The organism is Bacillus paralicheniformis (assembly GCF_002993925.1).
Taxonomy (GTDB): Bacteria; Bacillota; Bacilli; order Bacillales; family Bacillaceae; genus Bacillus; species Bacillus paralicheniformis.
Genome location: NZ_CP023665.1, coordinates 253501 through 714873 on the forward strand (window position 1 = coordinate 253501; position 461373 = coordinate 714873).

Annotated in this window: 416 protein-coding genes, 11 tRNA genes, 3 rRNA genes, 12 pseudogenes, 2 riboswitches and 1 other annotated feature (1 of these 445 only partly in view); of the genes and pseudogenes, 292 read left to right on the top strand and 150 right to left on the bottom strand. The window is 45.8% G+C overall.

From position 1 onward, the window contains the following. From CP943_RS01470 to CP943_RS01530, 14 genes are all read left to right on the top strand, one after another. Window positions 1–472: the 3' end of a replication initiation factor domain-containing protein gene (locus tag CP943_RS01470; protein WP_095646284.1), read on the top strand. Its footprint begins 587 nt before the window's first position; the window shows 472 of its 1059 coding nt (coding positions 588–1059); its start codon lies off the left edge, out of view; its stop codon occupies window positions 470–472. A gap of 275 nt (window positions 473–747) precedes the next feature. After that, window positions 748–1029, top strand: a complete 282-nt coding sequence (locus CP943_RS01475; protein WP_158700700.1) for a hypothetical protein — start codon at window positions 748–750, stop codon at window positions 1027–1029. Between the two features lie 10 nt (window positions 1030–1039). Continuing rightward, a complete protein-coding gene (locus CP943_RS01480; protein WP_105980650.1) occupies window positions 1040–1363 on the top strand; it encodes a hypothetical protein in 324 nt (107 codons plus the stop codon). Continuing rightward, the gene (locus CP943_RS22375; RefSeq protein ID WP_164943111.1) at window positions 1360–1515 is read left to right on the top strand and encodes a hypothetical protein; all 156 of its coding nucleotides are present in this window, start codon (window positions 1360–1362) and stop codon (window positions 1513–1515) included. The genes CP943_RS01480 and CP943_RS22375 overlap by 4 nt, the downstream gene beginning before the upstream one ends. A gap of 19 nt (window positions 1516–1534) precedes the next feature. Continuing rightward, window positions 1535–2599 carry a conjugal transfer protein gene (locus CP943_RS01485; RefSeq protein WP_407640588.1) on the top strand — a complete coding sequence of 355 codons (1065 nt, stop codon included), beginning with the start codon at window positions 1535–1537 and terminating at the stop codon, window positions 2597–2599. A 17-nt stretch (window positions 2600–2616) separates the two neighbouring features. Continuing rightward, the gene (locus CP943_RS01490) at window positions 2617–2874 is read left to right on the top strand and encodes a hypothetical protein (RefSeq protein ID WP_105980652.1); all 258 of its coding nucleotides are present in this window, start codon (window positions 2617–2619) and stop codon (window positions 2872–2874) included. Window positions 2875–2885: 11 nt separating this feature from the next. Next, complete coding sequence (locus tag CP943_RS01495; RefSeq protein ID WP_105980653.1) at window positions 2886–3410, top strand: conjugal transfer protein; 525 nt, start codon at window positions 2886–2888, stop codon at window positions 3408–3410. Beyond that, complete coding sequence (locus CP943_RS01500; RefSeq protein WP_158700701.1) at window positions 3298–5793, top strand: ATP-binding protein; 2496 nt, start codon at window positions 3298–3300, stop codon at window positions 5791–5793. Before CP943_RS01495 ends, CP943_RS01500 begins: the two co-directional genes overlap by 113 nt. Window positions 5794–5813: 20 nt before the next feature. Beyond that, the gene (locus tag CP943_RS01505) at window positions 5814–6098 is read left to right on the top strand and encodes a hypothetical protein (protein WP_105980655.1); all 285 of its coding nucleotides are present in this window, start codon (window positions 5814–5816) and stop codon (window positions 6096–6098) included. A 20-nt stretch (window positions 6099–6118) separates the two neighbouring features. After that, on the top strand, window positions 6119–6445 hold the full coding sequence (locus CP943_RS01510) for a YddF family protein (RefSeq protein WP_105980656.1): 327 nt from the start codon (window positions 6119–6121) through the stop codon (window positions 6443–6445). A 10-nt stretch (window positions 6446–6455) separates the two neighbouring features. Beyond that, on the top strand, window positions 6456–8684 hold the full coding sequence (locus CP943_RS01515) for a CD3337/EF1877 family mobilome membrane protein (protein ID WP_105980657.1): 2229 nt from the start codon (window positions 6456–6458) through the stop codon (window positions 8682–8684). Window positions 8685–8760: 76 nt separating this feature from the next. After that, entirely contained in the window at window positions 8761–9690 is a 930-nt protein-coding gene (locus CP943_RS01520; RefSeq protein ID WP_407640590.1) for a bifunctional lytic transglycosylase/C40 family peptidase, read from the top strand. Between the two features lie 11 nt (window positions 9691–9701). Further along, window positions 9702–10208: a hypothetical protein gene (locus CP943_RS01525; RefSeq protein WP_105980659.1), complete on the top strand. Its 507-nt coding sequence runs from the start codon at window positions 9702–9704 to the stop codon at window positions 10206–10208. 56 nt (window positions 10209–10264) lie between these two features. Beyond that, on the top strand, window positions 10265–10648 hold the full coding sequence (locus tag CP943_RS01530) for a cystatin-like fold lipoprotein (protein ID WP_105980660.1): 384 nt from the start codon (window positions 10265–10267) through the stop codon (window positions 10646–10648). A gap of 28 nt (window positions 10649–10676) precedes the next feature. Here the strand turns inward: CP943_RS01530 and CP943_RS01535 are convergent, their stop codons facing one another. Then, window positions 10677–11225, bottom strand: a complete 549-nt coding sequence (locus tag CP943_RS01535; protein ID WP_105980661.1) for a hypothetical protein — start codon at window positions 11223–11225, stop codon at window positions 10677–10679. A 111-nt stretch (window positions 11226–11336) separates the two neighbouring features. Here CP943_RS01535 and CP943_RS01540 point away from each other — a divergent pair, with 111 nt between their 5' ends. Further along, entirely contained in the window at window positions 11337–11555 is a 219-nt protein-coding gene (locus CP943_RS01540) for a hypothetical protein (RefSeq protein ID WP_105980662.1), read from the top strand. A gap of 226 nt (window positions 11556–11781) precedes the next feature. Here the strand turns inward: CP943_RS01540 and CP943_RS01550 are convergent, their stop codons facing one another. After that, window positions 11782–12918 (bottom strand): response regulator aspartate phosphatase, encoded by a 1137-nt coding sequence (locus tag CP943_RS01550; RefSeq protein WP_076793016.1) that lies wholly within the window; start codon window positions 12916–12918, stop codon window positions 11782–11784. A gap of 304 nt (window positions 12919–13222) precedes the next feature. On the opposite strand from CP943_RS01550, the gene CP943_RS01555 reads away from it, so the two are divergent. Continuing rightward, window positions 13223–14413 (top strand): response regulator aspartate phosphatase, encoded by a 1191-nt coding sequence (locus CP943_RS01555; protein WP_105980664.1) that lies wholly within the window; start codon window positions 13223–13225, stop codon window positions 14411–14413. A 103-nt stretch (window positions 14414–14516) separates the two neighbouring features. Here CP943_RS01555 and CP943_RS01560 read toward each other — a convergent pair whose 3' ends face one another. After that, window positions 14517–16022 (bottom strand): recombinase family protein, encoded by a 1506-nt coding sequence (locus CP943_RS01560; RefSeq protein WP_105980665.1) that lies wholly within the window; start codon window positions 16020–16022, stop codon window positions 14517–14519. A 79-nt stretch (window positions 16023–16101) separates the two neighbouring features. Continuing rightward, window positions 16102–16269: pseudogene (locus CP943_RS01565) on the bottom strand (DUF255 domain-containing protein); the annotation flags it as partial. 814 nt (window positions 16270–17083) lie between these two features. Between CP943_RS01565 and CP943_RS01570 the strand changes: the two are divergent. Both CP943_RS01570 and CP943_RS22565 read left to right on the top strand, forming a co-directional pair. After that, complete coding sequence (locus tag CP943_RS01570) at window positions 17084–17614, top strand: hypothetical protein (RefSeq protein ID WP_043054026.1); 531 nt, start codon at window positions 17084–17086, stop codon at window positions 17612–17614. Between the two features lie 73 nt (window positions 17615–17687). Then, on the top strand, window positions 17688–17843 hold the full coding sequence (locus CP943_RS22565; protein ID WP_026580436.1) for a hypothetical protein: 156 nt from the start codon (window positions 17688–17690) through the stop codon (window positions 17841–17843). Between the two features lie 46 nt (window positions 17844–17889). Here the strand turns inward: CP943_RS22565 and CP943_RS01575 are convergent, their stop codons facing one another. Beyond that, the gene (locus CP943_RS01575) at window positions 17890–18648 is read right to left on the bottom strand and encodes a class I SAM-dependent methyltransferase (protein WP_105980667.1); all 759 of its coding nucleotides are present in this window, start codon (window positions 18646–18648) and stop codon (window positions 17890–17892) included. Window positions 18649–18681: 33 nt separating this feature from the next. Further along, window positions 18682–20121 carry a pyridoxal phosphate-dependent decarboxylase family protein gene (locus CP943_RS01580; protein ID WP_105980668.1) on the bottom strand — a complete coding sequence of 480 codons (1440 nt, stop codon included), beginning with the start codon at window positions 20119–20121 and terminating at the stop codon, window positions 18682–18684. Between the two features lie 289 nt (window positions 20122–20410). On the opposite strand from CP943_RS01580, the gene CP943_RS01585 reads away from it, so the two are divergent. Then, complete coding sequence (locus CP943_RS01585; RefSeq protein WP_020449953.1) at window positions 20411–21028, top strand: nitroreductase family protein; 618 nt, start codon at window positions 20411–20413, stop codon at window positions 21026–21028. Window positions 21029–21065: 37 nt separating this feature from the next. On the opposite strand, the gene CP943_RS01590 is transcribed toward CP943_RS01585, so the two are convergent. Both CP943_RS01590 and CP943_RS01595 read right to left on the bottom strand, forming a co-directional pair. Then, window positions 21066–21731, bottom strand: a complete 666-nt coding sequence (locus tag CP943_RS01590; RefSeq protein WP_035339256.1) for a GntR family transcriptional regulator — start codon at window positions 21729–21731, stop codon at window positions 21066–21068. Between the two features lie 74 nt (window positions 21732–21805). Then, window positions 21806–22543, bottom strand: a complete 738-nt coding sequence (locus CP943_RS01595; protein WP_079289389.1) for a sulfite exporter TauE/SafE family protein — start codon at window positions 22541–22543, stop codon at window positions 21806–21808. Window positions 22544–22809: 266 nt separating this feature from the next. On the opposite strand from CP943_RS01595, the gene CP943_RS01600 reads away from it, so the two are divergent. After that, the gene (locus tag CP943_RS01600; RefSeq protein ID WP_105980669.1) at window positions 22810–23682 is read left to right on the top strand and encodes an SDR family oxidoreductase; all 873 of its coding nucleotides are present in this window, start codon (window positions 22810–22812) and stop codon (window positions 23680–23682) included. Window positions 23683–23768: 86 nt separating this feature from the next. Here the strand turns inward: CP943_RS01600 and CP943_RS01605 are convergent, their stop codons facing one another. Both CP943_RS01605 and CP943_RS01610 read right to left on the bottom strand, forming a co-directional pair. Beyond that, window positions 23769–24083 carry a hypothetical protein gene (locus tag CP943_RS01605; RefSeq protein ID WP_234026552.1) on the bottom strand — a complete coding sequence of 105 codons (315 nt, stop codon included), beginning with the start codon at window positions 24081–24083 and terminating at the stop codon, window positions 23769–23771. Window positions 24084–24162: 79 nt separating this feature from the next. Then, complete coding sequence (locus CP943_RS01610) at window positions 24163–24669, bottom strand: DUF1648 domain-containing protein (protein ID WP_026580441.1); 507 nt, start codon at window positions 24667–24669, stop codon at window positions 24163–24165. Window positions 24670–24908: 239 nt separating this feature from the next. Between CP943_RS01610 and CP943_RS01615 the strand changes: the two genes are divergently transcribed. Both CP943_RS01615 and CP943_RS01620 read left to right on the top strand, forming a co-directional pair. Beyond that, on the top strand, window positions 24909–26543 hold the full coding sequence (locus tag CP943_RS01615; RefSeq protein WP_020449959.1) for a Na/Pi cotransporter family protein: 1635 nt from the start codon (window positions 24909–24911) through the stop codon (window positions 26541–26543). A 149-nt stretch (window positions 26544–26692) separates the two neighbouring features. Then, window positions 26693–26953, top strand: a complete 261-nt coding sequence (locus tag CP943_RS01620; protein WP_020449960.1) for a YiaA/YiaB family inner membrane protein — start codon at window positions 26693–26695, stop codon at window positions 26951–26953. 31 nt (window positions 26954–26984) lie between these two features. Here the strand turns inward: CP943_RS01620 and CP943_RS01625 are convergent, their stop codons facing one another. The 7 genes from CP943_RS01625 to CP943_RS01655 all read right to left on the bottom strand — a co-directional run bounded on the left by CP943_RS01625 (window position 26985) and on the right by CP943_RS01655 (window position 33026). After that, window positions 26985–27440 (bottom strand): hypothetical protein, encoded by a 456-nt coding sequence (locus tag CP943_RS01625; protein ID WP_026580443.1) that lies wholly within the window; start codon window positions 27438–27440, stop codon window positions 26985–26987. Between the two features lie 63 nt (window positions 27441–27503). Further along, window positions 27504–27950: a hypothetical protein gene (locus tag CP943_RS01630; RefSeq protein ID WP_023857730.1), complete on the bottom strand. Its 447-nt coding sequence runs from the start codon at window positions 27948–27950 to the stop codon at window positions 27504–27506. Between the two features lie 36 nt (window positions 27951–27986). After that, complete coding sequence (locus tag CP943_RS01635; protein WP_023857731.1) at window positions 27987–28454, bottom strand: hypothetical protein; 468 nt, start codon at window positions 28452–28454, stop codon at window positions 27987–27989. Between the two features lie 98 nt (window positions 28455–28552). Then, the gene (locus CP943_RS01640) at window positions 28553–30751 is read right to left on the bottom strand and encodes a glycoside hydrolase domain-containing protein (protein ID WP_026580444.1); all 2199 of its coding nucleotides are present in this window, start codon (window positions 30749–30751) and stop codon (window positions 28553–28555) included. 117 nt (window positions 30752–30868) lie between these two features. Beyond that, window positions 30869–31288, bottom strand: a complete 420-nt coding sequence (locus tag CP943_RS01645; RefSeq protein ID WP_035400503.1) for a DUF2000 domain-containing protein — start codon at window positions 31286–31288, stop codon at window positions 30869–30871. Continuing rightward, entirely contained in the window at window positions 31285–32193 is a 909-nt protein-coding gene (locus CP943_RS01650) for a DMT family transporter (RefSeq protein ID WP_096747864.1), read from the bottom strand. The genes CP943_RS01645 and CP943_RS01650 overlap by 4 nt, the downstream gene beginning before the upstream one ends. Next, complete coding sequence (locus CP943_RS01655) at window positions 32190–33026, bottom strand: AraC family ligand binding domain-containing protein (RefSeq protein ID WP_096747865.1); 837 nt, start codon at window positions 33024–33026, stop codon at window positions 32190–32192. Before CP943_RS01655 ends, CP943_RS01650 begins: the two co-directional genes overlap by 4 nt. A gap of 250 nt (window positions 33027–33276) precedes the next feature. Between CP943_RS01655 and CP943_RS01660 the strand changes: the two genes are divergently transcribed. After that, the gene (locus tag CP943_RS01660) at window positions 33277–33744 is read left to right on the top strand and encodes a helix-turn-helix domain-containing protein (protein WP_025810853.1); all 468 of its coding nucleotides are present in this window, start codon (window positions 33277–33279) and stop codon (window positions 33742–33744) included. A gap of 122 nt (window positions 33745–33866) precedes the next feature. Here the strand turns inward: CP943_RS01660 and CP943_RS22570 are convergent, their stop codons facing one another. Continuing rightward, on the bottom strand, window positions 33867–34913 hold the full coding sequence (locus tag CP943_RS22570) for a helix-turn-helix transcriptional regulator (RefSeq protein ID WP_234026553.1): 1047 nt from the start codon (window positions 34911–34913) through the stop codon (window positions 33867–33869). Between the two features lie 111 nt (window positions 34914–35024). Between CP943_RS22570 and CP943_RS01670 the strand changes: the two genes are divergently transcribed. Genes CP943_RS01670 through CP943_RS01680 form a run of 3 tightly spaced genes read left to right on the top strand, consistent with a single transcriptional unit; the run spans window position 35025 to window position 37902 of the window. Continuing rightward, window positions 35025–35717, top strand: a complete 693-nt coding sequence (locus CP943_RS01670) for a class I SAM-dependent methyltransferase (RefSeq protein ID WP_049937907.1) — start codon at window positions 35025–35027, stop codon at window positions 35715–35717. Continuing rightward, window positions 35714–36829, top strand: a complete 1116-nt coding sequence (locus CP943_RS01675; RefSeq protein WP_095292768.1) for a saccharopine dehydrogenase family protein — start codon at window positions 35714–35716, stop codon at window positions 36827–36829. Before CP943_RS01670 ends, CP943_RS01675 begins: the two co-directional genes overlap by 4 nt. 17 nt (window positions 36830–36846) lie before the next feature. After that, window positions 36847–37902 carry an iron-containing alcohol dehydrogenase family protein gene (locus tag CP943_RS01680; RefSeq protein WP_095292772.1) on the top strand — a complete coding sequence of 352 codons (1056 nt, stop codon included), beginning with the start codon at window positions 36847–36849 and terminating at the stop codon, window positions 37900–37902. A gap of 50 nt (window positions 37903–37952) precedes the next feature. Here the strand turns inward: CP943_RS01680 and CP943_RS01685 are convergent, their stop codons facing one another. Next, window positions 37953–38720: a SurA N-terminal domain-containing protein gene (locus CP943_RS01685; RefSeq protein WP_025810849.1), complete on the bottom strand. Its 768-nt coding sequence runs from the start codon at window positions 38718–38720 to the stop codon at window positions 37953–37955. Window positions 38721–38874: 154 nt separating this feature from the next. Beyond that, a complete protein-coding gene (locus CP943_RS01690) occupies window positions 38875–39639 on the bottom strand; it encodes a sulfotransferase family 2 domain-containing protein (RefSeq protein ID WP_025810848.1) in 765 nt (254 codons plus the stop codon). 342 nt (window positions 39640–39981) lie between these two features. Between CP943_RS01690 and CP943_RS01695 the strand changes: the two genes are divergently transcribed. Further along, entirely contained in the window at window positions 39982–40869 is an 888-nt protein-coding gene (locus CP943_RS01695; RefSeq protein ID WP_025810847.1) for a Vgb family protein, read from the top strand. A gap of 34 nt (window positions 40870–40903) precedes the next feature. Here CP943_RS01695 and CP943_RS01700 read toward each other — a convergent pair whose 3' ends face one another. The 3 genes from CP943_RS01700 to mmuM are packed head-to-tail and all read right to left on the bottom strand — an operon-like array spanning window position 40904 to window position 43712. After that, the gene (locus CP943_RS01700) at window positions 40904–41284 is read right to left on the bottom strand and encodes a DUF2512 family protein (protein ID WP_025810846.1); all 381 of its coding nucleotides are present in this window, start codon (window positions 41282–41284) and stop codon (window positions 40904–40906) included. A gap of 26 nt (window positions 41285–41310) precedes the next feature. Continuing rightward, complete coding sequence (gene mmuP / locus CP943_RS01705) at window positions 41311–42765, bottom strand: S-methylmethionine permease (protein WP_020449975.1); 1455 nt, start codon at window positions 42763–42765, stop codon at window positions 41311–41313. Then, complete coding sequence (gene mmuM / locus CP943_RS01710; RefSeq protein ID WP_023857745.1) at window positions 42765–43712, bottom strand: homocysteine S-methyltransferase; 948 nt, start codon at window positions 43710–43712, stop codon at window positions 42765–42767. The genes mmuP and mmuM overlap by 1 nt, the downstream gene beginning before the upstream one ends. 211 nt (window positions 43713–43923) lie before the next feature. On the opposite strand from mmuM, the gene chbG (CP943_RS01715) reads away from it, so the two are divergent. The 3 genes from chbG (CP943_RS01715) to CP943_RS01725 all read left to right on the top strand — a co-directional run bounded on the left by chbG (CP943_RS01715) (window position 43924) and on the right by CP943_RS01725 (window position 46949). After that, window positions 43924–44664, top strand: a complete 741-nt coding sequence (gene chbG / locus CP943_RS01715) for a chitin disaccharide deacetylase (RefSeq protein WP_023857746.1) — start codon at window positions 43924–43926, stop codon at window positions 44662–44664. Between the two features lie 13 nt (window positions 44665–44677). Continuing rightward, window positions 44678–46051, top strand: a complete 1374-nt coding sequence (locus CP943_RS01720) for a PTS transporter subunit EIIC (protein WP_105980670.1) — start codon at window positions 44678–44680, stop codon at window positions 46049–46051. Window positions 46052–46172: 121 nt separating this feature from the next. After that, the gene (locus CP943_RS01725; protein ID WP_026580455.1) at window positions 46173–46949 is read left to right on the top strand and encodes a MerR family transcriptional regulator; all 777 of its coding nucleotides are present in this window, start codon (window positions 46173–46175) and stop codon (window positions 46947–46949) included. Window positions 46950–46967: 18 nt separating this feature from the next. On the opposite strand, the gene CP943_RS01730 is transcribed toward CP943_RS01725, so the two are convergent. Both CP943_RS01730 and CP943_RS01735 read right to left on the bottom strand, forming a co-directional pair. Continuing rightward, window positions 46968–47690: a DUF421 domain-containing protein gene (locus CP943_RS01730; RefSeq protein WP_026580456.1), complete on the bottom strand. Its 723-nt coding sequence runs from the start codon at window positions 47688–47690 to the stop codon at window positions 46968–46970. Beyond that, a complete protein-coding gene (locus CP943_RS01735; protein WP_023857749.1) occupies window positions 47678–48388 on the bottom strand; it encodes a gamma carbonic anhydrase family protein in 711 nt (236 codons plus the stop codon). The genes CP943_RS01730 and CP943_RS01735 overlap by 13 nt, the downstream gene beginning before the upstream one ends. Window positions 48389–48640: 252 nt before the next feature. On the opposite strand from CP943_RS01735, the gene CP943_RS01740 reads away from it, so the two are divergent. Both CP943_RS01740 and CP943_RS22780 read left to right on the top strand, forming a co-directional pair. Beyond that, the gene (locus CP943_RS01740) at window positions 48641–48859 is read left to right on the top strand and encodes a hypothetical protein (RefSeq protein WP_026580457.1); all 219 of its coding nucleotides are present in this window, start codon (window positions 48641–48643) and stop codon (window positions 48857–48859) included. Between the two features lie 86 nt (window positions 48860–48945). After that, window positions 48946–49080 carry a hypothetical protein gene (locus CP943_RS22780; RefSeq protein ID WP_256164202.1) on the top strand — a complete coding sequence of 45 codons (135 nt, stop codon included), beginning with the start codon at window positions 48946–48948 and terminating at the stop codon, window positions 49078–49080. Window positions 49081–49300: 220 nt separating this feature from the next. On the opposite strand, the gene CP943_RS01745 is transcribed toward CP943_RS22780, so the two are convergent. The 3 genes from CP943_RS01745 to CP943_RS01755 all read right to left on the bottom strand — a co-directional run bounded on the left by CP943_RS01745 (window position 49301) and on the right by CP943_RS01755 (window position 52269). Beyond that, window positions 49301–49699: a ribosomal maturation YjgA family protein gene (locus CP943_RS01745; RefSeq protein ID WP_023857752.1), complete on the bottom strand. Its 399-nt coding sequence runs from the start codon at window positions 49697–49699 to the stop codon at window positions 49301–49303. Between the two features lie 132 nt (window positions 49700–49831). Next, the gene (locus CP943_RS01750; RefSeq protein WP_020449985.1) at window positions 49832–51262 is read right to left on the bottom strand and encodes an alanine/glycine:cation symporter family protein; all 1431 of its coding nucleotides are present in this window, start codon (window positions 51260–51262) and stop codon (window positions 49832–49834) included. Window positions 51263–51285: 23 nt separating this feature from the next. Next, entirely contained in the window at window positions 51286–52269 is a 984-nt protein-coding gene (locus CP943_RS01755; RefSeq protein WP_026580458.1) for a glutaminase, read from the bottom strand. A 388-nt stretch (window positions 52270–52657) separates the two neighbouring features. Here CP943_RS01755 and CP943_RS01760 point away from each other — a divergent pair, with 388 nt between their 5' ends. Together CP943_RS01760 and CP943_RS01765 are read left to right on the top strand one after the other, a co-directional pair. After that, the gene (locus CP943_RS01760) at window positions 52658–53986 is read left to right on the top strand and encodes a sensor histidine kinase (protein ID WP_025810837.1); all 1329 of its coding nucleotides are present in this window, start codon (window positions 52658–52660) and stop codon (window positions 53984–53986) included. Between the two features lie 6 nt (window positions 53987–53992). Continuing rightward, window positions 53993–54928 carry a DNA-binding domain-containing protein gene (locus CP943_RS01765; RefSeq protein WP_020449988.1) on the top strand — a complete coding sequence of 312 codons (936 nt, stop codon included), beginning with the start codon at window positions 53993–53995 and terminating at the stop codon, window positions 54926–54928. 42 nt (window positions 54929–54970) lie between these two features. Here CP943_RS01765 and CP943_RS01770 read toward each other — a convergent pair whose 3' ends face one another. The 3 genes from CP943_RS01770 to CP943_RS01780 form a co-directional block, all read right to left on the bottom strand. Beyond that, window positions 54971–55507, bottom strand: coding sequence for a GNAT family N-acetyltransferase (locus tag CP943_RS01770; protein ID WP_020449989.1), 537 nt, complete (start codon window positions 55505–55507; stop codon window positions 54971–54973). 93 nt (window positions 55508–55600) lie between these two features. Beyond that, window positions 55601–57406 (bottom strand): BlaR1 family beta-lactam sensor/signal transducer, encoded by a 1806-nt coding sequence (locus tag CP943_RS01775; protein WP_105980671.1) that lies wholly within the window; start codon window positions 57404–57406, stop codon window positions 55601–55603. 1 nt (window position 57407) lies between these two features. Continuing rightward, on the bottom strand, window positions 57408–57794 hold the full coding sequence (locus CP943_RS01780) for a BlaI/MecI/CopY family transcriptional regulator (RefSeq protein ID WP_020449991.1): 387 nt from the start codon (window positions 57792–57794) through the stop codon (window positions 57408–57410). A 364-nt stretch (window positions 57795–58158) separates the two neighbouring features. Between CP943_RS01780 and blaP the strand changes: the two genes are divergently transcribed. The 21 genes from blaP (at window position 58159) to CP943_RS01885 (ending at window position 81510) form a co-directional block, all read left to right on the top strand. Beyond that, window positions 58159–59082: a class A beta-lactamase BlaP gene (gene blaP, locus CP943_RS01785; RefSeq protein ID WP_023857755.1), complete on the top strand. Its 924-nt coding sequence runs from the start codon at window positions 58159–58161 to the stop codon at window positions 59080–59082. A 342-nt stretch (window positions 59083–59424) separates the two neighbouring features. Beyond that, on the top strand, window positions 59425–61176 hold the full coding sequence (locus CP943_RS01790; RefSeq protein WP_020449993.1) for an alkaline phosphatase D family protein: 1752 nt from the start codon (window positions 59425–59427) through the stop codon (window positions 61174–61176). Window positions 61177–61197: 21 nt separating this feature from the next. Continuing rightward, a complete protein-coding gene (locus CP943_RS01795; protein WP_020449994.1) occupies window positions 61198–61410 on the top strand; it encodes a twin-arginine translocase TatA/TatE family subunit in 213 nt (70 codons plus the stop codon). Between the two features lie 75 nt (window positions 61411–61485). After that, entirely contained in the window at window positions 61486–62220 is a 735-nt protein-coding gene (gene tatC / locus CP943_RS01800) for a twin-arginine translocase subunit TatC (RefSeq protein ID WP_105980672.1), read from the top strand. Between the two features lie 194 nt (window positions 62221–62414). Then, a complete protein-coding gene (gene kdgD / locus CP943_RS01805) occupies window positions 62415–63341 on the top strand; it encodes a 5-dehydro-4-deoxyglucarate dehydratase (protein WP_020449996.1) in 927 nt (308 codons plus the stop codon). Window positions 63342–63361: 20 nt separating this feature from the next. Beyond that, on the top strand, window positions 63362–64828 hold the full coding sequence (gene gucD / locus CP943_RS01810; RefSeq protein WP_105980673.1) for an alpha-ketoglutaric semialdehyde dehydrogenase GucD: 1467 nt from the start codon (window positions 63362–63364) through the stop codon (window positions 64826–64828). Window positions 64829–64868: 40 nt separating this feature from the next. Beyond that, a complete protein-coding gene (locus CP943_RS01815; protein WP_020449998.1) occupies window positions 64869–66245 on the top strand; it encodes an MFS transporter in 1377 nt (458 codons plus the stop codon). Window positions 66246–66282: 37 nt separating this feature from the next. Further along, window positions 66283–67650 (top strand): glucarate dehydratase, encoded by a 1368-nt coding sequence (gudD, locus tag CP943_RS01820; protein WP_075212969.1) that lies wholly within the window; start codon window positions 66283–66285, stop codon window positions 67648–67650. Window positions 67651–67756: 106 nt separating this feature from the next. Further along, complete coding sequence (locus CP943_RS01825) at window positions 67757–68458, top strand: FadR/GntR family transcriptional regulator (protein ID WP_154495802.1); 702 nt, start codon at window positions 67757–67759, stop codon at window positions 68456–68458. A gap of 88 nt (window positions 68459–68546) precedes the next feature. Further along, a complete protein-coding gene (garD, locus tag CP943_RS01830) occupies window positions 68547–70073 on the top strand; it encodes a galactarate dehydratase (RefSeq protein ID WP_033155080.1) in 1527 nt (508 codons plus the stop codon). Window positions 70074–70384: 311 nt separating this feature from the next. Further along, a complete protein-coding gene (locus CP943_RS01835; RefSeq protein ID WP_199792118.1) occupies window positions 70385–71095 on the top strand; it encodes a lipoprotein YvcA in 711 nt (236 codons plus the stop codon). Window position 71096: 1 nt separating this feature from the next. Then, the gene (locus CP943_RS01840) at window positions 71097–73019 is read left to right on the top strand and encodes a DUF6792 domain-containing protein (protein WP_025810827.1); all 1923 of its coding nucleotides are present in this window, start codon (window positions 71097–71099) and stop codon (window positions 73017–73019) included. A gap of 15 nt (window positions 73020–73034) precedes the next feature. Further along, the gene (locus CP943_RS01845; protein WP_020450003.1) at window positions 73035–73388 is read left to right on the top strand and encodes a hypothetical protein; all 354 of its coding nucleotides are present in this window, start codon (window positions 73035–73037) and stop codon (window positions 73386–73388) included. Between the two features lie 252 nt (window positions 73389–73640). Further along, a complete protein-coding gene (locus CP943_RS01850) occupies window positions 73641–74321 on the top strand; it encodes a response regulator transcription factor (RefSeq protein WP_095323705.1) in 681 nt (226 codons plus the stop codon). Window position 74322: 1 nt separating this feature from the next. Next, complete coding sequence (locus CP943_RS01855) at window positions 74323–75258, top strand: sensor histidine kinase (RefSeq protein WP_035337350.1); 936 nt, start codon at window positions 74323–74325, stop codon at window positions 75256–75258. A 94-nt stretch (window positions 75259–75352) separates the two neighbouring features. Next, a complete protein-coding gene (locus CP943_RS01860) occupies window positions 75353–76276 on the top strand; it encodes an ABC transporter ATP-binding protein (protein ID WP_020450006.1) in 924 nt (307 codons plus the stop codon). A 14-nt stretch (window positions 76277–76290) separates the two neighbouring features. Further along, window positions 76291–76974: an ABC transporter permease gene (locus CP943_RS01865; RefSeq protein WP_020450007.1), complete on the top strand. Its 684-nt coding sequence runs from the start codon at window positions 76291–76293 to the stop codon at window positions 76972–76974. A 15-nt stretch (window positions 76975–76989) separates the two neighbouring features. Then, window positions 76990–77688 (top strand): ABC transporter permease, encoded by a 699-nt coding sequence (locus tag CP943_RS01870; protein ID WP_105980675.1) that lies wholly within the window; start codon window positions 76990–76992, stop codon window positions 77686–77688. 96 nt (window positions 77689–77784) lie between these two features. Continuing rightward, window positions 77785–78858, top strand: a complete 1074-nt coding sequence (locus CP943_RS01875; RefSeq protein ID WP_020450009.1) for a DUF3900 domain-containing protein — start codon at window positions 77785–77787, stop codon at window positions 78856–78858. 150 nt (window positions 78859–79008) lie between these two features. Then, window positions 79009–80181, top strand: a complete 1173-nt coding sequence (locus CP943_RS01880; RefSeq protein ID WP_105980676.1) for a DUF4885 domain-containing protein — start codon at window positions 79009–79011, stop codon at window positions 80179–80181. A gap of 417 nt (window positions 80182–80598) precedes the next feature. Beyond that, a complete protein-coding gene (locus CP943_RS01885; protein ID WP_025810822.1) occupies window positions 80599–81510 on the top strand; it encodes a macrolide 2'-phosphotransferase in 912 nt (303 codons plus the stop codon). A gap of 34 nt (window positions 81511–81544) precedes the next feature. Here CP943_RS01885 and CP943_RS01890 read toward each other — a convergent pair whose 3' ends face one another. Next, window positions 81545–81964, bottom strand: coding sequence for a MarR family winged helix-turn-helix transcriptional regulator (locus CP943_RS01890; RefSeq protein WP_020450012.1), 420 nt, complete (start codon window positions 81962–81964; stop codon window positions 81545–81547). Between the two features lie 277 nt (window positions 81965–82241). Here CP943_RS01890 and CP943_RS01895 point away from each other — a divergent pair, with 277 nt between their 5' ends. From CP943_RS01895 to CP943_RS01975, 16 genes are all read left to right on the top strand, one after another. Continuing rightward, window positions 82242–83753, top strand: a complete 1512-nt coding sequence (locus tag CP943_RS01895) for a class I adenylate-forming enzyme family protein (protein WP_234026554.1) — start codon at window positions 82242–82244, stop codon at window positions 83751–83753. 107 nt (window positions 83754–83860) lie between these two features. Further along, entirely contained in the window at window positions 83861–85075 is a 1215-nt protein-coding gene (locus CP943_RS01900) for a serpin family protein (protein ID WP_105980678.1), read from the top strand. Window positions 85076–85186: 111 nt separating this feature from the next. After that, window positions 85187–86014 (top strand): PPC domain-containing protein, encoded by an 828-nt coding sequence (locus CP943_RS01905; RefSeq protein WP_105980679.1) that lies wholly within the window; start codon window positions 85187–85189, stop codon window positions 86012–86014. 63 nt (window positions 86015–86077) lie between these two features. Continuing rightward, a complete protein-coding gene (locus tag CP943_RS01910) occupies window positions 86078–86905 on the top strand; it encodes a DUF4885 family protein (RefSeq protein ID WP_039073150.1) in 828 nt (275 codons plus the stop codon). Window positions 86906–87023: 118 nt separating this feature from the next. Continuing rightward, entirely contained in the window at window positions 87024–87776 is a 753-nt protein-coding gene (locus tag CP943_RS01915; protein ID WP_020450017.1) for a MerR family transcriptional regulator, read from the top strand. A gap of 211 nt (window positions 87777–87987) precedes the next feature. After that, window positions 87988–88167 (top strand): hypothetical protein, encoded by a 180-nt coding sequence (locus tag CP943_RS01920; RefSeq protein ID WP_023857771.1) that lies wholly within the window; start codon window positions 87988–87990, stop codon window positions 88165–88167. Window positions 88168–88182: 15 nt separating this feature from the next. Then, complete coding sequence (locus tag CP943_RS01925) at window positions 88183–88530, top strand: PadR family transcriptional regulator (RefSeq protein ID WP_020450018.1); 348 nt, start codon at window positions 88183–88185, stop codon at window positions 88528–88530. Continuing rightward, a complete protein-coding gene (locus CP943_RS01930) occupies window positions 88523–89038 on the top strand; it encodes a DUF2812 domain-containing protein (RefSeq protein ID WP_105980680.1) in 516 nt (171 codons plus the stop codon). Before CP943_RS01925 ends, CP943_RS01930 begins: the two co-directional genes overlap by 8 nt. Before the next feature lie 58 nt (window positions 89039–89096). Continuing rightward, window positions 89097–89355, top strand: a binding site (T-box leader). Between the two features lie 100 nt (window positions 89356–89455). Continuing rightward, a complete protein-coding gene (locus CP943_RS01935; RefSeq protein ID WP_023857774.1) occupies window positions 89456–89617 on the top strand; it encodes a tryptophan RNA-binding attenuator protein inhibitory protein in 162 nt (53 codons plus the stop codon). Between the two features lie 19 nt (window positions 89618–89636). Beyond that, entirely contained in the window at window positions 89637–90581 is a 945-nt protein-coding gene (locus CP943_RS01940) for a DMT family transporter (RefSeq protein ID WP_043054033.1), read from the top strand. A 540-nt stretch (window positions 90582–91121) separates the two neighbouring features. Continuing rightward, window positions 91122–92189, top strand: coding sequence for a YecA family protein (locus CP943_RS01950; RefSeq protein ID WP_023857777.1), 1068 nt, complete (start codon window positions 91122–91124; stop codon window positions 92187–92189). Window positions 92190–92309: 120 nt separating this feature from the next. Beyond that, window positions 92310–93026: a lantibiotic protection ABC transporter ATP-binding protein gene (locus CP943_RS01955; RefSeq protein ID WP_020450024.1), complete on the top strand. Its 717-nt coding sequence runs from the start codon at window positions 92310–92312 to the stop codon at window positions 93024–93026. Beyond that, the gene (locus tag CP943_RS01960) at window positions 93023–93781 is read left to right on the top strand and encodes a lantibiotic immunity ABC transporter MutE/EpiE family permease subunit (protein ID WP_020450025.1); all 759 of its coding nucleotides are present in this window, start codon (window positions 93023–93025) and stop codon (window positions 93779–93781) included. The genes CP943_RS01955 and CP943_RS01960 overlap by 4 nt, the downstream gene beginning before the upstream one ends. A 1-nt stretch (window position 93782) precedes the next feature. After that, a complete protein-coding gene (locus CP943_RS01965) occupies window positions 93783–94553 on the top strand; it encodes a lantibiotic immunity ABC transporter MutG family permease subunit (protein ID WP_105980681.1) in 771 nt (256 codons plus the stop codon). 20 nt (window positions 94554–94573) lie between these two features. Beyond that, a complete protein-coding gene (locus CP943_RS01970) occupies window positions 94574–95236 on the top strand; it encodes a response regulator transcription factor (RefSeq protein ID WP_020450027.1) in 663 nt (220 codons plus the stop codon). Next, window positions 95227–96597, top strand: a complete 1371-nt coding sequence (locus CP943_RS01975; RefSeq protein ID WP_105980682.1) for a sensor histidine kinase — start codon at window positions 95227–95229, stop codon at window positions 96595–96597. Before CP943_RS01970 ends, CP943_RS01975 begins: the two co-directional genes overlap by 10 nt. A 56-nt stretch (window positions 96598–96653) precedes the next feature. On the opposite strand, the gene CP943_RS01980 is transcribed toward CP943_RS01975, so the two are convergent. After that, on the bottom strand, window positions 96654–97553 hold the full coding sequence (locus CP943_RS01980; protein ID WP_020450029.1) for a LysR family transcriptional regulator: 900 nt from the start codon (window positions 97551–97553) through the stop codon (window positions 96654–96656). 109 nt (window positions 97554–97662) lie between these two features. Here CP943_RS01980 and CP943_RS01985 point away from each other — a divergent pair, with 109 nt between their 5' ends. The 3 genes from CP943_RS01985 (at window position 97663) to CP943_RS01995 (ending at window position 100975) form a co-directional block, all read left to right on the top strand. Beyond that, on the top strand, window positions 97663–98079 hold the full coding sequence (locus CP943_RS01985) for a tautomerase family protein (RefSeq protein ID WP_020450030.1): 417 nt from the start codon (window positions 97663–97665) through the stop codon (window positions 98077–98079). Further along, on the top strand, window positions 98063–98803 hold the full coding sequence (locus CP943_RS01990) for an SDR family NAD(P)-dependent oxidoreductase (protein ID WP_026580477.1): 741 nt from the start codon (window positions 98063–98065) through the stop codon (window positions 98801–98803). The genes CP943_RS01985 and CP943_RS01990 overlap by 17 nt, the downstream gene beginning before the upstream one ends. 87 nt (window positions 98804–98890) lie before the next feature. After that, window positions 98891–100975: a class I SAM-dependent methyltransferase gene (locus CP943_RS01995; RefSeq protein WP_105980683.1), complete on the top strand. Its 2085-nt coding sequence runs from the start codon at window positions 98891–98893 to the stop codon at window positions 100973–100975. A gap of 10 nt (window positions 100976–100985) precedes the next feature. On the opposite strand, the gene CP943_RS02000 is transcribed toward CP943_RS01995, so the two are convergent. Beyond that, window positions 100986–102062, bottom strand: a complete 1077-nt coding sequence (locus CP943_RS02000; RefSeq protein ID WP_020450033.1) for a DUF4352 domain-containing protein — start codon at window positions 102060–102062, stop codon at window positions 100986–100988. Between the two features lie 618 nt (window positions 102063–102680). Beyond that, complete coding sequence (locus CP943_RS02005; RefSeq protein WP_105980684.1) at window positions 102681–104081, bottom strand: YfcC family protein; 1401 nt, start codon at window positions 104079–104081, stop codon at window positions 102681–102683. A gap of 125 nt (window positions 104082–104206) precedes the next feature. On the opposite strand from CP943_RS02005, the gene CP943_RS02010 reads away from it, so the two are divergent. After that, complete coding sequence (locus CP943_RS02010) at window positions 104207–105376, top strand: M20 family metallopeptidase (protein WP_039073158.1); 1170 nt, start codon at window positions 104207–104209, stop codon at window positions 105374–105376. A gap of 173 nt (window positions 105377–105549) precedes the next feature. Further along, window positions 105550–106680 (top strand): type II asparaginase, encoded by a 1131-nt coding sequence (locus CP943_RS02015; RefSeq protein WP_105980685.1) that lies wholly within the window; start codon window positions 105550–105552, stop codon window positions 106678–106680. A gap of 31 nt (window positions 106681–106711) precedes the next feature. On the opposite strand, the gene CP943_RS02020 is transcribed toward CP943_RS02015, so the two are convergent. Continuing rightward, window positions 106712–107164: a GNAT family N-acetyltransferase gene (locus CP943_RS02020; protein WP_020450037.1), complete on the bottom strand. Its 453-nt coding sequence runs from the start codon at window positions 107162–107164 to the stop codon at window positions 106712–106714. 100 nt (window positions 107165–107264) lie between these two features. On the opposite strand from CP943_RS02020, the gene CP943_RS02025 reads away from it, so the two are divergent. Further along, entirely contained in the window at window positions 107265–108764 is a 1500-nt protein-coding gene (locus CP943_RS02025; RefSeq protein WP_079289373.1) for an amidase, read from the top strand. 22 nt (window positions 108765–108786) lie between these two features. On the opposite strand, the gene pepF is transcribed toward CP943_RS02025, so the two are convergent. Next, on the bottom strand, window positions 108787–110622 hold the full coding sequence (pepF, locus tag CP943_RS02030; RefSeq protein ID WP_105980686.1) for an oligoendopeptidase F: 1836 nt from the start codon (window positions 110620–110622) through the stop codon (window positions 108787–108789). Window positions 110623–110733: 111 nt separating this feature from the next. Next, window positions 110734–111003, bottom strand: a complete 270-nt coding sequence (locus CP943_RS02035; RefSeq protein ID WP_017474015.1) for a GlsB/YeaQ/YmgE family stress response membrane protein — start codon at window positions 111001–111003, stop codon at window positions 110734–110736. A 170-nt stretch (window positions 111004–111173) separates the two neighbouring features. Between CP943_RS02035 and CP943_RS02040 the strand changes: the two genes are divergently transcribed. Beyond that, window positions 111174–112889: a serine hydrolase gene (locus CP943_RS02040; RefSeq protein WP_020450040.1), complete on the top strand. Its 1716-nt coding sequence runs from the start codon at window positions 111174–111176 to the stop codon at window positions 112887–112889. Window positions 112890–112948: 59 nt separating this feature from the next. Here CP943_RS02040 and CP943_RS02045 read toward each other — a convergent pair whose 3' ends face one another. The 6 genes from CP943_RS02045 to CP943_RS02070 all read right to left on the bottom strand — a co-directional run bounded on the left by CP943_RS02045 (window position 112949) and on the right by CP943_RS02070 (window position 119055). Then, window positions 112949–114271, bottom strand: coding sequence for a (Fe-S)-binding protein (locus tag CP943_RS02045; protein ID WP_025810806.1), 1323 nt, complete (start codon window positions 114269–114271; stop codon window positions 112949–112951). Continuing rightward, window positions 114268–115680: a glycolate oxidase subunit GlcD gene (glcD, locus tag CP943_RS02050; RefSeq protein WP_026580482.1), complete on the bottom strand. Its 1413-nt coding sequence runs from the start codon at window positions 115678–115680 to the stop codon at window positions 114268–114270. Before glcD ends, CP943_RS02045 begins: the two co-directional genes overlap by 4 nt. A gap of 119 nt (window positions 115681–115799) precedes the next feature. Further along, entirely contained in the window at window positions 115800–116102 is a 303-nt protein-coding gene (locus CP943_RS02055; RefSeq protein ID WP_023857786.1) for a PTS sugar transporter subunit IIB, read from the bottom strand. Beyond that, window positions 116099–116431 carry a PTS lactose/cellobiose transporter subunit IIA gene (locus CP943_RS02060; protein ID WP_020450044.1) on the bottom strand — a complete coding sequence of 111 codons (333 nt, stop codon included), beginning with the start codon at window positions 116429–116431 and terminating at the stop codon, window positions 116099–116101. Before CP943_RS02060 ends, CP943_RS02055 begins: the two co-directional genes overlap by 4 nt. 16 nt (window positions 116432–116447) lie before the next feature. Next, window positions 116448–117734, bottom strand: a complete 1287-nt coding sequence (gene celB, locus CP943_RS02065) for a PTS cellobiose transporter subunit IIC (RefSeq protein WP_020450045.1) — start codon at window positions 117732–117734, stop codon at window positions 116448–116450. Continuing rightward, on the bottom strand, window positions 117721–119055 hold the full coding sequence (locus tag CP943_RS02070; RefSeq protein WP_026580483.1) for a 6-phospho-beta-glucosidase: 1335 nt from the start codon (window positions 119053–119055) through the stop codon (window positions 117721–117723). The genes celB and CP943_RS02070 overlap by 14 nt, the downstream gene beginning before the upstream one ends. Before the next feature lie 162 nt (window positions 119056–119217). Between CP943_RS02070 and CP943_RS02075 the strand changes: the two genes are divergently transcribed. From CP943_RS02075 to CP943_RS02090, 4 genes are all read left to right on the top strand, one after another. Next, entirely contained in the window at window positions 119218–119952 is a 735-nt protein-coding gene (locus CP943_RS02075; RefSeq protein ID WP_020450047.1) for a GntR family transcriptional regulator, read from the top strand. Further along, entirely contained in the window at window positions 119949–120683 is a 735-nt protein-coding gene (chbG, locus tag CP943_RS02080) for a chitin disaccharide deacetylase (RefSeq protein WP_023857788.1), read from the top strand. Before CP943_RS02075 ends, chbG (CP943_RS02080) begins: the two co-directional genes overlap by 4 nt. 400 nt (window positions 120684–121083) lie before the next feature. Continuing rightward, window positions 121084–122880: a glycosyl hydrolase family 18 protein gene (locus CP943_RS02085; RefSeq protein ID WP_394798542.1), complete on the top strand. Its 1797-nt coding sequence runs from the start codon at window positions 121084–121086 to the stop codon at window positions 122878–122880. Window positions 122881–122970: 90 nt separating this feature from the next. Beyond that, on the top strand, window positions 122971–125052 hold the full coding sequence (locus CP943_RS02090) for a glycosyl hydrolase family 18 protein (RefSeq protein WP_079289378.1): 2082 nt from the start codon (window positions 122971–122973) through the stop codon (window positions 125050–125052). Window positions 125053–125110: 58 nt separating this feature from the next. Here the strand turns inward: CP943_RS02090 and CP943_RS02095 are convergent, their stop codons facing one another. After that, a complete protein-coding gene (locus CP943_RS02095; RefSeq protein ID WP_023857791.1) occupies window positions 125111–126061 on the bottom strand; it encodes a trypsin-like serine peptidase in 951 nt (316 codons plus the stop codon). A gap of 171 nt (window positions 126062–126232) precedes the next feature. Here CP943_RS02095 and CP943_RS02100 point away from each other — a divergent pair, with 171 nt between their 5' ends. The 3 genes from CP943_RS02100 to CP943_RS02110 all read left to right on the top strand — a co-directional run bounded on the left by CP943_RS02100 (window position 126233) and on the right by CP943_RS02110 (window position 129479). Next, the gene (locus tag CP943_RS02100; RefSeq protein ID WP_020450052.1) at window positions 126233–127006 is read left to right on the top strand and encodes a glucose 1-dehydrogenase; all 774 of its coding nucleotides are present in this window, start codon (window positions 126233–126235) and stop codon (window positions 127004–127006) included. Window positions 127007–127164: 158 nt separating this feature from the next. Then, on the top strand, window positions 127165–127995 hold the full coding sequence (locus CP943_RS02105; protein WP_025810799.1) for a DUF1835 domain-containing protein: 831 nt from the start codon (window positions 127165–127167) through the stop codon (window positions 127993–127995). 86 nt (window positions 127996–128081) lie between these two features. Then, window positions 128082–129479, top strand: coding sequence for a YcdB/YcdC domain-containing protein (locus CP943_RS02110; protein WP_025810798.1), 1398 nt, complete (start codon window positions 128082–128084; stop codon window positions 129477–129479). A 53-nt stretch (window positions 129480–129532) separates the two neighbouring features. Here CP943_RS02110 and CP943_RS02115 read toward each other — a convergent pair whose 3' ends face one another. Further along, window positions 129533–130384 carry a sulfurtransferase gene (locus CP943_RS02115; protein ID WP_186440101.1) on the bottom strand — a complete coding sequence of 284 codons (852 nt, stop codon included), beginning with the start codon at window positions 130382–130384 and terminating at the stop codon, window positions 129533–129535. A 154-nt stretch (window positions 130385–130538) separates the two neighbouring features. On the opposite strand from CP943_RS02115, the gene CP943_RS02120 reads away from it, so the two are divergent. Continuing rightward, the gene (locus tag CP943_RS02120; RefSeq protein ID WP_023857795.1) at window positions 130539–130967 is read left to right on the top strand and encodes a cell wall hydrolase; all 429 of its coding nucleotides are present in this window, start codon (window positions 130539–130541) and stop codon (window positions 130965–130967) included. A 46-nt stretch (window positions 130968–131013) separates the two neighbouring features. On the opposite strand, the pseudogene CP943_RS02125 reads toward CP943_RS02120, so the two are convergent. Beyond that, window positions 131014–131935, bottom strand: a pseudogene (locus CP943_RS02125) (LLM class flavin-dependent oxidoreductase). A gap of 297 nt (window positions 131936–132232) precedes the next feature. Between CP943_RS02125 and CP943_RS02130 the strand changes: the two are divergent. Beyond that, on the top strand, window positions 132233–133579 hold the full coding sequence (locus CP943_RS02130; RefSeq protein WP_105980687.1) for a C40 family peptidase: 1347 nt from the start codon (window positions 132233–132235) through the stop codon (window positions 133577–133579). A 51-nt stretch (window positions 133580–133630) separates the two neighbouring features. On the opposite strand, the gene CP943_RS02135 is transcribed toward CP943_RS02130, so the two are convergent. Next, the gene (locus CP943_RS02135; protein ID WP_105980688.1) at window positions 133631–134443 is read right to left on the bottom strand and encodes an ABC transporter permease subunit; all 813 of its coding nucleotides are present in this window, start codon (window positions 134441–134443) and stop codon (window positions 133631–133633) included. Next, window positions 134440–135327 (bottom strand): ABC transporter ATP-binding protein, encoded by an 888-nt coding sequence (locus CP943_RS02140; protein ID WP_105980689.1) that lies wholly within the window; start codon window positions 135325–135327, stop codon window positions 134440–134442. Before CP943_RS02140 ends, CP943_RS02135 begins: the two co-directional genes overlap by 4 nt. Window positions 135328–135475: 148 nt before the next feature. Here CP943_RS02140 and CP943_RS02145 point away from each other — a divergent pair, with 148 nt between their 5' ends. Together CP943_RS02145 and CP943_RS02150 are read left to right on the top strand one after the other, a co-directional pair. After that, the gene (locus CP943_RS02145; RefSeq protein ID WP_023857800.1) at window positions 135476–136063 is read left to right on the top strand and encodes a TetR/AcrR family transcriptional regulator; all 588 of its coding nucleotides are present in this window, start codon (window positions 135476–135478) and stop codon (window positions 136061–136063) included. Window positions 136064–136176: 113 nt separating this feature from the next. Further along, window positions 136177–138072, top strand: a complete 1896-nt coding sequence (locus CP943_RS02150) for a DUF2207 domain-containing protein (protein WP_103750335.1) — start codon at window positions 136177–136179, stop codon at window positions 138070–138072. 44 nt (window positions 138073–138116) lie between these two features. On the opposite strand, the gene CP943_RS02155 is transcribed toward CP943_RS02150, so the two are convergent. Further along, a complete protein-coding gene (locus tag CP943_RS02155; protein WP_023857802.1) occupies window positions 138117–138605 on the bottom strand; it encodes a DUF4188 domain-containing protein in 489 nt (162 codons plus the stop codon). Then, entirely contained in the window at window positions 138598–139161 is a 564-nt protein-coding gene (locus tag CP943_RS02160; RefSeq protein ID WP_026580493.1) for a PadR family transcriptional regulator, read from the bottom strand. The genes CP943_RS02155 and CP943_RS02160 overlap by 8 nt, the downstream gene beginning before the upstream one ends. A 315-nt stretch (window positions 139162–139476) precedes the next feature. Between CP943_RS02160 and CP943_RS02165 the strand changes: the two genes are divergently transcribed. The 9 genes from CP943_RS02165 (at window position 139477) to CP943_RS02205 (ending at window position 147403) form a co-directional block, all read left to right on the top strand. Next, the gene (locus CP943_RS02165) at window positions 139477–140079 is read left to right on the top strand and encodes a TerD family protein (RefSeq protein WP_020450063.1); all 603 of its coding nucleotides are present in this window, start codon (window positions 139477–139479) and stop codon (window positions 140077–140079) included. Window positions 140080–140106: 27 nt separating this feature from the next. Then, window positions 140107–140688: a TerD family protein gene (locus CP943_RS02170; RefSeq protein ID WP_020450064.1), complete on the top strand. Its 582-nt coding sequence runs from the start codon at window positions 140107–140109 to the stop codon at window positions 140686–140688. 79 nt (window positions 140689–140767) lie between these two features. Further along, complete coding sequence (locus CP943_RS02175; RefSeq protein WP_020450065.1) at window positions 140768–141346, top strand: TerD family protein; 579 nt, start codon at window positions 140768–140770, stop codon at window positions 141344–141346. A 65-nt stretch (window positions 141347–141411) separates the two neighbouring features. Next, window positions 141412–142185, top strand: coding sequence for a TerC family protein (locus CP943_RS02180; RefSeq protein WP_020450066.1), 774 nt, complete (start codon window positions 141412–141414; stop codon window positions 142183–142185). Between the two features lie 92 nt (window positions 142186–142277). Then, window positions 142278–143459, top strand: coding sequence for an HpcH/HpaI aldolase/citrate lyase family protein (locus tag CP943_RS02185; RefSeq protein WP_020450067.1), 1182 nt, complete (start codon window positions 142278–142280; stop codon window positions 143457–143459). A gap of 149 nt (window positions 143460–143608) precedes the next feature. Further along, the gene (locus tag CP943_RS02190) at window positions 143609–143830 is read left to right on the top strand and encodes a helix-turn-helix domain-containing protein (RefSeq protein ID WP_003178729.1); all 222 of its coding nucleotides are present in this window, start codon (window positions 143609–143611) and stop codon (window positions 143828–143830) included. Window positions 143831–143835: 5 nt separating this feature from the next. Beyond that, window positions 143836–145440 carry a YceG family protein gene (locus CP943_RS02195; protein ID WP_039073168.1) on the top strand — a complete coding sequence of 535 codons (1605 nt, stop codon included), beginning with the start codon at window positions 143836–143838 and terminating at the stop codon, window positions 145438–145440. A 16-nt stretch (window positions 145441–145456) separates the two neighbouring features. Beyond that, a complete protein-coding gene (locus CP943_RS02200) occupies window positions 145457–146551 on the top strand; it encodes a toxic anion resistance protein (RefSeq protein ID WP_020450069.1) in 1095 nt (364 codons plus the stop codon). A 150-nt stretch (window positions 146552–146701) separates the two neighbouring features. Beyond that, window positions 146702–147403, top strand: coding sequence for a cytochrome c biogenesis CcdA family protein (locus CP943_RS02205; RefSeq protein WP_105980690.1), 702 nt, complete (start codon window positions 146702–146704; stop codon window positions 147401–147403). Window positions 147404–147726: 323 nt separating this feature from the next. Here the strand turns inward: CP943_RS02205 and CP943_RS02215 are convergent, their stop codons facing one another. Then, window positions 147727–148932 (bottom strand): nitrate/nitrite transporter, encoded by a 1206-nt coding sequence (locus CP943_RS02215; RefSeq protein WP_026580496.1) that lies wholly within the window; start codon window positions 148930–148932, stop codon window positions 147727–147729. Between the two features lie 450 nt (window positions 148933–149382). On the opposite strand from CP943_RS02215, the gene CP943_RS02220 reads away from it, so the two are divergent. The 3 genes from CP943_RS02220 (at window position 149383) to CP943_RS02230 (ending at window position 152762) form a co-directional block, all read left to right on the top strand. Beyond that, window positions 149383–150342 (top strand): L-lactate dehydrogenase, encoded by a 960-nt coding sequence (locus CP943_RS02220; RefSeq protein WP_048350469.1) that lies wholly within the window; start codon window positions 149383–149385, stop codon window positions 150340–150342. Between the two features lie 49 nt (window positions 150343–150391). Continuing rightward, window positions 150392–152014, top strand: a complete 1623-nt coding sequence (locus tag CP943_RS02225; RefSeq protein WP_025810793.1) for an L-lactate permease — start codon at window positions 150392–150394, stop codon at window positions 152012–152014. 109 nt (window positions 152015–152123) lie between these two features. Continuing rightward, on the top strand, window positions 152124–152762 hold the full coding sequence (locus CP943_RS02230) for a LysE family translocator (protein WP_023855684.1): 639 nt from the start codon (window positions 152124–152126) through the stop codon (window positions 152760–152762). Here the strand turns inward: CP943_RS02230 and CP943_RS02235 are convergent, their stop codons facing one another. Beyond that, window positions 152763–154097 (bottom strand): amino acid permease, encoded by a 1335-nt coding sequence (locus CP943_RS02235; protein ID WP_105980691.1) that lies wholly within the window; start codon window positions 154095–154097, stop codon window positions 152763–152765. It abuts the gene before it with no gap. Between the two features lie 176 nt (window positions 154098–154273). On the opposite strand from CP943_RS02235, the gene nadE reads away from it, so the two are divergent. From nadE to CP943_RS02275, 7 genes are all read left to right on the top strand, one after another. After that, window positions 154274–155092, top strand: a complete 819-nt coding sequence (nadE, locus tag CP943_RS02240; RefSeq protein ID WP_020450077.1) for an NAD(+) synthase — start codon at window positions 154274–154276, stop codon at window positions 155090–155092. A gap of 121 nt (window positions 155093–155213) precedes the next feature. Then, window positions 155214–155741, top strand: a complete 528-nt coding sequence (locus tag CP943_RS02245; RefSeq protein ID WP_059230719.1) for a shikimate kinase — start codon at window positions 155214–155216, stop codon at window positions 155739–155741. A 261-nt stretch (window positions 155742–156002) separates the two neighbouring features. Then, window positions 156003–156773: a nucleotidyltransferase domain-containing protein gene (locus CP943_RS02250; protein WP_026580500.1), complete on the top strand. Its 771-nt coding sequence runs from the start codon at window positions 156003–156005 to the stop codon at window positions 156771–156773. Window positions 156774–157143: 370 nt separating this feature from the next. Further along, on the top strand, window positions 157144–158055 hold the full coding sequence (locus CP943_RS02260; RefSeq protein ID WP_171866290.1) for a proline dehydrogenase family protein: 912 nt from the start codon (window positions 157144–157146) through the stop codon (window positions 158053–158055). 23 nt (window positions 158056–158078) lie between these two features. After that, window positions 158079–159629, top strand: a complete 1551-nt coding sequence (pruA, locus tag CP943_RS02265; RefSeq protein WP_059230714.1) for an L-glutamate gamma-semialdehyde dehydrogenase — start codon at window positions 158079–158081, stop codon at window positions 159627–159629. Between the two features lie 163 nt (window positions 159630–159792). Beyond that, window positions 159793–161208: a sodium/proline symporter PutP gene (putP, locus tag CP943_RS02270; RefSeq protein ID WP_234026571.1), complete on the top strand. Its 1416-nt coding sequence runs from the start codon at window positions 159793–159795 to the stop codon at window positions 161206–161208. 161 nt (window positions 161209–161369) lie between these two features. Next, window positions 161370–162614 (top strand): PucR family transcriptional regulator, encoded by a 1245-nt coding sequence (locus CP943_RS02275; RefSeq protein ID WP_043054043.1) that lies wholly within the window; start codon window positions 161370–161372, stop codon window positions 162612–162614. A 37-nt stretch (window positions 162615–162651) separates the two neighbouring features. Here CP943_RS02275 and CP943_RS02280 read toward each other — a convergent pair whose 3' ends face one another. Continuing rightward, complete coding sequence (locus CP943_RS02280; protein ID WP_023855678.1) at window positions 162652–163497, bottom strand: TIGR03943 family putative permease subunit; 846 nt, start codon at window positions 163495–163497, stop codon at window positions 162652–162654. A gap of 4 nt (window positions 163498–163501) precedes the next feature. Further along, the gene (locus CP943_RS02285) at window positions 163502–164413 is read right to left on the bottom strand and encodes a permease (protein WP_049937190.1); all 912 of its coding nucleotides are present in this window, start codon (window positions 164411–164413) and stop codon (window positions 163502–163504) included. 179 nt (window positions 164414–164592) lie between these two features. On the opposite strand from CP943_RS02285, the gene CP943_RS02290 reads away from it, so the two are divergent. The 3 genes from CP943_RS02290 (at window position 164593) to CP943_RS02300 (ending at window position 166396) form a co-directional block, all read left to right on the top strand. Then, a complete protein-coding gene (locus tag CP943_RS02290) occupies window positions 164593–165549 on the top strand; it encodes an acetylxylan esterase (protein ID WP_035337279.1) in 957 nt (318 codons plus the stop codon). Window positions 165550–165635: 86 nt separating this feature from the next. Next, entirely contained in the window at window positions 165636–166064 is a 429-nt protein-coding gene (locus tag CP943_RS02295; RefSeq protein ID WP_043054046.1) for a MarR family winged helix-turn-helix transcriptional regulator, read from the top strand. After that, complete coding sequence (locus tag CP943_RS02300; protein ID WP_020450088.1) at window positions 166055–166396, top strand: DUF3147 family protein; 342 nt, start codon at window positions 166055–166057, stop codon at window positions 166394–166396. The genes CP943_RS02295 and CP943_RS02300 overlap by 10 nt, the downstream gene beginning before the upstream one ends. Before the next feature lie 85 nt (window positions 166397–166481). Here the strand turns inward: CP943_RS02300 and CP943_RS22575 are convergent, their stop codons facing one another. The 3 genes from CP943_RS22575 to CP943_RS02320 all read right to left on the bottom strand — a co-directional run bounded on the left by CP943_RS22575 (window position 166482) and on the right by CP943_RS02320 (window position 168912). Then, on the bottom strand, window positions 166482–166808 hold the full coding sequence (locus CP943_RS22575) for a hypothetical protein (protein WP_223254833.1): 327 nt from the start codon (window positions 166806–166808) through the stop codon (window positions 166482–166484). 533 nt (window positions 166809–167341) lie between these two features. Then, window positions 167342–168025 (bottom strand): amino acid ABC transporter permease, encoded by a 684-nt coding sequence (locus CP943_RS02315; RefSeq protein ID WP_020450090.1) that lies wholly within the window; start codon window positions 168023–168025, stop codon window positions 167342–167344. Window positions 168026–168036: 11 nt separating this feature from the next. Next, window positions 168037–168912: a transporter substrate-binding domain-containing protein gene (locus tag CP943_RS02320; RefSeq protein WP_026580508.1), complete on the bottom strand. Its 876-nt coding sequence runs from the start codon at window positions 168910–168912 to the stop codon at window positions 168037–168039. A 183-nt stretch (window positions 168913–169095) separates the two neighbouring features. On the opposite strand from CP943_RS02320, the gene CP943_RS02325 reads away from it, so the two are divergent. From CP943_RS02325 to CP943_RS02335, 3 genes are all read left to right on the top strand, one after another. Further along, window positions 169096–169647 (top strand): NAD(P)H-dependent oxidoreductase, encoded by a 552-nt coding sequence (locus CP943_RS02325; protein WP_035337275.1) that lies wholly within the window; start codon window positions 169096–169098, stop codon window positions 169645–169647. 95 nt (window positions 169648–169742) lie between these two features. Beyond that, window positions 169743–170468, top strand: a complete 726-nt coding sequence (locus tag CP943_RS02330; RefSeq protein WP_020450093.1) for an AAA family ATPase — start codon at window positions 169743–169745, stop codon at window positions 170466–170468. A gap of 69 nt (window positions 170469–170537) precedes the next feature. Then, window positions 170538–171974, top strand: coding sequence for a glycoside hydrolase family 1 protein (locus CP943_RS02335; RefSeq protein WP_020450094.1), 1437 nt, complete (start codon window positions 170538–170540; stop codon window positions 171972–171974). A 39-nt stretch (window positions 171975–172013) separates the two neighbouring features. Here the strand turns inward: CP943_RS02335 and CP943_RS02340 are convergent, their stop codons facing one another. Then, window positions 172014–172412 (bottom strand): competence protein ComJ, encoded by a 399-nt coding sequence (locus CP943_RS02340; protein WP_023855672.1) that lies wholly within the window; start codon window positions 172410–172412, stop codon window positions 172014–172016. 17 nt (window positions 172413–172429) lie between these two features. Beyond that, window positions 172430–172876 (bottom strand): NucA/NucB deoxyribonuclease domain-containing protein, encoded by a 447-nt coding sequence (locus CP943_RS02345; RefSeq protein WP_020450096.1) that lies wholly within the window; start codon window positions 172874–172876, stop codon window positions 172430–172432. 302 nt (window positions 172877–173178) lie between these two features. Between CP943_RS02345 and CP943_RS22380 the strand changes: the two genes are divergently transcribed. Next, on the top strand, window positions 173179–173349 hold the full coding sequence (locus CP943_RS22380) for a hypothetical protein (protein ID WP_023855671.1): 171 nt from the start codon (window positions 173179–173181) through the stop codon (window positions 173347–173349). A 5-nt stretch (window positions 173350–173354) separates the two neighbouring features. Next, complete coding sequence (locus CP943_RS02350; protein WP_025810788.1) at window positions 173355–174158, top strand: serine/threonine protein kinase; 804 nt, start codon at window positions 173355–173357, stop codon at window positions 174156–174158. A 404-nt stretch (window positions 174159–174562) separates the two neighbouring features. Here the strand turns inward: CP943_RS02350 and CP943_RS02355 are convergent, their stop codons facing one another. Next, window positions 174563–175303 carry a ribonuclease YeeF family protein gene (locus tag CP943_RS02355; protein ID WP_020450098.1) on the bottom strand — a complete coding sequence of 247 codons (741 nt, stop codon included), beginning with the start codon at window positions 175301–175303 and terminating at the stop codon, window positions 174563–174565. A 403-nt stretch (window positions 175304–175706) separates the two neighbouring features. On the opposite strand from CP943_RS02355, the gene CP943_RS02360 reads away from it, so the two are divergent. From CP943_RS02360 to licTE, 10 genes are all read left to right on the top strand, one after another. Next, window positions 175707–177761 carry a hydantoinase/oxoprolinase family protein gene (locus CP943_RS02360; protein WP_020450099.1) on the top strand — a complete coding sequence of 685 codons (2055 nt, stop codon included), beginning with the start codon at window positions 175707–175709 and terminating at the stop codon, window positions 177759–177761. Window positions 177762–177763: 2 nt separating this feature from the next. Further along, on the top strand, window positions 177764–179758 hold the full coding sequence (locus CP943_RS02365; protein WP_059230696.1) for a hydantoinase B/oxoprolinase family protein: 1995 nt from the start codon (window positions 177764–177766) through the stop codon (window positions 179756–179758). Next, window positions 179755–180843, top strand: a complete 1089-nt coding sequence (locus CP943_RS02370) for an ABC transporter substrate-binding protein (RefSeq protein WP_020450101.1) — start codon at window positions 179755–179757, stop codon at window positions 180841–180843. The genes CP943_RS02365 and CP943_RS02370 overlap by 4 nt, the downstream gene beginning before the upstream one ends. A gap of 9 nt (window positions 180844–180852) precedes the next feature. After that, a complete protein-coding gene (locus CP943_RS02375; protein WP_020450102.1) occupies window positions 180853–181971 on the top strand; it encodes an ABC transporter ATP-binding protein in 1119 nt (372 codons plus the stop codon). Beyond that, the gene (locus CP943_RS02380) at window positions 181958–182824 is read left to right on the top strand and encodes an ABC transporter permease (protein ID WP_025810784.1); all 867 of its coding nucleotides are present in this window, start codon (window positions 181958–181960) and stop codon (window positions 182822–182824) included. Before CP943_RS02375 ends, CP943_RS02380 begins: the two co-directional genes overlap by 14 nt. Further along, window positions 182817–183629, top strand: coding sequence for an ABC transporter permease (locus CP943_RS02385; RefSeq protein ID WP_023855666.1), 813 nt, complete (start codon window positions 182817–182819; stop codon window positions 183627–183629). The genes CP943_RS02380 and CP943_RS02385 overlap by 8 nt, the downstream gene beginning before the upstream one ends. Window positions 183630–184096: 467 nt before the next feature. Beyond that, a riboswitch (cyclic di-GMP riboswitch) is annotated at window positions 184097–184183 on the top strand. A gap of 184 nt (window positions 184184–184367) precedes the next feature. Continuing rightward, window positions 184368–195116 (top strand): lichenysin non-ribosomal peptide synthetase LicA, encoded by a 10749-nt coding sequence (gene licA / locus CP943_RS02390; protein ID WP_105980693.1) that lies wholly within the window; start codon window positions 184368–184370, stop codon window positions 195114–195116. 19 nt (window positions 195117–195135) lie between these two features. After that, window positions 195136–205905: a lichenysin non-ribosomal peptide synthetase LicB gene (gene licB, locus CP943_RS02395; RefSeq protein ID WP_105980694.1), complete on the top strand. Its 10770-nt coding sequence runs from the start codon at window positions 195136–195138 to the stop codon at window positions 205903–205905. 57 nt (window positions 205906–205962) lie between these two features. Then, window positions 205963–209811: a lichenysin non-ribosomal peptide synthetase LicC gene (gene licC / locus CP943_RS02400; protein ID WP_105980695.1), complete on the top strand. Its 3849-nt coding sequence runs from the start codon at window positions 205963–205965 to the stop codon at window positions 209809–209811. A 3-nt stretch (window positions 209812–209814) separates the two neighbouring features. Then, the gene (licTE, locus tag CP943_RS02405; protein ID WP_095292452.1) at window positions 209815–210555 is read left to right on the top strand and encodes a lichenysin biosynthesis thioesterase LicTE; all 741 of its coding nucleotides are present in this window, start codon (window positions 209815–209817) and stop codon (window positions 210553–210555) included. Between the two features lie 46 nt (window positions 210556–210601). Here licTE and CP943_RS02410 read toward each other — a convergent pair whose 3' ends face one another. Beyond that, window positions 210602–211513, bottom strand: coding sequence for a DMT family transporter (locus CP943_RS02410; RefSeq protein WP_020450109.1), 912 nt, complete (start codon window positions 211511–211513; stop codon window positions 210602–210604). Between the two features lie 135 nt (window positions 211514–211648). On the opposite strand from CP943_RS02410, the gene CP943_RS02415 reads away from it, so the two are divergent. Further along, window positions 211649–212998 carry an aminotransferase-like domain-containing protein gene (locus CP943_RS02415; protein WP_105980696.1) on the top strand — a complete coding sequence of 450 codons (1350 nt, stop codon included), beginning with the start codon at window positions 211649–211651 and terminating at the stop codon, window positions 212996–212998. Window positions 212999–213009: 11 nt separating this feature from the next. On the opposite strand, the gene CP943_RS02420 is transcribed toward CP943_RS02415, so the two are convergent. Next, window positions 213010–213690 (bottom strand): 4'-phosphopantetheinyl transferase family protein, encoded by a 681-nt coding sequence (locus CP943_RS02420; protein WP_020450111.1) that lies wholly within the window; start codon window positions 213688–213690, stop codon window positions 213010–213012. Between the two features lie 70 nt (window positions 213691–213760). On the opposite strand from CP943_RS02420, the gene CP943_RS02425 reads away from it, so the two are divergent. Both CP943_RS02425 and CP943_RS02430 read left to right on the top strand, forming a co-directional pair. Further along, entirely contained in the window at window positions 213761–214576 is an 816-nt protein-coding gene (locus tag CP943_RS02425; protein ID WP_105980697.1) for an alpha/beta hydrolase, read from the top strand. A gap of 40 nt (window positions 214577–214616) precedes the next feature. Next, window positions 214617–215483: an AraC family transcriptional regulator gene (locus CP943_RS02430; RefSeq protein WP_043054053.1), complete on the top strand. Its 867-nt coding sequence runs from the start codon at window positions 214617–214619 to the stop codon at window positions 215481–215483. A gap of 27 nt (window positions 215484–215510) precedes the next feature. Here the strand turns inward: CP943_RS02430 and CP943_RS02435 are convergent, their stop codons facing one another. Continuing rightward, window positions 215511–216173: a YczE/YyaS/YitT family protein gene (locus tag CP943_RS02435; protein WP_105980698.1), complete on the bottom strand. Its 663-nt coding sequence runs from the start codon at window positions 216171–216173 to the stop codon at window positions 215511–215513. 365 nt (window positions 216174–216538) lie between these two features. On the opposite strand from CP943_RS02435, the gene CP943_RS02445 reads away from it, so the two are divergent. Next, entirely contained in the window at window positions 216539–216727 is a 189-nt protein-coding gene (locus CP943_RS02445; protein WP_020450116.1) for a hypothetical protein, read from the top strand. Window positions 216728–216735: 8 nt separating this feature from the next. Here CP943_RS02445 and CP943_RS02450 read toward each other — a convergent pair whose 3' ends face one another. Next, window positions 216736–216984, bottom strand: coding sequence for a hypothetical protein (locus CP943_RS02450; protein WP_020450117.1), 249 nt, complete (start codon window positions 216982–216984; stop codon window positions 216736–216738). Window positions 216985–217221: 237 nt separating this feature from the next. Between CP943_RS02450 and CP943_RS02455 the strand changes: the two genes are divergently transcribed. Continuing rightward, on the top strand, window positions 217222–218883 hold the full coding sequence (locus CP943_RS02455) for a pyridoxal phosphate-dependent decarboxylase family protein (protein WP_020450118.1): 1662 nt from the start codon (window positions 217222–217224) through the stop codon (window positions 218881–218883). 14 nt (window positions 218884–218897) lie between these two features. Next, window positions 218898–220622, top strand: a complete 1725-nt coding sequence (locus CP943_RS02460; protein ID WP_026580520.1) for a methyl-accepting chemotaxis protein — start codon at window positions 218898–218900, stop codon at window positions 220620–220622. A gap of 39 nt (window positions 220623–220661) precedes the next feature. Here CP943_RS02460 and CP943_RS02465 read toward each other — a convergent pair whose 3' ends face one another. The 4 genes from CP943_RS02465 to CP943_RS02480 form a co-directional block, all read right to left on the bottom strand. Beyond that, on the bottom strand, window positions 220662–221405 hold the full coding sequence (locus CP943_RS02465) for an amino acid ABC transporter ATP-binding protein (protein WP_003178866.1): 744 nt from the start codon (window positions 221403–221405) through the stop codon (window positions 220662–220664). Between the two features lie 15 nt (window positions 221406–221420). Then, on the bottom strand, window positions 221421–222125 hold the full coding sequence (locus CP943_RS02470) for an amino acid ABC transporter permease (protein WP_020450121.1): 705 nt from the start codon (window positions 222123–222125) through the stop codon (window positions 221421–221423). Continuing rightward, window positions 222112–222918, bottom strand: a complete 807-nt coding sequence (gene tcyA, locus CP943_RS02475; RefSeq protein ID WP_020450122.1) for a cystine ABC transporter substrate-binding lipoprotein TcyA — start codon at window positions 222916–222918, stop codon at window positions 222112–222114. The genes CP943_RS02470 and tcyA overlap by 14 nt, the downstream gene beginning before the upstream one ends. A gap of 115 nt (window positions 222919–223033) precedes the next feature. After that, window positions 223034–224446: a sigma-54 interaction domain-containing protein gene (locus CP943_RS02480; RefSeq protein WP_065643681.1), complete on the bottom strand. Its 1413-nt coding sequence runs from the start codon at window positions 224444–224446 to the stop codon at window positions 223034–223036. 242 nt (window positions 224447–224688) lie between these two features. On the opposite strand from CP943_RS02480, the gene CP943_RS02485 reads away from it, so the two are divergent. From CP943_RS02485 to rocF, 3 genes are all read left to right on the top strand, one after another. Then, a complete protein-coding gene (locus CP943_RS02485) occupies window positions 224689–225891 on the top strand; it encodes an ornithine--oxo-acid transaminase (RefSeq protein ID WP_020450124.1) in 1203 nt (400 codons plus the stop codon). Between the two features lie 213 nt (window positions 225892–226104). Beyond that, a complete protein-coding gene (locus CP943_RS02490; RefSeq protein ID WP_223254835.1) occupies window positions 226105–227508 on the top strand; it encodes an amino acid permease in 1404 nt (467 codons plus the stop codon). Beyond that, window positions 227501–228394: an arginase gene (gene rocF / locus CP943_RS02495; protein ID WP_020450126.1), complete on the top strand. Its 894-nt coding sequence runs from the start codon at window positions 227501–227503 to the stop codon at window positions 228392–228394. The genes CP943_RS02490 and rocF overlap by 8 nt, the downstream gene beginning before the upstream one ends. Before the next feature lie 48 nt (window positions 228395–228442). On the opposite strand, the gene CP943_RS02500 is transcribed toward rocF, so the two are convergent. Next, complete coding sequence (locus CP943_RS02500; protein WP_025809510.1) at window positions 228443–229315, bottom strand: LysR family transcriptional regulator; 873 nt, start codon at window positions 229313–229315, stop codon at window positions 228443–228445. A 121-nt stretch (window positions 229316–229436) separates the two neighbouring features. Here CP943_RS02500 and CP943_RS02505 point away from each other — a divergent pair, with 121 nt between their 5' ends. The 4 genes from CP943_RS02505 to CP943_RS02520 are packed head-to-tail and all read left to right on the top strand — an operon-like array spanning window position 229437 to window position 232159. Then, on the top strand, window positions 229437–230006 hold the full coding sequence (locus CP943_RS02505) for a non-oxidative hydroxyarylic acid decarboxylases subunit B (protein WP_020450128.1): 570 nt from the start codon (window positions 229437–229439) through the stop codon (window positions 230004–230006). Window positions 230007–230019: 13 nt separating this feature from the next. Continuing rightward, window positions 230020–231441, top strand: coding sequence for a non-oxidative hydroxyarylic acid decarboxylases subunit C (locus tag CP943_RS02510; RefSeq protein WP_023855656.1), 1422 nt, complete (start codon window positions 230020–230022; stop codon window positions 231439–231441). Between the two features lie 19 nt (window positions 231442–231460). Continuing rightward, window positions 231461–231688 (top strand): non-oxidative hydroxyarylic acid decarboxylases subunit D, encoded by a 228-nt coding sequence (locus CP943_RS02515; protein WP_020450130.1) that lies wholly within the window; start codon window positions 231461–231463, stop codon window positions 231686–231688. A gap of 15 nt (window positions 231689–231703) precedes the next feature. Next, entirely contained in the window at window positions 231704–232159 is a 456-nt protein-coding gene (locus CP943_RS02520; protein WP_026580523.1) for a pyridoxamine 5'-phosphate oxidase family protein, read from the top strand. A gap of 34 nt (window positions 232160–232193) precedes the next feature. Here CP943_RS02520 and CP943_RS02525 read toward each other — a convergent pair whose 3' ends face one another. From CP943_RS02525 to CP943_RS02570, 9 genes are all read right to left on the bottom strand, one after another. Continuing rightward, window positions 232194–232640 (bottom strand): hypothetical protein, encoded by a 447-nt coding sequence (locus CP943_RS02525; protein WP_105980699.1) that lies wholly within the window; start codon window positions 232638–232640, stop codon window positions 232194–232196. A gap of 25 nt (window positions 232641–232665) precedes the next feature. Next, window positions 232666–233010: a hypothetical protein gene (locus CP943_RS02530; protein ID WP_224066812.1), complete on the bottom strand. Its 345-nt coding sequence runs from the start codon at window positions 233008–233010 to the stop codon at window positions 232666–232668. Between the two features lie 67 nt (window positions 233011–233077). After that, window positions 233078–233524 (bottom strand): hypothetical protein, encoded by a 447-nt coding sequence (locus CP943_RS02535; protein WP_105980700.1) that lies wholly within the window; start codon window positions 233522–233524, stop codon window positions 233078–233080. A 20-nt stretch (window positions 233525–233544) separates the two neighbouring features. After that, window positions 233545–234225 carry a hypothetical protein gene (locus CP943_RS02540; protein WP_105980701.1) on the bottom strand — a complete coding sequence of 227 codons (681 nt, stop codon included), beginning with the start codon at window positions 234223–234225 and terminating at the stop codon, window positions 233545–233547. Between the two features lie 338 nt (window positions 234226–234563). Continuing rightward, window positions 234564–234869: a DUF4176 domain-containing protein gene (locus CP943_RS02550; protein WP_035400541.1), complete on the bottom strand. Its 306-nt coding sequence runs from the start codon at window positions 234867–234869 to the stop codon at window positions 234564–234566. Window positions 234870–234874: 5 nt separating this feature from the next. Next, the gene (locus tag CP943_RS02555) at window positions 234875–235141 is read right to left on the bottom strand and encodes a hypothetical protein (protein ID WP_026580529.1); all 267 of its coding nucleotides are present in this window, start codon (window positions 235139–235141) and stop codon (window positions 234875–234877) included. A 10-nt stretch (window positions 235142–235151) separates the two neighbouring features. Then, complete coding sequence (locus CP943_RS22580) at window positions 235152–236540, bottom strand: ribonuclease YeeF family protein (protein ID WP_234026555.1); 1389 nt, start codon at window positions 236538–236540, stop codon at window positions 235152–235154. Between the two features lie 17 nt (window positions 236541–236557). Beyond that, window positions 236558–236836, bottom strand: a complete 279-nt coding sequence (locus CP943_RS02565; RefSeq protein WP_020450144.1) for a YwqI/YxiC family protein — start codon at window positions 236834–236836, stop codon at window positions 236558–236560. A gap of 13 nt (window positions 236837–236849) precedes the next feature. Then, on the bottom strand, window positions 236850–237233 hold the full coding sequence (locus CP943_RS02570) for a YwqH-like family protein (RefSeq protein WP_003178893.1): 384 nt from the start codon (window positions 237231–237233) through the stop codon (window positions 236850–236852). A 508-nt stretch (window positions 237234–237741) separates the two neighbouring features. On the opposite strand from CP943_RS02570, the gene CP943_RS02575 reads away from it, so the two are divergent. The 6 genes from CP943_RS02575 to mmsB all read left to right on the top strand — a co-directional run bounded on the left by CP943_RS02575 (window position 237742) and on the right by mmsB (window position 245647). Beyond that, window positions 237742–238731 carry a substrate-binding domain-containing protein gene (locus tag CP943_RS02575; RefSeq protein ID WP_105981347.1) on the top strand — a complete coding sequence of 330 codons (990 nt, stop codon included), beginning with the start codon at window positions 237742–237744 and terminating at the stop codon, window positions 238729–238731. Then, window positions 238724–240487 (top strand): cache domain-containing sensor histidine kinase, encoded by a 1764-nt coding sequence (locus tag CP943_RS02580; protein WP_199792120.1) that lies wholly within the window; start codon window positions 238724–238726, stop codon window positions 240485–240487. The genes CP943_RS02575 and CP943_RS02580 overlap by 8 nt, the downstream gene beginning before the upstream one ends. Then, window positions 240480–241682: a response regulator transcription factor gene (locus CP943_RS02585; RefSeq protein ID WP_105980702.1), complete on the top strand. Its 1203-nt coding sequence runs from the start codon at window positions 240480–240482 to the stop codon at window positions 241680–241682. Before CP943_RS02580 ends, CP943_RS02585 begins: the two co-directional genes overlap by 8 nt. A 126-nt stretch (window positions 241683–241808) precedes the next feature. Then, window positions 241809–242888 carry a multiple monosaccharide ABC transporter substrate-binding protein gene (gene chvE / locus CP943_RS02590; protein ID WP_025809534.1) on the top strand — a complete coding sequence of 360 codons (1080 nt, stop codon included), beginning with the start codon at window positions 241809–241811 and terminating at the stop codon, window positions 242886–242888. Window positions 242889–242892: 4 nt separating this feature from the next. Continuing rightward, window positions 242893–244461, top strand: a complete 1569-nt coding sequence (gene mmsA, locus CP943_RS02595; RefSeq protein ID WP_105980703.1) for a multiple monosaccharide ABC transporter ATP-binding protein — start codon at window positions 242893–242895, stop codon at window positions 244459–244461. Further along, window positions 244436–245647, top strand: a complete 1212-nt coding sequence (gene mmsB / locus CP943_RS02600; protein WP_020450150.1) for a multiple monosaccharide ABC transporter permease — start codon at window positions 244436–244438, stop codon at window positions 245645–245647. The genes mmsA and mmsB overlap by 26 nt, the downstream gene beginning before the upstream one ends. Before the next feature lie 47 nt (window positions 245648–245694). Here the strand turns inward: mmsB and CP943_RS02605 are convergent, their stop codons facing one another. Together CP943_RS02605 and CP943_RS02610 are read right to left on the bottom strand one after the other, a co-directional pair. Beyond that, window positions 245695–246963, bottom strand: a complete 1269-nt coding sequence (locus tag CP943_RS02605) for an MFS transporter (protein ID WP_105980704.1) — start codon at window positions 246961–246963, stop codon at window positions 245695–245697. Between the two features lie 15 nt (window positions 246964–246978). After that, complete coding sequence (locus CP943_RS02610) at window positions 246979–247896, bottom strand: bifunctional helix-turn-helix transcriptional regulator/GNAT family N-acetyltransferase (protein WP_020450152.1); 918 nt, start codon at window positions 247894–247896, stop codon at window positions 246979–246981. A gap of 272 nt (window positions 247897–248168) precedes the next feature. Here CP943_RS02610 and CP943_RS02615 point away from each other — a divergent pair, with 272 nt between their 5' ends. Next, entirely contained in the window at window positions 248169–250241 is a 2073-nt protein-coding gene (locus CP943_RS02615) for a beta-galactosidase (RefSeq protein ID WP_105980705.1), read from the top strand. A gap of 6 nt (window positions 250242–250247) precedes the next feature. On the opposite strand, the gene CP943_RS22385 is transcribed toward CP943_RS02615, so the two are convergent. The 4 genes from CP943_RS22385 to CP943_RS02630 form a co-directional block, all read right to left on the bottom strand. Beyond that, on the bottom strand, window positions 250248–250406 hold the full coding sequence (locus CP943_RS22385; protein ID WP_165389270.1) for a hypothetical protein: 159 nt from the start codon (window positions 250404–250406) through the stop codon (window positions 250248–250250). A gap of 76 nt (window positions 250407–250482) precedes the next feature. After that, window positions 250483–251628 (bottom strand): phytase, encoded by a 1146-nt coding sequence (locus tag CP943_RS02620; RefSeq protein WP_020450155.1) that lies wholly within the window; start codon window positions 251626–251628, stop codon window positions 250483–250485. Window positions 251629–251805: 177 nt separating this feature from the next. Then, window positions 251806–252264, bottom strand: a complete 459-nt coding sequence (locus CP943_RS02625) for a GyrI-like domain-containing protein (RefSeq protein ID WP_020450156.1) — start codon at window positions 252262–252264, stop codon at window positions 251806–251808. 92 nt (window positions 252265–252356) lie between these two features. Continuing rightward, on the bottom strand, window positions 252357–253847 hold the full coding sequence (locus tag CP943_RS02630) for a peptide MFS transporter (RefSeq protein ID WP_020450157.1): 1491 nt from the start codon (window positions 253845–253847) through the stop codon (window positions 252357–252359). Window positions 253848–254137: 290 nt separating this feature from the next. On the opposite strand from CP943_RS02630, the gene CP943_RS02635 reads away from it, so the two are divergent. Next, on the top strand, window positions 254138–255874 hold the full coding sequence (locus CP943_RS02635; RefSeq protein WP_234026572.1) for a right-handed parallel beta-helix repeat-containing protein: 1737 nt from the start codon (window positions 254138–254140) through the stop codon (window positions 255872–255874). A gap of 23 nt (window positions 255875–255897) precedes the next feature. Here the strand turns inward: CP943_RS02635 and CP943_RS02640 are convergent, their stop codons facing one another. After that, on the bottom strand, window positions 255898–256116 hold the full coding sequence (locus tag CP943_RS02640; protein WP_026580535.1) for a YczF family membrane protein: 219 nt from the start codon (window positions 256114–256116) through the stop codon (window positions 255898–255900). A gap of 124 nt (window positions 256117–256240) precedes the next feature. Here CP943_RS02640 and CP943_RS02645 point away from each other — a divergent pair, with 124 nt between their 5' ends. The 4 genes from CP943_RS02645 to CP943_RS02660 are packed head-to-tail and all read left to right on the top strand — an operon-like array spanning window position 256241 to window position 261009. Then, complete coding sequence (locus tag CP943_RS02645; RefSeq protein WP_026580536.1) at window positions 256241–257884, top strand: spore germination protein; 1644 nt, start codon at window positions 256241–256243, stop codon at window positions 257882–257884. Further along, window positions 257868–259091, top strand: coding sequence for a Ger(x)C family spore germination protein (locus tag CP943_RS02650; protein WP_105979298.1), 1224 nt, complete (start codon window positions 257868–257870; stop codon window positions 259089–259091). The genes CP943_RS02645 and CP943_RS02650 overlap by 17 nt, the downstream gene beginning before the upstream one ends. Window positions 259092–259115: 24 nt before the next feature. Further along, window positions 259116–260222: a GerAB/ArcD/ProY family transporter gene (locus tag CP943_RS02655; protein WP_101561625.1), complete on the top strand. Its 1107-nt coding sequence runs from the start codon at window positions 259116–259118 to the stop codon at window positions 260220–260222. A gap of 55 nt (window positions 260223–260277) precedes the next feature. Then, on the top strand, window positions 260278–261009 hold the full coding sequence (locus CP943_RS02660) for a MerR family transcriptional regulator (RefSeq protein WP_039073202.1): 732 nt from the start codon (window positions 260278–260280) through the stop codon (window positions 261007–261009). 29 nt (window positions 261010–261038) lie between these two features. Here CP943_RS02660 and CP943_RS02665 read toward each other — a convergent pair whose 3' ends face one another. After that, window positions 261039–261722: an ABC transporter ATP-binding protein gene (locus tag CP943_RS02665; RefSeq protein WP_026580540.1), complete on the bottom strand. Its 684-nt coding sequence runs from the start codon at window positions 261720–261722 to the stop codon at window positions 261039–261041. A 15-nt stretch (window positions 261723–261737) separates the two neighbouring features. Then, window positions 261738–263177 carry an ABC transporter permease gene (locus CP943_RS02670; protein WP_105980707.1) on the bottom strand — a complete coding sequence of 480 codons (1440 nt, stop codon included), beginning with the start codon at window positions 263175–263177 and terminating at the stop codon, window positions 261738–261740. Between the two features lie 217 nt (window positions 263178–263394). On the opposite strand from CP943_RS02670, the gene CP943_RS02675 reads away from it, so the two are divergent. Beyond that, complete coding sequence (locus tag CP943_RS02675; RefSeq protein ID WP_020450166.1) at window positions 263395–264081, top strand: response regulator transcription factor; 687 nt, start codon at window positions 263395–263397, stop codon at window positions 264079–264081. Beyond that, window positions 264071–265498, top strand: a complete 1428-nt coding sequence (locus CP943_RS02680) for a sensor histidine kinase (protein ID WP_105980708.1) — start codon at window positions 264071–264073, stop codon at window positions 265496–265498. The genes CP943_RS02675 and CP943_RS02680 overlap by 11 nt, the downstream gene beginning before the upstream one ends. A 31-nt stretch (window positions 265499–265529) precedes the next feature. Here the strand turns inward: CP943_RS02680 and CP943_RS22920 are convergent, their stop codons facing one another. From CP943_RS22920 to CP943_RS02690, 3 genes and pseudogenes are all read right to left on the bottom strand, one after another. Continuing rightward, window positions 265530–266483: a methyl-accepting chemotaxis protein gene (locus CP943_RS22920; protein ID WP_376711839.1), complete on the bottom strand. Its 954-nt coding sequence runs from the start codon at window positions 266481–266483 to the stop codon at window positions 265530–265532. 45 nt (window positions 266484–266528) lie between these two features. Further along, window positions 266529–267248, bottom strand: a pseudogene (locus tag CP943_RS22925) (MCP four helix bundle domain-containing protein); the annotation flags it as partial. Between the two features lie 135 nt (window positions 267249–267383). Further along, window positions 267384–268745, bottom strand: coding sequence for an aspartate kinase (locus CP943_RS02690; RefSeq protein ID WP_026580545.1), 1362 nt, complete (start codon window positions 268743–268745; stop codon window positions 267384–267386). A gap of 277 nt (window positions 268746–269022) precedes the next feature. On the opposite strand from CP943_RS02690, the gene CP943_RS02695 reads away from it, so the two are divergent. The 4 genes from CP943_RS02695 to CP943_RS02710 are packed head-to-tail and all read left to right on the top strand — an operon-like array spanning window position 269023 to window position 272630. Then, window positions 269023–269976, top strand: a complete 954-nt coding sequence (locus CP943_RS02695) for an ABC transporter permease (protein WP_026580546.1) — start codon at window positions 269023–269025, stop codon at window positions 269974–269976. Further along, window positions 269966–270910, top strand: a complete 945-nt coding sequence (locus CP943_RS02700; protein WP_020450171.1) for an iron chelate uptake ABC transporter family permease subunit — start codon at window positions 269966–269968, stop codon at window positions 270908–270910. The genes CP943_RS02695 and CP943_RS02700 overlap by 11 nt, the downstream gene beginning before the upstream one ends. Continuing rightward, window positions 270910–271668, top strand: a complete 759-nt coding sequence (locus tag CP943_RS02705; protein ID WP_105980709.1) for an iron ABC transporter ATP-binding protein — start codon at window positions 270910–270912, stop codon at window positions 271666–271668. Before CP943_RS02700 ends, CP943_RS02705 begins: the two co-directional genes overlap by 1 nt. A 14-nt stretch (window positions 271669–271682) precedes the next feature. Next, on the top strand, window positions 271683–272630 hold the full coding sequence (locus tag CP943_RS02710; RefSeq protein WP_105980710.1) for a siderophore ABC transporter substrate-binding protein: 948 nt from the start codon (window positions 271683–271685) through the stop codon (window positions 272628–272630). A 181-nt stretch (window positions 272631–272811) separates the two neighbouring features. Here the strand turns inward: CP943_RS02710 and CP943_RS02715 are convergent, their stop codons facing one another. The 5 genes from CP943_RS02715 to CP943_RS02735 all read right to left on the bottom strand — a co-directional run bounded on the left by CP943_RS02715 (window position 272812) and on the right by CP943_RS02735 (window position 277223). Then, a complete protein-coding gene (locus CP943_RS02715; RefSeq protein ID WP_101561618.1) occupies window positions 272812–274233 on the bottom strand; it encodes an MDR family MFS transporter in 1422 nt (473 codons plus the stop codon). 11 nt (window positions 274234–274244) lie between these two features. Beyond that, window positions 274245–275132, bottom strand: a complete 888-nt coding sequence (locus CP943_RS02720) for a TetR/AcrR family transcriptional regulator (RefSeq protein WP_020450175.1) — start codon at window positions 275130–275132, stop codon at window positions 274245–274247. A 94-nt stretch (window positions 275133–275226) separates the two neighbouring features. Continuing rightward, a complete protein-coding gene (locus CP943_RS02725) occupies window positions 275227–276069 on the bottom strand; it encodes an isocitrate lyase/PEP mutase family protein (protein WP_026580549.1) in 843 nt (280 codons plus the stop codon). Window positions 276070–276179: 110 nt separating this feature from the next. Then, window positions 276180–276917, bottom strand: coding sequence for an NADPH-dependent oxidoreductase (locus CP943_RS02730; protein WP_059231859.1), 738 nt, complete (start codon window positions 276915–276917; stop codon window positions 276180–276182). Window positions 276918–276935: 18 nt separating this feature from the next. After that, entirely contained in the window at window positions 276936–277223 is a 288-nt protein-coding gene (locus CP943_RS02735; RefSeq protein WP_020450178.1) for a putative quinol monooxygenase, read from the bottom strand. A gap of 177 nt (window positions 277224–277400) precedes the next feature. Here CP943_RS02735 and CP943_RS02740 point away from each other — a divergent pair, with 177 nt between their 5' ends. Next, the gene (locus tag CP943_RS02740; protein ID WP_026580551.1) at window positions 277401–277697 is read left to right on the top strand and encodes an ArsR/SmtB family transcription factor; all 297 of its coding nucleotides are present in this window, start codon (window positions 277401–277403) and stop codon (window positions 277695–277697) included. A gap of 64 nt (window positions 277698–277761) precedes the next feature. Here the strand turns inward: CP943_RS02740 and gabR are convergent, their stop codons facing one another. After that, window positions 277762–279192 carry a MocR-like transcriptional regulator GabR gene (gabR, locus tag CP943_RS02745; protein WP_026580552.1) on the bottom strand — a complete coding sequence of 477 codons (1431 nt, stop codon included), beginning with the start codon at window positions 279190–279192 and terminating at the stop codon, window positions 277762–277764. A gap of 103 nt (window positions 279193–279295) precedes the next feature. Here gabR and gabT point away from each other — a divergent pair, with 103 nt between their 5' ends. From gabT to gabD, 3 genes are read left to right on the top strand one after another with little or no spacing between them, the layout of a single operon-like run. Beyond that, window positions 279296–280609, top strand: coding sequence for a 4-aminobutyrate--2-oxoglutarate transaminase (gene gabT, locus CP943_RS02750; protein WP_105980711.1), 1314 nt, complete (start codon window positions 279296–279298; stop codon window positions 280607–280609). Window positions 280610–280642: 33 nt separating this feature from the next. Further along, window positions 280643–282034, top strand: coding sequence for an APC family permease (locus CP943_RS02755; RefSeq protein ID WP_103750273.1), 1392 nt, complete (start codon window positions 280643–280645; stop codon window positions 282032–282034). Then, a complete protein-coding gene (gabD, locus tag CP943_RS02760; protein WP_105980712.1) occupies window positions 282009–283403 on the top strand; it encodes a succinate-semialdehyde dehydrogenase in 1395 nt (464 codons plus the stop codon). The genes CP943_RS02755 and gabD overlap by 26 nt, the downstream gene beginning before the upstream one ends. A 44-nt stretch (window positions 283404–283447) precedes the next feature. Here the strand turns inward: gabD and CP943_RS02765 are convergent, their stop codons facing one another. Then, entirely contained in the window at window positions 283448–284332 is an 885-nt protein-coding gene (locus CP943_RS02765; RefSeq protein ID WP_026580556.1) for a DMT family transporter, read from the bottom strand. Window positions 284333–284494: 162 nt separating this feature from the next. On the opposite strand from CP943_RS02765, the gene CP943_RS02770 reads away from it, so the two are divergent. Then, a complete protein-coding gene (locus CP943_RS02770) occupies window positions 284495–284986 on the top strand; it encodes a hypothetical protein (RefSeq protein WP_026580557.1) in 492 nt (163 codons plus the stop codon). Window positions 284987–285033: 47 nt separating this feature from the next. On the opposite strand, the gene CP943_RS02775 is transcribed toward CP943_RS02770, so the two are convergent. From CP943_RS02775 to CP943_RS02785, 3 genes are read right to left on the bottom strand one after another with little or no spacing between them, the layout of a single operon-like run. After that, entirely contained in the window at window positions 285034–285678 is a 645-nt protein-coding gene (locus tag CP943_RS02775; RefSeq protein ID WP_095292504.1) for a YcnI family copper-binding membrane protein, read from the bottom strand. A gap of 2 nt (window positions 285679–285680) precedes the next feature. Then, entirely contained in the window at window positions 285681–287327 is a 1647-nt protein-coding gene (locus CP943_RS02780) for a copper resistance protein CopC (RefSeq protein WP_095292569.1), read from the bottom strand. Window positions 287328–287346: 19 nt separating this feature from the next. Beyond that, window positions 287347–287919: a DeoR family transcriptional regulator gene (locus tag CP943_RS02785; protein WP_039073212.1), complete on the bottom strand. Its 573-nt coding sequence runs from the start codon at window positions 287917–287919 to the stop codon at window positions 287347–287349. A 260-nt stretch (window positions 287920–288179) separates the two neighbouring features. On the opposite strand from CP943_RS02785, the gene nirB (CP943_RS02790) reads away from it, so the two are divergent. The 5 genes from nirB (CP943_RS02790) (at window position 288180) to cobA (ending at window position 297099) form a co-directional block, all read left to right on the top strand. Further along, entirely contained in the window at window positions 288180–290483 is a 2304-nt protein-coding gene (nirB, locus tag CP943_RS02790; RefSeq protein WP_105980713.1) for a nitrite reductase large subunit NirB, read from the top strand. Window position 290484: 1 nt separating this feature from the next. Further along, window positions 290485–292644 carry an assimilatory nitrate reductase catalytic subunit NasC gene (nasC, locus tag CP943_RS02795; RefSeq protein ID WP_105980714.1) on the top strand — a complete coding sequence of 720 codons (2160 nt, stop codon included), beginning with the start codon at window positions 290485–290487 and terminating at the stop codon, window positions 292642–292644. Window positions 292645–292757: 113 nt separating this feature from the next. Further along, on the top strand, window positions 292758–295178 hold the full coding sequence (gene nirB / locus CP943_RS02800; protein ID WP_023857922.1) for a nitrite reductase large subunit NirB: 2421 nt from the start codon (window positions 292758–292760) through the stop codon (window positions 295176–295178). Window positions 295179–295208: 30 nt separating this feature from the next. Beyond that, window positions 295209–295529, top strand: a complete 321-nt coding sequence (gene nirD / locus CP943_RS02805) for a nitrite reductase small subunit NirD (protein WP_020450192.1) — start codon at window positions 295209–295211, stop codon at window positions 295527–295529. A 109-nt stretch (window positions 295530–295638) separates the two neighbouring features. Continuing rightward, window positions 295639–297099: a uroporphyrinogen-III C-methyltransferase gene (gene cobA, locus CP943_RS02810; RefSeq protein WP_105980715.1), complete on the top strand. Its 1461-nt coding sequence runs from the start codon at window positions 295639–295641 to the stop codon at window positions 297097–297099. 25 nt (window positions 297100–297124) lie between these two features. Here cobA and CP943_RS02815 read toward each other — a convergent pair whose 3' ends face one another. Then, complete coding sequence (locus CP943_RS02815) at window positions 297125–297805, bottom strand: GntR family transcriptional regulator (RefSeq protein WP_039073216.1); 681 nt, start codon at window positions 297803–297805, stop codon at window positions 297125–297127. Between the two features lie 227 nt (window positions 297806–298032). On the opposite strand from CP943_RS02815, the gene CP943_RS02820 reads away from it, so the two are divergent. The 22 genes from CP943_RS02820 (at window position 298033) to CP943_RS02925 (ending at window position 321044) form a co-directional block, all read left to right on the top strand. After that, the gene (locus CP943_RS02820; protein WP_105980716.1) at window positions 298033–299673 is read left to right on the top strand and encodes an SLC13 family permease; all 1641 of its coding nucleotides are present in this window, start codon (window positions 298033–298035) and stop codon (window positions 299671–299673) included. 144 nt (window positions 299674–299817) lie between these two features. Next, window positions 299818–300213 (top strand): 3-hydroxyacyl-ACP dehydratase FabZ family protein, encoded by a 396-nt coding sequence (locus CP943_RS02825; RefSeq protein WP_105980717.1) that lies wholly within the window; start codon window positions 299818–299820, stop codon window positions 300211–300213. A 15-nt stretch (window positions 300214–300228) separates the two neighbouring features. Continuing rightward, window positions 300229–300693: a tRNA (N6-threonylcarbamoyladenosine(37)-N6)-methyltransferase TrmO gene (gene tsaA / locus CP943_RS02830; protein WP_095292516.1), complete on the top strand. Its 465-nt coding sequence runs from the start codon at window positions 300229–300231 to the stop codon at window positions 300691–300693. 171 nt (window positions 300694–300864) lie between these two features. Next, on the top strand, window positions 300865–302916 hold the full coding sequence (locus CP943_RS02835; RefSeq protein WP_105980718.1) for a BglG family transcription antiterminator: 2052 nt from the start codon (window positions 300865–300867) through the stop codon (window positions 302914–302916). 16 nt (window positions 302917–302932) lie between these two features. Further along, window positions 302933–303214 (top strand): PTS sugar transporter subunit IIB, encoded by a 282-nt coding sequence (locus tag CP943_RS02840; protein WP_003179002.1) that lies wholly within the window; start codon window positions 302933–302935, stop codon window positions 303212–303214. 23 nt (window positions 303215–303237) lie between these two features. After that, window positions 303238–304611 (top strand): PTS ascorbate transporter subunit IIC, encoded by a 1374-nt coding sequence (locus CP943_RS02845; RefSeq protein WP_105980719.1) that lies wholly within the window; start codon window positions 303238–303240, stop codon window positions 304609–304611. Between the two features lie 14 nt (window positions 304612–304625). Further along, window positions 304626–305468, top strand: coding sequence for a transketolase (locus CP943_RS02850; RefSeq protein WP_105980720.1), 843 nt, complete (start codon window positions 304626–304628; stop codon window positions 305466–305468). Next, a complete protein-coding gene (locus CP943_RS02855; RefSeq protein WP_025810109.1) occupies window positions 305465–306418 on the top strand; it encodes a transketolase family protein in 954 nt (317 codons plus the stop codon). Before CP943_RS02850 ends, CP943_RS02855 begins: the two co-directional genes overlap by 4 nt. A 73-nt stretch (window positions 306419–306491) precedes the next feature. Continuing rightward, window positions 306492–307247, top strand: coding sequence for a Cof-type HAD-IIB family hydrolase (locus CP943_RS02860; protein ID WP_020450202.1), 756 nt, complete (start codon window positions 306492–306494; stop codon window positions 307245–307247). 288 nt (window positions 307248–307535) lie between these two features. Further along, window positions 307536–308297 carry a 5-oxoprolinase subunit PxpA gene (gene pxpA / locus CP943_RS02865; protein ID WP_105980721.1) on the top strand — a complete coding sequence of 254 codons (762 nt, stop codon included), beginning with the start codon at window positions 307536–307538 and terminating at the stop codon, window positions 308295–308297. Window positions 308298–308321: 24 nt separating this feature from the next. Continuing rightward, on the top strand, window positions 308322–309533 hold the full coding sequence (locus CP943_RS02870; protein WP_101561607.1) for an NRAMP family divalent metal transporter: 1212 nt from the start codon (window positions 308322–308324) through the stop codon (window positions 309531–309533). A 23-nt stretch (window positions 309534–309556) separates the two neighbouring features. Beyond that, on the top strand, window positions 309557–310330 hold the full coding sequence (locus tag CP943_RS02875) for a putative hydro-lyase (protein ID WP_095323756.1): 774 nt from the start codon (window positions 309557–309559) through the stop codon (window positions 310328–310330). Window positions 310331–310407: 77 nt separating this feature from the next. Next, window positions 310408–311142, top strand: a complete 735-nt coding sequence (pxpB, locus tag CP943_RS02880; RefSeq protein ID WP_020450206.1) for a 5-oxoprolinase subunit PxpB — start codon at window positions 310408–310410, stop codon at window positions 311140–311142. Beyond that, window positions 311139–312152, top strand: coding sequence for a 5-oxoprolinase subunit C family protein (locus CP943_RS02885; RefSeq protein ID WP_105980722.1), 1014 nt, complete (start codon window positions 311139–311141; stop codon window positions 312150–312152). The genes pxpB and CP943_RS02885 overlap by 4 nt, the downstream gene beginning before the upstream one ends. A gap of 31 nt (window positions 312153–312183) precedes the next feature. Further along, entirely contained in the window at window positions 312184–312933 is a 750-nt protein-coding gene (locus CP943_RS02890; RefSeq protein WP_023857908.1) for an IclR family transcriptional regulator, read from the top strand. 88 nt (window positions 312934–313021) lie between these two features. Beyond that, a complete protein-coding gene (locus tag CP943_RS02895; RefSeq protein WP_105980723.1) occupies window positions 313022–313660 on the top strand; it encodes a GDSL-type esterase/lipase family protein in 639 nt (212 codons plus the stop codon). A 479-nt stretch (window positions 313661–314139) separates the two neighbouring features. After that, window positions 314140–315564: a PTS mannitol transporter subunit IIBC gene (locus CP943_RS02900; protein ID WP_095292536.1), complete on the top strand. Its 1425-nt coding sequence runs from the start codon at window positions 314140–314142 to the stop codon at window positions 315562–315564. A 66-nt stretch (window positions 315565–315630) separates the two neighbouring features. Then, window positions 315631–316071, top strand: coding sequence for a PTS mannitol transporter subunit IIA (locus CP943_RS02905; RefSeq protein ID WP_105980724.1), 441 nt, complete (start codon window positions 315631–315633; stop codon window positions 316069–316071). Continuing rightward, window positions 316068–317207: a mannitol-1-phosphate 5-dehydrogenase gene (locus CP943_RS02910; protein ID WP_039073224.1), complete on the top strand. Its 1140-nt coding sequence runs from the start codon at window positions 316068–316070 to the stop codon at window positions 317205–317207. The genes CP943_RS02905 and CP943_RS02910 overlap by 4 nt, the downstream gene beginning before the upstream one ends. A 259-nt stretch (window positions 317208–317466) precedes the next feature. Next, window positions 317467–319545: a BglG family transcription antiterminator gene (locus CP943_RS02915; protein ID WP_105980725.1), complete on the top strand. Its 2079-nt coding sequence runs from the start codon at window positions 317467–317469 to the stop codon at window positions 319543–319545. Window positions 319546–319655: 110 nt separating this feature from the next. Beyond that, the gene (locus CP943_RS02920) at window positions 319656–320525 is read left to right on the top strand and encodes an SDR family oxidoreductase (protein ID WP_023857901.1); all 870 of its coding nucleotides are present in this window, start codon (window positions 319656–319658) and stop codon (window positions 320523–320525) included. Window positions 320526–320540: 15 nt separating this feature from the next. Next, the gene (locus CP943_RS02925; protein WP_105980726.1) at window positions 320541–321044 is read left to right on the top strand and encodes a D-lyxose/D-mannose family sugar isomerase; all 504 of its coding nucleotides are present in this window, start codon (window positions 320541–320543) and stop codon (window positions 321042–321044) included. 16 nt (window positions 321045–321060) lie between these two features. Here the strand turns inward: CP943_RS02925 and CP943_RS02930 are convergent, their stop codons facing one another. Beyond that, window positions 321061–321444 carry a DUF2283 domain-containing protein gene (locus tag CP943_RS02930; RefSeq protein WP_025810091.1) on the bottom strand — a complete coding sequence of 128 codons (384 nt, stop codon included), beginning with the start codon at window positions 321442–321444 and terminating at the stop codon, window positions 321061–321063. Between the two features lie 84 nt (window positions 321445–321528). Between CP943_RS02930 and CP943_RS02935 the strand changes: the two genes are divergently transcribed. From CP943_RS02935 to CP943_RS02945, 3 genes are all read left to right on the top strand, one after another. Continuing rightward, window positions 321529–321951: a pyridoxamine 5'-phosphate oxidase family protein gene (locus tag CP943_RS02935; protein WP_023857899.1), complete on the top strand. Its 423-nt coding sequence runs from the start codon at window positions 321529–321531 to the stop codon at window positions 321949–321951. 451 nt (window positions 321952–322402) lie between these two features. Continuing rightward, complete coding sequence (locus tag CP943_RS02940) at window positions 322403–323212, top strand: lipid II flippase Amj (protein ID WP_023857898.1); 810 nt, start codon at window positions 322403–322405, stop codon at window positions 323210–323212. Window positions 323213–323376: 164 nt separating this feature from the next. After that, window positions 323377–324318, top strand: a complete 942-nt coding sequence (locus tag CP943_RS02945; RefSeq protein ID WP_023857897.1) for an LCP family protein — start codon at window positions 323377–323379, stop codon at window positions 324316–324318. A gap of 31 nt (window positions 324319–324349) precedes the next feature. On the opposite strand, the gene CP943_RS02950 is transcribed toward CP943_RS02945, so the two are convergent. Together CP943_RS02950 and CP943_RS02955 are read right to left on the bottom strand one after the other, a co-directional pair. Next, window positions 324350–324643: a DUF3817 domain-containing protein gene (locus tag CP943_RS02950; RefSeq protein WP_020450222.1), complete on the bottom strand. Its 294-nt coding sequence runs from the start codon at window positions 324641–324643 to the stop codon at window positions 324350–324352. Between the two features lie 84 nt (window positions 324644–324727). Beyond that, a complete protein-coding gene (locus CP943_RS02955; protein WP_020450223.1) occupies window positions 324728–325138 on the bottom strand; it encodes a carboxymuconolactone decarboxylase family protein in 411 nt (136 codons plus the stop codon). 117 nt (window positions 325139–325255) lie between these two features. Here CP943_RS02955 and CP943_RS02960 point away from each other — a divergent pair, with 117 nt between their 5' ends. Both CP943_RS02960 and CP943_RS02965 read left to right on the top strand, forming a co-directional pair. Then, window positions 325256–325684: a transcriptional regulator LrpC gene (locus tag CP943_RS02960; protein ID WP_023857895.1), complete on the top strand. Its 429-nt coding sequence runs from the start codon at window positions 325256–325258 to the stop codon at window positions 325682–325684. A 70-nt stretch (window positions 325685–325754) separates the two neighbouring features. Then, a complete protein-coding gene (locus CP943_RS02965) occupies window positions 325755–327938 on the top strand; it encodes a DNA topoisomerase III (RefSeq protein ID WP_023857894.1) in 2184 nt (727 codons plus the stop codon). Between the two features lie 158 nt (window positions 327939–328096). On the opposite strand, the gene CP943_RS02970 is transcribed toward CP943_RS02965, so the two are convergent. The 3 genes from CP943_RS02970 to CP943_RS02980 are packed head-to-tail and all read right to left on the bottom strand — an operon-like array spanning window position 328097 to window position 331465. Further along, complete coding sequence (locus CP943_RS02970; RefSeq protein WP_103750280.1) at window positions 328097–329014, bottom strand: prephenate dehydrogenase dimerization domain-containing protein; 918 nt, start codon at window positions 329012–329014, stop codon at window positions 328097–328099. Next, window positions 329011–331107 carry an aminodeoxychorismate synthase component I gene (pabB, locus tag CP943_RS02975; RefSeq protein WP_105980727.1) on the bottom strand — a complete coding sequence of 699 codons (2097 nt, stop codon included), beginning with the start codon at window positions 331105–331107 and terminating at the stop codon, window positions 329011–329013. Before pabB ends, CP943_RS02970 begins: the two co-directional genes overlap by 4 nt. Then, entirely contained in the window at window positions 331076–331465 is a 390-nt protein-coding gene (locus CP943_RS02980) for a chorismate mutase family protein (protein ID WP_103750282.1), read from the bottom strand. Before CP943_RS02980 ends, pabB begins: the two co-directional genes overlap by 32 nt. 996 nt (window positions 331466–332461) lie before the next feature. Here CP943_RS02980 and CP943_RS02985 point away from each other — a divergent pair. Both CP943_RS02985 and CP943_RS02990 read left to right on the top strand, forming a co-directional pair. Next, on the top strand, window positions 332462–334183 hold the full coding sequence (locus tag CP943_RS02985; RefSeq protein ID WP_020450230.1) for a pyruvate oxidase: 1722 nt from the start codon (window positions 332462–332464) through the stop codon (window positions 334181–334183). Between the two features lie 138 nt (window positions 334184–334321). Continuing rightward, window positions 334322–334927, top strand: a pseudogene (locus CP943_RS02990) (lytic polysaccharide monooxygenase auxiliary activity family 9 protein); the annotation flags it as partial. 119 nt (window positions 334928–335046) lie between these two features. Here the strand turns inward: CP943_RS02990 and CP943_RS02995 are convergent. The 5 genes from CP943_RS02995 to aspA all read right to left on the bottom strand — a co-directional run bounded on the left by CP943_RS02995 (window position 335047) and on the right by aspA (window position 339214). Then, window positions 335047–335298, bottom strand: a complete 252-nt coding sequence (locus CP943_RS02995) for a hypothetical protein (protein ID WP_020450232.1) — start codon at window positions 335296–335298, stop codon at window positions 335047–335049. A 71-nt stretch (window positions 335299–335369) separates the two neighbouring features. After that, complete coding sequence (locus CP943_RS03000; protein WP_020450233.1) at window positions 335370–335921, bottom strand: GNAT family N-acetyltransferase; 552 nt, start codon at window positions 335919–335921, stop codon at window positions 335370–335372. A 53-nt stretch (window positions 335922–335974) separates the two neighbouring features. Beyond that, window positions 335975–337255, bottom strand: coding sequence for an Nramp family divalent metal transporter (locus tag CP943_RS03005; RefSeq protein ID WP_020450234.1), 1281 nt, complete (start codon window positions 337253–337255; stop codon window positions 335975–335977). Window positions 337256–337437: 182 nt separating this feature from the next. Beyond that, a complete protein-coding gene (locus CP943_RS03010; protein ID WP_020450235.1) occupies window positions 337438–337698 on the bottom strand; it encodes a GlsB/YeaQ/YmgE family stress response membrane protein in 261 nt (86 codons plus the stop codon). A 94-nt stretch (window positions 337699–337792) separates the two neighbouring features. Continuing rightward, window positions 337793–339214, bottom strand: coding sequence for an aspartate ammonia-lyase (aspA, locus tag CP943_RS03015; protein ID WP_023857888.1), 1422 nt, complete (start codon window positions 339212–339214; stop codon window positions 337793–337795). 306 nt (window positions 339215–339520) lie between these two features. Here aspA and CP943_RS03020 point away from each other — a divergent pair, with 306 nt between their 5' ends. Continuing rightward, a complete protein-coding gene (locus CP943_RS03020) occupies window positions 339521–340735 on the top strand; it encodes a macrolide family glycosyltransferase (protein ID WP_224146453.1) in 1215 nt (404 codons plus the stop codon). Here the strand turns inward: CP943_RS03020 and CP943_RS03025 are convergent. Next, window positions 340732–341178: a DUF2188 domain-containing protein gene (locus tag CP943_RS03025; RefSeq protein ID WP_020450238.1), complete on the bottom strand. Its 447-nt coding sequence runs from the start codon at window positions 341176–341178 to the stop codon at window positions 340732–340734. The genes CP943_RS03020 and CP943_RS03025 overlap by 4 nt on opposite strands. Window positions 341179–341296: 118 nt before the next feature. On the opposite strand from CP943_RS03025, the gene CP943_RS03030 reads away from it, so the two are divergent. Continuing rightward, window positions 341297–342118 (top strand): EcsC family protein, encoded by an 822-nt coding sequence (locus CP943_RS03030; protein ID WP_023857886.1) that lies wholly within the window; start codon window positions 341297–341299, stop codon window positions 342116–342118. A 43-nt stretch (window positions 342119–342161) separates the two neighbouring features. Here the strand turns inward: CP943_RS03030 and CP943_RS03035 are convergent, their stop codons facing one another. Next, window positions 342162–343451 (bottom strand): Na+/H+ antiporter NhaC family protein, encoded by a 1290-nt coding sequence (locus CP943_RS03035; protein ID WP_023857885.1) that lies wholly within the window; start codon window positions 343449–343451, stop codon window positions 342162–342164. A 128-nt stretch (window positions 343452–343579) separates the two neighbouring features. Between CP943_RS03035 and CP943_RS22880 the strand changes: the two are divergent. From CP943_RS22880 to CP943_RS03075, 9 genes and pseudogenes are all read left to right on the top strand, one after another. Continuing rightward, a pseudogene (locus tag CP943_RS22880) lies at window positions 343580–343909 on the top strand (cupin domain-containing protein); the annotation flags it as partial. A 69-nt stretch (window positions 343910–343978) separates the two neighbouring features. Continuing rightward, window positions 343979–344269, top strand: a pseudogene (locus tag CP943_RS22885) (DUF4937 domain-containing protein); the annotation flags it as partial. A gap of 101 nt (window positions 344270–344370) precedes the next feature. Further along, window positions 344371–344811: a glucose starvation-inducible protein GsiB gene (gene gsiB, locus CP943_RS03045; protein WP_023857883.1), complete on the top strand. Its 441-nt coding sequence runs from the start codon at window positions 344371–344373 to the stop codon at window positions 344809–344811. Window positions 344812–345033: 222 nt separating this feature from the next. Then, the gene (locus tag CP943_RS03050) at window positions 345034–346074 is read left to right on the top strand and encodes an AI-2E family transporter (RefSeq protein ID WP_023857882.1); all 1041 of its coding nucleotides are present in this window, start codon (window positions 345034–345036) and stop codon (window positions 346072–346074) included. 71 nt (window positions 346075–346145) lie between these two features. After that, a riboswitch (cyclic di-AMP (ydaO/yuaA leader) is annotated at window positions 346146–346287 on the top strand. A gap of 74 nt (window positions 346288–346361) precedes the next feature. Beyond that, a complete protein-coding gene (locus CP943_RS03055; protein WP_023857881.1) occupies window positions 346362–347606 on the top strand; it encodes a dicarboxylate/amino acid:cation symporter in 1245 nt (414 codons plus the stop codon). Between the two features lie 69 nt (window positions 347607–347675). Beyond that, complete coding sequence (locus CP943_RS03060) at window positions 347676–348602, top strand: ABC transporter ATP-binding protein (RefSeq protein WP_023857880.1); 927 nt, start codon at window positions 347676–347678, stop codon at window positions 348600–348602. After that, complete coding sequence (locus tag CP943_RS03065; RefSeq protein ID WP_023857879.1) at window positions 348595–349362, top strand: ABC transporter permease; 768 nt, start codon at window positions 348595–348597, stop codon at window positions 349360–349362. The genes CP943_RS03060 and CP943_RS03065 overlap by 8 nt, the downstream gene beginning before the upstream one ends. Window positions 349363–349483: 121 nt before the next feature. Further along, window positions 349484–349822, top strand: coding sequence for a hypothetical protein (locus CP943_RS03070; RefSeq protein WP_023857878.1), 339 nt, complete (start codon window positions 349484–349486; stop codon window positions 349820–349822). 124 nt (window positions 349823–349946) lie between these two features. Continuing rightward, on the top strand, window positions 349947–351095 hold the full coding sequence (locus CP943_RS03075) for an acyl-CoA dehydrogenase family protein (protein WP_023857877.1): 1149 nt from the start codon (window positions 349947–349949) through the stop codon (window positions 351093–351095). 36 nt (window positions 351096–351131) lie between these two features. Here the strand turns inward: CP943_RS03075 and fbpB are convergent, their stop codons facing one another. The 3 genes from fbpB to CP943_RS03090 all read right to left on the bottom strand — a co-directional run bounded on the left by fbpB (window position 351132) and on the right by CP943_RS03090 (window position 352182). Next, a complete protein-coding gene (fbpB, locus tag CP943_RS03080; RefSeq protein ID WP_023857876.1) occupies window positions 351132–351287 on the bottom strand; it encodes a Fur-regulated basic protein FbpB in 156 nt (51 codons plus the stop codon). A 2-nt stretch (window positions 351288–351289) separates the two neighbouring features. Continuing rightward, entirely contained in the window at window positions 351290–351448 is a 159-nt protein-coding gene (fbpA, locus tag CP943_RS03085) for a Fur-regulated basic protein FbpA (protein WP_023857875.1), read from the bottom strand. A gap of 413 nt (window positions 351449–351861) precedes the next feature. Next, window positions 351862–352182: a thioredoxin family protein gene (locus tag CP943_RS03090; RefSeq protein ID WP_003179104.1), complete on the bottom strand. Its 321-nt coding sequence runs from the start codon at window positions 352180–352182 to the stop codon at window positions 351862–351864. A gap of 160 nt (window positions 352183–352342) precedes the next feature. Here CP943_RS03090 and CP943_RS03095 point away from each other — a divergent pair, with 160 nt between their 5' ends. From CP943_RS03095 to CP943_RS03120, 6 genes are all read left to right on the top strand, one after another. Beyond that, entirely contained in the window at window positions 352343–353428 is a 1086-nt protein-coding gene (locus CP943_RS03095) for a D-alanine--D-alanine ligase (protein ID WP_023857873.1), read from the top strand. Between the two features lie 116 nt (window positions 353429–353544). After that, the gene (locus tag CP943_RS03100) at window positions 353545–354915 is read left to right on the top strand and encodes a UDP-N-acetylmuramoyl-tripeptide--D-alanyl-D-alanine ligase (protein WP_023857872.1); all 1371 of its coding nucleotides are present in this window, start codon (window positions 353545–353547) and stop codon (window positions 354913–354915) included. A gap of 65 nt (window positions 354916–354980) precedes the next feature. Next, window positions 354981–355691 (top strand): alpha/beta hydrolase, encoded by a 711-nt coding sequence (locus tag CP943_RS03105; protein ID WP_023857871.1) that lies wholly within the window; start codon window positions 354981–354983, stop codon window positions 355689–355691. Window positions 355692–356037: 346 nt separating this feature from the next. Beyond that, a complete protein-coding gene (gene cshA / locus CP943_RS03110) occupies window positions 356038–357501 on the top strand; it encodes a degradosome RNA helicase CshA (RefSeq protein WP_023857870.1) in 1464 nt (487 codons plus the stop codon). A gap of 112 nt (window positions 357502–357613) precedes the next feature. Further along, the gene (locus CP943_RS03115) at window positions 357614–358093 is read left to right on the top strand and encodes a PH domain-containing protein (protein ID WP_023857869.1); all 480 of its coding nucleotides are present in this window, start codon (window positions 357614–357616) and stop codon (window positions 358091–358093) included. Then, entirely contained in the window at window positions 358083–359567 is a 1485-nt protein-coding gene (locus tag CP943_RS03120) for a PH domain-containing protein (RefSeq protein WP_039073238.1), read from the top strand. Before CP943_RS03115 ends, CP943_RS03120 begins: the two co-directional genes overlap by 11 nt. On the opposite strand, the gene CP943_RS03125 is transcribed toward CP943_RS03120, so the two are convergent. Then, window positions 359564–360163 carry a rhomboid family intramembrane serine protease gene (locus CP943_RS03125; RefSeq protein WP_023857867.1) on the bottom strand — a complete coding sequence of 200 codons (600 nt, stop codon included), beginning with the start codon at window positions 360161–360163 and terminating at the stop codon, window positions 359564–359566. The genes CP943_RS03120 and CP943_RS03125 overlap by 4 nt on opposite strands. Before the next feature lie 343 nt (window positions 360164–360506). Between CP943_RS03125 and CP943_RS03130 the strand changes: the two genes are divergently transcribed. The 13 genes from CP943_RS03130 to CP943_RS03190 all read left to right on the top strand — a co-directional run bounded on the left by CP943_RS03130 (window position 360507) and on the right by CP943_RS03190 (window position 370804). Then, window positions 360507–361466: a LolA family protein gene (locus CP943_RS03130; RefSeq protein WP_164468292.1), complete on the top strand. Its 960-nt coding sequence runs from the start codon at window positions 360507–360509 to the stop codon at window positions 361464–361466. Window positions 361467–361690: 224 nt separating this feature from the next. Then, a complete protein-coding gene (gene alr / locus CP943_RS03135; RefSeq protein WP_026580588.1) occupies window positions 361691–362860 on the top strand; it encodes an alanine racemase in 1170 nt (389 codons plus the stop codon). A gap of 111 nt (window positions 362861–362971) precedes the next feature. Next, entirely contained in the window at window positions 362972–363253 is a 282-nt protein-coding gene (locus tag CP943_RS03140) for a CopG family ribbon-helix-helix protein (RefSeq protein ID WP_006638778.1), read from the top strand. A 4-nt stretch (window positions 363254–363257) separates the two neighbouring features. Beyond that, a complete protein-coding gene (gene ndoA, locus CP943_RS03145) occupies window positions 363258–363608 on the top strand; it encodes a type II toxin-antitoxin system endoribonuclease NdoA (protein ID WP_003179128.1) in 351 nt (116 codons plus the stop codon). A 117-nt stretch (window positions 363609–363725) separates the two neighbouring features. After that, entirely contained in the window at window positions 363726–364553 is an 828-nt protein-coding gene (locus CP943_RS03150) for an RsbT co-antagonist protein RsbRA (RefSeq protein WP_025810067.1), read from the top strand. Window positions 364554–364556: 3 nt separating this feature from the next. Then, window positions 364557–364922 carry an STAS domain-containing protein gene (locus CP943_RS03155; protein WP_020450259.1) on the top strand — a complete coding sequence of 122 codons (366 nt, stop codon included), beginning with the start codon at window positions 364557–364559 and terminating at the stop codon, window positions 364920–364922. Between the two features lie 2 nt (window positions 364923–364924). Further along, the gene (locus CP943_RS03160; RefSeq protein ID WP_020450260.1) at window positions 364925–365326 is read left to right on the top strand and encodes an anti-sigma regulatory factor; all 402 of its coding nucleotides are present in this window, start codon (window positions 364925–364927) and stop codon (window positions 365324–365326) included. A gap of 10 nt (window positions 365327–365336) precedes the next feature. After that, window positions 365337–366344 carry a PP2C family protein-serine/threonine phosphatase gene (locus tag CP943_RS03165; protein ID WP_105980729.1) on the top strand — a complete coding sequence of 336 codons (1008 nt, stop codon included), beginning with the start codon at window positions 365337–365339 and terminating at the stop codon, window positions 366342–366344. Between the two features lie 58 nt (window positions 366345–366402). Continuing rightward, window positions 366403–366729, top strand: coding sequence for an anti-sigma factor antagonist (locus tag CP943_RS03170; RefSeq protein WP_020450262.1), 327 nt, complete (start codon window positions 366403–366405; stop codon window positions 366727–366729). After that, on the top strand, window positions 366729–367211 hold the full coding sequence (gene rsbW / locus CP943_RS03175; protein WP_020450263.1) for an anti-sigma B factor RsbW: 483 nt from the start codon (window positions 366729–366731) through the stop codon (window positions 367209–367211). The genes CP943_RS03170 and rsbW overlap by 1 nt, the downstream gene beginning before the upstream one ends. Beyond that, window positions 367177–367968 carry an RNA polymerase sigma factor SigB gene (gene sigB, locus CP943_RS03180; protein ID WP_023857858.1) on the top strand — a complete coding sequence of 264 codons (792 nt, stop codon included), beginning with the start codon at window positions 367177–367179 and terminating at the stop codon, window positions 367966–367968. Before rsbW ends, sigB begins: the two co-directional genes overlap by 35 nt. Continuing rightward, window positions 367965–368564, top strand: coding sequence for a PP2C family serine/threonine-protein phosphatase (locus CP943_RS03185; protein ID WP_023857857.1), 600 nt, complete (start codon window positions 367965–367967; stop codon window positions 368562–368564). Before sigB ends, CP943_RS03185 begins: the two co-directional genes overlap by 4 nt. Before the next feature lie 77 nt (window positions 368565–368641). Further along, complete coding sequence (locus CP943_RS03190) at window positions 368642–370804, top strand: Tex family protein (RefSeq protein ID WP_105980730.1); 2163 nt, start codon at window positions 368642–368644, stop codon at window positions 370802–370804. Window positions 370805–370845: 41 nt separating this feature from the next. Here the strand turns inward: CP943_RS03190 and CP943_RS03195 are convergent, their stop codons facing one another. After that, window positions 370846–371403: a TetR/AcrR family transcriptional regulator gene (locus tag CP943_RS03195; protein ID WP_020450267.1), complete on the bottom strand. Its 558-nt coding sequence runs from the start codon at window positions 371401–371403 to the stop codon at window positions 370846–370848. A 153-nt stretch (window positions 371404–371556) separates the two neighbouring features. On the opposite strand from CP943_RS03195, the gene CP943_RS03200 reads away from it, so the two are divergent. Next, on the top strand, window positions 371557–372180 hold the full coding sequence (locus CP943_RS03200) for a GNAT family N-acetyltransferase (protein WP_023857855.1): 624 nt from the start codon (window positions 371557–371559) through the stop codon (window positions 372178–372180). 140 nt (window positions 372181–372320) lie between these two features. Continuing rightward, complete coding sequence (locus CP943_RS03205) at window positions 372321–375440, top strand: MMPL family transporter (RefSeq protein ID WP_101561594.1); 3120 nt, start codon at window positions 372321–372323, stop codon at window positions 375438–375440. Window positions 375441–375606: 166 nt separating this feature from the next. On the opposite strand, the gene cmpA is transcribed toward CP943_RS03205, so the two are convergent. Then, window positions 375607–375717 (bottom strand): cortex morphogenetic protein CmpA, encoded by a 111-nt coding sequence (gene cmpA, locus CP943_RS03210; RefSeq protein WP_023857852.1) that lies wholly within the window; start codon window positions 375715–375717, stop codon window positions 375607–375609. 111 nt (window positions 375718–375828) lie between these two features. Here cmpA and CP943_RS03215 point away from each other — a divergent pair, with 111 nt between their 5' ends. The 8 genes from CP943_RS03215 (at window position 375829) to CP943_RS03250 (ending at window position 377044) form a co-directional block, all read left to right on the top strand. Next, a complete protein-coding gene (locus CP943_RS03215; RefSeq protein WP_023857851.1) occupies window positions 375829–376290 on the top strand; it encodes a SprT family protein in 462 nt (153 codons plus the stop codon). A gap of 116 nt (window positions 376291–376406) precedes the next feature. Further along, window positions 376407–376481: transfer RNA gene (locus CP943_RS03220), tRNA-Asn, on the top strand. Window positions 376482–376483: 2 nt separating this feature from the next. Beyond that, window positions 376484–376574: transfer RNA gene (locus tag CP943_RS03225), tRNA-Ser, on the top strand. Between the two features lie 28 nt (window positions 376575–376602). Next, a tRNA-Glu gene (locus CP943_RS03230) sits at window positions 376603–376674 on the top strand. Between the two features lie 12 nt (window positions 376675–376686). Continuing rightward, window positions 376687–376761, top strand: a tRNA-Gln gene (locus CP943_RS03235). A gap of 8 nt (window positions 376762–376769) precedes the next feature. Further along, a tRNA-Lys gene (locus CP943_RS03240) sits at window positions 376770–376845 on the top strand. Between the two features lie 12 nt (window positions 376846–376857). Then, window positions 376858–376940, top strand: a tRNA-Leu gene (locus tag CP943_RS03245). Window positions 376941–376960: 20 nt separating this feature from the next. After that, window positions 376961–377044, top strand: a tRNA-Leu gene (locus CP943_RS03250). 89 nt (window positions 377045–377133) lie between these two features. On the opposite strand, the pseudogene CP943_RS03255 reads toward CP943_RS03250, so the two are convergent. Next, window positions 377134–377914 (bottom strand): annotated as a pseudogene (locus CP943_RS03255) (tyrosine-type recombinase/integrase); the annotation flags it as partial. Window positions 377915–378181: 267 nt separating this feature from the next. Between CP943_RS03255 and CP943_RS03260 the strand changes: the two are divergent. Beyond that, window positions 378182–378802: a hypothetical protein gene (locus CP943_RS03260; protein ID WP_105980731.1), complete on the top strand. Its 621-nt coding sequence runs from the start codon at window positions 378182–378184 to the stop codon at window positions 378800–378802. A 15-nt stretch (window positions 378803–378817) separates the two neighbouring features. Continuing rightward, window positions 378818–379090 (top strand): DUF3986 family protein, encoded by a 273-nt coding sequence (locus tag CP943_RS03265; RefSeq protein WP_023857848.1) that lies wholly within the window; start codon window positions 378818–378820, stop codon window positions 379088–379090. A 731-nt stretch (window positions 379091–379821) separates the two neighbouring features. Here the strand turns inward: CP943_RS03265 and CP943_RS03270 are convergent. After that, window positions 379822–380334, bottom strand: a pseudogene (locus tag CP943_RS03270) (ATP-dependent DNA ligase); the annotation flags it as partial. A 301-nt stretch (window positions 380335–380635) separates the two neighbouring features. On the opposite strand from CP943_RS03270, the gene CP943_RS03275 reads away from it, so the two are divergent. Then, the gene (locus CP943_RS03275; RefSeq protein ID WP_035337139.1) at window positions 380636–381277 is read left to right on the top strand and encodes a glycoside hydrolase family 11 protein; all 642 of its coding nucleotides are present in this window, start codon (window positions 380636–380638) and stop codon (window positions 381275–381277) included. Window positions 381278–382310: 1033 nt separating this feature from the next. Here the strand turns inward: CP943_RS03275 and CP943_RS03280 are convergent. Continuing rightward, complete coding sequence (locus CP943_RS03280; RefSeq protein WP_105980732.1) at window positions 382311–383339, bottom strand: Delta(5) desaturase DesA; 1029 nt, start codon at window positions 383337–383339, stop codon at window positions 382311–382313. Window positions 383340–383950: 611 nt separating this feature from the next. Between CP943_RS03280 and cspC the strand changes: the two genes are divergently transcribed. Beyond that, window positions 383951–384154, top strand: coding sequence for a cold shock protein CspC (gene cspC / locus CP943_RS03285; RefSeq protein WP_003179166.1), 204 nt, complete (start codon window positions 383951–383953; stop codon window positions 384152–384154). 253 nt (window positions 384155–384407) lie between these two features. Here the strand turns inward: cspC and CP943_RS03290 are convergent, their stop codons facing one another. Beyond that, window positions 384408–385394, bottom strand: coding sequence for a zinc-dependent alcohol dehydrogenase family protein (locus tag CP943_RS03290; RefSeq protein ID WP_105980733.1), 987 nt, complete (start codon window positions 385392–385394; stop codon window positions 384408–384410). 552 nt (window positions 385395–385946) lie between these two features. Here CP943_RS03290 and CP943_RS03295 point away from each other — a divergent pair. Together CP943_RS03295 and CP943_RS03300 are read left to right on the top strand one after the other, a co-directional pair. Further along, the gene (locus tag CP943_RS03295; protein WP_095292643.1) at window positions 385947–387332 is read left to right on the top strand and encodes an aminotransferase-like domain-containing protein; all 1386 of its coding nucleotides are present in this window, start codon (window positions 385947–385949) and stop codon (window positions 387330–387332) included. A gap of 97 nt (window positions 387333–387429) precedes the next feature. Next, window positions 387430–388728 carry an MFS transporter gene (locus tag CP943_RS03300; protein ID WP_105980734.1) on the top strand — a complete coding sequence of 433 codons (1299 nt, stop codon included), beginning with the start codon at window positions 387430–387432 and terminating at the stop codon, window positions 388726–388728. Between the two features lie 566 nt (window positions 388729–389294). Here the strand turns inward: CP943_RS03300 and CP943_RS03310 are convergent. Then, on the bottom strand, window positions 389295–389906 hold the full coding sequence (locus CP943_RS03310) for a YczE/YyaS/YitT family protein (RefSeq protein WP_050820807.1): 612 nt from the start codon (window positions 389904–389906) through the stop codon (window positions 389295–389297). Window positions 389907–390015: 109 nt separating this feature from the next. On the opposite strand from CP943_RS03310, the gene CP943_RS03315 reads away from it, so the two are divergent. Genes CP943_RS03315 through CP943_RS03325 form a run of 3 tightly spaced genes read left to right on the top strand, consistent with a single transcriptional unit; the run spans window position 390016 to window position 391652 of the window. Further along, entirely contained in the window at window positions 390016–390468 is a 453-nt protein-coding gene (locus tag CP943_RS03315; RefSeq protein ID WP_023857834.1) for a MarR family winged helix-turn-helix transcriptional regulator, read from the top strand. 25 nt (window positions 390469–390493) lie between these two features. After that, window positions 390494–391012 (top strand): spermidine/spermine N(1)-acetyltransferase, encoded by a 519-nt coding sequence (locus tag CP943_RS03320; RefSeq protein ID WP_039073244.1) that lies wholly within the window; start codon window positions 390494–390496, stop codon window positions 391010–391012. Between the two features lie 22 nt (window positions 391013–391034). After that, window positions 391035–391652 (top strand): FMN-binding negative transcriptional regulator, encoded by a 618-nt coding sequence (locus tag CP943_RS03325; RefSeq protein WP_105980735.1) that lies wholly within the window; start codon window positions 391035–391037, stop codon window positions 391650–391652. A 268-nt stretch (window positions 391653–391920) separates the two neighbouring features. Here the strand turns inward: CP943_RS03325 and CP943_RS03330 are convergent, their stop codons facing one another. Next, window positions 391921–392835 carry an arginase family protein gene (locus CP943_RS03330; protein WP_105980736.1) on the bottom strand — a complete coding sequence of 305 codons (915 nt, stop codon included), beginning with the start codon at window positions 392833–392835 and terminating at the stop codon, window positions 391921–391923. A 105-nt stretch (window positions 392836–392940) separates the two neighbouring features. Between CP943_RS03330 and CP943_RS03335 the strand changes: the two genes are divergently transcribed. Both CP943_RS03335 and CP943_RS03340 read left to right on the top strand, forming a co-directional pair. Next, entirely contained in the window at window positions 392941–393276 is a 336-nt protein-coding gene (locus CP943_RS03335) for a winged helix-turn-helix transcriptional regulator (RefSeq protein WP_105980737.1), read from the top strand. Window positions 393277–393592: 316 nt separating this feature from the next. Beyond that, window positions 393593–394465 (top strand): YitT family protein, encoded by an 873-nt coding sequence (locus tag CP943_RS03340; protein ID WP_025810048.1) that lies wholly within the window; start codon window positions 393593–393595, stop codon window positions 394463–394465. A gap of 591 nt (window positions 394466–395056) precedes the next feature. On the opposite strand, the gene CP943_RS03350 is transcribed toward CP943_RS03340, so the two are convergent. The 3 genes from CP943_RS03350 to CP943_RS03360 form a co-directional block, all read right to left on the bottom strand. Beyond that, window positions 395057–395602 (bottom strand): hypothetical protein, encoded by a 546-nt coding sequence (locus CP943_RS03350; RefSeq protein WP_039073246.1) that lies wholly within the window; start codon window positions 395600–395602, stop codon window positions 395057–395059. A gap of 16 nt (window positions 395603–395618) precedes the next feature. Further along, complete coding sequence (locus CP943_RS03355; RefSeq protein WP_039073247.1) at window positions 395619–395897, bottom strand: colicin E3/pyocin S6 family cytotoxin; 279 nt, start codon at window positions 395895–395897, stop codon at window positions 395619–395621. Between the two features lie 550 nt (window positions 395898–396447). Then, window positions 396448–397560, bottom strand: a complete 1113-nt coding sequence (locus CP943_RS03360) for a Gfo/Idh/MocA family protein (RefSeq protein WP_105980738.1) — start codon at window positions 397558–397560, stop codon at window positions 396448–396450. A 110-nt stretch (window positions 397561–397670) separates the two neighbouring features. Between CP943_RS03360 and CP943_RS03365 the strand changes: the two genes are divergently transcribed. Beyond that, window positions 397671–398537, top strand: coding sequence for a LysR family transcriptional regulator (locus tag CP943_RS03365; protein WP_105980739.1), 867 nt, complete (start codon window positions 397671–397673; stop codon window positions 398535–398537). 183 nt (window positions 398538–398720) lie between these two features. Continuing rightward, window positions 398721–398861 (top strand): annotated as a pseudogene (locus tag CP943_RS23080) (ISL3 family transposase); the annotation flags it as partial. A gap of 40 nt (window positions 398862–398901) precedes the next feature. On the opposite strand, the gene CP943_RS03370 reads toward CP943_RS23080, so the two are convergent. Further along, window positions 398902–399474 carry an RBBP9/YdeN family alpha/beta hydrolase gene (locus tag CP943_RS03370; RefSeq protein WP_020450297.1) on the bottom strand — a complete coding sequence of 191 codons (573 nt, stop codon included), beginning with the start codon at window positions 399472–399474 and terminating at the stop codon, window positions 398902–398904. An 83-nt stretch (window positions 399475–399557) separates the two neighbouring features. Then, window positions 399558–399887 (bottom strand): winged helix-turn-helix transcriptional regulator, encoded by a 330-nt coding sequence (locus CP943_RS03375; protein WP_105980740.1) that lies wholly within the window; start codon window positions 399885–399887, stop codon window positions 399558–399560. 163 nt (window positions 399888–400050) lie between these two features. Here CP943_RS03375 and CP943_RS03380 point away from each other — a divergent pair, with 163 nt between their 5' ends. Then, window positions 400051–400293, top strand: a complete 243-nt coding sequence (locus tag CP943_RS03380) for a hypothetical protein (RefSeq protein WP_095292663.1) — start codon at window positions 400051–400053, stop codon at window positions 400291–400293. Between the two features lie 76 nt (window positions 400294–400369). On the opposite strand, the gene CP943_RS03385 is transcribed toward CP943_RS03380, so the two are convergent. Beyond that, window positions 400370–401158 carry a cyclase family protein gene (locus tag CP943_RS03385; protein ID WP_095292666.1) on the bottom strand — a complete coding sequence of 263 codons (789 nt, stop codon included), beginning with the start codon at window positions 401156–401158 and terminating at the stop codon, window positions 400370–400372. Between the two features lie 129 nt (window positions 401159–401287). After that, window positions 401288–402670, bottom strand: a complete 1383-nt coding sequence (locus CP943_RS03390) for an amino acid permease (protein WP_105980741.1) — start codon at window positions 402668–402670, stop codon at window positions 401288–401290. A 601-nt stretch (window positions 402671–403271) separates the two neighbouring features. Between CP943_RS03390 and CP943_RS03395 the strand changes: the two genes are divergently transcribed. The 5 genes from CP943_RS03395 to CP943_RS03410 all read left to right on the top strand — a co-directional run bounded on the left by CP943_RS03395 (window position 403272) and on the right by CP943_RS03410 (window position 406329). Further along, window positions 403272–403910 carry a DUF2306 domain-containing protein gene (locus CP943_RS03395; RefSeq protein ID WP_105980742.1) on the top strand — a complete coding sequence of 213 codons (639 nt, stop codon included), beginning with the start codon at window positions 403272–403274 and terminating at the stop codon, window positions 403908–403910. A gap of 192 nt (window positions 403911–404102) precedes the next feature. Next, the gene (locus CP943_RS22785) at window positions 404103–404408 is read left to right on the top strand and encodes a YIP1 family protein (RefSeq protein WP_249175954.1); all 306 of its coding nucleotides are present in this window, start codon (window positions 404103–404105) and stop codon (window positions 404406–404408) included. 2 nt (window positions 404409–404410) lie between these two features. Continuing rightward, window positions 404411–404869 (top strand): YIP1 family protein, encoded by a 459-nt coding sequence (locus CP943_RS03400; RefSeq protein ID WP_245117823.1) that lies wholly within the window; start codon window positions 404411–404413, stop codon window positions 404867–404869. 113 nt (window positions 404870–404982) lie between these two features. After that, the gene (locus CP943_RS03405; RefSeq protein WP_105981348.1) at window positions 404983–405564 is read left to right on the top strand and encodes a TetR/AcrR family transcriptional regulator; all 582 of its coding nucleotides are present in this window, start codon (window positions 404983–404985) and stop codon (window positions 405562–405564) included. A 24-nt stretch (window positions 405565–405588) separates the two neighbouring features. Continuing rightward, window positions 405589–406329, top strand: a complete 741-nt coding sequence (locus CP943_RS03410) for an SDR family oxidoreductase (RefSeq protein WP_095292673.1) — start codon at window positions 405589–405591, stop codon at window positions 406327–406329. A 78-nt stretch (window positions 406330–406407) separates the two neighbouring features. Here the strand turns inward: CP943_RS03410 and CP943_RS22930 are convergent. Together CP943_RS22930 and CP943_RS03420 are read right to left on the bottom strand one after the other, a co-directional pair. After that, window positions 406408–407136 (bottom strand): annotated as a pseudogene (locus CP943_RS22930) (alpha/beta fold hydrolase); the annotation flags it as partial. Between the two features lie 116 nt (window positions 407137–407252). Then, window positions 407253–407515, bottom strand: a pseudogene (locus CP943_RS03420) (CD3324 family protein). Between the two features lie 342 nt (window positions 407516–407857). Here CP943_RS03420 and CP943_RS03425 point away from each other — a divergent pair. From CP943_RS03425 to CP943_RS03435, 3 genes are all read left to right on the top strand, one after another. Beyond that, window positions 407858–408355: an RNA polymerase sigma factor SigV gene (locus tag CP943_RS03425; protein ID WP_020450310.1), complete on the top strand. Its 498-nt coding sequence runs from the start codon at window positions 407858–407860 to the stop codon at window positions 408353–408355. Then, window positions 408355–409215 carry an anti-sigma-V factor RsiV gene (locus CP943_RS03430; protein ID WP_020450311.1) on the top strand — a complete coding sequence of 287 codons (861 nt, stop codon included), beginning with the start codon at window positions 408355–408357 and terminating at the stop codon, window positions 409213–409215. The genes CP943_RS03425 and CP943_RS03430 overlap by 1 nt, the downstream gene beginning before the upstream one ends. 228 nt (window positions 409216–409443) lie before the next feature. Then, a complete protein-coding gene (locus CP943_RS03435) occupies window positions 409444–411339 on the top strand; it encodes an acyltransferase family protein (RefSeq protein WP_020450312.1) in 1896 nt (631 codons plus the stop codon). Between the two features lie 23 nt (window positions 411340–411362). Here CP943_RS03435 and CP943_RS03440 read toward each other — a convergent pair whose 3' ends face one another. Continuing rightward, window positions 411363–411812 carry an NUDIX hydrolase gene (locus tag CP943_RS03440; RefSeq protein ID WP_105980743.1) on the bottom strand — a complete coding sequence of 150 codons (450 nt, stop codon included), beginning with the start codon at window positions 411810–411812 and terminating at the stop codon, window positions 411363–411365. A 197-nt stretch (window positions 411813–412009) separates the two neighbouring features. Between CP943_RS03440 and CP943_RS03445 the strand changes: the two genes are divergently transcribed. Further along, window positions 412010–413215, top strand: coding sequence for a Bcr/CflA family efflux MFS transporter (locus tag CP943_RS03445; protein ID WP_023857816.1), 1206 nt, complete (start codon window positions 412010–412012; stop codon window positions 413213–413215). A 38-nt stretch (window positions 413216–413253) separates the two neighbouring features. On the opposite strand, the gene CP943_RS03450 is transcribed toward CP943_RS03445, so the two are convergent. From CP943_RS03450 to CP943_RS22590, 3 genes and pseudogenes are all read right to left on the bottom strand, one after another. Further along, window positions 413254–414426: an iron-containing alcohol dehydrogenase gene (locus tag CP943_RS03450; protein ID WP_048349932.1), complete on the bottom strand. Its 1173-nt coding sequence runs from the start codon at window positions 414424–414426 to the stop codon at window positions 413254–413256. Between the two features lie 207 nt (window positions 414427–414633). Beyond that, window positions 414634–415713 carry a sensor histidine kinase gene (locus CP943_RS22585; protein ID WP_306453692.1) on the bottom strand — a complete coding sequence of 360 codons (1080 nt, stop codon included), beginning with the start codon at window positions 415711–415713 and terminating at the stop codon, window positions 414634–414636. Window positions 415714–415806: 93 nt separating this feature from the next. Then, window positions 415807–417381, bottom strand: a pseudogene (locus CP943_RS22590) (sensor histidine kinase); the annotation flags it as partial. Between the two features lie 493 nt (window positions 417382–417874). On the opposite strand from CP943_RS22590, the gene CP943_RS03460 reads away from it, so the two are divergent. The 16 genes from CP943_RS03460 to tsaD all read left to right on the top strand — a co-directional run bounded on the left by CP943_RS03460 (window position 417875) and on the right by tsaD (window position 437668). After that, window positions 417875–418957, top strand: a complete 1083-nt coding sequence (locus tag CP943_RS03460) for a response regulator (protein ID WP_026580611.1) — start codon at window positions 417875–417877, stop codon at window positions 418955–418957. 286 nt (window positions 418958–419243) lie between these two features. Then, window positions 419244–425156, top strand: coding sequence for a SpaA isopeptide-forming pilin-related protein (locus CP943_RS03465; protein WP_105980745.1), 5913 nt, complete (start codon window positions 419244–419246; stop codon window positions 425154–425156). A 98-nt stretch (window positions 425157–425254) separates the two neighbouring features. After that, entirely contained in the window at window positions 425255–425887 is a 633-nt protein-coding gene (locus CP943_RS03470; protein WP_020450319.1) for a class A sortase, read from the top strand. 569 nt (window positions 425888–426456) lie between these two features. Further along, a complete protein-coding gene (locus tag CP943_RS03480) occupies window positions 426457–427878 on the top strand; it encodes a sugar porter family MFS transporter (RefSeq protein WP_020450321.1) in 1422 nt (473 codons plus the stop codon). Between the two features lie 607 nt (window positions 427879–428485). Beyond that, window positions 428486–428562 (top strand) — tRNA-Arg (locus CP943_RS03485). Between the two features lie 12 nt (window positions 428563–428574). Next, window positions 428575–428648, top strand: a tRNA-Gly gene (locus tag CP943_RS03490). A 98-nt stretch (window positions 428649–428746) separates the two neighbouring features. Beyond that, a 16S ribosomal RNA gene (locus CP943_RS03495) occupies window positions 428747–430296 on the top strand. Between the two features lie 170 nt (window positions 430297–430466). Continuing rightward, window positions 430467–433396: ribosomal RNA gene (locus CP943_RS03500) — 23S ribosomal RNA — on the top strand. Window positions 433397–433529: 133 nt separating this feature from the next. Next, window positions 433530–433645: ribosomal RNA gene (gene rrf, locus CP943_RS03505) — 5S ribosomal RNA — on the top strand. Together the 16S, 23S and 5S rRNA genes with 4 tRNA genes alongside form the textbook arrangement of a ribosomal RNA operon. A 12-nt stretch (window positions 433646–433657) precedes the next feature. After that, window positions 433658–433734 (top strand) — tRNA-Met (locus tag CP943_RS03510). A gap of 36 nt (window positions 433735–433770) precedes the next feature. Continuing rightward, window positions 433771–433847 (top strand) — tRNA-Asp (locus tag CP943_RS03515). A gap of 196 nt (window positions 433848–434043) precedes the next feature. Continuing rightward, on the top strand, window positions 434044–435018 hold the full coding sequence (gene thiL / locus CP943_RS03520; protein WP_020450322.1) for a thiamine-phosphate kinase: 975 nt from the start codon (window positions 434044–434046) through the stop codon (window positions 435016–435018). 17 nt (window positions 435019–435035) lie between these two features. Continuing rightward, window positions 435036–435512 carry a tRNA (adenosine(37)-N6)-threonylcarbamoyltransferase complex ATPase subunit type 1 TsaE gene (gene tsaE, locus CP943_RS03525; RefSeq protein WP_020450323.1) on the top strand — a complete coding sequence of 159 codons (477 nt, stop codon included), beginning with the start codon at window positions 435036–435038 and terminating at the stop codon, window positions 435510–435512. After that, a complete protein-coding gene (gene tsaB, locus CP943_RS03530; protein ID WP_020450324.1) occupies window positions 435493–436182 on the top strand; it encodes a tRNA (adenosine(37)-N6)-threonylcarbamoyltransferase complex dimerization subunit type 1 TsaB in 690 nt (229 codons plus the stop codon). The genes tsaE and tsaB overlap by 20 nt, the downstream gene beginning before the upstream one ends. A 12-nt stretch (window positions 436183–436194) precedes the next feature. Then, window positions 436195–436653: a ribosomal protein S18-alanine N-acetyltransferase gene (gene rimI / locus CP943_RS03535; protein WP_023855532.1), complete on the top strand. Its 459-nt coding sequence runs from the start codon at window positions 436195–436197 to the stop codon at window positions 436651–436653. Next, complete coding sequence (tsaD, locus tag CP943_RS03540; RefSeq protein WP_026578976.1) at window positions 436643–437668, top strand: tRNA (adenosine(37)-N6)-threonylcarbamoyltransferase complex transferase subunit TsaD; 1026 nt, start codon at window positions 436643–436645, stop codon at window positions 437666–437668. Before rimI ends, tsaD begins: the two co-directional genes overlap by 11 nt. Window positions 437669–437907: 239 nt before the next feature. Here tsaD and CP943_RS03545 read toward each other — a convergent pair whose 3' ends face one another. After that, window positions 437908–439833 (bottom strand): ABC-F family ATP-binding cassette domain-containing protein, encoded by a 1926-nt coding sequence (locus tag CP943_RS03545; RefSeq protein ID WP_050821198.1) that lies wholly within the window; start codon window positions 439831–439833, stop codon window positions 437908–437910. 146 nt (window positions 439834–439979) lie between these two features. Between CP943_RS03545 and moaC the strand changes: the two genes are divergently transcribed. Genes moaC through tatC (CP943_RS03565) form a run of 4 tightly spaced genes read left to right on the top strand, consistent with a single transcriptional unit; the run spans window position 439980 to window position 442129 of the window. Next, complete coding sequence (moaC, locus tag CP943_RS03550) at window positions 439980–440486, top strand: cyclic pyranopterin monophosphate synthase MoaC (RefSeq protein WP_105980746.1); 507 nt, start codon at window positions 439980–439982, stop codon at window positions 440484–440486. A gap of 3 nt (window positions 440487–440489) precedes the next feature. Further along, window positions 440490–441134, top strand: coding sequence for a redox-sensing transcriptional repressor Rex (locus CP943_RS03555; protein ID WP_020450329.1), 645 nt, complete (start codon window positions 440490–440492; stop codon window positions 441132–441134). Between the two features lie 38 nt (window positions 441135–441172). Then, on the top strand, window positions 441173–441346 hold the full coding sequence (locus tag CP943_RS03560) for a twin-arginine translocase TatA/TatE family subunit (protein ID WP_020450330.1): 174 nt from the start codon (window positions 441173–441175) through the stop codon (window positions 441344–441346). Between the two features lie 6 nt (window positions 441347–441352). Continuing rightward, on the top strand, window positions 441353–442129 hold the full coding sequence (gene tatC, locus CP943_RS03565) for a twin-arginine translocase subunit TatC (protein ID WP_095293002.1): 777 nt from the start codon (window positions 441353–441355) through the stop codon (window positions 442127–442129). Between the two features lie 44 nt (window positions 442130–442173). Here the strand turns inward: tatC (CP943_RS03565) and CP943_RS03570 are convergent, their stop codons facing one another. Next, window positions 442174–442365 (bottom strand): YdiK family protein, encoded by a 192-nt coding sequence (locus tag CP943_RS03570; protein ID WP_023855536.1) that lies wholly within the window; start codon window positions 442363–442365, stop codon window positions 442174–442176. After that, a complete protein-coding gene (locus tag CP943_RS03575) occupies window positions 442365–443099 on the bottom strand; it encodes a CPBP family intramembrane glutamic endopeptidase (protein WP_105980747.1) in 735 nt (244 codons plus the stop codon). Before CP943_RS03575 ends, CP943_RS03570 begins: the two co-directional genes overlap by 1 nt. Window positions 443100–443324: 225 nt before the next feature. Between CP943_RS03575 and groES the strand changes: the two genes are divergently transcribed. The 5 genes from groES to CP943_RS03600 all read left to right on the top strand — a co-directional run bounded on the left by groES (window position 443325) and on the right by CP943_RS03600 (window position 447550). After that, on the top strand, window positions 443325–443609 hold the full coding sequence (gene groES / locus CP943_RS03580; protein WP_003179248.1) for a co-chaperone GroES: 285 nt from the start codon (window positions 443325–443327) through the stop codon (window positions 443607–443609). Window positions 443610–443653: 44 nt separating this feature from the next. Beyond that, on the top strand, window positions 443654–445288 hold the full coding sequence (groL, locus tag CP943_RS03585; RefSeq protein ID WP_020450334.1) for a chaperonin GroEL: 1635 nt from the start codon (window positions 443654–443656) through the stop codon (window positions 445286–445288). Window positions 445289–445714: 426 nt separating this feature from the next. Beyond that, window positions 445715–445924, top strand: coding sequence for a hypothetical protein (locus CP943_RS03590; protein ID WP_026578971.1), 210 nt, complete (start codon window positions 445715–445717; stop codon window positions 445922–445924). Window positions 445925–446066: 142 nt separating this feature from the next. Continuing rightward, window positions 446067–446984, top strand: a complete 918-nt coding sequence (locus CP943_RS03595) for a VanW family protein (RefSeq protein WP_023855539.1) — start codon at window positions 446067–446069, stop codon at window positions 446982–446984. A gap of 116 nt (window positions 446985–447100) precedes the next feature. Further along, window positions 447101–447550, top strand: a complete 450-nt coding sequence (locus CP943_RS03600; protein WP_020450370.1) for a YfmQ family protein — start codon at window positions 447101–447103, stop codon at window positions 447548–447550. A gap of 25 nt (window positions 447551–447575) precedes the next feature. Here the strand turns inward: CP943_RS03600 and CP943_RS03605 are convergent, their stop codons facing one another. Continuing rightward, window positions 447576–447842, bottom strand: a complete 267-nt coding sequence (locus tag CP943_RS03605; protein WP_105980748.1) for a hypothetical protein — start codon at window positions 447840–447842, stop codon at window positions 447576–447578. Window positions 447843–447939: 97 nt separating this feature from the next. Between CP943_RS03605 and CP943_RS03610 the strand changes: the two genes are divergently transcribed. Next, window positions 447940–448401, top strand: coding sequence for a GNAT family N-acetyltransferase (locus tag CP943_RS03610; protein ID WP_105980749.1), 462 nt, complete (start codon window positions 447940–447942; stop codon window positions 448399–448401). 68 nt (window positions 448402–448469) lie between these two features. Here CP943_RS03610 and CP943_RS03615 read toward each other — a convergent pair whose 3' ends face one another. Both CP943_RS03615 and CP943_RS03620 read right to left on the bottom strand, forming a co-directional pair. Next, window positions 448470–449144: an SOS response-associated peptidase gene (locus CP943_RS03615; protein ID WP_105980750.1), complete on the bottom strand. Its 675-nt coding sequence runs from the start codon at window positions 449142–449144 to the stop codon at window positions 448470–448472. A gap of 39 nt (window positions 449145–449183) precedes the next feature. Beyond that, a complete protein-coding gene (locus tag CP943_RS03620; protein ID WP_025811974.1) occupies window positions 449184–449414 on the bottom strand; it encodes a hypothetical protein in 231 nt (76 codons plus the stop codon). 160 nt (window positions 449415–449574) lie between these two features. On the opposite strand from CP943_RS03620, the gene CP943_RS03625 reads away from it, so the two are divergent. Together CP943_RS03625 and ppsA are read left to right on the top strand one after the other, a co-directional pair. Then, window positions 449575–450189: a TetR/AcrR family transcriptional regulator gene (locus tag CP943_RS03625; RefSeq protein ID WP_105980751.1), complete on the top strand. Its 615-nt coding sequence runs from the start codon at window positions 449575–449577 to the stop codon at window positions 450187–450189. A gap of 15 nt (window positions 450190–450204) precedes the next feature. Continuing rightward, on the top strand, window positions 450205–452829 hold the full coding sequence (ppsA, locus tag CP943_RS03630) for a phosphoenolpyruvate synthase (protein ID WP_103750428.1): 2625 nt from the start codon (window positions 450205–450207) through the stop codon (window positions 452827–452829). A 26-nt stretch (window positions 452830–452855) separates the two neighbouring features. Here ppsA and CP943_RS03635 read toward each other — a convergent pair whose 3' ends face one another. The 3 genes from CP943_RS03635 to CP943_RS03645 form a co-directional block, all read right to left on the bottom strand. Beyond that, complete coding sequence (locus CP943_RS03635; protein WP_020450376.1) at window positions 452856–453140, bottom strand: hypothetical protein; 285 nt, start codon at window positions 453138–453140, stop codon at window positions 452856–452858. Between the two features lie 65 nt (window positions 453141–453205). Further along, window positions 453206–453568 (bottom strand): DUF488 domain-containing protein, encoded by a 363-nt coding sequence (locus CP943_RS03640; RefSeq protein WP_023855544.1) that lies wholly within the window; start codon window positions 453566–453568, stop codon window positions 453206–453208. A gap of 83 nt (window positions 453569–453651) precedes the next feature. Beyond that, a complete protein-coding gene (locus CP943_RS03645) occupies window positions 453652–454416 on the bottom strand; it encodes an SDR family oxidoreductase (RefSeq protein ID WP_105980752.1) in 765 nt (254 codons plus the stop codon). Window positions 454417–454569: 153 nt separating this feature from the next. Between CP943_RS03645 and CP943_RS03650 the strand changes: the two genes are divergently transcribed. Next, entirely contained in the window at window positions 454570–456045 is a 1476-nt protein-coding gene (locus CP943_RS03650) for a carboxylesterase/lipase family protein (RefSeq protein ID WP_105980753.1), read from the top strand. Window positions 456046–456065: 20 nt separating this feature from the next. Here the strand turns inward: CP943_RS03650 and CP943_RS03655 are convergent, their stop codons facing one another. Further along, window positions 456066–457343 carry an MFS transporter gene (locus CP943_RS03655; protein ID WP_105981349.1) on the bottom strand — a complete coding sequence of 426 codons (1278 nt, stop codon included), beginning with the start codon at window positions 457341–457343 and terminating at the stop codon, window positions 456066–456068. Window positions 457344–457712: 369 nt separating this feature from the next. On the opposite strand from CP943_RS03655, the gene CP943_RS03660 reads away from it, so the two are divergent. From CP943_RS03660 to CP943_RS03675, 4 genes are read left to right on the top strand one after another with little or no spacing between them, the layout of a single operon-like run. Further along, window positions 457713–458393: a PspA/IM30 family protein gene (locus CP943_RS03660; protein ID WP_039073312.1), complete on the top strand. Its 681-nt coding sequence runs from the start codon at window positions 457713–457715 to the stop codon at window positions 458391–458393. Window positions 458394–458428: 35 nt separating this feature from the next. After that, complete coding sequence (locus CP943_RS03665) at window positions 458429–459454, top strand: TFIIB-type zinc ribbon-containing protein (protein WP_026578964.1); 1026 nt, start codon at window positions 458429–458431, stop codon at window positions 459452–459454. After that, window positions 459454–460221: a TPM domain-containing protein gene (locus tag CP943_RS03670; RefSeq protein WP_080131556.1), complete on the top strand. Its 768-nt coding sequence runs from the start codon at window positions 459454–459456 to the stop codon at window positions 460219–460221. Before CP943_RS03665 ends, CP943_RS03670 begins: the two co-directional genes overlap by 1 nt. A gap of 21 nt (window positions 460222–460242) precedes the next feature. After that, window positions 460243–461217, top strand: coding sequence for an SPFH domain-containing protein (locus CP943_RS03675; RefSeq protein WP_039073309.1), 975 nt, complete (start codon window positions 460243–460245; stop codon window positions 461215–461217). The last annotated feature ends 156 nt before the right edge of the window (window positions 461218–461373 follow it).

A 461373-nucleotide genomic window follows, 5' to 3' on the forward strand; every position in this document is an offset into this window, starting at 1 on the left:
AAAGAATTATGAACAGGCTGAAAAATATGATATTCCATTAGAGGAATTAGGCGACTGGAATCGTTATGAATTGCGTTTAAAAAACGATCGGTCCCAATCTGCTGTAAAAGCCTTAATGAAAACGAAGGATTTAACGCTTATTGCTATGCAGATCATAAATAATTATGTAAGGTTCGTTGATGCTGACGAGAACGTCACAAGAGAGCATTGGAAAACGAGCCTTTTTTGGTCTGAATTTATAGGCGATGTCGGGAAGCTTCATCTTTTCATGAAGCCGCAAAAAGACCTGTATCAAAAATCAAGAAACTGGCTGAAAAATTCCTGTTCACCCACCATGAAAATGGTTCTAGAAGCTGATAAACACCTTGGTAGAAGTGACTTATCAGACATGATTTTAGAAGCTGAATTATCCGATAAACAACAAAAGATGCTGGAAGTATTTACGGCGGATATCTCTGATATGGTGGTTTGAAGCCTTTTAAAATAGGGTGTTACCACTCTTAAAAACAGGTGATGCGATTAAACGTATATGTCAACGGTACCGGAACGAAGTGAGGATAAGGAGTTGACATGTTCAGCGCCACCCAAACCCTCTTGGCATTGAACAAACATTTCGTTTGTTCCTGCCTACCGGCGAGGGAGCCCCCCGAAGAATCGGGGGGATGGGGGGAATGATTATTTGCAATCCAACGTGCATACGTTGGTGGGTTTGGGCAAAGCCCAAGAAATTTAAAAAGAGGTGTTTAAATGTTAAATGTAAATTTGTTGAATCGGGCATATTTAGAAAGTGAGTTGGAGAAGATCGGTTTATTGCAATTGGCTGAGGGATTCATTGAAAGACTGATGGAAACAGTCCCTTATTATGAGAAGGGTCAAAGGATTTTGCTTGAAATTGATACCTTCATTAAAGATGATCTTAAACGTTTTGTATCTGCTGTCTTTTTCATTCTTGAAAATGAAGATGAAGAAACAGAGGATGTTAATATTGAGTTTGAAATTTTGAGGGCGTATGATAGCCCTCCAAAATGAGGTGGGTTGGATGTCTGCGGTAGACGATCGCTTTAGAAAATTGGGGTTTATTGTGGGTATGCCATCTCTAGTCTTTGTTAGGAGTTTAAGCAGAGATTGTATGTTGGTTGTGGAAGGTGAGACCCGAAAAGGGTATTCCGAATACAGATATACATTTTATAAAACTCGTTATCTGCCTGACGGTCGTATGACAAGCGTAAAAGTTTATATGGAAAATGAAAGCATAAAAAGGGTGTTGCCGCGTGTAGCATCCTTTTTGTCATTCTTAGAAAATATTAAACAAATTGAAAAGACGCAGAAGAAAACCACGACTAGAAAGCGAGGTCTAAAATGAAAGAAACAGTAAAGGTGTGTAATGTTGGCGGCAAAAAAATGAAGATTATCGTTGCTGAAATGAATGAACCAAACTACGGAAAGATTGCAAGTTCAATAATGCGGCTCACTAAAAATATGAAACTTGAAAGCAATAAAAAAAGCACAGCTTAATAAAAGGATGGTGAAGAAATTGCCTGAAAAAGAAAGTTTGCCTGAAAAAAAAGAAGAGTCCTTTTTCAGTTCGGTAATTCAAAAAATTAAACGTGTTCAAAGACCGGAAAAGACAACTAAAAAAGTTCCAAGGGATAGATCGAAAATGGTTGCTATTTCGGTTTGGTCTTGTCTGCTGGTACTGTTGGCTTTTACTCTGTTGTCTGCTTTTCTTTCCGTAAATACTCGATCTGTTGTCAATGATATACGAGTGGATGCAACTAAGCCTTCCAGACAGGATAAACCAGAAGTTTCAGTCCCTGCGGCAGAAAACTTTTTGACGGGTTTTATTAACGAATATGTCAACGTGAAAAATGATCATGAATCTATCGAAAAACGAAAAGAAAATCTTGAAAAATATATGGTTAAACAAAAAGAAAGTAATTATGAAGAAAGTGAAAGATTTCAACTAGATGGAGTAAAGGGAGACAGGGTTTTAAATGACTATAGTTTATATAACGTGAAAGAAGGTGATAAATATAGCCTTTTCCAGTACAAGGTAACATATACGAATGTGTTCCCTGTAGAAAAAGAGGTTGAAAAGAAAGTGAAGGATGGAAAAAAGGAAAAGAAAGTGAAGGAAAAAGTCACCGAAAATGAAAAGGCTGAAAAACAATTATTGTTGAACATTCCCGTAATAAGTAATGGTGATTCGTTTGCTGTCTCTGCTGTTCCTTATTTTTCACAAATTTATGATTTGAGAGGTGACATAACATTAAAGAATAAAAATGAAACGAGGGATGAATACGCTGGAGATAAGAAGGAAGCAATTGAAAAATTCCTTCAAACCTTCTTTGCAAAATACGCTTCTGAAAAGAAAGAGGATATGGTTTATATGATGAAGGAGCCGGAAGCGTTGGGTGATACCCTGAAATTTGGTGGAATTAAGAATGTAAAAGTCTTCGAGACAAAAAATGGTTTCGAAGCTTTTTGTGTTGTCCAATTTAAAGAAAAAGAAAATGAAATACCAATAACCGAGAATTTTTCTTTGAGTTTAACTGAAAACAGCGGTCAATATTATGTCGATAAATTAAAACATCAATAGAAAGGAGATTAATTGAAATGGGATTTTTCAATTTCTATAACGATATTATTTTAGGTGGTGCGCTTCCAACTCTTGGAGGTATTCAAGGTTGGGTGAAAGATGTTGTTGCTCAGTTTGCTTTTATTGTCGCTGCGTTTCTTGCTTCTAAGCATTTAATGAAGCTGAGAGTCGGTGGAATTGTATTTGCTTGCTGTGTAGCAAGTGCTGTAGGTTGGGCTGTGAATCACTGGTCTACACTTTCAGGATGGGTCGGTAACTTTATTGATAAACTCTAGGAGGTCGAATGATGGGGCGTCTAGTGTTTAACTATCGTAAGGCAATGAGAGAGCCTAAGAAGATTCAGCAATTGACGGAAAATTATTCACTGCCTTTTGCGGTGGAATTAATACCAGCAATCAACTATTTCTTATTTGTTGCTCTCTGTTTTGGATTCTGGTACGGCGTGAGGAAGGTTTTTCCTCACGCTTTTGAAAATTCAACAATCTTTGTGATTTTTGGTATTCCAATTTTTTTAACCGTGCTTGTGACAAAAATTAAGCCGGAAGGAAAAAATATATATCTATATTTCTTTGATTTGTTGAAGTATTACTTTATGATCAAGCTTCCTCAAAAAAAGTATTGCAATGACCGAAAGGTTGATCTTTGTAATGAAAAAAATGTTGATTTCCGTAAACTTGTAAAGGTGGTGGGTAAACCGAATGAAAATGAAAACGCCTATGAAGGCAGTACACAAAAATTTGTTGTTGACGAGAACGGGAGACGTTTGGGCGTATTACCGCATAAAGAGCAATTCGATTCCTATGCAGAATAAAGAAAAGGTAAATGCTTATAAAAAGAAGTGGCAGCATTTATTTGAAGAAATTACTTCCTACGAGGATTTCCATATGATGATGTATCCAAGTGAATATGAACTGGATAAAAGATTTAAGGATTTGGAATCGGACATTGCGGATGATGCTCTTGACGTGGCACGCTATTACAATGAAGAAACGGTAAGGCTGCTAGAACAACGTTTAGGTAGACTGACGAAATATGATTTTATTTTTGGGGTAAAGCTAAAAAATAGCTTAGTAAACATCAGTATGGAAATAAAGGACAATATACTTTCGCTTTTTAATACAGCGACTGATACAGTCGTGAAAATGTTGGGGTGGGAACAAAATGTTTCCACTTCTTTTTTTAAACAGTATGAGGAAGTGGAAGATAACCTTGCTAATATCATGGCATCTGTTCTTGGGGAAAGGCTTTCTGAAAATGAAATGGTGTATATTAACCGTTATCATTTTGTGCGTGGTTTAAATCATCAAACAAAAGAAGAAAGTGTAGTGAGAAAAATTGATTCAATTACAAATACGATCATAGACCCAACAAACCCATCTGTTTTGAATCTTCATAGTGATCAAGACGAGGGTTTTGTGTCTTTTGTAGTCATTGACGAATTTCTCCATAATATGGCGGAAAGTGACTTGTTTTATGAAGCTCAATCACTCCCTTTTCCAGTAGAAGTACAGATGAAAGTACAAACTGAATCGAAGTCTATAACCAAGCCGGCTTTAAATATTAAAAAGCAACAACTAAAGGAAGAGCAGTTTGAACAGCAAAGTACAGGGGATAGAAGTGATGTTTCAACTGTTACAAGTGCAACCCTTGTTAGACACTTACAAGATGAAATTAAGAAAGAAGAAGTTCATTTAATGAATTGGTTGGCCGTTATTGTTGTTCATGGCAAGACTAAAAAAGAATGCGTTAGGAAAGCTACAATTGTAAGACGGCATTTAAAGGGTGCTGGAATTACATGCAGGCTTCCGGTTGCTGACCAAATCAATTTGTTTTATAAGATGCTGCCCGGCGAAAAAATAGATATTACCGATAAGAATTGGATTCAAAAAACAACCCAGGATGGGATAGCTGAATGTCTGTTTGCGATTAATTCTAATATAGGTTCTAAAATTGGTTTCTTTCTTGGGTGGGTTGACCGATTTATAGAACATACTGATTTAGAAAGCGCAATTAATTCAAGTCGGGATTTCATCTTATTTCATCCGTTTATGGCAAACCAACAAATAAAGGGGTCAAAGACACGATCTCCTCACATATTGATCACAGGAGACACAGGGAATGGAAAATCTTATCTAGCAAAATTACTCTTTATCTATATTTCATTTCTTCGTGTCAAGGCACTTTATATTGATCCAAAAAAAGAAATGCGAAAATGGGTTCGGCGAGTCTTGAACGACCAATATATCCGAGGGAATTTTCCTCTGTTTGTGGAGCATTTAGAAAAATATAACTATATCACATTAGATCATGAGAAAGAAAAGAATTGGGGTGCTCTTGATCCGATTTCATTCTTGCCACCAATGAAGGCAAAGGAACTAGTGCAAGTTATCTTTGAACAGGTGTATAACTTTAAAGGGAAAGATGATGTCAATACAGCCTTTCTGCGGGCAACCTCTGAAGTCATTGAACGAAAGCAACGGGGGGAACAAGTTGGTTCTCTCAATATCATTAGAGAAATGCAAAATCATGAGGAATTGGTTGTAAAAAAAGCCGGAGATTATTTAAACGAAGTCGTCGAGGATTCCATTTTGAAATTGTGTATTCATGATGGTTCAAACCCTGCATTATCTTTAAGTAAACGATTAACCATTTTAGAAGTTGAAAATTTAGATTTACCAGGCCATTCAGAGCAATACGAGAATTATACAATTTCACAATTGAAATCAAGTGCGGTTATGTTTGCGCTAGGGAAATTTTGTGAGTTGTTTGGAATGAACAGGGATGAGCAAACAACAGCATTTATGGATGAAGCGTGGATATTTGAGACATCTAAGCAAGGGAAAAAAGTGAATAGACAAATGCGCCGCATAGGTCGATCATATAACAATTCATTGTGCTTCATTTCCCAGTCAACTAAAGATGCTTTGAGTGAAGAAGATTCGGGTAACTTTGGTGTTGCTTTTGCATTTGATGAACCAAATGAACGTGAAGAAGTTTTAAAGTGGATGAATATGGAGGTCACGAAAGAAAATAAAAAAATGCTGGAATCTATGTTCCAAGGTCAATGCTTATTTAAGGATTATTATGGGCGTACGTCAAAAATTTCAATTGAATGTTTATTTGAGGAATGGGAAGGTGCATTAAAAACTGTTGAAAAGAAAGCAGTAGCTTTTGCAGAAGAAAATTACTTGTAATCGGATGGAGGGATTTAAATATGTTCTTATTATGGGCAATTGTAGGGATTGTCCTTTTTCTTATTATTAAAAAAAGATTGCAAGAATTTATTGATTGTCGAAAGATGTCAATGTCTGATGTGCTCGAGTGCTTATACGTATCAACTGTCGGATTTGGTATACTCTTTTGTTTCATCTGTTGGATTGTAGCAGTTTTTTTTCCTGATTATATCCTTGGGGCAATAGGAGCTTATTTACTTGCGTACGGGGGATTTCTATGTTCTGCCTTCTATGGTTTAAGAGGATATGAAGAAAAGAAAAAATAATTAATAGAGGGGATGAAAATATGGAAATTGCTTTTTTGAATTCAATGATAATGACATGGCCGGGCATTTATAAAGCAGAGAAAATTTCCTTGGAAGACGTTCATGAATGTTTGGCATCATGCAATGGTTCTTATAAAAGCTTTATTGGTCACAGGTCTACAGCGCTATTTTTACAAGAGCTGCTAGGAATCAAGATTGAACAAAATCGAAAGTGTTTTAGGCAAAGGAGATATCAAAAGGCTATCTGTTTCAGTTTGAAAGAGCGATATCCAGAAAATAAAGTGTTGAAAAAAGCTGACTTGAAAAATGCAAAATATGAATTTTATTTAATCACAAGGTTAGATTAAGGAGGACGGCATGAAAAGAAAAAGGATTTTGATAGTGTCGACTGTTGTCCTGCTGTTTTTAACATTTGCCACGGCATTGTCCGTTTTCTCTGCTGACGGTGATGTAACGACGCAGCCCAAAATTGAAAAAGCTGGCGGGGTTGAGTTGGAAATAAAACGGTTTCCGATTTCCCGTTATCAAGCGAATAATGAAGATTCTGATGACTGGTTAAAAGGTCCGTTCATAGGATTCACGAACGTGTTATTTTCTACTGCTGGAAATGTTGTGCGCGTGGTTGATATGGGAATGGACATTTTAAATAATTTACAGCCTATTGATGAATTTGCAAACTCAATCACAAATGTTTCAAAAAGGGTTTATACAACCTTGAAAGATAACTTTGGAGAAGCGCTTTTTATATTCGCCGTAGGTTATATATTTTATCTGTTTGCAGTAAGAGGAAGCGCTAAAGAAGCCATGAGAAGAAGTATCCTTTTTCTTGTGATCTTGATCATTGGCGGTTGGTATATGTCTAACGCTGGCTATGTCATGAAGGCGTTGAACGCTTTGTCTGTCGAAGCCCAAGGGAAGTTATTGAATGCTGGTAATGGACTACTAGGAATTGCAAAAGATGAAGGAAGATTTGTAGAAGCTTCAAACATTGAAAAGGGAAAGGAAATGGAAGGTACAATTGCGGTTATGCGTAATTTGTATTTTGATCTTGCTTTAAAAAAGCCCTACATGATTGTCAATTTTGGTGAAGCGAACGAAAAGAAGATTAATGAAAAAGGCAGCGATGATAAGGGAGGGTTGAATCGTGTAGATAAACTACTATCTTATAAATTGTCATCTGATGGAGAAAAGGCAAGGCTTGAATATATAAAAAGTACAGAAATAGATAAATATAATAATGAAGCTCTTACATCTGGCAATGCGTATAATCAGTTTGGTGAATCAATAATTGGGCTATTTGCTTCAATTGCATTAGGAATTCCTTTTTTGGGATTGTCTTTTCTAAACTTTTTGCTTCAAATCATTGCGCTTGTGATTGTGTTTTTTGTTCCATTTGCCTTTGTTGTTTCTTATATTCCCCAATTCGCATATTCTGGATTTGTTTCATTGGGGCGTTTAGGAAGCGTTTATATATTAAAGGCAATGTTAGGAATAGTGTTTTTGTTTGTGTATGTAATTTGTTTCATCGTAGATACTTTATTGCCTCCTAACAATTTTGGAATGTATCTTCTGAATGTCATAGTGCTTTTCTTGACACTTTTCCTGGGATTTAAGCACAGAAATAAAATTGTGAAGTTTGTAACCGCAGGAAAGGTGGTTTCCGTAGATAATAATATGATGGAGAACATGAGAAGAAATGTTGTTCAACCTTCATGGCAATCAGCTAAAGATGTTTGGAATAAAACCTTTGGCCGTAATGACCATAATAAAACCCCTGAAGATTTAAAACATTCATCAGACCCTAGTGTGTCTAATAATGCTACAGCTTTAGGAACAGAGAGTTTATCAGTTGAAAGAACTCCACAAAAAGATCAAAATATTAGCCGTCTTGATAATAAGAAGGCTTTAGATAGAAAACCCCAACATTCAATGAAGAGTGAACAGCATAATAATCTCTTAAAGAAACAGGACAATGAAAGAGGAATAGTGCCTGGGCAAAATAATGGTTCTGATAATGATGGACTTCGAAAAGAAGAGGAACAATTTAAGCGTGCTCCAGTAATAAGGAATACTGAAATTGAAGCTGAGCGAACAGATCAAAAAGACTTTGTGAAAAGAAATCGGTTTAATGATTCTCAAAATCAATATAACTCTACTGTTGATATTCAGCAGGAACAAAAAAGTGATAACCCTAGAAAAGCACCGATAGTGCAGGAAAACATAAGAGAAACTGAAAGAACAAAACAGAGTCAATTTGCTGAAATACAAGAGGAAAAGGGTATTAATCAACCAACAAATGTTGAAAACATTCGTACGTTGAATAAAGAAAATGTTAATAGTAATGACGTGAAAATTGTCCGTTCGAACGCACCTTCTTCTAGTGTTCAAACAGGCAATTTTTTTAGTGGGGAAAAACAAAATAATCCTTCCAGTGAGACGCACGTAAATAGGGAAGCAGCTGTAAAAAAAGTTGCTCCAAAGGATTCAGGCTTTAAAAGAAGTGATCAAACAGTTGCCTTAAACGATATTGCTAGCCGAACTTCTTCTAAAGCAGAGAATAGGTTAAGAAGCGATAAAAGATCATGATTAAAAAGGGGAGGTTGTCTTGAAAAAGATTTTTATAGGGTTCTTGTTTTCCTCACCTATTCTATTATTCCTAATCATGTTTATTGTCATTGCCGCAATTATAGCAGGCAATAAAAATAATACTAATAATGATAGTATAGGTGGGAATGATAGTGAATATGTTTCTAATGGGATTAGTCCAGAAGTTGAACGCTTTAGGGCAGTGTTTGAAAAATACGCCCGTAAAGAAGGGATTTTTGATCAGGTAGATGTTATTATGGCGCTCACCATGCAAGAAAGTGGTGGGCGCTATTTAGATATTATGCAAAGTTCTGAGAGTATTGGGCTACCGCCAAACACAATAACCGACCCTGAAGAATCAATAAGGGTTGGTATTAAACATTTTAAAAAGGTTTATATAAAAGCTGGAAAAGACATTAAACTTACTTTACAAGCTTATAATTTTGGTTCGGGGTTCATTGATTATGTTAAAAAAAATGGTGGCAAATATACAAAAAAACTCGCCTTAGAATTTAGCCGTATACAGGCACTTAAAATGGGATGGAGAAGTTATGGTGATCCTGAATATGTAGATCATGTTATGCGCTATCTGAAAGGATCGGGAGATGTTAAACCTGTAGACGGTTCTATAGATGGTTATGAGGCGATTATGAAGGAAGCGTTGAAATATGAAGGGCGGCCTTATGTTTGGGGCGGCTCGAATCCTAAAACTGGTTTTGATTGTTCTGGCTTGGTTCAGTGGTCATATTCTAAAGCTGGAATATCTCTGCCACGAACAGCACAAGAGCAATATTCAGCAACGAAAAGAATTAGTGAAAAACAGGCAAAACCCGGCGATCTTGTCTTCTTTGGCGGTACTTATGCAGGCAAAGCCATTACGCATGTAGGAATCTATGTGGGGGATGGGAAAATGTTTAATTCAAATGACAGCGGGGTTGAATATTCAGACTTGAAAGCTGGTTACTGGCGAAAGCACCTAGTTTCTTTTGGGAGAATAAAATTTTAAGGAGTGAAAAAATGAAAACACATGTGTTGTGGGCTTCGGTTTGTGTTTTGGTGCTTATAATAACTTCTTTCTTTGTTCATAGACAACAGGATTTGAAGCTTAAAAATTTGACTGAGAAAAATCAAATTTTAGAAGAGAATATTAAAAAAATGAATCAGAAAGAGATAGACGGCAGCGCTTCTAAAAATAAGGCATTTTTTGAAGCGTTTTTTAATTATTCTGATGCAGATAAGCGCTTTGATGATGTGAAGAAACTGACAACTAAAAAGGGATTGGATTATGCTTTTCCTTCCCGTACAAATGAAAATCATACAGTCAGTGTACAAAGTGAATTGCTTTCTTTAGAAAGTTATTCAAAGAATATTGATGAATCGAGTGAATTGTTTTTAAATGTTGTAGAGTTGGCTACTACAGCAAATTCTGTTACGACAAATCAAACGTTGATTGTTCAGACGACAATGAAAAAAGTAAATAATGAATGGTTGGTTGATGATGTTCAAATTAAAGGGAATGGATGAAATGTGGAAAAACAAGAAAAAATTATATATAATTGATAAAGGAGGGGGAAGCTATTTTGAGACACGTTTTTATTTTCCTTAGTCTAATCATGATGTTTGCATTAACTGCTTGCAGTGGAAATAAGTATGATGAAGCAATTGATAAAGTGATAAGTCAAGAAAAGAAATCCTTAAAGGAAATGAATGCTGATAATGAGGGCTTTACTAGGGATAATGCTGTAATTCGGGTTTTTGACGGAGGAAAGTATATACAGTTTGCTTTCTATATGAAAAACCATAGTCGTGAATTATCAACATTTAAATATTATGAAAAAAACGGAGAATCTTATCAAAAACTAGATCATATGCCAGGTGACGGGAAGGGCGATCGCTTAGGGTTAGATAAGAAAACGCCAGATTATGAAGAAGTGAAAGGAAAAGAAACGAAATTAGAGAATTAGTAAAAGCAGGCATATGCCTGCTTTTATGTTATTTCATGCCGCCGTAATCATTGGTAATGTAAACTTGAGTTTGCAGTTTCTTTTTGCGCTTTTTGTCTTTATACCAAGTTACATTGTGTTTTATTTGAAAGACATAGCCTGACATTCTCGTATATTTTTTATCTGTGTAGTAAATCCAACTATTTTTATTAGCGATAATCCAGTTTCCTACAATTCCAGCAAGTGATAGATGTGGGATTTTCAAATAGACTCCTAATGCGGCCGAAGCAGAGGAAATAGAAGTCCAAACAATTTTATTAGAATACTTGTTTGTTCGCCAATATTTCCAACTACTTGCTACATCAACATCTTGAACATTCGCAGTTTCATTGACTCTGAGAATACTTTCGCCAGGTAAAACAATTGGATTTCCGTCGTCATCATAATTAATGGTTTTAACAAGAACAACCTCAGGTTCTCTATTAACTTCTTTAGCTGGTTGCTCGCTCGCGCTTGCTGTTTTAGCACTAGCAAAAGGCGAAGCGATTCCAATTAATAGAGATGCGGACAATAATGGAACCAACAGTTTCTTTTTCATTACCAAATATTCCTCCCCTTGCATTTTTTTGAGTTCTAATTTATGGTATCATACAAAAAAGGACAAATAAATAATTTTCAATCTAAAAATTTACAAAGGTGGTAATATTTTGTGAATGAATTTGCGCATAGGGCGATTCAAGTTATAGGGGTTATTGGTTTCGTTTTAGCTGCTGCACAAATTTCGATTGGCTGGTTCATAGGATTTTTTTGTACTGGTCTTTTCTTCATGATGTGGAAAAAAGAAGGAAAACTAAATACATTCAATTTGATCGTGGGAGTCTTAGCCTTCTTGTATTCATTTTATTGCTTATTTACTCAGGTTTTATAGTCGAAAAAAAATTAAAAGCAGGCATACGCCTGCTTTTTTAAGTTAATGTGCTTTCATCTATGTTCACTGATGATGTAATCATTCTGCCTGCAATCTGATGTGATTCGGACGAATGAGCAAAATTGCTTGAGATCGTTACAAAAGCAGCTAGACATAATACAGTAATCATTCCTAATGAAAATTTCTTCATCATTAAACAACTCCCTTTTTCATCAATTTTCATTACTTAATTGCTTTTCGGTAAAAAATGGCCGATTCCTCCCTTTTTATTGATATTCATTGCCTTAATTGCTTTTCGATAAAGTTCGACCGACTCTTCTAATTTTCCAATCTTATTATAATGTTCAGCCGCATCTATGGCCATTTCTTCAATATCAGGATACAATCCCTTACTTTCAAGATATTTAAATTCTTCCTCTGTAGAACCATGATCAATGTAAATTTTTTTCAAGATGTTAAGCTGTATTTCATGGGGTTTGTCATTTATAACACGAGAAGACTTTATACCTTGTTCATAGAGGTTTAATGCTTCGACGAAATCTTCTTGTTTCAAACAAACGTACATTAATTGGAATAAAGCTTTTGCTTCATATGCTGACTTTTCTTCTTTAAAAATAGCTAGAGACTTTTGTATATGTTCATATGATTCTGAAAATTTATTCAAATAAAAATAACAGTTCCCTAAATTGAAGTGAGCAGATGCCAATAAGTGAATGTTGTTAGTTGTTTTTGTTTTATTTAAAGCTGCCTTTAGAGTTTCCAAGGCTTCTTTATATTTCATTGTGTCAACTTGATTTCCTGCTATTACAAAGTAACAATAAATTTCTTTTTCTGTTAGAGTTTCATGGGCTTTAAAAGTGTCAAGAGCCATCGTTGCATAATTCATGGAGATGTAGTTTTGTTTTAAATGATAGTAAATTTCAGATAATTTATAATAAAATTCAGCCTTTTCTTCCTCGCAGTTAACAAAGGCTAATTTCTTTTCGGCGATTTTATAGCAGGTTATTGCTGTGTTAAAGTTCTGTTGTTTAAATTCATACATCCCTTTAAAGAACCAATAATAATAATTAATCAATTCATCGATTTGAGAGTTTTGCAGGTCTTCCTTCTTTGCTTCGATTTTAGATAATGATTCCGATATGTCTGCTGCTTTGTTTGGTTTCAAGTCTTTCAACATAAGATTATGGCGGAATTCAAGCAAAGAATAATATAACAAAACGTTTTGGTCTTCTTCCATTTGTTCAAGTTCATGTGTTATTTCGGATTTAATAAACTCCGCATCTGTCACTTGATTTTTGCGTATTGTGGAATACCATTCATTAAGCTTAACGGCAACATTCTCTGACGGAATTTTCTGTTTCATAATTTTGCCCCTTCCATGTCCTCACTCTCTGTATCCATATATTGTATATGATAGCATATTTCCTTAAATCTGAAAGTTTTAAACCAAACTTTTTCGGTATCCCGCAAATAAATAAAGAGTAGAGAAAAGAAAAAAGGGGACTGTTTCCTCTTTTGAAATTCCAACAAAAAACTAATGTTAATACTTTTATACCTTATGTAATGAAATCCCTATTACTTTATGCCCTTTCGTGGGTTTGAGTCATCTGTCATAATACATTTTATCTAAAGGCGTGCAACTTTTCCGGAATGAGGTGAATTTTTTCTTGAGAGGAAGTGTGTCCTATGAGAATCAAACTTCATATAGCGTGATTACTAAGAAACTTAATGAATGGTATATAGCAATAAAAAATAACTTTGATGAAAAAGCTGAGAGATTAAAAAAAGAGGTTGAATATTTAATAGGGAGCATTAATGGCAATTTGGAGTTTATTTATTACCACCAGCTTTTAGATTTTAGGCATGAATTGATGGTGAGTCATATTCAAGCAAAAAATGAAGATGATTTAAGAAATGCCTATGAATCATTAAAAGAGCATGAGGGACATTTAAATGGTATGTTGGACTACTATTATTTTTTCTTCATGGGTATGTATGATTTTAGGAAAAAAGAGTTAGTTGCGGCTATAAGCTCGTATAGGAGAGCTGAAAAATCCCTTGAATTTGTAGATGATGAAATTGAACATGCTGAATTTTATTACAAAATGGCAGAAGTTTATTACTATATGAAACAAACTTATTATTCTATTGATTATATTGAGCGAGCCATTTTGATTTACAATAAATATGAAACACATTTAGATAAGACAATTTATTGCAACTTTGTTATTGCTGGTAATTTAATTGATTTGTTGGATCATGAAAAAGCCATGTTGAAGTTTGAGGAATCACTGAATATTGCGCGAGATATTAAAAGAAGCGATCTTATAGCTGTTTCGCATTTAAACATAGGTATTTGTTGTAATGCTGAGGGCTTGTACGAGAGAGCAGAAGAAAATTTATTAATTGCTCTAAGGTTTTTTGAGAAGGAGTATCACCCTTATCTTCTCAAAACGATATTTAATCTTTCACATGTGATGTGTAAAGCAGGCGATTTTAAGGCTGGGGACTCGTATTATGAAAAAGGGTTTAACCTCGCTCTGAAGACTGATAATTCGGAATATATAGCTAAATTTAATTTATTGAGAGGTCTATATTTGAGTGAAGAGTGTTATGATTTAATAGATGAGGCTTTTGATTTTTTTGAATCACATGAAATGTTTGGAGATATTGATGAATTTGCTTTTGAAGTCGGTGAGGTGTTGTTGAAGAGAGGAGACATTGCTCGATCTTCGAAATATTATAAAAGAGTTGTCGCAGCTAGAAAAGAAATTCAAAAAGGAGAGTTGATCAGTGAAGCACAAATTGATAATCTTCTTGTCAGCCATCCTAATAGGGTGGGGTATTTTAGTGTATGATGGTTTCGTTTCTGGTAAATATTCAAATGACAGTTTACAACTAGCCGATAGGGTGGCTACCTGAACAAAAAAAGTAAGCCAAATGAAAAGGCTCACTTTGTACTTATTCTAACCAGTAAATTTTCATGGTTGGAGGGGATTCGCTATCTCTTGGGCTGTGCCAAATGATTTGATCTATAAAAGACATTAATTCTTTATTCAAGTCGGTGTCATCTAATTCCCTCCAATTTTGAAGGAATGAATCAATTTTTTTGAGAAAGGACTGTTTGGACTTTACCTCGTCCTTCGGGCTGGATTCTGTTAAACGGTTAAGTTCTAATTTAAGATTGAGAAGTTGGTTATTTCGTTCTTCTCTTCTGTTTCTAAATTGTTTTAAATCAATAAGCCCTTCCTCGAGCTGTATCTGGATAATTTCCAGTGCTTTTTCTATTTTCCTTATTTGTTCCTTGGTCCGTTTTATTTTAAATTCTTGCATTTCTATGTCGGGCTTATCATTTTTGAGATTCATAATCTCATCTGCTATTTGTTTTCTTTTTTCTCTAATGTTGTCAATTATAAGTTCCATCATTACGTCATACATTATCCCGCTATTGTTACACTTTTTTCCGAGCGGGTCGACTTTTCGACATGATTGAATAACTCTTATTCCGCCTCTGTCGCTTCTTCGTGAAATAGTATGAGCTTTGCCACATACCCCGCATTTTATTAAAGTGGATAATCCGTGCTTTTGCATTCTTGCTCTTGGACTCAAAAGTTTTCTGCTGTCTAAAGCTTTATTTGCTTTGTCCCAAGTATCTTCATCAATTATGATGGGTGAAGCGTTTTCAGCAATAATCCATTGGTCTTCGGGTCTTATTTTGCCGTAGTATTCATTTCTTCCTTTTAGACGATTAGAAACAATCCGACCTTTGTATATAGGTGAACGAATCATTCTCGTGATACTTTGGCCGTGAAAAAATTTCCCTCTATTGGTGCGATAACCAAGTTGATTTAGAGCGATAGCAATATTATCGGCTCCAATTCCACCTATGGCCATTTGGAATACCAATTTCACTGCTTCGGCTTTTTCTTCATCTATCTCTAACTTTCTTTCTAGCCGGTTATATATGTATCCGTAATTAGGTGTACCGTTCGACCATCTTCCCATTTTGGCGCTGTCTTTCTTTCCTTTTCTTAGCTGCGCTTTGATATTTTCATATTCCCAGTTGTTAACGAATCCCGTAAATTTTAATGCTTGCCAGTCCTCTTGAACTTCTAAATCGTAAATCCTTTCACTATCAGTAACAAAAAGAATGTCTTCTTGTCGAAGTAAACTCATAAATTTAGGTGTTTCTGCGTCATCCCTTGTAACCCTAGCAAGGTTAACAGATAAAACGGCATCAAAAATTCCATCGTTAAGTTTATGAATCATTTTCTTATATTCGTCTCGGTTGTTATCCATTGAGCTTCCGACTTCTTGAAAAATTTCATAATTCCAATTGTTTTTCTTGGCAATGTCTAAAAGGCGCTTTCTGTGTTTTGCGAGTGTTTCTTCTGATTCTTCCCCTTCATTATTTCGAGATTTTCTGAGATAAATTGCTACACGTTTGATTCTCTCTTTTAAATCCAATGGCATCACCTTTTGAGTAATAGAGTATATTGATAGAGTAGCATATTTTTATACGGGTAGCTATATGAACATGCCATCAATGACAAGTCGAATAACCGATGCTGACAAGTACCGGCTTGTTTTCGTGTTTCGCTTTTTCGAAGGCTTCTTCGCCCCAGGGGTACCAGTCGACGGGGTTGTGGGCGTGTTGGAGTAAGTATGGTGACTTCTCAGCGATTAATCTATTGGGTTTACTTTTGTTTGGCATGGGATCACCTTCTTCCTATAATTAGTGTATATTTAACTTAACACATTTTTTCAAAAATAATCCCTGTTTTTCATACGAGCAGCGAAAACGAGCATAACTACATCAAATCATAATTCTTCATCTACAGCCTTAATTTCTAAGGGCGATTCTTTGTTTTGTAGAAAATGCATCCACTTAGAAAAGACATTTAATGAAACCGCGGCAGGCCATCCTTAATTAGAATTCCTTTTCATCAAAAAATGTTTGAGGGCCGTTGCCGAAACTGGCAACAGCTCTGCTTCAGCTCTTTTGCAATTTAAAAACGATAAAATCAGGACATCTGAAATCTTCTGCAAATGACGAATTTTTTTCAGCATCTCTTCTGCTGGCTTTGGTTCTATTAAGCCTTACAGCATGAAGCCTGGTTTCATCAAAGTGTTGATATCGCTCGTCATGCTTATTTTAATATTCAAGTCTTCACAGCGCCCATCCTGATACTCAATCGGCAAATCATTTGGCGTGCCTTTCTATTCCCGGTAACTCATCGACAGCTGTTACAGAAGCTCCAGACTTGGTCAACGGAATCCCGTTCTTGCCTTAAATGTATGGAATATGACGAGATGGCGAATTTTTGATTTTTAATAGAGGGGAATTTTGGTATAACAAAGGGAGAATAGGCTCCTCTATAAAAATAGAAATAAAGACTTCATTAGAGGAATTTAACACCAAATAGTAATAAAAAGGGTTCATTTTTGTAGTTTTCTTTTGAAATCCCATGGAAGCTATTTAATTTTTATGTTAATTTATGCTTTGGACATTGGGAAGGAGCTTCTTTATGAAAAAATTGGTAACATTTTTAGCGGCTTTCACTCTATTATTTATTTTATCTATGAATTCAGTTTCTGAGGCTAATGCTGAAGAATCTAAAAGTTTAGGAACAATTAAAAAAATGAATGACAGTGAACTTGAATTAACATTTTATCATTCTGAAGTTGTTATGAATTCAAATGGTGATGTAACCGTAATTGATAGTATCACTGGCAAAAAAGAGACATTGCCAAGTCGTACTGTCGACAAAAATGATAATCCGGTAGATTTAGAATATGAAAAAAACGATAATGGACTATTAGTAAAGGTGATAAAAAGAAATAGCAGCAATATGTTCAGAACACAATCAGTTGCAAAATGTGTACTTGGAACATCTGGAGGAGCTGTTACAGGCGCAGGTACAGGGGGATTAGCAGGAGCAGCTGTTGGTACTGTAACGATACCGATTGTTGGAACGGTTAGTGCAGGCCTTGTAGGAACTATTGTTGGTGGCGTCGGTGGAGGATTGACTGGTGCTGCAGCATCTTGCTTTGATTAACTGTTTAAAAAAATAACGAGGGAAAGAGAAATCCCTCGTTATTTTAATCTGATATATATAAAGGTGATTCCATATGAATAAGTTAATATTACCTTCTATAATCGTAATTTTTATATTGTGGATTTTGTTGCAAATATCATTAAATATGAATATTTTTAAAAATCCATTGAATTATTGCATCGTAATCGTTATATTTTTCTTGTTTTTGAAGTTTGCAAAAGAAAAATAAATAAATACTTTTTCCTTATAATCGTTCTTGTTTCAAATTCTTGCTTTTAATGTTTTTTTAATTTAAAAACGATAAAATCAGGACATCTGAAATCTTCTGCAAATGACGGATATTTTTTCAGTATTTCTTCTGATGGCTTTGGTTCTACTATGCTTTCGAGCATGAAGCCCGTTTTCCTCAAAGTGTTAATATAGCTCGTCAAGGTTCTATGGAAGAACAGCATATTCTCCCGATCGCCAAGCTTTTGTTCGTATGTACCTTCATAAAAATACCGGTCTACATTCCAATGCAGTTTTTTTCCGTCTTTTGTTTTTTCCCAGCCGCTTTCCGGCGTAATGAAGCAGGGATGCAAAATTGAAAAAATAAAAAATCCGCGGTCTGTCAGCAGCCGATGCATTTCCTGAAACGCTTTTTCATAATCCGCAAGGTCTTGCATGACCATATTCGATATAATTAAATCAAAGCTTTTGTCTTCCAACATATTCAGGTCTTCACAGTTCCCGTGCTGATACTCAATCGGCAAATCATCCGGCGTCCTTTTCTTGGCAATGTCGATCATTCTCGGCGAGTAATCGACAGCCGTTACATTGGCTCCGGCCTTGGCCAGCAGCCTGCTGAAATACCCTTCACCGCACCCGGCATCGAGCACACGTTGATTCTTTACCGTTTCAATGAGAGAAAAAATAGCAGGATTTAAAAACACTTCTTTGTGGATGTCTCCAAGTTCGGTATGATTGGCAGCATAAGCATCGGCAAATCGATTCCATCTTTGAATGGCTTCTTCTGTGCCAATTTTCTTTGTCATATTTCTCCTCCTTTTCAAAGTCTGTTTATTCATTTAACACGATATCCCCTGATCATAAAACTGATCAATTTTTTCAAATACCCTTTGAATAAGGGTATTAGAGATAAAAGGATTTAACAAAACGGCACGGAGCCAGCGGTTTCCCCTATATGCAGGCAATGAAAAGAAGACGTTTTCTTCATTCAACAAAAACTGCTGCAATTCGAGATTCCAGTTATCCCATTGAGCTTCATCAAGGTGATGCGGGATGCCTCTAAAGCAGACAACGTTTGTATCCGGCTCGCTGGACAGTTCGAGATAATGGCGCTGTTTCACCTGCTTGGTAAACTCGTCTTTTAATGCGAGGCTTTCATGCAACAGCTCCCTGTAGCCTTTTAATCCAATGTGCTGAAGCGATAAATATAACTTTAGGATATCCGCATGCCGCGTGCCCTGCACACTGATTTCGCCCAAGTTAGCAAAGGCTGTTTCATTCATATAAGGGGCAGAAATGCGAAAACCGGTTTCCAAAACGCCGTGATTTTTGAATAAAATCATTGCACAAGTCTTCGCAATGTACATCCATTTTTGCGGATTGAATGTGATGGAATCTGCCATTTCGATTCCGTTCAGCTTATCGCGGTAAGCTTCTGAAAAAATGAGTGCTCCTCCGTATGCCGCGTCGACATGCAGCCATAATCCGTTTTCCTTTGCGATGTCAGCGATCGATCGAATGGGGTCGATGCTTCCTGTGACTGTCGTTCCGGCCGTGGCTGCAATTGCAAAAGGAATCTTGCCTTCATTTTTTGCCTGCTCGATTTTCTTTCTTAAATCGTCAAGATCCATTTTCGAATCGCTGCTGTTTTTCACCGGGATTACGCTGGAGGTACCCAGTCCCAACAGCATCGCTGCTTTATGTAAGGAAGTATGGCTGACGTCTGAAGCAAAGATGACCGGCTGTCCGGAAAGCCCGAATAACCCCGATTCCTTTACCTTCAATTGATTGTTTCGCGCTGCTGCGAGCGCTTGAAGATTCGCGAGGCTTCCGCCGCTTGTCATCACACCCCCTGAGTTGTCGTCATATCCAAACATACGGGCAATGGTGCCCAAAAGCTGTACTTCCATCTTCGAAAAGACAGGCGACATTTCAAGGCTCAGCATATTGTTATTGATTGAAGTGCTGACGAATTCGCCCAGACAAGACATTAGAGTCGGTATGGAATCCATATGCCCCATATAATTCGGGCCTAGAGGATTCATGGAGTTTTTTACAATCGCCTGCAACTTTTTTAAGAGCTCTTCTAATTCGATTCCGGTCTCGGGTATATCGCCGTAATGTGATGATTCCGGAGAAGGCAAAGTGCGGTGATTCCCAGCGTTGCTTGCATGCTCAATGACAAATTTGACGATTTGATCAACAAGAATCGATATTTCCTTAATATTCTCACCGTTCGGATCGATAAAAGTGTTACTGGGCAAAAAGGATAGTTTCATAGTTCACACGCTGCTTTCTTTCACATTTTTTCTCAATTATAGCATTTTGATTTTGGCGTAGCATGGTTGATTGCTGAGTATAGAAGGTTCGAAGGAAAAATTAATGTGGTGACAGAAGCTGCTATGACGCCGGTCACAAGACATTTGAGCATGTCTATCGACAGAAGCCCGACACCACGCCGCGTTCTCTTTGGTTCATGTGAGCATCGCTAAACAATAGGTAGCTTATCGTCGATCATAAAAGTAAGGATATTGATGCAAAAGGATAGATGAATGGAGTTTTTTGAAAATGGAATTTAACGAGCTTATCGAAACGCGTCACTCTGCAAATAATTTTCTGGAAGATGTTCAAATTACGGTGAAAGATTTGGAGCCTATCTTTGAGGATATCAAGCTAGCGCCTTCAGCGTTCAATTTGCAGCACGCAGAGTATAAAGTGGTATTGGAGAAGGATTTAAAAGAAAAAATCAGGGAAGCTGCGAGCGGCCAATATAAAGTGCATTCAGCCTCTGCCGTGATTTTAGTGACGGGAGACCGCTACGCCTACCGGCAAACGGAAAAAATCAACGAAGGCATGAGGGATTTAGGAATTATTAAGGACTTTGAGCTGCAGGAAATGGTTGAAAACAATACCCAATTTTACGAGACGCGCGGGGAGCCATTCATGAAGGAAGAAGCGATTCGCAATGCTTCTCTTTCTGCGATGATGTTTATGCTTGCCGCCAAAAACCGGGGGTGGGACACATGCCCAATGATCGGATTTGACAGCGATCAGGTCCGCGAGTTGCTAGAGATCCCGGATACACATGAAATCGTCCTCATGATTACGATCGGCAAAGAAAAAGAAAGCAGCCGACGCTTGAGAGGATATCGCAAGCCGGTTAATGAATTTGTTTCTTTCTATTAAAAAGGAGAGGGCGCCTTAAGACAGGCAGCCCTCTTTATCATTTTTCCCCGCGGTGAGACAGTACTTCGACTAAGTGGTCAAGATCAAGCTTAAGGTGGCGAATCATCGCTTTTGATGCCTGCCCGTCGTCTCTTTGTTTCATATGGCGGAAAATTTCCCGATGCTGCTCCAAAATGGCTTCAGCCCGTTTTTCTCCTTCAAAATTTAAAATGCGGAAATAATAAATTAATCCTTCCAAATCGTTGAGCTGCTTCCGCAATAGACTGTTTCGTGTATATTGGATAATTAAGTCGTGAAATGTATCATTTAATTGGATAATTGTGTTTTGATCCTTGGATTGAAGGATGGCTTCCTCCGTTTTTTGCAAAATGTCTTCAATCGTTTTCAGTTCCTCTGCCGTTGCAATTCTTGCCGTCAATCCCGCAGCGAATGATTCAAGCGCCGTTCTGCAAAAATAGATTTCTTCAACGTCCTTGATTGTCGGCTGATAGACCTTCACTCTTGAGTCGATGACGATGAGCCCCTCTTTTTCCAGAACTCTGATCGCTTCTCTCAAAGGGCTTTTGCTGACGCCGAGCTCCTTAGCTAACTTCGCTTCGGCGATTCGTTCACCGGGCTTTAATTTCCCTTCAAATATCATTCGCTTAATCGCATGGTAGGATTGTTCATAAAACGGTTTTGGTTTTTCAATCACGCTTCTCATCCTCGTATTCGTTTTCATTTCGTATTTTACCACAGGTTCCTTCGTGATCTCCCGCTATAGCCATTCCAAGTTAATTAAAATAAGAGAATGAACCCTGAAACGGTGGGAATTAAAAATAAACCCGATTTCAAGACGACTTTCGGCAGGACATTGGTGAATTTAGCTCCGACATATGCGCCGCACATCGTACCGATCAAGATTTTGACCAACAGAACATAATCGACGAAGCCTTCTGAAATATAGCCCGCCCCACCGCCTAACGAGAGCGGAATAATGACGAGCATCGTCGTTCCTACGGAATGGCGAATAGACAGGTTCAGCATCATCATCAACCCGATTTGAATAAAAGGCGCAGAGCCGATTCCGAACGTTCCGGACAGGATGCCGGCTACGATTCCCAATAAACTGGCCTTGATCCAAAAGGCAAGGTTCGTTTCCTGGTCAGCTTCTTTTTCTTGCAAAAAGAATAATCTGATTAAAATCAGAATGGCCGATAAGAATAACATTCCTGCGGTCATATAGTGCAATGAACTTGAAGGTATCAGAGAAGTCAGTTTAGCTCCTGCAAAGGATCCTATTGCAGCAAAACAGCCGACGGTTAAGCCGATTTTCAGCTTGATATTTCCTTCGCGAAAGTGGCTGTACGTTCCTGATAAGCTCGTAAAAGCCATACCGGCCAGAGATGTTCCCAATGCTGTATGAATCGGAATGTGAAACATCATCGTTAACAGTGCGATGACGAATCCGGCTCCGCCGGCCCCGACAAAGCCAAGTACAAGACCTAATAAAAACATAACCAACACAATCAACATGTTGCTTCTTCCCCTTTATGAATAACTGATTTCGCATCATCTGAGGGTCGACGGTATCTGGTCGACCAAAATCAATGATAACATCTTACTCTATTATTTCCATATTGACAAGAGAGCCAGGAGGGCGTATGTCGTCTACTTTTATTTTTTTAGCCAAGTGAAAGACATTCCTGTTGACAATCAGTCTATTTGTAATTATGATAGTTACATCAAGTGTAACGTTTTTTGTTACAGTTCGACATTAAAACATTAGGAGGAATTTGATTATGAAAATGTTAGTAACAGGAGCAACTGGAAAATTAGGATCGAAAGTTGTGAAAAAACTGCTGGAAACTGTACCGGCGGATCAGTTGGCGGTCAGCGTGCGCAATCCGGAAAAAGCGGAAGCGCTGCAGGCGCGAGGAGTCGATGTGCGTCAAGGGGATTTTGACCGCTCGGAAACATTGGCATCCGCATTTCAAGGCGTTGACCGTCTGCTGATCATCTCTGCCGATGGAGACAATGAGACGAGAATCCGTCAGCACGGCAATGCGGTAGCCGCCGCAGAACGCGCGGGAGTTCGGTTTATCGCTTATACGAGTATTGCGAATGCCCGCGAAAGCAAAAACTTCCTTGCGCCTACTCACAAAGCAACTGAAGAAGCGATTTTGAAAACGGGGATTCCATACTCCTTCTTGCGCAATAACTGGTACTTGGAAAATGAAATGTCGAGTATTCAAGGTGTTTTGGCGGGAGCCCCTTGGGTGACGTCAGCAGAGAACGGCAAGGTGGGCTGGGCGCTGCAGCAGGATTACGCGGATGCAGCGGCAGCGGTTCTGTCCGGCGAAGGCCACGAAAACACCGTCTACGAACTTTCAGGCAAGCTATTAACTCAGGAAGAAATCGCTTCAGCCCTTGGAGAAGTATTGGGCAAAGAAGTATCCGTTCAGCATGTTGACGATGCTGCCTATCGCGATATCATGAAAAATGCGGGTGTACCGGATTTTCTGATTCCGATGGTTGTCGATATCCAAAAAGGCATTCGTGAAGGCACACTTGAAGTCGAAAGCGATGATTTTGAAAAAGTGCTCGGCCGTCCGCTCACTCCAATTAAAGAAGGATTGGCTCAAATTGTTGCAAAAATCTCAGAAGCGAAATAATTAACGGCATTCGAAAGAGTGATGAACAAGATTACAGTGTTCATCACTCTTTTTTTAAAGATAGATAACTAAAAAACTCACCACAATCACCGCGCATACCTTATAGCCCAAATTCTTTTTATTAAATAAGTAAAAATCGACTGGATTCCAGAGCTAATGATGAAGGCGTAAAAAAAGTGTTCAAATGTAAAGTGAAATCCGCGAAATATAAATTGCATGAAAAGGGCGATACCGGTCAGGTAAAACCAGCCGTGATCATCTAACATTTTTTTTAATTCGGATTTAGCTTCATCAGTGGAAGATATAGAAACAGATTCAGTTGACAGCTCTCTTTTTAAAGATAAAAAGCCGGCTGCGAGAACCGAGACCCCTAAAATAAATAGAATAATTGCTTCGAACATTGAATACCTCCGTTTCGACTAACAATAAAAATCCGTCGGGGACGACCATTTTGAATCTTTACAAATATGCACCTGACCGTTATTTGATCTTTTGTTGCTGTATTAAACTTACGGCCACAAGCATGGCGGTGCCGAGTAAGGCAACCGGAAGAAACCATCCGCCAAATCCGCTTCCCAAGTCTAAAGCGATTGACACAGATTCCATTAATATGAGAGAAAAAATGATGAGGCATGCATTTTTTAAGCGGTTGATCAACTTTCGGCTGAGCAGGTAGAACTGTTCAGCGTTTGTTTCATTCAGGCGCTTTGGATGGTTGTGAATCTCAGGATGCTTTTCTAAGAATTGCATGAACAAAAGGATAAGTAATCCGATTCCCGGCAAAATGAAAAGCTCCCATTTTGCCCCCCAGCGATCGACTTCACCGAGTGCGTTGTAATGTGCAGGCACCTTTTCGGGGAGCGATCCCCAGACAGCGGCCAAAAAGATAATTGATCCCAGGTAAAAGAAATAGCCAAATGCGTTCCAAACCCGTTCCCCTTTTGTCTTTTTAATTTTAATGTGAGTACCGTTAGCTCTGTTTGGCATATGTGATCTCTCCTTTAGTTTTAAATACGGTTTAACCCATGAAAAAGTTCGGGATTTTTGCCTGTTGGAATAGGGTATATTTGCGATCAGTCCAGGCAATGTTAAGGGAATGTAAATCATCAGCCGGCAATGTTAAGTTATTGTAAATTTTCGATTTGAATCGTTTACATAGGCTTTAATCTCCATCATAATCATAGTGTTTGGTTTGTAGATTTATGTCGAATTAGGGGGGCAAGACGTTGGAAATAGATGTGCAGAAATTGCTTTTTGAATTCATTGGAGGTCTCGGGATCTTTCTTCTCGGTATTAAGTTTATGGGGGAAGGACTCCAAAAATCAGCCGGAGATAAGCTGAGAGACATTTTGGATCGTTTTACAAGCAACCCTCTGATGGGTGTTTTGGCTGGTATCATTGTCACGGTTTTAATTCAAAGCAGTTCCGGCACGACCGTTATCACTGTCGGTCTCGTCAGCGCCGGCTTTATGACCCTCCGCCAGGCGATCGGCGTCATTATGGGTGCGAACATCGGAACGACGGTCACGGCATTTATTATCGGCTTTGACGTTGGTGCATATGCGCTTCCGATCCTCGCCATTGGTTCATTCTTGCTGTTTTTCTTAAAGAGCAAAAAATTTCAGAACCTCGGCCAAGTTCTGTTCGGATTTGGTGCACTTTTCTATGGCTTGGAATTAATGAGCAGCGGAATGAAGCCGCTTCGAACGATTGAAGCTTTTCATGATTTAACCGTCAGCATGAGTACGAACCCTGTTCTCGGAGTGCTTGTCGGCACGCTTTTCACCGTTCTCGTCCAAAGTTCAAGTGCAACCATCGGGATCCTGCAAGGGCTGTTTGCCGATTCATTAATAGATCTAAATGGCGCTCTTCCTGTATTATTCGGGGACAATATCGGTACGACGATTACCGCTGTACTGGCATCTCTTGGCGCCTCCGTCGCAGCGAGACGGGCTGCGGCCGTTCACGTATTGTTTAACCTGATTGGAACAGCAATCTTCCTGATCTTGCTGAAGCCGTTCACAAGTTTGATTTTAATGCTTCAATCCTCTTTAGGACTGGATCCTAAGATGGTGATTGCGTTTGCCCATGGGATCTTTAATACGTCAAATACGCTGATTCAGCTTCCGTTTGTCGGCATATTGGCTTTGATCGTTACGAAGCTTATTCCGGGCAAAGATTCGGTTGTGGACTATAAAGCAACACATCTGGACCCGCTGTTCATTCAGCAGTCGCCTTCAATTGCCCTGGGACAGGCCAAAGAAGAAGTACTGCGTATGGGTGAATTTGCAGTAAAGGGACTTGAGGAAACAAAAGAGTTTTTTAATACAAAACAGGCAAAACATGCGCAAAGCGCTTTTCAAATAGAAGATGCGATTAACAATTTGGACAGAAAGATTACTGATTATTTGATCGAACTGTCAGCGACCACTCTTTCTGAACAAGAATCTGAAGAACATCATATGTTAATGGACACAGTCAGAGACATTGAAAGAATCGGCGATCACTTTGAAAACTTGGTTGAGCTTGGGGAGTACCAGCAATCCAACAGGGTGAAAATTTCCGAAGCGGCAATGGCGGACTTAACAGAAATGCTTGATCTGACCATTTCCACTGTTAAGGAGTCTATCACAGCTCTTGGAGAAAATAACGAAGATGCCGCAAGACGTGTAGTCGAAAAAGAAAATCAAATCGATAAAATGGAACGCAAGCTTCGCAAAAAGCACATTCTTCGCTTAAACGACGGATTATGCAGCGGACAAGCAGGCGTGATCTTCGTCGATATCACCAGCAATCTGGAAAGGATCGGCGACCATGCCGTCAATATTGCAGAAGCTGTTTTAGGCGAAGAAAAGCATTAAAAACCGGGAGTCATTCCCGGTTTTTTATTTTGTAGGCCTTTTTTATTACCATGTGACATATTTACTAAATTATGTGTGGGAAGGAAGAACATTCTTCTTCTGTTGACCTAAATAAAGTATAATAGTTTTATTCTTTAGGAGGTATTAAGATGCAGAAACACAGAAGAAGAAACACAACGGCCTTTACGGTTATGTCATATTTCACATTTTTTGCGGGGGTCTTTTTGTTCGGTATCGGCCTTTACAATGCGGACAACCTGCAGCTCAATGAAAAAGGCTATTACATAGCTGTGATGATTTTAGTGGCGGTCGGCGCGATTTTGACGCAGAAAGTGACGAGAGACAACGCTGAGGATAATGAAATCATCGCGGAGCAGGAGAGAAGACAGAATTTGTCGAGTGGTGAGTAAACATGAAAAAAGCATCTTTAGGGATGCTTTTTTAATTTGAAATATTTTTATGTTTGTTTTCCAAAACGAAGTCAATCATTCCAATAATTTTTGTATGGTTCGCTTTTTTTCTAAAGTGTAAAAAGTTTTGATCTTTGTTTCTTTGCGATTTAGTGATTGTGCCGAACACCCAGATGGAGCTGGCTAAAAGTAATATTGTTAATATCAAAGGAAAAAAATTATGCTCGATGTCATATGAAATGGAAACGACTTGACCAGAAAATATAGCAGTTATAATGCTGGCGGTGAAGGAGCTGTAAAGCGAAGCTTTGATCACGTGGCTGATTTTTAGCGTTGGACCCGAAAAGTAAACTTTCAACCGGTTTAGCGTGGATAAATCTTGTTTTTCGAGGTATGCCATCAGCTCTTCATCGTTTTCAGTTTTCGATGACAATATAGCTTCAGCTTTTTGTTTTGTTTCTTCGAATAATTGTTTGTCTGTTTGCATGTCTTTTGTCCTTCTTTTTTGTTTAATAGACCAACCAAAGCAGAGGAAATGTTTCTCTGCTTTTTAATCAAATTCTTTTTTAAAACGTTCATCTAAAATAAAATCAATCATACCCGTGATTCTGGAATATTCCGCTCTTTTTTGGAAGTGCAGGATTGTTTGCATCGGTCCTTTTCGTGAGGAGATCAGCATCTTGACGATCCAAAGAAAAGAGAAGATCAGATAGAACATGAAGAAGAATGAAAATAGCCTTGAAAGACCATGGTTGAGGGAGGAGATCTGACCAGATAAAAAGGCCGCCATAATGACAGCAGTCATACTGCTAAAAAAAATCCCTTTAATCAAATACGTTAATGTAAAACTTGGATTTGAGTAATAGATTTTTAGCTGATTTAATGTAACAGATTCTTGATTTGCAAGGTATGTAAGCAGCTCTTCGTCACTTTTGTGAGACTCAAGAAGTTTGGCTGTATGTTCAGCTTTTTGAAATAATTGTTTTTCGTTTCTCATTGGATTGTCACTCCTATTCATAAAAAACATGAGATTTTATTGGTTCGGTATATTTTTTAATGCCTTTTTGTATTTTTGTTGTAAAACATAATCAATCATTTTTACGATACGTGCAAACTCGGCTTTTTTGGAAAAGTGGGTAATGAATTGAATCGGCTTTTTTTTCAGGATGACAAGCTGTTTAAGCACCCAGAATAAACACCCCGTAAATATGACAGCTAATATTAGAATGGAGATGCCGGAAATGAAAGGGAATATCGAATCTGCTTGACCAGAAAGAATTGCAGTTATGAACGAAGCCAATATTATACTGAAAAATGCTGCACTGATGAAATAATGAAGCGCAAATGAAGGATCTGAGTAATAGACTTTCAGCTGATTTAAGGTCAGTGAATCTTGTTTAGCGAGAAAGGCTAATAGCTCTTCGTCGCTCTTATCGCGGTAAGTTTTAAGGGTTTTGGCTGTTTTCTGCGTTTCAATGAATACTTGTTTGTCTGTGTTCAATATGAATACCTCCACGATATTTTATATATTAAAGATTTGGAAAAACTGCATAAATACATTATATTATGTATTTATGCAGTTTTCATTAAATAAACAAATTAATCAGTCGTTTCACCAAATATTGCAAATAACACAGCGGACACTGCCGTGCCAATAGCGATTTCAGGTGCTGCAATTCCCGCTATGACAACAGCTGCTACACCCACAGCAGCTACCATAAACCCTCCGACTGCAACCCCAATTGCTCCCCAATCGATTGGTAACGCTTCTACAGGAGCTGCAACTGGTTTGTTAGGTGAGACATATAATTTCTTAATTTTAAAGGTAATTGTAGCCGACATTTCAGTTTTTGTACCATCGACTACCGGAATTTCATCGCTGAATATTGTTAATGAAAGATCCAAAGATTCAACAGAAGGTGAAACGTTTACCATGATATATCCGTTACGAACCGACAAGCCGATATTCTTTAAAAGCTCATCATACGAATGAATTTGTGAAGAACTCAATGATGTTTTTGAGTTTCCTAATACTTCGGTAATGGATGCTCCGACCTTTCCGTTTTTAACTTGTAGTGTGCCCGGTGATGTTTCACTTGGCTTTTTAAATCTCAGTGAAGTAGATAACGTAATATCTAAGTATAGAGACTCGTAAACTGTCTCAGTTTTATCAAAAATAAACATTGTTGTAAATAGTTCAGAAATACTGCTCAGTGCCGGGATATTCGCTAAAACATTTCTCAACATTCTAACTCGTGCGTCATAGACCGGATCTGACGACGGGGTGACACTAGCTGCTCCTTTGTCCCTGCCAGAATAAGCGTCTTTATCAATGCCGATGGCGCCGCTGCCTGTGCCGATTGAATATTCATAGAATTGGTCAAAGGCCCAGTTTTGGGGCATCGTGTAGCCGAGGTTGCCGCTGAAGCCGGTCGACATGTCAGCGACGAAGCTGTATTCCGTTAATCCGGCGTCTGCTGTTCTGATACAAATGTTTCTTGGGCCATATACACCGATCTTATATTTAGGGGTATTCGGAATGCTTTGCATTTTATCAAACGCTACTCTGATTTCGTTAAAATACGGGATGATTTTATTTGTTACTTCATAATCATACGCGTCGAAATCAACGGCAAAATAAATGGTTGTGCCGGATGGGAAGCCTAATCCTTGCGCTGCGTTGACAGCGGCATACGCATCTGTTGTTCCTTGATTTTCTACAAAATACGAGGATTCATAGCCCCCGTCTTGATAAATCGGAAACACCCTCAAACCTTCATTAAAAATGGCAGAAAGCTCGGCAGGAGTCATCGCTTTTGATTTAAGCCCGCTGCTTGTCCGCACATTGCCTGTCAAATATCTGCCGACCACTTTGTACCCGTTGTTGCGTAGAGTTTTCGCAGTGTCCGCCGTTAAGATTGTGGCAGTATCGCATGCCGCAGCAGCACGTGAAGTATCGCCGGAGCTTGCCAATAAGGCTTTAATCGTTGCCATATTGGCAATTCCTGTTACCGGCAAACACATGAAACTTTGGAAACGTGAGACGGCAGATTTTACTTCAGCATCGTATTTGCCGTCAAATTCACCAGAAGGATAGCCATTGCAATATAGTGCGTACTGAAGAATCAGCACGAGCTTGGTTCGGGAGTCTCCGGGTGAGAGTGTCGGGCATTTGCTTGTTGTACCTGGTCCAAAAAAGCCGTTAGCCACACTTGTACTCATACCTTCTTCTTTTTGCAAGGCATAAATGAGCGCCTTATTTGTCTCTCGGGAATAAACACCGTCACAAGGCATTAGTCCGAAATAATTGTTGTAATCCCGATTTAGATTTTGCTGAATTTGACGGATTTTCGTATCGCCGTTTGAAACCAATGTAAAAGCGCTCATGTTGAGCAATGCTTTCATGATCTGTGCTGTGACAACACCATCTTGTTTGGCCAGGCCCGCAGCTTTTTGAAATTTTTTCACGGCTTCCTCTGTACCTTCAAAGAATTGACCTGTTAATCCGCCGGGATTAAACCCGCTTCCTTTCACCCAAAAAGCGCCTTGTAGAATGTAATTGAGGTTTGTCGGTTTTTCATTTTTGGCCTGCCGTTTGAGCGGAATAAACTTACTCTCTGTTGCAGGTCCGAAATTATCAGCGGGCTCCGCGATTCCGAGCTCGATCTGCAATGCTCTCGTTAAACCGTAAATCGTATTCCAATTCGGTATTCCGTTCTCCTCCACCTTGTTGTAACCGTGTTTCCCGCTGTAGGTTTTGTTTAGCCATTCCTGCGTTTTCAACACCATTTCATCCATTTATGATCCCTCTTTCTTTCATTGTGCTTTCACTATTAGGTGGCAAACGTATGACATAAAAAAATACGGAAATTGACTTCGCTTCATTTAATGAAGGAGTCAATTTCCGTATTTTGTTTATCTCAACAGCCCCAAGCTTCCTGTCAGCCGCGCGACTTTTTTCTTATCGCCGCAAACGCCGATTCCAAAATAGCGGTAATCGGAAGCTGCGGTGCTTTGAAATGTTTCAATAAATTTTTCATATGTATGAATGCCTTGCGCGACATCGGTGAAATCGACCGTCAGAATATCGTTGAATTCGTCGGTCAACAGCTTTTGTCTTAATTGATGAAGCAGCTCGGCGTTGCCTTTTAAAATGGGGATTGGAAGTTTGACGATACCCAAATGGTCGATTCCCGAGCCGTCCGTTACATTTTCTCCGAGCAGGCCGGGTTTGTTTTTGCCGAGTGCAGCCCCCAGGATTGCAGCTGTATTGGCAATTAGCCCGAGCGGCAGGCTTTCATCGATGATCAATGCGCATTTTGTCTCTTCTATCAAATTTGTTCCTCCTTCAGCTGAGGTTTTGGTTTTGTTTCAGAAATATAAAGACCGGCCAATGTGAGCGCTCCTCCGCAAAAAGCAACCCATGTCAGTTTTTCTTGCAGAATGACGACGGATGCGGCAATGGTGATGACGGGTACCATATAGATATAAGCGCTCGTTTTTACCGCCCCAAGCACACCGACCGACCAGTTCCATGTCACAAAGCAAAGCGCAGAAGCGCCCGCACCTAAGAACAGGATATTCAGCCAATTGGCGGGGGAGGCGAAAGGGCTGGCGTCGAAGCGGAAATCAAACAGGAACAGAGCGGGAACCATGAATAGCAAGCCGTACAGAAAGATCCGCTGTGTGCATTGGATTGTATGATAACCGAATGTGCTGATTTTTTTCATCAAAATCGCATATGCCGCCCAGACGAATGCAGAGGCAGCAGCAAGAATGTCGCCGAGCGGATTCAGCTTGAGCATCATTTGTCCGTTAAAGAAAATGAGCGCAAGTCCTGTAAAAGCGGCGGCGAATCCAATGAAGAAACGGGGCTCCAGCTTTTCGCCCGAAAGGAAAAAATGCGCCAATACCGCGGTGATCATCGGAATAACTGCGACGATCATGCCGGCGTTTGAGGCGTAGGTAAGGGTAAGCGCGATGTTTTCCAACAGAAAATAAAGCGTCACCCCGCATAAACCTGCTCCCGCAAACAGCGCTTCCTGCCTCCAGCTCCGGAATGTCAGCACATGCGGATGCACCATAATCAGCACGATCAATCCGATGAGAAACCGGTAAAACAATATATCTACGGGCGCAAAATCCTCGAGCAGCAACTTTGTCGAGACAAAAGTGGTACCCCAGATGATGATCGTGATAACAGCTGCGAGGTGTCCGGCGGTTTCGCGTCTTGTCTTCATCCTTTGATCTCCTGCCTGTCATATTCAAAGATTTTCATATATTGTTTCGGAGTCAGCCCGACCTGCCGCTTGAAAAATTTCGTCATATGGCTCTGATCGCTGAAGCCTGTTTGGAAAGCGGCATTGATTGGTTTTACGCCTTCTTCCAACAGCTTTTTCGCATGATTGATACGGACGGTTTCCAAGTAGCTGTAGGGGGAAATTCCTTTCTGCTTCGTAAACGACCGCAGGAGGTGATACTTGCTCCAGCCTGCCAGCTTGCTTAAATGTTCAAGCGTAATGTTTTCCTGGTAATGGGATTCCAAATAACCGCACACCGCTTTGACTTCGTCGGACGGTTCAGGCGCATTTTCGAGAAACGCAACATCAGAATACGTCCGAATCAACTCCTCGAGGAGGTTGAGAAAAAGCTCCTCTTTTTTCAAGGCTTTTTCTTTCTGCAATATTTGAATGTGAAGCTCCTTCAAGCTGGCGTTCAGCTCATGACGGAACAAGACATTTTTCGTGAAATATGGGAGGCTGTCGGTTCCGGTGATCTCCTTCACAAATTTTTTCATAACGTCAGGCATCACATTTATGCAGCGATAATCGAGCGCCTTTCCGTCAATCTGCTCGCAACTGTGCGTGTCATAAGGATTGAAAAGCACGAGATCGCCCTGATTAATGATGTATTCTTCTCCTTTGCAAAGCAAATAGCGCTGCCCCTTCTCAATAAAACCAATCACAAAGTACTCGTGAAAGTGATTCGGAAACTTCTGCATAATGCCTTTAAAGCGGTAGGCTTCAACATTTAGATCAGGGTCGAGGAAAAGCGTGCGGGTTTCATTTCGCATGTCGGGCCTCCTTGGTGTGATGATGTTTAAGTTTATCATGTTTTTGAGAAATTTCTTGTATGATGTTGCTTAATGAAAAAATCGTATTTTGTGAAAAGAATGAGCAATTTAAAGCTGTCGTGGAATGGAATCACAATGGTGAAGATCATAAGGAGAGTGTTAAACTGACAGCAATTACAGGGTCATAAAAATTGAACCATTGTAACTTTTAGTGTAATATTACACTAAAAAGAACATCGGAGGTTCCTCCATGGATAAAGAATACATAACCGAACTCATTTCATCCAAGTTAAGATTAATCCGTGCGGAAAGCGGCTATACGCAGGAGAAAATGGCGAACGTGCTCGGGATGTCGAAGAAAACGCTCGTGCAAATTGAAAAGGGCAGGTCGGCAGCGGGGTGGGCGCATGTTGTCGCGGTATGCGCGCTTTTTCGGAACAGTGAGGTGCTGCAGGCCGTGCTCGGGGATGAGCCCCTTGAGGTGGTGGAGACTGTCGCTCACCGAAGCATCGACAGACCAAAAGGGAAGACGCTCGGCGGAAAAGTGTGGTGGCGGGACATTGAGAAAAAAGGCGAGTTTCGCCTTCAGCAAAACTTGATTTCTCACCATTACCGCATTTTGGATTCGTATGACGACCTATGGTTCAGCACCTTTGAAAAACAGGATGCTGTGGCGCGTTTGGACGAGCTGTTCAATGAACAGGATGGGGTGGAATGAAGAAAAAGTTAAGTCCTCTGAATTTGCTGGTCTTCATTCCTCCAAGATAAGACATAGTGAAAAACACTGCGTGTCTTGTCTGTGGAATCGGAGTTGAGAACAGTTTTCCACCCGCTTTATTTTCACTCCAGCACATCATCAAGCAGCTTCCACATCAGCTCCCTCCGGTTTCCTGCGCCCGTCTTCAAAAAAATCGATTTCAAGTGGTCTTGAACGGTGTAAGCCGATATATGCAATTCGTCTCCGATGGCTTTTGTTGAAAGTCCGCGGATGACCCGGTACACGATGTCTTTTTCCCGGTCGGACAGGCTGTAGGCTTCTGCTATCAGCGGTATGGTTTCTGCCGGTGAAGCAGGCTCGAATGAAACGGCGATCTGGCCTGATGGACCAAAGCCGTCTAAACGACTCGCTTTAATGGATAGGCAGGAATGACCCGGAATCGAGATGACCGTTTTTGCCGGATCGGCAGTTTCAGCCGCTGCCCGCGTGCAGACGGCCCGGACAGGTCTCGGCACGGCATCGCTGCCGATCCTTTCCCAGCCGCGCAAGATATTTAGCCAATGGAGGGCCGCTCGGTTGCATGACAAGGGCTGCAGGTCTTCCGACAAAATCAGAATGCCTCCGACATGTTTCATGTGAAACACGTCTTTTTTTGACAGGTGGTGTCTGAATTGCTGAAGGTGCCGGCCGATAAGCGGTGCGAGTGAAGCGAGCAAGCTCTTATCCTTTTCTGTAAACAGCGGCTGTCCTCTTTTCCTCAACAGGGTAAGGTATCCCCGGCACGCCCCCTTGCTGAGCAGAACGGCGCGCAATTCATCTTCATAGCCTGCAGGCCCAAGAATGTTGCTGTAGCGTTTGCTTTGCCGGAAGTCTCCTTTGACCGATTCACTTAATATAGCCGCTGTCTGCCGTGTCTGAATTAAGGCTTCGAATCGATTCACATCCTCCTGCGTGTACTCAAGCTCGAATAATTGCGGATGGATCGCTTCAATTTGATCGTCTGTGACGGCTCCGATGGACAGTAAGGTCTTGGGGTCTACAGCCGTGCAGCATGATGCATCAAACGGAATCGCCTGTTTTAATGCAGACAGCATGGCTTCGATATATTGGGGCGAAGAACGGGTTGTGCGCTGCAGTTCGTTCAGTATGTCTTTTAACGGCCGGTTCATGTCGGTCCTCCTCTTTAAAAATCCCAGGTTTAAGGGATGGTGGTTTGTTGAAACTCCTTTATAATTGAGAACAATTCTTAATTAATTTTACTAAAAGGAGAACGGCTTGTCATGAACATGGACTGGAATCATCCTGATGTCTATCAATACGAAAAGAAAATCCCTTTAAAAATCCCATGCTATGAAATGCTCTACGATATGATGGATCGCTTGTTGACGGTCCGGCTTTCTGAAGATGCGGCTAATGTGATGGTCGTCGGGGCCGGAGGCGGGCAGGAGCTCGTGACGCTTGCAAAAAGACACCCGAATTGGTCATATACAGGAGTCGATCCGTCTGCCAGCATGCTCGGTTTGGCGAGAAAAAGGCTGGAGCTCGCCGGAATTCAGCCTCAAGCCGATCTGATTGAAGGAGAAGTACATCAGCTTGAGTGCGGATTTCAATATGATGCTGCGACATGCATGCTTGTGCTTCACTTTGTCCGCCATAAGCTTGAATTTTTGCAGCAGATCGCCTCAAGATTGGCGGATGGCGCTCCGTTTTTCATTGCGGCCATTCAAGGCAACATGACGTCAGAGGCATTCAAGTGGCAGATGTGTGCCTGGAAGGAGCATATGCTGGCAGGCGGGATTTCTGAACAGGAATGGGAGAGCTTTTCCGCTTCAATCGGCAGCCGCTCTCATCCGGTGCCGGCTTCAGAGGTGGAGGATCTGCTCGGCAAAGCAGGCTTTACAAACGTAACGAGATTTTTCAGCGCTTATGTAATCGACGGCTGGTTTGCTGTGAAAGGAGGCGGCAAACAATGAAGAAACATATTGTCGTGATCGGCGGGTACGGTCATGTCGGCGCCCAAATCTGCCGGAGTCTCGGAGAAAAATATCCGGGCCGTGTGTATGCTGCCGGAAGAAACCTGGATCACGCCGAGCGTTTTAGTCAGGAAACGGGCGGCCAAGTGAAGCCGATGCGTTTCAACAGAGATGCACCGGCTGACTGGGATTGGCTCAAGACGACGAAGCTGGTGATCGTGTGCATCGATCAGGAAAACACTGAGTTGGCAGAGGCTTGTCTGGCGAGCGGCACGGATTATATCGACATTACGGCGAACGGTTCATTTTTAGCTCAGCTTGAACAGCTGAATGACAAAGCATGCCGCGGCACTGGATTATTAAGCGTCGGCCTGGCTCCGGGGCTTACCAATTTACTTGCGCAGAAAGCCGCCCAGGCTCTCGATGAAACGAGTCGGATTGATATTGCGATCATGCTCGGTTTAGGTGACAGCCACGGAAAAGCGGCGATCGAGTGGACAGTTGACCATCTGAATACGGTGTATGATGTGAAAGAAAATGGACACTTGATGGAAGTCAGCAGTTTTACAGACGGCCGGCGGACAAACTTCGGCGGGCGATTGGGGCGCCGGACAGCCTACCGGTTTCCTTTTTCCGATCAGGTGACATTGCCAGGCACATTAGCCGTCCCTTCTGTTTCTACCCGGCTTTGCTTTGATTCAAGGCCTGCCACTGTGCTGATTGCGGCCATGCAAAAAATCGGCGCAGCCAAGCTCTTAAACAATAAGGGAATTCGAAATCTGGCGGTCCGTATGCTGGGGGCGCTCAACATCGGATCAGCGCAATACGCGGTAAAGGTGGATGCTGAAGGATTGAAAAACGGCCGGAGCGCCGGGACAGGCATCGCGCTGTTCGGCGAAAATGAATCATTCATTACCGCACAGACAGCCGCTGCAGCCGCGTCAGCTTTGTATACCGGAAGCTTTCCACACGGAATATTTCATTTGGAACAGCTGTTTGAGCTTGAATGGGAAGGAAGAGAGTCTTGCTTAATTCAGAAAGAAACCGGTGACCGGTTTGTGATATCGTTTGACATCTTGTTAGAAAGTGAGATGATAAATATTAGAAAATAATAGAAGGAGTGGGAAATATGCAGCCTGAAGATATTGTCAGAAGCGGTCCGAACCAGTACGTTTGCAGGGAGGGGATCGCGAAAGAACTGCCGTCATTTGCGAATGCATTCGAACGGCCCGTCATCATTACTGGAGTCAAATCGTTTAAAGCTTTTACGAGTTATACAACGCCTCCAAACGATTGGAAAGTCGTTCAGCATACGGGCTGCAGTTCCCTAAATAAGATTAAAAAAGCAGCAGAAGCAGCAGAATCGGCAGATGTCATCATCGGGATAGGCGGGGGAACCGTCTTAGATACGGCGAAGGCAGCCGCCGATTTGTTGAACATTGAAGTCATGATGATTCCGACGATCCCGGGAACATGCGCGGCAAGCACGCCGTTAAGCGTGATCTATGATGATGACGGCAACTTTTCGGGCGTCCAATACCATAAGCGCTCAAGCTATTTGACGCTGGTCGATCCGCTGCTTCTCCTTTCTTCACCGGTCGCGTATGTGAAAAGCGGAATCGGCGATACGCTGGCGAAATGGTATGAGGCCGAAGCGATCATCAGAAATACGGCCGAGTCACTTTCCATCATGGTTCAGACAGGGTTGAGACAGTCTGTCTATATTCGGGATATTTTGTTGACAGAAAGCCTGAAAGCCATAGAAAGTCTTGAAAAAGGCGAAACCTCCTCATCTTTCGCAAAGGTCCTCGAAGCGGTTATCGCGCTGGCTGGCACAGTAGGCGGATATGCGGGACGCTATGGCAGAATGGCCGGAGCCCATGCCATTCACAACGGCTTAACGTTCATCCCCGAAACCCATCGTGTGCTGCATGGCCAAAAGGTAGCCTACGGGATACTCGTGCAGCTTGCTTTAGAAGGACGGACAGATGAAATTGCCGAACTGATTCCCTTTTATGAAGGGCTCGGTTTTCCGAGAAGACTTAGCGATTTAGGCATTTTAGAAAACGTTGAAGAGGCAAAACGGACCGTTGCCGCTCATGCCGTGCGGCCGGATGAATCTTTATGTCTGATGGGATCTTTTCATGAAGCTGATGTGATGGCGGCGATAGAGTCGCTTGAATAAACCTGATAAATAAAACGAGTCAGCCATCCTGTAACGGATGGCTGACTTTGTTAAATTTCCACTTTCACATCGGCGCTTTTTTTCAGTTTTTCAACCTGCTGTCCGAGTTTTTCCTGTCTTTTTTGCTGTTTGAGCATGTCTTGGATTTGTTTCTTGACATCGTCAAACGCAGGTGTGTTTTTCTGTCCGCTGTCTTTTTGCTGTGCGGCAAATTGATCATAGTAATCTTTGATTTCTTTGTCTGTGACCTGATCTGCCGGCAGTTCTTTGTCAATATATTTTTCTGTTTTGATATTGTCGGCAATGTCACTTTTCAGCGTGTTCATGTTTAAGCCGGCTTTCTTGACAGCTTCCTCAAAATCTTGATCATTTTTATACTGCTTTTTGCTTTCGTCCAGCTGTTTTTCAATTTCTTTCTCAGATGCTTTGTAGCCTTTTTTGTCCGCTTCTTGGGTAATTAAAGCCTGTCCGACCAGGCTGTCGATGGCCTGCTTTTTGATTTGCTGTGCCGCATCTTTTGAAGTCGGATCCTGTCCTGTTTGCTGATACTGCATTTGTGCGGTTGATAATACGCTGTTATAGTCCTTGCCTGTGATCTTTTCATCGTTAACGACAGCCACTGTTTTTGTATCATCGACTTTTTGCTGATCAAGCTTTTTCTGCATGGCTTTCATTTGCTTTTCTTGATCCTGCTGTCCGCTTTGGGCTGTTTTTTCTTGATTGTTTGCCTTGGATTGCTGATCATCATGATTTGAAGTGCAGGCGCCCAATACGACAGCCAATAATCCAATCATGAGAGATGATATGCCTTTTTTCATAATATATCTCCTTTCTTCAAACAGAAGTGATTCTTAAAATGACCTTTAGTGGGCATTCTAAACGATCGTCTCTGAAAAAGAAACCATTTGGAATCAATTTTCCAAAATGTAATCGAATTGAAAGGAGATCGTAATGTGATGGCCGAGTTCCGGTTTACTTGATATGTTTCGGATCAAAGCCGTAGACTTCGAAGTCCTTCGCAAAAATCTCCTGCACCAGCTCTTTTGTTTCGTCATTGTAAAAGCTCTCAAAAGTCGGTAACACCCAGTCGAAGGATGACATGGTGAAAACGGTGTCCGCGAATTTTCCTTTTTTGAGCATAGTATCGGAAAGATGGTGCGGTGATTTCGACAGCTGTGATATCGGAGATTTCAATAATTTGTATTTGTTTTCAATCTCTCTGATTTGCGCGCTGAATTGCTCGAGGTAAATATAATTGGTGACAAACTCTTCTTCTCCTTCGAGATACTGAGGACCAAGGTGCCGGTCAATGGCGCTGATTTCCGGCCCCAAATCTTTTAAATGATGCAAGAATTGGGTGAAAGACAGCCCTGTTTTCATGTCACTGTTAAACAGACAGATAAAATTCGGGGAGCAAATTGCCGCCAGAAAGGAACTGACTGCTCTCCGGAAAGGGTTACGCACAAGCTTGTAAGTGTCCTTTTTTCCCTCTCTTAATTCTGCCAGAAGATCCTTCACATAATCCGGCTGCTGCGTATAGATCGTATTTCTGTAGTGATGAACCTCCCCCGCGCATCTTCGGCCAACATCTTCAAGCAGTCCGTTTTGGAAAAAGAACCAGCGATTCAGCGTCGTGCAGCCGCTTTTTGGAATCCAGAACAGAATGATCGGAAAATCTTTCGCAAAAAGAGGGGTATAAAGGTAAATCAAGCGATTCAGTCTCTCATCTTCAAACATGCAGAACACATCCACTTCTTTCTTTGTTTTGGTCCGCCTGAGACAGCGGTTGCCTTTATACACAAAGTATGCCGTCACCAATGAATTGATAGGGCGATAATATGAATATATTTCAAAATGATAAGATCTGGAAGGTAGTTCCTTATTGAACCATATATAGAAAAATAAGTTTATGCTTTAAAACAATCTTATGATACTAGAGCATGCCTGTACAGTTTATATTTAATGGAACTTTCTGTTTCACTGCATGCTCCGCCTGAGGTAACATGAAAATGAGAAATGCCTGGGAGCGTTCTGAAAGATCAGATGCTCAAGGAAAATGGAATAAAGGGAGGGTCGCTCATGCAGATTCGCATGACTGAATATCATGTTCCCAACCCCGAGTCGGGGCCGTACGGGATCGCCGTATGTGCAAACGGGCGCATTTGGTTTACTGAACAAAAGGGAAACCGGATTGGTATGCTCACAGAGTCTGGAGATATTACCGAATATACGATTCCGACGAAGAGCGCAGGCGCCTCGATTATTACTCCCGGGATTAGCGGTGAGCTATGGTTTACGGAGTATAAAGCGGGGAAAATCGGAAAAATGACGCCTCAAGGGGAAATAACCGAGTATGCCCTTCCTCTAGGTACTGCCCCGTTTGGGATCGCCGTAGGCTGTGACGATGCCATGTGGTATACCGATATGGCCGGACATCAAATCGGCAGGCTGTCATCTTCAGGCGAAATCACTGAATATAAACTGCCCAAACCGGGAGCCTTCCCGTCATTTATTACAAGGGGAGCAGACGATGCACTCTGGTTTACACAAAATCAAAGCGGCTCCATCGGGCGAATAACGGCAGATGGAGACATCAGCGAGTACCCGCTTCCTGGAGAACAATCCGGACCGGTCGGAATCACTGCAGGCCCGGACGGAGCTTTGTGGTTTACAGAAATAAACGAAAATCAAATTGGGAGAATTGCGGTCTCAGGGAAGATCAGCGAATACCCGCTTCCGACAGCCAATGCCCGCCCGCACGCGATTACCGCCGGCGGCGATGGTGCCCTGTGGTTTACGGAATGGGGTGCGGGTCAAATCGGCCGCATTACAGTCAACGGGGATATTACGGAATATCCAATTCCGACGGCCGAGTCTGAACCGCACGGGATAGCGGCCGGACCAGCCCAATCGATCTGGTTTGCAGAAGAGTGCGGCCGTATTGGGAAAATCTCTATTCTTGATTAAAAAACGTCCAGTTTGCTGGACGTTTTTTTATATATTATTCCGTTCTCGTTTCCATTCTGCGGTTGGGAGAGCCAAGGCCTTTATTCATCAAGTAAAAATGGAAAATGTATTCACCGATTGCCATAGCGACTGCTGCAAAAAACGCGGCCAATGCAGCGGTGTTTGCAGCCGTTCCCGTCGCAAGAGCCATCAGCCAAACGACAAGAAAAGCGACGCCTAAATCGGCTAAAGTGGCTGTGATGTTATTGGTCTTCGGCAAAATAAACAAATCACCCAGCAAATAGGATACCGCGCCAAGAACAATTGTGATGAAGAGGGTGTTTTCAAAACTGAAACTAAACCCGAGCCCGAGAACAAGGTACAGTATCACAATTGTCATGATGCCTTTAATGGCAAGGGCTTTCACATGTTCCATAACAATTCGCTCCTTTATACGAGATTTTAGTTTTTCTTTTCCTCGTATTCAGAAAACGAAACATGCAAACTTGCTTTTTTAACGGGCTCAGACATTTTTCCGCCATTCTTTCTGTTTCTTGCATAGTAGATGATATAGCATAACGCCATAAATGGAACACCGCAAAAAAGGGCGATTCTTTGGTTCGGATCAAAGGCAATGCCGATGCAGGATGCCAGACATAATAGAAAAGCGGCAATCGGTACTGCCGGATAAAACGGTGTCCGGTATTTTAAGCCGTCTGCGGTGTTTCCTTCAGCCAAAAAGCGTCTGCGGAACATGAACTGCGAGGCTGCAATGCTCATCCAGACGGCAACAACGGCAAAGCCTGAAATTGATACAAGAACGATATAGACGGAATCAGGTGCAAAAACACTGGAGAGCAGCGACAGAATGCCGCCGATCATACTGAAAATCAGCGCGTTCAACGGAATTCCCCGTGAAGTCAGCTTTTGAAAAACGGGGTGTAACGTTTTTTCTTTTGACAGTGACCAGAGCATCCGGGAGCAAGCATATAAGCCTGAGTTGGCCGCGGAAAGCAGAGCCGTCAGAATCACAAAATTCATAATGTCGGCCGCGTATGGAACACCGATACGGTCAAAAACGACGACGAACGGGCTTTTGATCACACCGGCTTCTTTGACCGGAATGAGGCATGAGAGCACGAAAATCGTTCCGATGAAGAAAAGCACCAGTCTCCAGAGTGTTGTCTTGATCGCTTTTGGAATGTTCTTTTCCGGTTCGGCGCTTTCTCCGGCGGCAATCCCGATCAGCTCCGTACCCGAAAACGCAAAATTCACGGAGAGCATCGCCATAAAAATTGGAAGGAAACCGTTCGGAAAGAGCCCGCCTTCTCCTGCAAAGTTTGAAAGAAGCGGTGCGGAATCTGTATTTTGTAACGGGATGATGCCGAATATCGCCGCTCCGCCTAAAATAATAAACAATATAATGGCAAGCACTTTAATGCTCGAAAACCAAAATTCGGACTCGGCAAAAAATCTCACTGAGACAGCATTGAACACGAAAATCAGTGCAGCGAAAACCGCGCTCCACATCCACACCGAAGTATCGGGGAACCAGCGCTGCATTAATAACCCGGCAGCGGTAAATTCCGAACCCAGCGCGACAGCCCAGGTCAGCCAGTAAAGCCAGGCGACGGTGAATCCGGTGCCCGGCCCGATGAATTTAGAGGCATACATATGAAACGATCCGGTCACAGGCATGGCAACCGATAATTCGCCGAGGCAGAGCATGACAAGGTAGACGATCAGAGCCCCGACTAAGTAGGCTAAAATCGTTCCGGCAGGACCCGCCTGTGAGATCGTATAGCCGGAACTTAAGAAAAGACCCGTGCCGATAACGCCTCCCAAGGAGAGCATGATCAGGTGTCTCGTTTGCATTTTTCTTTGAAAGTTCTGACGATTGTTGTTTGACTGTTCCATCATATCTCCAGCTTTCTCGCCCAGTCGGCGACGGCTTTTATGTCTTCAGGTGTTGTTCTGCAGCAGCCGCCGATCAGCTGTGCTCCTTGGTTGTACCAGCTGCGGGCGCTTTCTCCGAAGGAAGCTTTGCATGCCGCACCATGCCATGTTTTTGTCTCCGGATCATACTGTTCACCGGAATTCGGATAGACGATAATCGGTTTAGCTGTATGCTTTTTGATGCCGCCAATGAGCGAAGAGACATGCTCCAGCCGCGTACAGTTTACGCCAACTGCCGCAACCTGGTCATGCTGATCGAGCCATTTCGCGCATTCGCCGGCTTTCGTGCCGTCGCTGATATGACGTCCGTCTTTAGCGCTGAAACTGATCCACGCATGTGTGTCAGGGAATTCTTTCAATAAATGAACGATTGCTTTTGCTTCTGAAAGGCACGGTATTGTTTCACAGGCTAACATATCGGCGCCTGCATCGATTAAAGCGGCCATTCGCTGCCTGTGAAAATCGGCCAATTCGTCTTCTGTGACGTCATAATCCCCCCGATATTCGGAACCATCCGCTAAAAAAGCGCCGTAAGGGCCTACTGAAGCGGCTACAAACGGTTTGGGCCGGCCTTTGCGGTTTTCCGGAACCGCCCAAAATTCATCGCGTGCTTCTACAGCAAGACGTACAGACTCCCGGATAAGGTGGAGCGCTTCTTGTTCACTGAGGCCGCGTTTTGTGAAACCTTCAACCGTCGACTGATAGCTGGCTGTCATCGCGCAATCGGCGCCCGCACGGAAATAATCCAGATGCACTTGTTTGATAAGCTCGGGGTTTTCGATGAGCATTTTTGCAGACCACAGGCTGTCGTTCAAATCACAGCCGTACCGTTCAAGCTCGGTGGCCATCGCGCCGTCAAGTGTGATGATAGGAAATTGTTCTAAAATCGATTGGATCGGATTGGTCATCTCATTGTTGAGGATCTGTCGTTTGAGACCCCGGCCTCCTTTTTTAGAGTTTTTAAAAATATATGAAAAATAGTTTAAAAGACTTCAGTAGCTTTTGTCAATCTACCAAAAATCAGTTTTTACTAGTAGCTTTTGTCGTTTTCTATTTAGGGTAAAACGGTACGTCTCCGCATATTTTTTTAAAAAAAGACTGATAAGGGGTATTGGATGGATGAAAAAACTGATTATCAATGCTGATGATTTTGGATATTCAAGAGGCGTGAACTATGGAATTATTGATGCCTATAAGCTGGGGATTTTAACATCAGCGACGTTCATGACAAATATGCCGGGCGCAGGTCATGCGGCGCGGCTGGCTCGCGAATCGCCCGGGCTCGGGATCGGCGTACATTTGGTGCTGACCTGCGGAAGACCGCTTTTGTCTGATCACCGGACGATCGTCGATGCAAAGGGGAATTTTCGCAATCTCGCATTTTATCAAGGTGCTTTTACAATTGATACTGATGAAGTATACCGCGAGTGGAAAGCGCAGATTGAAACATGCATCAACATGGGCTTGGAACCCGATCATTTGGACAGCCACCATCATATCAACGCTTCCCCGGGCATCTCAGACGCATTTTTGACGCTCGCCAAAGAGTACCGTTTGCCTGTCAGGCGCAATATGGAGAGTGCTGTGATCACGGAAAAAGGAGTGAAAACAACAGACTTTTTTTCACCTGTCCTCGAAGCGGCTTTAAAGGATGAAGAAGCCGTCTCTGAACTGTTTGAAGAGCATGATACTGTGGAGGTCATGACCCACCCGGCATACCTCGATAAGGAGCTTTTGACGAACTCTTCTTATACTTATCCGAGAGTCGATGAACTTGAATTTTTAACCGATCCGGACGTTGTCATCCGTTTGAATAAGCTTACTGATGTCCAGCTCGTATCATTTAGGAATTTGACATAAGGAGAATGCCGGAATGAAACATATTTTTCAGCTGCTGGGAAAGTCTTTGCTGATTCCGATTACCGTTCTTCCGATCGCCGGCCTGCTGCTGCGTCTTTCTGCGGAAGATATGCTGAATATACCGCTTTTTCAAGCGTCAGGCGTGATATTGAACAATATGGATGTCCTGATCGCAATCGGCATCGCCATGGGCTTTGCCCGTTCAAAAGATAAAGGAATTCCTGCGCTGACAGGATATTTGGCGATAACCGTATTAAAAGAGGGGCTCGGCATCTTGAATCCTGATCTTGATATGAGCGTCTTCGGCGGGGTGCTCGCCGGCCTGATGGCGGCTTTCATTTATAACCGGTTTCAACATACGAAACTGCCAAGCATGTTTTCATTTTTTGGCGGAGAGAAGTTTCCGATTACGATGATCGTATTGGTGACGATTCCGGTGGCAGGCTTTTTTTCAATCGTCTGGCCTTATGCAGAAGCGGCGATCGACACTTTTAGCCAGTCGCTTGTAGGTCTTGGCGCTTTCGGGGTGTTTGTATTCGGATTTCTGAATCGGTTTTTGCTGCCGTTCGGCCTTCACCATGTCATGAATACGTATATTTATTTTGGGCTTGGGCGCTATGAGACGGCATCCGGCGAAGCGGTGACAGGGGAAATTACGCGGTTTTTGAATGGAGACCCGACAGCCGGCTACTTTCTCGGCGGCTTTTTTATCACGATGATGTTTGGCATTCCGGCGATCGCTTTGGCAATCGCGCATGCAGCCAGAACGAGAAAAAAGGAAACGAAAGCGCTCATGTCTTCAGGAGCAGCCACATCACTGATCACCGGGATTACGGAACCAGTTGAATTCACGTTTTTATTTACTTCGCCTTTATTGTACTTTCTTCACTCGGTCTATACGGGACTTGCCGGAGCGGTGCTCTGTATGCTTGGGATTCGTCACGGCTTCTCATGGGGAGCAGGCGCAATCGATTATTTGCTGAACCTTAATTTATCAGACGGCGGATTATGGATCATACCCGTCGGCCTTGCCTTTTTTGCTCTCTATTATGTTACGTTTTACTTTGTGATTATAAAGCGAAACATTCCGGTGATCGGAAGGGAACAGGAAACACCTGAAGGAAACCGGCTGCATCAGTCTATGGCTGAAGGCATTCTTAAGCATATCGGCGGCCGTGAGAATGTCGTGACTTGCGAAAACTGTATAACCCGTTTGCGAATGAAATTAAAAGACACGTCCTTGGCGGATGAAGCGCAATTAAAGCAATTAGGAGCGCACGGTGTGGTCAAAATTGACCAGCATCATATCCAGATTGTGATCGGAACGGATGCTGGGAATGTGAAAAAAGATTTGCAGAACTTAATCGGGGAGACTCCGCCGGATTAAAAACTGGAGTTGATTGTCCCGTACCTTTTGGAAAAATCACGAGTCTGCGAAAAATAAGCTTGCACCTCCAGCAGCGTGAGGCGTTATGATAGGAATAAATCGTCAGTTGGAGGGGATTTTTATGGAAAATGACGGATATTATTCAATCGGTGTTTTTTCAGAAATGACAGGGACATCCATTCGGACGCTCCATTATTACGATGAAATCGGCCTGTTGAAGCCTGAAAAACAGCCGGGAACAGGCCGCCGTTTCTACACAGACAGAGATGCGAGAGAGTTGCAGAAAATCACATGTTTTAAGTTTCTCGGGTACAGTCTTGAACAAATTCGCGCTTTCATGAAGGATGCATGCTTTGATGCCGGTCTGATTGAGGCGCTGCAGGAGCAGAAAAAGGTGCTGGAGGAGAAAAAGGAACATATTGAAACAGGGCTGAAAGCGATAAACAGGACAATCGGTCTTCTGGAGGAGGAAGAGGAAATCGACAGTTCTGTTTTCATGAGCCTGCTGAACAGCATCCAGACTGAGAAGGAGCAGCGCATATGGCTTGAACAGCAGGTGTCCAAACGTTTTGCCGATGATGTATTCGGCAAATCAGAAGATGAGATGGCCAAATTGGATCAAGAGTATGTTCGTTTATCTAAGGAAGCCAAGCGGCTCATGGGAAAACCGGTTGATGACCCCGAAGTGCAGGTAATGGCGGACCGATATATGAAGACGAGTTTGGAATTTGTCGGAGAGGGCGTGCTGTCGGCTTTAGGACAGATGGAGACAATCGAATCGCAGCAGCTGGCAGAGAAGTTTTCTTCACCTTTTACAAAAGAAGAGGATGAGTGGCTGCAGCAGGTGTTCGAATATTACATGATTCACAACGATTTCTGTCCCGAAAACGGCCGATGAAAAAATCCGCCGGAGCTTTTAATGCAAAAGCTCCGGCTCAATTTTCGCCGTTTCATTATCAAGCGAAACATGCAGTTGATGGTTTTGATTAACCGAAGCGAAAAAGATTTCATCCATTCGTTCAAGCCCTTTTTTTTTCAGCTGGTTTTTGAGCCAGCTTTCCGTTACATTCAATTGGTGAAGGACAGATGTGTACACTTTCCCTTCAATGATGACCGGATATGAAAATTCGCCGCTGCTTTTTTGAATCCCCATATCTTCAGCCGTGACTTCCATTTTATTTGGCTTTTTGTATACCGTTAAATTTCCATTCGCCTCTATAAACGCCATTTCTACGTCGCTGACATTGAAAACATCTTTTTCACGAAGCATTTGCAGAACATTATCCACCGAATATCTGATTCGTTTTAAATTGCCGACAATAAACGTTCCATTTTTGATGACGATGGTCGGTTCAAATGTAATCAGACGTCCGAGTGTTCTGTTTTTGATCATGATTTTTGAAGCGAGTCTTTGCAATAGGGCAATCGCAGCCACCGCAGCGGCGGTATGCAAATGTTCAATCCTCGGATCGGCTATGTCAGCTCCGACCACAGCCCCCAATGTAATAATGATTAAAAAATCAAATACAGGCATTTCGCCGATTGAGCGTTTTCCCATTAGCAATGTAACAGCCAATAAAAGCGGAAGGATGGTGATGATTCGCCCGTAGACAACCAAAATTTCTTTCATAGTTTCCATTTTCTCGCTTCCTTTTTATAGCCTTTTGCCAATTCAAGATTGACGGCCGTCATTTTCGAGTTGAGGTCATGATATGGATAAGAATCGCTTATTTCAGGAAGCCGGTTGGCATCCTCCTGGTTTGAAATCACACGACCCGCCGAAACAAACCGTTTTGGGGGAATTGTAACACCGATTACTGTTGCTCCCGGTTCAATCACCGTATTCTCTTGGATATAGGCATCAAAAACAAGGCTTTGCATCCCGACAAAAACATTGTTGTCAATTCGTACGGGACCGTGAATTTGACATTGCGGGGCAAGTGAGACTTTCTCGCCTATGTAAATGGAATACGATTCACGATCCTTAAAAACGGATTGTTCAGTAACTGGGCTGTTGTACTCATAGTTTTTCATACCGTGCAAGACAACTCCGTCCTGGATATTGCAATCATGGCCGATGTAGATTTTTAATCCCGTGTCTCCTCTGATCGAAGAGAAAGGCCCGATGAAAACGTTTCGCCCGATGACCACACTGCCGATGACCGAGGCGAAATGATGGATGTATGAGGACGCATCAATATCCGGAATATCTGCTTCTTGATTAAATGACGCGGTAATATTGGGACTGACATTGTCTTGGATCAGCAGCTTTTCAAGAAACTTCCCGGCGAGTGACGAAACCGTTAACCCGAGGATGAGTTTGTTGCTTAATTTCATATGACCTGCCTCCTTTATTCAGGTAGTCTGTCTAAAAAACGGGATAATATTTATGGGCGGCGGTCTGAAACTAAAAAAGAGGATATGGGTAGATAACGGCTAATAAAGCAATGGAATAGGTTTTAGGAAGCGTTCAAGACGATTACCATTTTCATCTCTGAAAAAACAAAGGTCATTTAGAGGAGGAAATTTACGGTCAGCTTGCCTTGGCTGACTCCTCGACAGAGCTCTATTTTAAGGGAGGTTGAAACTTTGAATCTATCTTTGGCAGTTGCATTAGTTATATCTGTGTTTTTAAATATATTTCAGCTGGCACAACTCAAATCCAATAACCGTAAAAACGGAAACTGGGAAGAGAGTACAAAAAGGCCGCTCAACCCCTTCGCTGCCATCCTATGGACTTATTTCGCCATTATCATTCTTTTGATGTTGGCTGCATTAGTAACCGTCATCATACAGCTTAACGAATAATATTAGCGCTTCTCTTCTGCTGCCGGCTTTTTATTATTGCCACAGTCATAACGAAAAATGCGCAGAAATTGCAAGGAGAAAAAACGATGAAAACGGGATCGCTCGCTTTGACACACACGGAAACGATTGCCCCGAAGAGATCTATTTTAAATGAAGAGACGTTCGAATTTGAAACTCAAAAAAGATGGGCAAATCGTAAAGCATGCGGTAGAAAATCATAAGGAAGAGACAAATACCGCAGCTCCTCCTGCCAAAAAGGATAGAGACATTGGACATGTCAAAAAAAACAGGAGGCAACCCGCTGCCGAATACAGAAAATAATCGCCTGTACCGTGCTTTACTCATTGGACCCATCCTTCTTATTATCGGACTTGCTATGTTTGTTTTAAACTGTAAAAAGACTCAAAATCAAAGTGCGTAAATATTCCCCAAAAGACAGCGTTACGGCTGTCTTTTTCGTTTGCGGAACAGCACTTCGCCCACGGCACCTGCGGAAACGCCGAGCACATAAGCCAATAAATCGCTCCACAAAAATCCATAACCGAGAATGAGTCCGCCGAGCGGAACGGCTCTGATATCATCAATCCATGGAGCGTGATACAGCTGGCTGCATTCGATTAAAAAACAAAATGCGAGCGCAATCAGCGCCACTGAAGCTGTCTTCGCGTTTTTGAACAAAAAGCCTGCGCCGAAGAAAATCATCAGCGCCCACAGCGCATCCCCTAAATAGGCATTCACGATGTCCGGCAGCATATCGGCCGCCTTTCTTGAAGCAAGCCCCGCCGCCATCGCTGCGAATATCAGCGCAAGCCGGCGGATACGGCTTCTTTTCATATTCATGGCTGGACCCCTTTTCTGCCAAAGCAGGTGAAGTAAATCTTCGGAGACATGACGGATACAAGAGGAAAAACGTTTTATTATTTTGGACGGTTTAAAATGAATGAAAAAAGCCGCCGGATACGGCGGCTTGTGTTATATCGCATTTTTGCTTTCGGTTTTTTGTTCGGTGCCGGAGCGTTCCCAGCATTCGACGCCTTCATGGTTTTCAAGAACATCTTTATAAAAGACCGGATCTTTTCCAGCTTTTCGCTGTTTCACATAGTCTTTCAAGGCGGCAAATGCCACTTTTGACAGCAGGAAAATCGCGATTAAGTTGACGATGACCATCAAGCCCATGAACAAGTCGGCGAGGTCCCACACAAGCTGGACTTTTGATACCGATCCGAAGATAACCATCGCAAGCACACAGATTCTGTAAATGAAGAGCCATGCTTTGTTCGTGTGCAGGAATTCGATATTCGTTTCTCCATAGTAGTAGTTTCCGATTAAGGTGCTGAAAGAAAACAGGAACACCATAATGGCAAGAAAGCCTGAGGCCCATGCTCCGATGTGCGTGCTGAGCGATGCTTGCGTCAACTCGATTCCGCTCAGCCCCGGTTCTTGATACGCATCGGAAAACAAAATGATAAAAGCTGTGCTTGAACAAATCACCAAAGTGCTCGTGAAAACCCCTAAAGCCTGGACAAGACCCTGTTTGACAGGATGGCTCGTTGTCGCTGCGGCTGCGGCATTCGGCGCGCTGCCCATCCCGGCTTCATTCGAGAAGAGGCCGCGTTTGATTCCGTTCATCAGCGCTGCGCCGATGGCTCCGCCTGCCGCTTGTTCAAGGCCAAACGCATGACCGACAATCAAAGAGATGACGTCCGGCAGTTTCGTAATGTTCATCAGCATGACAAAAACGGCGACGCCGATATATAAGACGGCGAGAAATACGACAATATATTCGGACAGCTTGGCGATCCGTTTGATACCGCCGAAGGTAATGATGCCGAAGGCAATGGTAATAATAATCCCCAGTGTAAGACGGTCTGTGCCGAATGAGTTTTCAAAAGCGACCGTTATCGTATTGGACTGGACCGCGTTAAACACGATTCCGAAGGATAATGTAATCAAGACGGCAAACAGCGCACCCATCCAGCGTTTTTTCAAACCCTTTTCCATATAGTAAGCAGGGCCGCCGCGGAAGCCGTCTTTATCCTTTATTTTATAAATTTGCGCCAGCGTGCTTTCGACAAAGCTTGACGCCGAACCGATGATGGCGATGATCCACATCCAAAAGATAGCGCCGGGTCCGCCCAAGGCAATGGCGATCGCAATCCCCGTAATATTTCCTGTGCCTACTCTCGCGGCCATGCTAATGCAAAAAGCCTGAAAAGGAGAGATTCCGTTTTTGTCGGGTGCTCCTTCCTTTAAAACCCGGAACATGTCTTTCAGCAAGCGAACTTGAAAGAACTTCGATTTAAAAGTAAAAAACAGTCCTGAAGCCAGAAGCATAATAATTAATAGTTTTGACCAAAGAAAATCATTTGTGACAACAATGACTTCTTGAAGGAATTGCTGCATGCTTTCACCTCTTTTTTGTGATTTTAAAAAATACTGAGATCCCATTCACGGGCTATATGTTTTAACAGCATTCCGCCCGTCATGCTGTTGCCGTAATCGTCAATCGCCGGACCGTAGATGCCGATGCCGCATCCATGCCGAAAAGGCTGTTCTCTTTTCATGCTGGCAGGCACCGCGCACATGATTCCGCCGGAGACGCCGCTCTTTGCCGGAATGCCGACAAAGGCCGCGAATTTTCCTGAAGCATTGTACATGCCGCACGTCAGCATTAAAGCTTTTGTCAGCCTGGCGACATCCTTCGGGATCACCTGCTCTTGGCGGAGAGGGTGATATCCGTCATTTGCGAGAATCATGCCGATCAAGGCGATGTCTTCAGTGCTTCCTTCCATGGAGCATTGCTTCAAATAGACTTCAAGCGTTTCTTCGACGTCTGCTTCGAGGAAGCCGGTTTCCTTTAAATAATGGGCCAATGCTCTGTTCCGATGGGCGGTTTGCCACTCTGACCGAAATACTTCCTCATTGATTTCAAGCCGTTTTCCAATCATTTTTTCAATGACTTCATGAAGCGACTCCATTTTTTCCAGTGCCGATTCACCGGGTAGGATCGACGCAACGGTCAGCGCTCCGGCGTTGATCATCGGGTTAAACGGCTTTCCCGGCTTGTGCATTTCAAGGCGGATGATTGAATTGAACGCGTCTCCCGTCGGTTCTACATCAACACGGTCTAATACGTAAGAAATCCCTTTCGTCAAACACGCTGCGATAAAGCTGACCACCTTTGAGATGCTCTGGAGTGTGAATGATACGTCCCAAGTTCCTGCTTTGATCACCGTTTGATCAGAACCGATCACACAGATGCCGAGCTGGTTAGAGTCGATTTTTCCTAAAGCGGGAATGTATTCGGCGTTGCGTCCGCTAGCGGAAAAAGGACGGTAATGTTCAACCAAATCTTCAAGGCAGGATTGCCAGAAGCGGGCGTCATAGCGTTCTTCCAATACTTCATTCATCGAATTTCCTCCAATCTGACCTGTTAAAGCTTGCAGGTTTGCTGAAAAAATACGAGGCTCTAAAAAGCGGTGATTAGGGCATGGCGGCAGAAGGCAAAGGGGTATAAGCCTCTGCCGCACAAGTTGTTTTAAAGCCTGTTCTTTCCTGGGAAAAGGGGTTTGGGTTGCGCAAGGGAGTGAGTTGCGGGAAAATATAAGCGTTTTCAAATAGAGAAAATATACATTCAATTTATAATAGAACCTACATAAACCTACAAAAAGCGACAAAAATATTTAAAAAATAAGCCAATTGATTTAAAAATCAAATCGACTGTGGGTAAAATGGGAGTTGCGGAAAACGTGCGGTTAAAGTCAAAATAAAGCAACACGTTTGTAATGGAGGATCAGCATGATGGGTGGAAATTGGGGAAGCGTGATGAAGCAGGCGGCCCGGCTTGTAAAGAAAGACGGCTATATCTTAACAGTGATGATGTTAACGGTGCCGCTCGCAGGAGAGCTGAAGTTCTATCCGTTGAACGAGACCTTCCGGGTCAGCTTCGGCGTTCCAACTTTTTTCTTTCTTTTGTTGCTGCTGCGGAATGTCCCGGCTGTGCTGTCCGGCTTTTTAACGGGAGCGGCCGTCGTCGGGTTTCGGGTGCTGCTTGATGCATTCGGCCCGGGGCAGATCGATTGGTTGTCATCCTTTTATCACCATTATCCGACTTTTTTCTTTTATTTCACATATGCGTTTCTATTCTACTTGGCAAAAGTGAAGCGATTTCAATTTCGCCCGCTCTACATCGGGTTTCTGGGCTTCGGAATTGAACTGATTGCCGATGGAGCCGAACTGGTTGTTCAATATATGATGTTCGAGTCTACCGTCACCCCGGGAAAGATCCGCGACATGATGGCGATTGCTTTTTCCCACAGCTTTATTGTGCTGAGCTTTTTTAATGTCATGAAGCTGTATGAAACGCAATCGCGGGAAAAGCAGATCCGTGAACAAAATGAGCACATGTTGATGATCGTTTCAAATTTATATGAAGAAACCGTTCATTTGAAAAAGACGTTGAAGAATACTGAAGAGATTACGAACGAATCCTATCAGCTGTACAGGCTCTTAAATAGACAGAGCGATAACAATTCCTCTGTCCGGCAGATCAGCCAGAAGGTGCTGCGCCTCGCCGGTGAAATCCACGAGGTCAAAAAAGACAACCAGCGCATTTTCGCCGGGCTTTCAAAACTAATTTCGAAAGAAAGCTTCAGAGACTACATGGCGGCAGAAGATCTGGTCCGGCTTGTGACCGGCATTAATCGAAAGTATGCCGAATCGCTCGAAAAAGACATTGACTTTCATTATTCGATAGGCGGAGAACATCCAAAATACCACGTGTATACTGTATTATCCGTGATTAATAATATTATGGCAAATGCGGTGGAAGCGATTCAAAGACAGGGCTCCATCCGCCTCAGCCTCTATAGGCGCGCCGATGACATGCTGGAATGCCGCGTGGAAGATGACGGACCGGGCATTCCAGAGAAAGTCGGGGATGTGGTGTTTGAGCCGGGATACACGTCAAAATATGATGAATTCGGAACCCCTTCAACCGGAATCGGTTTGTCTTATGTGAAGGAAACTGTCGAGGAGCTCGGGGGGAGCATTCGATTTCAGAGTGATGCAAGCGGTGTTGTGTTTACGATCAGACTTCCGGTCCAACAATTGATTCAGAAAGGGTGAAGGCCTGTGCGTTTTTTTATTGCAGATGATGACCGTGCTGTGCGATCGATTTTAAAACAAATCATTGAAGACGAAGATTTGGGAGAAGTGGCCGGAGAAGCGGAAGACGGCTGCGATTTGGAAGGCCACGTCCTGAATTTGCAGCAAATTGATATTTTGTTTGTCGATCTTTTAATGCCGCTCCGCGACGGAATTGAGACGGTTCGTCATTTGTATGGCGCTTTCTCAGGGAAAATCATCATGATTTCCCAGGTGGAATCGAAGGAAATGATCGGTGAAGCCTATTCTTTGGGGATTGAATATTATATACATAAACCGATTAACCGCATTGAAATCTTGAACGTCATTCAAAAAGTCAAGGAGCGCATCGAGCTGGAAAGGTCGATCCATGACATACAATCTTCGCTGAACCGGCTCGTGAGTCTCGGCAGCGGACGAAAAAACGGCTTTAGGGAAAAAAGCATTCAGGAAACGGGCGAATTTCTTCTTTCTGAACTCGGAATCGTCGGGGAGAGCGGGTCCCAGGATTTACTCGCCATCCTTCAGTATTTGTTTGATGATGAACAGACTTCATTATATGAAAAGGACTTTCCGCCGCTCAAACAGATTTTTCATCAGATTGCCGAGCAAAAGCTCGGGCCGGCTGCTTCACCCGTGGAGATCAACAGGGAGATTAAAGCGTCCGAGCAGCGGATACGGCGGGCGGTCAGCCATTCGCTAAACCATTTCGCATCACTCGGTTTAACAGATTTTTCAAATCCGCGGTTTGAAAGCTATGCGTCCCGTTTTTTTGACTTTACTGTCATCAGCAAAAAAATGAAAGAGCTGCAGAAAGACTCTGCCGCCGCCTTGCCGTCCGCCCGCGTCAACACGAAGAAATTTATTCAGGTTTTCTTTTTGGAAGCCAAGCGGTTGAGCGAAAGCGCCGGAAAAAGGGGTTAAAAAGAGCTTCCTCACCTTAGAGGAAGCTCTTCTGCATGCCGGTTACCCAGCGTATTCTCTTTTCAGCAGCGAAAACATGTATACGTCAATCAGTCTTCCTTTCGCTTTCTCGTAATCTCTTAGCAGTCCTTCCTTTTGAAAGGATAACGAGTTGAGGAGTTTGATTGAAGGCGTGTTTTCGGGCTCTACCTTCGCTTCGATCCGGTTGAGGTTCAAGCTTGTAAAGCCGTAGTCGATCAGCTTTTGAACAGCTTCGGAAGCAAAGCCTTTTCCCCAATGATTTCTCCCTAAGTCATAGCCGATTTCAGCTCTGCCGTTTTCCTGGTCGATCATATTAAAACCGCACGTCCCGATGACTTCATCCGTTTCTTTCACAATGATTGAAAAGCGGTTTGCCTGCCCTTCAAGGCTTAAATCATTGATCATTTGGATCATGTCCCGCGCCTGTGAGACGTCTGTAAAAGGCGTGATATTCATATATTTTGTGACTTCCGGATCTGACCAGTATTGACAGAGGACATCTGCATCTTCCAATTCCATTTTTCTCAAAGTCAATCTTTCTGTATAAAGGGTTTCCATGTTCTTGCCTCCAAGTTCCGTATTATTAGGAATGTGAAAGGACCATTCATCGATTTGCGCATCATTCATGTTCATAGAATAAAAAGTAAACTGTTATCGGGAAACGGAGGGATAAATCCCTTTTTTATCTAAAATGGAAAGTGCAATTTCGGCAGCGGAGCTTCCGGCAGCCCGTTTTTCACCTTGAATATGAACAGCAAAGAAAAAAGTATTATCGGCAGTTTCTACATACCCGATAAACCAACCGGCATGGAGTTCCCCGTTGATTACCGAGGTTCCGGTTTTACCGGATAAAACCCTGCCATTTGATTCTTCTAAACGTATAGAATCTTTCACAGTTTCAATATTAGACTGTTTAAAATCAAATTCGTTATCATAAAACTTTTTTAATATATTGACCTGTTCAAGTGGAGAAATTTGAAGAGAGCCATCCAGCCAATAATCGGCCGGGACTGAAAAATCCTCATTTCCATAATGTATAGATTTGAGATAATGACGTAAATGATCCTCCCCAATTTGCCGGTCCAATTTTTGAAAATACCATGTTGTGGAGCTGCTCATCGCAGAGAATAAATCCTGGTCTTGATTCCATTCTTTATACGGATATTGAGTCCCATCCCAAGTCATGTGAGAGTCGTTCTTCGTGATGATCCCGGATTCCAGTGCGAGCAATGCGCTAAACACCTTGTAGGTGGAAGCAGGTGCGAATCTGGAGGTGCTTTCTTTCCTATTGTATATTGTATACTTTTTCCTATTAGAATTAAACAGTACAAAGCCCCCTGAGGCTGAAAATTTATCAAAAAAAGTGCTGTAATCTTCGTATTCTACATTGGTGCCGGGTAAAAAGCGTGTTTCTTTTTGCATGGCCAATATAGACACAGAAGGAGTACCGGCTAATATGGCCCCAAGAACAAGAGTGAACACTAAGGCGCTTTTCGCCTTTAGCAAAGGTGATGCCGTCTGAAAGTTGACAACTGTAACAATCCGTCTTTTGATATGTTTGTATGAGCTGCTGAATTCAGAAGCGGCTAACAAAGACGATGTTCTTTGCTTAATTGAAGTGAATTTTAAAATCACCTCGCCATATTTGAGGTGCAATTTTTTATCAAGCGTTTTTAATACGGCAAAGTCGCAAGAAATCTCCATCTCCGTTTTCGCTTCCTTTGATAAATACCATACGAGAGGATTAAACCAATAGACGATTTTCAACAGGCAAAGAAAATAGTTGATAAGCATATCTTTTCGTTTGCAATGGTACAGTTCATGAAGCAAAACACATTTCATTTCGTCGGCTGAAAACATTGAAATATCTTTTGGCAAGATAATATATGGACGAATGACCCCAAATGTAATGGGGGATTTTATCAATGGGGAACGGCCCAAAATGACTTTTTGATGAAAGCGTATTTCCTCTTTACATGTGTGAAAAAGGGATAATAGCTCTTTGTTGTTAACAATTTGCAGGTTCTTTTTTATTTTGCCGATTTTTAGATTGCTATAAAGAGTAGCCAAAAGCATAACGGCAACGCCCAATATCCAAACTGCGAAAAAGGCTGGATCTATCATTTTGGAAGACGATTGTTCAATCGACATCGAAAAGTCCTGCACCCAGTTTACATGTTGGCCGATTGCTTCTGTCGTCTTGTCTGTGGAGTTGGATTGGGATAATGCCGATTGAGCTCCTCCTAAATTCAGAATCCAGTCAAAATGATGGCTTTTTAGAAAATGAAAGGGGATAAAAGGAGCGATCAATGCCAAAAGAGAAATCACGCTAATATAATAGTGGGTGCCTACAGTGATTTGAGTCCTGAGCAGTTTTTTAATGAGTATGATGATAGAAAAAAACAGAGACAATAGAATTTGACTAACCAAAAAGGGAATAAAGAAAGAACTGCTCATTTCATTCCTTCTTTCTGTTCTTATGTTCTTCTAATATTTGATACAATTCATTAATTTCTTCACCTGACAGCTGATCATTCTCCAAAAAGTTTAATACCATCGAATTAAGAGTTCCATTGTAAAACCGGTTTAAAAAACTGTGACTCTTAACCTCTATATAATCACTTTCGTCTATATTTGGTGTGTAAACGAAAACCCGTCCTTCTTTATGGTGGTTTAATGCGCCTTTTTTAATGAGGCGCAGCAGCATGGTTTGGATGGTTTTAGGGCTCCATGTACTGGTTTTGGATAACTCTTTAATTACCTCATTGGTATTGATCGAAGAATGCTTCCAGATGACTTTCATCACTTCTAATTCCGCATCAGAGATTTGAGGTATTTTTTTCATTTTAATCATCCTATACTTACAAATGTAATACTCTCATTATAGGTTTGCCATTTTAAGAAGTCAATTTAACTGGAGTGAACATGCAGTTTCTGCATTTTTAATTCCATCACTTCCCTCCGTTCATTTGTCCCCGGTGGAAACGAGGTCATCATTTCCTTCCGAAAAAACGGTTGCATTTAAATCTTACATATGTAATACTTTCAAAGACTACATTTGTAAGATTTGATGTTTGAGTCGGCTGAAAGATCGTACGTACCAATTATTGTTTCGTGATCGTTCAAGCCATAACACTGTAGGGATAGTGGAAAGAGTGCTTCATCTGGTTACGATCAATCAAATATTCAAACGGAGGGAGACGATTTTGATGAAATTATGGTTCAGTACTTTAAAACTGAAAAAGGCTGCAGCAGTGTTGCTTTTCTCTTGCGTCGCGCTTGCAGGATGCGCTAACAATCAAACGAATGCCTCGCAACCTGCCGAGAAGAATGAAAAGACGGAGATGAAAGATGATTTTGCAAAACTTGAGGAACAATTTGATGCAAAACTCGGGATCTTTGCATTGGATACAGGTACAAACCGGACGGTAGCGTATCGGCCGGATGAGCGTTTTGCTTTTGCTTCGACGATTAAGGCTTTAACTGTAGGCGTGCTTTTGCAACAGAAATCAATAGAAGATCTGAACCAGAGAATAACATATACACGTGATGATCTTGTAAACTACAACCCGATTACGGAAAAGCACGTTGATACGGGAATGACGCTCAAAGAGCTTGCGGATGCTTCGCTTCGATATAGTGACAATGCGGCACAGAATCTCATTCTTAAACAAATTGGCGGACCTGAAAGTTTGAAAAAGGAACTGAGGAAGATTGGTGATGAGGTTACAAATCCCGAACGATTCGAACCAGAGTTAAATGAAGTGAATCCGGGTGAAACTCAGGATACCAGTACAGCAAGAGCACTTGTCACAAGCCTTCGAGCCTTTGCTCTTGAAGATAAACTTCCAAGTGAAAAACGCGAGCTTTTAATCGATTGGATGAAACGAAATACCACTGGAGACGCCTTAATCCGTGCCGGTGTGCCGGACGGTTGGGAAGTGGCTGATAAAACTGGAGCGGCATCATATGGAACCCGGAATGACATTGCCATCATTTGGCCGCCAAAAGGAGATCCTGTCGTTCTTGCAGTATTATCCAGCAGGGATAAAAAGGACGCCAAGTATGATGATAAACTTATTGCAGAGGCAACAAAGGTGGTAATGAAAGCCTTAAACATGAACGGCAAATAAAAACATTGCGATGAATCCGTCAAAACATCATCTTACATAAAGTCACTTGGTGATCAAGCTCATATCATTGTCCGGCAATGGTGTGGGCTTTTTTTGTTTTCTCTCTTTAAAGATCATGTGAAGAAAAACGGGAAAATCGGTCTGCGGGAAAGGACCGGGTTTTTGTCGAAATCATAGGCGAATGGGTTGGATTGTGACAAAATTCGACACATCTATTGGCGGTGCGACTTGATGGACCATCAACCGCGTCCCTCCTCCTGTTTACAATACTTTACAGTTCATTAATAAACTCTGCCTATAATAGAACCCGATCAATCATTTGTATAGAGAGGGGTAATACGAATGACACATGAAGGACCGCTGGAGGAATGGATGAAAAAGCTGAGCGAGGAAAGCCTCAAGGACAATACGTTTGACCGCCGCCGTTTTATTCAAGGGGCCGGCAAAATAGCCGGGCTTTCGCTCGGACTTGCAATTGCGCAATCGATGGGGGCAATGGAAGTCAATGCAGCACCGACATTCTCCGAATATCCGTTTACACTTGGCGTAGCATCGGGAGATCCGCTTTCTGACAGCGTCGTGTTGTGGACAAGGCTGGCGCCCGATCCGCTAAACGGGGGCGGGATGCCGAATGAAGCTGTATCCGTGAAATGGGAGGTCGCGGAAGACGAACGCTTCCGCCGTATCGTCAAACGGGGAACCGAAAAAGCGACACCGCACCTTGCACACTCGGTACATGCTGAGGTATCCGGACTGAAACCGAATCATGTGTACTATTACCGCTTTAAATGCGGCAGCCAGCTGAGCCCCGTCGGCAAGACAAAAACGCTTCCGGCGGCAGGGGCAGATGTTGCTACATTCACATTCGCTTTTGCTTCATGCCAGCAGTACGAACACGGCTATTATACCGCCTATCAGCATATGGCGAAGGAAAAGCTCGATCTTGTGTTTCATCTCGGCGACTATATTTATGAGTACGGTCCGAATGAATATGTTTCAAAAACAGGCAATGTCAGGACACACAGCGGTCCTGAAATCATGTCGCTGCTTGATTACCGAAACCGCCATGCCCAATACCGTTCAGATGCAAACTTGAAAGCCGCGCATGCCGCCTTCCCGTGGGTTGTCACATGGGACGACCATGAAGTGGAGAACAACTACGCGAATGTCATCCCTGAAAAAGGCCAGTCAGTAGAAGCGTTTATTAAACGGCGCGCCGCCGCATACCAAGCTTATTACGAGCATATGCCGCTCCGCCGCAAATCCCTGCCGAACGGTCCTGATATGCAATTGTACCGGAATTTTTCCTACGGAAATCTGGCGGACATTAGCGTGCTTGATACCCGTCAGTATCGCGATGACCAAGCCAATGGAGATGGCAATAAGCCTCCTTCTGATGAATCGAATGATCCGAAGCGGACGTTGCTTGGAGCCGAACAGGAGGCTTGGCTGTTTGACAACCTGAGTCGTTCCGGGGCGCACTGGAACATTATCGCACAGCAGATTTTCTTTGCGCAATGGAACTTTGGGACAAGCGCGGCGCCGATTTACAGCATGGATTCGTGGGACGGATACCCCGCTCAGCGCAAGCGGGTGATCGACTTCATCAAATCTCAAAAACTGAACAACATCGTCGTCCTCACCGGTGATGTGCATGCCAGCTGGGCAAATAACCTGCTCGTTGACTTTGACAATCCAAAATCGGACATCTTCGGTGTGGAATTCGTCGGGACGTCGATTACATCTGGAGGAAACGGCGCTGATAAAAGAGCGGATACGGATAAGATTTTATCGAACAATCCTCATATAAAGTTTTTCAATGATTACCGCGGCTATGTGCGCTGTACGGTCACACCGGAAGAATGGCGGACAGATTACCGCGTGGTCCCATATGTGACAGAACCGGGTGCCGCGATTTCGACAAGAGCTTCCTATGTTTATCATAAAGACTACACAGGGCTGAAACGTACCGCTTCCAACATTGTGCCTGGAGGCGTGAAGAAGTCAAACGAAGTCGAAGAAGACCGTTTCCTCGCACATACAAGAGCCCATCAGAAGCAAGTGAAGCAAAAGGAGAAAAAAGTAACCCAGTAATCAATGAAAGGATGACAACAAATGCTTTCAAATATCGGTATTCCTGGTCTCATCCTGGTTCTGGTAATTGCGCTGATCATTTTCGGGCCTTCAAAGCTTCCGGAAATCGGGCGGGCTTTTGGAAAAACGCTGACCGAATTCAAAAGCGCGACAAAGTCTTTAGTATCTGCCGATGACAATGAGATCGGACAAGAGACTAATGTGAAAAAGCAAAGCGATCCATCGGCAAAATAGATGATCAATAGAGCGGGCGGGTAAACCCGTCTGTTCTTTTTTTCTGTTTAGCATGTGAAGGGGAGGAAGGCGAAGGTGAAAAAAAGGGAAACACATTTGATTGCCCATCTTGAAGAGCTGCGCCAGCGAATCATTAAAACGCTTCTCACGTTTATTCTGTTTCTCATCACCGGCTTTTTGTTTGTTCAGGACATTTATGACTGGCTGATCAGAGACCTTGATGAAAAGCTTGCTGTACTGGGGCCGGGGGATATTCTTTGGGTATATATGATGATTGCGGGGGTGCTGGCGGTCGCAGCCACCATACCGGTAGCCGCTTTTCAGACATGGCGGTTTGTGGCGCCTGCGCTGACCGACCGCGAACGGAGGGCGGCATTATTTTATATTCCGGGGCTGTTCACTTTTTTTATTTTAGGGATTGTATTCGGTTATGTTGTGCTCTTTCCGCTCGTTCTTCAGTTTTTAATCGGATTATCCGCCGGCCATTTTCAAACGATGTTTACGGCGGAGCATTATTTTCGCTTTATGATGAACCTGACACTGCCATTCGGGTTTTTGTTTGAAATGCCCCTCATCGTGATGTTTTTAACGAGCCTCGGGATTTTAAATCCGGCCAAGCTCAGTAAAATGAGAAAAATTTCTTATTTTTCGCTGATCGTCGTATCAGTTGTGATCACGCCGCCCGATTTTATCTCGGATGTGTTGGTGATCGTCCCGCTGCTTGTATTATACGAATTAAGCATCTCTTTATCGGCATTGATTTACCGGAAAAAAACCGCTGTGCAACCAGGGGCTGAGGCCCAAGGCTGAAGACGGACCGTGTCTTCAGTCTCTTTTTTTTTGCTTGAAATAAAAAAATCAGAAAATAATGATATTGACAATTTGTTTATTTGTCTTACAATTAAACAAAAAGATGAATGGAGGGATTTTCTAAAACAGAAACATCGCATTTCAACTGAATGATAACGCTTTCTCAGGAAATGAACGACAGGGGGATGACGGAGATGAGTCAATTACGAAAGGCGCCGGAAGGCATATTAGGTTTCCCGGTGGCACCCTTCAACAAGGAAGGAAAACTGGAGGAAGAAGCACTTTACGAAAACATCCGCTTTTTATTGGATGAAGGGCTTGAGGCGGTTTTTATCGCTTGCGGCTCAGGAGAATTTCAGTCTCTCAGCGCAAAGGAATATGAGCAAATGGTCGAAATTGCCGTCTCGGCGGCGGGCGGGAAGGTGCCTGTTTACACAGGAGTGGGCGGCAACTTGAGCACCGCTTTGGAATGGGCGCGGATTTCCGAGGAAAAAGGGGCTGACGGCTATCTGATTCTCCCGCCATACTTGATACACGGAGAGCAGGAAGGCCTCTATCAGTATACGAAAACAATCATTGAAAGCACGGATTTAAACGCCATCATTTATCAGCGAGACAATGCGGTTTTGACACTTGAACAGATTCAGCGGCTGACCGATCTCGAGCAGCTTGTCGGGCTCAAAGACGGCATAGGGGATATGGCGTTGAATATCAGTTTGTCGTATACGATAGGAGACAGGCTGGGCTGGCTCAACGGAATGCCGATGGCTGAAGTCACGATGCCGGCCTATGCTCCGATTGGCTTCACGTCGTATTCTTCGGCGATATCCAATTATATTCCTCATATTTCAAGGATGTTTTATGAGGCATTATTAAACGGCAACGACCAGCTTGTCAAAGAGATTTATGAGCATGTCATCATGCCGATTAACGAGATCCGCAAACTTCGGAAGGGCTATGCCGTGTCTTTGATCAAAGCCGGTATGGAAATCATGGGCCTTCATGTGAAAAACACGGCGAGACCGCCGATCGTTCCGGTGGAAAAAGAACATTGCCGGCAGCTCGAAAACATTCTGAAAAACGCGATGGGGCGTTATCCGAAAACGACCGCTGCCCTATAAACAAAAGGAGGAATTTGAAGATGTCTGTTGCAGCTGAAAATAAAACGTATTTTAACTTTATCAACGGCCGCTGGGTGAAGGCTGAATCGGGCGGGATGGAACAGAGCTTGAACCCGGCAGATACACGGGATATCGTCGGGCTTGTGCAAAAATCTTCGATTGCGGATATAGACCGGGCGGTTGAAGCGGCCAAGCAGGCCAAAAAGGCTTGGAGAAAGCTGTCGGGAGCGGAGCGCGGTCAATTTCTTTACAAGGCCGCTGATATCATGGAACAGCGCCTCAATGAAATTGCCGAGTGTGCGACGCGTGAAATGGGGAAAACACTGCCTGAAGCAAAAGGAGAAACAGCGCGGGGAATCGCGATTCTCAGATACTATGCCGGAGAGGGAATGAGGAAAACGGGCGATGTGATTCCCTCCACCGACACATCCGCTTTCATGTACACCGACAGGGTGCCGCTCGGTGTCGTCGGCGTCATCTCGCCTTGGAATTTTCCCGTTGCCATCCCGATTTGGAAAATGGCGCCTGCCCTCATCTATGGAAACACGGTCGTCATCAAGCCGGCTACAGAAACCGCAGTCACCTGCCTTAAAATTATCTCGTGCTTTGAAGAAGCAGGGATTCCGTCAGGCGTGGTCAATGCGGTGACAGGGCCGGGATCATCGGCCGGCCAAAGGCTTGCCGAACACCCGGATGTGAACGGAATTACATTTACAGGGTCGAACCAAACCGGAAAAATTATCGGCCGGACGGCGTTTGCAAGAGGGGCGAAGTATCAGCTTGAGATGGGCGGCAAAAACCCGGTGATCATAGCAGATGACGCCGACCTTGATAGTGCGGTTGAAGCGGTCATCAGCGGAGCGTTTCGGTCGACGGGTCAAAAGTGTACGGCGACAAGCCGCGTCATCGTCTTAAACGGTGTTTATAACCGGTTTAAAGAAAAGCTGCTTCAACAAACAAAAGAAATTACAATCGGCGACAGCTTAAAAGAAGATGTCTGGATGGGACCGATTGCGAACAAACAGCAGCTTGACAACTGCCTGTCCTATATTGAAAAAGGAAAGCAAGAAGGAGCGGACCTCATTTTCGGCGGCGATAGGCTGGCAGATGGAAAATACGAAAACGGCTATTATATCAGGCCAGCCATTTTTGACAATGTCACTTCCGGCATGACGATTGCCCAAGAAGAAATTTTCGGCCCGGTCATCGCATTAATCAAGGCGGATACACTTGAGGAAGCTTTGGAGACGGCCAATGACGTCAAATTTGGCCTGAGCGCCTCCATTTTTACGCAAAACATCGGCCGGATGCTGTCATTCATAGATGAAATTGAAGCGGGGCTCATTCGCGTCAACGCCGAAAGCGCCGGTGTCGAACTGCAGGCGCCATTCGGCGGCGTTAAACAATCGAGCTCGCATTCACGGGAACAGGGGGAGGCAGCAAAAGAATTTTTTACAGCTGTGAAAACCGTATTTGTCAAACCGTAAATCAATCGTTTCGGTACAAATGAATAAAGGAGAAGATGCTATGAAAAAAAATCGTGCAGCCTCCCCCCATACCGCGGGGAAAAGAAGTTCTGTCCGCTGGTTTGTCGTGTCTATGCTGTTTCTCGTCACATCCATTAATTATGCCGACCGTGCGACACTCTCGATCGTCGGCGATTCTGTGCAGCATGAGCTTGGGCTGAGTTCGGTGGCAATGGGGTATGTCTTTTCCGCATTTGGCTGGGCGTATGTTGTCGGCCAAATTCCCGGAGGCTGGCTGCTCGACCGCTTTGGGTCGAAAATCATCATCGCCGCCAGCATCTTCTTTTGGTCATTGTTTACCCTTTTGCAGGGAACGCTTGGCTTTTTCGCCGCGGGAACGGCCGTTATCCTTTTATTTGCGCTCCGGTTTCTCGTCGGTCTATCAGAAGCGCCGTCCTTCCCAGGCAACGGCCGGGTGGTGGCTTCCTGGTTTCCAAGCTCTGAACGCGGAACAGCATCGGCGATCTTCAACTCGGCGCAGTACTTTGCACTTGTCATTTTTTCACCGCTGATGGGGTGGCTCGCCCACTCATTCAGCTGGCATACGGTTTTTGTCATTATGGGTGCTCTGGGGATTGCGATGTCGTTTATTTGGCTGAAAACGATTTACGAACCCAAAAAACACCCGAGAATCAATGCCGCCGAACTGGCGTACATCGAAGAAGGCGGCGCGCTTGTCTCGATGGATGAGGGAAAGAACGCGGAAAAGAAGGAAAAGGAGTCCCAATGGCCTTACATTAAGCAGCTTTTAAGAAGCCGGATGCTGCTCGGGGTGTATATCGCCCAATACTGCATCACAACGTTGACCTATTTCTTTCTGACCTGGTTTCCGGTCTATCTCGTTCAGGCACGCGGCATGTCGATCCTTGAAGCGGGTTTTGTCGCATCGCTTCCTGCAATCTGCGGATTTTTAGGAGGATTGCTGGGCGGGTTCGTGTCAGACTTCCTTTTGAAAAAGGGCTGCTCGATAACGGTTGCCAGAAAAACACCGATCATCCTCGGCATGCTGATGTCCTGCTCGATGATCGTATGCAACTATGCAGATTCATCTTGGCTGGTCGTTTCCATCATGTCGCTTGCCTTTTTCGGAAAAGGATTTGGCGCGCTGGGCTGGGCGGTTGTGTCAGATACCTCGCCAAAGGAGTGTGCCGGCTTGAGCGGCGGCATCTTCAACACCTTTGGAAATATTGCGTCCATCACGACACCGATTATCATCGGATATATCGTGAATGCGACAGGCTCATTTAACGGAGCGCTTGTGTTTGTCGGTGCCAACGCGATTGCCGCGGTATTAAGTTATCTGTTTCTCGTCGGGCCGATCAAGCGCATCGAACTGCAGAAAGAGGAAGACCCTGCGGACACCACTTTATCCACATGAAATGTAAGCGCTTTAACAAGAGGGAGGCTAAATCGATATGAATACAAACATTCATCAGCATGTAAAAGAGGAGCAAGCATCGCAAACACCGTCAATTGCTGATATGCAGGTCATACCCGTGGCAGGGCGCGACAGTATGCTTTTGAATTTAAGCGGAGCTCACGGCCCCTTTTTCACACGGAATATCGTGATTTTAAAAGATTCATCAGGCGCTCTCGGTGTCGGCGAAGTTCCGGGCGGCGAACGGATCCGCCAGACGCTGGAGCAGGCGAAGCCGCTTGTCATCGGTCAGCCGCTCGGCGCTGTTCAATCGATTTTGCAGTCTGTCAGGCGTCGTTTTAAAGACCGGGATGCCGGAGGACGCGGGATGCAGACCTTTGACCAGCGGACGACAATACACGCAGTGACCGCATTGGAAGCGGCTTTGCTCGATTTGCTCGGGAAATTTCTCGGCGTCCCTGTAGCGTCGCTCTTGGGGGAAGGCCAGCAGAGGGAAAAAGTGAAGATGCTCGGCTATTTGTTTTACATCGGCGACCGAAAGCGCACAACGCTTCCCTATATTAGTGAGCAAGAGGCAAGTGACGATTGGTTCCGCCTCCGCCGCGAAGAAGCGTTGACACCCGGGGCGATCGTCCGTCTTGCTGAAGCAGCTCAAGAACGATACGGTTTTCATGATTTTAAATTAAAAGGCGGCGTCCTTTCGGGAGAAGAAGAAATCGAGGCGGCATCCGCTTTGGCAAAACGGTTTCCCGAGGCGAGAATCACCCTTGACCCGAATGGCGCGTGGTCATTGGAAGAAGCGATTGCGCTTTGTAAGGGAAAACGGGATGTGCTCGCCTACGCGGAAGACCCTTGCGGAGCGGAAGCCGGATACTCGGGTCGGGAAATCATGGCCGAATTCCGCCGTGCGACAAGCATTCCGACAGCGACGAATATGATTGCGACAGACTGGCGGCAAATGGGGCACGCGATACAACTGCACGCTGTTGATATACCGCTGGCAGATCCGCATTTCTGGACGATGCAGGGATCTGTCCGCGTTGCCCAAATGTGCCATGAATGGGGGCTGACGTGGGGTTCTCACTCCAATAACCATTTTGACGTCTCATTGGCCATGTTCACCCACGTTGCCGCAGCAGCTCCCGGCGACATCACGGCGATTGATACGCATTGGATTTGGCAGGATGGACAGCGTCTGACAAAACAGCCTTTTTCAATTGCTGACGGATATGTCCAAGTTCCTGATCAGCCGGGGCTCGGCATTGAAATCGACATGGAACAGGTGGAAAAAGCAAATGAACGGTATGAGAAAATGAAAGCAGGCGAGCGGAATGATGCCGTTGCCATGCAGTTTTTGATTGAAAATTGGCGTTTCGACCCTAAACGTCCTTGTCTTGTTCGTTAATTGCGGAAACAGCGGTTTGAGAGGCCCCTAGCCGACATTGTCATACGCGATATTTTGTCTTACAATATGAACAACTGAAAGGGGGCCCACAGTCGTGGAAGAAGATATGGAAACATTGCAGGTCGAATCAGTCAATCGCAAGACATTGGCGAAACAGGTTGTAGAACGAATCGTCCATTTATTATCAAGCGGCCAATTGAAACCGGGGGACAAACTGCCGACGGAGATCGAGCTCATGGAAAAGCTGAATGTGAGCAGACCCGTTCTCCGCGAAGCTTTAATATCACTCGAAACGCTCGGAATTATTAAAAGAAAAACCCGGGACGGCACGTATTTTAATGATAAAATTGGCATCCAGCCGTTTTCTGTCATGCTGGCTTTGGCGGTTGATAATTTGCCGGCCATTATTGAAGCGAGGATGGCGCTGGAACTCGGGCTTGTCACGATCGCCGCAGAAAAGATCAATGACAGTCAGCTCGAAAGGCTGCAGGAAACGATCGATATCATTGCAAACAGCACGGATAATCATTATGGAGAAGCAGATAAAGAATTTCACCGGATTATCGCTTTGAGCGCGAACAACCCGGTGCTTGAGGGCATGATTCAATCACTCTTGATCACACACGCCAAAATCGACAGCCAGATTCCATACAGGGAAAGGGACCGGACTGTCGAATATCATACGAATATTTTGAAAGCCCTTCAACAAAGGGACCCATATCAAGCCTATCACCATATGTATGAGCACTTAAAATTTGTACGTGACAAAATACTGAATGGTCTTCGTGATGAAAAAAACAATCATTAAGTTGTTTGACAGCGCTTTCTAACATGTGCCGCAGCGGGAGAAGGGCTGTGGAAAGGCGCTGATCGAAAAGGGGAGTTGATCAATACTTATGCTTGTCAATCAAACTGAAACCCCGCTGTACATTAAGGTGAACGAAAAAGACAATACCGCAATCATCGTCAATGCCGGCGGACTGCCGAAAGGGACGGTGTTTCCTTGCGGGCTTAAACTGCAGGAGCGGATACCTCAAGGTCATAAAGTGGCTTTAACGAACATTACACAGGGCGGAGCCGTTATTCGCTACGGTGAGGTTATCGGCTATGCCGTCAAACCAATCGAAAAAGGCGGGGGGATTTCCGAGTCGCATATCATGCTTCCGGAAGCTCCGCCGCTCGATGAACTGCCCATCGCCAACAAAGTTCCAAAACCCGCTCCCCCTCTTGAAGGGTACACATTTGAAGGATACCGGAATGAAGACGGGAGCGTCGGCACGAGAAACGTGCTTGGCATTATGACAAGCGTGCAATGCGTCGCAGGCGTTCTCGATTACGCAGTTAAACGAATTAAAGAGGAACTGCTTCCAAAATATCCGAACGTTGACGGTGTCGCTGCATTAAATCATCAGTACGGCTGCGGTGTGGCGATTAATGCGCCGGAAGCCAAAATCCCGATCCGAACGATTCAAAATATCGCCAGACACCCTAATTTCGGCGGGGAAGCGATGGTGATCGGACTCGGCTGCGAGAAGCTCCTTCCGACGAGGATAGAGCCGGAAGGAGACGCTGAAAACATTCTTTCATTGCAGGAACGGCGAGGGTTTGAGCAAATGATACAATCGATTATGGAAATGGCCGAAGAGCGCTTAAAAAGGCTGAATGAACGGAAGCGGACAACATGTCCCGCTTCAGACCTGGTGATTGGCCTTCAGTGCGGTGGCAGCGACGCTTTCTCAGGAGTGACCGCAAACCCCGCGGCGGGATATGCGGCCGACTTACTCGTCCGGGCAGGGGCCACGGTTTTATTTTCGGAAGTCACCGAAGTCCGCGATGCCGTTCATCTCTTAACACCGCGCGCTGTCAATGAAGAAGTCGGCCGCGCCCTGATTCGGGAAATGGCTTGGTATGACCGCTATCTGGAAAGAGGCGAATCAGACCGAAGCGCCAATCCGTCGCCAGGGAACAAAAGGGGCGGGCTGGCAAACGTGGTTGAGAAATCGCTCGGCTCGATCGCGAAATCGGGAAGCAGCCCGATCAATGCCGTACTCGCGCCAGGTGAAAGGGCTGTACAGAAGGGACTCACTTTTGCAGCGACACCTGCAAGCGATTTTGTATGCGGCACCCTGCAACTGGCTTCGGGCATGCATTTGCAAGTATTTACAACCGGAAGAGGAACGCCGTACGGCCTTGAAATGGCTCCGGTTATGAAAGTGGCAACCCGGCAGTCATTATCAGAAGATTGGCGCGATTTAATCGACGTTAACGCCGGACGGATCGCAACAGGTGAAGCTTCAATAGAAGAAGTCGGCTGGGAAATTTTCAGGACGATCCTTAACGTCGCAAGCGGAAGGAAAACATGGGCGGAACATTGGGGGCTCTCCAATGACTTGTGTTTGTTCAACCCCGCGCCTGTGACTTGATCGAAAAGCACCTTGATAAGGTGCTTTTTTAATTGTGAACTCGTTTTTAACAAGAAGTATAAAGTGGTTCTTTTTTCATATTTCCTCTTTGGTAAACTAAACCGCAGTACCTTTCGGAGCCTTGGCGCATCAACCATACTGCCTGTTTTTTCAGAGGGCCGGCATACGATTTGCAGGGTGGGGATTCTTATTTCCTATTTATCTAATTTATTCCATGTTGTAACATAAAAAAGTATCATTTTCAAGCATGTCATTCGCATTAAAATGAAGTGCTTGCAGCTTAACTTAAAAGCCCTTGGAGGTTTAATAAAATGAAAAAGATGATGATATTGTGTTTTTCTATAATACTAATCTTTACAGGAGGATGCAGTATGAACGACAGCCAAAACGGCAAGAACGGCAATCAAGAAGAAGCGGTCAAGCCGAAAGATATGGACCCGAAAGACCTCCCGCGGGTTCCGGCGTTCCAGGATGAGAAAACAAGAGAATACATGGCATCAACAAAGGAAGTCGAGCCGGGCTATTATTTGCTTGAGTCTAAACTGAAAGGGTTTACGATGTTGTTTCCGGAGGATGGGGAGTATGATGACAATTTATCCTCTCTCGGAAAAGATGAAGAGATAATCTCTTTTTATAGCTACGATGAAAAAACGAATGTTTCTCTTAATGCTTCTGTAGAATATTACCTAAATCAATCTTTCATCAATAATCCAAATGAAATGTTAGAACAAGTGAGGGAGGAAAATGGATATAAAGGACAATTTGAAAAGTTCCAGGAAAAAGATAAGGATATTTATTTTGCGTATATGAAAACTGTTCACGACGATACAAATCAAAAAAATAATGAGACTCATTCCTATATTGGTTATATAAATAAACAGAATTATGTTGGTATACAATTTACATTTGACTTTACTTGTCTAAAGAGTTCTAAACCTTGTAAACTTGATGTTGATTCTGCTGAAAAGAAAGCTAAGAAGTTAGTCAAATCCATCGTATTTTTAACTGATAAGGAGAAATAGGATGGCAACTAAAAATATATTTGAAAATGAAAATGTGAAACTTCGTATTATAAACTTGGAATACAGCTATAAAAATAGGTTTGCTTCAAATAATCCAAATGAAGTGAAAAAAGCTAAAGACAATTTTGAGGCAGATGTTCGAAGAATTTATAAAGAGGAAACAAATCATGAACTTCCAGAAAATATTGAGATTTTTACGTCAAAAGAAATTCTAGAACATAGTAAGGATAAAACAATCAGTCAATCAGGCTATGATGGAACAGCTATTCATATAAAGGATAAGACAAAACATATCGATCAGCTCCACATTATTTCCGAGGGCAGCGCCGATAATGAAGATTGGAAATATAATTTCTTTGGATTGTTTTTGGGAATGGATAACAGACAATATAAGGCTACAAGGGAATTTTCAAGGGCCTCCAAGAGAAAAGTTGGTAACTCTAAAGAGTTAAAAACTTATGCTATGGGCCATTCTCTCGCAAACAATAACCAAGTTTTAGTGCAGTTAGTAAATGGTGAATTTGATGAAGTTTATGGTGTAAATGGGGCCCAAATAAGTGTAGATCATTTATTATTGATTGATAAGAAAATGGCAAGGGAACTAAGAAAGAAGTATCAAGTAAACGATTTATCAACAATCCCAAAAAACAAACTCAAAAAAGCCATCATCAAATACTACAACGACAAAGGCGTCACAGCCAACATCACCCAGCGTATTTCCAGTGACGATCCGCTCTACGGTGTCAGCGGGAAGGCTGATTTTATTACGTTCGGCGATGTGAAGATGACGAACACACACCCGGATATAAAAGGATTCCGAAGTGTCATTGATCATATTCCTGATGAAGATGTGAGCAAACTGAAAGGGTACTTTCAAAAATATGCTGCTGATTATCGAAAGGGCGGCATTCAGGGTTTTGCTATGGAAGCAATCGGCGTAGATATGGATTTTTTAAACGGAATAATGAATGAAGAGGGTACAGCTCAGCAAATAGCATATTGCTTGAAACATCCGGCCCGCCTCTTGAATATGGTGGGTGCACTTGATAAAAAGCTGCCAGAGTTTAAAGCATTTTTTGCGAAAGTCAAGGCCTACAGCGGCCCTGTTCTCAATCAGCTTGAAGCAAACGGTTATATTGATGAAGCGAAAAAAAAGACCATTCAAAAAGACGTTGCCGAAGTAGAGCGACTGACAGGAAGGCTTGACGTTTTATATGAAAAGATCAAATTTCTTGTCGACTGGAAGACTGTCATATTTACTCTAAATAATAGACAACTCTCTCAATCACTAATGAAAAATTTAATCGAATTTTATTCAACTTATAAAGCATTGGAAGAAGCCTTAGGCAAACTGGATCAAGACACAAAAGACCTTCTCAATCTTATTGGCGAAGGCCACAGCATCACCCCGCTTCTAAACGCCCTATCCAAAAAGAAAGGCATCAGCTACAAAGGAGGAGACATCTATTTTTCTAAGAAAGGTAAGGACGGAAAAGAGATAAAGGTCAATCTGTCATCTGCCATCAGGATTTACCAGGCGGGGATGGCTGCCATTTCAAAGATTGAGGCTGAAATTGAACGCTACCAACGTGTTTTCCACCATGAAATCCACGATCATTTCGCAATTAAAAAATCTGAGTTGACAAAAGCCATTCATGACATGGAAGCCAATCCTTCCCGCTACCAATTCGACATTCAGTTCAAGCTCGCCTCAGGCTTCGCCGGATCAAACGGAAAGCTGAATAAAATCGTCGTCCACGACTCGTACCACACGGCCCCGCTTCCTCAGTGCGACGGCGTCGTCAGCGAATTAAAAAAACAAACCTCCAGCAAAAAGAAATTTGTAAAAAGCATTCGCGCCAGCATTGAAAAATTGTTCGATGAAGATGAGCAAATTTCGGCGCTGTTTGATTTTAAGGCATAGGGGAGGGGGATTAAGATGGTAAAACCGTTATTGGAGGAAACTGAAACAGTTTCAGCGACATATATGTTTTTAAGCAGTATTTCAGCAAAGGATAAAGCGGCCCGGCTGAACGCGCCGCTGAAAAGCGTTTTAAAAGAACTGAAAGAATTTGATAAAGTGCTAAAAAGCGAAATCGAAGGGCAAAAAGGTATGATGATCACGAAAATTAAAGAAGAATTAGATCACAAAAGTGAAAACCGCAAAACCGTCATCACCCGGATGAAATCAGACAACGAGCAGTTTGCAAACAGTTATCATGACATGATTGAAACTTTGCGGAAGCAAAACGTAACACTTTACTATAAAAAGAATAAGCCCCTTGATCAATAAAAGATGACCCCTGACATCAGAGGTCATTTTTTTGTTCCAATGACTTGTGTTTGTACAACCCCGCGCCTGTGACTTGATCCGTGTTAGTGGGAAAGTAGATTGGTATCCGTCAATAGATCCGGAAGCTACAAGAGGATTCAACTAGAAATATAAATAATTTTTGTAAAAAACACACGTTTTTCAATTACAATGAGTGTAATTGCACGTGTGTTTTTATGTTGAAAAGGATAGGTGAACAAGATGCAGCGCATATTGCTTATTGAAGATGATCATTCGATCAGTGAAATGGTCGATCATTATTTAACAAAAGAAGGGTTTGAGGTCGTGCTTGCTTTTGACGGAGAAGAGGGCGTTCGCTTGTTTCAGCAGGGCAATTATGATGTGATTCTGCTCGACATCATGCTTCCTAAACTGAACGGGATGGATTTTCTGAAATTGATCCGTGAACAGAGCAAGGTCCCGGTTTTAATGATTTCTGCAAAAGACGGGGATGTCGATAAAGCGCTGGGGCTGGGTTTTGGTGCGGATGATTATATTGCCAAGCCGTTTTCGATGATCGAACTGACTGCAAGAATAAAAGCCGCCATTCGGCGCGCAACGCAGTATTCCGCCAGTGAGCCGGCAAATCAAAAACTAGTACGTATTCACGAGCTTACGATTGATATAGAAAATGTATCCGTACAAAAAAATGGTGAACCGCTTCAGCTGACATCAACGGAATGGAAGATGCTGACCTTGTTTGTGACAAACCCTAAAAAAGTATTCACAAAAGAACAAATCTATCGTTCGGTTTGGAATGAGGATTATTTTGGCGATCAAAATATTATTAACGTCCATATGAGGCGCTTGAGGGAAAAGATAGAGGATGATCCTTCCTCTCCGCAATATATTAAAACGCTTTGGGGCATCGGTTATAAATTAGGAGAGTTTTAGCATGACAATGTTATGGATTGGCATGCTGATGATTTTGGCGTCTCTCAATATCGTTCAATATAAAATGAAAAAACAGCGGGACCAAAACTTGAAGTACATCACGGAAAAGCTCAGTATGATGCTAAATGAGCAGGCGGCTGATCAAATTTTATTAGGAACGGATGATAAAGTACTGCGGGATCTGCTCGTGCAAATGAACCTGTTTGTTGAGGAGCGTCAACGCATAACAGCCCGCTTTGCAAAAACGGAGCAGTCAATGAAACGAATGCTGACCAATATGTCCCATGATCTGAAAACCCCGCTGACTGTTGTGCTCGGATATATCGAGGCGATTCAAAATGACTCGGATATGGCGGAAGAAGAGCGTGAAAGGCTGCTGGAAAAACTTTATCAAAAAACAGGAGAAATCATTCAGCTGATGAATTCTTTCTTCGACTTGGCCAAACTCGAATCAGAAGATAAGCAAATACTGCTCACGAAAATACATATCAACGAAATATGCAGAAAAAACATTCTCCAACACTATGATGCCGTTCAGGCAAAAGGTTTTAAAGCTGTCATCGACATCCCGGATACCCCGGTTTATGCACATGGAAATGAAGAAGCGCTTGACCGGGTTCTGCAAAACCTTTTATCAAATGCGATTCAATATGGTGCAGATGGAGAGCTGATCGGATTGTCCCTTACATATGATGACACGCAGATTGTTATTACGGTTTGGGACCGTGGGAAAGGGATTGGCGAGTATGATCAGCAGCGGGTGTTCGAAAGGCTGTACACCCTTGAGGAATCGAGAAATAAAGCGTTCCAGGGAAGCGGGCTCGGCTTAACAATTACAAAAAGGCTCATTGAGAAAATGGGAGGGGACATCTCTCTCCTAAGCAAGCCGTATGAACGGACAGCGTTTTCCATCACGCTAAAACGAATGACCTATTAGCAAACGTAAGAATTTCTTAAGAAACAAGAAATAAAAAAGACAGCGTCCATCGCTACAATAGACACATAAGAAAGACAGGAAAGGGGAAACAGAGTTGACTTACATCGTACAAACAAGCGGGCTTACCAAGACATTCAAAGGTCAAGAAGTTGTGTCAAATGTAAGCATGCATATACGAAAGGGAGAAATATACGGTTTTCTCGGCCCGAATGGAGCCGGGAAAACAACCGTCATGAAGATGCTGACGAGCCTCGTAAAACCGACAAGCGGGGAAATCAATATTCTCGGGCATAAGCTGACAAATCAATCATACGAGATTCTCGGCAAAATAGGCAGCATGATCGAATACCCGATTTTTTATGAAAATCTGACAGCCAATGAAAATTTAAATCTGCACTGTGAGTATATGGGATATCACAATAAAGCCAAGATTCAGGAAGTGCTGGACATGGTGAATTTAAAAAATATCGACAGCAAACCTGTCAAAACATTCTCGCTTGGTATGAAGCAGCGTCTTGGAATCGCGCGTGCCATTCTTACCAAACCCGACTTGCTCATCTTAGATGAACCGATTAATGGCCTTGATCCCATCGGGATTAAAGAAATCAGAAACTTATTTCAAGTATTGAGCAAAGAATATGGAATGACATTGCTCATCTCAAGCCATATCCTGAACGAAGTAGAGCAGATTGCAGATACAATCGGAGTGATTCGGGACGGCAGGCTAGTTGAAGAAGTATCGATGGAAAGCGTAAGAGGCCGGAACACAGAGTACATTGAACTCGTGACCCCGAATCAATTGCGGGCTTGCTTTGTGCTTGAACATGAGCTTCAGATTGCTAATTTTAAAATACTAAATGATAAAACGATCCGAATTTATGATGCCGAAGCTTCTCAAACAGCCATTTCTAAATCTCTGATTTTGAATGATATAGAAATTGAGTCCATGAATAAAAAGCATACTTCGCTTGAGGACTACTTCCTCAGCTTAATCAACGGCAATGCGGCCAGCGCATAAGGAGGCGGAGACACTTGCTGAATTTATTGAAAATCGAAATGAAAAAGATGAAGCTTGGCTGGTATGTACGCGGAGCCGTCTTTGCCAATTTCATCATCCTCGGTTTTCTGTGGATGGTGACCTTCACAGAAGGCAAGGATACGTTCCAAACGATTGATGAAACATTTCTTGTGATCGGCACTTTCGTCAGAGCGGTTTTTATCATTTTTGGAGCCGTGCTGATTTCAAAATTAATCATTTCAGAGTTTAAAAACAAGACAATACTTGTGATGTTTACGTACCCGATCAACCGAAAAAAACTGCTGGCTGCTAAACTGCTGATCGCAGGCGGGCTGACTTTCATTACGATATTGATATCAAATGCATGCGTTGCCGCTGCTTTTTTTCTGCTGAATTCAATCTATGGGGTCATCCCCGGCGAATTAACAGCTTCTATGGTTTCTCAGCAGGCTCTGAAAATGATCGTTTTTGCTTTTGGCGCCGCAGGAACGAGTTTAGTGCCCATCTTTTTCGGAATGCGGAAGCACTCCGCTGCGGCAACGATCATTTCGTCTGTCGTGATCAGCATGCTGATCAGTTCCACAAGCCCGGACTTTTCCATTTCTTCAATTGTTTATATTCCTTTATCTCTGGCCGCTGTCGGTCTGATTTTTTCCTTTTTGGCAGTAAGGCGGATCGAAAAAATAGATGTATTTTAACGGAGTTGAAGTTCAATGCTGAATTTAATTAAATTGGAGTTTAAAAAAACGAAACTAGGGTGGTATTACAAAGGTGCAGTGATTGCAAATCTATGTATACTCGGTTTTTTGTGCCTGATCGGGTCGGAGGAAAAAAACCTTACGCGAGGCGAAATGGCGATGGCTGACGCGGGATCCACGCTGCTGCTTCTCGGAACTTTTGTGAGGTCTGTGTTTATTGTCTTTGCAGGCGTGCTGATTGCCAAACTGATCATCGGGGAGTATAAAAACAGAACCATCACGGTCATGTTTACATATCCGGTCAGCCGAAAAAAACTGATCGCCGCAAAACTGCTGCTCACCGGCGGATTGACCTTCTTGACAATGATCGTGTCCGAACTGATTCTTGCGTTTATTTTCTCGCAGCTCAATGATATCTATCAATTCAGCCCGGAAAAACTGACGCTGCAAGCCATTGGAAATGAGATTGGCAGTATGCTCATTTACGCTGCTTCTTCGACAGGGTTGAGTTTTATTCCACTATACTTTGGGATGCGCAAACAATCCGTTCCTGCCACTATTGTGACATCCTGCATTTTGATTGCGCTGATCGGTCAGCAAAGTCCTGGATTCTCAATTGCATCTATTATTTATATTCCTGTTTCATTGGCTGTAATCGGGATTGTTATTGCGTTTTGGTCGATCCGAAAAATTGACCGGGAAGATGTATTATAATGGATCAATTATATAGTGAAGGTGCAAATTGACGGATTCCAGGCATTTACCTATACTTGAAGAACTGAAACAACAAGGAAAACGGGTGAACATGTCATGGAATTTGAAATTCGCTATATTTCTTTTTACGTCATTCAGGTCGACGGCAAGGATGAGCAGGCCAACAAGCAATATAAACATTTTCAGACGCTGGATACAGAGGAATTTGAAACCAGCGAACTGAAGGATTTCTTAGACGGGGAATTGAAAAAAATCGTGAAGCGGAAAGCCGAACGCCATCCGAAATCAGAGCAGGTGCCGACGAAAATCGGCCGCTTCATCACAGAACCGGGGCATGAGCTTGATTCTAATCCGAACTACAATCTGTTTCACAAAACAAAACTGGCGGAGACAAAGGAAGAATTCAATGAGCTGAGCGAACAGTTCGTCCGCACATACCTCGACACGAGCGCCGTCAGGGGAGGCGTTTTTTTGGTGGCGACAGCCGTACCGCGCAAATACTTCGATGATACATTTGTCTTTGTCATGAAGTGCGACTTTGAACCGAAGGTCGCTTCGATCGCCGATGAATCATCGCTGATCCGCAAGGTCGAAATGGCGATCACGACGAAAAACATGAAATCGATCCAGTATCCGCACATGCCTGAAGAGGGCATGACAGAGGAAAGCGAAGTGAAAATCCACCAGGCCTCGCACGCCCGCTACTTTGAAGACTTCTTAAAATTCGTCGAGTACGGGGAGTCGATGCCGGAAATCATGAAGTCCCAAGTGATGAACATGGTGCAGGAGCATGTGTACGAAGCATTTGAAGACAAAAGCGAAGAACTCCAGCAGTTTGAACATGATCTCGAAATCTGGGAAGCGAGCGAAAAGCGGGAGATTCAGGAACGCCTCGACACCCATCAAGTCATCGAAGCCTCCGCCCAGATCGTTGAGCATATGCCTGAGGCAGAGCTGAAAATGAAGCTGGGAGCAACCGAGATTAAAGGACTGCTGGCTGAATTCGGAGATTCGATCCACCTTGCCAAGGTAAACGGGCGCTATGTCGCGCTGATAGAAGCCGAGACGATTTCCTTTGAAAAGGGCAGTTCTCCGGTGGAATTTTATAAACCTGAGGGACTGCACGAGGTGATTGAGCGGATACGGAATAAAAGTGACAGGGAAGATTAGAAATAAGGAATGGCATCCGTTTTTTCGGATGCCTTTTGATTTTTCATCCAAATTGATGAGGGTGCTATGTAAATTACTGTTTAATAAGGTTAATATAAACATAATCAAGCCGATATAGGGATTATAGAAAGAATTGAGGAGAGGTACCCAATGCGTCTCAATCGTCAATACATCCGTACACAGCTGATGATTCAGAATATGTTGAAAAGGAATGCGGCTGATACAACTGTAAAAAATGTCTCTTCCGATATCACTGCCTTTGCGAAGAAGGCCAGCAGTCAAGCAGGAAGACCATCGAAGGAAAATTTGAGTAAGCTGAACTACTCAAAGGACAGTATTGTGAATCATGCCGAAGCTTTTAGGCGGGCATACGAAGCAGCAAATGATCAAACTGTGGAAGAAACGAAGATCAATGCCCAAAACCCCTATGAGTCAGAAAGTGATATCAGGAAAAAAATCTTAGATGAAAAATACAGCAAAATCAATGCAATGAACAAAACGAAACCTGATCCTTTAGGCTATATTAAGGATAAATACAAAAATTCCAATTCCCCTTATTTCAGAAATGACCTGTCGGCAGCAGAAAGACAAGCTGCATATGACAATGAAACTGAGTGGCTGTTCAAAGGAAAAGCGCAAAACTATAATATGCAGGATGCCGCGTTTCGAAATGTGAATTTTAATGGGGAAGTAGAGGCGGAGAATGAGAAAATATATCAGCGCAGCCAAGTCAACAAACAGCTTCAAGCGCTGCTGGATCAATATCATATTGCCATTCCTGCGGATACGGCGCTCACCTTTACAATTTCCCCGATTGATTATCAAGTAAAAGTGAGCGGAACAGATGATGAGCAGCTCATCCATCAACTTGAACATATATTGCAATCAGGAGAAAACAGCAAACAGTTATTTCTGCATATCATGAAAAGCTTGAGCAGCGATTCAGCCCAATATTCCAAAGAAGCGCAGCAAAAGTATCACACGGTTCGCGAGATATATGAGGTGACAGGCTATCACCTGAAGGACTTGGAAGTGGTTGATGGCCGATATGTAACACCTGACGGCCGTGATTTGTTAGATGTGTATAAAGAAGAGCTGGAGAAGGACTCTGTCCAAAAGAAAACGGCTCATTTCGCAATCGCTCATTATGGAGCAGAGCTGAACAGACTTGCAGAAGCCGGATATGATTCTGTTCCGGATTTTATCTTATCTATTGACTACAGCAACGGATCTTTGCGGGATACAGGGCAAAAGAAAAGCTATGGAACCGGGGATACGGCTTGGCTAAGAGAATTAAAGCGCCGAACGGGTGTTAATTATTAGTTAGGCAGGAACATATGGGTTTCCTCTATCAGGTTGATTTTCTTAATAATTGAATTTTGCGTTGCGGGTCACCCTGCCACCTGTTAAAATAAGGATAACTTTAAAGAACGGAGGGATTTCCCAAATGGCATACATCAGATTCCGATTGAACTTTGTCCTCGCTAACTAAATCGTGAACAAAGTCTCTGCCTGTGTGCAGGGTAATCGGGATCAGTCTGCCTGTTTTTAGGGGACCCTTTATGCAATAACAGAGGGAGAGGCGCGGATTCCAGCGCCTCTTTTTTTGCCTTTAAAAATAGCTTATCTGAAGCTTGCCTTCAGTTTATTTGTCATATCTTTTTCCGTTTACTTTCCAGCGCAGGCAGACGACCTGTGCTTTTTTTTATTAAAAACCTTCAGTAAAGGGGAAAATCGTATATGACAATTGTAAATGAACAAATTGAACAAATATTAAAACTTGCGGAAAAACACGGCCTTCGGCTGAAACGAAAGCATGCGGAAATCAACGAGTCCGGCATGGATTTTCAAGTCGTCTTTGCCGAAGATGAAGCAGGCAAGAGATGGGTCTTGAGAAAACCGCGGCGCGACGATGTGATTGAAAGAGCAGTGTATGAAGGGAAAGTGCTGAAGCTGCTGCAAAACCATCTTCCCGCCGCTGTGCCGGATTGGCGCATTCATACTCCCGAACTGATTGCATATCCGGAGCTTCCGGGGGTTCCTGCCGCGGTCATTGACATGGAGGTGAAGAATTACGTATGGAACATGGATCATGAGCCTCCGGCTGAAACCTTTGTCAAGTCATTGGCGAAAACGCTCGCGCTATTGCACAGCATTGATCATAAAGCCGCAGAAGAAGCGGGCATGCATGTGATGAATCCGGATGGCGTCAGGCGGTCAAAAGCAGAGCAGATGGAACAGATCAAAAGAGAGCTCGGGGTTAGCGGCGAGCTCTGGGAAAGATGGCAAAATTGGCTGTCCGACGACTCGTATTGGCCTGAACATACTGCGTTTATCCACGGCGACTTGCATCCCCCGCATATTTTAATTGACCAGCATCAGAGCATAACTGGGCTGTTGGATTGGACGGAAGCGAAAATCGCCGACCCGGCAAAAGATTTTCTATTATACGAGACGATTTTAGGAGAAGCCGAAACCGCCCGGCTCATCTCTTATTATGAAAAAGAAGGGGGCCGGGTCTGGCCGCGGATGAAAGAGCATATTACAGAATTGCAGGCCGCCTACGGCATCGAAATCGGCATGTTCGCCCTGCAGACAAAACAAGAAGAGCACTTGAAGATGGCGCTGGACGCGCTTGGGGTCAGACAATAAAAAAAGGGCTGTCGATTTCGATCGACGGCCCGTTTCACATCATAATTTTTTCAATTATAGCAAAAAAAACCTTTTTTTCTTCCTCTGACAATTTGCCGAAGAGCTTGTCGATCAAGGCCTGGCGGTTTTCCACCATTTGTGCGGCGATCCTCGTGCCTTCTTGCGACAGTTCGATCCAGACGGTGCGCCGGTCATCGTTATTTCTCGATCTGATCACAAAGCCCTCTTTCTCCAAATGGTTCAGAGCTGTTGTCGTTGCTGATGGAGACAGGGCGACCTCCTGTAAAATCTCCTTTATCGTACATGTTCCGTGTCTATAAATGATACGCAAAATAAACCCTTTGCCGCTCGTGATACTTTTCGGAATCGTTTCTTCGTCCAATTTCTTTGAAGACCGCAAATATTTCGTGAAAGCATGATCCAATAGATTCGCTTCAATCCGATGGTGATTCATGAAGGTTTCCTCATTTCCGACATCGTGTAGTAGATCAGCAATTTTATGCTGGACAAACAAACATAGGTCTATTTTATCATAAGCGAATGCTCCGCAAAAAACGATTTTATGAATTTTAACATGAGTCATTTAATTTCTTTTGTTATCAATTCATAAAGATAATAATTCTATTATGAAATAGTTTTACAATGGATATATTTTGTTTTAGAATGAATTTGTGCGTCGCATAATCTCACCAGGTTTTGTGAGAAACAATGAAAATTTGGAGATGAAAATTTTGAGTACACTTCAGCAATTAATCAATCATCATATGGAAACGTCAGATGGGTTGGAAGCATTGTCCGGAGGAGATCGAACGTTTACGTTCAAAGCGTATCATCAACGGGTGAACCAGCTGGCTCATTATCTGCTGGAGGAGGGTGTTCAAAAAGGAGACCACATCGCGGTTTTATGTAAAAATAATCATCATTTTCCCGTCATTTTGCTGGCGTCTCTTAAAATCGGGGCGACAGTCGTGCCGTTAAGCTGGCAGCTGACATCGTATGAATTAAAAGGAATCTTGAACAACTGCCGGCCGAAGGTGATGTTTTATGACTTGGAATTTGCCGATATACTAACGCCGCTCCGCGAACAGCTTCAGTTCTGCCTGATGATTGAAGCGGGTGCGGGAATGAACACGACTGAACAGTTTGAGAGCCTATTTAAAAACAGGCCGCTGGAGGTGGAGGCCGACCAGGTGAACGAGCATGATTTGGCTTTAATGCTGTTCACCTCGGGCACGACCGGAAATCCGAAAGGCTGTATGGTCAACCACGGCAGTCTGGCCGCATACTTGACAGAGGTGAACGTGAAATCGAAACAGCTGAAAGGCATGCGCTTTTTAGCGAGCCATCCGCTTTATCATATGAGCTCGCTCAACCATGTTTTTCAGGCGGCTTTTGAAGGAATTGGGCTTCATTTCTTATGGGACCCCGAACCGTTTGAAATCCTGCAGGAGATCGAGAAGAAACACATTCATATGATGATGGCGTTTCCTTCCGTCTACACTTACATGCTGGAGGAAATGAAAAGACATCCATTCGACCTGTCGTCTGTGAAAATGCTTGTCTCCGGCGGCACCAAGGTGCCGGCGCGGCTGATTAAGGAGTACAATGACATGGGAATCCTGATGGTGCAGGGGTATGGCAGCACAGAAGCATGGACGGTTAGCGTATGGCGGCCTGACATGGGCTGGGATAAAGTCAATTCAGCCGGCAAGCCGATTCCGCAAGTCAGCATAAAAATCGAAGACCCTGATACACATGAAGAGCTGCCAAGGGGCGAAGTCGGAGAAGTCGTCGTCAAAAGCCCGTATGTTTTTGAAGGGTATTACCAAAATCCTTCCGCCACGCAAAAGGTGCTGAAAGACGGCTGGTTTTATATGGGGGACTCCGGCAAACTTGATGAAGACGGATTTTTATATATTACCGGCCGGTATAAAGACGTCATTGTCTACGGAGGCGACAACATTTATCCTGACCAGGTGGAGGAGATCATCGATCAAGTGCCCGGAGTCGTCGAATCGGCCGTCATCGGCGTCCCGGATGAAATGTACGGGGAAGTTCCGAGGGCGTATGTGGTGAAAAACGAAAGCTCCGGCCTTAAGAAGGAGGACATTATCGCGTATTGCAAAGAGCGCCTGTCCGACTATAAAATTCCTGAAATCGTTTTTACCGACAGCCTTCCGAAAAACAGGCTCGGCAAAATCGTCAAAAAAGATTTGCGCGAACTGGCTGTTAAAGGACAGTGAGCGCAGTAACAGAAAGCTTATCCAGCATTGGATAAGCTTTTTTTGCTGCCGTTTTTTGTAACGTTTTCCAATGCTAAACCCACTACAACAGTAGGAGGTGTTGACAATTGAAATCGAAATGGAGTGCGATGGTGATATGGACCGGTCTTTTATTGTTGGCCGGATGCGGAGTGCACAAGGAGGCCGATCCCCCGCCCGTCAGATCCGCGCAAAAAACGGACGCCTCGTTATCTGAAGCTGAACAGCGGTTTGCGCTCGCATTGTTTCAAGACATGATAAAAGAGGAAGGAAGCCGGAAAAACATCTTCCTCTCGCCTTACAGTATTCACCAGGCACTTGTGATGACGGCAAACGGTGCCGCGGGAGACAGCAGAAAGGAACTACTCGGCACTTTAAACCTCAACCAGACGGATATGACATCGATCAACAGGATGTCACAATCTGTGAATCGTTCGCTAGAAACGCTGCCTCACGGCGAATTTTCATCGGCCAATTCGATATGGTCCAAAAGGGAGCTGAAAGAAAGCTTTCAAGACGCGATCAAAGGCCTTGGCGACGCCTATCAGCTTCATGATGATCCAAATCGGGCAGCAGAAGAAATCAACGGCTGGGTCAAAAAGAAAACGAAAGACCGCATTGATCAGATCGTTGACAAGGTCTCGTCGAATACGATTGCCTACATCATTAATGCCGTCTATTTTAGAGAAAGCTGGAAGCATCCATTTGATCCTCACATGACAGCGGAACAGCCATTTTATTCTGCGGACGGCTCCGCAAAAAAACACCCAATGATGACGCAGACTAACCGCTTTCCTTATCTGGAAAATGAACATTTTCAAGCCGTCAAGCTTCCCTTTCAAGACAAAGGTCTGTCATTAGCTGTTTTTCTGCCGAAAAAAGCGGCAAATCTTGAACAGCTTCTAGCTGGCATGACGTATGATCAATGGCGCGCCTTGCATAAGGGCTGGACGATGAAACAGGTGGAGCTCAAGCTGCCGCGCTTCTCATTTCAAACAGACTACATGTTAAATGAACCGCTTAAACGGCTTGGAATGAAAACCGTGTTTAGCAGCGCGGATTTTTCAAATATGTTTGCCGGAGAAGGCGCCGCTCAAATTGATAAAGTCAGACATAAAACATTTATCAAAGTAGATGAAGCGGGTACCGAAGCATCCGCGGCAACGGCGGTTGAGATCATCGAATCAGCTCCCGTCCCTGAAGTGACGATGACTGCAGACCACCCGTTTTATTTCGCGATTGTTGATGAAACATCCGGAATGAACCTTTTTGTGGGCAGTGTGGCAGAGCCGTCGGATGAGTAAACTTGGAAAAATTCTATTATTTTATAAAATATTCATTAAACTTCCAATTCAATTACCGATATAAGGAAGGGAGTTCCTTTATGGTGATGAATAAACGGGAGGCAAGGACAAATGAAAAAAAGTTTGTTTCTTTTCGTGTTCAGTGTGTTTTTGATGGCGATTCCAGCATTTTCGGCTTCGGCAAATGTTTACGAAGATGAGTATGAACCCAACAATTCTTTCGCTGAGGCTTACGATTTAGGATTGTGGAAATACAAGACGATTTCGGCGACGATTCACAGCGAAAGCGATAAAGATTATTACAAATTTTACGCGACAAAGGGAGAACAGCTTGCCATTCACCTAAAGAACATCCCAGCAAATACAGACTATGATCTTTACTTATTTAAAGATTCTTACGGCTATCCTGCAGTAGGATCTTCTGAAAGAACGGGAAACCAAAATGAAATCATCCGCTTGGATGTTCCGGAGACAGGCCGGTACATTGCGGTCGTCATGTCTAAAGACGGTTCATATGACGGTTGGGGATTTTACAGACTTGAATTTATCGACAGAATGAAGAGCGGTGCTTATACGGCGAATTTGTCTCCATCATCCATCTCAAGCCCGGGACAGGGAGTCGTTTCTCCGGTTGCCGCCGTCAATCTTGCCAATGTCTCGGCCATTCCCGAAGGAGCGACTGTGAAAAGCGTTTCCGCCGAGGGAACCATTTCTCCGAGCCTCGGACACACCTACAGGGAAGTTCTGAACAAGGAAGAAGGCGTTTGGCACACATCGGTTTCCGGCGGCACACTGTTTCCGGATCTAAAGCCTGAACTTGCGCTTCCGGTCAAAACGACATGGAATGTGAGATACTATTCGCTCGCTTGGAGCAGTTCAACATGGAGATCGCCGCAGCTGAAGATCAATTATCAATATGATTCAACATACGGCTGGTAAACAGATCCAAATTCCGTCCGATATAAAAAGTAATCGAATGTAATTGGCATGAAAGGAGCTCCCATGAATATTAGAGACAGGGTAAAACTTTCGCTTTATTCCGAGCAGCTGATGAAGCCTGCCGCCGCGGAGATGCCGGCTAAGACTACAGGTTCCAAGAGAATGGTCGGCAGCCAAACAGACACCCTCTCCATCAGCAAACAGGCTGAAGCGGCTCAAAAAAATGCACCGTCATTACGATCACAAATGAACGGCGTTCAATTTGAGATCTATAATCTTTATGTGGACAGGCAGCGTTTGAACAGCCAGATCGATGAGACGCTGCGCGAGAGCGGAATTTCTCTTTCCGAGAGTGAACATCTGACATTGCATGTAGACGGAAATAACCGGATTATAGTTGAAGGCATCGAAGATGAACAAAAAAGAACCCGGATCGAAGCCGTTTTAAATAACAGTGATAAACGGTTTGGCGCCCGTCTGTTGAGCCATGCGGAATTGATCGGTGAACAAAATGGAACGCCGCTGGATAAAGAAGCTTATGAAAAATGGCATGTGAATGAGTTTTTGAAAACGATTGCCGGTCTGTCTTTGGCTGATGTCAGTTTGGATGAAAAAGGAGAGCTTGAAGGCGGAAATGAGAGGCTCATCAGAGTGATTGACTCTGCCAAAGACCCGAAAAGCGACTTGGAGAAGAGCTTTCAAAACATGCTGAAGAAGCTGAAGAATGTTCTGGCGAAAGGGCCGGACACCATTGCGGACAGATCGGCTTCTTTCGGATATGCCGGCGGAACGCTCATCGATCTCAATGTATCAAAAGGATTCTCCGCGGGCCAGCTGAACGAGTGGCTGGATGATCCGTTTCTTAAAGAAGTCTTGCTGAACAATTCTTAAAAGACCTGGCGAAGCAATTTTGCCGGGTTTTTTGTTTGTATAAAAAAAATTTCAAATTTCGCATTGACCCTCACGTTGCGGGATACTTTATAGTCGATATTGAAGGGAGGTCAGATAAATGAAAATGAAAGTAAAGGAAGTGGCCGACTTAGTCGGCATCAGTGTGCGCACACTGCATCATTATGATGAAATCGGATTATTAGCTCCGTCGGAGACGACCGAAGCCGGGTATCGGCTGTATTCAGATGACGATCTGGAAAAGCTGCAGCAAATCCTGTTTTTCAGAGAGCTTGACTTCCCTTTAAAAAAGATTAAAAGCATTCTTGAGAACCCTTCATTTGACAGGAATGAGGCGCTTCAGCTCCATCGCAAAGCGCTGCTGGAGAAAAGAAGCCGGCTTGACCAAATGATTGCGACAATCGATAAAACGATCCAATTCGCGAAAGGAGAAATCAACATGACAAACGAGGAAAAATTCGCGGGATTTGATTTCAGTCAAAACCCGTATGAGGAAGAAGCGCGGGAACGCTGGGGCGATGAAGCCGTCGACAGATCGAAGGCCTATATCGAATCCATGCCCGAAGGTGAACGGAAAAAGATGGAACAGCAATATGATGCCATTTACAGAAAAATCGCCGCCCTCAGAAAAGGCGCCTCAGACTCAGAGGAAGCACAGGCGGCTATAAAGGAATGGTACGACTTTCTGAACAATAACACCGGCCACAGCTATTCGCTCGAAGCTTTCAAAGGTCTGGGACAAATGTATGTCGCTGACGAGCGCTTTACGAAAAACATTGATCAATACGGCGCCGGCTTGGCAAAGTTCATGTGCGACGCCATGACGGTGTTTGCTGACAGGAATAAGGAATAATCGCTGGAAACCGCCTGATAAGGTCGTGAAATGACCTTTTAGGCGGTTTTTTTAATTTTAATGTGAGCTATTCCTTTTGGGCAATAGCCTGTGCTCACTTATTTGATTTGCAGGGTAAATGCTGTGTTTGATTTGTGTCGAATCTTCTAATATGTTATTATATCGTCAGTCGATATATCGTAAGGCGATGTAAAATAAGGAGGCGAATGATTTGAATACACACTTTACCGGGATGTTATTTGTTTTGAGCGGAATTTTTTTATTAAATTTAGCGATTTTATCAGGAATAAACGGTGTATGGTGGGGACTAGCTCTTGGCGGCAGCATCATTTTCAATCTAATAGGTGTTGTACTGCTCATGAGATATATAAATGAAAAACGCCATACTTAAAATGAGGTGCGAAAAGTGAAGAAAAAAACGGCGGAAAGCTATTTACCGCTTACGCAGGCTACGTATTACATATTATTGTCATTAACTCAACCATTACATGGCTACGGCATTATGCAAAGGGTTGAGAGCATGAGTGAGGGTGAGGTCAAACTAGGGCCTGGCACTCTTTATGGTGCATTAAGCAAACTCGAAAAGCAGGGGCTGATTAGAAAGGAAGGCGAATCCGGCGATAATCGACGAAAGCAGTATATTTTAACGAATGAAGGATGGCAGGTGATTGAACTCGAATTTAAACGCCTATCCAAATTGGTGGCGATCAGTCAATCTATTTTTCAAAAAGAGGGAGATACAAGTCATGAGTAAAAAAAGAAAGCGTAAATTCCGTTTTTTTCTTGCTTGGCAAGACCGGAAGGAAGAGAACTGGCTGAATGAAATGGCAAAACAGGGGTGGATGTTAAAGTCCTTCTTTTTATTTATCTATATATTTGAAAAGACAAAACCAAGCAATACAGTATATCGGCTCGACTATAAGACAACATCAAACCTGGATCAGGAAGAATATATTCATATATACGAGGATGCAGGCTGGAAGCATGTGACACAGTTTTTAAATTGGCATTACTTTGCGGCTGATCCCAGTCAAGTTCAAACAAATGCGATTTATACAGACCGCGAATCTGAAGCAGAAAAATATAATGGCTTACTAAAAGTGCTGTATGCTGCATTTGCCAGTGTATTTCTCAGCTTGGGACTACCGCTTCTCGTCATAGGCATCCCTGGATATTTTTATTGGATAGCAGCATTCAATCTCCTTGTTTTGTGTCTGTTGATCGTGTGTATATTAAAGGTTCGTAAAAAAACAAGAATTTAATGCTGATTGACACCTGCTAATTTTCAGAGTAATATATTTTTTACAAATCATGTACGGTTAAACGATATTGAGGAAGAGCAAGTACGTGTCAGAGCATGGGTTTAAGAGAGTCGGTGGCTGGTGTGAACCGATGCCCTTCTGACGCCGAATGGGCTTCTGAATCGCTTCGCTGAAACGGACAGTAGGCGGAGCCGGGATAGTTCTCTCCGTTATCAAGAGAAGCGTATCGAAAGGGCTGACTGTTCCCTTTCCGTATGTTCCAAGCGAATCGTTGATGCGATTAATAAAGGTGGTACCGCGAGACCCTCGTCCTTTTGTGACGGGGGTTTTTTGTATTTTTAAGGAGGTGGTGGCCATGGAGGAAGGCTGGCCGGAGTGGCCGCATCATATTAAACGGAAACGGAGGTGTGATGGTAAATGGTGATTGCAACGGACGATTTGGAAATGACATGTCCAAATTGCAATGGAAGCGGAAGAGAAGAGCCGGAGCCTTGTCCAAAATGTTCGGGAAAAGGTGTGATTTTGACGGCCCAGGGAAGCACATTGCTCCATTTTATAAAAAAACATATCCACGAATAAAAAGGACGGGTGTTGAAAGTTGAGTCGAGAAGAGAAGAGTACAGCTGAGCAGAGCGGCCATATTCAAAGCGGCGTTCGAAAAGCGGCCGGGGTCGTTTTTATGGTCTTTGGGACGATGTGTTTTGCTTCAAAATCCATTTTTGTCAAATGGGCTTATGAACAAGGTGCACAGCCGGAAGCGGTGCTGTTGTACCGGCAATTATTTGCGGCGCCGCTGTTTTGGCTGATTTTTGTTGTGTATCGTTCAAAGCTTCCGGCTAAACCAGAAAAAGCGGAGATTTTTAAAGCTTATGCGGCCGGATTGCTTTGTTTTTTTCTGTCGCCATTGCTTGATTTTATCGGCCTTCATGATGTTTCGGCAATCGTTGAACGGATGATTGTGATGAGCTATCCCATGTTCGTATTGATCATCACTGCCTTTGTAAATAAAAAAATGATCCCGGGTCAAACGTTTGCTGCCATCTTGCTTGTGAATGCCGGGCTGTTCTTGGCTGTCGGCGGATGGGATGTGCAAGCATTTGAAGCGAACCTGTCAGGAGCTTTTTTGATCTTATTGTCCGCTGTCGCCTATGCGGTTTATCTTGTTGTGGCGGGAGGTCTTGTCCGTCAAATCGGCGGGATTCGGATGAATGCCTATGGAATGTCGGCGGCAAGTCTTGCGATGGCCGGTTATGCGCTGTTTCGCGCAACAGGAAAACAGCCGGGAATCCTGCTTTCTTATCCTCCCGCAATGTATGGTTTTTTTATGATCATTGCGGCGGTGACGACGGTCATTCCTTTTTTATTCATGCTGGAAGGCATGAAGCGGATAGGAGCGGAGCGGGGAGCCGTCATTTCTATGATCGGCCCCGTTCTTACCATCTTCGGAGGTGTTTTGTTTTTAAACGAACGTTTAACATCCATTCAGTGGCTGGGGTGCTTCCTTGTGCTCCTGACCATCAGTCTGCTGGAATACCGGAAATAGAAAAAGGGATTCATATCCCTTTTTCTGTATGCACTTAAATACATAAAGATCGTTTACTCAGTGTCGCCTGTTTTCATGACCCATGAGACGAAGTAGCGCACGAAAGCCTGCCATAGCTTCATCCGTCGGCCTGTATCATCAGTCTAAAAAGTGCTTTTCCAATGTGCATCGGAGCTTTGTCAGCGGCATCAAAAGCGGATACAAAAACGAATACCAGCAGTGCTGTTGCACCGACCTCAGGAGATCCGTCTCCAAATCAATGCGGATGAAAAGTGTAATCCGACCGCCAATACGCAATCGATCAACAATGCACCCGCTCTAACCCAAAAACCAGCGTATTGCAAAATGTATAACACCCTCTGTCATAAATGGATGATAAAAACACAGAACTAACCATTTTATAGTCTTTTTTTCTATTTGTCCTCTTTTATAAAATTTTACTTTTCAGCTAAATCATACTGATTTTCATTATCGGATTTCCCCCTCCTGAAAGTTTTGATAAAATAAATAAGTTGTAGTATAAGATACGGAGGTTTAAACGTGGGAAAAGTAAAGAGAAATATGCCTTGCCCCTGCGGCAGCGGGCTGAAATATAAAAAATGCTGCGGCAAAGCAGAGGGAGCGTTTCCGGCTGTCGCGGTGCAGGAATTGAAACAAATCCAGAAAGACGTCATGGAATTCGCTTTTACGGAACATAAAGACACAATCGATCAATTTCTTAATCAGTATTCTTTTCTGTCAGACTTGGATCAGTCTGCACAAAAGATATGTGTTTTTAATCTGGGCGTGTGGGGAGTATTTTCCCGGCCGTTGGCAGACGGAGGATTGACGATTTTCGAAGACTTTTTACAGAAAAAGGGTTCTTCGATTCTCAGATCGCAGACTAAGGAAGCCGTTCAATCGTGGAAAGACCTCTCCCCTGCGCTGCTGCGTGTGAAACATATAACAGATGGCGGCATTCGCTTTGAGGATGCTGTAACAAATGAAGAGCTCACTATAAGGATGAATGTGAAGCGGGAAGGGCCTTTTGTAGGCGAGTACGTGCTCGGCTTTCCGATCAAGATCGGAAGCCATACCGAGTTCTTCTTACAATTCACCATCTATCCTGCAAAAATGGCGGATGCTCTCAAAGACAGGTTAAACGATGCTTTAAGCCGTTTCACAGAAGAAGGCGGAACAAAAGAACAGCTGATGAGAGATGATTTTCATCATGTGTTAATGCAGCTTTGCCGTCAGGAAGAGAGTGCACCGTCTGAACAAGGGTCGGAAGACATCGAATGGGCCAATGAGATGGAGAAAGAAACAGCGCTTGTCTTTGAGAAAGGTATGCTTGACGAAGGACATTCTGAATCATTTGTCTCCTGGGCGGTCGGCCTTTGGAAATCGTATTGTGTTAAAAAAGCGCCGGTCATCAAGAAAACAGAAGCCTTTGCAGCTGCTTTGGAGTATTTTATCAATACGATCTCCAAATCGGAAAAATCGTTATCCCAGGCGAAGCTTGCAAAAAAATACGGTGTCAGCGCTTCGACCGTATCGAATCGTTTTAAAGATATTGAAGCCGTCCTGCAGGACGAACTGGATCATCATCTTGAGCTTATGCCTTCTTAAGGTAAAGGCCGCTAAACCTTTCGGGGAACCGGAAGGTTTTTTGCGTTTGATTCTGATTAAATCTTGAGAAAGGTATTTTAAGATATCGGTACCGATCAGATCAAACAAGGAGAGATTAAGATGAGTACAATTCTATTGGAAACAAGGCATCTTCAAAAAAAGTTTGGAAGGTCGCAAGCGGTCTCAGACGTCTCATTGTCAGTTAAAAAGAACAGTATTTACGGTCTGCTTGGACCGAATGGAGCAGGAAAATCAACGACTTTAAAACTTTTAACCGGAATCTTAAACCCGACTGCCGGGGACATTTTGGTTGAGGGGCGGAAATGGAAAAGGTCTGTATTAAAAGACATCGGTTCTTTAATAGAATCCCCGCCTCTGTATGATAATTTAACAGCCTACGAGAATGCCAAGGTGCATGCCACATTATTGGGTCTTCCTGATGCGAGAATAACAGAGGTGCTTAAAACTGTTGATATGCATCATGCCGGAAAGAAAAAAGCGGGGCAGTTTTCTATGGGGATGAGACAGAGGCTGGGAATCGCCATCGCTCTTTTAAATCGCCCTAAATTACTCATACTTGATGAGCCTACGAACGGTCTCGACCCGATCGGTATACAAGAGTTAAGGGAACTGATCAGGTCATTTCCAAAGCAAGGGATGACGGTCATCTTATCAAGCCACATTTTGTCGGAAGTCGAGCAGATCGCAGACCATATCGGGATTATCAGCGGAGGATACCTCGGATATCAGGGGAAAATCAATAAGGGGGACGATCTCGAGCGGCTTTTTATGGATGTTGTCAAATCAACGCGGGGGAAAGAAGGCGGAGAACAATGATCGGATATTATGCAAAAGCGGAAAACCTGAAGTTTAAAAGAACATTTTCGAGAAAGATGATCTTCATTGTGCCTTTGATTAATATTTGCTTCGCCTTTTTAATGAATCCGGGATTCTTTGTAGCAGGTACGTATAATTGGTGGTCTGTCATCTTGATGCCGGTCATGATCGCCTTGCTTTGTGCATTATCACACCAGAAAGAAATGAAAGCGTCGAATTATAACGGCATTTTTTCTTCTCCCGTACATTTACATATGATCTGGTCTGCAAAAATAAGCGTCATTGCGCTCTATTCTTTAGCGTCTCAAGCTGTTTTTTTAGGGTTCATGGTTGTGATGCAGTTTGTCATTCCTCAATTTTCGAGCATTCATTTGACAGTCATTTCCGCGAATCTGCTGCTTTGGCTTACGACACTGTGGGAGATCCCCATCTGTTTATGGATAGCGCGAAAATTTGGGTTTATATCTGCCGTTTTGTTCAATATGCTGGGCAGTATCGTGTTGGGCATCATGTCGGCATCAAGTCCTTTTTGGTGGCTGAATCCGTGGAGCTGGCCGATCAGGGTCATGTGTCCGACAATTGGCATCCATCCAAACGGTGTGCCTCTTGAAAATGGCGATCCTTTAACAAGCTGGGCAGTCGTTCCTCCGGCTGTTGTTCTATCTGTTGTTTTATTTGCTATTTTGGCGCGTCTGACCAGGCGGTCATTTTCCCCTGCCGTTGATCGCAAATCGATAAAACGGGAGGCGGTTTGATTTGTTGCTATTTTTCAGATGCCTTGCGGCTGATTTTCAAAAAACAAAGCGCACATCTTTTATTTGGCTTCACTTGACCGTTCCGGTTATCTGTGCGAGTGTTTTTCTGCTTTATTTCTATAACAGAGATCATGATCCATATCAATTATACCGCACGTATTTTGAGGCAATTGCGATTGCCCTGCCGCTTCTGATTGGAATAGTGTGCGGAATGACGGCTTCATTAGAGGAGCGGGCAGGCCGTTTTCAAGTGCTGTTGGGCGGCACGGCGCCCAAATTAACGGCTTATTTAAGCAAAGTCACACTGCTTCTGTTCATGAACTTGTGTGCGGTATTCTTGGCTATTGGACTCTATGTATTGGGGCTCAAAGTTCTATTTCATGTGCCGAACCTGACAATCGCCCTTTTTTTAGAGGCTGGGGCATGGCTGGCAGCCGGAAGTGTCACACTTTATTTCATTTATTTTCTGATCAGCTGCATATTTGGAATGGGGGCTTCGATTTTAATAGGCGGGGCAGGTCTTTTGATGACAGCACTGATGAATACGGGATTGGGCGATGTCATTTGGAAATATAATCCCTGGGCATGGGGAATCAGGCTGACAGGGTATAAGGGGATTGACCGATTTGTCCAAATTGATCCGTCTCTGCGTTCTGTTCTAGACGGGGAAATCAAGCAGGGGGCTTTCATCATGGTGTTTGCTATAATAGCTGTATTCGCTCTAAGCATCTTTTGGTTTATCCGCTGGGAAGGAAGAAAAGCTTATGAATAATGAAAAAGGGTGGTCAGCAAGTGGCGAACATTTTGGCAGTAGATGATGAGAAAGATATTCTTGTACTCATACAAAATATTTTGCGCCGCGATCAGCATCAAGTTCATACATTGAGTCAAGTTAACGCCGAATCTCTCGACGTGTTTTCAGGGTATGATTTAATTTTGCTTGATGTGATGATGCCGGGGATGGACGGATTTGAATTATGCGAGAAAATCCGGCCGCTGGTAGATTGTCCGATCCTGTTTCTCACCGCTAAGACGGAGGAAGAGGCCATCGTTAAGGGCCTCCTGACTGGGGGAGACGACTATATTTCAAAACCCTTCGGCGTTCTTGAGCTCAGTGCGAGAGTAAATGCACACTTGAGAAGGGAAAAAAGAGAGAAACACGAAACTAAACGTGTGATTTCCGGTTTTTTATTTCACTTTGACAGCAAAGAAGTATTTATTCATGATCAAAAGCTGAATTTAACAAAAAATGAATTTAAAATATGTGAGCTGTTGGCTCAGCATAAAGGACGAACTTTTACACGAGAAGAAATTTATGATTATGTATACGGGCTGGAAGGCAATGCATTATACTCCACGATAACCGAATTTATCCGCACGATCCGAAAAAAATGCAAAGAACACGAAAGAGATCCGATCAAAACGGTATGGGGCGTAGGGTACAGATGGGAATAATCCGTAAAAAAAAGACGCTGCGCAGAGAACTGATCAAATATATGCTCACTTTGAGTTTCAGCCTGATCGCGATCACGGCTGTATATGTTTTGATCAATATGATCGGAATGAATGCAGGGCTGTTTTATCCTGCCAATTACAATGAAATCGAAGCTGAAAAGCTTAAGCCCAAGCTTCAATCGGCTGAACGGATAACGGAAGACATGATACCTGATACGATGCTGTATGCCATATTGGATAAAAAGTCGAAACAAAAGACAGCGGGAAACATGAAAGAAACGAATCTTTCCATTGTACGGAAAAAAATTGAGAGCAGGCCGTATGTCACCTTAAGTCAAAAAGGCTATATGATCATCGAACGCAAAGACGAGTATTGTGTGTTGGAGTATCCTTTGCGCGCTGAGTTTCGGTCTCCCCTGCTGAGACGGTTTCTCCCGAACTATGAGCTGACAAGCTTATGCATCATCATTCTGCTTCTAATTACGGTCGTTTTTGCGGTAACAACCCGATTTGCAAACAGGTTAAAAGATCATTTTCAAACATTAAACACCATCGCTGAGCAAATTAAAAAACAAAATTTAAATTTCACTCCGGAGTTTTCGAATATTAAGGAATTTGATCATGTGATCAGTTCCCTGATAGACATGAGGAATGCCCTTCAAGCCTCCCTCCGCGCGCAGTGGCACTTAGAGAAAACGAAAAAAGAACAGATCGGCGCATTGGCTCATGACATTAAAATTCCAATGACCATTATTAAAGGTAATGCGGAATTGCTGAGCTTATCACCGCAAAATCAAGAGCAGTCGGAATATATCAGATACATACTTGATGCGGGGCAAAAAATCGATCAGTACATTGACCAATTAATCCATTTGTCAAAAACGGAGGAAGCATTAAATATCGATTATAGAGAAAGTGCTGTGAAACCGTTAGTCGAAAGTGTTCTCAATGACACTGAAGCATACATAGGGAACAAATCGGTTGACATTGTGCTGAAGGAACAGAACCTTGGAGATAAAAAAGCACTGTTGGACAAACAGCTGCTTCATCGAGCGTTGATGAACATCATGACGAACGCTGCAGATCACACACCAGAAGGCGGGAGAATCGATTTTGAAGCTGTGTGTACGGATGATCAATTGATTTTCACAATCACTGACAGCGGAAAAGGATTTTCTCAAGAAGGCCTGCAGAAAGCTGCCGAGCTTTTCTATATGGAAGATAAAAGCCGGACATCGAATGGGCATTACGGTATGGGACTTACCTTTGCGCTTCGTGTTGTCAAGCTTCATCAAGGCGATTTATCGATTAAAAACGGTGAAGCGGGGGGCGGACAGGTGCAAGTAACCATTCCCCTCTGAGACCAGATCATCATCATTCAATGTCCCATTATGTCATCATCCCAAACCTTCCGACATCAGCCGGAAGGTTTTTTCGGTTCTCCCAGTTCCTGTTTCAAATATTGGTAAAGCTTTGCGTCCGCTTGTTTCAGCGGGAAAGACGCGGTTTTGCAAAGGATGCCGAAGGTTACGCTGATCGGGTCATCGCCGATAAACCGGACAATCGTTCCGGGAGGAGGAGGGGAGACGATGCTTTTCGGAATCAGGGCAACGCCGAGTCCAGCGGCAACATAATTTTTCAAAGCGGTCATGCTTCCAATCTCCATCGTGTTCATTTGGCTTCCCGGCAGCTCTTGAAACGCGATTTCGACTTTCTTCCGGTAGGTGCAATTGTTGGCTGTGATCAGTAGACGGTGCTCCCTAAGATCTTTCAGATGGATGTGTTCATTGTTTCCGGCGGGGTGTCCTTCAGGAAGCAGCACTACGAGCTCTTCAGCATATAGCGGTTCAAAATAAAGATCAGTTCCCATTGCCGGAGTCGAACAGACGGCAAGGTCCAGGCTGCCTTGAACCAGCCTTTCCCCCAATGTCGATGAGTTGGCGATATCTACGGAAACCCGGATCTTCGGATAATCCGCTAAAAATCTCCCCAACATCCGCGGCAAATCACAGCTCGCGATTGGTTCGACCGCTCCTAGACGGATATTTCCCGCTTCGCCAAGCAATAAGTCGGCCATATGATGTTGAAGGTGATCCATATTCTTGACAATATGGCTGCTTTCTTCAAAAAAAAGCCTGCCGGCTTCAGTCAGTCGGAATGTTTTCCCCCGCTCGAGCAATCGGATGCCGAGGTCTTCTTCGAGTTTTTTGATTTGCATTGTGACTGTGGACTGCGCATAATTCAGTTCTTCAGCCGCGCGGTTAAAGCTTCCGCAAGCCACGATTTTATGAAACGTCTTTAACGTTTTGAAATCCATCCCATCACCTCAAGTTCAATAAAATTGAATGAATCCTTCAAATGATTCAATTATACAAAATGATATAACCGTTATACACTATTAAACAATACAAAGGAGGAATAAATATATGCCATTTGTCAGGATGGATCTTTTAAAAGGAAGATCAAACGAAGAGCTTCGACGGATTAGCAGAACGGTTCACAAGGCGATGACGGAGACGATCGATGTTCCGGAAGATGATTATTTTCAGGTCATCACCCAGCACGATGAGGAAGAATTCTTTTTCGATCCCGGCTATATGAATATCGAACGGACGAAGGATTTGATCTATATTCACATCACAATGAAAGAGAGACCGGTCGAAAAAAAGCTGGCGCTGTATCAACGCATTGCAGAATGTTTACAAAAAAACGCCGGCATCCGCCAAGAGGACGTCATGATCATTGCGGCCGAAAACGTGAAAGAGAACTGGTCGTTTGGGAATGGAACAGCACAGCTTGCATCAGTTGAAAAGGGAGTGATGAAAAATGGAAATGAAAAATAAAACAGCCCTTGTCACAGGAGGCGGCACTGGGATCGGCAGAGCGGTATCGCTTGCTTTGGCAAACCGCGGCGCAGCGGTTATTGTCAACTATTCGCGTTCCGAAGCGGAGGCGCAAGAGACGGTTGGGATGATTGAAAATCAAGGCGGCCGCGCGCTCGCGATTAAAGCCGATGTTTCTAAGGTCAATGAAGTTCAAGGCATGTTTGATCGGGCGGCCCGTGAGTTCGGCACCGTCGATCTGCTCGTCAACAATGCAAGCATCACCAGGCATATCGAGCTTGATGACTTGGATGGAGCTTCTGAAGAAGTCTGGGATGAACTGTATGCGGTAAATGTCAAAGGGATGTTTTATTGCGCGAGAGCGGCGGCATCTTTAATGAAGCAAAATAAGCAAGGCGCCATCGTAAATGTCGGCAGCATCGCAGGACTGACGGGCTCAGGTTCTTCGCTCCCCTATGCCGTATCAAAAGCGGCGGTCCACGGACTGACGAAATCATTGGCGCATGCGCTCGCTCCGGATATCAGGGTCAGCTGTGTGGCACCTGGCGCTGTATCGACGAGATGGTGGGAGGGGAATGAAGAGAAAATGAAGCGGCTCAGCCAAAAGCTACCGCTTGAACGGATCGCAAAGCCGGAAGATATCGCCTTGCTCATTTGCGCGCTGCTCGAACAAGAAACGGTTACTGGTCAAATCTTAACGGCGGACTGCGGCCAAACATTATAGCGGTTATAAGTCTATTGTCCTATTTCTATATGAAACCATTTACCTTATGATTAGTCATATCGAAATAGAAAAAAGAGGGAAGAACGTATGAGGCGTTTACAATCGTTAGAAGCCATTGAAAAAGTGAAAAGCGGGGATTATCATGTTTTGCGTGATGCCGAATGGCTCAAGTATCTTGTTTTAACTGAAGAACAAAATGTCAATCTGGAGCGGATATCTTCGCTGGAGAACATGCCTCAGAATCCCGTGTTTCTTTATGTGGAACAGACGCTCTCCATCTTGGAGAAAGCGAACATTCCTGAGCGGGAAAAAGAAATCATTGAAGAGGTTCTTATATGGAGTGAAACGGCTAAGTGCGGCCAGCCTCATAAAAGAAAGGAATGGCGTGAGAAAGGCTTTCAGCTTGCGATCCATAATATCGGGTCGGCGCAGATTTATGCTGATCGAAGACAGGCGTATATGCCGGAGCGGCAGGATATTGAGGAACTCATCTATATTTTGATTTTGACGCATGGACTCGTCGGGCAGTATATCCGCGGGGAATCAAGGTATCGCCAATTCACTCCTCTTATCGATTGGATTGAAGCATCCGAACTTCAGCACATCGACATCAGGCGGGTTCTGTACGTTTTGAACAAATGTATCATTGAAGGGGTTTCGCCGGCGCTTTGGGAATCGATTGAACAAGACGTGAACCGGATAATCGGCCAAATCTGCACAGGAGAAAGAAACAAAGATTGGCCGTTTGCGGAAAGGATCAGAAAACTGCGGGGACAGGCGCTCGATTCCGGCGAAGACAGCAGCCGGTACGAGCGGTTTTTGAGGGAACATGCCGCGGAAGATGCGCTGAGACGCTTCTTTCAGCGGGTCGATTTATGGTATGTGGAATCCGCCTTGTCATCGTTCAGTTTTGAAGAGTTTGTCAAAATCTTTTTGCTAGTGCTTCGTTCTGTCAATCCTTTATCAGTCAAGCATATCAGCTTTGAGCCGCTGATGAAGGACATGTACCGTGATTACCAGGGTGTGCGTCATACGAATGTTTATAAAAAACGGATTATCGAAGCGTGCTTAAAAGAGATGTCGATCAGCGATTTGCTTTTCGGCGGGGTGCCTGTAAATGAACACGTTTCGCTTGCTGTTCAGCCGTTTGATCAGGCTTCCGAGATTGTCGGCGTCACGTTTTCGTTTTCGCAGGCCGGACTGAAGCTGATTGAATTTTGCCAGGAAGCGGAGAAATCGCCTTTATATGAACGGGCGATCGTGCTGCTATATGATTTTTTTGAGTTTCGCAAGGATTCGTTTGACCGGCTGCAAAATGAAGCGGCTTATCTGTCTGACATGAACGGTGCGGAAGATTATAAAAAGAAGATTGCCGATTATGCAGTTGGAGAAAGAATGCTCGACATCGGAGCCGGAGGCGGCGTGATGCTTGATTTGCTGACGGACCAGCATCCTGAAGCAGAGGTCATCGGCATCGATCTTTCCGTTAATGTCATTGAGGAGCTCCAAAAAAGAAAAGTGCGCGAACATAAGCCGTGGCATGTGAAACAGGCTGATGCGTTGGATCTTCCTGAGTACTTCGAACAGGAAAGCGTCGACACGATTGTATTTTCATCGATATTGCACGAATTGTTTTCATACATTCCGTATGAAGGAAAACGATTTAATCATCTCGTCATTGCCCAAGCGTTAAAAAGTTCCTTTGATATTCTGAAGCGGGGAGGCAGAATCATCATCAGGGACGGAATCATGACCGAAAACAAAGAGGAAACGCGGCGGATTCGCTTTAAAGACCCGGATGGAATGGATTTCTTGAAACGGTATGTCCATGATTTTAAAGGGAGAAAGGTGCAAATTCTTGAGGCTGAGAAGGATGCGGCCGTACTGTTTGTGAATGACGCGATGGAATTCCTCTATACATATACTTGGGGAGAAGAAGCCTATCCGCATGAAGTGAAGGAGCAGTTCGGCTATTTTACGCCGACTGAATTCCGGCGCTGTATTGAGAAAGAGTTGGGGGAACGCGCGAACATTCTTGTGTTCGAACACTATGTACAGGAAGGGTATGAAGAACACCTTAACCCTAAAATCGAGCTGACAGACCGGCTCGGCCGACGCGTGCCGCTGCCGGACAGCACTTGTTTTATTGTAATTGAAAAAAAGCACCACTAGGGTGCTTTTTTTAGTTGTTGCTTTTAAGGAAGCTTGAGAAGTATTGTTCGGTCTTGTAATTATCAGCATCCATTTTCCATTTGTCATTTTTTGATTTTTCAAGCTTAACTTCAACTGTTTTCTCACTTGAAGTCGCCTGTGCTTTTTTGATTTCTTCACTCATGATGTCAATCGCAGGATTGATCAATTCATCTCTGGACATGAAGTTTTTGCCGCTGTCTTTCACATAGTCTTCCAGTCTTTTCTTCACTTTCTTTTGGACATCCGTATTATCGATTGGTGTAACGGTTGCTTCAACAGTTGCTTCATCGCCTGAAATTGATTTTGTAACTGCTTTGACTTGAGATTTTTCTTGATAAGCGTTTTGGATGGCGCTGATCAGTTTATTCAATTTCTTTTTATCGACATCTTCTTCATCATAATATCCTAAAGAGCGAACGATTGATTTTTGAGCGCCTTCAAGGTAATCGGTAACGACTTCACGTTTATTTTCGTCGACCAGTTTATCAAAGTTATCATTATCTTTGCCGAAAATCGTTACATCTGTGTAAGCCAGCAAAGCTTTGGCCGGATCTTCAAGTTTTTTGGCTGTTTTCAGCAAATCGTCGCTGCCGCCGTCGATCTCGAATTTGACAGGATCGGCTTTGTTTTCACCGTACATGTCAGGTGTGTATTCAAGCTGAAACTTTTTGCCCTTTTCAACGATGTAATAGATATTTCCGTCGACTTCCTTGTCAGAATTCAGCGTGGAAGAACGAAGTCTCTTGTTTCTTTCATCATATACGCTGACGTCCGACATTTTTGAGTCGCCTTCGTAAAGGCTGAATTGGCTTTTATCAACCATCAATGGTTCTTTTCCTGTATTTTTAACGGAAACATTGATCTTTAGTATAAGTTCATTTTCGTGCAGGTTTGTTGATGAATCATCCGGAAGCGTATATTCGGAGCTTAGTATTTTAACTTCTGCATTATCTGCTTTTTTCGTATCTTCTTTCTCTCCGCTCGCACTTTTGCTGCCTCCGCAGGCTGTTGACACGACTGCTACAATCATCAAAAGCATCATTAGAAAAAACTTTTTACTTCGCATGGTCTGTCTCCTTTTTTATTATTATTTTTTCAATGTTATGTAAATGAAAAGAATGGGGTGGTTAGGGTAAAAAGGCCCTTCATCGGGACAAATCTTACTCAAGTCCCGGTCATTTCATTTATCTAACAGTGAAAATTTGATTATAATTCTTCCTTTTTCCTTAGTTTCTTTAAAAAAACAGAAACAACATCACTCATTTTAAGGTTTGAAGAATCAATAATAAATAGGTGTTAAATACTAATTTTGGTCAATGTTTTGCAAGATTAGGCATGTTTTCAAACTTTGGGTAGTATGAATAGACTAAAACTAATGACTTACAAAACGGTGCATTTAATTGAGATTGATCCATTTTCCACCTTAGCCATGACAAGGCAGAACAGGTGAAAAATATAAGTGTTTTGTTTAGAATCCGCCACTTTGTTGATGAATTTTGAAATTGGACTATGGTAGATAAAAAGTCCTGTTTTCGGGTTTTCTTAACCTGAGCTTAAAATTTAGTAGATCAATCGTCTCAGAAACGCCGGTTTTGATGGTTTAGGCTTCTCTATGGTCAGGGAGACGGAGACATGTATGAGGAATGCAGCCGGGGGCTCCGGCTGCATATTGTGGACCGGATGTTTACTTAATACCGATGATCATGGCGATAACAATTGCGGCGGCGCCGATGAAAATCCAGCCTGCGACCAGCTTCCAGACAAACTTGACCCAGCGTTCGTAAGTGACGCCTGCGATTGACAGCGAAGCCATCAGTACACCGGAGGTCGGGATGATGGAGTTGGTGATTCCGTCTCCGTATTGATACGCGAATACGGCAATCTGGCGTTCGAATCCCAATAAATCGGCCAGCGGCGCCATAAGCGGCATCGTTGTGGCTGCCTGTCCGCTTCCGGATGGAATAAATGTGTTGATCACGATTTGCACGGCGAACATGCCAATGGCGCTGATTTCGTTCGGAAGTGAGCTGATGGCTGAAGCAAGGCTATTGATGATCGTATCGATAATCTGTCCGTTTTCCAATACGATGACAATGGCACGGGCGAAGCCAACAATCAGCGCTCCGTATACAACCTGTTTCATACCGTCAACAAATGAATGGAAGGTGTTGTTGATGCCGAGTCCTCCCGCAAGGCCGGCGGCAAAGCCGATGATGAGAAAGCCGGCCGACAACTCGCTTAAAAACCACCCCCATTGAAATACACCGAACATATTGATGCCGAAGCCCAATGCTGTAATCAGCAGGACGAGGCCGTGTCTTCCGGTGAAGGAAAGATCAGCGTGTCCTGCGGCTGTCTCTTCATTCATCTCTGTTTCGCTTCCATACATCAAACCGGTATTTGGGTGCGCTTTGACTTTTTCAGCGTACCGCATGACATAAAAAATGGAGAAACCGAGCATGGCGGCATAAACGGCCAATCTATAACCGAGGGCGCTAAACACTGGGACTTCCGCAATTGTCTGTGCGATTCCGACTGTGAACGGGTTCAACATGCCGCCGGTGAACCCTGCAGCCGCGCCAAGGGAAATCATCGCCAGCCCGGTCATTGAATCATAGCCAAGCGCTCTTGCAACAGCGATGCCGATCGGAATAAAAATAATCGTCTCTTCAGATAAACCGATCGTTGCGCCTCCGATGGAAAAGACGAACATGGTGACGGGAATCAGGAGGAAACCGCGTCTCTTCAAGCGCTGCACGAGCACATGAACACCTGCACGAATCATCCCGGTCTGATGGATGATGCCGAAAGCTCCGCCTATTAAAAAGATGTAAAAAATAATACCCGCCGATTGAATCATGCCTTCCGGTATGGCTTTAAACATCTCGAAAAAACCGACCGGACCGGCGTCAGTTTGTGTGTAGCTCCCTTGTACGATAACCGTTCGGCCGTCTTCTTCAACCCGCTCAAATTCTCCTGATGGAATGAAGTATGAAGCCAGTGCAGCTAAAATGATAATGAAAAAAATCAAAGCATAAGTATGAGGGAAGTGCAGTTTTATTTTCTGGGGGGTGCCATTGCTCATTCCGTTCGTCTCCTTTATAATGTATTAATATTCATAGAATTATATATTTAATCATTTTGAGGATATGAGCTTTACTTTGTCAACCCTGGAAAAGAACTTCCGGTAATGGAGAAGGGAGAACCGTTATGAAAAAACAAATTGAGAAAGAGATCGAACATATTCGTGAAGAGCTGCTGCATATCAGCCAGTATATAGGCAATCACCCTGAACTGGGACATGAAGAATTCAAAGCTTCAAAGATTCTGTCCGAGGAGCTGAAAAAACACGGTTTTCAGGTGGAGTTAGGAACATGCGGCCTTGCGACGGCGTTTACGGCCGAATTTGACAGCGGCCGTCCCGGCCCTGCCATCGGGTTTATGGCTGAATATGATGCATTACCTGACCTTGGCCATGCCTGCGGGCACAATTTGATCGGCACGATGGCGGTCGGCGCCGCGATCGGCGTCAGCAAAGTCATCGCATCATGCGGAGGGAAAGTGTATGTTTACGGAACGCCTGCGGAAGAAACGAAAGGCGGAAAAGTAACCATGGCCGAACAAGGGGTTTTTGATCACTTGGACGCCGCTATGATGGTTCATCCGTATTGCAGGCATGAAAAAAGCGGAACATCGCTGGCGATGGATGCGATTCAATTCGAATTCTTCGGAAAGGCCTCGCATGCGGCGGGAGCGCCTCACGAAGGAATCAATGCGCTCGATGCCGTCATTCAGACATTCAACGGCATTAATGCGCTCAGACAGCATATTCTCCCTGATGCCCGGATTCACGGGATTATTCCGGAGGGAGGGAAAGCGGCAAATGTTGTGCCGGATTATGCGGTTGCCCAGTTTTATGTCAGAGGAACAGAACGTGCTTATGTCAATGAACTGCTCGATAAAGTAAAAAATTGTGCAAAAGCAGCCGCACTTGCGACTGGAGCCCGACTTAAGAGCTCTTTTTACGAGCTGTCTTACGATGATTTGAAAACAAATGAAACGCTGTCAGACGCCTTTACACAAAACATGATCGAGTTGGGCGTCGATCCCGATTCGATTCATGAAAAAGCGGACGGAGGAGGTTCAGTTGATATGGGGAATGTCAGCCAGATCGCACCTTCCATTCATCCTTATGTACAAATTTGCGATGAACCGTACGCGTGCCACACACCCGAGTTTCGGGAGGCAGCCATGAGCAGCCAAGGGTTCGAAGGCTTAATGCTCGGCGCAAAATCTATGGCATTCACGGCCTATGATGTGCTCACCAATGAAGAGCTGCTGAGAAAAATAAAGGAAGAATTCAGCTTTTTAAAACAATAGAAGGTCTGAAGAGGGAAACGAGGTTTCCCTTTTTTTAATGCAAAAAAACGCAGAAGAAAATCTAACATATAAATAGACAGCGTATAAATGCATTTTAAACTGGTATGAAAGAGAGGAGGAAAGAGAAAATACATATATAATTAGCGGACTTCGCAGCAGGGAGAGATCAAAACATGACGAAAAAACGAATGTTATTTATTGTGTTAGGCTTATTGCTTTTGATCAATGCCGGGTGCTCCGGTTCAAACGAATCTCGAAATGAAACAAAGGCCCGGGCGAAGACGGAAACTGCTTCTGTTAAGACTGCCCAAGGAAATGACCGTCTGCCCAACATAAGAATTTTGGCTACAGGGGGGACAATTGCCGGGGCGAATCAGTCCAAAACGTCGACGACCAATTATAAAGCGGGTGCAGTCGGGATTGATACGCTCATTGAAGCCGTTCCGGAAATGAAGGATATCGCGAATATCAGCGGAGAACAAGTGGCAAACATCGGAAGCCAGAATATGACCAATAAAACGCTCCTGAAATTGAGCAAACGCGCAGCGAAGCTTTTAGCTTCAGATGATGTCGATGGAATTGTCGTCACTCACGGAACGGACACCTTGGAAGAAACGGCTTATTTTTTAAATCTCGTCCTCAAAAGCGATAAACCCGTCGTTGTGGTCGGATCTATGCGGCCTTCCACAGCGATTGGAGCCGACGGGCCTGCCAACTTGTACAATGCTGTAAAGGTCGCTGCGAGCAAGGAAGCTTACGGGAAAGGAACCATGGTGGTGCTGAATGACCGGATTGCTGCGGCAAGATATGTGACGAAAACCCATACGACAGCTCCTGACACTTTCAAGTCGGAAGAAATGGGGTACCTCGGCAATATTGCCGACGGCATCTATTTTCATAATGACATCACAAAAAAGCATACGAAAGATACCGATTTTAATATTTCCAAGATCAATCTGCTTCCTCAAGTCGACATCATATACGGGTATCAAAACGACGGGCGCTATCTGTTTGACGCTGCAATCAAGGCGGGAGCGAAAGGCATTATCTATGCGGGAAGCGGAAACGGTTCAGTCTCTGACGAGGCGAAAAAAGGGGCAGTCGCAGCGGTGAAAAAAGGGGCGGCAGTCGTGCGTTCTACACGCACCGGCAGCGGGGTTGTCACGCCCAATCCTGATCTTGAAAAGGAAAACATATTGGCTTCCAACTCTTTGAACCCGCAGAAAGCCCGGATTTTGCTGATGCTGGCGCTGACCAAAACAGATGATCCGAAAAAGATCCAGTCCTATTTTGATGAATATTGACGAGAATCCGCCGGGGAGCCCGGCGGATTTTTTAAAGATCGAGCGCTAAGCGAACCATATCGATGCAGCGCATGCCGTTTTCGTATATCGGTTTCTCGTAATGCCTCAAGAAAAAGTCGCGGTCGATGCCGGTGATTCTAAATCCGCATTTTTGATAGAGCGCAAGCTGGCCGATGCTTGAATTCCCGGTTCCGATTTCAATTGTCTTAAATCCTTGTGATTTTGCCGTTTCAATCGCATGCATAACCAATTGTCTGCCGATTCCTTTTCCCTGCAGATCTTCTTTGACGGCGATATTGACGAGCTCTGCTGTTTCTGGTCTCGTCGGCAGCAGCACATAGACACCTACAATCCGGCGGTCGATTTCTGCTGTATAGCATTGTCCCCGTTTGAGATAATCGATAACCAGTTTTTCGGAAGGGTCTGCCGTCAACAGTAAATCAAGCGGCGGCTCATGTTCTGGGTGTAACCTTCGAATATTCATTTCACTCATCTCCTTTTTGATCTAAACTGAAAACATTGAAATCCTCAAAAGGCTCATGCACAATAGTAAACACAAGCGAACAGTAAAGTGAGGTACTGATATGAATATATCTGACTATATGAAGCATGACGCAGTTGCTTTATCTAAGCTTATCAAACATGGGGAAGTAACGGTGAACGAATTAATCGATGCTGCTTTTTCCCGCCTTGAAGAAGTCAATCCAGAACTGAATGCGGTCGTTCGGACGAGAAAAGAACAAGTCAAACATGAATGCAGACAGCTCGATATCAGACAGCAGCCGTTTGCCGGGGTGCCGATCCTTTTAAAGGACATTTCCCAAGCGTTGAAAGGGGAGCCTCTTACAGCCGGCGCCAAGCTGCTTTCATCTTATCAACCAAAGCGCGATTCGAATTTCGTTGCTAAATTGCGCGGCGCCGGCTTTTTATTTCTCGGCCAAACGAATACGCCCGAATACGGATTGAAAAATATTTCTGAGCCTGAATTATACGGACCGTCGCGAAATCCCTGGAACACCGATTATTCACCCGGCGGTTCAAGCGGCGGTTCCGCTGCAGCGGTGGCGGCCGGAATCGTTCCCCTTGCAGGGGCTAGTGACGGGGGAGGCTCCATTAGGATCCCCGCTTCATTTACCGGGCTATTCGGTTTGAAGCCGACCCGGGGCAGAACGCCTGTAGGACCGGGCGTCGGGCGGCAATGGCAGGGAGCATCGATCGATTTTGCGCTGTCCCGTACGGTCAGGGACAGCGCTGCGCTCCTTGATATCCTGCAAACCGTTCAGCCTGAAGCCGCTTTTCAAACGCCTTTATTTCCGGGCCATTATGAAGAGGATATGAAAAAAGGGCTGGAGCGCCCGTTGAATATCGCATTTTCTGTAGAATCACCCGTCGGAACGCCTGTCAGTGATGAAGCCAAACAAGCCGTCCACCGTACCGTTAAATGGCTGGAAGCGCAGGGACACCGCGTCGAAGAGCAGGCGAACGGCGTTGATGGACTCCGGTTAATGGAGAACTACTACTTAATGAACAGCGGCGAAATTTCCGCGATGATTCTGGGAATGGAAAAAACGCTTGGAAGAGCGATCACTGTTCAGGATGTTGAAATTGTCACATGGGTGCTTAATGAAGCAGGCAAAAAAGTGTCGGCAGCCGAATTTACGGCAAGCCTTGCTTCCTGGGATCAAGCAGCTGCACAAATGGCGGCGTTTCATGAGACCTATGATCTGTATGTGACCCCTGCAACGGCTTACCCCGCTCCAAAGGTCGGCGAGCTTACTCATACCGAAAAAGAAGCCGAAGCGCTCCTGAAAGTGAGTGAGCTGGAAAAAAATGAGCAGCAGTCGTTGATTTATCAAATGTTTTTGAAAAGCTTGACATATACACCATTCACACAGCTTGCCAACTTAACCGGACAGCCTGCGATGAGCGTCCCGGTCCACCTCACAAATGAAGGTTTACCGCTCGGCGTTCAAGTGACGGCACCGAAAGGAAAGGAACATTGGCTGCTTCGCACCGCACATTTATTAGAGCAATCAGACTTATGGATCGGAATGAAAGGCAATCCGATGTTCGGCAGTCTGTAACCGCATAAAAGAAGACCGGCTGTTAATCAGGCCGGCCTTCTTTTGGATCATACAGTTTTTCGAGCTCGTCAACCAATGTTCCGACATACGCAACTGCCTGGCGTATCGGTTGATCCGTCGACATGTCAACACCCGCGTGTTTCAACAGGTCCAGCGGTTTCATTGTACCGCCTGTTTTTAAAACGTTCAGCCATCTCTCGACGGCAGGGCGGCCTTCTTCTTTAATTTGCTGCGAGACGATCGTCGATGCTGTCAGCCCGGCTGAATAGGTGTAAGGGTATAACCCCATGTAGTAGTGCGGCTGACGCATCCATGTTAAACCTGCCCCTTCATCAAGCTTCACTCCGTTGCCCCAGAATTCGGACAGCACGGCGGTGGTTTGTTCAGACAGTACGGAAGCGGTAAGTGCGCACCCTTGTTCGGCGAGTTCGTAGACTCTCCGCTGGTATTCCCCTTCAAGCAGATGGGTGACAAAATTGTGGTAATACGTGCCCATCAATTGGTTGATGACCCAGCGCTTCATTTTCGGGTCATTTGTTTTGGAAAACAAATGCTGGGCGAGAAGCATTTCGTTCATTGTAGAAGGCGCTTCGATGAAATATAGAGACGGTCTGACATTCATGATGCGCTGCTTGCGGTTTGCCAAGTAGAAATGACCGGCATGACCGAGTTCATGGGCAAGGGTAAAGGCGTCCCGCATCGTATCCGTCCATGTCATCAAAATGAAGGGATGCACTCCGTACGGACTTGAACAAAACGCACCCGTGGATTTGCCGATGTTGTCAGCGAGATCAACCCACCGCTCAGTCAATGCGGTTTCCATGACTTCCGCGTACTCGGGTCCCATCACTTGTAAAGCGTCCAAGATCATCCGGCCGGCCTGTTCGTAAGTCGTCTTTGGACTGAAGTCGTGATCAAGCGGAGCCTGCAAATCGCAGAAGCGCATGTCGTCGAGGTCTAATACGCGTTTTTTCAAGGCGGCATACTTGCGCATATGAGGTGCAAGTTCGTTTTTAATCACATCAAGCTGGTTGTGGTACATTTCGAGCGTGACGCTTTGCGGCTGAAGAAGCATATCGGTGGCGGATTGATATCCGCGAAGCCTTGACATGCCGACCTGTTTTTTGACTTCTGTTTCATAGACGGCGGCGATGGTATTTTTGTATGTTTGCAGGGTATTTGTAAAGGAGTCAAAGGCGGTTCTGCGAATATGCGTATCAGGAGAGAACATGTATTTTCCTTCATATAACGCGAACGAATTGGCCAACTCATTGCCGTTCCGGTCCTGAATCGGTGAAAATTGCATATCTGCAAGCTTCGCCATCCCGAAAATTTTGTACGGTGCATCATGCACTTCGCCTAAAACGGCTAACGCTTCCTCTGTTTCGGGAGCAAGCTTATACGGCTTGCGCTCCATTATCTCGGACAGCATTTTGCTGAAAGGCTCCAGTCCTTTCTCATTTTTTATGTACGTCTCCACTTGATTTTCGGGGAATTCGAGAATTTCCGATTGGATAAATGAAAGCCCGGCGTTTAGTTTTGCTTGAAGTGCGGCCATCCTTGAAGCGTCGGCTTGGTTGACGGGGTTTGTCAAATCTTCGGACTTTCTGAGGTGAGTATAGGCGGCGGCCCGGACTAGGCGCTCTAGCAGTTTCTCCTGCAGCATTAAACAATCGAGCAACACGTCAGCTCCTTCGTGAAGCCTTCCTTTAAATGAGCCGATGGATACGAGATCTTCCTCAATTTTCACAAGTGCGTCTTCCCAAGCTTCATAAGAAGAAAATAAATCAGTAAGATTCCAAGTCAGTTCCTGCGGCACCTCAGAGCGCTTCGGTCTTTTTTCTGCCACTTTTTCCAATGTACAGCCTCCCCTTGAAAATATTTCGTGTTTCTAATTAATTATATAAAAGACGGCAGCAGAATGAAATAAAAAACGACGGTTTCTAATGAAACCGTCGTAAATCATCCATTATTGAGCATTGCGGTTTCGTCCGCCCATACTTCTCATGACAAGACTGACGATGAAAATCAAAATGATCGCACCGATCAGAGCCGGAATGATATTAAATCCACCGATCATCGGACCCCAGCGTCCCAAAATCATGGAGCCGAGCCATGAACCGATAAATCCTGCGATAATATTTCCAATGATTCCTCCGGGTACATCACGTCTGATAATGAGGCCGGCCAGCCAGCCTAAAATTCCGCCGATGATCAATGACCAAATAAATCCAAACATTGAACAAAACCTCCTTGTTTTTTAGACATTTTCAGCCTTATACCTATCTTTTGGAATTCGTGAATAAATATACAAATTTTCTCTAAATGAAACCATTCGGGCGAACAAACGTATGGAATACGGACACCTGGAACAGGCATAAGACGCTTAAATCAAGAGAGGAGAGTAAAATGAGACAGCCTATAAAGGAATTAAAAGGCTTTCGGGCATTTGCCCTGGAAAAAATGAAGGAGTGGAACGTTCCCGGAGCCGCTGTTGCAGTCATTAAGGAAGACGAGATCATCATGGCGGAAGGGTTTGGATTCAGGGATAAAGAACGGAAATTAAAAGTGAACCCGGAAACGGTATTTGCGATCGGTTCCGCTTCCAAGGCATTTACAACGGCGGCGATGGCGGTTTTGGCTGATGAAGGGAAAATGGAATGGGACAAGCCGGTAAGGGAATACCTCCCGGAGTTTAAGATGTATGATCCGGTGGCAACCGAACGGATGACTCCCCGTGATCTGGCGTGCCATCGTTCGGGCCTCCCAAGACACGAAATGATGTGGTACAATTCCTCCTTTTCAAGGGAAGAGCTTTTCAGACGGCTCCGCTACCTTGAGCCGAATCTGGATTTTCGATCAAAATGGCAGTATCAGAACCTGATGTACATGACGGCCGGTTATCTTGCAGGAAGAATAGCGGGAACGACATGGGAGGAGTTTGTTCATGAGCGGATTTTCAAACCCTTGCATATGACATCCAGCAGCTTCTCGGTCGAAGATATGCAAAAGCTTTCCGATTTTGCCTTTCCATATCAAGAGAAAAACGGAACAGTTGAAAAAATTCCTTTTCGCAATATCGATGTGATCGGGCCGGCTGGATCGATCAATTCCAATGCCTTGGATATGGCAAATTGGGTGCTGCTTCAGCTTGGCAGCGACAAATTCAGCGGTGTTCTATCAGAGGGAAGCCTTCATGAGCTGCATACGCCTTGCATTTCCTGCGACTCCATTCTTAAAGCGAAGGAACTCCCTGTCTGCAGCTATGGGCTCGGCTGGTTTGTTGAACCGTACCGTGGCCGTCATATGATTCATCATGGCGGAAATATTGACGGTTTTTCATCGCTTGTTGCTTTCATGCCTTATGAAAAAATCGGGATTGCCATTTTGACAAATATGAACGGCAGCTTTCTCCCAAATGTTCTGGCGTACAATATTTTTGACCGCTTGCTTGGATTGGAAGAGATCGATTGGAACGGCCGGCTGAAAGGCGAAGCGGAAAAAATAATGAAAGCGGCTTTAGGGGTGGATCGAACCGCGGATCTTACCAAAATTGAAGGAACGAAGCCTTCTCATGACCTGAAGGACTACACAGGTGTATACGAGCACCCCGGCTACGGTGAAATCAAAATAGAGTGTAAAGACGGTATGTTACAGGCGCTCTTCAATTCGTTTGTGATGCCTTTGAAGCATTATCATTACAATATATTCGAGATGAAAATGCCGCTCACGGAGATGGCGATGCTCTCATCTTTCAGCGCTGATATACACGGACATATCAGCCGCCTTTCCGTACCGTTTGAAATGGCGGAAGGCGCTGGAGAAATCGAATTTGTCAGGAAGCCGGATCAGCGGTTGTACGATCCTGAATTTCTTGCTTCTTTAACGGGCGAATATGCATTGGAAGCCGGAACAGATGTCGTTGTGTCTTTCAGAAACAACCGGACGCTCTGGGTTTCATTGCCCGGTCAGCCTGATTACGAACTTGAGCCTTACCGTGAGTTGACATTTCAAATCAAAAACCTGCCGGGTTTCAGCGTCCGGTTCGAAGCCGGCGATTCCGGACAGGTAACAGGTTTGCGCTTCATCCAGCCGAATGGAGAATTTCCTGCTGTCCGGAAATAGCAGCAGAAGACATATTTCGATTTATTTCCCGAGAAATATACCAAGTGTGAGCCGCCTAGTCACTCCTGGACGGCTTCCAGCAGTAAATCCGCCAGATGAACAGCTCTCACTTGGTTTGTAAGCCCAGCTCGTTCAATGCCGAGCTTCATTTGCAGCAGACATCCGGGATTAGCTGTAACGATCGTAGCGGCCCGGGTCGCTGCTGCTGCTTCCATTTTTGTATCGAGAATTTTCATCGACATTTCGGATTCGACAATGTTATAAATACCGGCTGATCCACAGCAGCTTTCGGCATTTTTCATTTCCTTGAATTCAATGCCGTTGATGCTGCGAATAAGGTATCTCGGCTCAGCGGAGGTGTTCATGACATTTCGCAAATGGCACGAATCTTGGTAGGTGACGATTTGCTGCGGCAGTTCAAGGGATCGCTGATCAAAGTTCAGCTCCAACAGGACGGAAGAAAAGTCTTTCAGTTTCCCTGTAAAAACCGCTGCCCGTTTCCGCCATTCAGAGTCATCTTTCAGGAGATGATCATATTCCTTTAAAAATGCTCCGCATCCCCCTGCATTTGTCACGATAAAGTCCGCGTTTGAATCCTCGAATGCCTGAATATTTCGTTTTGCGAGCAGGACGGCCTCAGACTTTTCGCCGCTGTGTCCGTGGAGGGCACCACAGCAGGTCTGCTGTTCGGGAATGATGATCTCGCAGCCGGCCAGCCGCAGCAGCTCGATGGTTGCCATATTCGTATCTAAAAACAACGTATCCATGAGGCAGCCCGAGAAAAAGGCGGCCCGTTTTTTTCTCTCTCCGATCGCAGGGAGCAGGTGCGGCCGTTTTTTCAGCTGTTTCATATCGGGAACTTTCGGCAAAACAGCCTCCATTTTCGCGAGATGGTCCGGCAAAAGACGAAGTAAGCCCGATTTGCGAATCACATTTTGCATGCCGGAACGCTGATACACGCCGAGTATTCCAGTCAGCGCCCTGATTCTGTTTTGGTGGGGGAAAAGCCCTTTGAATACCGCGCGGCGAAGCACTTTAACCGGAAGGGTGTGTTTTTTGTTCTGCTGAATAATATCCCTCGCTTCTTCAAGCAAGCGCCCGTAGTTTACGCCTGAAGGACATACAGGTTCACACGCCCGGCAGCCGAGGCAAAGCTCCAGTGACCGTTCGACATCCTCATCAGGCTCAATCGCCCCATCGACGACCGCTTTCATGAGCGCGATGCGTCCGCGCGGTGAATGGCTTTCCTGAAAACCGGATTCGATATAGGTGGGGCATGACGGCAGACAAAAGCCGCAGCGCATGCAATTCAGCAGCTCTTCCTCGTCCATTCTTTTTTTAAACTGCTGTTCAATGACCTTTCTTTCGTTAGCTGTCGTCATTTTGTCACCACCACCCGCTTGCGGGAGTCTTTCGCAAATATCTTCCCGGGATTCATGATGCTGTTAGGATCCAGCGCCTGTTTTACCGCCTTCATGGCGGCGATTCCCGCTTTGCCCAGCTTCAGTTCCAGATAAGGAGCTTTCATTTCGCCGACCCCATGTTCTCCGGTGATTGTTCCTCCCAGCTCAACCGCTTTTTTAAAGATGTCTTCAAAAGCCTGTTCGACCCGTTTCATTTCTTCACTGTTTCTGACATCTGTCGTACAGGTCGGATGAAGGTTGCCGTCGCCTGCGTGCCCGAATGTACAAATCGATATTTTGTGCTTTTCGGCGATCGTATTAATTGCTTTTACCATTTCGGCAATTTCAGAGCGCGGTACCGTGGCATCCTCCAGAATGGTCGTCGGCTTTAAACGGGCTAAAGCGGAAAGTGCGGTGCGGCGGGCCTCCCGAAGATTTTCCGCTTCAGCTTCTGTTTGCGCGGTTTGAACGGACACAGCATTTCCTTTTGTGCAAATCTCTTCAATCAGGGCAATGTCACGGCGGACTGCTTCCTCGGTGCCGTCCTGTTCGATCAGGAGAACCGCTTTGGCATGGACGGGAAGGCCGATTTTCGCGAAGTCTTCGATCACCTGAATCGTGGGCTGATCGAGAAATTCGAGCGTCGTCGGAATGATTTTGTGTGCGATGATATTTGAAACCGTTTGGGCTGCAGAGTCGATATCTTGATAGAGGGCGAGGACGGTTTTTTTTGTTTCGGGTGCCGGGATGAGTTTCAATGTTGCTTCAGTAATGATGCCGAGCGTTCCTTCAGAACCGACGAAAAGACGCGTCAAATCATAGCCGGCAACGTCTTTGGCGAGTTTGCCGCCAGTGCGGATGATATCCCCGTTTGCGAGAACGACTTCAAGCGCCATGACATAATCGCGTGTCACTCCGTATTTCAGCCCGCGGAGGCCGCCCGAGTTTTCATTGATGTTGCCGCCGATTGTCGAGATTTTCATCGAGCTCGGATCGGGCGGATAATATAATCCCTTTTCTTCAGCGGCGTGAATTAAATCAAGCGTGATCACGCCGGGCTGAACGGTTATCGTTAAGTTTTCTTCATCGATTTCTAAAATTCGATTCATATGCTTAAACAGGAGGACAATTCCTCCTTCAGTCGGGCATGTGCCGGCGCAAAGATTTGTACCTGAACCTCTCGGCACAATCGGAATGCGGTGCGTGTTGCAGATTTTCACGATTTGCGATACTTCTTCTGTGCTGCGCGGGGCTATGACCGCGTCAGGCATCGATTGAAACTGGGGTGTCGCATCATAAGAATAGACGAGCCGTCCGGCGTTCGAATCGTCATAATTGACAGAGCCGACAATTTCAATCAACTGGGATTTCACTTGTGAGGAAATCATGTATGATCACATCCTTTACCAATTATTATACAAAAACAAACGCTTTCAAAAAATCATTCTTTTAAACTTCAAAAAAAAGAACCCGTTTTCAAAGAAAACGCGGTTCTTTGCAGGAGGCATCAGGTTGCAAGGCTGATTGCCTGATTCAGCACTTTTGCACCGTCCATCATTCCATAAGCCATTTGATCAATGACGGCCACGGGCGTATGATAAGGCTCGGCACGCTCTGTCATTTGCCCTTTTAAATACCGGACCTGCGGACCAATCAGTATCACATCAATTTCATCCAGATGACTTGGCAAATCTGCCTCCGCATATGCATTAATTTCGGCCTTCAATGAACGGTTTTTCGCTTCTTCCCTCATTTTTTTGACCAGTATACTCGTAGACATTCCAGCTGAACATACAAGTGCGATCTTCATTTTTCTCTTCCTTTCTGAAGCTCTTGATATAAATGAATCAATTCTTTCGCCAAATCTTTTACAGTCATGGCTGTCATTAAATGGTCCTGCGCATGGATTAATAATAGATTGGGTGAAAGGCCTTCGCCTTGTGCTTCTTTTTGCAGAAGGCGGGTTTGTGCCTGATGAGCTTGGCTCAGCTCCGATTCTGCTTCTTGTATTTTTTGATATCCGGTTTCCCATTCGTGTTGTTTCACAAGCTGCAATGCTTCCATTGCAGAAGAACGCGCATTTCCGGCGTGAAGAATGATTTCAAATGAGACCTGTTCCAATTGTAGTGTATCTGCCATAACATTCACTCCTTACTTATTCGTTTTCTGTCTGGTGCAAGGCGGAACGTTCTGCTGCTTTTATAAACGGGAGGTAGAGCAGGGTGGCCAGCACCAGGTTGAAGATTTGCAATAAGACTCCCCGGACTGATCCTCCGGTGACGAGATACCCGCTGACAATCGGCGGCGTTGTCCACGGAAGGATCGCGACAGTTTTCGGGACGAGACCGGAAGCCAAAGCGACATATGACGTAATCGTTAAAATTAATGGAATCAAGATAAACGGAATGAACATGATCGGGTTTAATACAATAGGAAGTCCGAACAGAACGGGCTCATTGATGTTAAAAAGGCCGGGTGCGAGAGACACCTTCCCGATCGTTTTGTAGTGCTTCGATTTCACGGCAATTAAAATGCCGGCAAGCAGAGCCAATGTCGTTCCCGATCCCCCCATAAATACGTAAGAATCGAAGAAAGGCTTTGTCACAATATACGGCACTTCAAAAGCGCTCATTCCTTGCGAGAATAAGTGTTGATTTTCCTGAATAAGCGGGAGGTAGACGGATTCCATGATCGGCCCGAGGATATTTGTTCCATGCAATCCAAAGAACCAGAGCAAATGATTCAAGAAAGTGAAAATCAAGGCTGACCCAACCGTGTTGGAAAGACCTTGAAGCGGCTCTTGAATCGTGCTGAAAACAAGCTCATGGATGCTTTGTCCCGAATAATGAACAATCAGAGCATTACATAGCCCGGCAGTGGATAAGATGACGGCAGCCGGCAATAGAGCATTCAAGGATTTTGTGACGCCGTCAGGCACTCCTTCAGGCATTTTGATTTTCCATTTCTCATTTTGTGAAAACAGCCGGAAGACTTCCGTCGACAGCAAAGCCACGATTAAGCCGACGAACAGGCCTTGTGCTCCCAGCCAAGTCATTGAAAAGCCAAAGTCTTCAGTGGTCGGCGTAAGCACGGCGAATGCGCCAATCCCGATTAATGCGGCAGACAGGCCATCTGTGTGATAGGACTCGGCCAGCTTAAAGCTGACAGCCGCAACGGCTAAAAGGCTCAACAGAGCAAAAGAGCCATTCCATATCGCCCCGCCGACAGCAGTCCATCCCTCTCCGAACAGGCCGGTCATAAAGTTTTGAAACGCCGGTATTGGAAAATTATTAACCAGGATGGCGAGGGAACCGATGATAATAAGAGGCATAATGGCGATGAATCCGTCGCGTATTGCAATCAGGTGTCTTTGGGAACCGATCTTTCCGGCGATCGGCATGATGTTTGCTTCGATGAATGCCATCATTTTATTTTGTTTCATGTTCACAGACCTCCTCAAAAAATTGCGGGAGGTAACGTTTATGCGCCTCGAGCATTTCATCCAGTACCTTTTGAGCTTTGTGATCAGAGGAGACCAACGGATTGGTGATCATGGCTGAATATGCCGTATTGTAGTCGCCGGTGACCGCAGCTTCAATCACTAATTGTTCAAATTTTTTCATCAGGCAGATCGGCCCGCAAATGGCAGCAGGCAGTTTTCCGACGGTCAGAGGAATCGGTCCGCTTTTTGTAATGACACTGTTGACTTCGATCACCGCATCATCGGGAAGGTCTGGTATGCTTCCTTTATTCAGTGTGTTCACGGTCTGAATATCCATTGAATGATGATAAAGCGAGTTCATTAATGAGCAGGCTGATTCACTATAGTAAGCCCCGCCGCGGCCTTCCAGTTCTTTAGGCTTCTCATGGATCTCGGCGTCTTTGTATTTCTCAAACAGCTGCCGCTCCACTTCCATGACGGTTTCCGCTCGTGTTCCGTTGTTATTGTACGCTTCGATATCTTTTGCGAGCGCATCTTCATGTTGATAATAGTACTGATGGTACGGGCTCGGAAGCATACGTAAAGACCGCAGAAATTGGCGATTCCACGGCAACGCCGCAATATTGGAGGGCGAGTAGCCGAGGTGATCATTCAACAGATGCTCAATCGTCTCTTCCGTCCGGTCGATGCCGTCGATCCATACCCTTTTTCCGAAAACAAAATGGTTGAGGCCTGCGAATTCAATCATGACGCGGTTCACATCCACGCCGAATATTTCTGCAATGCTATTTTTCATGTTGTAAGGAATATTGCATACCCCGACGACCTTTTGATGAGGTCCGTGCTTCAGCAAAGCTTCCGTCACGATGCCGGCCGGATTGGTAAAGTTGATCAGCCATGCTTCGGGACAAATCTTTTGGATATCGCGAGCGATATCCAGCATGACAGGAATTGTGCGGAAAGCTTTAAACATACCGCCGGCTCCGTTTGTTTCCTGCCCGATTAGGCCGTGGCTGAGCGGAATTTTTTCGTCTAAAGCTCTCGCCTTCAGTCCGCCGACTCTGATTTGAACCGTGACGAAATCGGCACCTTGCAACGCTTCTGCCCGATCTATTGTATGGCTCAGTTCGATGGGAACCCCCGCATGCCTGATCATTCGCTTCGCGAGTTCTGAGACGATGCGAAGTTTTTCTTTGCCCTCCTCGATATCAACAAGTGCAATCTCATTCACCGGAAATTGATGCTGCCGTTTGATGATGCCTTCAATAATTTCCGGTGTGTAGCTGGACCCTCCGCCTATAACAACTACTTTCAGCGCCATAATCCCCCTCCTTCATTCTCTTTATATGAAAGCGCTTCACACAATTGAAACTTAACATGTCATAACAAATTTGTCCATACATATTTGTTATGACAAATTGTTTTTTTTAGGAACCTTTTGTGTTATTCTATAATTACGAACACACCCCAAAGGAGAACATGTATGGCGAAACAACCACAGCTCCACAGTCAAATTAAACAAGATATTGTAGATAAGATTGAAAGCGGTTATTATCCGCCTGGCAGCCTGCTGCCGACGGAGTCCGAGTTTTGCAAACTGTATGATGTCAGCCGGACGACGCTGCGGACCGCGCTGAATCATTTGCTTATGGAAGGGGCCATTTACCGAAAGCAGGGAAAAGGGACATTTGTCGCCAAAGGAAAAGTAAAGCAGATCTTGAGCTCCAGCAGCCTCCGTTATGCAGAGCAATTGAAGGCTCAAGGCTTTAAACCGAAAATCAAAGTTGTTGATTTGCAAAAAATAAAGCCGTCTGAAAAAATCCAAACCCTCCTCGGAATCGACGCTGAACAAATGGTCTATCAAATCAAAAGAATCCGCTATGCGGACGATGAAGAAATCCAGTTTGAAACAGCCTATATCAGAACGGATCTCGTCCCCGAAGTAACGGAAGAAATGGCGAATATTTCACTTTACCAGTGCATCAGCAGGCAAGGAAACAACATAAAAAGAACAGAGGAACAAATCAAAATTGTGATTTCTGATGAGGAGATTGCACAACATTTAAATATTACACAAGGCACACCTTGCTTCCAGATATCGACGCAAACATTTTTGGCGTCGGAAGAAGTCGTCGAGTATTCTATGGCCTATTTTCGCGGTGACCGTGTTGAGTTCTTCATTGAACGTGATTATGAACAAAGGGGGAATGAAAGGTGAAATCTCTAATCATAAATGCGGATGATTTTGGATTTTCAAGGGGAGTCAACCTTGGAATCATTGAAGCTTTCCAGCACGGGGTGCTCACATCGACTACGCTCATGGTCAATATGCAAGAAGCGGAGCATGCCGTCGAACTCGCACGGCAAAATCGTGAACTCGGAGTCGGCGTCCACTTGGCATTGACGGCCGGGCGCCCGATTCTCGGCGGACTGCATACGATAACGGATGAAGAAGGGAATTTTCGCAAGCTTTTGTACTACCAGGGTTTCTTCGACATTGACCTTGATGAAGTATACCGAGAGTGGAAAGCGCAAATAGAGAAAGCTTTGTCTTTCGGTTTAAATCCGACACATATCGACAGCCATCATCATATTCATACATACGGAAATCTCCCTGAGGTGTTTGTAAAGCTTGCGAAAGAGTATGACCTGCCATGCAGAAAGGTCAATCATGATCATCCTTCACTGTGGAAGGGTGTAAGGTCGAACGATGCTTTTGAGCTGAAAGTCGATCGATTGAAGGATCTTTCGAGCATCCTTCGTGATTATCAAGACGCAGCAGTGATTGAAGTGATGTGCCATCCGGCTTACGTCGATAAATGTCTGCTTGAAAAATCGTCTTTCCATTATCCTCGGGTATATGAACTTTCACTGCTGACGGAACCTTCTCTTAAATCGGCTTTGCAACAATGTCCGGATATTCGTCTTACGTCTTACGCTAGTCTATGAAGAGGCTAGAGGCGCCGCTTCTATTCCTTAAATGGAGTAGAAAGCGGCGGTTGTGTAGTCAATGTCTTCAAGTTGACAGTTCAGAAAATTCTGATTAATATAGATTTGTCATAACAAATTCAGCAACCCTTCGCCATTAAAAAGTCTTCTTTTATACGCAAATGTATAGACATCTATACGTGTTTCACCCTCAGCACAACCAGCTTTTCCAAACGAACACACCCGAAATTTTAATGAAATCATGATGTCAATCTCATTTATGTAAGCGTTTTCCCTTGTTGGCTTCTGTGCAGCTGCAGCTATTAGATGACAAGGAAAAATATAAAACAAACAAAAAAGGCGGTGAGGAATAGGAGATTTCTAGTTTCATGGTTTGTCAAAAAAATTGGATGAAAAGGAGATGAACATCGTGTTGGTCAACAAAAGCAAAAAGTTTTTCGTTTTTTCTTTCATTTTTGTCATGTTGCTGAGCTTGTCATTTGTAAATGGGGAAGTTGCAAAGGCCGATTCCGGAAAAAACTATAAAATCATCGGCTACTATCCATCATGGGGTGCTTACGGAAGGAATTTTCAAGTTTGGGATATGGACGTTTCAAAAGTCAGCCACATTAATTATGCTTTTGCTGATATTTGCTGGGAAGGAAGGCACGGGAACCCCGATCCGACAGGCCCCAATCCCCAAACATGGTCATGTCAGGATGAAAACGGAGTGATCGACGCGCCAAATGGAACAATCGTAATGGGCGATCCCTGGATTGACGCACAAAAGTCAAATCCCGGGGATGTCTGGGATGAACCGATCCGCGGCAACTTTAAACAATTGCTGAAGCTGAAAAAGAGCCACCCTCATTTGAAAACGTTCATATCGGTCGGCGGATGGACTTGGTCTAACCGCTTTTCAGATGTCGCGGCAGATCCTGTGGCAAGGGGGAATTTCGCCGCTTCGGCCGTTGAATTTTTAAGGAAATACGGGTTTGACGGGGTCGATCTTGACTGGGAATACCCGGTCAGCGGAGGATTGCCGGGGAATAGTACACGGCCGGAAGATAAAAGAAATTACACGCTGCTCCTGCAAGAGGTGCGTAAAAAACTTGATGCTGCAGAAGCAAAGGACGGCAAGGAATACTTGCTGACGATCGCATCCGGCGCAAGTCCGGAGTATGTGAGCAACACTGAGCTTGATAAAATTGCTCAAACCGTGGATTGGATTAACATCATGACCTATGACTTTAATGGCGGATGGCAAAGCATAAGCGCCCATAATGCGCCGCTGTTCTATGATCCAAAAGCAAAAGAAGCAGGCGTTCCAAATGCTGAGACCTACAACATTGAAAACACTGTGAAACGCTATAAGGAAGCCGGTGTCAAAGGGGACAAATTAGTGCTTGGAACACCGTTCTACGGAAGGGGCTGGAGCGGTTGTGAGTCCGGCGGCCACGGAGAATATCAGAAGTGCGGACCGGCGAAAGAAGGGACATGGGAAAATGGAGTATTCGACTTTTCAGATCTTGAAAAGAATTATGTAAATCAAAACGGCTATAAAAGGTATTGGAACGATCAAGCGAAAGTGCCGTTTTTGTATAACGCGGAAAATGGCAATTTCATCACTTATAATGATGAACAATCATTCGGCCACAAAACGGATTTTATTAAAGCAAACGGATTAAGCGGAGCGATGTTCTGGGATTTCAGCGGCGATTCCAATCGGACGCTTCTCAATAAATTGGCAGCCGATTTAGATTTTGCACCGGACGGAGGCAATCCGGAGCCGCCTTCATCGGCACCTGTGAATGTGCGTGTAACCGGAAAAACTGCTACAAGTGTCAACCTGGCTTGGGATGCGCCGAGCAGCGGAGCAAACATTACGGAATATGTCGTGTCATTTGAAAACCGGTCGATATCTGTAAAAGAAACATCAGCGGAAATCGGCAACTTGAAGCCGGGTATGGCCTACTCATTTACAGTTTCAGCAAAGGATGCCGATGGAGAACTCCATACCGGACCAACAGTAAAGGTCACGACGAATTCTGACCAGGCATGTTCATATGACGAATGGAAAGAGACGAACGCATACACGGGCGGAGAGCGGGTTGCATTTAATGGAAAAGTGTATGAAGCGAAATGGTGGACGAAAGGCGACCGGCCGGATCAATCCGGTGAATGGGGCGTATGGCGGCTGGTCGGAGGCTGCGAATAACAGAAAGTCAAATGGATAGAAAACGATAAAGAGAGATTTGGGAAAAAGCTTCTCACGTCTCTCTTTATGGACAAAGGAGTCTGAATAAACATGAAGATAGCCGCTTCATCTATTTTATCCTGTGTGCTGCTCCTTGCGCTTTTTATCCCGAACCGGCACATTTCTGCAGAGACTTCAAATGAACAACCGGACTGCCGTCCGGAAGGGCTTTGGGACTCAGGCGTTGAACATGTGCCGTACTGCGATGTATACGACCGGGACGGCCGTGAAAAGCTTGCCAATCAGTTAGACCGGAGAATCATCGGGTACTTTACAAGCTGGCGTACTGGAAAAGGCAATCAAGATCGTTATTTAGTAAATGATATCCCCTGGAAGTACTTGAGCCACATTAATTATGCGTTTGCCCACATCGGGGAAGATCATCGGATTTCAGTCGGAGATGAGACAGATGAGAACAACCCGTCCATCGGGATGACCTGGCCGGAGCATTCCGATGTAAAAATGGATCAAACCTTGCCGTATAAGGGGCATTTTAACCTTATCCATCAATATAAAGAGAAATACCCGAATGTAAAAGTTTTGGCGGCTGTCGGCGGTTGGGCCGAAACCGGCGGTTATGTTGACAGGGACGGGAAGCGGATTCCAAGCGGCGGCTTTTATTCGATGACAACGAATGGAGACGGATCTGTAAACCACAAGGGTATTCACACCTTTGCGGAGTCGGTCGTTGCGTTTCTCAGAAAATACGAGATCGATGGAATCGATATTGACTATGAGTACCCTACATCAATGCAGGATGCAGGAAATCCTGCAGATTGGAACATCGCCAATCCGCGGCGCAACGGGTTAAATAAAAGCTTTGAGGCATTGATGAAAATATTAAGAGAAAAGCTTGATCAAGCGTCCGCTGAAGATGGAAAGTACTACATGCTGACCATTGCAGCGCCATCATCGGCATATTTACTGAGAGGGATGGAAACGTTTAAGCCGCTTCGATATGTCGATTATGTCAATATCATGTCCTATGATCTTCATGGAGCCTGGAATGAGTTTGTCGGACCGAACGCTTCTTTATTCGATAACGGCGAAGATGCCGAACTCAAGCATTCCAACATATATACTACGCCGGAATACGAAGGGATCGGATATTTAAATACGGACTGGGCTTACCATTATTTTAGAGGAGCTATGGAATCGGGGCGAATCAATATCGGTGTTCCTTATTATACGAGAGGCTGGAAGAATGTGAACGGCGGAGTAAACGGGCTGTGGGGAACATCCAAAAGCGCAGATTGTCCTCAGGGACTCAGGCAATGCGGTGACGGAGCAACTGGAATCGATAATATTTGGCACGATAAAGATGAGCAGGGGAATGAAATTGGAGCAGGGGCAAACCCGATGTGGCACGCCAAAAACCTTGAAAAGGGCATTGCCGGTTCTTATCTGGAAAGGTATGGATTGAGCAAGGCTGATTTGACAGGCGCTTATCAAAGGCATTATGACGCGGGGCTGGCAGCGCCTTGGCTTTGGAATCCAGAAAAGAAAGTGTTTCTATCGACAGAGGATGAGGAATCGATCAAAACGAAGGCGGATTATGTCGTTGATAAAGGAATCGGGGGTGTCATGTTTTGGGATTTGAGCGGTGATTATGACTGGTATCCCGAACGAAACGGCAATAAAGGAGAATACGATATTGGCAATACTTTAACGAGCACGCTGTATCACAAATTCTCGGATACAACACCATACGATAACCGGCTCAGCACATCGCCTTTTCCTGATGAATCATTGGATGTAGACATAGAGCTGACGAACTTTCCATTAGGAGATCAAAATTACCCGATCCACCCGGTAATGAAGCTGATCAATAACAGCGATGTCACGATTACGGGAGGTTCTGTTATCGAATTTGATGTGCCGACATCCACTTCCCCTCGGTTTGGAAGCTGGAGCGGCGATCAAGTTGAAGTGATTGCTAAAGGGCATACGGGACCGAACATTGGCGGACTGACGGGAGATTTCCACCGCATCGGAGTGACTCTATCAAGCTGGAAAACGATTAAACCTGGTGAGGCGGCGGAGTTTCAGCTTGTTTATTATTTGCCGATCAGCGGCCCTTCAAATTTCACGATATCAATAGATGGAAAAAAGTACAGGCTTAAAGTGAAGTAAGTGTGCAGCCGTTAGATATAACAGCCCGTTCCAAAAGGAGGCGGGCTGTCTTCGTGTGTTATTGGGCGCTGTTTTTCCAGTTGCTCAAATTGTCAAACACTTCTTTTGTAATCCGGGTGCCTCTGTTGTACGAAGAGCCGCCGTATACTCCATTTGTGTGGACGGCAAGCGAGCATGGACCGCTGCAGTTCGTTCTTGAACTGCTTTGTTCGAATACCGGTGAACCGCTCTGGCCTCCGTACGTGTCCATTGCATACTGCAATTTATACGTTTCGGAGATGGCAATCGGTCCTGAATGCTGCCATTGTGTGCCTGTTGTTTTATCGCCTGGATAACCGCTGATAGTAACAGTTGTCCCGACAAGTGATGAAGTGGTGTACGAGTATCCGAAGTATCCGACAGTATTGCCGATTGGTTCGCTTAGTTCGATTGCACCGTAATCGTAATTGGTGTTACCGCTTCTCCATCCTGACGGAATAAAGTAGCGCGTCGATTTAACAGAGCCGTAAGGGTAGCTTGTCCCGTTCCGTCCCGGCGAAACAGTAGCTGTCCCGGCAAATGAACCGCTTGATGTGTCATAGATGCAATGTCCGGCTGTTGCGACGGTTTTCGGACCGATCATCCATCCGGTGCACGAACCGATGCTGCTTGAAATATGAACGATCGCTCTGTACGGATATGCGCTTGTGTTGGTCACCCTTGTCCGATCATCAGAACCAATCACCGATTTAATGCTGTAAGGAGCTTTGGCGGAGGACTCTTTTGCCGTTTTTTCCTTTGTTTCATTCACTTTGCCGGTGCCTGTAAATGCCTTTGAATACGAGCCGTATTGATCGCTTTTCATGTTTGGATCATAGGTAACCGATGTTTCCGCTTTGTATGAAGGATCGCTTGAAACAGGAGAATGAGGCGATGGTGCGGCTTGGGCCGGGTGGATACCTAAAGAATAAATAGAAATACCAATGAGACCTGTGATCAAACCTCGTTTAACACTCTTTTTACTAACCAAATCGTATCACTTCCTTATTTTGTTGTAAGTTCAAGTTAGATATTAACAAAATAATTCTGAATTTTCCATATGTTTAAAAAAGATCATACTAGAGGCATGTATTAACATTTTGTTTGATCATATTGATACCGGGTAATGTACATGAAGAAAAGAAATTGAGGGGGGTTTAAGTTGTACAGTGATTTAAAAGGAAAAACAGCAATTGTGACCGGTTCTTCAAAAGGTATAGGTAAGGCGGTTGCAGAACGGTTTGGAAAAGAAAAGATGAATGTGGTTGTCAATTATCACAGCGATCCCGGAGGCGCACGGGAAGCCGTCGACAATATTCAAGCAGCGGGCGGAAACGCCCTTGCGGTAGAAGCTGACGTGTCTTCTGAAGAGGATATAAAAAAGCTGATTAAATCAGCAGTTGAACATTTCGGCTCACTTGATGTCATGGTCAATAATTCAGGATTTAACGGCGCAGAAGCCCTCCCGCACGAACTTGAACTTGGTGAATGGCAGAAAGTGATCGACGTTAATTTAACCGGTACGTTTCTCGGCGCACGGGAAGCCTTAAGATATATGGCGGACCGCCACATGAAAGGGAGCATACTCAATATATCAAGCGTTCATCAGCAAATTCCGAGGCCGAAAAATGTTCATTACTCCGCTTCAAAAGGCGGAATGAAGCTTTTGACAGAAACGCTTGCCCTTGATTATGCGGACAAAGGAATCCGCGTCAATTCGATCGCGCCGGGAACGATCGCAACCGAAAGCAATGAAGACTTGGAGGGAAGCCACAAGTCGGCACAGCTGAAAAAGATACCGATGAACGAATTTGGCGAGCCTGAACAAGTGGCTTCCGCAGCGGCATGGCTTGTGTCGAAAGAAGCCGCCTATGTAACGGGCGCGACTTTGTTCGTTGACGGCGGTATGACGCTTTACCCGTCACAGCTGGAATAGCAAGTGCATTTTTCAGCTCCCGTTCTGCCTTTTTCGAATGGCGGAATGGGGGGTTTTTTATTGCGTCACCTTTTATATCCTGTTTTTGTATATAATAGTTAAAAAGATGAGTTTAATAGCTTTAATGCTATTACAACTTAACTAACAAGGAGATTATAATGCAAAACAATGTCGTTCACATTGCCTTCGGCGAATCTGCCGGCGGCAGTATTAACATGATGCTCAAACAGTCGGGAGGAACCCAGGAAAAGAGTCTGATCGTCATTCCTGAATTATTTTCCATCGGGCCGCTTCAAAACCTGGAAATTAAAGAAGGCAGGGTCAATCGTTATGAATGGTTGAAAACATATCTCAATGACCGATTTCACGAGCTTGGAGAGATATACAGCCGTTTTGAAGATGCGGTTTCTGCATTAAGCCGTATTCAGGAGCAAGCCTCCGTCTTTATGTGGACGGGCGATCATGCACACGAACAAACGGGCCTGAGATTTGTACATCATATCCTTCGGCAAATGAACCTGGCTGTTTTCCATCTGAATACGTCGAAGTACTTTCCCTATACCCGAAGTTCTGGTGAATTGAATGATGAAAAACTGAGATTCATTTATGAACAAGGGGATCAGTCGGCTTTGACAGCCGCTGAAAGACGGGGCCTTGCGGAGGAATGGACAGCGCTGTCTCAGCAGACAAGCGTGTTGCGAGTATGGGAAGACGGCAGAATTAAAAGCGTGAAAGAAGACTTTTATGATTCGTTCATCATCGGCAAGCTCGCACAGCTTCAAAAAAACCGTTCAACCAATACCTTTATCAACTGTCCCCGCCTGATCGGCGAAGTCATTGGCCATCTGAAGGAGAACATCGGAGATGAATTCATCGAGTACCGCATTTTAGAGCTGATCCGCAAAGGCATTTTTGAGATGGAAGGCGTACCAAAAGGAATGAGATATTTTAGCATAAGGTTAAAATCGCCATTTAAGTTCACCATTTAAATCCAATTATCTCAATTTTCATGAAACGATTAATGGTATATTTCGTATACATAAGGAGACGAAAATGAAAGAGAGGTAGACAGGATTTGGTTCGTGAACAGTTAAAACAAAAAGCGCAGTCCATCAGTAAGGTTCCCTCACATTATCAGCTCATGATCGAAGATTACGGAGAAAAGGACGAAAAAGAGAGGCCGGTTTTTTTCGTCTGGAAGGATATTGAAGAGCCGGATCAGGACATATCGGTAGAGTTAGATCATCACGGCCGCTTAATCAGTTTGACAAAAGAGTATGAACCGGCGGTCGAGGAATCTCTTCCAGAGGAAAGGCTGCTGAAAATCGCCCTTCAGTTTACAGAACAGCATTACCCGAGTGCGTCTCATGAATTTGTTTACCATGAAAAGAAGGAAACAGAACAATTCGTCCGTTTTACGTATGTTCAGACTGTCCTTGATCTTCCGCTGCCGCAAACAGGCTTTTACGTCAAGGTCGCCAAGAACGGAGAGGTGATGGAGTTTCGCTATAACGGTGGAACAAGCTCTTTCTCCATTCCAAAGCAGATCGCTGATAAGGAATCGGTGACAGCCGATTATCTTAAACATATTCAATTCGAATTGGCGGTCGAAAAAGTCCGCAGTGAGCTTTATGAAGGGGGAGATGATCGCCCGCATCTCATTTACGAAGCAGACTTGCCGTTTTTCAGCTATCCTGCCGATATCACGGGAAAATGCCATATGAAGCCTGCGGCGGATGAAGAGGAAGAGGAGGAAACATTGCCGCTCCCTTTGCTGCCTGAGGCTGACCGTCATGCTGATATCGATGACATGATCGGCTATACTCCTTCGATGCGGAAAATCCGTGAAACCGATATGGGAGAGTCAATTGGAACGGTATGGCGCCTGGGAAACGAACCTGAGCCGAGAGACCGGAGTATAGCCGGCTATTTCGAAACATGGAACAAAAATACGTTGAAAATCATGAAAGATAAAAAGTCAGGGAAGCTCAAAGGGGTAGCTTCTTTCATCAAATCAGAAGGACACCTTTCCTTGAGCGTGGAAGACTGCTTGAAACGGGCGCTGCAATTTTTGTACAAGCTTTATCCCGGCGCAGATCAGCTTTTTCGAATGCATCCGGCGGAAAATGACGGGGACAGGCAAAACGCTTTTTTTCAATTTGATCTTCAATACAAAGAGGTGCCGTTAAGGCTTGGCTCTGCCAATATCAGTATCAGTCGGACAACCGGCAGGGTCGTCGGTTATAACGGTCCGGAAATCGAGCCGGAAGCGCTGGCCGATCTGAGTCCTTCGCCATCTATTTCAGAGGAAGAAGCGAAAGCGGTTTTTGCAGCGGCATTTGATGTGAAGCTGCAATGGGAAAGGGATTACAGTCGGGAAAAGGATGACTTCTACAGGCTTATTTACCGGCCGGTCTACCCGTACTTTATCGATGCCCATGACGGAAAGGCGTTTATGAGCAAAAACATGTAATAAACGGCGGCTGGCTAAGGCACAAAGGCCCCCGGCCGCCGTCTCTTGTAAGATCAGGTGTCGTCCTCTGTCCCAGTGGAGATCGGATGGTCGGGGTAGCTGATCCAATCGCTCCAGCTGCCGGCATACAGCTTCACATTTTCAAATCCGGCTTCTTTCAGGCCGAGCACATTTGGGCAGGCTGATACGCCCGATCCGCAATAGACGACAATTTCACTGTCCGGGTCTAAAACAGCATAGTGCTGTCTGAGTTGTTCTTTGCTTTTCCATAATCCGCTTTCGGTCAGATTGCCTTTCCAAAAAAAGTTTTTGGCTCCGGGAATATGGCCGGCCCGGTGATCGAGTGGCTCGTTTTCCCCTGTGTATCGAGAAGGATCACGCGCATCAATCAGGATGGAGTTTTTTCTGCCGATTCGCTTCAGCACGTCTCCGGCATCAAGGAGTTCGTTTTCTCTGAGCGCCGGCTTAAACTCGCGCTGGATAGGACGGGGAACCTCGGCGGTCATCGCATAGCCCGATTTGATCCAGTTGGACAGACCCCCATCCATAATATAGACGCTGTCATGCCCGAGGTAGTGAAGCTGCCACCAAAAGCGCGCTGCAAACATGCCGCCGCTGTCATCATAAACAATGACATCTGTTTCCCGGTCAATGCCGATTTTCCCAAGCTTTGCGGCCAGACGGTCAGGGTCTTGAAGCGGATGTCTGCCGCCGTGCACTTCCGCATTACGCGACAGATCCTCTTTTAAATCAATGTAAACGGCTCTCGGCACATGGCTTTTCGTATACGTTTTCCGGCCTTCGTCCGGTTTTGTCAAATGAAACCTCACATCGACAATAACCGTTTGGTCCGGATTTTCCCTTAATCGTTTGTATACCCATTCAGGGCTTTTCAATACTGACAATCCGATCCCTCCGCTCCCCTTTGTTTTTTCTCGGGTTCTGATAATAGAAGAATAGCTTTCTTTCAAGGGGAATGTCAAAGATAAATCCCGAAATCGTCATCACCTAAATGAAACAGAATATGATAAAGGTGACGACATCATGGGGGTGACTAATATGGCAGTAGTTAAGGCTTCTTCTAAAGATATCAATCTTTTGGCCAGACTTTTGAGAGCGGAGGCTGAAGGCGAAGGCGTGCAAGGAATGCTGATGGTCGGAAATGTCGGAATCAACCGCATCAGGGCAAACTGTTCCGACTTTGTGGGACTTCGCACCATTCCGCAGATGATCCATCAGCCGCATGCGTTTGAAGCCGTGACGCACGGTTATTTCTATCAAAGGGCACGGGAAAGCGAAAGGCGCTTGGCGCGCAGGGCGATCAACGGAGAGCGGCTCTGGCCGGCAAAGTTTAGTTTGTGGTATTTCAGACCGGCAGGGGCGTGTCCCGCACAGTGGTATAATCAGCCGCATGTCGGCCGCTTTAAAGCGCATTGTTTTTATGAGCCGACAGCGGAAGAGTGTGAGAATGTCTATAATACGTTTTAATAAAAACATCCCTTTTCAACGGATTTTGAAAAGGGATGTTTTTTGGTCAAAATAACTCTGCAAGTCTTTCGTAAGACTGCTTCTTATCTTCAAACCGGTAAACGTTCGTCAAAACCATAAACTCATCTGTTTGATACCGGTCAGAGAGCTCGAGCAGTTTTCTTTTGACCGTTCGAGGAGACCCGATCACCATACGGCTGCGGTTGTGGGCAAGCTTTTTTTTATCGGCAGCGGTGTAAGTGGCAGATTTTGCCTCCTCAATGCTTGGGACAAGACTGTCCAATCCTTTTTCAACTCTTAGAAGCCATAAATCCTGGCTCAAGCAAAGCTCCTCAGCTTTTTCATCGGATTCCGCACAAACGACGAAAACGGCGGCTAAAGATTGGGGGCGCTTAAAGAAAGGAGAAGGCCGAAAGCTTTCCCGATATAATTGAAAGGCGTTCCTCCCTCTTGCGGAATTGATGAAATGTCCGAATACGTATCCCGCTCCCATGTCACCGGCCAATTTCGCGCTGTTTTCTCCAAGCCCTAAAAGCCACACCTCCGGCGGCCAACAAGTCTTGAAGCTGTCTCGGGAATTCGTCCAGGCTTTTATGAACCCCGTCTGTCAGCGCCAGCCTCGTTTTGGCTGTGCCTCCCGGAGAGCGGCCGATCCCCAGGTCAATCCTCCCGGGATAAAGGGCTTCAAGCTGCCGAAAGCTTTCAGCCACTTTAAAGGGACTGTATTGAGGAAGCAGAACACCGCCCGAACCGACGCGAATATTTGCAGTTTTTGCCGCAATGTGTGCGATCATGATTTCGGGAGCGGTACTGGCAAGTCCGCGTGTGCTGTGATGCTCGGCAAACCAATACCTTTTGTACCCCCATTGATCCGCGAGCTCTGCCAGCTCTGCAGAATGCTTCAAGGCTGAATACGCATCTGAGCCTTTTGATATTGGAACCTGGTCAAGAACACTGAGCTGCATCATTTGTCACCGGCCTTCCTTTTCAGTAAGACAAGCATATGAAAAACAGCAGGAAGGGTCAAATCGAAGAGAATACGAGAGTTAAAACAAGATGAGTCAAAACATGACACTGCTGAAACAAAAACGAAATATAAATGTAATATAAATTGACGCCTATTGTCGAAAATAGATGGTATAATAACGTCTGTACATCGGTAACGGATATATTAATCATAGGTCATAAGATTCATTTTTTAATAATGTTCAAGCGAATTTACATAATGAAAAAACAAGAATACATAAAGGAAAGAGGAGTAGAAAGTGAAAAAAAAGGTTTATACTTTTGGTTTAGCGTCGATTCTCGGAACAGCTAGTCTATTTACCCCCTTTATGAACAACACGGCATCGGCAGAAACCTCTCAGCAAAAACAAGAAATTCAGCAAAAGCGTTCTGAAGTGAATTCAGGCATCGAGGGCAAGCGGAAAGAAATCGCCAAGCTGCAAGACGAGCAGAAAAAGCTTGAAGCCAAAATCCAAGAGCTTGATAAAAAAGCACTTGAAACAAGCAACAAAATCGAAGACAAAGAAAAAGAAAACAAAAAAACCAAAAAAGAAGTGGAAGCTCTGAAAAAAGAAATCAAAGAAACTGAAAAGCGGATTGAAGAGCGTTCAAAAGTGATTAAAAATCGCGTGCGCAGCCTGCAGGAAAACGGCGGATCCCAAAACTATCTGAATGTCCTTCTGGGCGCACAAAGCTTCGGAGATTTTATCACTCGTGCAACGGCTGTTTCAACAATTGTTGACGCGGATAAAGACCTGCTTGACGAGCAGGAAAAAGATAAAAACAAGCTTGAAAAAGCAATGTCTGACTTAAATACAAAACTGGATGAAATCCAAAAAACTTTAGCCGATTTAAAAACGCTTAAATCGGATCTTGATAAACAGCTGAAAGAACAGGCGAACCTTTCTAAGCAGCTGCAAACGAAACAGGCGGCAGCAGAATCAGAGCTGAGCGATCTGAAAAAAGAAGCGGGCTCACTGACAAAAGAAGAAGCCGCTCTTGAACAAAAACTTAAAGAAGAAAGAGCTGCAGTGGCTGCAGCAGCAAAAGCGAAAGAAGAATCTGCTACGGCTGAAAAGTCAGACTCAGGATCAACCTCAGGTTCAGTCAGCAAATCCAACGGATCGTCCAACAGCGGTTCTTCAAGCAGCAAGAAAAGCAGCAGCCCGTCAAGAAACTACTCTTCCGGTTCTGTTGTAAGCAGCAATGGAAACGCAATTGAAGCTGCCATCAGCACAGGTTCAAGCATCGTCGGCAGATCTCCGTACGTATGGGGAGGCGGACGTTCTCAAGCTGATATCGACAACCGTCGTTTCGACTGCTCATCATTTGTGCGCTGGGCTTATGCATCAGCAGGTGTAGAGCTTGGATTCGGTGCGACAACAAGTACGCTTGTCGGCAAAGGACGAGCTGTGAGCGCGTCTGAAATGAAGCGTGGAGACTTGGTCTTCTTTGACACATACAAAACGAATGGCCACGTGGGTATTTATCTTGGCAATGGAACATTCTTGAACGATAACAGCTCACGCGGGGTATCCGTCGATTCTATGAGCAACCCGTACTGGAAAGCGCATTTCAGCGGAGTTGTCAGACGGGTCGTTGAATAAAATATCATACAGAAACAAACGCCGTTCCTGATCGGGAGCGGCGTTTTTATATTACAGCGGCAAGTCGCGCTTTTTAAAGATGAGAATGCTGAGTGCGAAGGCGGCAAAACCGACCGCGGCAAGAACAAGAGACACTTGAGCGATATCGGCGCTCCCGTTTACAATATCGCCAGGTCTGAATAAAGAGAAAACCGATAGGCTCCTCATCCATTCCGTCTTTTCGCTTAGTTTGCCGAGCAAGTCGAAGCTGAAGAATAAAAACGTGATGCCTCCGGAAAGTCCGAGGGCTCTTTTTTCGTCATTTGAAATGGCCGAAAAGAGGAACGAGATGCCGCCGACGGCAAAGAAGAGCAGAAAGCCGAGCAAGTTCAGAACGAGAAACCTTGACACATTAAAATCGTAATCACCGCCCAGCATCAAATGGTAGCCCGCCAGCCCGGCCGCTGTCGTCACGGTCATAATGATCAAAAGACCTGTCGTTAAAACGGCTGCTTGGGTGAAAGCCACTTTGCCGCGCGTTGTCGGCGCAGACAGAATATAGGCCATTGACCCTTGATCCACGAGCTTTGCCAAAAGCTTAGTCGACAGCATGACAGAGAAGATCGACAAAATCACGATAAAGATTAAACCGTAATACTCTCCAGACATAAAATCTTCAAGATTCCCCAGTCCGTTTTCAAACCCAAAAGCATTGAGAAAGCCTTCCGGCATCGATTTGATCATTTTCTCAATATCCTCCGCATTGCCCGCGATGCTTGGATAAATGCCCAGTATCAAAAGAATATAGAAAGCGGAGCCTGCCCCGTAGCTTATGATTCCTTGCATGTTTGTTCTCATCATTTGTTTGTACAGGGAGAAGTTCATTTCACTGTCCCCTTTCTGTCATAGTAGTTCATGAAAATCTCTTCCAGGCTTTGTGAAGAAGAATCAATGTGCCGAATGTGATATTTGGCGGTTTCTTTAATAAATTGATCATGGTTCCCTAAAACGGCCACTTTGACACGATTGTCCGTCCGGGATTCGATTTGCAGATCCGAATTCATGAAGGCGGGAATGTCGCCCTTGTTTTCAAATGTAACTTCGAATACCTTTCGCTGCATCGACTGCAGTTCATGGATATCTTTGACGGCAATGATGATGCCGTCTTTTATAATGGCGGCTCTGTCACAGGTTCGTTCGATTTCAGGAAAGCTGTGGGAAGACATTAAAAACGTCGTTCCTCTCGCTTTTTCTTCGAGCACGATTTCAATAAACACTTTTTGCATCAGCGGATCGAGGCCTGAGGTCGGTTCATCAAGAATGATGACTTCAGGGCTGTGCATAAAGGAAGCGACAATCCCGACTTTTTGCTTCATTCCTTTCGACATTTTTCTGATCGGCGTATGAACATCGAATTGGAGCCGTTCGATGAGTTCATTGCGCTTAGCTGTATCTTTTAAACCATGCATGTTTGCCATGAAATCGAGAAATTGTTTTCCCGTCATTCCTTCGATAAATGCAATCTCTCCGGGAAGATAGCCGATATGCCGCTGAATGTCGCCTTGATGATTCCGGATGTTCATTCCGTTTACTTTGATATCGCCTTGATCAGGCTTCATAAACCCCATGATATGTCGAATGGTTGTTGATTTTCCAGCTCCGTTTGGACCTAAAAATCCAAACACTTCACCTTTTTGAACATGAAATGAAACATCAAATATACCTTTGCCATTGGAAAACTTTTTCGTAAGACGTTCAACTGTCAGCATGTGACACCTCCAAAATGAAAATTATGAAATAATAGTGATTAATAATTACAAAACTAATTTTACGTTCTTATGAACTTTTTTGTCAACGGAATTAGTGAAATATTTTTATGTTATAATTTCATTAAGAAAGATATGTAAGGATGGTTATATGAACGGATTTGAAAAAAGGGCTTTGCTGATTAAAGAGAAAATCAAAAAGACGGCTTTGGATATGCTCAAAACATGGGAGCCAAAGCGCATCCGGATAACCGATATCGCAAAAGCGGCAAATGTTTCGCAGGTGACGATCTATAATTACTTTGGAAGCAAAGAAGCGCTCCTGAAAGAGGTTTTCAAAGATTATATCGATCAGTCCATCAGCGATTTTGAAGAATATATGAACAAAGATATTTCCGTTAAAGAAAAGATTGAATTGATGATTTTGCAGAAAAGGGAAGCCAATAATCAAAAATTTGCTCTAACGGTCGTCAAAGAGGTGATGATCGAAGACAGTGAAATAATGGATTATGTAAAGCGGCAATACGATGAAAAAATCATTCCCCTTATGCTCCAAATGATTGAAAAAGGTCATCGGTCAGGCGAAATCTCTCCCAAGATCACCGCGGAAAGCTTTCTCATCTTTATGAATATGATCATTGAACATTCAAAAACTTTGGGTGAAGCCTTTGAAAAAAACAGACAGTTTACAGAGGAAATGATGCATATTTTCTTTTATGGCTTGTGCGGCAGACCGTAGATGTGCTTTTATAATAAAATTGTCATCTCTGTCATTTCTGTGAACCGCTGAAACAATTTCCTTGCTTTTCCGTATATAAGGCAGATACAAAAAACGAAAGGATTTACTAAACGATGAAGCACTCCTTTTTCTTTTTTATGTTCATTGCCTTTTTTCTCGTCACAGGCTTTTCTGAAGCAGGCAAATCCTTTTCGATCGAGCGGGCTGATATACGCGCGACAGTAAAAGAAAACGGTAATTTAAGCGTAGAGGAAGTTTACACATACGATTTTAAAGGCTCTTTCGAAGGGGCGACAAGATCGTTCAGCGAAGAAACCGCGAGCCGCTTGAAGAATTTTAAAGCCTATCTGCTTCCCAATCATCAAAAAAAAGGCGATCAAGCCATCCCGTTGAAGACAAAGAAAGAAGACGGGACTTATTATGCTTATTCGGCATCAAAGGATGAAACAAAAAAAGTGATGTTTCGCTATGTGATCGAAGATGCCGCCCAAAAGTTTGAAGACACGTCGATTTTGATTCATTCATTTTACCAAAAGGCAAATACGGATTTCGGCCGGGTAAAGATTGAAGTGCATCTGCCTGATTCGGTAAAGGCACGTGATATTCATGCGTTTTTGCGTGAAAAAGGAAACGGAAAGATTACGAAGGTGAACGATTCATCAGTCATCTACGAGACAGGACTCTATCGCGCAGGCACGGGCTCGGAACTGAGGATATATTTTCCGCAGAGCGCCTTGAAAGAGGCGGTCCGGCACCCTTCTTATCAGACAAAGGATGAGCTGCTGAAGGAGGAGAAAGACGAGGCGAAACGCTACGCCGATCGGGATGAACGGATTGCCGGCGCAGACAGGATGATTTGGATATTTTCGGGGATTGTCGGGTTCATGGTCATCATGGCTGTCATGCTTTCGTTTTTGAAGAAGAGACGCCGTGCCATGCTTTCGTTTGCAGAACTCGAGTCCTTAGATCCTGTACTTGTCGCTTTTCTTTACAAAAAAGGCCGTTTCACAGACCGTGATCTCCTGGCCGGCATGCTTTCGCTTTATCAACGGGGATTGGTCACTATGCGGAAGGTACAGGCGGAAGAAAGGTTTCTTGACGATCCTGAGGCGCCTGATGACACATACCAATTCGAATTTTCCGGGAGCAAGGCGGATTTGCCAAAGCCTGATCAGCTCTTAATTGAAAAACTTTTTGAGCAAACGGGCAGCGATACCTATATGTTCAGGCTGGATTCCCTCAGCGGGCCGACTGAGGAAGAATGCAAGCATAAGGAACAGCTGGGCAAATATGAACGAAAGAGGATCATTCTTCAAAACGTGGTTCAAAAATGGACGGAAAGTGTCAGACAAGCGCCTGAATTCAAGGAGCTGTTTCAAGAAAACCGCTGGCTGAGAATGCTGTCGCTTTCACTGCTTTCGGTCCATACCGGACTCCTGCTCTTTATCCTGTATGCAGACGTGGTGCATCAGGCCGGATTCATGGCGGCTTGCGTCATATTTGGCTTTGCACTGTCGGCGGGCATTGTTCTTGCAAAATCAAAGCTGTATACGATTTTGTTTTTGGCCGGCTTGTTTTTAGCATCTGTGTTTATCGACAGCATCCATACCATTTTGTATTACGGCATATGCGTCGGGCTGTCTATCTTATTGATTGCCTTCATTCCGGCCGTAAAAGAGAGCAGGTACGCTTCCATCTGCCGAAGATCGATTCTTTCTTGGAGAAACCATCTGAGAAAAGAAGATTTGTTTTCAGGGAGAAGCCTGTCTCAAAACGAAAAGACGATGATCTATGCAATTGTGCTTGAAGTTGAGGATGAATCTGCAGGATGGTTTAATCAATCAGCAAACAGGCTTGATTACGCTTCCCCTGTCCTGGGTATGGCCGCAGCAGGCTGTTTGCATTATCCGTTTTACAGCTGGCAGCTGCCGTCTTCGCAGGAGCACGCCGGGGCATATGATGCGGGCGGTCCCGGAGCGGGCGGAGGCGACGGGGCAGGAGCTTTTTAAGCAGAAAAGGGGCCTATCGGGTAACCGATAAGGCTCCTTTCTGCTTATTTCCCCGCTATATCTGATCCCCGCATTCGCTGCTCAGCGGTTTTGATTCTGCTGGTGACAGGTTGATGTCCGTACGCTTTTGCCAAGCCGAACAACGGCATGTTATGGTAAAAAGCCTCATAGCGCCCTTTTGGAACTGTATACGTTTCATGATAGATGCCAACGGCTCCTGATGCGGCAGTTTTCTGATAAAAACGGCGCCAAGCCGCCATATGTTTATCAGCCTTTGCATATGCTGTCAAATCTTCGAAAGAACGCCAATATTGAATGAGAAAAATCGTCCTGAAATTGATGGATGATTCCGTTGCCAGAAAGCCGAGGTCTTTGTTTTGATGAAGCTCTTTTATCATAGGGGCCATAGCGGTAAAAACCGGCCACCATTTATGAACAGCATGCCACTTGTTTATTCTCATCCCGATCACAAATACAACGACTTCATCTTCAGGGGCGGCAGTAAAAGGCTTGTTGATGATCGTTTTACCCATTGGTCCCTTCCTTTCCATTCAGCCGGTTGATTGTGGCTTCACACCATTCAATTCCGGCCGAGGTGGTGCGTTTTCCATAATCCAAAGTGAAAAGCCAGTACTCTCTGTCCTTTGAATGGGAGCTGCATGAAAGAATTGACTGCTCGATTGCTTGATATGCCTCAAGCCGTTCTTCAAGCTTTCGTTGGTACTCCTTGACTTTCAAAGCGGTTTTCTCCCGCTCTTCTTCCTTGCTGAAAAACAGCTTCAGCAAAAATTCGTTTTTTTCTGAGGCGATGCCATTGATCGGTTCTTCAAGCCAGCTATGCAGTGCTTTTTGACCTTCATCGGTAATCAGGTACTCTTTTCTGTCCGGCTTTTTGTCCGAGAGCGTCGGAGATGCAGCGACCCAGCCTGCTTCTGTTAATTGGCGTAGCGCGGGATAAATTTGGCCGTAGCTGATTTTCCAAAAATGATTCAAACTTTGGTCGATCATTCGTTTCATTTCGTAACCCGTCCGGTAGCCGGCCGTAATCAATCCAAGGAGAGCGTAAGTCGTGTGATTTCTTTTTGTCATACATACCGCCTTCTGTATCTTTTTGATATATATCTTTTAGATATACTATACCAAACATGATGACTTCGTGCAATCGCTACTATTGTCGTCTCTCTTTTGGCCAGGATGAAAAGATGAAAAAAAAATATCGAAAAACCGCGAAACTTTCCCCTGAATCTTTCCGTATATATAGTTAAGCAGGTTAAATAATGATTCATTGGTCTTGTAGTTGTGAAGATATGAATCACGCTGGCGTGATAATTGGATCTATCAAACTCTTATTCTCATCCAGCACTGTGATCTTGAAAGTCATGATTCAACGGAGGAGTGAACAGTTTGGCTATTTCTTTAGAGAAAGGTCAGCGGATTGATTTAACAAAAGGGAAAGCGGGGCTTTCGAAGATTTTGGTCGGTCTCGGCTGGGACCCGGTAGCATCCGGAAGCGGCGGTTTTTTTGGAAAGCTGTTTGGAGGAGGAGCCCCGAATATTGACTGTGACGCATCCGTGCTGATGCTGGAAAACGGAAGAGTCACAGAGAACAAGAACGTCATTTATTTCGGAAACTTGAAGAGCAGATGCGGCAGCATCGAACATACCGGAGATAATCTGACAGGGGAAGGCAGCGGAGATGATGAACAAATCATCGTAGATTTGCAAAAAGTTCCTTCGCATATTCATAAGCTTGTCTTTGTCGTGAATATATACGATTGCGTGAAACGAAGCCAGCATTTCGGAATGATTGAAAATGCCTTCATACGCATCGTCAATATGAACGATCGCGTGGAGATGGTCAAATACAATCTGCGGGACGATTATTCTGGACGGACAAGCCTGATCGCGGGCGAGATTTACCGTGACGGCGCCGAGTGGAAATTCACCGCTGTCGGAGAAGGCACAAACGATACGAGCATTACGGAAATCGTCAAACGCTACGCCTGACATTCATAAAAGAAATGGGGAGATAACATGGCAATTTCATTAGCGAAAGGACAAAAGATCGATTTAACAAAAACAAATCCCGGATTGTCGAAAGTCGTCGTGGGCCTTGGCTGGGACGTCAATCAATATGACGGCGGCGCTGATTTTGACCTGGATGCGAGCGTGTTTCTGCTCAATGCAGAAGGCAAATGCGCTTCTGAAAAGGACTTTATTTTCTATAATCAGACCGAAGGCGCAGGCGGAGCTGTCATACATACAGGCGATAATCGAACAGGTGAAGGCGAAGGAGACGATGAGCAGGTAAAAATCAATTTGAATGCAGTGCCTGCCGACATTCAAAAGATTTCTTTTGTGATTACGATTCATGAAGCGGAAGCGCGCCGCCAAAACTTTGGACAGGTGTCAAATGCTTATGTTCGCGTGATCAATGAAGACTCGAATGAAGAGTTAATCCGCTATGATCTGGGTGAAGATTTCTCGATTGAAACAGCGCTGATCACGGGAGAGCTGTACCGTCACGGAGAAGAATGGAAATTCTCAGCGATCGGCTCAGGCTATCAAGGCGGACTGGCGAGGATCGCCACCGATTTCGGCCTGCAGGTCGGCTGATTTTGACGATCCGGACAGCAGTCGCCGCCCTGGCGTCCGTTTGTCCGGTCCCTGACATTTCTTAAAGGAGGTCCTATCGATGGCGATTCAATTATCTAAAGGGCAAAGGATCGATTTAACGAAAACGAACCCCGGTTTGACGAAAGCGCTGATCGGTTTAGGCTGGGATACAAACAAATATACTGGCGGCGCCGATTTTGATTTGGATGCGTCGGCTTTTCTTGTCGATCAGAACGATCGTTGCATCAATGAACGCGACTTCGTCTTTTACAACAACCTCGAGCATCCGAGCGGCGCCGTGATTCATACGGGTGACAACCGGACAGGAGAAGGTGAAGGCGATGACGAGCAAATCATCGTCGATTTCTCAAAAATACCCGACCATGTTGAAAAGATCGGCATCACGGTGACGATTCACGAGGCGGAAAGCCGCAGCCAAAACTTTGGACAAGTCTCAAATGCGTTTGTCCGGCTCGTTGATGAATCAACAAATGAGGAGCTGCTTCGCTTTGACTTGGGAGAGGATTTTTCGATTGAGACAGCGGTTGTTGTTTGCGAATTGTACCGTCACGGAGCCGATTGGAAATTCAATGCGATCGGCAGCGGATTTTCCGGCGGATTGGCATCGCTTTGCCGCAACTACGGCCTGCAAGTCTAGTTTTGCCGGCTGAATCACGTTTGCGTGGTTCAGTCTTGCTTTTTCATCATTAGGAGGTAACCAAAGTGGATTTATTTCATCATATTATGTCAGTTTACGCCTCATTTTTCGATTGGGAAATGTGGGTGGAAGTATTAACGGACCCCGTTTCCTGGGGGCTGATCGGCTCGCTGGTCGTGCTGGAAGGGCTTTTATCGGCGGATAACGCTCTCGTTCTCGCCGTCATGGTAAAGCACCTACCGGAAAAACAGCGCAAAAAAGCGTTGACGTACGGTTTAATCGGAGCCTACTTCTTTAGGTTTCTATTCATTGGACTTGGTATGATCCTGATTAAATTCTGGTGGATCAAACTGCTCGGAGCCGCATATCTGGCATGGCTCGTCATCAAGCACTTCTTCATCGGTGAGGGCGATGATGAATCAAACGCCATCAAAAAAGACAGCTGGATGGTACGCGTTTTCGGGGTCTTCTGGGCGACTGTCATTTCGGTAGAACTCATGGACCTCGCATTTTCGGTGGACAGCATCCTGGCGGCATTTGCCGTATCTGAAAAGGTATGGGTGCTTCTGATCGGCGGCATGCTCGGCATCTTAATGATGAGAACCGTTGCGAAATTCTTCCTGACGCTGATTGACAAAGTGCCTGAACTTGAAGCAACGGCCTTTGTTTTAATCGGGATCATCGCACTGAAAATGGCTGCGAGTGTATGGCATATTGAAATGCCGCACAGCGTCTTCTTTATCATTCTGATTATCGCTTTTGCCGTGACATTCATCATTCACTATATGAACAAGCAAAAAGCTGTGAAAGAGCAAACGGCGGCGTCAAAGGAAGAATAACAAACTGCAAAACATAAAGGGGGGAGTATATCTGCTCCGCCCTTTTTTACATCAAAGGGGTGTATGATTCTTATTCAAAGAAGGTGACCCATATGCAATACTTTGATTTTTTATCCGCCTCTCAAAAAGAAGATGTCTTTTTCAAACTGCCGGGTTCGGTTACTAAAGACTCTCCGAAGCACATTCTGGAGCATGCGCTTGGAGCTGCGCTTTATGTTCCGGGGAACCGAAAAGATATAGCAGATGTCATGATCAATAACAAGTATCCTGAGCTGTGCTCGGTCGTTTTTTGCCTTGAAGATTCGATCGGCGATTGTGAGGTTCTCCAGGCTGAAAACAATCTTGTCAGTCAGGCCGACATGATTTACCAGGCGCAAAAACTGCAGAACATCAGCGGCGATGTGCTGCCGCTGATGTTTATCCGGGTGCGGGAACCTGAGCAAATGCTCGAATTGGGCAACAAGCTCGGCCGCGCGCTTCACTTGTTTACCGGATTCGTATTTCCGAAGTTTTCGATGCTGAATGCGGAGCACTATCTTGATACTTTAACGAAATTGTCGCAAGAATCCGGCATTGTGCTGTACGGAATGCCGATCTTTGAGACACCCGACCTGCTGGCAATGGAAACGAGGGCAAAGGCGCTTCAAGAATTAAAATCAACGCTGGGCTTTTATCAAGATATCGTTCTGAATATTAGGATCGGCGCGACTGATTTGTGCGGTCTGTATGGGATAAGAAGAAAACCGGAAACGCCGATTTATGACGTTTTGGTCATCTCTGATTTCATCAAAGATATCGTCAATTATTTCGGCTTGCAATTTGTGATTTCGGGGCCTGTCTGGGAGTACTTTGAAGATGCTTCGCGAACAGTTCAGACTTTTGGGCCGAATTGGGCTGATGCGGGGGAATCTTCGCTTGTGATCAATCGGTATATAGACGGATTGATCAATGAAACGCTTCTTGATCTGGCCAACGGCATTCACGGCAAGAGCGTGATTCATCCGTCACAAATAAAAGCGGTCCAAAGCCTGCACGTTATCTCAATGGAAGATTATCTGGATGCCCTGAGCATCGTCGAAAGTGCCGACGGCACCCGAGGCGTTGTGAAAAGCTCTTTTTCAAATAAAATGATCGAAATCAAGCCGTACCTCAGCTGGGCCAAAAAAATATTATTAAAGGCTGAAATCTACGGTGTATATCATGAAAACCGCAGCTATACAGACATACTTAGAGCGTCCAAACCGCTTTCAAATCTTGGATCGTTCGGAAGTTAGGCCGGGCCGGGTGTTGAGAAATGGGCAAAGCGCCTTTGCTGTATAAATGCCGCACCATCACTCCGGTCTCAAAAATAAGAGCCGCAGACGGCATCATATATTGTGAATATTCTCAGGAGAAAACAAATGAATGTTTAGGATGAACAGCAATGATGAAAATAGTCGATCTCACGAGCAGCGAGATTCTCAGTTCCCAGCAGGCTTGTGAAGAGTGGGGGATTGATTCGTCTACGCTCCGAAAGAGAGCGCATGATTTTCCTGCAGGAACAATCCGAAAGTTCGGGACAACCTATGCCGTAACAAGAGCGGGCATGTGTGCCGTATTTGGACGGAAAAGTGACACTGACTCAGAAGAAAGGGGAGACGGCTGAGCGCTATGAATCAAGAGATTAATATTCAAAACGCCCTGGTCAATGATGATGAATGGAAGCAGATCATCAAGAAGCCGCTGCCGGAGAGAACCCCGTATGAAAAAAACGGACATCTGATGATAAGCCGTCTGGCGGGACGGATTCTCGGAACGCCGCACGATGAAACGGATTACTACATATATCTCCATGAGCTGTATGAGTCCGGTGATGTGCATGTGTTAAGCGAGACGCTTGATAAGACCATTTCTCCGGAAAGGTTTCAGGCCATACAGCGCATCCATATGGTCAATCAGAAAGAAAAAGGGCTTTCCGTCAATCGGTTTGCCGCTTTTCTCGACGGGGAGCAGCTCATTCCTAAGCACCCTGACGCCGCGATGCACCGCCATTTAAGGAAGGCGCTTATCGAAGTGCTGCAGATGTTTCAGTCCTTTCATGAAAAAGGATTGAACGATCCGGAGTTTCGCCGGGTCCTCCTCGACCTTGTCAAATGGATGGGCAATCATTTGGAGAAGTGGCTGAAAGAAGCCGACTGCGAAAATGCGATGCCGAAAGTGGTTTGGTATGGGGACACCACAAAGAGCCAACGGTATTTTTTATACTATTTGATGCTTGTCGGATGTGATGTGCTGCTGTTTCATCCGGAGGGAAAAGACGAATTTCGCCAGCTTGATCCTGAGCAAAAGCTTTCTTTTGTTTTCACATACCCGGGCACGTCTGCATTAGAGCCGTTCCCGACTGAAAAGCCTCAGCGAAAATCAACGGTGGCGTACCGTTCCGCGAAGGAGCTGGATACTGTTCTGCACAATGAGGATTCGCTCATGTACAAACCTTGGCAGTTCAGGGAGCATACCCCGGTCTCCGTGACTTTGAAGACCACATATGATGAACTGTTTTTAATTGCGAAGGAACGCGCCTTTATCAGACCCGATTTTCAAGCGTCTCAATCAACGGTCAACATTCCGAACTTATTCGCGATGGTCATGGGCGTCTCCGGCAATGAAAAAGAGTACTGGGACCGTCTGCAGACGCTGACGGAGTATAAGGAGTCGCATACGATCCGGCGCTTCCCGTTTACAAAGGAAGAGACGTCCAATTATCAATTCCATTACAGCCATGCGCTTGATCAAACGGGGACGATCGATCCGGGCCGATTAATGGAGAGCAATATATGGCGCTACAAGCATTTGCCTGAGGGAGTGCAGCGCGGCATTGCCCAAGCGGTTTCCAGGCTGTGCAAAAGCCCGAAGATGCTGGCCTTGAACAATGAAAAATCAGCCGATGTGCAGCTGTATTTGTTCACCCAGGCGGTACAGCTTCCGGCAGCGCTTTTGAATATGATTCAGACATTTGACTATTCACAGACAGTGCCGAAGCTGATCTTGTACCACACTGAACAGACGGGAACACTCACCCGTTCAGACGCGGCCGCCTTGCTTTTGTTAAATGAAATCGGCATCGATATCATCATCTATAATCCGCCGGGCTATAAGTGTATTGACCGCTATATCGATGGACAGCATTTCGATACCCATTGGCTTGATGACATGTCCTTCAACCAGGAATTTAAAGAGCCGTCAATCGTCCGGAAGTTCATCAATAAAATCTTTTAAGGAGGGAGCCACTCTGATGGCAAATCCAAATGAAACAAGCATCGTCAATATCAGCAAAGAGGAAGAGATCACGATTGAAAAAGCGGAAGACATCCGTGCCAAACTCCGCCGGGAGCCCGATGTGCAAGCTCTGACACGGCAAATTGACGTAAAAAACCAAGTGGAGCTTTTAGAATTCGGAAAAGAGCCCGCTCTTGAAATATCCAAGTTCTCAGACCGTATTCTCTCTATGATGAGAACAAACAGTGTGACAGATTCAGGTGCGATGTTGACGCAGCTCGGTAAAATCATGGACCGCTTTGACAAGAATGACTTTGAAGAACAGAAAGGCCTGCTTTCCAAGTTATTTAAGCGCGGCAACAGCATGATCGAGAAAATATTTAAAAAATATCAAACGCTCGGCGGTGAAATCGAAAAAATCAACGTCGAAATTTCGAAATATAAAGATGAAATGACAAAATCGACCGTGACGCTTGATGAAATGTATGAAAGCAACCTCAATTACTATGTGGAGCTGGAGAAATACGTCGTAGCCGGCCAGATGAAAATAGAAGAATTGCAGCAGCTCATCCCTGAATATGAAGCGAAAGCGGCCAGCGGTAACCAAATGGCACAGATGGAGCTTGATACGCTTCGAAATGGTATTCAAGCGCTGGAAGAACGGGTGTATGACCTCGATATGGCGCGGATGGTTGCGATTCAAACCGCGCCGCAAATCCGTCTGCTCCAGCGCGGAAACACAAAGCTGATCGGAAAAATCAACTCGGCATTCATCATTACGATTCCGATTTTCAAAAACGGCATCATCCAGGCGGTGACCGCCAAGCGCCAAAAGCTTGTCGCCGATTCAATGAGCGAACTCGACCGCCGCACCAACGAAATGCTGAAGCGAAACGCGGAAAATATTTCGAGCCAGTCCGTTGAAATCGCGAGAATGTCCGGAAGGCCGAGCATCGATATTGAAACGATCGAACAGTCTTGGAATACGATTGTCAAAGGCATGCAGGAGACGAAGCAGATTGAAGATGAGAACAAACGCCTGCGCGAAGAAGGGGCAAAACGCATATTGGAACTTCAGGACAATATGAAAAAAGCCGCTTTAAACGGTTAAAAAGATAGTGAAGAAGCCGTCCGCCGGATGATCTGGCGACGGCTTCAAATATACAAAAAATCACCGCCATGATAGGCGGTTTTTTATGTTATGCTAGAGAAAGAGAATCACATGGTAAAAAATATATAAACATGAAGGGGATGGAAGTATATGGCCGCTTTATGGCTGGCATTCGGCGGCGGTTTCCTGTCGTTTATTTCTCCGTGCTGCCTGCCTTTGTATCCATCATTTATTTCCTACATCACCGGGATTTCGGTCAGCGATTTGAAAGACCGAGATGCAAAGCGCATCAAACAATCGGTGATGATTCACGCGGCTGCTTTTTTGGCCGGCTTTTCTGTAATTTTTTACATATTGGGTTTCTCCGCCAGCTCGTTTGGCCTGCTGTTTTTGCAATACCATAACTTGATCCGCATGCTGGGTGGAATATTTGTCGTCGTCATGGGCCTGTTCCTCCTCGGCGTTTTCCGGCCGGCTTTCATGATGAAGGAGCGGCGCCTTTCGTTTAGAAGAGGGAAAATAGGCTTGTTGAATTCAATGCTTGTCGGAATGGTTTTTGCGGCGGGCTGGACGCCGTGCATCGGGCCTATATTCGGAACGATCGCATATGCAAATTTTCAGAACCCTGATTTTGGGAGCGCATTCATGATGATCACCGCATATTCTCTAGGTTTTGCCATTCCTTTTTTGCTCATGGCGTTTTTTATCGGAAACATCAGGCCGCTTATGAAATATTCGAATATGCTCATGAAAATCGGCGGCGCGCTGATGATCGTCATCGGCATCCTGCTTTATACGGACAACATGATATGGATGAATATCTGGTATTCGAATTTGACGAATCTCTTTTGAAAAGCTTCCCGCGCCGCATTATGCGAGTAAGATTGTGAAAAACAGCAAAATCGCGGAGGATATCATGTGCTTGTTTGATCACTCATTTAAGGGACATGAGGATTTAGCAAATCGATTTTGGAAGGTTCGCAAATCTGAAGAGCCAAACGGGCTTTATCCGCTCGATAGCGGGATGCTGGAATTCGCGAAAAAAGTGCTTGAATCTTCATTTCAACAATCGGGAGGATCAGGGGGATATACGCTGCTTCTATTCACACGAGCATCCAATCGTCACGGTCCTGGCAGGAATAGAAAACCGCCCGAAAAGAATCGAGCGGCTCCCTTTATATTCGAATTGATTTCTCCTCGGTTTTCCACTGTTTTTTCCATCCGGCCTGAGCAAGCAAAAGCAGTCCGAGTGCCAAAAATGCGATAACGGTAAAGGTGAGGAATCCGCTTGAATACGTACCCGTGATTTGCTTCAGCGTTCCGAGAATATTCGGGAGGAAGAATCCGCCGATTCCCCCCGCAGCGCCCACGACTCCCGTCACCATCCCGATCTCTTGCTGAAATCGCTGCGGTACAAGCTGGAATATCGCGCCGTTCCCCATCCCGAGGCAGCCCATGCCGATAAATAATACGGCTGTGACAACGCCAAGAGACGGGAGCATACTGACTGAGAACATGCACAGAGCCACCCCGATAAAGAGGAATTGCAGCAGACGCACGCCGCCGATTTTATCGGCAATCAACCCGCCGACAGGGCGGAGGCAGCTTCCCGATGCAACGACGAGCGTGACAAATTCGCCGGCCCTTACCGCCGGAACGGCATACTGGGATGCAAAAAAGTAGCTTAAAAAGTTGGACAAGCCGACAAAACCTCCGAATGTTACGCTGTAGAGAAGGCAAAAATACCAAGTGTCCCTTTCTTTGAAAACAGCAAAATAGTCTTTGAGCGGTTTAGGCGCCGGCTGATTCGGAGGTTCTTTTGCCATAAGGAAATAGCTGAATAACACGAGTATCAGAGGAATCAGCGCCAATCCCATGACGCCGTTCCAGCCCACTTGCTCCGCCAGGCGAGGGCCGAATAGTGTAGCGAGCAGTGTTCCGCTGTTTCCCGCTCCGGCGATCCCCATGGCAAGGCCTTGCAAGTGCGGCGGATACCAGCGGCTCGCCATCGGAAGGGATGCGGAAAAGCTTGCGCCTGCCACACCGAGTAAAATTCCGATGATATACAGCTCGGCGACCGATGAACCGAACTGCCACCCCCATATCAGCGGAATCATCGTCAGCAGCATTCCGCCAATAGCCGTTTTTTTCGGTCCGAAACGGTCGGTTAAAATGCCGAGCACAATCCGGAAAAACGATCCGGCCAAAGTAGGTATGGCGACAATCAATCCGACCTGTGATGGAGATAAATCAAAATCAGCCGTCATATAAACACCAAGCGCCCCCAGCAACACCCAAATCATAAAGCTGACATCGAAATATAAAAAAGATGACAACAAGGAAGGTGCGTGTCCGCTCTTCCTCAAATCCGCCAATTTCAATTGCAACACTCCCCATCCGATAGATTCTAGAATTTATCATGACAAAATAGAATAGGGTTGGCAGTATTTTTGTCAGCTTTACTAACAAACTAAAAGATTGAATATTTAAAATGTTAATTTGGACGGCATTATACCCGGCGATGATTGAATGTTGCTGAAGATTTGAGGTGTTATGACTGTTGAAAAGGGGAAACTTAGATTGGAATGGGCCTGATGCACTTGCAGATAAAGCAGTCTTTTGCAGCACGTTTACCAATTTTTCTTTAGCTGTAAGGCATATTTTTACCAAAAAATGTACAAATTTAAGGAAGAAGTATGTAGAGACACAAAATAGACATAAATAAAAATGTATATCACTTGAAAAAGTATGTGAAGTATTGCACAATATGAATGTGAAGAGTTTCACAAACAGCTTAGATTTTAAAACAAACGGCAAAGGAATGATGAGTCATGAGAAACCAAAAAGTCAACCGTACAGTTTTGATCGGTGCGGGTTTTGTTGGAAGCAGTTATGCATTTACGTTAATTAACCAAGGTATCACAGACGAACTTGTGATCATTGATTTAAATAAAGACAAAGCAATGGGCGATGTCATGGATTTAAACCACGGTAAAGCATTTGCCCCGCATCCTGTGAAAACATGGTACGGCACATATGAGGACTGCAAAGACGCCGACATTGTCTGCGTATGCGCCGGAGCAAACCAAAAGCCGGGTGAAACCCGTCTGGATCTTGTCGAAAAAAACCTGAGAATTTTCAAAGGAATTATCGGAGAAGTCATGGCCAGCGGTTTTGACGGCATCTTCCTTGTCGCTACAAACCCGGTCGACATCTTGACTTACGCGACTTGGAAATTCAGCGGACTTCCGAAAGAACGCGTGATCGGAAGCGGTACAACACTTGATACAGCCCGTTTCCGTTACTTGCTCAGCGAGTATTTCGGTGTCGCTGCCCACAATGCCCACGGCTACATCATTGGTGAACATGGAGATACGGAGCTGCCTGTCTGGAGCCACGCGAATATCGGCGGAGTTCCCGTCAGCGACTTGCTGAAAAGAAATGAGAAATACAAAGCAGAAGATCTTGATGAACTGTTTGACAATGTTAAAAACGCCGCTTACCACATTATCGAGAAAAAAGGTGCGACATACTACGGAGTTGCCATGAGCCTCGCGCGTATTACGAAAGCGATTTACCGCAATGAAGAAGCGATTTTAACCGTGAGCGCACATCTTGAAGGCGAATTTGGGGAAAATGATGTTTATATCGGAGTTCCGGCGGTTGTCGGCCGATGCGGAGCGAGGGAAATTATTGAGCTCGACCTGAATGAAAAGGAAAAACAGCAATTCAAGCATAGCGCAGGTGTGTTAAAAGCAATTTTAAAACCGCATTTTGAACTGCAGGCATAACTGAACATCATGAAGATACTAACATCATGAAGATTGCGAGATGATGAAAATGTGGCAGCAGATATACGATCCGTTTGGGAATCTGTTTATCAGCGCTTTTGCCGCCATTCTGCCGATTCTTTTCTTTCTCCTTGCATTGACCGTGCTGAAGATGAAAGGAATCATCGCGTCATTTTTGACGCTGGCGGTCAGCTTTATTGTAGCGGTTTTCTTTTTTCACATGCCGGCTGCGAAAGCTGTCTCAGCCGTTTTACTTGGAATTGCAAACGGTCTTTGGCCGATCGGATATATTGTCCTGATGGCTGTATGGCTTTACAAAATTTCTGTCAAAACCGGAAAGTTTAAAGTGATCAGAGCGAGCATTGCCGGGATTTCGTCTGACCAGCGGCTTCAGTTATTGCTGATCGGGTTCAGTTTTAACGCCTTTTTGGAAGGCGCGGCAGGCTTCGGCGTGCCGATTGCGATCAGCGCCGTTCTTCTTGTCGAGCTTGGTTTTAAACCTTTAAAAGCGGCATCTCTATGTTTAATTGCGAATGCGGCATCCGGCGCCTTTGGAGCGATCGGAATTCCGGTAATCACAGGAGCACAGATGGGAGGCTTGACACCGGTTGAGCTTTCCAGAACGCTCGCTTTGATGCTGCCGTTCATCACTTTCTTTGTCCCGTTCCTGCTCGTTTTCATACTGGACGGGTTTAAAGGAATAAGGGAAACGCTGCCGGCTCTCCTTGTATTAAGCGGAAGCTATACGGCGGTGCAGACTTTAACGATGATTGGATTGGGGCCGGAACTTGCGGACATTTTGGCCGCTTTAATCAGTATGGGAGCGCTGGCGCTGTTTTTGAAAAAGTGGCAGCCGCGTCACATATACAGAGAAACCGGGAATGAACATGAACCCGCTGAAAAATATCATGCAGCAGACATTATGAAAGCCTGGTCTCCGTTTTATATCTTGACCGCCGTCATTGCGGTGTGGAGCCTGCCCGGTTTTAAAGGACTTTTTCAGGAAGGCGGATGGCTGAAACAATCGACGATTTTATTCAACATGCCTTTTCTTCACCGGGAAGTGCTGAAAACGCCGCCAATCGCTCCGGAACCGGCACCGCTTGATGCCGTGATGAAGCTTGACTTCATTTCAGCAACGGGTACGGCGATACTGATCGCCGTGATCTTCACGATTGTGCTGAGCCGAAACATCAGTTTCCGCGGAGGACTTTCCAGCCTGAAAGAGACGGTCAAGGAACTGTGGCTTCCTGTTCTGACCATTTGCTTTGTGATGGGTTTTGCAAACCTGGCCAATTATGCCGGATTGAGTTCAACCATTGGACTGGCGCTTGCCAAAGCAGGGGATATTTTTCCGTTCGTCAGTCCCGTATTGGGCTGGATCGGCGTGTTTATCACAGGTTCAGTCGTCAGCAACAATGCATTATTCGGCCACCTGCAAGCTGTCACCGGAGCGCAAATCGGGACAAGCTCAGCGTTGCTGCTTGCCGCCAATACCGCGGGAGGCGTGATGGCCAAGCTGATCTCACCGCAGTCGATTGCGATTGCAACAGCCGCGGTCCAAGAGACAGGGCAGGAATCAAAGCTTTTCAGCCAAACCGTTAAATATAGCTTGATCCTGCTTTTCATCATTTGCATTTGGACATTTGCACTTTCAAAGCTTGGCATATAAAGAAGAGCCTTTTCCCGCAATGGGAAAAGGCTTTTTAATCTGTTTGTTCTATCATCTCCTCTTTTTGAATACATTGTACAAGTTATCCGCGGAAGGAGGACGAGATATGATAAACATCTTCCTGAGTTATGTGTTTTTGGGCTTGTCTTTGGCCGCACCTGTCGGCCCTGTGAATGCGGCGCAGATCGACAGGGGGATGAAAGGTGGCTTCTTTCATGCCTGGCTGTTTGGTCTTGGCGCTGTGACGGCGGATGTCTTATATATGGCTTTAATCTACTTTGGAGTCGCTCAATTTTTGACAGCGCCATTCTTAAAAACGTTTTTATGGCTGTTTGGTTTTTTTGTTTTGACCTATACGGGGATCGAGAGCCTGGTCAAGGCGAAGGAAGTATCGCTGATGAGAGGTGCGGGAGAGAAAGGTTCATACCGCAAATCTTTCTTGTCTGGGCTGGTGATCTCCCTTTCAAACCCGCTGAGCATCATGTTCTGGCTCGGCATTTACGGAAGCATTTTGGCGAAAACGGTAGAAACGTACGAATCATACCAGCTGCTAATATGCAGTTCAGGCATTTTAATCGGACTTTTTTTGTGGGACTTGGCCATGTCTTTTCTTGCGGGGACATTCAGAACATTTTTAAGCCCGCGGATGATCCAAGCAACGACTTGGCTCGCGGGCATCAGTCTAATTGTTTTCGGATGTTACTTCGGCTATCAGGGGATGCTCGAACTGCTGAAGGCGGGAGGCTGATTATGTCTGCCCGTTTTTCTGTTCCTGATGGGCCCACCTTTTTTTCATCAGCATTGTCACAACAGCAATAACGGCAAGAAACAGAAGGCTCACAAAAAAGCCGGGTCTGCTGTTTTTTTCAAATAACGTACCTGAAACGGCAAATAAAACCAGGACAAGCGCTGTGATAATCTGGACATTCCCTTTCATTTTTGGCTTTGTGAGCTTTTTGCTGGAAAGCAGGATAAACATCCAGTTATAGAGCAGCATTAAGCTGGCGGCCGTTGTCATATGTTCATAAAGCTGCTTCGGCAAAAGCAGTGACAGAACGATGGAAGCAGCGAGAACGAGCACCGTCAGGCCGAGTGCCGGCCACGATACTTTCGCCTTTTCTTTTTTCGCAAAGCAGGCCGGTGCATCTCCATTTTTCGCCATTGTTCCCATCAGTGTGGTGACAGCGAACAGGGAAGCAGTCAGCGTTGAAAAACCGGCGATAATGAAAATGCCATTGAAAATATCCATGATCAAATCGAGATGAAAGTCTTTTAATGACGTAATAAACGGGCTGTTCTGTTCGGTAAATGCCCCGTGGGGGACTAGGAGCATGGCCAGCCCGATCGATGCGACGTAAATCACAGCAAGGGTTATGAGCATCAGGCTCCCTGATTTTGATGAATCTTTCGGGTCTTTTAAGTGAATCGCCATCAGACCCATGACTTCTATTCCTCCATAGGCGTAAAATGTGTAAATCAACCCCGTCCATAATCCCATAAAGCCGAAAGGGAACAACTCGTGAACCCGGTCAGGGAACTGCGCGTCAGGCGTTTTTCCTGGTAACAGCCCGCACAATGCCAAGACAGCGATGATGATAAACATTAAAATGGCCGCCGTTTTCAACACGGCCAGTATGTTTTCCGTTTTTTCAAAACTGCTGCGCCCTGTGAAAATGACGATCAGCCCGAGAACCGCATAAATGGAGGCGAACACCCACAGCGGAACCTGGTTAAACCAATGGCGTGTAAACAGGGAGATCGCCGTCAACTGACTCCCGATAATCAGCATTTCCGATGACCAGTAGACCCAGCCATTGCTAAACCCCGCCCAATTGCCGAAGGCCTCCCTGGCATAAGAACAAAAAGACCCTTCAACAGGATGATCCGCCGTTAATTTCGCCAGCTGCTGAAAGACGAGAAAAGTGCCAAGGGCAGCAAGAAGAAAGGCGGCTAATACGGAAAAGCCGCTTTTCTTAATCGCGATGCTTGAACCGAGAAAAAACCCCGTTCCAATTGTGCAGCCGACTCCGATCATGGAGAGCTGCCACCATTTTAAATCTCCTTTTTTCGCTTGTCGTTTCATCGTTTCAACCCCTCTAAATCTTCTTGTTATTTTGCCAGGGGGCGCCTTTTTTATTCACGAAGAAAAGAGGGAGGAAAGGCTCTCTGCGCACCTCAATATTCACTTTGAAATAAAACATATGCTATAGTTAAAGACATAATCATTACGGTTCATTCAGTCAAAAGGAGGAATGACGGATGACTTTACAAGAAAAAATCATGCAGGAACTGAATGTAAAGCCTTCTATCGAACCGAAACAGGAAATTGAAAAAAGGGTCGGTTTTTTAAAAAGCTATTTGAAAAAAACGGGTGCCAAAGGTTTTGTTTTAGGCATCAGCGGAGGACAGGACTCCACATTGGCGGGCAGGCTTGCCCAGCTGGCTGTTGAAGAATTGAGAGAAGAAGGCGTTCAGGCGGAATTTATTGCGGTCCGCTTGCCTTACGGCGTTCAGCAGGATGAAGATGACGCCCAGCTGGCACTCAAATTTATCCAGCCGGACAAGTCTTTTGCTTTTGACATTGCTTCAACTGTAGGCTCTTTTGCTGATCAATATCAGTCAGTCACGGGAGAGGCGCTTGCCGATTTTCACAAAGGCAATGTAAAAGCAAGAGTCCGGATGATTGCCCAATATGCGATCGGGGGTCAAAATCAGCTGCTGGTGATCGGAACAGACCATGCTGCAGAAGCTGTTACCGGATTCTTCACAAAATACGGAGACGGAGGCGCAGACCTTTTGCCGCTAACAGGATTGACAAAGCGCCAGGGCAGAAGCCTGCTGGAAGAACTGGGAGCGCCGGAGCGGCTTTATACGAAGTCTCCGACCGCCGATTTGCTTGATGAAAAACCTCAGCAATCCGATGAAACAGAGCTCGGCCTGACGTATGATAACATCGACGACTACCTTGAAGGAAAAGCCGTCTCCAGCGAGGTGGCCGAGGCGATCGAAAAACGCTATAAGGCATCCGAGCACAAACGCCAAGTCCCTGCTTCAATGTTTGACGACTGGTGGAAATAGCAAAAAAGAGGCTGACTTCAGCCTCTTTTTTTATTAACAGGCACCCTATATCATTCAAGCTGGATTTGCCATATAATTAAGATATTTGATTCCTTTATGCAAGGAGGAGTAGAAGCTGGAAATGAATGCCGCAATGAGAGATAAGAATATCGTGCTGATCGGGTTTATGGGCGTCGGGAAAACAACCATCGGTCAGCTTCTGTCAAAGAAATTAGACCGCGACTTTATCGATATCGACCAGCAGATTGAAAATGACTTTCAAATGACTATTCCGGAGATGTTTAAACAAAAAGGGGAAGCGTTTTTCAGACAGACTGAAAAAGACTATATTTTTCAGATGTGCGAACATACAATGGGCAGCATCGTATCTTTAGGGGGAGGCGCTTTCCAACAGGAGGACATCAGAAAGAAGTGTCTCGAACACTGCTTTGTCATCTTTCTTGATTTAACATGGGAGAGTTGGAAGCAGCGGATGGATCTCTTGATTGAGAACAGGCCGGTTCTTCATAACCGCTCAATCGAAGAAATGAAACAGCTGTTTAATGAGAGAAAGAGCATGTATGCATTCCACAACTTGAAAGTCGAAACAGATCACCGGTCTGCCGAGGAAACGGCCGACTACATTGTGGAGATGCTGGGGCTTAGCTGATCTTAAACAAACGTTTAATTAAGCTGCTTCTATCGCTGTGTCAATATATTGAGCCAATGATTTGTCTGATCATTGGCTCTTTCGGTCTTGTTTGACCGTTTGGCGTCCCGCCGCCATAAAAACGGGCAGGCCGAAGATACACGGCGGCCACTTCTCTGGATAAGATCTTTTCTGGCTCTGCGACCGCAAAAAAGTCGCTTAATGCCTGAGCAGACACTATAATGTAAATAATAGAAACGATAAACTGGCGGTGCACTTATTATGAAACAGCGAATTCAAGAAGAACTGAAAAACATTGAAGCGACATACGGTGTTAAAATCCTCTATGCGGTTGAATCGGGCAGCAGAGCCTGGGGCTTTCCCTCACAGGACAGTGATTACGATGTCAGATTTATTTATGTCCATCAAAAAGACTGGTATCTGTCAATTGATGCAAAGCGCGATGTGATTGAACTGCCGATTGACGATTCTCTCGATATCAGCGGTTGGGAGCTGACAAAAGCGTTAAGACTGTTTAGGAAATCAAACCCTCCGCTTCTCGAATGGCTTTCCTCGGGAACGGTTTATTATGAAGCCTATTCGCTGGCGGAAAACATGAGGCGGCTGAAAAGCCGCGCCTTTTCTCCAGTCTCCTGCATGTACCATTATCTCAATATGGCATCAGGGAATTTCCGCCACTATCTGCAGCGGGAAGAAGTGAAAATCAAAAAATATTTTTATGTGCTCCGCCCAATTCTGGCTTGTCAGTGGATTGAAAGCCGCCGGACGGTTCCTCCGATTGAATTTCAGGTTTTGCTTGACGAACTTACGGAAGATGGACCGCTGAAAACGGAAATCCAACAGCTGCTTGAGAGGAAAAAGAAAGGGGAGGAGTTCAATCTTGAACCTCAAAACCCTATCCTCCACGCATTTATTGATCGTGAATTGGAGCGGCTTCAGACGGTTGCCAAAGCATATAAAACAGATCATGAAGATCTGACGCAGGAGCTTGACCGGCTGTTTAGAGAAACGCTAGACGAGGTGTGGGCATAACATAGTATTCCCTTTAAGTATTCTTAAAGGGTTTTTTCTTTGCATTCATAGGGAAATGGTTGAGTATAACAGAAAGCGTTTTCAAATAAAGCGGCGCGGAACGGCAGAAAGGGCATTCGCAAAAACGGGTTTGCCGAAAACGCATCCTGTTCTTTACCGAAGTTTCTTCCTGATTCTATTGTCGTATACCAACCAAGTTTTAGGAAGAAAGTTTCTGAAAAAATCCCAGCAGATGTAAAACATTGTGGAAAAACCACAAAAATCGTCAGCTTTTTTGTTTTTTCGAAATATTGTGAATCGACCCTTTGCTCTTATAAAATTAAGAATATAAAGAAATATTTCATGAGATGGCGGGGTGTGAGTAATGGAAGTGATAACAAGAGACTTTTTCCTATTCTTATCTAAAAGCAGCATCCTGAATCGCCTGGCGAGAAATTGGGGGAGTTCCGTCGCGACCGGAAAAATTATCGGAGGAAAAGATTTTGAAGCTTCAATTCCGATTATTAAGGGGCTGAACGAACAAGGGTTGACTGTCACAGTTGATCATTTGGGCGAATTTGTAGACAGCAGGGAAGTCGCAAGGGAACGCACGCAGGAATGCATTCGGGCCATTCAGCTGATTGCTCAGGAACAGCTTAATTCACATGTTTCATTAAAGATGACGTCACTGGGGCTCGATATTGACCTTGACCTTGTCAGGGATAATATGACCAGCATTCTGGAATGTGCTGAACAGCACAAAGTGATGGTTACAATCGATATGGAAGATGAAGTACGCTGCCAAAAGACGCTTGACCTCTTTAAGGAGTTCAGGCAGAAATACGAGTATGTCAGCACGGTCCTGCAGGCTTACTTGTACCGGACCGAACAGGATTTGGAGGAGCTTAATCCGTATAATCCGTTTTTCCGTCTTGTGAAGGGAGCTTATAAAGAATCGCCACAAGTGGCGTTTCCTGACAAAAAAGATGTGGATGAGAATTACAAAAAGCTCATTAAAAAGCAGCTGCTGAGCGGCCATTACACAGCCATCGCAACTCATGACGACAAGATGATTGATTACACTAAAGAAATTGCGAAAGAGCATCAAATCGGCAAAGACCGCTTCGAATTTCAAATGCTGTACGGGATGCGCAGCAAAACTCAGGTGGAACTGGTGAAGGAAGGCTACAATATGCGTGTGTATCTTCCTTACGGAGACGACTGGTACGGATACTTTATGAGACGGCTTGCCGAACGGCCTGCCAACATCGCTTTTGCGTTTAAAGGCATGACGAAGAAATAAAACGATAAAAAGGGGAGATTAGCATGACAACACCTTACAAACACGAACCATTTACAAATTTCGGGATCGAAGAAAACCGGAAGGCATTCGAAAAAGCTCTGGAAACGGTAAATAACGAATGGCTGGGTCAGTCCTATCCTCTTGTTATCGATGGAGAAAGGTATGAAACGGAAGACAAGATTGTATCGATCAATCCTGCAAACAAAGAAGAAGTTGTAGGCACGGTATCCAAGGCTACTCAGGATCATGCGGAAAAGGCCATTCAGGCGGCTGCGAAAGCGTTTGAAACTTGGAGATACACAGATCCTGAAGAAAGAGCGGCTGTTTTATTCCGCGCGGCTGCCAATGTGCGCCGCAAAAAGCATGAGTTTTCTGCGCTTCTAGTCAAAGAAGCAGGTAAACCTTGGAATGAAGCGGATGCGGATACGGCAGAAGCGATCGATTTTATGGAATACTATGCGCGGCAAATGATTGAGATTGCGAAAGGAAAGCCGGTTAACAGCCGTGAAGGCGAACGAAATCAATATGTGTACACACCGACTGGTGTAACGGTTGTTATTCCGCCTTGGAACTTCCTCTTCGCGATCATGGCCGGAACGACGGTTGCGCCGATCGTGACAGGAAACACGGTTGTTCTGAAGCCTGCAAGCGCAGCGCCTGTCATTGCTGCCAAGTTCGTTGAAGTGCTTGAAGAAAGCGGACTTCCAAAAGGAGTAGTTAACTTCGTCCCTGGAAGCGGAGCTGAAGTCGGGGATTACCTGGTGGATCATCCGAAAACAAGCATCATTACGTTTACAGGTTCAAGGGAAGTCGGAACGCGCATTTTTGAGCGCGCAGCGAAGGTTCAGCCTGGTCAGACACACTTAAAACAAGTGATTGCTGAAATGGGCGGAAAAGATACGGTCGTCGTTGATGAGGATTGTGACATTGAATTGGCTGCACAATCAATTTTCACATCTGCCTTCGGCTTTGCAGGCCAAAAATGTTCAGCAGGTTCACGGGCTGTCGTGCATGAAAAGGTATATGACGAAGTATTGAAGCGCGTAATCGAAATTACGGAGTCCAAGAAAGTCGGAGAGCCTGACAGCGCGGACGTTTATATGGGACCTGTCATCGACCAGGCATCGTATAATAAAATCATGGACTATATCGAAATCGGAAAAGAAGAAGGCCGCTTAGTCAGCGGAGGAAAAGGCGATGATTCAAAAGGCTACTTCATCGATCCGACGATCTTTGCCGATCTGGATCCGAAAGCCCGGTTAATGCAGGAAGAAATTTTCGGACCTGTTGTTGCTTTCTCAAAAGTCAGCAGCTTTGATGAGGCGCTGGAAGTTGCCAACAACACCGAATACGGCCTGACAGGCGCGGTCATTACTAAAAACCGCGACCATATCAACAGAGCAAAACAAGAATTCCATGTCGGAAATCTGTATTTCAACCGCAACTGTACAGGGGCGATCGTCGGCTACCATCCGTTTGGCGGTTTCAAAATGTCGGGAACTGATTCTAAAGCGGGCGGCCCTGATTATCTTGCGCTTCACATGCAGGCGAAAACGATCAGTGAAACGTTTTAAGGTGTAAGAAAAGGGGTTAAACAGGGGGACGAAGGCAGCCTTTCATAGGCTGCCTTCAAAAAAAGAGAAATTAGTCTAAAAATTTAGATAAACGGCAACTTGGGGGGAGATTCTTATTCAGAACGTACAATTGATCATTTCCATCGTGATTTACATGGTAGGGATGCTTTATATTGGGTATTACGCTTACAAACGGACAGCAAACCTCTCAGACTATATGCTTGGCGGACGGACGCTCGGGCCTGCTGTCACGGCGCTCAGCGCCGGCGCATCAGACATGAGCGGCTGGCTTTTGATGGGGCTGCCGGGCGCCATGTTTGCAACAGGCCTGAGCGGTTCATGGATTGTCATCGGCCTTGTACTCGGTGCATGGGCGAACTGGATTTTTGTGGCGCCGCGCTTGAGGTCATACACCGAGGTAGCAGGCAATTCGATCACCATCCCTGCATTTTTAGAAAACCGCTTTCATGACAAATCAAAGATCCTGCGAATATTTTCCGGAGTCGTCATTATTACCTTTTTTACGTTTTATGTATCATCAGGAATGGTTTCCGGGGGCGTTTTATTTAACAGCATGTTTAATTTGGATTACCATACAGGGCTGTGGCTCATTTCGGGCGTCGTCGTGGCTTACACGCTTTTCGGCGGGTTTTTGGCAGTCAGCTGGACGGACTTTGTCCAAGGTATCATTATGTTTGTCGCGTTAGTTCTTGTTCCGATTGTGACGGTCATTCAGACGGGAGGACCTGGAGAAGCCTTCAGCGAAATCCAGTCGATCGATCCTAACCTCCTCAATATTTTTAAAGGAACGAGTGTCCTTGGCATCATCTCCTTGTTCGCATGGGGCCTCGGCTACTTTGGACAGCCTCACATTATCGTGCGCTTTATGGCGATATCCTCTGTCAAGGAAACGAAGAAAGCGCGCCGGATCGGCATGGGGTGGATGATCTTTTCAAGTGCGGGCGCACTGCTGACCGGATTGCTCGGTATTGCGTATTACTCGAAGAATGGGCTTCACTTGGATGATCCGGAAACGATCTTCATTCAATTGGGGAACATCCTGTTTCACCCTCTGATCACAGGCTTTTTAATCTCGGCGATTTTAGCAGCGGTTATGAGTACAATTTCCTCCCAGCTGCTAGTTACATCAAGTTCTCTAACTGAAGATTTATACAAAACGCTATTTAAACGCTCTGCATCTGACAAAGAACTCGTCTTTTTCGGACGGCTTTCGGTTCTGGCGGTTTCCATTGTCGGACTCTGTCTCGCCTGGACAAAAAACAATACGATTCTCGGTCTTGTCAGCTATGCTTGGGCGGGTTTCGGCGCGTCGTTCGGCCCAGTGATCATCTTAAGTTTGTTTTGGAAGAGGATGACAAAATGGGGGGCGCTTGCCGGAATGGTTGCCGGAGCAGTTACCGTTATCATTTGGGCGGAAGCCGGACTTTCCGATGTTCTTTATGAAATGATTCCGGGCTTTGCCGCCAGCTTGCTGTTTGTGTTTGTCGTCAGTCTATTGACATCAAAACCGGAGCAGCAGGTGCTTGATGAATTCGAGCAATACAAACAAACACTGTAACGATGATGGAGATGGGGAACCATTCTCCGTCTCTCTTTTTATAGGCCTTCTCCCCCCTTCTAACAGGGGATTGATCCCATTTTTTTAAAAGTCGCATATAAGTCTATACAAGAGTGTAAAGGAGAAGTATGATTAAGTTAAAAACGAGTAGGAGAAAGGATATGGAAGAGCTATTAGAACAAGTTGTTTCTCTTTCAAACATTAATGAGATCATTGACTTTATCAGCGGCGAGCTGAAAAAGCCGGTCATACTGGAAAGCGCAGATTTTTTCTTATTAGCTTATAACTCCTATTATATTAACCATTTTGATGCAGCAAACCAGCAAACGATTTTCTCCAAAAAATGTCCGCTGCCGATCTTTGAAAAGTTCGTCGAAGAAGGCATTATTGATCAATTGAAAACGATTCCGACTCCTTTTAGGGTAAAACAGATTGAAGAAATCGGGTTAAACCAGCGGGTTGTCGTCAGCGCCAAGTATAAAGACGAAATTATGGGCTATATCTGGGTGCAGGAGATTGAAGACGACCTGTCTGATGAAGAGCTTGATTTCTTATACAAAGCATCCTTTCATGTCGGGAAGATCATTTATAAGAAAAAACGCCTCAAACAAGAAAAAGAAGAACAGGCGGAAGAGCTTTACAAAAAGGCAATTAACGATCAGTTTCAAACGGAAAAAGAGCTGAAAGCCGCCGCCGATAAGGCGAGCGTTGTCCTGCCGGCCGTGTTTACCGTCATGGTGCTTCAAGTCGTTGACGGGGAGGATGAACTGCTCGAGGATCTGAAGGAAACGATTCGGTCTTATTTAAACCTGAAAGATAATATCAGTCACGTATTGGAGGATCATTCGAATATCGCCATCATTGTCGGCAGTGTGTCGCGCAAGCGTTCCGCGCTGGCTGCGGCCTCAGAACTGATCAACCGTCTGTTGACCCATTTGCGCTCGCAAATGCTGCCTCTTATTTTAATCGGGGTCGGCAATGAGTACAGCAGCCCGCTGTCCCTTGGCAGAAGCTACAGAGAGGCGCTCCAAGTGACGAAAGCAGCGGAAATCACGGGAAGCCAGGAACACATTCCCTATGAATACCAAAAGCTCGGGCTTTTCAGGTATCTTGATCAAATCGCCGCAAAAAACGATCATCTGCAATATTTAAACCCGGACCTTCAGCTGCTGAAAGAAAAAGATAAAGAAAGCCACACCGAATTTTTGAGAACGCTTGAAATTTATCTCGTCAACAACTGCAAGGTCAAGCCATCCGCAGAACAGCTGTTTATCCACCAAAACACGCTCAACTACCGTATCAAACAAATATTGGAAATGACATCGATCGATCTCAATGATTTTAATACTAGATGTCAATTGTTTATCGATTTAATGCTGATGAAGAAAGCAGGCTACAAATCGTAAACAGAAAAAGAAAAGCCGGTGCATGAAGTGCCGGCTTTTAATATGTCCGATAAACGTAAGGATCTTTCGGCTCTTTTATAGGAGACCAATCCTTCACCTTCATCACAGGAATCGTAGATTTGAAAGGCTGATAGTATTCGGAAGACAGCGTTCCTTTTACATGGAGCCACTGATCGTCTTTAATATTCGTATGTTCAGGGAATTCGACCAGCATACCGTAGACTCCCGAGTCGGCGATGCAATGAATGATTCCGAAGCGGAGAACAAACAGCTGTTTATCATTGATCGCTTCCCCTTTAAAGGCAAAACCGTCGAATTCGATCGTTCGGTCAAGGAATTCTCCCGGATATTGATAGATCGTTTCCATGCCCTTCAAAAAATCATCGTCTTTTAATGAAATATGCTGTTTTCCTTTATAATTTTTCAGCGCTTTATTCATCAATTCATCGTACCCTTCCTCGCCGTAGTAGATGCTTGTATCAGGGCGCAGGTACTGGGTTTGGGCATAATGCTCCGGCTGTTCGATCGCTTTGAACGAGAAGCCCTTCGACTTGACGATATTGGAATCAAGCGTCGCTGCCGGCAGAAAAAGTCCGGTGCATAAAGGGAAGATGAACACGAAATAAATGAACATCCTTTTCAGAAAAGGCTTATCTTTTTCATGATCGTGATCATGGCCGCATCCGCAGTCGCGGTCACATCCTTTTTCGTCTGAGCCTTTCATATAAATGTAGAATTGCACCGCTGTCAAAATGGCCAGAAGAAAAATAGCGATGTATGAAAGGTAAGCATATTTCATATTAATATATTTTGTCAGATTGCCGGATGCATGAAGATGAAAAAAGAAAAACGTAAACAACATTAAAATGAATGTGCGAAACATGTTCTCACCCCTTTACCAACAGTGATCCGGCTAAGACAATAACGGCGATGTAGGCGACTAAGACAAACACAAAACGTTTTTTAAAGATGCCGAGCATCATCAGCAGATTTTTAATGTCCACCATCGCTCCGAATACAAGAAAGGCGATAAGTGAGCCGAGTGAAAACGTGCTGCTGAAAGAAGAAGCAATAAAAGCGTCGACCTCTGAACAAAGGGACAGCACAAATGACAACCCCATCATAACAAGGGATGAAGACACATCATTCTGCCCGATCGCCAAAAGGGTAGATGTTTTAATATACGTCTGCATTGCCGCTGCGACAAATGCGCCGATGATCAAATATTTTCCGACTGAGAAAAACTCGTCAACTGCATGGCGGAGCGTCCCGCCGAGCTTTTGCAGGAAAGACTGGTTCGCATGGGTATGGTGGTGATGGCCGCGTGTCCCGTTCTCGATCAGCTGATTCCCTTTAAATTGATAAGAGATGATCAGCCCGACAATGAGAGACACCGCAATCGCCAATCCGCCGCGATAGAACACAACATCCCATTTGTTCCCGAAAGCGATGAATGTCGAGAATAACACAATCGGATTGATGATCGGGGCCGTCAGCATGAAGGCGACCGCTGCGTGAAGCGGTACGCCCTTTAAAAGCAGCCTGCGGGCAATCGGAACGATGCCGCACTCGCAAGCCGGAAACAATACCCCGGCAAATGTCCCTGACAAAACGGCGAGAAATCGGTTTTGCGGGATGATTTTCGCCATCATCTCCTCCGTCACAAACATTTGAATCAAACCTGATATAAAAACCCCGATCAAAACGAACGGAATCGCTTCTATTAATATACTGATAAATATTGAGTTCAGCTGCAGAAAGGATTGTGAAGCCACAAAAAAACCTCCGCGCAAATGCATATTTTTAGTTTCAATCTAGCATTATAACATAAATTGAAAAAGCGGTTTTGTGCGGCGGGGTCAGATAATGGGAGGAGCAGAAGTGACAGAATCAATACATATAAAATCCATACACAGCCTTGAAGGGGAATGTTATGATAAGAATATTCAAAAAATGAAAAGAAGAGGGGAAAGACAAGATGCAGCAGCCTTATGATATGCCGCTAGAACAGCTTTACCAGTATAAACCGGAACGGACGGCACCGGCTGATTTTGAAGAGTTCTGGAAGGGTTCATTGGAGGAATTGTCAAATATAAAAGCGGAGCCTGAGCTTGAACCGCATGAATATCCGGCTGACGGGGTAAAAGTCTACTGGCTTACATACAGAAGCACCGGGGGAGCGCGAATCAAAGGCTGGTATGCAGTACCCGACCGCCAAGGGCCGCATCCTGCGATCGTCAAATATCACGGCTATAACGCCAGCTATGACGGAGACATTCATGATATTGTCAATTGGGCTCTTCACGGTTATGCGGCATTCGGTATGCTGGTCCGCGGGCAGAGCAGCAGTGAAGATACAGAGACCTCTCAACACGGACATGTACCCGGCTGGATGACAAAAGGAATCCTCGATCCGAAAACATATTACTACAGAGGGGTCTATTTAGATGCCGTACGAGCAGTCGAAGTGGTCAGCGGTTTTGCTGAAGTCGATGAAAAGCGGATCGGAGTGATCGGGGCAAGCCAAGGAGGCGGGCTGGCTGTCGCGGTTTCGGCGCTGTCCGATATTCCAAAAGCAGCCGTGTCCGAATACCCTTATTTAAGCAATTTTCAACGAGCGATCGATATAGCGATCGACCAGCCTTATCTCGAAATCAACTCCTTTTTCAGAAGAAACACCAGCCCGAATATTGAACAGGCGGCTATGCGGACCCTGTCTTATTTTGATATCATGAACCTTGCCCAAGCGGTCAAAGCGCCCGTTCTCATGTCGATCGGACTGGTTGACACCATCACACCGCCATCCACCGTCTTTGCGGCTTACAATCACTTGAAAACGGATAAAGAAATAAAAGTGTACCGCTATTTTGGACACGAATACATCCCGCCGTTCCAAACCGAAAAGCTGGCGTTTTTGAGAAAGCACCTGAAATGAATAAAAGCGAACACCCGGTAAAGCCGGGTTTTTTTATGTCTTGATTTAAGAATATATCGTATTATAAGATATAATTAGAGAGGGTGATGAAAGTGAATACGGAGAAAATCATAGAAATGATGAATCAGGACTGGACGGATATTTACTACCATCTGCACACAAAGCATGATGATCATTTGTCTCACCACGCGGTTCGAATGCTTCAGCATATCGAAAAAAACCGCTTGGTGACCATTGGTCATTTAGCAAAATTATTGGATGTCTCTCATAATACGGCATCAGAACATGTGAAAAGACTGATACAAAAAGGACTTGTACAGAAAAACCGGGACAGCAGCGATGAACGCAAAGTCTACGTCACGTTAACGCCTGAAGGTGAAGAAGCAGTGAAACGGCATACGAGACTTCATCCGAAAAAACTGCAAAAGGTGTTGGAGCAATTAAATGAAGAAGAAGTCGAAATGATTAAAACAGCATTTTCCTTGTTGAGCCGGGAGGCAAAATCATGTTTTTAATAGTGAAAATCGGGGTTTCTGCAATATTGATCGCCATTATAACCGAAATTGCACGAAAATCGCCTGAAATGGGTGGAATGATTGCGGCATTGCCTCTTGTCAGTCTGCTGAGTTTATTTTGGCTTAGTGTACAAGGGGAATCTTTAAAGCATTTAAGCCAATTCGCGAAAGGCGTGCTATGGGGGTTTCCCGCCACGGCGGTTCTCCTTTTGATCGTGGTTTTGAGTTTAAAAGCATCATTTCCGGTTGTCATTTCTGTTGTGTTTGGAGTATGCGGATGGGGCGGGTGTTTAATGCTGCAAAAGGCTCTCATCCATGCGATATTCGGGTGAAGTGGAATGGAATAAGAAGCCGCTTGTGCTGCCGCACAAGCGGCTGAAACGATCAGGGAGCGGCATCCCCCCCTGTATGAGACTGTCACGTATAAAGCTTGGAGTAATAAATCATCCTCGCCGGAAAAGGAACGTCTCTGTATGGCCCCTCGGGCGGGATGGATGTCGACAGAAATCGGAAATAATGGCTCCCGAGTATTTTTAAGTTTATCGGATAAGTCTGGACGGTTTCAGGAGCGAGTTCATAGGAGAATGCTTGAGCTTTAGATTGACTGACCATGAACTTTTGATATTCCCCGTTTTCAAAGCAATATAAACAGCCCTTTAAACGATGCGCTTCCTGGTTGACCAAAGAGATATACAGATCTTCTCGGCCGTTTTTTTCAACCGGGTTTCCTGCTTTGTCAGACAAGTAAATCAATCTTGTTTGAGATGGGCTGCCGCTGTTCATTTGACAGTTAACAGGTTCAATGCAAGCAGGATGAGTCGAGAGCCGGTCAGAATGCGGGGCATGTGAAATCAATTCAAAATAGTAGGGTGCTACATCGTCGGCATCCCGATTCCATTTGCAATCGTGCTCTGCCTTTGGGTCGAACCTGAAGGACTGGGTGATGATATAAACGATGTGTCTGCCCGCAGGAACATGCTGGAACCTGATTTTGATTTCCTTGGACGAATGAGCGGGAACGATGGATGGAAAGGTTTGCGAGGGCCGGTCATTTCCTTCAAAGAAAACGGATATATGGATGCGGTCTTCGGCATTCGTATGGTTGCAGCAGACGTATGATGCTTGGAAATGGCCTGATGGATCGGTTTGATAGCTTAATTTGTTTCTGTCGATCGTATAAAGGTGATCTGCGTGAAAATAAGTCGATCTGAGGATATGGATAATACCGCCTCCGTTTCACAGTATGGAAAGCCGCCGGAGCACCCGGCAGCTTCTTGCTATTTTTTGATATAAACCTCTGTCCGCTTCTCCAGGAAATCCTGGAGCAAAGCGATCGCCGAGCAAACGGCCCAGTAAATCAAGGCAACTAAAATATACATCGTCATATAGTCGAACTCCCGTCCGCCTACGATTTTTGCCTGTTGAAACAATTCAGGCACGGTGATCATGGCGGCGAGGGAAGACGCTTTAACGAGATCAAGCATTACGTTTGCAAGAGGAGGGAGTGCAATTCTAACCGATTGAGGGACAATCACGTGGCACATCGTCTGCCAGTAGGAAAAGCCGATCGATTTTGCAGCGTCCCACTGCCCTCTGTCAACGGACGACAGGGCCGAGCGGATAATCTCGGCAATGTATGCGGCGCTGTTCATGCTGAAGCCGATTAAGGCAGCAGTCAAAGCCGTAAATTGGATTCCGATATAAGGAAAACCAAAATAAAGAATAAATAGAATGACAAGGATCGGAACGCCTCTCATAAACGAAATATAGATTCTTGCCGGCCAACGAAGCAAAGAGATCTCCGACATGCGCCCAAGCGCGATGAAAAAACCGAGAATTAAACCGGCAAACATGCTCGCAAATGAAATAAAAAGCGTATTCCATATGCCTTGCATCACATAAGGAAACGATTTCGCAGCCAATTCTGCATTAAAAATATACTCCCATTGAATAGAGCCCAATTGACATCCCTCTATTTATTCACATCGACATCGACAAAGTCGATATCCTGCTTTTTCGAAACATCGGCACCGCCGAAAAACTTTTTCGAAATCTTTTTGATTGTGCCGTCCTTCAGCATTTCGTCAATCGTTTTGTCGAATTGTTTTTTTAGTTCTGCGTTTCCTTTTTTCATGATCATGCCTTGCTGATGCGGATAGTATTTAAGATCGGGATGAATAGTCAGATCCAGATCAGGCATTGCGGCGAGCGCGAGTTTTTGAAGGTAGTAGTCGTTTAAGATGACATCGGTTCTTCCATTCGCTACATCCTTTAAAAATTGGTCATTTGTTGCGTTGTCGTAAATGACTTCCTCAGCTCCGTATTGGCGCGCGATATCCATGTAAACTGTCGTAGCTGCGCCAGCGGCTTTCTTTCCCTTTAAATCTTCAAGCGTGTGGATGCCTGATAGATCTTTTTTGCGGACGATAGCCGTTCCGAATGAATATTTATAAGGCGTAGAGAACAAAAACTTTTCTTTGCGGTCGTCGGTCATTGTAATATCGTTGGCAGCAGCGTCCACTTGTCCGCTCCCCACCGCCGTCAGCATGCCGTCAAAGCCCATTTCTTTAAATTCGACATCCAGGTCGAGCCGTTTAGCCGCTTCACGGATGACTTCCACTTCGTAGCCGGTCAGCTTGTCTTTGCCGGAATCAGTGTCATGATATGAAGTAGGATAAAGGGTTCCCGAAGTCGCCACAACGATCTTCCCTTTTTCCTTTATCTCATCCCAGGCTGTTTTTTGATTTTCAGCCTTATTTTGAGTAGTGCTGCATGCAGCTGTTATAAGAGCGAGCGCTAACACCGTTATCAACAATGTAATGCGCTTATACGTATGCAATTTATTCACTTAAAAAATCCTCCTATTCCTTTAGTCAAGTAAACCATAGCACTGAAGTAGGGATTAGGCAATAAGATAATTAGTATTGGGAAAAAATAAAATAATTGATAGTGCAACCTGCTTTACTTTTTAAGGTGAAAGATGGAATCATAAAGATATTGGTAAATTGAAACACAAGGAGGATAAGAAAAGATGAAAAATATTTTAATCATCAACGGACATGAAGCCTATCCCCATGCAAGAGGACAGCTTAATCACACTATTTTTACAGCGTTGGCGGACAAGCTGGGTGAAAAATATGAAGTGAAAAAAACAGTGGTGGCAGACGGATATCAAATCCCTGAGGAGCACGAGAAATTCAAGTGGGCTGATGCTGTTATTTATCAGACGCCTGTTTACTGGTTCAGTGTTCCTGCTTTATTTAAAAAATATATTGATGAAATTTATGAGTACGGGCTTTTTTATCAAGGGTCTGAAGACTACGGCAGAGGCGGGCTGTTTACAGACAAAAAGTATATGTTTTCAACCACATGGAACGCGCCCAAGGATGTATTCTCCAAAGAGGGGACATTCTTCGAAGGTAAAAGTCTTGATGAAGCGCTCTTTCATTTGCACAAAATGCAGGAATTCGTCGGCATGAAGCCTTTAAAAACATTCTCTGTCCATGATGTCATCAGCAATCCGCAAGTAGATCAATATTTAGCTGATTTGGACGCCCATTTAAAAGAAGTATTTTCGATTTAAGTCAAGAGGTTTGTGCTCAGGCGCAAACCTCTTTTTTCGTTATCCTCTAAGAAAACGTGATACAGTTGAGTATAACCAAAGCAGGGGGTGCTCGCATGTTTTTAAAAAAGCTGACTTTACTTCGGGAAAAAGTTCCTTCTTATGCAAAATATCCATTTTCAATTCCTGCTATTCAACATTTAAAAGAACTGACGTTTCAAAAAAACGTAACATTTTTTGTGGGGGAAAACGGATCAGGCAAATCGACGCTGCTTGAAGCAATCGCAGATAAATGCGAATTTAACACGGCTGGCGGGGGAAGAAATAATACATATGAAGTGTACGGTTCCGGTTCGGATTTGGGAGACTATATCAGATTGTCATGGCTTCCTAAAGTAACAAACGGCTTTTTTCTGCGCGCCGAATCTTTTTATCATTTTGCTACTCATATTGATGAAGTAGACATCACCGGTTTTCGAGGCTACGGAGGCAGATCTCTTCACGAGCAATCACACGGTGAATCTTTTTTATCGCTTTTCAAACATCGTTTTAAAGAGAAGGGAATCTATCTTCTCGATGAGCCTGAAGCTGCTTTATCCCCGGCAAGACAGCTGGCATTTTTGAAAATTCTTCATGATTTGACGAAATCAAACCAAGCTCAGTTTATTATCGCCTCTCACTCCCCCATTTTATTAGGGTATCCGGAAGCCGACATCTTCAGTTTTGATGGTGAACAAATCACTGAAGTGAACTATGAGGATACGGATCATTACACCTTAACCAAGTATTTTCTTCAGCACCGGGAAAAGCTTCTGGCGGAGCTGTTTTTAGATGATGTTTGATCTGAAACGCGTTTCATAGGATATGATAAAGTGCATCCGGATCAAAATACGAAACAGGAGTTGAGCAATATGATTCATCAGCAATTACGCCCATTTCCAAACCATTTCCTATGGGGATCAGCTTCAGCAGCCTATCAGATCGAAGGGGCCTGGAAGGAAGACGGCAAAGGCCTCTCGGTTTGGGATGTGTTCACAAAGATTCCCGGCAAAACGTTTAAAGGAAGCAATGGAGACATTGCGGTCGACCATTACCACCGTTTTAAAGAAGATGTTGCTTTAATGGCCGAGATGGGGTTAAAAGCATACCGTTTTTCAGTCAGCTGGCCGAGGATTTTTCCCCAAGGCAGGGGAGAAGTCAATGAAGCGGGCTTGAGATTTTACGATGACTTGATTAATGAGCTCCTTGCTCATGATATTGAACCCGTTTTGACGCTTTATCATTGGGATCTTCCCCAGGCTTTAATGGATGAATACGGCGGCTTTGAATCCAGAAGGATTATAGAGGATTTCAATACGTATTGCGTTACGCTCTATAAGCGGTATGGGGACAGGGTCAAATATTGGGTGTCCCTTAACGAGCAAAATTACAATTTTAATCATGCCTTTATCACAGCGATGCATCCTCCGGGTGTGAAGGACAGGAAACGCTTCTATGAGGCTAACCATATTGCATTTCTGGCGAATGCAAAGGCAATCGATTCTTTTCGCCGGTATGTTCCCGATGGAAAAATCGGACCGAGTTTTGCTTATTCGCCTGCATATCCGCTCTCCAGCCGTCCGGATGATATCCTCGCTTTCGAAAATGCTGAGGAATTTACAAATTATTGGTGGCTTGATGTGTATTGCCGGGGAACATATCCGGGCATTCCTTTGAAATATCTGAAGGAAAAAGGCTGGGCGCCGACAATTGAGGAGGGGGATATGGAGCTTTTAGCAAAAGGAAAACCTGATTTCGTCGGTGTGAATTATTATCAAACCATCACATATGAAATGAATCCTCTAGACGGAGTAGCGGAAGGAAAGATGAATACGACCGGCCAAAAGGGCAGCAACCAGGAAACAGGTATGCCCGGTTTATACAAAACAAAGAGGAATCCTCATCTTGAGACATCGAATTGGGATTGGGCCATTGACCCGATCGGTCTAAGAATCGGGCTTCGCAGGATTTCCAGCCGCTACGGGCTTCCGCTTTTCATAACGGAAAACGGGCTTGGGGAATTCGATAAGGTTGAAAATGACGGCACAATTCATGATGATTACAGAATTGCCTACTTGCGTGCGCATCTTGAACAGTGCAGACAGGCTTTAAACGACGGAGTCGATTTAATCGGCTACTGCAGCTGGTCTTTTACAGATTTATTGAGCTGGCTGAACGGCTACCAGAAGAGATACGGTTTCGTTTATATTAATCGTGATGAAGAGAATGTAAAGGACTTGAAGAGGATTAAAAAAGACAGCTTTTACTGGTACCAAAATGTCATTCAGACAAACGGGGAAGAGCTTTAGGAGAAGGGCGCCGGTGACACCGGCGCCTTTATTCTTTGATCAGGCCTGTTTAAAATCGAGAATATAGGTGATCTTCGCAGTGCTGCTTTGATCAGGCATAATCGTATAGCATGTCAGCTGATAGACGCCTTGCGGGATGTCGCATGACAATTTCTTGGATAGGACGCTTGCAATTTCGACCCCGCCATGAAGCACGTCGAAAGAAACGGTGACGCGCCTGTTAAAGGAGGGAACCTGTTCCTGGACATTCAAACGAACTTCTACTAATGATGCCGTATTATCGAGAGCTTCAAACGAGACCGCGTGTTCTCCCGCTGTGTAGCCTCTTTTAATATCCTCGTCTGTCCAATCCATAACGGGCGGCTTTCCGCCTTTTTGATAAACGGTAAACTGATGGTATGACATCGTCATTTCTTCTGCTTCCCACTTTTTGATCAAAGAACGTACCTCCAGTGTTATTTAATCTTGAAAAGTATTTTCGTGCCGTCCGGATAATCGCTTACCTGATTGCCCACCCAAGATCCTGCTCCACGGTTATCAGAAGGACTGATATACTCGACGGAAGCACCTGTTCCGCCTTCTTCGCACATGGCCATCGGCCACTCGTCGCGGTCATAGCCCGATTTGGAAGGAACATCTTTTAACGATTCCTTTCGGCGTTCGTCGGCTCCGTCCCTGTCGATCGTACAGATTTTAGAATGCCCTTTCTTGATGGCCTTTCGAATGTGCGCGCCTGTTTCAGGATAGCGGTCCGACGGGAAAATCAGCACTTCATCATAGTCTGAGCCGTTTTGCCGGCCTGAAGGCTGGTGTTCTGAAGTGAAAAAATCGCCGGATATAATGCCGATGATCACGACGGCGACGGCGAGCAAGGTGATCAGCAAAGATTTAATTTTGTCCATTCGTGTTGTCCTGCTTTCTTATAAGTTGAATCACTCAGCCGCAGCGGGCCGGAAGTAAATACAACTTTATTATCGTAAAAATGATTTGAGAAATAAAGGGGAGATTAATAGGTTTTTCCTCCTGAAAAGCTGAATTTTAGTCTATCATATCGCCTTTTTTTAAAATTTTTCCGGTTCGTTTAGAAGGTTTTAGAGGTTCAAAATTTAAATTTCTCATATGGAAGAAAAACTTTCGAGCCCCCTTTATCAAGCTTTCCTGCGCGAATGATATGAAATACAAGACAGAAAAGGAGCTGACTGAGTTGCTTCGTAAGCTATTGAAGGCACTTCAAAACGGTAAAAACCGACGATACAGCAGCAGTGACTACGGACGGAAATCATACAAAAAATACAGCAGCAGCGATTATAAAAGAAAAGGGTACGGTCATCACCATTACAAAAGAAAGCATAAGAAATTTTTCGGCAGCAGCTAAATCGCGTGAAAACATTGATGAGATGGCTGTTTGACCGCCCGCTCAAAAAAGGAACCGTCTTGGAGGGGAGATATCGAATCAACCGTGTGCTCGGGATGGGCAGCTACGGTATCACATATCTTGCCGAAGAACTTGGGAGATCCGGTTTCCGCGTCATCAAGCAGCAGAGAAAGACAAAAGCATGGACATCAGCCGGCCGGAGGTCTTTCAACCGCGAGGCTGAAATTTTGCGGGAATTGGATCTGCCTGCCGCGCCCCGTATATATGAGGTGCTTCAAGCGGCCGGCGAGCGGTTTATCGTAATGGAATATATCGAAGGAAAAACCTTTGAAGATTTGCTCTTTTATGATGGACATGTCTTTGATGAACAGCAAACGATCAGCATATTGAAGGAAGTGCTTCACAGCGTTTCATTTCTTCACAGGAGAGGGATTATTCACCGCGATTTAAGGATTCCCAATTTGATTGTGAGCGGAGGAACGATCCGCATTATAGATTTCGGACTAGCATGCCATCTGACTGAAAGAGAACGTGTTGATGACCGGCACCCGGAAAAAAGGCTGATGCGTGCTGTTTCCGTCAAAAGTGACTTTTATGCGCTGGGACATTTCGCATTGTTTCTCCTGTACTCCGAGTTTACTCCGTCCGGCGAGGAAGAAAAAAGCTGGGAAGAAGAACTCTGCCTATCGTCCGGGTTTACATCCGTTCTGAGGAAGATGTTGCAAATTGATCAGCCGTATGAGCGTGCAGAAGATATTATCGGCGACTTGACTTCCTGTACGGCGAAAAAGATGAAGCAGCCGTTTTAACGACAGCCCAGCGTGTCGACAAACCCTCGCAGTCGTTGTCAGGCCTGCTAAGTCGGTCTGACGAATAGAAGGAGGATCGGGAGGCTGACGTTCTGAGGCGTCCTGCCTGAATACCGCGTCATTATATCCTGTGAAAGTCTTCTCCGATGCTCGGCCTTCCTAGACTGTAAGGGATGCGGGTCACGCTGAAAGGATGACAAAATCCCAAAACTAAAAGTCGTTTTGGGATTTTGTCAACGCGAGAAGATTAATTTTTGTCCCCAATTTCAACTTAAATCGTTTGCTCTTCACTGCATTCCCCTTTTTGTTTCACCAGTAAATACATATCGGTTAAGACGGAGACGTTTTGACAAGATGAACAAAAAACCCCGTTGTGAAAACGGGGTTTTAAACAATTTGAAAGCCTAAAGTTCCTCTGCTTTTTCGGCTTTTTTTGTTTCATACTGTTTTTGTTTATTTGCGATGTAGCTTCTGGCCTCTTGATGCATACGCTGTTTCAGTTTGTAGACTTCGCTGTTTTGATAGATATGTGAATTGTAGTTTAGCGGAGATGCATTTTTCCCTTTTCCTGTTGCGTCGATCAAGGCGGAGTAGTCGGACTGGATCATTTGCTGAATTTGCTCAGAGGCCGAGTATTCTCTTTTGAGCAGCCCGTCAAGATCCTCGACAGCTTTAATCGTGTCTTTTCTGTTTTGGTTTGCAGCATCGAGCTGCTGTTTGATTTCATCGGAAGAGAATGGCTGTAGCGATATTAAATCATCAATCTGTCCTAAAATATTCGACAGTTCTTGTTGCTGTGCAGAGACCATGTTTTGAGAGTGAATGTGGACATTTGCAAGCTCCTGTTCAAGAAATTGAACATCAACGAATGTGTCCTCTGAAAGTCCGGCATTTTCGGCCGCAGCAGATACACCATTCAGAAACTGAATCTGCATATCAGCTAAATCCAGCCAGCCGTCTACGATCCCTGATTGGTCTCTGTAAAACGCTTTAATGGCATCAGCGCCTTTTCCTTGGAACTCATCAAGTTCTGTGACGCTGTTTAACGATTGTTTTAAGCTGACGAGCTGTTCTCTCAAGTTTTTATATTCATCAGATCTTTGCTTCATAGCTGATAATAGGGTTTCCGCTTCGTAGACTTTCATTGGAAATCTGCCCTTCCTGCGACTTATATAGTACAGAGTGTACCACTTTGTCACAGGGGATTGGGCAATAAATCCTGAATATCCATGAAAATGAATCTTTGTGATCAAATTTGTAAGCTCTTTAGGCTTTTTGTCGTGATAGGAGACTTTTGATTTAATAGTTAATTAGTCCCTTTTATGGCGGAGTTGTGTCGTCGGACTGAAGAAAAGCAGACAACTAAAAATGTGAAATACTGTGAACAACACAATTGAAAATGTGATGATATGGTATCTTAAAATTAAATATTAAATAAAAAAGACTCGGAATATTGTAATTAAACATAATTGACTACTTTCTCATGCTTGATTAGTATAATAGTAAAATATTTTTAAAAAAGGATATTTTTAAAAGGGGGGATCGGGATTGAATGAAGAAGGTTACCGGCTTGGAATTGATATTGGAGGAACTTTTACCGATCTTACATTGTTAAACCAGGCGGACGGGAGCATGACCGCAGTTAAAACGCCGACCGTTCCCGAAGATCCGGCCCAAGGGATCATCAACGGTTTGGCTCTCTTGAAGACCCAGGGTGTTCACCCTTCAGAAATTCATCACTTCGTACACGGCATGACAATCGGTTTGAACACATTATTACAACGCAAAGGGGCTGATATTGCTTTATTCGTAACCGAAGGTTTCCGTGATATTCTTTCGCTTCAACGCCTCCGGCTTCCGATACCGTACGATTTTAGATCGAGAATGCCGGAGCCCCTTATTCCCCGGAAAAACGTGTTTCCCATTCAAGAAAGAATGCTTTATGACGGCTCTGAAAAGCTGCCGCTCCATAAGGAAGAGATCGATGAGGCGGTTGGACAAGTTTTAAGAAAAGGATTAAAAGGAATCGTTGTTTCTTTTTTGCACAGCTATCGGAATCCGCTTCATGAACGCCAGGCTGCAGAACGGATCAGACAAATAGCACCTGAGCTTGAGGTTGCAACGTCTGCGGAGCTTTGGCCGCAAATGAGGGAATACGAACGGACGGTTATGGCCGTCGCAAACCTATACATCAAACCGAATGTCCATCACTACTTTCGAACGCTGAAAGAGAGGCTCGCCCTGGAAGGAATTTCAGCGCAGCCGTTTATCACCCAGTCTAACGGAGGACTGATGGACATTGAATCGGCTGCCGAGGCACCTGTCAAAACGCTTTTTTCCGGACCGGCAGCAGGGGTCATCGGTGCCATCAGAACGGCGGAAACCGCCGGAGAGGCGAATATCATCACATTTGATGTCGGAGGAACTAGCGCGGATATTTCGATTGTTGAAGAAGGGGAGCCGACTTTTACACAGTCAAATCAAATCTCTGGATTTCCGATTACGATTCCGTCTGTAGCGATGTATTCGATCGGTGCTGGCGGAGGGTCGGTGGCATGGATTGACAGCGGCGGTCTCTTGAAAGTAGGACCGGAGTCAGTTGGATCTGATCCGGGGCCGGCTTGTTACGGAAAAGGAACAAAGGCCGCACTTACAGATGCGTTTCTTATATGTCATTATTTAAATCCAAACCGGTTTGCATCAGGAAATATGAAACTGTACCGGGAAAGATCCGAAAAAGCGCTCCTCCCGGTTGCCGAATATTTAGGCACAGATGTGGAGCAGGCCGCGGATCAGATGATTCAGGTTGCGCTTGCCAATATGTACACGGAACTAAGCAATGTTATGGAGCAAAACGGGTTTGACCCGCGTGAATTCAGCCTCATGGCCTTTGGAGGCGCAGGACCGGTCACTGCTAATTTTTTAGCTGAGGAAATTCAGGCCAAAAATGTGCTGATCCCGCCGCATCCGGGAACCTTGTCCGCTTTGGGCGCACTGACGGCGGATTTTATTTATGATGCTGTATGTTCAAGACAGGTGCTGCTTGAACAAATAAAAACGGCCGAGTTAAAAGCGGAGTTTGTAAGGCTGCAAGAGCAAGCGGAAACATGGCTGCGGAAACAGCAGGCGGAGATGCTGCCGGAAACCTCTCTTCTTTACTTGCTTGATGCCCGTTATAAAGGTCAGGCATACGAAATTGAGCTCCTTGTTTCACCGGAATGCCTGGAAGGCAAAAGCACGAGTGAAATCGCGGACTCCTTTCACCTCTTACATGAAAAGCAATATGGACACAGCGATGAGAAAGCAAGCATTGAGTTGATGAATATACGCGTCCGCATCATAGGCAAGACACCGAAGCCGCCAGGCGGTAAAGGAGGCCGAAGTGATCTGCCCGAGGCTGAACCGGTCAGCCAAAGAAAGATCATCATAAAAGGCGGTACATATCAAACCGCTGTATACCAACGTTCAGATTTAAGTTGCGGTCAGAGAATAAATGGGCCGGCCATTGTTGAGCAAGATGATACAACGACGCTGATTTTGCCAAATTGGAGCGGAAAAACTGATCATGCCGGAAATTTGATCATTGAACGGAAGGAGAGCTGACCATGCGCACAGATCCTGCCCGGCTGGAAATGATGAGAAGCTACTTTAACGCGATAGCCGCGGGAATGGGACACGTTATTGAACGGACGTCCTTTACCACATTTGTAAAAGAGTCAGCTGATTTCGCTACTGCGCTTGCGACGCCGGAAGGGGAGTTTTTCGTTTATCCGAAAACGGTCGGCGTCACGATTTTTTTAGGCCTTTCATTAAAACGGATCATCGAAGAAAGCGGCCCATTTGAACCGGGAGACATTATCCTCACAAATGATCCCTATACAACGGACGGATTAGCGACCCACTTGCCTGATATACATGTAGTGAAGCCGATTTTCATGGAGGGCGAGGTCATCAGTTACGCGTGGTGTTTTGTCCATTGCAGCGATGTCGGCGGCCTTGTTCCGGCAAGCATTTCGCCGACAGCGACAGACATCCATCAGGAAGGCCTGAGGATACCGCCGGTGAGAATTTACAAAGCGGGAAGAGAAAATCGCGATATATTGAATGTGCTGCGGGCAAACAGCAGGGTTCCCGACTTAAATGAAGGGGATATTCATGCGATGGTGGCCGCGGTCAATACGGCGGAGAACCGATTGACAGAGATGGTCGGCAAGTTTGGAAAAGAAGCGGTCCAACAAGGAATGTATGATTTGCTCGAACAAGCAGCTATGAGAGCCGGCCGGGTTATCAGCGGGATTCCGGAAGGCACATACAGTTTTTCAGATTATCTTGATGACGATATGATTTCTGACGTTCCGATCCGCTTGGCTGTTACGGCAAACGTCTCGGGAGGGGAAATCACATTGGACTTTTCAGACTGTGATCCCCAGGTGAAAACCGCATTTAACCTTGTCACTAATGGAAGCAAACATTCATTTCTATTTCAGGGCCTGATCAACTTTATCATAAGTGAAGACCCGTATATTCCGGTTAACGGGGGACTGACAAGGCCGATCAAAGTCATCGCTCCGAAAGGTACACTGGTTCATCCGGAATATCCAGCGGCCGTCGGAATTCGTCATTCGATTACGATGAGACTTTATAATGCCGTACTGGGCGCTTTGGCCAAGGCGCTTCCGAAAGCTGTGCCTGCAGCAGGCGCCGGTCAGTCAGCGATTGTCGTACTGTCGGTTCCCGACGAATCAAAGGGCGGCCGGAAGATGTCCGTGGTCGAACCGATGGGAGGCGGAGGAGGCGGCCAGCATGACATGGACGGAGCAGACGGTATTGACCATGCATCCGGATTTTTGAAAAATACGCCGATTGAAAGCCTTGAACAGCACATTGACATCCATGTCCGCCGCTATGAGCTGATTAAAGATACCGCCGGAGCCGGTTTTCACAGGGGCGGCCATGCAATCGGACTGGAGTTTGAAGCGACGGCGCCAGAATCGATTGTGACCGCAAGAGGGATGGAGAGAATGCGATTTCATCCGTGGGGGCTCGCCGGGGGAACGGCAGGAGAGCTCGGACGGGTGCGTCTTTATCCGGAGCAGCCTCAGGAGAAAACGATTTCGAAGATCGACGTTTTAAAGCTCAACAAAGGGGATGTTATCAGCATTCATTCGCCTGGCGGCGGAGGCTGGGGAGATCCATACAGCCGGGAAGCTGAATCGATTTTGAGGGAAGTTGAATCGGGCTTGCTGAGCCCGGAAGCGGCATACCATCAATACGGCGCGGCTGTAAAAGAAAACGATGCAGGCTCATTCATTATTGATCTGGAAGAAACAGCTGAAATCAGAAAAAAGAAAGCAGGCGAACCTCGGAAACATTGGGATTTCGGGCTTGCTAGAGAAGAATACGAACGGTGCTGGACAGAGGAAGCCAGCAGCACATTGGCCCGGATTCTGCGACAGTTTCCGGCTCATCAAAGATCACATGTTAAACATCTAGTCCACCGTTATTTTTCAAAAGAACATAACGGTTCGATCAGCAAAGGCGATGTTGCGGCCGCTGTGGAAAAACTGGCTGGCAAAAATAACACGGGAATGGTGAGATGACAATGAAAAGTAAAATTTCTGCTTTATTTATTCTGTCTCTTGTAGCGGTGCTCCTTCTTTCGGGCTGCGGCGGAAAAGGTAGTCAGGAAAGCAAACAATCAGATACAGTCGTTATCGGCGTCTATGGAGGCGATTGGGAAAAACATATTAAGCCTAGCCTCGAATCTTTTGAAAAAGAAACAGGGCTGAAGGTCAAAGTCGTCGCAGGGACAGACTCTGAGTGGTTTACAAAGCTCAAAGCTGCAAATGGCAGAAATGCTCCGTATGATCTCTTAATCCTGCAGCCGGATACGATTCACAGGGCACAGTCGGCGGGATTACTGGCGCCGATTGATCAGGAAAAGGTTCCGAATGTCCGCGATCTGTATCATTCCGTTCAGAAACGCTTCACTGATGATGGAAAGCAGTATGCGGCCGGTTTCAGTATGGGGCAGCTCGGAATTGTCTACCGAAAGGACCTTGTACCGCAGGAGCCTAAACGCTGGACGGATCTTTGGAACAGCAGCTATAAAGGTCATGTGGCCATATCATCGCCGGCTTATTCGGCGGGACTTCAGTTTTTTGTAGGATTAATCAATGCCCAGGGCGGCCTGGAGTCAAATGGGAAAGACGTGGATAAAGCGTTCAACAGTTTGACGGATTTAAAGAACAACATAACAGCCTATCCCGATAATCCGGGCTCGATACAAACACTTTTGGAACGCGGGGATGCATGGGTTGTCCCGTTTTGGGACGGACGCGCTTTTTCTTTGCAGGACGCCGGTCTTGACCTGGGATTTGCATATCCCGAGGAAGGTGCCGTCGCAGCAGTTGCAAGCTGGGCTTTGATGAAAGGAAGCCCTAATCAGGATAACGCATACAAGCTGTTAAATCACCTGCTCAGTCCAAAAGTGCAAGGAGATTTTGCCGATAGAACATTTTACGGCATGGCCAATAAAAAAGTGAAATACAGCGATAAATTAAAAGGAAAGATTAAAGTAGGGGAGGACTATTACAGGAATTTAAAATGGGTTGACTATGAAGTCGCGGCAAAAGATCTAGGCGATTGGACAAATCGCTGGAATCAAGTACTTGGCGGAAAATAGGTGACAAACATGAGCGCAATTCAGATTCAGCATGTCAGCCGGCATTTCGGAAACACCATCGCATTGGAAGACGTACAGCTTGAAGTCAAAGAAGGGGAATTTTTCTCTCTCCTCGGTCCGAGCGGCTGCGGAAAGTCAACGCTCCTTCATATCATTGCCGGGTTCCTTGAACCGACGTCAGGGTTTGTATATATAGGAGGAAGAGATGTAACTGATTTGCCGCCATACGACCGACATATTGGAATGGTTTTTCAGGATTATGCTTTATTCCCGCATCTCAGCGTATTTGACAATGTTGCATACGGATTGAAAGTTCGAAAATGGCCCCGCCGCAAGATTGAAGAACGGGTGATGGAAAGCCTCGCCCTTGTCAGGCTTGAAGCGTTTGCTAATCGCATGCCCCGTCAGCTGAGCGGGGGCCAGCAGCAGCGGGTGGCGATTGCCCGGGCATTGGCGATTCAGCCGTCTGTGCTATTGCTAGACGAGCCGCTGAGCAACTTGGATGCGAAACTTCGAAAAGAAATGCAGACGGAGCTGCGCAGCATCCAAAAGCGCGTCGGTATTACAACGATTTTAGTGACGCACGATCAGGAGGAGGCTTTAAGCTTATCAGACAGAATTGGAATCCTCGGCTGCGGCAGGCTTCAGCAGCTCGGCACTCCGTTGGACGTGTACCGCACGCCTGCTAATCAATTTGTCGCCGAATTTATCGGACAGGTCAATTTGCTGAAAGCGCGTGCGTCGAAGATACAGCCTTCATCAGGCGTTTATGGCTATGAAGCGGTCGATTTTGAAATATATGAAGGTGTTCCGCTGACTTTTGAAATCAGCCGGAATCTCTTAAAAAAATCCTCTGTATTGTTCATGGTGCGGCCCGAGAGAATCTCAGTCTCTTTCGAGAAACAGAAGAACAGGCTGATTGAAATGCCTGCAACGATAACGGAAGTCAGTTATGCCGGGCATGCTCTCAGGCTGAAAGCCGCTGTTTTCAAAGGAGAATGGATCATTCAGGCGCCCGATCCTCAATTTCCAAGATTGCCGAAGGCGGGGGATCAAGTGTATCTTTCTTTGGATCCGGACGATTTTGTTCCGCTCGATGTAAAGGAGGATGCAGATGGGTGCTCTTGAACAAAAACGGTTTTATTGGGTTTTGCTTGTTCCCGTCCTTTTATTTCTCGGCGTTTTTCTCGTGTTGCCGCTTGTTCTGCTGCTGTTATTAAGTTTCAGAGACGTGGACGCTATGATGAATACGCTCGATACGTACAGTTTTTCTCAATATGTCGAAGTGTTCTCTTCGGACATTTATTTGAAAACCATCGGTATAACGCTTTGGACGGCGTTGAAGACCACTGTATTATGCCTTGTGATGGCGTATCCGGCAGCATATTTACTCGTTAAGGCGCCGACCGGCAGGCTGCGGGCTTTGTTTTATATATTGCTTGTTTCTCCTTTACTGACCAGTGTTGTCATTCGGACGTTTTCCTGGATTGTGCTGCTTTCGCAAAACGGGATCGTCAATGAGGCGCTTATCAGCTTGAAGCTGATTGAAAAGCCCCTGCCGCTTTTATGGAATATGAACGCCGTCATCATCGCATATGTCCAGGTTATGCTGCCGTTTGCTGTGCTGCCGCTTGCCGGTTCTTTAAGCGAAATGAAACCGGATCTTAAATTTGCTTCGATGAGCCTTGGAGCGGGGAGGCTTCGGACATTTTTTTTCGTGACCTTGCCAATGACGGTTCCAGGATTGCTGACAGGAGCAATGATCGTGTTTTCGCTTTCGGCCGGAAGCTATATTACGCCTCTTCTCGTCGGCGGAAGGATGCAGCCGCTGCTGCCGTTATCAATCTATCAGCAGGTCATGCAAGTCTTTCATCTTCCTCTTGCAGCAGCTATGTCGATTACTTTATTAGCCGTTGTCAGCGTGGTTATTGGAATCCTTGGCTTTTTCCAAAAGCGTTGGGAGGCGAGAATAAATGGGTAGACAATTGCGCCGTTTGTCTGGGGGAAAGTGGATTGATGTGTGCGTTTGGGCGGCGGGTTTATTGGTATACCTTTTTTTGGCGCTGCCTGTATTTGTGATTATACTGTCGGCTTTCAGCCCGGACGAATATCCGAAGTTCCCGCCATCCGGCGTCTCGCTGCGCTGGTTTGCCGGAGTTTTCAGCAGCAGCGGCTGGATGGAATCGATTTGGGTCAGCGGTATGCTGCTTCTCGTTGTAACGCCTCTTGCGGTGATCCTCGGAACAGTTGCAGCTTATGCATTGGCGCGGCTGAACTTTCCTGGAAAACAGGGCATTCAGGCTTTTATTTTATCGCCGTTGATGATTCCTCAAATCGCATTAGGCGTGTCATTTCTCTATTTATTGACAATGCTTGGGGTAAACGGCACATTTGCCGGCCTGGCCGCCGGGCATATGCTGATCAGCCTTCCGTATGTCTTACGGACGGTCGGCGTCAGCATGGCGAACGTGGATCCGAAGCTTGAACTGGCATCCATGAATCTTGGCGCAGGTCCATGGTATACTTTTTTTCATGTTACCTTGCCGCTCATTAAACCGGGAATCATTGCGGGAGCCGTTTTTGCCGCTGTGACGTCATTCGGGGAAGTATCAATCAGTCTGTTTGTTTCTTCACCTGCTGTCACGCCTGTACCGGTGCGCACGTTCAGCTATATTGACCAGACGTTTGATCCGAGTGTTAATGCGATTTCGGTTATTTTTATCACAGTTTCAGTGATCGCGCTGATCATCATCGAGCGGACGATCGGGCTTTCAAAAACCGTGTAGCAGGCGAAACTCAGCCTGCTTTTTTGTATGGAACACCGAAAGTATTTCAAGATACCGTTTAGGAGGAGACAGTTCAGTGATTTTCCGTTCTGCTTCAATGTTTTCGCAAGCTGTTTGTCTTTTCTCGTATCAGTTTAAACGGCTGGGTAAAAGAAACGTTTTATTTGAATGAACATTGTAAAAGAAAACGCCTAAGCCTTAACGGATTTTCATGATTTATTCATGAAGTTAAGGCTGTTTTTTTAATATTTTAATATATTCTTTATCTAGGATTTGGAATTTTTTGCGGAATTAAGCGGTTTTTTTCGTTTTCCCGCATATTTTTTTGTCGATTTCGGTATCACGCATTAACATTCATGGATAACATTCGGCATCCCGCATGAAACTTTTCACCTATTTTTCGGTGAAAAAAACAAAATTTTCATTTAAAGTGAACTGTGAGCAGAAAATGAATTTATATCAATAAAAGCAGATAAAGGCAAACCTGCGGAAACGCAGGGACGCAAAGCCATGGCCTAAGGTACTGACGGTGCTACGGTTGACAGGTTGCCGAATAAACAGGGAGTTCGCCCGTTTTTATTCGGGTGGACTCTTTTCTTTTTTATTTCCAAAATAATGTTTTATTGGAAATGACAAATCTGTGACAGCGTTTTTCGCTCATCGCAATACCGCAACATTGCATTGCGGCTTGGCTGTTCGCATCGTCATACATAGCAAAAGATAAAGGAGGAATAAAAAATGGGAAACACATGTTACCCGCTGACACATGCTCAAAGGAGAATTTGGTACACTGAAAAGTTCTATCCCGGCACAAGTGTTTCAAATTTGAGCGGCTTTGGAAAATTAAAATCTGCCTCCGGAATCGATTCCGGGTTATTGACTGAAGCCATTCGCCAGTTTGTCCGTACAAATGAAACCATGCGATTCAGACTGTTGTTTGAAGGAGGGGATGAGCCGAAGCAATATATAGCGGAAGACGAACCTTTCCGGATTGAATATTTCGACGCTTCAGAAATCGGAGGAGCGGACGGCGTTCTTAAATGGGGACAAGCTGAGGCGCGTCGACCCCTGCCTTTGTATGAAAGTCCGCTGTTTAAATTTGCCGTCGTTCGCATTAGTGAGGAAGAAAGCTGGTTTTTTGCAAAAGTTCATCATATCATTTCCGACGGTATTTCGATGACGATCTTGGGCAACCGCATTACAGACATTTATTTGAAGCTTGCTAAAGGGGAAACCGGCCTCGAACCTGTTCAGTCATCATTTACGGAACATATTCAGAGTGAGTTGGAGTATGAAAATTCGAAGCGGTTCCAGAAGGATAAAGCATATTGGAACGCACAATATGAAGTGATTCCGGAGCCCGTATCGTTAAAGGCGAGCGATACGTATCAGATCCAATTGAATGCAGCCCGCTTTTCAAAAGAGATTTCCCCTGTCCTGTATAAAAAAATTCAAACGTATTGTAAGGAACACAACATAAGTGTGCTCTCCCTGTTCTTATCCATTTTGCACATTTATATGCACCGGATAACCGGACAAAAAGACGTCGTTCTCGGAACATTTATGGGTAACCGGACAAATGCAAAAGAAAAACAGATGCTCGGGATGTTCGTATCGACGATTCCAATGAAAGCCTCCATTGATGTACACCAGGACTTTAGTGCATTTGTGCAGGAAAGAATGAAAGATCAGCTTAAGATCATTCGGCATCAAAAGTATCCGTACAATCTGCTGATTAATGATTTGCGGGAAAGACAGCCGCATGTCAGCAAATTGTTCGCCGTCTCACTGGAATATCAAGTTATGCAATGGCAGAGGAAAGAAACGTTGTCATTTCTTACTGAGCCGATTTTCAGTGGCAGTGAAGTAAACGATATTTCCATTCACGTGAAAGAGAGATGGGATACCGGGACGCTTGCGATTGATTTTGATTACAGGGAGGAGCTTTTCACCTGTGAAGAAATGGCCGTTTTATATGAACGGCTGATGACGCTGCTTGAAGATGCCTTGTTGTTTCCGCAAAAAACAATCGCTGAACTGGAGATTGTTCCCGCATTTGAAAAAGAGCGGCTGTTAAAGCGTGCATCAAGCCAAACCATCGCATATGACAAGAACATGACCCTGCACGGTTTATTCGAACAAAAAGCAGCCGATCATCCCGAAAAAACCGCCGTTGTATATGAAGGACAAAAACTTTCGTACCGTGAGCTGAATGAACAATCGAATCGTCTGGCAAGGGCGCTTCGAAGAAGAGGCATCGGGCCTGACGCTCCGGCTGCGATAGTGATGGAGCGGTCAGAGCGGGTTATTACGGCGATGCTGGGCGTTTTGAAAGCCGGCGGAGCTTATGTACCGATCGATCCCGGATTTCCGGAAGAAAGAATTCGCTTTATGCTGGAGGATTCAAAGGTCAAAGTGGTTATCACAGACAGCGGGCTGACTTTTGAAACGGCCGAAACTGTGCGGTTCAGCGAAGCGCTTTCTGAATCGCTGGAAAACGGTCACCCGTCTTCAGAGGCAGGCGCCGGGCACCTTGCATATATCATTTATACTTCCGGGACAACGGGCCGTCCAAAAGGCGTCATGATTGAACACAGGCAGGTCCACCACCTTGTAAGAGGGCTTCAGCAGGCCGTTGGTGCATATGATCAGGATGATTTGAAGCTGGCACTTCTGGCTCCGTTTCATTTTGACGCTTCCGTTCAGCAGATTTTTACGTCTCTATTGCTTGGCCAAACGTTGTACATCGTACCGAAAAAGACGGTTTCCGACGGACGCGCTTTATCGGATTATTACCGCCGCCATCAAATCGATGTGACAGACGGTACGCCGGCTCATTTGCAGCTTTTGTCTGCTGCCGATGATCTTTCAGGTGTCAAACTGAGGCATATGCTTGTTGGAGGAGAGGCATTATCAAGGGTCGCAACGGAAAGGCTGCTTCAATTATTTGCAGAAACAGCTGAATCCGTGCCTGATGTAACGAATGTTTACGGCCCGACTGAAACTTGTGTGGATGCTTCTTCTTTTACGATGACAAACCACGCAGATCTTCAAGGCGATACGGCCTATGTCCCGATCGGCAGACCGATTGGAAACAACCGTTTTTATATTTTGGATGAAAACGGTGCACTCCTTCCTGATGGTGTCGAAGGGGAATTGTATATTGCAGGAGACGGAGTCGGCCGAGGCTATTTGAACTTACCTGACATGACCGCAGACAAGTTCTTGGAAGACCCGTTTGTCCCCGGAGGTTTCATGTATCGAACAGGGGATGCAGTACGTTGGCTTCCTGACGGTACGGTTGATTTCATCGGCCGAAAAGACGATCAAGTGAAAATCCGCGGCTACCGGATCGAGCTTGGCGAGATAGAGTCGGTGCTGCAAGGAGCCCCTGCTGTCGGAAAAGCAGTTGTCCTCGCGCGGCCCGAAACCGGCGGCAGCCTTGAGGTTTGCGCTTATGTCGTGCCAAAACAAAGCGGGGAAATTCACCTTCAGGGGCTGAGGGAGCATTTATCCAAGCATCTGCCTGACTATATGATACCTTCCCACTTTGTCGAGCTTGATGAAATACCGCTGACGGGAAGCGGCAAAGTCGACCGGAAAGCGCTGCTTCGCCATGAAGTCTCTGTCAGCGGGACTGCAGAGTATGCGGCACCGAGAAATGAATATGAAGAAAAAATGGTGGGTATATGGCAGGAAGTGCTCGGAACTGAACAAGTCGGAATCCACGACCAGTTTTTTGAACTGGGCGGCCATTCTCTCAAAGCGATGGCCATGCTGGCAAAAATTTATAAAGCTTTCGGTGTCGAGGTTCCGTTGCAAGTCCTGTTCGAAAAACCGACAGTGGCGGCGTTAAGCGGCTTTGTTTCTGAAGCGGAGAAAGACGGATTCACGGTTATTGAACCTGCGCCGGAAAGTGACGATTATCCTCTCTCATTGGCGCAGCAGCGAATTTATATCGTCAGCCAGCTGGAGGATGCCGGAGTCGGCTACAATATGCCGGCCGCGGCGATGCTTGAGGGCACCCTTGATGTTCAGCGCCTTGAAGCTGCTTTTCAAAAACTGATTGATAGGCATGAGGCGCTGCGCACTTCGTTTACAGTTGTCGATGGCGAGCCGAGACAGAACATTCATCAAAGGGTTCAGTTCAAGATTGAGAAGGTTAAAGCAGATGGGAAGCCGATCGAACAAATGGCGAAATCTTTTGTCCGCCGCTTTGATCTCGCCAAAGCTCCGCTGATGAGAGCAGGTCTCGTCCGTCTCGCAGACCGCAGACATGTGCTGTTGTTCGATATGCATCATCTTGTGTCTGACGGCGTATCGATTTCGATCATATTGAATGAGCTGGCCGCACTGTATAAAGGGGAAGAACTGCCGGAGCCGAATTTGCATTACAAAGATTATGCTTTCTGGCAAAGGACGCAGGCACAAAAAGGTTTTCAAAAAGAAGAGGCTTATTGGCAAAGCGTGTTCGCCCGCGAGCTTCCCGTACTGCAGCTGATAACGGATGAGCCGAGGCCGTCTGTTCAAAGCTTTGAAGGAGACAGGGTATCCGCAGTCCTGCCAAAAGACATGAAAGAAAAATTAGCCGTGCTGGCAGAGCAAAACGGCGCGACATTGTATATGGTCATGCTGGCCGCATACAACATGCTGCTAGCAAAGTACTCCGGGCAGGAAGATGTGATCGTCGGAACGCCGGCGGCCGGCCGCAGACATTCCGATCTGGAAGGAATCATCGGCATGTTTGTCAATACGCTGGCGATCCGTTCAAAAGTGGAGTCGGGCAGAACGTTCAGAGACTTCCTGCATGATGTAAAGAAAACGGTAATCGACGCTTTTGAGCATCAGGAATATCCGTTTGAGCGGCTTGCGGAAAAGGTTGGTGCATCGCGCGATTTAAGCCGTCATCCCGTCTTTGACACGATGTTTATTTTGCAAAATGCATGGGAAGACATTCCGATGCTCGGCGATTTGCACCTCTCGATTTATGAAACGAACTTCAATATTGCAAAGTTCGACCTAACGCTGCAGGCGAAAGAAGAGCAGGGAGAATTGATTCTCGATTTGGATTACAGTACGAAGCTGTTTAAAAAAGATACGGCAGAAAGGATGCTGAAAGCATATTTGCACCTTCTGGAGGGCATGACGGCTGATCCGCTGCGCAGAATCGGCGAGTACAGCCTTTTGACAGAAGAGGAAACGAATCGTCAGCTCGTCGCGTTCAACCCCGCGGCAAGCGATTATCCGAGGGAGAAAACGATCGTTCAGCTATTTGAGGAACAGGCGGCGGAAAGAGGCGGACATCCCGCCCTGCAATTTGAAGACAAAGTATGGTCATACGGTGAGCTCAATCGGAAAGCGAACCAATTGGCGAGGCGCCTCCGCGAAAGAGGTGTGCAGCCCGGCACGACGGCAGCCATTCTCACCGCCAGGTCGGCTGAAATGGTCATCGGCATTCTCGCTGTGCTGAAAGCCGGCGCTGCTTATGTGCCGATCGATCCGGATCATCCTGAAAAACGTGTGCAACATTTCTTCGAGGACAGCGGAGCGGCGGTTCTTTTAACGCAAAAGGCGATGAAGCCGCTCGCTGAGGCGGCTGAATTTGGCGGCGACATTCTATTTCTTGAGGATGAACACCTTTATCTGGGAGATGCGTCTGATTTGCGCCTTCCGATTTCACCGGAAGCAATGGCCAATCTAACGTATACATCCGGAACGACTGGGACGCCTAAGGGCAATATGGTTTCTCACCGGAATATATTGCGTACGGTAAAAAACACAAATTACTTGGATGTGATGACATCCGATATCGTTCTTTCAATTTCAAATTACGTGTTTGATGCCTTTATGTTTGATGTGTTCGGTTCATTGCTGAACGGCGCCAAGCTGGTGATAGCTCCAAAAGACACGATTCTTGATATGAGCCGGCTCGCACATGTACTTGAAAAAGAAAAGGTTACCGTCTTAATGATCACGACCGCATTATTCAATCTGCTGACAGACATGCGGCCGGACAGTTTGAAGGGACTCCGCAGGGTTCTGTTCGGCGGCGAACGTGCATCTGTCGATCATGTCAGAAGAGCTCTGAACACAGTTGGCAAAGGACGGCTGCTTCATATGTACGGCCCGTCTGAGAGCACTGTCTTTACAACCTATTATCCAGTCAACGAAGTGCCGGACGATGCGCAGGCTATACCGATCGGAAAGCCTGTCAGCAATACGGAGGTTCTGATTCTTGATTCATTCGGCAATGTACAGCCGGCAGGGGTTGCGGGAGAATTGTGCGTCGGCGGAGACGGCCTTGTCCGCGGCTATTTTAACCGCCCGGAACTGACGGCTGAAAAGTTTACGGAACATCCGTTCAAAACCGGTGAGAAGATTTACCGGACGGGCGATATGGCGAGATGGCTTGCCGACGGATGTCTCGAATTTATCGGACGGATTGATCATCAGGTCAAAATTCGCGGACAGAGGATCGAGCTGGGCGAAATCGAGCACCATCTCCTCACACATGAAATGGTTCAGGAAGCCGCTGTTCTTGCTGTTGACACCGGGAAGAGAGATCAAATGATCTGTGCTTACTTTACGGCCGATCAGGAGCTTTCTAGTGAAGAGCTTCGCCGATATGCGGCAGAAGGTCTGCCGGGCTACATGATCCCGTCCGTGTTTATGCAGCTGCAGGAGCTTCCGCTCACAGGCAATGGAAAGGTCGACAGAAGGGCGCTGCCTGAGCCGGATGTCACGCAGGCCGCGCAAAAGGAATATACGGCGCCAAGGAGCCGAACAGAAGCACAGCTTACCGATCTTTGGCAGGAGGTGCTCAATGTACCGAAAATCGGTGTGCATGACAATTTCTTTGAACTTGGCGGACACTCTTTAATCGGAATGACGCTCATTGCCCGTATCCAGCAAGAGATGAATGTTGATCTGCAGCTGAAAGATTTGTTCCAGGCGCCGACAATCGAAACCCTGGCGCAGGCTGCGGAAAAAACTGAGAAAAAATCAGCCGTTTATATTGAAGCGGCGCCGGATCAGGAAACGTACCCGGTATCTTCGGCGCAAAAACGGCTGTACGTCCTACAGCAGATCGAAGGCGCTGAGAAAAGCTATCACATGCCGGCCGTTCTCCAGCTTGAAGGGAAGCTTGATTTGAAGCGCCTCGAGTCTGCCGCGCAAATGCTGATCAAGCGCCATGAAGCATTCCGCACGACATTTGAAATCAAGGGCGGCGAACCTGTTCAGCGGATTTGGGAAGCTGCGGAATTGACCATTGATGTCATCGATGCAGATGAACAAGAAGCGGAAAAGCTGATTAAAGAATTCATCAGGCCGTTTGATTTAACAAAAGCCCCGTTATTTAGAATGAGCATCATACGTTTCACGGGAGAAAAACATCTTTTGCTTGTGGATATGCATCATATCATTTCAGACGGCGCTTCTGTCAGCGTCCTGATCGATGAAATGACAAAGCTTTATGCGGGAGAGGCGCTTGAACCGCTGAGGATTCAGTATAAAGACTTTTCTGTATGGCAGCAGCATCTGCTGACAGAACGGCACAAAGTGCAGGAGGAATACTGGCTCAAGGAGCTGGCCGGCGAGCTGCCTGTTTTGACGCTTCCGGCAGACTATCCGCGTCCTTCTATTCAAACGTTTGAAGGAAGCCGTCTCAGCTTTGCGCTGAAACCGGAGCTTGTCCAGCAGCTGAGAAAACTGGCCAAGGAAACGGACAGCACTTTATACATGGTGCTCGCTGCCTCATACAGCGCGCTTTTATCCAAACTGAGCGGACAGAGCGAGGTCATTGTCGGCTCTCCGGCTGCCGGGCGGCCGCATACTGATTTGAGCCGGATCATCGGCATGTTTGTCAATACGCTTGCAATAAGAACGCGTCCTGAAGGAGACAAGCCGTTTTCTGCATTCCTTGAGGAAGTGAAAGAAACGACGCTCGGCGCGTTTGAGCATCAAGATTACCCGTTTGAAGAACTCATCGAGAAGCTGAACATCCAGCGCGACATGAGCCGAAACCCATTGTTTGATGCCGTCTTTTCAATGCGAAATGCCGATTTGAAGGACTTGTCAATGGAAGAGATCACACTCAAGCCGTATGATTTTGCCCATCAGACCGCGAAGTTTGACCTGACGCTGACAGCGGCGGAAGAGGACGGACTTCTCGTTTTTGAAATGGAATACAATACAGCTCTCTTTAAGCATGAATCGATCGAGCGCTGGCGCGGGTACTGGGTCAATCTGCTCGAAGCGGTTGCCGAAAACCCGGATGCCCGCCTTTCAGAGCTTTCGCTTCTGGATGAAGCGGAAAAACGGCGGATCGTTCAAAATTGGAATGAGACGAAGCTTGATGTGCCGGAGGACAAAACGGTCCATGAGCTGTTCGAAGCGCAAGTCCTCCGCACGCCTGACCGCGGGGCAGCGGTGTACAACGGCGTGGAGTGGACATACAAAGAGCTGAACGCGCGGGCAAACCGCCTGGCTCGGCTGCTGATCGAAAAAGGGGTCCGCCCTGAACAGCGGATCGGGATCATGGTCAAGCCTTCGCTTGAAATGGCCGCTGGCGTGCTCGGAATTTTGAAAGCGGGAGCGGCCTATGTGCCGATCGATCCTAGCTATCCGGCTGAACGGATCGGATACGTGCTGAAAGACAGTGGCGCAGAGCTGCTTCTGACGGAAACAAACTTAGCCGCACCTGAAGAATTCAGCGGTGAAACACTTCTTCTCGATTCGATGCTGAGCGAAGAAATCACAAAAGACGATGAGGTGAACCCACAGGCAGGTACACAGTCAGACAACCTGGCCTACTTGATCTACACATCGGGCACGACCGGCCAGCCGAAAGGCGTCATGGTCGAACACCGGTCGCTTGTGAATTTGTGTTATTGGCATAATGACGCCTTTAAGGTCACCGAACAGGACAAAAGCGCGAAATATGCCGGCTTCGGCTTTGACGCTTCCGTTTGGGAGATGTTCCCGTATTGGATCGCCGGAGCGGAGCTTCACATCATTGATGAAGCGACCCGGATGGATATTACGCGCTTAAATCAATACTTTGAAGAGAACAAAATAACGATCACGTTCCTGCCGACACAGTTGTGCGAACAGTTCATGGAGCTGGACAACCAGTCGCTGCGCGTGCTGCTTACGGGCGGAGACAAGCTGAAACGGATCGCAAAACGCTCCTACACGCTCGTCAACAACTATGGACCGACGGAAAACACGGTCGTCGCGACGAGCACGGCGATTGATCCTGATGAAGGAATGCTTTCAATCGGAAAGCCGATCGCCAATACGCGGGCGTATGTGCTAGGACAAAACAACGAAGTCCAGCCCGTCGGTGTCGCGGGTGAGCTGTGCATCGCCGGCCGCGGGCTTGCGCGCGGCTATCTGAACAAGCCAGAGGAAACGGCGAAGCGTTTTACGGAAGACCCGTTTGTGCCGGGCGAGCGCATGTACCGGACGGGGGACGCGGTCAAATGGCTGGAAGACGGACGGCTTGAGTACATCGGCCGAATCGACCAGCAGGTGAAAATCCGCGGCTTCCGGATCGAACTTTCTGAAATCGAAGTCCAGCTCGCGCGGCTCTCCGAAGTGCAGGAAGCCGTCGTCACCGACATCGAAGACGCCTGCGGCAACAAAGCGCTGTGCGGCTATGTCGTTGCGAATGAACAGCTTGATACAGAAAGCCTCGCCCGGAAGCTGGCGCAGACGCTCCCGGACTACATGGTACCGTCATTCTGGGTGCAGCTTAAAGAGCTTCCGGTTACGGCGAACGGAAAAGTCGACCGAAGGGCGCTGCCTCAGCCTGACGTCGAAGCGCAGACAGCCGAATACAAAGCGCCGCTTACAGAAACGGAACAGCTGTTGGCGGACATTTGGCAGGAGGTTCTCGGTATAGACCGAATCGGGATCACAGACAATTTCTTCGCGCTCGGCGGAGATTCGATCAAAGGAATTCAAATGGCAAGCCGGCTTCAGCAGCACGGGTGGAAGCTGGAGATGAAGGACTTGTTTCAGCACCCGACGATCGGAGAGCTGAGTGCTTATGTTCAAGCGGCTGACGATCAGCCGATCGATCAGAACCCTGTCGAAGGCGAAGTCACATTGACGCCGATTCAGCGCTGGTTCTTCGAACGCAAATTTACGAACGAGCATCACTGGAATCAGTCGGTCATGCTTCACGCTTTAACGGGATTCGACCCGGAAACGGCAGGCAAGGCTTTAAGCAAGCTGATCGAACATCATGACGCACTTCGCATGGTTTATCAACGAAATGGAGACGGGATTGTTCAGTACAACAGAGGGCTGGAAGAAACAGCGGTTCGCCCTGAAGTCATCCGCTTCAATGAATCGGGCGCTGAACTTGAAGCTGCCGTGTTGAAGGCATCAAACCGGATTCAAAGCAGTATCGATTTAACCGAAGGCCCGCTTTTGAAAGCGGCGATCTTTAAAACGGATCAAGGCGATCATCTTCTCATTGTTATTCATCATCTCGTTGTGGACGGAATCTCATGGAGAATCCTCCTTGAGGATTTCGCCGCCGGGTACGCCCAGGCTGAAAAAGGGGAGCCGATTATTCTTCAAGACAAGACGCACTCTTTTGCTGAATATGCGGCTCGCCTGGAAGAATATGCAGGGTCAAAAGCTTTCGCAAAAGAAATCGGCTATTGGCAGGAAATCGAACAGGCGGAGACGGCAGCGCTCCCGAAAGACGATGAAGCAGATGACAAGCGGATGCGCCATACGAAAACGGCTGAGTTTTCCCTCTCAAAAGAAGAAACGGAACAGTTGATGACAAAAGTTCATGAAGCATATAACACGGAAATGAACGACATTTTGCTTACGGCGTTGGGCTTGGCGCTGAAAGAGTGGACGGGGCAGGAAGACTTTATCATCTGCTTAGAGGGACACGGCCGGGAGGACATCATAGACGGCTTGAATATTTCCCGGACGGTCGGCTGGTTTACAAGCCAGTTCCCGGCGCTGATTCAAATGCGCCATTCAGGGGATATCGGCTATCAAATCAAACAGATCAAAGAAGAATTGCGCCACATTCCGAATAAAGGAATCGGCTATGGCATTTATCGTTATTTGACCGAAGAAGGCAAAAAGGCGAAGCCGATCAAGCATGATATCAGCTTCAACTATTTGGGCCAGTTTACAGAGATGGCGGATTCGGGTCTGTTCACGAGATCCATCTTGCCGTCCGGCGACCCGCTCAGCCCGGAAACGGAAAAACCGAATGCGCTGGACATCGTCGGCTATATCGAAGACGGCATTTTGACAATGTCAATCGCTTATCATTCACTCGGATATAAAGAAAGCACCGTCGCCGCTGTCGCCGCAAGCTTTAAAACTTATTTGCTGCAATTGATCGATCACTGCTTAGAGCGGGATGGGGCCGAACTGACTCCGAGCGATCTTGGAGATGACGAACTCACGCTTGAAGAATTAGATAAATTAATGGAGATTTTCTAACAAAAAAACGAGGTGCCTTATGGGGAAACAAAAGATTCAAAAGGTGTATCCTTTGACACCGATGCAGGAAGGGATGTTGTACCACGCAATGCTTGATCCGGAATCTTCCTCTTACTTCACACAGTTGGAGCTATTCATAGACGGGGAATTTGATTTGGGGATCTTTGAAAAAAGCGTGAATCAGCTCGTGCGTTCATACGATATTCTCAGAACGGTTTTTGTTCACCAGCAATTGCAAAAACCGCGCCAGGTTGTCCTGGCTGAACGGCAGGCAATAGTGGAATTTGAGGATCTTGCGGACTTGGATGAGGAAAGGCAAACAAACCGCATTGACCGGTATAAACAAGAGGTACAGGCTGCCGGTTTTAATTTGGCGAAAGACATGCTGTTTAAAACGGCGGTCTTTCGGCTTGACCGGAATAAGTACCTTCTCGTCTGGAGCAACCATCATATCGTGATGGACGGCTGGAGCATGGGGATATTAATGAAACGCCTTTTTCAAAACTATGAAGCGTTTCGAGCAAACCGGACGGTTCCGCTTGATCAGGGAAAACCGTATGCGGACTATATTAAATGGCTCGGCCGGCAGGATAAGGGTGAAGCGGCATCCTACTGGGAACACCGCCTTTCGGGTTTAGAAAGTCCGAGCGTCATTCCCGGCGGCAAACCGCGGCCGGATTCAGAATCGTACCGGAACGAGGAGTTTACGTTTGTTTGGGACAAGAATATGGTGGATGCCCTTCAACAGGCGGCAAACCGCTATCATGTCACAGCTCCCAACCTTTTTCAGGCGATTTGGGGAGCGGTTCTTGCCAAATATAACAGAACCGATGATGTCGTGTTCGGCACGGTTGTGTCCGGGCGCCCGTCGGAAATTGACGGAATCGAGCATATGGCAGGGCTGTTCATCAACACGATCCCTGTCCGTTTAAAGGTCGATCAAAACGCATCGTTTGCCGAGCTGTTCAAACAAGCACAGCAGCATGCGATTGACGCGGAGCGGTACGACTATCTACCGCTCTATGAGATTCAAAAGCAATCGGCATTGGACGGCCGCTTGATCAGCCACCTTGTCGCGTTTGAGAACTATCCGCTTGATAAGGAGCTTGAAAACGGAACGATTCATGAGAGGCTCGGCTTTTCCATCAAGGCTGCCGGAGCTTTTGAACAAACGAATTACGACTTTAATTTGATCGTTTATCCGGGAGCTGAGTGGACGATCAAATTGAAATACAACGGTGCGGCTTTTGATGCGGCTTTCATTGAGCAGGCCGCCGGGCATTTAACGAGACTTGCAGAAGAGGCGATTGCAAATCCCGAGTCAAAAGCAGCCAGCGCCGCCATGTTATCAAAACAGGAGCAACAAACGCTGCTCGCTTTTAATCAAACAAAATCCGATTATCCAAGAGAAAAGACGATCCCGGAGCTGTTTGAAGAACAGGTTAAAGCGTCTCCTGACAAAACGGCTGTTGCCGCTGACGGAAGAAGCCTGACTTACCGCAGGCTGAATGAGAAAGCCAATCAGCTCGCGAGAAGACTGAAAGCTAAAGGCTTGATGCACGGAAATGCCGCCGCCATTATGATGGAGCGGTCGCTTGAAGCAGCCGTCAGCATGCTGGCGGTGCTGAAAGCAGGCGGCGTGTACGTGCCGATCGATCCCGGATATCCTGAAGAGCGGATTCGCTTTTTGCTCGAAGACAGCGGGTCAAAGATCGTCCTTACAAAAGACAGTACGCAGATTTCGCTGGAAGGGTATGAGGTGCTCGCCGTAAATGCGATGGATGCAGAAAAAGAAGATGCCGCCAACCTTGAACATGTCAACAAGCCCGAAGATCTTGCCTATTACATTTATACATCCGGATCGACGGGCAGGCCGAAGGGCGTTATGGTCGAACACCGCAATATCGTCCGCCTTGTCAAAAATGCGGGCTGCATCCCGCTGAAGAGCGGCGTGAAGATGGCGCAGACAGGGGCTGTCAGCTTTGATGCCAGTACATTTGAAGTATTCGGCGCACTGCTAAACGGAGGAACCCTTTATCCCGTCCCGAAAGAGACGCTCCTTGATGGAAAAAGGTTCAACATGTTTCTGAAGGAAACCGGAATCACAACAATGTGGCTGACTTCGCCTCTTTTCAATCAGCTTGCTCAGCAGGATCCGGGAATGTTTGCAACCTTGAACGATCTAATTATCGGCGGAGATGCCCTTGTTCCGGGAATCGTCAACAGAGTCAAACGCGAATCACCGGAACTGTCGCTTTGGAACGGATACGGGCCTACCGAAAATACGACATTTTCGACCTGTTTTTTGATCGATCAAGCATATGAGAGGACGATCCCGATTGGAAAGCCGATCGGAAATTCAACCGCCTATATCGTTGATGAACACGGCTCGCTTCAGCCGATCGGCGTGCCCGGTGAACTGTGTGTCGGCGGAGACGGGGTGGCGCGCGGCTACTTGAATCAGCCTGAGTTGACAGATGAAAAGTTTGTCGGCGATCCTTTTGCCGAAGGGAAGCGGATGTACCGTACGGGCGACTTGGCAAAATGGCTTCCCGACGGGAATATCGAATTCCTCGGCCGGATTGATCATCAAGTGAAGGTTCGCGGCTTCCGGATCGAATTAGGCGAGGTTGAAGCGGCTTTAGCCCGCCTTGAGGGGATTTCAGAAGCGGCCGCTGTCATTCGGGAAAACAACGCCGGAGAAAACGAGATTTGCGCCTATTACACTGCCGTTGGCACGAGGCCGGCCGCGCAGCTGCGGACAGAGCTGTCCCGGTCGCTTCCGGAGTATATGATTCCGGCCCATTTGATCGAACTCGACAGCATGCCGCTGACAGCCAACGGAAAGGTTGACAAACGTCAGCTTCCGGCTGCTATCGCTGAAGAGACTGCTAGATTCGAAGCGCCCAAAAATGAAACGGAAGAAATTCTGGCGGCAATCTGGGAAGAGATTCTCGGCATCAAGCAGCCGGGAATCGATGACAACTTCTTTTCCATCGGCGGACACTCGCTGAAGGCGATGATGCTGACTGCCAAAATACAAGAGCAGCTCCAAAAAGAGGTGCCGATCAAAGTATTATTTGAAAAACCGACGATCAGAGAGCTGGCCGAATTTCTTCAAGGAGAAACAAAAGAGGAAACCGCTTCGATTACGCCGGCACCATCCCGTCCGAATTACCCGGTTTCGTCCGCCCAACGGCGCATGTACATCCTCAATCAGCTCGAAGAAGCAAGCACGAGCTACAATGTGCCGGCGGTTCTGCTTTTGGAAGGCGAATTAGATAAGGAGCGTTTGGAAGCCGCGTTTCGGGCCTTGATCGGCCGCCATGAAACATTGCGGACATCGTTCGAATTAATCGATGGAGAAATCGTTCAAAGCATCCATCAAGACGCGGTTTTTCACCTGACGGAATCAGTGGCGGAAGAAGCGGAAGCCGAAGCGGCGATCAGAGAATTTATCCGGCCGTTTGAGCTGAATAAGGCGCCGCTCGTCCGGGCGGAGCTCGTGAAGCTTGAAGAAAAACGCCATCTGCTGATGATCGATATGCACCATATTATTACGGACGGAAGCTCCACCGGCATACTGATTCGCGACCTGGCCGGCTTCTACCACGGAGAAGAGGCGCCTGCCCCTAAGCTCCACTATAAAGATTTCGCTGTGTGGCAAAACGGACCGGAGCATCAGGAGAAATTGAAAGAACAAGAACAGTATTGGCTTGACGTTTTTAAAGGCGAGTTGCCTGTTCTCGATCTGCCGTACGATTTTCCGCGGCCGTCAAAACGCAGCTTTGAAGGTGACCGTGTCGTCTTCGGAATCGATCAAAAACTGACGGCAGACATTCAAAAGCTGCTTTCTGAAGCTGATGCGACACTTTATATGTTCCTGTTGGCTGCATTTAATATCCTGCTTTCCAAGTATGCGTCACAGGATGATTTGATCGTCGGATCGCCCGTGGCAGGCAGAACCCATCCGGATTTGCACAACATTCCGGGCATGTTTGTCAATACGCTGGCGCTCCGCAATCGTCCCGAAGGAGAAAAAACGTTTAAGCAGTTTTTGCAGGAAGTCAAAGAGACAAGTCTTCAAGGCTTTGCCAAGCAGGATTATCCGCTTGAAGAACTGATTGAAAAACTGCCATTGCCGCGGGATACAAGCCGAAATCCGCTGTTCAGCGTCTTTTTCAACATGCAGAACATGGAGGTCCCGACGCTGAAACTCGGAGATTTGCAGATTTCGTCTTACTCGGTGCGCCACCGCACGGCGAAGTTCGATCTGTCGCTTGAGGCTGTGGAGCATGATGGCGAAATCGGTTTGAGTTTTGACTATGCCGTATCCTTATTTAAAGAAGAAACGATTAGGCGCTGGAGCGGTCACTTCTTAAATGTGATTAAAAAAATCTGCGAAAACCCCGGCATTAAGCTCAGGGACATCGAACTGCTTTCAGTCAAAGAGCGCGCACTTCTGCTCGAAGAAGCGAGGCGCAGCCAGGCGGAGCGCCTTGAGGAGCGGCCGTTTCATGTACAGTTTGAAGAAAAGGTGGACGAAATGCCTGATCAGCCGGCCGTTGTCTGCGGGGAAACGATCCTCACATACCGCGTGCTCGATGAAAAAGCAAATCAGATCGCAAATGTGCTGCGCAGTGAAGGCGTCGGAAAAGACGATGTTGTCGGCATTATGCTGAATCGTTCTGCAGAGGTCGCCGCAGCGATTCTCGGTGTAATGAAATCAGGAGGCGCTTTTTTGCCGATTGATCCGGAAATGCCGACGAGCAGGGTGCAATATATGCTGGAAGACAGCGGAGTCCGCTGGCTCTTAACAGAACCTTCCCATCAAGTGGATCTTGCGGATTGGTATACCGGGAGACTGATAGATGTCAGAAAAGACACGCTGATGGCAAGTAATAAACGGCCGCATCCAACTACGGACGGAGCGAGTTTGGCGTACATCATCTACACATCCGGAACGACTGGCCGGCCGAAAGGTGTTCAGCTCGAACACCGGAATCTGGCAAACTATGTTTCCTGGTTTATCAGTGAGGCGCACCTGTCAGCTTCGGATAAAACGATGCTTTTGTCTTCCTATGCGTTCGATCTCGGATACACGAGCTTTTTCCCGGTGCTGCTTGCCGGAGGAGAGCTGCATATCGTCCCGAAAGAAACGTATACAGAACCGGAGGCATTTACTCATTATATCGGTGAACAAGGGATCACATATATGAAGCTGACGCCGTCGCTTTTCCATACGGTCGTTCAGCCGCAAAGCTTCGCTTTGGCAAAGGGGCTTCAGTCATTGAGACTGATTGTACTAGGGGGAGAAAAAATCAATCCGAAAGATGTGGAGCGGTTCCATTCCCGCTATCCGGACACCAGATTCATCAATCATTACGGTCCGACGGAAACGACGATCGGAGCAATCGCTAAACCGCTCGAGCCGGACATGATCGGACAATTCGCCGAGCGTCCGACGATTGGACGGCCGATTTCGGGCGCCGGAGCACTGGTATTAGACGCCTCCCACCGGCTTGTTCCCGCCGGAGCAGCAGGCGAGCTGTATATAACGGGAAGCGGGCTTGCAAGAGGATATGTGAACAACCGGGAACTCACGGCTGCGAAGTTTGTCGAAAATCCTTACACGCCGGGCACATTCATGTACCGAACAGGGGATCTCGTCCGCCGTCTTCCGAATGGAGAGATTGAATTTTTGGGGCGGACGGATGATCAGGTGAAAATCCGCGGCTACAGAATCGAATTGAAAGAAATCGAAGAAGCCTTTAACGGGCTTGATGATATAGAGCGGGCTATCGTTCTTTCCTTTACGACTGACTCGGGGTTAGACGAATTGTGCGCTTATATTCAAGCGAAACGACAGCTGCCGGTTTCCGAACTGAGAGAGCGTCTTTCCGAGCGGCTGCCGTCGTACATGATCCCGTCATACTTCGTAACGGTGGATAAAATGCCGCTTTCGGCAAACGGAAAAGTGGACCGCCGCGCACTCCCGGAGCCGCAAGGTCTAAACGGACGAAGCGATTCGTATAGAGCGCCGTCAACCGAAATTGAAAAAGCCCTCTGCGGCATTTGGGAAGAGGTGCTTGGCGTTCAGAAGGTCGGACTTGACGATAATTTCTTCGATCTTGGCGGACATTCATTAAAAGGAATGATGCTGACAGCGGAAATCCAATCCAAGCTCGGAAAAAAAGTACCGTTAAAAACATTGTTCGATTGTCCGACAGTCGGCTTGCTCGCCCGCAGTATTGAAGCATCCGAAGGACAGTCACAACAAAGCGCGATTCAGCCTGCCGAAAAACGCGACTGGTATCCGGTTTCATCCGCTCAGCAACGGATGTATGCCCTCCACCATTTTGAAAAGAACGGAACGGGCTACAACATGCCGTCTGTTCTCATGATGGAAGGCGTGCTTGATACGGATCGTTTAAGACGGGCGTTCGCCGACTTGGTGAACCGCCATGAATCATTGCGAACCGCATTTATTGAAGTCGATGGCCGTACCGTTCAAATTGTGCATGAAAAAGCGGACATTGACTTAAAGGTTATTCATATTCGTGAAGAGGACGCAGAAGCGGAAATCAACCGCTTTATCAGACCGTTTGATCTCAGCACCGCTCCGCTGATCAGAGCCGAGTTGCTTTCCATCAGCTCTACGCGCCATCTGCTTTTGATTGATACACATCATATTATTGCGGACGGCGTTTCCAGAAGCCTTTTCGTCAAAGAAATCGCTCAGCTTTATAAAGACGCTTCGCTCCCTGAGCCGAAGCTGCACTACAAGGATTATGCGGTGTGGCAGCAAGAACCTGACCAGCAAGAAAACATTCGGAAACAGGAAGATTTCTGGCTCCGTCAGTTTAAGGAAAGCGTTCCGGAACTCAGCCTTCCGCTCGACTTTCCGCGTCCTCCTGTCCAAAGCTTTGCCGGTGACCGGGTTCGCTTTAAAGTATCAAAAGACACCGCCCTTAAAATGCGCCGTTTGACGGCGGAAACAAACACGACGCTGAATATTGTGATGCTCGCCGTTTTTAACCTGTTTTTAAGCCGTCTATCCGGCCAAAACGATATTGTCGTCGGTACAGCGGCAGCGGGCAGAACGAATGCTGATCTGAAAGACATGCCGGGAATGTTCGTCAATTCGTTGGCGCTGAAAAACCATGTGCCTGATCAAGCATCATTCAGCGAGTTTCTGGAAGAGGTCAAAAACAACAGCCTCGCAGCCCTCGACCATCAGGACTATCCGTTTGAAGAGCTGATCGCCAAGCTTGATTTACCGCGCGACATGAGCCGGAATCCGCTGTTCAATGTCATGCTGACAACGGAAGATCCTGATAAAGAGACGCTCGATTTAGACGGTCTGACAATCGAGCCGTACGAGATTTCACATGCAGCTGCCAAGTTCGACCTGACACTTGGGGCTTATGAAAAAGATCATGAAATTGGTCTTCAGTTCGAATATGCAACAGATTTGTTTCAGAAACAAACGATTGAACGCTGGAGCGGATACTTGCTTAACCTGCTCGAAGCGGTTGCCGAAAACCCGGATGCCCGCCTTTCAGAGCTTTCGCTTCTGGATGAAGCGGAAAAACGGCGGATCGTCCAAAATTGGAATGAGACGAAGCTTGATGTGCCGGAGGACAAAACGGTCCATGAGCTGTTCGAAGCGCAAGTCCTCCGCACGCCTGACCGCGGGGCAGCGGTGTACAACGGCGTGGAGTGGACATACAAAGAGCTGAACGCGCGGGCGAACCGCCTGGCTCGGCTGCTGATCGAAAAAGGGGCCCGCCCTGAACAGCGGATCGGGATCATGGTCAAGCCTTCGCTTGAAATGGCCGCTGGCGTGCTCGGAATTTTGAAAGCGGGAGCGGCCTATGTGCCGATCGATCCTAGCTATCCGGCCGAGCGGATCGGATACGTGCTGAAAGACAGCGGCGCAGAGCTGCTTTTGACGCAAAGCGGATTAACGGTGCCAGACACATTTACCGGAGACGTGATCGATTTGAATAGAGAAGGCTCCATTCTGGACGGCGAGCTTTATCCAGAGGATGACATGAATCCAAACGCGCAAGTTCAGTCAGACAACCTGGCCTACTTGATCTACACATCGGGCACGACCGGCCAGCCGAAAGGCGTCATGGTCGAACACCGGTCGCTTGTGAATTTGTGTTATTGGCATAATGACGCCTTTAAGGTCACCGAACACGACAAAAGCGCGAAATATGCCGGCTTCGGCTTTGATGCTTCCGTCTGGGAAATGTTCCCGTACTGGATCGCCGGAGCGGAGCTTCACATCATCGATGAATCGATTCGGATGGATATTACGCGCTTGAATCAATACTTTGAAGAGAACAAAATAACGATCACGTTCCTGCCGACACAGTTGTGCGAACAGTTCATGGAGCTGGACAACCAGTCGCTGCGCGTGCTGCTTACGGGCGGAGACAAGCTGAAACGGATCGCAAAACGCTCCTACACGCTCGTCAACAACTATGGACCGACGGAAAACACGGTCGTCGCGACGAGCACGGCGATTGATCCTGATGAAGGAATGCTTTCAATCGGAAAGCCGATCGCCAATACGCGGGTGTATGTGCTAGGACAAAACAACGAAGTCCAGCCTGTCGGTGTCGCGGGTGAGCTGTGCATCGCCGGCCGCGGGCTTGCGCGCGGCTATTTGAACAAGCCGGAGGAAACGGCGAAGCGTTTTACGGAAGACCCGTTTGTGCCGGGCGAGCGCATGTACCGGACGGGGGACGCGGTCAAATGGCTGGAAGATGGACGGCTTGAGTACATCGGCCGAATTGACCAGCAGGTGAAAATCCGCGGCTTCCGGATCGAACTTTCTGAAATCGAAGTCCAGCTCGCGCGGCTCTCTGAAGTGCAGGAAGCCGTCGTCACCGACATCGAAGACGCCTGCGGCAACAAAGCGCTGTGCGGCTATGTCGTTGCGAATGAACAGCTTGATACAGAAAGCCTTGCCCGGAAGCTGGCGCAGACGCTCCCGGACTATATGGTACCGTCATTCTGGGTGCAGCTTAAAGAGCTTCCGGTTACGGCGAACGGAAAAGTCGACCGAAGGGCGCTGCCTCAGCCTGACGTCGAAGCGCAGACAGCCGAATACAAAGCGCCGCTTACAGAAACGGAACAGCTGTTGGCGGACATTTGGCAGGAGGTTCTCGGTATAGACCGAATCGGGATCACAGACAATTTCTTCGCGCTCGGCGGGGACTCGATCAAAGGAATTCAAATGGCAAGCCGGCTTCAGCAGCACGGGTGGAAGCTGGAGATGAAGGACTTGTTTCAGCACCCGACGATCGGAGAGATCAGTTCGTATATTGAATGGGCCGATGCTAAACCGATCAATCAAGGACCTGTCGAAGGGGAAGTCACATTGACGCCGATTCAGCGCTGGTTCTTTGAACGCAAATTTACGAACGAGCATCACTGGAATCAGTCGGTTATGCTTCACGCGCCTTCAGGGTTTGACCCGGAGCTCGTTGAACAGACATTGGCGGCATTGACAGAGCATCATGATGCCTTGCGCATGGTGTATCAAAAGAAAAACGGCCGCCTCATTCAGTATAACCGCGGGCCGGGCGACCGTTCGTTCGCCTTTCGAGTGGTTGACCTTCGATATGTCACTGACATTGAAACGGAAATCGCCGCCCAGGCAAACCGTCTTCAGGCAAGCCTTGATCTCGAAAACGGGCCGCTTGTAAAGGCAGAACAGTATCAGACTGCGGAAGGCGACCATTTGCTGATCGTCATTCACCATTTGGTGATCGACGGCGTGTCATGGCGGATTCTGCTGGAAGACTTTGCATCAGGCTATTCGCAAGCCGCACAGCAGCATGACATTGTCTTCCCCGACAAAACCAATTCGTTTAAAGACTGGGCAAAAGAGCTTGAGGCATATGCACAAAGCGAACGCTTTCTTAAAACGGCCGATTATTGGCGCAGACTTGAACAAGAGCGCATTTGCGAGCTGCCGAAAGATCGGGCTGCCGCAGAAAGAAAAGCGGAAAACAATTCTGCAGTTACGTTTGAATTAAGCGAAGCGGAGACGCGTCTGCTGCTGACGAAAGTGCATGAGCCGTATGGAACGGATATCAACGACATCCTGCTTTCCGCCCTCAGCCTGACAATCAGAGAATGGACGAACGACTCCAATATTTGCATCAATATGGAAGGGCACGGCAGAGAGGAAATCATTCCGGGGATGAATATTTCGAGAACGGCGGGATGGTTTACCGCGCAATATCCGGTTGTTTTAAAAAGCGAAGCAGCGGCAGGATTGCCTGAGACCATTAAAAACGTCAAAGAAACCCTTCGGCGCATTCCTGACAAAGGAATCGGCTACGGCATCCTTCGCTACTTAACAGACCGGAAAAAAGCCGGTGCCGATTTCTCGATCAAGCCTGACATCAGCTTTAACTACCTGGGGCAGATCGACAGGGAGGTGCAGACCGATTTCTTCGGACCTTCTTCTTATGATATGGGCAGACAGGTTTCTGAAAGGTCTGAAGCGCTCTATGCGCTGAGCTTCAGCGGCATCATCAGCAAGGAAAAATTCATCTTGTCATGTTCATTCAATACAGAGGAATATGACAGACAGACCGTACAAGGGCTGATGGACAGATTCAAAGCTTCCCTAACGGCATTGATCGACCATTGTACAGCTAAAGAGGAGCGCGAATTTACACCGAGTGATTTTTCTGCCGGCGATCTTGAGATGGAAGAAATGGGCGACCTGTTTGACGTTCTTGAAGAAAACTTGAAATAAACACCGAGGACTTGCCCGCTTGTTAAGCGGGCGAGCCTATGAAAGGGGGATACGATTTTGAGCCAGTTCAAAAAAGAACATGTCCAGGACATATACTATTTGTCGCCGATGCAGGAAGGGATGCTGTTTCATACGCTGCTGCATCCGGGACAAGGCTTTTATATTGAACAAATCAGCATGCAGGTGAAAGGCTCTTTTCAAAAAGATATATTGGAAAAAAGCATGAATGTCATCATCGGCAGGTATGATATATTCCGAACCGTTTTCGTTCATGAAAAAATGAAACGTCCGGTTCAAGTCGTTTTAAAGGAAAGGTCGTTTCAGGCAGAAGAAATTGATCTATCAGGACTTTCTGAAGCAGAACAAAATGAGAGAATCGAAGATTATAAACGAAAAGATAAAGAAAAAGGGTTTAACCTCTCAAAAGACATTCCGATGAGAACCGCGGTTTTTAAAAAGGGACAGGACCGTTACGAATGGGTGTGGAGCTATCATCATATTCTTCTGGACGGATGGTGCTTCGGGATCGTCGTACAGGAACTATTTGAAGTGTACAACGCGCTCCGCGAAAACAGGCTATACAGCCTCGGGCCCGTCAAACCTTACAAAGACTATATTAAATGGCTCGAAAGTCAGGACAAACAAAGATCGCTGGCTTACTGGGAACATCATTTAGCCGGATTCGAAGGGCAGACGACATTCAGCGAACAGCGGAAAAAACCGGAGCAAGCCGGCAATCAGCCGGGAGAACTGCTGTTTACACTTCCAAAAGAAGATACAGAAGTGTTCACACAGCTTGCAAAAGCGCATCATACCACGTTGAGCACGGCTCTTCAGGCGGTGTGGTCGGTGCTGCTCAGCCGCTATCAGCGATCCCGCGATCTGATCTTCGGTACAGTTGTGTCAGGCCGCCCCGCTGACATTCAAGGTGTCGAGCACATGGTCGGTTTGTTTATCAATGTCGTCCCGAAACGGGTAACCTTTGGCGCGCAAACGACCTTTACAGAGCTGGTCGCTGAATTGCAGAAGCAGGCGCTTGAAGCTGAGCCGCATCAATATATGCCGCTCTATGATATCCAAAGTCATATAGCAGCGCCGAACTTGATCGACCACATTATCGTTTTTGAAAATTATCCGCTGCAAGAAGCCAACAAACAGCACGAAGAAAAAAATCTCGGCTTCACAATGGATGATATCACCGTTTTCGAAAAATCGAATTATGATCTGAATTTGCTTGCTTCACCGGGTGAAGAAATGCTGCTGAAACTCGCATACAACAGGAATGTCTTCGAACCATCTTTCATCTTGCAGCTAAAAGAACAGCTATTGACAGCTATTCGCGAGATCATCAGAAATCCGGAGCAGCCGCTTGACGACATTTGTGTCGTATCCAAAAAGGAAAAAGAGCGCCTTCTCCATGAATTTAACGGTCAAGTCCAACGGAAGCAAACCGGGCTGACGATCCCGCAACGGTTTGAGCAATGTGCTGAAGCGCTCCCGGAACAACCCGCGGTATCAGCGGCCGGGCGGACGCTGACATATCGGGAATTGAACGAACAGGCGAACAAGGTCGCGCATCTTTTGCGCAAAAAGAACGTCGGCCGCGGCGAACCTGTCGCTCTTTTGTTCCGTCGTTCGCCGGAAATGGTCATCGCGATACTCGCCGTCTTAAAAGCAGGGGGCGCCTATCTGCCGATTGACCCGGAATATCCTGAAGCGCGGATTCAGTATATGCTGGAGGACAGCGGGGCTGTTTGCATGCTGACACAAGAAGAGCTTGCCGGACAGGCGGCGTCGCTTTCTTTTCATCAGAATACGATCTTGATCGACGATCCGGCGGTGTCTGCAGAAAGCGGGCGAAACCTTGAAATTGCCGCCGAACCGGACGACCTTGCTTATATCATGTATACGTCAGGCACAACGGGAAAACCGAAAGGCAATCTGACGACACATGCCAATATTACAAGAGTTGTAAAAGAGACAAACTACATCAGCCTTTCCGAGAAAGACACCTTGCTGTCCCTTTCAAACTATGCGTTTGACGGCTTCACATTTGATGTGTACGGCGCGCTTTTAAACGGAGCAAAGCTGGTAGTGGCCGATCAGGCGACGATTCTCCATATCGGCAAGCTGACAGAAACGATTCAGAAGGAGAACATCACGGTCATGTTTGTGACAACGGCGCTGTTCAACCTCCTGGTCGATGCGGGAACAGAGTGGATGAAAGGGATTCGCAAAGTTCTGTTCGGCGGAGAGCGCTCATCTGTCAGCCATGTCAAGAAAGCATTTGCCGCCATGGGACCGGACAGGATCATTCATGTATACGGGCCGACGGAAACGACCGTCTTCGCGACGTTCTATCCGGTCAACCGCATTGAGGACAGCGCGGTTTCCATTCCGATCGGCAAGCCGATAAACGAAACCAATGCATACATTCTGACGGAAAATAACCGGCTTCAACCGATTGGAGCGGTAGGTGAATTGTGTCTGAGCGGTACAGGGGTATCGCGCGGCTATTTAAACAGGCCGGAACTGACTGCGGAAAAATTCGTGCCGCATCCGTTCAACAGCGGTGAAACGATGTACAGGACAGGGGATCTGGCCCGCTGGCTGCCGGACGGCAATATCGACTTCATCGGCCGGATCGATGATCAAGTGAAAATCCGCGGCCACCGAATTGAGCTCGGTGAAATCGAAGAGGAGCTGATGCGCTGTCAAGGCGTAAAGGAAGCCGTTGTAATCGCCAAGAAAAGAGGGAATGGGGATGCGGCGCTCACCGCCTATGTCGTCCCGGTGCGGGGAGCTGTGGTTTCGAACGAGGAGGTTCGCCGCCAACTGGCTCGGAATCTCCCGGCTTACATGGTGCCGGATGCATATATCATGCTTGAAGAGCTGCCGCTCACCGCAAACGGAAAAGTCAACCGCCGCCTTCTTCCTGAAGCAGATGGCCGGCCGAATCCAACAGAGCACCGTGCACCTCGCAATATGACGGAAGAAAAGCTTGCGATCATTTGGTCTGAGGTTCTCGGTAGACAGCAGATCGGAATAGACGAGAACTTTTTTGAAATCGGGGGACATTCATTGAAAGCTATGGCTGTCACCTCCCGGATGCTGAAAGATCTCGCCATCGATGTTCCGGTGAATGTGTTGTTTGAAATGCCCACAATCGAGGGCCTCGCGGCTTATATCGACCAGGGCGGACATACGGATGACGTGAAAAAAACCGTCTTCAATCAGGAAAGCACCCGCCATTTGTTCGCATTCCCACCTGTCCTCGGCTATGGCATCGTGTACGGCAAACTGGCCGAACAAATGCCGGAATACAAGATTCATGCGTTTGACTTTATAGAAAGCGATGACCGCGCCGTGCGCTACGCAGAAGCCATCTCCGGCCTTCAGCCTGAAGGGCCGCTGACATTGATCGGCTATTCGGCCGGCTGCGGACTCGCCTTTGAAGTGGCGCAAACACTCGAAAAGAACGGGCGGAAAGTCGAAAAGCTGCTGATGATCGATTCATATATGAAGAACGGTGTCAGCGATTTAGAAGGGCGGTCAATTGAAGCTGATACAGCTGCTCTGATGGAAGCCAACAAGGACAATGAATATATGAAAATCAAGACGGTTGCCGATGGCATCGCCAAAAAGATGGCAGCCTATTATTCTTACTTTGTTAACCTTGTCCATCAAGGAACGGTCAGCTGCGAGATTCACTTGATCAAATCAGAGCACGCGAAACCGCTCCCGGAATGGCTTTCGACGTGGAAAGAAGGAACGGAGTCTTCTTATGATGAATATCAAGGTGCTGGAAGACATGATGAAATGCTCGCGGACGTCTTTGTCAAAACCAATGCAGATCTGATCAGACAGATTTTGGGCGAACGTGCCGCTGTAATCGGGGGTGCATGATAAATGAACGAGATCATTAAGCAGTTTGGAGCGCCGGCAGGCGGCACGCAGTTGATCTGTTTCCCGTTTGCCGGGGGATATTCGGCATCATTCAGACCGCTTTATGAACATTTAAAAGCAGATTTTGAAGTACTGGCCATCGAACCGCCTGGACACGGAACAAATCGAATGGCGTTTGTCGACAATTTGGAAGAACTCGTCGATCTGTATATAGCGGCGCTCAAGCCGAGGCTCTCCGCTCCATTCGTACTGTTCGGCCACAGCATGGGCGGGATGGTTGTTTACAGGTTGACGCAAAAGCTTGAACAAGAAGGCATCTTTCCGGCAGCTGCGGTGATTTCAGCGATTCAGCCGCCTCATATTCAGCGGCAAAAAGTGTCTCACAAAAATGATGACGCATTTCTCGACCATCTCATCCAGCTTGGCGGAATACCCCAACAACTGAAAGATAACAGGGAAGTCATGAACTTTTTCCTGCCGTCATTCAGAGCGGACTACAGAGCGCTTGAGACGTTCTGCCATACGGATCATACGCCGCTCATGTCGCCTGTTCATATCCTGAACGGAGATCGCGATGAGAAATGCATGAAGGATGCGCATAGCTGGAAAAAGTGGGCGCGTACGATCGATTTCCACTATTTCAAAGGCGGCCATATGTATCTTTTAGCAAAAACGGAACAAGTAGCCGCGAAGATCAAAACGATTGCCGCGGCCAGCCGTAAGGAGGCCGGCCCGGCAATATAAAGAAAAACGGAAAATCGGTGTGTTGAAACAGCCGATTTTCCGTTTTTTAGCCTTTTTTCAGCCGACTTTCCGGCCTGACCATCGTCGCTCCGATCAGTCCGGCAATAATCATCCCCGTTCCTGCGAAGTGAAACCATTCAAGTGATTCTCCCAGCCATATGATCCCAGCCAAAATCGTCACCAGTGTCGCCAGATGATTAAACATGCTGATTTTCGCAGCTTCTATTTTTGAGAGAGCATAATTAGATAAAAATGATGTCGCAAACGATGACAACACGCCTAAATACAAAACCGAAAGAATAAACACCGGATCAGTGAAGGGAGCAAAAAATCCGCTCAGCGTGCCGTCTGCCATGTGACTGATCCCGGCGATGCCGTTGAAAAAGAGAAATCCCGCACCAGTGGTCACATATGTTAATTCAAGCGAATTGAAGGTGCGTGTCATCTTTCTCGCGAGCACACTGTAGCCCGCCGATGAAAGCGCCGAAAGCAAAATCAGCGCCGCCCCTCTCAAATCGGAGCTTCCGGTGCCTGCGCTTTTCATCATAAAGATGCAGGCCACCCCCGCCGCTGACAAGACGGTGAAAAAGAATTGCCGCTTCGTAAACCGTTCATTTAAAAAATAAGCGGCGAATATCATCGTAAAGATCGGGATCGCCGCTTGAATGATGCCGGCTTCAGACGAAGACGTGTAGACGAGCCCAAACACTTGAAAAGCAAAAAACATGACAGGATAAAATAAAGCTAAAGGCAGTACCTTCAGCGCATCTTTCATGCTGATGCCAATCTTTACCCATCCAAGCAGAAGGGGAAAAAGCGCGGCCAAAAAAGCGACCGTAAAGCGATGGGCCAGAATATCGACCGGATTCGCTGCAGTGAGAGCCAATTTGACAAAGAAAAAAGAAAACCCAATGATAAAAGCATAGAGCAAAGCTGCCGCATAAGCAGATTTGTTCAAAGTCGATCATCTCCGTTAAAGTATGCATGCAATACAGATATTTTACCGGCTTCTGTCATCTTATACGGAAGCGAAATCTGATACAATACAAAAAAACGGAATCTGTACCGTTACAGATTGGCGAAGGAGACGAACATGCACAAATATGTAGCGCTGATGAACGAATTGGAGGATATGATCGAAGACAAATCCTTTCAGGAAGGGGACAGGCTGCCGTCCATCCGCGAGCTGTCCGTACGCTTCAAAGTAAGCAAAAGCACGGTCATCAGGGCGTTTAGCGAGCTGGAGAGACAGCACCTCATCTACTCAGTGCCGAAAAGCGGCTATTACGTCGTGAAAAAAACGAATCAGCGACCAAATCCCGGAAAGGCTGTGATCGATTTCTCAGCATCTGCTCCTGATCCTGATGTCTTTCCATACATCGATTTTCAGCATTGCATCAATAAAGCCATTGACACATACAAAAACGATCTGTTTATCTATGGGACGCCGAAAGGTCTTCCGTCATTAATCGAGGCCATACAAAAAGAGCTTGCCAACGGCCAGGTGTTTGCGAAAGAGGAACACATTTTTATTACATCAGGCGTGCAGCAGGCCCTCGCTCTGCTCGCTTCAATGCCTTTTCCCAACCGGAAGCGGAAAATTCTGATCGAACAGCCGAGCTATCATTTACTGATTCAATACCTTGAAGTTCACGGCATACCCGCAATCGGCATCGAGAGAACCGCTGAGGGCATCGATATGGACGAGCTGGAGCAAACTTTCCAAACCGAAGACATCAAATTCTTTTATACGATGCCGAGATTCCACAATCCGCTCGGGACTTCCTATACGGAATGGGAAAAAATGGCCATCGTCAAGCTGGCGGAAAAGTATGACGTCTATATCGCCGAGGATGATTTTTTAGGAGATTTGGAGAATCATAAAAAGGCGGACCCGTTACATTATTATGACGTTTCTTCACACGTCATTTATTTGAAAAGTTTCTCCAAGATTATTTTTCCGGGTCTGCGGGTCGGAGCCGCTGTGCTGCCCGATTCTCTGACAGATGTGTTCAACCGGTACAAACAGCTGCTCGACATTGACAGTTCCATGCTGTCTCAGGCCGCTTTGGAGATCTATTTGAAGAGCGGGATGTTTGAAAAGCATAAGCAAAAGATCCGTTCTTCCTATCAAAAAAGATCATGCCTTCTGCATGATCTGCTAAAAGAATGTGCCGCGTCACTGGGGGATGTGCTTGAATTCCATCCACACGGCCATCCGGCCATCCACACCCACATCGAATTGGACCGGACGATCCCGGCGTCCCGTCTGATCAAAAGCTTACAAAAACGGAACGTCCTGCTCGAACCGGTAAACGCTCATTATATGTCGGCCTTTCCAAAAAGAAATCTATTAAAAATCAATACGTCCAATGTAAAGGAAGACGACATCCGCCGCGGCATCGACCGCTTGCGGCAAGCGGTGGAAACCGCTTATTTTTAGAGCGGAACTTTTTAAAGCGTTGACAGTTCAGCGCAGCTTTTCATCACAATGCGGTCTGGAAATTCAGGTGCGGCGGAACACACCGCCATTTTATAGCCTGGGTCAATTTCATAGGCTTGGATATAGCAAGGCGGATAGCCTGGGGGAGTTTCCACCGAAGCGCGTCCTTGTTCGTTCAGTTTGACGGAGAAGGAATCAAGCGGCAGAGACAGGCCTTTTCCCGCCTGTTTGATAAAGCTTTCTTTCATCGTCCACAAATGATAGAAATACGACAGGCGCTCTGAGTCGTCCTTTTCCATGAGATCATGGTGCTCTGAAGGAGAAAAAAACCGCTCGGCAATGTCGAAATTGATCGGCTTGATTTTTTCGACATCCACTCCGATCGGCTTGGTGCCAGCTCCGCACACGATCCAGTTTCCGGAGTGGGAAATGTTGAAATGAAAGTCGTTCAGACCTTCAGCAGCCGGTTTGCCGTACCTTCCTTCCGTAAAACGGATCTGATCGTTCGGTAAATGAAACGTTTCACTGATGATGTGCCTCGCCAGCACTTCCCCGATCAGCGTCCTGCTGGCATCTTCGGGATATCTGTATCTGCCCACTTTTTTGCGCTTTTCTTCAGACACCATGGCCATCATTCGGTTAAATTGGCCGGCTTCCGGCAGCTGATCCATATAAACGGCGTAAATCTTCATCAAATGCAACCTCTTCACATGATATTTTTTCTGCTTTCATTTTAGCAAACAGGCAGCAGGAAAGATAGGCATGATACCTGTGCAGAATGGAGTGATGAACATGATAGACGGAACATTGATAAAAGATACATACTTCGGGAGGGAGCTTTTGATCTATCTTCCTCCTTCATACGGAAGCAGTAATAACCGCTATCCGGTCCTATACGTACACGATCTGGGCGATTTGTTCGATCCGGCACACAGCGGCAGTTTGCCCTCAATCGAAAAGCTGTTTTCGAATCAGGAAGTGCCGGAATTGCTGCTGGTCGGAGTGGCTCCGAAAGACAGGGAAAGCGAATACACGCCTTTTCCCAAACCGCATTTGCTGCCGAATAAACGGGCGTACGGCGGGAAGGGCAACGAATATGCCGCTTTTTTGGCCAATCGGCTCAAGCCCTATATCGACGGGCGCTACCGAACAAATCCAAGCCGTGAACATACAGGAATCATCGGAAAGTCGTTCGGCGGATTGATCTCGGTTTACACGGCGTATTTAGCATCTAAGACATTTGGGAAAATCGGATCTTTGTCAGGGTCTTTCTGGTTTGAAGGAATGACCGAGTTTATGAAGAATAACCGCTTTGAAAATGAGCATCTGCGCATTTATATGGATGTTGGAAGCATGGAAGGAGCAGACAGGGATAATCTGCAGAAGGAGATGATACCGAGGACGAAGGAAGCCTTCAGCCTGTTAACCGAAAGCGCCGCCTTCGAAAAAGAACTGAAGTTTGTCATTGATGAAGGAGGCTCACATCGGCTTGAGAGGTTTGCGAAGCGTTTTCCGGAAGCCGTCAAATGGCTGTTCGGCTCCTGTCACAACAACGCACGGAATGACCGGAATTTCTGATTGGCATGAAGTATCGTTGTAAATGAGAGGAGCGGAAACAATGGACATTCTGAATCGTTTGGCTGAAAGCATCGATTATATTGAAAAGCATTTGGATCAGCCGCTGAAACACGAAGAAATCGCCCAAATCGCATACTGTTCGAAATTTCATTATCAGCGGATGTTCTACATGCTGACGGGTGTTACCCTTGCCGATTACATTCGGAAAAGAAGGCTGACAGTCGCCGCGCAGGAGCTGGCTGCTTCACATATAAAAGTGGTTGATGCTGCTTTTAAATACGGCTACAACACACCGGAATCATTTTCAAAGGCATTCAGCCGCCTTCACGGTATCAGCCCTTCACAGGCCCGTGAAAAAGGCAGGACGCTCAGGGCATTTCCGCGTCTATCCTTTCATATTCAAATAAAGGGAGTGGAGGATATGAATTACAAGATTGTTGAAAAAGAACCGTTTCAGGTGATCGGCAAAGCGTTGGAGGTTACGGTGAAGGATGATCAAAACAAAAAGGACATTCCGGCTTTTTGGAACGAATTAAATCACAACGGCTTTACCGATTCTTTAAAGCCGGATATCGGCCCGCTCGGCTTCCTTGGCGTCTGCATGGATTTTAATGATCAAGCTGATACGTTCCATTATGTCATCGGGGTCGAAAAAACATCCGCTGACACGCCTGCCGGCTGTGTCGAGAAACCGATTCCCGCCGCAACTTGGGCCGTATTTGAAGCCGTCGGCCCCGTCAATTCGGCTGTTCAAGCCACATGGGAAAGAATCTTCTCAGAATGGTTTCCGGCGACAGGCTATGAATTGGCAAACGCTCCGCAATTTGAATCCTATCCTAAGGACGGGAATATTATGGCGCAAGACCATATCACCGAAATTTGGATACCGGTGGTAAAACAGAAATAATCTGAACGAGAAAAACGGATGAAACGCTCATCCGTTTTTTTTCAGCGACATATGTACAGGCTTGGCAGCTCTGATGCGCCTTCCTGTCATAGCTGTTTTTAAAAACTGTTTGGACTGAGGCAAAGAAAACCGCAAAATCAGGCCTGTTAAAATGGCGGTTAAAACAGTGCCGATGCCGATCGGCCCGCCGAGCAGCCAGCCGATCAGTAAAATCGTCAGCTCCATTCCGTTGCGGACCCACTGAACGTTCCAGCCCGTTTTCTCGGAAATCAAAAGCATCAGGGAGTCGCGCGGACCCGCACCAAGATCTGCCGACACATAAATGCCGACTCCGTAACCGATAAAAATGACGCCGATCACGAATACGACAGTGCTTGAAATATACGTTTCCGGGTCTGGAAGAATATAAGTAAAGAAATCTATAAAAATACCGATTAACAGCATATTAAGCACGGCGCCGATTTTCGGCCATGCTTTTGTAAATAAGGACGTTAAACCTACGATAACCGCCCCGACAATAATCGCCCATTGGCCGACTGTAAGGCCCAAAAGCATATACAACCCGTAGTGAAATGCATCCCAAGGACCGATGCCGAGCACTTTCCCTTCAATCGTAAGAGAAACCCCAAAAGACAAAACAATCAATCCGACAAAATAAAAAAGCCAGCGCAAAACAAGTTCCCGCTTCAATGGATTCCCCTCTTTTCAAAAAAACAATCGATTGTCATTGTATCACATTCTTCAGAACGGATAAATGCGGATTTCGGAATGCGGCTCTTCAATTTACATAATTATGATTATATTCCAATTGATGAAAATGATGTATGATAGCTGTAGAGATACATTTTCCATTGTGGAGGGGAGAAATTCAGAGTCTGATAAGGGTCCTGGACCCTTTTGTTTCTTTCGAGGAAGCATCATCTGCCAGTTCTATTCGACAGAGCCAATGGGCGAACCGAGCGCTTGGGCCGTTCTTGTAGGCTGGCTCTTTGCTGTCATTGCGGTTCAGCAGTTTGCAGGGAAAAAACAGCAGATGTTATGAAAAAAGGAGGGGAATGGCGTTGATTTTTTTAGTAAGGCTGATCTGTCTTTCCGTTTTAGCCTGTCTCGCACTGTTGCTTATATTGAACTATGCACCTTTTCTGGCGATGCCCGTTTGGATTGCTTTGATCATTGCCTTGATCGTCTGTCTGTATCTTGCCTTTAAAGAGGAAACGAAGGAATGGAGAAGACGAAAGCACTAAGTTTTTCTTCAGCGTTTTTTCTTGAATGAAAGAACATTTGCCAAAACGAAATAGATGATGGCCGTCCCGGACACAAACAAAAAAAATTCTTTCCACTCTCTTGCCGTCATGTATACAAAGCGGCAGATCTCGAGATGTTCATCCAAGTAAAAAGCCTGGGTATATGCGCTGACTATCATGCCGGTAAAGACGAATAGGCCGACCATATTGAGCAGCATTCTCATACTGAATGTTTTTTTCTCATTTTCTTGTTTCATTTTAAAGAAATCCTTTCCAATATGAATTTATCATTCTATTGTACGGAAATAGCGCTCAAATGTTTCGAAAACTTCTTAATATATCGTTAAGAAGTTTTTTTATTTAAAAGAAAATGTAAAAGATTAAACAATTTCATGAACTTTTTGAGCGAAGGCCTAAAAATATAGGAATATTATACCGATATGGCAAGTGAAAACTTTTTCCGAAATATTAAAGACAAGGCAGGAGAGAAAATCATGCAGCAACGCAATACACCGGATGTACAGAAATGGTTTCCGAGCGAGGACGGAAATGAAGCGAAAAGACATGAATTCCTATCATTGATCGAACAGCTGATCGAGGGAGTGGACGAGCTGAAAAATCCAGATCAGGTCAACCTTGGCGGCGAGAAGAACCGTGAGGGCTTCTTTTATGAAAAGCTGGTCGCAGAGAGCCGGATTCCGCACGAAGGTGCGCCGATGAAAGAGGTCAACGAAGAGCTGTTGAAGCTGTTGCACGGCCATCCGTATCATACCAAATACTTTTTCACAAACATTCTGCCGATGGCGAGCATCCCGGGGATATTAGGCATGCTTACGGCGTTCATGGTCAATGGGAACAACCTGTGGGATGTGTACGGTCCAGCCGGAGCGGAGGCGGAAGTGAAAGTTACGGCGATGATGTCAAAGCTTGCGGGGTATGATGCCGAAACAAGCGGAGGCTACACGACGTGGGGAGGACAAGGTGCGGTATACAGCGGCCTCAGAATCGCGATTGCCAAAATGGCGCCGTCATCGCTGAAAGAAGGGGTTCCCGGCAATTTCTACGCGTTTTGTTCTGAAGCGGCTCATTACAGCTTGTATAAGTCAATGGAAGCCGCAGGACTCGGGAGCGATCATTTAATTAAAGTCAAAACAAATCTCGACCATTCCATGGATACGGAAGATTTGCGGGCGAAGCTTAGACAAGTCTGCGAAGCCGGGGGGATTCCCGTTTATATCGTAGCTACAACAGGAACGACAGATGCGATCGGCATCGATGATGTGAGCGCTGTCCGCCGTGCGGCTGAAGAAACGGCGAAAAGTTTCGGGCTGCCGGTTCCGCATATCCACGCCGATTCCGCCCTGGGAGGATTTTTTGCCTTTTTTAATGAGTACGATCTGAATGAGAACGCTTTATCCTTCAGTCCCGGTGTTCTCAGCATGATCAAGCCGATTCAGGAAAAAATGAGGCATCTGCACGCAGCCGATTCGCTTTGTTTTGATTTTCAGAAGCTCGGACAGACGCCTTATGTGACGAGCCTGTTTCTTGTGAAAGATCGCAATGACTTAAAACGGATCGATCTGGATCCTGATGAGACGCCGTATGTCGGCCACCGCGGCTATGGGGACTACCATACGGGCTACACGCTGGAATGTTCGCGCATGGCCAGTTCGATCAGTATGTACAGCGCGTTGATGGCATTTGGCTATGAAGGCTATCAAAAGCTGCTCGGACAGTTTCTTGAAGTCAACCTGCATTTTAGGGAACAGCTTTCTCAGCAGATTCCGGAGGCCGATATTGTGAACCCGGACAACTTCGGCATGTCTACGCTGTTTCGCATTTATCCTGAAGGTGCCCCTAGATTTGAAGACGAAATTTCGGGAGCATGCACCATTCAAGAGCTGGAAAGAAACAATGCTCTCACTGAAAAACTATTTGAAAAGCTCGGAACAAAAAGGGACAAGATGTTTTTTGGCGATACGAAAAAGCACTTGCTTGTGAAATCCTGTGAAGGGACTGAGATACCGCTTTGCGTCAGCAAATTTTTCGTCATTTCTCCGTATACCATGCCTGAACATGTCCCGGGAATTATCGATTATTTAAAAGAAAATATTGAGGAAGTCTGCCGGGAGCATGGATCTCTCATGACAAATTAAAGGGGATATAGACGATGAAAACGTTGAAGAAAAAGCTAACAGAACACATTTCAGTCAAAATTATGATTGGCGTCGCCTTAGTGCTTTTAATCACGATCGCATCATTTTCAGCTGTGTTTACTTATATCAGCAAAGACTTGTCAGAGCAGCTGAGACAGCAGTTCCAAAACCGTCTTTATACCGATATTCATCTTGCTGAAAACCAAATCAAACGTCTGGACGGGAATCCGCTTGAAATCGATTCTGCGGACAATCCGCTTTACAAGCAGACAAAAATGGCTGTGGACAGCCTGAAAAAGAAAAACAATCTTGAAAATATCTATATCCTTTCCAATGAGGGCGGGAAGGAGCGGATTCTCGTGCTGTCGGATACGTCCGATGATTTCGGCACGGATTACAGTTTTTCTCCTGAAATGAAAGAAGCCTTAACGACAAACAAAGAGACGGTAAGCGACGTGTATGAGGATGAATACGGCATTCACCAGTCGATTTTTCAGCCGCTTGAGAACAGCTCCGGCGAAAAGGTGGGAATTTTGGGGATCGATCTTGATGCTTCCGTGATTCCGGCGACGGCTGCAAAAGCGAAGTGGTATACAATTGCGATCGCAGCATTTGTCTTGCTGCTCGGAATGGCCATGGCCTATTTTCTCGGTTCTTTTATCGCGAAGCCGATCAGGCAGCTGATGAAGGCATCAGAAAAAATTGCCGACGGCGATCTGTCGGCCGACATTTCTGTCAAGAGCCGTGATGAAGCCGGAAAGCTTGCCGAATCGTTCAAGCGGATGAGCGAAAATTTACAACAATTGATTGGACAAATTTCAGCTTCCTCTGAAGAGGTATCCAAGACGAGTCTCCAGCTGAAAAATGTATCGGCTGAATCGAGCGAAAGCGCGGCCCAGGTGGCTGAATCGATGAACAGCATGAGCGAGGGGATCAACGAAGTGGTCTCGTCCGTTTCGGATTGCCACACATCGGCTGCCGAAATCGATCATCAGCTTACACACGTCACAGAAGAAGTGAACGAGATGAAGAACGTTGCCGAAGGCGTCAGCAAGGATTCCAAGACCGGACAGGAGCTTGTCGAAGAAACATTGCGGCAGACCCAGACGATTAAAAACGTGATGGAAGAGTCCAAACAAGCAGCAGCAGAGATGCAAAACCATACCGAAGAAATTGAAAAAGTCATCGGAATGATTTCCTCTATTGCCGAACAGACGAATTTGCTGGCGCTCAATGCTTCAATTGAAGCCGCCCGGGTCGGTGAAGAAGGCCAGGGCTTTGCTGTTGTAGCGGGAGAAGTCAGAAAGCTTTCTGAACGCTCGGCAGATGCCGCTTTATCCGTTTCCCAGCTTGTGGCGGGCACGCAGGAGAGCAGCCGGCTTGTCATGGAACGCATTCAGGAAGGAAACGCAGCGGTTGACAAAGGGCAAATATTAATCAATGGCACATACGAGAACTTTTCAGGAATTTTTAAGGGGATTTCTCAATTTGCCAAACGGACCGATCAGTTGCTTCAGTCTTTGTTAAAAGTCGAAAAATCGTATCAAAACATTTCGGCTGCGATGGAGCAGATTTCCGCCGTTACCGAAGAGCAGGCGGCAGGTTCTGAGGAAGTCGCGGCAGCAGCGGAGCAGCAAAGCGCCGGCATGCAGGAAATCGCATCGGCCATTCAGCAGCTCTCCGCTTTGTCGGAAGAATTGAATCAAGCGGCATCCAAGTTTAAACTGGCCGCAGAATAAAAAAGAACAGCCTGATCTCTCTGGATCAGGCTGTTTTGTTTATACAGGATTCAAAATCCGGTTTAAAAACTGTTTTGTTCGTTCTTCCTTAGGGGCTGAGAAAATTTGTTCAGGCGGACCCTGTTCGACGATGACGCCGCCGTCGATAAAGACGACTTCGTCTGCGACATCCTGCGCGAATTTGATTTCGTGGGTGACGACAACCATCGTCCAGCCCTCATTTGCAAGGTCTTTCATGACTTTCAGCACTTCACCGACCAGCTCGGGGTCAAGCGCCGATGTGGGCTCGTCAAAAAGCATCAGTTCTGGCTTGATGGCCAGAGCACGGGCGATCCCGACGCGCTGCTGCTGTCCCCCGGAAAGCTGGAATGGATAAAGGTCCATTTTGTCTTCTAGGCCGACCTTTTGCAGAAGCTGAACGGCTTCCTTTTTGACTTCTTCTTTATTGCGCTTTTGCACTTTTACCGGCCCTTCCATCACATTTTCAAGCACGGTGCGGTGCGGGAACAGGTGATAGGCCTGAAACACCATTCCCGACTTTCTCCGCAGTCGAAGGAGGTCAGCCGGTTTATTTTTCTTGGAAAAATCGATGGTAAAATCGTCAAAAGAAAGAATGCCGCGGTTCGGAATTTCCAAAGCGTTCAGGCAGCGAAGCAGCGTCGTCTTGCCGGAACCGGAAGGCCCTAAGATGGCGATCACTTTTCCTTTTTCGATGTTCAGGTCGATTTTTTTTAAGATCTCGTTTTCGCCGAAGGATTTATTCAGCCCTTTGATCGCAAGCATTGTCTATTTCCCTCCTTACCTGGCCACATACCGGTCCAATCGCCGTTCAATCTGCTGCTGAACAAGCGCGAGAACAAAGCAGATGATCCAATAGATGAATGCGGCTTCCATATAAATGATTAAAATTTGGTCTAGATTGCTGGCCCCGATTTCCTGGGCTTTCCGGAATAATTCAGCAACAAGAATTTGTGACGCAAGCGATGTGTCTTTAACCAAGCTGATGAATGTATTGGATAATGGCGGAATCGACACGCGTACAGCCTGCGGCAGGATGACCCTGGTAAGGGCCGTTTTTTGAGTCATTCCAATCGAATAAGCCGCTTCCCACTGCCCTTTCGGAACGGAAAGGATGGAAGCCCTGATGATTTCCGAAGCATATGCGCCGACATTTAATGAAAAGGCAATGATCGCGCTCGGAAACGGGTCAATCGTGATTTGAAATGCTGGAAACAAGTAAAAAATAATGAATAGCTGAACGAGCAGCGGCGTTCCGCGGATCGCTGAGACATAAATGCCGAAAACCGCTCTTAAAATGCGGGATTTGGACATTCTCGCCAGCGCCGTGATCAATGCGATGATCATACCGAATATAAAAGAGAGAATGGCAAGGGGAATCGAGTAATAGATTCCCCTTAAAAAGATCGGCCAAAATGATTCACGCACAAGATCCCAGGGGATCGCCGCGCCGATGGCCGCCGCTTGTATATTATTTAGAAACATCTTCGCCAAACCATTTCTTCGCTATTTTCGCGAGTGTGCCATCCTCTTTCATGTCTTTCAGCGCGGAGTTGACCTTGTCAACCAGCTCGCCGCTTCCTTTGCGGAAAGCAAAATGCGTAGTTTGCGGCTCGCCTGTTTCAAAAGCGACTTTCAGGTTTTTGTTTCCTGATGTCTTCAAATAGTTCAGCACCGCCAGTTTATCGTTAAAGGTGAGGTCGACACGGCCCTGCTGAATCAACTGAAACGCTTGAGCCATTCCTTCCACGCCTTCGATTTCAGCGCCGGCGTTTTTCGCAAGGTCATTATAGTTGCTTGTCAAAGATTGTGCAGCTTTTTTCCCTTTGACGTCCCCTTCAGCTTTTATATCGTTGTTGTCCGCTTTTGTGACAACGACGGCTTGGGAAGTTGTATATGAATCGGAAAAATCATACTGATTTTCACGGTCTTTTTTCCCGACTTGGTTGGCAACGACGTCAAAACGCTTGGAGTTGAGGCCGGCAAACATGCTGTCCCACTGCGTTTCTTTAAATTCAGCTTTCAGGTTGAGGCGCTTGGCGACTTCCTGCATCACTTCGACATCATAACCTGTTAATTGATCTGTTTTTTTATCGTGGAATGTAAATGGTTCGTACGTTCCTTCAGTACCGACGGTCAAAACGCCTTTATCTTTAATTGAAGACCAGAGGCTGTCGCCTGCTGCGTTTTTATCCTTGGAATTGTCCCCTGACGCGCCGCATGCGGCCATCACGGTGATCAACAGCGTCAGTAATACAGCGAATATTGCTTTCTTCATTTTATTCCCCACTTTTCTGATTGGATTTAGTTGATATGATTGTACTTAACGGTCTTACAAAAGTAAAGCATAAACCTTTTTTAGTATGAGTCAAGAAATTCGTTTTTAGTGATAATCATTCTGATTCCTGATCAAAACGGATCTTCCATTTTTTAAGCCTGTATTGCAGGCTCTGCCTGCTGATCCCCAGAACCCGCGCCGCTTGGGACACATTGTAATTGCATTTTTTAACGGTTTTTTGAATATAATACTTTTCGGCATTCTCGATTTGTTCCTTCAAAGGAGCTGCCGAGACGGAAGGAAGCGGGGCGAACAGATCATAGCCCTGCTGCGGCAGCTGCTTTTTTGCCGCTGGTTTTGTCCTGTATTGCAATGGAAGGTGCGTGAGCTCGAGTTTGTCTTCGTAAGACATCAAATTCATGGCGCCTTCAATTAAATGTTCAAGTTCTCTGACGTTTCCCGGCCAATCATATGAAAGCAGAAACCGCTGCACCTCTTCTTCAAAACCTTTGACCTCCATTTGGAACAATGCGTTGTATTTGTCGATAAAATGCTGGGTGAGCGGCATGATATCTTCCTTTCGATCTTTTAATGGAGGAATGAACAAGGTGACGACACTCAGCCTGTAATACAAATCTTTTCGCAGTCTTTGCCCGCTGACCGCGTCGACTGGATCTTCGTTCATCGTCGCGATGATCCTGACATCGATCGGAGTATCCTTCGAAGCGCCGATCCGCCTGATCGTTTTTTCTTGAATCGCGCGCAAAAGCTTTGCCTGCAAGCTGAAGTCCAAAGAATTGATCTCGTCAAGGAGAAGTGTGCCGCCGTCTGCTTGTTCGAAAAGACCCGGGCGATCGACGGCACCCGTGAATGCGCCTTTGGCCGTACCGAATAAAAGGCCTTCAACGAGGCTTTCCGGGAGGGCTGCGCAGTTTTGTGAGATGAATGGGCCAGTCGACCGCTGGCTTCCGTTATGTATACTTTGGGCGAACAGTTCTTTTCCGGTTCCGGTGTCGCCGACGATGAGAATGGAGGAAGAGGTCCGGGTCGCCCGCTTTGCATGTTCAATGACTTCCTTGAACACCGGGCTGACGCCGATCAGACTGTCAAACGTATACTTTGTGTTTTCTGTTTTGTTCATATTTTCTCTGATCAGCCGTTCAAGCTTTGTGACATCTTTGGCAATCTCAACCGCTCCTTTCGTATTCCCGTTTTCCATAATGGGAAACGTATGATTGACGGTCGTAATTTCCTGGCCCTTGTTATTGAAGTAGGTCTGCTTGACGTTTTTGTTCGTTTTCCCGTGATGCAGCGCCTGCAGGAGAGTGCTGTCATATTGGCTGGCAAAGGTAAACACGTCCAGCACGTTTTTGCCGAGCACATCGTTGACATCCATCCCTTCAATCTGGCTCATTTTTTTGTTATAGACAACAGATGTGCCGTTTTCGTCGACGACATGCAAGCCGATATCGATTTCATCTATAATTCTTTGAAAAATAAGCTTGAGTAAATCATAATTCTTCAGCAAGTGACATCCCCCTTTGTTCGTAACTGTCTCTCCATTGTAAGTGAAGATTTGATAAGGGTGCAAAAAAATATGCATTTATTTTTGCACCTTTGAATAAAAACCGCAAAATTTTTTGCGAATTATACATGCAATGTTCTGAAAATTTGCGGTTTTAAGATTGGCACGATCCTTGCATATAAAATAGTGTGAAACAAAATACGACATCTGGCATGTATGTCCAAAAATAAGAAGGAGGAATCAGAATGACGGTTCTATCAAAGTCCGAGAAAATTATGAAGCAAACCGCACATTTTGGCGCGAATAACTATCATCCTCTGCCGATCGTGATTTCTGAAGCGGAAGGCGCGTGGGTGAAAGATCCGGAAGGCAACCGATACATGGATATGCTGAGCGCTTATTCCGCAGTGAATCAAGGGCACAGGCATCCGAAAATCATCCAGGCGTTAAAAGATCAGGCCGACAAAATCACCTTGACGTCGAGAGCTTTTCACAATGACCAGCTTGGTCCTTTCTATGAAAAGGTCGCTTCATTAACGGGGAAAGATATGGTTCTGCCGATGAACACCGGAGCGGAAGCGGTTGAGTCCGCGATTAAAGCAGCCCGGCGCTGGGCTTATGATGTAAAAGGCGTTCCGGACAATAAGGCTGAAATTATCGCATGTGTAGGCAATTTTCACGGCCGGACGATGCTGGCTGTGTCGCTTTCATCAGAAGAAGAGTATAAACGCGGTTTCGGGCCGATGCTTCCTGGCATCAAGCTGATTCCATACGGGGATCTGGAGGCGCTGAAACAGGCGATCACACCGAATACGGCCGCTTTCTTAATTGAGCCGATTCAGGGTGAAGCGGGTATTGTCATTCCGCCGGAAGGCTTTTTGAAACAGGCTGCAGAAGTCTGTAAAGAACGCAATGTCTTGTTTATCGCTGACGAAATACAGTCAGGGCTTGCACGAACAGGCAAAATGTTCGCCTCTGATTGGGAGGATGTCACACCGGACATGTACATTTTAGGAAAAGCGCTCGGAGGCGGCGTGTTCCCAATATCGTGTATTGCTGCAAACAGAGATGTGCTTGGCGTGTTTAATCCCGGCTCACACGGGTCGACTTTTGGAGGGAACCCGCTTGCATGCGCCGTATCGATCGCCGCCCTTGAAGTGTTGGAAGATGAGCGGCTCGCTGAACGGTCGCTGGAGCTCGGGGAATATTTTAAAGAGAAGCTCTCGCAAATCGATAATCCAAAAATCAAAGAAGTGCGCGGCAGAGGGCTGTTCATTGGGGTTGAGCTGACCGAGGCGGCGCGTCCGTATTGCGAGCGTTTGAAAGAAGAAGGCCTGCTCTGCAAAGAAACGCATGAAACGGTGATTCGCTTTGCGCCTCCTCTTGTTATTTCAAATGAGGATTTGGATTGGGCGATTGAAAAGATTACCCGTGTTTTGTCGAAGTAAAGCGGACGGCTGAACAATAAGGGGATTGTTCAGCCCGTTTTTTCGCCGCATGTGCGAAGTTTGTCAAAAATTGAAATATCAGGAAAATGTTCAGAAGATTTAAAAAATAGTCTATATGTCATAGGGGGAGATGACATTAGGGAGAATGGAAGCGGAAGGGGTGAAGGCGGTTTGAACCATGAAAACCGTGAACAATATACACTGAAAAGAACGATGAAATCACGCCATTTGTTTATGATCTCGCTTGGCGGCGTCATCGGAACCGGCTTTTTTCTTGGAACAGGATATACGATCAATGAAGCCGGGCCGATCGGCGCGATTCTTTCTTATTTAGCGGGCGGAATGATCATGTATTTTACGATGCTTTGCCTCGGGGAGCTCGCAGTGGCAATGCCGGTTTCAGGCTCTTTTCAGACGTACGCGACAAAATTTATCGGGCCTGCCACAGGATTTGCCGTCGGCTGGATCTACTGGCTCGGCTGGTCGGTTACGGTTGCTTTGGAATTTCTGTCGGCGGGGCAGCTGATGAAAAGGTGGTTTCCCGATGTCGGCGTCTGGATATGGTGTTTGATTTTCGGTCTGCTGCTTTTTTCGCTTAACGCGCTATCGGCGAAAGCCTTCGGGGAATCGGAATTTTGGCTGTCCGGCATTAAAATTATCGTCATCCTTCTGTTTATTATCCTCGGCGGAGGCGCGATGTTCGGATTTATCGATATGAAAGACGGACAGGCTGCACCGTTCTTTTCCAATCTGATTGGAGACGGAATTTTTCCAAACGGATTCGGCGCGATCTTTATCACGATGATCACCGTCAACTTTGCCTTTCAAGGGACAGAGCTGATCGGGATCGCGGCGGGGGAAAGCGAAAATCCGGAAAAAACGGTGCCCCGCTCCATCAAACAGACGGTCTGGCGGACACTCGTGTTTTTCGGCCTGTCCGTATTTGTCCTGGCGGGGTTGATTCCATGGGAAAAAGCGGGGGTTGTTGAAAGCCCGTTCGTTGTCGTATTTGAACAAATTGGCATTCCGTATGCCGCCGATCTGATGAACTTTGTTATTTTAATTGCTTTATTATCGGTGGCGAATTCGGGTTTGTACGCATCGACGAGGATGCTTTACTCCCTTGCGAAAGAAGGAATGGCCGCTCAGGCTTTAAGCCGGGTCAATAAAAGAGGGATCCCGATGAATGCGCTGTGGATCACGCTCGGTTTTGCGGGTTTGTCCCTCGTCTCAAGCGTAGTTGCCGCGGAAACGCTCTACATCTGGCTTCTGTCTCTAGCCGGTTTAAGCGCACAAGTCGGCTGGATCACGATTACGGTATCACAGCTGCTATTTCGCAGAAGATATGTTAAAGAAGGCGGTAAGGTTGAAGACTTGAAATTTAAAACGCCTCTTTACCCTTATTTGCCGCTGACGGGATTTATTTTAAACAGCGCCGTCCTTGTGAGCCTTGCCTTTGATTCAGAGCAGAGGATGGCATTGTACTGCGGGATTTTGTTCATGTCGGCCTGCTACTTTGTTTATCACGTATTTGTGAAAAAACGCCAGGGTCTTGAGCGACAAGAAGCATTGATCTATCAAAACAAAACAAACGATGAGGTGGTTATTGATGAATAAGCAAGTTTCTCTGATTGGAATGCCGATGGACTTGGGACAGGCGCGGCGCGGTGTGGATATGGGACCGAGCGCGATTCGCTACGCTCATATCGTGGAACGTCTGACCGAGCTTGGCTATGATATCGATGATCTGGGCGATGTGCCGATCAATCGGGATCAGCCAAAAGGAGACGAAGGGCTGAAAAATTTAGTTTCCGTACTCGAAGGAAACCGCAAGCTGGCTGATATCGTCGACAATGTCATCGAGCAGCGCCGCTTCCCGCTCGTGTTGGGCGGAGACCACAGCATAGCCATCGGGACATTGGCGGGGGTAGCCAAGCATTATCAACAACTCGGCGTGATTTGGTATGACGCACACGGCGACTTAAATACGCTGGAGACATCGCCGTCAGGCAACATCCACGGTATGCCGCTGGCGGTAAGTCTCGGTGTCGGCCACGAAAAGCTGGTCAACCTTCACGGCTATACGCCGAAAGTCAAGCCGGAGCATGTCGTCATCATTGGTGCGCGCTCGCTTGATGAAGGAGAGCGCAAATATATCCGTGAAACCGGCATGAAAGTCTACACCATGCACGAAATCGACAGGCTTGGCATGACGAAGGTGATAGAGGAAACGATCGAGTATCTGTCAGCAAATTGCGACGGCATTCATCTGAGCCTCGATCTGGACGGTCTTGATCCGAGCGACGCTCCGGGAGTCGGCACCCCTGTCGTCGGAGGCATCAGCTACAGGGAAAGCCATTTGGCGATGGAAATGCTTTATGACGCAGATATCATTACTTCTGCCGAGTTTGTTGAAGTCAACCCGATACTTGATCATAAAAATAAAACCGGTGAGGCGGCCGTCGAACTGATCGAATCGCTGTTAGGGAAGAAGCTGCTATAACCAATGAAAAGGAGAAGGCATCGGCATGATGCCTTTTCTTTTTTATTATCAAAATAAAGCCAAAAACTCTCTTACGGGCTTCGGCAGAAAACTGCCGGCCCGCCAAACGACAGATGGCTGCAGAATAAACGGATTGTCTTGAATCTCCAATGTCTGAACATGACGCGCAAAATGCGCCGGCAGCATGGACAGCGGCAGAATCGTTGCTCCGAATCCCGAGGTGACAAGGCTGAGGAGCGTTGTAGAATCATGGCACTCACAGACGACCCTCGGCTCAAGGTCCAATGAGTGAAAGTGATGGACGACCTCATCATAAATCCCTTTTCCGTGCGACGGTCTGAGCAGAATCAGCGGCAGACCGGCAATTTCTTTCATTCCGGCTTCCCCTTTTAAGCCATGCGACTGATTCCCCGGAAGAACGAGCTTGCATGGGACCTCCGGCAGGCTCTTTGCTTCGATATTTTTGCTGTGGAAAGGCGTTGTCGTGACCGCCGCATCGATCTGCCGGTTTTCCAAGAGCCCGCTCAGCCGTGAAGGCTCACCTTCCCAAATGTTAAACATTAAATTCGGGTACATTTCCCTGATCTTCGAGACTTTTGAGAGCAATAGAGCCGCACAGTAAATCGTTGAACCGACGGCAAGGGTTCCGTTGACTTCTTCACGCAGCTCCCGAACCTCCAAGATGGAATCCTCAAGCTTGTGCAGGATTTCTTTTGCTCTTTTCAAAAACACTTCTCCTTCATAGGTCAGCGTCAGGTTTTTCTTTTTGTTCCGGTCAAATAAAACGACTCCGAGCTCCTCTTCCATCTGCTTCAACTGTCTGGAGAGGGGCGGCTGGGCGATATGAAGCCGTTTCGCCGCCGTTGTAATCTTTCCTTCCTGTGCGATCGTAACAAAGTACTTTAACTGGCGAATATCCATTTTCTCGGCACTCCTTTTTATACCTTTAAAGTATTATATATAGATTTAACAGATATTTTCAATATGGTAAATAGAGGCGTATCATTTTAACTGAAGCACCAAGAGGGAAAGGGGGGCGCATATGAACATCATCGTCGGAATTACGGGCGCGACCGGCGCGATATTTGGCGTGCGGATGCTGGAGTGGCTGAAGAAAACCGACGCAGAGACACACCTAGTCATCTCTCCGTGGGCAGCGGCAACGATTCTGCACGAAACGGGATATACGATGAAAGACGTAGAAAAGCTCGCATCTTTTACGTATTCCCACAAAGACCAGGCGGCCCGCATTTCAAGCGGTTCCTTTCAAACGGACGGAATGATTGTCGCACCGTGCAGCATGAAGACGTTGGCGGGCATTCGCACCGGTATGGCGGATAACCTGTTGACCCGTTCGGCGGACGTCATGCTGAAGGAACGGAAAAAGCTTGTGCTGTTAACAAGGGAGACGCCGCTGAACCAGATTCATCTTGAAAACATGCTTGAGCTGACAAAAATGGGCGCGGTGATCCTGCCGCCGATGCCGGCTTTTTATAATCATCCCCAAAATCTGACCGAAATGGTCGACCATATCGTATTCCGGACGCTGGACCAATTTGGAATCCATCTGTCTGAAGCGAAGCGCTGGGAAGGAATGAAACAGAAGAAATAAGGAGGATAACAGAATGGCTTATCAAGATTTTAGAGATTTTTTAAACACGCTGAAAAAAGAAGGACAGCTTCTTGAAGTTCAGGAAGAGGTGAAGCCGGAACCCGATTTGGGTGCCGCTGCACGCGCCGCCAATAACCTCGGAGACAAATCACCCGCTCTTTTATTCAACAACATTTACGGCTATAACAATGCCCAAATCGCCCTGAATGTCATCGGCTCCTGGCCGAACCACGCGTTAATGCTCGGCCTTCCGAAAGACACGCCGGTCAAAGAACAGTTCTTTGAATTCGCACGCCGCTATGATCAATTTCCTGTAAAAGTGCAAAGAGAGGAGACAGCGCCGTTTCACGAAAACGACATCACAGAAGACATCAACCTGTTTGACATTCTGCCGCTCTTCCGCATCAATCAGGGCGACGGCGGCTTTTATTTAGACAAGGCATGCGTCATTTCCAGAGATGTCGAGGATCCGGAACACTTCGGCAAACAAAACGTCGGCATGTACAGACTGCAGGTAAAAGGAAAAGACCGTCTCGGCATTCAGCCCGTCCCGCAGCATGATATTGCAATCCACCTGCGTCAGGCTGAAGAGCGCGGCGAAAACCTGCCTGTCACGATTGCGCTCGGCTGCGAACCGGTCATTGCAACGGCGGCATCCACACCGCTCTTATACGATCAATCAGAATACGAAATGGCAGGGGCCTTGCAAGGTGAACCTTATAAAATCGTCAAATCAAAACTGTCTAACTTAGATATCCCATGGGGCGCGGAAGTGGTTCTCGAAGGTGAGATCCTGGCGGGCGAACGCGAGTATGAAGGCCCGTTCGGCGAGTTTACCGGCCACTATTCAGGCGGAAGAAGCATGCCGATCATCAAAATCAAGCGCGTCTGCCACCGCAACAACCCGATTTTTGAACACCTCTATTTAGGCATGCCTTGGACTGAGGTTGACTACATGGTCGGCATTAATACATGTGTGCCGCTTTACCAGCAGCTAAAAGAGGCCTATCCGAATGAAATTGTCGCGGTAAACGCGATGTATACACACGGCTTGATCGCCATTGTCTCAACGAAAAGCCGCTACGGCGGATTCGCCAAAGCTGTCGGTATGCGCGCGCTGACGACGCCGCACGGCCTCGGCTACTGCAAAATGGTGATCCTCGTTGACGAAGACGTCGATCCGTTTAATCTCCCGCAAGTGATGTGGGCCATTTCAACGAAAATGCATCCAAAACACGATGCAGTCATTATCCCGGATTTATCCGTTCTGGCGCTTGACCCGGGTTCTGAACCGGCGGGAATCACCCACAAAATGATCTTGGACGCGACAACACCTGTGGCCCCGGAAACAAGAGGACACTATTCACAACCGCTCGATTCCCCTATAGGAACGAAAGAGTGGGAAGCGAAACTAATGAATTTGCTAAATCAATAAAAGAGGAGAGTGTTTCATCATGCATACATGTCCGCGCTGCGAATTAAAAAAAGCGGAAACCGTCAGCAAGTCACCCGTTGAAGGAGCCTGGGAAGTTTATCAATGTCAGCACTGCTTTTTCACTTGGAGATCATCGGAGCCGGAGACGATCACAAATCCTGAAAAATACAATCCGGCCTTTAAAATCGACCCTTCTGAAGTGGAAACAGCCGTACAAGTGCCAGCGGTTCCAGATCGGAAAATCTAAAGGGAGGCATCCGGCATGGCTCAGCTATCAAACGAATTATTTCAGCTGTTAAACGGAGAGAAACTCGCCGGAAAGCGGCGCGAAGCGATGATGCTCCAGACCGTCACAGAAGACGGCTGGCCGCACACGGCGATGATCAGCGCCGGCGAAATCCTCGCCTTGAACAAAACCGACATCCGCCTGGCTCTCTGGCAAGGCACAACGACAACCGCGAACATCGCGAGAACAGGCCGGGCGCTCTTCGTCACTTGCTGGAAAGGCAAAGCACATTATGTGCGGCTGTCTTTAAAGAAACTGCCCGAATTAAAAGACGCCAAACACCCGAGAGCGCGCTTCGCCGGCACCGTCGAAGCGGCCCGGGAAGATATCGCAAAATACGCCGATATCATCTCCGGCGTTCAGATTGAGCTGAAGGATGAAGCGGCGGTTTTGCGGCGGTGGGAAGAGACGCTGGAGGAGCTGAGGAACTGAAGAAAAGGACCATGGCGAACCATGGTCCTTTCAATTATTTCTGCAGCATCTTATTCGTCACTTTATAAGCCAAAATACAACCAATTGTAATGATAATAATGGCGATCGAAAGGATCACGAGCTTTTCAACAACGGTATATATTGGCATGGGAATAATAACAGCGCAGACGGAAAACACGCCGCCAAAATAAACAAACAGGATCAGAGGCTTTTTGTATTTTTTCCAAATCACTTGATTAATCCCGTTTTTTTCGGGATCTGCCGGGTGTTTGCGGTCTTCATCTTTCATCAGTTTATTTAGCAGCACATAAATGAGAAATGCGAATAAAGTTGCCGAGAAAATATTAAAACAGAGGATAAACAGCTTTTCTCCCAGACTCATCACCGGATTCAGAACAGAGCTGAGAACGGAGCCGCATACGAAAAACAGGTAGACGGATAAGATAGCTTTGTTTCTTGGTTTTTGTAGAAATTTAGACATTCAGATCTCTCCAATCGTAAATGATTTAAACGCTGAAAATGAGATGGATCAGAAAAGAAAAAATATAAAAGATGATGATGCTTAAAATGCCTCTGCCCAGAAGATAGAGGGCGAAATACAGTTTTCTCAGGAACCAGTTGTATTTTAATAGCCGTTTGTAAACAAAGTAACCGGTTCCGACAAGAAGAAAAACGAATGTATTTGTGATTTTATGGGACCATTTTTCAGGTTTTAAAAAGACCATTTTTTCATATTCAATGATCATGTGACTCGCAATGATTAAAAAACCCAAACTGTAAGCGAAATGAGCGGCCAACATACCGGCGATGAAATATTCGGTATATTCAACAAAAGTTTCTGGTGACATCATTACTCCTTTATGAATGGCGGACTCCAGCGTTTTTTAACAAAACTTTTTTTCTGCTAAAAAAAGCTTCTCATTCTTCGTCAGGCATTCTTTCCAAACAAGACCGGTTCAGCATTTGATTCGCCGTTTGATAAACAGTAAAAAAGCCGCCAGATATCACGGCAAACAAAATTGCAAACACGCCGGATTTCCAAGCGAGTGAGAGTTCGGGCATGAAAAACACGGATGTTCCCACAATCAGGATGCCGACGAAGTAGAAAGAGAGCATGAACGGTTTTCTGTATTTCTTCCAAAAGATTTTCGCGACGATGTTGCATCGGGGCGCGTTTTGATCTTTCTTCGGCTTATTTATGAACACATAAGTGATGAAGGCGAATAAAGAAATTGAAACGAACATAAAGCCGATGACGGCAAGCTTTTCCTTCCAGTTCATTGAAGGTTTGACAAGGCCGGTCAAAATAATGATTGCTGCAAGTAGGGAATAAACTGAGAGAATGATTTTATTTCTGCCTTTCAAACATGACCTCTCCTTGTGCCTTAAATCCTATGCTGTCTGATGATATCTTGATTCGCTTTGATGAAGAAGTATTTGTGGATGAATTTGACCCCCATCATAGAAAATAAACAAGCCATAAGCAGATAGACGGTACTCATCAACAAATAAACGGCAGACTCGGAAACTCGCAAAACGGCATGACTTATTACAAAACCGCCTGCCGGAACAGCTGCCAGGAGCATCCTTGTCGGAGCTGCTGTCTCCCTTTTGCCTTTTTTAGAATCAGGGAAAACAACCAAATAATACCGAATGATGAGGAAAATAACGGCGGCATAAATGAATAATGACAGACTGATCAGCGGTACATGAAAACCGATAGCAGAAACCATCATTTTTTGCGCTGTGATCAACTGGCAATATGACATCCCGCTGAATGATACACCCATAAAACGAACATATTGAAGGTGATAATGATATCCGGTCATGCTTTTGGTATTCATGATGATCATCCATATATTGATCAGGATAGCAACAGGAACAGCGGCGAATATGAAAAAATCTACTTTGTTCACCAGCACAGGTAATATGCTTAAAATATCCAGCATCAACACGATAAAACACGCCATTCCCCATTTCGTTTCCCGGCTGATGGGAGCTGTCAAATGAGACTGAATATTGGTAGGTAAATCTTTGTATAGTATAGTATCTTTCAATTTAAACAAGCTGTCTTTCCTCCGGTGTTGAAAATGAACATAAGAGAAAGCATCCCGGGAGAGATGCTTTCGGAAAACATTTACTTATTAGTGTGATTGATTAATAATTGTACAATGTTTGTATATTTTTTTACCTATTTGAAACTCCCTAAGAAAATTCTGTTGCATATCTTATAACCTATAAAGATAACTATACTCAACATAACAAATTGAATGGTAAATAAACCTAGTCGTTCGCTCCATGGTATATCAGGAATGACTACAGCGCTAAACCCTATTCCAAATGTAAAAAAGCAGTAGATGAATATGACTATCTTTTTTCTGTAATTCTTCCAAATTTCCAAATGTTAAATCTCCTTATCGTGCATTTTAGGACCTAAAGTTTTTTTGTAGTTGAGTTCTTCATTTGTTACATAGCCCATGTAAAGGATTTCTTCTATCATATGGTGATTAAAGAATAGGTTGTAGTCTTCGGTAATATTGCCTTCAGGATATGGGACTGAAACATAATCGAATTTTTTTTGGCTGGATGATTGAATTTGATTTCTTCCATAAACCATGACAGGTTTGCGGACGCTCTTGATTTTCACTACTGTACCGATAGGAAGCCAATCTTCAGATATATGTTCTTCGTCTTTTTTTTCGTTAAACATGATGCTTATTCCTCCGATTTTCCATTTTTTCGTTGTAACTCAGGATGTTTTTTAAGCCAAATTTTTTTTCTGTAAATATGTAAGATGATTGGAAAAATGAAAAAGAATATGCTAATAACTGATATTGCAAATGGAATCTCTGAAGGCGCTTGTTCTGCTAGGCCCCATATCGCCATGATGACAAAAAAGATACCTACTACAGGGAATAAAATAGTGAAGATTATCATAGCTTCATTTATTTTTTTATTTAGAAAATCCTTTCCATGATTCATAAAAAGCCTCCTATTCGTCTTTTTCGGCTCCTAATTTTAAACCGATGCCCACACCGGCGGCGACTTTAAGTTCAGTTTCTGTCCCGAGTTTAGCTTCAACACCTGCTCCTCCAAAAGTAAATTCAACACCGATATACGGATTATAATCCCAGCCAAACCATTCTTCAAGAGGTTTATAGCCGTTCCAGTTAAATGGGCTGACAACGACTTCTGCGTCTGCAATGCTTGCCGAAGCTCCTATGCCGACTCCATAGTCTTCTATACCTGCACCTGCCTCGGCATGACCGATATCAATACCAACACGCACAGGTGAATTTTCGTGATCGAAGTTTGCCTTTATTCCATTAACTTCTCCTTTAGCACCCATGAAATTGTTTGTAGCATAATTGTCTACAAATTTATCTGGATGATATGGAACACTGATTTCGCCTTCGACGTCTCCCAACTGAAAATAAGTTTCTTTTTCATCTTCTCCTTTATCTTTAAAACCTTTATTTGTATCTAAAATACTTGCATCAAAATTCATATCAACTTCATAATCTTTTCTTGAATACTTAAAACTGGCATTTCCAGCACCAGAATACCCAAATCCCCCTGTTACTTCTGTTTTAAATTCTCCGTCAACTTTCTCGTTACTTGATGTATTACCTATACCATAAAACTCTTTTACAGTGTTCGACTTTTTACCATTCTTAATATTATCAATTTCAGTTGAACTAGTATTCCTTTTCTGCAATTCATTAAACAGGTTTTGAATTGCAGGTTCTTTTTTTAAAACACTGGAAGAGTAATTTTGAATCTCAATCTTCGGCCCCGTATACATCCTCTCCAGCTGCTGGATGTACTGCTTCATTGTGTCGAGGTCATCCCTCGCCGCTTTTAGCGCATTTGTCTGTTCGCGGTCAAAAGTATGAAGCTTTTCAAGCGTCTCGCTGATTTGTCTTTGGGCTTTTTTGGCGTTCTCGTTGACGGCTGAATCGTCGAGGTCGGGCAGGTTGACGATGTTTTTGACTGTTAGAATAGTCATATTGGCTTTTGACGTCAATCTGCCTGTCAGCGATTCGGCTTGACTGACGCCGTCATGGAGTTCGTTTTCAAGAAAGCTTTGCGAGATAAAGCCGTTTTGGTTCGGTTCAAGGGAATGAAGTGCGCTTTTCGTCTTTTCTAAAAGTCCTTTATAGTCGGAAATAAAAGATTCATAAAAAAGAAGAAAAGTGGTGTGGCACTCTTCATAGAACGAGCGGATCGCTTCACCGCCCGCGCCTTTTAAGGCGTCGTCAAGGGAGGTGAGACCTTTGACGCTTTGTTTGACTTTTGAAATCTCGTCAGTCTGGTTTTTTAATTCGGTCAGCGTTTTGTCTAGGCCGGTTTGAAAAGCCTGAACATCTAGAGTTTTCAATGCGTAGTCCCTTCCTTCTACTTGGCTTTGATCGATGACGACAGCTTTTTGTCGGCGTCTTTTATAGCGTTGACAGCCTGTTCGGTTTGCGCAATCTGTTTAGCGAGAGCCGAAGCGTATGCTTTTGTCAGGCTTTTCAAATCTTTGTTCATGCTTTCGATTTTTTTGACGACGTCAAGGTTGTTTTTGCCGCTGATATCTGTCGGCACGTTCGGTTTTACAGCTTGGGCTGAATGCTTCAGCTTCGAGAGCGCCTGTTTGACTTCGCCTGTTTTGACTTTGATTTCTTGACCCATCGTAATCACTCCTTTAGCGGCGGGCTTCTCTTTCTTCTTTTTCCAGCTTTTCAATTTTCGTTTTTAATGAGCTGATATCCTTACCTAGTGAATCAATGTCATCATTTAAGGAAGAGATTTTCTCTTTTAATTGTTTAAACACTTCATTTAACTGTTTTCCGCAAATATCATTGTAGGCCGTTTTCATATCGCTTCTGACATTTTTAAAAGAATCAGCAAGGCTGCCCTGCCATGTTGTCGGCGACAGTTCGGGCTTTTTGATGCTGTCTTTTGAATCGTCAAATTCCTTTTTATCTGCTTCTAATTCAGTTTGGCAATTTTTCAGTTGTTCGAGCTGTTGTTTTTTGATGAGAAGTGTACCTTGCAGCCCGTATAAAACTGTTTTTTCCCAGATCATGTTACTGCCACCTCCCGGAAAATTTGATTCAAATGACCTGTTGGGATCCGTTCATTAAAGGACCTTATTAATGTTACAACATGGTATAAATGAGTTGAATAGGAAAAATGTACCGTGATTAAAGGATCGAATCAAGCGGTGGAGCAGGGGATTCCTTATTATGACTGCGATTTTGCACATTTCTCCATTTTCTTTAGAGGACAAAAGTCGTGGTTCTTAGGGCTGTGTTTTTTGTGATATTTATTTTTTGTTACACAAACTTTAAGGTAATTTTAAGAAAGAGGCGATCTTGTCGAACACTAAACAAGGTTTTTCGGGCAAAATGTCAAATAGATTAGATATTTCATATAAACAAGGGGGGAAATTGTCTGTTTGTGATGAAAAAGGGGACGGGCGAAATTTCTGTCAGGATGCCTCAGCTGGATTCTAAGAAAAATATGCGGCCAAATATATACTTCATGATAGATTGTAAACGCTGTCTTGTCCTCTGACCAACAGGGGGATGAAGATGAAGAAGCTGTTAGTTGTTTATGCCGTGATGCTTTGTTTGTTTTTTCTGTATGTCTACGACTACTCCCGGGGCGATCAAACCGGATCTACAGAAGCAAGCAAAAGGCCGGCGGCCGGAAGTCTGTCCGAAAAATATGTGATGGTCACGTTTCAATCGGGAATCGAATATTGGAAGAGCGGCCTGAAAGGCTTTGAGGATGCCGCGCAGCTTTTCAACGTCACTGTCGAGTATCGGGGGGCGGCCCATTATGATGTCCATGAGCAGACGACCGTCCTCGAGCAGGTCATTGCAAAAAAGCCGGCGGGGATCGCACTTTCGGCAATAGATCCCAAAGCTTTAAACCCTGTCATTGACAAGGCGCATGAGCAGGGTATTCCGCTCGTTTTATTCGATTCAGACGCCCCGCTCAGCAAAGCCTCTACATATGTCGGCACAAATAATATGAAAGCGGGTGCTGAGGCCGCAAGGCGAATGGCCGAGTTTTTAGATGGAAAGGGAGAAACCGCAATCATTACCCAGCCGCGGCAGTACAATCACCAGGAAAGGACGAAGGGCTTTGAACAAACGATCAAGCAAAAATACCCGAACATGAAGGTCGCCGCGGTTTTGGACGGAAAAGGGGATGAGCTGACGTCGAAAAAAGAAGCAGCGAAGATTCTGGAAAAAAATCCATCCATCAAAGGGATTTTCACGACAGAAGCCAATGGAGCGAGCGGTGTGGCCCGGGCTGTGAAGGCGGCGGGACTTGAAAGGGAAGTATGTATTATCGGCTTTGATAAAGACAAGAAAACGCTGGACGGTATCAAAAGCGGGTCGATTTCCGCGACAATGGGTCAGGACACATGGCAAATGGGCTATTGGTCGCTGCACATGCTGTTTTTCTCAAATCACCATTTGAAGCAAGAACGCCCGCTTCCGGCAGCGATCGATACAGGCATTACGATCATAACGAAAGAAAATATGGCAGCCTATTATGCGAATGATTAAACGTTTGATCAACAATGCGCCGATCCGTCATAAGCTGATCAGCCTTCTCTTACTAATCAGCATGCTGCCGACGATCGGCCTCGGTATTTTATCGGGATGGGCCGTTGAAAATATTATTGAAAAACAGGTGATCGACCAAACACTGCAGCTGATCGGCGAAGTGAACAAGACGGCTGAAGTATATGTCAGCCACATGCAAAACCTGACATATTTAATATCAATGAATGAAGAAATGGAAGCATTTTTTAATCATGAAAAAGAGGATGGAGAGGCGGATTATAAGAGAAGGACGTTTTTGCAGGGCCTGACTTCTTTATATTCTGAAGCCGCGGGCATTCTCGTCGTCAATGATAAGGGTGAGATGATCAGCAATGAGATGTATGAACGGACGCCGACAGATTTGACAAAAGAACCGTGGTATCTGGCGGCTGTAGCTAATGAAGGGATTTTCAAGATGATCGGAAAGCCTGTCAACCGGAATATCAGAAGCCATGTGCACTACAGAGAAGACGAGGTCGTTTCTGCCGTCAGAGCTGTTATCGATCCTGAGACACAGCGTGTGAAAGGTGTTGTACTCATCGATTTGAAGCTGCGCGTCCTCGCAGAAGCGACAAAAAATATCCGCTTGGGGAAAACGGGTTATTTGATGATCATGGATGAAAATGGCGGCAATATTTATGCACCGGAGACCTCAAAGCTGTTTCTGCCGAAAAAGTGGTTCAGTCAAGACCGGTCCGGATATTTTTCGAAGCGGATCAAGGGAGAGGAATATCAATTCATTTATGAGACGTCTTCCTTTACGAACTGGACAACGGTCGGCGTTTTTAAAGCGGGTGAACCCGTATTCGAAGTGAAGGAAATCCACTTGTATGTGCTTTTGTTTTTACTGACGGCGGCGTTTCTCGGAATGTCTGCTTCCTATTATTTGTCCCATTCCATGTCGCGGCCGATTTTGAAGCTGAATGCTGTCATGAAAACGGCGGAAAGCGGGAATTTTTCAACATTTTATCAGGAGGAAAGGGAAGATGAAATCGGGCTTTTGGGAAAAAGCTTCAATCGCCTGATGATGAGAATCAGGGAGCTGATGTCGGTCACAGAAAGACAAGAGCGCCAAAAAAGAGAAGCCGAATTAAGGGCGCTGCAGGCGCAGATCAACCCTCATTTTCTCTACAACACGCTGGATACAATCAATTGGATGGCGAGGAAGAAAGGAGCGGTAGAGGTCAGCGGTCTCGTGCAGGCTTTATCCAAGCTGTTCCGCATCTCCTTGAGCAAAGGGAAAGATATCATTCCGCTGTCTGATGAATTTGCACATGTTGAAAACTATTTGAAAATCCAAAAAGCGCGATACCGCGATAAATTAAACTACTCAATCGAAATGACCGGACTTTGTGACGACCGCCTGATATTAAAGCTCGTGCTTCAGCCGATTGTCGAAAATGCGATTTATCACGGAATTAAAGAAAAAAAGGGGCCGGGTCATATTACGATCAAAGGCATGGAGGAAGACGGCTCGCTGATTATCAAAATCGAGGATGACGGAGCCGGAATGGATGAAGAGACGCTAAAGCAAATAACCGATCAATTCAAACACAGGGATGATACAGCGGGCTACGGCATGATCAACGTCCATGAACGGATCGCCCTTACATTTGGCGAGCCGTACGGTTTAACGGTTCAAAGCCGAAAAGGAGCCGGAACCGCCGTCACAATACGGCTCCCAATCTTAACAAAAGGGGGAACAAGCCTTGAGTGAATGTTGGCGCGTACTGATTGCCGATGATGAACCGTGGATTCGGGAAGGAATACGGGATGCCGTCTCTTGGGAGCGCTATCAAATGTCGGTGTCGGCTGAAGCGGAGAATGGCGAGGAGGCATTTGAGCTCGCTCTCAAACACGGCATCGACTTATTGATTGTCGACTTGAATATGCCGATCGTCAACGGAATCACGCTGATGAAAAAGCTCCGCGGCGCCCTGCCGCAGTGCCGCTTTGTCATCGTGACGGGCTACGATCAGTTTGCATACGCGCAAGAAGCAATCCGGCTGAATGTCGATGATTATTTGTTAAAGCCGGTCGATCCCGCTCATCTAGAACAAGTGCTCGAAAAGATCAGCTTGTCGCTGGCAGCTGAAAAAAAGAAGCTCAGCGAGCAAAAGCTTGCCGAGCAGCATATTCAACAAAACCTCGGCCTTCTGAAAGAGCATGTTTTCAGAAGCTGGATCGAAGGCCGGGCAGTGGAAGAAGGCGTTTACCGGCAGCTCGAATGCCTCCGTCTGCCGGCCCGCTATCCTGAGACGCTCGGTGTCATCGCGGCCGGGCATGTATGGAACAAGCCGTCTGAAGCCGACAGTCTGAAAGAAAAAGTAGAACGCTTCTTTGCCGCTGAACGGGATAAGGCTGTTTTTTTCGACGGAGACCGCCTGATCGTCGCCTGCCTGTGGCGCTCTGTTACAGAAGCTGAACAGCAGGCGCTTGCAGAGATGATCGAAGCTGAAATGCAGGCAAGCGCCGCCGTCTGCTTCGCGAAGCTTGCTGAAAACGGCCGCTCAGCTGCGCAATGCTATCAGCATTGCAGACAGCAAGTCTCGAAAGCATTTAATATCTCGCCGGTTGTCACGAGGGCCAAAGAATATATGCAAAAGCATTTCACTGAAAGGGAGTTTTCTTTAAAACAGACGGCAGATGCGCTTCAAGTTTCGTCCGTCTATTTGAGCAGGATCATGAAGAAGGAGCTCGGCATGACATTTGTTCAGCTTTTGACCGAGATGCGCATAGATCAAGCGGTTCACCTGTTAGAGACAACCCCTCTTTCAATTCACGATATTGCCGAACAAACGGGGTATGATACACAGCACTATTTCAGCACGGTATTTAAAAAAACGATGGGAGTATCCCCCAATCAGTACCGACGCATGTCGGGAATTGAACGAACAGGGAGAAAATTGTAATGTAAGCGCTTTAAAAAAGTCTGATTTTTATAAAAATAGTTAATTAATTCAAAAGACGGACCTTCGAAAGACATGGTACAGTTGGCATGATTCATGATGGGAGAAATCAAAAGGGGGATACCAAGCATGAAAAAATGCTGGCTGTTGATCACTGCAATGCTTTTCTGTCTTATTGTTTCCGCCTGTTCGGGGAATCAGGCGAGCGGAGGGGGAGACAAAGGCTACGTCGGAATCTCAATGCCGACAAAGTCATCGGAACGCTGGGTGTATGACGGGAAATATATGGTGAAAGAGTTTGAAAAACTCGGGTATAAAACGGATCTGCAGTATGCGGAAGATGTCGTTGAAAACCAAGTCTCACAAATCGAGAATATGATTACAAAAGGCGTCAATGTCCTCGTCATTGCTTCGATTGACGGGGAAGCGCTGACCGACGTCCTTGAAAAAGCAAATAAGCAGGATATTAAAGTCATTTCCTATGACCGGCTGCTTATGAACAGCAAACATGTCGACTATTATGCGACATTTGACAATCATAAAGTCGGAGAACTCCAAGGGAAATATATTGAAGAAAAGCTTGGCTTAAAAGACAAAAAAGGGCCGTTCAACATCGAATTGTTCGCAGGATCGCCCGACGACAACAACGCGCATTTCTTTTTTGACGGCGCCATGTCTGTTTTGAAGCCTTATATCGATTCGGGCAAATTAAAGGTATTGAGCGGCCAGACTTCATTTGAGCAAGGTGCGACGCTCAGGTGGGACGGCGCAACCGCACAATCCCGGATGGACAATTTGCTGAGCGCGCATTATACAAAAGCGAAGCTTGATGCGGTGCTTTCACCGTATGACGGGATCAGCATCGGAATCATTTCATCCTTAAAAGGTGCGGGCTACGGATCGGACAAGAAGCCGCTGCCGGTTATTACGGGACAGGATGCGGAGCTTGCTTCCGTGAACTCGATCATTAAAGGAGAGCAGACCTCAACCATTTTCAAAGATACGAGAGAGCTGGCGAAAAAAGCCGTTGAGATGGCGACATCCGTCTTAAAAGGCGAAAAAGCGGAAGTCAATGACACAAAGACGTATGACAACGGAGAGAAGGTCGTTCCGTCCTACCTGCTTGAGCCGGTCGTCGTCGATAAAGAGAACTATAAAAAAGTGCTCGTTGACGGCGGTTACTATAAAGAATCGGAATTAGGGAAGTGATCCGATGTCCGATTGCATTTTGGAGATGAGAGGCATCACGAAGGAGTTTCCCGGCGTCAAAGCGCTCGACAATGTCCACCTCCGCGTTAAAGCGGGCGAAATCCATGCCCTCTGTGGTGAAAACGGGGCGGGCAAGTCGACTTTGATGAAGGTGCTGAGCGGTGTATATCCGTACGGTACGTATACGGGCGACATTTTGTATAAAGGGGAAGTATGCCAATTCAAAAATATTAAGCAAAGCGAGGAAGCGGGGATCGTCATCATCCACCAGGAGCTGGCGCTCGTCCCCCAGCTTTCCATTGCGGAAAATCTTTTTTTGGGCAATGAACAGGCGAGCCGCGGCGTCATCAATTGGCGAAAAACGAAGCTGGAAACGCTCGAGTTAATGAAAAAAGTCGGGCTTCATGAATCTCCGGATATGCTTGTTTCCCAAATCGGCGTCGGAAAGCAGCAGCTTGTTGAAATCGCCAAAGCGCTGGCAAAAAAGGTGCAGCTCTTGATTTTGGATGAACCGACTGCGGCTTTAAATGAAGCGGACAGCGAGAATCTGCTGCGGCTCTTACTCGAACTGAAAAAACAGGGGATCTCTTCAATTATGATTTCCCATAAATTAAATGAGGTTACGAACGTCGCAGATTCGATTACCGTGCTCCGAGACGGACAGACGATCGAAACGCTTGATGTGCAAAGCGGGCAATTGACCGAAAACCGGATCATCAGAGGCATGGTCGGCAGGGAGCTGCAAAACCGCTATCCTGCCAGAAGCGCCAAGATCGGGGACGTCATCTTTGAAGTGAAGGATTGGACAGTTCATCATCCTCTTCAACAGGACCGCAAAGTGGTAAACACGGCGGCCCTTTCCGTCAAAAGAGGCGAGATCGCAGGAATTGCCGGCTTGATGGGCTCCGGAAGGACGGAGCTGGCGATGAGCATCTTTGGAAGATCATACGGAAAAAACATCTCCGGCACAATCGAAAAAGACGGGCGGGAGCTTTACATCCGCCACCCTGAAGAAGCCATTAAAAACGGCATCGTCTATGTGACGGAGGACCGGAAAGGAAACGGTCTGATTCTGGATGACAGCATTAAAGAAAACATTACGCTGTCCAAACTGGAGAAGGTGTCGAGACGATTGGTGATGGACGAGCGCCGCGAAAAACATGAAGCGGAGGATTTTCGCAGGAAATTGAACATCAAGACGCCCGACATCGGCCAGCGGACCGGAAATTTAAGCGGAGGCAACCAGCAGAAGGTCATGCTGAGCAAGTGGATTTTTGCGGAGCCTGACATTTTAATTTTGGATGAACCGACGCGCGGCATCGATGTCGGCGCCAAATACGAAATCTATGGCGTCATCAATCAGCTTGCCGAAGCAGGTAAAGCGGTTATTATGATTTCTTCGGAGCTTCCCGAGCTGCTGGGAATGTGCGACAGAATCTATACGATGTGTGAAGGGGAAATCACCGCTGAATTTTCCAAAGAAGAAGCTGATCAGGAGAAGCTGATGAAATATATGACCATCCGCATGAAGAGAGGGGGAGAGGCGTATGCAGACACCGGTGCAAACGGATAAAGACCGCGCTCAGCCCGGTTACTTTCAGCTGTTTCGCGACATGTATAAGCAGAACATCCGGAAATACAGCATGGTCATTGCGCTCGTGTTTATTATGCTACTGTTTCAAATACTGACAGACGGAATTTTGCTGAGGCCGCTGAACATTACGAACTTGATTTTGCAAAACAGCTACATTCTCATTTTAGCCATCGGGATGATGCTCGTCATCATTACGGGACACATTGATTTATCAGTCGGTTCAGTCGCCGCTTTTGTCGGCGCCGTCTCCGCAATGATGATCATCGAAAACGATATGCCGCTGTTTGCGGCGGTCGTTCTGTCGTTGCTTCTGGGAGCGGCAATCGGCGCCTGGCAGGGATTTTGGATCGCTTATGTCAAGATTCCGGCCTTCATCGTGACGCTGGCGGGAATGCTATTGTTCAGAGGACTCACGATGATCGTGCTTGAGGGGAAATCGATCGCTCCATTTCCCGTGTCCTTTCAAAAAATGGCGTCCGGCTTTATCCCGGACTGGCTGAACGGAGGCGCGCTCCATATGACGACGATTGTCGCCGGAGCGGGAGTGTCGATTCTTTATCTCGTGTATCAGCTTCAGCAGAGAAACATGCAGAAGAAATTCCAATTTGACTTGCAGGGAAAAGGTCTGTTTGCAGTTAAGGTGTTTTTTATCATCGCCATTATCAACCTTTTTACCTACATTCTCGCGACGTACGAAGGCATACCTCTCATTTTGATCACATTGTTCATCTTAATCGCCGGGTATACATTCGTTATGAAAAAAACCGTCATCGGGCGGAGAATCTACGCAATCGGCGGCAATGAAAAAGCAGCCGAGCTTTCAGGAATCAAAACAAAACGGCTTACCTTTATGGTTTTCGTCAATATGGGCGTCTTAGCTGCTCTTTCCGGATTGATTTTTGCCGCCCGTTTAAACGCGGCCACTCCGAAAGCAGGAAACCTGTTTGAACTTGACGCCATTGCGGCCTGCTTCATCGGCGGTGCTTCAGCTTACGGCGGAATCGGCACGATCGGCGGGGCCATCATCGGCGGCCTTGTCATGGGGGTCATGAACAACGGCATGTCGCTGCTCGGTCTGGGCATCGACTGGCAGCAAGCAATTAAAGGCCTCGTCCTTCTGATTGCCGTTGCATTTGATATTTACAATAAGAATAAAACTTCTTAATTGATAAAGAAAAACCTGTTTTTGAACATCAAAAACAGGTTTTTTCATTATTGCTGGACTGAACGTCCTTCCTGATTCAGTGTGGGGTTTATTTTTTTAGGTTCCGGCAGCAGGATATTCAAAATGCTTGCTGCCGCCAAAATAACGATTGAAAGGTAGAAAGACAGGTTATAGTTGCCTGTTTGGCTGTACCAGACGCCCGGCAAATAAGCGCCGAGCGCCGAACCGAGCTGGTGGCTGAGGAACAGCCAGCCGAGAATGAACCCGACGGAGTACTGCCTGAAATACTGGGTTGCGAGCATTTGCGTCGGGGCGACGGTCGCAAAGTCGACCAAACCGAACAAAACCGCGAAGCAAAGCAGGAGGACCGAGTTGTGGCTCGACAACAAAATGACAAGCGACAGCGCCCTTACGGCATATAAAAAGCACAAAATTTTTCGGCTGCTCCAGCGGTCAGCGACGACGCCGGAAATCAAAATTCCGATGATGTTAAACCCGGCCAGCAGGCTGACAGCGGCGCTTGTTACTTCGGTCGAAAACCCGTGGTCATGCGAAAAAGGGATAAGATGGGTATCCATTAACCCCGTCGTTGTAAATCCGCAAATGAAAAACGGCAAGACGAGGAACCAAAACGTTCTTTTGAGAAAAACGGCTTTGTATGGAATCTTTTTAGGCTGGGCGTCCGGCTCTTCTTTTGTCTCGCCGCCCTGAGTGCCGCCGATCGGCTGTACATTTTTTTCCGAAGGATGATTCCGCAATAACAAGATGACGATCGGAAATACGATAACAGCTAAAAACAATCCGAGAACGATGACGGTCACTTGCCAGTTAAACCAGTGGATCAACATGAGCGATCCAGGGACAAGCAGCATCTGCCCCGCGCCGAATCCCGCTTCCATAATGCCGAATGCAAGCCCCCGCTTCTCATTGAACCAGTTGGTCACGATCACGGTCGATGCGACATTCGACGCACCGCCGACGCCGAGAGAAACGATGATGCCGTACAAAATAAACAGTTGCCACGGAGAAGTCACGAGATATGTAAAAAAGATGCTCAAGCCGACCAGAAGCGTGCTGAGAGATAAAATGATCCGCGGTCCGAACCGGTCGACAAGCCTGCCGATTACCGGCTGGGATACACCGTAGACAATGAAGCTCAGCATGGAAATAAGCGAAATCGTGCCCCTGTCCATTGAAAATTCCTCTTCCCAAGGCTGAATAAAGGCCCCGAAAGAAAGGCGCACTCCTTGAACGGCCAAAAGCGTCAAAAACGTCACAAAAACGATAATCCAGGCGTAGTGTATTTTCCGTTTCATAGATCCTCCATTTCGTCAGCCTAACTCGGCATCCCAGCGTTCTTCCCGGAGCCGCTGTCCCCATAATAAAGTCTCGTCTTTCACTTCCGTCAGTCTGAATCCGAATTTTTCATACAAAGGCCGCGCTTCAGCCATCGTACTTACCGTCCATAGAAAAATCCGTTCAAATTGATTGTCTTTACAATAATCGATGAGATGCTTCAAAAGGCGCGTGCCGACTCCCTGATGCCGAAAAGCGGCATCGACCAGAAACCATCTGAGCTGTACGGTTTTGCCGGGATGTTTGACGAGCCCGACGCATCCCGCAAACCTTCCGGCGCTCTCTGCGATCCAGATGTTTTCGATATCGGCATCAAATGTTTCGTGAAGGTAATCCAAAAATGAATCGTCCCAGCCGTGTGTCTCCGCATAAAACGCACGTTGTTTTTCGATCATTAGTTTGATATCGTCCGATATATAGTAATCTCTTATGGAAACGTCCGATTTTTCGGGCGGCAGGTGTTCTGACAATATGGATTCAATTGTATTCATCGCCTCCGTCAGCTTTTCCTGATGGGGGCCGTCGATATGCTTCAGCATGTATTCGATTTGCTGATTGGCTTTTGCCTCCAGCTTCTTATAAATGGATTCGCCGAAGCTTGTTAAATAGATATAGTGGTTGCGGCTGTCCTCCTCGCTTCTCTTTTTATAGACCATATTTTCCTTTTCGAACCGCTTCAGGATCCGGCTGACATAGCCCCGGTCCAGGCCGAGCGTATCTTGAATCAGCTTGGCTGTACAATCGGCCGTATTGTGAATTTCGAATAATATCCGGGTTTCCGTCAATGAAAAAGGGCTGTCATAAATATGTTCATTCAGAAAACCGAGCACGTTTGTATAGAATCGATTGAACTTTCTGAATTTTAATGTGATAGAATGATTGATTTCTGTCATCTCAAAACCTCTCTTTCTATAAATCGTTGCTTTAATCAATTATAATAAAATAGTTGATTTAGTCAAGTGTATGGAAATAAAGTTAAAAATGTTAATGATAGATTATATTTTACAAATAAAGAAAGATAAATTCAATCATACAGGAAAATTCATCCACCAGGCAGGAAAGAGGGAAGAAAACAGAGTATATAATCTAACAACCTGTTTTTGTAAGCGTTTAATGTCTGTCTCCGCGTCATATGAAAACGAGGAAGAGAGGATGAAACTTTACGATGGTCAAACCGTATCCCCCGATCAGCCGGAAAGTTCCCCGACTATTGCATGGAGCCGATTACAACCCTGATCAATGGCTTAAATATCCGGACGTTTTAAAAGAAGATATCCGCCTGATGAAGCTGTCCCGCTGCAATGTGATGTCTGTCGGCATTTTCTCATGGGTTTCGCTCGAGCCTGAAGAAGGAAGGTTTACATTTGATTGGCTCGATCAGGTTCTTGATACTTTCAAGGAAAACGGAATTTATGCGTTCTTGGCTACACCGAGCGGTGCCAGACCGGCTTGGATGTCCAAAAAGTATCCCGAGGTGCTGAGAACGGAGCGCAACCGGATCAGAAACCTTCACGGAAAGCGGCACAATCATTGCTATACGTCGCCTGTCTACCGCAGGAAAACGGCGATTATAAACGGAAGGCTTGCGGAGCGCTATGCGCATCACCCGGCTGTCATCGGCTGGCATATCTCCAATGAATACGGCGGAGAGTGTCATTGTGAACTTTGCCAAGATAAGTTCAGAGAGTGGCTGCTCGCGAAATATAAAACGCTGGACCGCCTTAACCATGCATGGTGGACATCGTTTTGGAGCCACACCTATACAGATTGGGACGAGATCGAGTCGCCGGCTCCGCACGGCGAGGATGCTGTTCACGGTTTGAATTTGGACTGGAAGCGTTTTGTCACGGATCAGACGGTTGATTTTTGCCGGCATGAAATTGCCCATGTCCGTTCTTTTAACCCCGACCTGCCCGTGACGACGAATTTTATGGGAACATACGCCGGATTGAATTATTGGAAGTTCGCCGACTTGCTTGATGTCATCTCGTGGGATTCTTATCCGGCATGGCACAACAGCCGGCAGGAAGACAGCCGGCTTGGAGCCGATATTGCTTTTGTTCATGATATCAATCGGTCTCTTAAAGGCGGCCGGCCGTTCATGCTGATGGAAAGTACGCCGAGCATGACGAACTGGCAGGACGTCAGCAAGCTGAAGCGCCCCGGTATGCACGAATTGTCATCATTACAGGCAGTCGCTCACGGATCGGACACTGTTCAGTATTTTCAATGGCGGAAAAGCCGCGGCTCAAGCGAAAAGTTTCACGGGGCAGTCGTTGATCATGCGGGATCAGAGCATACGCGCGTTTTCCAGGAAGTAAAAAAACTTGGGGAAAAGCTCGAAAAACTTGAGGATGTCGCAGGAACGACAGTCGAACCCGAGGCCGCGATTATATTTGACTGGGAGAATCGCTGGGCTTTGGAAGACGCCCAAGGTCCGCGCAATATCGGCATGCATTATGAACGGACAGCCAAATCGTTTTATGAACCGTTTTGGCGTGAAGGTGTACCGGTTGATGTGATTCATATGGAGGCCGATTTCTCCCGCTATAAGCTTTTGGTCGCCCCGATGCTCTACATGCTGAAAGAAGGCACCGCCGAAAGGATTGAACAGTTCGTTCAAAACGGGGGTACATTTGTCGCCACTTATTGGTCGGGCATTGTCAATGAGAATGATCTTGTGTTCTTGGGAGGGTTTCCTGGAGGCTTAAGAAAAACGCTCGGCATTTGGTCTGAGGAGATCGATGCGCTTCATGACGGACAGAAAAATACGATTGTGATGGATGCAGATAACCGGCTCGAGTTAAGCGGGAGCTATGAAACCAGTGAGCTTTGCGACCTGATTCATTTAGAAGGAGCCGAAGCGCTCGCTCTGTACGGGGAAGATTTTTACGCGGGCCGGCCCGCGCTGACGGTCAATTTGTTCGGAGACGGGAAGGCCTACTATATCGCTTCAAGGAATGAGGCGGCGTTCCAAGAGGCGTTTATATCGAGGCTCATTGAAGAGTGCGGGATTGCCAAAGTGCTCGATACAGAGCTTCCGAAAGGCGTCACCGCCCAGCTCCGCACAGACGGCCGCCACGATTATATTTTCGTGATGAATTTTACAGCGGAAAACCGCACGGTCTCGCTTCCGGAAGAAACATATACGGACGTCTTAAAAGGAACCCGGAAAAAAGGCGCTCTCAAACTGGTTCCATACGGAACGAGCATTTTGCGGAGAAGCCGCAAAGCCTAGGAATCCTCATTCTTCAGGCCGACGCTTCGTGCAAAATGCAGCAGCGAGCAGGAAGATGACAGCTGAAGTATACGCCAACACACCTTGATCGAAAACGCAGAGAAGCACGACATTTGATAAAACAGCCAACATGATAAACACTACAGCATAAAGATTTAGACGCAATACCATCCCTCCATTAATTGTTATCTTAACATGAAGGGATGTGAAAAATCCGCGGGAAATACCCGCGGATCCGTCCTTATTTGGCTCGGTTTTTCAGTTTTCGGGGATCGACCTGATCATCGATATCAGGTTTGTCGTCCAGCGCGTCGGCGATTTTTTCCCAGGAGACAATTTTGAAGTTCTGATTGGCCGGTTGTCCATTTTCCGTATTTTCGCCGTCTTGGGCGACAAAGATGCCGTATGGATATGTTTTGCCGAGGCCGAAGCCGATGACGTCGATTCCATCGGTATCGCTTGTCCCGTCGATTTCTTTGCCGTCCTCAATTGAAAAAGCAGTGACGTAGTCGTTTTTCCCGCGCCGGTCATAGATGGCATAGCGGTTATCGCCCTGACTGGACGCGATCAAATACCCTTCTCCGTCTTCTCCGTAGTAAATCGTCAGCCCTTCAATATCAGAAGTTAGATGCGGTCCGTCGGCACGATCGACGATTTTTCCTTTATCTCCGCCGTCCGGCTCGGCGCTGAAAGACCAAATCGCAACGTCTTCTTCGGCGATGTACATTTTGCCGTATTCATCATCTGCCGCAAGCCCTTCTGTTTGAGAGCTCATTTTGAATGAGCGGACCTTTTTGCCCTCGACTTGTCCTTTTCCGTTGTCAAACAGTTCATATTGCTCGAATTCTCCGTTCTTTCCGGTCACCATGGCGTAGAACTTGCCGGTTTTCTGGCTGTGATACAGGCTGAAGCCATATACCTCCTGGATATCGGTTTGAATAGGTTTTTGAGGATTGACGATGTTCTTCAGCTTGCTTTTTTCGCCGTCAAAGGCGTAAATTTCAACCGTGTTTTTGCCGTCTGACCGGTTTGAGGCCCCGGCAATATCAATTTTTTTGCCATCGAGCGGAAAATTGTAGCGCAGGTCGACATTGTTTAATTTGCCAAACGGATAGGCCGCAAGCTGTTTTCCCTTCAAATCATAGACGATTAAGCCCGACTTTTTGTTTGTGGTGATGAGCCTGCTTTTTTCAGGCTGCTTCGGATGAACCCAAATCGCCGGGTCATCTGCCGCGTCGTCAGGGGTATCCACCGGCTCTGTCTCTGCATCGGCAGTCACCGTGAATTCTTTGTGAGCCGCAGCTTCGTTATGGGGGAGACTGCTCCATGAGGGAGACCATAAGGATGCTGCGAGTGTTGATAAAGCGAGCGTTTTGTAAAAGTTCATATATTAACCTCCTTTTGATAACATTTATCCTAGCAAACCAATGAAAATTATCATTTGAGGGTATGTAAACTTTTGTTAAAAGTGATGGCTAAAAAAGACCGCCGATACTCTAGAGTACGAAACCCAAAGAAAACCCCCGGAATTTTTTCCGGGGGCTGCCTTTAACATCGCTATCTCTCAATGAATCGGAATGTATATCTCAAACGCAAGTTCGTTTAAATCCCCATCCATCGGGTAAAATTCCAATTGTGTAAAAGCGTCACAATTTAAACGAAGACCTTGATCTTTGATCCATTGATATACTTTTTGATAAGTCACTTCAGGCCGCTCATGCTGCGGATGCCTTGTCTGAGCATATGTTAGAGCGGGCGCCTGATAGCTGATCATTCCTTCCGGAAGGGTTTCAGGGAGGTTCTCCGTCTCCATTAATATATAAAAAGTGAATTCCCCTTCGCCGTGATGATCCGATATGGCCCACATGCCGCTGTCTTCTTGAACACCGACTATTTCTCCGCGCCGGTCTTTCAGCTGCTGAATGACGCCGTGGAGCTTTTTCGCCCGGGCTTCTTCGAATGAAACGGTTTGTGAAAAGCCAACACCGGCAAATCCGGCCTTTGCCGTCTTTTTGATCTCCAAATTTTATCCTCCCATCCTGCACCGATTGGTTATTCAGTTATTCGCCGGACAAGAAGCAAATCCTTCAGAAAAGGAGTATCGCCTGTTGCTTTTTAATTGACACCCTTCATAAATTTCTGAATTTTCGGTGACAGCAACATCAAAATGATTCCGAGCAGGATGGATACACCGCCGATGACTCCGAAGTAGGCGATCTCTGTATCAGCGCTGTAAAATCTGACGATCTGTGCATTGATAGCCTGTGCAGAAGCGTTTGACAGGAACCACAGGCTCATCGTCTGTGCTGAGAATGCCGCAGGAGCCAGCTTTGACGTTGCGGATAGCCCGACTGGAGACAAGCACAATTCCCCTAGAACGACGATCAGGAAGCTGAGCACAAGCCACATTGGATTGGCAAGTGATTCAGTGCCGTTGATATAAGCAGGGAAAATCATGACGACAAATGAAAGTCCGGCTAAAATCAAGCCGAGTGAAAATTTCGTCGGTGTTGACGGCTGACGGTTGCCGAGCCTCATCCAAATCCATGCGAAAACCGGTGCAAGCACAACGATGAACAACGGATTCAGCGACTGGAACCAAGATGAGTGCAATTGGACACCTAAAAATTCTAAATGAGTGCGTTTATCTGCATAGGTGGCTAAAATATTGGCGCCTTGTTCCTGAATCGCCCAAAACATCATCGATGCGACAAACAGCGGAATGTAAGCTGTGAGACGGGAACGTTCATCACTCGTCGTTTTGGAGCTTTTAAACATAACGATGAAATAAATCAGCGGGATCAAAATACCGAGACAGCTGACAATCATCGTAAACAGCTCAATTGTCATCCAGCCCATAAAGACGGAATAGCCAAAGATGGCAGCGATCACCAAAACACCAATTCCAATCCGTCCGAACACCATTTTTCTTTCAGCGGGTGTCAGCGGATTCGGTACCGTTCTTCCGGCAGGTCCGAGGTTTTTCTTCCGTGTCGCCAAATAGGTCAGCAGCCCGAACAGCATGCCAATGGCAGCAAGACTGAAGCCGAGATGGTAGTTGTATGTCTGGCCGACTGTGCCGACGATAATCGGCGCAAGAAATCCGCCAAGGTTGATCCCCATATAAAAGATGCTGAAACCTGAATCGCGGCGGGTGTCTTCAGGGCTGTATAACTCGCCGACAACGCTTGATACGTTTGGTTTTAAAAGGCCTGTCCCAATGATGATCAAGAACATGCTGATGAAAAACGCGGGGACGCTTCCCGGGAATGACAAAAGTATGTGTCCGAACATAATGAGCACGCCGCCGTAAAACACGGTGTTTGCAGTTCCGAGGAGCCTGTCCGCTATCCAGCCTCCGATGATGCCGGACATATAGACGAGGGAACCGTATACGGCCATAATCGAGTTTGCTGTGGTTTGATCAAATCCGAGGCCGCCTTTTGTCACCTCTGTATACAAATAGTAGATAAGGATGGCTCTCATACCGTAGTATGAAAAACGCTCCCAAAATTCAGTGAAGAATAAAGTGAAGAGTCCGCGGGGATGTCCAAAAAACCCCTTTTGCGGAATGTTTTGAAAAGTTTCTTTTTGATGGTTTGACATTCGCAATACTCCTTCTCTTTCTATGTCTATTATAAAAATCATATTCTTATATAATGTTCGTGTCAATACACCTTCAATCGATTTGAATTTTTGATCGCTAATGCAACAAGTTGTGAAGCGCTTTACAAGCGGATAGTAAAAACTTTTGGAAAAAAAATTAGATGAAAAGATTTTTTAATAAAATTTTACCTATCTTATGTACAAGCGGATTTTACTAGATTGGCATATATATATCGGAAACCGTTTTACAAAAGGAGGCTGAAAACAGCGTGCAGCAGCAACCTGAGGAAATGAGAATGACAGTGGTTGACGCGACAAAGTTCGGTGCTGTCGGCGACGGCAAAACAGACTCCACAAATGCGATCAACGAATGTTTGGTGTGGACAAAGTCGATGGGATACAACACGGTATGGATACCGAACGGCACGTACCTGATTGACGGGACGAAAAACAGCGACCCGCGTGCTCCGTTTCGCGGAGCCGGCATAAATGTTCCGGGCAATATTGAAATTTTGATGGACGCGGAGACCGTCATCAAGGTAAAACCGAACAGCTCATGGGGATACGCTGCTTTTTATATAGGCGGAACATCCAATGTGAAAATATCCGGAGGCAGCATCATTGGGGAAAGGGATGAACACACATATACATCGGCGCCGAGACCGACCCATGAATGGGGATTCGGAATTTGTATCGAAGGGGCGTCAAATGTCGTTATTGAACATGTGAGAATAGCCGATTTTACAGGAGACGGAATCATTATCAGCAACGGAGGAGACGGCTATAAGCCGTCAAAGCGTATTAAGGTAACCAATTGTGAAATCAGGCGCTCCAGAAGAAATAATTTATCAATCACAGGGTGCGACAATGTTCTTGTTGAAGGATGCGAAATTGCAGATGCGGGGACAGGCAACGGCACGGCTCCCCGTTTTGGGATTGATATAGAAGGCTACAGTGAAGGAAACATCGTCTATGAAGAACCCGTTAATGTCATCATCCGAAACAACGTGTTAAAAGGCAATGTCAACAATGCCATTTCCAATTTTAACGGCACTTCTGTCATCATCGAAGGCAATATCGCAGACGGTACCATTTCATACGGATACGGGACGAGTACGACGATTGCAAACAATATCATCAAGAAAAACCCCGAATCCACCGGACAGAGCATCGGAATTAACGGCCTCGGTGTAGGGGCTTTGGAAGCAAGAAGCGATGCCGTTATAAAGGGGAATTTGATTTCGGGTTTTACGACAGGCATCGATATCCGCGGAAAAAGCGTTTTTGCCACGGGAAATCAAATCCGTGATTTTGTAAATGCCGGAATTCTTGCTTATCAAGCGTCGCAAATCTTCATTGAAGGGAATAATATCGAAAACGACGTGCCTGAGCAAAGGTCCGGCACCGCTCTCAGCATCACGCAATCAGACAATGTAACGTTTTCCGGCAATCAGATCGCAAATGTCGTACTTGCGGTCAGGAGCACAGGCAATGACGTCCAAATAAAGGATAACGTCATCAAGCAATTCTCCAGAGGCATCTGGATATCGCAAGGTAATGCTGTGATAGAAGGAAACTTTATTTCGCCGGCCGGCTTTCAAACGGTGCCGGAGTCATATGCCGTATCCGTCACAAATACGGCTTCTGCAGTCATTCGGAAAAACACCTTCACCCGCTTCAGAAACTTTCCAATATACTGCTCGACAAATGAGCATACAAAAATTATCGGAAACGACATCGAAGATTCACCGCTGATTGTCACGCTGTATCTCACACGCGGAACCCACGAGATTATTGGCAATACGATCACGCTCGGCAGGCCGACCTTGCCGGCTATCCTCATTTATCTCGACCAATCGTCGAACTCGGCGATCCTCGACAACACGCTCCGCAGCAATACCGCTGCAAGAGTGACGGCAATTCAAACCAATACGTCCAGGCAAACGCTGATCATCGGCAATACGGTTGTAAAAGGTATGATCCATTCCCACGAGACAGATACGGTTCATGGAAATATTGAAGTTTAAGCTCCCTTTTGATAGGGAGCTTTTTATGTCCTTTTTTTCTTCTTGCGGAAGTTCGCCGAGGCTTCGAGAAAAATGATAAACAAAAATAAAAGGATCATGATCCACTCGCCTACCTCTAAGATGGCAAACGTCAGGGAGTTTATTACGGCTCTTTGCAAGGTCATGCCTTGAAATACATCAAGCATGACAGCAAAAGTCTCTAAGGAAACAAATAATAAAAGCCCGATTCCGATCAGTTTCAACTTTTCACCACTCTCCGTTCCCCGTTATTTTTTCTCTTTTCATAAAGCACTATTCCCCCGGGAATAGTATAAATGTGCTTTTGCAAGGAAAAATATGAAAAACGAAAAGGGGATTCTGACAGCCATGCCATTCTTTTTTAAAGGTCGTCATCAAAAGGATAACAAACAAGAATCTCTTATGAGCGGAGATAAAAACCCGGAAACCATAAAAGTATCCGGGTTTGTGCGTCCCTTGCTTGCCGAAAACCTGAGCGTGATTAAAGAAATAACCGGAAACAGCGCAGATGTCGTCATCCGCAAATTAAAAACGGGCGCTGACGAGAAAATCGAATTGGCCGTCGTTTATGTCGGCGGCATTACAGATGAGAAAGCCATCCATGACTTTTTGCTGGAATCGATCATGAGCTCTGAAGAATTAGCGAAAAAGGAGTACGGACGGGATGTTCTTGAGACGATTGCAGGTGATGCCGTTGCGCTGGGCGGTGTCGAAAAAGAAAAGCGATTAGACAAGATGCTTGAATCGTTGATGGCAGGGGATACGATCATTTTGGCCGAGGGGACGGAAACAGCGGTTATTACGACCACGAAAGGCGGGGAAAAGCGTTCGATCAAGGAGCCTGAAAATCAGCAGGCATTCCGCGGTTCACGTGAGGGATTTATCGAATCTCTCGACACGAATATTTCTTTGGTGCGCCGAATCATTAAAAACCCGAATCTTTGGGTTGAAAAAATGACGATGGGAAGCGTCACAAAAACCGATGTGGCGATCATGTATATCAACGGGGTGTGCGACCCGAAAACGGTGAAAGAAGTCAAAAAAAGGATGGCTGGCATTGAGATCGACAGCATCCTTGAATCGGGGTATATTGAACAGTTTATTGAAGACGCTGTGTTTACGACCTTTCCAACGATATATCATACCGAAAGGCCGGACATGGTCGCAGGGAATCTGCTTGAAGGAAGAATCGCCATCTTTGTTGACGGTACACCGTTTGTCCTGCTTGTCCCTGCCGTTTTTATTCAATTTTTTCAATCTGTTGAGGATTACTATTCACGCTTTGACATTGCGACGTTCATCCGCTTTTTACGCGTGTTGATTTTTTTTATTTCGCTTATTGCACCTGCCGTCTACGTCGGTGCGACGACGTTTCACCAGGAAATGATCCCGACGGAGCTTTTGATCGTAATTGCCGCGCAGCGTGAAATCGTGCCGTTCCCGGCTGTGGTGGAAGCGCTGATCATGGAAATTTCGTTTGAAATTTTGCGAGAGGCGGGCATCCGGCTTCCGAAAGCGATAGGTTCTGCCGTTTCGATTGTGGGAGCCATCGTCATTGGACAGGCGGCTGTTCAGGCGGGGATTGTGTCGCCGGCGATGGTCATCGTCGTAGCGATCACAGCGATTTCAAGTTTTGCCACACCTTCCTTCGCCATGGCGATATCCGCCCGGCTGGTTCGGTTTTTCTTCATATTAGCCGCGGCGACGACGGGTTTTTACGGCATTATTCTTGGACTGATCATCATGTTTGTCCATTTATGCAGCCTCCGTTCGTTCGGTGTTCCATATATGACTCCTTTTGCGCCGTTTATTCTGAAAAACTGGGGCGACTCCATCGTTCGTTTGCCTTGGTGGACACATGAGAAGCGGCCTGAACTGATCGGTAATGACAATAAGGTGCGTCAAGGAGAATACCAGAAACCCAATCCGCCGGAATCAGGCGATATGAAGACAAAACAAGAAGATGGTGATCCAAATGAAACGAAGCCTTAAGATTGTGCTCCTGCTGGCCGCCATTGTTCTTCTTCAAGGATGCTGGGATAAAAGAGAGCTGACAGATTTGCTGCTGATCACCGCCATCGGTATTGATAAAGGTAAAAATACAGATTACGAATTAAGCTATCAGATCGTCAATCCGATCAATGTGACAGGAGGCCTTCAAGGTGGACAGGGAGGAGACAGGCCGCCGGTTTCAAGCTATTCTGTGACGGGCAATAATCTGACGGAAATGAGCAGGCACGCGTCGGCGAAAATGTCGAGGGAAATTTATTACTCCCACACGAACCTCGTGGTTGTTGATGAAAAACTCGCCAAGGAAGAAGGCTTGATTAAAATTCTTGATGTTCTTGACCGGGACACCGATTTTCGTTCAACGGCGACGATTATTATTTCCCGCGGCCAAAAAGCGAAAACATTCATCCGGACGCTGACGCCGATCGATAAGATCCCGTCAAATAAAGTAAACAAAACACTGCAATTTACTGAAGAGCATTTGGGAGAACATATGAAGACGAGCGTGCAGGATGTCATCAAGTGCTTGACATCGAAGGCAAAGCACCCGATTATTACTTCTTTTAAAGTATCCGGAAACAAGGAGAAGGGTGAAAAGATGGAAAACGTGCAGTCTACATCTCCTGAGGCAATAGTCGAAGCGGACGGGCTGGCAGTCATTAAAGAGGGCAAGCTCGTCAACTGGCTTGAAGGCAAAACCGCGCGGGGCGTTTTATGGCTGCGCAATAAAATCAGCAGAACGTATTTGACAACTACATTGAATCACGAAAAAGACGCCGTCACATTTGATGTCATCCGCCAAAAAACAAAAATCAGATCACATCTTAAAAACGGCAAACCGGCGATTTCGGTTGAAGTCGACATGGAAGGGGACATCGGCGAAACCACTGTGCCGATTCACCTGGATGATCCAAAAGTGCTAAGCGACATCGAAAGGAAGGTGGCAAAGGAGCTGAAAAATGAATTGCAGAATACCATTGCCGTTGTTAAGCGAAACAAGACGGATGTTCTGCAATTCGGTGACGTTGTGTATCGCAACCACCCAAAAGTGTGGGAAAAGATGGAGGGCGAATGGAGCAATCGGTATTTTCCTGATACAGATGTCGACATTACGGTTAACGCATATGTACGGAGAACAGGTTTAAGGAACAACCCGAACATTTTGAATCATCACGAAGGGCGTTCTTGAATGAAAGAGAGAGGAGGGCTTTAAATGGAGAAAGCAAAAATCAGTGCTGCACAGTTGTTCGTGCTGATTGTTCTGTTTGAACTCAGCAGCTCTCTGCTGATTTTTCCAGGACAATCTGCCGAACAGGACGCCTGGATCGCGATCTTGTTCGGAACAGTCGGAGGGCTGGCTTTGTTTATGATGCACCACTTTTTCTACCAGGTGAATCCCGACGCCTCTCCCTATGAAACGCTGATGAGTATTTTTGGAAAACCGGTTGGCTGGGGCCTGTCTTTTATCTACATTGTTTATTATTGTTATATTGCGGCAAGGGTTTTGCGCGATTTTGGCGAAATGCTGCTGACGTCGGCTTATCCGAACACGCCGATTATCTTCGCGAATGGTTTGTTGATTGCAGTTTGTATTTTTACCGTGAGGAAAGGAATCGAGGTCCTGGCCCGTTCAGGCGAGCTGCTGTTTGGCATCATGTTTTGGCTCGCTGTCATAGGCCTCATCTTAATTGTTTCGTCAGGCTTGATTAAACCGAAAGAGCTTTTGCCTATTTTTGGAAATGGACCCGGTCCGATGTTCCATGCCGTGTTCACGCAAACGCTGTATTTTCCGTTTGGAGAAATTATCGTCTTTACATTGATCCTGCCGTATTTAAAAGAAAAGAAACAGGCAAAAAAAGCGGGGCTGTTGGGAATCGCCATCAGCGGCATCATCCTGGCTTTTAATGTGGCATTGAACATCAGCGTGCTTGGCGTCGACCTCAATATGAGGTCGCGCTTCCCATTGCTGAGTACGATCCAGACGATTCAAGTCGCCGAATTTCTGGACAGGCTTGATGTATTTTTCATGCTCGTGTTGGTGATTGGCGGTTTTTTTAAGATGAGCATTTTCATGTATGCCGTAACCGAAGGCGTGACCGTCTTATTCAAGCTTAAAAAACCCTCCAAAATCGTTCATGTCATCGGCATTATCATTTTGATTTTATCTGTCTCCATTGCCAGCAATATTTCGGAGCATGTAAAAGAAGGAATCGAGTTTGTTCCTTTATATGTCCATTTGCCGATGCAGGTGATCCTTCCTGCTTTTATTTGCCTGGTCGCTTATGCGAAAATGAAAAAAAATAAAAAAAAGACCGTGTAATGGATTGACCCCGCCCTTAGGGCACCCTTTAACATGACAGACGAGGTGAAGTTTGATGCTCTATACGGTAAAAGAAGTGGCCGGGTTGGCGAATATCACGATCAAAACGCTATACCACTACCATAAGATCGGCCTTTTATGCCCCGCGGAGGTGACGGATGCCGGCTACCGCCTTTACGGGGTAAAAGAGCTGGAACGGCTGCAGCATATCTTGTTTTATCGGGAGCTCGAATTTCCGCTCAAGGAAATTAAGCAAATACTGGACGGCGAAGCTGATCGACTGACGATTTTATCTGAGCAGAAACGTCTTTTTACTGCCCGTTTGGACAGGATAAAACAGCTTATTTCTACGATCGATCTCTCGATTCAGCAGGCCGGGAAAGGAGAAGCAATGGATCAATCAAGCATGTTTAAAGGGTTTTCAAGCAGCAGGGAATGGGAGGATGCACTCGCTGAACAGAACCGCTATTTGAAGGAGGCGTATGATGTCGATTTGCTGAGAGGAGAACCGGTCATCGCGGAAGAAATGAATGAAAAAGCTGAAGAGGCGGCCCGTTTTATGAATGGAATGGCCGAAGCGCTCAGAGATGGAGTCAAACACGACCATGACCAAGTAAAGACCGCAATTAAACGGCACCTCAAGTTTTTGGGGATCACGTCCGGCGATTTTCAGACGCAGACACGCTTTTTTATCGAAGATGATTTTCATCGCGGGATGCTTGAAAATCAGCAAACCGGCCTCTCGTATTATTTGGCGGCGGCTGCAGAAGCTTTTGCTTCATCATAAAAGAAGGGGAACGGCTCATGCCGTTCCCCTTATCCTGCTGATCTGCGGTTTTTGACGGTAAAGCCGCCTCTTGAAAGCCGGATGTTGACATCGGATACCTTTGCGATCTGTTCGTCATGGGTGACCATGATGACGCATTTGTTTTCTTGGTGGGCAAGGTTTTGGAAGAGCCGGACGATGTCCTTTGATGTATTTTCATCCAAGTTGCCGGTCGGTTCATCGGCGACGATTAAGTCCGTGTCACAGCAGAACGCTCTGATGATGGAGACACGCTGCTGCTGCCCGCCGCTTAATGTCAGTACTTTCTGTCTGGCCTGCTTTTCGCCGATGCCGACTTTTTCGAGCATCTCCAAAGCGTATTGTTCTTTGTTTTTGACCTGAGATCCGGTAATTTCCATGGCCGACGTGATATTTTGGAGAGCCGTCATATACGGGAGCAGGTTATAGGACTGAAAGACGATCGATACATATTGATTGCGGAAGCTGGTCAGCCCGATTTTTGAAATGTTTTCTCCTTTATACAGGATGTCTCCCTCTTTTGGTACATCAAGTCCGCCTGCCAGCGATAAAAAGGTGGTTTTGCCGGAGCCGGAAGTCCCGACAATCGTATACAAAAGCCCTTGGCTGAATTGAATGCTGATCTCTTCGAAAAGAGGCTGATCCTGATTTTTATACCAATAGCCGACATTCTGAAATTCTAAAATAGTGCCCATGATCTTCACTTCTTTCTATTCTTGTTTTGTTAAAATCGTTTTCGGATGGAGTCTTAAAACAGATATTGACGGAAGGAGCGTCGCGAACAGCGCGATTAAAAGGCCGATGCCGCCGAGTGCCATCAAGTCCCCGAAGGATACTTGAATGTCAAGCTGATCAATGGCCGAGACTTGGGCGGTCCTTTGTCCGAAGAAGCCTCCGCCGCCAAGGCCCATCATTCCGCCTGCAGACTGGCCAGCTGACGTTTGTTCGATTTGCTGGCTCAAGAGCTGGTTCCCGATTTGCCCGGCAATCAAGCTGCCGGTTAATGCTGAGATGCCGATGGCAAGCACTGCGATCATTAAGATTTCGGTCAAAAACTGTCCGATGAGTTTCCAGCGTTTTTCACCGATCGCCATCAGAACGCCCATTTCGTATTTTCTCTCCCTGATTGACATCATGACGATCAGTCCGAGGATCACCGCTCCAGCGATCGTGACGAGATAGACGACATTTTTCGAGAAGGACGCGACATTTTCAATCGGGCCGACCATCTGCTGGTACAACTGATCATTGGCATCCAATGTGAATGTATCCAAATCAATGCCTGTTTTCTTGGCAGCCGCAATGAAAGTGTCGATGTTGGAGGCGTCGTCCATATTGTAGACCGCTTCATCAATCGCGTTTTTATAATCGTCACCTTTTAAGGCCGATGCCGCCGTATATGGTGTGTAGATTTTGTTATAAGGGTTTAAAAAGGCGAAGTTTTGCGCTTGATTGTCTCCGGATGAAGTCGTTTGATAGATTCCGACGATTTTCAAATTGATTGTTGTAGCTTCATCGCTGCTCGTTTTGACTTTGATCGTATCGCCGACTTTCAGAGCGTTTTCTTCGGCAAGCGTTTCTTCAATCACGGCGACTTTTTTATTCACATCATCCTTTGTTAAAGCACGGCCTTCCGTGATCTTGGACGTCCCGTTGGAAAATTCGTCGACAAGGGCTGTGCTTGTCACACCTTCGATTGATACGTCAGCCTGCATCATTTGCCGGCCGCCCTGTTCATTGCCGCCCGGTCCGGCCGGCTGTTCGCTGTTTGAGGCCGAAGAATCCTCGTCACCGCTTTCGATCGGATCGAAATTGTCCGCTAAGGCAGACGTAGAGGAGATGTAGTTATAGCTTTTGACATGGTCAAGGCCCGCAAGCTTCTCGGCTGATTTAACAGAAACGGGGGTCGATTCAAACCTTTTCCGTTCTCCTGATTCCTGCTGTTCTTTCATCATTTTTTCCCTGTCAACTTTGAGCGTGACGCTGCCTCCAAGCTGCTCCCTTGCCAGTTCGCTCGATTTCACGGCCGCCGACTGGATCGTAATTCCTGTCAGCACGAGCACGCAAATCATCGTGAAAACAAACAATTGTAAAAGTGTTTTTCCTTTTTTCGCTTTCATGCTCCAAAAGGCTCGTTTGAAAAAATTCATAACGCGTGATTCCTCCGTATCTATTTCATTTATTATGGCCGCGAAGTCAAACGGCAGCAGGACTTTTGCCTTATGCTTGATTTCATCTTAGCCGCTACTTATGAATAAATTATGACCAAACTGTTGCCAGTCCTTTAAATGTTCAGAATGGAATTGAGAAATGGCTGAGCCCTGTGTAAAATGAATCTAACGTTTGTCTAGCGGAGGCATATTGACGATGAAAATATTAATGATTGAGGATAATTTAAGCGTATGTACAATGACAGAAATGTTTTTTGCAAAAGAAGGATTTGAAACAGAGTTCGTCCATGACGGACTTGAAGGATATAACCGTTTTAAATCGGATGATTGGGATTTGTTGATCATCGATATCATGCTGCCGTCCATGGACGGGGTCACGATCTGCAAAAAGGTCAGGGAAGAGAGCACGGTTCCGATTATTATGCTGACGGCAAAAGATACGGAATCAGACCAGGTGCTCGGTTTTGAGCTCGGAGCTGATGATTATGTGACAAAGCCGTTCAGCCCTTTGGCGCTTGTGGCGAGAATCAAAGCGGTGAGCCGGAGGTATCAAAGTGCCGGCCCGCAGGATTCCGCTGACAGCGACTCGCTTGAAACGGAACATTTTAAAATCAATAAAAAAACGAGAGAAGTGTTTTTGGACGGCGTTCAAATTCAAAATTTGACGCCTAAGGAGTTCGATTTATTGTATTACCTGGTGCAAAGTCCAAAACAGGTTTTCTCAAGGGAGCAGCTGCTTGAGCAGGTTTGGGGATATCAATTCTACGGAGACGAGCGGACGGTTGATGTTCATATTAAAAGGCTGAGAAAAAAGCTTGGCAGCGACTCGCGGCCGTTTCTTTATACCGTATGGGGAGTAGGGTACAAGTTCGATGAAGATTAAGTATCTCTATCAGCTGCTGGCCAGTCACATCACTATATTAATCATGGCTTTTCTCATTACCGGGGCGCTGTTTTCCCACTTTGTCAAAGACTTTGCATACGAAAGCAAAGTCGATGAGCTGTCTTCATACGGCTATCGCATCATGGGCGAAATGGAGATGCGGCCAAAAGGCGCACCGGCCATTATGAAGCCGTTTGAGGAAATTTTGCGAAGCAGGAAGATCAGCTTCTTTCTTTTTAATGAAAAGAAAGAGGTCTTGATGACGCCGGCCGATTTGCGGCCGCGAAAGCTGCTGCTCAGTGATGAAGAATGGAAAGAGCTTAAAGATGGAAAGGCCGTGGTCGTCAAAACCGATTTTAACCGTTTTAATGAGGAAGTATCGGTTGTGGCGCTGCCCAACATCGTCAACAATGAATTTCAGGGAGGCATTCTGCTGACCGCTCCGATCAGCGGGACCGAGGAAATGATCAGCGACATGAACCGCTTTATGCTCTTTACGGCGGCGGGTGTTATCTTAGTCGCTATTCTTCTAAGCTGGCTGACGTCCAAATTCCATGTCGCCCGCATTCAGAAGCTCCGCGATGCAACGAAAAAAGTCGCCGCCGGAGATTATGACATCCATATCGAAAACCGCAATAAGGATGAGATCGGTGATTTGGGCGACGATTTTAACATTATGGCCCGCAAGTTAAAAAGCTCAAGCGAAGAAATCGACCGGCTTGAAAAGCGAAGAAGGCAGTTTATCACTGACGTCTCACATGAGCTGAAGACGCCGCTGACGACGATCAGCGGTTTAGTGGAAGGGATGAACAGCCAGACGATACCCGAAGATCAGCAGGATAAATGTATGAAGCTGATTACGGAGGAGACAAAAAGGCTGATTCGCCTCGTCAACGAAAACCTTGATTATGAAAAAATCCGTTCCAATCAGATTACACTGCAAAAACTGCATTATCCGCTGATCGAAGTGTTTGAAATCATTAAAGAGCAGCTGGCGCTTCAGGCTGAGGAGAAACAGAATCAGCTGATCCTCGATGTGGAAGATCATGTGATGGTCAATGCCGATTACGACCGGCTCATCCAGATACTCGTCAATATTACGAAAAACAGTATTCAATTCACAACGAACGGAACCGTTTGGCTGAGAGGCCGGGAAGACTATAAGGAGACGGTGATCGAAATAGAGGATACCGGAATCGGCATTGATGAAAAGGATATTGAAAACATTTGGGATCGTTTTTATAAAGCAGATTTATCACGGACGAACACCCCTTACGGAGAATACGGGCTGGGGCTGTCGATCGTCAAACAGCTCGTCGCCCTGCACAACGGTACGGTAGAGATTGAAAGTGAGAAAAACAAAGGAACAAAATTTATCATCCGTCTGCCGCTGACAGCGAGAGATGATGATGAATAGAAACCCGCCAGACAGCGTCTGGCGGGTTTTGTTAATCTTTAATTTTGAATTTCTGGATCAGGTGCTGCAGCTCTTCGGCGTTTTGCGCGAGGATCTGTGATGCGGCGGCAATTTCTTCCATTGAAGCAAGCTGCTCCTGAGTTGCCGCACTAACCGTTTGCGTGCCTCCCGCTGCTGTTTCGGCTACTTCTTTGACGCCGGAAATGGCGGTTTCGATTTCGCTTGCGCCGGCTGTCAGGTTTTTCACCAAGTTTGTCACGTCATTGATCTGTGTGACGACCTCCGTAATCGAGTTTTCGATTTTTTGGAAAGCGCCTCCCGCTTCATGAACGACGACAAGTCCTTCTTTGACTTCGCCGGTTGCCGAAATGACCGAGTTCATCGTCTGCTTCGTATCGTTTTGAATGATCGTAATCAATCTTGTAATCTGTTCTGCTGAGCGGCCCGATTGCTCGGCTAATTTCCTGACTTCATCCGCGACGACGGCAAAGCCTTTTCCTTGTTCTCCCGCCCGGGCCGCTTCAATGGCCGCGTTTAAAGCAAGCAGGTTCGTTTGTTCAGCGATGCTCGTAATCACTTCGGTAATATTTCCGATCTCATTGGAACGCTCTGTTAAATGTTTAAATGCTTCTGAGAGCGAAACGACCGTTTCATTAATAGACTTCATTTGAGTGCTCACTTTATCAATGGCTTTCGTGCCTTCAAGCGACATCTTCGCCGTCTGGTCAGCGGTGGCGGCCGCTTTTTCGGCATTTGAAGAAATTCTTCCGGCAAACTCGGTCATTCCCATAATAACGGTTCTGCTGTTTTCAACGCTTTCCACCTGCTGATCGGAGCCTACTGCAAGCTCCTGGATCGTTGTTGAGATGTATTCGCTCGCCTTTGTGCTTTCATCCGCACTGGCGCTCAGCTCTTGTGATGAAGAAGCAACTTGGTGCGACGTTTCGCCGACCGTTTCAATGATCGAACGGACGCCTGCTACCATTTTGTTAAATGATGATGTCAGCAATCCCAATTCATCTTTCGATTGATATGTTCCTTTGACAGTAAAATCGCCTTGCTCGGTTTCTGCGAACAGCGCCTGAATGTCTTTGATCGGCTTTGTGATCAGCCTTGTCATTAAGAGGCCGATCGAGATGGATAAAACAAGCGCTGCAGCAATGACAATGATGAGAAGCGTGATGATTGAACCGGCTTCTTTAGAATCCTGCTGATAGATTGTTTTGGCGTTATCAGCATTTAAGGTTTGAATGTCTTCAATGAGCTGGTTGACCGTTTCTCTTTGAGGCTCCATCTTTTTTAGATAGACGTCATATGCTTTATCATTTTCGTTCTTCACCGCCAAGCTGAGCATCTCGCTGCTGATATCTTGCAATTTCTTGTATTCGGTTTTGAAATTTTCGTATTTTTTAGAGACGTTGTCCATTAATTTCAGCTGATCGATTTTTTCCATTAAGGTGCTGTTTTCTTCGTTTTTTTCCTTAATGTGTTTTTGCAATGTTTCATTTCGATCGTTGTCTTTCGTCACCATCAGCTCGAATTTGTACGTATCAATATCAAGGTTGTTCGCTTTTAAATTTGCAAACAACTGGTTGGGAACCAATTGATCTTGATAGATGATCTCTGAACCTTTGGAAAGCTTGTTCAGTCCGCCTATCCCCTGGATGCCGACAATCGACAAAGCCAGCGCTGAAATGATAATGATGACAAATAGTTTGCTTCTGATTTTTATATTTTTCAACAGATTCATAAGTGTTCTCCCATCAGTTTATTTACTTTACATATCGGCTTTCAAAACGGTTTTGTGAATGAATTTAAGGCAGGCAATTTTAGGGAAGGGTATATTTTCTGACAGCAAAAAAACCCCATAAAAAAAGGGGTTTTTTTAAACGAGAACTTTTGCGAAAAATTCCTGGTATAACGCGCGGACCGCTTGTTTTTCCTGAGCTTCCTTAACGCCGAACATCATGCTGACTTCCGAGGAGCCCTGGTTGATCATTTCGATGTTGACGCGCGCATCGGACAATGCTTTTGACGCTCTTGCCGTCGTTCCGACGTTATGGCGCATGGCTTCGCCGACGACCATAATCAGGGCAATATTGTGTTCAATCGTCACTTCATCGGCATCCAGTTCTTCCTTGATCCGTTTGATTATCCGTTTTTCTGCTGCTTGATCCATTTGATCCTGCCTTAAAATGATCGTAATATCATCAATGCCGGATGGAATGTGTTCATACGTCAGTCCGTCATCTTCAAGGATTTGCAGAACGCGGCGTCCGAAGCCGATTTCGCGGTTCATTAAATATTTGCTGATGTAAATGCTGCAAAATCCGCTGTCGCTGGCGATCCCGACGACAGGTCCGTTCGTATTGTCGCGTGTGGTGACAACTCTTGTCCCCTCCGCGTCCGGATTGTTTGTATTTTTGATCTGAACCGGTATGCGCGCCCGGAAAGCAGGGATCAATGCTTCATCATGAAAGACGGAAAAGCCTGCATACGACAACTCCCTCATTTCCCGGTATGTCAGCTCGCGGATTTCTTTCGGGTTGGATACGATCGCCGGGTTGACAGAATAAACGGCGTCAACGTCAGTGAAGTTTTCATACAACTCGGCTTTCAATCCATTCGCTAAAATGGAACCTGTAATGTCAGAGCCGCTCCGCGAAAACGTCATGACTTCGCCTTCCCGGCTGAATCCGAAGAAGCCGGGAAAGATGATGATGCCCTTTTGCTGTCTCAGCTGAAACAGATTGTCATACGACTCGGGCAGGACTTGTGCGTTGCCTGGCTCGCTCGTCACAAACAGCCCGGCGTCTTTTGGACTGACATAGTGCGCTTCAACTCCCTGGTGCCTGAAGTAAGCCGCTACCAATTTGGCATTGTTATCTTCGCCGCTTGCTTTGACCGCATCGATAAACCGTTCCGGATTTGTTTTATCACCTTCGAGCAGCTGAAGCAGGTCGGCCCGGATCCGGTCGATCACGACATCGTCAAGTCCGAGCTCAAGCGCGATATCGGCATATCGTCCGACAATCGCCTCAACCAGATCGGGCGCTTTTTTTGATGATAAGTACTGTTCGGCGCATTCGATTAAAAGGTCCGTTACTTTCGTATCCTCGGGGTGCCGTTTTCCGGGTGCTGATACAACGACGGCCTTCCTTTCCGGATCAGAAGTGACAATTTGAAATACTTTCTCTAGCTGAGCCCCTGAAGCGAGCGAGCTGCCCCCAAATTTAACGACTTTCATTTGTTACATCTCCCAAAGTTTAAATTTTCGAAATAAATTTAATCTTAATTATTGCGCTTTTTACAAGAAGAATCAAGGTTTTTCTTTCAGGAATGAACAAATGTATTTTTGAGGAGGACTAAAGATGGGGAAATCGCATGGTTTCAACCTTTGTATCTATTAATCTTATTGACTATGTCAGAAAAAATGGTAAGATATATGAAGACCCTTATTGATAATGATAATCATTAACGTCGGCGGAGGGGTTTGCTTTGTTGTGCAAGGAGGCTACTGCAGCATGAAATTACGATACTTATTGCTAATGCTCATCATTCTTTCAATCAGCTCGATATTCATCGGCGTTAAGGAGCTTTCGCCTCTTGATCTTTTCCGCTTTAACGAGGACGAAATTCAAACGCTTTACATAAGTAGAATTCCGCGCTTGATTAGCATCGTGCTTGCGGGAATGAGCTTGAGCATTTGCGGGCTGATCATGCAGCAGCTGACGCGCAATAAATTTGTTTCACCGACCACTGCTGGAACGATGGATTGGGCGAGGCTCGGTGTGATCATTGCGATCGTGCTTTTTTCGTCTGCAGGAATTGTGGTTAAAATACTGTTTGCCTTTGTTTTTGCACTGTTTGGCAGTTTTTTGTTCGTCAAAATTTTGGACAGAATCAAGTTCAAAGATGCGATCTTCATCCCTCTCGTCGGTATGATGCTCGGAAGTGTTGTCAGCGCCATCTCCACTTTCATGGCTTATCAGTACAATATCATTCAAAACGTCAATGCATGGTTTGAAGGGAATTTTTCGCTGGTCATGAAGGGGAGGTATGAGCTCTTATTTCTGAGTATACCGCTCGTTATCATTGCCTATCTGTTCGCCAATAAATTTACGTTGGCCGGGATGGGGGAGTCTTTTTCCATCAATCTTGGATTGAATTATAAGCGGGTGGTCAATATCGGATTGATCATCGTATCTATTATTTCGTCCGTCGTCATCCTGACGGTCGGCACGCTTCCCTTTTTGGGATTGATCATCCCGAACATCGTGTCCATCTACAGGGGAGATCATTTGAAAAACAGCCTGCCTCATACGGCGGTTCTCGGAGCCGTTTTCGTCTTGTTTTGCGATATAGCGGGACGTCTCGTCATTTACCCGTACGAAATTTCGGTTGGTTTGATGGTCGGCATCATCGGGAGCGGCGTTTTTCTTTACTTGCTTTTAAGGAGAAAAGCCTATGCGTCATAAACAGAAAATGCTTATACTCATCGTGATAGCGGCAGCCTGCATCGGCTTGTTTCTGTTCTACGGATTGCCGTCTGTATGGGAATATGCGCTTCCGCGGAGGTTTGCCAAAGTTTTTGCGATCATCGTTGTCGGTACAGCCATTGCGTATTCGTCGATGATTTTCCAAACGATCACAAACAACAGAATTTTGACGCCGAGCATTCTCGGACTCGATTCTCTCTATGTTCTGCTGCAAACCGGGATTATTTACTTTTTCGGTGCAGCCAAACTTGCCGATCTTGGTAAAAACGGCAATTTTTTATTGTCAACCGGTTTGATGGTCTGTTTTTCATTTGTGTTGTTTTTCCTGATGTTTCGCCGCGGGGGAAGGCACATCTTCTTGCTGCTGTTAGTTGGAATCGTATGCGGCACATTGTTCAGAAGCCTGTCATCCTTTATGCAAATGCTGATCGATCCGAACGAGTTTCAAGTTGTTCAAAACAAGATGTTTGCCAGCTTCAACAATTTGAACACGGACATTTTAATGCTTGCTTCGCTCATCATTCTGGCGATTCTCGTTTACGCTTGGCGGTATAATCCGTACTTTGATGTCATTTCGCTCGGCAGGGATCAAGCCGTCAACCTCGGAATCGATTACGACCGGACGGTGAAGAAAATGCTGATCGTCGTCGCCGTTCTCGTCTCCGTGTCTACTGCACTTGTAGGGCCGATCACATTTTTGGGGCTGCTCGTCGTCAATGTGGCGCGGGAAGTATTTAAAACGTATAAGCACAGCGTCCTGATTCCCGGAGCGGTTTTGTTCAGCATCATTGCGCTTGTCGGGGGCCAGTTCATTGTTGAAAAACTGTTTGGTTTAACGGTGACGCTTGTTGTGATCATTGATTTTATCGGCGGGATTTATTTTATTTACCTGTTGCTGAAGGAGCGTAAATGATGATAGAAGTACGAGATATCATGAAACAATTCGGAGAGCAGACCGTTGTTCATCCCACGACTTTAACGATAAAAAAAGGAATGATCACGTCCTTCATCGGACCGAACGGAGCGGGGAAAAGCACGCTTTTGTCAATCATCAGCAGGCTGATCGGAATGGACGCCGGAAAAGTGCTGATTGACGGCAAGGAAATCAGCGCTTACAAAAGCAATGATTTAGCCAAAAAAATCAGCATTTTAAAGCAGTCCAACCAGATCAACATCAGGCTGACTGTCAGGGAGCTCGTCAGTTTCGGCAGATTTCCTTATTCACAGGGAAGGCTCTCGAAAGAGGACTGGGCATATGTCGACGAAGCGATTGATTATATGAAGCTGAGAGAGATTGAGCATAAACACCTCGATCAGTTGAGCGGCGGCCAGTGCCAGCGTGCTTTTATCGCAATGGTCATCGCTCAGGATACCGACTATATATTGCTTGATGAACCATTGAATAATCTCGATATGAAACACTCAGTAGAGATTATGAAGCTCTTGAAAGACCTTGTCGAAAATCGCGGTAAAACGATCGTCATTGTCATTCATGACATTAATTTTGCCTCGGTTTATTCAGACAGAATCGCAGCCCTGAAAAACGGGCGGATTGTAAAAGAAGGGCCGGCCGAAGACATTATCCAAACGCCGGTGCTGAAAGACATCTATGAAATGGACATTCCGATCCAACAAATCGGAGACCAAAAAATCTGTGTATATTTTAAATGATGAGGTGACTTGAATTGAAAAAACTATCTTTATTGATTATGGCATTGATAACCGTTCTTGTCGTAGCCGCTTGCGGAAACAAAGCTGCTGATACAGATGCAAAATCTTCCTCTAAAAAAGAAACCGTCACAATTAAACATAACAGCGATACAACAGATGTACCGAAAAATCCGAAAAAAGTCGTTGTCTTCAACTTTGGAATGCTTGACACGCTTGATAAGCTTGGTTTAAGCGACCGCGTTGTCGGCCTTCCGAAACAAACCCTTCCGTCTTACTTGAAAAAATATAAAGATAGTAAATATGAAAGCGTCGGCGGACTAAAAGAGCCTGATTTTGAAAAAATTGCAGAGCTTGACCCCGATTTGATCATCATCGAAGGCAGACAGTCTGAGCAGTATGACGAGTTTAAAAGGATCGCACCGACGATCGACATCGAGCTTGACCAGAAGAACTACATGAACAGTTTTAAAGAAAATACCGAAAATATTGGAAAAATCTTCGGTAAAGAAGATGCTGTCAAAGAAGCTCTTGCGAAAATCGATGATAAAGTAGAGAAAGCCAACAAGCTTGCGAAAGAAAAAGGCGGCAAAGGATTGGTCGTCTTAACAAGCGATAAACAAATCAGCGCATATGGAAGCGGCTCAAGATTCGGTTTGATCCATGATGTGCTCGGCGTTGAACCTGTCGACAAAAACATCGAGGCTTCCCTTCACGGTCAAAGCGTCTCTTCCGAGTATATTTCTGAAAAGAACCCTGATTACCTGTTTGTCATCGACCGAAGCGCTGCCATCGGCGAAAAAGGAACAGCAAAAGAAGTCATTGAAAATGAAATTGTAAAATCAACAAAAGCTTATAAAAAGAGCCATATCACATATCTTGATCCAGGTTACTGGTACCTGTCAGGCGGAGGTCTTGAGTCCGTATCTGAAATGGTGACAGAAGTTGAAAATGGATTAAAATAAAAGAGCGAGGCTGCCGGTGTATCCGGCAGCCTTTTTGTCTGTTCAGGAGAAGAATTCGAATGATATTCATTTCATATGAAAGGAGACGCAGAGCAGGTCTTCATGCTTCTTACGCTGCAAGGGATCAAATATATCAAACCATATAAAAACACGCCAGTTTGATTGAACTGGCGTGTCAGGATCAGCGCGCCGGCTGGCCTTGTTTGTCGGCCTGCGGCTTCTTTTTCAATGTGAACGAAAGGATAAATCCGATCAGCGCCAAGACAGCGGCCACGATAAAGGCGGAATTCATGCCGTGAATGAGCGCATTTAACGGGTTAGATGCGGCAGCGTTTTTGGCTGAATTGCTCATGACGGAAATCAAAACAGCCGTGCCGATTGAACCGCCGATCTGGCGCATCGTATTGTTCATCGCTGTTCCGTGCGGGATGAGATGCATCGGAAGTGCATTGATGCCAGCGGTTGTGAGAGGCATCATAATCATGGAAGTGCCCATCATCCGCAGCGTATAAATGACGATAATAAATGTCAGCGAAGTATCCATTTGCAGATCCGCAAACGGGATCGACGTCAGCAGCAAGACGGCAAAACCGATAATCGCAAGACCTTTTCCACCGATCTTGTCAAAAATCCGGCCGATGATCGGCGACATGATACCCATTGCTATCGCGCCCGGCAGAAGCATCAGACCGGAATCGAAAGCTGTCACGTCTCTGACGTTTTGCGTATACAGCGGCAAAATGGTTTCAGTACCGATCATTAATGCAAAAACGATCATACCGAGGAGCGTTGTTATCGTAAAAGTCCACGATTGGAAAACGCGAAACTCGAGTATCGGCCTTTTGATTCTTAATTGTCTAGAGATAAAGAAGAACAGAGCGACCGCACCGACTGCAAAGGAAATTAAAACGGTATTGCTTCCCCAGCCTTCTGATCCGGCGTTGCTGAAGCCGTACAATAAACCGCCGAAACCCAGGCTGGACAGGATAATAGATAAGATGTCCACTGATGTTTCTCTCAATTTCGTAACGTTTTTCATCAGTAAGATGACAAGCACAAGATCAATCAGGGCAATTGGCAGAATAATATAAAATAAGTATCTCCATGTAAAGCTGTCGACGATCCAGCCTGACAATGTCGGTCCGATGGCCGGTGCAAATGCGATGACCAAACCGACCATACCCATTGCAGCCCCGCGTTTTTCAACCGGGAAAATCGTTAAAAAGATCGTCTGCATGAGCGGCATCATAATTCCCGCACCCGCGGCCTGGATGATTCGCGCCGCAAGGAGAACCGGGAAGTTAGGCGCAACTGCGCCGACGACCGTTCCCGCCACAAAGATGCTCATCGCGGCGATGACGAGCGCGCGGCTCGAAAATTTTTCGATTAAAAAGGCGGTAATCGGAATGAGAATCCCGTTTGTCAGCATGAACGCCGTTGTCAGCCATTGAGCTTTTGTAGCGTCTATGTTTAAGTCTGCCATAATATGCGGCAGTGCCGTAACCAGAAGCGTTTGGTTCAAGATCGCGATAAACGCCCCTGCAATGAGCAAACCTACGATGATATTTCTGTTGTATGTCTGTTGTTCAGTTCCTGTGTTCATATCAATCCCTCTTATTCTTTGATACTAATTGTTTGTATTTGTGAAACATCGCATTGGAGCGCCTCGATTTTTCCAAGGTAATCAAGGAGAGCCTTAATTAAATACGTGCGGGGCTCATTGGCGAAAAGCTCCTCGCTCAGCAAATCTGCGGCAGACAGCAATTCTGTCACGGAAACGTCGTCTTGTGGCAGCGAGGAAATCTTGTTTTTCAGTTTTTGCAAAAGGTCTTCAAGCAATTCCTCTTTTTTGGGCGGTGCCCAGCATGATGAGAAATTCGTATAGGAGGCAATAATGTCTTCATTTAATGAACTTTTCTGATCTTCGTTCAGCTTTTTCTCTATGAAGAGATCCAGAACCGACATAATGAATGGCGGAATCGTTTTAACGTCGGGCTGTGCTTTTCCAGTGCCGACTAAAAACAGGAATTCTCTCATCAAACCGTGGAAAATGATGACGATATCCCATATAAACGGTTCCACCTCTTCGCCGTACGCTTGAATGATAGAGTCTTTATGCCAGCTGATGATCAGCGATTTTGTTTCTTTCAGATGCTTTTTAAATACCGCGGTATCCGGAGACGATCCCTCATTGGAGAGGAAATTGATAAATTGGCGGTTTTCCCTGAATTCCGTAATCTCCAAAGCGATTTTTTTAGCGAGTCTTTCTTTTGGCGTCAGCGAGGTTTCCGTATTGATGATGGCGCTTTTGTTCAGCATTTCATGCTTTCTGAACTTGATCAATGCCAGCAGAAGATCTTCTTTAGATTGAAACAGTTTATAAATAGATGCTTTTGACATTTTGCATTCTTCAGCGATCGCTTGCATTGCAACGTTATGATAGCCTTTTTGGGCAAACAGCTTTTTGGCGGCCCTTAAGACTGCTGCTCTTTTTTCGTTCATTCCGGCTCCTTCTTTCGCAATGATAAAACTCATGGGTTACGAAAAAACCCATGAGTTTTCATAAATGAAATATTAACAGACCGAACTGTTTAGGTCAACGATTTTGTTTTGGGTTACGGTGAAGGCTGATCCAATCGGCAGCTTCGCCGTATGAAAGGACTCCGTCCGTCATATGACTGAAGGAGCCGCGGGTGATGATGTCTTCACCGATCTTTTTCACCAGCGACAGGGCGGCTCTGAACGGGGCGGATCCGCAGCTGATTCTTTCGATCCCCAGTTCGGAAAGAATTTGTAAAGAGGGAGTGTGTGAGCCGGCCAGTACGTTGAGTGGTCCGGGTATATCTTTTCTCAGCCCGGCAATGGTGCCTGTATCATTGGCTCCGGGGATAAATATGCAGTCCGCGCCTGCTTGTCTGTACCGATTTGCCCGCCGGACGGCTGTTTGAAGCCGGGAACCGGGAGCGTCTGCATTGAGCCAGTATACATCCGTGCGGGCATTGATCAAAACAGGAAGGTTCAGTTTTTTGACAGCCGCAATTTTTTCTTCCATTAATGTTGCATCACAAAGCGGCCGGCAGGGGTCTTTCGTTCCGTCTTCAATATTCATACCGACAACGCCGGCCGCTGCGGCTTTTTTTGCGTTTTCAGCAACTGCTTCCGGTGATTGGCCGTAACCCGCTTCAAGATCTGCGCTGACGGGAATATCGACGGCATCCGTGATGGTTTTCAGGACGGAAAGCAATGTTTCAAAAGGGAGATGTTCGCCGTCGGGATAGCCGAGGGACATGGCAATTCCGGCGCTGGTTGTGCCGACTGCTTTAAAACCGCAGTTTTGAAACGCTTTGGCGCTGGCCGCATCCCAGGCATTCGGCAGAACGAACGGGCCTGACTGATGATGGAGGTCTAGAAATGCTTTATATTTTGCAAATGGTTTCATGTGTTCCACTCCTTTTTTACATAGTGTAAAGGTAAAGACCTTCGATGCTCATCGAAATGTGGAATGGAACGCATGAAAAAAGGCTATCGATCACCGATAGCCTAAAGTATCTATTCGAGTTTAAATCCTTGTTTCTCAAGCATCTCACGGATGTGAGGATAATACACTTTATTGTAATAAGCGGATATGCCCTGAGACCAGTTTCTTGTTTCCTGTCCGTTTGTCCGTTTTGTCATGTATTCGGATATTTCTTCATCGTACGCGTCGATCAGCGGTTTTAAGTCAGGTTGATAGGTTTCGCTGTGCCTTACCGCTTGTTCAGGAAGTCGCGGCTTTTTCGCGGAGCGGTCCGCCGGATGGCCGACGACAAGCCCTGCGACAGGGAAGACGTATTCGGGAATATTGAGCAGCTCGATCAGCTCTTCTGCACGGCCGCGGACAGCGCCGATCGGCACAGTGCCAAGCCCCATCGATTCAGCGGCCGCTGTGGCCGTACCGAGAGCGATGCCTGCGTCGACAGCTCCGACAAGCACGGATTCCATTCCGTCTGTGATCGCAAGCGTTTCGCCGTTTTTCTCAAGGGCGATTTTCGCACGGTTGAAGTCCGCGCAGAACAAAAGGAAAACGGGGGCCTGCTCGATCCAGACCTGTCCGCCGGCCAATTCGGCGATTTTCTTTTTCCGTTCTTCATCTTGAACCGTAATCACGGTGACCTGCTGGCCGTTGATTGAAGTCGGTGCGGCTTGAACGGCTTGAATGATCTTGTCCAGCTGTTCAGGGTTCACGGGCTCATCTGTATAGCTGCGAATCGATCTATGGTCTGTCAATGATTTCAATACTTCATTCATTTAAACGTCATCCTTTCTTTAATCCGGTGTGTGCGTTTTAACCACATTCAGCGGTTCTGATAAAAGGTCGCCCGCGGCTTGAACGAAAGCTTGAAAGTGCTCTGTCTGATTATGGGCGTCAATTGCGTTTTGATCTTTCCATTGCTCAAGCATGACAAATGTATTGGCATGTTCGGTATCTTCAAACAGCTGGTATTGGGCATTGCCGGCTTCAGCTCTTGAATGTTTAAGCAGCGGTTGTACGCTTTCGAGAAAGGCGTTGCGTTTTTCTGGTTTTACTTTCATATAGGCTTGCAATACGATCATCGGTTCAAACCTCCGTCATGTCATTTAGAATTCCTTTGCGTGTACGTTATATACACAGTGAATTGATTGTTCGAAAATCATCGAACAATTGCATCGTAACATGTCTTTGCTTTGGCGGCAACCTATTTGCCTTCTTGACGAATTGTCTTGAAGCTAGGATTATGATACATTTAACCCATGAAAACAAATGAAATGAAGTTAACATCTGTTCTCCATGCCTTGAGTGATCCATACAGGCTTGAGATTGTCAAAGCCCTGGCTGACACAGCCGAGAAAACGTGCGGTACATGCACAAATCTCAATATCGCAAAGTCTACGCTGTCCCACCATTTCAAGGTGCTGAGAGAAGCGGGACTGCTCAAAGTCCGCATTGAAGGGAAGCATCATTATTACTCCCTCTGCAAACGGGAATTGGAGGAGCAGTTTCCGGGACTGATTGAGGCGGTTCTCCAGGTAGAAAAGGAACGGTGGTAAACGGGCAGACGTTGGCTTTCTAAAGCCAAGTTGATACCGGCAGGAGCGAACCTGCCGGTATTTTTTAAAACTTCTCATCACCGCATACCGCTTCATAAAGCTTGGCAGTCCCTTTGTCGATCTGATCGGCAGCGATTTTAGCAAATCCAAGCACGAGCGATACTGTTCCTTCATGTTTTGTCTGCTCTTTCTTTAACGTAAACCGGTTCATGCCGTAAACCTCGACCCGTCTATCCTTTGCTCTTGATAAAACCTCTTCTTCACTTCTATCTGTTTCAAAATCGGCCACAAAGTGAAGGCCTGCGCTTTCGCCTTTAATTTTCACCCGGCCGTTAAAGGTTTTGACAAGGCTTCCGATCAGCCTTGTCCGCTTTTCTTCGTAAATCTGGTTCATTTTCTTGATGTGCTTTTGGTATTCCCCCGATTCGATCAATTCCTGCAAGGCGAGCTGTGTTAAAACGCTGCTCGATTGAATCGAGAAATGGTGCCTTTTTCTGTATCGCTTCAGCAGCTTTTGCGGCAGTACCATATAGCTGATTCTCAGACCCGGAAGAAGCGATTTTGAAAACGTGCCGATATAGATGACTTTCTCAGAGCGGTCAAGGCTTTGCAGGGCGGGGATCGTATCGCTCCCATATTTGAATTCGCTGTCATAATCGTCTTCCACAATATAGCGGTTTTCCCCGTCGGAAACCCAATTTAAAAGCTGAATCCTTCTCGATACCGGCATAATGATTCCTGTTGGAAACTGGTGTGAAGGCGTGACAAATAAAACATCCGGATTCAGACGGTGAATCTCGCTGATCCGCATTCCTTTATGATCGAGCTGAATCGTGGCCACTTCTTTCCCTTCATTTTTCAGCAGTCGATAAATGCGGCTGTATCCCGGCTCCTCCATCGCATAGACGGCTGAGGCGGGGAGAAGATCCTGAAGCGTATGAATTAAGGACTGCGTGCCTGCGCTGATCACGATTTGTTCGGGGTGACACTTGACGCCTCTCGTTAAAGCGATAAACCGTGCGATCGTTTGGCGCACTTCGTAGACACCTTGCGGATGCGTCATTTCTCCAAGTTCGTTTACATGAGAAGAAACCGCTTTCTGTTCACAGCGAAGCCATGTTTTAAATGGAAAATGCGCCGTATCGACGCTCATATGGGAAAACGATATCCAGCCGTCTTTGCTTGCCGGCTTTTCAACCAGTTCTTTTTCCAATTGAAAAGGGCCTGGATGGCGGCTGGCATGGAACGTTTCGATCTGCTCTACAAAAAAGCCTTTTCTTTCACGTGAATAAAGATAACCTTCTGCCAGAAGCTGCTGGTAGGCAGCGTTGACCGAATTAATGCTGACGTTCAATGCTTCGGCGAGCTCGCGCTTGGAAGGGAGTTTTTTTCCCGGCAAAAGATTGCGGCTGAAAATTTCTTCTTTAATCCGTTGATAGATTTGGTGATAAATATAATCCGCATCCTTGGAGCGGTCAATCGGTATCGTAATCATAGCGCCTCCCCCCTGGTACCATTGAAAATTAATGATTGGTACTTTTCATCATACCAAAAAATATTCAGAATTATAAGAAATAAGAGTGGGGGAGAGATTTTTTATGAGTCTGAACACAAAAGCATTCACAACGGAAGATTGGCAGGCCAAACGGGATCAATTTGTGGCAAGGGGTGTCTCCAACGGAAACCGTCATCTGGCCGCTAAAGGGGAAGGGGCCGTTTTATACGATATTGACGGGCGCCGTTTTATCGATTTTGCCGGGGCGATCGGTACATTAAATGTCGGGCATTCACATCCGAAAGTTGTAGAAGCTGTCAAGCAACAGGCCGAACAGCTCATTCATCCGGGTTTTAACGTCATGATGTATCAGGCCTATATCGAATTGGCGGAAAAACTTTGCCGGCTTGCACCGGGCGCACACGAGAAAAAAGCGATTTTCCTGAACTCGGGGGCGGAAGCCGTAGAAAACGCCGTGAAAATATCCAGAAAATATACGAAGCGTCAAGCAGTCGTTTCTTTTACCCGCGGATTCCACGGGCGCACAAACATGACGATGAGCATGACGAGCAAGGTAAAACCATACAAATTCGGATTCGGCCCTTTTGCACCTGAAGTATATCAGGCGCCGTTTCCTTACTACTATAGAAAACCTGAAGGGATGACTGATGAAAGCTACGATGACATGGTTATTCAGGCATTTGACGATTTCTTCGTCTCATCTGTTGCTCCGGAGACGGTCGCTTGCGTTGTCATGGAGCCGGTGCAGGGAGAAGGAGGATTTATTATTCCTTCCAAACGGTTTGTGCAGCATGTCGCAGCCTTCTGTCAAAAACACGGCATCGTTTTTGTCGCCGATGAGATCCAAACAGGCTTTTCCAGAACAGGCAAATATTTTGCGATTGAGCATTTTGATGTCGTTCCTGATCTTGTGACGGTGTCAAAATCGCTGGCTGCCGGTGTTCCGCTCAGCGGTGTCATCGGCCGGGCGGAAATGCTTGATGCGGCGGATCCGGGGGAACTCGGGGGCACATACGCCGGAAGTCCGCTTGGATGCGTAGCCGCTTTGGCAGTGCTCGATATTATCGAATCGGAACAGCTCAACAAACGCTCTGAAGAAATCGGCAAAGCCATTGAAGAGCGAGCGCATGAATGGAAGGTGAAATATCCGCAGATTGGTGAAGTTCGCAGACTTGGCGCGATGGCGGCGCTTGAAATTGTCCGGGACGAAAAGACGCAGGAGCCGGACAAAGCAGCTGCGGCCAAGATTGCCAAGTACGCCAATGAACACGGCCTGCTCTTGTTGACGGCAGGAATCAATGGCAACATTATCCGTTTTCTGTCTCCGCTTGTTATTACTGATGAATTGCTTGAGGAAGGGTTCGGCATCATCGAAGAAGCGCTGAAACAGCTCTAGTTTGACATCTTCTAAAGGAAGGGGCGGATATAGATGGGTAAACAGCAAATGAAAAAAACGATGTCGCAGACGGATGTGCTATTTTTAGCGATCGGGGCTATGCTCGGCTGGGGCTGGGTCGTCCTTTCCGGCGACTGGATTTCGACAGCCGGTTTTTTGGGCAGCACCATCGCATTTATCATCGGCGGCATACTGGTCATCTTAATCGGGTTAACATACGCGGAGCTGTCTTCTGCCATCCCTGAAACGGGGGGCGGCTTGATTTTCGTCTACAGGGCGTTTGGCCGGAAAACGGCTTTTGTCGCCGCTTGGGGTGTGCTTTTCGGCTATGTTTCGGTGATCACATTTGAGGCGGTCGCATTGCCGACTGTCATCGATTACGTCCTGCCTGTCGAACATCAGGGGTTTCTCTGGTCGCTTAGCGGCTGGGACGTGTATGTCACTTGGGTGTTGATCGGTTCAGGGGGTGCGGTCGTCCTGACCGCGCTCAATTACTTCGGCGTCAAGCCGGCCGCGATTTTTCAGTCGGTTTTTACGATCGCGATTATCGCCACGGGCTTTCTCCTTTTGGGAGGCGCTTTGGTAAACGGTAATGTTGAACATATGCAGCCCCTTTTTAAAGACGGATTCTCCGGGATGATGTCCGTCCTCGTCATGATTCCGTTTCTGTTTGTCGGATTTGACGTCATCCCTCAGGTTGCGGCTGAAATTAATGCCCCGAAAAAAATCATCGGCAAAATTTTGATTATTTCGATCGTCAGTGCGGTCGTGTTTTATTTGCTGATTGTTTTCGGCGTGACGATGGGTCTGTCAGAAAGCGAGCTTGCAACGACTTCTTTGGCGACCGCAGATGCCATGGTCAATCTGCTCGGGAACCAGCTGTTCGGCACGGTGCTTGTCCTCGGCGGAGTCGCCGGTATCATTACAAGCTGGAACGCATTTATTATCGGTGCGAGCCGCATTCTGTTTGCCATGTCTGAAAAAGGCATGGTGCCGAAATGGTTCGGTTTCATCCATCCGAAGTATAAAACGCCGACGAACGCGATTTTGTTTCTGGGAGCGCTGGCATTTTTTGCACCGCTGCTCGGGCGCCCTGCCCTTGTTTGGATCGTCAATGCAGGGGGAACAGGTATTATAGTCGGATATTTGATCGTGTCGATTGCATTCATGAAACTGAGAAAGACAGAGCCGGATTTAAACAGGCCGTATAAAATCAATAAGTGGAAAACGACGGGTATATCTGCTATCCTCTTAAGTGTTATCTTTCTCGCTTTTTATTTGCCAGGCATGCCGGCCGCGCTTACATGGCCGTATGAATGGCTGATCTTGGCGGGATGGACATTGATCGGTTTTCTTTTATTCAACAGCAGTTCAAAACGTAAAGGGGAGGAGATTCAACATGACCAGCATGCTAGAAGTATATAATCCTGCGACTGGAGAAAAAATCAAATCGGTTCCCCAGCAATCCGCAAAAGAAGTCGAGGAGGCAGTCGTACGCTCGCATGAAGCATTTCAAAAATGGTCGAAAACATCGGCTTCAGAACGAGCGGGCTTACTGAAAAAATGGTTCGATTTGATTGTGGAGCAGAAGGACGAGCTGGCAAAATTAATTACGCTTGAAAACGGCAAGCCGTACGCTGAAGCACAGGGAGAAGTCATATATAGCGCAGGCTATATCGAATGGTATGCGGAGGAAGCAAAACGCATCTACGGAAGAACGGTTCCCGCATCTGTGACGAACAAGCGCATCATCGTCACGCGCCAAGGGGTCGGTCCTGTTGCGGCGATTACCCCGTGGAACTTTCCGGCGGCGATGATCACGAGAAAAGCGGCGCCAGCCTTGGCGGCGGGCTGTACTTTTATCATCAAGCCGGCGCCTGACACGCCTTTAACGGCGCTTGAGCTCGTTCGCCTCGGCCACGAAGCGGGCATTCCGAAAGACGTCCTTCAGTGTGTGATCGGCGACGGAAAAGAGATCGGTTCTATTTTTACAAGCCATCCGCTGATCCGCAAAATTACGTTCACCGGATCTACGCCTGTCGGCAAACAATTAATGAAAAACAGCGCCGAGACGGTGAAACATGTGTCAATGGAGCTCGGCGGCCATGCCCCGCTGATCATTGATGAAGATGCCAACATCGACCTCACCGTTAAACAGACGATGCTGTCGAAATACAGGAATGCAGGACAAACGTGCGTCTGTGCAAACCGTCTGATCGTTCACGAATCGGTTAAGGATGAATTTGCAGAAAAACTCCGCGCGGAAGTCGCCAAGCTGAAAGTCGGGAACGGGCTTGAAGAAGGTGTATCAATCGGTCCGATCATCAATAAAAACGGCTTCCAAAAAATCGTTGATCAAATCAATGACGCGGTGGATAAAGGGGCGAAAGTTCTCATCGGCGCCGAATACGAAAGCGATGATGAGAAATCATGCTACTTTGTCCACCCGACTGTACTGACGGATGTTGATCCATCGATGACGATTATGCATGAGGAAACATTCGGTCCCGTTGCACCGATTACGTCTTTTAAAACGCTGGACGAAGCGGTCAAGCTCGCCAATGATACGCCTTACGGTTTAGCGGCATACTTCTTTACGGAAAACTACCGCCGCGGCATCTATTTGTCCGAAAACCTTGATTATGGCATTCTCGGCTGGAATGACGGCGGTCCGTCAACCGTTCAGGCGCCTTTCGGCGGCATGAAGGAAAGCGGCATCGGACGCGAAGGCGGACAGGAAGGCATCGAGCCGTATTTGGAAACAAAATATTTGTCTATCGGTTTGGATGAATAACAAGACAACATGAAAACCCGCCCGCATATCCACGGGCGGGTTTTTTACGCTTTCACTTGTTCAGCGTTCATTTTATTCTTTTTGGGCTGATAGGAAATATAAAAAATGCCCAGCAGAAGCAATGCGATTCCGGCCCAGGAAACAAGAGGCAGCGATTCCTTGACAAGCACGGTTCCTAAAAGCGACGCTGTGAGCGGTTCAGCCAGCGACAGGGTCACCGCTGTTGAGGCGGGCACTTTTGCCAATCCTGTCGTAAATAACAGGTACGCGGCACCGGTTGCAATGACGCCGATATAGAGGCTGACAGCCGATCCCTGAACCGATAAGATCCAGCTCAAATCGTACAGAAACAACAACGGGGCAAGCAATACAGCGCTTAAAAAGAACACGGTGCCTGTGACAGCCTCCGGCTTCTGCTGTTGCAGGAGCTTTTTGCTTGTCAGCGTATAGACGGCAAAGGAAAGACCGGCGCCGAGTGCGAGCAATATGCCGAGAAAGCTCCCTCCCGATGAGGCGGAAGGGATGAATAACAAGGATACGCCTGCTATCGCTGCAGCCGTTGCGATCCACCATTTCGCTTGGGGCACTTTTTTGAACACGAGCCATTCGAGGCAGCCGGCGATAATCGGAGCGCTGCCGATGGCGACGACCGTTCCGACGGCGATCCCTGAGAGACTGACAGCTGAAAAAAAGAAAGGCTGATAAAATGCCATGCTCAATGCTGCGATAATCAGCGTTTTAACGGGCCAGCCGCTGCGTTTTAATTGACCGCGCAAAGCCGCGAACAAGAGCAGGGTGATGCCGCCGACCGCCATTCTGACAGCGCCGAACACAAGAGGCGCCGCTTCTTCAGGCGCGAACGCCTGGGTTGTTCCCGTCGTTCCCCATAAAATGGCCGCAAGCAAGACAAACAGAATCGATACTTTCATACTCCGATCTCTCCCTACTCAATCATTCAGAACTTTTTCTATTGTAAGATAAGTTTGTTAATTTTTGAATCACCGTATTGGAAATTTTCCTGCAAAGAGGATATTTTCAACGCTGGCCGAATTCATATAATGCCCTAAAACAATTAAAGTCGGAGGAAGCGGATGAAAAAACGAACAGTTTTATTATTTTTGGCGATCTTGGTTGCGGGTTGTGCGAGCGCCCAAGAAAATGATGAACAAACCAAATGGGTGAACAGCGAACAGGAAGCGATTGAGGACGGTATTCGTTACGAGAACATCACAAAAGACGATATTATAGACAAAATCGATTTAAACGGCGAACAAGTCGTCGTTTTTCGATTCGGCGATTCGGAGGGAGAGGGAATTTGCCTCGCTCACATCAAACGGGAAAACGGCAAATATCAATGGTACCGCGACTTAAATTACGCAATTGTAAAATCGGATCACCCGAAAACGGAGAGTGCGGAAGCTTCTTCACCGTTCACAACGCCTAAGGGAAGCAAGTACACGTTATATACAGGGGATGCCGCTCGCCTGAATGGAACATTTGAGACTGATGACGGGCTTCATTTAGAGGCGGTGGTCGATCAAAAAACAGGCATGTATTATCAGATCGTGCGGGATTCGAACTGAAATGGGCACAAAAAGGCTGTCGGGATATTCCCGACAGCTTTTCATTTTTACGCTTTCTTTTTGCGCACTGTCAAGAGCAGCGCAGCACCCCCAAGAAGCACGGCGAGGATCGACAGGATGAGGGAAGCGGTTTGAATCCCTTGTCCGGCTTGACCGTCTTCGTTTTCTGCGGCTGTGTTTTGTTTCGTTGAAGCGCCGTGTGCGTCAACCGTTTCGTGCCCGAGCTTTGCAGCATCGACAATGCTTGTGATCGCATGCGGGGTATCGGCGTTTTCATCGCCGGTCCACTCGACAATCGTGCCGTCTTTATAATATTGGTAAGCGTTCCAGGCGGCCTTTTGTTCTTTGTCAGGGTTTTTGGCGGTGAAAGTAAACTGTTGGAATTCACCAGGCTGAATGCCGCCGTTTTCGGCTTCCCAAGTCACCCTTGTCACTTTCTCGTTTTTACCGGTTTCAGTGCTTGTTTTCCAGCCTGGCACCGGTTCATACTGCTGAAATTCAACACCGTCTGGCATGCTGAGAACGACCTTGGTTGTGGCGTTGTCTTTTTCAACCGGTACTTTGACGGTGTATGTTTCCCATGAGCCTGCTGCTGATTCTGCCGGTTTTACCGTGACATGTGCGCTGACAGGCACGGAGAAAAGCAAAAATGATGCTAGGATTGCACCCAGCCATAATGTTTTTTTAAACATAATCAAAACTCCTTTTTATTAATTTTTGCATTGAAAACCGTTCTGATCTCCTCAAATGACGCCGTTAACCCGTGAACGCGGATTTTCCAGATGCCGTCTTCGCTTAAATTTAAATTTTTCGTTTGAAAAACGCCGTCTTTATTTTTGCTGAGGCTGAACGTGCTCTCTTTGTCATCCCCGAAAAGCCCGGTTTTCTCAACGGTTAATTCGATTTTTTGAATATCTTTGACGACGTCTCCTTTTCTGTTTCTGACTGTGACTTCAAACGCATTTGAGCCCGGCATGTTCGGGCTGATTCGGAGCGACAGCGTGTTTCCTTCCGTCAATTGCTTCGTCTCACTGAAAGGCTGCGGCAGCGGCGCGGGCGGACTTGGAATATTGGTGAAAACCGCCGTGGTCACCAGAATGAGAAGTCCGACCGTCCATTCAGCCTTCAGCGAACGGGCGCCCTGCTGTTTCGGCGCTTTTCTAAAACGGAAATAGTGTAATGCCCCGAGTCCGATCATGAGAAGAACGAGGGCCGCTTTTACAAGGAGCGCTTTTCCGTAAGCCGTCCCTAGCAGGTTATCCAGTGTGTGAACAATGAAGAAGCTGTTGAAAAGGCCCGAGAATATCAGAAGCCCTGCAGAAGCGAGCGCCCATGGCGAGAAGCGCCGAATGGTTTCCCATATTAAACTTTTGTCAGGCTTCAGCCAGTCTTTTCCGAAAAACAGCACAAACATCGCGAGTCCGCCCGTCCAAATGGAAGCGGTATTCAGATGGATGAAGTTCATCGCGATTGTCATATAGCCGGCGCTCGTCGAAGCGGCATGGCCGTCGAGCGATTTGACGAACAAAAGTCCGGCAAAAAGGAACAGGCTCAAGATCGCGCTCTTCAGACCTTTTCTGTTCGAACAAAAAACAAGCAAGGCGATGATGGCGATGTTGATCAGCCACAGCATTCCGCCCGTCGTATTCAGAAGCGTTTCTTGCAAAAGCGAAGGCTGGAAAGCCCCGATCCAGGAAACGCCCGCGTTTACTTTGGTTTGCAGGGGCAGCTGAATGATGATGGCGGCCCCTGTCAATAAGAGCGCCGCATTCTTGATCCGCTTCAGACGGCGCCGTTTGCCACCCGGCCAGCCGTTTTCAGGGCGGTACCATACGAGCTGAAAGAGAGCGGCCCCCATGAACAGGGAGAAACCGGTATACAAAAGGACGCGTTCCATGACGGTATCGGCTGCCGGCAGGCCTGATGCTTGTTTTTGCTGATCTTTCGGCAGCCCGCCTTGAATGTTTCCGATGCTGAAAGGGATCGTGCCTGATACGGGATGCCCGTCTGCAGATACAGCTCTCCATTCGGCCGAGTAGATATCATCCTTCAATTTCGGTTTCAGCTTGACGGTCATGATTTTGGCGTTTTGCGGATCGATTTCCGTTTTGCCGGAATCAACGCGCTCACCCGACGAATTTCTGACCGTTATCGAATGAAACCCGTTCTGAATCGCTTCATTGAATTCGATCTTGATTTCTGCAGGCGCTTTTTTCAGCTCCTGATTTTCAGCGGGAGTTGATTTTACGATATATGCGTGAGCAAAAGCGGCTTTTGGCAGCAGAATGATACAAAGAACAGCGAGAACTGTCCAGAGTGTTGCTCTTTTCATCACATTCATCCAATCTTTTAACAAAATTTCACGTCTTCAGGCTGCAGCAGCTGTTCTTCATCGTTTTCTGGACGAGAAGCGCGGCATCGTCAAACGATAACAGCTGCCCGCCAAAGCCTTTTTTGAATTTCCGTGCATCCGCTTCAGAAGCGAAAGGGATCGCCTGCGGCTCGCAGCAGTTCAAATGAAGATTCGTATCCAGCAAAAAGACGGCGGCTTTGGCGCTGATCGTCGTATCTAGCAAAAAATCCCTGCAGATTATCTGTGAGACGTCATCTTTCACTTTCTCATAGCGGAGCATTGCGCAATGGGCACAGCAAAATTGTTCAATTTGACTGTCGTTTTTTACAATTTGCACGGAAAGCCTCGAGCCTGCCCCTTTTCCGCACACGACGCAAAGCTGCCCAAGCTGCTGCTTCGGCTTGTTTAGCGTGATTCCGCCTGCCGTCTTGATGACCTGTCCGTTTTCAACAAGCGGTTTAATGTCGCGGTAAACGGTCATTTCAGAGACGTTCAGCCTTTTCGAAATTTCTGAAATGCGCAGAGATTCTTCTTCTTTGACCCACGCCAATATCTGCTGTCTTCTTTTAATCGGTAGCATTCTCCTCCTCCATTCCTTATGTTCTTTACTTATAAGCCTAGTAGATTGCAGGAAAAGAAACAAGCAGAACGTGATAAAAAATGTGATAAAATGTTGAACTTTAACATCGGCGGCCAAAGCCGTTAAATCGTCATCAATGAGTACTGGTCAAACCGTCCTGTTTCTAAAATTTTTTGTCAGGAAATGTAACAGGTTTGAACGCTTTAGCGATGCAATGTGAAATAATAATCCAGAGCAAAGCTGCAGAGGGAGGGGAGAAAATGGGGAAACAAAGGCTGGTTTTAATAGGAAACGGAATGGCCGGAGTTCGCACGGCCGAAGAAATTTTACAACACGGCGGGAACCGGTTTGAGATCGTCATCATCGGCAGCGAACCACACCTCAGCTATAATCGGATTCTGCTGTCTTCGGTCCTGCAGGGGGAAAAGGATTGGAACGATGTGATGACAAAAAGCCTGAGCTGGTATGAAGAAAACGGGATTACACTTTATACAGGGGAAACGGCTGTCGCAATCCATACGGTTAAACAGACGGTGGCAACAGATCAAAACCGTGAAATCGCTTATGACAAACTGATCATTGCGACGGGCTCTTCCCCGTTTATCCTCCCGGTTCATGGTGCAGACAAAGAAGGGGTATATGGTTTTAGAACAATAGACGATTGCCGGGCATTGATAAAGGCATCAAAGCGGTTTGAAAAAGCGGCCGTTATCGGCGGGGGGATTTTGGGACTTGAGGCGGCGCGAGGATTGGCAAACCTCGGAATGAAGGTTGATGTGATTCACCACTCTTCCTGCGTCATGCAGAATCAGCTCGATCCGCCGGCATCTGCCATGCTCCAGAAAGAGCTGGAGCGTCAAGGGATCCATTTTCTTTTGGAGAAAGATACAGAGGCGATTTTAGGGACTTCCCGCGCCGAGGGTGTGCGGTTTAAAGACGGGACGAAGATCAGCGCCGATCTCATCGTCATGGCTGCCGGTGTCAGACCGAATATCGAACTGGCCAAGGCAAGCGGTATTGCAACAAACCGGGCGATCATCGTCAGCGACTATATGGAGACAAATGTGCCAAATGTCTACGCCGTCGGTGAATGCGCGGAGCATAACGGAACGGTCTATGGTCTAGTCAAGCCATTGTTTGAACAGGGGAAAGTGCTGGCCAGACATATTTGCGGGCTCGAATGTGCCGGTTATCAGGGCTCCGTCCAGTCCGCAGCGCTAAAAATTTCCGGCATCGACGTCTTTTCCGCAGGGAAAATCACAGAGGACGACTCGACAACGGCGATTAAAGTTTTAGATGAAGCGTCAGGAATCTATAAAAAAGCCGTCTTTCAAGGGGATATAATGGCCGGCGTGATTTTATACGGAGACACGAGCGGCAGCCAACGGCTGTTGGAAAGCATTATCAAACAAAGAGATATTACCGTTGTCAAAAAAGAGCTGTTTCAATCTGAAGAAGACAGTGCAGTCGTTTCTATGGCGCTTAGTGAAACGATTTGTCAATGCAACGCGGTTTCAAAAGGCGCGATCATGGAAGCCATGCAGACGCACGGTTTAAAGACGGCCGAGGAGGTCAAAGGCTGTACAAATGCTTCCGGATCATGCGGCGGCTGCAGGCCGTTAGTCGAAGAACTGCTGCTCCATACCGCTGAACAGGATGATTATGTATCTGCGGCGGAACAGCCGATGTGCGCCTGCACTTCATTCACGGAAGATGAAGTCGTGAACGAAATACAGATAAGAAATCTTTCTTCCGTTCACGAAGTCATCTCGGCGCTCGGCTGGAAAAACAGCAGCGGCTGCCGGATTTGCGTGCCCGCGATTCACTACTATTTAAAAATGATCCGTCCGGACATCATCTATGAGGAGCGCGATGAGGAGACGGATATAATGATTCCGCAAATGTACGGAGGCCGAACGAATGCCGAAGAGCTGAAGCGCATTGCAGAAGTGATTGAAAAGTATCAAATACAAGAGGTGTACATGACACACCATCAGAGATTAAAGCTTGCTGGTATCAAGCCGGAGTATATAGAGCGCGTGAAAGAAGAACTCGGCATGCCGCATTGCCCGCCGCCTCAGCATGGGATTGCCGCGGTTAAAACGTGCACATGCGGTTCACGAGGCGAACCACAGATACAAACATTGGCGGCAGACTTGGAAAAAGCAGCAGAATCCCTCCTCATTCCGGCCAAGGTCTCGATCGGGGTGTCGGGCTGTTTGGATGATTGCGTGTACGCTTCAGTTCATGACATCGGACTTCTCAAAGTAAACGGGGGCTGGGAGATTTATGCGGGCGGCCAAGGAGGCCAGCATGCTTCTCCGGGAGAGCTGCTTTCAGTAGCCGACTCGGCGGAGGAAGCGGGGGAATTCATGAAAGGCCTTCTTCAATATTACCGGGAAACAGCAAATTATCTCGAGAAGGTCGGGCATTGGATTGAACGCGCCGGCATCATTCATATCCGGGAAGTTTTATTTGACAACGGACTTCGCGGCCAGCTGATCGAACGGCTTGAAAAAGAGAAGCGGCTGGCTCAGCAAGAAACGATAAAAGGGCTGATGTGAATTGACAGAACGATTGCTAAAGTACTTTCGCACGAAGCAAAAAGAAGTGCAATCCGAAAAAACGTATGACACCCAATGTCCATTTTGCAGCATGCAGTGCAAAATGCAGCTCATTGAACAGACGATTGTGACAAGAAAAAAATACACGGCGGTCGGAAAAGACAATCCGACGACAAAAGGACGGCTGTGCATGAAAGGGATGAACGCCCACCAGCATGCCTTTCATTCGGAGAGGATCACCCATCCGCTGATCAAAAAAAACGGCGACTTCGTCCGTGTGACATGGGATGAAGCGCTTCAGTACATCAAAGAGCAAGTAACAGCGATCCAGCATGAAGATGGCCGCGATGCTTTGGGTGTATACGGCAGCGCGTCCATTACAAACGAAGAAGCGTATTTGCTGGGGAAGTTCGCCCGCGTCGCCTTGAAGACGAAGCATATTGACTACAACGGCAGGCTTTGCATGTCGGCGGCCGCTACAGCTGCAAATCAAACCTTTGGAATGGACCGGGGGCTGACAAATGCCCTTTCCGAGATCCCCCATGCAAGGGTCATCATCCTCGCAGGTACGAATATCGCAGAGTGCCAGCCGACGATCATGCCGTATTTTGAAGAAGCGAAGCAAAACGGGGCCTACATCATTGTCATCGATCCCCGCGAAACGGCAACGGCCAAGATCGCCGATCTGCATTTGAAAATCAAGCCGGGGACAGACGCCGCGCTCGCAAACGGTATGCTGAAAGTCATCATTGAAGGACAGCTGACAGACGGAGCTTTTCTCAGAGAGAGAGCTGAAGGTTTTGAAGAGGTCAAGCGCCATGTGGCGTCTTTATCACTTGAAGACATTTCGGCCAAAACCGGGATACAAATCGAGCAGATTAAAAAAGCTGCAGTAAAATTTGCCCGTGAGGAGACGGGAATGCTGTTCACGGCAAGAGGGATTGAACAGCAAACGGACGGAACGGCTGCCGTCAGAAATTTACTGAATATTCTAATATCAACTGGGAAAATCGGCAAATTTGCTTGCGGCTACGGCGCCGTCACCGGACAAGGAAATGGGCAGGGGGCGCGGGAGCACGGCCAGAAAGCAGATCAGCTGCCAGGGTACCGGTCGATTGAAAACGAAGCTGACCGCGCTTATATTGCGGATGTTTGGGGCATAAAAGCTGAAGACCTTCCAGGAAAAGGTGTATCCGCCTATGAAATGATGGAGAAAGTTCATGAAGGCGAAATTACCGGGATGTTTTTAATGTGTTCAAACCCTGTTGTATCCAGTCCGAACGCAGGCTTTGTCAAATCCGCTTTGGGAAAATTAAAGTTTTTTGCCGCCGTTGATTTGTTTCTTTCTGAAACGGCTAGACTCGCGGACGTCATTCTCCCCGCATCATCCTATCTCGAGGACGAAGGAACGATGACCAATCTGGAAGGCAGAGTGACATTAAGGGAAGCCTCAAAACCGTGCCCCGGTGAAGCGAGGCATGACTGGCAAATGATTTGCGATATTGCTGCTGCGCTTGGAAAAGGCCGTTATTTCTCATATCGATCGGCAGAGGATGTTTTTAATGAATTAAGAAAAGCGAGCCGCGGCGGAATTGCCGACTATTCGGGCATCACTTATGAACGTCTGAGAAAGGAAGGCGGCATTTTATGGCCTTGTCCCGAACAGGGACACCCCGGGACACAGCGCCTGTTTGAATCATCCTTTGCCCACCCGGACAAAAAAGCGAAAATGTGCGTCGTCCCGAACGAACCAATGATCAAAAAAGATGAACCGACTGAAGAGTATCCCCTTTATCTGACGACCGGAAGGGTGATGTCTCATTATTTAACCGGAGTACAGACGAGAAGGAGCGCTGCACTCAAGGCCAGACACTTTGAATCATTTATGGAAATTCATCCGAAAACGGCGGAAAAATACAACATTAGCGACAGGGTGCTGGTCAGGGTGGAGTCAAAAAGAGGCAGCATCATTGTCAGGAGCAAATTATCGGAAGCCATCAGGCCGGATACCATTTTTGTGCCGATGCATTGGGCAGATTCGCAAAATGTGAACGATTTGATAGCGGAAACGCTCGATCCGTCTTGCAGAATGCCGGGATTTAAGGTTTGCTCCGTAAAAATTCGTCCGTCAGTTGACAATTATGTGAATAAATTGTCATAAAAAGTCATAAAAAGTTTACAAAATTAACTATAATTTGTGATAGTTTTAAAGATGTAAACAGAATACTTGTTTAGGGCGTATAGTGAATTGTTTTGAAAAAGGGGAGGATCATAGTGAAAAAAAAGCAGCTAGTCCTGGTAGGGAACGGTATGGCCGGGGTCAGGGCCGTTGAAGAAATTCTTAAAATTTCAAGCGAAGAGTTTCAGATCACGATTTTTGGAAACGAACCGCACCCAAACTATAACCGGATTCTTCTTTCCAAAGTGCTTCAAGGAGATACGGATGTTAAGGACATTACACTGAATGATTGGGATTGGTATGAAGAAAACGGGATTCAGCTGTATACAGGGGAAGAAGTCGTTAAAGTTGATCCGGAGTCCAAAACCGTCATCACGGATGCGGGAAGAGTCCAGCCGTATGATGAACTGATTTTGGCGACAGGTTCTCTCCCTTTTATTCTGCCATTGCCCGGAGCGGATAAAGAAGGTGTAACAGCATTCCGTGATATCAAGGATACGGATATCATGCTCGAAGCTTCCAAAACGTACAAAAAAGCAGCCGTTATCGGCGGCGGATTGCTGGGACTGGAAGCAGCGCGCGGACTTCTTAACCTTGGCATGGACGTTACCGTTATCCACCTCGCGCCATATTTGATGGAGCGTCAGCTTGATGCAACCGCAGGACGGCTTTTGCAAAAAGAGCTGGAGAAGCAGGGCATGAAATTTTTGCTGGAAAAGCAGACAGAAGAAATTTACGGAGAAACACGTGTCGAAGGCTTAAAATTCAAAGACGGCTCAATGCTTGAAGCCGATTTGGTCGTCATGGCGGTCGGAATCAAGCCGAACGTTCAGCTCGGCAAAGACTGCGGCCTTCCGGTAAACAGAGGAATCGTCGTCAATGATTACATGGAAACCGAAGTTCCCAACATTTATGCTGTCGGAGAATGTGCGGAACATAGAGGCATTGCCTACGGACTTGTCGCGCCTCTTTATGAACAGGCGAAAGTGCTTGCCAAAAAAATCTGCGGCGTTGAAACAGCTCCGTATGAAGGGTCTGTTTTATCAACCCAGCTGAAGGTTTCCGGTGTTGAGGTCTTTTCTGCCGGTGATTTTAATGAGGATGACGGAGAAGACAAAAAAGCGCTTAAAGTGTTTGACGAACAGGACGGAATCTACAAGAAAATCGTTCTGCGCGGCAATCAGGTGATCGGCGCCGTACTGTTCGGAGACAGCAGCGAAGGTAACAGGCTGTTTTCCATGATTCAAAAAGGAGCAGATATTTCAGATACTTCTAAAATTTCAATCTTGCAGCCTTTGAATCAGGAAGAAGGCATGAGCTTGACCGCTGCGATGAGCGACGATGAGATCGTATGCGGCTGTAACGGCGTTTCGAAAGGAATGATCATTCAGGCGATCAAAGAGCAGGGCTGCACATCGACGGATGAAATTAAAGCCTGCACAGGCGCATCACGTTCTTGCGGAGGATGTAAGCCGCTTGTCGCTGAGATTCTTCAGCATACGCTCGGCTCAGAGTTTGATGCTTCAGCACAAAAAGAAGCGATTTGCGGATGTACGGACCTGTCAAGAGACGAAATCGTGGCCGAAATCAGAGAAAAAGGGCTGACCCATACGAAAGAAGTCATGAACGTGCTCGGCTGGAAAACGGCGGAAGGCTGTTCCAAATGCCGCCCTGCGCTTAACTACTACCTCGGCATGATCAATCCGAAGGAATATGAAGATGAAAGAGAATCCCGCTTCGTCAATGAACGGATGCACGCCAACATTCAAAAAGACGGCACATATTCAGTTGTACCGCGGATGTACGGCGGGGTTACCAATTCGAATGATTTGCGGCGCATCGCTGATGTCGTCGACAAATATGAAATTCCGCTAGTGAAAATGACCGGCGGCCAGCGGATTGACCTGATCGGCGTCAAAAAAGAAGATCTTCCGAAAGTATGGGCTGATCTTGACATGCCTTCAGGATTTGCTTACGGAAAAACGCTCAGAACCGTAAAAACGTGTGTCGGCGAACAGTTCTGCCGCTTCGGCACGCAAGACTCAATGGCCCTCGGAATTGACCTTGAGAAAAAATTTGAAGGGCTCTACACGCCTCACAAAATTAAAATGGCGGTTTCCGCTTGTCCGAGAAACTGCGCTGAATCCGGCATTAAAGATATCGGCGTCGTCGGCATCGACGGTGGCTGGGAAATTTACGTCGGCGGAAACGGAGGCACGCATTTGCGCGCAGGCGATCTGTTAATGAAAGTCAAAACGGCTGAAGAAGTCATCGAAATCACAGGCGCGTATCTCCAATACTATCGTGAAACAGCCAACTATTTAGAACGGACATCTGCTTGGATCGAACGTGTCGGCTTGTCCCACGTCCAATCCGTATTGAATGATAAAGAAAAACGCAAAGAGCTGAATGACCGCATCAATCAAGCGCTGTCTGTCCATAAAGACCCGTGGAAAGACTTTTTGGAAGACGAAAAGACAACAAAACAGCTATTCGAAAATGTTGTCACTTCTTAAAATGAGAAATCAACTTGAGGAGGAATTCACATGGTGAACAAGAACTTAACAAAGGTGTTTGTTTCGAAGATCGGGGATTTGCCGAATCAGCTTGGGAAGACAGTGCTTATCGAGGACAAGGAAATCGCGGTATTCAAGCTTTCAAACGGCAATGTCCGCGCGATTGAAAACCGCTGCCCCCACAAAGGGGGCGTGCTTGCCGAAGGAATGGTAAGCGGCAAATTCGTCTTCTGTCCGATGCACGACTGGAAGATCAGCCTTGAAGACGGCAAAGTCCAAGAGCCTGATACAGGGTGTGTTCAGACATACGAAACGGTCGTTGAAGGCGAAGATTTGTATATCGTTTATTAAACGGCTCAAAGACATGTATTGTCAAAAGCCTCAAGGGTCGCTGAATGTGCTCCCTCTTTATTAAAAAAACACGCGTTCACAGAATCGGCAGATGGAAGGATGACAGTTGATGGGGAATGGGAAAGTATATTTTGTCGGGGCCGGACCGGGCGATTCAGGATTGATCACATTAAAAGGAAGAAAGCTGATCGAGGCGGCGGATGTCATATTGTATGATAGGCTCGTCAATTCCCGGCTGCTTGAGCATGCAAAAGCATCATGTGAATTTGTCTACTGCGGCAAGCTCCCGGACCGCCATTATATGAAACAAAGTGAAATCAATGCACTGCTCATTGAAAAGGGGCTGAAAGGCCTCAAAGTGGTCCGGCTGAAAGGAGGAGACCCGAGCGTGTTCGGCAGAGTCGGAGAAGAAGCGGCAGCCGTCAGCGAACACGGCATCCCGTACGAAATGGTGCCCGGCATTACATCGGGAATCGCCGCGCCTCTTTATGCCGGACTGCCTGTGACCCACCGCGATTTCGCTTCATCCTTTGCCGTTGTCACCGCCCATGATAAATCAGGCAAACCGGAAATGAATTGGGAAGGGCTGGCCAAAGGCGTCCAAACCCTCGTCTTTTACATGGGGATCAAAAACCTTGGTTATATATGCGAGCAGCTGATGAAACACGGCAAGTCTCCCCTTGTTCCCGCGATGGTCATCCAATGGGGCACATGGGGCCGGCAGCGGAGCGTTAAAGGGACATTGCAGAATATCAGGGAAAAAATAACCGAGCATCAAATTAAAAATCCCGCGATCATCGTCATCGGCGACATCGTATCATTCAGGCAGAACAGCTGGTTTGAAGAAAAGCCTTTGATCGGGCTGAACATGATGGCGGTCAAAAGCTGTGAAGAAGAACGAGTCCCGGTGGAGACGCTTCGTGAACAAGGCGCTGAAGTTGTTGAATGGCCGAAATGGAAATCAGCCGAAACGGTGCCTGACGATACAGTTTTAGATCGAATTGCTTCTTTTGACAGCCTGCTGTTCACCTCAAGTACGTCACTGCGCAGATTTTTCAGCCGGCTTGCCGCTTTGAAGATCGATGTCAGGGAAATGCGCGGCCGGCTCTACGCTTCAGATCTGCATGTAAAAGCAGCTCTTGAAGAACGGGGATTTTCCGCTTTTCTGCAGGCGGAAATGCCGGTTTCGGACAGCTGTTTGCTGATCGGCAGCCGGGAAGCCGTGCAAAATCAACCGCACTCCGGTTGTGAGGTATTGATTACACATGACAGGATGATCGACAGCCGCTTTACATCGATCATTAAACGGGAGATCGAGGAGTTTCCTGTTGATATCGTGATCTTTGCGAATCGAACATGCGTCGAGCTGTTCGTAAACGAGGCTGAGACAATCGGCCTCCATCCGGAAAAAACGGCTGCCCGTCTGCAGGCGGTCTGCCTCACGGAAGAAGCGGGGAAGAGGGCTGCAGCCGCAGGGTTTCAGCGCGTTCATATTGTGAATGAACGCGACCGCCTTCCTGATATCATCAAAGGGATCAACCGCACAGCCGAATTTGTCTGCCAGAACTGAAAAAAGCAGGGGTAACCCTGCTTTTTTAGCGTGCGGAACTGCTTCCGAACAACACCTCTTTTAAATAGCAAAGGTCTGCCTCTATATGCTTCCTCATTGATTCGGCAGCCTTGGCGTCATTTCTGTCCTGCATGTGACGCAGAATCTCCTCGTGCTGATTGATGATGTCAAGGGTGCGCACCGGTTTTTCAAGGTTTTTGCTCCGGTAGAAAAAGGTCAGCGACCGCAAATCAAGCAGCTGTTTTTGCAGGCGTTCGTTTTCGCTCGTTTCGATGATGACATCATGAAATTGCGTATTTAGGCGAAGAAGTGCATTGGCCGACTCCGGACTTTGGGTTTCCTGGTGCTTACGCGCTTCAGAGAGCGTTTCGGAAATGAGCTCCAGTGTTGCATTTGAAGCAAGGCGGGTTGCCAATGAAACGGCCAGGGATTCGAGCGCCTGGCGGCATTGGTATATTTCTTCAAGGTCTTTGATTGTCGGTTCATAAACTGTAATTTTTGATTTATCATCTATCGATAATAATCCTTCTTGTTCAAGTGTCCGAATCGCCTCCCTGACGGGGCTGCGGCTCACTTGCAGCTCCTTGGCGATTTTGGATTCGTAGATCCGTTCGCCGGGTCGATATCCTCCTTTAATAATCATATCTTTTAAATAATGGTGGACTTGATCATGATAAGAGACTGCACGTTGTATGGAAAACTTCACGCTGTTCACCTCGTTTATTTTTCACTGCGGAAATCACTAATAGTCTAGCAAAAAGAGAGAAATACCATCAACCTAAAATTACCATAATATTGAGTATTTTGTGACAAAAAAGTGTTGACTGCCATTAGCTGTCCGTTATAATTAAGTTATAACTGTCGACAGTCGGCAGCTTACTTTTTATTTACTATTGTAAGCGCTTTATCGATAGAGGGGAAGGGGGATTTTTGATGAAATCAAGCGTTGTGTCAGCATGGGATATGCTTTGGAGATCACACCGGGAAGCGAAGAGGCTGCTTTTGTTCGCCGTGCCTGTCAGGGCGGGAAAAGATGCTGATTTAAAGATCAAGTCGGAGCAAACCATGAAGGAAGAAAAGCCGCCGAGCTATAAAACGCCTCAGAAAATCGGACTGCTGCTTGGTCCTGCATTGTTTTTCGCCGTCCTTTTGTTCTTTTTTCCCGAGGGTCTGAGCCATGAAGGAAGAATGGTATTGGCGACCACGTTGTGGGTTGCGGTATGGTGGATTACGGAAGCTGTTCCGATTCCGGCTGCATCATTGCTGCCGATCGTGCTGCTTCCGCTGACCGGGGCGCTGGAAGGGGCAGCTGTCACGTCAAGCTACGGCGATCCAATCGTTTTTTTATTTTTAGGAGGCTTTTTGATTGCACTTGCGATGGAGCGCTGGAATCTTCATAAACGGATCGCGCTTAATATCATTTCTGTAGTGGGAACGAGCACGTCAAGGATCGTCCTCGGGTTTATGGCGGCCACAGGGTTTTTGTCCATGTGGGTCTCAAATACGGCCGCGGTGATGATGATGCTTCCGATTGGAACCGCTATCATTCATCAGGTATCAGCCGTCATGAAATCTGAAAGAAAAGATTTAGCCGGAGAAGAAGCGAAATTTTCAAAAGCGCTGATCTTCAGCATCGGGTATGCGGGGACGATCGGCGGACTCGGTACGCTAATCGGCACACCGCCAAACATTATTTTGGCGGCCAATATTAAGAAGCTGTACGGAGTTGAAGTGTCTTTCGGGGGGTGGATGGCTTTTGCCGTTCCGGTCGTTGTCATTTTGCTTGTAGCGGTATGGCTGTACTTGACGAAAGTGGCGCATCCGATCAAGATGAAGGAGCTTCCGGGCGGAAAAGAATTGATTCTCGAAGAAAAAAGAAAGCTCGGAAAGATGAGCTTTGAAGAAACAATGGTTCTGCTTGTCTTCGGGTTTGCCGCGTTTATGTGGGTGACGAGGACATTTTTATGGGATGACAAAATACCCGGTATTGATGATACAATGATTGCGATATTCGCAGCTTCATTGCTCTTCTTGATCCCTTCGCTCAATAAAGGGGGCAGGGTATTGGACTGGTCGGTTTCGAAGGACTTGCCGTGGGGGATTCTCCTTTTATTCGGAGGAGGCTTGGCGCTCGCGACCGGTTTTAAAGAAACGGGTCTCGCCGAGTGGATCGGCGGAAGGCTTACGGTATTGGATGGATTTAACTTTGTGGTCATTGTTGTTATCTCAGCGGCATTGGTTCTCTTTTTGACGGAGATTACGTCGAATACGGCTACGGCGACTATGATTCTGCCTGTACTGGCCTCGCTCGCTTTAGCGCTGAATGTTCACCCGTACGCATTAATGGTGCCTGCTGCAATGGCGGCAAACTGCGCCTTCATGTTGCCGGTCGGCACGCCGCCGAATGCAATTATTTTCGCATCGGGCAAATTGAAGATCAGCGAGATGGTTCGAACCGGCTTTGTTATTAATATTTTCACACTGATTTTAATCGTCGGAGCTGTGTTCTACATTCTGCCGAATTTATGGGGAGTGGATCTGACCGTCTTCCCGGACAATCTGAAATCGAATTGATGAAGCAAAGCCGGGGGCTTAGACCCCGGCTTTTTGTCATGGTGGAATGTTTGAGCGTTCAGCAGCTTCATTCTGTGTCATCGCGTTAAATAAAAGAGAAAAAAATGAAACTGCGGTATAATCATGTAAAAAAGGATGATCAGCGTGAACAATTCTCTACTGCCGCATCGATACCCGTTTCTATTCATTGACCGTGTTGTTGAGAGCGAGCCGGGAAAATGGGTGAAAGGATATAAATTCATAACGGAAAACGACTGGTTTATCACGGAAAACCAAAAGGAAATGCCATTATCCATTATCATTGAAGCGCTGGCTCAAACCGCTGCATTTACTGCGCTCAAAGACCCGGCTGAGATCGGCTTTCTGTCTTCGGTGAAAAAAGCTGAATACACCGGCAAGGTCTTTGTGGGAGACAAACTTGATCTTTATTTTGAAGTTTCCCGCTTTAAAAGAGGGTTTTTATTCGGCAACGGAACCGCCTCAGTAAACGGAAAACCGGCAGCGAAAGCGGAGATCGGGATTTTTATGGAAGCGAAGTGAAAGTGGGGGATAAAATTGATAGAATTAAAGCCTGTCGCGTTTGTGAAAAACTTGCGGACTGTGCCGCAGGATGATCATTGGGGCGATGTGATTTCTGAAATTAATTTGGCTGAAGATATTCATCCGGACGCTTTAAAAGGGATCGAAGCATTTTCTCATTTGGACATTATCTTTTACTTTCATCAAGTAAAAGAGGATCAAATACAATATCAGGCGAGGCGCCCGAGAAACAATCAAAACTATCCTGAGACAGGCATTTTCGCCCAACGGGGAAAAAACAGGCCCAACAGGCTCGGCGCAACCGTTGTGACACTCCTTGAAAAATCCGGGAGCAAGCTTGTAGTGAAAGGGTTGGATGCGATTAACGGAACACCTGTAATCGATATCAAACCGGTAATGAAAGAGTTTCTTCCGAAAGGGCAAATCATACAGCCGAAGTGGTCGGAAGAATTGATGAAAGTATATTGGCATGACAGCTGATTGATAGAAAAAAAACCTCTCAACACCTTTTGAGAGGTTTTTTCATGCTTGTACGATAAAAAAGAAGGATATCAGACCAATCTTGAAGATCGGAAGTCCCATGAATTGTACCCAATCGGCAAACAAAATGAAAACGCTTTATTATATGATGGCAATAAAGGGGGCGCAAAAATGATCAACGAGAAACGTCCGGCTCAATTGCTTCAATATTTGCTGCGGGTCAGAGAAGCGACCATGCATCAGCTGATTGATCATTTTCAATTATCAAAACGGCAAATCTGCTATGACCTGGACAAAATCAATCATTGGCTGACCGGCAAGCAGCTGCCTGAAATCGAATATAAAAGAAAAAACCGGCTGGCCGTTCCGGAAAAATTGCTTGAATTGCGGTTCTCCGAAGCCTGTTCAGACATCGGCCGCTCGTTTATTTTTACACAGGAAGAGCGGATCAAAGCCTTGTACATGTTCCTGTTTGTCCGCAGGGAGCCGATTTCATCCGCTCATCTCACACAGTTATTGCAGGTCAGCAAAAATACGGTCATGAATGATGTGAAAAAAGCGAATGAGGCGCTGGCTCCGTTTTTGGTGGCGATCAGATATACAAGACAGCGCGGCTATCATTTAATAGGAAGCGAGTTTGATAAAAGAGTTCCTGTCATGCACCACCTTTCTTATTTTCTGCAAAAGCCTTACGGCAAAGAAATCCTTCATTATATTTTAAAAGTTTCCGGCTCGTGCGATCACACACAACAAGAAACGAAAAGAGCGGTTGAACTTGTCTCGAAAGAATACAGGATTCAACTCGTTGAAGAAAGGCTCAATGAATTTGTTTACTTTCTGATGATGTATTCGATCAGAGTGGCCGAAGGAAAAATTGTTCGTTTTCACCAGGAGGAGGGGGAGCTTTTAAAGCAAAGTCCGCTGAAAAACGCAGCCGTAAGGCTTGTGAATGAACTTCGGATTCCCGTCTATGAAACCGAACTTTGCTACATTTTGATCCAGCTGCTCGGGCTTTCATTTGGACAACAGCCGGCGCATGATCCGCTTTATCAGCTGTGTGAAAAGCTTGTGTTTGAATTTGAATCAAGAGCATGCATCACATTTCCGAGGAGGCGCGAGGTGGCGGAATCTCTTTATCGGCACTTGAAGCCGGCATATTTCAGAATGAAATACCGCATTCCGATTCACAATCCCCTGCTCAGCAAGATTAAGAAAGAGCACAAAGAACTGTTTACCATCGTTCAAAAGCTGATGCGGCACCTTGAAGCGCTGCTGAACAAACCGGTTCCAGAAGAAGAAATCGGCTTTATCACGATTCACTTTGGTGCATTGCTTGAGCAGCCGGTACAGTCCGGATCATCGAAAAAGACAGCTGTCGTCATTTGTCCGAGCGGTGTCAGCTCATCCTTGATGGTCAGGCGCCAGCTTGAATCGCTATTTTCAGAGATTGTCGTTGAGAAGGCGATGTCTTTGCAGGCATTCACACCTGACGTCTTTGACCGTTATGATGCCGTGTTTTCCACCGTTGAGCTTAAAACCAAAAAGCGATACTACATGGTCGGGCCGCTGATGACGCCCGCTGAAAAAAGCAGGCTTGTCAATGAAGTGTATCAGGAACTGTTCGGCGTGAAGCAAAAGGAGCTTTTGACAGACGAATTTCTTCACATCCTCAAGAAGCACGCCAAAATCATAGACGAAAAAGGCCTAAGAGAAGCATTGAAAAATATTGTATTTATTCAAAAAGTGACGGAAACAAGGGGGAAACGACCAGTGCTGAAAGATCTGCTGACAGATGAAACCATTCAAATGGCTGACCAAATCAAAAGCTGGGAAGAAGCGATTCAAACAGCGGCAAAGCCTTTGCTTGATAAGGAGGTGATCTTGAAGGAATACACAGATGCCATGATCGACAATGTCAAAAAGATGGGACCTTATATGATCATCGGCCCCGAGATTGCCGTTCCTCATGCAAGACCTGAAAAAGGCGTCCGAAAGGTGGGAATGAGTCTCCTGAAACTGAAGGAACCGGTCTATTTTTTGGATGATGAACAGTATCCGGTAAGGCTTTTGTTTTGCATTGCGGCGGTTGACCATACGACACATCTGAAGGCGCTTTCCCAACTGACCCGGCTTCTCAGCAATAAAGAAAATCAGGACTCCTTAAAGGAAACCGAGTCGTTGGATCATATCAAACGTTTAATCGAAGCCTATTCATCCAATTAAAAACAGGAGGGATAACATGAAGATATTGGCAGTTTGTGGATCAGGACTTGGAAGCAGTTTTATGCTGGAAATGAATATTAAAGATATTTTGCAGGAAATGGGGTTAATGGAGATCGAGGTGGATCATTCGGATTTGAGCTCAGCGTCTCCTGATCAAGCGGATTTGTTTGTCGTTGCCAAAGATATCGCGGAAGGAGCAGCCCACCTGCGGGATATCGTCGTGCTTGAAAGCATTATAGACATGGATGAACTGAAAACAAAACTGGTTAAAACATTGCAGGAAAAAGGAGTGCTTTAATCACAGAAAAGGAGGAACTGCAAATGGGTGAAAGAGCGCTAAAGCTGTTGATGGATGTGTTAAGCCAGCCGGCTGTATTAATTGCAGCCATTTCTTTTATCGGTCTTCTGCTTCAAAAAAAGCCGGCCAATGAAATCGTGAAAGGGACGACGAAATCGTTTTTAGGTTTTATCGTGATTTCAGCCGGGGCGGGTATTCTTGTTGGTTCGCTTGAGCCGTTCGGAAAGATGTTTCAAGCCGCCTTTCATGTGAACGGCGTCGTTCCGAACAATGAAGCGATTGTCGCGATGGCGCTCAACGAATACGGGACGGCGACAGCGCTGATTATGTTTTTCGGGATGCTGTCCAACATCTTAATCGCCCGTTTTACCAGATTAAAATACATTTTTTTGACGGGCCATCACACATTGTATATGGCTTGTTTAATCGCCGTCATACTGGCGGTGGCGGGTTTGAAGGGTCCATTTTTGATCGGCGTCGGAGCGGTTTCGCTCGGCTTGACAATGAGTGTGTTTCCGGCGATGGTTCAGCCTTTTATGAAAAAGATAACCGGCAATGATAAGGTCGCGTTCGGCCACTTTTCTTCAATCGGTTACGCTGTGTCCGGGTTAATCGGCAAAGCAGCAGGCAAGGGCTCGCGCTCGACTGAAAAAATCGGGTTTCCGAAGGGCCTCGGATTTTTAAGGGACAGTTCTGTCAGCATTGCGCTCACCATGACCATCTTGTACGTTTTGATTGCCTTATTTGCAGGGGCGGGCTATGTGGAGCGCGAGTTGAGCGGCGGTACACATTACCTTGTCTTCTCCGTTATTCAAGCGGTCACATTTGCGGCAGGGGTGTTTATTATTCTTTCGGGAGTCAGACTCGTGCTCGCAGAGATCGTTCCGGCTTTTAAAGGCATATCTGACAAACTTGTGCCGGATTCCAAGCCGGCGCTGGATTGTCCGATCATTTTTCCGTACGCACCAAACGCCGTACTAATCGGCTTTTTTTGCAGCTTCATTGGCGGCATCACCGGCATGTTGATTCTCGGAGCAGCCGGAGCCGTCATCGTTCTTCCCGGAGTGGTTCCCCACTTTTTCACAGGGGCCTCGGCCGGCGTCTTCGGAAACGCTGCAGGGGGGATACGGGGAGCGGTCTTGGGGTCTTTTGTCAACGGTCTGATCATTACATTTTTCCCTGTGTTTCTGCTGCCGGTTATGGGTGATTTAGGCTTTGCCAATACGACATTTTCCGATACCGACTTTGCCGCGACAGGAATCGTGCTTGGGCATGCGTTGAAACTGCTGGGGGCAGGAGGAGTTGTAATTGGAATTGCAGCGGTAGTGGCCGGTGCGGTCTTACTGGGCTTTAAACGCGGAAAGGCGGGGAAGTCCGATCATAAAGCTGAAGCATAAAGGAGTGGGCAATGATGTCAGTGAAGGAAATCAATATGGAACGTTTTCGTGACCAAATCAGGCTGCTGACACTGAAACAGCTTCATCACCTCGGTTTTGGGCATTATGGAGGCAGCTTGTCAATCGCCGATGTGTTGGCCGTTTTATATGGAAAGGTGATGAAAATAGATCCCGCCAATCCGTCGTGGGAAGATCGGGACTTTTTTATCCTTTCAAAAGGGCACGGCGGCCCCGCCTTGTATGCAGCGCTTCATCTTACCGGCTATTTTGAAGAAGATGTGCTCTATACGCTAAACCAAAACGGCACGGCTCTTCCGTCGCATCCTGACCGGAATTTAACACCGGGAGTCGATATGACGACCGGGTCGCTTGGCCAGGGGATCTCGGCTGCGGCAGGAGTCGCACTGTCGCACAAGCTTTCAGGACGCTCTAACCGAACCTTTGTCATTGTCGGCGACGGGGAGCTGAATGAAGGTCAATGTTGGGAAGCGATCCAATTCGCGGCACACCATAAGCTCCACAATTTTTATGTGTTTGTGGATGATAATAAACAACAGCTGGACGGTCCGACTAAAGATATTATTGATCCGCTGGATTTTGTCAGCAAATTTTCAGCCTTCGGTTTTTATTCCGAAAGGGTAAACGGACATGAACCGGATGCGATTTATCAAGCGACCAAAAGAGGAGAAGCCCAGCGGGAAAGGCCGGTTGCCGTCATCCTTGATACGGTGAAGGGAAAAGGCATCCCTTATTTTGAAAATATGGAGAACAGCCACCACATTAGAGCGAATGATGAACAAAATCGCATAATCGAAAAGATCATGATGACGCTTGAAGAAAAGGAAGTGAGGGCATGAATGAGGCGGCAGCAAATGTCAAGCTGGATGCAGTCGAAATGAGGCAGGCATACAGCTCGGCCGTTTATGAACTGGCTCAGGAAAACGCGGACATCGTGGCGTTGGAAGCGGATTTGATGAGCTCGATTTCCATGGACAAAATTAAACGGCGCATTCCCGAGCGAGTGATCAATTGCGGGGTTATGGAAGCCAATATGATAGGGATTGCGGCCGGGCTTTCGTTAACCGGAAGAATCCCGTTTGTTCACACGTTCGCCCAGTTTGCGACAAGACGCTGCTTTGATCAGCTGTTTGTTTCAGGTGCCTATGCCAAAACAAACATCAAGATTCTCGGTTCAGATTCGGGAATTACGGCTGAACATAACGGCGGAACACACATGGCCTTTGAAGATTTGGGACTCGCCCGGCTAATCCCGAATGCCTTTGTTTATGAAGCGAGCGATGCAGCAATGCTCCAATTTTTGATCAAAAAGGCTGCGGCGGAGTACGGCATTCACTATATCAGGACGATCAGAAAAAAGGCGGTCAGACTTTATGATGAACATGAAACATTTGCGGACGGAAAAGCAAAAGTTCTCAAAGACGGCAGCGATGCGGCGCTGTTTGCCAGCGGCATCATGGTCGCAGAAGCTTTGCGGGCGGCAGAACTGCTAAAAGAAAAAGGGATCGATGCAGCGGTCATCGATATGTATTGCATCAAGCCGATCGATCAAGAAACCGTGATTCGCTACGCACAAAAAACGAATGCGATTGTCACGGCAGAAAACCATAATGTCATAGGCGGATTGGGAAGCGCAGTCGCGGAAGTGCTGAGTGAACATCATCCCGCTCCGCTCAAGAGAATCGGGGTTCATGAAGCCTTCGGACAGGTCGGGACGATCGATTATTTGAAAAAATATTACCGTTTGACCGCAGAGCATATCGCACGGGCGGCGGAACAGCTCGTTTAAGATTTCTTTGTCCTGGCCGATTTTTATATTAGAATAGATAAAAGCCTAAAAAAAGTGAGGTATCTTAAATATCGTGTCAGTCAGTCAAAGAGATCGAATCGATGTGAAGCTAGTAGCTCTGGATATGGATGGAACACTATTAAATGATGAACAGACCATTTCTGATGAAAACAGAAATGCGATTAAAGAAGCAGAGGAAAAAGGGATTTATGTCGTGCTCAGCACCGGCCGCACGCTGATGACGTGCCGGGAGTTGGCGGAGTCGCTCGAACTGTCTTCTTTTTTGATCACGGCAAACGGCAGTGAAATTTGGGATTCGTCTTTCAACCTGGTCGAGCGTCAGCTGCTTCATCCCGATCATGTCCAAATGATGTGGGATTTGCGCAATCTGCACAACACCGATTTCTGGGCCGCCAGCGTCGATAAAGTGTGGAGAGGCGAGTTTCCTGAGGATATTCAGGCGTATGAATGGCTGAAATTCGGCTTTGATATTCCGGATGACGACGTCAGAAACCGGGTCCTGGAAGAGCTGAAAAAGAACAAAGAATTGGAAGTCAGCAATTCAAGCCCGACCAATATTGAAGTCAACGCCATCGGGATCAATAAAGCGGCCGCTTTGGCAAAAGTATGCGAGCGCCTCGGCTTTACGATGGAACACGTGATGGCGGTCGGAGACAGTTTAAATGATATCGCCATGATCAAAGAAGCGGGTTTAGGCGTTGCCATGGGGAACGCCCAGGAAATCGTCAAAGAAACCGCAGACTGGATCACGGATTCCAATATCGAACACGGAGTCGCAAAAGCGATCAGGCATTGGGTATTGTCCTAGCCGAAAAAAGAGCCGATTTGCGGCTCTTTTTTTTGTGCAAAATAAAAAATATTCATGGACTGAAGCAAGTTGAAAAAACCTTGTGAAATCAGGTTTTTCAGCTAAAACTTTTTAGGAAAAATGATTTATTTTATGTGAGGTTTTCTAACAATATGATGCCAAGCGGGCAAATCCTTGATATAATCTATTCAAGTTTGATTATTCGGAATTAAGGTTCCGAAAATCGGAACAAAATGAGGGATATACTAAAATTCGACCGAATGTGCATCAATATATAGGGGGGATTTGATGAATCAAGTTGATTTAAACTGCGATCTTGGAGAAAGCTTCGGCGCTTATAAAATCGGGCTCGATGAGGAGATTCTCGAATTTGTTACATCAGCCAACATCGCTTGCGGATTTCATGCCGGAGACCCTGGCGTCATGCGCAAAACCGTCAAAATGGCGGCGGAAAAAGGCGTGAAAATCGGCGCGCATCCGGGACTTCCCGATTTAGCGGGATTCGGGCGCCGCAATATGGCGATTACACCTGAAGAAGCATGCGATCTTGTCGTGTATCAAATTGGTGCGCTTTCAGGATTTTTAAAGGCCGAAGGTGTGACCATGCAGCATGTGAAACCCCATGGCGCACTGTATAATATGGCGGCGCAAAGCCGGGAACTGTCGGATGCGATCGCGCGTGCAGTTTATCAAACAGACCCGGAACTGATTTTATTCGGTTTGGCGGGAAGCGAACTTGTGCTTGCCGGTGAAAGAGCCGGTTTGAAAACGGCTCACGAAGTGTTCGCCGACCGTACATATCAGGAAGACGGAACGCTGACTTCCCGCCGCCAGAATGATGCGCTGATTCATGATGATGATGAAGCCGTCGGTCAGGTGATCCGCATGGTCAAAGAAGGCAAAGTCCGCAGCCTGCAAGGAACGGATGTCAGCCTTAAAGCAGATACGGTGTGCATTCACGGAGATGGTGCACACGCGCTTCAGTTTGCGAAAAAAATCCGCCGTGAACTCAGAGCAGCAGATATTAAAATACAAGCTTTTTCTACATGATGTTGACAAAAGGAGGAATACCATTTGAAACAAAATAAAAAAACAAAAGCGTCATCAAGCAACTGGACGTTGCTTTTGGGCGCCGCTTTTTTAATGGCCACATCCTCAATCGGGCCGGGATTTTTAACGCAAACCACAGTCTTTACACAGAGCTTGGCTGCAAGCTTCGGCTTTGTCATCCTCGTTTCCATCATTTTAGATATCTTCGTTCAAACCAATGTATGGAGAATCATTGCGGTTTCTGAAAAAAGAGGGCAGGAAATCGCCAACCTCGTCTTTCCGGGACTCGGCTATGTCATCGCATTTCTCGTCGTTCTGGGCGGGCTTGCTTTCAACATCGGCAATATCGGAGGCGCCGGTCTCGGCCTCCAGGTTTTATTCGGCATTACACCGCAGACGGGTGCGATCATCAGCGCCGCGATCGCGGTTTTGATCTTTGTCATTAAAGAAGCGGGAAAAGCGATGGACCGGTTTACGCTGATCGCGGGCTTTGTCATGATTTTATTAGTGGTGTACGTTGCGATTACGACCGGTCCTCCGGTTGGAGAAGCAGTAACAAAAACGATCATGCCTGATAATATCGACATTCTTGCGATTGTGACGCTTGTCGGCGGCACGGTCGGCGGATACATTACATTTGCCGGCGGACACCGTTTGCTTGATGCGGGTGTTAAAGGGAGGGCTGCGATTCCTGAAGTAACGAAAAGCTCTGTTTCCGGCATTTTGATCACATCTGTCATGAGAATTGCGCTTTTCCTTGCTGTACTTGGAGTCGTCTCAAAAGGCCTGCACATTAATCCGGATAACCCGCCGGCTTCTGTCTTCCAGCTTGCTGCGGGAAATATCGGCTACAAAATCTTCGGTCTCGTCATGTGGGGAGCTGCTGTTACATCTGTAATCGGCGCTGCTTATACGTCGGTATCATTCTTTAAAACGTTTTCTCCGAAAATCGAAAAGAATTCGCGCGGCATTATTATTGTCTTTATTATCGTATCAACGATTTGCTTTGTAACAATTGGTAAGCCGGTCAACCTTCTCGTGCTTGCCGGCGCATTAAACGGTTTAATCTTACCGATCGCACTCGGATCCCTTTTGATCGGCGCGTATAAGAAGAATATCGTCGGCGACTACAGGCATCCGATCTGGCTTACAATTCCGGGTATTCTGGTCGTTATTGTCATGGCGGTCATGGGAGGCTATACGTTAATCAATGAAATTCCTAAGTTATGGGGATGATATCGTTGCGTCATGTAAATGAAATGCGCCCTGACGAAGTCAGGGCCCTGATTCGAAAAGGCGAAATAACGGGTCCGACAGCCGGGATGGCCGGGGGTTTTACCCAGGCAAACCTGGTGATTTTGAAAAAAGAGCTCGCTTTTGAGTTTTTGCTGTTTTGCCAGCGCAATCAAAAGCCGTGTCCGATTCTCGATGTCACAGATCCCGGATCTCCGGTTCCGTCCATCACGGCGCCGGATGCCGATATCCGCACCGATTTTCCGAAATACCGCGTATACAGGCGCGGCGAATTGGCGGATGAAGTGACCGATATCCATTCTTTATGGGAAAACGACATGGTCGGTTTTTTAATCGGCTGCAGCTTTACGTTTGAACAAGCGTTAATCAATAACGGAATCCCTGTCAGACACATTGAAGAAAAGCGAAATGTTCCGATGTATCAAACGAATATTCCTTGTGTCCCGGCAGGCCGTTTTCAAGGGCCGATGGTTGTCAGTATGAGGCCGGTTCCGGAAGAGCAGGCGGTGCGTGCCGTTCAGGTTACATCAAGGTTTCCCGCTGTTCACGGAGGACCTGTCCATATCGGCAGTCCTGAAGCCATCGGTATAACAGACATCGCAAAACCCGATTTCGGCGATGCGGTCACGATAAAAAAAGGGGAAGTTCCGGTATTTTGGGCATGCGGCGTCACCCCTCAGGCCGTCGCCATGCACGTAAAGCCGGAGCTGATGATCACGCATTCGCCCGGCCATATGCTGGTTACCGATGTTCGGGACGAACAATTTGGCGTGTTATAGGATCTAAAAAATCAATACAGAGTGGTTTATCTGTATTGATTTTTGATTTAAGGGGATGAAAGGCAAGGTGAAACAGAATGAAAAATCTATCGAATGTGACAATGTCTCCGCTCGGCGACTCCGCGGTTATCATTCAGCTCGGAGAGGGGATAAGCGAACAGACGCATCGTGTCGTCAGTGCACTGACAAAGCGGATTGAAAACGATCCGTTTCCCGGTTTTATTGAGTGTGTGCCGGCTTTCACGAGTGTGACCGTTTTCTATCAGCCGTTTGAAGTATACCGCAAGATGGAGAGCGGCAAGGCTGTTGATTCTCCGTATGAAAAGGTAAAAGCCCTCATCGAACATCATCTCCAAGAGCTTACAATGGAAGAAGAAACAAATCAGCGTACGGTGGAAATTCCGGTTTGTTACGGCGGCCGTTTCGGCCCTGATTTGGAGGAAGTGGCCGACATCAACGGACTGACTGCACAGGAAGTCATCGATATTCACACCTCGGGTGAGTACCTCGTTTATATGATCGGCTTTGCGCCGGGCTTCCCTTACTTAGGCGGAATGTCTGAAAAGATAGCCGCGCCGCGGCGGTCCTCTCCGCGGACTTCGATTCCCGCCGGCTCCGTGGGAATCGCCGGCATGCAAACAGGCGTCTATCCCCTTTCAACGCCGGGCGGCTGGCAGCTGATCGGCAATACGCCGCTTGAATTATTCAAGCCTTATGAACAGCCTCCGAGCCTTCTGAGAGCAGGGGATATCGTGAAATTTGTCAGCGTGACAGAAGAGGAGTATCACGCGCTGAAGGAGGGAAAATCTTGAGCATAGAAGTGTTAAAGCCGGGTCTGATGACGACGGTTCAAGACTTGGGCCGCGCAGGTTTTCAAAAATACGGCGTGCTTGTCAGCGGGGCCATGGATGCCGATTCTTTGCGGATTGCCAATCTCCTCGCGGGGAACAGCCAGAACGAAGCTGCACTTGAAGTGACGCTGATGGGACCGGGGCCGTCTCTCCGCTTTCAAAAACCGGCTCTTATAGCGGTGACGGGCGCTGACTTTTCACTGATGGTAAATGACGAAGAAGTCCCGCTTTGGCGTCCGGTTTTCATCAAAGAAGGCAGTGTGCTGACATTCGGCATGTGCAAGCGCGGCAGCCGTGCATACATGGCGGTGGCCGGAGGGATTGATGTGCCGCCTGTGATGGAAAGCAAAAGCACATATGTCAGAGCAGGGCTCGGCGGCTTTCAAGGAAGGGCGCTTCAAAAGGGAGACGTGTTATCACTAGGCAGCCCGGCGCCGTTGTCGGAAGCGATGTACAGAAAGCTTGCAGACCATGGCGATGGCTTAGGCTTTGGGGCTCCGAAGTGGGCTGTCGACCGCAAATATTTTCTCCCGTTAAAAAAGAATCCGGTCATTCGTGTCATCAAAGGCGATCAGTTCGCTTGCTTCACCTCATCATCGCAAGAACGCTTTTTCGCGGATACATTCCGGGTGACGGCCAAATCCGACCGGATGGGGTACCGTCTTCAAGGAGAAGCGCTCGAACTCACTCAGCCGCTGGAAATGATCTCTGAAGCGGTATCGTTCGGAACGATTCAGGTGCCGCCTGACGGCAATCCGATCGTTCTTCTCGCAGACAGACAGACAGCGGGCGGATATCCGAGAATCGCCCATATCGTATCCGCCGATTTTTCACAGGTGACGCAGATGATGCCGGGCGAGCAGGTACAGTTTCAGCTTGTCAGCCTTCAGGAAGCAGAGCGCATTTACATCGAACGGGAGACGAAAATCAGCGAACTTTCCGCCCGATTGAAGCTTGAATACATGTTATGATAGGTGTGATGTGTATCAGGAGGGGGAAGGCATGGAACATAAAAACAAAACAGTTGTCAAAGCTATGACCCTGCTCAATCTGTTCCTGACGAGAGAAAGGCTCTCACTGGGCGACATGATTGAGCTGACAGGCATGCCGAAAACATCTGTCTACCGCATGGTTTGTTCTCTCGAAGAAATGGGTTTTCTCGACCGTGACGAGAACGGGATGTATGCTTTAGGACTGCTGTTTTTGCAATACGGCCACCTTGTTTCAGAAAGGCTTGATATCCGAAAAATCGCTCTGCCTATCATGGAAGAACTCCGCGATGACGTGGATGAAGCCGTCCATTTGATCGTGAGGCAGGGAAATGAAGCGATGTATATAGAAAAAATTGAGGGCACGCAGACCGTTCGCCTCTATACAGCGATCGGGAGGCGGTCCCCTTTATATGCCGGAGCCTGCGCAAGAAGCATTCTGACGTTTTTACCTGAAGAGGAGCGGGATGCCTATATCAAGAAAACAGAGCTGGTGCCGATCGCTTCCGGTACGATCCGGGATAAGAACGAGCTGATCCGTATTTTGAATGAGTCGTACCGGAGCGGCTGCACGGTCAGTCATTCGGAGCTCGAAGACTACACCTCTGCGATCGCCGCGCCGATTTTCAATCATAAGCGCGAAGTCGCGGCGGGGATCAGCATCGCCGGGTTTGAAGCCCGCTTTCAGAAAGACCGTCTTCCTTATTTGACCGAAAGAGTGAAAAAGGCGGCGCTTGACATTTCGAGAAAGTTAGGTTTTTAGGAAAAAAGAAAAGTATCCTTTCGAGCCTCTCCCGAGTACATATATGGTAGCTGCCGCGAAAAAACGGCATACCGGAGGGGGAAAGGATATGACGCTTCAATATACGGCTCTCGGCGATTCTCTAACCGTCGGGGTCGGTGCAGGTTTGTTTGAGCCGGGGTTTGTCCAGCGCTATAAAAGGAAAATGGAAGAGGATTTGAACGAATGCGTTTCTTTGCTTGTATTTGCGAAATCGGGTCTTGAAACGTCGGACATTCTGGCGATGCTGAACGAGCCGTTCATCATGGAACAGGTCAAAAAAGCGGACGTCATCACGATAACGGGCTGCGGCAATGACCTTCTGCAATCGCTGGAGATATATGAAAAAGAAAAGGAGGAACACGTCTTTTTGGAAGCTTCCTCACACTGTCAGAAAAACTACTCAGGCATGCTTGAGAAAATCGGAGACATAAAGGGAGACAAAGATACGCGTTACCTCGTCCGTCTTCTCAATTTATACAACCCTTTTCCGTCGATCGAATTAGCGGACAAATGGATTTCCGGCTTTAACAGGCATTTAAAACAGCTCGAGTCCGCTCCGCAAATCAAGGTGATCGATACTTATGCTGTCTTTAAAGGACACGAACAAGAATATTTGTCAATTGACCGCGTACATCCAAACAGCAGAGGGTATGAAGCGATGGCGGAAAATTTGCGAGCGGCGGGCTACGGGCCGCTGAAAAGCTGAATATGATGAAGAAAGACCATTCCAATCAGGAATGGTCTTTTCAGCGTGTCGAGAAACCCTCGCATTCGTTGTCAGGCCTGCGCGTCGGTGCTCACGAATTCCAACATTCGCTGCGCTCCGATGCTCGGCCTTCCTAGACTACAAGGGTTTTCAATCACGCTGAAAGGGTGACAAAATCCTAAAACTGAAAACCGTTTTAGGATTTTGTCAACAATCTGGAAAGACCATTCCAATCAGGAATGGTCTTTTTTTATGCAATTCTTCAGCGAGCCTTTATTTTCCTCGAGTCGGCCGCGGCAGCCGAAACCAGACTAAAAAATGAAACTATTAAATTTTGTCACACGGCTCCTGCCAAAGTGCCGTTTTCTTTCAATTGAGCAGTCATCTGTAAGCGTTTTAATATAAAGACAAGGAGCCGACATTATTCGACATCATTTTTTTATCACAGGCTTTAAAGGACAACAAAGGAGGGTTATGAAATGGAAGAAAGACAAAATCCAGATTTCAAAGTAAAGATTCAACGTTTCGGAAGCTATTTGAGCGGAATGATCATGCCGAATATCGGTGCATTTATCGCATGGGGGATCATTACCGCCCTGTTTATTCCGACGGGATGGATGCCGAATGAGGCGCTTGCTTCATTGGTTGATCCGATGATCAAATTTCTGCTGCCGCTCTTGATCGGATACACGGGCGGTAAGATGGTGTACGACCACCGCGGAGGCGTCGTCGGTGCGACTGCAGCGATGGGTGTTATTGTCGGTGCGGACATTCCGATGTTCCTCGGTGCGATGATCATGGGGCCGCTGGGCGGCTTCCTGATGAAATTGACGGACAGGCTTTTCAAAGATAAGGTTCGTTCCGGATTTGAAATGCTGATCAACAACTTTACAGCCGGAATTCTCGGTTTCATTTTGGCAGTGCTCGGCTTTTTTGCGATCGGTCCGGTGGTGCTCGGCTTGAACAAAACATTGGCGGCCGGCGTGGAAGTGATCGTCAATGCGAATCTGCTTCCATTGGCAAGTATTTTTGTAGAGCCTGCGAAAGTTCTTTTCCTTAACAATGCGATTAATCACGGTATTTTGAGCCCGATTGGTATTGAACAGGCCGCCCAGACAGGAAAATCGATTTTATTCCTTTTGGAGGCGAACCCAGGTCCGGGTCTCGGGATTCTTTTAGCTTACATGATTTTTGGAAAAGGCACATCAAAGCAGACCGCCCCGGGCGCTGCAGTGATTCACTTCCTTGGCGGGATTCACGAAATTTATTTCCCTTACATTCTGATGAAACCGCTGTTAATCCTGGCTGCAATAGCGGGCGGAGCGAGCGGTGTGCTGACATTCTCCATCTTTAATGCGGGGCTGGCGGCTGTTCCTTCACCGGGAAGCATTATTGCGGTGCTGGCGATGACGCCGAAAGGCAACCACATCGGTGTGATCCTTGGTGTTCTCGTCGCGGCAGTCGTTTCATTCATTGTAGCTTCTTTGATTTTGAAAACGTCTAAAGCCGGCGAAGAAGACTTAACAGCCGCAGCGGAAAAAATGCAGCAAATGAAAGGTAAGAAGAGCCAAGCCGTTTCTGCATTGACTTCGGCTGATGAAGCGGAAGAATCAGAGGCAACTTACGAAAATGTCGGCAAGATCATTTTCGCGTGTGATGCAGGAATGGGCTCCAGTGCGATGGGGGCATCGATTTTGAAAAACAAAGTCAAAAAAGCAGAACTCGATATCGACGTATCCAATACATCGATCAATAATCTGCCTGGAGATGCCGACATCGTCATCACACATAAAGACTTAACGGAACGCGCAAAAGCGAAGCTTCCAAACGCTAGACACATATCAGTGGAAAATTTCCTTAACAGTCCAAAATACGATGAACTGATCAATCAGCTTAAAAAGTAAAGTTTGAGAATCCGTGAGCCTGTCAATCAGGCTCACACAACATGTATGAAAGAGAGTGATTTCCCAATGAAACCAGTACTTGCAAAAGAAAACATTCATCTCAATCAATCTGCCGCAACGCAGGAAGAAGCGATCAGGCTGGCCGGAAAGGCGCTGGTTGACGCCGGCTATGTGACCGCGGATTATATCGAGAAAATGTTGGAGAGGGAAGGCCTCACTTCCACTTACATGGGGAACGCAATCGCTATTCCGCATGGTACGGAAGACAGCAAGCGGGATGTTCTTCACTCCGGAATATCCGTGATCCAGCTTCCGGAAGGTGTCGAATACGGCGATGGCAATATCGCTAAAGTGATCTTTGGCATTGCCGGGAAAAATGATGAGCATTTGGAGATTTTGTCAAAGATTGCGATCGTCTGCTCAGAAGCGGACAAGGTCGAACGGATCATCAATGCGAAAAATGAAGACGAGTTAATGGCGGTTTTTGAAGAAGGTGACCAAATATGATTGCACTGCATTTCGGTGCGGGGAACATCGGCCGGGGATTTATCGGAGCCTTGCTCTGCAAATCGGGGTATGATGTCGTGTTCGCCGATGTAAACGATGCCGTGATCAAGGAACTGAACGACAAGGGCCGCTATATCGTCGAATTGGCCGATGCCGGAAGGAAGCAGGAAACGATTGGCCCGGTTCGGGCGATCAACAGTGCGACCCAGCTTGACGAATTGTATGATTTCATAGCGAAAGCCGACCTTGTCACCACTGCGGTGGGCCCTGCGGTTCTTAAGCTGATCGCAGAGCCGATTGCAGAAGGTTTGAAGCGCCGGATAAAACTAAATACACAGCCTTTAAACATCATAGCTTGCGAGAATATGATCGGAGGCAGCGCTCATCTTCGCGAGGAGATTTTTGCCCGCTTAACTGAAACAGAGCGCGCCGCAATCAGCGATTCAGTCGGTTTTCCGAACTCGGCAGTCGATAGAATTGTGCCGATCCAGCATCATGATGATCTGTTGAAAGTAACGGTGGAGCCTTTTTTCGAATGGGCCGTCGATCAAACGGAATTCGCGGGAAAAGTGCCGGATATTGAAGGTGTGACATATGTACCGGATCTCGCGCCATTCATCGAAAGAAAGCTGTTTACGGTCAATACCGGACATGCCATGGCGGCGTATGCCGGCTATAAGAAAGGTTTGAAGACGATAAAAGCCGCCATTCACCACCCGGAGGTCCGTCAAACGGTAGCAGGCGCGCTTGAAGAAACAGGCCGGTACCTTGTTCAGACATACGATTTTACACAGGAAGAGCACCGGGCATATATGACAAAAATTATCGGGCGCTTTGAAAATGAATGCCTATCAGACGATGTCACCCGTGTGGCCAGGTCGCCGCTTCGCAAGCTTGGCAGGGATGACCGTCTTGTCGGCCCGGCCAGAAAGCTTTGCGACCTCGGCTTTGAACCTGTCCGCCTTGCAGAAGGTATTGCCTTGGCGCTGCAGTTTGATTGTGCCGATGATCCGGAAGCCGTTGAGCTTCAAAGCATGATCGCTGAAAAAGGCTATGAAGGCGTGCTTCGAGATGTATGCGGACTAAAAGAGGATCATTCTTTATTCAAACTGGTGATCAGCCATTTGAAAGCATAGTTTCAGATAGAATCGGGAAAAGTTCGGCAGCCGGGCGGGGGCTGCCGAAACAGAATGTATGAACAGGGCGGCGCAGATGCAACCTAACCTGGAAACATCAGCTGTGGGCTGATGTTTCTTCACTTCTTGAAGATTTTAATAAAAAATTAATTAGTTCGAATTGAAGATTTCTTAACAGCGTTTTATGATAGGGATACCGTTTCAACCGCCGGACCCCCTTTCACTCCCGCAAAAACGACAACACCGGAGGCGGCGTTTTATGTATATGACAGCAAGGGAACAAAAATTGATGAAATACCTTTTGCATCAAAACCGCTATGTCAAAGTCAATGAAATTGCCGACTATATTGAAGTCAGCACAAGAACGGTCCACCGCGAGCTCAAAGCGGTTAAATCCGTTCTGGACAAGTACAGTCTTCAGCTTGATAAGCAGCCGGGAAAAGGCTTGAAACTGGTCGGTGTCTATAGAGACAAACAGCGGCTTCTTGAAGATCTGTCCCGGGACAGCCATGTCGAATACAGTGCCGATGAACGAAAGCTTTTGATTTTATGCGCGATGCTTGAAGCGGGAGAACCGATCAAGCTTTATACAATCGCCAATGACTTGCAGGTGACGACGGCAACGATCAGCAACGATCTTGACGAGCTGGAGAAGTGGATCGCTCCGTTCGGCCTGTCGCTGATCAGAAAAAGAGGCTACGGCATAGAGCTGAGGGGGCCGGAGGATGCCAAGCGAAAAATCGTCGGAAACTTGATGGCCGACAAGCTCGATGTTCAGCAGTTTCTGGAAACAATCGAAATGAATATTAAAGGCAAGAACGAAGCGCCGGAGAAAATATTCGGTGTCGTCAGCAGGGGGAAATTGCTGAAAGCGGAAAAAGTGCTGTTTCAGATGAAAGAAAAGTATGGGCTTTCCCTTTCCGACAGTGCATACATCGCTCTCGTCGTCCACTTGACGTTTGCGATCGAGCGGATACAGCTCGGTGAAATGATTAATATGAATGAAGAAGAATTGACGGACCTGAAGCGTACGAAAGAGTTTGAACTGGCGCTTGCGCTTGCAAAGGAGCTTGAAAATGCGTTTCACGTGAAGATCCCCGAAGCTGAGGCGGGTTATATAACGATGCATTTAAGAAGCGCCAACAAAAGCTTCAAAATCGACTACAGAGCGGAAGATATCGAGCTGGATACCGCCCTCAGGACGAAAAAGCTGATCGATTTCATCTCGCAAAAAACGGGCACGAATTTAACAGGCAACCATTCGCTTTATGAAGGATTAATCGCCCACCTTGAACCGGCGATCATCCGGATCAAAGAAAAGATGTCGGTGCATAATCCGTTAACAGAACAGGTCAAAAAAGATTATTTTCTCTTATATATGGCCATAGAGGAAGGCGTCGAAACATTTTTTCCGGAAATCCGGTTTCCAGATGAAGAAATTGCTTTTATCGTCCTTCACTTTGGATCGGCGCTTGAGATGAGCAAACAAAAAGTAGACATCAGCGCGCTCGTGATTTGTTCGAGCGGAATCGGTTCATCAAAGATGCTGGCCTCGCGGCTGAAAAAAGAGCTTCCTGAAATCGCTTCCTTTGAGATATCCTCGCTGATGGAGCTGAAATCGAAAAATACCGGTGCCTATGACATCATCGTTTCAACCGTGCCGATCCCATATGAAAACATTGACTGCGTCACCGTCAGTCCGCTCCTTGACACAGAAGATGTGAAACAGATCAAACACCAGCTCACCCGGAAAATCCCGCTCATCCTTCGGAAAAAGCGGATGGCTCCCAAAAAACCGGAGCCGTTTCCTGATATGCTTCAGATTGTGCGGAAAATCGGCCATTACGCAGCCGGCATTCAACATTTACTGAGCCATTTTACAGTTGAAACGCTGGAAGCTGAATCAAGCCTGGAACATACGGTCAAACGCCTTTGCAGCACCCTTGAAGATCAAGGTCTGGTTACGGATGCAGGGCAGATGGCCGGCGGGCTGATGACAAGAGAAGCACAGGGGGGCCTCGGCATTCCCGGAACCACCTTCGCACTGTTCCATTTAAAAAGCGAAGCGGCCGCGATTCCCCTCTTTAAAGCTTATGATCTATCCAAACCGTTCGAGATCAAAGGGATGGACGGAAGCGTCATGAAGATGACGCGGATGCTTATCATGCTGGCGCCGGCCGATCTGTCTCCGGAAGGTTCCGAGATTTTGAGCTTGATCAGCTCTTCGATGATTGAAAGTGACGAAAGTATAAAAGCGTACCAGACCGGAGACCGCGAGCAGCTGTACGGAAGGCTGAACGTTTTGTTTCACCGGTTTATACAGGATAAAGAGTGGTAAAAGCCCCGGTCACCCGGGGCTTTCTTCATTTTTCGCGCACACGGTCATGTTTAAACAAAAATTTCTCCGGTTAAAAGTCTAGTAATATCAGCTAAAGGGAGGAATCACAAATGGATTTGCGCAATCAGCAGACAAACGGACAGCCGGCACAGACGCAAGACCGTCAGCCCGGCATCGAAAGCGTCATGAACCCGCGTCCGATCTATGAAGATGAAAATTACAAAGGGACGGATAAATTGAAAGGAAAGGTCGCACTGATTACAGGGGGCGACAGCGGAATCGGCAGGGCAGTTGCCGTTGCCTATGCTAAAGAAGGCGCGGACATCTCGATCGTCTACTTAAATGAACATGAGGACGCTCAGGAGACGAAAGCGCGGGTTGAAAAAGAAGGCGTCAAATGCATGCTGCTTCCCGGAGACGTCAGAGACGAAGCATTTTGCAATGACGCGGTTGAACAGACTGTAAAGGAGCTGGGCCGTCTTGATATTCTTGTCAATAATGCGGCCGAACAGCATCCAAAAGACAGCATTAAAGAGATTTCCAGTGAACAGCTTGAGAAAACATTTAAAACAAATTTCTTCTCTTATTTCTACTTTACAAAAAAAGCGATCGATTATTTGGAGCCGGGCAGCGCGATCATCAATACAACATCGATCAACCCTTACCGGGGCAATCCGCAGCTGATTGACTACACGGCAACAAAAGGTGCGATCAATGCATTTACACGGTCGATGTCACAGGCGCTCGTCAAAGACGGCATCCGCGTCAATGCCGTTGCACCGGGACCGATTTGGACGCCGCTGATCCCGTCCACATTTTCAGGTGAGGAAGTGGCGAAGTTCGGTACAAATACACCGATGGGCCGTCCAGGTCAGCCGGTGGATCATGTGGGCTGCTATGTGCTTTTAGCATCTGACGATTCTTCGTATATGACAGGGCAGACCCTCCACGTCAACGGCGGAGACTTTATCACGACATAAAAGGGGGAAGCTCGTGTGAAGGTGATAAAGGAAGACGTAATCGAATACTACGAGAAAGCGGGCATCGCGCTGAGCGACGATGATAAAGAAAACATCCAAATCATGGACTACGGTTTAAATAAGCTGAATAAGCTGGGACTTCAGCTGTTCGTCTATGTCAACACAGACCGCTACTGTGCCAAAGAGCTTGTATTATTCCCTGAACAAACATGCCCCGAACACCGGCATCCTCCCGTAGACGGGCAGGAAGGGAAAGAAGAGACATTCAGGTGCAGATACGGAAAAGTGTATTTGTATGTAGAAGGAGAAAAAACGGAAGTCCCGGCCGTTCTGCCGCCGCACGAGGATATCGAGCATTTCACCGTTTGGCACGAAATTCAGCTCACACCCGGCGAACAGTACACGATTCCGCCGGATACGAAACATTGGTTCAAAGCGGGGAGTGAAGGTGCTGTGGTTACGGAGTTTTCTTCAACAAGCACCGATGATCACGATGTGTTTACAGACCCGAGAATTTAGCGAATGGGAGCCAATCTCATTCGCTTTTTTCCGTCCGATCAAACACATCAAAGCCGATGAAGCGTTGTCCGTCATGATCGGCAAAATAAAATTGAACACCGTTCACACAAAGTGTTTTGACCGCTTCCTGTGACGTCGGTCGAAACCGATGAACGCGGGCGCCGTTTAGGAAAGCCGGTTCAAGTTTGTGTTTTCTGCCGGTCAGCGTTCCAAGCCGCGCTATTTCCGGAGCCGCCTTCCCCGGAAATTCGACACCGATCATCCGCTGATGGCGGTCAAAGTCTGCAGCCAAAGCCGTATTGCCGATATCATCGGTTGCTGCGGCAGACCCGGCACGGTTTTCCGTCAAAGCAATGTAGCCCATATCAGCCTCAGCATCAAACGATATGAAAATATTCACGTCAAAAACCTCCGCTCAATTGTTTAATATACAAGACATTGTGGAAAAGTAACAGTGGAGACGATACAAAGGAGGGAACTTAAAATGGATCAGCAGCAATTGAAGAACAAAGTGCTCGACATTCTCGATCATCATAAAATCGGTTCGCTTGCAACGGTCGAAAGCGGCAAACCTCATTCCCGCTACATGACCTTTTTCCACGACGGGCTGACGCTTTATACACCGACAAGCGATGAGACGCACAAGGCAGAAGAAATTGATAACAATCCGAACGTCCACGTGCTGTTGGGTTATAACGGCGAAGGATTAGGCGATGCATACCTTGAAATCACAGGTACGGCAAAGCTCAACCATTCAAAAGATTTAAAGGACAAAATCTGGGATGAAAAGCTTGAGCGCTGGTTTGACGGAAAGGACGATCCGAACTTGACCGTGCTTGAGATTGAGCCTTCGGAAATCAGACTGATGAATGAAGGTGAAAGCACCCCGGTCACGCTGGATCTGTAGCGCGCTGTGCTTAACAGTTTGTCATCAAGGACGAACTGTAGTATAATAAAAAACAGGAACACGCAAAAGAGCAAATAAATGGAAAGTAGACTTCTTTTTTCTTTCTTAGAAGATACTGATTTCTTCCTCTGACCCGCCCCTAACAGGATAGAGGGAAAAAAGACTTTTTGTTTCACAATTCACACTGGCGCGGCTTCGGAGCCGCAAGGACGAATGAGAGGTAGGGCTTTCGTTGTCTTGTATCAGAAATTCCATGGTGTTTACTTTCAACTCGGAACGATAGATGCTGATCTTTTACGAAATTCAAATGACCGCCTTTGGCAGCGGATAAATTATTTGCTCGAATAAATATGATAATTGAGACCGCTTCGGCTTTTGCCGGGGCGGTTTTTGATTTGCCGAAACGTTTGCGTTTTGAAAACAGTCTTACCTATAGACTGGAGGAAGAGAAATGGACTTTTTAACATCTAAGGTACTATTGATTTTTTGTTTTCTGTTGCTGATCCATTCCATCGAAACGCTCGCATACGCCGCTCGTCTGTCAGGCGCGAGAGTCGGATTTATCGCATCGGCGCTGTCATTATTTAATGTGATGGTCATCGTCTCAAGAATGTCAAATATGGTTCAGCAGCCTGTGACGGGGAAGCTTGTCGATGTTGCGGGTGCGGACGCACTTTCCCTCGTCGGCAGCCAATTTCGGTTTTTAATCTTTGGTTCAACCGTCGGTACAATTTTCGGAATGCTGCTTCTGCCGACGTTTGTCGCCGTATTTTCGAGAGCGATTGTTCACTTGGCAGGGGAAAACGGCTCCGTTTTGCAAGTGTTTCGCAAGGCGTTCTCAAAAAATATCTTCAAGCATGCCAAGCATTATGCGAGAAGACCGAGTCTGGAATATGTGAAAGACTTTCGGTTCTGCTACATACCGAAGCGGCTGTTTGTCTTGAACATGGCCATCACGGCGATTTATACAATCGGCGTTCTTGCCGCTCTTTATGCGGGCGTCCTCGTGCCCGAAAGGCATACGACCGCGGTGATGGCTTCCGGCCTTGTCAACGGGGTGGCGACGATGCTGCTGGCGCTGTTTGTCGATCCGAAGGTTTCGGTACTTGCAGATGACGTAGCAAAAGGGAGGCGGAGCTACACCTATTTGAAATGGGCTTCGATCACGATGGCAACATCGAGGGTGGCCGGGACGATTTTTGCCCAAGTTCTGTTTATCCCGGCTTCTTACTATATCGCATGGATGACGAAGTGGATGTAGTCGATTTTTGACGAAAAGATCAAAATTCGATCATTTTTCTTTCAAAATGAAACAAATGAAAACAAAAGATTATCTTTTTCGACACGATTAGACGGCTTGATCTTTCTTTTATTAATTGCCCGCTGTTTAATCCTGTGATAGTCTTATGTGTGGCGGTGATAAAAGTGGAGAGGGTTAGAGTAAGAGTAAGAAAACCGAAAAGAAAAAGGCGAAAAATCATAAAGCGCCTGTTTACCTTAATGTTGCTGGTTATCATAGCAGCAGCGGGTTATACCTACTTTGAATACAAAAAAGGCTTATCCGAATCTGACGGGGATTTTAAAGAAGACGGTCAGTTTGAATTTAACGGGGAAGGCTCTGATCTTGATGAAGTGAACATCCTCGTTCTAGGGATCGATTCAAGAGGGGAAGACCATTCAAGGTCTGACTCGATGATGGTGATCCATTATAATAAAAAGCAGAAACAGCCTAAATTGATTTCGATTATGAGGGACAGCTATGTCGACATACCGGGATATGACAAGCAAAAAGTCAATGCGGCTTATGCATACGGAGGCCCGGAACTCGTCAGAAAAACATTAAAAGAATCCTTTGATTTGGACATTAACTATTATGCCATCATCGATTTTAAAGGTTTTGCCAAAATCGTTGATGCGGTGGCGCCTGACGGCATCGAAGTCGACGTTCCGAAAAAAATGTCGTACGGAATCGGCATGACACTGCAGCCGGGAAAACAAATTCTTCACGGTGATAGGCTGCTGGGCTATGTCCGGTTCAGGCATGACAGAGAAAGCGATTTTGGACGGGTCAGAAGACAGCAGGAAATCTTTTCAGAGCTTCAAAAAGAAGCGATGAGCATCGGAAATATCGCCCAGCTTCCGAAGCTGTGGGGGCTCGTCGATCCGTATATTGAAACAAACATTCCGAACGGCGTCATCTTCTCCCTCGGCAAAGACTTTTTGCTCGGAAGCGTAAAAGAAACCAAAAGCTTCAGGCTCCCGGTTGACGGATCATTCACGAACAAAGACGATCCAACATACGGGGCGGTCCTCGATTTAGACCTTGAACAAAACAAGGAAGAGCTGAAACGCTTTTTAAATGAGTGATCAAAAAAACCGCCGGGTTTCCCGGCGGTTTTTACTGATCATATTTTTTTAGTCCCCGGTCATAAAGGAAATTGCCGAACGGAACAAATGCGGCCACAAGACCGGCAGCCGGCCATTTCACAGACCACCTCAGCACAAAAGTCGCATACAACAGAACAAACAAATACAAAATAAACAATCCGCCGTGAAGCGATCCGACAATCGTAACGGCCATCGGATAATCCGCCCAATATTTAAGCGGCATGGCGATAAACAGCAGGATTAAAAGCGACATGCCTTCAATAAAACCCATCAACCGAAGGCGGCCAATCGGCGTTTGCAGCATAGTATACCTCCTGTGGAGTGATAGTCTACCTTTATACTATAAACCAAAAGGGGACAAATATGACAGGTTTTTTCTCCGTTGGATTTATGCGTCTGCCGGAAGCTTCATTAAAGCGCCGAAATATTGCTGGGCAGTCGTAAAACAAATAAATGCGGTCAATTCCGTTATTTCTTCTTCTGAAAACACTTCTTTTAAAACATCAAACTGCCTGTCTGAAACGCGCTCCCTCTGCGCCAAAAAGACCTCTGCAAACCCCATTGCAAAGCTCGTTTTCTGCTGATTCGGGATCTCGGGTTTCCCCTTTGCCTTGCAATATTCGCATCCGTTTCCCTGAGCCAGCACGCGGCGCACCTGCTCCTTTAGTTCCTTTGATAAAAAGCCGTCTCCTGACAGCTCCTCAGCTAAAGCCGTCCAGTTTGACATCAGGCTTTCGGAGTGTCCGAGCAGCCGCTGAAACGGCGTCTCTCCTCTGTCTGAAAAATTGATTCTTGTCATATGATGATCACCTCTTCATAATCATATATAAGCAGAAGTGAAAAATGAATTTCGAACGAAAGAATTTTCATGATAATATTAAAATGATGAAATAGAATGAAGGGAATAAAGTTACATATGAAAATTGATGACCTCGATTTTAAAATCATAGCCGAATTAAAGAAAGACAGCCGTTTATCGATGCGGGAGCTGGGCAGGAAGATCAGCCTTTCCGCGCCGTCTGTGACCGAAAGGGTCAGGCGGCTCGAATCGTTCGGCGTCATTAAAAAATATACGCTGGACATCGATTACCAAAAGGTCGGCCTTCCCGTATCCTGCATCATTGAAGCAACGGTGAAAAACGGGGAATACGAAAGGTTTAAAGCATATATCGAACGCCTCCCGAATATTGAATTCTGCTACCGGATCGCGGGAGCCGCCTGCTATATGCTGAAAATCAATGCAGAGAGCCTGGCGCAGATCGAAGCATTTATCAATGAAACATCACCATATGCCCAAACCGTGACACACGTCATTTTTTCTGAAATTGAAATAAAGGAATCATGAACATTAGAGCTGCATCTGTATCATCTGTTATAATAAAAGGATGCATGAACAAGAAAGTGATGTGATGGACTTGTCTAAAACAGTCGTTTTAGCAGAAAAACCTTCAGTCGGCCGTGACTTGGCCCGCGTGCTGAAGTGTCATAAAAAAGGAAACGGATATCTTGAAGGCGACCGCTATATCGTGACATGGGCGCTCGGCCATCTGGTCACATTGGCGGACCCTGAAGGATACGGAAAGGAATTCCAGTCTTGGCGGCTTGAAGATCTGCCAATCATCCCCGAGCCTTTAAAGCTCGTCGTCATTAAAAAGACCGGAAAGCAGTTTCAGGCGGTTAAATCGCAGCTGATCAGAAAAGACGTCAAAGACATCGTCATAGCAACCGATGCCGGCCGGGAAGGCGAGCTTGTCGCCCGCTGGATTATCGAAAAAGCAAAGATTACGAAGCCATTGAAGCGCCTGTGGATTTCATCGGTCACAGACAAAGCGATTAAAGACGGATTTAAAAACTTAAAGAACGGCAAAGACTTTGAAAACCTTTACCATTCAGCCGTGGCTCGAGCTGAAGCCGATTGGATCGTCGGCATCAACGCGACGAGGGCGCTGACAACGAAATTCAACGCCCAGCTTTCCTGCGGACGCGTACAGACGCCGACATTGGCGATGATCGCGAAAAGAGAGGAAGATATCAAGAACTTTAAACCCGTCCCTTATTTCGGCTTGCGTGCAGCGGTTGACGGTATGACGCTGACGTGGCAGGACAAGAAAACGAAGCAGACCCGCACTTTCAACGCGTCTGTGACGTCACAGCTTGCAGGAGCGCTGCAAGGCAAACCGGCCGCTATCGTCGACTTGAAAAAAACGGCGAAAAAAAGCTTTGCCCCCGGACTTTATGATCTGACCGAGCTGCAGAGGGACGCCCATAAACGCTACGGATTTTCCGCAAAAGAAACGCTGTCCGTTTTGCAGAAGCTCTATGAGCAGCATAAGCTCGTCACCTATCCGCGGACGGACTCAAGATTTCTTTCTAATGACATCGTCCCTACGCTGAAAGACCGTTTGGAAGGCATGCAGGTGAAGCCTTATGCTCAGCATGTGACCCGGATCTTAAAGCATGGCGTTAAAGCCAATAAAAGCTTTGTTAACGATGCGAAAGTATCCGATCACCACGCGATTATTCCGACGGAAGAGCCGCTTGCGCTCGGTGCGTTAAGCGAAAAGGAAAGAAAGCTTTACGATTTGATCGCGAAGCGCTTTCTCGCCGTTTTAATGCCGCCGTTTGAATATGAAGAAACTAAAGTGTTTGCCGAAATCGGCGGAGAAACCTTTACGGCAAAAGGGAAAACCGTTCAGTCGCAAGGCTGGAAAGCGGTGTACGATTTCGCAGACGAAGATGATGACGAGGAAGAAAAGGATCAAACCCTTCCTAAACTCGCAAAAGGCGACACGCTGTCCGTCCGGTCTTTGACAGAGACGAAGGGTGAAACAAAACCGCCGGCGCGGTTTAATGAAGGAACATTACTGTCTGCGATGGAAAATCCGGCCGCATTTATGCAGGGAGAAGAAAAAAACCTTGTGAAAACTCTCGGAGAGACGGGCGGACTCGGGACGGTGGCAACACGCGCCGACATTATCGAAAAGCTGTTCAACACGTTCCTGATCGAGAAAAAAGGAAAAGATATCTATATCACCTCAAAAGGAAAACAGCTCCTTGAGCTTGTTCCGTCAGATTTAAAATCTCCTGCCCTCACCGCTGAATGGGAGCAGAAGCTGTCAGGCATTGCGAAAGGAAAACTGAAATCCTCCGCCTTTATCAAAGAAATGAAGGAGTACGCAAAGCAGACGATCAGAGAAATCAAAAGCAGCAATCAAACGTTTAAGCATGACAATATCACAGGGACCCATTGCCCTGACTGCGGAAAACTGATGCTGAAAGTAAACGGCAAACGCGGCACAATGCTCGTCTGCCAGGACAGGGAGTGCGGCCACCGCAAAACAGTCGCCAAACAGACGAACGCCCGCTGCCCGAACTGCCATAAGCGCATGGAACTGCGAGGACACGGAGAAGGCCAAACATTCGCCTGCGTCTGCGGCCACAGAGAAAAACTCTCCGTTTTCGAAAAGCGCAGGGCAAAAGACAAAAATTCAAAAGCATCAAAACGCGATGTACACTCCTACATGAAAAAGCAAAACAAAGATGAGCCAATCAACAACGCGCTCGCCGAACAGCTGAAGAAGCTGAAGCTTGATCAATAATCATCAAACAGCCTGCCGGAAACGGCAGGCTGTTTTAATGTGACCAAATATCACAAAACTAGTGAACTTGTCAGTGGAAAAGTCGCGAATCTACACGACATTTTCATACTTCTATTTGTCCCGGAAAGCTGTTCAAAGGAATCAGTTGTTTATAAAATTCAATTAACCGGGGGATTGGTTTGGCTGTGCTTTCCCTCCTTTGGTGCGATTGGACCTTCAAAGATACTAGTACAGAGATCTTGGTAATGGGCTATTTCAGATCCAAATACCTCTCGGGATTTACGCATCAGTTCGGTGAATACGGACTGATCCCTCACCGATTCATTCAACGATGCAACTGCTTCAGCCAGTGCAGCACGAGCCGTCGTTGCTTGGTGGTTCACGGATTGGACGTCCCAATACACATCCGGTGTTCCAGAACTAATCCGTGCCAGTAGCGCAAGCATAGTTGCATGCGGAGGGGGTGCAAGAGAACCAAGTTTTGCAATGTCAACATCTAATTCTGCGAGCGCCAATCCAAAGGTGAGTATCGCTGCATGAGTGAGTGCCTGCAAAGCCGCGGCCAATTGATCATGCTCCTCAGCTTCTAATAGCACCGGACGACCTTTCCAATCTAAAATCATCTGAATCAAATGACTTCCTTTAGGCCCATCGTTTTGAACGATGACAGCTACCGGTCTACCCACGATACTAAGGCTGGGAGCAAACATAGGGTTAAGACCTATGCTTTCGAAAGGCAAACCCAAAGCGTGTATTTTGTTAAATATGGGTGATTGTACAGAAAGAGTGTGCGCCAAGAGAGAATCAGGCTTCATTAACGCCCCGACAACTTTTACTGCTTGAAGAGCCGCGGTCTCTGGTAAAGCGAGCATCACCATGTCGGCCTTTTGGATCTTATCTTTGGCCTGTGGAGTCGGAACAGTGATGTCACATTTCATGAATTGTCGACGAACGGAAGGAGGATTCATATCGATAATACATACTTCAACACCCGATTCTTCAAGAAGGTCTGCAAACATCCCGCCAACGCCGCCGGCTCCTCCCGCAATCACACACTGCCTTATTTCCTGACTCATCTTGAACCTCCCACTGCAGAGACTTCCGCTGCTGCGATAGCTGAGACCATAGCTCGCGCTTTAACCTGAGTTTCTTTGAATTCCTCTTCTGGATCTGACAATGCTACGATCGCTCCTCCGACACCAAAAGTCGCCTTGTCATCGGTCACAACAACTGTGCGGATAACAATACTAAGATCCGCAGCTCCACTCAGTCCAAACCAGCCGAGGCTGCCCGAGTAGACACCGCGGGGGCCCTTCTCGAGTCGGTCTATGATTTCCATCGTCCGAATTTTCGGAGCACCGGTCATCGAACCGCCTGGAAAAGCAGCGCGGACGCAATCAACCGTTGATTTGTCCGGACGTATAGTGCCGCGAATCGTCGAGATCAACTGGTGAACTGGTGCATATGTTTCTACATCGAAAAGCTTAGGTACATGAACAGATCCTATTTCACAAACAGTGTTAAGGTCATTTCTGACTAAGTCAACGATCATTAAGTTCTCTGCGAGATCTTTTTCATCACTTAGCAACTCATTTCGTAATTGGTGATCTTCAGCAGAAGTCCTGCCTCTCATCCGGGTACCCTTGATCGGTTTGGACTCAACGATACGATCAGCACCGATTGAGAGGAACCGTTCCGGAGAGGCACTTAGTACTGCTGCATCCGCAAAGTTTAAAAATGCCCCATAGGGAACCGGACTGATTCTTCTCAGATGCGTATACGTAATCCAAGGATCTATAGGGGTATAAACAGTTGCGGAATTAGTCAAACATATCTCATAGGATTCACCATTGCGGATTTCTTCTAAGCAATTGTTGATCAGTTGAAGATAAGAAGGCCGGTTATGCCGAAACTCGATTGGGATATTGTGGTCTGGCACGGATGTAAGGACTGAATCCTTGTCCGAATCGTTTGCTGCAGCAGGAATGTCATTCAAGATTCGCTCTGCCGTATTTAGCCAGTTGAGTGCTTGCTTATCCTCATCCCCAGTCGAAAGACACAACAGATAGGCTTCCTGTTCAAGATGATCAAAAACAAGCATGCGGTCAACGAAAAGCAGGGCTGCATCAGGAATCTCAGATTGATACCGGCTGCTCCCGCAAGTTTCAGCTTTTAGCTCATAGCCAATGTAGCCCACATAGCCGAGATTGAAGTCAAAGGGAAGGCCTTCCGGAGTAGATGTTGCCCGACGGCGGATTTGCTCATCAAGATAATCATAAAATGACTGTTGAATGAACTCCGTCTCTTGACCCGAACGTTGTACTTTTACAACACCCTCTGCTACTCTATAGGTCAAATATTCAGCATTCTCTCCCGCACCATCGCCAAGATAGGAAAATCGTGACAAGCCTTCGATGACACTGCTGCTGTCAAGCCAGAATCCATGAGGTGCATCAGCAAATAGTGTCTGGTAACTTAACTGAGCGTCAGGAAATCCCAATAATTTTCGAAAATGAATCCGGTAGAAATCGCTTTTAGAATGGGAAGGCTCCTTTAATTTGGGAGACGGTCTGGATCGTTCAGTGCGCTTCGGAGTCAGGTCTCTAAAGTTGGCAAGCAACTCGTGCCCATAATGACTGCAGATTGACTCGGGGTGGAATTGCACACCCCAAATCGGCAGATTGCGGTGTCGAAGCCCCATAATCAACTCATCTTTTGTCCACGCAATTGCTTCCACATCATCACCCAGATCAGTAACGACAAGGGAGTGATAGCGTACGACAGAGAACTCAGGAGGAAGCCCGTCAAAGATATCAACCCCTGAATGGTGAATGACTGATGTTCGTCCATGCATAGGCTCAGAAGCGTGGTTCACCTTCCCGCCAAACAAATGAGCTATGCCTTGATGTCCAAGACAGACTCCGAGGACTGGCAGCTTAGCTTCTTGAATAATAGTTGCATTAATACCAAAGTCCTCAACCCGTTCCGGTCGACCGGGGCCTGGGGAGATCACGATGTTGTCAATCTCATCAATCGGCACTTGTGACCAGTCCACATCATTACGGACAACTATTGGCGGTCGGCCATTTACTTCGCCGATCAATTGATACAGGTTGTAAGTAAATGAATCATAGTTGTCAATTAGAAGTGTTTGTATCCCTGCCCCCATTAAACAATTCCTCCCTTTTTCTTTTTTGGCCGGCCAGGCTTGAAGAAATGTCCTGTCTCCGATTTTCTGAATGGTCAATTACGATATCCTCAACCCTGCACGTTTCAGAAATAATGAGCTCATAAAGGTTACGCAAAAACTCTTGACTTAAACCATTCTCGTCAGCGTATCGAGCTGCCCGTTCCTGGACAAAGTTAATTCGGTGCGGCTGCATCATCGGAATATTATACTCGCGTTTGTATAATCCAATCTTAATGCAGCATTCTAAACGATCTTTCAATGTATCCAACAGTTGTTCATCAATACGATCAAGTTTTACACGCAGGCCCTCAAGCCCCTTTTCTATTTCTGATAACATGTAAATGCCTCCAATTCTAAATTCTTTTGATAAAAGAGAGGGACTTTACCTTGACGATCCGCGTCTCTCCTTTTCACCCGAAACTTAGACTATGAAGTATACGGTTAATAAGATAAGAAGATTTGAGTGTTTCGACTATAGTTTCAGTGAAATTACCTTCAGATCGCAACAACCGAATCTCGAAGACAGATGGCTTCCACAGCACTTGAAACTGATAATCTGCAGCATTATGAATACCTAACGTGCCGAGGAGACTTAACAAGCGGATTGAAATTGTCGTGGTATCTGCATTAATAGAATAGACCAGCTTGTCCTTCTAAAATGGAGTAACCTTGATACAATGCCGCATGACAGGTGGATTCACATACGTACGAGCACTGCTGACCCAACAGATCAGGATGATTGGATAAACAATCCAGTATCAAATGCTAAAAATTTTACAAAAGCAGATTATAATAGTTGCCGCCACGACCACCCCTGTGTTTGACGAAGGATTTAACAATCTTAACTTTCATCGATGCTATGCAAATTCGGTTTATTTCTGTTAAATTATAACTCTGAACCTAAATTATAACAATTTAAATATTAAAAAAAGTTTCAACACTTGTGTGAATGAACTGCGCCGCAATTGCTCTAAAGGATGAAGACCAAATGAAAAGGCATGAGTGCCATACAATTCCGGACTCATGCCAGTCTAACCGCTTCATGACATTTTATTGTCTAACTTCGCTGGGGCATATCAAAATGAGCGGCAGCCTTTTAGTAGATTTGATCATGTATACATGGAGTGGTGCTTAGGATAGGTGCCGCCGGATTTACCGGGCATGGCTTCAAGTTCAGCAGTGTGGCGGAGAGATCTTTATGCGAGATGAGTACGGCTGGGAACACAAAGCATGAAACAGCCGCTGTCGTGGTTTCCTTCACTTTCGTCAGCATGCCGGATCACGTTTCCCGGCAGCGAAAAAGTGGTATGGAAGAAACAAAGGAGGACGTGATATGGCAAACAAAACCGCAGGAAAAGTAGCTGCAGAACTGCTGAAGGAATGGAATATTGATCATGTTTACGGCATGCCGGGGGACAGCGTCAACGAATTTATCGATGAATTGCGGCATGAAGAAAACAGCCTCCGCTTCATTCAAGTACGCCATGAAGAAACCGCTGCTCTCGCTGCCGCAGCTGATGCGAAGCTGACAGGCAAAATCGGCGTCTGCCTTTCGATAGCGGGCCCGGGTGCCGTTCATCTGCTGAACGGATTGTATGACGCGAAAGCTGACGGGGCGCCTGTGCTGGCGATTACAGGGCAGGTGTCTTCGAATGAAATCGGAAGAGATTACTTTCAGGAGATCGGTCTTGAACGAATGTTTGAGGATGTGGCTGTCTTTAATCAGCAGGTTCATTCGGCCGAAGCCCTGCCTGACCTTTTAAATCAGGCGATCCGTACCGCCTACAGCCAAAAAGGGGTCGCCGTACTGAGCGTATCCGATGATCTGTTTGCGGAAAAGATTAAGCGGAAGCCGGTTTATACGTCTGCGCTTTATATTGAAGGCGATCTTCAACCGAAGCAAAGCCAGCTGATGCAGTGTGCACAATTGATTAATCATGCGAAAAAGCCGGTGATTTTAGCCGGAAAGGGAATGAAATCGGCAAGAGATGAGCTGCTCGAGTTTGCCGATAAAGCGGCCGCACCGATCATCGTTACGCTCCCCGGGAAAGGAGTCGTACCCGATCGGCACCCGCACATGCTCGGGAATCTCGGACACATCGGTACAAAACCCGCATATGAAGCGATGGAGGAAAGCGATCTGTTGATCATGCTGGGGACTTCTTTTCCGTACCGCGATTATCTTCCGGAAGATGCGCCGGCTATTCAGCTTGATAACAACCCGGCGAAAATCGGCAAACGGTATCCTGTCACCGCCGGCCTTGTCTGCGATGCGAAAAAAGGGCTTATGGAACTGACGAAAACCATTGAACGGAAATCGAACCGCGCATTTTTGGAAAGCTGTATACAACATATGAGGAAGTGGCGCTATGAAATTGAAAAAGACGAACAGGTGGCGACAGAACCGCTCAAGCCTCAGCAGGTGATTGCAAGGCTTGAGGACGCAGTCGCCGATGATGCGGTCCTGTCTGTTGACGTCGGAAATGTGACGGTTTGGACGGCGCGCCATTTTAATATGACCAATCAGGATTTTCTGATTTCAAGCTGGCTTGGCACGATGGGATGCGGTCTTCCAGGCGCGATTTCCGCAAAGCTTTCCAATCCGGAGCGCCAAGCTGTAGCCGTGTGCGGAGACGGCGGCTTCAGCATGTCCATGCACGATTTTCCGACTGCTGTCAAATATGACCTGCCCATTGTTGTCGTGATTTTAAATAATCAGAACTTGGGAATGATTCAATATGAACAGCAGGAAAAAGGGCATGTTAATTATGCAACAGCGCTTGAAAACGTCGATTATGCCAAGTTTGCCGAGGCCTGCGGCGGGAAGGGCTTCAGCGTGACAAAGCACGAAGAGCTCATTCCGGCTTTGAAAAATGCCTTTCAATCACAAAAGCCGTCGATTATCGATGTGGCAATAGCAGATGAACCGCCGCTTCCGGGAAAAATATCTTATACACAAGCTGTCAACTACAGCAAATATATGATCAAAAAACTGGTTGAGAAAAAAGAGCTCGACTTGCCGCCGCTGAAAAAAAGTTTAAAAAGGATTTTTTAGTATGATGCCAAGGGAGATCGTCCCTTGGCTTTATCATGTTCAGATGTTAAAATTTGATGGATAGTATTGGGATATCCGCGTTTTTTCTTTTTGCATCAAAACCCGTCTCAACACAATAAAAAGAGAGGGGATTGAAACGTGGATTATTTTAAGAAAAGTACCTTCAGTACAGCTTTCATACTATCAGCCGGATTGCTGTTGATGTCAATCATTCCTCAGCACGCCTTCGCTCATGGTTTTGTCGAAAAACCAGGGAGCAGAGCGGCTCTGTGCAGTGAGGCTTACGGACTTCTCAATCTGAACTGCGGAAGCGTGATGTATGAGCCGCAAAGCCTGGAAGCGAAAAAAGGGTTTCCGCATGACGGCCCGGCAGACGGACAAATAGCATCCGCGGGCGGACTGTTCGGCGGGATTCTTGATCAGCAGTCGGAAAATCGCTGGTTTAAACATATCATGACCGGCGGAGAACACACCTTTACCTGGACATATACCGCCCCCCACAACACCAGCCAATGGCACTACTATATCACCAAAAAAGGCTGGGATCCTGACAAACCGCTAAAGCGTGCAGATTTCGAACGGATTGGAACCGTTCCGCATGATGGTTCCCCTGCATCCCGCCATTTATCTCACCAAATTTACATTCCAGAAGACCGCTCCGGGTATCATGTGATATTGGCCGTTTGGGATGTGGCTGATACTGAAAACGCTTTCTATCAGGTGATCGACGTTGATCTAGTGAACAAATAAAGCCCAGTCGTCTGAAAACCGATTTGTGAATCAGCGGGTTTTGGTGCAAACAGAGAAAATAAGTAATCAAAAACCCCGGCATGTTTTGGGAAAGCCGGGGTTTTTGGTATTCGTTATTTCTTTTTCTTCATGGCGGCAGCCATGAACGGCAGCAGGGTGCCGAACAGCATTGTGCCGCCGAAGAAATTCCCGAGGTAAGGCTGTCCGATCAGGTAACAGACGGCAAATACAGCCGCAGCAAGACCGATCATGATATAGCCTGGATAAAACCTTTTTTTAAAGCTTGTCCGCTGGGTCACCCGGAAAAATATCAGCCCGATGACGAGCGGGACAATCCATAGGTAAAACAGTATAAATACTTTCATAATCAAAACTCCATATTTTTTTATCTATCATACCAGATTGCAGTGTAAAATGCGTGTGACAAATCCCGGACTCATTTGCTGCGGGCGAGGTATTCCTCCTTCAGGAGCCCGTATACGAAATGGTCGGCGAAGTGGTCGTGGAGCCACTCGCATTGCCTGAGGCAGCCTTCTTTCGTGAAGCCGAGCCTTTCCGGAATAGCCTGGCTTTTTACGTTTTGAACAGCGGCTCTAATTTCAATTCTGTTTAAATCGTATTCGCTGAAAAGCGTGTCGATCAGCGCCCGGCAGGCATCAGTCATCAGCCCTTTTCCTTGAAAAGGCTCCCCCAGCCAATAGCCGATCGAAGTCGTACGGTTGATCCAATTGATATAATGGAGTCCGATGATTCCGGCAAAATGGCCTTGATGCCATATTCCCGCTTGAAACCCGTTGTTCGCAGCGGCCTGTTTCATGCATTCTTCGATAAAAGCTTCGGTATCCTCCAGCTGCTTTGTGCCGTCCACCCAAAACAGCCATTTCCGCAACACATCTTTAGACTGCTGGATCTGCATATAAACTGCTTTGGCATCTTTTGGTTCGAGCATTTTTAAATAAAGATCATCACGCACCATTAATTTAAACATCCAGAATCCCCCTTTTCTTCAGTATAATATAAAAAAGCCGACCAAGGTCGGCTTTAACCAGAAAATGTATCGTAAATCAAGAAAATATTAAGGGCGACGATTAAGGCGGCGATCAGCCAGGAGACGGCTGTTATCCACTTCGCATTTTTCAGGCTCCCCATAATGCGTTTATTGCTCGTAAATAAGATAAGCGGGATAAGGGCAAAGGCGATCCCGAATGACAGGACGACCTGGCTCAAGACAAGAGCGGTTGTCGGATTTACCCCTGAAGCAATAATAGCGATAGGCGGCAACATCGTAATGAACCGTCTTAAATAAAGCGGAATCCTGAAATTAATGAAGCCCTGCATGATAATATCTCCTGAAAGCGTTCCGACAGACGAACTTGATAAACCGGCGATTAACAGGCCGACGCCGAACAGTACGGCGGAAAGCGGACTGACCATGCTGCTGAAGTGGCTGAAGGCCACATCAAGGTCTTCGACAAAAATGCCGTTCTTATAAAACAGTGCAGCGGCGACGATCAGCATGCTCGCATTGATTGCTCCGGCAATCAGCATGGCGATTAAAATGTCGATGAACTCAAACCGGAATATCTTCTTCTTTTCCGCTTCCGTTTTTCCGATCACTCTCCGCTGGGTGAGAGCGGAATGGAGATAGATGGCATGCGGCATCACGGTCGCTCCCAAGATTCCCGCCGCCAGCAGGATGCTGTCTGCACCATCGAAGCGGGGAACAAACATGCCCTCCAAAACCGAACCGATATCAGGTTTTGCAAAAAAGGTTTGAAAGGCAAAAGCGATCACGACGATGAACAGCATTCCTGTTATCGCCGCTTCTAGCGGCCTGACGCCGCGCCTTTGCAGTTCCAAAATCGCGAAAGATCCGGCGGCTGCAATAATCGATGCTTCAAGCATCGGTATGCCGAACAGCAAGTAGAGACCGAGAGCAGCTCCGATAAATTCAGCCAAGTCGGTCGCGATCACGACAAGCTCTCCCTGAATCCACAAGCCGATGGAGACCGGTTTAGGGAATTCTTCCCTGGCGACTTCGGGCAGATTTTTACCCGTTGCAATTCCGAGCTTGGCAGACAGCGACTGAATCAGCAAAGCCATAATATTTGAAAAAAGAATCACCCATAAAAGCAAGTAGCCGTATTTCGAACCAGCCGCGATATTTGTGGCGAAATTGCCGGGATCAATATAAGCTATAGCCGCGATAAACGCCGGACCCAAAAAAGGGAGCAGCCTTTTGAAGCCTTTGCTTTTTCCGTCCAGTGCATCTTGAGCTTCTTTTGATATTTGCGAGTGTTTGGACAAATCGTGACTGACCATTTGATTCACCTAGATTCTCAGTTGTTTTTCCTTGTACATAAAAGTTTCCTTAGTGCAAAAATTATATCATCATCATATGCCCACGATGATCAATTGTCAACCATAAGATGTTATAGTATATGCGCGAACGGTTTCGCCCAAACAAAAAACCAGCACCGCTTTTGGGCGATGCTGGCCGGATATTATGCCTGAGAACCCATTCTCCCGCGGAAGATTAGGTTTAAAATGAAGACGAGAATTGCGGCTCCGATTATCGCCGGAAAGATGGCGAATCCCGCAATATCAGGCCCCCACGTTCCAAGCAGCCCGTGGCCGATCCAGGCTCCGATAAAGCCGACAACCATGGAGCCGATAATACCTCCTGGTGCACCGTGGCCTCCGATTGCGCCTCCTATTAAACCGATGACAATGGCTACGATTAAAGAAACGAGAAATCCTAACATTGTCTTTCCACCTCTTTCAATTGATTTATATTACATGTTTAGCCCGTCTCGGGCGTCTATAAACGCTTGAAAGCATATTGAGAAAGACGGATGGCTAATCCTCGAGAAGCGAAGCGCCTGCGATGCCCGGGTGTGTCATTTCATACGGGTCCAGAATGAGATCCAATTCTTCCTCTGTCAAAACATCATGGAGCAAACACAGCTCGCGCACGGATTGTCCTGTGGCGATCGCTTCTTTTGCAATTCGTGCGGCAGCTTCATAGCCGAGGTGCGGATTGACGGCCGTAATCGTTCCTACGCTTTTTTCGACGAATTCTTTCAGCCTGATCTCATTCGCTTCAATCCCGGTGATGCAGTAATCGGTAAATACGCGAAATCCGTTGTTCATGATTTTAATCGACTGCAGCAAATTAAAGACGAGTACGGGCTCCATCACGTTTAACTCAAGCTGCCCCGCCTCTGATGCAAGGCAGATGGTATGATCGTTGCCGATCACCTGAAATGCGATCTGGTTCATCAGTTCAGGCATCACCGGATTCACCTTGCCGGGCATGATGGAGGAGCCGGGCTGGCGGGGGGGCAGCCGGATCTCGGCAAGCCCTGCCCTCGGGCCTGACGCCATTAAACGCAAATCGTTGGCGATTTTGGACATGTTCATCATGCCGACTTTCAATGCAGCCGATACTTCTGTGTAGGCATCCGTGTTTTGTGTGGCATCGACAAGATGGTCAGCGCCTTTCAGCTGATAGCCGCTGATATCTGATAGGTGTTCGACAACGCTTTGAATATATCTCGGATCAGCGTTTAAACCTGTGCCGACTGCGGTTGCTCCCATATTGACTTCATAGAGATGATGCTGAGACTGCTTGATCCGCTGAATATCGCGTTCGATGACCCGGGAATAGGCTTCGAATTCCTGACCGAGCCTGATCGGAACGGCATCCTGAAGATGAGTGCGGCCCATTTTGATAACGGAATCGAACTCCTCCGCTTTTTGGCGGAAGGCATCCAGCATATGTTCCATCGTCGATATAAGCTGTCTTAAGTGATTCAATGTGGCCAGATGAATGGCTGTCGGAAACACATCATTCGTTGATTGGGCCATATTGACATGTGTGTTCGGGCTTAAATGGAAGTAATCACCTTTTTCTTTTCCTAAAAGCTCCAAACCTCTGTTTGCGATAACTTCATTTGTATTCATATTCATTGAAGTGCCGGCGCCGCCTTGAATGGGGTCGACAATAAAATGATCGTGCCAGAGCCCTTCCGCTATTTCGCCGGCCGCTTTTACAATGACTTCGCCGAGCTCTTTATATAAACGTTTAATATCCATATTGGCGAGAGCCGCCGCTTTTTTGACCATTGCCAAAGCTTTAATCAGCTCTTCATCAATCCGGTAGCCTGTAATCGGAAAGTTCTCCACGGCCCTCATGGTTTGTACGCCGTAATAGGCGTCAGCCGGAACTTCTTTTTCGCCTAGAAAATCCTTTTCGATCCTGGTTGCTTTCGTATCCATGGCAAAACCTCCGTAGGTTGTTTCTTATGATGTATTGTGCCTCGATCGGCCGTGTTTTAATTTGCTTTTAAAAAAAGGAAAATCGTCTTCTGATTGGGGCTGTCAAGTAATAAAGAGCCTGTTTTCTCTAATAATATACGCTCATTTGCATGGCAAAAAAATTTAAAGGAAAGATATGCAGAAACAGACAAATGGTTATATAGTTATGTTTATGTATTATTAACTTAATTAAATTTCTTTACTTCATTTGTCTTTTTGTAGTAAATTTCCTTATATAAATTTTCGTATGAGAAAGGAAGAGCTGTGATGGGACATGTACTGATGATCAATTTCCCGGGGGAGGGGCACATCAATCCCTCTCTTGGCGTCACAAAGGAGCTGCAAAGACGAGGAGAAAGCATCGTCTATTATGCAGTTGAGGAATACGCTGAAAAAATTAAAAAAACAGGGGCGGAAGTCCGTTTATACCCGGATCTCAGAGAGGCTTTATCACCCGGGAAAGAAAGAGAAAAGATGGACTTTGCCGAGTTGGTATACAATATGTCAGGTAAAGTCGATGAGATCGTTCAGCTCATCTGCCAGGAAGTCAGGGACGAGTCTTATGATTATGTGATATATGACCATCACTTTTTGGCGGGGAAAATCATTGCTGAAATGCTTGGGCTGCCGAGCGTTTCGTTATGTACGACATTTGCAATGGACGAGACGTTCGCAAAAACGTTTACCCTGCAAGGCGACCTTGAAAGCTCGCCGTATTTTGAAAAATTGAAGCAATCCCTTGGCGAATTAAGTGAGCGGTACCCCGTCAGTCTCGACAAGCCGTTTGACGTATTTTCCTGTCCGGGGGACATTACGATTGTCTTTACCTCCAGGGAGTTTCAGCCTCATGCCGAGCGATTTGGAAATGACTATTTGTTTGTCGGGCCGTCGATTACGAGCAGACAGGATCCAGGCAGCTTCCCGTTCACTGAGCTGGAGGGGGAAACCGTCATCGTGATCTCGATGGGCACGATCTTTAATCAGCAAAAAGAGCTGTATCATATGTGTATCGAAGCGTTGAAAGACTTTGACGGCAAGGTGGTTATGGCTGTTGGGAAATCAACGGACCCCGCGGATCTCGGCACCATACCGGATCATTTTATCGTGAGGCCGTATATCCCGCAATTGGAGGTTTTGAAAAAAGCCGATGTATTTGTCACCCACGGCGGCATGAACAGTACAAATGAAGGCCTGTATTTTGATACGCCGCTCATCGTCATTCCGATGGGTGCTGACCAGTTTTTCGTCGCAGCTCAGGTGGAACGGACAGGGGCCGGGATCAAGCTTGATAAAAATGAACTTTCTCCGGCTGTTTTACAAAAAACGATTAAAGATATGCTTGAAAACCGCTCCTATAAAGACGGAGCCGCCAAAATCGGCCGCTCGCTCCGCGATGCCGGCGGCTATCAAAAAGCAGCTGATGCTGTATTGGAGTTGGCGGGGAAAAAAGTAAGACGCTCCAAAAACGGAGCGCCCCGTTAATTCATCCTGATCTTCCGCTCCACACTGCCGTCTTTTTTATGGACGATGACGGCAGTGCCTTTGTTTTCGGCGATTTCTTTCGCCCGTTCGACGGCTTCTGCTTTTGTATCCTTTACTTCGCTGGCCCGCTTGGCGTCTTCGGCTTTGACTGCCCAGCCTTTTTCGTGTTTAATGACATGCTCGCACTTTTCCGCAAGCTCCGGCCTGCTGCTCGAACCGCTGTCACCGCGTACCGTTTCATCAGCTTCCTCCGCATAGGATTTGAGTTCGCTTTTGCTCCTGTTATCCGCCCATTCCTTCGCCTGACTCGTCGCGATCGGAATCGCCCGGCTTTCGTCGTATCCTTCGTCTACCATTGCATTCGCAATTTCAATGGCTTTCTTTTTTACCGGTTTGTCCAAATGCTTCAATGAAGCGGGATAGTCTTCCATTGACCATGGCATTTGATCATTCCTCCTTTTACATAAAGGTTTACCCTCCGGCTGCCGATTAAAAAACACGGATTCATAAAGTGAATCATTGTATACTATAAAAAAACACGATTGAGAGGGCGAACCTTCTGTGCGCAACGATAAAACAGATTTGGAAAACGAACTGAAAAAAATTGAAAAATGGGAAAAAGAGCAGCAGAAAGCGTGGTTTTGGGAAAGGATCGGGCGGCTGCCGTTCAAGGTTCTGGACAAGCTTACACCGGCATTCATTCAAGATAAAATCGGTCTCTTGCTCGACGAAATCGGCGGCTTTATTCAAAACGGCGGCCAATATTTGACGTCCGAAAAACATCTGATCCGCCAGTTTCAAAAAAAGCTGCCGGATGAAACGATCGAAACGGTCGAAGATATTCAAAGGGCTCCTTTGGAAGTGATGGATCAAATGTGTGAAAACCTCGGAAAAAACAGGGCGAATACCGCGGCTGTCCAAGGAGCGACAACAGGTGTCGGCGGCTTATTCACGCTTGCCGTCGATATTCCCGCCATCCTCGGCCTTTCATTGAAGACATTACAGGACATCGCGGTGTCTTACGGCTACGATCCTAAAGAAAAAACGGAGCGGATGTTCATTATTAAATGCCTGCAGCTCAGCGCCGCTGATATTGTCGGGAAAAGGGCGATCATTCAGGAACTCAGCCGATACCATCTACAGTCAGGCTCACGGGAAAATATGATTTCGCAAATTCAAGGCTGGCGGGAGGTTGTTTATACATACCGCGATTCTTTCGGATGGAAAAAGCTGTTTCAAATGGTGCCCGTCGCAGGCATCCTCTTTGGCGCAATCTCAAACCGTTCAATGGTGAACGGCGTTGCCGAAACAGGGATGATGATGTATAAAAAACGGAGGATCATGGAAAGGCTTGCGGAGCTGGACGCCGCAGAAACAGAGTGATAAAAAGGCTGCCGTTTCGATAATGGCAGCCTTTTTCATAGAGTTACGCTTTTTCCGTAAAGCGAGGCAGTCTGAAGATAATCGCGCATATGCCGCAGACGCCGATCAAAATCGGATAAAAAGAATAAGGAAGAATGCTGACAGGCGATATTTTCGCGATTTGTGCAGCTGACAGCATTTGCGCGCCGTAAGGAATCAATCCTTGTACCACACAGGAAAAGATATCGAGGATGCTCGCCGATTTCCTATTGTCGATTCCGTACCGGTCGGATAAATCTTTTGCCAGCGGCCCCGCTGTAATAATGGCAATCGTATTGTTGGCGGTCGCCAGGTTTGCCGCGCTGACAAGGCCGGCAATGCCCGCTTCCGCTCCTTTTTTTGAACGGATTCTCCGCGATACAAATTGAAGGAGAAATGCGATCCCGCCGTTTCGCTTCATCATTTCCGCCATTCCGCCAATCAGAAGCGATAAAATGATCAGTTCGGACATCCCGCCGATGCCTTCGGTGATCGCGGTTAAATACGTATGAAGCGTCAGGCTGCCGTCGGAAATACCGATTACTCCGGCTAACACGATGCCGCCGAAAATAACGGCCATAACATTAAATCCGAGAAGGGCGAATATCAGAACACCGAGATACGGCAGCACCTTTACCCAGCTGTAAGTCCCGGCTTGTGCGGCAGGATGCCCTCCGGCTGAAAACACCATCAGCAGGATGACCGTGGCAACCGCGGCAGGCAGGACGATCAGGAAATTCGTTTTAAACTTGTCCGACATTTTCGTCTTTTGTGTGCGGACAGCGGCAATGGTCGTATCGGAAATAAATGATAAGTTATCACCGAACATCGCGCCCCCCACAACCGCAGCAACCGAATAGGCCGCCGGAACGCCGATTTCGGCGCTGATCCCTGCTGCGATCGGAGCGAGCGCAGCAATCGTTCCGGTTGACGTGCCCATCGACACAGAGATAAACGCAGCGATGATAAATAAACCGGCAACCATAAACTGCCCCGGTACAAACGAAAGCGCAAGATTAACGGTTGATTCAACGGCCCCCATCGCCTTTGCGGCTGATGAAAACGCGCCGGCCAAAATAAAGATCATCACCATGATCATAATATCGGGGTGTCCGGCGCCTTTCGCAAACCACTCCGTCTTTTGGCTGAGCTTCTCCTTACGGTTCATCGCCAGTGAGACAACCGATGCCGCAAGCGCCGCGGCCACGATTGGCAGGCTGTAAAAATCGCCTGTGATCAAGCCTGATCCAACGAATAAACAAACAAATAAAAACAGCGGCAAAAGCCCTGAAGCTTTTCCGTTTTGATTTTGCATGATGTACACCTCTTCTATAGGTTCAAACCGTTTTTTCACCAATATCCAACACTTTAAAAGGCGAACGCTCAAAAGTCAAATGGTAAAATAAGTTCGGGAGAAAATCAAATGAAAGAGGAGTGAAGCTGATGGATCGCAAAACGAGTCTTCTTGAATTGACAAAGAAAGTCACAGAAAAGCACGCCAATTTTTCCGTTTCGGAAGTGAACGACCATTGTATGCGAATTGCTGTTTTGGAGGGCGAATACGTATGGCATTTCCATCCCGGCTCAGATGAGCTGTTTATTGTTTTGGAAGGAGAGCTGTTGATCGACTTTCAGGACCGTCCCACAGAAGTCCTGAAAGCGAACGATTCCCTGCTGATTCCGAAAGGCGTCATTCACCGGACGCGCGCTGATGTAAGGTCGGTTAACCTTTGTATAGAAAAAACTAATGCGGAAACCGTCCCGTTCGCGGAAGGGAATGTGCTGAAGCTGATACGGTGCAAACCAGCCGGACAACAGCTTCATGCATTCAGCGAGGCGCAGGCCAAATGGGCTCCGCTGCAAAACGTCAGCGGATTCATCAGACAGTGGGGCGGATGGATGGAAACAGAAAACGGGCCGGAAGCCCTTGTCCTCGTGCTTTGGAAATCAAAGCGCGATTATTTGAACTTTATGGCCGATCATCATGATGCAATATATGAAAGAACGAATCAGAAAGGTACGTTCGAATCCATCAACATTACCCTGTTTGAAGAGCCTGCCGAGATATCTAAGACGCTGCAGAACAATACGCCGGCTCCGGTACCGGAATGGACGGTAAAAGGCAGCGGATGATTGCATGATTCCCGGACTCTTTCGTGAATGTGCTATTTGTGTTTACTCTTTTTGAAATGTGGAATGTAAAAACCATAACACTTCAAAAGGAGGAATCGAAAATGGCAAACAATAATGACAACAACAAAATGAGCAGGGAAGAAGCAGGCAGAAAAGGCGGAGAAAAAACAAGCCAAAACCATGATAAAGAATTCTACCAAGAGATCGGTCAAAAAGGCGGAGAAGCCACAAGCAAAAATCATGACAAAGAATTCTACCAGGAAATCGGCGAAAAAGGCGGGGAAGCCACAAGCCGTAATCATGACAAAGAATTCTACCAGGAAATCGGTGAAAAAGGCGGAGAAGCCACAAGCCGAAACCATGATAAAGAATTCTACCAGGAAATCGGTGAAAAGGGCGGAGAAGCCACAAGCAAAAACCATGACAAAGAATTCTACCAGGAGATCGGTCAAAAAGGCGGAGAAGCCACAAGCCGAAACCATGACAAGGAGTTCTATCAAGAAAACGGTGAAAAAGGCGGACGCCAAAGAAGAAGCGGTTAATGTACGGTGAAGAGAGGGGCTGAACATCAGCCCCTCCTTTTTTATGGAAGATGCCTGCCGCTGCCGCACGAGCGCTCATATTAAAATATTATTAATTATTGATCTTCTGAAGAGATTTCCGGTCTGTTTTGTTATATAATTTACAGATGATGCATCAAATTGTAATTATAAAAGTTTGAATGCTAAAAGTTAAGGACTAAAGTACTGGTGGGAGTGTACCGAATGGCAGCGTTGATTAAATTTTTTCAGCATCCTGGGGTCAGGCGTTTTTCAGTTTTTGTTGTATTGGCGGGAGTTTTATATCTGTTCCGCAGCATGATGAATCTCATATTGCTCACATTTATCTTTACGTTTTTGATGAACCGTCTGGAAAATGTGATCCGCGGTTTTTTAAACCGCTTTATTAAAGTCAGCCAGAGACTGATTATTTCCTGTTTGTATGCGGCTCTTGCCATCGCGCTTTCGATCGGCGGTGTGGTCTATTACCCCGTGATCGTCACCCAGATTCAGCAGCTGATCAAACAAGGAAAGTATATTGCTTCTCACCCTGACAGCATTCCTTTTCTCGATATGATCACCGGTATGTTCGGCGATATCAATTTGACATCCTATTTGGAAAAAGGTCTTAACTTTATCTATACATATATCACAGATATTAGCGCGTTTGGCCTGCAGGTGGTTATGTCATTGGTTCTCAGCATGTTCTTATTGATCGAAAAAGACAAGGTCTTGAGCTTAATGGATAAATTTAAGACGAGCAAAATAGCTATTTTCTACGAGGAAATTGCTTACTTTGGTAAAAAATTCACGAGAACGTTCGGAAAGGTGCTTGAGGCTCAGTTTATTATCGCCTCCATCAATTGCGCATTGACGACCATTGCCCTCGCGATTATGGGTTTTCCTCAGCTATTCGGCCTTGCCGTCATGGTGTTTTTCCTCGGGCTGGTTCCGGTCGCAGGTGTTGTGCTCTCCCTTATTCCGTTAAGCATTATCGCCTACAGTATCGGCGGAATCGCTTATATCGTATCACTGGTATTGGTTATCATGATCGTCCATGCGATAGAGGCCTATTTCCTCAATCCGAAACTGATGTCCGCCAAGACGGAGCTGCCGATTTTCTTCACGTTTATCGTGCTGATTTTTTCTGAACATTTCATAGGGATTTGGGGTTTAATTATCGGTATTCCGATATTTGTTTTCCTGCTTGATATCCTTGATGTCACAAGTCAAGAGAAAAGCCGAACAGCGGGCACCCGAAAATAGCATATATTTGTAAATCGGAAAATTTGGTTTACATATTTCGAATTTTCAGGTATAACTGTTATATAACGAAATAGCGCCACACGTTTAATCCTTTAGTAGGAGTGGGGGACCCGATCATTTGGGGTGAATTTTTCTGTTCCCGTGCGAACTGAAAGACGGACATCTCTTCGTCCGAACCCGTCAGCTAACCTCATCAACGTGAAGAGAGTCATGTGGAACCAATTTTAATGGTAAAAGCCCATGGGAGATCTCTCATGGGCTTTTTTTGGAAAGGGGAGATATGTTATATGAAGTTAGCAACAAAAATTATTATCGCTCTATTACTCGGTGCAGCCGTCGGTATTATACTGAACGTCACTTCGCCGGATGTATTTAGCAAGCTTAATACATTTTTATTCGGGCCGCTCGGCACGATCTTCCTCAACTTAATTAAAATGCTCGTTGTACCGATTGTTTTCTTTTCTCTCACTTTAGGGGTAGCAGGACTTGGAGATCCAAAGAAACTGGGCAGAATCGGTGCCAAAACGATTTCTTTCTTTTTAGTTACAACGGCAATTGCCATTATTATCGGACTTATTTTAGCGTTGGTCATCAAACCGGGAACCATCGGAACGTATGATACAAGCGCAGCGGAATATTCAGCACAGAAAGCGCCAAGCATTGCCGAAACGCTTTTGAATATCATTCCGACAAACCCGGTTCAGGCAATGGCTGAAGGAAATATGCTGCAAATCATTGCTTTCTCCATTTTGGTCGGTCTCGGAATTACGATGCTCGGCAAAAAAGCGGACGCTCTTCTCAAAGTGGTTGAACAAGGTAACGATCTAATGATGTATCTCGTCAATCTCGTCATGAAGTTCGCACCGTACGGTACGTTCGGCTTGATTGCCGGGGCAATCGGAAGTCAAGGCTGGGACGCCATTAAAGCAATGGGGCTTTATATGATCGTCGTCATTCTGGCGCTGTTCATCCACACCATCGTCACATACGGCTCAGCGATTGCGTTTTTGGCAAAGCGGAACCCGCTCACATTCTTTAAAGATTTTTCAGAGGTTATGCTTGTTGCCTTCAGTACGTCAAGCAGCAACGCGACGCTTCCGGTTTCGATGGATGTCGCTCAAAGAAAGCTGAAAGTGCCAGAGCCGATCTCAAGCTTTGTTCAGCCGCTTGGAGCTACGATCAACATGGATGGCACGGCAATTATGCAAGGGGTAGCGACGGTCTTTATCGCTCAGGTGTACGGCAATGACCTGTCACTGACACAGCTGTTGATGGTTGTTCTCACCGCAGTGCTTGCCAGCATTGGAACAGCGGGTGTTCCGGGTGTCGGACTGATTATGCTCGCCATGGTTCTTCAAACAGTTGGCCTTCCAGTTGAAGGAATTGCGCTAATATTGGGAATTGACCGACTTCTGGACATGATTCGTACGGCTGTCAATACAACAGGTGATGCAGCATGCGCAGTCATCGTCACCGAAACGGAAAAGAAACACGGCAAAATCGAAGCCCCTCATAGTGAAGTGTCCGTGTAACTCAAAAATGATATAATCAAACAGTGCCTTTTCGGCACTGTTTATTTTTTTGGGAAAGAGGAGGGGGCTATGACAAAGCAGCCTGTTTTACATATAGAAAATGTTGATAAAATCATAGACGGCAAAACGATATTGAAGGATATCCGCTTAACGGCGGATGAAGGGGAGATCATCGGCCTGCTTGGACCGAACGGATCAGGAAAAACGACCCTCATCAAATTGATTACCGGGTTAATTAAAATGAAGAGCGGATCAATTGTCATAAACGGCTTTCCGATTGACCGCCAATTTGAAAAAGCGATCCGGTCGGTCGGAGCCATCGTTGAAAATCCAGAATTTTATCCGTATCTGACAGGCTATGAAAATCTGAAACACTATGCAAATATGCACGCTGGAATCGGTCGGGATAGACTGGCGGAAGTGATCAGCAGGGTCGGGCTAGAAGATGCCGCAGAAGACAAGGTCAAAACATACTCGCTCGGAATGAAACAGCGCCTCGGTATTGCCCAGGCGATTCTTCACCGGCCGAAGCTGCTGATTTTGGACGAGCCGACAAACGGATTGGACCCGGCGGGAATGAAAGATTTCCGCGAACACTTGCGTGAGCTTGCCGAAGAAGAAGGAACGGCGATCCTGTTTGCGACCCACTTGCTGAAGGAAGTGGAAGATTTGTGCGATCGGGTCGTCATTCTTCAACAAGGGAAAATCAAATCAACCGTCGTCCTCAATGATGCGGATGAAAAGCAGGAAAAGGCGATGCTGGAGGTACAGCCCTATGACAAAGCGCTTCAGTGGCTGAAAGACCAGGGATACGAAGCCCGCGCCGAAAAAGGTCTCCTCGCCGTAAAGGTGGCGAAAGCGCAAATTCCTGCTTTAAATCAACAGCTTGTCGCCAATGAGATTGACGTCTATTCGATCGCTCCGTTTAAGCAGTCTCTCGAGGATGAATATATGGCGCGGACGAATGGAACGGAAGAGAGGAATACTGATGTTTAAACTGATTCAAAACGAGCATGTTAAATTGCTGAAGCGAAAAGTAACATTTGTATCGCTGGCGCTGATCGCAGTCTTTCAATTTCTCCTCGCGCTCATAACGAAAAGAATCCTGATGAGCGCCGGGACAGAGGATCATTTTATCGGCTATTTTTCATTCACCCCAAACCTGAATATCCTCTTGCAGGGGCTTTCGATTGTGGTGGCGGCTTCAATTATATCTTTTGAATATGATAAAAAGACGATTAAATTTTTGCTGATCCGCCCTGTCAGAAGAGAAAAAATTCTTGTTTCAAAATACGTGACGAGCGTGCTCGCAAGCATTTGGCTCTTTATCATTTACTACGGATTTTCTTTATTGTTCGGTCTGCTCTTTTTCGGCGTGAAGCTCGACGAAAAAGCGGAGCCGCTCTTTATCAATACGGTGACAATGATCGGTACGCAGTGGTTTGAAGTATGGATGATGGTTTCCTTTGCGTTTTTATGCTCTGCATTGTTTAAAAGCAGCGCGCTCAGCATCATGGTGTCGATCGTCGTGTTGTACGGCGCCAAAATGCTTGTGACGATCATGTCTTATTTGGAAAAACCGCTCGGTAAATTTTTGTTGTTCGCTAATACTGATTTAACGCAATACGCCGGTGAGGCCAAGCCGCTTTTTAGCGGGATGACGCCTTTGTTTTCACTCGTCATCGTCTTTCTCCATCTCGTGTTTTTTCTCGGAACGGCGTGGTGGGCCTTTTGTAAACGCGATATGAAAGTATAAAATATTTTGTCTAAAGTGTGACAAAAGGAATGACATTTTTGTGAAATATGTCGTAATTACCGTGTGAATTTCCTATCCTAAATTATAATTTTAGGATAAGGGAATGGGGGATGAGACATCCATGAAAAAATTTATTACGGCATTGCCGATTGTATTGCTGTTGTCATTTTCATTTGTTTCTTTTGCCTTTAATTTCGATCATCTTGTCTATTTTAGACTTGCGCTCGGGCTCTTTTCGCTCGCAGGTTTGTTTCTGTTATATAAATTGAAAAACGGCGTCCGCTTCTTTATGGCGTATCTTTATGGAAGCTGGGTCGTGCTGGCCGGAATCGCCGCATATGAAGAACCGCTTTTTTCCGATTTCTTCTTCGGCGGTCTCACGATCACGATGGGCTACTTAACCTACATGCTGATTTATCTCGGTATGAAGGTTGACCGTCGCGGCGGTCAAGCCGTTTAGTCAAAAGCGCACCTCGCTGAAGGTGCGCTTTTTTGTTTTGCCAAGGGTATCATTTGCACAACAAGCCGTGAACGAACTATAATACTTATTAAATCTATCGGAATTTGGTCAGGAGGATGCCGGTGTGTGTTCAATATTTGTGAAAACGGAAAGGCAGCAGGAATGGCTCGGTAAAATCGGGAAACTGGCGGATGAATTTGAGAAAACAGCAGCGTATTATGACGAACATGCCCAATTTCCCGCAGAACATATTCAAAAGCTGCGGGATTCAGGCTACACAGCGCTGACGGTCGGAAAAGAATACGGGGGAGAAGGCATTTCACTCTACGATATGCTTTTGTTTCAGGAACGGCTTGCCAAAGGAGACGGACCGACAGCTCTCAGCATCGGCTGGCACTTGAGCGTGATGGGAGAACTGGCGGAAGGAAACAGCTGGGACCGGCATGTGTTTTCATCGATTTCACAGGAAGCATTAAAGGGCGCGCTGATCAACAGAGCTGCAAGTGAAGCGCAGACGGGAAGCCCGACAAGAGGAGGACGTCCCGGAACCCATGCGGTTAAAAAGAATGGCGGATGGATTGTAAACGGACGTAAAACATTTACAACGATGTCTCCGGTTCTCGACTACTTTCTTGTCACCGCTTGGATTGAAGAGAAGCAAACGATTGGCGTTTTCTTGATCCATAAAGATGCGGAAGGCTTGGCAATAGAAGAAACGTGGGATATGGCGGCGATGAGGGGTACGGGAAGCCACGATTTGGTGCTGACCGATGTCCGTCTCGACGAATCCATGCTTGTCGAGCTGTTGGCGGGTAAAAGAACGGATAAAGTCAACGGCTGGCTGCTTCATATACCGGCTGTTTATCTAGGTATCGCGCAAGCAGCGAGAGATTATGCCGTCCAATTTGCAAAAGACTATCAGCCGAACAGTTTGAAAGGTCCGATTAAAGAAGTGCCTGCTGTTCAGCGTCATATCGGCGAAATCGATTTGGAACTCATGAAAGCCCGCCACTTTATGTATCATGTCGCAGAGCTTTATGATGACCCGGAGCGCCGCGCCTTTTTAACAGGTGAGCTTGGAGCGGTTAAACATACAGTAACGAATACGGCCATTGCTGTCGTAGACAGGGCGATGAGAGTCGTCGGAGCGAAGAGCCTGGCGAGAACGAACCCGCTCCAAAGATTCTATCGCGATGTCCGGGCGGGCCTCCACAATCCGCCGATGGATGATGCGACAATCGGCAAGCTTGCTGGCATTGCATTCAGTGAATAGTAAAAAAGAAGCCGTTCAAAATGAGCGGCTTCTTTTTTAAGTTTGTTTTGCTTTAGACATTGCCAAAAGGCGGTTCTCGTGTCTGCGGTCGATCTTGTCATAAATGACTTCCATTTCTTTCGGGTTCTTGGCGATTTCTTTCTTATATTCTTCGACAAGCTGATGAAAGGTTTTAATCTTCCGTTTTGACATGATTATCCGCCTTTCTTGTTGGATTGGTATTCGCTTTCAAGTTCGCTTAAAGACAATTCGTAAAGGTGGCGCTCTTCTTTTTTATATATGCCAAGCTGGATAAGCCGCTGAATGAGTTGTTTCTTTCTCATTTCCACCGCTTTCTTTAATTGAGGGGCCATGTGATCACCTCGTCAACCGTTAGTGATATTGATAATCATTATCAATTAAGGGTATTATACTAAATAGTATCCCCGAATGTAAAGAGACATCCTTAAAATAATATTGAATAAAATCGAAAAATATGAATTATTATCCAAAAACACATATAAAAAAAGAAGCCGACAAGGGCTTCACAACTAGAAAAAATAATTGCAAAATAGGAACAAAAAACATTCTACCTGAATATAAAAAACGAATCAAGAACTTTTTGCGAAATTTCGACATTTTCGTTTCCCGGGAAATACTCGTGTCGAATTATTAATGAAAGCTCACTTTTATGAAACAAATATTGCTGCTGTCCCGTCTTGTATAAAAAGGACATGGGCGTTCCCATGTCCTGCGGTTCAGACAAAAAATCAGAACTTTAAACGAATTAGCTAATATGTTCAGCCAGGAACTCGTTCACTTCTTCAGGTGTTTTGGCATTTGCACTGTGAAGGTGACCCGTTTTTTCGCCGTTTTTGAAAATCAACAGGCTTGGAATGCCCATGACCTGATACTTATCGGCAAGTTCAGGAAGATCGTCTTTATTCAGCTCATACCAGTCATTTTCCTGATAAGCCTCAAGAATGTCTCCAATGAACATGTTCATGCGTGTACAGTCCGGGCACCAGTCAGCATAAAATTTGACGATGATTTCTTTATCGGATTGGATCAGTTCATTAAATTGTGCTTCTGTTGTGATTTTTTTCAATTGCAACCTCTCCTTTTCAATGCCATTTTAATATAAAATGAAAAGGATTTACATACAAATGCTTTTTATATGCTGTTTTTAGACCGTATTAAAATAATTAGATCATTTTCCCGGGAAAGTGATAAGATAGTAAAGATGAATCCAGTGGGGGGAGTACGAATTGAAGACAAGATTAGGATTGGTATACGGCGGAAAATCAGCGGAGCATAACGTTTCTCTGCAAACCGCGCTGGCCGTCACGAAAGCATTAGATACTGAAAAATTTGATATACACCCGATTTATATAACAGAAAAAGGCGAGTGGGTGAGAGGGCCGCAACTGACAGAACCGGTTTCAAATGTGAAAATGCTTCAGTTTGAACAGACGGGCCAGACATTTTCTCCGGCATTGCTGAACCGCGATATGTTTCCGGGCGAAGCTGATGTAAAAGAAGACTCGATTGATGTTGTTTTCCCGCTTTTGCACGGACCGAATGGGGAAGACGGCACCATTCAAGGCATGCTTGAACTATTGAACGTGCCATATGTGGGCAACGGAGTCTTAGCTTCCTCTGCGGGCATGGATAAAGTGGTCATGAAGCATCTGTTTGCACAGGCAGGGCTTGACCAGGCGAAATACGTTTCATTTGTGAAAAAAACATGGAGTCACTCCAAAGAAGAAAGCTATGATCAAGTGGAAGCTGAGCTTGGTTATCCGTGCTTCGTAAAACCGGCTAACCTTGGATCAAGCGTCGGGATCAGCAAATGCAGAAACCGTGAAGAGCTTGACCAAGCCTTTGAGCTTGCATTTCAATATGACCGGAAAATTGTCGTTGAAGAGGGCGTCATCGGACGCGAAATAGAACTCGGCGTTCTGGGGAATGATGAACCTGTCTGCTCAGTCGCGGGGGAAATCGCTCCGAAGAAAGATTTTTATGACTATAAAGCAAAATATGAAGACGGCGACACTGATTTGATTATTCCGGCTTCCCTGACAGAGGACGAATACGAAACAATGCGCAGCATGGCGGTCAAAGCGTTTCAGGCGATTGACGGCTCAGGCCTTGTGAGAGCGGACTTTTTCCTTACAAACGAAGGCAGGGTCCTGATCAATGAAGTCAATACGATGCCGGGATTCACACCGTTCAGCATGTTCCCGCTTCTCTGGAAGCAATCAGGGGTTGAGTATGCTGAACTGATTGAAAAACTTGTCGCTTTGGCAATCGATCGGCACGAAGAAAAACAGCAGATCAAACATACATTTTAACGGGACGGAGCGGACCGAATCCGGGGGAAAGCGGTTCGCCCTTATATACAGCTGCAGACACTATCCTTATTTGTGGTAGTGTCTCTTTTCCTTGCTGGAGAAAGAGAGGGACATACATGATAACGAGAACGGTAAAAGAAATTGCTGAAATGTCGGAAGGCGTTTTGACGAATGAAGCTTTTGAAGGGCGTCTCGTCAAAGGCGTCTCAACCGATTCGAGAAAACTGGCGAAAGACCAACTGTTTATTCCGCTTGCAGGCGAGCGGTTCAATGGTCACGTTTTTGCAGAGCAGGCTTTTCAGGAAGGCGTCGCAGCCGTGCTGTGGAACCGGAGCGAACCGAATCCTCCGGAAGGGAAGCCGGTCATTTTAGTTGACGATACGCTGGAAGCGCTGCAGAAGCTTGCGAAGGCATACAGGCATCAGCTGGACGTGAAAATCGTCGGCGTGACCGGTTCAAATGGGAAAACGACGACAAAAGACATGATTCATGCTGTGTTGGGCACCGAGTATAAAGTGCATAAGACAGAAGGAAACTATAATAACCACATCGGCCTGCCCCTGACGATTCTGGCGATGCCGGAAGATACGGAAATCGCCATTTTGGAGATGGGGATGAGCGCCAAAGGGGAAATTGATTTTCTGACACGTCTGGCGCGTCCTGATATCGCCGTCATCACAAACATCGGCGAATCGCACCTCCTTGAACTCGGATCAAGAGAAGGAATTGCAGAGGCAAAGCTCGAAATTGTCAATGGGCTTTCAAAAGAGGGCACACTCATTTATATCGGAGATGAACCGCTGCTCGCTGAAAGGCTGAACCAGCCGCCTTACGAGACAAAGACGTTTGGAGAGGATCCGGCTTTCGACTATCAGCTTGAGGATATGACGCAGACGGAAGAGGGCACGGCATTCCGCGTCAGAGGGATCGAAAACCGGTTCTTCATCCCGGTGCTCGGAAAGCATAATGTGAAAAACGCTTTAGCTGCGATTGCGACCGGAGACCTTCTGAATGTCAGCAGGACTCATATTGCAGAAGGGCTGACGAAACTGAAAGTGACCGGTATGCGGCTTGAGCTTGTAAAGACACGGGCCGGCGTTGCGATCATTAATGACGCCTATAATGCAAGTCCGACATCCATGAAAGCGGCGATCGAGCTTGTCGACCAGATGAAGGGATACGGCAAGAAAATGCTCGTTCTCGGCGATATGCTGGAGCTCGGCGAAGGAGAGAAAGCGTTTCATGAAGACATCGGGCAGGCAGTCAATCCGGACTCAATCGACTTTTTATTTACGTACGGGGATCTCGGTGCATATATTGCAAAAGGGGCGCTTAAACATTTTCCCGAACACCGCGTCCTTCATTTCAACCCGGAAAACAAAGACGGTTTGAAAAAGACATTGAAAGAAAAAGCGAATACAGGGGATCTGATCCTTGTCAAAGCGTCCAGAGGCATGCGTCTTGAGGATGTTATAAAAGATTTGTAAGGGAACATTGAATCATAAAGTCGTTTTTTATGTGATCATCAGTAAAAGAAAACGGGTGAATGGTCATGATAGGATGTTTATGCATTCACGGATTTACCGGAGCACCGTATGAATTGGAACCGCTGGCTTCTCATTTAAAACAAACGGCCGATTGGCGAGTCGAAATGATCACGCTGCCCGGGCACGGGGAGATGCCGGTTTTAAAAGGCGTCTGTTTTCAGGAATGGATCGCTTGCGCAGAAGTGGAGCTTGTCCGTTTGTTGAAAACGTGTGATACGGTATTTTTAATCGGATTTTCAATGGGCGGGATGATTGCCGCCTATTTAGCCGGAAAATATCCGGTCAGCCGCCTTGTCCTGTTGAGCGCGGCTGCCCAGTACATCAGCCCGGGACAGCTGATCCAGGATTTGAAGAATGTGATCAAAGATTCTTTGCAAGGCAAGCTTGAGGATAATCTGCTTTACAAAAGGTACAAACAAAAGCTGACAAGCACCCCGGTGTCTTCAGCATTTCAGTTTCGCAAGCTCGTTAAGATGACAAAGCCTGCTTTGAAAAACCTCCGCATCCCTGTGCTCATTGTTCAGGGGGAATGCGATTCAATCGTGCCGCTGTCAAGCGCGTATTATCTTTATGAAACCATACCTTCCGAAGAGAAAGAGCTGTGCCTCTTGCCGGAATCCAAGCACCATGTCTGCCTTGAAGAAAACTCCGCTGTCCTCTTTCAAACCGTTGAGGCGTTTCTCAAAAAAACGCCGATTGAATCCATAAAAAAATAAATAATTGAACGGCAATCTGCAAAAAATAATCGGGGATGCGGGCAGAGAAAAATGAGTGTATGCTGTCGAAAGCCGCACAAGCCTGTGTTACAATGTGTAAAAGACGTCAACAGGCGGGCTTGACGTTTCGCGGACGGTTGTCCCAGAGGTCTATAGATGGCTGCCGAACCGGCGAGAGAGCACACTGCTCATTTTCATCTTGTTGAAAAACGTATAACGGAATGGTAATATAACATGTAAAGTAATTCGGGCTTTGCATAAGTATGGACCTGTCCTTTGCACAAAGGGCAGTTTTTATTGATAAAACACGATTACTGAAACAGTAAGCAGAAGGAGTTTGAATACATTGACAATAACGTTTCAAGATTTTCAATTAAGTTCTGATCTCACAAAAGCGATCAAGCGTATGGGATTTGAAGAGGCAACACCGATTCAGGCACAAACGATTCCGCTCGGCCTTGCAAATAAAGATGTGATCGGACAAGCGCAAACGGGAACAGGAAAAACGGCTGCATTTGGCATCCCCCTTGTTGAGAAAATCAACCCCGAGTCTCCTAACATTCAAGCCATTGTTATCGCACCTACTCGTGAATTAGCCATTCAAGTTTCTGAAGAGCTATATAAAATTGGACAGGATAAACGCGCTCGCGTGCTGCCGATTTACGGTGGACAGGATATCGGACGCCAGATTCGCGCGCTTAAGAAAAATCCTCATATTATCGTCGGAACACCTGGCCGTTTGCTTGACCATATCAACCGCCGCACAATGCGTCTTCAAACAGTGAACACCGTTGTGCTTGATGAAGCGGATGAAATGCTGAACATGGGATTCATCGAAGATATCGAATCCATCCTTTCCAATGTGCCCGCTGAGCATCAAACATTGCTGTTTTCTGCAACAATGCCTGCTCCAATTAAACGGATTGCAGAACGTTTCATGACCAACCCGGAGCACGTGAAAGTGAAAGCGAAGGAAATGACAGTATCAAACATTCAGCAGTTCTACCTTGAAGTACATGAACGCAAAAAGTTTGATACGCTGACACGTCTTCTTGACATCCAGTCTCCTGAACTGGCGATTGTATTCGGCCGGACAAAGCGCCGCGTCGATGAACTGACAGAAGCGCTTAATCTGCGCGGTTATACAGCTGAAGGAATCCACGGCGATTTGACTCAGGCGAAGCGGATGGTGGCACTCCGGAAATTTAAGCAAGGCGCAATTGAAGTGCTCGTTGCGACAGACGTTGCGGCGCGTGGCCTTGATATTTCAGGGGTAACGCACGTCTACAACTTCGATGTGCCGCAAGATCCTGAAAGCTATGTTCACCGCATCGGAAGAACGGGACGCGCAGGCAAAACAGGAATGGCGATGACCTTCATTACACCGCGCGAAAAAGACATGCTCCGCGCCATCGAGCAGACGACAAAACGCAAAATGGACCGCATGAAAGCACCGACTCTAGATGAGGCGATTGAAGGACAGCAGCAGGTGACGGTTGACCGCCTCCGGACGATCATCGAGGAAAATAACCTGAACTTCTATATGACGGCTGCAGCGGAATTATTGGAAGACCATGATTCTGTGACAGTTGTTGCGGCTGCCATTAAAATGATGACCAAAGAGCCGGACAACACGCCTGTCCGTTTGACGGAAGAGGCTCCGCTCAGAACGAAGCGAAATAAAAGTCACCACCCCCGTTCATCAAAACGCAGAGACGGCGGCGGCTACAGAGGAAAGAACAATCGTTCATCTTATGATAAAAAGCGTTCTTCGAATGACAGACGCCAAAAAAAATCATATAATTCATAATCAAAAGGCGGATCCTTTTTTACGGATTCGCCTTTTTTTAAAAACGAAAGTCTTTATCCGAAACATTTTCAGCCTAAGACCGTAAATAGAACTAGATTGGGGGAATCGAGTTTTGAGAAGCGAGCCGAAAAATCAAATAAGCCGCGATGGCGTAAAAGTCTGGAGAATTACAGCTTGTATCACATCATTCGTTTTAATGCTGGCTGCAGCAGGCCTTGTTGCCGCAGGGTTGATATTTAAATGGCCGGTATGGATCGGCATTTTGTCAGCAGCCGTTTGGCTGGTGATTTCATTTGGCATCATTATTATTATTCCGAATATCCGCCACAGAATATGGCGCTACGAAGTCCATGAGAACGAAATCGATATTCAGCACGGCATCTTTGTGGTGACCCGCGTGATCGTTCCGATGGTCAGAGTCCAGCATGTTGATACATCGCAGGGCCCCATCCTCAGAAAATATAATCTCGCCTCCGTGCAAATTTCAACAGCCGCGACGACCCATTCCATTCCCGCTCTGGATGTTGAAGAGGCGGATCAGCTCAGGGACTCCATTTCCAGGCTGGCAAGGGTGACTGAAGATGATGTCTGAACCGAGACGCATGCACCCCGCCGCCGTCATTCTCAACTTTATTAAAGGCCTTGTTGAGACCGTTAAAAACTTTATCATTCCATTTGGCGTAGTGCTTTTTTTAAATCAGTCGCACACAGTCAAAATGCTGGCGATCGCCGCGGCCGTGCTGTTTTTCATTGCTTTGGTCGTGACGAGCATCATTAAGTGGAGCAAATTTACATACCGTATCGAAGAGGATGAATTGCGAATAGAGGAAGGCCTGATCAATAAGAAAAAAAGGTATATTCCGATCGAACGGATTCAAACGATCAACACGAGCGCAGGCCTCATTCAGCAAATATTCAAGCTGGTGAAGCTTCAAGTCGAAACGGCAAGCGGAGGAACGGAAGCGGAAGTTTCCTTGGTCGCCATTACCCAGGCAGAAGCCGAACGTATTCAGCAAGCGCTTTTCGAAAGGAAAAAAGCGGTGGAAGGCACTGAAGCCGCTGTCACGGATCCCCAGGAAGAGACTGCTGCAGAGGCGGAGGAAACAGCGGAAGAACCGCAAATGATGTACAAAATGACCGGGCAGGAGCTTTTAACTGCAGCGTCAACATCAAGCGGGATCGGCGTCATTATTTCAGGAGTATTCGCTTTTTTCACTCAAGTCGACGACTTCTTTGATTTGGACTGGCTGTATGACCGTTTTGCTTTTTTGAATAGCGCTGGAGCGACTGTCATCGCCTTAGCTGCTTTTGTTGCCCTTTTCATTGCATGGCTTCTCAGCATTGTCGGGATGCTTTTGAAATACGCGAATTTTACAGTCGTGCGTAAAGAGAAAGAAATCGTTATTTCCAGAGGGCTGATTGAAAAGCATCAAATCACGATTCCGCTGCAGCGGATTCAAGCGATTAAAATTAAGGAGAGTCTGATCAGGCAGCCTTTTGGACTTGCAGCCGTCACGATCGTCAGCGCAGGCGGAAACGTTTTGGAAGAAGATAAATCAGCCGTCCTATTTCCGATTATCAGCAAAAAAATGATCAAACAGCACCTCGGAGAACTCATTCCGGATTATGCGCCGGAAGACGATTTGAACCGCTTGCCGAAACGCGCACTGCGCCGTTATATCCTGCGCGCATCCTGGCCGGTCCTCGCCGTCGTTCCGCTTTCTATTCTGTTTCCGCCGTGGGGCTATTTGTCCGCTGTATTGATTCCTTTTTACTGGATCATCGGCTACTTATCATACCGCGATGCCGGCTGGAAGATCAGCGGCAGCAAAATCATCATGTCATCGCGTTTCATCGGCAGAACAACCGCTGTCATTCAGCGCAGGCGCATGCAGGTGTTCGAAGTCAGCCGCTCGTATTTCCAGCGCAGAAGACAGCTTGTTTCGATCCATACATCAACAAAATCATCTGCTTTAATGGAGAAGTTTTCGGTGGCTGATGTCGAGGAGAAAGATTCGGACGATATTTTTGCATGGTATTCTTATGAAAAAAGAGTGAACGGTTAAAAGCCGTTCACTCTTTTATTTAACAACGGGGGAGCCAGAGCGAGTCCGCCCAGCAGTCCGAAGATGTGCGCCATGATATTGATATTTTGGTTGACAAACGTCATCAAAACCGAAATGGCGAGGATGGTGACGATGATTTGGGAATTGGCGCTTCCCATCAGCTCTTTTCTAAACAGCACGATGTACAGGTACACACCGAACAATCCGAATATCGCTCCTGAAGCACCGACATGCATATACTCCAGCGGTTCGATGAAATACGTGCCGATATTGCCGATCACTCCTGTCCCAATATAAACGATGAGAAACTTGAGTTTCCCGAGCATTCGTTCCAGCCCGGGGGCAAATAAAAAGATCGACATCGAATTAAAGAGCAGATGGCCGAACCCGGCGTGAATAAAGATCGGTGTCACAAACCTCCACCATTCTCCATTCGCTATCCCCCAGTTAAATCCAATCAATAAATCAGACCACATCTGTACGGCCGTCAACGGAAGTAAAAAAAGAATCCAGATGGCAAGCTGCAGGGCCAGTATGGCGGATGTGACCGGGTAGAGCCTGATAAACGTCTGAAAATTTTCTGTTCTGATAAACATGCTTATGATTTAAGCCCCTTTACAATGATCTCGTACATATATAGTAACACGTTTATGAACAGGCAGCGGTGATTAGTACGGAGGAGAAAAATGATTTTGAAAGGTTGTCATGCTAGTCTGCATATTGTCTGAGACACGCTCATATATTGGGTAGTGCAATAAGGGAGACGAGTCGTTGCAGGCTTTTATGGTACGCACGCCGATACAGCCGGCCCTGTTCTTATGGCGTACCGTTAAAGTCGAACAAGCGGTTTCTTCCTTTTTACATCAATGATTAAAAAGGGGTTGAAAAAAGGTGAGAAAAAGCTTTGTTTTGCTTTTAACGGGGCTGCTTGTAATCCTTATGCTTTCTGCCTGCGGCCAAAAATCGCAAGAAGATGTTGTGACGGGGCTCGATAAGAAGGCAAAAGAATACACGTCCTATAAGGCAAAAGCGAAAATGACGATTGAAACGGGAAATGAACCGCAGGAGTACAATGTGGAAATCTGGCATAAAAAACCTTCTCTTTACCGGGTCTATTTGGAAAACCCGAAAAAAGACCAGAGCCAGGTGATCTTGCGCAATGAAAACGGCGTGTTTGTTTTGACTCCGTCGCTGAATAAAAGCTTCCGCTTCCACAGCGACTGGCCTAATAACAGCAGCCAAGTATACTTATTCGAATCGCTCGTAAAAGATGTCAAAAATGATGGGGAAGCTTCTTTTTCCGCAAAGGATTCAAAATACATTTTTGAAACGAAAACGAATTATCAGCATAATCAGATGCTGCCGACCCAGGAAATCGTTTTCCATAAAAAAAACATGGCTCCTTCATCGGTTAAGGTGATGGACACGGACCGCAAACCGATGGTAAAGGTTGAGTTTACAAGCTTTGAATTCGATAAGCCGCTCGATAAAGACGCATTTGATGAAAAGAAAAATATGACGCTGTCTCAAATTGACGTAGCGACAAGCGCGGACGTGTCAGACTCTTTCGCCGTCAAAACGCCGCTCGATGTGCCTCAGGGCGTGAAAAAACTTGAGGAGAAAGAAATGGCGACTGAAGACGGCAAACGAATCGTCATCACATACGGCGGTGAAAAGTCCTTTACATTGATTCAGGAAAAAGCCCGCGTCGCCAAAACATCTACTTCTGTGTCCATGAACGGAGAGCCGGTTGACCTCGGCTTCACGGTCGGCGCACTGACGGATAAATCGTTGTCATGGACTTATGACGGAGTCGACTATTTCATCTCATCAGAAGACCTTTCTCAAGATGAACTTCTGATGGTTGCCAAAAGCATGCAAGGCCAGTCTTCAAAATAGACTGTGCCTATCCAGCAGCCTGTTTTCCGCCCTGAAGCGGAAAGCAGGCTGTTTTTATATTTCCGGCGCAAGCGTATGTTTTCGACAGTTTTTCCGTAAAATGTATAGCGTGCCAGCAATTTTTCTCTTGTTCTGGGCAGTTGTTCCCGTACAAAATTTCCCTTTCTCCGAACTTTTTAGTATGATGGGAAGGACGATTGAAACAAGGAACAGGAAGTGTCATGATGAGCTTAAAACCATTCTATAGAAAGACATGGGCCGAAATCGATTTAACGGCTTTAAAAGAAAACGTGCGCAATATGAAGCGGCACATCGGCGAGCATGTCCACTTGATGGCCGTCGTTAAAGCGAATGCCTACGGACACGGGGATGCACAGGTAGCGAAGGCGGCTCTTGCAGAAGGGGCGTCCATTCTTGCTGTGGCTTTACTGGATGAAGCGCTTTCGCTGAGAGCGCAGGGGATTGAAGAACCGATTCTTGTCCTCGGCGCAGTGCCGCCCGAATATGCCGGCATTGCCGCGGAAAAGCGCATTACCGTGACGGGCTACTCAGCCGGCTGGCTGAAAGACGTGCTCGGTTTTCTCGGTGAGACCGAAGCTCCTCTTGAATATCATTTGAAGATCGACACGGGCATGGGCCGCCTTGGCTGCAAAACGGAAGAAGAGATCAAAGAAATGATGGAGATGACCGAATCGAGCGATAAACTCAATTGTACGGGCGTGTTCACTCATTTCGCGACGGCGGACGAAAAGGATACCGATTATTTCGACATGCAGCTTGACCGCTTTAAAGAACTGATCAGCCCTCTCCCGCTTGACAGTTTAATGGTGCATTCGTCAAACAGCGCCGCGGGTCTGCGCTTCAGGGAACAGCTCTTTAATGCCGTCCGCTTCGGCATCGGCATGTACGGTTTGGCGCCGTCAACCGAAATAAAAGACGAGCTGCCGTTTCGTCTGCGGGAAGTGTTTTCGCTTCATACCGAACTCACCCATGTGAAAAAAATTAAAAAAGGCGAGAGCGTCAGCTACGGGGCGACATATACGGCCAAACGCGACGAATGGATCGGGACAGTTCCCGTCGGGTATGCTGATGGATGGCTGAGGCGCCTGGCCGGGACGGAAGTGCTGATCGACGGAAAACGCCAAAAAATAGCAGGGAGAATCTGCATGGACCAGTTCATGATTTCCCTCGCCGAAGAATACCCTGTCGGCACAAAGGTTACCTTGATCGGGAAGCAAAAAGACGAATGGATTTCAGTCGACGAAATCGCCCAACATTTGCAGACGATCAATTATGAAATTACCTGTATGATAAGTTCAAGGGTGCCCCGTATGTTTTTGGAAAATGGGAGTATAATGGAAATAAGGAATCCGATCTTGCCTGATCAATCCTGAAAATTGATGAATTAGCGGAAAAACAACTTTGCTTGCGAAAAGAATAATGATATCATTATGGATGGAATGGATAGAGTGTTGTATCCGTAAGTTTGGTGGAGGTGTATGTTTTTGTCTGAATCCAGCGCAACAACTGAAATATTGATTCGCTTGCCAGAAGCTTTAGTATCAGAACTGGATGGTGTCGTCATGCAAGATAACGGGAGCAGAAATGAACTGATTTACCAAGCCACAAAAATGTATTTGCGCGAGCGCAAAAATCGACAAATTCGGGAATCGATGAGACGCGGTTATATGGAGATGGCCAAGATTAATTTGAACATCTCTTCTGAGGCTCAATTTGCAGAGTATGAGGCTGAAAACACAGTAGAGCGCTTAGTAAGCGGAGGATAATCATTTGATTGTTAAACGCGGCGATGTTTATTTTGCTGACCTATCTCCTGTTGTTGGCTCAGAACAAGGCGGGGTGCGCCCGGTTTTAGTGATTCAAAACAACATCGGCAATCGCTTCAGCCCAACTGCTATTGTTGCAGCCATAACAGCCCAAATACAGAAAGCAAAATTACCTACCCACGTCGAAATTGATGCGAAACGCTACGGTTTTGAAAGAGATTCCGTTATATTGCTCGAACAAATTCGGACGATTGACAAGCAAAGATTAACGGACAAAATCACCCATCTCGATGATGAAATGATGGAAAAGGTCAACGAAGCCTTACAAATCAGTTTGGCACTCATTGATTTTTAATATTGATGAAAGTTGCTCGAGGCGAAAGAGCAACTTTTTTTGTGTTCAAAAATAACAAACGATATAATGGAACTGTTAGTCCAAAAAATGTTATCAGATGTAGTTAGGGGGATGAACATGTCGAATCAAGCAGTGTTAAAATTTATCTCGGAACACCAAAATGTACTCGCCGGGAATTTGGCGGATATTCTGAAAGACCTAAACAACAACATGACAAACGTGAAGCTGACTGAACACATGTACGAGACGATCAGCAATGAATACATTCATATCCTCATGAATGAATCCGGGGACGGGAATGAAAAATCGATCGACACCATCTACCAGTTTTCTTCAAAAGCCGTACAGCTCGGCGTTCCGTTGAAGCTTCTGTCGTCGGGATTATCAGCTTTTTGGAAGCACCTGTACTATGAAATGAACAAGGACGTCCCGGAAGATCAGCAATGCTATGATCTGATTTGGGAAATCGATAAATTTATCGAACCGATCAACAGCGAAATCTTGAATCAGTATGCGATCTCCTGGGAGAAAACCGTCGCTCTGCAAAGGGTCGCATTACAGGAGCTCTCGGCGCCGCTGATCCCGGTTTTTGAAAATATTACGGTTATGCCTCTCGTCGGCACGATCGACACGGAGAGGGCCAAAAAGATTATGGAAAACCTGTTGAGCGGCGTCGTCAAACACCGGTCTGAAGTCGTCCTCATTGACATTACGGGCGTGCCTGTCGTCGATACGATGGTCGCACACCACATCATGCAGGCTTCCGAAGCCGTCAGACTGGTCGGCGCTAAATGCCTGCTCGTCGGAATCCGCCCGGAAATCGCACAGACGATTGTGAATTTGGGAATCGATTTAACTCAGGTTATTACAAAAAATACCCTGCAAAAAGGAATTCAAACCGCATTAGAAATGACAGACAGAAAAATTGTTTCATTGGAGGAATAATCTTTGAGGGTACCTAACATTCCAATTTTGAAGCTATATAACTGTTTATTGGTATCCATTCAAGTAGAGCTCGATGACCAAACCGCTCTGAAATTCCAAGAGGACCTGCTGAACAAAATATATGAAACCGGTTCGAACGGAGTGGTGATCGACCTGACTTCAGTGGACATCATCGATTCATTCATCGCCAAAGTACTTGGCGATGTCATTTCAATGTCAAAACTGATGGGCGCCAAAGTCGTTCTGACTGGCATCCAGCCGGCTGTTGCGGTGACATTGATTGAACTCGGCATTTCTTTGGACGAGATCGAGACGGCGCTCGATCTCGAAAAGGGGCTCGAGACATTGCAGCGGGAATTGGGGGAATAAATATGGCAAACCAATCCTGTGTGAAGATTTTGACAGAATGGGACATAGTGGCCGCCAGACAGCTCGGGCGAAATGTCGCAAAAGAACTGGGGTTCGGCACAGTGGACCAGGCCAGAATCACAACAGCCATCTCAGAGTTGGCGCGTAATATTTATTTGTATGCCGGAAAAGGCCGAATCTGCATCGAACAGGTTCAGGAAGAAGGAAAAAAGGGGTTGAAAATCGTAGCGGAGGATGAGGGGCCGGGAATCGCTGACATCAAAAAAGTGATGGAAGATGGTTTTTCAACCTCTGGCGGTCTCGGAGCGGGCCTGCCGGGAGTAAAGCGTCTGATGGACCAATTTGAATTGCATTCGGACGCGGAAAATGGAACGGATATACAAGCCATAAAGTGGCTGCGGTAGGAGGGAAGGAATGGATTTCAGGGAAGTGATTGAGCAGCGCTATCGACAGCTGCTTAGCCGTTATATATCTGAATTAACAGAGACATCCCTTTATCAGGGACAGAAATTCAGCAGAAAAACGATTGAATATCAAGTGCCGCCGGAAGAGATTATCAGCATACACCGAAAAGTTCTGTCTGAATTATATCCGGATCTTCCGGACCATGTGTTCCATTCTCTCGATTTTTTAATTGAAGTGATGATTGGATACGGTTTGGCCTATCAAGAACATCAGACATTAAGAGGAATTCAGCAGGAAATTAAATCGGAAATCGAAATTGCTGCAAATGTTCAGCAAACGCTGCTCGAGACGAAGATCCCGAAAGTTGAAGCGCTCGAAATCGGAGCGGTCAGTGTTCCGGCTAAGCAAATGAGCGGTGATTATTATCATTTTGTACGGGACAAGGAATCGATTAACATCGCCATTGCAGATGTGATCGGAAAAGGAATACCGGCCGCGTTATGCATGTCGATGATCAAATATGCGATGGACTCTCTGCCGGATTCGGGCACGTCTCCTTCACAGGTGCTGAAAAACCTGAACAGGGTCGTCGAACAAAATGTGGACCCTAGCATGTTTATTACAATGTTTTATGGCAATTATCATCTTCAAAAACACCTATTTACGTTTTCATCTGCCGGTCATGAACCTGGCTTTTATTATTCTTGCAGGGAAAATAAATTTTACGATTTAAACGCAAAAGGCCTCGTTCTTGGCATTTCATCACAATACGACTATGAGCAGTACGAGCAAAAACTGGATATTGGCGATATGATCGTTCTTTTTTCAGATGGTGTAACCGAATGCCGGACAGACAGCGGATTTTTGGAGCGGTCTGACTTGCAGAACCTGATCACTGTACATATGGAGAAACCGGCTCAGCAAATGGTTGACTGTATATACGAACATCTGCTCAAGCTTCAGGATTTTCAGCTTCATGACGATTTTACTCTCATTGTTTTCAAAAGAAAGGTTTAAAGTTTCTCTTCGCTGGGTAATAAACCAGTAGCTCATTAAGAGAACCAGAGGTGATATTGTGAATTTGGCAGTTGATACGAAAAAAAATGATCATGTGATAGAAGTAAAAGTGGCGGGCGAAATTGATGTGCATACGGCCCCGGCATTGCGGGATGAGTTGATGCCGCTCGCGGAAGAAGGAAAAGATCTCAAAGTTTCTCTGAAAGACGTTTCATATATGGACAGTACAGGGCTGGGTGTATTTGTCGGCATTTACAAAGCGGTAAACAGAACTGGGGGTTCTTTAGTGCTTGAAAATCTGTCAGAGCGTTTGATCCGTTTGTTTGATATTACAGGCTTAAAGGACATCATTGATATTTCTGGAAAGTCAGAGGGTGGATTATAATGAAGAGAGCAGCTGATTACATTGAAATGAAGTCACCTGCCAAACCTGAATACGTAGGAATCATTCGTTTAACCCTGTCGGGGATTGCAAGCAAGATGGGGTATTCTTATGATGACATCGAAGATTTGAAAATTGCGGTCAGCGAAGCGTGCACAAACGCTGTGCAGCATGCTTATAAAGCAGACAAAACTGGAGAGGTCTCCGTCAGATTCGGCGTGTTTGAAGACCGCCTCGAAATCATCGTCGCAGATCAGGGAGACAGTTTTGACATTCACGATAAACAGAAAGGGCTGGGGCCATATTCCCCTGAACATACGGTAGATCAATTGTCAGAAGGAGGGCTCGGTTTATATTTAATGGAGACGCTCATGGATGAAGTGCGTGTCCAGATTGACTCAGGCGTAACCGTCTCGATGACAAAGTTCTTAAACAGGGAGCGAGTTGATGATGGCACAACCGTCCAAAACTACGAAACTAACTAAAACCGAAGTCGACACGCTGATCAAAAAATATCAGGATAGCCAGGATGAAGACGCTCAGCTGACCCTTGTTCAGACATATAAAAATCTGGTGGAAACACTCGCCAAAAAATACTCAAAAGGAAAAAGCTTTCATGAAGATTTATGCCAGGTTGGGATGCTCGGATTGCTTGGAGCCATCAAACGCTATGATCCCGATGTGGGAAAATCGTTTGAAGCGTTTGCGATTCCGACCATTATCGGAGAAATCAAACGGTTTCTCCGTGATAAAACCTGGAGCGTCCACGTTCCGAGAAGGATCAAGGAGCTCGGGCCGAGAATTAAAATGGCGGTGGATCATTTAACGAATGAAACGCAAAGGTCCCCAAAAGTCGATGAGATTGCCGAGTTTCTTGACGTCACAGAAGAAGAAGTGCTGGAAACAATGGAGATGGGCAAAAGCTATCAGGCGCTTTCCGTCGACCACAGCATTGAAGCGGATGCAGACGGCAGCACGGTGACGATCCTCGACATCGTCGGCTCGCAGGAGGAAGGCTATGAAAAGGTGAACCAAAAGCTGATGCTTGAAAGCGTATTGCACGTACTGTCCGACCGCGAAAAGCAAATCATTGAGCTGACTTACATTCAAAACAAAAGCCAAAAAGAAACCGGTGACATGCTGGGCATATCGCAAATGCACGTCTCACGTCTGCAGCGCAAAGCTGTCAAAAAGCTGCGGGAAGCGTTGGCTGAAGATCCGTTTATGGAGCTTAAACCATGATTTGGACTGAGTCGAATGAACATATGCAAGCGCTTGTTTATCAGCTTCCTAAAGAAGGAAAAGCCGTCTGCGGAGACAGTTTTTATTTCCATGCGACTGACGAAACTATGGTGTGCGCGCTGGCCGACGGGCTTGGCAGCGGTGCGATGGCACAAGAATCCTCCGCGGTTATCAGCGAAGTTGTCGAAGAGCACGGTCATGAAGAAGTCGCAAGCTTGATGGAACGGTGCAATCAAGAGCTGAAACATAAGCGCGGCGCAACTGTGGCGATTTTAAAAGCCGATTTTCGAACAAGAACGATTGCTTACAGCTCTGTAGGCAATATCCGCTTTATCTTGTACGCTCCTTCGGACAAATATATCCACCCTCTCCCTGTGACGGGATACATGTCGGGAAAGCCGCAAACATACAAAACATTCACCTACACGTATGAAAAAGGGTCAAGATTCATCATTTATTCAGACGGATTGGAAGTACCCGCTCTCCGGTCTTATTTAAAACAGCACCACACACCTGGAGATATATCGAATCAGCTTGAATCATACACACTAATGGGAAAAGACGATCTCACCTATATCATCGGACAGCTTTTTTAAAGAAGCTGCCCTTTGATATAGGTGTTTTTCTGTTTGTTTTGGTACACTAAGAAGACAACATTCTTTTGGAGGCTACAATGGATACTTTAGCGTTAATCGTCAAACAAATCGCAAAAGAAACAGAGCTTGCGTCAAAGCATGTCGAGAGTGTCATTCAATTGTTAGAGGACGGAAACACCGTTCCCTTTATCGCGAGATACCGCAAAGAACAAACGGGCTCCATGGATGAAGTCCAAATTCAAACAATCTCCGAACGCTGGGGATACATCCAGCATTTAAATCAGCGGAAAGACGAAGTCATCCGGCTGATCGACGAACAGGGTAAGCTGACCGGACAGCTGAAGCTCGATATCGAAAAAGCGGACAAGCTCCAGGAAGTTGAAGACTTATACAGACCATTTAAACAAAAACGAAAAACGAAGGCGACGATCGCCAAAAGCAAAGGCCTTGAACCTTTGGCTGATTTCATCATCTCGCTCCCGCGCAACGAAGACGTAATAGCCGAAGCACGCAAGTACATAAATGAAGAAAAGGAAGTCATGAGCGCCGAAGAAGCGCTTGAAGGAGCAAAAAACATACTGGCTGAACGGATCTCAGACGAACCGGAATACAGAAAGTGGATCCGGCAGGAGACTTTTAAAAGAGGAACGCTGAAATCCGCGGTGAGAGACGCCGAAGCTGATGAGAAGAAAATCTATGAAATGTATTATGAATATGAAGAGCCGATTCAAAAAATCGTTCCTCATCGCGTGCTTGCGGTTAACCGCGGCGAAAAAGAGGAGATTTTGAGAGTGTCGGTCGAGCCGCCAGCAGACCGCATTCAAGCTTACTTGGAAAAACGAATTTTACAACACAAGCAAACAAGTGCTCAAGATGTGCTGAAAAGCGCAATCGAAGACGGCTATAAGCGCCTCATTCAGCCGTCCATCGAAAGAGAAATCAGAAAAGAATTGACGGAAAAGGCGGAAGATCAAGCGATTCACATTTTTGCCGAGAATCTGCGCAAGCTGCTGCTGCAGCCGCCGATGAAAGGAAAGCTCGTTCTCGGCGTCGATCCGGCATTCCGCACGGGCTGCAAGCTTGCAGTTGTCGATGAGACGGGAAAGATGCTCAAGATCGATGTCATATATCCGCACCCTCCCGTCAATAAAAAAAGCGCGGCCATTGAAAAAGTGAAACGCATCATCGAAGATTTTCAAATTGAGGTCATCGCCATCGGGAACGGAACGGCATCAAGAGAGACGGAACAATTTATCGCCGATCTTTTGAAGGACATCGACAGAAAGGTGTACTATCTGATTGTCAATGAAGCGGGAGCCAGCGTCTACTCGGCATCAGAGCTTGCGAGGGAAGAATTCCCGGATCTGCAGGTTGAAGAACGGAGCGCCGTGTCGATCGCACGCAGACTCCAGGACCCGCTCGCCGAACTTGTCAAAATCGATCCCAAATCGGTCGGTGTCGGCCAGTACCAGCACGATGTCAGCCAGAAAAAACTAAACGACTCGCTCCGCTTCGTGGTGGAAACCGTCGTCAACAAAGTCGGCGTCAACGTGAATACGGCGTCAGCCGCGCTCTTGCAATATGTAGCCGGACTATCGAAAACAGTCGCGGCCAACATCGTCAAAAAGCGGGATGAAATCGGAAAATTCACGAGCAGGAAAGAGCTGAAAGACATTCCACGCCTGGGCGCGAAAACGTATGAGCAATGCATCGGCTTTTTAAGGGTGCCTGACGGCGGTGAACCGCTCGACCGCACAGGCATCCACCCTGAGAGCTATAAGGAGACGAGAGAGCTTCTGAAAAAGCTCGGCCTATCAACAGCCGACATCGGTACAAGAGAGCTTCAGGACAAAATCAACGAACTGAATATTTCCGAAGCAGCAGAACAGCTTGGAATCGGGGAAATCACTCTGAAAGACATTTGCGCCCAGCTGACAAGGCCTGAGCGCGATCCGAGGGATGAAGTCCCTAAACCGCTCTTAAAAACCGATGTGCTTCAATTGGAGGACTTAAAAGAAGGGATGGAACTGCAGGGGACAGTGCGGAACGTCGTTGACTTCGGGGCATTTGTCGACATCGGCGTGAAACAGGACGGGCTCGTCCACATTTCCAAGCTCAGCCATTCCTTCGTCAAGCATCCGCTTGACGTGGTATCGGTCGGGGACATTGTTACCGTATGGGTGGAAGATGTCGATGCTGCAAAAGGAAGGGTATCCTTATCAATGGTGAGGGATCGATAGTCCAGCTTGCCGGAGCTTTGTTTCTCCGGCGGGCTGATCTTTTACACTCCGATTTTTAACAGAATGCGGTGGATGACGCCAGCCACATGAGCCGGCGTCTGAACCATCCCTTCATTGATCCATTCCTCCAAAACGCCGACCACTCCCGAGACGACAAATGATATTTCCATTTCATCACATGTAACCTCGTTTTCCGATTGCTCTATCATGCTCAATTCTTCAAAAATTTTCCTCTGGAAAAAGTCTTTAAATTTATTGATGGTCAAAATGTTTCCTTTCGGTTTCGTCAATAAAGTGAAAATCGCAGCGTTTTGATAAATATATTCGGTCGTTTTTTCGATGAAGGTGAGCAAATTGTGCGGATCTTCGCTCGGAAAATAATCATCGTAAAATCTCCCCAGCTGATCAAACAATTCATTTTCTATTTGTTCATACAAGTCAAAAATATCTTTATAATGAAGATAAAAGGTTCCGCGTCCTAAATCCGCGCGCCTCGATAAATCAGAAACGGTGATTTTATTGATTTCTTTCTCATGGAGCAGTTTTAAAAAAGCCTCTTTTATCGCTCTTTTCGTCTTGATTGATCTTCTGTCCTCCATCGTTTTGCCCTCCGTTTATAGACAAATTTTCATGTGTTGTTCATTATTGAACAGCTCAATCACGATTGCCGATTGAACATTGCTTTTGCTTCAAATTATAATGAACATGTGTTTATTAATCAATAGCTGTTCATATTTTCGAGGAGGTTTTCAATGATTCAATATCGTCTGGCTTCAGCTGATCATTTGGACGAGGTGGCACAACTGTTTCATGAGTCTTTTGACAACTATCCGTTTATGGATTTGCTTGTAAGACCCGAAAAGAAAAACCCCGAATTCTTTTATGAACTGCATAAAGTCATCACTCAGGCATATATAAATAGGCGGGGGTGCTTTATCGGTGTTGTGAATGGTGAGATCGTCACCGCGGCCCTCTTAAAACATCGGGATGATCCAGACGTTGGAGTGATGGATTATATATCAGCCGGAGGAATAAAGTTATTTATAAAAGGGGGCCTTTCCGCGGTATGGAATATGGTGAATGTGGCGGAAGAGGCGAAAAGATCGTACAAGGGCATCAAACAGCAGAAATGGTATTTGGAGGCGTTGGGGGTCTCCTGCTTCCATCAGGGCAAAAGTTTCGGCAGCAAGATGATCAATGACTGCCTGGTCCCTTTCATCCGAAGAAACGGAGGCGGGATCCTCGCTTTAATCACCAACACGAATTTAAATCGATCGTTTTACAAAAAGAACGGATTCGATGAATTTAGTGCATTTCCCCTTAAGCGATTCGGCCGTGAAATAGGAAATTGGAGTTTCAAAAGAACAATTTACTAATGTATTAGAAAGCCGATATAAAAAGTACGACGGCTTTCATGTTGATCAGCAAAACACGAATGTTTTGTCTGACGGCAGCAACCAGCCGTCTTTTTTTAATGAAAAACCCGCACAGCTCATAGAGGAGGAATAAAACGTCAATGAGAACGATTATAAAGGCGAGATGGATCATTGCGGCGCTCTGGATTGCAATGGCCGCCGTCTTATTCATCACGGCGCCTGATATGGGGCAATTAACAAAGGAGAAGGGCCAGATAGCGGTCCCTGAAGGCTATCCGTCTTCTTACGCGAACAAGCTTCTCGAACAAATGTCAAAAGACGGGGATACGGACAAATCGGTTGTCGTCGTATTTCAGGACAAACAGCTCCTGCCGAACCGGGAGGCGGCTTTAAAAAAAGCGATCACCATTTTAGAAAAGGATTCCTCCCTTCACGTCTCAGATATTACATCATACTTTGATGCGGAGGAGGATATTCAAAAGCAGCTGTTGTCAAAGGATCGAACGACGCTGCTCGTACCTGTCACATTTGATGCGAACAAAATCAGTGCGGCCGATTTTAAAGCAAAGGTAAATGAAAAGCTCAAAACTTTAAAGCTTGACTACGAGATGACCGGACAGCCGCTCATTGATGATGATGTTATAACAAGCTCACAGGAAGGCCTGAAGAAGACCGAATATATCACGGTCGGTTTTATTTTAATCGTATTGATTCTCGTCTTCCGTTCTGCGGTTGCGCCTTTTGTCCCGCTCTTGGCGGTCGCGCTTTCCTACCTTGTGAGCCAGTCCGTCGTCGCCTATCTTGTCGAATACGCTGATTTTCCGCTGTCCACGTTTACGCAAATTTTCATGGTGGCGATCATGTTCGGAATCGGGACAGATTACTGCATTCTTCTTTTAAGCCGTTTTAAGGAAGAGCTTGCTCACGGGAAAGACAAGATTGAAGCTATCCTGACAACGTATAAAACGGCGGGAAAAACCGTTCTGTTCAGCGGATTCGCCGTTTTGATCGGTTTTACTTGCATCGGCTTCGCCGAATTCCAGCTTTACAAATCTGCGGTCGCAGTAGCGGTTGGTGTCGCAGTCTTGATTTTGGCGCTTTTGACGATCGTGCCGTTTTTCATGGCTGTTTTGGGAAAAGTGCTGTTTTGGCCCGTCAGAGGGAATATCGGGCATCCGCAGTCAAAACTATGGGAAACCGCCGGGCGTTTCGCATTCAGTAAGCCGCTGATCAGTCTGTTGATCGTAGCGGCCGTGGCCGTTCCGCCGATCTTAATGTATAAAGGAACGCTTTCCTACAACAGCCTTGATGAAATCGGAGATCAATACGAATCCGTCAGTGCATTCAACACCATCTCCGACAAGTTCGGGCCTGGGGAATCTTTGCCGGTCACGGTCGTCCTCAAAACATCGGATGCGCTCGATACCAATGACGGGCTGATCGCAATTGAAAAAATCAGCCGCGCCATTGAACAGACAAATGGCGTCAGCAAAGTTCGCAGTGCGACCCGTCCGGTCGGAAAAGGACTGAGCGACCTGTATGTCAAAACACAGGCAAACGAACTGAATAAAGGGCTTGAGAGCGGCAATAAAGGTCTGAAAAAGATCAAAGACGGGCTTGCCGAGGCGAGCAAGTCGATCGCGGATCAGAAGCCGCAAATCGAAGCGTCCGGAAAAGGAATCAATCAGCTGATCAAAGGAACCGAATCGATTAAAGCCGGCATCAGCGACGTTGAAGCCAATATGAGAAAGCTGAAGGACGGTACAGACCAAAGCAAAGAAGGCGTCGCCCGGGCGAAAAAAGAAATTCAAGCTGCGAAAAAACAGCTGACGGCGCAGGTCGATCAATTAAATGGACAAATCGAAAACTACAAAGAAATATCGAAAGTCTTGAAAGCAGCATTGTCACAAGCAGAAAGTGCCCAAGGCATAACGGCTGACGTGCAAAAGATGATCGAGCAGACAAATCAAAATTTCAAAAATCTTGAAAGCGAAATTCCCGAAGTGAAGGAGAATCCTTCTTATTTAGCGATCAAAGGCTCTTACACAGAGCTTGCATCGGCAATCAAGCAGGGATCACAGAAAGCGGCCGTTTACACGAAGCAGGCGGCAAACGCGAAAAAGCAGCTTGAAGCAGCAGATGCATTTATCGCAAAAGCGCAGGAAGAGCAAAAAGTGTACACAAGCAAAATCGATGCTCTGATCAACGGCCTCGGCCAAATCGAAAAAGGACTTGAAGAGACATCGAAGGGGCAGGGACAGCTCGCCGATTCGCTGCCTAAGCTCGAATCAGGAGCGGGCGATGTCGCTGAAGGCCAAAAGCAGATGAAGGAAAAAGTCGGAGAATTCGCCGGCCAGCTCGATCAATTAACAAAAGGTTTGAATTCAAGCGTGGACGGCCTCGAAAAAATTTCAAGCGGTCTGATGGGAGCAGGCGACTACCTGGATCAGCTGAAAAACGCATCGGATCAAGAAATGTCCGGCTGGTTTGTCCCTAAGGAAGTCCTGAAAAACAAGCAGTTTCAGCAGGTGTTTAATTCCTATATGTCAGACGACCGCCATATCACGACGATCGATGTGATATTGGAAGGCAATCCGTACGGAAACGGAGCGATTGCTAATGTTAAAGATATTGAAGCGTCCGTAAAACGGGCTCTTCCCGATACGCATTTGAACGATGCATCGTTTGGCGTCGGCGGCGTTTCCAGCATCAATGCCGATCTGAAGCAGCTGTCAGACCAGGATTTCAGCAACACGGTGATCTATATGATGATCGGAATTTTCCTGATCCTCGTCCTGCTGTTCCGTTCTATTGTCATGCCGGTGTATTTGGTCGGATCGTTGATCTTGACGTACTTTGCGTCCATCGGTATAACCGAGTTTATTTTCACGGCGTTTTTCGGCTATCCCGGCCTCAACTGGGCGGTGCCTTTCTTTGGATTCGTGATTTTAATGGCGCTTGGTGTGGACTATTCGATCTTCCTGATGGAACGCTTTAACGAATATCGGGGAACGGATATTAAAACGGCGATGATGGAATCGATGAAAAATATGGGGTCCGTTATTATTTCAGCTGCTGTCATTTTGGCGGGAACCTTCGCGGCAATGCTGCCGTCCGGCGTTTTATCGCTTCTGCAAATCGCCACCCTAATATTGACGGGTCTCTTGCTGTATGCATTCGTCATGCTGCCGCTGTTCGTCCCTGTGATGGTTCGGATCTTCGGCTCAGCCAACTGGTTTCCGTTCAAAAGAAAAGAATAAACGGCTCGTCCATCCGCAGAAGAATCATTCGCCCATGCTCCCCGAAATCGGGCGGTCAGCTCCATTTGGGGAGTAACGGGCGCCATTGTGTGAGATGATAAAAGGACCGGTGAAGATGATGAGGAAACAGAAGAAATTCCGTTCGGGCTCCGATGAACACTGTCTATCAGCAGTGTTTTTTTCTGTAAAAATACCAGCACTGATTCAGCAATTTAATCTGGTAATGATCTTTTTCATAAAAAGCTCTCTGCATCTGGCTTTTGAGCCAATTCGGCATTGCTCATCCCTCCTCAGGCTCTTATCATAAGAGTATGGGTGTTGTGTATTAGTTTATGCCGCCCGGAATTTGTCCTGTTCAATGTTTTTAAAAATGAGGTGGACCGAAGCAATGGACGAACAACAACTGCAGCAGCTGACAGAACAGCTTTCGCTCACATATTTTAAAAAACCGTTCCGGCACCGCGCTTACTTCAACAGCCGCCTGAAAACGACCGGAGGCAGGTATTTGCTGAATTCCCACAATATTGAACTGAATAAAAAATACCTGACAGAGCACGGGCAAAATGAGCTTGAAGGCATCATCAAGCATGAATTGTGCCATTACCACCTCCATCTTGAAGGAAAAGGCTACAAGCACCGCGACAAAGATTTTAGAACGCTATTAAAGGAAGTCGGTGCGCCGCGATTCTGCACGCCGCTCGCAGGAGAGAAAAAGCCGCAAAGAAAAGTGCGCACATACAAGTGCGAAGCATGCGGACAAACGTTTCTTCGAAAGCGGAAAATGGATACAAGCCGTTACGTTTGCGGCAAGTGCGGAGGGAAAATAAAAGAAATCATAAAAAAGGGTTGACTGATCAGGCTTGTCTATGATAAATTATAAAAGCCGTCGCAAGACGAGACACAAAGACAAATTGTTCTTCTTGACACATTTTGTCGACATATTTATAATAAAATGAGTCTGATCATTCCACAGTAGCTCAGTGGTAGAGCTATCGGCTGTTAACCGATCGGTCGCAGGTTCGAATCCTGCCTGTGGAGCCAATGGAGAAGTACTCAAGTGGCTGAAGAGGCGCCCCTGCTAAGGGTGTAGGTCGCGTAAGCGGCGCGAGGGTTCAAATCCCTCCTTCTCCGCCATTAGGAAAATATGATGCTGACTTCATATGGCCCGTTGGTCAAGTGGTTAAGACACCGCCCTTTCACGGCGGTAACACGGGTTCGAATCCCGTACGGGTCATTTCTCATATGTTGGGCTATAGCCAAGCGGTAAGGCAACGGACTTTGACTCCGTCATGCGTTGGTTCGAATCCAGCTAGCCCAGCCATTATATTTGAGCCATTAGCTCAGTTGGTAGAGCATCTGACTTTTAATCAGAGGGTCGAAGGTTCGAGTCCTTCATGGCTCACCATTGTTTTTTCACGCGGGTGTGGCGGAATTGGCAGACGCGCTAGACTTAGGATCTAGTGTCTTTACGGCGTGGGGGTTCGAGTCCCTTCACCCGCACTTTAAAAACAACATATCATGCGGTCGTGGCGGAATGGCAGACGCGCTAGGTTGAGGGCCTAGTGGGTGAATAACCCGTGGAGGTTCAAGTCCTCTCGGCCGCATTATAGGAATACCAAGGGTTTAAGCGCCCTTGGTATTTTTTATATTCATCTAGTTTTTTGTCTCCTGTGCCCACACCGTGCCCACTTACTTAAAATAAGTCGTCTAACTTGTCCGTCATTTCTTTCTGTTTATTGGGATATAGGTGTCCGTATACATCTATTGTTGTTTTTACAGAAGTATTTAATTTTACGACTGAAAATGTCCTTTGATGATGGAGTGTCTTTATATTGAAAAATATAGGACTCATCTGAATGAAGAATATTGAGTTTTTTAAATAAATCCTCTTGTTTCTCTCTCCAATAGTCTAGGAGAGAGAAAAGTTTTCTATTAATGCTTATGCGCCGAATAGAATTTTTTGTTTTGGGTAACGTCACTATAAACTCTTTGTTTAAATATGTTGCAGATTTGCGAACATCTATTTCCATTAATATTCGGTCTATGTCTTTCCATTGGAGGGCTAACATTTCACCGCACCTCATTCCGGTGAAAAAGGCTAGTGCATAAAATGTTTTAAAAATGACTTGATCATCAGGAATTAAGTTGATAAATTTTTTAAATTCCTCCGGTCTCCAAAATTTCATCTTTTTTCGATCAAGAGGGAGTTGTTTGATTTTGCTGCATGGATTGTTTTGAATAAATTTTTCATTTTGGGCTGTCTCGAATATTTTATTTAAAGTGGATATGATATTATTTACGGATTTATTGCTCAGTTTCTTATCGAGTAAGTGATTTCTAAAATCGATGATATGGGTGTGCGAGATCTTTTGTAGATCAGCATTTTTGAAATATTCTCGAATGTGTTTATTTATTGTGTATTGCTGAATTTAGTAATAATTTGGCTTGCTGTCGACCTTGCAGTTTTTTAAATGCTGATAAACTCTCTGTTCCTATAGCTGTAGCATTATAATGAAATTTTGAAAATCCAAAACAAAGATTATGTTGCATTTATTGATGCTGAGGAAGGAACATGTCACTTTAAAGACAGGATTTTTTTGATTCAATAAAACCTATTTATCTTGAGCAGAATGGAAACACCATCCACGCAATACTTGATTACTTAAAGTAAAATTAGCTGTTGATTTTCATACCATATATTGATATATTTGGAATAAAAATAATTAACTAGGAGGTCAAATATGGCGAAAAAGTTTATTAAAACTATTGTCTCACTTTTGGTCTTTGTGTTGGTTATGGGTGTTCTAAGTCCATTATCTCAAGCAATTGAAGAGGGGAAAGAGGATGAAAGCATTGATTTCAACTCAACTCTCAATACATTGAATGAGATTTTTCCAAAAAACATTGATGGAATATCATCAATTTCAACAATCAATAAAAAGGACATTCAAAGTTTGGATAATGAAAAGTTTGAAAAAGAGTTTGATTTTTTAATAGAAGACCCAGTATTTCAGCAGTTAGAACAGGTGCTTGCCAAACAAGAGATTAAGGACGCTGAAATAAAGCCGATGTGGGTGCCAATTGTTGCTACAGCTTTAAGGGTCTTAATTAGCAAAGTTGGCAGGTCTGGAATGAAAAAAGGTTGGGCAATCGCGAGACCATATGTTGAAAAAGCTTTAAAGGCGCCGAGTAAATATAAGATTGATGGCCCCGGTGGTGGTGGCAGAATTATTCAAGTTCGTTTAAAATCTACCGGAAAACCAATTTTCAGATTAGATTATTATCCAGTTAAGACGGGAGGCCCCTATAAACTTCATTACCATGTGCCGCCTAACATGAAAAAACATCATATCATTTTCTAAAGGGAGGGTTTCCTAATGAATTATGATGAAACGCAACATCTACATATTAGTTACGATAAAAATGGATTAGATCTTGAAGCAGTAGGATTAAAGAGACTAGATGTTGATGTTTGGGACGTGTATTTTAACTTTCAGGATCATGCAATGGATGAGCCGTCTTTGAAGTTTTCAAAAATCGATCCATTCGGTTGTAAGATATTCTCGATAACAAGTAAAGATTTAAGTGAAGATGAAGCTACTCAATACTTCGAACTTTGGATTAAACATGAGTTAAATAAAGCTCTCTAATTTAAGCTCCTTTGCTACGAGGGAGCTTTATTGTACGCTAAGAAAGAATAAGCACAGCATAGCAATATGTATCTTGAGCAGAAGGGAAGAGGTAGCGCTTATTCTTTATTCAATGCCTCAACAAAACGCCACCCGTACAATTCTTTTCTCATTTCAAGGTCATCAGTACCATCACCACCTTGGCTTAAAAGAATCAATTCAGCAGAAAACCACTCTTCAAGAACCTCTTCAAATATTTCACAATAGTTTTTCGAGGACTTTTCACCTATTCTTTGGTGTATTAATTCTTGTTCATGAAAAAAAAAGGGGGGATTTATTCTATGCAGGATGCGCTCTATTTGCTTGATGAAGCAGAACAGGCTTTAGAGGATACATGATAAAGCTTTAACTTCTGAAGATTTGCAACATACCTTCGCCTTTAAAATTAAAAAATCTTTAGCTGCTTTAAACATGGATAGACCTTGTTAAATAAAGAGGGAATAGAGAACCACTTTGGTAAGTTCGTACTCCATTTTTACTCCATAATTAATAAAAAACAATCAAATTTTGTGTAATCAACGATGTAATGAAAATAAGCTTTCATAAGCAGTGATAAGCTTCCACTTTATTGAGGGCCTAGTGGGTGAATAACCCGTGAGGTTCAAGTCCTCTCGGCCGCATCATAGGAATACCAAGAGTTTTGACACCCTTGGTATTTTTTGTTTTGTTGTTGTATTTTTACTTTAATGAAAAATAGGCTCAATAAATACATATTCATCAGATTCAGACTTTACTTGTTTCATAGAGTGGAACTTACTTCGTTCTGCATGTGGCATGAATTCCATAAACCCAGCTGCAGTTCTATCGGGATGGGGAAAATTTTATATCCGTTTTGGTGTGCCGGTAATAACGACTTCGGTGTAATGATAATTGATCACTTTCAGCCAATAATGAGAACGTGTATTAATTTCATCAGGCGAGTCAGCTTTCTTGAGCACGATTCCCTCTGAAATTTTTTCTTTGACCAAGGCAAAGTAAGCTAGTCCGTTTCCTTGAATTCCTTCGATAGGATGATTCAGTTCAAGTGAATTCAGAACTGTCTTACGCCACAGTGAGCGGCTTGTTGGCGATTGACCGACTGTCTTTGTAGAAACATCGAAAACACAGTAAACAATCTGATGAGCTGACTTTTTGGACATGAAACGTTCCATTACAGCTTCAAAGTCAGGAGCACCACCTGGGGCAGCTACAATGACTTCACAATCTCTCATGTATATCTCCTTTATACGAAATGGTATAAATAGTTATTAATTACAAATATTAATCCGTCAGATTTATGATTCTGCGAAAAGAGGATAAGGCTATAGTTTTACAAGAACACTTATAATGTGATTTTTTAGGTCTTTGTAATTAAATTACATTTATTTATGATATTCACTCATGAATTCATGGTATTATATTGAAGAGAACGATCAAAAACTTTGGCATTAGTAATTAATAATGTTTTAAATCTATACGGGTGCTACCTCATGTCAAAGTCAGAATAATTATTATAGGAGGTAACATATGTTTAAGTTTAAAAGGAATTTCTTAGTTGGATTAACGGCAGCTTTAATGAGTATTAGCTTGTTTTCGGCAACCGCCTCTGCAGCTAGTCCAGACTACTGGCAAAATTGGACTGATGGCGGCGGAACAGTAAACGCTGTTAATGGGCCTGGCGGGAATTACAGCGTTAATTGGTCTAATACCGGAAATTTCGTTGTGGGTAAAGGTTGGACTACAGGTTCGCCATCTAGGACAATAAACTATAATGCCGGAGTTTGGGCGCCGAATGGCAATGGATATTTGGCTTTATATGGTTGGACGAGAGCACCGCTCATAGAATATTATGTAGTGGATTCATGGGGTACTTATAGACCTACTGGAACGTATAAAGGTACTGTAAAAAGTGATGGCGGCACATATGACATATATACAACTACACGTTATAATGCACCTTCCATTGATGGCGAAAAAACTACTTTCACGCAGTACTGGAGTGTTCGCCAAACGAAGAGACCAACTGGAAGCAACGCTAAAATCACTTTCAGCAATCATGTTAGAGCATGGAAGAGTCATGGAATGAATCTGGGTAGTATTTGGTCTTATCAAGTCTTAGCGACAGAGGGATATCAAAGTAGTGGAAGTTCTAACGTAACAGTGTGGTAACAGATCATCTTTAATCAGGGGTAGCGGCTGTTGATCGTTCCTTGAGACATTTTATAATCATTGTTAATGTGAGTGACTAAGAGGCGATGGTCTTTTAGTTGGGATTCCAATGTATTCCTCGGAGTGGGGAAAACGATTGTTTAGGCCTTGATAGGAAAACACTGGATTAAAGGGAAAGCAAGGTTATAGAATTTGAACCAGTATAAATTTTAAAGCAGGCATATGCCTGCTTTATTTTAATGCGCTATTAATGATTTTTGCATGTATTCCATCTAATTTGTACCCTAAAAGTATTTCCTCAGTTGCTTCATTCGTAAAGTGAGGAATTCCTTTTATTTCGGCTAATTTTTCTCTGAAATTTCAACCGAAGAGCAAATTGAAAAATACAAAGAACGAGCAAGAAGAACAGAATATGATCATTGGAAGGATTGAATTATATTTAGACTTTTCTGTTGTGAAGGCACGAGCTTTTACAACAAATATAAAAGGGTTCAATCGAGGATTCCGTCAAATAAAAATAACTCCAGGATATTGGTCGAGGGTCCGAATTAACGAAAAAAAAAGACAATAGTGAAACCTTTTTTTTGTTATCAATCTCATGGATAGACCATTTTAAAAAACAAAAAAATCTTAAGAACCACTTTGGTAAGCTTTACGAAATTCGTTTGAAAAGCTTACTCCATTTTTACTTCATCATTCTTAAAAACAATGAAGTTTTATGTAATTGGTGTAAAGAGATACCATGAAAACAAGCTTTCATAAATCGTGATAAGCTTCCACTTTATCGAGGGCCTAGTGGAGGCAACCCCGTGAGGGTCAAGTCCTCTCGGCCGCATACCAATCATACCGAGGGTTTAACTACCTTTAGTATTATTTTTTTGCAGAAAATACGGCAATAAATGTACCGTGTGGTGAAGTATGCAAGTATATTTGGCACTAAAAAAGTGCTGACCTCTGCACAAAACCGTTGTGCGAGTCTGCACTTTTATTTTGCAAGATACACTGCCTGCTATCATCGATTATGGGGAGTTGTTTAATCCGTTCTTAGGTGTGCTGATATTTGGTTTTTAGAAGCTTTTTTTAAGTGGCTAAAACCAACAAATTTTTTGCTTTCTTCATCCCACAGGCGGAACTTTAATGACTTAAGACTTGTTGCCAGTGTAATGGTCGGAACGTTTTGCAATGGTTTAATGTTGTTATGCACTTCTTCAAGCTTATAGTTTGGGACTCTCGGGCTTAAATGATGAACATGATGGAAACCGATATTGCCTGTTAGCCATTGCATGACTTTTGGAAGCTTATAAAAAGAGCTTCCTTCAACTGCTGCTTTTACATATTCCCAATGCTCATCTTCTTCAAAATAAGAATCCTCAAACGTATGTTGAATATAAAACATCCAAATTCCGAGAGATCCCGATATCATAAAAATTGGCGCCTGAATCAGCAGGAAGTTTTGCCAGCCAATAGCCCAGCATAAAAGTGCTGTCAAAGCGACGATTCCCAGGTTCGTTACATACGTATTCATCCGTTCTTTGCGTTTTGCCCCTTTACGATTAAAACGATTGGTAATCCCGAAGACGTAAATCGGCCCAATCATAAACATAACAAACGGATTTCTGTACAAACGGTACATTATTTTTGTCTTAGTTGAGGCTTCCTTATATTCTTCAACGGTCAGTACCCAAATATCGCCTGTACCGCGTTTGTCCAAGTTGCTGCTTGTCGCATGGTGGACAGAATGGTCGCGTCCCCAGTGATCAAAAGGATGCAAAGTCAGAATTCCTGTAATTGTTCCAAGGATTCGATTCGCCATTTTGTTTTTAAAAAAGGAATAGTGGCAGCAATCATGAAAGATGATGAAGGTTCTCACTAAAAAACCTGCCGCAACGATAGAAATCGCTAATGTAAGGAAATAAGAAATCGACAAGCTCTTATATGCCAAACACCATAACAGGAAAAATGGTACCAATGTGTTAATGATTTGAGAAATACTTTTTTGTAAATCGGAGTTTTCATAAGGTGTAACCAGTTTTCTCAAAGTCCTTAGGTTTTGGTCATTCATTTTTTAAAGTTTCCCCTTCCCTGATGAGTTTCTAAGTGTACGTTTTATTGCCTTTGAAGTCCCAGTGTCATACATCATATAAGTATCGTTCTTAGCCCTCTTTATTGGAAACTCGAAACTGATTTGCAGAGTTGGCCGGGATACAAAAGGCGTATGAAAATTATACCCGGCTCTTTATCGGGCAAAACTCTCTCCCTGCTTCCCTATGGGAATTGTTCTTTTTAGACCGTGAACATTGATTGTTTGAGGAACAGACATCATGAACAAGAAACAGCAGAGCTTTTTAAAGAAAATCAATTTTAGCAAAGAAAAAGGTTTGAAGACACTCGCGATTCATTTTCACGGTGTTTTCAAACCTCTTAGACATGTTATATATTTGATGCAGAATAATTGACGCCTACCGCTTCTGCACTGCTATCCACACGTTTAAGAAAAAATGCCATGAATAAAACGATAATATGATTTGCAATTATTTCCGTTTCCTGTTATGATAAAGGAGAATTATTTTTGTTCGGTGTAAAGGATAGTATGAATATTGACTTTTCGTCTTGATGATACTTTGGGCAAGGATAGTAATACAATGTGCGGTAACGCACTAGGAGGCAACAAAAATGGAACAAGGTACAGTTAAATGGTTTAATGCAGAAAAAGGTTTTGGATTTATCGAACGTGAAAATGGAGACGATGTATTCGTACACTTTTCTGCAATCCAAAGTGACGGATTCAAATCATTAGACGAAGGTCAAAAAGTAACATTTGACGTTGAGCAAGGTCCTCGCGGAGCTCAAGCTGCTAACGTTCAAAAAACTGCTTAATCTTCAATCGTTTATACAAACAGGCTCTTTATATAGGGCCTGTTTTTTTATGTTCTCTGTATAATGCTTAATAAAAAACCCTACTCAACGTTCGAGTAGGGAGGTGGTAAAAGGTAATAGAAAAAGATTTAACGCTTCAAAGGTTGTTTACAGTATAACATAATCGATTGACAAAATGCGGAATTTATATAAATTTTTTATTTTTCTTTTCAATTACAACTACTACTTTTTCTTTCTTTTGGTTACATCTCCTTCATGCAAAGTTCAACAGTATTTTTCCATTCAAACCCGGCTGTTCATAATGCTTCAACGCATCATAGAAATCTTCAAAATCATATACTTTTTCTGGAGCATTGATGACCATTCTTCCGCTCTCAACGAGCTTAATCACCTCCGAGAAGCGATTGCGGTATTCAGAAACGGAATGTCTCTCGTTCCAAAGTCTTAAGGCGAATAATTGTGGTGACACATGGTATACATTGTGTAACTTTCGCCAATCGTTTGGTATACCTGACAACAGACCATAACTGACAAACGTTCCTTCAGGTTTTAACGTCCTCGCCAGCAGTTCGCCGCTTTCTCCTCCAACAGAGTCAATTGCATGGTCAACACCGATGTCGCAAGCATCAGAAATCTGTTCATATATAGAACCGTTGGAAGCGTCGATGACTCTCCATGCCCCAAGTTTTTGAAGTTTTTCTATCTTGCGGCTGTTTCTTGTAATGACAATTAAACGGAATCCCAGTATAGTAGAAATTTGCGCAAACAAACCTGCAATAGATGTACCTCCGCCATTCATTAACACAATTTCATTCGGCTGAACACGCAATGATTCCGTACAAATTAGCCAGGCTGTTAATGGATTAATATACAGTTGACTGGCGTCGTTATCACTTATTGATGGAGGCAGCTCTATTGCATAATCAGCTTTGGTGGTTACATATTGTTGCCAAGTTCCCTCTCCTCTTACAGGGAGGACCCTTTTTCCAATCAATGATGGTGATACATCTTTGCCCTGATCTATGACAATTCCCACACCATCATATCCTGCAACAGCCGGCAGCTTAATTCTATGAGAATAGGCCCCTCTAATTGGAAGCAAATCTGATGGATTAATTGGACTGGCAATCATTTTGACAAGAATTTCATTTGGCTGAAGAGGAAGCTTTTCTCCGGTATATAGCTGTAATTTTTGAAGCGGATCACCAAATTCCTTATATATTAATGAAACATTATTCATGATTTGTTATTGGCTCCTTAGTTTAATACTTCTATAAATAAACTTGCACTCTTTTGAGATTATGTCAATATTGTCTTTGTTTTTAGCTCTTAGTGTAAGTGCAGCTTCTACTACAGCGCAGACACAACAAAGAAATATCACCCAGACTGTTAGCTATCCATCTGTAGGACAACTGTCTCAAAAAGAAATTCATATCATGGCGCTCATGATAATCCTAAACATCAAAGAGTTTCCATGCTCAGCACTGGGCTTCGGCGTTAGCCAAAAAATTAGCTTAACAAGCACTCCGGTACATACTTGAAAGAGCCGTGATTGCTAAAAAATTATGCCAAAAAGGCGAAAAACGGTTTTTATAAAGTAGCAAACTACATTGAAAAAGTCCAACATTCAAGAAAAATGAATTGTTGCAATTTTTATAAAAGCCGGACTTCCACCTGATGTTTCGATTTAGTACCTATTACTTAAAGTCGCAGTCTAACTTGTCCGTCATTTCTTATAATTGTTTTATAAACAGCACAACCATATAATAGAACGAAAAAAGGATGGCGTATCATGCCGATCAATTCTTTTGAAAACTATCCGATGAGCTGGAAGCCATCGATTGATAAAACTGAAAAGCCCATTTATAAAGCACTTGCAAGGCAATTGGAGCAGGATATAGTAAACGGAGTTTTATTGCCTGGAACAAAGCTTCCTCCTCAGCGGGAACTGGCTGATTATTTGGATTTAAATTTGAGTACCATTTCAAAGGCGTTTAAAATGTGTGAGTTAAAGGGCCTGTTAAGTGCAACTGTTGGGAGCGGCACATTTGTATCGTATGATGCGTTATCGAATGCGTATTTACTTGAGGATACAAAGCCAAAGCTCATTGAAATGGGCGCAACACTGCCGGATCATGCTTCTTACGAGCCGCTCATGCTCCATTTGAGCAGCATGCTGCAAGAGACAGATTATGAAAAATGGTTTGGTTATGGCCGGGCGGGCGAAAGCCTTTGGCAAAAGGATGCAGCTGTAAAGCTAATTCGAAGAGGCGGTTTTGAAACAACCGTTGAGCACATTTTATTTGCAAATGGGGGACAAAATGCGATCGCTGCCGCATTGGCGGGTCTTTGTAAGCCTGGAGACCGCATTGGTGTTGATCATCATACATATCCCGGATTAAAAACTGTTGCATCAATGCTAAGTGTGCAAATCGTACCGATAAAATCCGAGAACGGTGAAATGAAGCCGGAGTCACTTGAATATGCTTATAAAAATGAAAACATTACAGGCATTTATTTGATCCCGGATTACCATAACCCGACAGCTTCCTTTATGTCTGTAGAGAATCGAAAGGTCATCGCAGAAATTGCAAAAAAGTATAATTTGTTTGTTATTGAAGATGCATCGTACCATCTTCTTGGCAAAAATCCACTTCCAGCCCTTGCATCATTCGCGCCGGAACAGGTGATCCATATCGCAAGTTTATCTAAATCATTGGCACCGGGGCTGCGACTGGCGTATGTTGCAGTGCCGTATCAATTTAAGGAGCCGGTTTCGAGGGCGCTTTATAATTTAAATATAACGGTTTCCCCGCTATTAGCAGAACTTGCTGCGCGCACGATTGTATCAAATCAATTTGAAGTCTTAATTGAGGGGCATCGTGAACAAACGATTTGCAGAAACCAAATCGCAAATCGATATTTTGCTGACTATACGTGTTTAGGTGGTGAAACAGGCATCTTTCGGTGGTTGTTGTTACCGGGTGGGATTACAGGTGCTGAATTTGAAAAATTAGCTGCTGAACATGGAGTGCAAGTGTATGCGGCTGAACGCTTCGTAGTTGGGAATAGTTGTCCGGAAAGGGCGGTAAGGGTTTCTGTATGTGCACCAGAAACGCTCGAAGAGCTTGAAAAAGGATTAATAATCCTTAGGCGCTTGCTAAACGATCTTGCCTAATTATTGTCCGCCATACAATTTCAATATTGTATGGTTTTTTTGCGCGTGTTATGATGATTCAAATCTAGTTGGAGGTTGATCAAGGAAGGCAGGTTAGATCATGCTGCACAAAGAAAGTGTAAAATCGTTAGACGTTCAATCAGCTTCATTACAAAGCTACATTGGTTCCCCAGAAAAACAAAAAACGTTATACAAGCGTACATTATTTGTGGTAAGTGTTTCACAAATTTTTGGCGGTGCAGGGCTGGCGGCAGGAATTACTGTCGGTGCCCTTATTGCTCAGCAAATGCTCGGAACGGATGCTTACGCAGGGGTCCCGACAGCTTTATTTACTTTAGGATCAGCGGGGGCAGCCTTATTTGTAGGCAGACTTTCTCAACGCTATGGTCGTCGTGCAGGCCTTTCAGCCGGTTTTGTGATTGGCGGTCTTGGAGCAATAGGAGTTATCATTGCAGCAATCATAAATAGTATTTTCTTGTTATTTGCTTCATTGCTTATTTACGGTGCTGGAACAGCGACAAATTTACAAGCTCGTTATGCGGGTACGGACTTGGCAAATCGTAAGCAGCGGGCGACTGCTGTCAGTGTGACGATGGTTATGACAACATTTGGCGCGGTTGCGGGTCCGAATTTAGTGAATGTGATGGGGGGTTTCGCCCATTCTATCGGTGTTCCGTCATTAGCGGGCCCTTTCATTTTAGCCGCGGCGGCATATATCTTAGCAGGTGTTGTCCTATTCATCATGCTTCGTCCAGATCCATTAGTTATCGCAAGAACAATCGAATCGAGCAAGCAAGAGCCAAGTGATAAAGGACATTTGACAACAACTGAACACACAGAAAACAAAAGAGGTGTAATCGTTGGTGCGGCAGTTATGGTTCTTACCCAAATTGTAATGGTCGCTATTATGACAATGACACCAGTTCATATGAGACATCATGGACATGACTTGGGTGCTGTCGGTCTTGTTATTGGCTTTCATATAGGCGCCATGTATCTCCCTTCACTTGTTACAGGGGTTCTTGTTGATAAGTTGGGACGTACTGCAATGGCAATTGCATCTGGAACTACGCTGCTTCTGGCAGGCTTAATAGCAGCATTTGCACCGGGAGATTCTATGGTTCTTATCGTAATTGCTCTTTCTTTGCTGGGATTAGGGTGGAATTTTGGTTTGATAAGCGGGACTGCACTGATAGTTGATTCAACTGAAACGGCCACACGGGCGAAAACACAAGGTACGGTGGATGTTCTGATTGCGTTGTCAGGAGCTGCCGGCGGAGCATTGTCCGGAATGGTTGTGGCAGGCTCAAGTTATCTAACATTATCACTTACTGGAGGAATTTTATCCTTATTACTCATTCCTGTGGTGGCATGGTCTCGTGGAGGTAAAAGATAAGCCGGATGCATTCAATTCGGGAGTCCAAGACAAAAACTTAGTATAAATCCCTCATTCGTTTCGATAAGAACACATTCATGTTGCTTGAACAGTAACATTTTATGCCCAAAATACAAATTTCAAATGCTTGAAATAACTTTTGTAACGGACAAAATACTTTCACTTTTATTGAAGTCCTTATGGGGGAACCCCCCATGAAGGTTCAAGTTTTCTCGGCAGTATCACCGAATACCAAGGGTTATGAGTCCTTGGTATTTTTTTCTTTTTTGTTTTTAACTATGTTAGGCTTTTGTAAAAGGTCGAATAGATAACAAGGAGGCGCAAAATGGGGAAACTCTCAACTTATCTATTGAAAGTTTGGCTCGCAATACCTAGATGGTTCAGAATGTTTACTTTAAGTGCAATCACCATATATGTTTTATGGTCATTGTTCATTAATGGAGTGAAAAATATATTTAGATTATCTCTCTCTTCCTTGATTGTAAGTCTAATAGCTTCCGGAATCATATTGATAATTTTCAATAAAAGTTCTGTGAAAAAGTAGGGAGTGGCATTAAAAACATTTCTTATCGTAATATACGAGCGTCTGTAAAGCGGCCTAATACTTTTCCAGCAAACGGCATAAAAAAATGAAGAACAAGCCCTCCTAAACAAACGGTTAATAAAGTTCCGATGCCAATCGGTCCTTTTAAGATGACGGCCGCTGTCAAGAAGACGAGGTAAATGATGGTTCTCGAAACAAATATGTTGGTTCTCGTTAATTCTTTTATGATGAATGTGAATCGGTCAATTGGCATCGGAGCAAAATTTGTGTATAAGTATGTCGCGGTTCCTAAACCTGTAACAACCAAGCCGATTCCAAAACAAATCACTTTGCTCCACCATTGTTCTGGTGTGATAAAAAAGTGCAGGAAAAAAAGCCACATATCAATGCCGATCCCCGTTATAAACGCCGTTAGCATCCCTGAAACTTCCGGTCTTTGGCTTTTTAAAAAAGAATTGCAGCCTATGAATAGCAAAGCAATGATGACTTCCCAACTTCCCACAGTAAGCCCCACATGTATGGACAGTCCCACCAAAAGTGCGTCAAAAGGCGAAGCGCCAAGATCTGATTGAATCGTAAAAGCAATCCCAAGGGTTAAGATTAAAATTCCTAATACATAAAAAACATATTTCACTTAACTCGCCCTCTTTATTTTTATTGCAAATACAACAAAATTTCGGTATATTTAATGTACGCCATTTATGTTGTATTTGCAACAAAAACATGTTCGAAAGGAGTTTATGATGAAGGATATTCTTCGTGAAATTGGAATGATTGCCCGGGCTTTGGATTCTATAAGCAATATCGAATTTAAAGAACATGACCTGACAAAAGGGCAATATTTGTACCTTGTCCGAATATGCGAAAACCCGGGAATCATTCAGGAGAAGTTAGCTGAAATGATTAAAGTGGACCGGACCACCGCAGCCCGCGCTATAAAAAAACTTGAAATGAAAGGCTTTATTGAACGGAGAGATGATGAATATAACAAAAAAATAAAAAAACTCTTTCCGACGGAAAAGGGGAATGAGGTATTTCCTTTTATAAAAAGAGAAAATGATCATTCGAATTGTGTGGCATTAGAGGGGTTTTCCGAGGGGGAAGCGGAGACCATCTTCAATCTTCTTCAAAGAGTAAGAAAAAATGTAGAAAAAGACTGGGAGTTTGTGAAAAAGGGGAACAAGAGAAATTATTGACGGCATAAAGGAGCGGCAGATTGAAATGACAGTAAATATAAAAAGGTGCACCCTTGAAGACTTACAAAAGCTTCAAGAAATTGGTTGTGAAACATTTAATGAGACATTTAAGCATCAGAACTCGCCGGAAAATATGAAGGCCTATTTGGAAAAGGCGTTTCACTTAACACAATTAGAAAAAGAACTATCCAACAGCGCTTCGCAATTCTTTTTTGTCTATTGTAACAATGAAATCGCTGGATATTTAAAGGTCAATACTGATGAGGCCCAAACTGAAAAAATGGGTGATGAATCACTTGAAATTGAGAGAATTTATATCAAGAACGAGTTTCAAAAACATGGGCTTGGCAAATATCTGTTCAATAAAGCTATGGAAATTGCGAAGGAACTGAATAAAAAGAAAATCTGGCTGGGCGTATGGGAAAAAAACGAAAACGCAATTGTTTTTTATAAGAAAATGGGGTTTGTTCAAACCGGTGCTCACTCTTTTTATATGGGAGATGAAGAACAAACGGACTTGATCATGACCAAAACACTCCTATAACTTTTTTGAAAGGAGGATGACGATGTATATTCCAAAATATTTTAAAGTCGAAAATGTTGATGAAATTTTGGATTTTGTCCAAAAAAACTCTTTTGGCACGATTGTTACGACAGAACAAGGGAAGCCAATCGCTACTCATTTGCCTTTGGGGTTCAATAAAAAAGGTGATGATTACTATATCACCGGCCATGTCTCTTTTGGAAATCTGCAGTGGAGAACTTTTGAAACCTGTCAAGATGTGCTTGTTATGTTTCAGGGGCCGCACGCATACATTTCTTCTTCCTGGTATGGGCATGAGGAAGTGCCGACATGGAATTATCAAGCCATCCATATATACGGTCAAGCAAGCATTCTAGAGAGAGATGAATTAATAGAAGAATTAACAATTATGATGGGAAAATACGAAAAACACCGAGAAAATCCAATTTTATGGGATAACCTTTCTCCTCAACTTTTAGAAAGACAACTGAAAGCGATTGTCGGGTTTAAGATTAAGGTGGAAGACATTCAGGCTGCATATAAATTAAGTCAAAACCGAAATGATACAGACTACATGAACATCATTGATCAATTGCAAAATGAAGGAGATCCCAATGCGGAGCAATTGGCGGCAGTGATGAAAAAGAGGCTGGAAAATTAAATATAAATCCACCTTCAACCCCATGCAGGAGTTAAAGGTCGGAATCAGAGCCGTCATTTATGCAGCATCTTAAAGATCGAGCGGGAAATAAAAAGGCAGGCCGAATGGTTAGGCCGAATCATCTTTGTCGAAGACTTAATGGGGTCGCAGCCCGCGAAAGTTCAAGTCTCTCGGCCGCATCATAGGAATACCAAGGGTTATGACCCCTTGGTATTTATTTATGGAGGGTTACCGACTCCATTAATTTGTTGTTGTCCCGTTTATGAAATTATTGATTTAAAATAGGGATTTCACTAAGCAATTTCTTCAAATGAATAGAGTCCCACGGCAAATGTTCGGTTATACCTAATCCAACTACATCTGTTTCGGAAGAGAGTTCTTTCAGAAGATGAAGCAGGTGCGGCATTTGCATTGTTCCCTCAGGAGAAAAAGTTACAGGTGCTTCAGGATTGGCGAATAATAAAGAACGAAACGCCTTCGGATCAAGCACGTCTAAATCAAGGTGTATGGCCAGATACTTGATGTTGCTTTCTTTTATCCATTCTTTTATAGAATTGGTACTGGTCATTAACTCTTTAGTTCCGGCAGTTCTAATCCCAAGTCTTTGAATCACTTCAGTGTCTGGTTCTGTGGGAACTATACCTTGTCTTTGAAGTGCTTTTGATATCGCGTTTGTTTCTTCTTCTGTAGGAGCTGCTAATCCCGCGATAAAGACATTTTCAGGTTTAAGGGGAATGTTCACATGTTTTGCGAACTCTTCATCTCCTTCTCCCAAAAGGTTCCCGAGCGGTAAAGTATGACCGTTATCATATCCTGCATATCTAACTAAATCGCTGTGAGCGTCAATCCAAATTAAACCTAAGTCCCCGCCGTATCGTTCGTTTAAATAAGCAAATGGTGCTTGTTCGACTAAGCAGTCACCGCCAAACATGACAATGCGATCCGGCTTATGGGCATGAATGATATGCTGAGCAGCCTCCAATTGTTCCAGCAGTTGTTTTCTCCCGTTTATTCCGTTTTCGTTTTCAAGTGGAGTTCCATCATAAGTTTGAACCGGAACATGAATAAGGGGCTGATCATTTTCAGGAGCCAGCCAAGCAAGCAGTTCCGCTCCAAAAGAGTAGTTGGGATTGTTTCCCCCTTGCCATTGCGGCATCAACAGACGTATCGTTTTTTTAGCCATGTTATCGTCTCCTTTACTTCAAATTACGGTTAGTATAAAATGAACGCAAACAAAAAAACAGTACGCACTTTTTTGATAGGTACTATCCGAAAGGGAAGTGTTAATATGAGTATGGCTGAATATAAAGGCAAAGTTAAAAATATTCAAGATACACCTTTTGGCTACACATTGTCCGTGATCGGCGGCAAATGGAAAATGGTTATTATTTATCTCCTCGCGGAAAATCAACCGGTTCGCTTTAATGAGCTGAAAAGACAAATAGGGGCTATTACTTATAAAACATTGAGTTCACAACTTAAAGAATTGGAAGCGGATGGTCTGGTGAAGCGGGAAGAGTACCCTCAAGTTCCCCCAAAGGTCGAGTACAGTCTCACTGGTAAAGCGGAATCACTATTGCCGGTTTTAGAAGGGTTATGTGAATGGGGGGTGAAAAACCAATAAAGTTAAGGATTCATTCATCTTGGAGAGAGAAGAATCAAATGCTTCGTTCTATTGCCGACAATCCTTTTGTCTGGCCGGAAAATGTCCATAAACATTAGGGCCTTTATTGGTTATTCACCAGTTGCGGAAACGGGGTGCTTGCAAAATAGTTCCAACCACTGGCACATGAATGTTCCAAGTCTAAAAGGGTTACCTTAATCCAATGTAATGATCGGTATTTGCAGCAGCCGCTCAAAAAACGTGATTGAACTTTTGAACCTAGAAAAACTGTTATGGTATATTTAAATATAACGTAAAATTTGAAATGAGGAATGGCATGAATAAAATCGAAAAACATAAGAAATTTAAAGCGAAAATGATTTTCAAAGTTATAATGGTCATGATCGGAGGAATCATAGCGGCCTATGGATTGGAAACAGTGCTGATTCCTAACAATGTATCTGATGGCGGAGTGACAGGACTCAGCATTGTTGGTTCACAACTATTTGACTTGCCGCTTGGTATACTTATCGCAGCTCTAAACATCCCGTTTGTCTGGCTGGGATATAAGCAAATCGGGAAAAGCTTTGCGTTATTATCGATTATCGGAATCGCATCACTTGCAGCAGGTACAAGTTTTATGCACCACACTCCGGCTATAATCGAAGGGGACACTTTGTTAGTCACTGTTGTCGGAGGGATCATCCTTGGTTTTGGAATGGGGCTGGCGCTGCGTAATGGCGGAGCATTGGACGGAATTGATATGCTTGCTGTGCTGTTATCGCGCAAATTGCCATTTGGAACGAGCGATCTCATTCTATTCTTTAACCTTTTTGTGTTTATTTTTGTTTCCGCTGTATTTGGCTTGCAAGGGGCATTGCTATCAGTCATCGCCTACTATATTGCGTCCAAAGTCATTCATGTTGTCGAGGAAGGATTAAGCGGTTCTAAAACCTTTCAAATTATTACAACAGAACCTGAGTTGATGGTGGAGACAATTCGCGATCAATTGGGCCGAAGTGCTACATATAAAGAAGCTTACGGTGGTTTTTCCCACGAAAAGTTTAAAGAAATTACATGTGTCATCAACCGTTTAGAAGACACCAAATTAAAGGAAATCATTAATGAAGTTGATAAAAATGCTTTTGTCACTGTATATGACGTAGCTGAAGTCAAAGGCAGTAATTTTAGAAAACCTAATATTCATTAATTAGGGATTTCCTAAGAAAAAACATACCAAAGCTTGTTGGTATGTTTTTTTATATCATGTCGGTTTCCGAACATGACCATCAAGCTAACATCCACAACATTTGGAGTTTAACCTTTTTTACAAGAAAACGGTTTATATGTTCGTTTAAAACCTCGCTACATTTAAAAAACACCACTATCGCCGAAATAAAAGAGCGGTTTTTTCGAAGCTCTAAAAATGCAGATGATGTACAGATGAATCGACCACAAATTGGACAAAACGTGTTAGTTGAAGGAAATGACTTCTGCGGTTATACATCCAGTAAAGTCGTTGCGTTGGGTCAAATTTATAATAACTAGAATCAACTGGTAAGTAAGACTTAAAATGTGCTAACACTTTTGGTTACTGTAGGAGTTGTTGTCGATCCAACAACTAAGGCATCTCTGGCAGCGATCATGCAATGGAATATGAGAAACCGCAAAAATAATCCTTACTTTGATGGAACCAATCTATATGAAAGAGGAGGATACTGGATACCTCCTCTTTCATTACTTTATTTTATTCACCTTTAACTTTTTCTTTTTTATTTGAATAACACAAGATTGCTGTATTTTAGTCTGGACAAATTTCTAGTAGATCAAAAAACAATGCATTCTCTACTGTTACTTGTGATCCAAAAAACGTGACATCTTTTTTAAAATCCAGCCCGCATACAACCTCGTTCATCTCCGAATAGGATAATTCAATGAACTCTTTCTTTGAAAAATATTCTTTTACACAATCTTCAAATTCTTGTTGTTTAGTGTTATAAGGTTGAGTATCAAAACCCTCAAGAGTTGGGACAGTTCTATTCACATCTCTGTTTTCAACTTGAAATTCGTGCTGAAGATAAAATAAAGGTGCAAGCTTAGATAGCATTAAAATGGTACTATAAGTAACTTCAAATTCCCCTTTTGTGTAGTCTTCATACTCAAATATTAATTTTGACGACGGCCATATTTCACCAAAATTTACGTCTGTGATTATCATATTATTATTCTCGGAAAATTTTTTTATTGCTTCTGGTATTACAAACTGCTCGCGGCATTTAGTAAGATAATCTGATTCGTTATTGTTTCTGTAGTATTTATCTATAGTTTCGTAGACTAGATCGTTCATTTTAATTTTCACTTCCTTAGTTCATTTTTAAATCATGACGTCCCGATTTGTCAGCTGGTTTAGTTTCGTTTAAGTTAAAGTTAAAGTCCACTTCTCCTTGATGTTTCCCTCTTTTATTAACAACTTCAAATCTACCATGTTGGGTGTCCACTGCATAGTATTTGCCTGTTTTCGAATCCAAATACACATCTCTTTGATTAATTTTAGTTAATTTTGAATCCTTTTTCCAATTTCTTTGCTTAGCAAAATCAGCAGCAGTGGCTCTAACCAATGGAATTTTTTCATTCAAATTCATTTTAGCTATCTTTTTTTCAAATAATCCAATACTATCCTCCTTTATATAAAATCACCAAGAAATTATACAGGTATATAAACTGTTATTAAAGAAAAATAAACCATTTAAACTTTAAATATATAATAAAGTTCTTTTTCTCTCCTTTGTTTCTACATAAAAAACCCATCTCACAAAGAAATTAATTGATCTAAATTTCATATTTAATTCTTTTTTCAAATAGATTAATCAGCAAGGACTTTTTTAGAGAAATCTAGGATTACTGTGTCTTATTCCAAGGAATCCCCCTACTCATCCTCATTTGACTGATAGCTTTCTCTGCCTAAGACTAATGATAAAAAAGATCAATTAAGAATACTGTTTAAGTAAACTTAATTGATCTTATAATACGATGTAACCTCCCTGGGCCGCTAAACTTTTAAGGAGGTCTATGTATATAAACCTTTGGGGCTAACTTTTGTCGAGCTCGCTTTTGTACATGTTTTTAGGATAACAATTTTCTCAAGCTTGATCAGCATGTGCAAGGACCATGTAAATAAAAGATATACGGTTCCTACTCATTTTTTAAGAGTACTTTTTTACCGGTCTTTGCCGACTTCCGAATGGCGTCTAACAACCGGTGCAGTTTGACAGCGTCATGAAAGTTTGGGATTTGATTTTTATGTTCAAATATATCTTCCGCTAAAATAGTATAAGCAGTTTCAACATAGCCTCTTGCACCATGATCCTTTACTGGGGAAATTTTTACTTCTTCAGAATAAACATCTTCAGCATTTAACAAATTATGAGGATGTGTAATCTTTTTGACTTTGAGATTGCCAAATTGTACGTGTCCTGAGGAATGATGCTGTGTTAAACGCAAAACACCTTTTTCCCCTCTAATCTCTAATTGAAAAGCTGGATAAACTCCGCCCTGAATATGGACAGAGGCTGAAGCGCCATTAACGAGCGTCCCCTGGATTAAAATTTGGTCAGCTGTGTTTTTTGGTATTTTCATCCCTGTTTCTTGTATAACGGCTTCTGTATAATGACTGTTCATTGCAGCTGATAATTCTTTAAAATCACCCAGGATATGACAAAGAACATCAAGCGAGTGACCACCGTTGATTGTAAGAAGGTTCGCCCCATTTTCTCTTTTTAAAAGGTAACTGCTTTTTTCATCTGTTATTCTTCCCTTTCCTTGTGTTGCTACCTGCATCGTGCAGGAGATGACCTTGCCGATCTCCCCCTGTTTGATTGCCCGCTTTAAATAATTGACTTCTGGAGATTGCCTTCCCTGTAATCCAATCGCATGATGAATGTTTGCGTCATCTGCCAATTTTGCCAGTTTTTCAGCCTGCACAGTATCTTTGCCTAAAGGCCATTCACAATATATATGTTTATTTTCTTCTATGGCTGCAAGCGAAGCTTCATAATGGAAAGGAACCTTTATACTGACGACTACCAAATCAACATCTTTTGATTGTGCTAATTCCTTATAATCTGTAAAAGCAGAGGCAGCCTTAAGCATCATAGCGCTTTTTTTTGCGGTTTCCATTTTTGATGTTCCAATCGCCGTTATTTCATAAAAAGGATTTTCCTTCAATACCGGAATATGTGTTTGACTAGCCCATTGATTATTCAAAGATCCGCCTATAATCCCTGCTTTTATCACGTTGTTCTTCATTAGCTATCCCTCCAAAACTCTTTAAACCGAGTATAATTAAAATTAGAGATCATTTTAAATGTTAAGTTATGATGGTTATATCACTTTTTTTGATGGGGGTTGAAATATGAATGGATATTGAAAACATGAAAGCTTTTGTTTCAGTGGCGGAATTAAAAAGCATATCTGCTGCTGCAATTAAATTGAATCACCTTCAATCCAATATGACTGCGAAAATAAAAAAAATCGAAACTCATTATCATCAACAACTGTTTATCAGAAATTCAAAAGGAGTCAAACTAACGAAAGAGGGAGAAAAATTATATCATCAATACAAGAAAATCTTGTTCGTTTGGGAAGAAACCGAAAACATCATGAAAAAACACGATGAAAAACTCCGTATTGGCACGATGATATCTGTTGGTGGAACTCAATTCTCAAGTGCTTTAAATAAGCTTTATCATACATATCCTGATTTATCGGTAACATTAAAAACAGGTTCAACAGAATATATTGAAAATCAAGTTCTCCTTGGAAAAATCGATGTTGCTTATACGATTGGATCGCTAAACAATAAAAAGATAAGTTATCAAAAAGTGGGATATGAAGAATTGGTGATCATAGGCCAAGGTATAGATCAATATACGAGATTTGATGATTATATAAACGGAAAAAACGTACTTGTATTATCAGATAAGTGCTTGTATCTAACATTATTATGTCATATTTTTGAAGATTCGAACATCCAACAGGGGGAAATCATTGAAGTGGGCGATCCAGAATCCTTAGTGCAATTTGCATTGATGGGTATGGGAATTTCCTTAGTATCAAAGCGCATAGCAGATCGCTACAATATCCATCATTATTTAGAAGTTCCATCACCTTATAGATACGTCGATTTATATTTCATTACACGACTAAATCATAAATTTACACCTATAGAGAAACAGTTTATTGAATTAAATAACTCGCTTAGCGACATCATTAAAGGAATGTAAGGTTGATAAAAAAGTTATGCTCTCTTAAAACCAATACAAATAGGTGTACCCTTATGCGTGAAAGATATATCAATGAACGGGATTCATTTCTTTTGGGAACTTGGTTAGGTAATATCCCTGATCTAAATTAGAGATGACTCATTTTGAAGCTTTAAGTGCTAAGCCTTTACAAGAAACATAACGCGCTTTCATTCAAGTGCCTTCAACAAAGCTATATTATACACATTTTCAATTGGCATGACGTAACAGACCACTTCAAAACAGGGAACTTTGGCATCGATTTTTTCCACACTTATTAAGAAATTGGAGAAGGGCGGCTTCTAAGCCCTTTGCCGCCCTAAAATCCGAATATCCTTTATTGTTTTTAGCAAGTTTCTTTTGAGAAATAGGAGTTTAAAACATCATAAACAATCGGCAAAGAAGTAAATCCGTCAGTTTCTAAAAAGTGCCCCCCGTGTTGAACTTCGTAAAGCTTAGCGTCAATTTGTTGCGCCAGATCTTTGCTCCATGCAAATGGCACAATTTGATCGTCTCTAGAGGCAATGACAGCACGATGCTTAGCTGACTCAATGATGTTTTGAAAATCAAACGATTCCTCGGTAAATTCATCTAACATCTTTAAATCGGGCAGTGACTTGGCAAAGCCGGAAACGAGCAGAATTCCGCCAAGTGGTTGACGCAATTGCGTTTGTTCCAAAAACCTCAGAACGGCGGCGCACCCCAGGCTGTGTGCAACCAGATAAGTATGTTTATTTAATGTGTGCTTATTTAAAGAGAGCGTATCAAGCCAATCTTTAAGCCTTGGCTGGTGAGGATTAGGCATGTCTAAAATTTCTGCGTGTATTCCGTCTGCAAGCAGACGTTTTTTCAGCCAAGGAAACCAGTGGTTGGTTGAGGAGGCTCTGTAGCCATGAATGATATAAATTTGTTTTGTCATCCTGTTCTCCTTACAAATAATTTTTATTCAGTATAAAATCCCTCCCGTCGGGAAACAAGTACGCACTTTTTAGTAAGTATTTTTTACTCATAAGGCAAATCTTCTCTTTGTCCCCATCTGCACATTTCATCTATGAGAGGGTATAAAGACAGTCCTCTGTCTGATAACGAATACTCTACTCTGAGGGGATTTTGAGAAATCTCCACCCGGTGAATCAGACCGTCAGTTTGCAACTCCTTCAGCTGGGAACTTAACATTTTATGGGTGATTAACGGCATAGTCCGTTTGAGCTCCCCGTATCTCATCGTTTTTTCACACGCCAGCTCATAGAGGATTCTCATTTTCCATTTACCACCTATAAGAGATAAGGTGTATTCAAATGGAGCTTGTTTGCTGCGGCATAAGGTATTCATGGTAATCAAACCTCCTTTTTTAAGATCATAACAAAAATCAATATTGAGCCTGGCTTCAACATGAATAGCAAAAGATTCACTTGTTTTCCTTATTTTGTTGAGGAGATGTGATATGATACAAAAAAAGGGAGCGGATTTCTTCTGAAAAAGGGCGGGAATACTTTTGCGCGAATTTGCACCTCAAGTTTTTCAAACGATAGGGATTATTGGTTTTATTTTAGCTTTTGTCCAGATTCCAATCGGCTGGTTTATCGGATTTTTCTTTTCCGGTTTGTTCTTCATGATGTTGAAATCAAACAATGAAAAATCGGGAACCTTCAATGTGATGGCTGGAGCCGCGTGTTTCTTGTATTCATTTCATTGTTTGTTTACGCAAGTGTTGTGGCTGAATATAAAACAAAAATAAAAGCAGGCTGATGTCTGCTTTTATTTTTGTTATCTGTCTAGCCGGCATCCCCACAAACGAAAAGCTGCTGACGTTCTTATGCGTTTTCACCGCTAAGAATCGCAACCGGGCGCGCCCAGCCGGCAGACGCTTTTTCAACTTTTACCGGAAAAGCCATGACGTAAAATCCAGTGGAAGGCAATTGATCAAGGTTGGCGAGCTTTTCAATTTGGCAGTAAGGAATGGTGCTGCCTGAATAATGACCTTCCCAAATAATGGATGGGTCTTTTTCCTGTTCAAAGCGCTTGGCGGTCATGCTGAATGGAGCGTCCCAGCTCCAGGCGTCAGTTCCGACAAGGCGTACGCCGCGCTCCGTTAAAAATAGAGTTGCTTCACGCCCCATCCCGCAGCCGCTGTGCAGGTAATCGTTTTGTCCGTATTTGGCGCCAGCCGACGTATTCACAAGAACAATGTCGCCGGGCGCGAGTTTATGATTGATGCGGTGAAGCTCCAGTTCGATTTCTTCAGGGGTAACGATATGCCCGTCTTTCAAATGTCTGAAATCCAGTTTAACGCCAGGGCCATGAAACCAGTCAAGCGGCACTTCATCAATCGTCATCATCCGCTTGCCGTCGTCTGTAACAGAACGGTAATGATATGGAGCGTCGATATGCGTTCCGGCATGCGTGGACATCTTCACTTTTTCCAGCGACCAGCCTTCTCCCCCGGGAAGATCTTGCGAGGAAAGGCCGGGAAAGCTCTGGACCATCTGTTTAGCTCCTTGCTTATGATCCGCATATTCGATTTCAGGGACAAACCCCGGCGGATCAGACGGTATATCACCTCTTAACGATACCGACAAATCTACAATTTGATTGATTTTCATCTGTTTTCCCCTTTCTGCCTAAGCGGCTGACCATTGAAATTGTAGGCGATCAAGCTGTTATCTTTTTTATTTTACATGATGAGCCATACAAAAAGCCTGCAGAACATTTTGCAGGCGATTCGCATTTTTCTACACTTGCTGTGACTTAGGTTTCCTCAGCTTGTAAATCGCGATCAGCATGATAAACCAAACCGGCGTGACAAATAAGGCAACGCGGGTGTCCTGCGCCAGTGCAAGGACGATGAGGATAAACGTAAGAAAACCGAGAACCACATAATTTGAAAACGGGTAAAGCGGCATCTTGAATTTGTTTGTTTTCGCTAAATCCGGTCTTGTTTTGCGGTATTTCAAATGGCAAATGACGGTGATTCCCCAAATAAAGATGAAGCATATCGTCGAGATGCTTGTAATCAGCGTAAACACTTGTTCAGGCATGATATAGTTCAGCATGATGCCAATCAGAATCACGACCGCTGAGAAAAACAACGCATTGCTCGGCACTTTGCGGGAGGTCAGTTTGGTCATAGCGCCGGGCGCATTATGTTCTTTCGCAAGCGAGTATATCATCCGGCTCGTGCTGAAGACTGCGCTGTTGCTTGCCGAAGCCGCCGATGTCAGCACCACAAAATTGATGATGCTTGCAGCCGCAATGATGCCGACCGCTGCAAAGACTTGGACGAACGGACTCTCATTTGGGTTGATGACATTCCACGGATAGATGCTCATGATCACAAGGAGAGCACCGATATAAAACAGCAAAACACGGACGGGGATATTGTTGATCGCTTTAGGAATGACCTTTTTCGGATCTTTCGTTTCCCCCGCTGTCAGTCCCACAAGTTCGATGCCAACAAACGCAAAGACAACCATCTGGAATGAAAGGAGAAAACCGTGCAGTCCATTTGGAAACATGCCGCCGTGGTTCCAAAGGTTGTGAAAGGCGGCAGCGCCCGAATGGGTGGAAAATCCTTTGAAAATCATGAAAAGGCCGATCACGATCAGCGCCAATATCGCAATGACTTTGATTAATGCGAACCAGAACTCCAATTCTCCAAAAAGCTTGACGGTCGCCAGGTTCATGATCAGCAAAATGAGCAGGGCGATCAATCCGGGCAGCCATTGCGGTACATCAGGCAGCCAGTATTGGGTATAAAGCCCGACCGCGGTTAAATCGGCCATCGCGAGCGAAATCCAGCAAAACCAGTATGTCCAACCCGTTATAAATGCCGCCATGTCGCCTAAGTAGTCCCTGACAAAGTCGACAAACGAATGGTATTCCAAATTGGATAAAAGCAGTTCTCCAAGAGAACGCATAATGAAAAAACAAATGATTCCCGTAATCAGATAAGCAAATAAAATCGACGCTCCTGCAAAATGGATTGATTTCCCCGAACCAAGAAACAGCCCCGTTCCGATCGCTCCGCCGATGGCGATGAGCTGAATATGCCTGTTTTTCAGGCCTCTCGATAATTTTTGTTCGTGTATATCGTTGTCAGTTACATCTTCTGTCACTTTATGTATGCCTCCATTTTTATTTTTTAGGCCCGATCCCCGCATGTTTTAAAATCTATAATAACATTAAAATTTGAAGTAACAGATAAGATTCGCCTGATGCGTTTGTAAAGAGGTGGTTTGCGTGGAAGTAGACTGATCCTTCTTTTTGTAACCAGATCTTTATAGAATGGTCGTTGTTCATTAATCATATTTGGTTCGGAATAAGAAGCGGGAATGAATCCGTCCGTAAGTATTGTCATACCTGCTGCAAAATACATATCCGTCTGTTTGGACAGCGTGCTGAGGCAACTCCTTGAAATTGTTGAAGCCATTGTCATCGACTCGCGATTTCAGCAGAGACATCATTCAAAAGTATGCCGCAAAAGATGACAGAATTATTCCGGCTTTCCAGAAAAACGGGAGGCCCGAGCCAAGCAACAAATCGTACTTGGCCTGTTTTTAATGGGGAAGGTTTTGTCATTGAGGGCTTGATATGCCAAGCTGCTGCGCACGTCCGCTTTCGTGATACAATATAGGTATTTCAGAGAGCATGATGTATTAGGAGGAACGAAAGCTGAACAAAAGGAAATTTCAACGCAGTCAATCGGTTTTTTCGGCAATGCTGATCGTAATCGCGGTGTATGTTCTGTATACCTTGTTTGAAAATTTAATTCTTGATCCGCAATCAACATCTTTTCTCAGCCATAAATCTCACCTGCGGGACTCCTTTCATCTCCCGGTCTGGCTGAAGGTGATGTATGTTCACGTTGTTGCCGCTTGTTTGGCGATGGCTTCGGGCGCTGTCAACTTCTCCAGCGCCTTGTTGACCAAAAGCTGCAAGATTCACCGTTTTAACGGCTGGCTCTACGTCGTTTGCGTGCTAATTGTGACGCTGTCGTCAGGCTATATGGCACCGCATTCTACCGGAGGGAAGGCCGTCAGCATAGCCTTTAACATGGTGAATATGTATTGGCCTGCCGCCACGGTTATTTCCGTCATCAAAGCCCGGCGTAATCAGTTTATCAAGCACCGGAATTGGATGATTCGCAGCTATCTATTCTGTTTTACCAATCTATTTATTCATGTCATCACATTTGTGTGCCGAAGCGGATTCGGTTTGCCATACGATATCAGCTACACGATGGGCGTTTACGGGGCCATTACACTGATTGTGCTGGCGGCTGAGTGCGTCATTCATTTTACAAGCAGAAAAGCGATGGACTTTTTGCATGCAGCCGGCGCCAGCCGGTTTCGATAGGATATATATAAGTCGCTGTGCCAAGGGTATTTGAGCCCTTGGCATTCTGTGTTTTTTACAAACAGTACAGGCTTCCATCTGTTGCGGCAGTGGTCTTTTTAGCTTGGATCTCGTATTTTTAGGTAAGTTTAAGTTGGGTTTAAGGTCAATCATGTAAACTTTGAAGGATATCGCATATGGAGGAATAAAAGTATGGATGACAGAATTGAAACAAAACAAGAGCCAGTGCCTTCATTAATCGGCTTGTTCACGAACCCGGCATTGCAGTTTGAAAGAATGAAAAAGCGGCCGGCGGTTGCTCTGCCGATGTTCATTGTATTCGTTTTATCGGTTGTATCTGCTAATCTTTATCTCTCAAAAGATTTCCCCGATACGTATACCTACTTTGGAATGATCATTCTATTATGGGAGTTTTTAAAGACGGGGATCTATTTGTTTGTATCAGCTTTAATATTATGGCTGATCACGACAATAGGGGCGGAAAAACAAACTTTGTGACGATGTTTTCGCTGGCATGTTTTGTAGGTTTTGCAAAAATTATTGGCGACGTGATAAACAATACAGTTTATCGTTTTGCGAATGTGGCAGAAGGGACTTCGTTTACATCTTTGCACGATGTTTTTTCGGCCGGCGAGCCTTATAAAAGCATATTGGGCGTGTTTGATATCTTTACGGTTTGGGCGCTTGTGTTAGCAGCTGTAGGTCTGCAGAAAGCAGGTGGAGCTTCAAAACGGGCTTCATGGGTCGCCGTTACAGTTTTATTTGTTCTCAAGCTTTTGTTCGCTTGTTTTTTTGGTTTGTTTGCCGCACTTATTGAAGATATTTTTTTAGGGTTTCAATTCGGGTGCGGCGGTTCAATGGCAAACGATTTGTACCGTTCGGCCGGCACAATCAGGCTGCTATGTGGCCGTTTTTTTTGTATTTTTTTAGAAATGCCGGGTTTTTTAAGGTTTCATTGAACAAATAAAGGAGTATCAAATGACAAATATTTATTTTTGTCATTTGATACTCCTTTTGCTATGATAATGGAAAAGGAGGTGGCCGGACGGCGAAAATAAGCAGCCGTATAATGATGAAGAATTCCTCAGAGGCATTAACAAAGGAGCAAATACTTGCAGCAACAGAAGACACGTTAAGGCGGTTTGGCGTTGCCAAAACATCGATAACAGATGTCGCGAAAGCATTGGATGTCAGCCACGGCACGATTTACCGCCATTTCAAAAACAAAAAGGAGATTTTTGAAGCAGCCACGGAGAAGTGGCTGAATGAAAAGATTATGCAGCCGCTGGCAGATGTTTATCACGATACTTCCTGTACGGGCGCATCACATGTCAAAGCTTATATAGAAAAATTGTTTGAACTGAAACGTTATTATGCCCGGAAAGATGAAGAACTGTTTGAGATGTATGCTAAAGTGACCAATGAATGTACAGAGCTGGTCGACAAAAGCATTGATCAAATTATCGGGCAATTGAGCGAGCTCATCGCAGTTTGTCCTGCCAATTCAAACGATTCCGAAGAATTGGCAAGGAGCATTTTTTACGCAACAGAACGATTCCATCATCCCGCACATGCGAATGAATGGAAGAGAGAGACGATTGAACAGGAATTCAACATCGTTTGGAATTTGATAGAAAAAGGTTTTTTAAAATAAACAAACTTGAGCGGAGGATATAACATGCAGAATCTCAAAGGTAAAACAGCAATCGTAACGGGGGCTTCCCGCGGAATCGGGCGCACGATCGCAAAGCAGCTCGGGGAACTCGGAGCCAAAGTGGCAGTCAATTATTCAAGCAGTGCCGAAAAAGCGGAATCCGTTGTCAGAGAGATCATACAAAACGGCGGTGAAGCTGCTGCCGTTCAGGCTGACCTGAGCACCGTCGCAGGGGTTGAAGCATTATTCAATCAAACGATAGAAGCATTTGGCAAAGTGGATATCTTGATCAACAACGCGGGAGTAAGTATTTATAAAGCGATTCAGGACGTTACCGAAGACGATTTTGACAGACAGTTCAACCTTAATGTAAAAGGAACGTATTTTGCTTGCAAGCAGGCGATGACTTACATGGAAGAGAAAGGACGGATTATTAACTTCTCCACGTCTGTCGCAGGCCAGATGTTTCCGACATACAGCGTATATGCCGGTACAAAAGGAGCTGTTGAACAGTTCACCCGCCAGCTTGCAAAAGAATTCGCCGTCAAGCAGATCACAATTAATGCGATTGCTCCGGGACCTGTCAATACAGAGCTGTTTACAGAAGGGAAAACGGAGCAGCAGATCGAAGGGCTGAAAAAGCAGATTGCTCTCGGCCGCATCGGTGAACCGGAGGACATCGCGAATGTGATCGAGTTTTTGGTCAGCGAACAATCGCAGTGGATCACCGGGCAGACGATTCGCGTGAATGGCGGATTTATTTGAAAATCCCAACAGCTGCGCGGCGAATGCCTTCGGATACACTGAGCAGCCGACATGATTTCCGGGAAAATCAACAACTTTTGTTCCCAGTTCATTTGCTAAAGCTTCCGCATACCGGTACGGGAGAAAGCCTTTGGAATCAATGCCGCCGGCAGGCACAACGACAGCCGATGAAGCCTTCAGCCGTTTTGTGTCCGGTCTGTATGCTCTCAGAGCAGGCACTTCGGATAAAATAAAATAATCGATGTTGGCCATGAGCCGCTCCATCCGTTTTGCGGACTGCTGCGGCTGGGCCGATGCGGTGATGCCCATCGCTGCTGCGAACTCTTCTAGTGCGGACAGTCCGCTTTGTCGATAACATCGCTCAAGCTTCTCCAGACTTTCCAGTCCCAATGTGGGGTCATCGCCTGACAACAGCCTCGGAATCGGAGGTTCGTGCACTACAAGTGTCTGGATTTGTTCAGGATGACGGATTGCCAGGTCAAGCCCGATGACTACCCCTAAGCTGCAGCCGAACACATAGGCGGGTTCATCGGACAGTTCAGCCAGCAGGCGGGAGGCATCATCACTGTGTGCAGAAATCCTGTAGTTTTCGTTTGGATATTCAAGCTTGCTCCGCGAGTGTCCGCGGCGGTCATAGGTGACGACCGTGTAGCGCTTAGCAAGGAGCTCGGCCATCGGGTATGAATCAGCATCCCCGTTCCCTCCGTGAATCATCAGCAGCAAAGGTCCGGATCCCCGCGTTTCATAGTAGAGCTTTGTTCCTGAAAATACCAGTGCGCTATTATTTACCAAAGCCATAGACGTCATCTCCTTTCTTTTTTAGATTAAACGAGGCGCAGATGAGAAGAAATGCAAAAACCGATTAAGAAACAAACTCGCCATATATCAAAAAGCACTGGTCATGCATGACCAGTGCTCCATTTTTATGTTGAGTAGACAATTTTTTTAATCGTTTCAACGGAGAGGTGATATTCCCCGGCCAGACTCTCGATGGAATCCCCGTTTTTGAAAGCTTTTTAATCGAATCGTTTCGTTTATCAATCAGCTTTCTTGCACCTGACCGAGCACCCCATTATTGACGGGCGGAATCAGGCTTTGGAATATAAATGGTCTCTCCCTGAACATACTCTTGAATTTCTGATATCAGCTTTTCGGGTAAAACAGCGGACGCTTTTACATAAGCCATTTTTGCCAGCTCCTTATTCTTTTGTTTGAAATAAGGGGCAAAACCATATACCAGAAAAGCTTACTTTAGACGATTGAAGGTGTCCTCCCCATGCAAAGTATCGCCTTTTCCGATAACAGGCTTTGCATGAGACGCTGCATGATCCGGCATTCTGATGCTTGCCATGTGATCACCTCCTTCGAATTTGCTATTCATTATAAATGAAATCGAGATTGGCGGCACTTGATGATAAAATATTTTTAAAAAGAATGACCAGTCCGCAAACTATTTTTCACGCTCCCGCGTCTATCCTAATGTAACAGCCGTATATACGTATATTCAAAAAAGGAGTTCTTTATTGCAATGAAGAAACAAGCAGCCAGAGCGTCTCTTGTCGCTTGCATAACAGACCGGAAAGAAGACTTTTACCGGCTGGCGTACAGCTATGTGAAAAATCAAGAAGACGCCTTAGATATTGTCCAGGAATCAATCAAAAAAGCGCTCGATTCCGTCGATTCTGTTCGCAATCCGGATACGATTAAAAGCTGGTTTTACAAAATTTTGGTGCGGACGGCAATCGATTTTTTGCGCAAACGGAAAAAACTAAAGGTTATGGATGATCAAACGATCGAATTTTTAAGCAAGGGCAAGGAAGATATCTACCGGGATACAGACCTTCATGAGGCGCTTGACGAGTTGCCGCATCCCTACCACACCATTATTGTTCTGCGATTTTTTGAGGATCTCAAACTGGAAGAGATTGCGGAAATCACAGGCGAAAATTTGAATACGGTCAAAACGCGCCTTTACAGAGGATTGAAGCTTATGCGCATCCAATTGACGAAGGAGGATCTTTCTTAATGGAAAAGAAATTGGAACAGCTGAGAAAAGCATATCAAAACGTCCCCATTCCGAAGGAACTGGATCAGGTTGTCGAAACTGCGCTTCAGCATAAACCGAAGAAGAAGAGAAGGCTGGTGGTATGGCCTGCATCAACGCTTGTCGCGGCGGCTGTACTATTGGCTGCCGTCGTGAATATCAATCCCGGAGCAGCCCAGGCCATGTCGCGTTTACCCGTCATCGGCAAGGTCGTTAAGGCCATCACATTCACCGAGATCAAACAGAAAGATGGAGAATCGAGTATTGACGTGAAAACACCGGCTCTGTCCGGCTTGAATAACCGGGAGCTTGAAAATGGCATTAACGAGAAATATGTAAAGGAAAGCCGTCAGCTTTACCGGGAATTCATGAAGGAGACGTCCCGGAATAAAAAAGGGCATCTCAGCATCTACAGCGATTATGAGACAGTCACGGATACGAAGGATTTGATTTCGATTCGGCGAAGCGTCGAAAGAACGGAAGCGTCCAGCTATACCGAACGGCGCTATATCACCATTGACAAAAAGAATGAAATTCTGCTTACCTTGAAGAGTTTGTTTAAAGACGACCGGTATATTACGGCCATCAGCGAAAACATTAAAGAACAAATGAAACAGCAAATGAAAGATGATCCTGATAAAATATATTGGATCAATGACGAGGAAGTCGAGCCATTCAAACGAATCAAGGCCGACCAAAATTTTTATATTACAGAGAATCATAAACTGGTGATTTCATTTGACGATTATGAAGTCGCACCCGGATATATGGGCGCGGTAGAGTTTGAAATTCCGACTAAGGCGATTTCGAGCCTGCTGATCGGCGACCGCTACATCCGCTAGTCAAAAAATCCATGATTCGCTGAAATCATGGATTTTTTACTTTTTACAACTTTGTAACACCATATTCAGCTTGAAACTTTTATACTAGAGAGACGGCATCATTCAGGGTAGATAAAAATGACGATTTTTTGAAACAAAAAACGGTCCTGACTTCGTCTATAATATCGGAGCCGTAAAAGGCGCGAAACATAAAGAAGAACCGTACGTACATATCATTGGAGGAATACCATGCGAGATCAGACACAACAACACCGTTACATACCGGGGTTAGACGGGCTTCGGGCTTTTGCCGTTTTGGCGGTTATCGCTTACCACCTCAACATGAGCTGGGCCGACGGAGGCTTTATTGGCGTTGATATCTTTTTTGTTTTATCAGGATATTTGATTACATCGATTATCCTGCCGGCGTATGGAAATGACATTTCCCTCACATTCAGAGATTTTTGGGTGCGCCGGATACGGCGGCTGCTTCCAGCGGCGACGCTCATGATTTTCGCAACCGTCATATGGGTCGCTTTGTTTAACAGAGAGCTGATGCATACCGTGCGGGGAGATGCGATCTCCTCTCTTTTATATGTCAGCAATTGGTGGTTTATCTTTCACGACCTCTCATATTTTGATAGTTTCGGATCGCCGTCTCCTTTAAAAAACTTGTGGTCACTGGCGATTGAAGAACAGTTTTATTTCATCTGGCCGATCATTTTGCTGTTGGGCATCTACATATTTAAAAAGCGGGAGAGGCTGGCTGCGGCGGTTGTGCTGTGTGCGCTTTGTTCAGCCGTATGGATGAGCATCTTGTACGTCCCTGGCGGCGATCCGAGCCGCGTATATTACGGGACTGATACGCGCGCCTTCGAGCTGTTGATCGGATGCGCATTAGCCCTTGTGTGGCCGATGAAAAGACTATCTGGGAACAGGCTCCCAAGCAGCCTGAAGCACGCGTTGCACGGAACTGAGCTTGCCGCTTTCGCGCTGCTTATGATGAGCATTTATTTTGTCGATGAATTCAGCCCGTTTCTCTATCATGGCGGAATGCTTCTGATCAGCATAATCGCAGCGATTTTGATTGCATGCGTCAGTCATCCGAGCAGCTTCTTGGGGTTTGTCCTTTCCGTGAAGCCGCTGCGCTGGATCGGGAAAAGGTCGTACGGCATTTATCTTTGGCACTATCCCGTCATCGTGCTGAGCACACCTGTTCAAGAGATTGGAAATCCGGTGTTCTGGCATGTTGCGATTAAGGTCGCTGTTACGTTTATTCTGGCGGAACTTTCGTATCGCTTTATCGAGAAGCCAATCCGACAAGACGGTTTTAAACCGTTTGTCAGCCGGGTTTTTCTGGATAAGATCACGGAATGGAAAACCGCTTCCGTTCCCAGCAAAATATCAATCGGACTGATGTTTGCCGCACTCCTCATTTTTGCAGGAGGCCTGTCGGGATTGGCCGACGAAAAGAAACAGCCGCAACAGGCCTATTCCAAATCTTATGAGGAAACAAGCGCCTCAGCGGATCAGCCGGCTGACAAAAGTGAAGAACGGAAGGATGATAAGAAAGCACAAGCTGAAAGCGGGAAAGATGATGAAACTAAAAGCCGGCAGAAAGCCGGCGGGGATGAATCGTCAAATACAAAAGATGAGCAGTCTGCGGAAAAAGAGCCTGATCATATCGAGAAAGAGGTATTGGCTGTCGGGGATTCGGTCATGCTTGACATTGCTTCCAGCCTGCGTAAGAAAATTCCGGGAATCACAATCGACGGTCAGGTTGGAAGGCAAGTGAGGGAAGCGCTTCAATTGACATCAACCTACGCTTCCTTTAATCATTCGGACAAAGCCGTCGTGATTGAACTGGGAACAAACGGCTATTTTACGGACAGTCAGATGGACGCTTTGCTTGATGCGTTCTCAAACGCTGATGTCTATCTCGTGAACACGCGCGTCCCCCGTCAGTGGGAGAGCAAGGTGAATGAATCGCTTCGGAAGCAAGCGGACAGCCGTCAAAACGTGACATTGGTCGATTGGCATACTGAAGCCCTGAAACATCCCGAATATTTCACCGCTGACGGCGTACACCTGATGCCGAAAGGGACTGAAGCTTTGGCATCGCTTATCGTCAAAGCGATGAAATAATGCTTCAACATAAAAAGAGGCTGTTATTTCTTGAATTTCGTGATAAATCTAATCAAATAAGGTGTTTTTAAAGTTTCTTTTACTAGTTTGTTATGATGTTTTGTAAAATTTTTTATTTGTTTTCTTCTATGGGGAACCATTAACAAAGGTAATCTATCTTTGCGAAACCATCCGATTTTTGCTGTTTCCGGCCCTTGTTTAATGGGTTCCCCACCTAGTAATTTTCCTGAATAGATGTACTGTATGTCATGATATTGCGGTTGATCGTACTCTCCTATTTTGCACATAATAGAAACACGGTAGCCTGATTCTTCTTCCATTTCCCTCATGGCGCATGTTTCCGGCTGCTCGTGCTTTTCCATTCTGCCTCCTGGCAAGTCCCAGACAGGATAATCTTTTCTTTTAACCAGAAGTATTTTTCCTTTGCTATTTTCCACAATTGTAAAGCAACCTACAGTGTTTACTGCATTCAAGTTAAGATAACTCCTTCCTGTGTTTCACTTCAATTATAAATCATCTGACCGATTCGATCTCCGATCTTAACCGGTCATGAGCAATCCTCTTTCACAGCCAAAAAAATATGTTACAATATACAAATGTTTTGCGATCCTCCAGTTTATTTCATGATGAAACAATATATTTTACTAGCTTGAAAGAAAGGTTTGATACTATGCTCCATAATCCAACAGGAAAGGAACGCCTTGCATTGGCTTTTCTGCTCGGCATGCTTGCGATACTGGGCCCGCTGAATATCGATATGTATTTGCCAAGCTTTCCCGAAATTGCCGATGATTTATCAGCTGGAGCCTCGCTCGTACAGCTAAGCTTAACAGCGTGTTTGATCGGGCTTACGTTTGGTCAGCTCGTTATTGGGCCGGTCAGTGATGCACAAGGAAGACGGAAGCCCTTATTAATATCCATCTTTTTATTTGCGTTGTCTTCTTTGTTTTGCGCGCTTTCCCCGAACATTATTATGCTGGTCATTGGTCGTTTTTTACAGGGTTTTACCGCTTCGGCGGGAATTGTGCTGTCGCGCGCCATTGTACGGGACGTGTTTACAGGCAGAGAGCTTTCTAAATTTTTCTCGCTTTTAATGGTGATCACCGCGGTTGCGCCAATGGTCGCACCGATGACGGGGGGAGCCATCCTGCTTTTGCCGTTCGCTACTTGGCATACGATTTTTTATACTCTATCATTGATCGGATTGTTCCTAGTGCTCGTTATCTCAATGAAATTGACTGAAACATTGCCGCCTGACAAACGGATTCCAAGCTCAATCGGTTCGTCTCTCAAAACGATGGGGAGCTTGTTGAAGGACCGGTCTTTCATCGGCTATGCGCTGACTGTCGGTTTCATTCACGGAGGCAGCTTTGCATACGTGTCCGGAACCCCTTTTGTATATCAGGACATCTATGGGGTTTCTCCTCAAGTGTTCAGCGTGCTGTTCGGCATTAACGGCCTCGCCATTATTTCGGGAAGCTTTATCATCGGGCGTTTCGGGGGAATCATTCATGAGAGGAAGCTCTTGCGGATCGCGGTTATTACCGCTGTCATCGCGACATCCGTTCTCCTGACGATGACGATTTTGAAAGGACCGCTTGCAGCGATTGTCATTTCCATTTTTATCTACATGATAACCATCGGAATGACGTTGACAAGCACATTTACGCTGGCGATGGAAAACCAGGGACACCGTGCGGGCAGTGCAAGCGCGATGCTCGGCATGCTTCCGCTTCTGCTCGGTTCGATCGTTTCGCCTCTCGTTGGAATGAATGAAACAACGGCCGTTCCAATGGGTGCGATCATGTTTATTACAGCTGTGATCGGATCTTTCACCTTTTTTGCCTTAACACGGGAAAGACAGGGGGAGCGGTAAAGATAAGGACGGAATCACTTGATTCCGTCCTTTTGTTGTTATAGAGAAGCCCGGAGAATGGCGAGTACGTCATCTTTGTTTAGTTTTTGGAAATTGGCGAAGCCGCCGTGCTCGATTTCTTTAGCGGCGATGTCTGCGATCAGATCGAGCTTTTCTTCGCCGATGCCGTAGTCGGCAAGGCGGGAAGGAGCGCCAAGGCTTGTCCAGAACGCGGACAGCTTATCGATTCCTTCAAGCGCGATGTCTTTATCGGTTTTGCCTTCTGTTTCAATGTCAAACATGTTCAGCATAAGGGCTTTGAAGCGGCTGACATTCGTATCAAGCGTATATCTCATCCAGTTCGGGAACAAGATCGCAAGGCCGCCCGCATGCGGAATGTCGTAAACGGCCGAAACGGCGTGCTCCATTGTATGGGAAGCCCAATCGCCGAAATAGCCCATTTGCAGCGTGCCATTCAAAGCGATTGTGCCTGCGTATAAAATGGTTTCCCGGTGCTCATAGTTTTGCAGGTCTTCCAACAGCTTCGGTGCCGTTTCGATGACCGTCTGCAAAACGGAAAAGCACATTCTGTCCTGAAGCGGCGTGTTTTTGACATTATGAAAATATTGTTCAAACACATGGCTCATCATATCAACAATGCCGTAAACCGTTTGGTTTTCCGGGACGCTGAACGTATTTTCAGGGTCTAAAATGGAGAACTTCGGATGCGTGACATCGCTTCCCCATACATATTTTTCATTCGTTTCCCAGTTTGTAATGACGGAATCGGGGTTCATTTCAGATCCGGTTGCAGCTAAGGTTAAAATCGTACCGAACGGCAGGGCGTCTTTTGCTGTCGTTTTTTTGCTGAAGATATCCCAAGGGTCGCCGTCGTATTTTGCTCCGGCAGCAATCGCTTTTGTGCAGTCGATGACGCTTCCTCCGCCGACAGCGAGGAGAAAATCGATTTCATGCCGGGCACACAATTCGATCCCTTTTTTAACCGTAGCAAGACGCGGATTTGGTTCTACTCCGGAAAGCTCGTGCATGTCAGCGCCTTCTTCTTTCAACACGCGCGTAACTTCGTCATAAAGACCGTTCTTTTTAATACTGCCGCCTCCATAAACAAGCAATACATTTTTTCCGTATTCCTTTAATTCTTTTCTTAACTGTTCAAGCTGGCCTTTTCCGAAGATCAATTTCGTTGGATTGTAATAGCTGAAATTTTCCATTGATGAACAAACCTCCTATGGTATATGTAAAAACAGTTTTCTACTATAACATATTGAATCGTATAGAAAAAGAGGCCGTGTTCTTACAAAGGACAGGGTCAAATTGTACAGAGGGGAGAAAGCACACACCTGATTTACTGCGTAAAAAAGCTTGCCGACTTTGCCGGCAAGCTGAGGAGGCCGTTCTGATTATCTTCAGGTTAAAACCTATACTGAGACGTCCGCCGATTCGTTGATAGAAATGACCATTGAGACAGCGGTTCCGTCATCCGGCGCACTCTCGATATTCAGTTCGCTCCCGCAGAAGTGCTTCAGTCTTCGGTTGATATTTTTCATACCGACGCTATGAGTGAAATGAGAGGAAAAGATATCGTGTTGTTTTTCCGGCGGCATGCCGATTCCATTGTCCTCTATCTTGATATAATAGCGGTTTTCGCTTTCTTTTTTTGCCGTCAGCTTGATCCAGCCTCCGCCTCTTTTTTTGCTGATGCCGTGGTGGACGGCATTTTCGACAAGAGGCTGAATCATTAATGGCGGAAGGGCAAAGTCAATGTCTTCGTCAATATCGTAAATGACGTCCAGCCGATCGCCGAAGCGCGTTTTTTCAATAGAAAGATACGAATTCACAATCGACAGTTCATGTTTGAAAGAACTCATCCCTGATGTATTTTGAAAATCAAAACTCATTCTTAAGTAGTTTGTAAAATCAGCCGTTACTTCGCGCGCTTTTTCAATATCCAAATGACTGAGCGCGATAATTGTATTTAATACGTTGAAAAGAAAATGCGGTTTGATCTGCGATTGGAGGAATGCCATCTCCATATTGGTCGCTTGGGCTGCCGTATCTTTCATCATGATCAGGTTTTTAACGCGGGCTGCAAATTCAGTGTAGTTGTACGGTTTTTGCAAAATGTCATTTGCCCCGGCGTGAAAAGCCTTGTATTTATCATGATCGATGATGGCTGCCGTAATAATGAGAACCGGAAGTTCCACCATTGTGAATCTTTCACGGATTTTCATAGAGACTTCAAACCCTGTCATATCGGGCATCATCAGATCCAAAATCACCAAGTCAAGCTTTGATCGGGAGGCGACCTCGAGAGCCTCTTTGCCGCTTTTTGCTGCGATGACTTGATAAGGAACGCCTTCAAGCATATCGGCCAAAATTTTTAAGCTTTCAATGTTATCATCGACGATCAGAACAGTTGGAGCATCCATTTTCTTTGAATAATACGGCGTGCTGATTGAAACATCGGGCAAACTCCTGACGGCTTGCTGTTGAGGCATGTTCACTTTATCGTCAAGAAGCGAGTCATCCTTTGCGACAGGCAGTGTGAAATGAAATGCCGATCCTTTCCCTTCTTCCGATTCTACCCAGATCTCCCCATTTTGAAGCTGAACGAGCTGTCTGACGATGCTTAAACCGAGCCCGGCTCCGTCATCTTTATGGTTTTTTGCTTGTTGAAAAGATTCGAATATCGATTGACGGACGGCCTTTGGTATGCCGACTCCTGTATCTGCTACAGTGATTTTGACCTTCTCTTGGTTGATCCTCTCGGCAGAGAGCGTAATTTGTCCCTCCGGCGTATACTTGATTGCGTTATCTACCAGGTTGGTCATGATTTGCCGGAAGCGGTTTTCGTCAGCCAAGACGAGCGGCAGTCCGGATGGAACCAGGTTTACAATCTGGACCTGTTTATTTTTTGACAACAGCCGATAGAAGCCCATTTCCGTACTGATCGCTGAATGGGTATCGACAGGAACGGCTTGAATCTGCAGCATGCCCTGCTTCATTTTTTCCAAATCGAGAATGTCATTCACCAGGCTGGAGAGCCTGTATCCCATGCGGATGACCAGCTGCAGATTTTCTTTTTCTTCCTCTACCGTCCTTTTGCTTTTCCTTGCCAAAAGGGTCTGGCATATATTAATCATGCTGTTCAGCGGCGTTTTAAATTCATGCGATGTTTTGGCGATAAATTCGTCTTTTAATCGATTCATTCTGAGCAATTTCAAGGATAGGACTTCATTCTCGCGGAATGCGCCTGCGAATTGCTGCGCCATCATCAGAACAGCCGCCAGTAAAGCGATGATTGACGGCACGGCATAGAGCGAATTGAACGAAAAGCCTCTTTTGCCGCTGTAAGCAGAAACGGTCGTTAAAATGACGAATGCGCTCATTGAGATCGCTGCAATCGTAAGATAAAGACTGCCTTTCATTTTCCGAAGGGCAGCAATCGCAAACACATACGTAATATAAATCAAAGTCGTGACGGCAAGAACGGAATGCAATACATATGCGAGACGGTCTGTAAAACCCCATGATATAAAATCAATCAACAAAACCAGTGCAGAAAATGCAGTCGCGCCGATTATCCATTTTTTCGAAACGATTTCTCTGTAAGCGAAATAGAGATAGAGAAAAACCGCTATACTGACAAGCACCATTGTGGTTGCCCTCATTACGCTTAAAGCCGAGAATGAAACAGACGGAAAGAAAAGAAAGATCATTCGTTCTCGTCCGATTAAAAGCACAATGACTGAAAAAAGAAGACACATCGTGGAAAAAAAGAATAAGTGCTTATCCTTTTTTCGATGCAGGAAAAAGCCGAGAAAGTATAAACCGGTAATGAAGAATGCCGTGATCATGCTGGTTTCATTAAAGAAAGAAATTTTGCTTTGGTGTAAAATGTGCTGCTGCGTTCCGAAGGTAATCGGTTTTTCTATTCCCCATGAAGGTGTTTTTTTGAAGTTCGAAAATTGTACAATCAGCTCGTTGTCCCCGCGGTGAATGTCGAAAAAACTCGTATAAGGCCTGTTTTGAGCCCTGAAATTCGCTTTGCTTGAAGGAGTTCCGCTCTGCCCGATCAATTTGCCGTTGAAATAAATTCGGTTTGCGCTGTTAATAAAAGAGGTGCTGATTCCGAACATCTCATTGTCCTGCTTTGACCGGATCATCAGTCTGTATGTACCGTAATCCACGTTTTCTCCTGAATCGGTAAGTTTGACATTGTTAGGCACAGCGGAATAAATGGGGGCTTTTCCAATGCCTGAATGGATCGCCTTTGGCGAGAGAAGCTGGTTTCGATAGAGTGTCCATTCCCCGGTGAGCGCGATGTTCCCATCTTTCTGAAAATCCCATGTTTCCAGATTGATGATTCCTTGCTTTGCTTCAGGGTAATTCTGATCGGACAGTTGATTGTTAATGAATAAGAAAATAAAAAAGAAGCCGGCATAGCCGAGAATAATCGAAAGGAAAACAAATAGCTTTTTCAATATCAGCACTCCTCATTCAGCCTGCTGCAGTGTTGTCGAATCCATATGAATATTGTACTCTTAAATGTTAATAAACGACAAGAATAAGAAAATGAATCCAACTAAGTAGGGCCATTGACATGATATAATCATTATAATAATTTCCAGATGACTCGATGAAATTGGGGTGGGTGTCGTGAAAGCGTTAATTGTGGATGATGAGGAATTGGCATTGCTTCATTTTAAAAATATGCTTGAACGAACAAATTGTTTTCGATCCATTGAAATGTTTCAAGATCCGGCTGATGTTATGGAGTATCCGGATATTCAGGATATAGACACGGTGTTTCTTGACATTGAAATGCCGGGGATCAACGGGATTGAGCTCGCTGAAGCGATTCAATCGATGAATGAAAACATTCAGGTTGTTTTTATCACGGCCTATAACGATTTTGCCATAAAAGCATTTGAATTAAATGCGATGGATTATTTGCTTAAACCCGTCGATTACGTCCGGCTCGTGAAGACGGTTGAACGGATCAGAGAAAACAGCTTGCTGAAGGCTTCCGCGGAAAACGGCGGAGGAGACTATTTCATTCAATGTTTTGGGAGTTTGCAATTTTACAAAACGGAGAAGGATGTCAAAACATATATACCCGTAAAGTGGAGAACGTCCAAAGCACGCGAAATTTACGCATATTTGCTTCATCATCACGGCCATGTGATCAGCAAAGACGTGTTGATCGACCTGTTCTGGCCTGACCATGATGTCTCTAAAGCGAGCACCCAGCTGTATACGGCGATTTATCAAATCAGAAAGTTAATCGAAAGGCTTCCTTTCAGCCAATCCATCGAGAAGACTGACACCGGATATGTCCTCCGGATTTCCGGTGTGAAAGTGGATGCTGACGAATGGGAAAAGTCGCTGAAAGAGGCTCCTCCAATTCATATGGCGACGATCAACCGGCACATGGAATTGCTGCTTGCATACGAAAACCATTACTTTATGGAACACGGTTATTTGTGGGCCGAACCCGAAAAGACACGGCTTGCCCGGATATGGCTTGGAAAAGCTTATGAACTGGTCGATTTCCTTATTCGTGAAAAAGACTACCGCCGGGCGCTTGATATATGTCTGCAGGTCGAGAAATTCGAACCGTACGATCATAAAATCATCCAATACAAGATGCAGCTGTTTAATAAAACCGGGAATGTAGAAGAAGCGATCAAGGAGTATGAGCGCTACAAACTCATCAAGGACAAAATGAATGAAATGTAAACACGAGGACCGGATCAGCCGGTCTTTTTTTTATGCCATTTTCAGCTTACATGCCGATGTTCAGAAATTGTATAGTTCCATCTCATACAATGTAGTTTGGTTCGGATGATCTCAGCTGACATAAAGCAAAATTCATAGCCGCGATATCTTGATTACCGCCGCTAAACATACAGCAGCGAATTTAAAAGCCTGTCATTCTTCAAATAGAAAAGTATTTTCAGGGATTCATTTTCCAGGCTCAATCGATCCGTACACAAAAACATGATAAAAGGGGAGGAATCACAATTTGAGATCGAAAAAATATTCGTTCAGCCTCAGCAAAAAAAGAGGGCTGAAATCATTTTTGATCACTTGCCTGGCATTGTATTTGATCTTCAGTCAAGTTGTCGGCTTTACGCTGACGGCAGTGGCTGCCGGCACATCAACAGGGAGCAGCGTGTTTTTTGATTCAGTGACAATCAAAAACAGCGAAGATCAAACGGTTGACGGGTCAAAGGGAGACGACCCGGCATTAAAACCGGGTGACAAAGTGACACTCACATACGAGTGGGCGTTAAAAAACGATGAAGAAGCCGGCACCGAAAAAAGCTTCACTGTAGAGGTGCCTAAAAGCTTCGAATTCGCTCAGGATGCCAAGGGAGATGTGAAATCGGCAGATCAGCAGATCATCGGAAGCTATGAGGTGAAAGCGGACAGCAACATTTTGACCGTAACCTTGAACAGCACTGCAGAGGCAAAAGGGTCCATCACTCTGGAAGCAAAGTTTGCCGCTGCTGTGAAAAGCGGTACAAAAACGGTCACCGCTCTCTTTCAACTCGGAGCAGGTAAGACGCAGCAAGCAGTCATCCCTGTAAATACAGGCTCCGAATCGGAAACGGCGAAAAACGATTCTCCGTCATCTGAGGATGATCAGGCAGCAGCGGACGATCAATCAAAATCTTCAGGGGAGCAGGACGAAGAGGAAACGAAGACAAAAGCTGCTGGCACTGAGAGCAGCGATTCAAAACCGGCAGCATCTTCAAGACTAGCGGCAGCCGGGAGCCTTGCGTCCGGAGGTAATCAAATCACCCAAAATATTTTAACCGGCGTGACGCTGACAGATGAACACGGAAAGCCTTATGACAAAAGCAACCGGGCCGACACGAATTCTCCGGCAAAAATTTCAATCACTTGGGACATCCCGGATGAGCTCGGAAAGACGATAAATGACGGCGATCGCTATGAATTTGATCTGCCTGAAGCTTTCATTATGTACAACGATATTACGAATCAGCCATTAAGCTCAGGCGGTATCACGTACGGCTATTTTTCAATTGATACAAAAGGCCATGTTGTGATGACGTTTAATGGTGAAGTGAAAACAGATTCGAAGGTCAAAGGGACGTTATTTGTCAATACGCAGTTCAACGCGCAAAAAATAAAAGGATCGACGACTCAAAAGATTCCCTTCCCGGTGAAATCAGACACTCCGGAGGTAACGGTTTATTTTAAACCAAACGTAAGCAAAACCATCGATAAATCAGGAACTTTTGATAAAGGCATCAATCCGGGGCAAGTCACATGGACAGTCGACCTCAACAAAAAATTGGATCAAGTCAAAAATGCCAAGTTGACCGAGAACTTTCCGGAGGGGCTGATCTATCGTTCTGTCAAAGTTTATCAACTCGATGTCAACATAGATGGTTCAGTCAGCCAGGGAGATGAAGTTCTTTCAGGCTACACTGTAGACGCAAATGGGAATGTCACATTTGATGGTGAGATAGATTCGGCTTATCGCCTGATCTATGTGACGGACATCGATGACTCCGCAAAGCCGGACGAAGGCGGAAATGCTGCATTTACGAACGAGGCGACATTCGGCGGAGACAATCTGGAACCGGCTTCTGCAGAGGCCTCTGTCACAGCCAAATACGGGAAAATGATCGAAAAATCGTCGACAGGTTATAAAAGCGATTCACAGACTTTCAGCTGGACGATTTTATATAACTATGGTGAGAAGAAGATTGACGAATCCAAGGCGAGTATAACAGACTCGTTTGGTTCCGCTGATTTGCAGCTTGTTTCAGATTCCTTGAAGGTGATTCCGATTACCTTCAATCAGAACGGAAGTGAACAGGCGGGAACGTCTCTAACGGAAGGCAAAGACTATACGCTCTCCGATAATGGAAGCGGGTTTGAAATCAAATTTAACCAAAATGTTACCGGAGCTTACAAAATCACATATCAAACCGAGGTCAACAGCGGAGTGATCATCGATAAATCGACAACGTATACGAACACCGCAGTGACTGGAACAGGGGAATCAAAGAAAGCTTCAGGTACAGCCATTCAACAGAATTTGATAAAAGGCTATTCAAACATTGATTACAAGAATAAAACGGTCGATTGGACGATCGCAATCAACAAAAACAACTACACGATGAACAATTGGAAGTTGGATGATAATTTCGAAAGCGGCGGGCTCGCGCTCCTCGACGGATCATTCCGTCTTCAGGATGTGACGAATAACAAAACGCTTCAAGAAGGCAAAGACTATACATTGACAATAAAACCGGATCATGAAGGTTTTCTTCTGGAACTCATCGGAGATTATGCAACAACAAACAGCCAATTTAAGATCACTTATACGACGAATATGAATGCCGACTTTTCAAACGAAAATGTCAAAAACACGGCTGAATCAACCTGGACTGATCACAGCAGCACTGAACGCAAAAATAAGGAAACGAGCAGTTTTACACCGAATCGCCAGACATCCCACAACGGTTTCAAAAACGGCTCATATAACGCGGTTTCAAAAGAAATCACGTGGAAAATCGGCATCAACTATAATGGTGAGCCGTCAAAGAATCCTTATGTTAAAGATGCTTTAGCAGATGACCAGCAATTTGTTAAAGGTTCAGTGGTCGTCAAGAGCTATGCAGTCAATAAAGACGGTTCCATCACAGAAGGAGACATCCTGCCCGCTTCACAATATGATGTGGAGGAGCCGTCGGCTGACAATAAACAAACGCTGACTGTCCATTTGAAAACGGACGATTCCGTCCCGTATCTTATTGTATTTAAAACTTCGCTTAAAGGGCAGGTCATTAAGCGTGACCCTTACACCAACAAGGCGACGTACTATAATGCCGGATACTCAGAGCGTGAGTTGACGGCATCCGTTTCGGTCGCCGACGGAGGAAGCCTCGTTTTCAAAGGAGGCAAACAAAACGGAGGTTATGTCGATTGGAGTATTAATGTCAATGCGAGCCAGTCGGTATTGGAGGATGTAAAAGTCACCGATACTCCGGATACCAACCAAATTTTAGCTGAAGATTCTTTTAAAGTTTATCAAGCTAAATACGATGAAAAAGGTGCAGTCAAAGACAGCGGAGGAAATCTTGTCCCGGATGATGTTCAGCTTCAAAAAGGCGAAGACTATACACTGGACATCAAGACCGACAATGCAACCGGTGAACAATCATTTGTCCTGAAATTTACAGGTGATTACAAAAAAATCGACCGCGCCTATGTGATTCAATACCAATCATTAATCAATATTGCCGGCACGAGCGGTCATGTTCACAACAAAGTGTCGATTTCGGGAACGAATGTTCAGGAACAAACCCAGGAAAACAACAGCTCGGTCTTTGTTGCCGTTTCAAGCGGCGGCGGTTCAGGCTCAGGTGAAAGAGGCAGCCTGACAATCCTTAAAACGGGGGAAGGCGGCACACCGCTTTCTGGAGCAGATTTTCAATTGCGGACAAAAGATAATGAGCGGCTTCTGCGGACAGGAACGACTGACGACGACGGCAAGCTGACATTCGGTAATATCCGCTACGGGACTTACATTTTAAAAGAAATCAAGCCGCCTGACGGATATACGATCAGCGACGCTTATGCAGACGGGGTCTCCGTTGAGATTAACAGCAGCTCTTCCAGTGCCGGAGCGCTTTACAAAGTCGTGAATGAAAAGAATAAGGTGACGCTTATCAAACAAGACGAACAAAAGAATCCTTTGGAAGGAGCCGTGTTCAAGCTGGAGAAAAAATCCGGCGATGGCACCTTTACAACAATACGTACGAATATTAAGAGCAATGAGAACGGAAAAGTAGAAATCAACGGTTTACCGCCCGGCAATTATCGTTTGCTGGAAACGAAAGCTCCAGAAGGATATCTCTTAAATACAAAAGAAATCAGCTTCTCCGTCAAAACGAATGATAAGAATCAAGTACCTGACGTTGATTTAGGAACATTGATCAACTATAAAGGCAGAGCACATTTAACGAAAGAAGATGCAGAAGGCCGTCAATTAGAGGGGGCTGAATTCAAGCTCATTGATCATGAAGGCAAAACCGTTCATGAAAAGCTCACCTCAGATCAAGACGGGAAAATCGCGGTATCTGATCTTGCGCCTGGCCGCTATGCCTTTGTTGAAACCAAAGCGCCCGAGGGCTATGTGATAAACAGCAAGGCAATCGAGTTTACCATATCTGAATCGGCAAAAGAAAAACCGGAATCCGTGGACGCAGGCAAAGCCGTCAACTATAAAGGTTCGGTTTATTTGACAAAAGAGGATGCGGAAGGCCGTACGCTGAAGGGCGCTGAGTTTAAGATCGTTGATCATGAAGGCAACACCGTTCATGAAAAGCTCACTTCCGATGAAGACGGAAAAATCGCAGTTTCAGGCCTGGCGCCTGGGCACTATGCTTTCGTGGAAACGAAGGCGCCCGAGGGCTTTATGTTAAACAACGATCAAATAGAATTCACCATCCCGGGCTCAGCTGAAGGGAAACCGGAGCCGGTTGATGCAGGCGCCGCTGTTAATTATAAAGGCTCGGTTCATTTAACAAAAGAAGATGCGGGAGGCCACAAGCTTGAAGGAGCCGTTTTTAAGATCGCAGATCAAAACGGGAATACCGTACAGGAGGAACTGGTCTCAGATCGAAATGGAACTGTTACGGCTTCAGGCCTGGCGCCTGGGCGCTATGCTTTCGTAGAAACGAAAGCGCCTGATGGCTTTGTATTGAACAGCGGGAAAATAGAGTTTGTCATCCCGGATGCCGCTGAAGGAAAACCTGCCCCTGTAGATGCGGGTAAAGCCATCAACTACAAAGGTTCGGTTTATTTGCAGAAAGAAGATGAAGACGGCAATGGATTAGAAGGAGCCGTGTTTAAAATCATTGACAGCGAAGGCAAAACGGTCAAAGATGATTTGATCTCTAAAGAAGGCGGCAAAATCGAGGCTGGCGATTTGGCGCCGGGAAGCTATCAATTTGTTGAAAAACATGCGCCTGACGGTTACCTGCTGTCAACAGATCCGATCCCATTTTCCATTACCGGGAAACACGAAGGTGAGCCGAAACAGGTTAAACTGACGGCTCTCAACAAGAAAAACAGCGTTGTGCTCACAAAAGTCGGCCAGGATGACAAGAGCGCCGGACTTCAGGGAGCGCAGTTCGATTTGACAGATGAAACCGGCAAGGTGCTGAAAACCGGTTTGGCAACAGACGCAGACGGCCGGATCACAGTGTACGGTCTTAAGCCCGGTAACTACCAATTTGTCGAAACAAAAGCGCCTAAGCATTATCAATTGGATAAGACGCCAATATCGTTCACAGTCAAAAATACTGATACAAAGCCAATTGAAATGACTGCAGAGAATCAATTGACACCGGGCGATGCGAAACTGACGAAAGTGGACCGCAACGATAAAAAAGCTGTGTTGAAAGGAGCAGAATTCAAGCTGCTCGATGCCGATGGAAAGCCTGTTAAAGCCGCAGGCAACGGGAAAAAGCTGCCGGCAGTCTGGACTACAGATCAAAACGGTCAATTTATTGCGGAAGGTTTGGCACCTGGGCGCTATCAATTTGTCGAAACGAAGGCGCCTGACGGTTATAAGTTGGATGAAACGCCGATTCCTTTTGAAATTAAAAAAGGACAGTCAAAACCGGTCGAGATCACAGCATCCAATGAAAAGCTGAAAACGCCGGCTGTTGACAAAGGCACATCGAACCCGAATTCGGGAGACCCTAAAACAGATAACAAAGGCACACCGGACCGAAATTCGAACGGAGATCCTAAAGGTCATTTGAAAGATACGCTTCCGAAAACCGGTGATAGAGACAGCATCATTCCGATCATGATCGGCATCCTGCTGATTCTGTCTGGAGGAGTCTTCGCTTTCTACACAAGAAAGAAACAAAGAAAGGCGTAAACGAATCATTTATGCACCTGATCATGAAACCGGTCAGGTGCTTTTTTGAAAAACGGCATTCGTTCAATTGACATAAAGGTTAGAAAGGACTGTGGGACATGTATAAAAAAATGATCGTTGCCGTACTTGTCATATCAGGTATACTATTCGTCTTGTCTCCTTTTATTAAAGAAAGCATCATCATCAATCTCAGCAAGAATAAAAGTTTTGAATTGACTGCTGAACAGGCGGAACAAAACAATACGCAAAAGGCGTCATTTGATTTTGAAGCGATTCAGCCGCCTTCTTTTATGGAAGCAGTAAAAGCCGGCCTCGATCGTGAATCGAAAGCGGTCATCGGCCGGATCACCATAAGCAGCGTCAATATCAAGCTGCCGATATTGAAAGGCACAACCAATCAAAATCTTCTCTACGGAGCGACAACAATGCGTCCCGATCAGAAAATGGGCGAGGGCAACTACCCGTTGGCCGGACATCATATGAAGCGGGAGAACCTCTTATTCGGCCCTCTTATCCACATTAAAAAAGGGGACACCGTTAAAATCACAGACTTTAAAAAAGACTATATATACACTGTGACATCCAAACAATTCATTTCTGAAACGGACACAGATGTGATTCAAGAGACGAAAGAAAAAGAAATTACGCTGATGACATGTGACAAAGCCGTGAGAACCGAAGGGCGCCTTGCGGTTAAAGGAAAGCTGATTCATGTTGCTGTTCACAGATAATTGAAATGTCCGCTGCAGGCAGGAAAAAATACTGAGGGAAAGCCCCTTGGTATTTTTTTATTGGGACTAAAATTCTACACATCACAAAAAAGTGACAAAAAGATCACTATGAAATGACAATAGTGAAAAAATGCTGATAAATAATAAAAAAAGAAATGAAATTATGTGAGTTGGATGGAATTCCTATCATAACGCCATTAATTACGCTTTTTAAAATGAAAAAAAGATAAATTTTCTGAAATTTATGTTGACTGAAAGCGCTTTTAAAATTATGATAATATCAGACATAACAAAGATATACCAAAAACATAACTATAATCTAACAATGTATTTAAACGGCATATAAATGAAAGCGATTCCAAAATATTCCGTGGTAGGCAATTGGTTGTGCGGAAGCTTTGGCTTCCATCAAAATAAAATTTTCAATTTTCTGTTAAGGGGGTGGTTGGCGAAACTTTCGAAAGTTGGGAATGAGTCTTTTGGGAAAAGAAATGAGCTCCTTTTAAGGATGTTTTCGAAAACCTTTGGAAATAAATCAATTTTTAAAAACAAAGGCGGGGGAAATCAATATGAATGAACAGGGAAATCAGAAATCATTTTTACGTACTATTATTTTAGTCTCGACGTTCGGTGGACTTCTATTCGGATATGACACCGGAGTGATCAACGGAGCTTTGCCTTATATGTCTGAAGGAGATCAGCTGAACCTGACTGCCTTTACAGAAGGGCTGGTCGCAAGTTCGCTTCTCCTGGGAGCGGCATTGGGGGCGGTATTCGGCGGAAGGCTCTCCGATTATATCGGGCGCCGCAAAAACATCATTTTTCTAGCTGTGCTTTTCTTTTTCTCGACGCTCGGATGTACGCTTGCGCCTGATGTGACGATTATGGTCATCTCTCGGTTCCTGCTTGGAGTTGCTGTAGGAGGAGCATCTGTTACGGTACCGACTTACTTGGCTGAAATGTCTCCTTCAGAGAAAAGGGGACGAATGGTTACCCAAAATGAATTAATGATTGTCTCCGGACAGCTCTTGGCATTTACTTTCAATGCCATCCTCGGAACCACAATGGGGGATAGTTCCCATGTTTGGCGTTACATGCTGGCCATTGCCGCAGTCCCGGCTGTGTTCTTGTTCTTTGGTATGCTGAGAATGCCCGAAAGTCCGCGCTGGCTTGTCTCTAAAGGGAAAAATGAAGCGGCGCTGGGCGTTCTGAAAAGAATCCGCGAGGAAAAAAGGGCGCATTCGGAAGTTGCTGAAATCGAAGCTGCGGTCATGAAAGAATCTGAAATGAAAAAAGCGAATTATAAGGATTTGGCTGTTCCATGGGTGCGCCGAATCGTATTTCTCGGAATCGGGATCGCTGTCGTTCAGCAGATTACCGGCGTAAACTCTATCATGTATTACGGTACAGAAATACTCAAAAATGCCGGATTTGAAACAAAAGCTGCACTTATCGGAAATATTGCAAACGGTGTCATTTCAGTTTTGGCGACATTCGTGGGGATTTGGCTTTTAGGGAAGGTCGGGCGCAGACCGATGCTGTTGACCGGTTTAATAGGGACGACCTCAGCTTTGCTGCTGATCGGCATCTTCTCAAACGCCCTTCAAGGTTCAGCTGCTCTTCCGTATGTCGTACTTACGCTGACAGTAACCTTTCTTGCATTCCAGCAAGGTGCTATTTCTCCTGTAACATGGCTCATGCTTTCTGAAATATTCCCGCTTCGCGTTCGCGGTCTAGGGATGGGCGTCACCGTGTTTTGTTTGTGGATCGTCAATTTCTTTGTCGGATTTTCATTCCCGATATTGCTTGATGCGATTGGACTGTCATCGACATTCTACATTTTTGTCGGACTTGGACTTCTTTCCATTGCATTCGTGAAAAAATTCCTTCCTGAAACAAAAGGTCTCACACTTGAACAGCTTGAGCATAATTTCCGCAACTACAAATCGGAAAAAGCACCAAGCGACGCGAGCGCTAAAATCAGCGGATGACAATTTTGCCGAGGGACATACAGGTCGAGTCCCATCGGTGTACAATATAGATGAAGGATTTGAAGTTTGCAGGCAGAAATCTTCCTATAACAAGATTTCTGCCTGTATTTTTGTATACGATGCGGAAAAGCAGCCTATTGGAGGCGCCTTTAGGATATCTTAAAAGCCGTTCGTAAAATAAAAGCTTCATTAAATGATCGTGCAAGAGTGATGTCGAAGTTAACGATTTAGAGCTTCGGTTCCGTATATAACTTGATGAAGCGGGGAACATTCAATAAAACATCACATAAGATGAAAAGGGCAGGTAAAACGTCATCTATTATGAATGGCTGTAAGCATAATTTTTTTAGAAGTATAAAAAAACGAAAAAAGTGTTGACGGATGAATTGAAGGCATGATATATTATTATTCGTCGCTAAGACAACGAAGTTACAACTTCGAAATGCCGATATAATATTCATCATTTAAAGGGTGTACAAAAACCTTAAAATGTGTATAATGGATAAAGTCGAAACAAAAAAGCTTCATCCTTTCGGTAGAAAAACTTCAAAAAAACTTCTTGACTTTAACTGATATTCATAGTATTATAGTTAAGTCGCCTGATGAAGCGCCCGTAGCTCAATTGGATAGAGCGTTTGACTACGGATCAAAAGGTTAGGGGTTCGACTCCTCTCGGGCGCGCCATATATTCGCAATGCGGGTGTAGTTTAGTGGTAAAACCTCAGCCTTCCAAGCTGATGTCGTGAGTTCGATTCTCATCACCCGCTCCAATTTTAGAATGATCTTTGAAAACTAAACAAGACAAAACGTACCTGTTAATTCATTTTTTATAAATCGCACAGCGATGTGCGTAGTCAGTCAAACTACTTTATCGGAGAGTTTGATCCTGGCTCAGGACGAACGCTGGCGGCGTGCCTAATACATGCAAGTCGAGCGGACAGATGGGAGCTTGCTCCCTGATGTTAGCGGCGGACGGGTGAGTAACACGTGGGTAACCTGCCTGTAAGACTGGGATAACTCCGGGAAACCGGGGCTAATACCGGATGCTTGATTGAACCGCATGGTTCAATTATAAAAGGTGGCTTTTAGCTACCACTTACAGATGGACCCGCGGCGCATTAGCTAGTTGGTGAGGTAACGGCTCACCAAGGCAACGATGCGTAGCCGACCTGAGAGGGTGATCGGCCACACTGGGACTGAGACACGGCCCAGACTCCTACGGGAGGCAGCAGTAGGGAATCTTCCGCAATGGACGAAAGTCTGACGGAGCAACGCCGCGTGAGTGATGAAGGTTTTCGGATCGTAAAACTCTGTTGTTAGGGAAGAACAAGTACCGTTCAAATAGGGCGGTACCTTGACGGTACCTAACCAGAAAGCCACGGCTAACTACGTGCCAGCAGCCGCGGTAATACGTAGGTGGCAAGCGTTGTCCGGAATTATTGGGCGTAAAGCGCGCGCAGGCGGTTTCTTAAGTCTGATGTGAAAGCCCCCGGCTCAACCGGGGAGGGTCATTGGAAACTGGGGAACTTGAGTGCAGAAGAGGAGAGTGGAATTCCACGTGTAGCGGTGAAATGCGTAGAGATGTGGAGGAACACCAGTGGCGAAGGCGACTCTCTGGTCTGTAACTGACGCTGAGGCGCGAAAGCGTGGGGAGCGAACAGGATTAGATACCCTGGTAGTCCACGCCGTAAACGATGAGTGCTAAGTGTTAGAGGGTTTCCGCCCTTTAGTGCTGCAGCAAACGCATTAAGCACTCCGCCTGGGGAGTACGGTCGCAAGACTGAAACTCAAAGGAATTGACGGGGGCCCGCACAAGCGGTGGAGCATGTGGTTTAATTCGAAGCAACGCGAAGAACCTTACCAGGTCTTGACATCCTCTGACAACCCTAGAGATAGGGCTTCCCCTTCGGGGGCAGAGTGACAGGTGGTGCATGGTTGTCGTCAGCTCGTGTCGTGAGATGTTGGGTTAAGTCCCGCAACGAGCGCAACCCTTGATCTTAGTTGCCAGCATTCAGTTGGGCACTCTAAGGTGACTGCCGGTGACAAACCGGAGGAAGGTGGGGATGACGTCAAATCATCATGCCCCTTATGACCTGGGCTACACACGTGCTACAATGGGCAGAACAAAGGGCAGCGAAGCCGCGAGGCTAAGCCAATCCCACAAATCTGTTCTCAGTTCGGATCGCAGTCTGCAACTCGACTGCGTGAAGCTGGAATCGCTAGTAATCGCGGATCAGCATGCCGCGGTGAATACGTTCCCGGGCCTTGTACACACCGCCCGTCACACCACGAGAGTTTGTAACACCCGAAGTCGGTGAGGTAACCTTTTGGAGCCAGCCGCCGAAGGTGGGACAGATGATTGGGGTGAAGTCGTAACAAGGTAGCCGTATCGGAAGGTGCGGCTGGATCACCTCCTTTCTAAGGATATTATACGGAATATAAGACCTTGCGGTCTTATAGACAGGTACGTTTAGATCTTGTTTAGTTTTGAAGGATCATTCCTTCAAAACGTGTTCTTTGAAAACTAGATAACAGTAGACATCACATTCAATTAGTAAGCAAGATATCACGTAGTGATTCTTTTTAACGGTTAAGTTAGAAAGGGCGCACGGTGGATGCCTTGGCACTAGGAGCCGATGAAGGACGGGACGAACACCGATATGCTTCGGGGAGCTGTAAGCAAGCTTTGATCCGGAGATTTCCGAATGGGGAAACCCACTGCTCGTAATGGAGCAGTATCCATATCTGAATTCATAGGATATGAGAAGGCAGACCCGGGGAACTGAAACATCTAAGTACCCGGAGGAAGAGAAAGCAAATGCGATTCCCTGAGTAGCGGCGAGCGAAACGGGAACAGCCCAAACCAAGAGGCTTGCCTCTTGGGGTTGTAGGACACTCTGTACGGAGTTACAAAGGAACGAGGTAGATGAAGAGGTCTGGAAAGGCCCGCCATAGGAGGTAACAGCCCTGTAGTCAAAACTTCGTTCTCTCCTGAGTGGATCCTGAGTACGGCGGAACACGTGAAATTCCGTCGGAATCCGGGAGGACCATCTCCCAAGGCTAAATACTCCCTAGTGACCGATAGTGAACCAGTACCGTGAGGGAAAGGTGAAAAGCACCCCGGAAGGGGAGTGAAAGAGATCCTGAAACCGTGTGCCTACAAGTAGTCAGAGCCCGTTAACGGGTGATGGCGTGCCTTTTGTAGAATGAACCGGCGAGTTACGATCCCGTGCAAGGTTAAGTTTGAAAAGACGGAGCCGCAGCGAAAGCGAGTCTGAATAGGGCGCATGAGTACGTGGTCGTAGACCCGAAACCAGGTGATCTACCCATGTCCAGGGTGAAGTTCAGGTAACACTGAATGGAGGCCCGAACCCACGCACGTTGAAAAGTGCGGGGATGAGGTGTGGGTAGGGGTGAAATGCCAATCGAACCTGGAGATAGCTGGTTCTCTCCGAAATAGCTTTAGGGCTAGCCTCAAGGTAAGAGTCTTGGAGGTAGAGCACTGATTGGACTAGGGGCCCCTACCGGGTTACCGAATTCAGTCAAACTCCGAATGCCAAAGACTTATCCTTGGGAGTCAGACTGCGAGTGATAAGATCCGTAGTCGAAAGGGAAACAGCCCAGACCGCCAGCTAAGGTCCCAAAGTATACGTTAAGTGGAAAAGGATGTGGAGTTGCTTAGACAACCAGGATGTTGGCTTAGAAGCAGCCACCATTTAAAGAGTGCGTAATAGCTCACTGGTCGAGTGACTCTGCGCCGAAAATGTACCGGGGCTAAACGTATCACCGAAGCTGCGGACTGTTCTTACGAACAGTGGTAGGAGAGCGTTCTAAGGGCTGTGAAGCGAGACCGGAAGGACTCGTGGAGCGCTTAGAAGTGAGAATGCCGGTATGAGTAGCGAAAGAGGGGTGAGAATCCCCTCCACCGAATGCCTAAGGTTTCCTGAGGAAGGCTCGTCCGCTCAGGGTTAGTCGGGACCTAAGCCGAGGCCGAAAGGCGTAGGCGATGGACAACAGGTTGATATTCCTGTACCACCTCCTCACCATTTGAGCAATGGGGGGACGCAGGAGGATAGGGTAAGCGCGGTATTGGATATCCGCGTCCAAGCAGTTAGGCTGGGAAATAGGCAAATCCGTTTCCCGTAAGGCTGAGCTGTGATGGCGAGCGAAATATAGTAGCGAAGTTCCTGATTCCACACTGCCAAGAAAAGCCTCTAGCGAGGTGAGAGGTGCCCGTACCGCAAACCGACACAGGTAGGCGAGGAGAGAATCCTAAGGTGATCGAGAGAACTCTCGTTAAGGAACTCGGCAAAATGACCCCGTAACTTCGGGAGAAGGGGTGCTCTGTTAGGGTGCAAGCCCGAGAGAGCCGCAGTGAATAGGCCCAGGCGACTGTTTAGCAAAAACACAGGTCTCTGCGAAGCCGTAAGGCGAAGTATAGGGGCTGACGCCTGCCCGGTGCTGGAAGGTTAAGAGGAGCGCTTAGCGTAAGCGAAGGTGCGAATTGAAGCCCCAGTAAACGGCGGCCGTAACTATAACGGTCCTAAGGTAGCGAAATTCCTTGTCGGGTAAGTTCCGACCCGCACGAAAGGCGCAACGATCTGGGCACTGTCTCAACGAGAGACTCGGTGAAATTATAGTACCTGTGAAGATGCAGGTTACCCGCGACAGGACGGAAAGACCCCGTGGAGCTTTACTGCAGCCTGATATTGAATGTTGGTACAGCTTGTACAGGATAGGTAGGAGCCTTGGAAACCGGAGCGCCAGCTTCGGTGGAGGCATCGGTGGGATACTACCCTGGCTGTATTGACCTTCTAACCCGCCGCCCTTATCGGGCGGGGAGACAGTGTCAGGTGGGCAGTTTGACTGGGGCGGTCGCCTCCTAAAAGGTAACGGAGGCGCCCAAAGGTTCCCTCAGAATGGTTGGAAATCATTCGCAGAGTGTAAAGGCACAAGGGAGCTTGACTGCGAGACCTACAAGTCGAGCAGGGACGAAAGTCGGGCTTAGTGATCCGGTGGTTCCGCATGGAAGGGCCATCGCTCAACGGATAAAAGCTACCCCGGGGATAACAGGCTTATCTCCCCCAAGAGTCCACATCGACGGGGAGGTTTGGCACCTCGATGTCGGCTCATCGCATCCTGGGGCTGTAGTCGGTCCCAAGGGTTGGGCTGTTCGCCCATTAAAGCGGTACGCGAGCTGGGTTCAGAACGTCGTGAGACAGTTCGGTCCCTATCCGTCGCGGGCGCAGGAAATTTGAGAGGAGCTGTCCTTAGTACGAGAGGACCGGGATGGACGCACCGCTGGTGTACCAGTTGTTCTGCCAAGGGCATCGCTGGGTAGCTATGTGCGGACGGGATAAGTGCTGAAAGCATCTAAGCATGAAGCCCCCCTCAAGATGAGATTTCCCATTCCGCAAGGAAGTAAGATCCCTGAAAGATGATCAGGTTGATAGGTCTGAGGTGGAAGTGTGGCGACACATGGAGCTGACAGATACTAATCGATCGAGGACTTAACCTAAATGTTTGTGAATTGTCTGACCGTTATCTAGTTTTGAGAGAATGCCTCTCAAAAGCCAAAGGCAAGGAAACTCGGCTAAAGGCCCTCACATCCTGTGAGGAACGCCCAGTACCTTCGTCCTGAAGGCAAATAGTTTGGTGGCGATAGCGAAGAGGTCACACCCGTTCCCATGCCGAACACGGAAGTTAAGCTCTTCAGCGCCGATGGTAGTTGGGGGATTCCCCCTGTGAGAGTAGGACGCCGCCAAGCTGTTTATATTATCGCGGGGTGGAGCAGTTCGGTAGCTCGTCGGGCTCATAACCCGAAGGTCGCAGGTTCAAATCCTGCCCCCGCAACCAAATCTAATTTCCATACAAAGAAAATAAATAAAAAGTGGTCCGGTAGTTCAGTTGGTTAGAATGCCTGCCTGTCACGCAGGAGGTCGCGGGTTCGAGTCCCGTCCGGACCGCCATGTTGTACACAAACGAAATCTTTGAGGTTTTCGTTTTTTTTTATGTCTTCTTTCAGGTCTATGCTGAAAACTTGGCTTCATCGGCGTTTTTCACAATGTTTGCCGAGTTTCTTTATTTCTTGGATAATTGGTGAGAATTCGATAAACTAATGATAGTGTTTTGATTGGTTGCAACAGCAAAGGAGCAAATGATCTTATGGACGAATTTGAATTGATTCAAAGGATTACGCCCCGTTCGCTTTTTCACCGAGAAATAGAGATCGGTATTGGGGACGATGCCGCTGTTTATCATACAAAGAACGGTTATCAGGAGATTGTTGCGGTCGATACGATGGTCGACGGTATTCATTTTTTATCATCCCATTCATCGCCTGCCGATATCGGATATAAAGCATTGGCTGTGAATATTAGTGATATTGCCGCGATGGGAGGCAGCCCCAAGTATTATCTTGTGTCCATTGCTGTTCCTTCCGGCTGGCACGCGGTGGATATTGAAGCCATGTATGAAGAAATGAATAAACTGGCGACACTATATCAAATGGACTTAATCGGCGGTGACACCGTATCTGCCAACGGGCCGCTCGTTTTGACCGTAACAGTAATCGGCGAGATTGAAAAGGGCAGAACTTGTTTAAGAAGCCATGCCGAACCCGGGGATGTCGTTTTTGTGACGGGAGAACTTGGCTCATCTGCTGCCGGTCTGGCTTTTATATTGGGCCAAGCAGAGATGAAAGACGAGAAGCAGTCTCAATATTTTATAGAGCGGCACAAGAGGCCTTTGCCGAGAGTTGAGGCAGGTTTGCTCTGTTCAGGCTATCATCATGTGGCACTTAATGATATCAGCGACGGGCTTGCCAGCGAATTAAATGAAATTGCCGAAGCGAGCCGTGTTTCCATTGACATATATAAAGAGATGATTCCGGTCCATTCGGATTTACATACACTGCACACAAAATGGGAAGAGTGGGTCCTTTTCGGCGGCGAGGATTTTGAACTCGTCGGTACGATTTCTAATGATCAATGGGAACGTTTTAGTCAGGAATGCTCTGAACGTCATGTGCCGGTTTATCAAATCGGCCGCGTCACACAACAAGGGCAGGCGGACGTGTTTTATCATAATGGACAGGACCGCGTTCTTCTCGAAAAAAAAGGATATAACCATTTTAAATAAGACAGGTGACAAGTAAAGTGAAAACGTTAGAGTGGAAAACGACAGAGCCTGAAGAGACAAAAAACATTGCCAGACTGGCAGCAAAGTATGTTCTGCCCGGTGATGTCATCACATTGGAGGGCGACCTTGGAGCAGGCAAAACGACTTTTACAAAAGGATTTGCCGAAGGGCTCGGAATCAAGCGGGTTGTCAGCAGCCCGACTTTTACCATTATCAAAGAATACCGGGACGGCTCTCTTCCGCTGTTTCATATGGATGTTTACAGAATGGAAGATGAAACGGAAGATCTCGGATTAGATGAATATTTTGAGGGAGACGGCGTCTGCCTTGTGGAATGGGCGCATTTGATTGAGGAGCAGCTTCCGAAAGAGCGCCTAGAGGTGGTCATTAAGCGGCTTGGCGATGATGAACGAAAGCTGACCTTTACCCCTAAAGGCAGCCGCTACGAAAATCTTTGCGAGGAGATCAGCAAACATGACGATACTTGCGATTGATACATCCAATTTAACGCTCGGCGTGGCATTAGTTAAAGACGGAAAAGTGATAGCCGAGCATATATCCCACTTAAAGAAAAACCATTCAGTCAGAGCTATGCCGGCGATCGACGAACTCCTTAAAGAGTGCGGTTTAGAGCCGAATGACCTGACCCAAATTGCAGTTGCCAAAGGTCCGGGTTCATATACAGGCGTGCGGATCGGTGTTACGATTGCCAAAACGCTTGCATGGTCATTAAATATTCCGATTAAAACCGTTTCAAGCCTTGAAGTGCTGGCGGCAAACGGCCGTTTTTTCCAAGGCTTGATTTGTCCGTTGTTTGATGCCAGACGCGGTCAGGTTTATACGGGACTATACCAGTATAGGGACGGTAAACTGCATGGCTTGGAAGAGGACCAAAACATTCTGCTTGAGGATTGGCTTAAAAAACTGAAAGCCATGGATCAGCAAGTCCTTTTCATAGGAAGTGACACAGAGATTCATCAGGAGATGATCGAACAGATTCTCGGTGAACAAGCGGTCATTGCTGGCCCTGCCCTGCAGCTTCCACGACCTTCAGAATTGGCTTTAATCGGAGAACTTAAAGAGGCCGAGCCTGTGCACAGCGTTGTTCCAAACTATATTCGTCTGGCCGAAGCCGAGGCCGTCTGGCTTGAAAAACAAAAGTAAACGGGTGAAGCCATGAACACGCAAATGGTCATACGCGATATGAATCCAAAAGATTTGGACCAGGTTTTTGAAATTGAAAAAAGCTCTTTTTCTTCTCCGTGGAAAAAAGAATCTTTTCATCATGAGCTTTTTCACAATATGTATGCTCATTACCTCGTTCTCGAAGTTGAGGAGCAAGTTGTCGGCTACTGCGGGATTTGGATCGTCATGGATGATGCCCAGATCACCAACATTGCCGTTTCACCTGCATATCGGGGCCGCCGTTTAGGAGAAGCTCTTTTGAAAGCCGCGATGAAGCTTTGCCGGATGAAAAAGGCGGTTCAGCTTTCTTTAGAGGTAAGGGTATCGAATCATATTGCACAAAGCTTATACAAAAAGCTCGGCTTTGAGCCGGGAGGAATTCGTAAAAATTATTATACCGATAATGGGGAAGATGCATTATTAATGTGGGTGAGACTAAATGAATCATAAAAAAGATCTGTATGTATTAGGAATCGAAACAAGCTGTGATGAGACGGCCGCCGCGATTGTCAAAAACGGAACGGATATCATTTCAAATGTCGTAGCGTCGCAAATCGAAAGTCATAAACGGTTTGGCGGCGTTGTTCCCGAGATCGCATCAAGGCATCACGTGGAACAGATGACGATCGTGCTTGAGGAAGCCTTTGCACAAGCGGACATGACATTTGATGACATTGATGCCATCGCAGTAACGGAAGGACCGGGGCTTGTCGGCGCTTTATTGATCGGCGTGAATGCCGCGAAAGCGCTCAGTTTTGCCCGGGGCATACCGCTCGTAGGCATTCATCACATTGCCGGTCACATCTATGCCAACAGACTTGTTCAGGACATTCAATTTCCGGCGATTGCCCTTGTCGTCTCAGGCGGCCACACCGAACTCGTGTATATGAAAGAGCACGGCTCATTTGAAGTCATCGGAGAGACGCTCGACGATGCGGCAGGCGAAGCCTATGACAAAGTGGCGAGAACGATGGGGCTTCCTTATCCGGGAGGACCTCACATTGACAAACTTGCGCAAAAAGGCGAGGCAAATGTGCCGCTGCCGCGCGCATGGCTTGAAGAAGGCTCTTATCATTTCAGCTTCAGCGGATTGAAATCTGCAGTCATCAACACGCTTCACAACGCTTCACAAAAAGGTGAAACGATAGCTCCGGAAGATTTGTCAGCCAGCTTTCAGGAAAGCGTCATTGATGTCCTTGTCACAAAAACGGAACGCGCTGCGAAAGCTTATGGCGTCAAACAGGTGCTGCTTGCCGGAGGAGTTGCTGCAAACAAAGGGTTGAGAGCGGCGCTTGAAAAAACGTTCAGCAGCCATCCGGAGATTGAGCTTTTGATCCCGCCGCTTTCGCTGTGTACGGACAATGCCGCGATGATTGCCGCCGCAGGTACGGTTGCTTTTGAAAAAGGAATCAGAGGAAAATATGATATGAACGGTCAGCCTGGCTTAGATCTGACGTCTTATTAAAACCTCACGCTCTGTGAGGTTTTTTTGCCCGGGAATAGTTATTAACAGGTTATTAACATATATCCACAGTCTTGTGTATAATGTTAAAAACCTTAATTTACAGACCTTTTTTACCTGTTAATAATGTGTATAAATATTATGTTTTTTGTGGATATTGTGGGTAAATCGCTTTCTTTCTTTTAAATAAAGGATTTTAATTGTGGACAAAAAAACCGCTCCGGCTTGGAGCGGTTCATCCTTTATTCATTTGTAGAGAGTGTTTCCCATTCTGTTAACAGTTGTTCAAGCTCCTCATTCAGCCGTTCATTTTCAGAGTGGATTTCCTGGACCTTCTCATGGTCTTGGAAGACGGCGGGGTCACACAGGAGCTCCTCATTTTTTTCGATCTGTTCTTCAATGTCCGTAATTCTTGTTTCGATTTCTTCAATCCTTCGCTGCCGCTGGCGTTCTTTTCTTTTCAGCTCTTTTTCTTCCTCATAGCTCTTTTTTGCGCCAGGTTTTTCGGAAGCGTTTTTCTGATGCTCTTCCGTCTGTTTTTCTAGTTCTTTCAGTTCAAGCTGCTGCGCTTTTTTTTCTGTGTAATAATCGTAGTCGCCTAAATATTCTTCTGCTTTGTCGCGGGAAAGCTCCAGTACTTTTGTCGCGATCCGGTTGATAAAATAGCGGTCATGGGACACAAATAATATCGTTCCCGGGTAATCGATCAAAGCGTTCTCCAAGACTTCCTTGCTGTCCAGGTCGAGATGGTTTGTCGGCTCATCAAGAATAAGGAAGTTCGCTTTTTGGAGCATCAGCTTGGCGAGGGCAAGCCTTGCTTTTTCGCCGCCGCTTAACGCGTGTACAGGTTTTAATACGTCTTCTCCCGAAAACAGGAAGTTGCCGAGGCAGGTCCGGATATCCTTTTCATTCATTTCCGGATAATCGTCCCAAAGCTCGTCAAGCACGCGTTTTGACGACGTCAATTCAGCCTGTTCCTGGTCATAGTAGCCGATTGAGACATGGGAGCCTGTCGCGATTGTTCCCGATACCGGCTGCAGCTTTTGAATCAATGCTTTTAAAAGGGTTGACTTGCCGATTCCGTTCGGTCCGACCAGTGCAACGCTTTCCCCGCGGGTGATGTGAAAGTTCAATGAACGGAGAAGCGGGGGCTGCTCCTGATAGCTTACTGTCAAGCCTTCCACCCGCAGTACATCGTTTCCGCTTTGCCTTGTAATTTCAAAGCGGAAAGACGCCGACTTTTCATCTCCGAGCGGTTTGTCCATGATCTCCATCCGTTCAAGCTGCTTTCGTCTGCTCTGCGCCCGTTTCGTCGTCGAAGCTCTAGCCAGATTCCGGTCGACGAACTCCTGCAGCTTGGCGATTTCGTCCTGCTGCTTTTCATAAAGCTTTGTTTCCTTTTCCAGCTGTTCGGCTTTTAATTGGAGATAAGAGCTGTAGTTCCCGGTATATTTTTTGCTTTGGGACCGGCTGATCTCGTAAACTTGGGTAACCACTTTGTCAAGAAAGTACCTGTCATGGGAAACGATTAAAATCGCTCCGCTGTAATTTTGCAAATATTGTTCAAGCCATGTCAGGGTATCGATATCCAAGTGGTTTGTCGGTTCGTCCAAAATGAGGAGGTCGGGTTTTGTCAAAAGCATTTTTCCGAGGGCAAGCCTTGTTTTTTGACCTCCGCTTAAGTCCTGGACGCGGACGGAGTCGTCAAATCCCGCAAAGCCGAGCCCGTGCATGACGGATCTGACCTCTGCCTCATATTGGTAGCCGCCTTTGTCCTTGAACTCCTGCTGAAGCCTGTCATACGTCTTCATCAATGATTCAAGCATGTCCGGTCCGGCCTGCGCCATCTTTTCCTCGATCGCGCGCATTTCTTGTTCCATTTTTTTCAGAAAATCAAATACCGACAGCAATTCCTCTTTGAGCGTCAGCTTGGAATCGAGGCCGGAATGCTGGTCAAGGTAGCCCATCGTCAAATCTTTCGGCTTGATGATGTCCCCCTTTTCATATGAAAGTTTTCCTGCGATAATCTTTAGAAGAGTCGATTTTCCGGCGCCGTTGCGTCCGACGATCGCAATCCGGTCCCGAGATCTGACTTCGAGTTTTATATTCGTTAAAATCGTATCGGCTCCAAACGATTTTGAAAGTTGGTTCACTTGTAAAATCATCATGATCTTTCACCTCTTGTCTGCTATTTTAAGTGTAGCCTATCACTGCGCAGTCAGCAAACAATTAAGTGAAGTCTGGAAGATTTTAGCCAAAGAAAAAGACAGAATGAAAAAAATAGTGTATGATCGTTATAAGGAGAGTTCAGAACATGAATGAGTTTACACATTTTAATGAACAAGGCAGAGCCAAGATGGTTGATATAAGCGAAAAGGAAGCTTCAGTACGCACAGCTGCGGCTGTTTCAAGCGTGTCTATGAATCGAACAGTACATGAAAAAATCAAAAACCGGGAAATCGGAAAAGGCGATGTATTGTCGGTGGCGCAAGTGGCCGGAATCATGGCCGCAAAACAGACATCCGCCATCATCCCGATGTGCCATCCGATCGCTCTGAAAGGAGTCGACATCGCCTTTCGCTGGGAGGAGAAAGAACAGAAGAGCATCCTGCATATTCAATCTAAAGTGAAGACCAAAGGGAGCACAGGTGTGGAAATGGAAGCGTTAACTTCGGTCTCCGTATGTGCGCTGACCGTATATGACATGTGCAAAGCGGCGGATAAGGGAATGGTGATAGGACCGACCTTTCTTCTCGAAAAGACAGGCGGGAAAAACGGTGACTATAAAAGGGAAAAAGCTGATGTAGACATGGAGGATTAGTTTATGAACATGGATCATTCAAAAATTCCGCAAGCGACAGCGAAACGGTTGCCATTATATTATCGTTTTTTAAAAAACCTTCATGCATCCGGAAAACAGCGTGTATCTTCCGCTGAGCTGAGCGATGCCGTCAAAGTCGATTCTGCGACCATCCGCAGGGACTTCTCGTACTTCGGCGCGCTCGGAAAAAAAGGATACGGCTACAATGTCAATTATTTGCTGTCCTTTTTCAGAAAGACGCTTGATCAGGATGAAATGACGAACGTAACGCTCATTGGCGTGGGGAATTTGGGGACAGCCTTTCTCCATTACAATTTTATCAAAAATAATAATACAAAAATCGCCATGGCGTTTGACATCAATGAGGAAAAAATCGGAACCGAGGTCGGCGGTGTTCCCGTCTATGATCTGAATAGACTTGAAGAGCATATGACGGATGATATCCCCGTCGCCATTTTGACGGTACCGGCTCAAGCCGCACAGTCGATTACAGACAGGCTGGTGGAGCTTGGCATTAAAGGCATTCTTAATTTCACGCCGGCCCGCTTGAATGTGCCGGAACACATTCGCATTCATCATATAGATTTGGCGGTTGAACTTCAGTCGCTGGTGTATTTCATGAAACATTATTCAATGCAGGAAAAGTAAAACGGAAAACGAAAAATAAAGGAAAGGGGGCAGGCTTTATGCCAATCGGTCCTGGAAGCTTTATTTTAATTGTCGTGGTGGCGCTTTTGATATTCGGCCCGAAAAAACTTCCCGAGCTGGGAAGAGCAGCGGGAAACACGCTGAGGGAGTTTAAGAATGCGACAAAAGGTTTGGCTGACGACGATTCCGATAAAAAGAAAGAAGATCAGTAGGATAGGATGACATTTATGAAGGAAAGAGAAATGTCGCTGATAGAACATATCACAGAACTACGCAGACGGCTTGTGATCACTTTTTTCTTTTTTGTTTTATTTGTTGTGGCAGGCTTTTTATTGGCAAAGCCGCTGATTATCTATCTGCAGCAGACGGATGAAGCGAAGCTGCTGACGCTCAACGCGTTCAAGCTGACCGATCCTTTATTTGTGTACGTGCAGTTCGCTTTCATCATCGGCGCCGTCTTGACTTCGCCGCTTGTTTTATACCAGCTGTGGGCTTTCATTAGCCCGGGGCTGTATGAAAAAGAACGAAAAGTGACGCTCAGCTATATTCCGATATCGATTATTCTTTTTTTAGGCGGCATTGCCTTTTCTTACTTTATTTTATTTCCGTTTGTCGTGGACTTTATGACGAGAGTCTCAGATGATCTGAATGTCAACCAGGTCATCGGAATACACGAATATTTTCAGTTTCTGCTTCAGTTGACGCTTCCTTTTGGCTTATTGTTTCAGATGCCTGTGGTCATCATGTTTATCACAAGGCTCGGCCTCGTGACGCCGATGTTTTTGGCGAAAATCAGAAAATACGCATATTTTGTGTTGTTCGTCATCGCGGCGCTCATTACACCGCCTGAGCTTTTGTCGCATTTAATGGTCTCAGTGCCATTGCTCATTCTTTATGAAATCAGTATCGTGATTTCAAGAATATCCTACAGGCAGGCGCAAAAAACAATGATTCAAGAGGAAAATCAAGCGTTTTTGAACGACCATACAAAATAAGAGCCATTCTTTTTCAGAATGGCTCTTTTCCTTCACAAAAAAGGCTATTGATCTTTTCGTTTCATCTTGCCGGCCAGGGCGAACATTTTAAAGGAAATGCTGATATTATAGGCTGCGAAAAGCATCAGCAGGATCGTGTAAAAAGACCACATGCTTCCGGGCGAGGTTGCCGCCAGATATGTAAACAGCACACCCGTTAATAAATAAATCGCTCCCCAGAATTTAGGGCTTCTCATCATAGAAATCCTCCAATAATCATTTGCATTTTCTCGACGTGTTTCAAATATTCTTCAATAGGCTCCCGGAATGTCTGCAGTAAGACGACGAGCGTATTCATGGCGACATGGGCGAAAATAGGCACGATAATCCGGTTGGTTCTGACATATAAAAAGGCGAATGTGAATCCCATTGCTGTATATATGAGCAGATGGCTGAAATCTAAATGGACGACCGAGAAGAGCACCGAACTGAACAAAGCGGCAATGAAAAAATTCGTTTTCTCATAGATTGCACCGAAAATGATCTTTCTGAAAATGATTTCTTCAAGAATCGGTCCGAATACAGAAGAGACAAACACCATCAGCGGCAATGCGGTGATGATTTCCATGATCCGCTGCGTATTTTCCGATTCCGGGTTGACCCCGAACAAGTACATTTCGATCGAAGCGGCAATTGACTGCGAAAACAAAGCGAGAAAAACGCCGGCTACCGCCCATCCGATTGACGCTCCAACCGATGCTTTCGGGCGGTTGCGAAGCGTCGTCTTCGGCACCGTCCGCAAAATCAGCAGCACGATAACGAGACAGAGGGTAAACGCGATGACAGACCAGACGCCTGTCAATGTAAGCTGGGCTTCAGCCTTTGGCTGTCCTTTGCCCACTCCCAAAAAGTAAAGAAGAGGCAAGCCGACAGCGGCCGACAATTGCATGAGAACGTATGCCAATATAATAAACCAGTATTGTTTTCTCAAGCTTTATGTACTCCTTTTCTAAAAATCTAATTCAGACTATGTTTATTGTAACACACTCTTTTTAAATTATAGGATGATAAGGACATGCGGAGAAATGTAAGCGCAAAAAAATTTGACCTTATCACTTGAAATTGCCTGGGAGATTCTTTATTATAAGAATTGTGTTAGCACTCACCGAGTGCGAGTGCTAAAATTACATATGAAAATATTGAGGAGGTTGTTTCATTGTTAAAGCCATTAGGTGATCGCGTTGTCATTGAGCTCGTTGAGTCTGAAGAAAAAACTGCCAGCGGAATCGTACTTCCTGACTCCGCAAAAGAAAAACCACAAGAGGGTAAAGTGGTTGCAGCCGGTTCAGGCCGTGTGTTAGAGAGCGGAGAGCGCGTTGCATTAGAAGTTAAAACAGGCGACCGCATCATCTTCTCAAAATATGCAGGTACCGAAGTGAAATATGAAGGTACTGACTACTTAATCTTGCGTGAAAGCGACATTTTAGCTGTTATCGGCTAAGTCATAAATAAAAACGAGACAATTATATAGGAGGTTCGAATAACATGGCAAAAGATATTAAGTTTAGCGAAGAAGCCCGCCGTTCAATGCTGCGCGGTGTAGATGCATTGGCGGATGCTGTAAAGGTAACTTTGGGACCTAAAGGACGCAACGTCGTTCTTGAGAAAAAATTCGGTTCTCCATTAATCACAAACGACGGTGTTACCATCGCGAAAGAAATCGAGCTTGAAGACGCGTTCGAAAACATGGGCGCAAAGCTTGTTGCTGAAGTTGCGAGCAAAACAAACGATGTTGCCGGTGACGGTACAACAACAGCGACAGTTCTAGCTCAAGCGATGATTCGAGAAGGTCTTAAAAACGTAACTGCCGGCGCTAACCCTGTAGGCGTGCGCAAAGGTATCGAGCAGGCTGTGGCTGTAGCGGTTGAAAGCCTGAAAGAAATCTCCAAACCAATCGAAGGCAAAGAATCAATCGCACAAGTTGCTTCAATCTCCGCTGCTGACGAAGAAGTCGGAAGCCTGATCGCTGAAGCGATGGAGCGCGTCGGCAACGACGGTGTCATCACGATCGAAGAATCAAAAGGATTCACAACAGAGCTTGAAGTGGTTGAAGGTATGCAGTTTGACCGCGGATATGCGTCTCCTTACATGGTGACAGATTCCGATAAGATGGAAGCGGTTCTTGAGAACCCGTACATCTTGGTAACAGACAAAAAAATCACAAACATTCAAGAAATCCTGCCGGTGCTTGAGCAAGTTGTTCAGCAAGGCAAACCGTTGCTTCTGATTGCTGAAGACGTTGAAGGTGAGGCTCTTGCAACATTGGTTGTCAACAAGCTTCGTGGAACATTCAACGCAGTGGCTGTTAAAGCGCCTGGATTCGGAGACCGCCGCAAAGCGATGCTCGAAGACATCTCGATCCTGACAGGTGCCGAAGTGATCACAGAAGATTTAGGTCTTGACCTTAAATCAACTCAAATCAACCAATTGGGACGCGCTTCTAAAGTTGTTGTGACAAAAGAAAACACAACAATCGTTGAAGGTGCGGGAGATACAGAGCAAATCGCGGCACGCGTCAACCAAATCCGCGCTCAAGTTGAAGAAACAACTTCTGAGTTCGATAAAGAAAAATTACAAGAGCGCCTAGCTAAGCTTGCAGGCGGCGTAGCTGTCATCAAAGTCGGCGCTGCCACTGAAACAGAATTGAAAGAACGCAAGCTTCGCATCGAAGACGCCCTGAACTCTACTCGCGCTGCGGTAGAAGAAGGAATCGTATCCGGCGGTGGTACAGCTCTTGTCAATGTTTACAATAAAGTAGCTGCCCTTGAAGCTGAAGGCGACGAACTGACTGGTATCAACATCGTTCTTCGCGCTCTTGAAGAACCAATCCGTCAAATCGCGCACAATGCTGGTCTTGAAGGATCTGTCATCGTTGAGCGCCTGAAAGGCGAAGCTATTGGTGTAGGCTACAACGCTGCAACAGGCGAATGGGTGAACATGATCGACAAAGGTATCGTTGACCCTACAAAAGTAACACGCTCAGCTCTGCAAAACGCAGCATCTGTAGCGGCTATGTTCCTGACAACTGAAGCAGTTGTTGCCGACAAGCCTGAAGAAAACAAAGGCGGCGCAGGAATGCCTGACATGGGCGGCATGGGCGGTATGGGCGGCATGATGTAAGCCCAGCGTCCAAAACGCTGATATATCAAGGAAAAGAGGCTCTTTTGAGAGCCTCTTTTTATTTTAACTTGCGATGACATATAATTACTACTTTAATCCATTGTGGTATAATTGGAACCTGGATTTTTAACAGAAAGGTTAAACAACTGATGTCGCACAACAAACTAATGTTTTTGCTTTTATCATTTTCATCTATTATACATCTGCTCGGTACAATTTTTGACCCTGCGTCCAGCTGGAAGTCCTGGTTGGTGAACGTTGCTTTTACTTTATTGGCCCTTCTATATTTAAATCTCACTTTAAAAGAAAATCAACAGAACAAGTAGCGACATGCCTTTCTCAAAGAGAAGGGCATATATTTTATAAAGAATGAGCAGTCGGCCAGTGCCTAAGAAGTTATTGTTCCTTTCGGGAGGTTTTAAAAAAATGGTCAAAAAAATTGTAAATCGATTGAATTCATTTTCCCTGCTGGGGACAATCTTTTTTATCGGCAGTTATTTTACGTATAAATTTAATGGCGTAGAGCTGATTGGGTTCCTGTACTCAGGTATCATTTTTTTGACAGTTCTGATCGCAACCACCGTAATGTTATTCAGGCAAAAAAGCAAAGGAACCAATGAAAATAAACAGGCTTAATGCATGCTTTATACTATTTTTAACTTCCCTCCATTAGTGTAACCTTTCTCATCCATAATATAGATGATCATTAAAGCATCACACGTCCAGTACATCAAATATCATCTCCTGTTCATACTAATAGCGGGAGGTACATCGACTTATGCTGAAAATTTGGATGACTGGACTTTTATTATTAGCGCAGCCTGCGGGGCATTCTGACAGCTTAACGATCACCCAGCAAGGGAAGAAAGTGGCCGTTGTGAACCGCGAAGATTTTACAATGCCGCTTCCCGGGACACCGTTGATTGATGATAAAAAATACGCCGAGTTCGTTGACAGGCTTGAGCGGAAAGTACACAAGGATCCCGTCAACGCCGTGATCAATGATCAGGGAAGGATCGTTCCCGGCAAGGTTGGCTACAGCCTTTCCAGGAAGGGGGTTAGAGAGCAGTTTTATGCGTATTTTTATGGGGATGGTCCGTCCACGATAGAAGTGCCTGAATTGAACATTTACCCGAAAGTGGACAGCGAACTGCTTTCCCATATCCGGACACAGCGGATCGGTCAGTATGTGACGTATTTTAATTCCGGGAATAAAAGCAGGACGCACAACATTTCACTCGCGGCAAAAGCGATCGACAATCATGTTGTGTTTCCTAATGAGACGTTTTCATTTAACAAAGTTGTCGGTATGAGGACGCCGGACAAGGGGTATATGAAGGCTCCGGTGATCGTGAGAGGCGAATTGTCTGAAGGGGTTGGCGGAGGCATTTGCCAGGTTTCGTCAACATTGTTTAATGCGGTTGACCGGGCAGGACTGGAAATCGTCCAGCGTTATTCCCACAGCCGGCGTGTCCCTTATGTTCCGCCAGGGCGCGACGCGACGGTCAGCTGGGGCGGGCCTGATTTGCGCTTTCAAAATAAATATAACCAGCCGGTCTTGATCAGGGCGAAACGGCATGGAGGAACGATGGTTGTTACACTTTATTCCTCTGATGTGGTCAATCATCAGCTGCGGAAAGTTCCGAAGGCTCCTTCTGAAATCCCAAAAGAAGAGCATCAGAGCGGGGATCACTGAAGGCGAATGTTCATCTGGGCTGCACTTGTTCACACAATGTACAATAAAATCCTTTAGTCTGTATGATAGGATGAATCAAGGACATCTTTAAATTTCAGACAAGAGGAGATGATCGAGTGACATGGCTTTTTGTAACCTTTTTGGTTATCTTCAGTCTTTTTAAAATATTGGTCACTTGCCTTCCGAGCGGTGTCGTAGAGTGGCTGACCGGCAAATTTCAAGTTCATGTTAAGCTTGAGGAAGCGAATGTTACAGTGACGTTCGGAGGAGAGCGTTTAGAGGGATCTGACAAGAGTCAATTTATTCAAAACTTTAATGAGGCCGTATTTATGGAGCGGTATTACATCTACCCGGGAGACGAGCCGCTTTTTGTAAATCCGAAAAACGCCGGGACACCGTTTGTTATCGAAACAAAAAGAGGGAAAAACGCTGTGAAGCTGTTGGTTTACAGATACGATGATCATATAGACGTCGTTAAACAATATAAGAAAAAGACGGCCGCTTATTGTCTGCGTTCTGACGGTCTGCAAAAATGCAGGGGGCTCAAAACGGCGGATTTGGTTTAAAAAGCAGGGAAAACCTGCTTTTTTATTATGATATGAAATAAAGCCTGACAGCGCTGTAACCGATCAAAAATAAACAAGTAGCGATCGTAAAGATAAATTCTCCTTTTTTATTCTTCTTCAAAAGAACGAATGAACGCACACCGATGTTCAGTCCAAACAGGATGAATCCCCCATTCAAATAAACGGGATTGAACCCGGATGGAATGATGAGAAGAAATATCCCGGCAAGCGTGATATAATGGAATGCTTTGACAAGCGGCGGTTCTTTTTCCCGCGCTGTACGGCTGTCCATTTCACCATCACCTTTCTTTAGCAATAAAATCCTTGTATTGCATATTATTCTAATTTAAAATGTGGTTGATGAAAAGTCTTGCACAGGGAGAAACGCCATGACCATACATATTCAACAGCTTGATGCCCCTCTGAAGCCTGAGTTTGTTGCTAAACTGATTAATTTGTGGAATGATAATGCATTGGAAACGGCTGATTGCACATTGGATGATCAAGATAGACAAATGATACAGCAGCAGCTGAAACAATATGTTCAATCTGCATACGGAGCGGTTTTTGCCGTCGTGAATGAGAGGCAAGAAGCGGTCGGATACGGGCTGGCCTCTATTAAGAAAGATTTGGTCAGCGATTGTCTGAGCGGGCACATCGATGAAGTGTACATAGCCCCGGTCTATCGAAGAAACAAGCTGGGAAAGCTTGTTGCAGATCGTATGATGGATTGGTTTGAACGGCATCAAGTGTCTCACGTTCAAGTATCGGTTGATATCGATAATCAATCGGCGCTGCGTTTTTGGGAAGGCATCGGCTTCAGCAGTGAATTTTACCTTTTGACACAATGAATATTTTTAGAATCATGGAGGCGGTGCCCTCACCATTATGACCCGGCCGCCTCGCTAAAAAGCCCCTTTTAAGGGGCTTTTTTGATGAGCTCAGGAGAATTATGATGCGGTGAATTGACGAGAGGCGCGACTTCATACGCTTCCATCTCTTTTGACGCATATGGTTTTAAAAGGCTTTCTAAGTATGCAAGGTCTTGATTTTTCGGATTCAGCCATTCTTTTTCAGCCTGACGATCAAGAATGACGGGCATGCGATCATGAATATCTTTCATTAAATCGTTGGGCATTGTCGTAATGATTGTGCATGTATAGACGGGCTTGCCGCCGGCAGGCTGCCACTTCTCCCAAAGCCCCGCAAACGAAAACAGTCCATTTGTTTTGAGCTTGATCCTCATCGGCCGCTTTGTCTTTGCATCGGTCCGCTTCCACTCATAAAAACTGTCTGCCGGAATGAGACACCTTTGTCTGATCAGCGGCTTTCGAAAGCTCGGCTTCTCAGCCAAAGTCTCAGCGCGCGCATTGATCATTTTATAACCGATTTTCTCATCCTTTGACCACGGCGGAATCAATCCCCACCGCAGCCGCCCTAACCGGTTATGGGAACCGTCGCTGATGACGGTGAGAATGCGCTGGGAAGGCGCGATGTTATAACTTGGGCTGTAATCTTCAATCGTCATTTGATCAATCTCGAAACGATCAATAATCTCATCAAATTCAGAAAAGAGCGTAAACCTGCCGCACATCTTAGTCACCCTTGTTTGTTTATTGGAAGTTTGAGGCTTTTATATATAAATGGCCAACAAGGCCGCTGAAACAGCCATGACAAAACAGTCATCGCCCGTCATGGCCACACCGTTTTTGATGAATACACTGCAGGTCCAGTTGAGGGCCGATCCTTCCGCGGTCCGGTCAATCAGCTTTTTACCCGCTGTGTAAACACATGCTTTAAATAAAGAAAACGAAATGGAACATAAAATAAAGAGCAAAATAAACTTTACCATCAACACCAGCATTGCCTTTTCACCCCGGCATATTTTGTAAGCTCCACCTTCATTTTACCAATAAATTCATATGTTAAAACCATATTCTTGTTTTATTTTATTGACCGACTGGTCAGCAAGCGCTACAATTTATACTAACCGATTGGTCAATAACGAAAAGGAATGATGATCAATGCCTTTACAGCTTTATGAAAAAGAACAAATACTCGATGCCTGTTTGGAGGTTTTTGCCCGGCACGGCTATGCAAAGACTTCGACCGGAATGCTGGCGGAAGCGGCCGGTATTTCAAAGGCGCTGATTTTTCATCACTTTAAAAGCAAAAAAATTCTGTACTTAACTGTGCTCGATTATTGTATTGAAAAGGTAAAGTCGCGCCTTTCCCTTGATGACCTGTCGTCTTATCATGATTTTTTTGAAGCGAAAGAAAAAATAAGTTTGGCTAAGCTTGAGTTTTTCGCGAATTATCCAAACGTATATAAGCTCACGAAAGAAGCCTTTTTTTCACCGCCTTCCGAATTAAAAGAAGAAATCGCCGCAAAGTATGGGGAGCAATTTGCCGTTAGAAATCGTATTCTAAAACAGCTTTTTGCGAAAGTTCCGTTGAGGAAAGGAGTCGATCGTGAAGAGGCGTTCGAGCTCATCATGGTCATGATGGGGCATTTTGAACAAAAGTTTCTAGCGAAAGTAACGGCTGAGAACGATTATGATCCAGCCTGGAGCAGACGTCTTCTTGAAGAACGAAAACGGTTTTTGGATATGATTCGTTTCGGTATTGAAGGCGAATAAAAAGGGGGATTTCTGATGGGACGCTATGTATTGGGCTTTCATGAGGTCGATCGAGCCGATTTGCCGCTTGTCGGCGGGAAAGGGATGAACTTGGGCGAGTTGTCGAAAATGGGCGGCATTCAAGTGCCTCACGGCTTTTGTGTAACCACAAAGGCATATGAAAGGATGATTGGCGAAAACGGCAGAGTCAGTGAACTGATTGATCAGCTGTCACTTTTGAAAGTGATCGATCGAGAGCAGATTAACGAACTCGCCCTCCAGATCCGCAATGGTATTGAAAGGGCCGAAATCGCCGAAGAGATCAAAGAAGCGGTTAAAAGCGCTCACTCAAATGCTGGCGGCGGTGCATATGCCGTCCGATCAAGCGCTACAGCGGAAGATTTGCCTCATGCCTCTTTCGCCGGGCAGCAAGATACGTATTTAAATATAAAAGGAATAGAGGCGATCTTGAAGCATATCAGCAAATGCTGGGCTTCATTGTTTACAGAGCGGGCCGTGATCTACCGGATTCAAAACGGTTTTGACCACCGTAAAGTTCAATTATCGGTCGTCATCCAGCAGATGGTGTTTTCGGAGGCGTCCGGCATTTTGTTTACGGCAGATCCCGTTACATCCAACCGGAAGGTCACCTCGATTGATGCGAGCTTTGCTTTGGGGGAGGCGCTTGTATCTGGTATGGTTTCGGCAGACAACTACAAGGTTCGCGAAGGAGAGATCGTTCAAAAAACGATTTCCGAGAAAAAGACGGCAGTCTATTCTTTGGAAAGCGGCGGCACTGAGGCGCGCGAAGTCGAAGCGGAACGCCGGAAAAAGCAAACATTAACAGATGAACAGATCATACAGCTTGAAGCACTGGGAAGGAGAATTGAAGCTCATTTCGGTTTTCCGCAGGATATTGAATGGTGTCTGGCTGATGGCGAATTTTTCTTTGTCCAGAGCAGGCCTGTAACGACATTGTTTCCTCTTCCGAAACAGAGCGATGACAAGCTGCGCGTCTATATGTCTGTCGGGCATCAGCAAATGATGACAGAGCCGATCAATCCGCTTGGGATATCGTTTTTCGGGTTGATCTCGGGTTATGAGCTGACCTGTGCCGGCGGAAGGCTTTTTATTGATTTATCACACGATTTGGCATCTTTTGCTGGTCGGAAAGTCGTCCTCAGCACGGCGGGGAAAAATGATCCTTTCATGCATAGCGCTCTTGTGAATTTTTTGAAAAGAAAGGAGCTTGTCAAAACGCTGCCGAAAGGGAAGCGGATGTTTAGATTAGGGGCTGAGGGGCTGTCATGGTCGCTGCCTGGTCATGCGCTGAAGATTTACCGGAAAAACGACACAGGTGTAGTCAAACGGCTCATGTCCAAAGCGGAAGCATCCATTCATGAGGCTGAACAGCGATTGGAAAATGCATCGGGTGAAACGTTATTTGCACAGATAGAAGAGGATCAAAAAAACTTGAAAAAAGTTCTCTATGATTCAGAGAGCATGGCTGTGATTATGGTTGGTTTATATGCGGTATACTGGCTCAATCGAAAAATGGAGAAATGGCTTGGCGAAAAAAATGTCGCCGATACCCTTTCTCAATCGGTATTGCACAATGTCACATCTGAAATGGGATTGGCGCTTTTGGATGTTTCCGATGCTGCCAGAGGATACCCCGAGGTTCAGAAATATTTAGCGCATGCCAATGATGAAACCTTTTTCGAAGATCTCAAACAGCTTGACGGCGGTCCCGCTTTTATCAGCGCATTGTGGGCATTCCTTGAGAAATACGGCATGCGCTGCACCGGTGAGATCGATATGACCAAGACGCGCTGGAGCGAACGCCCTTCCATTCTTGCTCCAGTGATTTTGAGCAACATCAAAAACTTTGAACCTGGTGCGCGAACGGTCAAGTTTGAACAGGGGCGATTGGAAGCGGAGCAAAAGGAGAGGGATCTGTTAAGCCGTCTGCAACAACTAAAGGGAGGCAGACAAAAGGCAAAAAAGACAAAGAAGATGATCAGCGTTTTGCGGAATTTTATCGGTTATCGGGAATATCCCAAATATGCTCTGATCAAACGCTATTTTATATATAAGGAAGCGTTGATGAAAGAAGCCGCCATTTTGCAGCGAAAGAAGCTGATTCAAGCGAAGGAGGATATTTATTATCTGTCTTTTGATGAATTGAGAGAGGCCGTTTGCGCTAATCGTCTCGATGTGAAGAAGATCGAGGAAAGAAAAGCAGAATATCAGCATTATGAAAAATTAACGCCTCCGCGAATGATGACTTCAGAAGGCGAGGTCATCACGGGAGAAGTTCTGGGAGACCACATTCCGGCGGGAGCATTGGCGGGCGTTCCTGTTTCATCGGGAGTCATCGAAGGTAGGGCAAGAGTGATTCTGAAATTGGAAGAAGCCGATATCGAAGAGGGGGATATCCTTGTTACGCCTTTTACAGATCCGAGCTGGACACCGCTGTTTGTCTCAATCAAAGGTTTGGTGACGGAAGTGGGCGGCCTCATGACACATGGCGCCGTCATTGCGCGGGAATACGGGCTTCCGGCGGTGGTGGGGGTTGAGCATGCGACGAAAGAAATTAAAGACGGACAGAAGATCAGGATTAACGGATCGGAAGGCTATGTTGAAATACTCGAATCATAAAAGTGAGCGCAGCTTCAAGCTGCGCTTTACTGTTTATAAAGGTCGGCGGACAACATCCAATCCATCAAATGCTGATACGGATAATAGGTTGTGCCATTTAATTCAATTTTAGGTATGTCAGGATATTTACTCAGCATTTCTTTCGTTTCTACTTTACTTAAACCTAAATAATAATGTAAATCGCCTTCTTTAACTAAATAGGGATAGCCTGAATAACTCCCTTTTGGGTTTTTAAAGTTTTTCAAGCCGTCACCGATAAAATAGCCTAAAGCCGCTAAACCAAGCCCGATCCAGAACAGGTTCATCTCCATGTTTACCATCCTTTTCGCATATTGCTTTATCTGTCATACGAAAAGCGTTGAAAAAAGTTTCAAGGTCAAAGGCTTTGCCGGTTCAGCATCTCATAAAGAACGACGGCATGGTTATGGCGCTCATCCTTTGCACCGTAAAGCAGAATAACGGTTTCGTCCGCAGCCATTTCTTTTAATTCCTTGAAGCTTCTCTGTTTTTCAGGGTGTTGTTTGATTTCATTTTGATAGGCTTCTTTAAACGATTCGAATTTTTTCGGGTCATGACCGAACCATTTTCTTAAATCAGGACTTGGAGCGATTTCTTTCATCCAGCAGTCAAGGTTCGCTTTTTCTTTTGAAATGCCGCGCGGCCACACACGGTCGATTAAAATGCGGCGTCCTTCTGCTTGCTGGTTTTCTTGATAAATGCGCTGGAGAATAAACGGCATTTGGATCACTCCTTCTCATTTTATGATAAAACGGCCGTCTGGAAGGAACAACCTCTATTGAAATGACAATGCCAACATTCCTTTTATTCGATGGAATGTTTTAAAGAACTGTACATTTGGCTGACGCTTTCATCGATTTCATCTCTTGACATCCGCAAGGCTTTTTCCGATCTGGCATAGCCGATTTCTAATCGGCCTTCTTCCAGCCCTTTAAAAATCGCATCGGCAAATTCATCCAAAGGAGCTCCGGAATCATGCAGTCCGACACCGCCCAGATCTGTATTGACCGCGGGAGGAGCGACCTCTATGACCTCAACGCCGGCCTCGGAAAGCTGATGTCTTAAACTCATCGTAAAAGAATGGAGAGCGGCTTTTGTCGATGAGTAGATCGGTGCGATCGCCATCGGTGTAAACGCCAGGCCTGATGTCACATTGATGATCGCTGTTTTCCCCGGTTTTTTGGCAAAGTATTGGCTAAAGAGCATGGCCAGGTGGATCGGCGCCTCCATGTTGACGGTGATTTCTTTTTTGTAGTCAGCCCAATTGTCTATGACATCTGCTTTTAAAATGTGGTAGCGCTGCTGTATACCCGCATTATTCACAAGTACGTTTACGCCAGGGTGATGTTCTTTGACCCATTCAAATAATGCCAGTCGTTCCGTTTCATCGGTTACATCGCATACACGCGTGATCAGCTCCGGATATTTTTCCTTTGCTTCTTTCAGCTTGCTTTCCCTTCTCCCGCAGACGATGACCGTATTTCCCGATTTCATAAATCGTTCAGCAAAAGCAAAGCCGATTCCTGATGCGCCGCCTGTGATCAGTACTGTGTGTCCCGACAGTTTCATTGAAACCCCTCTTTTCCGTCAAATTTTTAAACAATAGGTTGAACATCTCTTCTGATCCTATACTAGACCCTTCATTTTCCAAAATGCAAGTATTCCGATTAGACGGTATCGTCCGATTCCATTATCATTGAAAAGTGAAAGGGGTGGAATAAAATGTATGAAACGACTGTCGAAACGTGCTTTGGAAAGCTGAAAGGCAGAACGGAAAACGGTGTCCGTATCTTTAAAGGCGTACCTTTCGCAAAACCTCCCGTCGGCAAGTTAAGGTTTCGGGAACCGCAGCGAATGGAAGCCTGGGAAGGTGAGCGGGAGGCCTTTCAATTTGGTCCGGTTTGTCCGCAGCCTGACAGGGGGTTGCCTGGTGAGTCAACGGGGGTTGAAAAGTCTGAGGATTGCCTTTATTTAAATGTGTACGCACCTGAAGAGGCGGATGGGGATCTGCCTGTTATGGTGTGGATTCATGGGGGCGCTTTTTATCTCGGAGCCGGCAGTGAACCGTTCTATGACGGGACTCAGCTCGCAAAGCAGGGAAAGGTGATCGTGGTCACCATCAATTATCGCCTCGGTCCGTTCGGTTTTTTGCATCTTTCTGCAATTGATGATTCCTACACAAGCAACCTTGGCCTCTTGGATCAAATCGCGGCCCTTGAGTGGGTGAAAGAAAATATCGCTTTCTTTGGCGGAGACCGTCATCATATTACGGTATTTGGAGAATCGGCGGGATCGATGAGCATCGCTTCGCTCTTGGCGATGCCGAAAGCAAAGGGGCTTTTTCAACAGGCCATTATGGAAAGCGGGGCCGCCGCAACATTGTCTGAAAAGCTTGCGAAAGCCGCAGCAGAAAGATTCTTAACGATTCTCGATATTGATCATCATCATCTGGAGCGCCTTTGCGATGTATCTGATCAAGAACTTCTTCAAGGCGCCGATCAGCTGCGTACTTTAATGGGAGAAAATATTTTTGAATTGATCTTTCAGCCTGCACTTGACGAAAAAACCCTCCCGCTGAAGCCGGAGGCCGCCGTCGCGAAGGGTGCGGCAAAAGGAATCGGTCTATTAATCGGAACAAACTGCGATGAAGGCGCTTTGTTTTTTGCCTCTGCTTCGGAACTTTTGCCTGAGAGGAAGATTAATGAGATTTTAGAAGAATACATGGGAAAAGAGGCCGCTGAAGCCGCCGCGCCTCTGTATCCGAGATCATTGAAAGGCCATGTTGATATGATGACAGATCTAGTCTTTTGGCATCCGTCCGTTGTGTTCGCTTCGGCTCAATCACGACATGCATCTGTCTTTATGTACCGGTTTGACTGGCATGCCGATTCGGAGCATCCGCCGTTCAACAAAGCGGTGCACGGCTTAGAGATTCCGTTTGTATTTGGCAATATGGACAGTTTGGAACAGCTGACAGGTACGAAGGCTGGGGAGGAAGCGCATCTGCTTGCTAAACAGATCCAGGCTGCCTGGGTGTCTTTTGCCCGCTCCGGAAATCCGAGCACCGATGATGTCAGCTGGCCTGATTATGATGAAGATTCACGGAAAACGCTGATTTTTGATCAAGAGATCGCGATTGAAAACGACCCGTATTCAGAGAAGAGGAAGCTGTTGACAGCCTCAAACCTGCAGGTTTAGAACAAGCGGCTGACCACAGGTCAGCCGCTTTGGTGGTAGCGTTCGCTTTGAATGGCTTCAAGCGATTTGCCGCGCGTTTCCGGCGCCATACGGAGCCCGATGATCATATGAATGACGAGAAATGCAATCATGACGGCGCCGGCTGTTTTAAAGCCCAATCCCGTAATCATCGCAGGAACGATCAATGAGATGAGCCCGACGCCGATGCGGACGATGAAGAACATAAAGCCTTGGGCGAGCGCCCTGTATTTCGTATGAAAAAGTTCTGCCGCCCACAGCCCGTAAAACGCCTGCGCTCCAAATCCCGCAGAAATGCCCCACAGGCATACGAATAATAAAAGCTCCGTGATGTTCATCGTGCCGAAGGTGAGGATGACCCATGCGGCGGTTGCCATGGCTGCTCCTATGCCAAAAAGCGTTTTCCGATTGACTTTATCGCCGAGACGGATAAAGACGAAGTATGTGGACGCCACTGTCAAAATCCATAAAAATGCCTGCAGCAGGTTGGCTTGCGCCGCTGTTAAACCGCCGACCGTCTCATAAATATACGGCATGAAATATCCCATTGTTCCGGCAACAAGGTTCCAAAACGCGTAAATTCCGATAAGGAGAATCATGGCGTGGAGGTTCGCTTTGTTGGTCAACAGCTCTTTGATTGATGCCTTTTCTGTAACTCCTTTTGCTTTGTCTTCAGCTTCTTTTCGCTTTTGCTCCTCCCAGATGGACGATTCGTGAATCTGCTGCTGCAAAATCCACGTGATGACCGCGACAACGAATAATTGGGCAAAAATCAACCGGCTTCCCAGCAAACCGAGCGGTGCCAAGGCAACCGATAGTAGCAGCGTAAGCGCCGGTCCGACCGACCATGCCAGCTGCCCCCAGCCGACGCGTCCGGCACGTTCGTGATCAGGCGCCTCCTCGGCAATATAAGTCCAAGCAGCCGGAATCGCTGCGCCCACCGCAATTCCCGTCACGATGTAACCGGTTAAAAGCATCGGAAAATTAAACGACACGGCAATCAGCAAAACGCCAAGCATATAGACTAATAAATCGTACTTGTATATGAATTTTCTCCCGTAACGGTCGACTAAAAAACCGCCGAGAAAAGCGCCGATCGCCGCGCCGAAACCATTTGCGCTTAAGGCGCCGAGAAGCCCGACCCGGGCGTCGTCCAACCCTAAATATTCAACCCATAACGAAAGCCCGCCGGCCCCTGCGACGATTGATCCCGCCTCCAAATAGTTGGACATGGCAACCGTGATCGTCGACTTCAAACTGCCTTTTTTTCTCCCTGGCATGATTCGCTCCCCTTTCAAATCAGAATTCTTTTCTGACAGAAGCCGGATTGATGCGTTGAATGCTGGATTTTTCTTTCGTGAGTCACGCGAATATGTAAGCGCTGTCATTTTCTGGTGATACCGACCCTGCATCCGTTCCAGCTTACATGCTGTTCCGAATGTTTTTCATATAGTATTACTTTATTCCGAAATCAAAAATAAATCAACATATAAATCAGAATATTCCGTCTGAATATTTTTGTTTTTGTTTGAAAATTTTTCTCGAAAAACTGCCATTATATCAATTTTTTATTAAAAAACCGAAACTTTTCCTCTGGAAAAATAGTATATTTAAACTAAGTATATTTTACTATAAGGAGGAGTTTTTAGATGAGTATATTAAGCAGGTTCAAAGACATTATGGCCAGCAATATTAACGCTTTGCTTGATAAAGCAGAGGACCCGGAAAAAATGGTGGATCAGTACGTCAGGAACTTAAACAGCGACTTAAACAAAGTAAAGGCGGAAACGGCGTCTGTCATGGCGGCCGAGCAAAGGGCAAAAAGAGAACTGGCGGATTGCCGGGCGGAAATCGACAAGCTTGAGCGCTATGCAATGAAGGCATTGGAAGCCGGCAGCGAGGCGGATGCCCGAACATTTTTAGAAAAGAAAGCGGTGCTGGAAACGAAGGGGTCCGAATTAGAAACTGCATTACAAACGGCGTCATCCAATGCGCTTCAAATGAAAAAAATGCACGATAAGCTTGTTTCTGATATCGGAGAGCTTGAAGCGCGTCGGGCCGCGATCAAAGCGAAATGGACAGCGGCGAAAACACAGGAAAGAATGAATAAACTCGGTGCATCTGCAGCGAATGCCAACCATTCAATGTCCGCTTTTGGCAGAATGGAAGAAAAGGCCAACCGGGCGCTTGATGAAGCGAATGCGATGGCTGAACTGAACGCCGCTCCTCAAGATGACGTAGAAGACCTGAAAGCTAAATATGACAGCCCCTCTGGTGTGGATGATGCGCTTGCCGCACTGAAAGCAAAAATGGCGGGTCAAAAGTCATAACAATTTGAAATGAATAAAGTGAGAGGTTAAGAGACATGGTGATTTCTTATAAATGTCCGGGCTGCGGGGATGACATGGCCTTTGACGCTGAATCCGGCACGCTGGCCTGCCGGAGCTGCGGGAGACAGGACAAGATTGAAAACATTCCGGAAGAATTAAAAACAGCGAGATTTACTGAAGACGAAGCAACAGAATATCATTGCCAAAACTGCGGCGCTATTTTGATCACTGAAAAAGAAACGACGGCTACCTCCTGCAGCTTTTGCGGGGGAGCGGCAGTGATCGCCGACCGCCTGTCCGGAAACCTTGCCCCGGCAAAGGTCATTCCTTTTACGATCAGCAAAGAGGAAGCGGCAGACGCGTTTCGCAAGTGGTGCAGAAAAGGGCTGTTAACACCAAAGGGCTTTATGTCGGCGGACCGGATTAAAAGCATCACAGGCATGTACGTTCCTTTCTGGATGTACGATTTAAACAGCAAAGTGCAGGTCAGCGCCCGCTGCACAAAGGTACATAGGTATACACAGGGCGACTACATCTATACGAAGACCGAACATTATGATGCGTTTCGCGATATCAATCTCGACTACATCAAAGTCCCGGTGGATGCATCAGAAAAGATGAACGATGAATTGATGGACAAATTGGAGCCTTATCCGTATGATCAGCTGAAAGATTTTAAAACCGCCTATTTGGCAGGCTACATCGCTGAAAAATATAATTACGATGATGAAGAGCTTTTTCCGCGGGCGAAAAGCAAAATCAGCGGCTACATCGAGTCATATATCGATTCCACCTTATCCGGATACAGCTCCGTCGATGTGAAAACGAAACACGTCGATACGCAAAAAATGAAAAGCTTTTATGTGCTTTTGCCCGTCTGGATGGTCAATTACAACTACAAACAAAAGGATTACATTTTTGCGATGAACGGACAAACGGGAAAAGTCGTCGGCAAGCCGCCGATCAGCTCATTTAAAGAAAAGATGTGGTTTAGCGGACTGGCTGTCTCCATATTTGCGGTCTGGAAAATCATCGCTGCTGTGATGGGAGGCGGGGCATGATGAGAAATTTATTGAGAAGCGCAATGATCCTATGTATGATTTTCCTTGTCTTCATCCCTATAGCCTCCGGTGCGGCAGCCTCTGAACAGAAGCGGTATGTTTATGATGAAGCCGGGCTTCTGACCAAACAGGAAATCGAGAAGCTGGAGACGCTGGCAGCCAAATTGGGAGCCGAACGGGAAACCGACTTTATCATTGTGACGACCGATGATACGAATGGCCGCGATGTAAAGAAATATGCGGAGGACTTCTATGACGAAAAAGCGCCCGGCTATCAGAAGAAGCATGGAAACGCAGCTGTGTTAACGGTTGATATGGAGCATAGAGAAGTCTATCTTGCCGGCTTTAAAAAGGCTGAAGAATATTTGAATGACGCCAGACTGGACAAAATTAGAGAAAAAATCACGCCGGATATATCTGGCAATCATTATGAGGCCGCATTCGAAATGTTTATGAAGGCGGCGTATGATGATATGGAGAAGAAACCATGGGCGGACAGCATCTTTTTTAAGACATGGTTTCAATTGCTTGTGTCAGCAGTCATCGCGGGAATTGCCGTCGCCATTATGAAATACAATTCAGGCGGCAGAGTGACCGTAAGTGCAAACACGTATATGAACGGTGATACTTCCGGAGTGATCAGAAAGAATGACGAGTACATCAGAACGACCGTCACAAAACAAAGAAAACCGTCCAATAATAAAAGCTCAGGCGGCGGAACGACGAGCGGAGGACATTCGCACAGCGGCAGCCGGGGAAGCTTTTAGAAAGGGAAAGGAAGAGCTCAAATGGTGTTTTTTAAAAATCAATTTGCAAATGTAGTAGAGTGGGATGAATTTCGCGATGATATGATTTTCTACAAATGGAACAACCGCGAAATCAAAAAGGGGAGCCGGCTGATCATTCGTCCCGGTCAGGATGCCGTCTTTTTAAACAATGGAAAAATCGAAGGCATATTCCAAGATGAAGGCGACTATGATATTGAATCTGAAATTATTCCTTTTTTATCTACTTTAAAAGGTTTTAAATTTGGCTTTAACAGCGGGATGCGCGCCGAAGTCCTGTTTGTCAATACGAAGGAGTTTACCGTCAAATGGGGGACGAAGAATGCCATCAATATCCCGGCTGCAGGACTACCGGGAGGCATGCCGATCAGAGCGAACGGCACATTTAATTTTAAGGTGAATGATTATGTCGCATTAATCGATAAAATTGCCGGTGTGAAAGATCAGTATGTTGTGGAAGATATCAAAATACGGATCACATCTATCCTTGATCAGCTTTTGATGAAGTGGATCACAAAAGAAGGAAAAGATATGTTCAACCTTCAAGCCAACGCCTTTGATATCGCAAAAGGGATCAAGGAAGACCTTGATATGGAGATTGTCAGCGACGGCATGACGGTTACAGGCTTTAACATCATGAGTTTCAATTATCCGAAAGAAATCCAGGACATGATCACGAAGAACGCTTCCCACGGCATGGTCGGCGATCTGAACAGATATCAGCAGATCTCCATGACAGACGGCATGGCGTCAGGAAAGATGACAGGCGGCGGTGCCGCATCCGATATGGCCGGCATGATGATGGGAATGAACGTAGCGAACCAAATGATGAATCAGATGAACCAAAATCAGCAGGCGCAGACACCAACGCCCCAAAGCACGCCGCAGGCAGGGGCAAAGCCGAACTTCTGTCCAAACTGCGGAACGAAAACGGGTGAAGCCAACTTCTGTCCGAACTGCGGGCAGAAACTTGTGTAAGCTGGTATCTTCTTTGTGAATGCATGAATACCAGACTGGCATGATTGCCGGCAGACCAAGCTGGAAAACAAATGGAGCAGAAGCTGATCCTGATTCACAAGTCGGATCAATTGCATGATCAGAACGCCCGCCGTATTCTATATATAACAATGTGAG

Coding starts and splice junctions, on each gene's coding strand:
- CP943_RS01475 (WP_158700700.1), top strand. CDS start 748: ATGTTAAATGTAAATTTGTTGAATCGGGCATATTTAGAAAGTGAGTTG.
- CP943_RS01480 (WP_105980650.1), top strand. CDS start 1,040: ATGTCTGCGGTAGACGATCGCTTTAGAAAATTGGGGTTTATTGTGGGT.
- CP943_RS22375 (WP_164943111.1), top strand. CDS start 1,360: ATGAAAGAAACAGTAAAGGTGTGTAATGTTGGCGGCAAAAAAATGAAG.
- CP943_RS01490 (WP_105980652.1), top strand. CDS start 2,617: ATGGGATTTTTCAATTTCTATAACGATATTATTTTAGGTGGTGCGCTT.
- CP943_RS01495 (WP_105980653.1), top strand. CDS start 2,886: ATGGGGCGTCTAGTGTTTAACTATCGTAAGGCAATGAGAGAGCCTAAG.
- CP943_RS01500 (WP_158700701.1), top strand. CDS start 3,298: ATGAAAATGAAAACGCCTATGAAGGCAGTACACAAAAATTTGTTGTTG.
- CP943_RS01505 (WP_105980655.1), top strand. CDS start 5,814: ATGTTCTTATTATGGGCAATTGTAGGGATTGTCCTTTTTCTTATTATT.
- CP943_RS01510 (WP_105980656.1), top strand. CDS start 6,119: ATGGAAATTGCTTTTTTGAATTCAATGATAATGACATGGCCGGGCATT.
- CP943_RS01515 (WP_105980657.1), top strand. CDS start 6,456: ATGAAAAGAAAAAGGATTTTGATAGTGTCGACTGTTGTCCTGCTGTTT.
- CP943_RS01520 (WP_407640590.1), top strand. CDS start 8,761: ATGTTTATTGTCATTGCCGCAATTATAGCAGGCAATAAAAATAATACT.
- CP943_RS01525 (WP_105980659.1), top strand. CDS start 9,702: ATGAAAACACATGTGTTGTGGGCTTCGGTTTGTGTTTTGGTGCTTATA.
- CP943_RS01535 (WP_105980661.1), bottom strand. CDS start 11,225: ATGAAAAAGAAACTGTTGGTTCCATTATTGTCCGCATCTCTATTAATT.
- CP943_RS01550 (WP_076793016.1), bottom strand. CDS start 12,918: ATGAAACAGAAAATTCCGTCAGAGAATGTTGCCGTTAAGCTTAATGAA.
- CP943_RS01570 (WP_043054026.1), top strand. CDS start 17,084: ATGAAAAAATTGGTAACATTTTTAGCGGCTTTCACTCTATTATTTATT.
- CP943_RS22565 (WP_026580436.1), top strand. CDS start 17,688: ATGAATAAGTTAATATTACCTTCTATAATCGTAATTTTTATATTGTGG.
- CP943_RS01575 (WP_105980667.1), bottom strand. CDS start 18,648: ATGACAAAGAAAATTGGCACAGAAGAAGCCATTCAAAGATGGAATCGA.
- CP943_RS01580 (WP_105980668.1), bottom strand. CDS start 20,121: ATGAAACTATCCTTTTTGCCCAGTAACACTTTTATCGATCCGAACGGT.
- CP943_RS01585 (WP_020449953.1), top strand. CDS start 20,411: ATGGAATTTAACGAGCTTATCGAAACGCGTCACTCTGCAAATAATTTT.
- CP943_RS01590 (WP_035339256.1), bottom strand. CDS start 21,731: ATGAGAAGCGTGATTGAAAAACCAAAACCGTTTTATGAACAATCCTAC.
- CP943_RS01595 (WP_079289389.1), bottom strand. CDS start 22,543: ATGTTGATTGTGTTGGTTATGTTTTTATTAGGTCTTGTACTTGGCTTT.
- CP943_RS01600 (WP_105980669.1), top strand. CDS start 22,810: ATGAAAATGTTAGTAACAGGAGCAACTGGAAAATTAGGATCGAAAGTT.
- CP943_RS01605 (WP_234026552.1), bottom strand. CDS start 24,083: ATGTTCGAAGCAATTATTCTATTTATTTTAGGGGTCTCGGTTCTCGCA.
- CP943_RS01610 (WP_026580441.1), bottom strand. CDS start 24,669: ATGCCAAACAGAGCTAACGGTACTCACATTAAAATTAAAAAGACAAAA.
- CP943_RS01620 (WP_020449960.1), top strand. CDS start 26,693: ATGCAGAAACACAGAAGAAGAAACACAACGGCCTTTACGGTTATGTCA.
- CP943_RS01625 (WP_026580443.1), bottom strand. CDS start 27,440: ATGCAAACAGACAAACAATTATTCGAAGAAACAAAACAAAAAGCTGAA.
- CP943_RS01630 (WP_023857730.1), bottom strand. CDS start 27,950: ATGAGAAACGAAAAACAATTATTTCAAAAAGCTGAACATACAGCCAAA.
- CP943_RS01640 (WP_026580444.1), bottom strand. CDS start 30,751: ATGGATGAAATGGTGTTGAAAACGCAGGAATGGCTAAACAAAACCTAC.
- CP943_RS01650 (WP_096747864.1), bottom strand. CDS start 32,193: ATGAAGACAAGACGCGAAACCGCCGGACACCTCGCAGCTGTTATCACG.
- CP943_RS01655 (WP_096747865.1), bottom strand. CDS start 33,026: ATGCGAAATGAAACCCGCACGCTTTTCCTCGACCCTGATCTAAATGTT.
- CP943_RS01660 (WP_025810853.1), top strand. CDS start 33,277: ATGGATAAAGAATACATAACCGAACTCATTTCATCCAAGTTAAGATTA.
- CP943_RS22570 (WP_234026553.1), bottom strand. CDS start 34,913: ATGAACCGGCCGTTAAAAGACATACTGAACGAACTGCAGCGCACAACC.
- CP943_RS01670 (WP_049937907.1), top strand. CDS start 35,025: ATGAACATGGACTGGAATCATCCTGATGTCTATCAATACGAAAAGAAA.
- CP943_RS01675 (WP_095292768.1), top strand. CDS start 35,714: ATGAAGAAACATATTGTCGTGATCGGCGGGTACGGTCATGTCGGCGCC.
- CP943_RS01680 (WP_095292772.1), top strand. CDS start 36,847: ATGCAGCCTGAAGATATTGTCAGAAGCGGTCCGAACCAGTACGTTTGC.
- CP943_RS01685 (WP_025810849.1), bottom strand. CDS start 38,720: ATGAAAAAAGGCATATCATCTCTCATGATTGGATTATTGGCTGTCGTA.
- CP943_RS01690 (WP_025810848.1), bottom strand. CDS start 39,639: ATGTTTGAAGATGAGAGACTGAATCGCTTGATTTACCTTTATACCCCT.
- CP943_RS01695 (WP_025810847.1), top strand. CDS start 39,982: ATGCAGATTCGCATGACTGAATATCATGTTCCCAACCCCGAGTCGGGG.
- CP943_RS01700 (WP_025810846.1), bottom strand. CDS start 41,284: ATGGAACATGTGAAAGCCCTTGCCATTAAAGGCATCATGACAATTGTG.
- mmuP (WP_020449975.1), bottom strand. CDS start 42,765: ATGGAACAGTCAAACAACAATCGTCAGAACTTTCAAAGAAAAATGCAA.
- mmuM (WP_023857745.1), bottom strand. CDS start 43,712: ATGACCAATCCGATCCAATCGATTTTAGAACAATTTCCTATCATCACA.
- chbG (WP_023857746.1), top strand. CDS start 43,924: ATGAAAAAACTGATTATCAATGCTGATGATTTTGGATATTCAAGAGGC.
- CP943_RS01720 (WP_105980670.1), top strand. CDS start 44,678: ATGAAACATATTTTTCAGCTGCTGGGAAAGTCTTTGCTGATTCCGATT.
- CP943_RS01725 (WP_026580455.1), top strand. CDS start 46,173: ATGGAAAATGACGGATATTATTCAATCGGTGTTTTTTCAGAAATGACA.
- CP943_RS01730 (WP_026580456.1), bottom strand. CDS start 47,690: ATGGAAACTATGAAAGAAATTTTGGTTGTCTACGGGCGAATCATCACC.
- CP943_RS01735 (WP_023857749.1), bottom strand. CDS start 48,388: ATGAAATTAAGCAACAAACTCATCCTCGGGTTAACGGTTTCGTCACTC.
- CP943_RS22780 (WP_256164202.1), top strand. CDS start 48,946: ATGAAAACGGGATCGCTCGCTTTGACACACACGGAAACGATTGCCCCG.
- CP943_RS01745 (WP_023857752.1), bottom strand. CDS start 49,699: ATGAATATGAAAAGAAGCCGTATCCGCCGGCTTGCGCTGATATTCGCA.
- CP943_RS01750 (WP_020449985.1), bottom strand. CDS start 51,262: ATGCAGCAATTCCTTCAAGAAGTCATTGTTGTCACAAATGATTTTCTT.
- CP943_RS01755 (WP_026580458.1), bottom strand. CDS start 52,269: ATGAATGAAGTATTGGAAGAACGCTATGACGCCCGCTTCTGGCAATCC.
- CP943_RS01760 (WP_025810837.1), top strand. CDS start 52,658: ATGATGGGTGGAAATTGGGGAAGCGTGATGAAGCAGGCGGCCCGGCTT.
- CP943_RS01770 (WP_020449989.1), bottom strand. CDS start 55,507: ATGGAAACCCTTTATACAGAAAGATTGACTTTGAGAAAAATGGAATTG.
- CP943_RS01775 (WP_105980671.1), bottom strand. CDS start 57,406: ATGAGCAGTTCTTTCTTTATTCCCTTTTTGGTTAGTCAAATTCTATTG.
- CP943_RS01780 (WP_020449991.1), bottom strand. CDS start 57,794: ATGAAAAAAATACCTCAAATCTCTGATGCGGAATTAGAAGTGATGAAA.
- blaP (WP_023857755.1), top strand. CDS start 58,159: ATGAAATTATGGTTCAGTACTTTAAAACTGAAAAAGGCTGCAGCAGTG.
- CP943_RS01790 (WP_020449993.1), top strand. CDS start 59,425: ATGACACATGAAGGACCGCTGGAGGAATGGATGAAAAAGCTGAGCGAG.
- CP943_RS01795 (WP_020449994.1), top strand. CDS start 61,198: ATGCTTTCAAATATCGGTATTCCTGGTCTCATCCTGGTTCTGGTAATT.
- kdgD (WP_020449996.1), top strand. CDS start 62,415: ATGAGTCAATTACGAAAGGCGCCGGAAGGCATATTAGGTTTCCCGGTG.
- gucD (WP_105980673.1), top strand. CDS start 63,362: ATGTCTGTTGCAGCTGAAAATAAAACGTATTTTAACTTTATCAACGGC.
- CP943_RS01815 (WP_020449998.1), top strand. CDS start 64,869: ATGAAAAAAAATCGTGCAGCCTCCCCCCATACCGCGGGGAAAAGAAGT.
- gudD (WP_075212969.1), top strand. CDS start 66,283: ATGAATACAAACATTCATCAGCATGTAAAAGAGGAGCAAGCATCGCAA.
- CP943_RS01825 (WP_154495802.1), top strand. CDS start 67,757: ATGGAAACATTGCAGGTCGAATCAGTCAATCGCAAGACATTGGCGAAA.
- garD (WP_033155080.1), top strand. CDS start 68,547: ATGCTTGTCAATCAAACTGAAACCCCGCTGTACATTAAGGTGAACGAA.
- CP943_RS01835 (WP_199792118.1), top strand. CDS start 70,385: ATGAAAAAGATGATGATATTGTGTTTTTCTATAATACTAATCTTTACA.
- CP943_RS01840 (WP_025810827.1), top strand. CDS start 71,097: ATGGCAACTAAAAATATATTTGAAAATGAAAATGTGAAACTTCGTATT.
- CP943_RS01845 (WP_020450003.1), top strand. CDS start 73,035: ATGGTAAAACCGTTATTGGAGGAAACTGAAACAGTTTCAGCGACATAT.
- CP943_RS01855 (WP_035337350.1), top strand. CDS start 74,323: ATGACAATGTTATGGATTGGCATGCTGATGATTTTGGCGTCTCTCAAT.
- CP943_RS01870 (WP_105980675.1), top strand. CDS start 76,990: ATGCTGAATTTAATTAAATTGGAGTTTAAAAAAACGAAACTAGGGTGG.
- CP943_RS01875 (WP_020450009.1), top strand. CDS start 77,785: ATGGAATTTGAAATTCGCTATATTTCTTTTTACGTCATTCAGGTCGAC.
- CP943_RS01880 (WP_105980676.1), top strand. CDS start 79,009: ATGCGTCTCAATCGTCAATACATCCGTACACAGCTGATGATTCAGAAT.
- CP943_RS01885 (WP_025810822.1), top strand. CDS start 80,599: ATGACAATTGTAAATGAACAAATTGAACAAATATTAAAACTTGCGGAA.
- CP943_RS01890 (WP_020450012.1), bottom strand. CDS start 81,964: ATGAATCACCATCGGATTGAAGCGAATCTATTGGATCATGCTTTCACG.
- CP943_RS01905 (WP_105980679.1), top strand. CDS start 85,187: ATGAAAAAAAGTTTGTTTCTTTTCGTGTTCAGTGTGTTTTTGATGGCG.
- CP943_RS01910 (WP_039073150.1), top strand. CDS start 86,078: ATGAATATTAGAGACAGGGTAAAACTTTCGCTTTATTCCGAGCAGCTG.
- CP943_RS01915 (WP_020450017.1), top strand. CDS start 87,024: ATGAAAATGAAAGTAAAGGAAGTGGCCGACTTAGTCGGCATCAGTGTG.
- CP943_RS01930 (WP_105980680.1), top strand. CDS start 88,523: ATGAGTAAAAAAAGAAAGCGTAAATTCCGTTTTTTTCTTGCTTGGCAA.
- CP943_RS01935 (WP_023857774.1), top strand. CDS start 89,456: ATGGTGATTGCAACGGACGATTTGGAAATGACATGTCCAAATTGCAAT.
- CP943_RS01955 (WP_020450024.1), top strand. CDS start 92,310: ATGAGTACAATTCTATTGGAAACAAGGCATCTTCAAAAAAAGTTTGGA.
- CP943_RS01960 (WP_020450025.1), top strand. CDS start 93,023: ATGATCGGATATTATGCAAAAGCGGAAAACCTGAAGTTTAAAAGAACA.
- CP943_RS01975 (WP_105980682.1), top strand. CDS start 95,227: ATGGGAATAATCCGTAAAAAAAAGACGCTGCGCAGAGAACTGATCAAA.
- CP943_RS01980 (WP_020450029.1), bottom strand. CDS start 97,553: ATGGATTTCAAAACGTTAAAGACGTTTCATAAAATCGTGGCTTGCGGA.
- CP943_RS01985 (WP_020450030.1), top strand. CDS start 97,663: ATGCCATTTGTCAGGATGGATCTTTTAAAAGGAAGATCAAACGAAGAG.
- CP943_RS01990 (WP_026580477.1), top strand. CDS start 98,063: ATGGAAATGAAAAATAAAACAGCCCTTGTCACAGGAGGCGGCACTGGG.
- CP943_RS01995 (WP_105980683.1), top strand. CDS start 98,891: ATGAGGCGTTTACAATCGTTAGAAGCCATTGAAAAAGTGAAAAGCGGG.
- CP943_RS02000 (WP_020450033.1), bottom strand. CDS start 102,062: ATGCGAAGTAAAAAGTTTTTTCTAATGATGCTTTTGATGATTGTAGCA.
- CP943_RS02005 (WP_105980684.1), bottom strand. CDS start 104,081: ATGAGCAATGGCACCCCCCAGAAAATAAAACTGCACTTCCCTCATACT.
- CP943_RS02010 (WP_039073158.1), top strand. CDS start 104,207: ATGAAAAAACAAATTGAGAAAGAGATCGAACATATTCGTGAAGAGCTG.
- CP943_RS02015 (WP_105980685.1), top strand. CDS start 105,550: ATGACGAAAAAACGAATGTTATTTATTGTGTTAGGCTTATTGCTTTTG.
- CP943_RS02020 (WP_020450037.1), bottom strand. CDS start 107,164: ATGAATATTCGAAGGTTACACCCAGAACATGAGCCGCCGCTTGATTTA.
- CP943_RS02025 (WP_079289373.1), top strand. CDS start 107,265: ATGAATATATCTGACTATATGAAGCATGACGCAGTTGCTTTATCTAAG.
- CP943_RS02035 (WP_017474015.1), bottom strand. CDS start 111,003: ATGTTTGGATTTATTTGGTCATTGATCATCGGCGGAATTTTAGGCTGG.
- CP943_RS02040 (WP_020450040.1), top strand. CDS start 111,174: ATGAGACAGCCTATAAAGGAATTAAAAGGCTTTCGGGCATTTGCCCTG.
- CP943_RS02045 (WP_025810806.1), bottom strand. CDS start 114,271: ATGACGACAGCTAACGAAAGAAAGGTCATTGAACAGCAGTTTAAAAAA.
- glcD (WP_026580482.1), bottom strand. CDS start 115,680: ATGATTTCCTCACAAGTGAAATCCCAGTTGATTGAAATTGTCGGCTCT.
- CP943_RS02055 (WP_023857786.1), bottom strand. CDS start 116,102: ATGAAGATCGCACTTGTATGTTCAGCTGGAATGTCTACGAGTATACTG.
- CP943_RS02060 (WP_020450044.1), bottom strand. CDS start 116,431: ATGGCAGATACACTACAATTGGAACAGGTCTCATTTGAAATCATTCTT.
- celB (WP_020450045.1), bottom strand. CDS start 117,734: ATGAAACAAAATAAAATGATGGCATTCATCGAAGCAAACATCATGCCG.
- CP943_RS02070 (WP_026580483.1), bottom strand. CDS start 119,055: ATGGCGCTGAAAGTAGTTGTTATAGGCGGAGGGTCCAGCTACACACCG.
- CP943_RS02075 (WP_020450047.1), top strand. CDS start 119,218: ATGGCGAAACAACCACAGCTCCACAGTCAAATTAAACAAGATATTGTA.
- CP943_RS02085 (WP_394798542.1), top strand. CDS start 121,084: ATGAACATCGTGTTGGTCAACAAAAGCAAAAAGTTTTTCGTTTTTTCT.
- CP943_RS02090 (WP_079289378.1), top strand. CDS start 122,971: ATGAAGATAGCCGCTTCATCTATTTTATCCTGTGTGCTGCTCCTTGCG.
- CP943_RS02105 (WP_025810799.1), top strand. CDS start 127,165: ATGCAAAACAATGTCGTTCACATTGCCTTCGGCGAATCTGCCGGCGGC.
- CP943_RS02120 (WP_023857795.1), top strand. CDS start 130,539: ATGGCAGTAGTTAAGGCTTCTTCTAAAGATATCAATCTTTTGGCCAGA.
- CP943_RS02135 (WP_105980688.1), bottom strand. CDS start 134,443: ATGAACTTCTCCCTGTACAAACAAATGATGAGAACAAACATGCAAGGA.
- CP943_RS02140 (WP_105980689.1), bottom strand. CDS start 135,327: ATGCTGACAGTTGAACGTCTTACGAAAAAGTTTTCCAATGGCAAAGGT.
- CP943_RS02145 (WP_023857800.1), top strand. CDS start 135,476: ATGAACGGATTTGAAAAAAGGGCTTTGCTGATTAAAGAGAAAATCAAA.
- CP943_RS02150 (WP_103750335.1), top strand. CDS start 136,177: ATGAAGCACTCCTTTTTCTTTTTTATGTTCATTGCCTTTTTTCTCGTC.
- CP943_RS02155 (WP_023857802.1), bottom strand. CDS start 138,605: ATGGGTAAAACGATCATCAACAAGCCTTTTACTGCCGCCCCTGAAGAT.
- CP943_RS02160 (WP_026580493.1), bottom strand. CDS start 139,161: ATGACAAAAAGAAATCACACGACTTACGCTCTCCTTGGATTGATTACG.
- CP943_RS02170 (WP_020450064.1), top strand. CDS start 140,107: ATGGCAATTTCATTAGCGAAAGGACAAAAGATCGATTTAACAAAAACA.
- CP943_RS02175 (WP_020450065.1), top strand. CDS start 140,768: ATGGCGATTCAATTATCTAAAGGGCAAAGGATCGATTTAACGAAAACG.
- CP943_RS02185 (WP_020450067.1), top strand. CDS start 142,278: ATGCAATACTTTGATTTTTTATCCGCCTCTCAAAAAGAAGATGTCTTT.
- CP943_RS02190 (WP_003178729.1), top strand. CDS start 143,609: ATGATGAAAATAGTCGATCTCACGAGCAGCGAGATTCTCAGTTCCCAG.
- CP943_RS02195 (WP_039073168.1), top strand. CDS start 143,836: ATGAATCAAGAGATTAATATTCAAAACGCCCTGGTCAATGATGATGAA.
- CP943_RS02200 (WP_020450069.1), top strand. CDS start 145,457: ATGGCAAATCCAAATGAAACAAGCATCGTCAATATCAGCAAAGAGGAA.
- CP943_RS02205 (WP_105980690.1), top strand. CDS start 146,702: ATGGCCGCTTTATGGCTGGCATTCGGCGGCGGTTTCCTGTCGTTTATT.
- CP943_RS02220 (WP_048350469.1), top strand. CDS start 149,383: ATGAGAAACCAAAAAGTCAACCGTACAGTTTTGATCGGTGCGGGTTTT.
- CP943_RS02225 (WP_025810793.1), top strand. CDS start 150,392: ATGTGGCAGCAGATATACGATCCGTTTGGGAATCTGTTTATCAGCGCT.
- CP943_RS02235 (WP_105980691.1), bottom strand. CDS start 154,097: ATGAAACGACAAGCGAAAAAAGGAGATTTAAAATGGTGGCAGCTCTCC.
- nadE (WP_020450077.1), top strand. CDS start 154,274: ATGACTTTACAAGAAAAAATCATGCAGGAACTGAATGTAAAGCCTTCT.
- CP943_RS02245 (WP_059230719.1), top strand. CDS start 155,214: ATGAATGCCGCAATGAGAGATAAGAATATCGTGCTGATCGGGTTTATG.
- CP943_RS02250 (WP_026580500.1), top strand. CDS start 156,003: ATGAAACAGCGAATTCAAGAAGAACTGAAAAACATTGAAGCGACATAC.
- pruA (WP_059230714.1), top strand. CDS start 158,079: ATGACAACACCTTACAAACACGAACCATTTACAAATTTCGGGATCGAA.
- putP (WP_234026571.1), top strand. CDS start 159,793: ATGCTTTATATTGGGTATTACGCTTACAAACGGACAGCAAACCTCTCA.
- CP943_RS02275 (WP_043054043.1), top strand. CDS start 161,370: ATGGAAGAGCTATTAGAACAAGTTGTTTCTCTTTCAAACATTAATGAG.
- CP943_RS02280 (WP_023855678.1), bottom strand. CDS start 163,497: ATGTTTCGCACATTCATTTTAATGTTGTTTACGTTTTTCTTTTTTCAT.
- CP943_RS02285 (WP_049937190.1), bottom strand. CDS start 164,413: ATGCATTTGCGCGGAGGTTTTTTTGTGGCTTCACAATCCTTTCTGCAG.
- CP943_RS02290 (WP_035337279.1), top strand. CDS start 164,593: ATGCAGCAGCCTTATGATATGCCGCTAGAACAGCTTTACCAGTATAAA.
- CP943_RS02295 (WP_043054046.1), top strand. CDS start 165,636: ATGAAAGTGAATACGGAGAAAATCATAGAAATGATGAATCAGGACTGG.
- CP943_RS02300 (WP_020450088.1), top strand. CDS start 166,055: ATGTTTTTAATAGTGAAAATCGGGGTTTCTGCAATATTGATCGCCATT.
- CP943_RS02325 (WP_035337275.1), top strand. CDS start 169,096: ATGAAAAATATTTTAATCATCAACGGACATGAAGCCTATCCCCATGCA.
- CP943_RS02330 (WP_020450093.1), top strand. CDS start 169,743: ATGTTTTTAAAAAAGCTGACTTTACTTCGGGAAAAAGTTCCTTCTTAT.
- CP943_RS02335 (WP_020450094.1), top strand. CDS start 170,538: ATGATTCATCAGCAATTACGCCCATTTCCAAACCATTTCCTATGGGGA.
- CP943_RS02345 (WP_020450096.1), bottom strand. CDS start 172,876: ATGGACAAAATTAAATCTTTGCTGATCACCTTGCTCGCCGTCGCCGTC.
- CP943_RS02355 (WP_020450098.1), bottom strand. CDS start 175,303: ATGAAAGTCTACGAAGCGGAAACCCTATTATCAGCTATGAAGCAAAGA.
- CP943_RS02365 (WP_059230696.1), top strand. CDS start 177,764: ATGCGCACAGATCCTGCCCGGCTGGAAATGATGAGAAGCTACTTTAAC.
- CP943_RS02370 (WP_020450101.1), top strand. CDS start 179,755: ATGACAATGAAAAGTAAAATTTCTGCTTTATTTATTCTGTCTCTTGTA.
- CP943_RS02375 (WP_020450102.1), top strand. CDS start 180,853: ATGAGCGCAATTCAGATTCAGCATGTCAGCCGGCATTTCGGAAACACC.
- CP943_RS02380 (WP_025810784.1), top strand. CDS start 181,958: ATGGGTGCTCTTGAACAAAAACGGTTTTATTGGGTTTTGCTTGTTCCC.
- CP943_RS02385 (WP_023855666.1), top strand. CDS start 182,817: ATGGGTAGACAATTGCGCCGTTTGTCTGGGGGAAAGTGGATTGATGTG.
- licA (WP_105980693.1), top strand. CDS start 184,368: ATGGGAAACACATGTTACCCGCTGACACATGCTCAAAGGAGAATTTGG.
- licB (WP_105980694.1), top strand. CDS start 195,136: ATGGGGAAACAAAAGATTCAAAAGGTGTATCCTTTGACACCGATGCAG.
- licTE (WP_095292452.1), top strand. CDS start 209,815: ATGAACGAGATCATTAAGCAGTTTGGAGCGCCGGCAGGCGGCACGCAG.
- CP943_RS02415 (WP_105980696.1), top strand. CDS start 211,649: ATGCACAAATATGTAGCGCTGATGAACGAATTGGAGGATATGATCGAA.
- CP943_RS02420 (WP_020450111.1), bottom strand. CDS start 213,690: ATGAAGATTTACGCCGTTTATATGGATCAGCTGCCGGAAGCCGGCCAA.
- CP943_RS02425 (WP_105980697.1), top strand. CDS start 213,761: ATGATACCTGTGCAGAATGGAGTGATGAACATGATAGACGGAACATTG.
- CP943_RS02430 (WP_043054053.1), top strand. CDS start 214,617: ATGGACATTCTGAATCGTTTGGCTGAAAGCATCGATTATATTGAAAAG.
- CP943_RS02445 (WP_020450116.1), top strand. CDS start 216,539: ATGGCGTTGATTTTTTTAGTAAGGCTGATCTGTCTTTCCGTTTTAGCC.
- CP943_RS02450 (WP_020450117.1), bottom strand. CDS start 216,984: ATGAAACAAGAAAATGAGAAAAAAACATTCAGTATGAGAATGCTGCTC.
- CP943_RS02455 (WP_020450118.1), top strand. CDS start 217,222: ATGCAGCAACGCAATACACCGGATGTACAGAAATGGTTTCCGAGCGAG.
- CP943_RS02460 (WP_026580520.1), top strand. CDS start 218,898: ATGAAAACGTTGAAGAAAAAGCTAACAGAACACATTTCAGTCAAAATT.
- CP943_RS02465 (WP_003178866.1), bottom strand. CDS start 221,405: ATGCTTGCGATCAAAGGGCTGAATAAATCCTTCGGCGAAAACGAGATC.
- CP943_RS02470 (WP_020450121.1), bottom strand. CDS start 222,125: ATGTTTCTAAATAATATACAAGCGGCGGCCATCGGCGCGGCGATCCCC.
- tcyA (WP_020450122.1), bottom strand. CDS start 222,918: ATGAAGAAAGCAATATTCGCTGTATTACTGACGCTGTTGATCACCGTG.
- CP943_RS02485 (WP_020450124.1), top strand. CDS start 224,689: ATGACGGTTCTATCAAAGTCCGAGAAAATTATGAAGCAAACCGCACAT.
- CP943_RS02490 (WP_223254835.1), top strand. CDS start 226,105: ATGAAATCACGCCATTTGTTTATGATCTCGCTTGGCGGCGTCATCGGA.
- rocF (WP_020450126.1), top strand. CDS start 227,501: ATGAATAAGCAAGTTTCTCTGATTGGAATGCCGATGGACTTGGGACAG.
- CP943_RS02500 (WP_025809510.1), bottom strand. CDS start 229,315: ATGGATATTCGCCAGTTAAAGTACTTTGTTACGATCGCACAGGAAGGA.
- CP943_RS02505 (WP_020450128.1), top strand. CDS start 229,437: ATGAACATCATCGTCGGAATTACGGGCGCGACCGGCGCGATATTTGGC.
- CP943_RS02510 (WP_023855656.1), top strand. CDS start 230,020: ATGGCTTATCAAGATTTTAGAGATTTTTTAAACACGCTGAAAAAAGAA.
- CP943_RS02515 (WP_020450130.1), top strand. CDS start 231,461: ATGCATACATGTCCGCGCTGCGAATTAAAAAAAGCGGAAACCGTCAGC.
- CP943_RS02520 (WP_026580523.1), top strand. CDS start 231,704: ATGGCTCAGCTATCAAACGAATTATTTCAGCTGTTAAACGGAGAGAAA.
- CP943_RS02525 (WP_105980699.1), bottom strand. CDS start 232,640: ATGTCTAAATTTCTACAAAAACCAAGAAACAAAGCTATCTTATCCGTC.
- CP943_RS02530 (WP_224066812.1), bottom strand. CDS start 233,010: ATGATGTCACCAGAAACTTTTGTTGAATATACCGAATATTTCATCGCC.
- CP943_RS02550 (WP_035400541.1), bottom strand. CDS start 234,869: ATGTTTAACGAAAAAAAAGACGAAGAACATATATCTGAAGATTGGCTT.
- CP943_RS02555 (WP_026580529.1), bottom strand. CDS start 235,141: ATGAATCATGGAAAGGATTTTCTAAATAAAAAAATAAATGAAGCTATG.
- CP943_RS02565 (WP_020450144.1), bottom strand. CDS start 236,836: ATGGGTCAAGAAATCAAAGTCAAAACAGGCGAAGTCAAACAGGCGCTC.
- CP943_RS02570 (WP_003178893.1), bottom strand. CDS start 237,233: ATGATCTGGGAAAAAACAGTTTTATACGGGCTGCAAGGTACACTTCTC.
- CP943_RS02575 (WP_105981347.1), top strand. CDS start 237,742: ATGAAGAAGCTGTTAGTTGTTTATGCCGTGATGCTTTGTTTGTTTTTT.
- CP943_RS02580 (WP_199792120.1), top strand. CDS start 238,724: ATGATTAAACGTTTGATCAACAATGCGCCGATCCGTCATAAGCTGATC.
- chvE (WP_025809534.1), top strand. CDS start 241,809: ATGAAAAAATGCTGGCTGTTGATCACTGCAATGCTTTTCTGTCTTATT.
- mmsA (WP_105980703.1), top strand. CDS start 242,893: ATGTCCGATTGCATTTTGGAGATGAGAGGCATCACGAAGGAGTTTCCC.
- mmsB (WP_020450150.1), top strand. CDS start 244,436: ATGCAGACACCGGTGCAAACGGATAAAGACCGCGCTCAGCCCGGTTAC.
- CP943_RS02605 (WP_105980704.1), bottom strand. CDS start 246,963: ATGAAACGGAAAATACACTACGCCTGGATTATCGTTTTTGTGACGTTT.
- CP943_RS02610 (WP_020450152.1), bottom strand. CDS start 247,896: ATGACAGAAATCAATCATTCTATCACATTAAAATTCAGAAAGTTCAAT.
- CP943_RS02615 (WP_105980705.1), top strand. CDS start 248,169: ATGGTCAAACCGTATCCCCCGATCAGCCGGAAAGTTCCCCGACTATTG.
- CP943_RS02620 (WP_020450155.1), bottom strand. CDS start 251,628: ATGAACTTTTACAAAACGCTCGCTTTATCAACACTCGCAGCATCCTTA.
- CP943_RS02630 (WP_020450157.1), bottom strand. CDS start 253,847: ATGTCAAACCATCAAAAAGAAACTTTTCAAAACATTCCGCAAAAGGGG.
- CP943_RS02635 (WP_234026572.1), top strand. CDS start 254,138: ATGAGAATGACAGTGGTTGACGCGACAAAGTTCGGTGCTGTCGGCGAC.
- CP943_RS02645 (WP_026580536.1), top strand. CDS start 256,241: ATGCCATTCTTTTTTAAAGGTCGTCATCAAAAGGATAACAAACAAGAA.
- CP943_RS02650 (WP_105979298.1), top strand. CDS start 257,868: ATGAAACGAAGCCTTAAGATTGTGCTCCTGCTGGCCGCCATTGTTCTT.
- CP943_RS02655 (WP_101561625.1), top strand. CDS start 259,116: ATGGAGAAAGCAAAAATCAGTGCTGCACAGTTGTTCGTGCTGATTGTT.
- CP943_RS02660 (WP_039073202.1), top strand. CDS start 260,278: ATGCTCTATACGGTAAAAGAAGTGGCCGGGTTGGCGAATATCACGATC.
- CP943_RS02665 (WP_026580540.1), bottom strand. CDS start 261,722: ATGGGCACTATTTTAGAATTTCAGAATGTCGGCTATTGGTATAAAAAT.
- CP943_RS02670 (WP_105980707.1), bottom strand. CDS start 263,177: ATGAATTTTTTCAAACGAGCCTTTTGGAGCATGAAAGCGAAAAAAGGA.
- CP943_RS02675 (WP_020450166.1), top strand. CDS start 263,395: ATGAAAATATTAATGATTGAGGATAATTTAAGCGTATGTACAATGACA.
- CP943_RS02680 (WP_105980708.1), top strand. CDS start 264,071: ATGAAGATTAAGTATCTCTATCAGCTGCTGGCCAGTCACATCACTATA.
- CP943_RS22920 (WP_376711839.1), bottom strand. CDS start 266,483: ATGGTAGCAGGCGTCCGTTCGATCATTGAAACGGTCGGCGAAACGTCG.
- CP943_RS02690 (WP_026580545.1), bottom strand. CDS start 268,745: ATGAAAGTCGTTAAATTTGGGGGCAGCTCGCTCGCTTCAGGGGCTCAG.
- CP943_RS02695 (WP_026580546.1), top strand. CDS start 269,023: ATGAAATTACGATACTTATTGCTAATGCTCATCATTCTTTCAATCAGC.
- CP943_RS02700 (WP_020450171.1), top strand. CDS start 269,966: ATGCGTCATAAACAGAAAATGCTTATACTCATCGTGATAGCGGCAGCC.
- CP943_RS02705 (WP_105980709.1), top strand. CDS start 270,910: ATGATAGAAGTACGAGATATCATGAAACAATTCGGAGAGCAGACCGTT.
- CP943_RS02715 (WP_101561618.1), bottom strand. CDS start 274,233: ATGAACACAGGAACTGAACAACAGACATACAACAGAAATATCATCGTA.
- CP943_RS02720 (WP_020450175.1), bottom strand. CDS start 275,132: ATGAACGAAAAAAGAGCAGCAGTCTTAAGGGCCGCCAAAAAGCTGTTT.
- CP943_RS02725 (WP_026580549.1), bottom strand. CDS start 276,069: ATGAAACCATTTGCAAAATATAAAGCATTTCTAGACCTCCATCATCAG.
- CP943_RS02730 (WP_059231859.1), bottom strand. CDS start 276,917: ATGAATGAAGTATTGAAATCATTGACAGACCATAGATCGATTCGCAGC.
- CP943_RS02735 (WP_020450178.1), bottom strand. CDS start 277,223: ATGATCGTATTGCAAGCCTATATGAAAGTAAAACCAGAAAAACGCAAC.
- CP943_RS02740 (WP_026580551.1), top strand. CDS start 277,401: ATGAAAACAAATGAAATGAAGTTAACATCTGTTCTCCATGCCTTGAGT.
- gabR (WP_026580552.1), bottom strand. CDS start 279,192: ATGATTACGATACCGATTGACCGCTCCAAGGATGCGGATTATATTTAT.
- gabT (WP_105980711.1), top strand. CDS start 279,296: ATGAGTCTGAACACAAAAGCATTCACAACGGAAGATTGGCAGGCCAAA.
- CP943_RS02755 (WP_103750273.1), top strand. CDS start 280,643: ATGGGTAAACAGCAAATGAAAAAAACGATGTCGCAGACGGATGTGCTA.
- gabD (WP_105980712.1), top strand. CDS start 282,009: ATGACCAGCATGCTAGAAGTATATAATCCTGCGACTGGAGAAAAAATC.
- CP943_RS02765 (WP_026580556.1), bottom strand. CDS start 284,332: ATGAAAGTATCGATTCTGTTTGTCTTGCTTGCGGCCATTTTATGGGGA.
- CP943_RS02770 (WP_026580557.1), top strand. CDS start 284,495: ATGAAAAAACGAACAGTTTTATTATTTTTGGCGATCTTGGTTGCGGGT.
- CP943_RS02775 (WP_095292504.1), bottom strand. CDS start 285,678: ATGTTTAAAAAAACATTATGGCTGGGTGCAATCCTAGCATCATTTTTG.
- CP943_RS02780 (WP_095292569.1), bottom strand. CDS start 287,327: ATGAATGTGATGAAAAGAGCAACACTCTGGACAGTTCTCGCTGTTCTT.
- CP943_RS02785 (WP_039073212.1), bottom strand. CDS start 287,919: ATGCTACCGATTAAAAGAAGACAGCAGATATTGGCGTGGGTCAAAGAA.
- nirB (WP_105980713.1), top strand. CDS start 288,180: ATGGGGAAACAAAGGCTGGTTTTAATAGGAAACGGAATGGCCGGAGTT.
- nirD (WP_020450192.1), top strand. CDS start 295,209: ATGGTGAACAAGAACTTAACAAAGGTGTTTGTTTCGAAGATCGGGGAT.
- cobA (WP_105980715.1), top strand. CDS start 295,639: ATGGGGAATGGGAAAGTATATTTTGTCGGGGCCGGACCGGGCGATTCA.
- CP943_RS02820 (WP_105980716.1), top strand. CDS start 298,033: ATGAAATCAAGCGTTGTGTCAGCATGGGATATGCTTTGGAGATCACAC.
- CP943_RS02835 (WP_105980718.1), top strand. CDS start 300,865: ATGATCAACGAGAAACGTCCGGCTCAATTGCTTCAATATTTGCTGCGG.
- CP943_RS02840 (WP_003179002.1), top strand. CDS start 302,933: ATGAAGATATTGGCAGTTTGTGGATCAGGACTTGGAAGCAGTTTTATG.
- CP943_RS02845 (WP_105980719.1), top strand. CDS start 303,238: ATGGGTGAAAGAGCGCTAAAGCTGTTGATGGATGTGTTAAGCCAGCCG.
- CP943_RS02850 (WP_105980720.1), top strand. CDS start 304,626: ATGTCAGTGAAGGAAATCAATATGGAACGTTTTCGTGACCAAATCAGG.
- CP943_RS02855 (WP_025810109.1), top strand. CDS start 305,465: ATGAATGAGGCGGCAGCAAATGTCAAGCTGGATGCAGTCGAAATGAGG.
- pxpA (WP_105980721.1), top strand. CDS start 307,536: ATGAATCAAGTTGATTTAAACTGCGATCTTGGAGAAAGCTTCGGCGCT.
- CP943_RS02875 (WP_095323756.1), top strand. CDS start 309,557: ATGCGCCCTGACGAAGTCAGGGCCCTGATTCGAAAAGGCGAAATAACG.
- pxpB (WP_020450206.1), top strand. CDS start 310,408: ATGAAAAATCTATCGAATGTGACAATGTCTCCGCTCGGCGACTCCGCG.
- CP943_RS02890 (WP_023857908.1), top strand. CDS start 312,184: ATGGAACATAAAAACAAAACAGTTGTCAAAGCTATGACCCTGCTCAAT.
- CP943_RS02895 (WP_105980723.1), top strand. CDS start 313,022: ATGACGCTTCAATATACGGCTCTCGGCGATTCTCTAACCGTCGGGGTC.
- CP943_RS02900 (WP_095292536.1), top strand. CDS start 314,140: ATGGAAGAAAGACAAAATCCAGATTTCAAAGTAAAGATTCAACGTTTC.
- CP943_RS02905 (WP_105980724.1), top strand. CDS start 315,631: ATGAAACCAGTACTTGCAAAAGAAAACATTCATCTCAATCAATCTGCC.
- CP943_RS02910 (WP_039073224.1), top strand. CDS start 316,068: ATGATTGCACTGCATTTCGGTGCGGGGAACATCGGCCGGGGATTTATC.
- CP943_RS02915 (WP_105980725.1), top strand. CDS start 317,467: ATGTATATGACAGCAAGGGAACAAAAATTGATGAAATACCTTTTGCAT.
- CP943_RS02920 (WP_023857901.1), top strand. CDS start 319,656: ATGGATTTGCGCAATCAGCAGACAAACGGACAGCCGGCACAGACGCAA.
- CP943_RS02935 (WP_023857899.1), top strand. CDS start 321,529: ATGGATCAGCAGCAATTGAAGAACAAAGTGCTCGACATTCTCGATCAT.
- CP943_RS02940 (WP_023857898.1), top strand. CDS start 322,403: ATGGACTTTTTAACATCTAAGGTACTATTGATTTTTTGTTTTCTGTTG.
- CP943_RS02950 (WP_020450222.1), bottom strand. CDS start 324,643: ATGCTGCAAACGCCGATTGGCCGCCTTCGGTTGATGGGTTTTATTGAA.
- CP943_RS02955 (WP_020450223.1), bottom strand. CDS start 325,138: ATGACAAGAATCAATTTTTCAGACAGAGGAGAGACGCCGTTTCAGCGG.
- CP943_RS02960 (WP_023857895.1), top strand. CDS start 325,256: ATGAAAATTGATGACCTCGATTTTAAAATCATAGCCGAATTAAAGAAA.
- CP943_RS02970 (WP_103750280.1), bottom strand. CDS start 329,014: ATGAGTCAGGAAATAAGGCAGTGTGTGATTGCGGGAGGAGCCGGCGGC.
- pabB (WP_105980727.1), bottom strand. CDS start 331,107: ATGGGGGCAGGGATACAAACACTTCTAATTGACAACTATGATTCATTT.
- CP943_RS02980 (WP_103750282.1), bottom strand. CDS start 331,465: ATGTTATCAGAAATAGAAAAGGGGCTTGAGGGCCTGCGTGTAAAACTT.
- CP943_RS02985 (WP_020450230.1), top strand. CDS start 332,462: ATGGCAAACAAAACCGCAGGAAAAGTAGCTGCAGAACTGCTGAAGGAA.
- CP943_RS02995 (WP_020450232.1), bottom strand. CDS start 335,298: ATGAAAGTATTTATACTGTTTTACCTATGGATTGTCCCGCTCGTCATC.
- CP943_RS03000 (WP_020450233.1), bottom strand. CDS start 335,921: ATGTTTAAATTAATGGTGCGTGATGATCTTTATTTAAAAATGCTCGAA.
- CP943_RS03005 (WP_020450234.1), bottom strand. CDS start 337,255: ATGGTCAGTCACGATTTGTCCAAACACTCGCAAATATCAAAAGAAGCT.
- CP943_RS03010 (WP_020450235.1), bottom strand. CDS start 337,698: ATGTTAGGATTTCTCGTTTCTTTAATCGTAGCCATTGTCATCGGTTTA.
- aspA (WP_023857888.1), bottom strand. CDS start 339,214: ATGGATACGAAAGCAACCAGGATCGAAAAGGATTTTCTAGGCGAAAAA.
- CP943_RS03020 (WP_224146453.1), top strand. CDS start 339,521: ATGGGACATGTACTGATGATCAATTTCCCGGGGGAGGGGCACATCAAT.
- CP943_RS03025 (WP_020450238.1), bottom strand. CDS start 341,178: ATGCCATGGTCAATGGAAGACTATCCCGCTTCATTGAAGCATTTGGAC.
- CP943_RS03035 (WP_023857885.1), bottom strand. CDS start 343,451: ATGCAAAATCAAAACGGAAAAGCTTCAGGGCTTTTGCCGCTGTTTTTA.
- gsiB (WP_023857883.1), top strand. CDS start 344,371: ATGGCAAACAATAATGACAACAACAAAATGAGCAGGGAAGAAGCAGGC.
- CP943_RS03050 (WP_023857882.1), top strand. CDS start 345,034: ATGGCAGCGTTGATTAAATTTTTTCAGCATCCTGGGGTCAGGCGTTTT.
- CP943_RS03055 (WP_023857881.1), top strand. CDS start 346,362: ATGAAGTTAGCAACAAAAATTATTATCGCTCTATTACTCGGTGCAGCC.
- CP943_RS03060 (WP_023857880.1), top strand. CDS start 347,676: ATGACAAAGCAGCCTGTTTTACATATAGAAAATGTTGATAAAATCATA.
- CP943_RS03065 (WP_023857879.1), top strand. CDS start 348,595: ATGTTTAAACTGATTCAAAACGAGCATGTTAAATTGCTGAAGCGAAAA.
- CP943_RS03070 (WP_023857878.1), top strand. CDS start 349,484: ATGAAAAAATTTATTACGGCATTGCCGATTGTATTGCTGTTGTCATTT.
- fbpB (WP_023857876.1), bottom strand. CDS start 351,287: ATGTCAAAACGGAAGATTAAAACCTTTCATCAGCTTGTCGAAGAATAT.
- fbpA (WP_023857875.1), bottom strand. CDS start 351,448: ATGGCCCCTCAATTAAAGAAAGCGGTGGAAATGAGAAAGAAACAACTC.
- CP943_RS03100 (WP_023857872.1), top strand. CDS start 353,545: ATGATAACGAGAACGGTAAAAGAAATTGCTGAAATGTCGGAAGGCGTT.
- CP943_RS03105 (WP_023857871.1), top strand. CDS start 354,981: ATGATAGGATGTTTATGCATTCACGGATTTACCGGAGCACCGTATGAA.
- CP943_RS03120 (WP_039073238.1), top strand. CDS start 358,083: ATGATGTCTGAACCGAGACGCATGCACCCCGCCGCCGTCATTCTCAAC.
- CP943_RS03125 (WP_023857867.1), bottom strand. CDS start 360,163: ATGTTTATCAGAACAGAAAATTTTCAGACGTTTATCAGGCTCTACCCG.
- CP943_RS03130 (WP_164468292.1), top strand. CDS start 360,507: ATGCTTTCTGCCTGCGGCCAAAAATCGCAAGAAGATGTTGTGACGGGG.
- alr (WP_026580588.1), top strand. CDS start 361,691: ATGAGCTTAAAACCATTCTATAGAAAGACATGGGCCGAAATCGATTTA.
- CP943_RS03150 (WP_025810067.1), top strand. CDS start 363,726: ATGTCGAATCAAGCAGTGTTAAAATTTATCTCGGAACACCAAAATGTA.
- CP943_RS03160 (WP_020450260.1), top strand. CDS start 364,925: ATGGCAAACCAATCCTGTGTGAAGATTTTGACAGAATGGGACATAGTG.
- CP943_RS03165 (WP_105980729.1), top strand. CDS start 365,337: ATGGATTTCAGGGAAGTGATTGAGCAGCGCTATCGACAGCTGCTTAGC.
- rsbW (WP_020450263.1), top strand. CDS start 366,729: ATGAAGAGAGCAGCTGATTACATTGAAATGAAGTCACCTGCCAAACCT.
- sigB (WP_023857858.1), top strand. CDS start 367,177: ATGGCACAACCGTCCAAAACTACGAAACTAACTAAAACCGAAGTCGAC.
- CP943_RS03185 (WP_023857857.1), top strand. CDS start 367,965: ATGATTTGGACTGAGTCGAATGAACATATGCAAGCGCTTGTTTATCAG.
- CP943_RS03190 (WP_105980730.1), top strand. CDS start 368,642: ATGGATACTTTAGCGTTAATCGTCAAACAAATCGCAAAAGAAACAGAG.
- CP943_RS03195 (WP_020450267.1), bottom strand. CDS start 371,403: ATGGAGGACAGAAGATCAATCAAGACGAAAAGAGCGATAAAAGAGGCT.
- CP943_RS03200 (WP_023857855.1), top strand. CDS start 371,557: ATGATTCAATATCGTCTGGCTTCAGCTGATCATTTGGACGAGGTGGCA.
- CP943_RS03205 (WP_101561594.1), top strand. CDS start 372,321: ATGAGAACGATTATAAAGGCGAGATGGATCATTGCGGCGCTCTGGATT.
- cmpA (WP_023857852.1), bottom strand. CDS start 375,717: ATGCCGAATTGGCTCAAAAGCCAGATGCAGAGAGCTTTTTATGAAAAA.
- CP943_RS03215 (WP_023857851.1), top strand. CDS start 375,829: ATGGACGAACAACAACTGCAGCAGCTGACAGAACAGCTTTCGCTCACA.
- CP943_RS03260 (WP_105980731.1), top strand. CDS start 378,182: ATGGCGAAAAAGTTTATTAAAACTATTGTCTCACTTTTGGTCTTTGTG.
- CP943_RS03265 (WP_023857848.1), top strand. CDS start 378,818: ATGAATTATGATGAAACGCAACATCTACATATTAGTTACGATAAAAAT.
- CP943_RS03275 (WP_035337139.1), top strand. CDS start 380,636: ATGTTTAAGTTTAAAAGGAATTTCTTAGTTGGATTAACGGCAGCTTTA.
- CP943_RS03280 (WP_105980732.1), bottom strand. CDS start 383,339: ATGAATGACCAAAACCTAAGGACTTTGAGAAAACTGGTTACACCTTAT.
- cspC (WP_003179166.1), top strand. CDS start 383,951: ATGGAACAAGGTACAGTTAAATGGTTTAATGCAGAAAAAGGTTTTGGA.
- CP943_RS03290 (WP_105980733.1), bottom strand. CDS start 385,394: ATGAATAATGTTTCATTAATATATAAGGAATTTGGTGATCCGCTTCAA.
- CP943_RS03295 (WP_095292643.1), top strand. CDS start 385,947: ATGCCGATCAATTCTTTTGAAAACTATCCGATGAGCTGGAAGCCATCG.
- CP943_RS03315 (WP_023857834.1), top strand. CDS start 390,016: ATGAAGGATATTCTTCGTGAAATTGGAATGATTGCCCGGGCTTTGGAT.
- CP943_RS03320 (WP_039073244.1), top strand. CDS start 390,494: ATGACAGTAAATATAAAAAGGTGCACCCTTGAAGACTTACAAAAGCTT.
- CP943_RS03325 (WP_105980735.1), top strand. CDS start 391,035: ATGTATATTCCAAAATATTTTAAAGTCGAAAATGTTGATGAAATTTTG.
- CP943_RS03330 (WP_105980736.1), bottom strand. CDS start 392,835: ATGGCTAAAAAAACGATACGTCTGTTGATGCCGCAATGGCAAGGGGGA.
- CP943_RS03335 (WP_105980737.1), top strand. CDS start 392,941: ATGAGTATGGCTGAATATAAAGGCAAAGTTAAAAATATTCAAGATACA.
- CP943_RS03340 (WP_025810048.1), top strand. CDS start 393,593: ATGAATAAAATCGAAAAACATAAGAAATTTAAAGCGAAAATGATTTTC.
- CP943_RS03350 (WP_039073246.1), bottom strand. CDS start 395,602: ATGAACGATCTAGTCTACGAAACTATAGATAAATACTACAGAAACAAT.
- CP943_RS03355 (WP_039073247.1), bottom strand. CDS start 395,897: ATGAATTTGAATGAAAAAATTCCATTGGTTAGAGCCACTGCTGCTGAT.
- CP943_RS03360 (WP_105980738.1), bottom strand. CDS start 397,560: ATGAAGAACAACGTGATAAAAGCAGGGATTATAGGCGGATCTTTGAAT.
- CP943_RS03365 (WP_105980739.1), top strand. CDS start 397,671: ATGGATATTGAAAACATGAAAGCTTTTGTTTCAGTGGCGGAATTAAAA.
- CP943_RS03370 (WP_020450297.1), bottom strand. CDS start 399,474: ATGACAAAACAAATTTATATCATTCATGGCTACAGAGCCTCCTCAACC.
- CP943_RS03375 (WP_105980740.1), bottom strand. CDS start 399,887: ATGAATACCTTATGCCGCAGCAAACAAGCTCCATTTGAATACACCTTA.
- CP943_RS03385 (WP_095292666.1), bottom strand. CDS start 401,158: ATGAAAATCAATCAAATTGTAGATTTGTCGGTATCGTTAAGAGGTGAT.
- CP943_RS03395 (WP_105980742.1), top strand. CDS start 403,272: ATGCTGATCGTAATCGCGGTGTATGTTCTGTATACCTTGTTTGAAAAT.
- CP943_RS22785 (WP_249175954.1), top strand. CDS start 404,103: ATGGATGACAGAATTGAAACAAAACAAGAGCCAGTGCCTTCATTAATC.
- CP943_RS03400 (WP_245117823.1), top strand. CDS start 404,411: ATGTTTTCGCTGGCATGTTTTGTAGGTTTTGCAAAAATTATTGGCGAC.
- CP943_RS03405 (WP_105981348.1), top strand. CDS start 404,983: ATGAAGAATTCCTCAGAGGCATTAACAAAGGAGCAAATACTTGCAGCA.
- CP943_RS03410 (WP_095292673.1), top strand. CDS start 405,589: ATGCAGAATCTCAAAGGTAAAACAGCAATCGTAACGGGGGCTTCCCGC.
- CP943_RS03425 (WP_020450310.1), top strand. CDS start 407,858: ATGAAGAAACAAGCAGCCAGAGCGTCTCTTGTCGCTTGCATAACAGAC.
- CP943_RS03430 (WP_020450311.1), top strand. CDS start 408,355: ATGGAAAAGAAATTGGAACAGCTGAGAAAAGCATATCAAAACGTCCCC.
- CP943_RS03435 (WP_020450312.1), top strand. CDS start 409,444: ATGCGAGATCAGACACAACAACACCGTTACATACCGGGGTTAGACGGG.
- CP943_RS03445 (WP_023857816.1), top strand. CDS start 412,010: ATGCTCCATAATCCAACAGGAAAGGAACGCCTTGCATTGGCTTTTCTG.
- CP943_RS03450 (WP_048349932.1), bottom strand. CDS start 414,426: ATGGAAAATTTCAGCTATTACAATCCAACGAAATTGATCTTCGGAAAA.
- CP943_RS22585 (WP_306453692.1), bottom strand. CDS start 415,713: ATGCCTCAACAGCAAGCCGTCAGGAGTTTGCCCGATGTTTCAATCAGC.
- CP943_RS03470 (WP_020450319.1), top strand. CDS start 425,255: ATGTATAAAAAAATGATCGTTGCCGTACTTGTCATATCAGGTATACTA.
- CP943_RS03480 (WP_020450321.1), top strand. CDS start 426,457: ATGAATGAACAGGGAAATCAGAAATCATTTTTACGTACTATTATTTTA.
- thiL (WP_020450322.1), top strand. CDS start 434,044: ATGGACGAATTTGAATTGATTCAAAGGATTACGCCCCGTTCGCTTTTT.
- tsaB (WP_020450324.1), top strand. CDS start 435,493: ATGACGATACTTGCGATTGATACATCCAATTTAACGCTCGGCGTGGCA.
- rimI (WP_023855532.1), top strand. CDS start 436,195: ATGAACACGCAAATGGTCATACGCGATATGAATCCAAAAGATTTGGAC.
- tsaD (WP_026578976.1), top strand. CDS start 436,643: ATGAATCATAAAAAAGATCTGTATGTATTAGGAATCGAAACAAGCTGT.
- CP943_RS03545 (WP_050821198.1), bottom strand. CDS start 439,833: ATGATGATTTTACAAGTGAACCAACTTTCAAAATCGTTTGGAGCCGAT.
- moaC (WP_105980746.1), top strand. CDS start 439,980: ATGAATGAGTTTACACATTTTAATGAACAAGGCAGAGCCAAGATGGTT.
- CP943_RS03555 (WP_020450329.1), top strand. CDS start 440,490: ATGAACATGGATCATTCAAAAATTCCGCAAGCGACAGCGAAACGGTTG.
- CP943_RS03560 (WP_020450330.1), top strand. CDS start 441,173: ATGCCAATCGGTCCTGGAAGCTTTATTTTAATTGTCGTGGTGGCGCTT.
- tatC (WP_095293002.1), top strand. CDS start 441,353: ATGACATTTATGAAGGAAAGAGAAATGTCGCTGATAGAACATATCACA.
- CP943_RS03570 (WP_023855536.1), bottom strand. CDS start 442,365: ATGAGAAGCCCTAAATTCTGGGGAGCGATTTATTTATTAACGGGTGTG.
- groL (WP_020450334.1), top strand. CDS start 443,654: ATGGCAAAAGATATTAAGTTTAGCGAAGAAGCCCGCCGTTCAATGCTG.
- CP943_RS03590 (WP_026578971.1), top strand. CDS start 445,715: ATGGTCAAAAAAATTGTAAATCGATTGAATTCATTTTCCCTGCTGGGG.
- CP943_RS03595 (WP_023855539.1), top strand. CDS start 446,067: ATGCTGAAAATTTGGATGACTGGACTTTTATTATTAGCGCAGCCTGCG.
- CP943_RS03605 (WP_105980748.1), bottom strand. CDS start 447,842: ATGGACAGCCGTACAGCGCGGGAAAAAGAACCGCCGCTTGTCAAAGCA.
- CP943_RS03610 (WP_105980749.1), top strand. CDS start 447,940: ATGACCATACATATTCAACAGCTTGATGCCCCTCTGAAGCCTGAGTTT.
- CP943_RS03615 (WP_105980750.1), bottom strand. CDS start 449,144: ATGTGCGGCAGGTTTACGCTCTTTTCTGAATTTGATGAGATTATTGAT.
- CP943_RS03620 (WP_025811974.1), bottom strand. CDS start 449,414: ATGCTGGTGTTGATGGTAAAGTTTATTTTGCTCTTTATTTTATGTTCC.
- CP943_RS03625 (WP_105980751.1), top strand. CDS start 449,575: ATGCCTTTACAGCTTTATGAAAAAGAACAAATACTCGATGCCTGTTTG.
- ppsA (WP_103750428.1), top strand. CDS start 450,205: ATGGGACGCTATGTATTGGGCTTTCATGAGGTCGATCGAGCCGATTTG.
- CP943_RS03635 (WP_020450376.1), bottom strand. CDS start 453,140: ATGGAGATGAACCTGTTCTGGATCGGGCTTGGTTTAGCGGCTTTAGGC.
- CP943_RS03640 (WP_023855544.1), bottom strand. CDS start 453,568: ATGCCGTTTATTCTCCAGCGCATTTATCAAGAAAACCAGCAAGCAGAA.
- CP943_RS03645 (WP_105980752.1), bottom strand. CDS start 454,416: ATGAAACTGTCGGGACACACAGTACTGATCACAGGCGGCGCATCAGGA.
- CP943_RS03650 (WP_105980753.1), top strand. CDS start 454,570: ATGTATGAAACGACTGTCGAAACGTGCTTTGGAAAGCTGAAAGGCAGA.
- CP943_RS03655 (WP_105981349.1), bottom strand. CDS start 457,343: ATGCCAGGGAGAAAAAAAGGCAGTTTGAAGTCGACGATCACGGTTGCC.
- CP943_RS03660 (WP_039073312.1), top strand. CDS start 457,713: ATGAGTATATTAAGCAGGTTCAAAGACATTATGGCCAGCAATATTAAC.
- CP943_RS03665 (WP_026578964.1), top strand. CDS start 458,429: ATGGTGATTTCTTATAAATGTCCGGGCTGCGGGGATGACATGGCCTTT.
- CP943_RS03670 (WP_080131556.1), top strand. CDS start 459,454: ATGAGAAATTTATTGAGAAGCGCAATGATCCTATGTATGATTTTCCTT.
- CP943_RS03675 (WP_039073309.1), top strand. CDS start 460,243: ATGGTGTTTTTTAAAAATCAATTTGCAAATGTAGTAGAGTGGGATGAA.